Annotated in this window: 462 protein-coding genes, 3 tRNA genes, 1 other RNA gene, 4 pseudogenes and 4 riboswitches (2 of these 474 running past the window's edge); of the genes and pseudogenes, 122 read left to right on the top strand and 348 right to left on the bottom strand. The window is 37.8% G+C overall.

The genetic code is table 11. The features are described from left to right. The 3 genes from ACFX4R_RS12560 to ACFX4R_RS12550 form a co-directional block, all read right to left on the bottom strand. A protein-coding gene (locus tag ACFX4R_RS12560; RefSeq protein ID WP_377569688.1) for a CitMHS family transporter crosses the window boundary here: on the bottom strand, positions 1–599 show its 5' portion. The gene continues 709 nt to the left of window position 1, outside the view; 599 of the gene's 1308 nt are visible here — the first part of the coding sequence; the start codon lies at positions 597–599; the stop codon falls past the left edge of the window. Positions 600–796: 197 nt separating this feature from the next. Next, complete coding sequence (locus ACFX4R_RS12555; RefSeq protein WP_162214241.1) at positions 797–1504, bottom strand: response regulator; 708 nt, start codon at positions 1502–1504, stop codon at positions 797–799. Then, complete coding sequence (locus ACFX4R_RS12550) at positions 1501–3108, bottom strand: ATP-binding protein (RefSeq protein ID WP_162214240.1); 1608 nt, start codon at positions 3106–3108, stop codon at positions 1501–1503. The genes ACFX4R_RS12555 and ACFX4R_RS12550 overlap by 4 nt, the downstream gene beginning before the upstream one ends. A gap of 195 nt (positions 3109–3303) precedes the next feature. Between ACFX4R_RS12550 and ACFX4R_RS12545 the strand changes: the two genes are divergently transcribed. From ACFX4R_RS12545 to ACFX4R_RS12535, 3 genes are all read left to right on the top strand, one after another. Continuing rightward, entirely contained in the window at positions 3304–4074 is a 771-nt protein-coding gene (locus tag ACFX4R_RS12545; protein ID WP_165575133.1) for an SDR family NAD(P)-dependent oxidoreductase, read from the top strand. Between the two features lie 171 nt (positions 4075–4245). Beyond that, the gene (gene sspL / locus ACFX4R_RS12540; RefSeq protein ID WP_013057030.1) at positions 4246–4386 is read left to right on the top strand and encodes a small, acid-soluble spore protein L; all 141 of its coding nucleotides are present in this window, start codon (positions 4246–4248) and stop codon (positions 4384–4386) included. Between the two features lie 301 nt (positions 4387–4687). Next, positions 4688–5359, top strand: a complete 672-nt coding sequence (locus ACFX4R_RS12535; RefSeq protein ID WP_043982446.1) for an NAD(P)H-dependent oxidoreductase — start codon at positions 4688–4690, stop codon at positions 5357–5359. Between the two features lie 29 nt (positions 5360–5388). Here the strand turns inward: ACFX4R_RS12535 and ACFX4R_RS12530 are convergent, their stop codons facing one another. The 14 genes and pseudogenes from ACFX4R_RS12530 to ACFX4R_RS12465 form a co-directional block, all read right to left on the bottom strand. Continuing rightward, positions 5389–5676, bottom strand: a complete 288-nt coding sequence (locus tag ACFX4R_RS12530) for a hypothetical protein (protein ID WP_043982444.1) — start codon at positions 5674–5676, stop codon at positions 5389–5391. Between the two features lie 127 nt (positions 5677–5803). After that, positions 5804–6022, bottom strand: a complete 219-nt coding sequence (locus ACFX4R_RS12525) for a spore germination protein (protein ID WP_377569685.1) — start codon at positions 6020–6022, stop codon at positions 5804–5806. Between the two features lie 164 nt (positions 6023–6186). Continuing rightward, positions 6187–6855, bottom strand: coding sequence for a fructose-6-phosphate aldolase (gene fsa, locus ACFX4R_RS12520; RefSeq protein WP_043982442.1), 669 nt, complete (start codon positions 6853–6855; stop codon positions 6187–6189). A gap of 276 nt (positions 6856–7131) precedes the next feature. After that, positions 7132–7872 (bottom strand): metallophosphoesterase family protein, encoded by a 741-nt coding sequence (locus ACFX4R_RS12515; protein WP_043982440.1) that lies wholly within the window; start codon positions 7870–7872, stop codon positions 7132–7134. 315 nt (positions 7873–8187) lie between these two features. Continuing rightward, a pseudogene (locus ACFX4R_RS12510) lies at positions 8188–9786 on the bottom strand (M4 family metallopeptidase); the annotation flags it as partial. A 605-nt stretch (positions 9787–10391) separates the two neighbouring features. Beyond that, positions 10392–10523, bottom strand: coding sequence for a YjcZ family sporulation protein (locus ACFX4R_RS12505; RefSeq protein ID WP_016764087.1), 132 nt, complete (start codon positions 10521–10523; stop codon positions 10392–10394). Positions 10524–10783: 260 nt separating this feature from the next. After that, positions 10784–10996: a hypothetical protein gene (locus ACFX4R_RS12500; protein WP_013083131.1), complete on the bottom strand. Its 213-nt coding sequence runs from the start codon at positions 10994–10996 to the stop codon at positions 10784–10786. A gap of 89 nt (positions 10997–11085) precedes the next feature. Beyond that, a complete protein-coding gene (locus ACFX4R_RS12495; protein WP_377569682.1) occupies positions 11086–13173 on the bottom strand; it encodes a PAS domain S-box protein in 2088 nt (695 codons plus the stop codon). Between the two features lie 135 nt (positions 13174–13308). After that, positions 13309–13575, bottom strand: coding sequence for a hypothetical protein (locus tag ACFX4R_RS12490; RefSeq protein WP_014460133.1), 267 nt, complete (start codon positions 13573–13575; stop codon positions 13309–13311). A 61-nt stretch (positions 13576–13636) separates the two neighbouring features. After that, positions 13637–14533: a GH25 family lysozyme gene (locus ACFX4R_RS12485; RefSeq protein ID WP_043982434.1), complete on the bottom strand. Its 897-nt coding sequence runs from the start codon at positions 14531–14533 to the stop codon at positions 13637–13639. A gap of 26 nt (positions 14534–14559) precedes the next feature. Beyond that, positions 14560–14799: a hypothetical protein gene (locus tag ACFX4R_RS12480; protein WP_043982432.1), complete on the bottom strand. Its 240-nt coding sequence runs from the start codon at positions 14797–14799 to the stop codon at positions 14560–14562. Between the two features lie 181 nt (positions 14800–14980). Next, the gene (fumC, locus tag ACFX4R_RS12475) at positions 14981–16360 is read right to left on the bottom strand and encodes a class II fumarate hydratase (RefSeq protein ID WP_162214238.1); all 1380 of its coding nucleotides are present in this window, start codon (positions 16358–16360) and stop codon (positions 14981–14983) included. Between the two features lie 222 nt (positions 16361–16582). After that, positions 16583–18934 carry an immune inhibitor A domain-containing protein gene (locus ACFX4R_RS12470; RefSeq protein WP_377569679.1) on the bottom strand — a complete coding sequence of 784 codons (2352 nt, stop codon included), beginning with the start codon at positions 18932–18934 and terminating at the stop codon, positions 16583–16585. 382 nt (positions 18935–19316) lie between these two features. Then, positions 19317–19613 (bottom strand): hypothetical protein, encoded by a 297-nt coding sequence (locus ACFX4R_RS12465; RefSeq protein WP_013057017.1) that lies wholly within the window; start codon positions 19611–19613, stop codon positions 19317–19319. A gap of 233 nt (positions 19614–19846) precedes the next feature. Between ACFX4R_RS12465 and ACFX4R_RS12460 the strand changes: the two genes are divergently transcribed. Then, positions 19847–20440 carry an exonuclease domain-containing protein gene (locus ACFX4R_RS12460; RefSeq protein ID WP_074895734.1) on the top strand — a complete coding sequence of 198 codons (594 nt, stop codon included), beginning with the start codon at positions 19847–19849 and terminating at the stop codon, positions 20438–20440. Positions 20441–20676: 236 nt separating this feature from the next. Here the strand turns inward: ACFX4R_RS12460 and ACFX4R_RS12455 are convergent, their stop codons facing one another. The 4 genes from ACFX4R_RS12455 to ACFX4R_RS12440 all read right to left on the bottom strand — a co-directional run bounded on the left by ACFX4R_RS12455 (position 20677) and on the right by ACFX4R_RS12440 (position 23905). Next, on the bottom strand, positions 20677–20844 hold the full coding sequence (locus ACFX4R_RS12455) for a Fur-regulated basic protein FbpA (protein WP_162214236.1): 168 nt from the start codon (positions 20842–20844) through the stop codon (positions 20677–20679). 226 nt (positions 20845–21070) lie between these two features. Continuing rightward, on the bottom strand, positions 21071–22564 hold the full coding sequence (locus ACFX4R_RS12450) for a sodium:solute symporter family protein (protein ID WP_237074901.1): 1494 nt from the start codon (positions 22562–22564) through the stop codon (positions 21071–21073). Next, the gene (locus tag ACFX4R_RS12445; protein ID WP_013083119.1) at positions 22564–22761 is read right to left on the bottom strand and encodes a DUF3311 domain-containing protein; all 198 of its coding nucleotides are present in this window, start codon (positions 22759–22761) and stop codon (positions 22564–22566) included. The genes ACFX4R_RS12450 and ACFX4R_RS12445 overlap by 1 nt, the downstream gene beginning before the upstream one ends. A 292-nt stretch (positions 22762–23053) precedes the next feature. Continuing rightward, entirely contained in the window at positions 23054–23905 is an 852-nt protein-coding gene (locus ACFX4R_RS12440) for an STAS domain-containing protein (RefSeq protein ID WP_043982424.1), read from the bottom strand. Positions 23906–24139: 234 nt separating this feature from the next. Here ACFX4R_RS12440 and ACFX4R_RS12435 point away from each other — a divergent pair, with 234 nt between their 5' ends. Next, positions 24140–24646, top strand: a complete 507-nt coding sequence (locus ACFX4R_RS12435; RefSeq protein WP_013083117.1) for a PCYCGC motif-containing (lipo)protein — start codon at positions 24140–24142, stop codon at positions 24644–24646. Positions 24647–24795: 149 nt separating this feature from the next. Here ACFX4R_RS12435 and ACFX4R_RS12430 read toward each other — a convergent pair whose 3' ends face one another. Both ACFX4R_RS12430 and ACFX4R_RS12425 read right to left on the bottom strand, forming a co-directional pair. Further along, the gene (locus ACFX4R_RS12430) at positions 24796–25773 is read right to left on the bottom strand and encodes a ring-cleaving dioxygenase (RefSeq protein WP_016764075.1); all 978 of its coding nucleotides are present in this window, start codon (positions 25771–25773) and stop codon (positions 24796–24798) included. Positions 25774–26012: 239 nt separating this feature from the next. Further along, positions 26013–26573: a maltose acetyltransferase domain-containing protein gene (locus ACFX4R_RS12425; RefSeq protein WP_043982422.1), complete on the bottom strand. Its 561-nt coding sequence runs from the start codon at positions 26571–26573 to the stop codon at positions 26013–26015. A 236-nt stretch (positions 26574–26809) separates the two neighbouring features. On the opposite strand from ACFX4R_RS12425, the gene ACFX4R_RS12420 reads away from it, so the two are divergent. After that, the gene (locus tag ACFX4R_RS12420; RefSeq protein ID WP_043982420.1) at positions 26810–27166 is read left to right on the top strand and encodes a hypothetical protein; all 357 of its coding nucleotides are present in this window, start codon (positions 26810–26812) and stop codon (positions 27164–27166) included. A gap of 7 nt (positions 27167–27173) precedes the next feature. Continuing rightward, positions 27174–27707, top strand: a complete 534-nt coding sequence (locus tag ACFX4R_RS12415) for a PIN domain-containing protein (protein WP_377569676.1) — start codon at positions 27174–27176, stop codon at positions 27705–27707. An 80-nt stretch (positions 27708–27787) separates the two neighbouring features. Here ACFX4R_RS12415 and ACFX4R_RS12410 read toward each other — a convergent pair whose 3' ends face one another. The 3 genes from ACFX4R_RS12410 to ACFX4R_RS12400 all read right to left on the bottom strand — a co-directional run bounded on the left by ACFX4R_RS12410 (position 27788) and on the right by ACFX4R_RS12400 (position 29304). Then, a complete protein-coding gene (locus ACFX4R_RS12410) occupies positions 27788–28033 on the bottom strand; it encodes a hypothetical protein (RefSeq protein ID WP_043982417.1) in 246 nt (81 codons plus the stop codon). 43 nt (positions 28034–28076) lie between these two features. Beyond that, positions 28077–28970, bottom strand: a complete 894-nt coding sequence (locus ACFX4R_RS12405; protein ID WP_013083112.1) for a helix-turn-helix domain-containing protein — start codon at positions 28968–28970, stop codon at positions 28077–28079. 166 nt (positions 28971–29136) lie between these two features. Further along, the gene (locus tag ACFX4R_RS12400) at positions 29137–29304 is read right to left on the bottom strand and encodes a hypothetical protein (RefSeq protein WP_155660336.1); all 168 of its coding nucleotides are present in this window, start codon (positions 29302–29304) and stop codon (positions 29137–29139) included. A 169-nt stretch (positions 29305–29473) separates the two neighbouring features. Between ACFX4R_RS12400 and ACFX4R_RS12395 the strand changes: the two genes are divergently transcribed. Further along, positions 29474–29716: a hypothetical protein gene (locus ACFX4R_RS12395; protein ID WP_162214235.1), complete on the top strand. Its 243-nt coding sequence runs from the start codon at positions 29474–29476 to the stop codon at positions 29714–29716. A 53-nt stretch (positions 29717–29769) separates the two neighbouring features. Here ACFX4R_RS12395 and ACFX4R_RS12390 read toward each other — a convergent pair whose 3' ends face one another. The 7 genes from ACFX4R_RS12390 to ACFX4R_RS12360 all read right to left on the bottom strand — a co-directional run bounded on the left by ACFX4R_RS12390 (position 29770) and on the right by ACFX4R_RS12360 (position 33014). After that, the gene (locus tag ACFX4R_RS12390; protein WP_057236716.1) at positions 29770–29964 is read right to left on the bottom strand and encodes a hypothetical protein; all 195 of its coding nucleotides are present in this window, start codon (positions 29962–29964) and stop codon (positions 29770–29772) included. Between the two features lie 51 nt (positions 29965–30015). Beyond that, positions 30016–30708, bottom strand: a complete 693-nt coding sequence (locus ACFX4R_RS12385; RefSeq protein WP_162214234.1) for an HNH endonuclease — start codon at positions 30706–30708, stop codon at positions 30016–30018. Positions 30709–30830: 122 nt separating this feature from the next. After that, a complete protein-coding gene (locus ACFX4R_RS12380; RefSeq protein WP_043982414.1) occupies positions 30831–31217 on the bottom strand; it encodes a hypothetical protein in 387 nt (128 codons plus the stop codon). Between the two features lie 64 nt (positions 31218–31281). Then, positions 31282–31467, bottom strand: a complete 186-nt coding sequence (locus ACFX4R_RS12375) for a hypothetical protein (RefSeq protein WP_162214233.1) — start codon at positions 31465–31467, stop codon at positions 31282–31284. Between the two features lie 553 nt (positions 31468–32020). Further along, the gene (locus ACFX4R_RS12370) at positions 32021–32257 is read right to left on the bottom strand and encodes a hypothetical protein (RefSeq protein ID WP_016764066.1); all 237 of its coding nucleotides are present in this window, start codon (positions 32255–32257) and stop codon (positions 32021–32023) included. Positions 32258–32348: 91 nt separating this feature from the next. Next, the gene (locus ACFX4R_RS12365; RefSeq protein WP_157842275.1) at positions 32349–32516 is read right to left on the bottom strand and encodes a hypothetical protein; all 168 of its coding nucleotides are present in this window, start codon (positions 32514–32516) and stop codon (positions 32349–32351) included. Between the two features lie 108 nt (positions 32517–32624). Next, on the bottom strand, positions 32625–33014 hold the full coding sequence (locus ACFX4R_RS12360) for a hypothetical protein (RefSeq protein WP_165575139.1): 390 nt from the start codon (positions 33012–33014) through the stop codon (positions 32625–32627). A gap of 237 nt (positions 33015–33251) precedes the next feature. Here ACFX4R_RS12360 and ACFX4R_RS12355 point away from each other — a divergent pair, with 237 nt between their 5' ends. From ACFX4R_RS12355 to ACFX4R_RS12345, 3 genes are all read left to right on the top strand, one after another. After that, positions 33252–33497 carry a hypothetical protein gene (locus ACFX4R_RS12355; RefSeq protein WP_043982408.1) on the top strand — a complete coding sequence of 82 codons (246 nt, stop codon included), beginning with the start codon at positions 33252–33254 and terminating at the stop codon, positions 33495–33497. A 381-nt stretch (positions 33498–33878) separates the two neighbouring features. Then, positions 33879–34169: a hypothetical protein gene (locus ACFX4R_RS12350; RefSeq protein WP_043982407.1), complete on the top strand. Its 291-nt coding sequence runs from the start codon at positions 33879–33881 to the stop codon at positions 34167–34169. Beyond that, positions 34159–34650: a hypothetical protein gene (locus ACFX4R_RS12345; RefSeq protein ID WP_043982406.1), complete on the top strand. Its 492-nt coding sequence runs from the start codon at positions 34159–34161 to the stop codon at positions 34648–34650. Before ACFX4R_RS12350 ends, ACFX4R_RS12345 begins: the two co-directional genes overlap by 11 nt. A gap of 261 nt (positions 34651–34911) precedes the next feature. Here ACFX4R_RS12345 and ACFX4R_RS12340 read toward each other — a convergent pair whose 3' ends face one another. The 3 genes from ACFX4R_RS12340 to ACFX4R_RS12330 all read right to left on the bottom strand — a co-directional run bounded on the left by ACFX4R_RS12340 (position 34912) and on the right by ACFX4R_RS12330 (position 38363). After that, a complete protein-coding gene (locus ACFX4R_RS12340; protein ID WP_377569671.1) occupies positions 34912–35193 on the bottom strand; it encodes a hypothetical protein in 282 nt (93 codons plus the stop codon). A 782-nt stretch (positions 35194–35975) separates the two neighbouring features. Beyond that, positions 35976–37058, bottom strand: a complete 1083-nt coding sequence (locus tag ACFX4R_RS12335) for a phage integrase SAM-like domain-containing protein (RefSeq protein WP_377569669.1) — start codon at positions 37056–37058, stop codon at positions 35976–35978. A 372-nt stretch (positions 37059–37430) separates the two neighbouring features. Continuing rightward, complete coding sequence (locus tag ACFX4R_RS12330; RefSeq protein WP_377569667.1) at positions 37431–38363, bottom strand: alpha/beta hydrolase; 933 nt, start codon at positions 38361–38363, stop codon at positions 37431–37433. Positions 38364–38563: 200 nt separating this feature from the next. On the opposite strand from ACFX4R_RS12330, the gene ACFX4R_RS12325 reads away from it, so the two are divergent. Further along, positions 38564–38839 (top strand): hypothetical protein, encoded by a 276-nt coding sequence (locus ACFX4R_RS12325; protein ID WP_025752355.1) that lies wholly within the window; start codon positions 38564–38566, stop codon positions 38837–38839. Positions 38840–38872: 33 nt separating this feature from the next. Here ACFX4R_RS12325 and ACFX4R_RS12320 read toward each other — a convergent pair whose 3' ends face one another. The 3 genes from ACFX4R_RS12320 to ACFX4R_RS12310 form a co-directional block, all read right to left on the bottom strand. Further along, a complete protein-coding gene (locus ACFX4R_RS12320; protein ID WP_162214224.1) occupies positions 38873–39721 on the bottom strand; it encodes a YihY/virulence factor BrkB family protein in 849 nt (282 codons plus the stop codon). Between the two features lie 188 nt (positions 39722–39909). Next, positions 39910–40113, bottom strand: a complete 204-nt coding sequence (locus tag ACFX4R_RS12315) for an alpha/beta-type small acid-soluble spore protein (RefSeq protein WP_013056997.1) — start codon at positions 40111–40113, stop codon at positions 39910–39912. 127 nt (positions 40114–40240) lie between these two features. Next, positions 40241–41101, bottom strand: coding sequence for a dimethylarginine dimethylaminohydrolase family protein (locus ACFX4R_RS12310; protein WP_162214223.1), 861 nt, complete (start codon positions 41099–41101; stop codon positions 40241–40243). A 206-nt stretch (positions 41102–41307) separates the two neighbouring features. On the opposite strand from ACFX4R_RS12310, the gene ACFX4R_RS12305 reads away from it, so the two are divergent. After that, positions 41308–43479 carry an MMPL family transporter gene (locus ACFX4R_RS12305; RefSeq protein WP_377569844.1) on the top strand — a complete coding sequence of 724 codons (2172 nt, stop codon included), beginning with the start codon at positions 41308–41310 and terminating at the stop codon, positions 43477–43479. Between the two features lie 45 nt (positions 43480–43524). Here ACFX4R_RS12305 and ACFX4R_RS12300 read toward each other — a convergent pair whose 3' ends face one another. From ACFX4R_RS12300 to ACFX4R_RS12290, 3 genes are all read right to left on the bottom strand, one after another. Beyond that, positions 43525–43824 (bottom strand): YxcD family protein, encoded by a 300-nt coding sequence (locus ACFX4R_RS12300; RefSeq protein ID WP_013056994.1) that lies wholly within the window; start codon positions 43822–43824, stop codon positions 43525–43527. Next, a complete protein-coding gene (locus tag ACFX4R_RS12295; protein WP_043982395.1) occupies positions 43812–44267 on the bottom strand; it encodes a hypothetical protein in 456 nt (151 codons plus the stop codon). Before ACFX4R_RS12295 ends, ACFX4R_RS12300 begins: the two co-directional genes overlap by 13 nt. Positions 44268–44514: 247 nt before the next feature. Next, a complete protein-coding gene (locus tag ACFX4R_RS12290) occupies positions 44515–45024 on the bottom strand; it encodes a DUF3189 family protein (protein WP_043982658.1) in 510 nt (169 codons plus the stop codon). 442 nt (positions 45025–45466) lie between these two features. Between ACFX4R_RS12290 and ACFX4R_RS12285 the strand changes: the two genes are divergently transcribed. Continuing rightward, positions 45467–46072 (top strand): RraA family protein, encoded by a 606-nt coding sequence (locus ACFX4R_RS12285; protein ID WP_043982393.1) that lies wholly within the window; start codon positions 45467–45469, stop codon positions 46070–46072. Between the two features lie 22 nt (positions 46073–46094). Here the strand turns inward: ACFX4R_RS12285 and ACFX4R_RS12280 are convergent, their stop codons facing one another. From ACFX4R_RS12280 to proC (ACFX4R_RS12260), 5 genes are all read right to left on the bottom strand, one after another. Further along, a complete protein-coding gene (locus tag ACFX4R_RS12280) occupies positions 46095–46457 on the bottom strand; it encodes a VOC family protein (protein WP_237074895.1) in 363 nt (120 codons plus the stop codon). A gap of 37 nt (positions 46458–46494) precedes the next feature. Then, positions 46495–46692 (bottom strand): cold-shock protein, encoded by a 198-nt coding sequence (locus ACFX4R_RS12275; RefSeq protein ID WP_013056990.1) that lies wholly within the window; start codon positions 46690–46692, stop codon positions 46495–46497. A 357-nt stretch (positions 46693–47049) separates the two neighbouring features. After that, entirely contained in the window at positions 47050–48312 is a 1263-nt protein-coding gene (locus ACFX4R_RS12270; protein WP_377569665.1) for a glutamate-5-semialdehyde dehydrogenase, read from the bottom strand. 114 nt (positions 48313–48426) lie between these two features. Next, positions 48427–49533 carry a glutamate 5-kinase gene (proB, locus tag ACFX4R_RS12265; RefSeq protein WP_043982390.1) on the bottom strand — a complete coding sequence of 369 codons (1107 nt, stop codon included), beginning with the start codon at positions 49531–49533 and terminating at the stop codon, positions 48427–48429. 87 nt (positions 49534–49620) lie between these two features. Continuing rightward, positions 49621–50463 (bottom strand): pyrroline-5-carboxylate reductase, encoded by an 843-nt coding sequence (gene proC / locus ACFX4R_RS12260; protein WP_013056987.1) that lies wholly within the window; start codon positions 50461–50463, stop codon positions 49621–49623. 451 nt (positions 50464–50914) lie between these two features. On the opposite strand from proC (ACFX4R_RS12260), the gene ACFX4R_RS12255 reads away from it, so the two are divergent. After that, complete coding sequence (locus ACFX4R_RS12255) at positions 50915–54475, top strand: CheR family methyltransferase (protein WP_377569663.1); 3561 nt, start codon at positions 50915–50917, stop codon at positions 54473–54475. Here the strand turns inward: ACFX4R_RS12255 and ACFX4R_RS12250 are convergent. The 3 genes from ACFX4R_RS12250 to ACFX4R_RS12240 are packed head-to-tail and all read right to left on the bottom strand — an operon-like array spanning position 54472 to position 58324. Beyond that, positions 54472–55092 carry a hypothetical protein gene (locus tag ACFX4R_RS12250; protein ID WP_043982388.1) on the bottom strand — a complete coding sequence of 207 codons (621 nt, stop codon included), beginning with the start codon at positions 55090–55092 and terminating at the stop codon, positions 54472–54474. The genes ACFX4R_RS12255 and ACFX4R_RS12250 overlap by 4 nt on opposite strands. After that, complete coding sequence (locus ACFX4R_RS12245) at positions 55089–55766, bottom strand: cobalamin B12-binding domain-containing protein (RefSeq protein ID WP_377569842.1); 678 nt, start codon at positions 55764–55766, stop codon at positions 55089–55091. Before ACFX4R_RS12245 ends, ACFX4R_RS12250 begins: the two co-directional genes overlap by 4 nt. 23 nt (positions 55767–55789) lie before the next feature. Next, positions 55790–58324, bottom strand: coding sequence for an AAA domain-containing protein (locus tag ACFX4R_RS12240; protein WP_377569660.1), 2535 nt, complete (start codon positions 58322–58324; stop codon positions 55790–55792). Positions 58325–58625: 301 nt separating this feature from the next. On the opposite strand from ACFX4R_RS12240, the gene ACFX4R_RS12235 reads away from it, so the two are divergent. Further along, complete coding sequence (locus ACFX4R_RS12235) at positions 58626–59633, top strand: LysM peptidoglycan-binding and 3D domain-containing protein (protein WP_165575146.1); 1008 nt, start codon at positions 58626–58628, stop codon at positions 59631–59633. A 20-nt stretch (positions 59634–59653) separates the two neighbouring features. Here ACFX4R_RS12235 and ACFX4R_RS12230 read toward each other — a convergent pair whose 3' ends face one another. The 4 genes from ACFX4R_RS12230 to ACFX4R_RS12215 form a co-directional block, all read right to left on the bottom strand. Beyond that, positions 59654–60130, bottom strand: a complete 477-nt coding sequence (locus ACFX4R_RS12230) for a GNAT family N-acetyltransferase (protein WP_043982383.1) — start codon at positions 60128–60130, stop codon at positions 59654–59656. 2 nt (positions 60131–60132) lie between these two features. Next, positions 60133–60339, bottom strand: a complete 207-nt coding sequence (locus tag ACFX4R_RS12225; RefSeq protein ID WP_043982381.1) for a zinc ribbon domain-containing protein — start codon at positions 60337–60339, stop codon at positions 60133–60135. A 177-nt stretch (positions 60340–60516) separates the two neighbouring features. After that, positions 60517–61338, bottom strand: a complete 822-nt coding sequence (locus tag ACFX4R_RS12220) for an MBL fold metallo-hydrolase (protein ID WP_377569658.1) — start codon at positions 61336–61338, stop codon at positions 60517–60519. Positions 61339–61629: 291 nt separating this feature from the next. Then, entirely contained in the window at positions 61630–61839 is a 210-nt protein-coding gene (locus tag ACFX4R_RS12215; RefSeq protein ID WP_013056977.1) for a cold-shock protein, read from the bottom strand. Between the two features lie 144 nt (positions 61840–61983). On the opposite strand from ACFX4R_RS12215, the gene ACFX4R_RS12210 reads away from it, so the two are divergent. After that, a complete protein-coding gene (locus ACFX4R_RS12210) occupies positions 61984–62433 on the top strand; it encodes a MarR family winged helix-turn-helix transcriptional regulator (protein WP_013083086.1) in 450 nt (149 codons plus the stop codon). A 61-nt stretch (positions 62434–62494) separates the two neighbouring features. Here ACFX4R_RS12210 and ACFX4R_RS12205 read toward each other — a convergent pair whose 3' ends face one another. Together ACFX4R_RS12205 and ACFX4R_RS12200 are read right to left on the bottom strand one after the other, a co-directional pair. Continuing rightward, positions 62495–62914, bottom strand: coding sequence for an organic hydroperoxide resistance protein (locus ACFX4R_RS12205; protein WP_013056975.1), 420 nt, complete (start codon positions 62912–62914; stop codon positions 62495–62497). A gap of 156 nt (positions 62915–63070) precedes the next feature. Beyond that, positions 63071–64279 (bottom strand): DNA polymerase IV, encoded by a 1209-nt coding sequence (locus ACFX4R_RS12200; RefSeq protein WP_162214209.1) that lies wholly within the window; start codon positions 64277–64279, stop codon positions 63071–63073. Positions 64280–64443: 164 nt separating this feature from the next. On the opposite strand from ACFX4R_RS12200, the gene ACFX4R_RS12195 reads away from it, so the two are divergent. Then, complete coding sequence (locus ACFX4R_RS12195; RefSeq protein WP_013056973.1) at positions 64444–65022, top strand: DedA family protein; 579 nt, start codon at positions 64444–64446, stop codon at positions 65020–65022. A 47-nt stretch (positions 65023–65069) separates the two neighbouring features. On the opposite strand, the gene ACFX4R_RS12190 is transcribed toward ACFX4R_RS12195, so the two are convergent. From ACFX4R_RS12190 to ACFX4R_RS12175, 4 genes are read right to left on the bottom strand one after another with little or no spacing between them, the layout of a single operon-like run. Next, positions 65070–65549 carry an RNA polymerase sigma factor gene (locus ACFX4R_RS12190; protein ID WP_165575148.1) on the bottom strand — a complete coding sequence of 160 codons (480 nt, stop codon included), beginning with the start codon at positions 65547–65549 and terminating at the stop codon, positions 65070–65072. A gap of 16 nt (positions 65550–65565) precedes the next feature. Continuing rightward, complete coding sequence (locus ACFX4R_RS12185; protein WP_162214208.1) at positions 65566–67578, bottom strand: DUF6449 domain-containing protein; 2013 nt, start codon at positions 67576–67578, stop codon at positions 65566–65568. Next, entirely contained in the window at positions 67553–68452 is a 900-nt protein-coding gene (locus tag ACFX4R_RS12180) for an ABC transporter ATP-binding protein (RefSeq protein ID WP_377569655.1), read from the bottom strand. Before ACFX4R_RS12180 ends, ACFX4R_RS12185 begins: the two co-directional genes overlap by 26 nt. Then, on the bottom strand, positions 68445–68834 hold the full coding sequence (locus ACFX4R_RS12175; protein ID WP_013083081.1) for a GntR family transcriptional regulator: 390 nt from the start codon (positions 68832–68834) through the stop codon (positions 68445–68447). Before ACFX4R_RS12175 ends, ACFX4R_RS12180 begins: the two co-directional genes overlap by 8 nt. 344 nt (positions 68835–69178) lie before the next feature. Here ACFX4R_RS12175 and ACFX4R_RS12170 point away from each other — a divergent pair, with 344 nt between their 5' ends. Beyond that, positions 69179–70051, top strand: coding sequence for a selenium metabolism-associated LysR family transcriptional regulator (locus ACFX4R_RS12170; protein ID WP_013083080.1), 873 nt, complete (start codon positions 69179–69181; stop codon positions 70049–70051). 69 nt (positions 70052–70120) lie between these two features. Here ACFX4R_RS12170 and ACFX4R_RS12165 read toward each other — a convergent pair whose 3' ends face one another. From ACFX4R_RS12165 to ACFX4R_RS12155, 3 genes are all read right to left on the bottom strand, one after another. After that, entirely contained in the window at positions 70121–71320 is a 1200-nt protein-coding gene (locus tag ACFX4R_RS12165) for an MFS transporter (protein ID WP_322552043.1), read from the bottom strand. A 224-nt stretch (positions 71321–71544) separates the two neighbouring features. Beyond that, a complete protein-coding gene (locus ACFX4R_RS12160) occupies positions 71545–71922 on the bottom strand; it encodes a PH domain-containing protein (RefSeq protein WP_014460184.1) in 378 nt (125 codons plus the stop codon). A gap of 64 nt (positions 71923–71986) precedes the next feature. Continuing rightward, the gene (locus ACFX4R_RS12155; protein ID WP_237074888.1) at positions 71987–74134 is read right to left on the bottom strand and encodes a YhgE/Pip domain-containing protein; all 2148 of its coding nucleotides are present in this window, start codon (positions 74132–74134) and stop codon (positions 71987–71989) included. Between the two features lie 110 nt (positions 74135–74244). On the opposite strand from ACFX4R_RS12155, the gene ACFX4R_RS12150 reads away from it, so the two are divergent. Further along, positions 74245–75420, top strand: coding sequence for an alanyl-tRNA editing protein (locus ACFX4R_RS12150; protein WP_043982368.1), 1176 nt, complete (start codon positions 74245–74247; stop codon positions 75418–75420). Between the two features lie 42 nt (positions 75421–75462). On the opposite strand, the gene ACFX4R_RS12145 is transcribed toward ACFX4R_RS12150, so the two are convergent. The 8 genes from ACFX4R_RS12145 to recQ form a co-directional block, all read right to left on the bottom strand. Then, positions 75463–76383 (bottom strand): 1,4-dihydroxy-2-naphthoate polyprenyltransferase, encoded by a 921-nt coding sequence (locus ACFX4R_RS12145; protein WP_025752322.1) that lies wholly within the window; start codon positions 76381–76383, stop codon positions 75463–75465. Positions 76384–76722: 339 nt separating this feature from the next. Beyond that, positions 76723–76857 carry a hypothetical protein gene (locus ACFX4R_RS12140; protein ID WP_255293610.1) on the bottom strand — a complete coding sequence of 45 codons (135 nt, stop codon included), beginning with the start codon at positions 76855–76857 and terminating at the stop codon, positions 76723–76725. A gap of 115 nt (positions 76858–76972) precedes the next feature. Further along, a complete protein-coding gene (locus ACFX4R_RS12135; RefSeq protein WP_043982366.1) occupies positions 76973–79585 on the bottom strand; it encodes a helicase-related protein in 2613 nt (870 codons plus the stop codon). A 209-nt stretch (positions 79586–79794) separates the two neighbouring features. After that, a complete protein-coding gene (locus ACFX4R_RS12130; RefSeq protein ID WP_043982364.1) occupies positions 79795–81156 on the bottom strand; it encodes a purine-cytosine permease family protein in 1362 nt (453 codons plus the stop codon). Positions 81157–81176: 20 nt separating this feature from the next. Then, entirely contained in the window at positions 81177–82625 is a 1449-nt protein-coding gene (locus ACFX4R_RS12125) for an aldehyde dehydrogenase family protein (RefSeq protein WP_043982362.1), read from the bottom strand. 82 nt (positions 82626–82707) lie between these two features. Further along, entirely contained in the window at positions 82708–83691 is a 984-nt protein-coding gene (gene speB / locus ACFX4R_RS12120) for an agmatinase (RefSeq protein ID WP_043982360.1), read from the bottom strand. 218 nt (positions 83692–83909) lie between these two features. Further along, the gene (locus ACFX4R_RS12115) at positions 83910–85286 is read right to left on the bottom strand and encodes a sigma-54 interaction domain-containing protein (RefSeq protein WP_043982358.1); all 1377 of its coding nucleotides are present in this window, start codon (positions 85284–85286) and stop codon (positions 83910–83912) included. Between the two features lie 114 nt (positions 85287–85400). Further along, entirely contained in the window at positions 85401–87536 is a 2136-nt protein-coding gene (recQ, locus tag ACFX4R_RS12110; protein ID WP_377569651.1) for a DNA helicase RecQ, read from the bottom strand. Between the two features lie 270 nt (positions 87537–87806). Here recQ and ACFX4R_RS12105 point away from each other — a divergent pair, with 270 nt between their 5' ends. From ACFX4R_RS12105 to ACFX4R_RS12085, 5 genes are all read left to right on the top strand, one after another. Beyond that, positions 87807–88226, top strand: a complete 420-nt coding sequence (locus tag ACFX4R_RS12105) for a hypothetical protein (RefSeq protein ID WP_043982354.1) — start codon at positions 87807–87809, stop codon at positions 88224–88226. Between the two features lie 336 nt (positions 88227–88562). After that, positions 88563–88889, top strand: a complete 327-nt coding sequence (locus tag ACFX4R_RS12100; protein WP_013056955.1) for a YflT domain-containing protein — start codon at positions 88563–88565, stop codon at positions 88887–88889. 119 nt (positions 88890–89008) lie between these two features. After that, entirely contained in the window at positions 89009–89266 is a 258-nt protein-coding gene (locus tag ACFX4R_RS12095; protein ID WP_043982352.1) for a hypothetical protein, read from the top strand. Between the two features lie 274 nt (positions 89267–89540). Further along, a complete protein-coding gene (locus ACFX4R_RS12090) occupies positions 89541–90089 on the top strand; it encodes a DUF3231 family protein (RefSeq protein ID WP_043982350.1) in 549 nt (182 codons plus the stop codon). A 67-nt stretch (positions 90090–90156) separates the two neighbouring features. After that, the gene (locus ACFX4R_RS12085) at positions 90157–90450 is read left to right on the top strand and encodes a hypothetical protein (protein ID WP_025752303.1); all 294 of its coding nucleotides are present in this window, start codon (positions 90157–90159) and stop codon (positions 90448–90450) included. A gap of 25 nt (positions 90451–90475) precedes the next feature. Here the strand turns inward: ACFX4R_RS12085 and ACFX4R_RS12080 are convergent, their stop codons facing one another. Together ACFX4R_RS12080 and ACFX4R_RS12075 are read right to left on the bottom strand one after the other, a co-directional pair. Next, complete coding sequence (locus ACFX4R_RS12080; protein WP_377569649.1) at positions 90476–92653, bottom strand: FUSC family protein; 2178 nt, start codon at positions 92651–92653, stop codon at positions 90476–90478. 188 nt (positions 92654–92841) lie between these two features. Beyond that, on the bottom strand, positions 92842–93657 hold the full coding sequence (locus tag ACFX4R_RS12075) for a hypothetical protein (RefSeq protein ID WP_230183877.1): 816 nt from the start codon (positions 93655–93657) through the stop codon (positions 92842–92844). Between the two features lie 178 nt (positions 93658–93835). On the opposite strand from ACFX4R_RS12075, the gene ACFX4R_RS12070 reads away from it, so the two are divergent. Then, positions 93836–94774, top strand: coding sequence for a VanW family protein (locus ACFX4R_RS12070; protein WP_043982346.1), 939 nt, complete (start codon positions 93836–93838; stop codon positions 94772–94774). 73 nt (positions 94775–94847) lie between these two features. Here the strand turns inward: ACFX4R_RS12070 and ACFX4R_RS12065 are convergent, their stop codons facing one another. The 3 genes from ACFX4R_RS12065 to ACFX4R_RS12055 all read right to left on the bottom strand — a co-directional run bounded on the left by ACFX4R_RS12065 (position 94848) and on the right by ACFX4R_RS12055 (position 95978). Further along, positions 94848–94970, bottom strand: a complete 123-nt coding sequence (locus ACFX4R_RS12065) for a YjcZ family sporulation protein (RefSeq protein WP_013056948.1) — start codon at positions 94968–94970, stop codon at positions 94848–94850. Between the two features lie 188 nt (positions 94971–95158). After that, positions 95159–95671, bottom strand: a complete 513-nt coding sequence (locus ACFX4R_RS12060; protein ID WP_230183879.1) for a GNAT family N-acetyltransferase — start codon at positions 95669–95671, stop codon at positions 95159–95161. A gap of 82 nt (positions 95672–95753) precedes the next feature. Beyond that, entirely contained in the window at positions 95754–95978 is a 225-nt protein-coding gene (locus ACFX4R_RS12055; RefSeq protein ID WP_043982344.1) for a YczF family membrane protein, read from the bottom strand. A 146-nt stretch (positions 95979–96124) separates the two neighbouring features. On the opposite strand from ACFX4R_RS12055, the gene ACFX4R_RS12050 reads away from it, so the two are divergent. From ACFX4R_RS12050 to ACFX4R_RS12040, 3 genes are read left to right on the top strand one after another with little or no spacing between them, the layout of a single operon-like run. Next, positions 96125–97747: a spore germination protein gene (locus ACFX4R_RS12050; RefSeq protein WP_043982343.1), complete on the top strand. Its 1623-nt coding sequence runs from the start codon at positions 96125–96127 to the stop codon at positions 97745–97747. Continuing rightward, on the top strand, positions 97737–98960 hold the full coding sequence (locus ACFX4R_RS12045; RefSeq protein ID WP_377569646.1) for a Ger(x)C family spore germination protein: 1224 nt from the start codon (positions 97737–97739) through the stop codon (positions 98958–98960). Before ACFX4R_RS12050 ends, ACFX4R_RS12045 begins: the two co-directional genes overlap by 11 nt. 20 nt (positions 98961–98980) lie before the next feature. After that, complete coding sequence (locus tag ACFX4R_RS12040; RefSeq protein ID WP_043982342.1) at positions 98981–100081, top strand: GerAB/ArcD/ProY family transporter; 1101 nt, start codon at positions 98981–98983, stop codon at positions 100079–100081. Positions 100082–100279: 198 nt separating this feature from the next. Here the strand turns inward: ACFX4R_RS12040 and ACFX4R_RS12035 are convergent, their stop codons facing one another. The 6 genes from ACFX4R_RS12035 to ACFX4R_RS12010 form a co-directional block, all read right to left on the bottom strand. Then, positions 100280–101680, bottom strand: a complete 1401-nt coding sequence (locus ACFX4R_RS12035) for a Na+/H+ antiporter NhaC family protein (RefSeq protein ID WP_043982340.1) — start codon at positions 101678–101680, stop codon at positions 100280–100282. Positions 101681–101894: 214 nt separating this feature from the next. Continuing rightward, a tRNA-Gly gene (locus ACFX4R_RS12030) sits at positions 101895–101966 on the bottom strand. 19 nt (positions 101967–101985) lie between these two features. Continuing rightward, positions 101986–102067, bottom strand: a tRNA-Leu gene (locus tag ACFX4R_RS12025). Positions 102068–102093: 26 nt separating this feature from the next. After that, a tRNA-Trp gene (locus tag ACFX4R_RS12020) sits at positions 102094–102167 on the bottom strand. 221 nt (positions 102168–102388) lie between these two features. Beyond that, the gene (locus tag ACFX4R_RS12015) at positions 102389–103783 is read right to left on the bottom strand and encodes a phospholipase D-like domain-containing protein (protein WP_377569840.1); all 1395 of its coding nucleotides are present in this window, start codon (positions 103781–103783) and stop codon (positions 102389–102391) included. A gap of 309 nt (positions 103784–104092) precedes the next feature. Then, positions 104093–104362: a hypothetical protein gene (locus ACFX4R_RS12010; protein WP_013083053.1), complete on the bottom strand. Its 270-nt coding sequence runs from the start codon at positions 104360–104362 to the stop codon at positions 104093–104095. Positions 104363–104866: 504 nt separating this feature from the next. Between ACFX4R_RS12010 and ACFX4R_RS12005 the strand changes: the two genes are divergently transcribed. The 3 genes from ACFX4R_RS12005 to ACFX4R_RS11995 all read left to right on the top strand — a co-directional run bounded on the left by ACFX4R_RS12005 (position 104867) and on the right by ACFX4R_RS11995 (position 107463). Next, positions 104867–105985, top strand: coding sequence for a GerAB/ArcD/ProY family transporter (locus ACFX4R_RS12005; RefSeq protein WP_377569644.1), 1119 nt, complete (start codon positions 104867–104869; stop codon positions 105983–105985). 96 nt (positions 105986–106081) lie between these two features. Then, positions 106082–106315: a hypothetical protein gene (locus ACFX4R_RS12000; protein WP_043982337.1), complete on the top strand. Its 234-nt coding sequence runs from the start codon at positions 106082–106084 to the stop codon at positions 106313–106315. A gap of 26 nt (positions 106316–106341) precedes the next feature. Further along, a complete protein-coding gene (locus ACFX4R_RS11995; RefSeq protein WP_377569642.1) occupies positions 106342–107463 on the top strand; it encodes a GerAB/ArcD/ProY family transporter in 1122 nt (373 codons plus the stop codon). Positions 107464–107488: 25 nt separating this feature from the next. Here the strand turns inward: ACFX4R_RS11995 and ACFX4R_RS11990 are convergent, their stop codons facing one another. The 10 genes from ACFX4R_RS11990 to ACFX4R_RS11945 form a co-directional block, all read right to left on the bottom strand. Then, positions 107489–108823, bottom strand: coding sequence for an FAD-dependent oxidoreductase (locus ACFX4R_RS11990; protein ID WP_162214191.1), 1335 nt, complete (start codon positions 108821–108823; stop codon positions 107489–107491). Positions 108824–109064: 241 nt separating this feature from the next. After that, positions 109065–109271 (bottom strand): YrvL family regulatory protein, encoded by a 207-nt coding sequence (locus ACFX4R_RS11985; RefSeq protein WP_277813735.1) that lies wholly within the window; start codon positions 109269–109271, stop codon positions 109065–109067. Further along, positions 109249–109503: a YrvL family regulatory protein gene (locus ACFX4R_RS11980; RefSeq protein ID WP_280559556.1), complete on the bottom strand. Its 255-nt coding sequence runs from the start codon at positions 109501–109503 to the stop codon at positions 109249–109251. Before ACFX4R_RS11980 ends, ACFX4R_RS11985 begins: the two co-directional genes overlap by 23 nt. 83 nt (positions 109504–109586) lie before the next feature. Next, positions 109587–111668 (bottom strand): DNA topoisomerase III, encoded by a 2082-nt coding sequence (locus tag ACFX4R_RS11975; RefSeq protein ID WP_377569640.1) that lies wholly within the window; start codon positions 111666–111668, stop codon positions 109587–109589. A 127-nt stretch (positions 111669–111795) separates the two neighbouring features. After that, positions 111796–113451: a DUF2339 domain-containing protein gene (locus ACFX4R_RS11970; protein ID WP_377569638.1), complete on the bottom strand. Its 1656-nt coding sequence runs from the start codon at positions 113449–113451 to the stop codon at positions 111796–111798. A 173-nt stretch (positions 113452–113624) separates the two neighbouring features. Next, positions 113625–113861, bottom strand: coding sequence for a hypothetical protein (locus ACFX4R_RS11965; protein ID WP_013056931.1), 237 nt, complete (start codon positions 113859–113861; stop codon positions 113625–113627). Positions 113862–113965: 104 nt separating this feature from the next. Then, complete coding sequence (locus ACFX4R_RS11960; protein WP_029321599.1) at positions 113966–114409, bottom strand: hypothetical protein; 444 nt, start codon at positions 114407–114409, stop codon at positions 113966–113968. A 153-nt stretch (positions 114410–114562) separates the two neighbouring features. Beyond that, positions 114563–115591: a spore photoproduct lyase gene (gene splB / locus ACFX4R_RS11955; RefSeq protein ID WP_377569838.1), complete on the bottom strand. Its 1029-nt coding sequence runs from the start codon at positions 115589–115591 to the stop codon at positions 114563–114565. A 110-nt stretch (positions 115592–115701) separates the two neighbouring features. Further along, positions 115702–115950 (bottom strand): transcriptional regulator SplA domain-containing protein, encoded by a 249-nt coding sequence (locus ACFX4R_RS11950; RefSeq protein ID WP_377569836.1) that lies wholly within the window; start codon positions 115948–115950, stop codon positions 115702–115704. An 89-nt stretch (positions 115951–116039) separates the two neighbouring features. Beyond that, positions 116040–116999, bottom strand: coding sequence for a LacI family DNA-binding transcriptional regulator (locus ACFX4R_RS11945; protein ID WP_043982330.1), 960 nt, complete (start codon positions 116997–116999; stop codon positions 116040–116042). 124 nt (positions 117000–117123) lie between these two features. On the opposite strand from ACFX4R_RS11945, the gene ACFX4R_RS11940 reads away from it, so the two are divergent. Further along, positions 117124–117252, top strand: a complete 129-nt coding sequence (locus ACFX4R_RS11940; RefSeq protein ID WP_013083044.1) for a hypothetical protein — start codon at positions 117124–117126, stop codon at positions 117250–117252. Between the two features lie 39 nt (positions 117253–117291). On the opposite strand, the gene ACFX4R_RS11935 is transcribed toward ACFX4R_RS11940, so the two are convergent. The 3 genes from ACFX4R_RS11935 to ACFX4R_RS11925 form a co-directional block, all read right to left on the bottom strand. Continuing rightward, positions 117292–118602, bottom strand: coding sequence for a Na+/H+ antiporter NhaC family protein (locus ACFX4R_RS11935; protein WP_043982329.1), 1311 nt, complete (start codon positions 118600–118602; stop codon positions 117292–117294). Positions 118603–118687: 85 nt separating this feature from the next. Next, a riboswitch (SAM riboswitch) is annotated at positions 118688–118794 on the bottom strand. Between the two features lie 101 nt (positions 118795–118895). Beyond that, positions 118896–119663 (bottom strand): ABC transporter permease, encoded by a 768-nt coding sequence (locus tag ACFX4R_RS11930; RefSeq protein WP_377569636.1) that lies wholly within the window; start codon positions 119661–119663, stop codon positions 118896–118898. Next, positions 119656–120567 (bottom strand): ABC transporter ATP-binding protein, encoded by a 912-nt coding sequence (locus tag ACFX4R_RS11925; protein ID WP_043982326.1) that lies wholly within the window; start codon positions 120565–120567, stop codon positions 119656–119658. Before ACFX4R_RS11925 ends, ACFX4R_RS11930 begins: the two co-directional genes overlap by 8 nt. Before the next feature lie 170 nt (positions 120568–120737). Here ACFX4R_RS11925 and ACFX4R_RS11920 point away from each other — a divergent pair, with 170 nt between their 5' ends. Continuing rightward, positions 120738–121178, top strand: a complete 441-nt coding sequence (locus ACFX4R_RS11920) for a YtoQ family protein (protein ID WP_025752263.1) — start codon at positions 120738–120740, stop codon at positions 121176–121178. Positions 121179–121330: 152 nt separating this feature from the next. Here ACFX4R_RS11920 and ACFX4R_RS11915 read toward each other — a convergent pair whose 3' ends face one another. From ACFX4R_RS11915 to ACFX4R_RS11905, 3 genes are read right to left on the bottom strand one after another with little or no spacing between them, the layout of a single operon-like run. After that, positions 121331–122542, bottom strand: coding sequence for a Ger(x)C family spore germination protein (locus tag ACFX4R_RS11915; RefSeq protein WP_060745717.1), 1212 nt, complete (start codon positions 122540–122542; stop codon positions 121331–121333). Beyond that, positions 122526–123653, bottom strand: a complete 1128-nt coding sequence (locus tag ACFX4R_RS11910; RefSeq protein WP_013083039.1) for a spore germination protein — start codon at positions 123651–123653, stop codon at positions 122526–122528. Before ACFX4R_RS11910 ends, ACFX4R_RS11915 begins: the two co-directional genes overlap by 17 nt. 3 nt (positions 123654–123656) lie before the next feature. Then, complete coding sequence (locus ACFX4R_RS11905) at positions 123657–125234, bottom strand: spore germination protein (protein ID WP_377569634.1); 1578 nt, start codon at positions 125232–125234, stop codon at positions 123657–123659. Between the two features lie 506 nt (positions 125235–125740). Between ACFX4R_RS11905 and ACFX4R_RS11900 the strand changes: the two genes are divergently transcribed. After that, positions 125741–127360, top strand: a complete 1620-nt coding sequence (locus ACFX4R_RS11900) for an ABC-F family ATP-binding cassette domain-containing protein (protein ID WP_013083037.1) — start codon at positions 125741–125743, stop codon at positions 127358–127360. A gap of 36 nt (positions 127361–127396) precedes the next feature. Here ACFX4R_RS11900 and ACFX4R_RS11895 read toward each other — a convergent pair whose 3' ends face one another. The 5 genes from ACFX4R_RS11895 to ACFX4R_RS11875 all read right to left on the bottom strand — a co-directional run bounded on the left by ACFX4R_RS11895 (position 127397) and on the right by ACFX4R_RS11875 (position 132138). Continuing rightward, a complete protein-coding gene (locus ACFX4R_RS11895; RefSeq protein ID WP_377569632.1) occupies positions 127397–128281 on the bottom strand; it encodes a DMT family transporter in 885 nt (294 codons plus the stop codon). Between the two features lie 64 nt (positions 128282–128345). Continuing rightward, on the bottom strand, positions 128346–129062 hold the full coding sequence (locus tag ACFX4R_RS11890; RefSeq protein ID WP_043982313.1) for a helix-turn-helix domain-containing protein: 717 nt from the start codon (positions 129060–129062) through the stop codon (positions 128346–128348). A gap of 27 nt (positions 129063–129089) precedes the next feature. Further along, positions 129090–129719, bottom strand: coding sequence for an alpha/beta family hydrolase (locus tag ACFX4R_RS11885; RefSeq protein ID WP_165575169.1), 630 nt, complete (start codon positions 129717–129719; stop codon positions 129090–129092). 60 nt (positions 129720–129779) lie between these two features. Further along, entirely contained in the window at positions 129780–130790 is a 1011-nt protein-coding gene (locus tag ACFX4R_RS11880) for an LLM class flavin-dependent oxidoreductase (protein WP_377569630.1), read from the bottom strand. 130 nt (positions 130791–130920) lie between these two features. Then, complete coding sequence (locus tag ACFX4R_RS11875; RefSeq protein ID WP_377569627.1) at positions 130921–132138, bottom strand: MFS transporter; 1218 nt, start codon at positions 132136–132138, stop codon at positions 130921–130923. 140 nt (positions 132139–132278) lie between these two features. Here ACFX4R_RS11875 and ACFX4R_RS11870 point away from each other — a divergent pair, with 140 nt between their 5' ends. Together ACFX4R_RS11870 and ACFX4R_RS11865 are read left to right on the top strand one after the other, a co-directional pair. Further along, positions 132279–132560, top strand: a complete 282-nt coding sequence (locus tag ACFX4R_RS11870) for an acylphosphatase (RefSeq protein ID WP_028408645.1) — start codon at positions 132279–132281, stop codon at positions 132558–132560. Positions 132561–132643: 83 nt separating this feature from the next. Then, positions 132644–133420: a 3-hydroxybutyrate dehydrogenase gene (locus tag ACFX4R_RS11865; protein ID WP_025752250.1), complete on the top strand. Its 777-nt coding sequence runs from the start codon at positions 132644–132646 to the stop codon at positions 133418–133420. 39 nt (positions 133421–133459) lie between these two features. Here the strand turns inward: ACFX4R_RS11865 and ACFX4R_RS11860 are convergent, their stop codons facing one another. From ACFX4R_RS11860 to ACFX4R_RS11825, 8 genes are all read right to left on the bottom strand, one after another. Next, a complete protein-coding gene (locus ACFX4R_RS11860; RefSeq protein WP_377569625.1) occupies positions 133460–135871 on the bottom strand; it encodes a S8 family serine peptidase in 2412 nt (803 codons plus the stop codon). Between the two features lie 740 nt (positions 135872–136611). Next, the gene (locus ACFX4R_RS11855; protein ID WP_013056909.1) at positions 136612–137049 is read right to left on the bottom strand and encodes a S1 domain-containing RNA-binding protein; all 438 of its coding nucleotides are present in this window, start codon (positions 137047–137049) and stop codon (positions 136612–136614) included. Positions 137050–137230: 181 nt separating this feature from the next. Continuing rightward, a complete protein-coding gene (gene nadE / locus ACFX4R_RS11850) occupies positions 137231–138052 on the bottom strand; it encodes an ammonia-dependent NAD(+) synthetase (protein WP_013083029.1) in 822 nt (273 codons plus the stop codon). Positions 138053–138086: 34 nt separating this feature from the next. Then, positions 138087–138767: a nicotinate (nicotinamide) nucleotide adenylyltransferase gene (gene nadD / locus ACFX4R_RS11845; RefSeq protein ID WP_025752246.1), complete on the bottom strand. Its 681-nt coding sequence runs from the start codon at positions 138765–138767 to the stop codon at positions 138087–138089. 15 nt (positions 138768–138782) lie between these two features. Next, positions 138783–140252, bottom strand: a complete 1470-nt coding sequence (locus ACFX4R_RS11840) for a nicotinate phosphoribosyltransferase (protein WP_043982238.1) — start codon at positions 140250–140252, stop codon at positions 138783–138785. Positions 140253–140275: 23 nt separating this feature from the next. Next, the gene (locus ACFX4R_RS11835) at positions 140276–140824 is read right to left on the bottom strand and encodes a cysteine hydrolase family protein (RefSeq protein ID WP_043982237.1); all 549 of its coding nucleotides are present in this window, start codon (positions 140822–140824) and stop codon (positions 140276–140278) included. Between the two features lie 71 nt (positions 140825–140895). Continuing rightward, positions 140896–141672, bottom strand: coding sequence for an NUDIX domain-containing protein (locus ACFX4R_RS11830; protein WP_057236878.1), 777 nt, complete (start codon positions 141670–141672; stop codon positions 140896–140898). Positions 141673–141893: 221 nt separating this feature from the next. Then, positions 141894–142289, bottom strand: coding sequence for a CDI toxin immunity protein (locus ACFX4R_RS11825; RefSeq protein WP_162214168.1), 396 nt, complete (start codon positions 142287–142289; stop codon positions 141894–141896). A gap of 331 nt (positions 142290–142620) precedes the next feature. Between ACFX4R_RS11825 and ACFX4R_RS11820 the strand changes: the two genes are divergently transcribed. Beyond that, the gene (locus ACFX4R_RS11820) at positions 142621–143709 is read left to right on the top strand and encodes an FAD-dependent monooxygenase (RefSeq protein ID WP_162214167.1); all 1089 of its coding nucleotides are present in this window, start codon (positions 142621–142623) and stop codon (positions 143707–143709) included. Positions 143710–143812: 103 nt separating this feature from the next. Here ACFX4R_RS11820 and ACFX4R_RS11815 read toward each other — a convergent pair whose 3' ends face one another. Together ACFX4R_RS11815 and ACFX4R_RS11810 are read right to left on the bottom strand one after the other, a co-directional pair. Next, on the bottom strand, positions 143813–144148 hold the full coding sequence (locus ACFX4R_RS11815; protein ID WP_013056901.1) for a helix-turn-helix domain-containing protein: 336 nt from the start codon (positions 144146–144148) through the stop codon (positions 143813–143815). Positions 144149–144351: 203 nt separating this feature from the next. Further along, positions 144352–144477, bottom strand: a complete 126-nt coding sequence (locus tag ACFX4R_RS11810; RefSeq protein ID WP_013083022.1) for an anti-repressor SinI family protein — start codon at positions 144475–144477, stop codon at positions 144352–144354. Between the two features lie 232 nt (positions 144478–144709). Between ACFX4R_RS11810 and ACFX4R_RS11805 the strand changes: the two genes are divergently transcribed. Beyond that, the gene (locus ACFX4R_RS11805) at positions 144710–146263 is read left to right on the top strand and encodes an alpha/beta hydrolase (protein WP_043982234.1); all 1554 of its coding nucleotides are present in this window, start codon (positions 144710–144712) and stop codon (positions 146261–146263) included. Positions 146264–146511: 248 nt separating this feature from the next. Beyond that, positions 146512–147297 (top strand): nucleotidyltransferase domain-containing protein, encoded by a 786-nt coding sequence (locus ACFX4R_RS11800; protein ID WP_043982231.1) that lies wholly within the window; start codon positions 146512–146514, stop codon positions 147295–147297. A gap of 67 nt (positions 147298–147364) precedes the next feature. Here the strand turns inward: ACFX4R_RS11800 and ACFX4R_RS11795 are convergent, their stop codons facing one another. Then, positions 147365–147562: a hypothetical protein gene (locus ACFX4R_RS11795; protein WP_162214163.1), complete on the bottom strand. Its 198-nt coding sequence runs from the start codon at positions 147560–147562 to the stop codon at positions 147365–147367. Positions 147563–147986: 424 nt separating this feature from the next. On the opposite strand from ACFX4R_RS11795, the pseudogene ACFX4R_RS11790 reads away from it, so the two are divergent. After that, positions 147987–148182: pseudogene (locus ACFX4R_RS11790) on the top strand (multidrug resistance protein); the annotation flags it as partial. Positions 148183–148432: 250 nt separating this feature from the next. On the opposite strand, the gene ACFX4R_RS11785 reads toward ACFX4R_RS11790, so the two are convergent. The 4 genes from ACFX4R_RS11785 to ACFX4R_RS11770 form a co-directional block, all read right to left on the bottom strand. Then, entirely contained in the window at positions 148433–149275 is an 843-nt protein-coding gene (locus tag ACFX4R_RS11785) for a DUF342 domain-containing protein (RefSeq protein ID WP_162214162.1), read from the bottom strand. Positions 149276–149743: 468 nt separating this feature from the next. Next, positions 149744–149941 carry a hypothetical protein gene (locus tag ACFX4R_RS11780; RefSeq protein WP_016763981.1) on the bottom strand — a complete coding sequence of 66 codons (198 nt, stop codon included), beginning with the start codon at positions 149939–149941 and terminating at the stop codon, positions 149744–149746. Positions 149942–150056: 115 nt separating this feature from the next. After that, positions 150057–150485 carry a metallothiol transferase FosB gene (fosB, locus tag ACFX4R_RS11775; RefSeq protein WP_025752225.1) on the bottom strand — a complete coding sequence of 143 codons (429 nt, stop codon included), beginning with the start codon at positions 150483–150485 and terminating at the stop codon, positions 150057–150059. Between the two features lie 67 nt (positions 150486–150552). Continuing rightward, on the bottom strand, positions 150553–151164 hold the full coding sequence (locus ACFX4R_RS11770; protein ID WP_043982225.1) for a LysE/ArgO family amino acid transporter: 612 nt from the start codon (positions 151162–151164) through the stop codon (positions 150553–150555). Between the two features lie 103 nt (positions 151165–151267). On the opposite strand from ACFX4R_RS11770, the gene ACFX4R_RS11765 reads away from it, so the two are divergent. Beyond that, positions 151268–152710 carry an aminotransferase-like domain-containing protein gene (locus ACFX4R_RS11765; protein ID WP_043982224.1) on the top strand — a complete coding sequence of 481 codons (1443 nt, stop codon included), beginning with the start codon at positions 151268–151270 and terminating at the stop codon, positions 152708–152710. Here the strand turns inward: ACFX4R_RS11765 and ACFX4R_RS11760 are convergent. The 3 genes from ACFX4R_RS11760 to ACFX4R_RS11750 are packed head-to-tail and all read right to left on the bottom strand — an operon-like array spanning position 152701 to position 155029. Then, entirely contained in the window at positions 152701–153777 is a 1077-nt protein-coding gene (locus ACFX4R_RS11760) for a HAMP domain-containing sensor histidine kinase (protein ID WP_043982222.1), read from the bottom strand. The genes ACFX4R_RS11765 and ACFX4R_RS11760 overlap by 10 nt on opposite strands. Further along, a complete protein-coding gene (locus ACFX4R_RS11755; RefSeq protein ID WP_165575218.1) occupies positions 153774–154454 on the bottom strand; it encodes a response regulator transcription factor in 681 nt (226 codons plus the stop codon). The genes ACFX4R_RS11760 and ACFX4R_RS11755 overlap by 4 nt, the downstream gene beginning before the upstream one ends. 11 nt (positions 154455–154465) lie before the next feature. Beyond that, a complete protein-coding gene (locus ACFX4R_RS11750; protein WP_162214160.1) occupies positions 154466–155029 on the bottom strand; it encodes a class I SAM-dependent methyltransferase in 564 nt (187 codons plus the stop codon). 232 nt (positions 155030–155261) lie between these two features. On the opposite strand from ACFX4R_RS11750, the gene ACFX4R_RS11745 reads away from it, so the two are divergent. Beyond that, the gene (locus ACFX4R_RS11745) at positions 155262–155396 is read left to right on the top strand and encodes a hypothetical protein (protein WP_377569620.1); all 135 of its coding nucleotides are present in this window, start codon (positions 155262–155264) and stop codon (positions 155394–155396) included. A gap of 83 nt (positions 155397–155479) precedes the next feature. Here the strand turns inward: ACFX4R_RS11745 and ACFX4R_RS11740 are convergent. After that, positions 155480–156198: pseudogene (locus ACFX4R_RS11740) on the bottom strand (SDR family NAD(P)-dependent oxidoreductase). Between the two features lie 197 nt (positions 156199–156395). Between ACFX4R_RS11740 and ACFX4R_RS11735 the strand changes: the two are divergent. Together ACFX4R_RS11735 and ACFX4R_RS11730 are read left to right on the top strand one after the other, a co-directional pair. Further along, on the top strand, positions 156396–157022 hold the full coding sequence (locus ACFX4R_RS11735) for an FMN-dependent NADH-azoreductase (protein WP_377569618.1): 627 nt from the start codon (positions 156396–156398) through the stop codon (positions 157020–157022). 66 nt (positions 157023–157088) lie between these two features. Next, positions 157089–157301, top strand: a complete 213-nt coding sequence (locus ACFX4R_RS11730) for a hypothetical protein (RefSeq protein WP_377569847.1) — start codon at positions 157089–157091, stop codon at positions 157299–157301. Between the two features lie 79 nt (positions 157302–157380). On the opposite strand, the gene ACFX4R_RS11725 is transcribed toward ACFX4R_RS11730, so the two are convergent. Next, positions 157381–158148, bottom strand: a complete 768-nt coding sequence (locus ACFX4R_RS11725; protein ID WP_377569616.1) for a TrmB family transcriptional regulator — start codon at positions 158146–158148, stop codon at positions 157381–157383. 122 nt (positions 158149–158270) lie between these two features. Between ACFX4R_RS11725 and ACFX4R_RS11720 the strand changes: the two genes are divergently transcribed. From ACFX4R_RS11720 to ACFX4R_RS11710, 3 genes are all read left to right on the top strand, one after another. Beyond that, positions 158271–159044: a sulfite exporter TauE/SafE family protein gene (locus ACFX4R_RS11720; protein WP_025752213.1), complete on the top strand. Its 774-nt coding sequence runs from the start codon at positions 158271–158273 to the stop codon at positions 159042–159044. 164 nt (positions 159045–159208) lie between these two features. Further along, a complete protein-coding gene (locus tag ACFX4R_RS11715; RefSeq protein ID WP_377569834.1) occupies positions 159209–159874 on the top strand; it encodes a hypothetical protein in 666 nt (221 codons plus the stop codon). A 140-nt stretch (positions 159875–160014) separates the two neighbouring features. Further along, complete coding sequence (locus tag ACFX4R_RS11710) at positions 160015–160905, top strand: PhzF family phenazine biosynthesis isomerase (protein ID WP_043982212.1); 891 nt, start codon at positions 160015–160017, stop codon at positions 160903–160905. A gap of 39 nt (positions 160906–160944) precedes the next feature. Here the strand turns inward: ACFX4R_RS11710 and ACFX4R_RS11705 are convergent, their stop codons facing one another. From ACFX4R_RS11705 to ACFX4R_RS11695, 3 genes are all read right to left on the bottom strand, one after another. Then, on the bottom strand, positions 160945–161223 hold the full coding sequence (locus ACFX4R_RS11705) for a hypothetical protein (RefSeq protein ID WP_223268911.1): 279 nt from the start codon (positions 161221–161223) through the stop codon (positions 160945–160947). 113 nt (positions 161224–161336) lie between these two features. Then, positions 161337–162839 carry a bifunctional ADP-dependent NAD(P)H-hydrate dehydratase/NAD(P)H-hydrate epimerase gene (locus ACFX4R_RS11700; RefSeq protein WP_043982211.1) on the bottom strand — a complete coding sequence of 501 codons (1503 nt, stop codon included), beginning with the start codon at positions 162837–162839 and terminating at the stop codon, positions 161337–161339. Between the two features lie 11 nt (positions 162840–162850). Then, positions 162851–163891 carry a C45 family autoproteolytic acyltransferase/hydrolase gene (locus tag ACFX4R_RS11695; RefSeq protein ID WP_162214158.1) on the bottom strand — a complete coding sequence of 347 codons (1041 nt, stop codon included), beginning with the start codon at positions 163889–163891 and terminating at the stop codon, positions 162851–162853. Positions 163892–164033: 142 nt separating this feature from the next. On the opposite strand from ACFX4R_RS11695, the gene ACFX4R_RS11690 reads away from it, so the two are divergent. The 3 genes from ACFX4R_RS11690 (at position 164034) to ACFX4R_RS11680 (ending at position 167081) form a co-directional block, all read left to right on the top strand. Then, a complete protein-coding gene (locus ACFX4R_RS11690; RefSeq protein ID WP_043982207.1) occupies positions 164034–165911 on the top strand; it encodes a terpene cyclase/mutase family protein in 1878 nt (625 codons plus the stop codon). A 331-nt stretch (positions 165912–166242) separates the two neighbouring features. After that, complete coding sequence (locus ACFX4R_RS11685) at positions 166243–166785, top strand: GNAT family N-acetyltransferase (protein WP_043982205.1); 543 nt, start codon at positions 166243–166245, stop codon at positions 166783–166785. A gap of 101 nt (positions 166786–166886) precedes the next feature. After that, entirely contained in the window at positions 166887–167081 is a 195-nt protein-coding gene (locus ACFX4R_RS11680; protein ID WP_043982203.1) for a hypothetical protein, read from the top strand. A gap of 1 nt (position 167082) precedes the next feature. Here ACFX4R_RS11680 and ACFX4R_RS11675 read toward each other — a convergent pair whose 3' ends face one another. From ACFX4R_RS11675 to ACFX4R_RS11660, 4 genes are all read right to left on the bottom strand, one after another. Then, complete coding sequence (locus ACFX4R_RS11675) at positions 167083–167874, bottom strand: ABC transporter ATP-binding protein (protein WP_162214157.1); 792 nt, start codon at positions 167872–167874, stop codon at positions 167083–167085. A gap of 18 nt (positions 167875–167892) precedes the next feature. Beyond that, on the bottom strand, positions 167893–168375 hold the full coding sequence (locus tag ACFX4R_RS11670; RefSeq protein WP_162214156.1) for a GNAT family N-acetyltransferase: 483 nt from the start codon (positions 168373–168375) through the stop codon (positions 167893–167895). 158 nt (positions 168376–168533) lie between these two features. After that, the gene (locus ACFX4R_RS11665) at positions 168534–169010 is read right to left on the bottom strand and encodes a site-2 protease family protein (RefSeq protein ID WP_013082995.1); all 477 of its coding nucleotides are present in this window, start codon (positions 169008–169010) and stop codon (positions 168534–168536) included. A 146-nt stretch (positions 169011–169156) separates the two neighbouring features. Next, the gene (locus ACFX4R_RS11660; protein WP_237075032.1) at positions 169157–169975 is read right to left on the bottom strand and encodes an AraC family transcriptional regulator; all 819 of its coding nucleotides are present in this window, start codon (positions 169973–169975) and stop codon (positions 169157–169159) included. 138 nt (positions 169976–170113) lie between these two features. Between ACFX4R_RS11660 and lacZ the strand changes: the two genes are divergently transcribed. Continuing rightward, positions 170114–173218, top strand: coding sequence for a beta-galactosidase, LacZ type (gene lacZ / locus ACFX4R_RS11655; RefSeq protein WP_377569612.1), 3105 nt, complete (start codon positions 170114–170116; stop codon positions 173216–173218). A gap of 36 nt (positions 173219–173254) precedes the next feature. Here lacZ and ACFX4R_RS11650 read toward each other — a convergent pair whose 3' ends face one another. From ACFX4R_RS11650 to ACFX4R_RS11635, 4 genes are all read right to left on the bottom strand, one after another. Further along, a complete protein-coding gene (locus tag ACFX4R_RS11650; RefSeq protein ID WP_377569610.1) occupies positions 173255–174166 on the bottom strand; it encodes an EamA family transporter in 912 nt (303 codons plus the stop codon). A gap of 98 nt (positions 174167–174264) precedes the next feature. Next, complete coding sequence (locus ACFX4R_RS11645; protein WP_043982191.1) at positions 174265–176181, bottom strand: vWA domain-containing protein; 1917 nt, start codon at positions 176179–176181, stop codon at positions 174265–174267. Positions 176182–176192: 11 nt separating this feature from the next. Beyond that, positions 176193–177107 (bottom strand): AAA family ATPase, encoded by a 915-nt coding sequence (locus ACFX4R_RS11640; RefSeq protein WP_043982189.1) that lies wholly within the window; start codon positions 177105–177107, stop codon positions 176193–176195. 131 nt (positions 177108–177238) lie between these two features. Then, complete coding sequence (locus ACFX4R_RS11635; protein WP_013056869.1) at positions 177239–177469, bottom strand: YkvS family protein; 231 nt, start codon at positions 177467–177469, stop codon at positions 177239–177241. 421 nt (positions 177470–177890) lie between these two features. On the opposite strand from ACFX4R_RS11635, the gene ACFX4R_RS11630 reads away from it, so the two are divergent. Both ACFX4R_RS11630 and ACFX4R_RS11625 read left to right on the top strand, forming a co-directional pair. After that, on the top strand, positions 177891–178385 hold the full coding sequence (locus ACFX4R_RS11630) for an RNA polymerase sigma factor (RefSeq protein ID WP_016763958.1): 495 nt from the start codon (positions 177891–177893) through the stop codon (positions 178383–178385). Further along, the gene (locus ACFX4R_RS11625; protein WP_043982187.1) at positions 178382–179572 is read left to right on the top strand and encodes an anti-sigma factor; all 1191 of its coding nucleotides are present in this window, start codon (positions 178382–178384) and stop codon (positions 179570–179572) included. The genes ACFX4R_RS11630 and ACFX4R_RS11625 overlap by 4 nt, the downstream gene beginning before the upstream one ends. 149 nt (positions 179573–179721) lie before the next feature. Here ACFX4R_RS11625 and ACFX4R_RS11620 read toward each other — a convergent pair whose 3' ends face one another. Then, on the bottom strand, positions 179722–180174 hold the full coding sequence (locus ACFX4R_RS11620) for a helix-turn-helix transcriptional regulator (protein ID WP_176521229.1): 453 nt from the start codon (positions 180172–180174) through the stop codon (positions 179722–179724). A 153-nt stretch (positions 180175–180327) separates the two neighbouring features. Between ACFX4R_RS11620 and ACFX4R_RS11615 the strand changes: the two genes are divergently transcribed. From ACFX4R_RS11615 to ACFX4R_RS11605, 3 genes are all read left to right on the top strand, one after another. Next, positions 180328–180948 (top strand): hypothetical protein, encoded by a 621-nt coding sequence (locus ACFX4R_RS11615; protein WP_043982185.1) that lies wholly within the window; start codon positions 180328–180330, stop codon positions 180946–180948. A 109-nt stretch (positions 180949–181057) separates the two neighbouring features. Next, positions 181058–181235: non-coding RNA, 6S RNA (gene ssrS / locus ACFX4R_RS11610), on the top strand. A gap of 147 nt (positions 181236–181382) precedes the next feature. Continuing rightward, the gene (locus ACFX4R_RS11605; protein WP_013082985.1) at positions 181383–181811 is read left to right on the top strand and encodes a pyridoxamine 5'-phosphate oxidase family protein; all 429 of its coding nucleotides are present in this window, start codon (positions 181383–181385) and stop codon (positions 181809–181811) included. A 27-nt stretch (positions 181812–181838) separates the two neighbouring features. Here the strand turns inward: ACFX4R_RS11605 and thiE are convergent, their stop codons facing one another. The 5 genes from thiE to ACFX4R_RS11580 form a co-directional block, all read right to left on the bottom strand. Beyond that, positions 181839–182483, bottom strand: coding sequence for a thiamine phosphate synthase (gene thiE / locus ACFX4R_RS11600; protein WP_377569608.1), 645 nt, complete (start codon positions 182481–182483; stop codon positions 181839–181841). A 13-nt stretch (positions 182484–182496) separates the two neighbouring features. Next, entirely contained in the window at positions 182497–183303 is an 807-nt protein-coding gene (gene thiM, locus ACFX4R_RS11595) for a hydroxyethylthiazole kinase (protein WP_043982183.1), read from the bottom strand. 76 nt (positions 183304–183379) lie between these two features. Beyond that, positions 183380–183488: riboswitch (TPP riboswitch) on the bottom strand. A gap of 192 nt (positions 183489–183680) precedes the next feature. Further along, positions 183681–184898, bottom strand: a complete 1218-nt coding sequence (locus ACFX4R_RS11590; RefSeq protein ID WP_162214150.1) for an MFS transporter — start codon at positions 184896–184898, stop codon at positions 183681–183683. A 96-nt stretch (positions 184899–184994) separates the two neighbouring features. Continuing rightward, entirely contained in the window at positions 184995–185594 is a 600-nt protein-coding gene (locus ACFX4R_RS11585; RefSeq protein WP_162214149.1) for a TetR/AcrR family transcriptional regulator, read from the bottom strand. Between the two features lie 316 nt (positions 185595–185910). Next, entirely contained in the window at positions 185911–186375 is a 465-nt protein-coding gene (locus tag ACFX4R_RS11580; RefSeq protein ID WP_035335654.1) for a GNAT family N-acetyltransferase, read from the bottom strand. Between the two features lie 170 nt (positions 186376–186545). Here ACFX4R_RS11580 and ACFX4R_RS11575 point away from each other — a divergent pair, with 170 nt between their 5' ends. Beyond that, positions 186546–187052, top strand: coding sequence for a hypothetical protein (locus tag ACFX4R_RS11575; protein ID WP_377569605.1), 507 nt, complete (start codon positions 186546–186548; stop codon positions 187050–187052). 101 nt (positions 187053–187153) lie between these two features. Here the strand turns inward: ACFX4R_RS11575 and ACFX4R_RS11570 are convergent, their stop codons facing one another. Then, complete coding sequence (locus ACFX4R_RS11570; RefSeq protein WP_377569603.1) at positions 187154–188653, bottom strand: UDP-N-acetylmuramoyl-L-alanyl-D-glutamate--2,6-diaminopimelate ligase; 1500 nt, start codon at positions 188651–188653, stop codon at positions 187154–187156. A 462-nt stretch (positions 188654–189115) separates the two neighbouring features. Between ACFX4R_RS11570 and ACFX4R_RS11565 the strand changes: the two genes are divergently transcribed. Further along, entirely contained in the window at positions 189116–189724 is a 609-nt protein-coding gene (locus ACFX4R_RS11565) for a DNA-3-methyladenine glycosylase (protein ID WP_043982178.1), read from the top strand. A gap of 68 nt (positions 189725–189792) precedes the next feature. Here ACFX4R_RS11565 and ACFX4R_RS11560 read toward each other — a convergent pair whose 3' ends face one another. From ACFX4R_RS11560 to ACFX4R_RS11540, 5 genes are all read right to left on the bottom strand, one after another. Further along, entirely contained in the window at positions 189793–190761 is a 969-nt protein-coding gene (locus ACFX4R_RS11560) for a sugar phosphate isomerase/epimerase family protein (RefSeq protein WP_162214147.1), read from the bottom strand. 1 nt (position 190762) lies between these two features. Then, positions 190763–191767, bottom strand: a complete 1005-nt coding sequence (locus ACFX4R_RS11555) for a Gfo/Idh/MocA family protein (protein WP_162214146.1) — start codon at positions 191765–191767, stop codon at positions 190763–190765. A 12-nt stretch (positions 191768–191779) separates the two neighbouring features. Continuing rightward, positions 191780–192805, bottom strand: a complete 1026-nt coding sequence (locus tag ACFX4R_RS11550; protein WP_043982175.1) for a Gfo/Idh/MocA family protein — start codon at positions 192803–192805, stop codon at positions 191780–191782. A 32-nt stretch (positions 192806–192837) separates the two neighbouring features. Further along, positions 192838–193563: a ThuA domain-containing protein gene (locus tag ACFX4R_RS11545; RefSeq protein ID WP_013056851.1), complete on the bottom strand. Its 726-nt coding sequence runs from the start codon at positions 193561–193563 to the stop codon at positions 192838–192840. 89 nt (positions 193564–193652) lie between these two features. After that, on the bottom strand, positions 193653–194684 hold the full coding sequence (locus tag ACFX4R_RS11540) for a LacI family DNA-binding transcriptional regulator (RefSeq protein WP_016763945.1): 1032 nt from the start codon (positions 194682–194684) through the stop codon (positions 193653–193655). Between the two features lie 250 nt (positions 194685–194934). Between ACFX4R_RS11540 and ACFX4R_RS11535 the strand changes: the two genes are divergently transcribed. Then, entirely contained in the window at positions 194935–195510 is a 576-nt protein-coding gene (locus ACFX4R_RS11535; RefSeq protein ID WP_043982174.1) for a cell wall hydrolase, read from the top strand. Between the two features lie 31 nt (positions 195511–195541). Here the strand turns inward: ACFX4R_RS11535 and ACFX4R_RS11530 are convergent, their stop codons facing one another. From ACFX4R_RS11530 to ACFX4R_RS11520, 3 genes are all read right to left on the bottom strand, one after another. Then, on the bottom strand, positions 195542–196876 hold the full coding sequence (locus tag ACFX4R_RS11530) for a sodium-dependent transporter (protein ID WP_071274965.1): 1335 nt from the start codon (positions 196874–196876) through the stop codon (positions 195542–195544). Positions 196877–197052: 176 nt separating this feature from the next. Then, complete coding sequence (locus tag ACFX4R_RS11525) at positions 197053–197235, bottom strand: hypothetical protein (RefSeq protein ID WP_013056847.1); 183 nt, start codon at positions 197233–197235, stop codon at positions 197053–197055. A 303-nt stretch (positions 197236–197538) separates the two neighbouring features. Then, positions 197539–198285: a TspO/MBR family protein gene (locus ACFX4R_RS11520; protein WP_377569600.1), complete on the bottom strand. Its 747-nt coding sequence runs from the start codon at positions 198283–198285 to the stop codon at positions 197539–197541. 226 nt (positions 198286–198511) lie between these two features. Next, positions 198512–198609: riboswitch (TPP riboswitch) on the top strand. A 94-nt stretch (positions 198610–198703) separates the two neighbouring features. Between ACFX4R_RS11520 and tenA the strand changes: the two genes are divergently transcribed. Further along, the gene (tenA, locus tag ACFX4R_RS11515) at positions 198704–199393 is read left to right on the top strand and encodes a thiaminase II (RefSeq protein WP_013056845.1); all 690 of its coding nucleotides are present in this window, start codon (positions 198704–198706) and stop codon (positions 199391–199393) included. A gap of 28 nt (positions 199394–199421) precedes the next feature. On the opposite strand, the gene ACFX4R_RS11510 is transcribed toward tenA, so the two are convergent. The 3 genes from ACFX4R_RS11510 to ACFX4R_RS11500 are packed head-to-tail and all read right to left on the bottom strand — an operon-like array spanning position 199422 to position 201930. Then, on the bottom strand, positions 199422–200822 hold the full coding sequence (locus ACFX4R_RS11510; protein ID WP_237074859.1) for an aldehyde dehydrogenase: 1401 nt from the start codon (positions 200820–200822) through the stop codon (positions 199422–199424). 13 nt (positions 200823–200835) lie between these two features. Continuing rightward, positions 200836–201138, bottom strand: coding sequence for an ArsR/SmtB family transcription factor (locus ACFX4R_RS11505; protein WP_025752152.1), 303 nt, complete (start codon positions 201136–201138; stop codon positions 200836–200838). A gap of 12 nt (positions 201139–201150) precedes the next feature. Further along, the gene (locus ACFX4R_RS11500) at positions 201151–201930 is read right to left on the bottom strand and encodes an SDR family NAD(P)-dependent oxidoreductase (RefSeq protein WP_162214142.1); all 780 of its coding nucleotides are present in this window, start codon (positions 201928–201930) and stop codon (positions 201151–201153) included. A 308-nt stretch (positions 201931–202238) separates the two neighbouring features. Here ACFX4R_RS11500 and ACFX4R_RS11495 point away from each other — a divergent pair, with 308 nt between their 5' ends. After that, positions 202239–203471 (top strand): helix-turn-helix domain-containing protein, encoded by a 1233-nt coding sequence (locus ACFX4R_RS11495; protein WP_162214141.1) that lies wholly within the window; start codon positions 202239–202241, stop codon positions 203469–203471. 74 nt (positions 203472–203545) lie between these two features. Here ACFX4R_RS11495 and ACFX4R_RS11490 read toward each other — a convergent pair whose 3' ends face one another. The 9 genes from ACFX4R_RS11490 to ACFX4R_RS11450 form a co-directional block, all read right to left on the bottom strand. Further along, complete coding sequence (locus ACFX4R_RS11490) at positions 203546–205033, bottom strand: phytoene desaturase family protein (protein ID WP_043982162.1); 1488 nt, start codon at positions 205031–205033, stop codon at positions 203546–203548. Between the two features lie 116 nt (positions 205034–205149). Continuing rightward, positions 205150–205740 carry a superoxide dismutase family protein gene (locus ACFX4R_RS11485; protein WP_165575226.1) on the bottom strand — a complete coding sequence of 197 codons (591 nt, stop codon included), beginning with the start codon at positions 205738–205740 and terminating at the stop codon, positions 205150–205152. 188 nt (positions 205741–205928) lie between these two features. Further along, positions 205929–206414: a YusW family protein gene (locus ACFX4R_RS11480; RefSeq protein ID WP_013056838.1), complete on the bottom strand. Its 486-nt coding sequence runs from the start codon at positions 206412–206414 to the stop codon at positions 205929–205931. Between the two features lie 116 nt (positions 206415–206530). Then, positions 206531–207913 (bottom strand): aspartate kinase, encoded by a 1383-nt coding sequence (locus ACFX4R_RS11475; RefSeq protein WP_043982160.1) that lies wholly within the window; start codon positions 207911–207913, stop codon positions 206531–206533. A gap of 195 nt (positions 207914–208108) precedes the next feature. Further along, entirely contained in the window at positions 208109–209980 is a 1872-nt protein-coding gene (locus tag ACFX4R_RS11470) for a PTS fructose transporter subunit IIABC (protein WP_013056836.1), read from the bottom strand. A gap of 12 nt (positions 209981–209992) precedes the next feature. Further along, on the bottom strand, positions 209993–210907 hold the full coding sequence (gene pfkB / locus ACFX4R_RS11465; RefSeq protein WP_025752144.1) for a 1-phosphofructokinase: 915 nt from the start codon (positions 210905–210907) through the stop codon (positions 209993–209995). After that, positions 210904–211656 (bottom strand): DeoR/GlpR family DNA-binding transcription regulator, encoded by a 753-nt coding sequence (locus ACFX4R_RS11460; RefSeq protein WP_013056834.1) that lies wholly within the window; start codon positions 211654–211656, stop codon positions 210904–210906. The genes pfkB and ACFX4R_RS11460 overlap by 4 nt, the downstream gene beginning before the upstream one ends. Positions 211657–212037: 381 nt before the next feature. After that, positions 212038–212178, bottom strand: coding sequence for a hypothetical protein (locus ACFX4R_RS11455; protein ID WP_013056833.1), 141 nt, complete (start codon positions 212176–212178; stop codon positions 212038–212040). Between the two features lie 122 nt (positions 212179–212300). Further along, entirely contained in the window at positions 212301–212654 is a 354-nt protein-coding gene (locus ACFX4R_RS11450; RefSeq protein ID WP_026106574.1) for a YolD-like family protein, read from the bottom strand. Positions 212655–212902: 248 nt separating this feature from the next. Between ACFX4R_RS11450 and ACFX4R_RS11445 the strand changes: the two genes are divergently transcribed. Next, positions 212903–213742, top strand: a complete 840-nt coding sequence (locus tag ACFX4R_RS11445) for a YitT family protein (RefSeq protein WP_162214139.1) — start codon at positions 212903–212905, stop codon at positions 213740–213742. A gap of 149 nt (positions 213743–213891) precedes the next feature. On the opposite strand, the gene ACFX4R_RS11440 is transcribed toward ACFX4R_RS11445, so the two are convergent. The 13 genes from ACFX4R_RS11440 to ACFX4R_RS11380 form a co-directional block, all read right to left on the bottom strand. Then, positions 213892–214887, bottom strand: a complete 996-nt coding sequence (locus ACFX4R_RS11440) for a ketoacyl-ACP synthase III (RefSeq protein ID WP_043982153.1) — start codon at positions 214885–214887, stop codon at positions 213892–213894. 108 nt (positions 214888–214995) lie between these two features. Next, positions 214996–216069 (bottom strand): sulfate/molybdate ABC transporter ATP-binding protein, encoded by a 1074-nt coding sequence (locus tag ACFX4R_RS11435; RefSeq protein ID WP_097823564.1) that lies wholly within the window; start codon positions 216067–216069, stop codon positions 214996–214998. A gap of 19 nt (positions 216070–216088) precedes the next feature. Continuing rightward, positions 216089–216955, bottom strand: a complete 867-nt coding sequence (cysW, locus tag ACFX4R_RS11430; protein WP_377569597.1) for a sulfate ABC transporter permease subunit CysW — start codon at positions 216953–216955, stop codon at positions 216089–216091. Positions 216956–216967: 12 nt separating this feature from the next. Next, complete coding sequence (gene cysT / locus ACFX4R_RS11425; protein WP_097823566.1) at positions 216968–217804, bottom strand: sulfate ABC transporter permease subunit CysT; 837 nt, start codon at positions 217802–217804, stop codon at positions 216968–216970. A 93-nt stretch (positions 217805–217897) separates the two neighbouring features. Further along, positions 217898–218962, bottom strand: coding sequence for a sulfate ABC transporter substrate-binding protein (locus ACFX4R_RS11420; RefSeq protein WP_377569595.1), 1065 nt, complete (start codon positions 218960–218962; stop codon positions 217898–217900). A 252-nt stretch (positions 218963–219214) separates the two neighbouring features. Beyond that, positions 219215–219367, bottom strand: a complete 153-nt coding sequence (locus tag ACFX4R_RS11415; RefSeq protein ID WP_043982152.1) for a Fur-regulated basic protein FbpA — start codon at positions 219365–219367, stop codon at positions 219215–219217. Between the two features lie 347 nt (positions 219368–219714). Then, positions 219715–219879 carry a YezD family protein gene (locus ACFX4R_RS11410; RefSeq protein WP_013056824.1) on the bottom strand — a complete coding sequence of 55 codons (165 nt, stop codon included), beginning with the start codon at positions 219877–219879 and terminating at the stop codon, positions 219715–219717. A 372-nt stretch (positions 219880–220251) separates the two neighbouring features. Next, the gene (locus ACFX4R_RS11405) at positions 220252–221631 is read right to left on the bottom strand and encodes a sensor histidine kinase (RefSeq protein WP_237074856.1); all 1380 of its coding nucleotides are present in this window, start codon (positions 221629–221631) and stop codon (positions 220252–220254) included. A gap of 1 nt (position 221632) precedes the next feature. Beyond that, positions 221633–222307: a response regulator transcription factor gene (locus ACFX4R_RS11400; RefSeq protein ID WP_013056822.1), complete on the bottom strand. Its 675-nt coding sequence runs from the start codon at positions 222305–222307 to the stop codon at positions 221633–221635. 144 nt (positions 222308–222451) lie between these two features. After that, positions 222452–223339 carry a UTP--glucose-1-phosphate uridylyltransferase GalU gene (gene galU / locus ACFX4R_RS11395; RefSeq protein WP_162214133.1) on the bottom strand — a complete coding sequence of 296 codons (888 nt, stop codon included), beginning with the start codon at positions 223337–223339 and terminating at the stop codon, positions 222452–222454. Beyond that, entirely contained in the window at positions 223336–223740 is a 405-nt protein-coding gene (locus ACFX4R_RS11390) for a GtrA family protein (RefSeq protein ID WP_162214132.1), read from the bottom strand. The genes galU and ACFX4R_RS11390 overlap by 4 nt, the downstream gene beginning before the upstream one ends. Further along, the gene (locus ACFX4R_RS11385; protein ID WP_097823572.1) at positions 223733–224698 is read right to left on the bottom strand and encodes a glycosyltransferase family 2 protein; all 966 of its coding nucleotides are present in this window, start codon (positions 224696–224698) and stop codon (positions 223733–223735) included. The genes ACFX4R_RS11390 and ACFX4R_RS11385 overlap by 8 nt, the downstream gene beginning before the upstream one ends. Positions 224699–224711: 13 nt before the next feature. Next, positions 224712–226937 (bottom strand): ArnT family glycosyltransferase, encoded by a 2226-nt coding sequence (locus ACFX4R_RS11380; protein WP_165575232.1) that lies wholly within the window; start codon positions 226935–226937, stop codon positions 224712–224714. A gap of 240 nt (positions 226938–227177) precedes the next feature. Here ACFX4R_RS11380 and ACFX4R_RS11375 point away from each other — a divergent pair, with 240 nt between their 5' ends. Beyond that, positions 227178–227750 (top strand): GNAT family N-acetyltransferase, encoded by a 573-nt coding sequence (locus tag ACFX4R_RS11375; RefSeq protein WP_014460341.1) that lies wholly within the window; start codon positions 227178–227180, stop codon positions 227748–227750. A gap of 68 nt (positions 227751–227818) precedes the next feature. Next, positions 227819–228295 (top strand): hypothetical protein, encoded by a 477-nt coding sequence (locus ACFX4R_RS11370; RefSeq protein ID WP_013082943.1) that lies wholly within the window; start codon positions 227819–227821, stop codon positions 228293–228295. 120 nt (positions 228296–228415) lie between these two features. On the opposite strand, the gene ACFX4R_RS11365 is transcribed toward ACFX4R_RS11370, so the two are convergent. The 3 genes from ACFX4R_RS11365 to ACFX4R_RS11355 form a co-directional block, all read right to left on the bottom strand. Next, on the bottom strand, positions 228416–229288 hold the full coding sequence (locus ACFX4R_RS11365; RefSeq protein ID WP_043982146.1) for an STAS domain-containing protein: 873 nt from the start codon (positions 229286–229288) through the stop codon (positions 228416–228418). A gap of 263 nt (positions 229289–229551) precedes the next feature. Further along, a complete protein-coding gene (locus tag ACFX4R_RS11360; protein ID WP_043982145.1) occupies positions 229552–230244 on the bottom strand; it encodes an LrgB family protein in 693 nt (230 codons plus the stop codon). Continuing rightward, complete coding sequence (locus ACFX4R_RS11355) at positions 230214–230618, bottom strand: CidA/LrgA family protein (RefSeq protein WP_377569592.1); 405 nt, start codon at positions 230616–230618, stop codon at positions 230214–230216. The genes ACFX4R_RS11360 and ACFX4R_RS11355 overlap by 31 nt, the downstream gene beginning before the upstream one ends. 191 nt (positions 230619–230809) lie before the next feature. Between ACFX4R_RS11355 and ACFX4R_RS11350 the strand changes: the two genes are divergently transcribed. Both ACFX4R_RS11350 and ACFX4R_RS11345 read left to right on the top strand, forming a co-directional pair. Continuing rightward, positions 230810–231241, top strand: coding sequence for a MarR family winged helix-turn-helix transcriptional regulator (locus ACFX4R_RS11350; RefSeq protein ID WP_043982142.1), 432 nt, complete (start codon positions 230810–230812; stop codon positions 231239–231241). A gap of 105 nt (positions 231242–231346) precedes the next feature. After that, a complete protein-coding gene (locus ACFX4R_RS11345) occupies positions 231347–231628 on the top strand; it encodes a hypothetical protein (protein WP_078081757.1) in 282 nt (93 codons plus the stop codon). A gap of 36 nt (positions 231629–231664) precedes the next feature. On the opposite strand, the gene ACFX4R_RS11340 is transcribed toward ACFX4R_RS11345, so the two are convergent. Then, positions 231665–232177 carry a GNAT family N-acetyltransferase gene (locus tag ACFX4R_RS11340; protein WP_043982636.1) on the bottom strand — a complete coding sequence of 171 codons (513 nt, stop codon included), beginning with the start codon at positions 232175–232177 and terminating at the stop codon, positions 231665–231667. A gap of 190 nt (positions 232178–232367) precedes the next feature. Continuing rightward, positions 232368–233792: a phospholipase D-like domain-containing protein gene (locus ACFX4R_RS11335; protein ID WP_043982635.1), complete on the bottom strand. Its 1425-nt coding sequence runs from the start codon at positions 233790–233792 to the stop codon at positions 232368–232370. Between the two features lie 171 nt (positions 233793–233963). Between ACFX4R_RS11335 and ACFX4R_RS11330 the strand changes: the two genes are divergently transcribed. Next, positions 233964–234230, top strand: a complete 267-nt coding sequence (locus ACFX4R_RS11330; RefSeq protein ID WP_043982140.1) for a hypothetical protein — start codon at positions 233964–233966, stop codon at positions 234228–234230. A gap of 2 nt (positions 234231–234232) precedes the next feature. Here the strand turns inward: ACFX4R_RS11330 and ACFX4R_RS11325 are convergent, their stop codons facing one another. From ACFX4R_RS11325 to ACFX4R_RS11310, 4 genes are all read right to left on the bottom strand, one after another. Then, on the bottom strand, positions 234233–234832 hold the full coding sequence (locus ACFX4R_RS11325; protein ID WP_050689955.1) for a DUF3298 and DUF4163 domain-containing protein: 600 nt from the start codon (positions 234830–234832) through the stop codon (positions 234233–234235). A gap of 92 nt (positions 234833–234924) precedes the next feature. Continuing rightward, positions 234925–235047, bottom strand: coding sequence for a hypothetical protein (locus ACFX4R_RS11320; protein WP_272911201.1), 123 nt, complete (start codon positions 235045–235047; stop codon positions 234925–234927). 147 nt (positions 235048–235194) lie between these two features. Further along, entirely contained in the window at positions 235195–236049 is an 855-nt protein-coding gene (gene folD / locus ACFX4R_RS11315) for a bifunctional methylenetetrahydrofolate dehydrogenase/methenyltetrahydrofolate cyclohydrolase FolD (RefSeq protein ID WP_016763907.1), read from the bottom strand. A 248-nt stretch (positions 236050–236297) separates the two neighbouring features. Then, on the bottom strand, positions 236298–237698 hold the full coding sequence (locus tag ACFX4R_RS11310) for an alpha/beta hydrolase (RefSeq protein ID WP_377569590.1): 1401 nt from the start codon (positions 237696–237698) through the stop codon (positions 236298–236300). Positions 237699–237899: 201 nt separating this feature from the next. On the opposite strand from ACFX4R_RS11310, the gene ACFX4R_RS11305 reads away from it, so the two are divergent. Beyond that, on the top strand, positions 237900–238370 hold the full coding sequence (locus ACFX4R_RS11305) for a staygreen family protein (protein ID WP_162214127.1): 471 nt from the start codon (positions 237900–237902) through the stop codon (positions 238368–238370). A gap of 52 nt (positions 238371–238422) precedes the next feature. Then, entirely contained in the window at positions 238423–238902 is a 480-nt protein-coding gene (locus tag ACFX4R_RS11300) for a hypothetical protein (protein ID WP_016763905.1), read from the top strand. A gap of 33 nt (positions 238903–238935) precedes the next feature. Here the strand turns inward: ACFX4R_RS11300 and gltD are convergent, their stop codons facing one another. Then, the gene (gene gltD, locus ACFX4R_RS11295; protein WP_377569587.1) at positions 238936–240417 is read right to left on the bottom strand and encodes a glutamate synthase small subunit; all 1482 of its coding nucleotides are present in this window, start codon (positions 240415–240417) and stop codon (positions 238936–238938) included. Between the two features lie 16 nt (positions 240418–240433). Continuing rightward, the gene (gene gltB / locus ACFX4R_RS11290) at positions 240434–244987 is read right to left on the bottom strand and encodes a glutamate synthase large subunit (protein WP_377569585.1); all 4554 of its coding nucleotides are present in this window, start codon (positions 244985–244987) and stop codon (positions 240434–240436) included. A 134-nt stretch (positions 244988–245121) separates the two neighbouring features. Here gltB and gltC point away from each other — a divergent pair, with 134 nt between their 5' ends. Further along, positions 245122–246024 carry a glutamate biosynthesis transcriptional regulator GltC gene (gltC, locus tag ACFX4R_RS11285; protein ID WP_013056801.1) on the top strand — a complete coding sequence of 301 codons (903 nt, stop codon included), beginning with the start codon at positions 245122–245124 and terminating at the stop codon, positions 246022–246024. Between the two features lie 160 nt (positions 246025–246184). Next, a complete protein-coding gene (locus ACFX4R_RS11280; RefSeq protein ID WP_162214125.1) occupies positions 246185–247255 on the top strand; it encodes a DUF3900 domain-containing protein in 1071 nt (356 codons plus the stop codon). A gap of 69 nt (positions 247256–247324) precedes the next feature. Here ACFX4R_RS11280 and ACFX4R_RS11275 read toward each other — a convergent pair whose 3' ends face one another. Together ACFX4R_RS11275 and ACFX4R_RS11270 are read right to left on the bottom strand one after the other, a co-directional pair. Further along, positions 247325–247504, bottom strand: coding sequence for an H-type small acid-soluble spore protein (locus tag ACFX4R_RS11275; RefSeq protein ID WP_377569583.1), 180 nt, complete (start codon positions 247502–247504; stop codon positions 247325–247327). 77 nt (positions 247505–247581) lie between these two features. Beyond that, a complete protein-coding gene (locus ACFX4R_RS11270) occupies positions 247582–247941 on the bottom strand; it encodes a hypothetical protein (RefSeq protein WP_043982126.1) in 360 nt (119 codons plus the stop codon). Positions 247942–248161: 220 nt separating this feature from the next. On the opposite strand from ACFX4R_RS11270, the gene ACFX4R_RS11265 reads away from it, so the two are divergent. The 3 genes from ACFX4R_RS11265 to ACFX4R_RS11255 all read left to right on the top strand — a co-directional run bounded on the left by ACFX4R_RS11265 (position 248162) and on the right by ACFX4R_RS11255 (position 249100). Continuing rightward, positions 248162–248470 (top strand): hypothetical protein, encoded by a 309-nt coding sequence (locus ACFX4R_RS11265; RefSeq protein WP_043982124.1) that lies wholly within the window; start codon positions 248162–248164, stop codon positions 248468–248470. Between the two features lie 141 nt (positions 248471–248611). Beyond that, positions 248612–248758, top strand: a complete 147-nt coding sequence (locus tag ACFX4R_RS11260) for a hypothetical protein (protein WP_013056796.1) — start codon at positions 248612–248614, stop codon at positions 248756–248758. Between the two features lie 129 nt (positions 248759–248887). Continuing rightward, the gene (locus ACFX4R_RS11255; protein ID WP_043982123.1) at positions 248888–249100 is read left to right on the top strand and encodes a hypothetical protein; all 213 of its coding nucleotides are present in this window, start codon (positions 248888–248890) and stop codon (positions 249098–249100) included. Positions 249101–249160: 60 nt separating this feature from the next. On the opposite strand, the gene ACFX4R_RS11250 is transcribed toward ACFX4R_RS11255, so the two are convergent. The 4 genes from ACFX4R_RS11250 to ACFX4R_RS11235 form a co-directional block, all read right to left on the bottom strand. Continuing rightward, positions 249161–249595 (bottom strand): MerR family transcriptional regulator, encoded by a 435-nt coding sequence (locus ACFX4R_RS11250; protein ID WP_013056794.1) that lies wholly within the window; start codon positions 249593–249595, stop codon positions 249161–249163. Between the two features lie 523 nt (positions 249596–250118). Then, positions 250119–250727 (bottom strand): methyltransferase, encoded by a 609-nt coding sequence (locus ACFX4R_RS11245; RefSeq protein ID WP_043982122.1) that lies wholly within the window; start codon positions 250725–250727, stop codon positions 250119–250121. Positions 250728–250786: 59 nt separating this feature from the next. Then, positions 250787–250963, bottom strand: coding sequence for a hypothetical protein (locus ACFX4R_RS11240; protein WP_013056791.1), 177 nt, complete (start codon positions 250961–250963; stop codon positions 250787–250789). Between the two features lie 95 nt (positions 250964–251058). Next, positions 251059–251673: a poly-gamma-glutamate hydrolase family protein gene (locus ACFX4R_RS11235; protein ID WP_377569581.1), complete on the bottom strand. Its 615-nt coding sequence runs from the start codon at positions 251671–251673 to the stop codon at positions 251059–251061. Positions 251674–252064: 391 nt separating this feature from the next. Here ACFX4R_RS11235 and cyoE point away from each other — a divergent pair, with 391 nt between their 5' ends. Further along, complete coding sequence (cyoE, locus tag ACFX4R_RS11230) at positions 252065–252982, top strand: heme o synthase (protein ID WP_013056789.1); 918 nt, start codon at positions 252065–252067, stop codon at positions 252980–252982. A gap of 24 nt (positions 252983–253006) precedes the next feature. Here the strand turns inward: cyoE and ACFX4R_RS11225 are convergent, their stop codons facing one another. Together ACFX4R_RS11225 and ACFX4R_RS11220 are read right to left on the bottom strand one after the other, a co-directional pair. Continuing rightward, complete coding sequence (locus tag ACFX4R_RS11225; protein ID WP_377569579.1) at positions 253007–253945, bottom strand: carbohydrate kinase family protein; 939 nt, start codon at positions 253943–253945, stop codon at positions 253007–253009. Between the two features lies 1 nt (position 253946). After that, complete coding sequence (locus ACFX4R_RS11220; RefSeq protein WP_043982119.1) at positions 253947–254156, bottom strand: cysteine-rich CWC family protein; 210 nt, start codon at positions 254154–254156, stop codon at positions 253947–253949. Between the two features lie 163 nt (positions 254157–254319). Here ACFX4R_RS11220 and ACFX4R_RS11215 point away from each other — a divergent pair, with 163 nt between their 5' ends. Continuing rightward, positions 254320–255678: a D-serine ammonia-lyase gene (locus ACFX4R_RS11215; protein ID WP_377569577.1), complete on the top strand. Its 1359-nt coding sequence runs from the start codon at positions 254320–254322 to the stop codon at positions 255676–255678. Positions 255679–255709: 31 nt separating this feature from the next. Here the strand turns inward: ACFX4R_RS11215 and ACFX4R_RS11210 are convergent, their stop codons facing one another. The 3 genes from ACFX4R_RS11210 to ACFX4R_RS11200 all read right to left on the bottom strand — a co-directional run bounded on the left by ACFX4R_RS11210 (position 255710) and on the right by ACFX4R_RS11200 (position 259041). Further along, complete coding sequence (locus tag ACFX4R_RS11210) at positions 255710–257092, bottom strand: PH domain-containing protein (RefSeq protein ID WP_377569575.1); 1383 nt, start codon at positions 257090–257092, stop codon at positions 255710–255712. After that, positions 257085–257567: a PH domain-containing protein gene (locus ACFX4R_RS11205; protein ID WP_013056785.1), complete on the bottom strand. Its 483-nt coding sequence runs from the start codon at positions 257565–257567 to the stop codon at positions 257085–257087. Before ACFX4R_RS11205 ends, ACFX4R_RS11210 begins: the two co-directional genes overlap by 8 nt. A gap of 142 nt (positions 257568–257709) precedes the next feature. Then, the gene (locus tag ACFX4R_RS11200) at positions 257710–259041 is read right to left on the bottom strand and encodes an NAD-dependent malic enzyme (RefSeq protein WP_043982112.1); all 1332 of its coding nucleotides are present in this window, start codon (positions 259039–259041) and stop codon (positions 257710–257712) included. 310 nt (positions 259042–259351) lie between these two features. Here ACFX4R_RS11200 and ACFX4R_RS11195 point away from each other — a divergent pair, with 310 nt between their 5' ends. After that, complete coding sequence (locus ACFX4R_RS11195) at positions 259352–259930, top strand: LOG family protein (RefSeq protein WP_043982110.1); 579 nt, start codon at positions 259352–259354, stop codon at positions 259928–259930. A 29-nt stretch (positions 259931–259959) separates the two neighbouring features. On the opposite strand, the gene ACFX4R_RS11190 is transcribed toward ACFX4R_RS11195, so the two are convergent. Beyond that, a complete protein-coding gene (locus ACFX4R_RS11190) occupies positions 259960–261171 on the bottom strand; it encodes a cytochrome P450 (protein WP_377569573.1) in 1212 nt (403 codons plus the stop codon). A 285-nt stretch (positions 261172–261456) separates the two neighbouring features. On the opposite strand from ACFX4R_RS11190, the gene ACFX4R_RS11185 reads away from it, so the two are divergent. Together ACFX4R_RS11185 and ACFX4R_RS11180 are read left to right on the top strand one after the other, a co-directional pair. Continuing rightward, positions 261457–262188, top strand: a complete 732-nt coding sequence (locus tag ACFX4R_RS11185; RefSeq protein ID WP_116733234.1) for a ZIP family metal transporter — start codon at positions 261457–261459, stop codon at positions 262186–262188. 83 nt (positions 262189–262271) lie between these two features. Continuing rightward, a complete protein-coding gene (locus tag ACFX4R_RS11180; protein ID WP_097823593.1) occupies positions 262272–262820 on the top strand; it encodes a DUF4825 domain-containing protein in 549 nt (182 codons plus the stop codon). Between the two features lie 20 nt (positions 262821–262840). Here the strand turns inward: ACFX4R_RS11180 and ACFX4R_RS11175 are convergent, their stop codons facing one another. Continuing rightward, the gene (locus ACFX4R_RS11175; RefSeq protein ID WP_377569570.1) at positions 262841–263743 is read right to left on the bottom strand and encodes a GNAT family N-acetyltransferase; all 903 of its coding nucleotides are present in this window, start codon (positions 263741–263743) and stop codon (positions 262841–262843) included. Positions 263744–263897: 154 nt separating this feature from the next. Then, positions 263898–265757, bottom strand: coding sequence for an N-acetylmuramoyl-L-alanine amidase (locus ACFX4R_RS11170; protein WP_377569568.1), 1860 nt, complete (start codon positions 265755–265757; stop codon positions 263898–263900). 472 nt (positions 265758–266229) lie between these two features. Between ACFX4R_RS11170 and ACFX4R_RS11165 the strand changes: the two genes are divergently transcribed. Beyond that, entirely contained in the window at positions 266230–266610 is a 381-nt protein-coding gene (locus ACFX4R_RS11165) for a plasmid mobilization protein (RefSeq protein WP_013056777.1), read from the top strand. A gap of 56 nt (positions 266611–266666) precedes the next feature. Here the strand turns inward: ACFX4R_RS11165 and ACFX4R_RS11160 are convergent, their stop codons facing one another. The 12 genes from ACFX4R_RS11160 to ACFX4R_RS11105 form a co-directional block, all read right to left on the bottom strand. After that, positions 266667–266861: a DUF8096 family protein gene (locus tag ACFX4R_RS11160; RefSeq protein WP_043982100.1), complete on the bottom strand. Its 195-nt coding sequence runs from the start codon at positions 266859–266861 to the stop codon at positions 266667–266669. An 84-nt stretch (positions 266862–266945) separates the two neighbouring features. After that, the gene (locus tag ACFX4R_RS11155) at positions 266946–267944 is read right to left on the bottom strand and encodes an N-acetylmuramoyl-L-alanine amidase family protein (protein ID WP_043982098.1); all 999 of its coding nucleotides are present in this window, start codon (positions 267942–267944) and stop codon (positions 266946–266948) included. A 96-nt stretch (positions 267945–268040) separates the two neighbouring features. Continuing rightward, positions 268041–268577: a hypothetical protein gene (locus ACFX4R_RS11150; protein WP_043982096.1), complete on the bottom strand. Its 537-nt coding sequence runs from the start codon at positions 268575–268577 to the stop codon at positions 268041–268043. A gap of 135 nt (positions 268578–268712) precedes the next feature. Continuing rightward, the gene (locus tag ACFX4R_RS11145; RefSeq protein ID WP_043982094.1) at positions 268713–270035 is read right to left on the bottom strand and encodes an LLM class flavin-dependent oxidoreductase; all 1323 of its coding nucleotides are present in this window, start codon (positions 270033–270035) and stop codon (positions 268713–268715) included. 1 nt (position 270036) lies between these two features. Beyond that, positions 270037–270759 carry a riboflavin kinase gene (locus ACFX4R_RS11140; protein WP_043982631.1) on the bottom strand — a complete coding sequence of 241 codons (723 nt, stop codon included), beginning with the start codon at positions 270757–270759 and terminating at the stop codon, positions 270037–270039. A 165-nt stretch (positions 270760–270924) separates the two neighbouring features. Continuing rightward, positions 270925–271698, bottom strand: coding sequence for an amino acid ABC transporter ATP-binding protein (locus ACFX4R_RS11135; protein WP_377569566.1), 774 nt, complete (start codon positions 271696–271698; stop codon positions 270925–270927). Further along, a complete protein-coding gene (locus ACFX4R_RS11130; protein ID WP_043982092.1) occupies positions 271695–272405 on the bottom strand; it encodes an amino acid ABC transporter permease in 711 nt (236 codons plus the stop codon). The genes ACFX4R_RS11135 and ACFX4R_RS11130 overlap by 4 nt, the downstream gene beginning before the upstream one ends. A gap of 27 nt (positions 272406–272432) precedes the next feature. Then, positions 272433–273131: an amino acid ABC transporter permease gene (locus ACFX4R_RS11125; protein ID WP_043982091.1), complete on the bottom strand. Its 699-nt coding sequence runs from the start codon at positions 273129–273131 to the stop codon at positions 272433–272435. 74 nt (positions 273132–273205) lie between these two features. Then, positions 273206–274027: an amino acid ABC transporter substrate-binding protein gene (locus tag ACFX4R_RS11120; RefSeq protein WP_043982089.1), complete on the bottom strand. Its 822-nt coding sequence runs from the start codon at positions 274025–274027 to the stop codon at positions 273206–273208. A gap of 69 nt (positions 274028–274096) precedes the next feature. Continuing rightward, positions 274097–274363, bottom strand: coding sequence for a glutaredoxin family protein (locus tag ACFX4R_RS11115; protein WP_043982088.1), 267 nt, complete (start codon positions 274361–274363; stop codon positions 274097–274099). 26 nt (positions 274364–274389) lie between these two features. Next, a complete protein-coding gene (locus ACFX4R_RS11110) occupies positions 274390–274914 on the bottom strand; it encodes a GNAT family N-acetyltransferase (RefSeq protein ID WP_013056766.1) in 525 nt (174 codons plus the stop codon). Between the two features lie 10 nt (positions 274915–274924). After that, positions 274925–275455, bottom strand: coding sequence for a hypothetical protein (locus ACFX4R_RS11105; protein ID WP_162214117.1), 531 nt, complete (start codon positions 275453–275455; stop codon positions 274925–274927). Between the two features lie 330 nt (positions 275456–275785). Between ACFX4R_RS11105 and ACFX4R_RS11100 the strand changes: the two genes are divergently transcribed. Further along, entirely contained in the window at positions 275786–276811 is a 1026-nt protein-coding gene (locus tag ACFX4R_RS11100) for an LLM class flavin-dependent oxidoreductase (RefSeq protein WP_162214116.1), read from the top strand. 226 nt (positions 276812–277037) lie between these two features. Then, complete coding sequence (locus ACFX4R_RS11095; protein ID WP_013082899.1) at positions 277038–277859, top strand: Cof-type HAD-IIB family hydrolase; 822 nt, start codon at positions 277038–277040, stop codon at positions 277857–277859. A 47-nt stretch (positions 277860–277906) separates the two neighbouring features. Here the strand turns inward: ACFX4R_RS11095 and ACFX4R_RS11090 are convergent, their stop codons facing one another. Beyond that, positions 277907–279250, bottom strand: coding sequence for a 2-hydroxycarboxylate transporter family protein (locus tag ACFX4R_RS11090; RefSeq protein ID WP_013082898.1), 1344 nt, complete (start codon positions 279248–279250; stop codon positions 277907–277909). 143 nt (positions 279251–279393) lie between these two features. Then, positions 279394–281103 (bottom strand): NAD-dependent malic enzyme, encoded by a 1710-nt coding sequence (locus ACFX4R_RS11085; RefSeq protein ID WP_043982083.1) that lies wholly within the window; start codon positions 281101–281103, stop codon positions 279394–279396. Between the two features lie 494 nt (positions 281104–281597). Between ACFX4R_RS11085 and ACFX4R_RS11080 the strand changes: the two genes are divergently transcribed. Then, complete coding sequence (locus ACFX4R_RS11080) at positions 281598–282002, top strand: hypothetical protein (RefSeq protein WP_340447550.1); 405 nt, start codon at positions 281598–281600, stop codon at positions 282000–282002. Between the two features lie 27 nt (positions 282003–282029). Here ACFX4R_RS11080 and ACFX4R_RS11075 read toward each other — a convergent pair whose 3' ends face one another. The 7 genes from ACFX4R_RS11075 to ACFX4R_RS11045 form a co-directional block, all read right to left on the bottom strand. Then, the gene (locus tag ACFX4R_RS11075; RefSeq protein ID WP_016763874.1) at positions 282030–283520 is read right to left on the bottom strand and encodes a peptide MFS transporter; all 1491 of its coding nucleotides are present in this window, start codon (positions 283518–283520) and stop codon (positions 282030–282032) included. 528 nt (positions 283521–284048) lie between these two features. After that, the gene (locus ACFX4R_RS11070) at positions 284049–285413 is read right to left on the bottom strand and encodes an allantoinase (protein ID WP_377569563.1); all 1365 of its coding nucleotides are present in this window, start codon (positions 285411–285413) and stop codon (positions 284049–284051) included. A 522-nt stretch (positions 285414–285935) separates the two neighbouring features. Next, a complete protein-coding gene (locus ACFX4R_RS11065; RefSeq protein ID WP_043982080.1) occupies positions 285936–287363 on the bottom strand; it encodes a sensor histidine kinase in 1428 nt (475 codons plus the stop codon). Next, positions 287353–288027, bottom strand: a complete 675-nt coding sequence (locus ACFX4R_RS11060; protein WP_013056756.1) for a response regulator transcription factor — start codon at positions 288025–288027, stop codon at positions 287353–287355. The genes ACFX4R_RS11065 and ACFX4R_RS11060 overlap by 11 nt, the downstream gene beginning before the upstream one ends. A gap of 364 nt (positions 288028–288391) precedes the next feature. Next, the gene (locus ACFX4R_RS11055) at positions 288392–289267 is read right to left on the bottom strand and encodes a peptidylprolyl isomerase (RefSeq protein ID WP_043982079.1); all 876 of its coding nucleotides are present in this window, start codon (positions 289265–289267) and stop codon (positions 288392–288394) included. Positions 289268–289292: 25 nt separating this feature from the next. After that, complete coding sequence (locus tag ACFX4R_RS11050) at positions 289293–290294, bottom strand: acyltransferase family protein (RefSeq protein ID WP_043982078.1); 1002 nt, start codon at positions 290292–290294, stop codon at positions 289293–289295. A 296-nt stretch (positions 290295–290590) separates the two neighbouring features. Then, positions 290591–292003 carry an amino acid permease gene (locus ACFX4R_RS11045; RefSeq protein ID WP_025752074.1) on the bottom strand — a complete coding sequence of 471 codons (1413 nt, stop codon included), beginning with the start codon at positions 292001–292003 and terminating at the stop codon, positions 290591–290593. Positions 292004–292365: 362 nt separating this feature from the next. On the opposite strand from ACFX4R_RS11045, the gene ACFX4R_RS11040 reads away from it, so the two are divergent. Further along, the gene (locus ACFX4R_RS11040; RefSeq protein WP_034275912.1) at positions 292366–293019 is read left to right on the top strand and encodes a GntR family transcriptional regulator; all 654 of its coding nucleotides are present in this window, start codon (positions 292366–292368) and stop codon (positions 293017–293019) included. Between the two features lie 179 nt (positions 293020–293198). Here the strand turns inward: ACFX4R_RS11040 and nhaC are convergent, their stop codons facing one another. Next, on the bottom strand, positions 293199–294605 hold the full coding sequence (nhaC, locus tag ACFX4R_RS11035) for a Na+/H+ antiporter NhaC (protein WP_043982077.1): 1407 nt from the start codon (positions 294603–294605) through the stop codon (positions 293199–293201). 322 nt (positions 294606–294927) lie between these two features. On the opposite strand from nhaC, the gene msrA reads away from it, so the two are divergent. Then, on the top strand, positions 294928–295845 hold the full coding sequence (gene msrA / locus ACFX4R_RS11030) for a peptide-methionine (S)-S-oxide reductase MsrA (protein ID WP_043982076.1): 918 nt from the start codon (positions 294928–294930) through the stop codon (positions 295843–295845). Between the two features lie 3 nt (positions 295846–295848). Here the strand turns inward: msrA and ACFX4R_RS11025 are convergent, their stop codons facing one another. Both ACFX4R_RS11025 and ACFX4R_RS11020 read right to left on the bottom strand, forming a co-directional pair. Continuing rightward, positions 295849–296544 (bottom strand): YqjF family protein, encoded by a 696-nt coding sequence (locus ACFX4R_RS11025; protein WP_043982075.1) that lies wholly within the window; start codon positions 296542–296544, stop codon positions 295849–295851. 19 nt (positions 296545–296563) lie between these two features. Continuing rightward, complete coding sequence (locus ACFX4R_RS11020; RefSeq protein ID WP_043982074.1) at positions 296564–297517, bottom strand: NAD(P)/FAD-dependent oxidoreductase; 954 nt, start codon at positions 297515–297517, stop codon at positions 296564–296566. A gap of 199 nt (positions 297518–297716) precedes the next feature. Here ACFX4R_RS11020 and ACFX4R_RS11015 point away from each other — a divergent pair, with 199 nt between their 5' ends. Next, a complete protein-coding gene (locus ACFX4R_RS11015) occupies positions 297717–298049 on the top strand; it encodes a hypothetical protein (RefSeq protein WP_043982072.1) in 333 nt (110 codons plus the stop codon). Positions 298050–298084: 35 nt separating this feature from the next. On the opposite strand, the gene motB is transcribed toward ACFX4R_RS11015, so the two are convergent. The 3 genes from motB to ACFX4R_RS11000 all read right to left on the bottom strand — a co-directional run bounded on the left by motB (position 298085) and on the right by ACFX4R_RS11000 (position 299978). Continuing rightward, positions 298085–298918 (bottom strand): flagellar motor protein MotB, encoded by an 834-nt coding sequence (gene motB / locus ACFX4R_RS11010; protein WP_162214112.1) that lies wholly within the window; start codon positions 298916–298918, stop codon positions 298085–298087. Beyond that, positions 298911–299705, bottom strand: coding sequence for a flagellar motor stator protein MotA (gene motA / locus ACFX4R_RS11005; RefSeq protein WP_013056745.1), 795 nt, complete (start codon positions 299703–299705; stop codon positions 298911–298913). The genes motB and motA overlap by 8 nt, the downstream gene beginning before the upstream one ends. A gap of 129 nt (positions 299706–299834) precedes the next feature. Continuing rightward, positions 299835–299978 carry a hypothetical protein gene (locus ACFX4R_RS11000; RefSeq protein ID WP_014460421.1) on the bottom strand — a complete coding sequence of 48 codons (144 nt, stop codon included), beginning with the start codon at positions 299976–299978 and terminating at the stop codon, positions 299835–299837. 140 nt (positions 299979–300118) lie between these two features. Here ACFX4R_RS11000 and ACFX4R_RS10995 point away from each other — a divergent pair, with 140 nt between their 5' ends. Further along, positions 300119–300397 (top strand): hypothetical protein, encoded by a 279-nt coding sequence (locus ACFX4R_RS10995; RefSeq protein ID WP_013082883.1) that lies wholly within the window; start codon positions 300119–300121, stop codon positions 300395–300397. A gap of 13 nt (positions 300398–300410) precedes the next feature. On the opposite strand, the gene ACFX4R_RS10990 is transcribed toward ACFX4R_RS10995, so the two are convergent. From ACFX4R_RS10990 to ACFX4R_RS10960, 7 genes are all read right to left on the bottom strand, one after another. After that, on the bottom strand, positions 300411–301070 hold the full coding sequence (locus ACFX4R_RS10990) for a serine/threonine-protein kinase (protein WP_043982069.1): 660 nt from the start codon (positions 301068–301070) through the stop codon (positions 300411–300413). A 119-nt stretch (positions 301071–301189) separates the two neighbouring features. Further along, the gene (locus ACFX4R_RS10985; RefSeq protein ID WP_080781701.1) at positions 301190–302476 is read right to left on the bottom strand and encodes a cytochrome P450; all 1287 of its coding nucleotides are present in this window, start codon (positions 302474–302476) and stop codon (positions 301190–301192) included. A gap of 107 nt (positions 302477–302583) precedes the next feature. Then, on the bottom strand, positions 302584–304077 hold the full coding sequence (locus tag ACFX4R_RS10980) for an aldehyde dehydrogenase family protein (protein ID WP_013082880.1): 1494 nt from the start codon (positions 304075–304077) through the stop codon (positions 302584–302586). A 128-nt stretch (positions 304078–304205) separates the two neighbouring features. Beyond that, positions 304206–307187, bottom strand: a complete 2982-nt coding sequence (gene pulA / locus ACFX4R_RS10975; RefSeq protein WP_377569560.1) for a type I pullulanase — start codon at positions 307185–307187, stop codon at positions 304206–304208. Between the two features lie 79 nt (positions 307188–307266). Further along, positions 307267–308661: an L-cystine transporter gene (locus ACFX4R_RS10970; RefSeq protein WP_025752064.1), complete on the bottom strand. Its 1395-nt coding sequence runs from the start codon at positions 308659–308661 to the stop codon at positions 307267–307269. 253 nt (positions 308662–308914) lie between these two features. Beyond that, the gene (locus ACFX4R_RS10965) at positions 308915–309283 is read right to left on the bottom strand and encodes a hypothetical protein (RefSeq protein WP_013082877.1); all 369 of its coding nucleotides are present in this window, start codon (positions 309281–309283) and stop codon (positions 308915–308917) included. 104 nt (positions 309284–309387) lie between these two features. Further along, a complete protein-coding gene (locus ACFX4R_RS10960; RefSeq protein ID WP_043982065.1) occupies positions 309388–310671 on the bottom strand; it encodes an ATP-binding protein in 1284 nt (427 codons plus the stop codon). Between the two features lie 325 nt (positions 310672–310996). Here ACFX4R_RS10960 and ACFX4R_RS10955 point away from each other — a divergent pair, with 325 nt between their 5' ends. Then, entirely contained in the window at positions 310997–312373 is a 1377-nt protein-coding gene (locus ACFX4R_RS10955) for a M28 family peptidase (protein WP_162214109.1), read from the top strand. A gap of 165 nt (positions 312374–312538) precedes the next feature. Further along, the gene (locus tag ACFX4R_RS10950) at positions 312539–314017 is read left to right on the top strand and encodes a potassium/proton antiporter (protein WP_043982063.1); all 1479 of its coding nucleotides are present in this window, start codon (positions 312539–312541) and stop codon (positions 314015–314017) included. A gap of 39 nt (positions 314018–314056) precedes the next feature. Here ACFX4R_RS10950 and ACFX4R_RS10945 read toward each other — a convergent pair whose 3' ends face one another. Together ACFX4R_RS10945 and ACFX4R_RS10940 are read right to left on the bottom strand one after the other, a co-directional pair. Beyond that, positions 314057–314824 carry a polysaccharide deacetylase family protein gene (locus tag ACFX4R_RS10945; protein WP_043982062.1) on the bottom strand — a complete coding sequence of 256 codons (768 nt, stop codon included), beginning with the start codon at positions 314822–314824 and terminating at the stop codon, positions 314057–314059. Beyond that, positions 314825–314968, bottom strand: a complete 144-nt coding sequence (locus ACFX4R_RS10940) for a hypothetical protein (protein WP_165575249.1) — start codon at positions 314966–314968, stop codon at positions 314825–314827. It abuts the gene before it with no gap. A 139-nt stretch (positions 314969–315107) separates the two neighbouring features. Between ACFX4R_RS10940 and ACFX4R_RS10935 the strand changes: the two genes are divergently transcribed. Both ACFX4R_RS10935 and ACFX4R_RS10930 read left to right on the top strand, forming a co-directional pair. After that, on the top strand, positions 315108–315617 hold the full coding sequence (locus tag ACFX4R_RS10935; RefSeq protein ID WP_043982061.1) for a hypothetical protein: 510 nt from the start codon (positions 315108–315110) through the stop codon (positions 315615–315617). A gap of 21 nt (positions 315618–315638) precedes the next feature. Continuing rightward, positions 315639–316214, top strand: coding sequence for a hypothetical protein (locus ACFX4R_RS10930; protein WP_043982060.1), 576 nt, complete (start codon positions 315639–315641; stop codon positions 316212–316214). Between the two features lie 45 nt (positions 316215–316259). Here ACFX4R_RS10930 and ACFX4R_RS10925 read toward each other — a convergent pair whose 3' ends face one another. From ACFX4R_RS10925 to ltaS, 3 genes are all read right to left on the bottom strand, one after another. Continuing rightward, positions 316260–317405 (bottom strand): toxic anion resistance protein, encoded by a 1146-nt coding sequence (locus ACFX4R_RS10925; RefSeq protein ID WP_377569558.1) that lies wholly within the window; start codon positions 317403–317405, stop codon positions 316260–316262. A 24-nt stretch (positions 317406–317429) separates the two neighbouring features. Further along, entirely contained in the window at positions 317430–318074 is a 645-nt protein-coding gene (locus tag ACFX4R_RS10920) for a 5-bromo-4-chloroindolyl phosphate hydrolysis family protein (RefSeq protein WP_043982059.1), read from the bottom strand. A 166-nt stretch (positions 318075–318240) separates the two neighbouring features. Beyond that, positions 318241–320178, bottom strand: a complete 1938-nt coding sequence (gene ltaS / locus ACFX4R_RS10915) for a lipoteichoic acid synthase (protein WP_013056729.1) — start codon at positions 320176–320178, stop codon at positions 318241–318243. A gap of 670 nt (positions 320179–320848) precedes the next feature. Here ltaS and ACFX4R_RS10910 point away from each other — a divergent pair. Then, complete coding sequence (locus tag ACFX4R_RS10910) at positions 320849–321301, top strand: hypothetical protein (RefSeq protein WP_013082868.1); 453 nt, start codon at positions 320849–320851, stop codon at positions 321299–321301. A 2-nt stretch (positions 321302–321303) separates the two neighbouring features. Here ACFX4R_RS10910 and ACFX4R_RS10905 read toward each other — a convergent pair whose 3' ends face one another. Together ACFX4R_RS10905 and ACFX4R_RS10900 are read right to left on the bottom strand one after the other, a co-directional pair. Then, on the bottom strand, positions 321304–321816 hold the full coding sequence (locus tag ACFX4R_RS10905; RefSeq protein ID WP_377569556.1) for a glycosyl-4,4'-diaponeurosporenoate acyltransferase CrtO family protein: 513 nt from the start codon (positions 321814–321816) through the stop codon (positions 321304–321306). Further along, positions 321759–322862 carry a glycosyltransferase family 2 protein gene (locus ACFX4R_RS10900; protein ID WP_162214106.1) on the bottom strand — a complete coding sequence of 368 codons (1104 nt, stop codon included), beginning with the start codon at positions 322860–322862 and terminating at the stop codon, positions 321759–321761. The genes ACFX4R_RS10905 and ACFX4R_RS10900 overlap by 58 nt, the downstream gene beginning before the upstream one ends. 136 nt (positions 322863–322998) lie before the next feature. Here ACFX4R_RS10900 and ACFX4R_RS10895 point away from each other — a divergent pair, with 136 nt between their 5' ends. Then, positions 322999–324510 carry a phytoene desaturase family protein gene (locus ACFX4R_RS10895; RefSeq protein ID WP_043982055.1) on the top strand — a complete coding sequence of 504 codons (1512 nt, stop codon included), beginning with the start codon at positions 322999–323001 and terminating at the stop codon, positions 324508–324510. Between the two features lie 31 nt (positions 324511–324541). On the opposite strand, the gene ACFX4R_RS10890 is transcribed toward ACFX4R_RS10895, so the two are convergent. After that, on the bottom strand, positions 324542–325294 hold the full coding sequence (locus ACFX4R_RS10890) for an SDR family NAD(P)-dependent oxidoreductase (RefSeq protein WP_013082864.1): 753 nt from the start codon (positions 325292–325294) through the stop codon (positions 324542–324544). A gap of 220 nt (positions 325295–325514) precedes the next feature. Between ACFX4R_RS10890 and ACFX4R_RS10885 the strand changes: the two genes are divergently transcribed. Then, positions 325515–326888 carry an MATE family efflux transporter gene (locus ACFX4R_RS10885; protein WP_016763847.1) on the top strand — a complete coding sequence of 458 codons (1374 nt, stop codon included), beginning with the start codon at positions 325515–325517 and terminating at the stop codon, positions 326886–326888. Positions 326889–326974: 86 nt separating this feature from the next. Here the strand turns inward: ACFX4R_RS10885 and ACFX4R_RS10880 are convergent, their stop codons facing one another. Further along, entirely contained in the window at positions 326975–327253 is a 279-nt protein-coding gene (locus ACFX4R_RS10880) for an AbrB/MazE/SpoVT family DNA-binding domain-containing protein (protein WP_025752053.1), read from the bottom strand. Between the two features lie 374 nt (positions 327254–327627). Then, positions 327628–328008 carry a replication termination protein gene (locus ACFX4R_RS10875; RefSeq protein ID WP_013056721.1) on the bottom strand — a complete coding sequence of 127 codons (381 nt, stop codon included), beginning with the start codon at positions 328006–328008 and terminating at the stop codon, positions 327628–327630. A 229-nt stretch (positions 328009–328237) separates the two neighbouring features. On the opposite strand from ACFX4R_RS10875, the gene ACFX4R_RS10870 reads away from it, so the two are divergent. Continuing rightward, the gene (locus ACFX4R_RS10870) at positions 328238–328672 is read left to right on the top strand and encodes an Hsp20/alpha crystallin family protein (RefSeq protein WP_013082862.1); all 435 of its coding nucleotides are present in this window, start codon (positions 328238–328240) and stop codon (positions 328670–328672) included. A gap of 42 nt (positions 328673–328714) precedes the next feature. Here the strand turns inward: ACFX4R_RS10870 and ACFX4R_RS10865 are convergent, their stop codons facing one another. Both ACFX4R_RS10865 and ACFX4R_RS10860 read right to left on the bottom strand, forming a co-directional pair. After that, positions 328715–329476, bottom strand: a complete 762-nt coding sequence (locus ACFX4R_RS10865; protein WP_016763846.1) for an anti-sigma factor — start codon at positions 329474–329476, stop codon at positions 328715–328717. Further along, entirely contained in the window at positions 329473–330039 is a 567-nt protein-coding gene (locus ACFX4R_RS10860; protein ID WP_377569553.1) for an RNA polymerase sigma factor, read from the bottom strand. The genes ACFX4R_RS10865 and ACFX4R_RS10860 overlap by 4 nt, the downstream gene beginning before the upstream one ends. Positions 330040–330188: 149 nt before the next feature. On the opposite strand from ACFX4R_RS10860, the gene ACFX4R_RS10855 reads away from it, so the two are divergent. Continuing rightward, the gene (locus ACFX4R_RS10855) at positions 330189–330587 is read left to right on the top strand and encodes a thiol-disulfide oxidoreductase DCC family protein (protein ID WP_237074836.1); all 399 of its coding nucleotides are present in this window, start codon (positions 330189–330191) and stop codon (positions 330585–330587) included. Positions 330588–330746: 159 nt separating this feature from the next. Here the strand turns inward: ACFX4R_RS10855 and proC (ACFX4R_RS10850) are convergent, their stop codons facing one another. Genes proC (ACFX4R_RS10850) through ACFX4R_RS10835 form a run of 4 tightly spaced genes read right to left on the bottom strand, consistent with a single transcriptional unit; the run spans position 330747 to position 333521 of the window. Further along, on the bottom strand, positions 330747–331550 hold the full coding sequence (gene proC, locus ACFX4R_RS10850; protein ID WP_043982049.1) for a pyrroline-5-carboxylate reductase: 804 nt from the start codon (positions 331548–331550) through the stop codon (positions 330747–330749). Positions 331551–331553: 3 nt separating this feature from the next. After that, positions 331554–332216 (bottom strand): bacillithiol biosynthesis deacetylase BshB2, encoded by a 663-nt coding sequence (bshB2, locus tag ACFX4R_RS10845; RefSeq protein ID WP_013056715.1) that lies wholly within the window; start codon positions 332214–332216, stop codon positions 331554–331556. Between the two features lie 23 nt (positions 332217–332239). Beyond that, positions 332240–332587 (bottom strand): YojF family protein, encoded by a 348-nt coding sequence (locus ACFX4R_RS10840; protein WP_013056714.1) that lies wholly within the window; start codon positions 332585–332587, stop codon positions 332240–332242. 46 nt (positions 332588–332633) lie between these two features. After that, positions 332634–333521 carry a 5'-3' exonuclease gene (locus ACFX4R_RS10835; RefSeq protein WP_043982047.1) on the bottom strand — a complete coding sequence of 296 codons (888 nt, stop codon included), beginning with the start codon at positions 333519–333521 and terminating at the stop codon, positions 332634–332636. Positions 333522–333764: 243 nt separating this feature from the next. On the opposite strand from ACFX4R_RS10835, the gene ACFX4R_RS10830 reads away from it, so the two are divergent. Further along, the gene (locus tag ACFX4R_RS10830) at positions 333765–334076 is read left to right on the top strand and encodes a hypothetical protein (protein ID WP_016763842.1); all 312 of its coding nucleotides are present in this window, start codon (positions 333765–333767) and stop codon (positions 334074–334076) included. A gap of 50 nt (positions 334077–334126) precedes the next feature. Here ACFX4R_RS10830 and ACFX4R_RS10825 read toward each other — a convergent pair whose 3' ends face one another. Further along, the gene (locus ACFX4R_RS10825; protein WP_043982045.1) at positions 334127–334927 is read right to left on the bottom strand and encodes a GIY-YIG nuclease family protein; all 801 of its coding nucleotides are present in this window, start codon (positions 334925–334927) and stop codon (positions 334127–334129) included. Beyond that, on the bottom strand, positions 334927–335856 hold the full coding sequence (gene panE / locus ACFX4R_RS10820) for a 2-dehydropantoate 2-reductase (protein ID WP_025752046.1): 930 nt from the start codon (positions 335854–335856) through the stop codon (positions 334927–334929). The genes ACFX4R_RS10825 and panE overlap by 1 nt, the downstream gene beginning before the upstream one ends. 253 nt (positions 335857–336109) lie before the next feature. On the opposite strand from panE, the gene ACFX4R_RS10815 reads away from it, so the two are divergent. Next, positions 336110–337030, top strand: a complete 921-nt coding sequence (locus ACFX4R_RS10815; RefSeq protein WP_162214102.1) for a CobW family GTP-binding protein — start codon at positions 336110–336112, stop codon at positions 337028–337030. 32 nt (positions 337031–337062) lie between these two features. Here the strand turns inward: ACFX4R_RS10815 and ACFX4R_RS10810 are convergent, their stop codons facing one another. Next, a complete protein-coding gene (locus ACFX4R_RS10810) occupies positions 337063–337221 on the bottom strand; it encodes a hypothetical protein (RefSeq protein ID WP_013056708.1) in 159 nt (52 codons plus the stop codon). A 297-nt stretch (positions 337222–337518) separates the two neighbouring features. Between ACFX4R_RS10810 and ACFX4R_RS10805 the strand changes: the two genes are divergently transcribed. Next, entirely contained in the window at positions 337519–337845 is a 327-nt protein-coding gene (locus ACFX4R_RS10805; protein WP_013082852.1) for a MerR family transcriptional regulator, read from the top strand. 91 nt (positions 337846–337936) lie between these two features. Here ACFX4R_RS10805 and rarD read toward each other — a convergent pair whose 3' ends face one another. From rarD to ACFX4R_RS10735, 14 genes are all read right to left on the bottom strand, one after another. Continuing rightward, complete coding sequence (gene rarD, locus ACFX4R_RS10800; protein WP_043982042.1) at positions 337937–338863, bottom strand: EamA family transporter RarD; 927 nt, start codon at positions 338861–338863, stop codon at positions 337937–337939. Positions 338864–338998: 135 nt separating this feature from the next. Continuing rightward, positions 338999–339568 (bottom strand): cob(I)yrinic acid a,c-diamide adenosyltransferase, encoded by a 570-nt coding sequence (locus ACFX4R_RS10795; protein ID WP_013056705.1) that lies wholly within the window; start codon positions 339566–339568, stop codon positions 338999–339001. After that, positions 339565–339990, bottom strand: coding sequence for a bifunctional adenosylcobinamide kinase/adenosylcobinamide-phosphate guanylyltransferase (locus tag ACFX4R_RS10790; protein ID WP_043982040.1), 426 nt, complete (start codon positions 339988–339990; stop codon positions 339565–339567). The genes ACFX4R_RS10795 and ACFX4R_RS10790 overlap by 4 nt, the downstream gene beginning before the upstream one ends. After that, the gene (locus tag ACFX4R_RS10785; RefSeq protein WP_013082848.1) at positions 339942–340556 is read right to left on the bottom strand and encodes a histidine phosphatase family protein; all 615 of its coding nucleotides are present in this window, start codon (positions 340554–340556) and stop codon (positions 339942–339944) included. Before ACFX4R_RS10785 ends, ACFX4R_RS10790 begins: the two co-directional genes overlap by 49 nt. Further along, positions 340514–341287, bottom strand: coding sequence for an adenosylcobinamide-GDP ribazoletransferase (gene cobS, locus ACFX4R_RS10780; protein WP_097823626.1), 774 nt, complete (start codon positions 341285–341287; stop codon positions 340514–340516). Before cobS ends, ACFX4R_RS10785 begins: the two co-directional genes overlap by 43 nt. Further along, positions 341284–341844 carry a bifunctional adenosylcobinamide kinase/adenosylcobinamide-phosphate guanylyltransferase gene (locus ACFX4R_RS10775; RefSeq protein WP_377569549.1) on the bottom strand — a complete coding sequence of 187 codons (561 nt, stop codon included), beginning with the start codon at positions 341842–341844 and terminating at the stop codon, positions 341284–341286. Before ACFX4R_RS10775 ends, cobS begins: the two co-directional genes overlap by 4 nt. Continuing rightward, positions 341841–342920, bottom strand: a complete 1080-nt coding sequence (gene cobD / locus ACFX4R_RS10770) for a threonine-phosphate decarboxylase CobD (protein WP_043982036.1) — start codon at positions 342918–342920, stop codon at positions 341841–341843. The genes ACFX4R_RS10775 and cobD overlap by 4 nt, the downstream gene beginning before the upstream one ends. Next, the gene (cbiB, locus tag ACFX4R_RS10765) at positions 342895–343881 is read right to left on the bottom strand and encodes an adenosylcobinamide-phosphate synthase CbiB (protein WP_043982034.1); all 987 of its coding nucleotides are present in this window, start codon (positions 343879–343881) and stop codon (positions 342895–342897) included. Before cbiB ends, cobD begins: the two co-directional genes overlap by 26 nt. A 4-nt stretch (positions 343882–343885) precedes the next feature. Beyond that, positions 343886–344494 carry an adenosylcobinamide amidohydrolase gene (locus ACFX4R_RS10760; protein WP_043982032.1) on the bottom strand — a complete coding sequence of 203 codons (609 nt, stop codon included), beginning with the start codon at positions 344492–344494 and terminating at the stop codon, positions 343886–343888. Positions 344495–344582: 88 nt separating this feature from the next. Further along, positions 344583–345542: an ABC transporter substrate-binding protein gene (locus ACFX4R_RS10755; protein ID WP_014460464.1), complete on the bottom strand. Its 960-nt coding sequence runs from the start codon at positions 345540–345542 to the stop codon at positions 344583–344585. A gap of 258 nt (positions 345543–345800) precedes the next feature. Continuing rightward, positions 345801–345933: riboswitch (cobalamin riboswitch) on the bottom strand. Between the two features lie 91 nt (positions 345934–346024). Further along, on the bottom strand, positions 346025–346339 hold the full coding sequence (locus ACFX4R_RS10750) for a thioredoxin family protein (RefSeq protein ID WP_013056696.1): 315 nt from the start codon (positions 346337–346339) through the stop codon (positions 346025–346027). Positions 346340–346527: 188 nt separating this feature from the next. Then, complete coding sequence (locus ACFX4R_RS10745) at positions 346528–347130, bottom strand: YpjP family protein (protein ID WP_025752035.1); 603 nt, start codon at positions 347128–347130, stop codon at positions 346528–346530. A 383-nt stretch (positions 347131–347513) separates the two neighbouring features. Beyond that, positions 347514–348290, bottom strand: a complete 777-nt coding sequence (locus tag ACFX4R_RS10740) for a class I SAM-dependent methyltransferase (RefSeq protein WP_043982628.1) — start codon at positions 348288–348290, stop codon at positions 347514–347516. Between the two features lie 134 nt (positions 348291–348424). Beyond that, positions 348425–348862: a BrxA/BrxB family bacilliredoxin gene (locus ACFX4R_RS10735; protein ID WP_013056693.1), complete on the bottom strand. Its 438-nt coding sequence runs from the start codon at positions 348860–348862 to the stop codon at positions 348425–348427. A gap of 242 nt (positions 348863–349104) precedes the next feature. Between ACFX4R_RS10735 and ACFX4R_RS10730 the strand changes: the two genes are divergently transcribed. Beyond that, entirely contained in the window at positions 349105–349989 is an 885-nt protein-coding gene (locus tag ACFX4R_RS10730) for a polysaccharide deacetylase family protein (RefSeq protein WP_043982030.1), read from the top strand. 31 nt (positions 349990–350020) lie between these two features. Here ACFX4R_RS10730 and ACFX4R_RS10725 read toward each other — a convergent pair whose 3' ends face one another. From ACFX4R_RS10725 to ACFX4R_RS10700, 6 genes are all read right to left on the bottom strand, one after another. Continuing rightward, positions 350021–351145 carry a conserved virulence factor C family protein gene (locus ACFX4R_RS10725; protein ID WP_097823632.1) on the bottom strand — a complete coding sequence of 375 codons (1125 nt, stop codon included), beginning with the start codon at positions 351143–351145 and terminating at the stop codon, positions 350021–350023. 63 nt (positions 351146–351208) lie between these two features. Then, positions 351209–353107 carry an ABC-F family ATP-binding cassette domain-containing protein gene (locus tag ACFX4R_RS10720; protein ID WP_323618753.1) on the bottom strand — a complete coding sequence of 633 codons (1899 nt, stop codon included), beginning with the start codon at positions 353105–353107 and terminating at the stop codon, positions 351209–351211. Further along, a complete protein-coding gene (locus ACFX4R_RS10715; RefSeq protein ID WP_377569545.1) occupies positions 353088–353741 on the bottom strand; it encodes an HD domain-containing protein in 654 nt (217 codons plus the stop codon). Before ACFX4R_RS10715 ends, ACFX4R_RS10720 begins: the two co-directional genes overlap by 20 nt. Before the next feature lie 124 nt (positions 353742–353865). Continuing rightward, on the bottom strand, positions 353866–354342 hold the full coding sequence (locus ACFX4R_RS10710) for a glutathione peroxidase (RefSeq protein WP_377569543.1): 477 nt from the start codon (positions 354340–354342) through the stop codon (positions 353866–353868). Positions 354343–354403: 61 nt separating this feature from the next. After that, positions 354404–354922 carry a hypothetical protein gene (locus ACFX4R_RS10705; RefSeq protein ID WP_043982023.1) on the bottom strand — a complete coding sequence of 173 codons (519 nt, stop codon included), beginning with the start codon at positions 354920–354922 and terminating at the stop codon, positions 354404–354406. Positions 354923–355200: 278 nt separating this feature from the next. Beyond that, positions 355201–356889: a formate--tetrahydrofolate ligase gene (locus ACFX4R_RS10700; protein WP_043982021.1), complete on the bottom strand. Its 1689-nt coding sequence runs from the start codon at positions 356887–356889 to the stop codon at positions 355201–355203. 351 nt (positions 356890–357240) lie between these two features. On the opposite strand from ACFX4R_RS10700, the gene metA reads away from it, so the two are divergent. Continuing rightward, a complete protein-coding gene (gene metA, locus ACFX4R_RS10695) occupies positions 357241–358152 on the top strand; it encodes a homoserine O-acetyltransferase MetA (RefSeq protein WP_043982019.1) in 912 nt (303 codons plus the stop codon). A 214-nt stretch (positions 358153–358366) separates the two neighbouring features. Here metA and ACFX4R_RS10690 read toward each other — a convergent pair whose 3' ends face one another. Further along, positions 358367–359083, bottom strand: a complete 717-nt coding sequence (locus ACFX4R_RS10690) for a hypothetical protein (RefSeq protein WP_230185263.1) — start codon at positions 359081–359083, stop codon at positions 358367–358369. Positions 359084–359186: 103 nt separating this feature from the next. On the opposite strand from ACFX4R_RS10690, the gene ACFX4R_RS10685 reads away from it, so the two are divergent. Further along, positions 359187–359432, top strand: coding sequence for a hypothetical protein (locus ACFX4R_RS10685; RefSeq protein ID WP_043982015.1), 246 nt, complete (start codon positions 359187–359189; stop codon positions 359430–359432). 13 nt (positions 359433–359445) lie between these two features. On the opposite strand, the gene ACFX4R_RS10680 is transcribed toward ACFX4R_RS10685, so the two are convergent. The 5 genes from ACFX4R_RS10680 to ACFX4R_RS10660 form a co-directional block, all read right to left on the bottom strand. Further along, complete coding sequence (locus ACFX4R_RS10680) at positions 359446–359640, bottom strand: hypothetical protein (RefSeq protein WP_162214094.1); 195 nt, start codon at positions 359638–359640, stop codon at positions 359446–359448. A gap of 345 nt (positions 359641–359985) precedes the next feature. Next, positions 359986–360237 (bottom strand): hypothetical protein, encoded by a 252-nt coding sequence (locus ACFX4R_RS10675; RefSeq protein WP_377569541.1) that lies wholly within the window; start codon positions 360235–360237, stop codon positions 359986–359988. 21 nt (positions 360238–360258) lie between these two features. Then, positions 360259–360459, bottom strand: a complete 201-nt coding sequence (locus ACFX4R_RS10670; protein ID WP_225049698.1) for a hypothetical protein — start codon at positions 360457–360459, stop codon at positions 360259–360261. A 625-nt stretch (positions 360460–361084) separates the two neighbouring features. Continuing rightward, positions 361085–361273, bottom strand: coding sequence for a hypothetical protein (locus ACFX4R_RS10665; protein ID WP_014460480.1), 189 nt, complete (start codon positions 361271–361273; stop codon positions 361085–361087). A gap of 84 nt (positions 361274–361357) precedes the next feature. Further along, positions 361358–361768 (bottom strand): hypothetical protein, encoded by a 411-nt coding sequence (locus tag ACFX4R_RS10660; protein WP_028408813.1) that lies wholly within the window; start codon positions 361766–361768, stop codon positions 361358–361360. A 163-nt stretch (positions 361769–361931) separates the two neighbouring features. Here ACFX4R_RS10660 and ACFX4R_RS10655 point away from each other — a divergent pair, with 163 nt between their 5' ends. Next, on the top strand, positions 361932–362663 hold the full coding sequence (locus ACFX4R_RS10655; protein WP_162214092.1) for a polysaccharide deacetylase family protein: 732 nt from the start codon (positions 361932–361934) through the stop codon (positions 362661–362663). Positions 362664–363127: 464 nt separating this feature from the next. Continuing rightward, complete coding sequence (locus ACFX4R_RS10650) at positions 363128–363292, top strand: hypothetical protein (protein ID WP_013056680.1); 165 nt, start codon at positions 363128–363130, stop codon at positions 363290–363292. Between the two features lie 122 nt (positions 363293–363414). Here ACFX4R_RS10650 and ACFX4R_RS10645 read toward each other — a convergent pair whose 3' ends face one another. Together ACFX4R_RS10645 and ACFX4R_RS10640 are read right to left on the bottom strand one after the other, a co-directional pair. Beyond that, positions 363415–364110, bottom strand: a complete 696-nt coding sequence (locus tag ACFX4R_RS10645) for a peptidoglycan-binding protein (protein WP_230185265.1) — start codon at positions 364108–364110, stop codon at positions 363415–363417. A 122-nt stretch (positions 364111–364232) separates the two neighbouring features. After that, the gene (locus ACFX4R_RS10640; RefSeq protein WP_043982008.1) at positions 364233–364982 is read right to left on the bottom strand and encodes a Cof-type HAD-IIB family hydrolase; all 750 of its coding nucleotides are present in this window, start codon (positions 364980–364982) and stop codon (positions 364233–364235) included. 245 nt (positions 364983–365227) lie between these two features. On the opposite strand from ACFX4R_RS10640, the gene ACFX4R_RS10635 reads away from it, so the two are divergent. Continuing rightward, positions 365228–366070 (top strand): sulfurtransferase, encoded by an 843-nt coding sequence (locus ACFX4R_RS10635; RefSeq protein WP_377569538.1) that lies wholly within the window; start codon positions 365228–365230, stop codon positions 366068–366070. A gap of 75 nt (positions 366071–366145) precedes the next feature. Here ACFX4R_RS10635 and ACFX4R_RS10630 read toward each other — a convergent pair whose 3' ends face one another. The 4 genes from ACFX4R_RS10630 to ACFX4R_RS10615 form a co-directional block, all read right to left on the bottom strand. Further along, positions 366146–366790 (bottom strand): FusB/FusC family EF-G-binding protein, encoded by a 645-nt coding sequence (locus ACFX4R_RS10630; protein ID WP_377569536.1) that lies wholly within the window; start codon positions 366788–366790, stop codon positions 366146–366148. A 135-nt stretch (positions 366791–366925) separates the two neighbouring features. Continuing rightward, positions 366926–367195 carry a CD3324 family protein gene (locus tag ACFX4R_RS10625; RefSeq protein WP_025752015.1) on the bottom strand — a complete coding sequence of 90 codons (270 nt, stop codon included), beginning with the start codon at positions 367193–367195 and terminating at the stop codon, positions 366926–366928. 375 nt (positions 367196–367570) lie between these two features. After that, a complete protein-coding gene (locus tag ACFX4R_RS10620; RefSeq protein ID WP_013056674.1) occupies positions 367571–367699 on the bottom strand; it encodes a YuzL family protein in 129 nt (42 codons plus the stop codon). 65 nt (positions 367700–367764) lie between these two features. Further along, positions 367765–368445, bottom strand: a complete 681-nt coding sequence (locus tag ACFX4R_RS10615) for a class I SAM-dependent methyltransferase (protein ID WP_377569533.1) — start codon at positions 368443–368445, stop codon at positions 367765–367767. Positions 368446–368549: 104 nt separating this feature from the next. Here ACFX4R_RS10615 and ACFX4R_RS10610 point away from each other — a divergent pair, with 104 nt between their 5' ends. Both ACFX4R_RS10610 and ACFX4R_RS10605 read left to right on the top strand, forming a co-directional pair. Further along, complete coding sequence (locus tag ACFX4R_RS10610) at positions 368550–368774, top strand: DUF3892 domain-containing protein (protein ID WP_043981998.1); 225 nt, start codon at positions 368550–368552, stop codon at positions 368772–368774. 12 nt (positions 368775–368786) lie between these two features. Continuing rightward, positions 368787–368933: a hypothetical protein gene (locus ACFX4R_RS10605; RefSeq protein WP_013056671.1), complete on the top strand. Its 147-nt coding sequence runs from the start codon at positions 368787–368789 to the stop codon at positions 368931–368933. Positions 368934–369236: 303 nt separating this feature from the next. Here ACFX4R_RS10605 and ACFX4R_RS10600 read toward each other — a convergent pair whose 3' ends face one another. The 3 genes from ACFX4R_RS10600 to ACFX4R_RS10590 form a co-directional block, all read right to left on the bottom strand. After that, entirely contained in the window at positions 369237–370112 is an 876-nt protein-coding gene (locus tag ACFX4R_RS10600) for a helix-turn-helix domain-containing protein (protein ID WP_014460489.1), read from the bottom strand. A 394-nt stretch (positions 370113–370506) separates the two neighbouring features. Beyond that, on the bottom strand, positions 370507–371598 hold the full coding sequence (gene ribD / locus ACFX4R_RS10595) for a bifunctional diaminohydroxyphosphoribosylaminopyrimidine deaminase/5-amino-6-(5-phosphoribosylamino)uracil reductase RibD (protein ID WP_237074828.1): 1092 nt from the start codon (positions 371596–371598) through the stop codon (positions 370507–370509). Further along, entirely contained in the window at positions 371595–372344 is a 750-nt protein-coding gene (locus ACFX4R_RS10590; RefSeq protein WP_170943785.1) for a GTP cyclohydrolase II, read from the bottom strand. Before ACFX4R_RS10590 ends, ribD begins: the two co-directional genes overlap by 4 nt. 356 nt (positions 372345–372700) lie before the next feature. On the opposite strand from ACFX4R_RS10590, the gene ACFX4R_RS10585 reads away from it, so the two are divergent. Beyond that, positions 372701–373024: a winged helix-turn-helix transcriptional regulator gene (locus tag ACFX4R_RS10585; protein ID WP_014460492.1), complete on the top strand. Its 324-nt coding sequence runs from the start codon at positions 372701–372703 to the stop codon at positions 373022–373024. Positions 373025–373147: 123 nt separating this feature from the next. Here the strand turns inward: ACFX4R_RS10585 and ACFX4R_RS10580 are convergent, their stop codons facing one another. After that, the gene (locus ACFX4R_RS10580; protein WP_162214085.1) at positions 373148–374356 is read right to left on the bottom strand and encodes an MFS transporter; all 1209 of its coding nucleotides are present in this window, start codon (positions 374354–374356) and stop codon (positions 373148–373150) included. A gap of 334 nt (positions 374357–374690) precedes the next feature. Further along, positions 374691–375746, bottom strand: coding sequence for a tartrate dehydrogenase (locus tag ACFX4R_RS10575; RefSeq protein ID WP_280559497.1), 1056 nt, complete (start codon positions 375744–375746; stop codon positions 374691–374693). A 208-nt stretch (positions 375747–375954) separates the two neighbouring features. Here ACFX4R_RS10575 and ACFX4R_RS10570 point away from each other — a divergent pair, with 208 nt between their 5' ends. Next, positions 375955–376623, top strand: coding sequence for a GntR family transcriptional regulator (locus tag ACFX4R_RS10570; RefSeq protein ID WP_043981990.1), 669 nt, complete (start codon positions 375955–375957; stop codon positions 376621–376623). 150 nt (positions 376624–376773) lie between these two features. Here the strand turns inward: ACFX4R_RS10570 and zwf are convergent, their stop codons facing one another. Then, complete coding sequence (gene zwf, locus ACFX4R_RS10565) at positions 376774–378273, bottom strand: glucose-6-phosphate dehydrogenase (RefSeq protein ID WP_162214084.1); 1500 nt, start codon at positions 378271–378273, stop codon at positions 376774–376776. A gap of 125 nt (positions 378274–378398) precedes the next feature. After that, on the bottom strand, positions 378399–379310 hold the full coding sequence (locus tag ACFX4R_RS10560; protein ID WP_043981988.1) for an AEC family transporter: 912 nt from the start codon (positions 379308–379310) through the stop codon (positions 378399–378401). A gap of 256 nt (positions 379311–379566) precedes the next feature. Between ACFX4R_RS10560 and ACFX4R_RS10555 the strand changes: the two genes are divergently transcribed. Continuing rightward, entirely contained in the window at positions 379567–381084 is a 1518-nt protein-coding gene (locus ACFX4R_RS10555; protein ID WP_377569530.1) for an alpha/beta hydrolase, read from the top strand. A gap of 257 nt (positions 381085–381341) precedes the next feature. On the opposite strand, the gene ACFX4R_RS10550 is transcribed toward ACFX4R_RS10555, so the two are convergent. Further along, the gene (locus ACFX4R_RS10550; RefSeq protein WP_230184772.1) at positions 381342–382031 is read right to left on the bottom strand and encodes a DUF421 domain-containing protein; all 690 of its coding nucleotides are present in this window, start codon (positions 382029–382031) and stop codon (positions 381342–381344) included. A 135-nt stretch (positions 382032–382166) separates the two neighbouring features. Here ACFX4R_RS10550 and ACFX4R_RS10545 point away from each other — a divergent pair, with 135 nt between their 5' ends. Continuing rightward, on the top strand, positions 382167–382796 hold the full coding sequence (locus ACFX4R_RS10545; protein WP_377569832.1) for an NUDIX hydrolase: 630 nt from the start codon (positions 382167–382169) through the stop codon (positions 382794–382796). A gap of 4 nt (positions 382797–382800) precedes the next feature. On the opposite strand, the gene ACFX4R_RS10540 is transcribed toward ACFX4R_RS10545, so the two are convergent. The 4 genes from ACFX4R_RS10540 to ACFX4R_RS10525 all read right to left on the bottom strand — a co-directional run bounded on the left by ACFX4R_RS10540 (position 382801) and on the right by ACFX4R_RS10525 (position 387390). Further along, positions 382801–383199, bottom strand: coding sequence for a PaaI family thioesterase (locus ACFX4R_RS10540; protein ID WP_043981982.1), 399 nt, complete (start codon positions 383197–383199; stop codon positions 382801–382803). Between the two features lie 113 nt (positions 383200–383312). Then, positions 383313–385466, bottom strand: coding sequence for a DNA topoisomerase III (locus ACFX4R_RS10535; protein ID WP_043981980.1), 2154 nt, complete (start codon positions 385464–385466; stop codon positions 383313–383315). Positions 385467–385725: 259 nt separating this feature from the next. After that, positions 385726–387024: an arsenic transporter gene (locus ACFX4R_RS10530; RefSeq protein WP_377569528.1), complete on the bottom strand. Its 1299-nt coding sequence runs from the start codon at positions 387022–387024 to the stop codon at positions 385726–385728. Between the two features lie 15 nt (positions 387025–387039). After that, positions 387040–387390 carry an ArsR/SmtB family transcription factor gene (locus ACFX4R_RS10525; protein WP_013056623.1) on the bottom strand — a complete coding sequence of 117 codons (351 nt, stop codon included), beginning with the start codon at positions 387388–387390 and terminating at the stop codon, positions 387040–387042. 295 nt (positions 387391–387685) lie between these two features. Here ACFX4R_RS10525 and ACFX4R_RS10520 point away from each other — a divergent pair, with 295 nt between their 5' ends. Beyond that, the gene (locus ACFX4R_RS10520) at positions 387686–388228 is read left to right on the top strand and encodes a hypothetical protein (RefSeq protein ID WP_322551975.1); all 543 of its coding nucleotides are present in this window, start codon (positions 387686–387688) and stop codon (positions 388226–388228) included. Positions 388229–388438: 210 nt separating this feature from the next. Continuing rightward, entirely contained in the window at positions 388439–389140 is a 702-nt protein-coding gene (locus tag ACFX4R_RS10515) for a hypothetical protein (RefSeq protein WP_043981976.1), read from the top strand. Between the two features lie 144 nt (positions 389141–389284). Here ACFX4R_RS10515 and ACFX4R_RS10510 read toward each other — a convergent pair whose 3' ends face one another. Together ACFX4R_RS10510 and ACFX4R_RS10505 are read right to left on the bottom strand one after the other, a co-directional pair. Then, positions 389285–390061 (bottom strand): YibE/F family protein, encoded by a 777-nt coding sequence (locus ACFX4R_RS10510; protein WP_043981974.1) that lies wholly within the window; start codon positions 390059–390061, stop codon positions 389285–389287. After that, positions 390058–391050 carry a YibE/F family protein gene (locus ACFX4R_RS10505; RefSeq protein ID WP_377569526.1) on the bottom strand — a complete coding sequence of 331 codons (993 nt, stop codon included), beginning with the start codon at positions 391048–391050 and terminating at the stop codon, positions 390058–390060. Before ACFX4R_RS10505 ends, ACFX4R_RS10510 begins: the two co-directional genes overlap by 4 nt. 551 nt (positions 391051–391601) lie before the next feature. Between ACFX4R_RS10505 and ACFX4R_RS10500 the strand changes: the two genes are divergently transcribed. Next, on the top strand, positions 391602–392168 hold the full coding sequence (locus ACFX4R_RS10500; RefSeq protein WP_043981970.1) for a peptidoglycan-binding domain-containing protein: 567 nt from the start codon (positions 391602–391604) through the stop codon (positions 392166–392168). A 223-nt stretch (positions 392169–392391) separates the two neighbouring features. On the opposite strand, the gene ACFX4R_RS10495 is transcribed toward ACFX4R_RS10500, so the two are convergent. The 4 genes from ACFX4R_RS10495 to ACFX4R_RS10480 form a co-directional block, all read right to left on the bottom strand. Beyond that, on the bottom strand, positions 392392–392712 hold the full coding sequence (locus ACFX4R_RS10495; RefSeq protein WP_013082802.1) for a 2Fe-2S iron-sulfur cluster-binding protein: 321 nt from the start codon (positions 392710–392712) through the stop codon (positions 392392–392394). A gap of 74 nt (positions 392713–392786) precedes the next feature. Then, entirely contained in the window at positions 392787–392966 is a 180-nt protein-coding gene (locus ACFX4R_RS10490) for a hypothetical protein (protein WP_013082801.1), read from the bottom strand. Between the two features lie 292 nt (positions 392967–393258). Beyond that, entirely contained in the window at positions 393259–394566 is a 1308-nt protein-coding gene (locus tag ACFX4R_RS10485) for an MFS transporter (protein ID WP_043981968.1), read from the bottom strand. A 329-nt stretch (positions 394567–394895) separates the two neighbouring features. Next, positions 394896–395453, bottom strand: a complete 558-nt coding sequence (locus ACFX4R_RS10480) for a YdhK family protein (protein WP_034652802.1) — start codon at positions 395451–395453, stop codon at positions 394896–394898. Positions 395454–395681: 228 nt separating this feature from the next. On the opposite strand from ACFX4R_RS10480, the gene ACFX4R_RS10475 reads away from it, so the two are divergent. Continuing rightward, entirely contained in the window at positions 395682–396110 is a 429-nt protein-coding gene (locus ACFX4R_RS10475) for a hypothetical protein (RefSeq protein ID WP_377569524.1), read from the top strand. Positions 396111–396248: 138 nt separating this feature from the next. Here ACFX4R_RS10475 and ACFX4R_RS10470 read toward each other — a convergent pair whose 3' ends face one another. From ACFX4R_RS10470 to ACFX4R_RS10380, 19 genes are all read right to left on the bottom strand, one after another. After that, positions 396249–398666, bottom strand: a complete 2418-nt coding sequence (locus ACFX4R_RS10470; RefSeq protein ID WP_377569522.1) for a heavy metal translocating P-type ATPase — start codon at positions 398664–398666, stop codon at positions 396249–396251. Positions 398667–398751: 85 nt separating this feature from the next. Next, positions 398752–398958 carry a copper chaperone CopZ gene (gene copZ, locus ACFX4R_RS10465; protein ID WP_013082796.1) on the bottom strand — a complete coding sequence of 69 codons (207 nt, stop codon included), beginning with the start codon at positions 398956–398958 and terminating at the stop codon, positions 398752–398754. Between the two features lie 14 nt (positions 398959–398972). Next, positions 398973–399305, bottom strand: a complete 333-nt coding sequence (locus tag ACFX4R_RS10460; RefSeq protein WP_013056612.1) for a metal-sensitive transcriptional regulator — start codon at positions 399303–399305, stop codon at positions 398973–398975. 113 nt (positions 399306–399418) lie between these two features. Continuing rightward, a complete protein-coding gene (locus ACFX4R_RS10455) occupies positions 399419–400099 on the bottom strand; it encodes a response regulator transcription factor (protein ID WP_043981962.1) in 681 nt (226 codons plus the stop codon). A gap of 1 nt (position 400100) precedes the next feature. Beyond that, positions 400101–401477 (bottom strand): sensor histidine kinase, encoded by a 1377-nt coding sequence (locus tag ACFX4R_RS10450; RefSeq protein WP_043981961.1) that lies wholly within the window; start codon positions 401475–401477, stop codon positions 400101–400103. A 371-nt stretch (positions 401478–401848) separates the two neighbouring features. Then, positions 401849–405202, bottom strand: coding sequence for a trifunctional glycoside hydrolase family 18/polysaccharide deacetylase/glycosyltransferase family 2 protein (locus ACFX4R_RS10445; protein ID WP_377569520.1), 3354 nt, complete (start codon positions 405200–405202; stop codon positions 401849–401851). Between the two features lie 526 nt (positions 405203–405728). Continuing rightward, positions 405729–406148, bottom strand: coding sequence for a universal stress protein (locus tag ACFX4R_RS10440; RefSeq protein WP_043981960.1), 420 nt, complete (start codon positions 406146–406148; stop codon positions 405729–405731). A gap of 226 nt (positions 406149–406374) precedes the next feature. Further along, complete coding sequence (locus tag ACFX4R_RS10435) at positions 406375–406572, bottom strand: IDEAL domain-containing protein (RefSeq protein ID WP_013056608.1); 198 nt, start codon at positions 406570–406572, stop codon at positions 406375–406377. A gap of 350 nt (positions 406573–406922) precedes the next feature. Then, positions 406923–408419, bottom strand: coding sequence for a CoA transferase (locus ACFX4R_RS10430; RefSeq protein WP_377569518.1), 1497 nt, complete (start codon positions 408417–408419; stop codon positions 406923–406925). Positions 408420–408662: 243 nt separating this feature from the next. Then, positions 408663–408908: a DUF2164 domain-containing protein gene (locus ACFX4R_RS10425; protein WP_013082790.1), complete on the bottom strand. Its 246-nt coding sequence runs from the start codon at positions 408906–408908 to the stop codon at positions 408663–408665. Between the two features lie 117 nt (positions 408909–409025). Further along, positions 409026–410390 (bottom strand): glycoside-pentoside-hexuronide (GPH):cation symporter, encoded by a 1365-nt coding sequence (locus ACFX4R_RS10420; protein ID WP_043981959.1) that lies wholly within the window; start codon positions 410388–410390, stop codon positions 409026–409028. A gap of 95 nt (positions 410391–410485) precedes the next feature. Then, positions 410486–412435 (bottom strand): beta-galactosidase, encoded by a 1950-nt coding sequence (locus ACFX4R_RS10415; protein ID WP_377569516.1) that lies wholly within the window; start codon positions 412433–412435, stop codon positions 410486–410488. Positions 412436–413044: 609 nt separating this feature from the next. Next, the gene (locus ACFX4R_RS10410) at positions 413045–414442 is read right to left on the bottom strand and encodes a glycoside hydrolase family 28 protein (protein ID WP_377569514.1); all 1398 of its coding nucleotides are present in this window, start codon (positions 414440–414442) and stop codon (positions 413045–413047) included. Between the two features lie 42 nt (positions 414443–414484). Beyond that, positions 414485–415975 carry a UxaA family hydrolase gene (locus ACFX4R_RS10405; protein ID WP_043981957.1) on the bottom strand — a complete coding sequence of 497 codons (1491 nt, stop codon included), beginning with the start codon at positions 415973–415975 and terminating at the stop codon, positions 414485–414487. Positions 415976–415987: 12 nt separating this feature from the next. Further along, positions 415988–417451, bottom strand: a complete 1464-nt coding sequence (locus tag ACFX4R_RS10400; RefSeq protein ID WP_377569512.1) for a tagaturonate reductase — start codon at positions 417449–417451, stop codon at positions 415988–415990. Positions 417452–417567: 116 nt separating this feature from the next. Beyond that, a complete protein-coding gene (locus ACFX4R_RS10395; protein WP_043981955.1) occupies positions 417568–418581 on the bottom strand; it encodes a LacI family DNA-binding transcriptional regulator in 1014 nt (337 codons plus the stop codon). A 102-nt stretch (positions 418582–418683) separates the two neighbouring features. Continuing rightward, positions 418684–420066, bottom strand: coding sequence for a glycoside-pentoside-hexuronide (GPH):cation symporter (locus ACFX4R_RS10390; RefSeq protein ID WP_377569510.1), 1383 nt, complete (start codon positions 420064–420066; stop codon positions 418684–418686). A 47-nt stretch (positions 420067–420113) separates the two neighbouring features. Next, positions 420114–421535: a glucuronate isomerase gene (uxaC, locus tag ACFX4R_RS10385; protein ID WP_377569508.1), complete on the bottom strand. Its 1422-nt coding sequence runs from the start codon at positions 421533–421535 to the stop codon at positions 420114–420116. Positions 421536–421684: 149 nt separating this feature from the next. Beyond that, complete coding sequence (locus ACFX4R_RS10380; protein ID WP_043981950.1) at positions 421685–421909, bottom strand: hypothetical protein; 225 nt, start codon at positions 421907–421909, stop codon at positions 421685–421687. A gap of 135 nt (positions 421910–422044) precedes the next feature. On the opposite strand from ACFX4R_RS10380, the gene ACFX4R_RS10375 reads away from it, so the two are divergent. Continuing rightward, a complete protein-coding gene (locus tag ACFX4R_RS10375) occupies positions 422045–422239 on the top strand; it encodes a twin-arginine translocase TatA/TatE family subunit (protein ID WP_043981948.1) in 195 nt (64 codons plus the stop codon). A 109-nt stretch (positions 422240–422348) separates the two neighbouring features. After that, the gene (locus ACFX4R_RS10370; RefSeq protein WP_377569506.1) at positions 422349–423440 is read left to right on the top strand and encodes an AI-2E family transporter; all 1092 of its coding nucleotides are present in this window, start codon (positions 422349–422351) and stop codon (positions 423438–423440) included. Between the two features lie 73 nt (positions 423441–423513). Here the strand turns inward: ACFX4R_RS10370 and ACFX4R_RS10365 are convergent, their stop codons facing one another. Both ACFX4R_RS10365 and ACFX4R_RS10360 read right to left on the bottom strand, forming a co-directional pair. Further along, the gene (locus ACFX4R_RS10365) at positions 423514–423648 is read right to left on the bottom strand and encodes a hypothetical protein (RefSeq protein WP_255255766.1); all 135 of its coding nucleotides are present in this window, start codon (positions 423646–423648) and stop codon (positions 423514–423516) included. A gap of 87 nt (positions 423649–423735) precedes the next feature. After that, a complete protein-coding gene (locus ACFX4R_RS10360; protein WP_043981946.1) occupies positions 423736–424086 on the bottom strand; it encodes a VOC family protein in 351 nt (116 codons plus the stop codon). 376 nt (positions 424087–424462) lie between these two features. Here ACFX4R_RS10360 and ACFX4R_RS10355 point away from each other — a divergent pair, with 376 nt between their 5' ends. Together ACFX4R_RS10355 and ACFX4R_RS10350 are read left to right on the top strand one after the other, a co-directional pair. Further along, the gene (locus ACFX4R_RS10355) at positions 424463–425893 is read left to right on the top strand and encodes a hypothetical protein (protein ID WP_013082784.1); all 1431 of its coding nucleotides are present in this window, start codon (positions 424463–424465) and stop codon (positions 425891–425893) included. Between the two features lie 899 nt (positions 425894–426792). Beyond that, the gene (locus ACFX4R_RS10350; RefSeq protein ID WP_322551965.1) at positions 426793–427932 is read left to right on the top strand and encodes a hypothetical protein; all 1140 of its coding nucleotides are present in this window, start codon (positions 426793–426795) and stop codon (positions 427930–427932) included. 607 nt (positions 427933–428539) lie between these two features. Here the strand turns inward: ACFX4R_RS10350 and ACFX4R_RS10345 are convergent. The 12 genes and pseudogenes from ACFX4R_RS10345 to ACFX4R_RS10290 all read right to left on the bottom strand — a co-directional run bounded on the left by ACFX4R_RS10345 (position 428540) and on the right by ACFX4R_RS10290 (position 444071). Continuing rightward, positions 428540–429573: pseudogene (locus ACFX4R_RS10345) on the bottom strand (DUF3231 family protein). A gap of 121 nt (positions 429574–429694) precedes the next feature. Beyond that, entirely contained in the window at positions 429695–430855 is a 1161-nt protein-coding gene (locus ACFX4R_RS10340; RefSeq protein WP_230184721.1) for a Ger(x)C family spore germination protein, read from the bottom strand. Then, positions 430855–432378, bottom strand: coding sequence for a spore germination protein (locus ACFX4R_RS10335; protein ID WP_052500347.1), 1524 nt, complete (start codon positions 432376–432378; stop codon positions 430855–430857). Before ACFX4R_RS10335 ends, ACFX4R_RS10340 begins: the two co-directional genes overlap by 1 nt. Further along, the gene (locus tag ACFX4R_RS10330; protein ID WP_043981941.1) at positions 432365–433462 is read right to left on the bottom strand and encodes a GerAB/ArcD/ProY family transporter; all 1098 of its coding nucleotides are present in this window, start codon (positions 433460–433462) and stop codon (positions 432365–432367) included. The genes ACFX4R_RS10335 and ACFX4R_RS10330 overlap by 14 nt, the downstream gene beginning before the upstream one ends. Before the next feature lie 193 nt (positions 433463–433655). Then, positions 433656–434234: an HTH-type transcriptional regulator Hpr gene (locus tag ACFX4R_RS10325; RefSeq protein WP_043981939.1), complete on the bottom strand. Its 579-nt coding sequence runs from the start codon at positions 434232–434234 to the stop codon at positions 433656–433658. Positions 434235–434466: 232 nt separating this feature from the next. Continuing rightward, positions 434467–435681, bottom strand: coding sequence for a cystathionine gamma-synthase family protein (locus tag ACFX4R_RS10320; protein WP_043981938.1), 1215 nt, complete (start codon positions 435679–435681; stop codon positions 434467–434469). A gap of 452 nt (positions 435682–436133) precedes the next feature. Next, positions 436134–437183, bottom strand: coding sequence for a 2,3-butanediol dehydrogenase (locus ACFX4R_RS10315; protein WP_043981937.1), 1050 nt, complete (start codon positions 437181–437183; stop codon positions 436134–436136). 54 nt (positions 437184–437237) lie between these two features. Further along, positions 437238–439115, bottom strand: coding sequence for a sigma-54-dependent Fis family transcriptional regulator (locus ACFX4R_RS10310; RefSeq protein ID WP_162214064.1), 1878 nt, complete (start codon positions 439113–439115; stop codon positions 437238–437240). Positions 439116–439379: 264 nt separating this feature from the next. Continuing rightward, entirely contained in the window at positions 439380–440759 is a 1380-nt protein-coding gene (gene lpdA, locus ACFX4R_RS10305) for a dihydrolipoyl dehydrogenase (protein ID WP_377569503.1), read from the bottom strand. Between the two features lie 15 nt (positions 440760–440774). Further along, positions 440775–442001: a dihydrolipoamide acetyltransferase family protein gene (locus tag ACFX4R_RS10300; protein ID WP_043981932.1), complete on the bottom strand. Its 1227-nt coding sequence runs from the start codon at positions 441999–442001 to the stop codon at positions 440775–440777. 24 nt (positions 442002–442025) lie between these two features. Further along, positions 442026–443060 carry an alpha-ketoacid dehydrogenase subunit beta gene (locus tag ACFX4R_RS10295; RefSeq protein ID WP_013082775.1) on the bottom strand — a complete coding sequence of 345 codons (1035 nt, stop codon included), beginning with the start codon at positions 443058–443060 and terminating at the stop codon, positions 442026–442028. Positions 443061–443078: 18 nt separating this feature from the next. Then, positions 443079–444071 carry a thiamine pyrophosphate-dependent dehydrogenase E1 component subunit alpha gene (locus ACFX4R_RS10290; protein ID WP_043981931.1) on the bottom strand — a complete coding sequence of 331 codons (993 nt, stop codon included), beginning with the start codon at positions 444069–444071 and terminating at the stop codon, positions 443079–443081. A gap of 474 nt (positions 444072–444545) precedes the next feature. On the opposite strand from ACFX4R_RS10290, the gene ACFX4R_RS10285 reads away from it, so the two are divergent. Continuing rightward, on the top strand, positions 444546–445880 hold the full coding sequence (locus ACFX4R_RS10285) for an ArsB/NhaD family transporter (protein ID WP_043981930.1): 1335 nt from the start codon (positions 444546–444548) through the stop codon (positions 445878–445880). 79 nt (positions 445881–445959) lie between these two features. Here ACFX4R_RS10285 and ACFX4R_RS10280 read toward each other — a convergent pair whose 3' ends face one another. The 3 genes from ACFX4R_RS10280 to ACFX4R_RS10270 all read right to left on the bottom strand — a co-directional run bounded on the left by ACFX4R_RS10280 (position 445960) and on the right by ACFX4R_RS10270 (position 449391). Then, positions 445960–447336 carry an NCS2 family permease gene (locus ACFX4R_RS10280; RefSeq protein WP_377559342.1) on the bottom strand — a complete coding sequence of 459 codons (1377 nt, stop codon included), beginning with the start codon at positions 447334–447336 and terminating at the stop codon, positions 445960–445962. Between the two features lie 254 nt (positions 447337–447590). Next, positions 447591–447917 carry a Na-translocating system protein MpsC family protein gene (locus ACFX4R_RS10275; RefSeq protein WP_043981928.1) on the bottom strand — a complete coding sequence of 109 codons (327 nt, stop codon included), beginning with the start codon at positions 447915–447917 and terminating at the stop codon, positions 447591–447593. Positions 447918–447954: 37 nt separating this feature from the next. After that, positions 447955–449391, bottom strand: a complete 1437-nt coding sequence (locus ACFX4R_RS10270) for an NAD(P)-binding domain-containing protein (RefSeq protein WP_377569500.1) — start codon at positions 449389–449391, stop codon at positions 447955–447957. Positions 449392–449781: 390 nt separating this feature from the next. Here ACFX4R_RS10270 and ACFX4R_RS10265 point away from each other — a divergent pair, with 390 nt between their 5' ends. After that, positions 449782–450684: a COX15/CtaA family protein gene (locus tag ACFX4R_RS10265; RefSeq protein ID WP_043981926.1), complete on the top strand. Its 903-nt coding sequence runs from the start codon at positions 449782–449784 to the stop codon at positions 450682–450684. Positions 450685–450729: 45 nt separating this feature from the next. On the opposite strand, the gene ACFX4R_RS10260 is transcribed toward ACFX4R_RS10265, so the two are convergent. The 10 genes from ACFX4R_RS10260 to xylA all read right to left on the bottom strand — a co-directional run. Then, entirely contained in the window at positions 450730–451614 is an 885-nt protein-coding gene (locus ACFX4R_RS10260) for an SDR family oxidoreductase (RefSeq protein WP_013056577.1), read from the bottom strand. A gap of 349 nt (positions 451615–451963) precedes the next feature. Continuing rightward, complete coding sequence (locus ACFX4R_RS10255) at positions 451964–452458, bottom strand: universal stress protein (RefSeq protein ID WP_043981924.1); 495 nt, start codon at positions 452456–452458, stop codon at positions 451964–451966. Between the two features lie 147 nt (positions 452459–452605). Then, on the bottom strand, positions 452606–452902 hold the full coding sequence (gene cyoD, locus ACFX4R_RS10250; protein WP_043981923.1) for a cytochrome o ubiquinol oxidase subunit IV: 297 nt from the start codon (positions 452900–452902) through the stop codon (positions 452606–452608). Beyond that, the gene (gene cyoC, locus ACFX4R_RS10245) at positions 452903–453502 is read right to left on the bottom strand and encodes a cytochrome o ubiquinol oxidase subunit III (RefSeq protein WP_043981922.1); all 600 of its coding nucleotides are present in this window, start codon (positions 453500–453502) and stop codon (positions 452903–452905) included. It abuts the gene before it with no gap. 1 nt (position 453503) lies between these two features. Beyond that, a complete protein-coding gene (qoxB, locus tag ACFX4R_RS10240; RefSeq protein ID WP_377569830.1) occupies positions 453504–455498 on the bottom strand; it encodes a cytochrome aa3 quinol oxidase subunit I in 1995 nt (664 codons plus the stop codon). Further along, positions 455473–456411, bottom strand: a complete 939-nt coding sequence (locus tag ACFX4R_RS10235) for a cytochrome c oxidase subunit II (RefSeq protein WP_043982615.1) — start codon at positions 456409–456411, stop codon at positions 455473–455475. Before ACFX4R_RS10235 ends, qoxB begins: the two co-directional genes overlap by 26 nt. 383 nt (positions 456412–456794) lie before the next feature. Then, on the bottom strand, positions 456795–456941 hold the full coding sequence (locus tag ACFX4R_RS10230; RefSeq protein WP_157842273.1) for a hypothetical protein: 147 nt from the start codon (positions 456939–456941) through the stop codon (positions 456795–456797). A 198-nt stretch (positions 456942–457139) separates the two neighbouring features. Then, the gene (gene xylE, locus ACFX4R_RS10225; RefSeq protein ID WP_377569498.1) at positions 457140–458567 is read right to left on the bottom strand and encodes a D-xylose transporter XylE; all 1428 of its coding nucleotides are present in this window, start codon (positions 458565–458567) and stop codon (positions 457140–457142) included. 301 nt (positions 458568–458868) lie between these two features. Continuing rightward, on the bottom strand, positions 458869–460371 hold the full coding sequence (xylB, locus tag ACFX4R_RS10220; RefSeq protein WP_377569496.1) for a xylulokinase: 1503 nt from the start codon (positions 460369–460371) through the stop codon (positions 458869–458871). A 58-nt stretch (positions 460372–460429) separates the two neighbouring features. Next, positions 460430–461373, bottom strand: partial view of a xylose isomerase gene (xylA, locus tag ACFX4R_RS10215; RefSeq protein WP_162214056.1) — the 3' portion only. It continues 394 nt past the right edge of the window; the window shows 944 of its 1338 coding nt (coding positions 395–1338); its start codon lies off the right edge, out of view; its stop codon occupies positions 460430–460432.

Genomic DNA, 461373 nt, shown 5'->3' with positions numbered 1-461373 from the left:
CTTTCCCTTCTTCCAAGGACAACAGAAACAAATAGCACCCATAGAAGTCCAAAACCCATTACAGGTATTAAAGGCAAAAACAACTGAGACGAATCTAAATTTAATGAACTCATAGCCATAGCAGAAGCACCTCCCCACGGAGTCATATTCATAACTCCCATAGATAGCATCGCAATTCCTGCTAGGATAAGCGGATTCATTTCTAGCCGTTTATATAATGGAAGCAAAGAAGAGACCGTTATCATATAGGTAGTAGTTCCATCGCCATCTAAAGCAACCATCATTGAAAGCACAGCAGTTCCGACAACGATTTTTAGAGGATCTCCTTTTACAACCTTTAAAATGAATGAAACGAGAGGGTCAAACAATCCTGAATCAATCATTAATCCAAAATATAAAATAGCAAATAAAATCATAATAGCTGTAGGAGCAATATCTTTTACACCCTCTAGCATCATAGGTCCCATTCCGCTAGCAAAACCGCCTATTAAACCAAATATAATTGGAATAATGATAAGAGCAACCATTGGGGTAAGTCGCTTTGACATAATTAAATACATGAATACTGCAACCATTAAAAATCCTAATAAAGAAAGCACGGATATTTTTCCTCCTTTTTGATAACGGTTTCATTTTTGTTTGCTACACGTTACTAAAAAGGTATCACTTGTTAAAGCAGGTTCATAGATAACTAACATAAGTTTAATATCTTTTATAAAAGTAATTTTTTTCATTTTTTTCATGCATCATTTCTACATAAAAACGAGATAGCGGACAAAGAACCGCTATCTCGTTTTTATGTAAAACTAGTTACTCGGTATTTCCGCTCAGGCCTCCCTACACTTCCATACACTATTTCCACCTGCATTTCTTTACAAGATACTAAATACTCTAAATACCTTCTCATTGTTGAATAACTGATACCTACTAGTTGAGCAAACTCATCTACATTCAAGCTCTGCTGAACTTCGCGAACTTTATCTCTTACTAAACGAAGAGTATGTTTATCAATCCCCTTAGGAAGTTCTGTTACTGCAGCTGCTGATTGAGTATGGCGGTTATGACGCGTTCTAAATAAATGGTCTATTTTATCTTGGTTAATCATTTTATTTTCGGTTAATTCTATTCTCGTAGACTGATAATGTTTTAAAGTAGATAAAAATTTATCAATAATTACAGGTTTCACCAAATAACCAAATGCTCCTCCTCTTATTGCTTCCCCTACTGTTTCAACATCATTGGCTGCCGTTATTAAAATAATATCGATTCCTCGATACTTCTTTCTGATTTCCCACAGCAGCTCCACTCCGTTGATATCTGGTAAAAAGACGTCTAATAAAATTAATTGCGGCGTAAATATTGTTAGTAGTTCTAAAGCCTGTTCTCCAGATCCTGCTGTCGCAACAACAGTAAAATGCTCTAGTTTCTTAGTAAATTGTTCATAAATTTGTGCAGCTGTAGAATCATCTTCTATAATCATGACATTAATTTGATTTTCAGTCATATCGATTCTTCCTTTTCATTATTTAATAGCTTTGGGATAACTAATGTGAATCTTGCTCCTTGTAACATACTTTTGCTTATGTATAGTTCACCTTTAAGCAGCTCTACAGATCTTTTAACAATAGTCAATCCAATTCCGTGATTTTCACCTTTTTTCGTTGTGTAACCATCTATAAAAATCATATTTTCTACTTCTTTTGATATCCCTGGTCCATTATCTTCAACTTCAAAAATCAGGTCATTTCCTACATCTGTAAAAGATACCAGCACGTTCCCTTTATGTTCTCGCACAGCCTCGAGCGCATTATCGATTAAATTCCCCAAGATAGAAACAACGTTTTTTGCGTCTTCGATATCTAAAGTACTTGTTAAGTTACTATCTTGGTCAATTTCTAAAGTGACGTCTAATTCTTTCGAACGATTGATCTTTCCAAGTAAGCATGCTGCAATCAAAGGATCTTTTACAGAAGACATTAAAAAAGAAATAATATCTTGGCGTTCCTTTACCTCTGATGAAATCATTTGCATGACATGCTCATACTTCTTTAACTTTAACAATCCATAAATCACGTTCAGCTTATTTAAAAATTCATGATTTTGAGCACGTAAATTATCAGAAAACATTTTAATTTTAGAAATTTCTTCTGTCAATTCTTCAATTTGAGATAAAGTTCTTATAGTAAGGACGATACCCTGCACTTCTTTTTTTCTTACAATAGGAGATAAATCTAAAATATACTGCTGACCATCTAATACAAGGGACTGGTTAGAATACACCCGCTGCTTTTCTATCGCTTGATCAATTAGCTGTCCTAAACGGGCGTTCTTTATCTCTCCTCCTATTTGAAGATGACCAAATAGTTCTCTGGCCCTTCTGTTCATCGACGTTACATATTTTTCAACATTTACAGTAACAGTAGCATCTTGAATAGATTCAAGGGTAGCCTCTTTTTCTTTAAAAAGAAAGGAAATCTCCTCCGGTTCCAGTCCAAATATTAGTCTTTTTACCCGCCTTGCAATGAAAAAAGCTCCAAATGCTCCAATAAGAAAAGGAATACAGGACAATTTAATGATTTTTATTCTATAATCATTAATCTGTTTTTCTATATTGCTTACAAGAAACCCTACTGACGAAACGCCTATTACGTTTCCTCGGCTATCCCATATGGGGGTCTTGGCTTTAATTGCAAATCCTGAAATTCCTTTTCCTTTATAAATAATGGATTGATGCTCCTTTAAAGAAGCTTCGTTGCTTGTTTTGGTATGTTTTCCAATATAGCTACTATTGGGATGAGAATAGCGGATTCCTTTATCATTAGCGATGGTGACGTAATCTGCCCCAGTGGTTTTTCTTATTTTTTCTGCAACAGGTTGGATGTGCTCAGAAGGATTTTTATTCTTAAAAGCTTTTACAATCATTTTGTCTTCAGAAGCTAATTTTGCTACTGTCATAGCTTGCTTACCTACATATTTTTCAACAATTTCATCTATCATTGCAGAAAATAAAATGCATACAAGGACGGTACTCACAAGAATAACTACCGTAATAAGCAATGTAATTTGGGCAAGTAAACTAGGTCTTCTATTCACATTAAGAAAACGCATACATTCCTCCTTTTAATGAAATGAAATTTCGGCTGTTGTTTCAAGTGTAGCATAAAAGAAAAAAAGTTTAGCACCCAACTTCAAATGTTTATAAATAGACGTCTAAAGGGAAAAATAAATCGAATAAACGCTTGACTTAAAGTATACTTTAACAATTATAATCAATTGGAAAACATCGAAAATGGAGGAATCAACATGAAATATACAGTAATCACTGGCGCAAGTTCAGGAATTGGATATGAAACAGCTTTAGCTTTTGCAGCACGTGGAAAAAATCTTATATTGGCTGCACGTAGAGAGGACAAGCTAGAAGAGTTAAAAAGAAAAATTGAAGAACTGAACCAAGATGTAAATGTTATTGTCCAGTCGGTTGATTTATCCGTGGCAGAAAATGCTCATACGTTTTATGAGTCACTCAAAGAGTATGAATTAGAAACTTGGATTAACAATGCTGGATTCGGAAACTTTGCTTCTGTCGGTGAACAAAAATTAACTAAAATTGAAACAATGCTTCATTTAAATATCGAAGCCTTAACCATTCTTTCTTCTCTATTTGTAAGAGATTATGAAAACGTTGAAGGTACACAGCTTATTAATGTCTCTTCTGGAGGCGGCTACACCATTGTTGCTGATGCAGTCACTTATTGCGCAACAAAATTCTACGTAAGTGCATTTACAGAAGGTCTTTCTCAAGAATTAAAAGGAAGAGGAGCAAAAATGCAGGCTAAAGTTCTAGCTCCGGCGGCTACTGAAACAGAATTTGCACAGCGTTCGATGGATATGAGTGATTTTGAATACGAAGGACGAGTACCTAAGTTTCATACGTCAAAAGAAATGGCTGCTTTTATGCTGGACCTTTATGATAGCAATAAAACGGTAGGGCTTGTAGATGGAGTGACTTACGAATTTCAATTAAAAGATCCTATCTATCCATACGCAGACAGAGCAACAAGTTCAGATTCTTAAACGAAAAACACCCTTCCAAGGGTGTTTTTTTATGGCCGTTTAAATGAGTAACTATCTTGTTTATGTAATGAAGATGCTTAAAGATAATCTTTTCCTATTTATCTTTCCACGCTTGACTTCCTAATTTTTGTGTTGCTTTTTGTACATACTAACCGAACGGAGGTGACGAAAATGGGTACAAAAAAATCTGCTAACCGCGGTCAAGTAGCTCCTGGAGTTAACCCTCAAGGACACGGAAAAGATGTTGAATTTTCAACAGAACCGAAAAGTGAACTTGAAAACAAAGCGAAAAAGTCAAATACAAAAATTTAATTAACAAGGAGAAGATCACTCTTCTCCTCTCTTCCTCTTAATTACTTTTTCGAAAACGAAACTCCCCAGATTGTTGACTCCTTTCTGCTTCTTACGAAGCTACATCAATAGTATAAAAAAGTATACTATACAACAAAAATGTGCGTACTTGTTAGAATGATTTATATGAATTATGATAAATCTGCAAACGGATTTTATGACAAATTGTATGTTAACTGGCTGTTAATTGTAAGCTATACGGGGTATAGATTACTCTGAACAGTTCATCACTAAATATTTTTCACAGAAAGGTTGTTTACACATGAACCATACAGATAAAAAACAAGAAATTTTAGACGCATTTAACTTTCGTCATGCTACAAAAGAGTTTGATCCAACGAAGAAAATTTCCGATGAAGATTTTCAATTCATTTTAGAAACAGGGCGCTTATCTCCAAGCTCAGTAGGTTATGAGCCATGGAAGTTTTTAGTCGTTGAAAATAAAGATTTAAAAGAAAAATTAAAAGCTGTTTCTTGGGGAGCACAAGGTCAAATTCCTACAGCAAGTCATTTTGTTATTATTCTTTCTCGTACAGACGCAAGATATGACTCTGAATATGTGTTGAATCTTCAAAAAAACGTAAAAGAAATGCCGGATGATGTATTAGAGACATTAATGCCTCGTTATAAAGATTTCCAAGAAAATGATTTTCATTTGTTCGAAAGCAAGCGAGCACTATTTGATTGGGCTAGCAAACAATCTTATATTGCACTAGCTAATATGATGACATCAGCTGCTCAAATTGGTATTGATTCTTGTCCGATTGAAGGATTTAACTATGACCAAGTACACGAAATTCTAAAAGAAGAAGGATTACTAGAAGACGGTAAGTTTGATATTTCCGTTATGGTTGCGTTCGGCTACCGAATTCATGAACCTAAACGCGGAAAAACGAGAAGAAGTATGGATCAAGTTGTACAGTGGGTAAAATAAGAAACGAAAAACGAAGGGGTGACATTGCGTCACTCCTTCGTTTTTATATTTTTATATGCTGTTATAAAGGCAGAAGGATCGGTTTGTATGGTATAAGCGAACATCCCTTGATTTGTATGTAAGTATAAAAAGCCGCTGTCTTTTGAAACGCATTTGTAAGAGATGTCAAATACGTCATTAATGTGGAAGCAATCGTTTTGTGTTTCAATACTATCAGCGTATAAACACATGTCTTTTGAATGCTGAATTGTCACCTTTTGTGTTCGTTTTATTTTTCTTTCAACGTATGTATAAGGAATCATAGAAATAATGCTCATAGCACCCCTCAACTCCCTTCCTCATGAATGAATGTATGTTTTTCTTTTAAAAGCCAAAACACCTTGTTAACTAAACTCTATCACTTACCAAAAAGCAATTCCAGAAAGAGTATTTCTGGAATTGCTTTTAAGATTGCTGCTCTTTATTTTCTTCACCTTTGCAAAAGTCGATATTACTGTTTGTCATAGAGGCAATAGCAGGAGAGCCGTTTCCAAACGAAAAACAAGCTCCTACCGATTTTGTATTTGCTGTGTGACTATTTTGTACAACACAGCCTACGCTTACGTTCGAGTTGTCTTTTAACCCGTTAGTCACGATATTTTCAACGTTAATAATACAGCCCATTTTAACACCTCTTTCGTTTCTATTAACGTATGTCATCTCTGCATATATGTATAGGATGTTCGCCTATTATTGATAAGTTGTTTGCTGCAAAATAGAAAAAAAGAATCTTCGTATATCCTTTAAGCAGAGAAGACACTAAAGTGATGTCTTCTCCTTCAGTGAATTTAACTTTTTACAGCTTTTTCCCAGTCTGATGCAAATTTTTCAATTCCTTGCTCTGTTAACGGGTGTTTTACTAATTGTTCAATTACGGCATACGGAATTGTAGCAATATGAGCCCCAGCAAGAGCTACTCGTGTGACGTGATCTGGGTGTCTGACTGACGCTGCTATAATTTGTGAGTCAATGTGTTGAATTCGAAATAGCTCTGCAATTCGAGATACCAGATAAACACCGTCTTCTGAAATATCGTCTAAGCGTCCTAAAAATGGCGATACGTATGTGGCACCGGCACGAGCTGCTAGAAGCGCTTGATTTACTGTAAAAATTAACGTTACGTTTGTTTTTACGCCTTTTTTAGCTAGATAACGGGTTGCTTCCAATCCAGCAATGGTCATAGGAAGTTTAATCGTTATATTTTTGTCTCCTCCATTAATTTTTATCAGCTCTTCTGCTTGAGCAATCATGTCATCTGCTGTTACTGTGTCGGGCGTGACTTCTGCTGAAACGGATTCTACTTCCGGGACGGTTTTTAAAATTTCTTCGATGCGATCTTTAAACTTTACGCCTTCTTTAGCTACTAGCGAAGGGTTTGTGGTAACACCTGATAATACTCCAATTTTATATGCTTTTTTAATATCTTCCAGGTTAGCTGTATCAATAAAAAATTTCATCCTATATTCCTCCACTCGTTATGATAAAAACAGCTTTTCAGGGGCGTTTTTGCATGACTTTATGTTCAAATGGAATTGCCCTCTTCATATTGTCTTCATAAAATAAAATTTATTTCCTTTCAAATGCTGTATGTTTTTCTCCAAGTTTTCCCTTCCTTAAATTCATCGGAATAACTTTTATTTGCATGTATCATACTAATGGTGTTGAAAAACCCCTCATATACTCCACTAAAAAACCTTCAGTATTTATGCTGAAGGTTGAAATACATTCTATTCTTAATTTTTTAATCCTCTATAGCGAGCTGTTTTTAATTCTTGAACGTAGGGTTCAAAATCCGGCATCTCTACAGCTCTCGCCAATTCGATAGCCTTTTCAATATCGTATGGAATACGTACAAATTGAATAGAAAATGCTGAAGAACTTTCGTCTTGATCCTTTCCTTCTAAGATAAGATAAGAAGCTTGTGGTAAATCAAGCGGGTTTCCTACACTTCCTACATTGCATAGCGTTTTCCCTTTAATATGTTGAATAAATGCATTATGTACATCTCCGTAACAGATAACATCTGGCTCTCTTGATCCTTTTATATTTTCCGTATATTCCGTATTAGCAAATAGACTAAGGCGCTTTTCAAGTGAATCCCAGGGTTGAATTCGATCATAAAGACTTCTAGGTGAAGCGTGAAACATTCTAATTAATTTTCCGCTCATCATAAACTCAACGGAAAAAGGAAGTTCCTTTAAGTATGCCTCTTGGGCTGAACTTAACTTCTTCTGATGCCATTTCAACGCTTCGAATTCCGCAGGCTTTGTAATGAAGTCATCCCAGTTTCCCATTACTGTTACTTCGCACTTTTCTTTTATGATATCAATCGCTTTACTTGAATCCGGTCCTTTTCCTACTAAATCACCTAGACAAATGATGCGATGGATATCTCGCTGTTGTATGTCAGCTAAAACTGCTTCTAATGCAGGAAGATTTCCGTGGATATCTGAAATAACAGCAATTTTGTCCATTGATTCCTCCACTCCTTTTTCATATGTATGTATTCAATTCTTTTCTTTATTATAACATTTTATAATAAGACCGTTTACTAAAACGTGTTCTCTTCATTTAACAAACAACGGTATAATTCGAATGGACATAAAAGGGAGGAATAAGAAGTGGATTTTTATAGATCAAGAAGAAATCTGTTTTCCTTATTTATTAACATAAAATAAAGGAGTACTGTAATATATTTATACGAGTACTCCTTTATTGGTAGTAAGGTAGTAAGGTAGTATAGAGAGTCGTAAGATACCTCATTTATCTTGCGACTTTTGGTTTACAACTTATTGAACACCAACTGCGTCAAATGACTTGCCTACTGAAATTACTTCTTGAGAGCCTGAACCGTATAGATCAGCAGCAGCTTGTACTAAACCTGCACGCGCTTGGCTAAACGTTGTAGACTGAGTGAAGTATAGCGTATTAGCACGGTAATAAATTTTCCCTAGCTTATCGCCGCCGATGCCTGTTACAGTAACCCCGTAATGCGTTCCTCCGTTAGCTAGCAAGTAGGCAGCTTTGTTGATAATACCGCTGTTTGTATGAACTCCGCCGTTGTCACTAGAACCTGTATAGCGCTTTGAATAATGATCCGGATCTCCATATTTCGCTGGGTTGCTCATTGAACGAAGCGCATCACCGCTTGTACCAGGCGTATAAATATCTTCTCCAATTTCCCAATCTGGATTACGGTTGTCATAGTATTCTACCAATGTTCCGAAAATATCGGAAATTGCTTCGTTCAATGCACCTGATTCATATTGATAGATTAAATTAGAACTTCTTTCTGTGACCGCATGCGTCAATTCATGTCCAATAACATCTAATCCTCCTGATAGCGGAACAAAAGTAGTTCCATCTCCATCTCCGTATACCATTTGGGAGCCATTCCAAAACGCATTATTGTAGCCGCTACTATAATGAACAGTCGATTTTAGCGGAGCTCCTGCATTGTCATAGGAGTTGCGGTTAAATTTGTTTTTATAATAATCATATGTCACGCCTGCATAATAGTGAGCATCTACTGCAGCTGCATCGCGGGTTGCATTATACGTATTATCCGTGTCTGCCCATAGTGCACCTGGCAGAGATGTACGATTTTTTGCATCATACGTATAGATTGTCGCCCCTCTTGTATTATCTTGTAAGTAGTAAGTAGAACTAGATAACGTTGTCTTTAAAGATTTAGTATCTCCAAGCACTCCTTTACCTGAGCCAATAGCATTTGTTCCTGTTACAGGTTTCGCTGCCGGCTTTGCCGCTTGCTTCACATCGGCTTTTGGACCAGCTACGGAATCAATCGTATTGTACTTATCTAGCACTTTACCGCTAATAGCATCAACAAAGTAATAATAGTTGCCTGGTTCAGGGCTTAAGAAATTTAAATTTACTACATAAGCATACGTTGTGTCTGAACCATTTTGATAAACATACAGTTCAGATGAAGGGGATTTTTCATATGTCGGTTTAAAGCCTAAGTCTTTTTCAGCTGCTTGAATCGCCTTTTTGCTGTCAACTTGTTTCTGTCCTTTTAGCTTTTCCTTTTTATCTAAATCAGGAGCTACTGTACCTGATACAACTTTTAAGGTTCCATCTTTCGCTACGTGTGCTAATTGAGTAGATCCCCAAACAGGAATATTATTATATACCTGCTGCAAGCGTACAACGGTTGCTTGTTCAACGGGATCTTTCACTACTTCTGTCACTTTAAATGAGTTTTGAGCATTTTCGTTTCCTAATTTATATTTGTCTTTATTTGTATTCATATAATGAAATACGACGTCTTGAGCTTTCTGTGATGATGGGCCTGAAAGCTTTCCAGAAATAAACTCAGGAGATTTAATTTCTTTGTTATACTTTTCGGTTGAAAGTACATTATTTGGCGCGGCACTGCTCGTATGTGCAAAAGCAAATGATGAAGAAAGGATACCAACTGATAATAATACCTTTAAAGCCTGTTTTTTCTTTTTCATAGTTTTTTCTCCCTATCCCTAGTAAATTTAATTACCGCAATTTTTCTGTTAATTGTGATAATTAGCAACATTATAGCAACTAAAAATTACTACGTCTATATATTATTTTAATATTCCTATTATTATGAAAATTAAGAATAAATCTTTTGCAATAAGTCTTTTTTACCTATTTAAACTATATGAAAATCATTTATGTTGATTTTCATACAAGTAAAATAATTCTTCAAGTCAGCTGATAAAAACTAGCGGCCTATGGAGTATTATTCGGTCTTACTATCAGTCCTGAGAAGCATTTTACAAAAATTACTTATAAGGAAAATTATAAATTCCAGACCATTTTTGAGGCTTAAATCTACTCTACCTCTTCTTTTTTTTATTTTTTTAATCTATTAATTAAATTTTTTGTATGTTTTTTATGTACATGCACAACATTATTTTATTATAGTACTGCCCTTCTTATGAACATAAAAAAGCACGAATCTACTAAAATCTTTGTAAATCCGTGCTTTTTCTGTTTATTTCAAGCATGTACAACCAACGATAACTAATAAAACAAATAGTACAACGATTAATGCAAAACCGCCACCGTAACTACCGTAGCCGCCGTAGCCATAACCACCGCCGTAACCCCAGTTGTAAAATCCCATTTCACTTCACCTCCGTAGCCTGTTTACTCTATAGCATATGTACAGGCTAGAAAAAATGCTCGCCCATTTATCGCCCTTTTATGACGATAAAAAAAAGACTGAGACATAACGAAATCACTCCAATCAACCGCTAGAAGCAACCAGCTAGATTAAACCCATGTTCACCATAACAATAAAAAGATCCGAACGATGAATCGTTCGGATCTCCCTTCAACTAAAATACTTTTGTCACAGCCTCTTTTAAGATAACAAATATTAACTTATTTACTTTTAGAAGCTTGTTCTTTAAAGCGAAGTATGTAATATGGAACAATACAGATAACCGCCAAAACAAGAGCCGTTAAACTGACTATGCGGGGATTATTAAGCCCAAAAGAATAGTCTCCAAAAGATGCTCCAATCGCAATAATAGCAAAAATAATATACAGAATACGAAATATGTTAATCCACTTTTTCTGTTTAATCGTAACCACTCCTTTGCTTATTTTACTCCAACATAGAATATTATAACTTTACTAAACAACTTGTTGCAAAATTTCTTCTCCCTTTGACTGATTACCTTTTATTCTAACGGTAAACAAATTTCTACACTCGTCCCTTTGTTTACTTCACTTTCAATACTAAGAGTTCCTTTATGTTGTTGGATAATATTAAAGCAGATCATTAACCCTAACCCGATTCCGTCTTCTTTAATACTGTAAAATGGTTCACCTAAATGTTTGATGCGTTCTTTTGAAATTCCTACACCTTCATCAATAATTTGAATATGAATATGATTGTTGTCCTTTTTTCTCAGCTCAACTTTAATTTCTCCTCCGGAAGGCATTGCTTCAATCGCATTCTTAAGAATGTTTATGAACACCTGTTTCATTTGATTGCTTTCACAATATACAAAAGGCATTTCTCCATATGAGTTAAGTTCAATAAAGATGTTTTTCATGGTTGCTTGAGGCTGCAGCAATAAAATCACTTGTTGAATTAACAGCTGCAAATCAATCGACTGAAATGTTACGGCCTGTGGTTTTGCCACAGACATGAATTCCTCAGTAATCATTTCAATACGCTCAATTTCAGAGGATATAATGTTCATATAGGTTAACTCTTCTTTACTCGCTTTTTCAGTTAATAACTGCATAAACCCTTTGATGGCTGTTAAAGGATTTCTAATTTCATGAGCAATAGCTGTAGCAAGCTGCCCGACCGCTGCTAATTTCTCAGATTTCTGCAGCAGCTCTTCTGTTTTTAAGTACTCTGTTCTGTCTCTTGAAACAATAAGAAGCACTTTTTTGTTTTCTATATTGAACAACTTTCCACTATATTCTAGTTTTTTTATTTCGCCGGACTTAAACGTAAACTGTGATTGCAGCGTAAAAGAAAGATTTCCGTTGCGAATTTCTTCGACTGTTTTTTGAACAATGTCAGAATCTCTAGGTATGATATCGTGGCAAGGCATGGATAAAAGCTCTTCTCTCGCATATCCAAAGCGCTTACATCCAGCTTCATTTACTTCAACAAAACGAGAAGGAAAATGATCCGATCCTATTTCAAGTAAATAAATTGCGTCGTTTGCGTACTCAAATAACGTGCGATATTTCAACTCACTTTCTTTAAGCCTACGATGCAGCAAGTCAAGCTCTTCCTTTGCTTTTTTAGCTTCAGATATATCCACGCATACTCCAGACAAACCTACCAACTCATCTTTCCCATTAAAAATTGGAGAAATGGTGATGCGAAGGTCTACTAAACTTCCATCTTTACGAGCTCTTACAACTTCTACTCGATTGATTGCCTCTTTTTCAGCAACAGTCTTTTTTATATTCTCATGTACATCCTCACTAAAAGCTCCTGCTATATCGTAATATTTTTTTCCAATGACTTCATGGGATTTCCAGCCATATACTTTTTCATAAGCTTCATTAACTCGCAAGATTCGCCCTTCTAAATCAGTTATAATAACCGCATCCATGTGATGATTAATAAAAGACTCCAGCTGTTCTTTCGTATATTCTAGTTCTTTTTTCATTATTCTGACAAAAAAAGAATCTTCTTCATCCTTACATGAATCTGATCCAGCATAAGCAGCTTCTTCTGCTACAGCGTAAAATTTACGATAAAATTCTATCGTCGCTACAGCTACTCCCAGTCCGAGAATCCCGAACACTAAATATTCTATTTCGCTATAAAACGGCGACTGAATAGGTGTATTCCAGAAGTAATTTGTTAGTAAGATATGAACGATAAAATGAATAAAGAAACAAAGAAGAGATTGTTTTAATAAAGAAAACTGCTTTCTATATCGAATAAGAGGAAGGGAAAACAAAAAGGTAAAAATTAAAATTAAGATAGTCAGTAACCAATGACTTTCTAAATAGATACTGCACACGGCCATAGTGATACCTGCAACTGCACCGGCTCTATAACCAAAGTACAGAACGGTCAAAATAAGAGGAAGGAAACGTAAATCATATGTAATTTGTTGATACGTAACGCTATATACCATAAGAATAGCAGAAACAATACTTGCATAAATACCACTCATCCATTTGTATTTATGGGCTAGACGCTGTAACAAAAATATTCTTATCGCAATCATAATACTAACAAAAAACGAAAAAATACATAAGTTAACAAATAATCCGCTACTAATCACTCCTTCTATTCCTCCTTTACTTGTAAATATGCGTAAAATAATTCCCTTATATAGAGAGTGTAACATGAATAAGCGCTGCTATTTATAAAATTAATAAAAAAACTAGTCTCGCCCGAGGCAAGACTAGTTTTTTTATTATCTATGCTGATCTTGATACATAGGTCCTTCTGAAATCATATTGCTTTCAGAAACGTACGTAGGATCTGAATGCGCATCTTTATTTAGGCTAGCATTTACCTGCTGTTTTTTAGATAAACTTGAAAGTTTTACTTTGGCACTTCGAACAAGTCCTTTTACTTTCCGTCGTTTCGCAGCATCGCTTAATATATAAGACGTAATACCGACTCCTACCGTTGATAGCGTAATACCTGATATCAATGCTTTTTGTTTTCTTTTTCTCATAATAGCTCCTTCCTTGTACCTTTTTGAATCTTACAGTAACTTTTCCCCCTCAGGTAATCTCTCAAACCAGATTATTCAGATTATTCACTTCTTTAACAAGACGCGGCAGTGTGTCCGCTCCTGCTATTCCATCTGAAAAAAGTCCATACCGATTCTGGAATTTTTTCATTGCAGCGATTAATTCATCTCCATAGAAGCCGTCTGCTCCAAACTTCGGAAGAGAAAAACCTAGCGCAAGTAAGTTTTGCTGAATTTGTTTGACTCCTAACCCTCTATCACCTTTGGAATACACAAAGGGTCCTTTTTTATTATTCGTCATAGAGAGATTTGTTGTGACTTCTTTAAAAAATGAGCAGTCCATTTCATTTATATCCACATTTGTAGAAATTCCTTTTACTCTGCCAGAATCCGTATACTGAAACATGGCCCATCGCTGCCACTGACTTAGCTCACCAGGGTGCTGCATACCGCCTTGTCTGTTGGCCGCACTATATCTTGCTACCCACAAAGGATACTTACTTATTTCGTTTGTGAAAAAAGTTTTAGCAAAATGATAATTTGTATATACGATAGGCTTAATTCCTGTTGTTTTGTGAACATGCTCGAGCCAGCTTACGGCAAAGTCAGAAACAAATTCTTTAGATTTTTTTTTATCTTCTTCTAGATCCAAACACGGCGGAAGGTCTAGTTTCATTTGTCCAAGCTGAGCAATAAAAAAAGCAGCTTCTTTCTCCGGGCTATTTGTACAGTGAGCATAATGATAAAACCCTACTCTCAAGCCCGCATTTTTGGCACCTATATAATTTTCATAGGATCTAGGGTCTACAAAAGTTCCGCCTTCTGTTAACTTTATATACACCCCTTTTACTGAGGTGTTTTTTATTTCTTTCCAATTAATGATTCCTTGATGATGAGAAACGTCGAGAATAATAGGATTATTTGAATGTCGCCTTTGCATAGTTTTCACCTCTTTTGCTAGCTTCCTTATGTATACGACGAATCTTTCAAAACCCCTGTTTTTTCCGGATCCCGGTATTCTTTTATAACAATGTGTAAAACATTGCTCATTTGAATAGCTAAATAAGCTTCATGTTTTTTGTCATAATAACGATACCATCCTTGCGTATGAATAATAGATTCCTCAAGCTCTTTTACATTTTCTGATTCAACCAATGTACCGATTGATTTTTCATTTCCAAAATAAAACTTCACTTCGTACGTCACTTGAATCCCTCCTTTATAGAAATGTAAATACCCTAATCGTATGTACTTGAATCTAGTATAAGGCAGTGTAAAAATTCTTTTAATCCGCAATTTCTTTTTATGTGTTTATTTAGAACAATGTTTATTTTATTAATATTTATTAAAAAGAAGCCAAGCAGATCAGAATGCTTGGCTTCTTTTTTTATTTTGATGGATGAATCATATTAGCGGGATTTACCCATTGTTCAAATTGTTCTTCTGTCAGAAGGCCTGTTTTGACCGCTGCTTCTTTTAATGTCGTTCCTTCTTGATGAGCCAGTTTGGCGATTTTAGCCGCATTTTCATAACCTATGTGCGGATTTAATGCTGTTACAAGCATAAGAGAATTTTCTAGATTATGCTGAATCTTTTCTTTGTTGGGTTCAATTCCTACTGCGCATTTATCGTTAAAAGCCTGCATGGAATCTGTCAGCAATCTAACTGATTGTAAAAAATTATAAATAATAACCGGCTTAAATACATTTAATTCAAAGTTTCCTTGACTAGCCGCAATGCCAATCGTCACGTCATTCCCAAGCACTTGTGCAGAAACCATTGTTAGAGCTTCACTTTGAGTTGGATTTACTTTTCCAGGCATAATAGAACTTCCTGGTTCGTTAGCAGGAATCGTAATTTCGCCTAGCCCGCTCCGAGGACCGCTTGCCAGCCAGCGCACGTCATTGGCGATTTTCATTAAGTCAGCTGCTAATGCTTTGAGTGCACCGTGGGCATAAACCACTTGATCGTGACTTGTTAATGCATGGAATTTATTAGGTGCTGAGACAAATGTTTTTCCAAGCGTGCTGCTGATTTCTTTCGCTACTTCATCGCCGAAGTCAGGATGTGCATTTATCCCCGTCCCAACAGCTGTACCGCCAATAGCTAGCTCCTTCATATACTCTACGCTTTGTTTAATCATTTCTTCATTCTTTTCAAGCATATGATGCCATCCGCTAATTTCTTGTCCTAGTGTTAGCGGTGTAGCATCTTGTAAATGGGTTCTGCCTATTTTAATAATATCTTTAAACTGCTCTTGCTTCGCAGCGAACGTTTCTTTTAATGTTTTTAGAGCAGGCAATAATTGATCTTCCACTTCTAGTACAGCTGCAATATGAAGAGCTGTAGGAAAAGTATCGTTAGAGCTTTGTGACATATTCACATCATCATTTGGATGAAGCGTTTCGTTGCCATTTATTAGCTGGTTTCCTCGGTGGGAAATCACTTCATTTACATTCATATTTGATTGCGTTCCGCTTCCTGTCTGCCATACTACTAAAGGAAAATGTTCATTCCATTTCCCTTCAATAATTTCGTTAGCAGCTTGTACGATGGCTTCCGATTTCCCTGCTGATAGTTTGCCTAGTTTATGATTACTAATAGCCGCACTTTTCTTCAAAACCGCAAAAGCGCGTATTACTTCAATCGGCATTTTTTCAATTCCTATTGGAAAATTTTCTTTACTTCTTTGCGTTTGCGCTCCCCATAGTTTATCTTCTGCCACTTTGATTTCTCCAATTGAATCTCTTTCGATACGATAGCTCATAGTTAGAACTCCTTTTCAATATTTTCTTTACCTATTAGTATTGATTATATGGATGAATTTCATGACATAATAACAATTATTCACTGTTGAAAATTCCCTTTATTTTATTTTTTAAACGGCATTAAACACTTTGATTATTTAGCTCATAGTTTATTTTGATTTTCTAACATAAAAAAGATCCGAAGAGTACGCTCTTCGGATCTTTTTTTAATACGTCTAATTTTACTTATGAATCCATACAGCACCAGCTGAATTGTCTTTTGCTTCACCAATTACGTCTAATTTTAATCCGTTTTGAGGAAGCAAGCGGCCTGCATCTTTAATTCTTTCATCTAAATACGATTTTTTGTCATTGAAGCTTGTAACTCCATTTGATTCTTTAGATGAAATAGTTCCCCACGTTTTATGAGAATATGACCAAGCAGGTGATTTATCAAATGAGAACGCCGCGTCTGCAATTTGATATCGGCTTGAATTTGCTGTCGTGCTAATCCCATTTACATTAAAGTAAAGAACTTTATGAGCATGGGAATCAACCACACCAAGGAATCCTTCACCCGGATGTTGTCCTACCCAGTTATCAAGATAGCTTTCATCTGCGTACCAAAGCAGCATGCCTGTATTATATTTTGCACCGCGCGCGAATTGAAGTGCTTTATCGCTGCCTGCATAGTTTCTCCACTCAAGGTAATAATAGTTATCTTTATAGCTGATGCCGTTTGTCTTTTCAAATCCATCTAACGTTACTTTTGGCGCTCCTTCAGCATCGTCCGTAAATACCATTTTTCCATTTACTACTAAACTTGCATTATCAAGTGCAAATCCTTGAAGAGCAAGTCCTCCGTCCGTTACATATTCAAATTGAAGCTTGATTTTTTTACCTTTAAACTGCGTTAAGTCATAGCTTTTATCTTCCCATTTTCCGCCGGAAGTTTCAGCAGAACCGTCTGCATTATTCGCTTTATCACCAATTGTATCTAACAGAACTTTTGAACCGTCAGGAAGAATCGCATTTACATATAAATAATCGTATTCTGCCTCTACTTCATAGAACGCTTTATAATTAAACGTCGCTGTTTTGGCCGCTGTTAAATCAAACTCTGGCGTCGTCATTGTCGTATGCAGATCGTCTCCGCGTTTACTGTAGTAGTAGTTGCTTCCAAACTCAGGCTTAATCCCTTGAACAGCTTTTTTAGGTAAATTAATCTTTACAATACCCGGTCGTTTGGATTTTGTCACGCTTTGATCAACCACGCTCACAGAGCCTGATTTTGTAATGTTTTTGCTGTCGATTTGTTGGATATTTGCCCAGTTTCCACCCATATTTGCTTGGAAAAACTCTTTATTTTGCGGGGAGAAACTTGTCGGTTCTGTTCCAGCTACTTCACCAGCCCAGCTCCCTCCGCTCATAATTGACCAAACGCCTACCGGCTCACCTTGACCCGTATACTGTGTATCATACTCATCCGGCAAACCTAAATCATGGCCAAATTCATGAGCAAAAACGCCAACTGCTCCGTCTTCTGGTTCAATTGTATAATCATAAGCAGCCATATTTGTTCCAGGAACTTTATACACTTGTCCCAAAGTAGAGCGATGAGACCAAATAGCATCGTTTCCTAGTTTACCTCCACCTGCTTCTTGCCCAGTTCCAGCATGAATGACCATTAAGTGGTCCACTATGCCGTCAGGCTCATTGCGGTTGCCGTCTCCATCGATATCATATTGATCGAACTGATCATAATCTGAAAGGTTAATGCCGCTTTTTGCTGCTGCAGCAAGCGCTTCTTTTACAAGATTACGAGGTCCTTTAGATCCAGGCGCATTATCGTTTCCTCCCACTGGATTGTCTGCTCCGTATTCTTTTGCGTTTCCAGGGACAGTTAACCAGTCAGAAACCGTTCCATCTACTGTGTAACTGCCTCCAGACTGTTCTTCATAATATTGCTTAAACGTTTTAATTTTCTTACCGTTAAATAGCGTAAAGTCTTTCTTTCCAAACATTAATTGCTGATAGTGATTTCGGTTAAAATCTTTTGCATACATGTAACCAGGTTCTTGAACGACATTGTTATGCTTAAAGTCTGCGTATTCGACTAAAAGAACAAGAACTTTATCTTTTCTCACTTGTCCGTTATATTTGGCCTGAGCTGCAGGTTTAACGTTTACCCCGTTCCCCGAATTGTTTCCTTGAGACTTAATATTAGCAAATTCGCCTCGTTGAAACTTTTCTTTTTGTTTTGTTTGCATTTCTTTCGCTTTCAAATCAATTTTGCTAGCTTTATGTCCCTTCATGCTCTCTTTATGTGCATCTTTTTTGTTTATGTAAGAAGTAACGGCTTTCTTCACTTCTTGCGGTGTTGCACTTTGAGAAATAACTCCTTGGTTTTTCAATGCGTTAGCCAATCTTTCTTCCGGTACTGTATTCATATCAATTGGTGAACTCGGAAGTTCCTCCGATTGTGCGGTTTTAGCTGAAGCCGTACTTCCATTCATAAGTACTGGCCCCACTCCGCTTAATGTAACAGTTGTGGCAAGAAAAGATGTCCCCAAAATCTTTTTCCAGCTTTTCAAGTAAACCCCTCCATTTTAGAATTTTCAAACTATTAGCAAGATTTATTTTATATTCTAAAACTAGGAAGGTCAACTACATTTTACTATATTATTAAAATTTTTTGATTCTAGTAGATAATGTAAAATAGTTTTATAGTATGTAACTAGTTTTCTTTGCCTGACAATTAAAATGTCTGATAAACCCTTCTTACGTGTGCAAATTCCATGCCAAGTCGATAACTAAAACTAAAAATATATGAAGCGTATTTTTTTAGGGAATTAGAACTATCTTTTCGGTATTACTATTATATAAAAACAAAAAATTCCCCATTATGGATACAGAAAGATAAAAAAATCACTTCCCAATAGACGAGAAGTGATAATCTCTGTATGCAAGTAAATTTTAAGAATGTTCTTTTTGACGCTGCAGCAAGATATGATAGAGCGACATGCTCCAAATAGACATATTGCGCGCTGCGATTTCATAAGGTTTTTCATCAATTTTAAACAAGAAATCCCCTTCATAACTCACGGATTTCCCTTGCTTTTCCAGCTCTTGTTTAACAGCTTCGATCCATTCTACTGCATTCGTATAATGCTTGTTCAAACGAACTTTAATAGTTTGATTCCTGTAATGAATAAAAGATGTAATTCCCCAAAAAATTAAGACAAGAAAAAGTACCATATACAGCAATTGCATGATAACGATCCCCTTCTTCCTTCATTTCATTATTTTCAATGAAGACTTAATTTAGATGAGTAAATATTACTATTCTCCTTTCCTATCGTCATCTCCTTTAAAAAAGTGAATTCCTTTTCCTCGTGGGCGTATAAAATAAATCCATCTACGTGCTCCCTCATCTTTTTTACTAACGTTTTCTGTTGAAAAATGATAAGCTAATAGAATGATAAATAGAAAGGGAGGGCGACGAGTTGTCAACTGAACAAGTGAAATTAGCAGCCGTTTTAGACGTTGAAACAACGGGCTTAAGTGCTCAAACATGCGATATTATCGAACTAGCAATTGCTGTTGTTTCTTATGATTCTTCTACCGGAGAAATAATCGACATTGTAGAAGAATATGAAGAATTTAATATGCCTTCAACTCCCATTTTCCCGTATATTACAAACTTAACGGGAATTACAAATGAGATGGTCAAAAATAAAACATTAGACGATAAAAAAGTGGAATCGCTGTTAACTAGCGTTTCGGCTATCATCGCTCATAATGCTTCTTTCGATCGCAGTTTTCTTTTAAAACGGTATCCATCTTTATTTAACCAAAAATGGCACTGCTCTATGCGTGCTGTCAAATGGAAAGAGTACGGCTTTCCTAATAAAAAACTAACAACGCTCCTTGATCATCATAATATTGAGAGAGAGCACGCTCACAGAGCTATGGATGACGTGAAAGGAACCATTGACTTGCTCAGACGGCAAAATCCTAGCGGAGAGCCCTATTTTTCTGAAGTATTAAAAAAAGCAATGAGCAAACCTAAAAAAACAGCGGCCTCCACTCGTTTTTAACTCAGCAAAAAAAGCGCAGCTTCTGCGCTTTTTTTGTTTTTATTTGCAGATTTCTTAAGTGTTGAGTTATATGTTTGAGGAGTATGTTTGGAAACAGCGAGGCTGTAAACGCACCAGTAGAAAAAGAAAAGTGCCTGCTTTCAAGCAAAAAAAGCCGCGGAGGAACAAACTGAACAGCTGGTATTTACACACATATACGAAATCAGCTGAATTTCTAATAATCTGGAAGATTTTAATTATATTTCTCTTATTTTTTGATTTTGAAGATCGTGATGCGTTTGTTCTAGTTCACTTAAATTCAATTCGTACAAATGTCTCCCGTCTTCTGCTTTAAAGTAGCCCGATTCAATAATTTGATTCATTAAAAGATCTTTCTTTTGCTCAAATGCTTTTTCAGATGTCATGTTATCATCTCCTTTTTCAAGTGAATATCTTTCATAGAAAAGACGTACACCGCTTGTGGTATACGTCTTGTTGCTTTTCACACTCGTTACCTATGTTTAAAAACAACGCAATCGTTACATTTTATCGAGAAGGCTGCTTATGTCTTGCAGCCATATTGAACATTTTGGTGATGCACTACTTTTATACCCTTCATGGTGTTCTTAAAACGCAATTGGAAAAAGATTTTCACAAAATTTGTTTTTCATCTACTGTCCCGCTTTCAAAATGCGGCTGCGCGGCGATTTTTTTCGTTGCTAAACTGACCACCATTAATACAACTAAATTAATAAACAAAGAAATAACGCCGACATTTGTATCTTTAATGATTTGTGGCAACGCAGGAAACAACGTGCCAAGCGTTGTTTCAGTAATCGTTATATACATCACAGACGCAATGCCGGCAACAATACCTGCACATGCCCCGTATTTAGTCACGATATTGTTTTTCATTAAACTAAAAATAAAAGCAGGAAACAGCTGCGTCACAATGCTGTAGCCCATTAGTAAAAGCGTTACAATCGTATTCCCTCCATGAAGTGTAAAATAGACTGAAACAAGCGCAATGACCGGTACAAAGCATTTAGCCAGTATCGAAATTTGTTTGCCCGTCGCTGAAGGAACAAGAACGCCATAAACGTTTTTGGATAGTGACGTAGAAGCTGCCATCAAAAGCATCGATCCAGGTACAAGTGCTGTTAATAAACCGGCTGCGCCAATAAAGCCGACAATCCACGGGTCAAATGTTTGAATGGAAAGACGAAGCAGTGACAAGTCCGCTTCTGCACCTTGTAGTCCAGGTACCTGCATAAGAGCAGTAAACCCTACAAAAAAGACAAAAAGCAGCATTAACGTATAAATAGGACTTATAATAGAATTCTTTCGAAATACATTCTCGTTTTCAGCTGAATACGTTGCATTAAACGTATGCGGCCACATGTAAAATCCTAATACGGTCAGCATGACTGTAGAAATAAACCACGAAATACTTAGACCTGTCTTGGGAAGAGTAAGAAACGTTGGATTTGCTTGATGCACAGCCTCAAACATCGGCTGTAAGCCTCCGTAGTAATGAATCGGCATATATATTCCTAAAAATAAGACAACAATAAAAATCATAATATCTTTAACAATAGCCGTCCACGCGGAGCCATGTATGCCTGATATCATTAAGTAAACCGTTAATGATATGGCTCCAATCCAAATGGCTGCGGTTGAAGAGATAGACCCATAAGAAGCTTCAGATACAATAATACCTAAGCCTTTGAACTGTAAAATAATATAAGGAACAATTGCCAGCACCCCTGCGCATGAAACAACGATGCCGAGAAACGGGCTGTTGTATTTTGAAACAAAAAAATCTGGCTGAGACATAAGCTTATGCTGCTTCGCATATCGCCATATTTGCGGGCCAATCCAATACCCTAACACGTACGCTAAAGAAATATAGGCTAAAATATAAAACGCTGGCCCTCCTTTTCCATATGCCCAAGCGCTTCCTCCTAGAAACGTAAAAGTAGTATAGATTTCACCCGCCATCAAAAAGAAGACAAAAACAGTTCCAAAACCTCTGCCGCCTACGCTCCACTGTTCTAAATCCATTTTTTTGCCCCGCGTAGCTCGAATTCCAAGATAAATAGCTAAAAGTAAAAAACCAAAAATAATAATCAGAGCAGTATTCATTATTTATCTCCTCCTTTAACAGCAGGATCGAGCTTGTACACAATGCCCATAATAAAAGACGTAAGGATTACCCACATAACAATCCAAAAGAGAAAAAAAGGCATCCCTAAAATAAACGGCGTTACTTTGTTAACAAAAGGCAATAAACCTAATATTCCTACAAATGGAAGCAAGCAAAGAAGATAAATTATTTTCATAGAACTCCTCCTTAATCACACGGCTTATCAGTACTTATCTAACACTTTAACTATCTCATTATGTACTTCTCTTATTCTTCTCTTTACACCTCCATTCTTGAGCTAAACGAGACGTTTGGCATAGAAAACAGCCGTTTATTTGTTCCTTAGTATCTTCCATTTGTCCCCATGTGAAAAGGAGTTTGTAAGGCATGCTTACAAGATTTTGAATACAGCAGAATATAGACAAACAAAAAGAAACGGAACTCAGAGTAAAGGTCTCAGTTCCGTTTCGATTTAGCATTTCTATACTTTATTCTTCTTTTTTCTTTACACCAAGCGAAGAGAGAGCTTGTTTTAAATGTCCAAACGTTTCAATTTTATTAAAACTAATTCCTACATTAACAGCCGTCTGAGCCATGTCAGGACTCACTCCTGACATAATCGCATGGATGCCTAGCAGCTGCAAAATGTTAATCAAATCAAAAAATTTGTGAGCAACATACGTATCTACATAATTTACACCCGATAAGTCAATGACTAGATGCCTTATATGTTTTTCTGCACACTTTTTTGGAACAACCTCGATAATAGAATCACCTTTGATTTCATCAATAAGCCCTACTAAAGGCAAGACCGCGATGTGATCTACAATTGGAATGACAGGAAAACTCGTTTCGTCGATTAGCTCTTGCTGAAGACTTATTTTTTGCCTTGTGATTTTATAATACTGTTCGGAGAATTCATTAAGGAGTTTATCAAATGTTGTATGATAAACTTCGCTCCAAGACAGTATATCTTCTTTTGTAATAGATGAATGTATCAGACTATATGTTTTGACATACGTCCAAATAATTTTTCTTGTTTTGCTTAGCGCTTCTACTACTTCGTAAATCGGCGTATCAAATTTAATTCTGCTGTTTACTACTTCCGTCGTCCATTTCACCATACGTTGTTTAAAAATCTTTTGATCGTCAAGAAAGCCGCTCGCAATTGTTTCAATCGTATAAAGATGCTGCTCACGCAGCTTTTTCTCAACTGAAGCATCTGCGTCCTTTGAGTAAATCGATCCTTTAATATTACTTCTTTGGCGCAGCCATTCTTCACTGATAGAGGCTGAATTTTCTAAAATATATTCAAAAAGTCGTTGATTTTGTTCACTCACTACTGTTTAACCTCCGTTCACTTTCTCCTTCTGTCCACTTACTTACAAAACGCACCTTATGATAAATCCATGCTTCATATTTTTTCCTCGTCCATCTCTATCATACACGATAACCGCTTTGCATACTTATAGAGAATTAGATATAAACAAGCAGGTGTTTGATTATCTACATAGATAAACTGCCGTGTATAATGCAGCTATCATTTATTTTCACATGAAAGGATGTTAATTGTATTGAAAAAATCAATTATTTTGTTGGGGATTCTCGCTACAAGTATTGGATTATCCGCTTGTTCAAACAATACAACAACTTCTTCTGCCACAAACTCTTCTGCACATTCAGGTCATGAACATCACAAAGCTGCAGTTGCTGATATTCGCGAAGAGACTCCGGGAGCAGATGTTTTGCCACAGTTTTTGAAGAACCAGCCTAAAGATATGAAACTAGTTTATCTATCCGTTGCTAAAAATCGTGAACTACTTGAAAAAATCCCTTGCTACTGCGGATGTGGCATGGAAGCGAATCACAAAAACAGCTATGACTGCTTTATTTTTAAAAACAAAAGAAACGGAGCAGTTGTCTGGGATGATCATGGAACAAAGTGCGGATTGTGTATAGAAATTGCAGCTAAAGCTATGCTCGACTATAACCGAGGCAAATCAATAAAAGATATCCGCAAAGACATCGATGAAAAATATAAAGAAGGCTATGCACAACCCACTCCTACTCCTTCCTTGTAGGACATTGGCAGTTTTTAAGCAAACATTCGCGATAGGTATATATATAAGGAGAAGATATCAAAAACACATTCTTTTTTAGCGTTTTGAAAGCTGATTCATCTTTGAAAAAGCAAAAAACACTCAAATAGCTATTTGAGTGTTTTTGTGTATTATTCTTTCACAAACTCTTTTGTACTTCTTACTGTATCAATCGGACGCACGAGCTTCTCAATTTCTGCACGTTTTGGCTCTAAAAAAGGAGGCAGTGATAATTTTTCTCCGAGCGTTTCGTAAGGTTCATCTCCCATAAATCCTGGTCCATCTGTCGCAAATTCAAATAAAATTTGCGGAGCCACTCTTGCATACAACGATTCAAAGAAGTGACGATTCACATAACCAGACGTATGAAAACCGAAGCTTGGCATTCGATTAATCCACTCTTCAAGAGCTTGTCGATTTTCTACGCGAAAAGCAACGTGATGAACAGTTCCAAAACCTTGCTGAGCCTGCGGAAGTTTTTCATTGTGTTCTACTACTACTTGCGCACCGTTTCCTCCTTCTCCTACTTCGAATAGGTGAAGGTCTCCTTCTTGAGCAATCTCTTTAAATAAAAGGACTTTTTCCATCATTTCTTTAAAGTAATTAAACTCGGCAATACGAATAAAGATAGGACCAAGTCCTGTAATAGCGTATTGAAGAGGGACAGGGCCTTTTTGCCAAGGAGTGCCTGATTCAACTCCTTGATTTCCTTCATCGGAAATTAACTGATACTGCTGATCATCAAAATCAACAAACGAAAGCGTCTTTTTCCCAAATAGCTCTTGAATCCCCGTATGATTTACTTCTAAGCGATCAAAGCGCTTTACCCAATAGTCTAAAGCCGCATCATTTGGAACGCGGAAAGATGTTTTTGAAATTTCATTTGTTCCGTGAAAACCTTTTGGAATACCTGGAAAATCAAAAAAGGTCATGTCCGTTCCGGCGCTGCCTTTATCATCTGCAAAAAACAAATGATACGTTTGAATATCATCTTGATTGACCGTTTTTTTAACTAAGCGCATGCCTAACACATATGTGAAAAATTCATAATTCTTTTCTGCACTGCTTGTAATAGCCGTTACGTGGTGTATTCCTTTTAAGTGGTTCATTCTACATTCCTCCGGATAAATCGTCTAGTTTATCATTTATCTTTAATTTGAATATCTTTAATTAAAGATAATATACCATGATTAATTTTCCTTTGTCAATAAAGTATGGATGATCTCGGAAGGAAATATGTATATTTTTACATTTAACCAAAACATTATAAATGAGGACGAGCCAAATCGGCAATAAAACATCGTATAAACAAAGAGCTTTTACAATTCAAAAGCTCTTTGTTTATTCTTTAATTTTCAATATGCTTGATTATAATTGCAGGATTGCCTCCGACTACCACGTTATCAGGAACATTTTTTGTCACAACGGCACCCGAAGCAATTACCGCATTGTTGCCTATTTTCACTCCAGGATTAATAACGGCTCTCCCCCCAATCCAGACGTTATTTCCTATTTCTACGCGTTTTCCAAACTCAGCTCCTGAAATTCTTTCAAGAGCATGCAAAGGATGAGTTGCTGTATAGATATGTACACCTGGTGCAAGAAAACAATTATCTCCTATTCTTATTTCACATACATCTAAAAGTACGCAATCAAAGTTAGCATAAAAATTTTCTCCAACATGAATGTTAGAACCGTAGTCACAGCGGAAAGTAGGCTCTATGCAAAGAGAATTTCCCGTAGACCCAAACAGTTCTTTTAATAAGTTTGTACGTCTTTCTTCTTCCCTTTCTGTTGTTTGGTTATAAAGCCTTGTTAATCTTCGAGCGTTTTCACGTTCTTTTATTAATTGCGGATCAGCGGAAAGGTATAATTCTCCATCCAGCATTTTTTGTTTTTCTGTTTTCATTTTGCATCCCCTTTTTTGTAGTTCCTTCTCTAACCGATACTGATTTATTCTCTTACACGATATCATGTTTTTAAACCTTTGTCCGGTATTCGCTGAGATTATAACCCCCCCAGGCAAACATTAGTTAATTTAATAACTCCCGGAAGCTAATTTTTTAATCTTTTTATATAAAAGGAATAGTAAGAGAAAACTTCATCACATATACTATATAAATTTATATAAAAGGCAGGGATATCATGAAAGCACAGCGCTTGGTAGATAACCAAAAAGGAACATACAGCAAGGAAGTTCAGAAGCACTTTAACCTAAAAATAAATGGGAAAATTTATACGCAACCCTCGCCGCAATTACCTCCCTCAACCCCTATGCAGAAGAAAAATCTTAAATACAAACCTCAAAATAAAGTTCTACGCACGTACGATAAAAAAGATAAAACATTAAATGACACACAAGAAAAGCTCATAAAATCTGCAAAAACTAGATTAACTAAATATGAAAAGCTTCTATTAAGCAATGAGCTTTCAGAATCTGCGGCTCTTTACTCACCTTTTGGGTTAGAAGAGCTGGTACGAATGGCTAGTAGAGAGGAGTGAACGATTTGTGTTGGGTGAAAAAGTAATCATTGATACAAACATTTGGGCTTCACATGCGCTTAATTATCCAGAAGTTGTAGAATATATTAATGAACTTATTTCAAATAATGCGGAATTTTTAATGCCTACCGTTGTACAAATGGAACTTCTGTCGCATTGGGAAGTAGAAACAAATCCTCAAGTCAAAGCAGTAAAAAATCATTATATTTACGATATGACAGATAAGATTGTGGACGTTACAAGTGAAATTGCGCAGCTAGCAGCTAAAATTCGCAGAAAAGCTAAAATAGAATCCAATAAAAAAATTAAAGGCCCAGATGCGATGATTGCCGCATCTGCTTTTATACATAATGCAAAACTGATTTCTAACAATAATAAAGATTTTGCTTGGATTACATTTAATTTTAGCTATCGAGGTCAACCATTATCTTATGTAAATCCTATTAAAGATACGATTGCTTATGCTTCTTTTATTAAAAGCTTTGAACATCCCACCCTTCCCGATGCTGATAACTTACAAGAAAACGAGAAGGAAAGCTAATTTGCTTTTATTTTCAAAATAATCCTCGTCTCCCCCCTTTTTCAAATTAAAAGTTTGACGGGTACATACTCCAATTCTTTCTATAATGAATACAGTAAAAAGCATAAAAACTTAGGCGGTGAAAAGAGTGAATTATCAATATTACCCGGAACAACCTTTAGAAGAGTATCAATATGGCTATGATTATTATTCAAATCCCCAAGAAGCTGACGAAAGATTCCCTTATGGTTATTATCCATATCCTCGCCCTCGGCCATTTTATCCTTACCCTTATCCTCGCCCCATTTATTACCACCCCCCTTACTTTTACCCTCGTCCTCGTCCATTTTACCCACACCCAGTGTATTGGAGATAAAAAAAGAAGAGCGATCAGCTCTTCTTTTTTGTTTCTTGATATTTAGACATCTCTTCTTGAATAATGGTCACAAACGCTTCATTTTGTTCAATTTCAAAAACAGTAATAGCTTTTTCTAGGTAGGCTATTCCTTCTTTAAGCTCACCAAGCTGACAGAGTGCTTCTCCAATTTGATAGTGCAGTTCTCCTAATAAATAAAGCGTCTCATGCTGAATACACAGCTCTAGTCCTGCTTGTGCATATTTAACCGATTTTTCATAACGTTCCATTTGCAAAAGCGCACGCGATAATCCATATAAAATTCGAATTTTAACAAGAGGATCTTTTAACTTAGGAAGCAAAGCAATATGCTGCAACCCTTCCATAAACGTACTGAACGCTTTTTTTAAATGACCTTCTTCTTCATAAATAATGGCAATACTATTTAAAATAGCAATCTCTTTTTCTGAATAAAACTGTTCGCTCGTACGCGTGAACGCAATAGCTTTTTCCAATTTACGAAGCGCTTGTTCAAATTTATTTCCAATATAATAATCACATATGGCTTCGTGCCATAGGAAAAATTGTGCATGAAAAGGATCTTGAAACATAGGATTATCTTTTTCTTTGTTCACCATATGTAACACGGTTTCATAATCGCGTTTTCGTATATAATGCCTAATGGTCGATTTAATTTCTTTTGAATAATCGTTGGGCGTTAGCTCTCCTGCTTCAAAGAAATAATTCATCGGAACCCCTAAGCGTTTCGATAAATGATAGAGAACTTCACTGCTTGCATGAATTTCACCTTGTTCAAATCGATGTAGCTCTTCTTCAGTACAAATTCCTTCTGATAACTCGACAGTTGTCATTTCCGCAATCTTTCGCAGATCTTGAATCAGCTGACCTACTTGTTTTTTATCATTCAAAAAATCACCTTACTTAAAACGTACAAACCCCGTTAAAACAACGTTCCGTTATAATATTGTAAGCCTATTGTACATTTAGATAGTTTTTTTATCAATAGAAATAAGAAAAAAATTCCAATAAAAATTCTTCTAATTATATTGACGTCACACCTAACCCACTTAACCTTTATAAAATATCACCTTGAATTGATAAATTAATTCGACTAACTAATTTTTCTAAGTCCTTGATTAATTCATTAGGGGTGCAAGTATTATTCATTACGTTATTACATATCTTTAGAAGCTCAAGTTTAACTTCTATGTTAATTTCCTTTGATTTCAATTGCTCTTCCACAACAAACAGCCCCTTAATAAGTACATATTATCATAAAAAAGGATTTTTTTGTTATTTTTTCATATGTTTTTGCTTCAAATTTCTTTCTCTGACTTAAAATAAATTTCTTTTTACCTATATTATTTTAATGTATACTAAAAAAACTATATATCCAGAAGGAGGAAATTTAATGACAATCTTTACCGTAGATGCACTTTTAGAAAATAACTCTCAAGTACTACAATATTATCAAACTGCTAGTCGACTATGGGAAGACATTTGCAATGATCCTCAAAGTGAGACATCTGAAGGTTTATCTCGTATTTTATCTAACCGACAGCTTACTTTTGAAGAGCGGTGTGGCGGAAGACCACTAGGTCAAGAAGTTAAAAGTTTAGCAGATGATGCTTCCAGTTCTTATGATGTGGAGTAAAATAATAATGTGCAAGGTTTTGAAGTCTTGCACATTATTTACAATTGTTGAGATTACTCTTCCTCTTCATTGTTTTCACCAATAAATTTGCTTAAGTCAATCTTTCCCTCAAGTATCAGTTTATCTATTATGGCATCTACATATAGACTTACACACTTCTTTCTAATCTCTTCTTGTTCTTCTAAAGTGAGTTTTCTTTTTGATGGAACGACTTCCATTGTAATCTTATACTCCTTTTTCTTTTTCATTACTCTTACACCCTTTTTCCTCTTTTACTCTATGATTGATATAATCCATCATCATACTTTCAATAATGTAGCATTAAACATACGCTTTAGTTCCTCTACATCTTTAGCAGTAGTAATAATCCATGCTCGTATATCTTTATCCATCTTACTCTGCAATACTCTACATGCTTCATTACGCATAGCTAATACTATATCCGTTAAGTGTTGTGGCTTATCATACATATCCAACACTGTTACTGCCATCCGTAAATAATCTACATCTAATATTAGATCGCCATGTTCCATATGTTCTTTTACATAAGTAGTTTTACCACTACCTACCGCCCCATTAACAATAGTAACATTGCTTTCTCTCATATGTTCTCTTACCTTCTTAATCTTCGTGTACTTAGTACCATCTACTCCAAAGTGAATTTTATGATGATGTGCTTTACATACTAATTGTAGATTGTCTATTGATAAACGTTTACTCCAATCCTCTTTCACTTCTATAAGGTGATGGACTATTTCAACAGGAGTAAGCCTGCCTTCTTCAAGACAGACCTCGCATAAAGGGTTTAACCTCTTCTTCCTATTGCGTAATTTAATCCATGAAATACTAGAATAAAAGGCTTGTTCTTTCTTATCTATTCGCTGTTCTTTATACTCTCGATGAGTATCTTTCCTACACTTATCACAATATGTATCATAAGTTAATTTTCTACATTCCTCCGTGTTACATATCTTAGGACTCTTGCGAGGCACGATGTGTTTTAATCACCCTTCCTCTTCCTTTTATTATTTAGCACATATTTCAATTTATGTAATTTAGACATAATAAAAAGCCACCCAATTAGAGCAGCTTAAACTTATAAAAATATTAACTTTTATTTCAGCTCTAAAAGTAAATAACTTAGCGCCCTATCTAATGCTTCAGATATATTTTCAACCTCTTCAATCAACTCTGCGCCAGATTTCAAATGATAAGATAAACCCGTATCAAAAATTTTAATTCCACCAGCAACCTGATAGTTAGATTTTAAAACTTTCCTCAAGCTCAATACAGATCCTTGGATTTTAAAAGAAACTAAACAGTCTGGAAATGAAATTTCATTTTCCACTTTATTAAAATTGGCTTTAGGCTGTTGATTATCATTTAGCTTTACATTTAACATCTCAATGAAAGAAACAATAATATCTTGAACCACTAACAGTTCGAAATGCTTTCCTGAAATTTTAGAAACATAAGCATTAATCCAATTTTTATCGACCATATCTATTACCACCTTTTGTCTATTCTATTCGACAAAAAGTTATTTATTCTTACCTTATTATTATTTATTCTTCTGTAACTATAAACTGCACCACATTATTTAAATTGCTATGCACTAGCTCTTTTTCATTCGAAACAAATTTTTCATGTTTTGTTATATGACTAATAACTTCTTTCTTTGATGTGACTTCAAATTTTAATTCCTTTGTCCTGCCATTTATAAATTCAAAAACAACTTTAAATTTAAGCATATGTGTATCACCTCTTCATCTACTAGTTTGACAAAGAATGACAAATCACCTGTTTTTAATAAAAAAGGACACTGATGAATCAGTATCCTTATGCTTATTACTTCAATAATACCCCCTGAAACTGAAAGGTATGGCAGGTCCCGAAATAGGCGACTGTCCTCCACCCCCAAGTTTCGGAGCCTTGGCAGGATACCCCAATGGATAATTCCCCCACCAACTGTCAACTTCACCACTAGAATTCAGTACATATCCAGTAGGACGTCCAAAGGAAGGCATGAAATAAGGGTAGAAAGTATAGTTAAAAGGCGTATAGAAATTAGAATAAAACATTTAATCACCTACTTTGTTTGAATTTGTAAAAAAGCCTTCATTAAAATATGAAAGCTTTTCTTTTATTGTGAATCATCGTTTTCAACAACTTTTTATTACTCGAACAAAATAAAAAACACCCAAGCTATGGGTGCTTTTTATACACTTAACATGTTAAAGGAGAAAACGATTCGTTAGCAAAATAAGTACTGACCATTAATATTATGCTCGAATGTGAATTTACCTATACTGTGCGGTTCTCATTTTTTATTATAAAGCTTGCTAGTCCAATATCAAGAACTGTTCTTTCATGAGATTGTATGTCCCATAATTGTTGATGGTAATCTGGTATATATACACTTCCGTCATATTGAGCTTTAATAACACGTCGGAAATTCTCACTTGAGCATTGCACAATGTAGGACTTTACGCCATTTTCCTCTACAACATTTAGTACTTTAAAATCAAATTGAATTTTCATTCTCTAACCACCGACTCTCTACCTAATAATTTCTACAAAAAGTGTAATAATCCTTCTCTATATATTACTAAAAGAATATTTTCAGCTGTCATTATTCAATATAACTTTTAGCTGCTCCATACGAAAAACCATAAACTCCAACTAACCATAATCTCATTTCATGCCTTTGCTCATCAGTTAACTCTATGTCCGTATCTTCTGGAACGTCTTCATATTCAATATTTCCCTCTAACAACTGTTCGAAGAGTACTTGATTCATTAATATTAGCTCCATTCTTAATAATGATTTTATGTTTCAGCATATTAACTTCTACAAAATAAAAAGCCACTTTAAATGAGTGACTTAAACTTATAAAAATATTAACTTTCACCTAAGCTCTACAAGTAAATAACTTAGTGCCCTATCTAATGCTTCAGGTATAGTTTCAACCTCTTCAATCAACTTTGAACCAGTTTTTAGTTGATAAGCTAAACCTGTATCGGAAATTTTAATCCCACCAGCAACTTGATTGTTAGATTTTAAAACTTTACTCAAACTCAATACAGATCCTTGGATTTTAAAAGAAACTAAACAGTCTGGAAATGAAATTTTATTTTCCTCTTTAATAAATTCAACTTCTGGTTTTTGGTTTTCATTTAATTTTACATTTAACATGTCAATAAAAGAATCAATGACACTTTGAACCGATAACAATTCGAAATGTTTTCCTGAAACTTTAGAAACATAAGCATCCATCCAGGTTTTACTTTTCCCCATTAATATTCCCACCTTTTGTGTAGACTATTTTATTCTACAAAAGGCTAGTTATTCTCACTTTTTTAAATATTAATCAATTTTCAAGATTCTTTCCGACATAGGTAAATCCGAATTCAATTTATGAAGTTATAACAATAATAACCTCGCCTATTTCTCTAGCCCGTCTATACATAATTGACAAGCTAAACATATGTTAGTGTATATTCTATTTCTTCATCGATGAAAGGATGAGAACGTATGGTAGCTAAAATCAATTCACTTACGATTGGTAACATTTCTGGAGGAACTTTTATTTTTGGAAATGTAAATCAAGTGTGGCCCGTTACAAGTACAGAATCCAATTCACAAACAGGTTTGAGATCAAATGCAAGTCCTAATTCAAGTTCAGTAATAGGCTCTCAAAACACTTCTTCTCAACAGTCGCCTAGTTCAACACCTACTCAGACGCCTACTTTAGGAAGTGGAAATACAAATACACTTTGAAAAGCATCTCTACGTATAAGGATGCTTTTTATTACAACATTTAATTTACATATAATTCACATACACTTTTGATAGAATGTAAACTAATAATTGATATATTCAAAAGTAACTTGATAAGCTTCATTCTTGGTTAAACCTTGTAAACTCATTAAATACTCAACCAACATTACTCTTTAATTACTAGCTAAAGGTTCATCATCTCCTTCACTAATACGTAATATTTCTTCATCACTGAGTTCTCCATCTAATATTTTCTGATAAAATTCATCGATTATTATACAACCAACCTTTCTAGACATTATTAAAAGTAGATACTATATTCTAATTTCACAATGAACTTAATATCATTTATTGTATTTAAGACAACGGGAGATGATACTTATGAGCAGATTTGATATTGAAACCTTAAAAAAGATTCGTGATGATTTACAAGAAATTCACTCTACTGCTATTTCTAATTATCATGACTATCCAGAACTTATGGATACAATTGATCATTTAGCAAAAGTTGCTAACATGTTCGCAAATGATAAAATTGAGAACCTTGTGAATAATAACTTGCGTGCTGACCCACAAGGTTACATTGTGTCAAAATTATCGTCTGCTTCTTCACGTATGAAAAATTATCAAAAAGGCATCGGCAAGCGTGAAGTAGGTTCTTATGAAAATTGAATACACAGGCTGGAGATTTTATGATGACTATACAGAAATTTATGGTAGAAACTACTTAATTCATCATGCTGGCTCAATGTTGGTGCCAGTTTCAAGAATAAAAGGCTTGACTCATGATAATGTTTTGTCTGTAGAAAAGTTAAATCGTCTTCTTAAATCGATTGAGAATCACGGATATGTAACAACTAGTTCCTCTCATATGGATATTAATCTAACATTATTTCCAAACGGTGATTTCTGCGTTAGCAATGGAGGTAATCATAGACCATATTTAGCAAAGAAGCTAGGTATAACTATTATTAGAGCCGTTGTGGATGTGTGCATTCCACTTAATCTTTTGACAGATGAACAAATTCAATATTTTGAGTCTATAGGTTCTTACGATTTACCTAATAGCCCAGAATTAAAAGATGTAGCATATGCCCTAGAACTAATGCCAAGCCAACAACTTGCTAAACAAACTATAATTCATATTCAATAAGCACCTAATAGGTGCTTATTTTTTATTAGCTAAAATAATAAATATACTGACGAATATATCAGAATCCTTTAATTTATATCGTTCAGAAAGTCATAAGTTTTAGACAGAGATAAACCGTTTTAAAATGTATACTTATATGGGCTATTTTAAGTAGTTAGTGCTCATAAAAGCAACAATATTATCCCCATGATACAAGCGAGTTCTTTGATACAATAAGGAAGTTCGCTTATATTTTTAGTTATTGTGGAACAACTATAGCTTTTAGCCCATACCAGGGAATCCGCCCATACCAGGGAATCCGCCCATACCAGGGAATCCGCCCATACCAGGTGATCCACCCATACCAGGTGATCCGTCCATGCCAGGTGATCCGCCCATGCCAGGTGATCCACCCATACCAGGGAATCCACCCATACCAGGTGATCCGCCCATACCAGGTGATCCGCCCATACCAGGTGATCCGCCCATACCAGGTGATCCGCCCATACCAGGGAATCCACCCATACCTCCATGTCTATCAAAACTTTGTCTTGTGCTATCCATATTATCTCTCCTTCAAATAGGTTACAGTCTAGACTATGTAGAAACAGTAAGAAGGCATAGACATATACCTATTCCCCCCAAAAAATAATGAAATTCCCAAAAATTTATTACTTATATTTATCAGATAACGTATTGGATTAAAGAGTAACAATATCATAATTGCTAAATATTTATATACCCCACACTTTTAACGCCTTCATCACATCATCATTTTCACCTGGTGGTCAATTGTTTCGGTAATATTGAGCAGCAAGTGACACAACACTTACTGTTCTTTTTTATTTAAGTTATTTAAATAAATAATTTGTCGTCATTTCATCACAATAAATAAGTTCAACCTAAATTAACCTTGAAAGACTAACTTAAGTTGAACTTATTAAGATATAAAAGTACCTTCGAAAGGATGCTCTTTTTTTCGCAAAATAATTTCGTAAGAGTACAAATCGCTATATCTTCGTTCTAAATCACCGAATTGAATAGTACTATTTAGTTCTTTACCTTTTTGGATTAATTCAAGCTTCTTCTTTCCTGCCTACCTCTATTTTTGATAGCAGAGCATCTATTTTAATATTAACTTGACTATTAATAAATAATTGTAATTATTTATTAATTCTTTTCCCTTCAGTTTTTTCTTTTTCGTAGACTGTGTCCCTAAGGTCATCAAACTTCTCTACTAAATCTGCTCTTCCTAATTTTATTAAAGAATTATACCACTCTTCAATAGAAATTAATTTTATGTCTTCATTTCCATGGTTGAATTTATGACCTCTTAAATATAATAGCTAAAGTTCTCTACATTCTTTTCTAGCTGTATACTTTTTTACTGTATCGTCTGTGAAATAAGCAAATGAGGATAATTTAGCATCAATCCAGATATCTTCATTTATAATAAAGTCGGGTCTAACATTGTCTATCCATTTATTACAAGAAACCTCATTGAATAAAAGCTCAATAGCTTCTTTTGCTAATTCTTCAAACTGCAGCCCATAAGACCACAATTCCTTGCCTAAATGCTTCATATTAGCAAATTTATCCTCCATATTATATTTCACAAAAAATTCTTTAAGCCCACCATGTGTTTTAATAATCCAATCTCTCATTCCAGTTAATTTATAAGTAACAAAGTCGGCCGAAATAAGCACTTGTCCCTTTTCTTTTAGCATTTCATTTATTTTTTCTAAAACAAGTTCATCTGAATATATAGTGTTATTAATCTCAACGTAATCTTGCAAATCAAAGGTATTTAAAAACTCTTCAAAACTTCCATGTTGGTTATAAATATATGCATAAGCCCCCTCATATTTGCCCTTTATTATTTCTGGGTTAAATACACCACCATTTAATATGAATTGTTCTTTAATCAATCGATAGCATAGAGCATCATTCCAGTTATATTGAGCGTAATAACTCTTATTAAAGGCATTAAAAATTCGCTTTATTTCATCTACCGTCAATGTTTCAACCTTATGTTTTTGGAACTTTACATTTCTAATTTCATTAAGGACATTCTCTGATAAAATTCCCTCACGTTTTAAGATATTAAAAGCAGCACGTGTCTTTTGAAGGTAGTTATTAACGCTAGATGCCTTTACTCCTTTTCGAGCAACCTGCTTAAAGCGGCTACTTGTATCAGACTTTTCATGAAGCAACCAATTAATAAAATCTCTCGCATCATCCAAGGTAATATCAGAAACCTGTTTGCTGCTTTCGAAGAATGTAATTAAATCGTTAAAAACGAAATTGTATTGATTTAAAGTACATTGAGCCATGCCTTCTAAAGTTTTAATCTTAATAACTTTCTCTTTAGCTTGTTTAAGATTTATTTGAGTTACTTTTGCTCCCTTTCTTATTCGCTTTGCACACAAAAAAGGCAACCCCCTTTGAATATGGAAGTTGCCTTAACAGTTCAGGTAGTTTTTTTATTATAGACAATTTTTAGCCTTCATGACTATTTACCCACCCTCTAAACACCTTATTATATCAACGTTTAGTAAGGATTTCGCAGATCTTGAATCAGCTGACCTACTTGTTTTTATCATTCGAAAAATCACCTTACTTAATGTCAATAAATGTTTTTAACCTACTTTTCTACTATACTCCAAACAAAATGACTTTAAAAGAGATAATGGGCTATTTTTTGAAACTCTTGTCAATCTTTTCTCCGTATCAATAAAGAAAAACAGCACATCAATGTGCTGTTTTTCTCAAGTTTATATAATTTATGACACTACATATCCTTAAATGGAATCAAATACTTGACGCAGTTGAGCTGCGCTTTTATTGATCGCCTGCTGAGCGAGTGGGACAAATTCATGAAACCCTAAAAACCCGTGAATCATTGTTTCATAATTTTCATAGGTGACGGGGACACCGTGATTTTTTAATGCGTCCGCGTAGTCTTTTCCGCTATCTCTTAGAGGATCATATTGTGCTGTAATAATGGTAGCGCTTGGTAGACTCGATAAATCTTCTAGTAATACCGGAGCGTTGTAGGGATGCTGTTCTTCTTCTTTATTATTTAAGTACTGAAGGCGAAACCAGTCCATAAGATCTTTTGAAAGAAGATATCCTTCGGCGTTTTCTTTCATAGAGGCAGGGTGCTGATTTTTAAATCCTACAGACGGATAAATAAGCAGCTGATGAACAATGGATGGACCTTGTCTTTCTTTTGCTAAAATGCTTACAACCGCAGCAAGGTTGCCACCGGCACTGTCGCCCCCGACGGCAATTTTGTTTGAATCGATATTTAGCTGAGACGCGTGAGCTAAAATCCACTCCAAGGCGTCATAGGCATCGTTTACTGCAGCGGGAAATTTATCCTCAGGAGCAAGACGGTAATCAACAGACACTACAATACAGTTTGTTTCATTTGCATACGACCTGCATATGGAGTCATGAGTATCCAGGCTGCCTAATACCCAGCCTCCTCCATGATAATAAACAAGAGCGGGAAATGGCCCTGTTCCTTCAGGTTCATACACTCGTACAGTGAGCGTATGTTCATTTAATTCAATTTCTTTATTATATACTTTTTTAACCGCTTCTTTGGAAGGAGTTAAAGACATCTTTTCCATTTCTCTCAGCTGCGGGGGTGTAACGTCCTCTAAAGCAGGACGGGGCATCTCATTATATTGATTTAGAAATATTTGAATATGCGGATCTAACGGCATTCTTCTTCTCTCTCCTTTCAGGGTAACTCTATATGTAATGATGAATGAAATTTCAGAAAAAATCCAATATATTGTCTTCTCGGCAGACTTTTGTTTGTTTTGATTAAAAATGGGTATAACAATTAAATAAAGAGGATGATATTCGTATATATTTTATTCTCACCTATATAAATATAAATACGTACAAAGGAGGCACACCGATGATTATTGTTTATATAAGCTTAGCTGTTGTTTTGGCATCACTTGCGTATCTTATTTACGCAGGCGTATCATTTAATAAAAAAATCAAGCCAACTGTGAACTCTGTAAATGCCACTTCTCAACATCTTCAAAACGAAACTGATCATATCAAAGAAAAAACAAATCATTTAAAAGTAACACAAGCAGCGATTAAAACCGATGTACAGTACAAAAAAGATTCGGTCAAATATACAGCCAACTCATTTAAACAGCTTGTTAATAGCTTTAAACGTTAAAAAAGGAAACCTCTATAAAGGTTTCCTTTTTTATTACATCGCCTGAGACGTATCTTTAGGAGGCACAGCCGTTTTGTTTCGGTGATAAATAGCGTTAATCTCTCCTCCAATAACGAGAATTAACCCCGTTAAAAATAGCCAAAGCATCAGAACAATCACGCCTCCCAAGCTTCCATAAGTAGCAGAATAATTACCAAAGTTGCTTACGTAAAATGAGAACCCTAAAGATGTCAGCTGCCATAACAGCGTAGCAGCGAGCGCTCCGGGCCATACATGGGCAAAAGGAAACGTTTTGTTTGGAGCTAATCTGTATAATACGGATAAAACAAGTACCATAATGCCGACACCAATAATCCAGCGCAGAATATTTAAAACCACTGTTGTACCTGAAGGAAGAGAAAACCACTCGCTTATCCAATTTAACAAAACCCCTCCGAACACTGGTAAAAGAAGCGATACAACAATTGTTACAATTAATCCAATTGTTAAAAGAATGGACAAGCCTCTTACTTTAATAAACGAGCGCTGTTCTTTCACGTCGTAGGCTTGGTTCATTGCACGAATAAAGGCGTTCATACCGTTTGAAGCAGACCAAATGGTTCCTAAAATCCCTACAGTCAGTAGCCCGCCGTTTGGTTGGCTTACAAATTGAGCTACGTTATCTTTAAAGATTGCAGCCGTTTCTCCCGGCATAACGCTTTGAAGGACATCGATTGCCTCTTCCGGTTTAATAGATAGATACGGAACAATCGATATCAGTAAAATAAGCATAGGGAATAATGATAGCATATAATAATAGGCTTGCTCAGCCGCTAGTCCCGTTGCTTGGTCTTCTTGAATTTCTTTACCAAGACTTTTTCCAAATGATAATAGCTTTTTCATGATAAACCTCTACTTTCTCTTTTTTTGTTCTTTTCCCATTTTATGCACTTTTCAACCTTGAAAGTGGAGAATTTCAAGCAAAATCTCAAATCAAACGATCAAGAGAAAGTAGAATGATGTTTCCTACACAAAAAAGTTCCAGCTCAAAAGAGCCAGAACTTTTCATCAGAGTGTTTATGTAGAGCAGACTAGCGAATGTGTCCTTGTGCACCACTTAATTGCTGTTGCGCCATTGCAACAAGATGCTTCGTCATTTCTCCACCAACAGAACCATTTGCACGAGCTGTTTGCTCAGCGCCAAGCTGAACGTTAAGTCTTCCCGCGATTTCCGTTTTTAGCTGATCAAGAAGCTGTTCAGCACCTTGAACTAAAATAGGATTACGATTTGCCATGTTTATCACTCCTTTCCTTCAACAGCTTATATAGGTTAATGTTCCTTTCACTTGAAATTTTATACAACATCCCTCAAAAAAAAGATCCCTGGCTATCGCCGAGATCTTTTTTTCTTTTTAAGCTTTTTTACACTCGTTCAAGAGGCATTGTGCAGCAGCGGAAAGAACCGCCCGACTTAATAATTTCAGATATATCAACTTCAATTACTTTATAGCCCCGTTTCCTTAACTCTTCATTCACTTCTGTATTCATTGGCAAGCTGATCACCCGCTGATTACCGATTGATAATACATTGGTTCCCATCGTAAACTGCTCTTCTTTTGTTACTTCAATTAAGTCATATTTCATGCGAAGTAAATTTAATTCTTTCTCATGTAAAGCGGGTGAAAATACGAGCGCTTCTGTAGGTGATAAAATATTTAACACACAATCAAGGTGAAGATAAGACCGATCAATAGGAATCGGAACAACCTCATAGGCTGGAAGCAGCTCTTGGATATGCTCCACACCTTCTTTACTTGTACGGTCGCTGAGCGCAATAAAAATAGCTTGTCCATCAATCAGCACATCTCCTCCTTCAATAGGATGGTCTAGTACCTGATGGAAAGGAATATCTTGCTGCTGCAGCCAATCGGCTAGCACTTGTTCTTCTCCACTTCGAATCTCGCTGCCCATTTTCGTGACAATAACGGTGTCTCCGAGCGTATAGCCAATATCCCGCGTAAATACTTGTTCTGGAAATGGCTCTTGTGCAGGTAGCCCGATGACTTCCACTCCTTCTTTTTGAAGGCATTCAACAAATTGACGGTGCTGCTTTGAAGCCAAGCTCTCATCAATATTTTCATCCGCATAGTGCTTTTGTGTTTCATTAATAATTTCTTCAATTTTCATATATGTAGGTGGGCAAACGACCACACGTTTTAATGTATCATACTCATTTTTACACCCATAACTATTCGTCATTTTAGCTGGCTGTTTCATTTGCATCTTTTTAATCCCCCTTCGTGCATTTATGTACAGTGTTCCCTAAATTACCCGAAACATAAACACGATTTTGCTGAGGAAGCACCCCTGCGCATCTATCTAAAAAGCTTTTTCAGGCAAGAAAAACAAAAAAACACAATACTTCTTCTAATTACAATAACTGTTAGTATAAAATAGTCTAGTAACTGTACAAAAAATTGGAGGTTAATATAAATAAAGTAGCGAACGCATTATATGCGAGCAGGAAAATTTTATTAGTACTATGGATAATCCTAATTATCGGATTTGGCTTTTATGCGGCTAAGCTTCCTTCTGTGCTGGGAGGAAACGGATTTGAAATGAAAGGAATGTATAAAGATACCGAGCAGCTTTTAGTTGATAAATTTGACGTTAGCGAAGCTCAGATCATCGTTTTGTTTGAAAAAAAAGACGGAGTTTCTGACTCGAAATTCCAGCAAACGATCGCTCAGTATATGCAAAAAGCAAAGGAAAAATCAGACGCGTCGAAAGTCGACATACCAACGGCTTCTAACAAGATGATAAAAGGAAGCACAGCGTATGGAATTATCCATTTTAATCACGATGATGGCACGATGGATAAACGAGTGGAAAAGATCAGAACTCTTTCAGCTGAAGAAAAAGAAATGAGTGGAAAATTAACCGGTGGTCCTATTATTGAAAAAGATATGAATACAGCAAGCCAAGCTGATTTAGCAAAAGCGGAAGCCATTGGTATTCCTGTTGCTTTAGTTGTGCTTCTTCTAGCTTTTGGCGACGTGGTAGCCGCTGCAATCCCTCTTATGATAGGAATTGTAACCGTCGTTACCACCATGGGCGTTGTCTATTTCTTTCATCCGTACACAGAGCTGTCCATCTTTATTTTAAATGTGATTCCAATGATTGGATTAGCTCTTAGTATTGACTTTGCCCTTTTATTTATTAATCGCTTTAAAGAAGAAATTCAAACAAAATCGGTAGAACAAGCAATCAAAATTACCATTCAAACAGCGGGACGCTCGGTCATCTTCTCAGGATTATGCGTATTTATTGGATTAGCGGGAATGCTGTTTATTCAAGTGGATATTTTCCAAAACGTCGCTCTTGGAGGAATGGCTGTTGTTTTTATTGCTGTGTTTTCAGCTCTTACGCTTCTTCCTTCCATACTGGCTATATTAGGTACACGCATTAATCGTTTACGCATCTTAAAAGTCAGCGAACAAGGCGGTCAGTCTAGGTGGCGTTCATTCGCTACATTTGTCATGAAAAAGCCTGTAACTATGACGATTGTTTCTCTTATCATTTTGTTAGTAGCACTTATTCCCGTTCGAGACATGTATCTAGAAATACCGTCTTCAGAAGCGCTCCCAACAAAATACGAGTCTCGTCAAGCTTTTGACACGTATAACGATACGTTTATAAATAAAAACACGGCAGACGTTTATTTTATGCTAGAAGCTAAGCAAGATATGCTAAATGAAAAGCCTTTAACAAATGCCTTTACTTTTATAAAACAATTAAAAGAAGATTCGTTAGTTAAGCAAGTCGATTCTATTTCTACCGCTTTAAACGTAAAATCAAGTGACCAGCTTCAAGCTATGCTGGAAAACCCGCAGATAAGTGCACAGACAAAGCCAGCTGTAGATTCGTTCATTAACGGACATTATATGCTCATAAAAGCTACGCTAGATACAGACCAAAATTCAGATCAAGCAAAAGATTTTGTTCGAAAATGGAAAGACAAACGGTCACCTTTCACCGTTCATATTGGCGGCTATCCAAAATTCGAACAGGAAATATTCGATGAAATTTATGAGAAAGCTCCATATGGTTTGGCTCTTGTTTTATTTTCAACGTATGTCATTTTAATGATTGCTTTTCGTTCTGTCCTCATTCCTTTAAAGGCTATCATTATGAATATTTTAAGCTTAACAGCTACGTTTGGTTTACTTGTATGGCTGTTTCAAAATGGACATTTAGGTCTTACCGAATCTAATATTGCTTTAGTGCTGCCGGTCTTTGTTTTCGGCCTTGTATTTGGGCTTAGCATGGACTATGAAGTCTTTTTAATTTCGCGCATTCACGAAGTGTATCATCAAACCCGCGATAATAATGTGGCAACGGTAGAAGGCCTAGCTTCCACTAGTAAAATCATTACGAGCGCTGCTTTAATTATGATTGTAATTACAGGGGCCTTTGCTTTTACAGACGTAACGCCTGTTAAACAAATGGGTGTAGGAATTGCTTTAGCTATATTTATCGACGCAACGATTGTCAGAATGCTTCTTGTCCCTTCTCTTATGAAATTGCTTGGAGATGCCAACTGGTGGTTTTTCACTAAAAAACGCGATAAGTCCAGTTCCAACGAACAGTTAAAATCATAATAAAAAAACCCGCTCACTTGAGCGGGTTTTGCATTGAAGGCTTCTTTATCGACTTAATTTTGCAAAAGCGATAATGCCTTCTTCATCGTCTAATTCCAGTTCTAGTCCTGCTGCGTATGGGTCTACGTTCATTTCCGTATCCAGCCAAAAGCGCAGGGCTTCAATAATGTTCAAAGTAATATGAACCTGCTTACGATCATGCACGTATGACTCTGCTGAAAAACCGTAGTCATCATCATACATTAGCTCAATCTCTACTTCTTGAGGCTGAACTTGTTTCTTTTCTGCGATATACAAACACATCGCATTGATAATATCTTGTTCAGAAATTTTTATTGTCTCCAAGATTTCACTTCCTCATTTTTACGCTTGTTGCTACGTACGCTTTGGAATAACTTTACTACAAGAAGAATTAAAGCTACAATCACGAGCATGTTTACCATAAAGCCTAAAATTGGTCCTAATGGTCCTAAGCTTGATAGTAAGCTTCCGAATAATAAGCCCGCAATTCCTCCCATTAAAAGACCTTTCATTAAGCCGCCGCGCTTTGAGCTAGCCGCTGTACTTTTAGATGATGAGTTTTTAGACGTATTGTTTTGCTTAACTGAATTATTGTTATTGTTTTTAAATAAGCTTGATTGGTTATTGCTTCCGCTGTCAAAAGAGCGCTTTCCTGACTTATACCCTTTTGCGCTTGCTACGTTTGAACCGTCATGAATAAGTGATCCACCGACTGGTGAAAACACAACCGCTAATGCGATAAATGCGGCCAATAATTTTTTTACCATTGTTTTCCCTCCACTAAATGACTAACGTCACATATGTTTTTTCATATATGATTTCCATATATGTTCCTACGTTTCATCATACCAAAAGGTTTCACTTTTTTATATAAAAATGCATCAAGCTCCATCAAATGTTCACAGGATTAAACATTTGCACGTATTTCGTGCTTATATAACATCAGTTAAGTATAAATCAAAGGCATTCATAAAACTAACAAAGGTCCTTCATCTTTATTATATATAGCTTATTTTACACTTCGCCGAAAACATTATCTAAAATTTCTATTTTTGAGGTAGTGACTTTTGCAGAATTCTTTGTTTGCTCCACTAATTTAATAATGTCTTTATGGGCCTGCTTAGCACCTATTATTAATAAAGGAACACCTATTACATTAATCTTTAACCTTCTTGAAAACAAACCTCCTAGTGTCATAGATAAGGGTACGGTGGGAGATGTATTGGAAAAAAGTATTTTCGTTTGTAATTCTCCTTTTTTATTTAGCAAATTGGCTAACTCATACATAGCAGGAACTACTACTTTTGAAGACCCTCTCCCTAATGTATATACTTCATTTTTTTCTTCATCATATCCATGAAAAATTAACTTCCCCATATCCTTAGAAGTCAATTTATTAAAAACATCAATATTTAATATTTCTTTATCAGTTGGTTCTCTATTAGCAGGGAGCTTTTTCAGATGGTAAGCAGCTGCCAATGCTGATGAATGTGTGCCTCCGTAGCAGTTATAAATATAAATCATCTTGTCATCTCCTAAATAACTAACTCTCCTTTCATTATGATCAAAATTTCTCTGCTCCATTCTTAGATTTCCCAGAAGAAATTCTGTTCTTTCCCTATTAAAACCCGTACAAAAAACATCCTGGAATACAATTGTTACACTCCATTCTTTACGTCCCACAACTACTTCCCTCTTGATTGAAGTTTAAAAAGATTCAAGAAATTCTTGGTAATAGAGACATTCAAACAGTAACAATAAAGGATCTATATACTTATATGACGAATAACATACAGGAAAAAGATTTAGTGAATGGATGAAATTTGTCTCTGAAAGCTTCTAACATTGCACGTTTGTAGTTAATTCGTCTTCAATACTTCATATTATATACTTGCCCTTTCATAAATAAGAGCTTTCTCTTATATGAATATGTATAGATAGACTAAAGTTAAAAAGGAGAGATACGATGTTGAATGAACAGTTCCCATTATCAACAGCAAATTTATCAGATGCAATGGAAGGTGCAAATCACTTAGACTTTTCTATTAAGCCGTTGCAGCGTCATTACAAACTATTTGGACCGGCTCTTACTGTAGATACGCCTGCTGGTAATAATTACTCAGTGCTTGAAGCGATTCGATTAGCGGAGCCCGGAAGCGTGCTCGTCATTGATGGAAAAAGCTACTGTAACCGTGCCTTAGCAGGAGATTTCGTAGTAGCCATGGCGAAGCTTGTTGGAATAAGCGGTATTGTGCTAGATGGTGTTATACGAGATCAAGAAGATATTGAAAAACTCAATTTCCCCGTATTTTGTAAGGGCTCTACGATCGCAGCAAGCAGCAAAAAAGATAAAGGAATAGTAAATGAAACCATTTCCTGCGGGGGCGTAAAAATTCATCCTGGCGATTTTATTGCAGGTGACGACGGTGGAGTCATTGTCATTCCCAAAGAGGAAGCCGAAGAAGTATTAGCAAAAGCGCGGGAAAAGTGGCAAAAAGATAAAGACAGAGAAAATGAAGTATTAGTTAGCAAAGAAACGGTATATACGTATTTAGATAACGCCCTAAAATAAAAGACCTCCGCTTGGAGGTCTTTTATTTGTCATATTGTAAAAATTCTAATCGATTTCCGAACGGGTCGTGAACAAAAAAACGTTCTCTCCCTGCAATAGGCTCTTCTTCAGAAAGAACGCAGCCTCCGTGTACCAACTTACGTCTAAGCGTCTTGATATCTTCCACGACAAAAGCTGGATGCGCTTTTTTAGCAGGTATGTAGTCTTCTTGAATACTGATATGCACTTCTTGAGTCCCACATTGAAACCATATGCCGCCTCTGTGCCTTAAATTTTCCGGTTTAAGAACAGTTTTCATTCCTAAAAGATTTTCATAAAAATTTCTTGCTTCTTGCTCGCATCCTTCTGGACCAAGAAGCTGAACATGATCAATTCCTAGAAACATCCACAAACCCCTTTCAAAAACGTCTTCCTAAAAGTTATTAATCAATGACTCTAGGATTATGAATAACCTGCAGTTCTTTTACAGCTTGCTTCATTTCGCTTTTGCAAATTGGACAAGTTGGCTGATCTCCGCTTTTAAAGTTATCTCGAACCCAGCAATTACACGTATCTGATGTACATTCCCAAACTTTTGTTTCTTCAATAACAGCCGGCTCTAAATTTTTACGATTATACATACACATCGTCTCCTTTAAACAGTACTTTTTAAGTGGATAATAAATGAAGATTAACTTAGCGTGTAAATGTGGTAAATGGTGCAAGATAAAGTGATACTATACATCCGTAAATCAATCTTTGAGGAATACATACGGCGTCTTGAAAGACTAAATTAAAAATGAAGTTATAACAAAGCAGATAGCAGTTGCTTTTCTTAAAACAACGGGATAGTCTGAAAAGAACAAAAATGAAGATCACAAAAATTATATATTTTACTATTATAACAGAGTTTATAATTTTTTACAAATCAGCTTCCATTTACTTGTTTTGCTTTTCATAAAAAAAGCGAGCACATGATTAGGCTCGCTTTTCATTTCTTATCGAGTTTGTCCGTTTCCACTCATAATATATTTAATTGTCGTAAGCGCAGGAAGTCCCATTGGACCGCGTGCATGAAGCTTTTGAGTTGAGATACCAATTTCAGCTCCAAATCCTAAAGCTCCTCCGTCAGTAAAACGCGTAGATGCATTATGATACAGTGCGGCTGCATCCACTAAAGACATGAAGCGTGAAACGGCTTGTTCATCTTCTGAAATGATCGCTTCAGAGTGTTTTGTTCCATATGTTTCGATGTGATCAATCGCTTCATCCACACTCTCTACTACTTTCATCGCGATCGCTAAGCGCAAATACTCTTCAGCCCAGTCTTTTTCAGCCGCTGGTTTTGCTCCAGGAATTTCACCTACTGTCGCTTTGTCACCATATACTTCAATATTATGATCGTTGAATGCTTGAATCAATTCATCTTTATGAGAATCGAGCCAGTTCTTGTGTACAAGAACCGTTTCTGCTGCGTTACACACCGCTGGTCGATCTGTTTTTGCATTAATCAAAATTGGAATGGCCTTCTTAACGTCAGCTTGTTCATCGATGTAAATATGACAGTTTCCAACTCCCGTTTCTAACACGGGAACCGTTGCGTTATTGACGACCGCTTGAATCAATGAGGCCCCTCCGCGTGGAATTAGCACGTCAATATGTTCTTTCATTGTAAATAATTCTTGCGTAGCCGCACGATCTGTACTTGAAATAAACTGTACCGCTTCTTTAGGGATTGGCGTTTCATCAAGAGCTTTATGAATAATGTCCACGATAGCTTGGTTAGATGAAATAGCTGAAGAACCGCCTTTTAACACAATGGCATTTCCAGATTTCAACGCTAGCCCTGTTGCATCTACCGTTACGTTTGGACGTGCTTCATAAATCATTCCGATAACGCCAAGAGGCACGCGTACTTGCTTTACATCTAGACCGTTATCCAATGTCCAGCTTGATAAAATATCTCCTGTTGGATCATCTAACTCAGCAACTTCACGAAGGCCGTTGGCAAATTCTTTTACACGTTCCGCTGAAAGAGCAAGGCGGTCCATCAGTGCTTCATCAAAACTTTTTTCTTTCCCGTTTTTTAAGTCTACTTCATTTGCTTTTAAAATATACTCCGTGTTGCTTTCAAGTGTAGAAGCAATCGTTAACAGTGCATCATTTTTTTGTTCTGTTGTCAGTAAACTTAATTGCTTAGCTGCTTTTTTTGCTGAAATAGCTTGTTCTTCTACTGAATACTTTTCATTTGTTTGTAACACCAAATCACTCCTGGATTCGTTTTAGTTTTGTTTGATTTTAAAGTGTGAGGCATAAGAGGTAAATGCAATCATGCAAAGAAAAGGAAGGGCTCCTTTTCTTTACAGCATGTTTGCTTACAAACCGACTGGTACTGGAATTTCTAAGTGACACACCAGACCTTCGCTGTCTACAATCGGTTGATCAATTGGCTCATTCATTGCAAGTTCATCAGATGAATAATTTGTCACACCAAGAGCCAGCTCATTTTCGTCTTTATCTAGAATACGTACAACTGCTCGTTCACTAAAGTGGCCTTTAATATATTTAACGTGCTCGCGAAGTAAAGGCTCTTTATCTTCAATAATTGCACGTTTCGCGGCATCTTCGACTACTATTTCCCCTTCAGGACCAGAGTTAAACGCAATCCACTGCTTTTTCCGATTAAGGTTCGCAGAATCATCTTCAGATTCAAAATACGTTCCTGTTGCATCTCCGTCAACCGCTTGTGTTAAGATGTTTGGCACGCCGGCTCTTCCTAAAAATGCTGGAATTCCTGACGCCATAGCGATTTTGAACGCGTCAATTTTCGAGCGCATACCGCCTGTTCCAACTGAACTTCCTGAATCTCCTGCAGATTCTTCGATTTCTTGCGTGATTTCCCCTACGTGAGGAACTAATTTTGCATTTGGATCCTGGCGAGGGTCCGCGCTGTATAAGCCATCGATATCCGATAAAATAATAAGCAGGTCGGAATCCACTAGTCCAGCAACTTTAGCTGAAAGTGTATCATTATCGCCAAATTTTAATCGATTGATGGTTACCGTATCGTTTTCATTGACAATTGGCACAATGCCGCGTTCTAACAGAACGTTAATTGTATTTCGTGCATTGTTGTAACGATTTTCGTCTGAAAAATCGTCTCTCGTAATTAAGATTTGAGAAGCAACGTATCCATGGGATAGAAACAGTTCTGAGTAAGCCTCCATTAACAGTCCTTGACCGATTGAGGCAGCTGCTTGTTTTTCAGGTAAAGAGCTAGGTCGCTCTAAGCAGCCAAGCTTGCGGTACCCTGCAGCTACAGCTCCTGATGAAACTAATAGCACTTCATGACCGCTATCTTTTAAGTCTACGACTTGGTCCACAAGGCGCTCGAGCTTCCGTCTGCTGATTTCACCGTGTGAACTTGTTAATGAACTACTTCCAATTTTAATTACAACCCGCTTCTTATTGTCGGGACTCATCAAATCACTCCTAGTGTGTTCTGTATGTTTTCTTGTTTATGATTATTTTTTTGTGGTGAGGAATTCACGAAGAAGATAAGTGACGAATTAATTAGTACTTGCCACTTTTTGTAGTTGAGCACTCATTTCTTTTGAACGCTTTGATGCTCCTTTGACTGCTTGCATCATTGCTTCTCCGCCGCCGTGTTTAGCTAAGGCGTCTAAACCAGCTGCTGTTGTACCGTTTGGAGACGTCACATTTTCACGAAGCTCCGTCGGCGTTTCATCTCTTTCCATCATCATTCTTGCTGCACCGTAAATGGTTTGGGCGCCAATTTCACGTGCTAGCTCAGGATCGAGACCTTCTTCTTTAGCTGCTTTTTCGATATGCTCCATAAGGAAATAAAAATAAGCGGGTCCACTTCCGGCAATTCCTGTGAAAATGTCCATTTGGGGTTCATCAATCACGTATACTTTTCCGATTGCAGAAAGCAGCTCTTTTGCTGTTAGCACAGCATCCATTGCAGCATATTGACCTGGAGATATAGCCGTTGCTGATTGTTGAATCATACTTGATGTATTCGGCATCACTCGGATGACCTGCTGTTCATCATGCAGTAACTCTTCCATGTATGAAGACGAAATCCCTGCAAGAACAGATAGGACAAGCTGGTCTTTGTTGATCTGAGGCTTTAATTCGTTTAATGCCTCTTCAGCGCCTTTTGGCTTCATCGCTAGAATAAAAACGTCGATGTCATCTGTTTTCAGCTCGCTGCGCTTTACTGCTGTGATACCATATCTATTTTCAAGTTCGTGCAGTCGCGCATCATTGCTTCGATTTGTTACGATAATATTTTCAGCAGGTAATTTCTTTGCATTGACCATACCAGAAATCATCGCTTCGGCCATTGATCCAGCACCTAAAAAAGCAACTTTTTGTTTTTGATCCATCAAATCTCCCCTGTCATTTGTTCGTATTTTTGTTCTCGTTTCTTTCAACGGTTCCTATAGTAACATGCTGAAAAAGAGTGTCAAGTTGAATTCAACCGTTTTTTTCCTCCTTGAGCGTATAACCTTATGCATATGTAAGCGCAAACAAAACTTTTTTAAATATTTTTTTCTGCAAAAAAAACCGATTTTTTTTATAAAAATACGTTTATATAAAGAAAATCGGGGCATATTATATAGTTTGGACTTTAAAATTTTTTTGCAAAAAATAGAGGAATTTTGAAAACGTTATTTGAACAATATAATAGGTTTGCTAAAATGAACCTATGTACCAGCATCTTGGTTTTTTTAAAAAAATTTACTTTTGATATAAACCACGATGTGCTGTCGACATTAAAATAAACAAAACGACATACAATCTAGGAAGTGTCTAAACATTATTGGAGGTTCTATTATGAGGAACAACTCGTTTTCTACAGTTCCATCGTCTTCAGAAGGAATAGAGAAACAGGATTTACACGTTGTGGGAATTGGCGCTTCTGCCGGAGGATTAGAAGCTATTGAGCAGTTTTTCGCTAATATGCCTTCACCAAATGGAATGGCGTTTATTATTGTGCAGCACCTTTCCTCTAAATATAAAAGTTTTATGCCAGAACTTTTAGCAAAAAAAACAGGAATGAATATCAAACTGACACAAGACGGGATGACTTTACAAGAAGACACAATTTATTTAAATCCTCCCCATCATTATGTAACCGTTGTGGATCATACTCTTCGCCTTCGTCCCTATGAAGAAAATGATCAGGTAAAGTATCCGATTGACGCCTTTTTTCATTCTCTGGCCACTTCAAAAAAACACCGGTGCACAGCCATTATTTTATCGGGAAAAGGAAATGATGGAACAGGAGGAGCAAAAACGATACGAGAGTATGGCGGAACTGTACTTGTACAAGATGAAAGCACAGCAAAGTACAGGGATATGCCCCTAAGCGCTATTGATGCACACCTTGCTGATTATATTCTTTCTCCTGCTGATATGCCTGACCTTGTGCAAACGCATGTCAGCCAAACTGAATTTACATATAATGAAGAAACGCTGCAATACATTTATTCATTAATAAAGAAGAAAACAGGCATCGACTTCTCTATGTACAAAAAAAACACGGTGCTGCGACGACTTGAAAAGAGAATGGCTTTACTCGATCCGCCCTCTCAAACGATGGAAGAATACCGGGACTATTTATGTAAAGAAGCCGAAGAAATCGTCGAACTGCAGCGAGACTTGCTGATTGGAGTGACACAATTTCTTAGAGATAAAGAAGCATTCTCTATTATTGAAGAACAAGTCATTCCACAATTAGTTGAAAGAAAGATTGATAGTCAAGAAGATGAAATCCGCATCTGGGTAGCAGGTTGTTCTACTGGTCAAGAAGCATATACATTAGCTATTTTGCTTCATGACCATTTATCCACAATCAACCGTTATTTCGATGTCCGAATCTTTGCTACGGACATCGATCGTCATGCAATCAAAAGAGCTAGTCAAGGTATTTATGAAGAAGCGGAAGTTCATTCCTTCTCAGCAGCTCAGATTAATGAATATTTTGAGCAAACAAAACACGGGAGTTATCAAGTTAAAAAAACAATCCGCAAAATGATTGTTTTTGCCCCCCATAATATAGGAAAAGACTCGCCTTTTGTAAACGTTGATTTAATTAGCTGTCGAAATATGATGATTTACTTCCAAGCTGAACTGCAGCAGCGCATTCTGTCTCTTCTTCATTTCTCTTTGACAGAAGAAGGCGTACTTTTTTTAGGCCCTAGTGAAACAACGGGAAATTTGTCTGATTTGTTCCGCCCTATCAACAGTAAGTGGAAAATATTTAAGCGTTCCGGCCAGCCCAGCCGACAAATTACGGGAGCTTTTAACCTTTCAAAGTCCAACTCGCATGAAGGTGATTTTTCTAGCGTGCCGCTGCCAAGTCAGCTTTATAAGCCTCTTCCTTCGCTTAAATTAGATGAGATGTATCAGTCAATGATTGATCACTTTATGAGCCCTTGTCTTGTATTAAATGAATACAACGAAGTGATATTTTGTTCAAAAGAAGCGACTCAGCTTATTAACGTGCCTGTAGGGAAAATTAATTATACAATTTTCAAAATGGTTCCAGTTCACGTCTCTTTAGCCATTGGAGCAGCTATTAAACGCGTAAAAGAGCAAGGTATGAGCGTATGCTGTCAGCACATTGAGTTTGTCATAAACAACGTGCAGCGCCGTTTTAATATTACGATATCTGCCCTTCCAACAAATCACTCTCTTTACTTACTTATGTTTGATGAACAGACAGATGGTGCCATTATTGATAAGGAAGAGCCCATGTTTCTTAATCAAACCAGCTCGATTAGTGAGCTTGTAGTAGATTTAGAGCAAGAGCTTCATTACACACAGCAGCATTTGCAAACGACGATTGAAGAACTAGAAACAGCAAATGAGGAGCTAAAGTCCACGAACGAAGAACTGATTGCTTCCAACGAAGAGCTGCAGTCCACAAATGAAGAACTGCAGTCTGTTAATGAAGAATTAATTAGTGTTAACAATCAGTACGAGCGAAAGATTGAAGAATTAACGGACTTAAATAACGATATTGATAATTTATTAATCAGTACAACTATTGCTACTATCTTTTTAGACGAGCAGCTGAATATTAAATTATTTACGCCGGAAACGAAAACAGTCATCAACGTTCTTCATCAAGATATTGGAAGACCTTTCTTTCATATTTCGCATAACTTTAGATATGACCATCTAATCGAGGACGCCATGCACGTTTTAAGAACAAATAACACCCTTCAAAAAGAAATTCAAAGCTACGATAACCAGTGGTACAGCATGAAAATGATGCCTTATCGTACAAATGAGAATTTAATTAACGGTGTAGTTATTACGTTTATCAATATTACAGAAATTAAACGGTCAAATGAAGAATTGGCTATTACATCGTTTGCAGTTGCTCACAGTCCTACGGGCATTTTTATTACCGATCATCAAGGTAAAATTAAGTACATTAATCAAAAGTTCATGGAACAAAAGCATGCGCCGCAGGAAGTATTTGGGCTACACCTCTATGACTTATATACAAAAAAGCTGGGGGTTAAAAGATTCCCTAAGATTTGGAACGAAGTATACAGAGGAGAAAAATGGAACGGAGAAATTTCCTACGTTCAAGAAGACGGAGAAACCGTTTGGGAACAGTTAGCCTTAATGCCTGTTAAAAATGATCAGGATGAAATCATCCATTACATTGGGTTAAGCGAAGACATTTCACAGCGCAAACAGTCGGAAATGATGCTCAAAAATTCAGAGATGCTGTCAGCACTTGGACAGCTGGCTGCTGGCATTGCCCATGAAATACGAAACCCTCTTACATCATTAAAGGGCTTTTTACAGCTTATGATGCAAGAAGAAACGTATAAAAAAGAATATATGGATGTCATGATGTCCGAGTTTAACCGCTTAGAACTGATCATTAGCGAACTGCTCATTCTAGCCAAACCCGAAGTCGTAAAATATGAAAATAAACAGATAAATTTAATTCTTCAAGACGTATGTACGCTGCTGCATACACAGGCCATTCTTAAAAACATTACTATTTCAACAGATTTTGAAGAAAAATTACCTGTTGTTCATTGTATTGAAAAAGATATGAAACAAGTATTTATCAACATGGTGAAAAATTCTATTGAAGCGATGGATGACCCCGGGTCTATTCTGGTGGTATCTAAATTTGATCCAGATACAAATCAAGTAGTCGTCCAAGTGATAGATGAAGGAAAAGGCATGCCGAAAGATCGATTAACACGAATTGGCGAGCCTTTCTATACAACAAAAGAAAAAGGAACAGGATTAGGATTGATGGTGAGTCACAAAATCATTAGTAATCATAAAGGAAGCATTTCGTATGATAGTGAAGAAGGAAAAGGAACAACCGTAGAAATCCGATTGCCGCTTTCTTAATGCACTTTGTTCTTCTGCCTTAAACATTCAAGCTCCTGATTAATTACATCTTGAATGTCAAACAAATGTGTAGAGACCAATTCAATATATTCTCCTTTTCCTGCTTCAATTACGTCGGAGCGGATAATACTTAGGAGGTCTTGAATGGTTAGCACATTTGTTTTCATTTCTCGAAAATGACGCTGAAGATCAACTAGATGCATTTTTTTCGCCGTTTCTACATCTGTTTCCCTGACTGAAATACCCTGGTTCACTTGTGGTGAGTCTTGCATAAGCATAGAGCGAAACTGCTGAAGAGTTGATTGGACACTCGTCATATGCTCGTGAATAGGATAGCAGAAAACAGCGTGCAGCGAATGATAGGCTTCAGGCTTAAAATGAAAATCAAAAAGAGCAACCGGGTTGGAAAACGTGCGCATATTTACTTCGATTTGCACTTCTTCCTTCCCCTGGAGTGCTCTTTTTACTTTTTCTTGGCTGTCTTCATCAACTAGATCTAAAAAGTTCTGAACAGGCGGGAAATTTTTCGTGACGCTTGGTGTAAATTCAATTATTTCGTTGTCTTTATTGAGTAAAAACATTGGAACGGGAATGTGTTGAATCGGCAAACTGATCATATTTCTTCCCCCATTGCTAACATTTTATCTTGCGTCGAACTTTCTTTATTGTTGATTAGAAGCCAGTCTTTAAAAGCTTGGATATGATTAATGAATATGGTTTTTGAAGATCCTGAAGCCGATAAATCATGCGTGTTGAGAAGCCAGCTGCCCACTAATACAAGAGGACTTTGCGGCATGTTTTCAATCTCAGCAATGTATTTTTGTAAATCAGGCAGCAAATGCACTTGTGAGACAGACAAGCACACTACATCAGGGTCCCATCTTTCAATGCTTTTTAGAGCAAACGGCAGCGGCAAGCTTGCTCCTAAGTTTTTAACTTCCCATCCCTGTTCTCTCATAAGTCCTGCAATCATTTTAATGCCTAAGTAATGCTCTTCTCCTTCAATGCAAAAAAGAAGTGCTCGATGGCGCTGAAGCAATTGATGCTGTGATAGCTGAAAGCGAGTTAACACATAGTCACAGGTTGCAGTAGCCAAATGCTCGTCCGCGACTGAAATTTTATTTTCTTGCCACCTTTTCCCTATCTCATACATCGCTTCTGTCAGAAACGTGTATACGTCAGTTGAAGAATGACCTTCTTCTATATATATAGCAATGAGCAGCCAGCTTTTTTGAACGTCTCCTTCTAGCAAACAATCAGCTAAGGCCGCTACATTACGAGAGTAAACGATAAGATCACGCCCTTTTCTTAAAGTTACAATAAATCTCTAGGCAAAACTTCCTTTTTGCACGATGGACAACATGCGTAGACACCTTTATTTTCATCATAATCTACGTTCATCGGCTGCTTGCATACTTTACATACAGCATGTACGTAGTTTAAATATTTTTCCACTAATAAACGTGTTGCCCCACTTGTTTTCCCGCAATAATAGCAAATAAACCTTACTTTTCCTTTTTTTGTTATCTCTACTTCTCGCATATGCTGACAAGATTCACAGCGATCCCAGCTGCGAAGATAATTGCTCAAAGAATATTGTGGTTTATTTGTTTCTATATACATTTTCGTTTCTTGATTTCTTGTTTTATCTTCGGTAAAGTCAATTGAGCGAATAAGCTGTTTAGCGCCTAGCTTTGATTCAATTCTAGCTGCCATAAACGCTTCATTCTTTCCGCCATAAGGCATATTAATCCATATAGTGGATTCATCGATGATAAGCAGTGACATCGGAATAGCAGATGAAATGATATGAGCATCGTCAATTCGAACTTCTGTTGGTTCACGAGTAAGAACGGTCACTTCACCTTTAAAAGAATTTAACACATCCCGTATTTCTTGAGGAACAAGGGAAGCATAAGGAATACACAATAAAATCTGCTGCCGAGCTTGATATAAGTCTTTTTTTAACTGATTGCTGTTCGATGGATGGTACCAAATCAATTTAGGATGCTGAATGACTTCTTTTAAAAATTGCTGAGGTTGGTATACTTTTTGATTTTCGTTAAAGTGGTTGACCAACTTCCATAACGCTCGCTCCTTTGGTACACGCTGCTGGGCAAACGACTCGTCTGAAAGCATAATAAATTTTCCTTTTGAACGCGTCACCGCCACATTTACCAATCGGTCGCTATTTTCATTTGTTAAAAGTAAACCCGGTTTTGATTGCGGCTTTGTATCGACCGTGTCAAAAATCATGATATCTCGTTCCGCGCCTTGAAATTTGTGTACGGTTGCTGCAATTATATCGCTAGCTGGTTCAATATCTTGAAGAAATGCATTAATCAATTTAGCTTGAGACTTATAAGGAGTCACATAGCCAAGAGTAGCCGAAGAAGCTTTGCGTGCCCGCAGCATCAAACTTACTGCCAAAACAGCCGTTATCACATTGTAGCGTGAGCCGGAAGCGGCATCTCGCATAGCGGAAGAATGCAAATGACCAATGTTAAGCATAAGCGCTGCTTCATGAGCAAACGGTCGGCTGCTTGCTACTACTTCTCGACTTGTTGTGACAGATGGATGATCTGCTACTCGGTTGCTGTAAATATAGCGATTTGTAAAAGCTGAAATATCTTTATGCATTCTTCTTTGCTTCGTCAACATAAAAAGATGCGGGTGTATCTCACCGCTTTCTACTTGCTCTACAAGACCCGTCTGCTCAAATAAATCTCGCTGCAGCCACTTCTTCACTTCAGCATGAGAAGATTGAGATACCGGGGGAAGCTGTTTAAAATCACCGCATACGACAATTCGTTTTCCTAACGTAGCTGCAAAAGCAATTTGCGGTGCATATGCCATGCTAATTTCGTCTACCACAACCATATCAAATTCACTTTGATAAAGTAATCGGTCAATAGCCGCCTTTGATAAAGTAGTGCCTACAATATACGCTTGGTCAAACACATTTTTCTCCGCTTCAATCCACTTGTTCCGAAGGGCGTTTAGCTTTTTGTTAACTTGCTGAAGCTGGTGAGCTCTATTGGGATACCTGCTTAAGTAAACTCGTTCTTCTTGTAAATCACGCATCTCCTGAGCTAAATCCGGGTCATCTTCTCCAATGACTTCTTCTACTTTTATATTTTCTAAGCCGCTGCTTTTTGTTGCTCCGTATCGAATGAGTTTTCCTTTTTTCCAAGCTTCTTTCTTTTTTAACTGACGTGCAGTTTCTTGCAGCAAACCGTCCACCGCTGCATTACTGTGAGATAATAAAAGGATCCGCTTTGATTTCCGGTAATAGCTTGCCGCGATTTTGGACAGCGTATATGTTTTTCCTGTTCCAGGAGGCCCCCAAATATAAGTAGTACGGTTATAACGCGCTCGCAGCAACACTTCATGAAGAGCGTTCTTAGACGTATACTCCTTATGACGAACAGGACTATCGCCTCTCATAAGACGTTTGATTCTCACTATTTTTTGCTTGTAATCTTTTGCTTCCGTGAGTCTATCAATGAGCGCCTGCAATAACTCCCATGGTTCGTTATATATATCGAGTTCGTCTACTTCTTGTCCAATAAACGCATCTATTTTAAGGTACAGATCAAACCCTTCTGTTTCGATCACTTCTCCTTTACTTTCTTTATGCTGGTGGACAAGGCGTACTTGAGCTCCATCAAAAAGGTATAAATCGGCTGTGCGTTCAAACCGGTAAAGATACGCATCCTCCTGCTGCCCTAAGTACTCTCCTTTTCCTACCGTATACTTTTCTCCGCCGTGTTTCTTCATATAATTAATCTCAATTGAAAGTGCGCGCACCCATGCTTTTAAATATGAAGAGATAGAGCGTTTTTCCATAGATGTCTAACTCCCTTTTTATCCGTTCATTTCTAACTTGTCTATTCTATCATGTCATTTGAATATAGCATAGCTTCTTTCTTTTTCCTTTTTATAAAAGCAGAACACCTTTTTTACTATTCTATCTCTACAGACAAATTAAGACTTTTTTCATCATAATTGTAAAAAAACTGCGTTTTTTCTATCACTTTAGACGTATTGTTACAAACTTGTAATATAAAACCTACCATTTTGTCATGAGTTTGTTACATATTGTTGATAGAATAAGAGACAACTATTGGAAATAAAGGAGAAATATTAGATGAAAAAACACATTTTTACATTAGGGGCTACAGCTTTAGTATCAATTGGAATTGCAGACGCAGCATCAGCTGACACAGACACGCATAAAGTAAAAGCTGGAGAAACGTTATTCAGCATCTCACAGCAGCATAATGTAACAGTTGAAGACTTAAAAAAGTGGAATGGTCTTTCTTCGACATTAATTTATGCAAACCAAACATTACAAATTGGATCTACATCTACTGACTCTTCATCTAGTTCAACTCCAACTACGACATCTTCAAACCATACATATACAGTAAAATCAGGCGACACGCTTTATCGTATCGCTAAAAACAACGGTACTTCTGTACAGCAGCTAAAAGAGTGGAATAACTTATCTAGTCATTTAATTTATGTGAATCAAGTATTAAAAATAAGCGGAACAGGAACTGTTTCATCATCACCTTCAGCACCTGTACAAGAAAAAACAAACGAAACGCAAGCATCCCCGGCTCCTAGCAACAGTAAAAGTTACAAAGTTCAGCCTGGAGATACAATGTGGAGCGTAGCACAGCGACACGGCATTTCAATTTCTCAATTAAAACAGTGGAATAACTTATCGTCTAATACGATTTACATTAATCAAGTGTTACAAGTAGGCGGACAAGCTGCAGCTCAAGCAAAACAATCAACGCCAGCGACTACTGCTCCTTCAACACCGGCACCTGCTCCAGTGCAAGAAAGCAAGTCGGTTTCGAAAGAGATTACGGTTGAAGCAACAGCTTATACCGCTTACTGTGCAGGCTGCAGCGGAATCACTGCTACAGGCATCGACCTAAGGTCAAATCCTAATCGAAAAGTAATTGCAGTTGATCCTCGCGTGATTCCATTAGGTTCTCGCGTATACGTAGAAGGTTACGGAGAAGCAATTGCTGGAGATACTGGCGGTGCCATTAAAGGTACTCGCGTTGATTTATTTATGGCATCTCAAAGCTCAGCTTTAAATTGGGGACGCAAAACGGTAAAACTTCAAATTTTAGATTAATCACTAAAAGCAGAAGCGTGTTAGTCGCTTCTGCTTTTTAATTTTTTTTCAAACATAATCATATCGATAGCTTGCAAGCCATTCTCGTAAATCGGTGGAACGTACTGCAAAAAGAAATTCTTTTTGACACCTCTTTGATAAAAGCCTGCCTTTTTATAAAATGCTATGTTTTCAAGGCTGGAGTCCGCTGTTCCTACAATCATTTTAGAATATTGGTTACGTTCATACAGTACTTCTAACTTTTTAATGACTTTGCTGCCGATTCCTTTTCCTCTGTATGCTTCTTTTAAACCGATATTCTTTACTTCTACTGCCCGTTCCTCTTCATCGATGAGGCACTGCACAACTCCTATCTCCTTCTTTTCATAGACAATGGTAAATAAGGAACCTTCATTTATATACGACTTCACCACTTTTTCGTCTTCATCCCCTATTAATAGCAGGTTCAAATAGGAAGCGCGTCTGTCTTTATCAATTTCAATAAGGTCGATACTCATCTTTATCCTCCAAAAAATAAGTCAATAATATTGCTGCCTCTTGAAGATGATTTATTATATAGCTCTGAATATCCGCAGTTCGTGCAATATACCACTGTAAAGTGATTGTGCTGAACGTCTAAGTATTTAGACAGTCCCGTTCCCGTTGTAGCAATTTCTTTTGTTTTTGCTTCTGTATGTCCGCATTTTACACAACCGTTTTTCCCCATTGTCATACTCCTTTATACATAAAATAATTTCTTATTTATATAAACGGTTAGAAAAGGAAAAAGTTTCATTTAATTGATAAATAAAGGAACTAAGGAAAACCACATTTTCCATTACCTAGAAATAGAAAATGTGGTTTCTTACTTTTAGTATTAACGGTATGACTATACAGTTGGTTTCTATGATAGGAGTTCTCTTTTCATAATTTCAACGTTTTTTTGATGACATTGTGCGGTGAAATCAGAGGGAAACGCCAGTTTATCATTTAGCTTATCGAGCGCTTCTTTACTGTTTTCTTTCACTCCCGCTTGCAGTTCATCTAAATAAGAGCTGGCCATCTCCACTCGTCTTTGAATTTCAGCTCGGTGATGTGTCGTTTTCCCGTGCCCGGGAACTAGCGTTAGATTTTGGTGCTTAGCTAAAATGTGTCGCGCAATAGCAAGCGTGTCGCGGTAATCATTTACACTTTCATATATGTACGGATATTCAAAATCTGATAAATAATCCCCTGCAATCCATATCGAATCATCAACAATCATAAATAGGCCATCGGTTGTATGACCTTTTGCAAAATAACAGGTAATGGATGTTTCACCTAAAGTAATATGCTGTTCATTTTCGGTTACAACAATATCTAATTCTGGGAATATAATATCATGGGATCTTTTTATATAATAGTCATGATCAAACTGCTTAATCATTTGAACTTTTTCTTCTTTGTCCGGGTGTTGTTCTAAAAATTTGCTGCCGATAAAGGTGGCATTTAATTCTAAGAAAGCCCCATACCCAATGACGTGATCAAAATCTCCGTGAGTAAAAAACACATACAGTTTGCGGTGGTTTAAGATCCCTTGAACATGCTGTTTAATTTCATTAATTTCGTGAGGAAGCCACGTTGGATCAACAATAATGACACAGTCTTTTGTTTCAATGACTGCAGATGTTGTTTGAAATAGCGCGCTTTCAAAAACCGTCATTTGCTCCGTTTTATATTGAATCATGAGAACAGCTCCTTATTTTTTCTATCACCTTTATTATAGCGGAAATAGAAAGATAAGGGTGCGTATGACGGTTTATAAAACAAAACTATGCAAGATGTGATAAAATGCGGAACCAGCCAAACAATGAAATCCAAATAGGAATACTAAATAAGGTTCCCCAAAATAAACCTTTCAAAAAGTTCCCTTGATTCATTCTGATATTCCTCACCTTCATCGTATGTTGGTTTTTAGTCTAGCGCAGCTTAATGAAATTTTAGTGAAAAATAAAAAAAGAAGCAGTTGCTTCTTTTTTTATTTATTATAAAATTGATGATCGTACTTAATTTTCGGCAGCTCGCGTACTTCCTGCGACATTTCCGTTCCGCACATCGGACAGTTATAATCAACCGTAACAAAATCTTCTCTCATCCACCCATTACATGATTCAGATTGACACGCGTATACAGTCGTATCCATCATTTGATCTACTTCTTCTTCTACGGCTTTTTTTGCAAAATACATGTGCACAGCTCCCTTTTTTTCTTAGTATATGTAAAATTCCCATTTTTTATTTACAGCTTGATTACTTTTTCATCCGGCGTTATTGGACACCACTATTTAATTGTGTATAATTAAATAAAAAGCAATAGACTGGAGGCAACATGAATGGAACAACTTTATAAGCAGCTGCAGCTAGAAAACCAGCTTTGTTTCTCAATTTACGCCACGTCTCGAGAAATTACAAAGGTGTACAAGCCGCTGCTCGATAAATTAGGAGTAACCTATCCGCAGTATTTAGCCCTTCTTGTTTTATGGGAACATGAAACACTCAGCGTAAAAAAAATGGGCGAACTTCTGTATTTGGATTCAGGCACCCTTACTCCTATGCTAAAAAGAATGCAGGATCAAGAATTAGTGATTCGTCAGCGTTCTCATGAAGATGAACGCGTTGTTTTTATTAGTTTAACCGAAAAAGGAAAAAAATTACGTGATAAAGCTTGTCATATTCCAGAAGAAGTTTTTAGTATGACGAATAAGTCGCAAGGAGAATTAGAAAAGCTGAAAGAAACGCTGCAGGAGTTATTGCAATCACTGCATACGTACAATCAAAAATAGACCATATAAAATTGCACATAAAAAAGCGCCTGGATTTAAGAAAAATCCAGGCGCTTTTTATTTACTCAGCCGTTGTATTTAACGTTACGTTAACATTCCCACGCGTTGCTTTAGAATACGGGCAGAATTGATGTGCATCTTCTACTAGCTTCTCAGCTACTTCTTGTGAAACGCCTTTAATATGAGCGTTTAACACCACTCCAATTTTAAAGCCATCGTCAGTGTGGTCTTTTAGTAGACTTACCTCTGCAGTAATAGAAGAATCAATGTCTTTTTTTTGTTTCTTAGCGATTAAATTTAAAGCACCGTCAAAACAAGCAGAATATCCTGCTGCAAACAGCTGCTCGGGATTTGTTCCTTCTTCTTTGTTATTTGGAGAAGGATTTACAAGGGTTAAATCAATAATACCATCATCTGATTTAACTCGACCATCTCGGCCTCCTACCGCTGTTGCTTTAGATGTAAATAGTACGTCTGACATAAGATCACCTCATAGATTATTTTATGTAATTTCATTGCAGACAATCAAAAAAGTCGCAATCAAATTCATTTTGTAATCACTTTGATTACCGTGATAGTAATGTACTTCCCCTTCTATAATGAGTGTAAACCTATTATTTTATACAAAAAAAGAGAGTTACCTCTCTTTTTTTCCTCTTTGTTTTTTTAAACCGCTTTGAATAATGTTATCTCCATATTTTTCACGCAAACTTTCGACCGCTTTGTATAAAGGCTCTTTTTTTGCTTGCTCTCCATATGTAAACAAATCTAACTGTTCTTCTTCCTGAACATGGTGGCTCACTTGAAGAGCAGCTACGCCTAATAAACGAATCGGTTCTCCGTTCCAATGCCTTTGAAATAATACTGCACTGTAATGAAAAAGATCGTTCGGCTCGCTAATTGCTTTTGAAATAGTTTGGCTTCGAGTAATGGTTTTAAAATCACTGTATCGTATCGTTAATTGAATCGTTTTGCTTACAACTTTTTTCGCTTTCATACGAGAGCTTACAGAATGCGATAGTTTATTTAAAATAGGGAGAACTTCATGTTCATCTACTGCATTTTGAGATAGCGTCGTAGAGTTTCCAATAGATTTAAACTGTGATTGGCGATCAGGGTTCACCTGTCGATCATCTTGGCCCCATGCTCGTTCTTTCATAACTTCTCCTTTTATTCCGAGAGTTTGTTTAAGAAGACCGGGAGCCGCGTTTGCTAGATCACCGATGGTTACCACCTTAATCGCATTTAGCTTTTCAGCTGTTTTTTTACCGATTCCGTGCATTTCCTCCACCGCTTTTGGCCAAAGAACGGTTTTAACATCTCTTTTTCGAAGGACGGTAATCCCTAAAGGTTTTTGCATATCACTTGCCGTTTTGGCCAAAAATTTATTCGGCGCGATTCCAATTGACACAGGAATTTGCAGCGTCTGTATTAAATGCTGCTGAATTGACTTTGCTATGTCAAGAGGAGAGCCTAATTCAGCACAGTTTGTAATATCCAAATAGCCTTCATCAATGGAAGCAGGCTCTAAAAGAGGTGAAATGGTTACTAAATAATCAAACATGTTTTTGGACACTTGGCGATATAATGGAAAATTAGGTTTTATAACAACCAGCTCAGGGCATTTTCTTTTCGCTTCCCAAAGAGGCATTGGCGCATATACTCCGCGTTTACGAGCAATATAGTTACAGGTTACAACAATTCCTCTTCGTTCCTTTGGATTGCCAGCAATAGCAAGAGGCTTATCTTTGAGCGTATGATCATGTGCGGTTTCAACAGATGCATAAAAAGCATTGGCATCAATATGAAGAATAACTTTGCCTTTTTTAGGGTACATCATTTTCATACTATCACCTCTTTCTGTATAATTAATCCCCGAAAGAAGAACGTACATTCTTATTTATTATAACTCTTTTTTTCTAAGTTGTGCGTACCTATACTTTATTTTTATTTTGAGCGAACACTGTGTGTCACTCTCTCGTATTCTAATGAAGAAAGGAGGAAGAAAACGTGATTGATCAGCTTATCGGAGCCATTAACCAATTAGGCTACGGATATTTCTTTTTTATCATTTTAGTCGGAGCCAACCTTACTCCTATTCCTGACCCGGTATATATTATGCTTGCGGGCAGTCAGGCTACATCTCCGTCCGTTCAGTATATTCCAGCTTTTATACTTACCTACAGCGGCATGATGATTAGCTTATATCTTAAGTTTTTGATAGCCAGTCTTTTTTCAGCTCAGGCGCTTGCGCTATTAAAACGCCCGCGATGGGAAAAAAATGTGATGAAAGTCGAGCGAACGATTCAAGAATATGGATCTCACGCCATCATTGCAAGCTACTTTTTACCAGGAATGCGACATGTGATGCCTTTTTTTCTCGGAGCAAGCGGAATGAAGCATCGGCATTATATTAAAGTCTCATTTTCTTTCGGTTTTATTTGGACGCTCGCTTTATTTATTTTCGGTTCCTTTTTTAATACGACATCTTCTTATACGGACGTGATTGAGATCACTTTAGCTTTTTGTGCGATCAGTTTGATTATCTATGCCGTCCAAAGAAGAAAAATACGAAAAAAACAGCAGTAGTTTGTGTGAGAAGTTCTTTTTCACAAACTGCTGCTGTTTCATTTATATTAAATGACTTCATTATATCCCTTTACAAAGTATTTGCGCGCGCGGTAAAGAGCTGATTTTAACGTAGTCATCTGCATATTTAATAACTCCGCAATTTCTTCATATTTAAATCCAAATCCATATTTTAATAGAAGCAAATTGCGATACTTAGGATTCAATTTATTTAAAATCGCCTGACATTCAGCCGCTTCTTCATTTCTAAGCACCTGCTGAATAGGCGTATACATAACAGGCTCTTCTTTGTAAGAAGACGTATAGCGGTCTTTCACTATTTTACGCCTTCCTAAATCACACCGTTTATTTAATGCGACGCGAAACATCCAAGCTTTTATTCTTTCAGGATCGACCATTTCTTGTTTTTCTAAATATTTTAATGCTACTTCTTGCGTAATATCTTCGGCGTCTTGTCTATTCACGCCATTTTTCAACAAATAAGCCAGTACCTGATTTAAATAATCTTGCAATTCCTCGCCGCACATAATAAGTTCTCCCTTGTTATTTTAGTTTTTCTTTTAATTTTGTTGGAATCATGTTAGCATCAAACATTTGAACTTCAGGACTTGAATTTTTGTAACGAAAAACAACTATATAATCCCCTTGTTCTTGAATGGTTGTATGCGAAAGAAAATAATCGATTTGTTTGGAATCTTTAATAGTTAACGCACCTTTTCGTTTAGTCAGAATAGACGGATTGTTTATCCATGAAGGCTGAAGAGTTTCGTGATCTTTATTTTTTAAAACCACAACATTTGAAACGTCTTCTGGCATGATCCGAGCATTTTCAAACATTTTTTCTTGCTTGAGCCACTTTTCAACTCCTTTATATGATTTCTCAAAAGGTATGGAATCTACAATCTGTCCATTTTCATCCATAAAATCAATGCTAGACCAACTTTGTTGTCGACTCTTGGTATCTTCATAAGTTTGGTTTTGTATTGATGTTCTGATTGCCCCTTTTAAACTCTCAATTTTGTTTGGATCTTTAATTGTAATAGGTTCTGATTTTTTATACATTGCATCAATTTGAACTTCTGTTACATACCTCATATTTTTATTATGAGGTTCTAAAATATAATAAGAATGGTTTTTATACTCAGGTGTTTCAATAATTCGTTTGTAAAACGCTTTATAATCCGCTTCACGTACCCTATATTGTCGAACAACTTTTTTTCCATTTTTTAAGTTATAAGCAAATGTTATCTCACGAGCTTCTCCAGACTGCATTTCTCTTTTGGAAATATTAGGATGATCTTTTATAATTTGTTTATGCAATACTCGTATAAAATTAATGGTATTCTTACTAGAATAATAGTAAGGCGGTTTATAATAATCCCCTTGCTCTATATCGTGACTTTTAGAGTTATCTGTTAAAGAATAGCCGTCTTCACCAAAATATACAGATTGAATGTTTTCTTGATTCGGTAGATAGGTAGAGTAACCAAAAACATCCACTTTTAATCCTACCCCTATAACAATAGCCACTGCCACAAACAATATGTAGCCCTTCCATTTTCTAAATACACGCCATGTTTTAGCTAAAATCATATGTCCAAGAATATATCCTAATAAGGAACCAAAAACATAGCCGAAAATAAGCCATTTAAAAGAATCCTTCATTTCGCCGAAGTACATTCCCCACAATAACAGTGAACATGTCGTCAGCCCATAGATAAAAATAGGTTTTAACCATTTAAACGCAATTGCATGAGTAGCGATTTCTAAACTTCTTTTTTGATATGCAATACATGCAATAAAACAAAGCACACAAGCTACAACTGCATAGATTACTAGACTTAAATAACTTTCTTTTCCAGTATCTAATAAATCTATAATACGGACAAACGGAACTAAATTTTGGATATTTTGTCCTGAATAATAGTTCGTCGCAAACCCATACCAATAAAAATTAATATTCATAATAAAAAATTGGATCAGCGCAGCCGGAAGAATAAACAATATATATACAAACGCGCCTTGCAGTATTGACATGCCTGTGAACATACCTGCAAATACTGCTCCAGAAAAAACAAAGATATTCAAAACAATAGTATTAATAGCCCAGTGGAGAATTAACTTTAGCGTATATAAATCTTCAACATTTACTGAATCTTTAATAAGAAAAAGGACGATGGCTGAAATGATAACAGGTAAAACTAACGATACAATCCCTAATAATACGTTTTGCCAAAACAGCACACCTCTACTTATTGGTAAACTATGAATATAATCAGCGGCTGATTTAGTTTGAATATATCTAAATAAAAATATAGCTAACACCACGGGTACAGTAAACATAAACAAAAATTGAAGGCTTTCAGCAACTTCAAACAGAGTCTTTAGTTTTTCTGTATACATTCCATCTTTATTAACTTCACCTGTATACCTCAAAATAATTTGAAGTGGTACGATAAATAAAAGAACAAGCGTATATAAAGCACCAACCCATCCTACATTCCTGACAGATTGAATCCACATGCCGCGGTTAAACGATGATGTTTTCGATTGCATAACCCACATCCCCCATTTCATAAATAAAGATTTCTTCCAGCGTAAGTGGCAAGATGTCAAAAATTAAAGGCTTATACGATCGAACTTTGTTGACTAAGTGATTTTCTTTTCCTCGAACAATACAAAGCAAGACGCTTCCTCGTTTTTCTTGATATAAAATGTCCAGCGTGTCATAAAGCGCTAGCGGCACATCTCCTTCAAATGCAACTTGAATTTTGTGCACGTCTGATTTTAAATCATCCAGCTCTTTTTCAATTAATAATTGACCGCGATGCAAAATGCCTACATGATCACAAAGATCTTCCACTTCTCGTAAGTTATGTGATGAAATTAAAATCGTCATTTCCCGTTCTGCCACGTCTTGGACAAGAAGGTTTTTAATTTTTTGACGCATTACCGCATCTAACCCATCGAGCGGCTCATCTAAGATAAGTACATCAGGCATAGCAGACATCGCTAACCAAAAACCTACTTGACGCTGCATTCCCTTGGACATTCTGTGTACCTTTTTATGTAATTGAATTGGGAAAGCTTCTTTTAATTTTTGAAACCGCTCTTCGTTCCAAGTCGGATAGACGCTTCTATAAAAAGACGCTAATTGCTTAATCGTTGTTTGAGGGAAAAAATAAAGAGAATCTGGCATAAAAATAAGACGTTCTTTTAAGCCAACGTTTTCAAATACTTCCTCGCCGTCTATTGCGATTTTCCCGTGATCTTGCTTGTAAATACCTGCAATGATTTTTAATAGCGTTGTTTTCCCTGCCCCGTTCGAGCCAAGCAGTCCGTAAATAGATCCTTTTTTTATAGAAAGCGTGACGCCTCTTAGAGCTTCCATTTCTTCAAACTCTTTTTTTATCGCCTTCAGTTCAATCACTATCGCTTCCTCCTTTTACTGCTTTTTCAGCCTGTGAAATAAGTGATAGAATTTCATCTTTATCCATCCCTAAATACATAGCTTCTGCCAACAGTTTTACTAATTCTTCTTTCATCTTTTTCACCTTCTCGTTATTTAGTGTATCAACTTGAGGCGTTACAAAACTTCCTTTGCCTGGAACTGAATAAATATAATTCTGATGTTCTAGTTCACGATACGCTTTTTGAATTGTATTTGGATTAATCGTTAATTCTTTTGCTAACAGCCGAACAGATGGAAGCTTTTGATCGGCCTTAAAAACTTCATGAATAATAAGCTCTTTCAATTTATCTACTAATTGCTCGTATATCGGCTTGCGACTACGAATATCTAAATCGAACATAGTCTGCCTCCCTTCATCTACCCAAAATCATGATGTGTGTACTAGGTGTATTAACTGTATTACTCATCGTATTACAGTTAATATTATAGTATGTTTTTTGGAAAAAACAAGTACTTTTTTTACTTTTGTTACAAAATGATGACAAAAAAGTGTTTAATAGCTTTATAGGGGAAATGCAAATAACTGTAAATAAATTGCGTGTGTTGCCTTCGTTATAAGCCAAAATACTCCTTTAAGTCAGCCCCTCGTTTTGTTTGTCTTAACCAAGTACCTCTAGTTATTACAATAGTAATGTTTTATAATGTTTATAATTAATTTTTTTAATATAAAAGGAGCCATACTCTATGTACTATGATGCGTTAAAGACGTTTGTTTCTGTTGTAGAAGAGCAAAGCTTTACAAAAGCTGCGGAAAAGTTAATGATTTCACAGCCAAGCGTAAGCGTACACATCAAAAATCTTGAAAAAGAATTTCAAACTTCCCTGTTCCTGCGTTCACCTAAAATGTTAAAAATCACACCCAGCGGCGAAATTTTATACGATCGTGCTAAACAAATGATTCAGATATATGAGCATACGAAACGAGATATTTATGAACATCATCACCGTGTCAAAGGAATGCTAACGATTGGCGCCAGTTTCACGATTGGTGAATATATTCTCCCTTCATTTTTAGCAAAGCTTCGTGAACAATATCCTGATATTGATGTAGAAGTGACTATCGGTAATACAAAGGAAATCGCTCAGCTTGTTCGTCATTTCAAAGTAGACGTAGGGCTTATTGAAGGACACACGGAAGAATCCGACTTACATATTCAGTCATTTATGGACGATGAGCTTGCCATCGTTGCGTCAGTGGATCACCCTTTAGCTCAGCTTAAAAAAGTAGAAATTGATGATTTACAAAATCAGCGGTGGGTGGCGCGTGAAAAAGGCTCTGGAACAAGAGAATATTTAGATCACGTTCTAATGTCCAACGGTTTAAAAATGAAAAGCATGCTAACGATCAGCAGCAATCAAGGAATTAAAGAAGCCATCGTTCACGATTTAGGAATGTCTGTGCTGTCGCTTTGCGCTATTAAAGAAGATGTTGAACAAAAACACCTATCGATTCTGAACGTTAACACCGCTCCTTTTAAGCGCCGTTTCTCTTATATCTATCCTGCTAACAGCGCTCATAAAAAAGTAGCGGAGCTTTTTATTCAGCTTTTAAACTAAAAAAAGACTTTCCACACTGAGTGGAAAGTCTTTTTTAGTAAATAGCCATACATGTCTTTACATTCTTTTTTAGTGAACATGCGTCTGCTGAGCCGGCATTTTGGACAAACGAACAGCTAAGAGAAAAGCTGTTGTAAGAAACACACCAATTAAAGCAATAACACCTTTCCAGCCGTACGCACTCCAGCATAAGCCAGCCACCGTCCCTCCAACGCTTGATCCTGCATAGTAAAAAAACAAATACAAAGACGAAGCCTGAGCTTTGTCATGAGTGGCTCTTCTTCCCACCCAGCTGCTTGCGATGGAGTGACTTCCGAAAAAGCCAAAAGTCAGCAGAAAAAGCCCGGTAATTTTTATCCATAAAACCGGATGCAGCGTAACAATCGAACCTATAAGCGTAACAGCAATCGTACATAACAGCACTTTTTTCCGGCCATATAGATCCGCTAGCGTCCCCATCCAAACCGAGCTGAATACTCCCACAAAAAAAATAACAAAAATAAAACTTACAAGCGTATGATTCCAAGAATACGGAGGAGCGGATAAAGCGTATCCAATATAATTGTATAAAGCTACGTTACTTCCAAGCAGCGCAAAACCAATAGCAAAAAGACAAAGCATTCCTTTATCTTGAAGATGACTGCGAAGAGAGCCAGTAAGCTGACGAAGTTCAAAGGATCGTGAAGTGAAGTTTTGTGAATCTGGCAAGTTCATAAAAAAAACAAAGGTGGCTAATAAACTGATTACGCTTACAACATCAAGAGCTACGGACCAGTTGAAATATTCCGTGAGCACCCCTGTCATAAGCCTTCCCGCTACGCCTCCAAAGGCGTTTCCGCTTATATAAATTCCCATCGCTTTTCCTAAACTCCCTGGTTCAATTTCTTCTCCTAAGTAAGCCATGGCCACAGAAGGCAGCCCTGCTAAAACGATTCCTTGAATGACGCGAAATACTAACAGCGTTTCAAAGGTAGAGCTAAATGCTGTCATGATGCATAGCAATGACGCAAAAATTAACGATAGACCCATCAGTTTCTTTCGTCCCCACACTTCTGATAAAGAACCTAAAAAAAGCATGCTAACAGCTAGCGTGATGGTTGTTAACGAAAGAGACAAGCTGGCAAACGCCGGAGATATCCCGAATTCTCTAGAAAATTCGGGTAAAATGGCTTGTGTACAATATAAAATCGAAAATGTGTTGAAGCCAGCTGCAAAAAGCGCAACATTTGTTTTGCGAAAAGCTGATGTTCCAATTACGGTATAATTCACAGTTGGTCACTTCCTTTTTTCTCTAAAAAAAGCATATCACGGTTTTTTTATTCTGTATAATTCATTATGTAAATCGTTTTCATGCATTTCAGTAATGAGTGAAGTGAAAATAGGAATGGACAACAGCCTTAGTATTTTCAACCGACTGTATGCAAGACTGTTATGCTTTCTCGTTTTACACACACATAAAAAAAGTCGAGCCAGTTTTTCATGGCTCAACTTTTTTAATCCAGTACATAAGATGCTAATACTTTTTGCACGTCGTAAATGCTTTTATCTTTACGAAATTCTTTTGAGATCGGTGCACTAGAACCCGATACCCAAATATTTAATTCCGCATCTAAATCAAATGTTCCAGCCGTTTCTACGCTAAAATGGGTAATCGTCTTATAAGGAATGGAATGATAATCTGTTTTCTTTCCCGTTACTCCTTGCTTATCAACAATAATTAAGCGTTTCGTCGTAAACACCATTAAATCGCGAATGACTTTATATGCTTGTTCCACTCGCTCGTTGGCAATTAAGATATTTTGTAAGTCTTTTTCAGTTCCTCTTATATCTGCTTCTGATGCATTTCCTAATAGTCCATCTAATATACCCATGCTGATCACTCCTTTATATCTACACTACCGCATTTTGTTCTGTCTGAAAACCCAAAACGTTTTTTTAATGAATTAATTTACTTTCACGCGCTTTTTTTGTTAATTTTGCACTCGTTTTACTAAGGGGCTTATGAAGAAAAATGCCAACGAGCAGCACGCCAAGCCAAATGCAAAGAAGAACGGTAACGTCTTTTCTTACAATGTCCGCTAACATGCCTCCTACCACTTCTCTCATCATGCTTATTGCATAGGTAAATGGTAAAAACGGATTGATTGCTTGAAAAAAAGCAGGCACGACTTGAATCGGAAATGTACCTCCTGCAGCAGAAAGCTGAAGCACAAGTAAAACAATCGCCATCGCTTTTCCTGCATTGCCAAATATCGCAACAAGCGTATAAACAATCGTCATAAATACGAAGCTGCACAGCAAGCCTAAAAAGATAAAAGGCACTTTATCTACGACATACGTTTTGATTAAAAATAAATCCCCTAGCGTCACAATAAAAGCTTGCACGAGAGCAATAGACAAAAACGTTAAAAGTCTTCCAAGATAGACTTCATAGCTTTTGAATCGTTCTTCATCCGCTACTTCTACGCTTAAAATCGAAACTAACAGCAAAGCTCCGACCCACAAGCAAAGCGTTGTATAAAACGGCGACATAGCTGAGCCGTAGTTCGGAATCGGGTAAAGCCTTTCTTCTTTTAAAAGAACCGGCTTAGCAAAAAAGTCACTTTCTTTTTGCACATCATTCTTTAGCAAATTAATAATATCTTCAATATTTTCTTTTTGCTGAAATTCTCGTATTTTATCTGCTATATTGTGCACGTTTTGTTCAATTCGCGGAAAGTCTTTTGCTATTTTCCCAAGCTCCTGCTGTCCAAGCAAAATGCCACTGGCTGTTTTAGACAGAACGTTAGAAACATCCGGTATGCTTTTGTTAGCTTCATCAAGCAGTGAGTTTGCGCTTGCCGTTTTATCTTTCGCTTCTTTGATTGCTTGTTCAACAGCAGGCACAATCGTAGAAGAATATGAGTTCGTTAACGCATTTAATCTAGAAACAGCTTGATCGGTGCGAGAGCTGAACCTATCAAGTACGCTTTGATTGGGAACATCCCCATTCTTTGTTTGTTGCTGCAGACTGTTTACATCCGAAAGTTGCTGCTGTAAAAGCGTATTTACATCTTTTACGTCATTAATAACAGGTGAAAGAACTTTTTGTTGAGATAACGCATTTAAATCTGTAAGAAGTGTAAGAATCTCTCCTGTGTCAGCAATTTGTTTTGTTAACTGCCCTTTTAGCTGTTCCGCTGCTGCGCTGACTTCAGCCGGTGCTATATCTTTTTCCATCAGCTGATTCTTCAATTCTTGAACTCGGAGAGCTCGTTGCTGAACCCGCTGCAGCGTTTCGTTGATCGTTGGCTCGGCGTTTTTTAAAATTTCATCGCTTTTAGTTAAAAAAGTGTTTAGCTGCTGAGTCATCTGTGCGCCGTCAGCTGTTAGTCTCTCTACTTCAGGAAGAGCGGCCTGAGCTTTTGATACAATGGCTCCAGCTTTTTGAGTGGTGTCATTCGCTTCATTAATTACTTTTTTGATTTCAGGAAGACGATTTTCAAGTTCAAAAATCCGTTGTTCAACTTGTTGAATGGTCGGCAAATCTCGCTGCAGTGTAATACCTAGTTCGTTAAACACTGAAAAAATGGCTCCATTCGCTGTTTTGACGAATTTTTCACTGATTTGTTGTGTTAAGCTGCTGGCTCCTTTACTTGTAATTTTAGGCGCCACTGCGTTTATTTTTTCGTTCACTTTGTAAATAATGACCGGTTTTTCCAAACGATCTTGAAGAACGGTACCAAGCTTTTGTGAAAAATCTTTTGGAATAACAATACTTGCATAATAGTCACCGTGCTTTACTCCGTGATCAGCTTTTTCTTTTGAGACAAACGTCCATCCAAGCGTTTTATTTTTTTTTAACGTTGCAATAATATCTTTTCCCACGTTCACGTGCTGACCTCTTATCGTAGAACCTTCATCTTCGCTCGTTACTGCAATGGCAATACCTTCAGTCCGCCCGTATGGGTCCCAAGATGCTTTTATATTAAACCATGCGTAAAAAGACGGCAGAATCATAAGCGTCAGCACAATGATAATCATCGCCCAATTGGTGAAAATTCTTTTTAAATCCCGCGTATAAATATAAACAGTATTTTTCATATGTCCCACCCAGTTTTATTGTTACAAGTTAGCTTATCCATGTTCGAAGAAACATATTTCTGATACTATAGAAAAAGTTAGATATGGTTTTACTAGAAAGGATGATGAATATGACAGAAAGACTTTATTATAGCAATCCCTACATAAAAACATGGGAAACTGAAGTGATAGAGACGCGCTCTCTTTCGAATGGCTACGCATTAACGTTAAAACAAACCGCTTTTTATCCAGAAGGAGGCGGGCAGCCTTCTGACTACGGTAATATTGCCGGAATCGACGTGAAAGATGTTTATGAAGAAAATGGAGAAGTATATCATATCGTCGATACACTCCCTGAACAAGCGAACGTCACGTGTGAAATTGACTGGCATCGCCGCTTTGATCATATGCAGCAGCACAGCGGACAGCACTTACTTTCGGCTTTATTAATCGATACATATGATATTCACACCGTTAGCTTTCACTTAGGAAGCGAAGCAGTCTCTATCGATCTGAATGTACCTCAGTTATCTCATGAGCAGTTATTACACATTGAAAAAGTTGTAAATGACGCTATTTACAGCAACCGTCACATTAAAACGTACGAAGTGAAAAAAGAAGATCTGCATACTCTTGCGCTTCGCAAAGTGCCCGACCTAGAAGACGAAGTGGTACGCATCGTGGAAATTGAAGGCATTGATGTTTCTGCCTGCTGCGGTACTCATGTGAACCAAATTGGAGAGCTTGGCCTTATTAAACTTACGAAAACAGAAAAGCAGCGCGGCAATACACGCCTCTTTTTTAAATGCGGTATGCGTGCATTAGCTGATTATCAGCAGTCTCAAGAAATCGTGGCAGAACTTAGCAATAAATTCAGCACAAGCCGTGAATTAGTTGTAGAACGCATTAAAAAATTGGAGACTGAACAAAAAGAGCTGCAAAAACAACTAGAAGAATTAAAAAATGAAAATGCAGCTTATTTAGCAAGTGAATTAGAAGCCAAAAAAGAAGGTTCATTTCTGTACCATCACTTTGAAAACCGCACATTAAAAGATGTGCAAGCTTTGACGAAGCAGCTGCTTCAAACACCTGATACGACGCTTCTTTTTGCCTTTTCAAGTGAACAAAAAGTCTTACTGGCTCACAGCGGAAGTGAAGTAAAATGCGGAGAACTTTATAAAGAGCTGCTTCCGCTTTACGATGGAAAAGGCGGCGGCGGACCAAAACAAGCTCAAGCCAGCTTTTCATCTTCTGAAAATATGAACGCATTTATTAGCGCAGTAAAAGAAAAAATAACGGGAGCATAACAAAAAGCCTGTCTTTTTTAAAGACAGGCTTTTTCCACTCAATCAGCTTACTAAATAGCCAATTAATAATCCAATTGATAAAGTAAATCCAAAAAACGTATTTGTTTGCGCAGTTGCTTTCATTGCAATAAGCTCTCCGCGTACAAATGCTTGTACGGCTTGAATTGGCTTAGGTGCACTAAGAAACACTAAGAAAATCCAAGGGCTAATATCGAAGAATACCACTAATGCAACGGTCCAAATATAGGCAATGCCAAACAAAGCAGCTAAAAATCTAATCGCATTTTTAGAACCTAATAAAATAGCTAGCGTACGACGTCCGCCTTTTGTATCTTCTTCTATATCGCGAATGTTGTTAGACAAATTAATTGCACCTACTAAAATCGCAATCGGAAGTGATACAAAGATGCTTTCAGACGTTACGGTATTCGTTTGAATAAAAAATGAAATTAACACGAACATCGCGCCCATGCAAAGACCTGAAAATAATTCTCCAAACGGCGTATACGCAATCGGAAGCGGTCCGCCCGTATACAAATAACCAATCGCCATACCTACTAATCCAACTAAAGCAAGCCACCAGCTGCTGTTTGCACATATATATACACCTAAAATAAGAGCAATTCCATAAGAAATAAGTGCTAAATTTAATACCGTTTTCGGTTTCATGCCGTGTCTGACGATGGCTCCTCCGATACCTACGGAGTCTTCTGTGTCTAACCCGCGTTTAAAATCATAGTACTCGTTAAATAAGTTCGTCGCAATTTGAATCCACAAACATGAAAAAAGCATCGCAAGAAACATCCAAACATTCACATGGCCATAAAACATGGCTAGAACTGTTCCAATTAAAACCGGTACAAACGATGCTGTTAGCGTATGAGGACGGGTTAATTGCCACAAAATCTTCCCTTTACTGTACTGCTCGACTGCAGCTTTGTTTTCTTTGTTATGACTTGTCATCATCCTCTTCCCTTCTATTACGAACCGTATCTCTATTTAAAAGTGCCGCTTTTAATATAACGAATGATAGCAAACTTACTCTAATACAATACACGTCCGCCCAACAAAAAAATCACGGAACTCTTTAAAATATAAGTTCCACTCTATATCATAATAATTTATTGCTCTTTTTACAAGATGACCGCTTATACATTTCCGATTTTTTTCTACAAAAATCTGCTTTGACGCAGAAATTCATAGGAAAAAGATAAAAAACCTTTATGAAAAAGCAGATTGAGACATAACTACATCAATCCCATCTAAAGAAGCACAAATGGGATACACGAGCTGAACTGCTTGTTACACCGCAGTTGATTTCCGTGCAAGGCTTCGCTTTCCGCGGGCGGCCGGTGAGCCTCCTCGTCGCTTGCGCTCCTGCGGGGTCTCACCTGTTCCGCTTTTCCCGCAGGAGTCTTCGCCTTGCCCTCCAATCAACTGCTAGAAGGAACGAAACACATGAAAGCTGCCTTCACAATAAAAAAGCCGAACGAATTGGATTCTCAATCAAAAATCCAACTCGTTCGGACAAGCCACTTTTTATCACTACATCTTAGTAATTAAAATCTTCGTCTCCGTGTCTTCTGCGGAATCTTTTATGAAAACACGAATCACATATGGCGTGATCATGATTCCAAGGAAGGTCTTTAGAACACGTACTGCATGTTCTTTTAAATTTTTTCATATCTTTTCTTAATACGTTATGGATTTTATCTGTAAGCTCTTCTCGGACACGCTCCCAGTAAATAGCCTCTGGCCTTCTGTCCATTCGATATAAAAATAAAAGATGCAGGCCAATCGCCTTATAAGATAGCTCTAATTTTTCCAATGAGCCTTCTATCATCCGTGGTTCAGGTAACTCTTCCCTGTTAACAATCGCATTCATGCTGGCAACCCACTGCTTTTTCAAAGAGCTTTCTTTTGCTGAAAAAGGCAGCTGCAAGTAGCCGTATAAATCAACAATGGGCATTTTCGCTTCAATCAGCGTGTCTTTTACTTCCTCATAAAGCTCACGTTCTTGTGCCAAATTTGATTTTTGTGTACCTTTTGGATTTTGAAATTTAGCCCACATGTCAAAAAACGTTCCGAGGTCATGATGATATTCTTTAAATCTTCTTAGCATATCTGAAGTAGGAGCAATTGAAAATTTGCTGATTTGCTCGTCTGTTGAAAATAACAGTTCTCTCATTTGCTTTGCATCTTTAGCGAATGCAACTTCTCCAACATTGTAGAGGCCCTTCCTTCCAGCACGGCCTGCAATCTGCTTTAACTCTTGAGAAGTCAGCAATCTCCTCTTTTGCCCGTCAAATTTCATGTTTTCTAAAAGGACAATTCGTCTAATTGGAAGATTTAATCCCATTCCAATCGCATCTGTAGACACAATGACATTTGTTTCTCTATTAATGAACTGCTCAATTTGTTTTCTTCTCGTTTCAGGCGGCATACTTCCATAAATCACGCTAACTTTGTGACCATCTTTTTCTAGCTTAGCCGCTGTCTGGAGCACTTTCTTACGCGAGAAAACAATTAAAGCATCTGCGGGTTTCACTTGTTCAATTTTGAAATTTCGAAGATCTACTTTTAAAGGTATATCTCTTTCATACTCATGAATTTCTGAGATCACACCGTCTAACATCTCTTCTAACATACTTCGAATGCTTAAACTCCCGATAACATGAACTTGTTTAGCATTAGCTCGGGTGATGGCTTTATACCATGAAAATCCCCGGTCTCGGTCTTGAATCATCTGTGCTTCATCAATTACGGTTACATCGCCATGTTCTAATTCGCTAAACATTTCTACGGTACCGGCCATATGCTGAGCGTCTTCAACAATCTTTTCTTCTTCACCTGTTTTTAACGAACAAGCAACTCCGTCTTTGTTCAGCTTTTCAAAAACTTCTAAAGCTAACAAGCGAAGCGGCGCTAAGTAACTACCCGAAGCAGCTTTTTTTAATGACTTTAATGCCGTATACGTTTTTCCTGTGTTTGTATCACCGAGATGAAGGATGTATTCCGTTTCTTTCCTTGGGTCCATTTCGTATTCTGCACCAAAAATATAATTTAACTGTCGCTGTTCTTCTTCAATCAGCTTTTTCTTTTCTTCACGTTCACGTTCTTGTTGTAACCTTCTTTCTTCCAGCTGCTGTTGATATCTCTCTTGATGTTCTTCAATCGTTAAGTTGTGATCTGAAACTTCTAGTACATCGGAAAGCTTTTCTTCTACGAGCATTCTTTTATATTCATAGACCAAATCCGATAGATCACTTCTAAGTGCTTTTATAATATCCATTCTTGTTACCGAAGCATTTGTATAAGTTTTATATTCTTCTTTAAATGAAGCAGGAAGGTCATCCATAATCATAGTTGGAATGATTTCATAAATCTTATCGGTGATAAATACCTCGTATACATCTTCATACGTTTCAAACAAGATAATCGTTGAATATCTGTCTAATTCTGAGCTTACGCCGCCGGTGAGCTCTTGAAAAAAGTCATGAACCGTTTCATAATCATGGCGTGTTAAATCACCGTTTGTTATTAATTCATCTTCAAGTTCAGTATGCGGCGCATAGTTTTCAATATACTTTGAGTTTGTTTTAATGTCTTTTGACAGCTGATGGGAAAGCTGTTCTCTTATATGTAGGTAATACAGCTCTTTATTTACTTCCAAGATAGGAGCTGCTTCTAAATTTAACTGTAATTGATACCTGGCTTTTCGATCATTAATACTTTGCTGTCTTTCTTTCTCTTTTCTTTCTTCTTCTTTTTCGGCAAATTCAGCTCTTGCTTCTCCATATAGAGATAGCCACTCCGCTTTATTGCCCTTTCCGTACTGTTTTTCTAGCCAAGAAAAAGCATCAAACTCTATACCCTTTCTTGTTTCTTTAGCAAATAACTTATCTATAGCTTGAGGTTTATACCCTTTTACCTCAAAGCCTTTCTCTGTTAAATATGACTTTCTGTTTTTTTTAGATACAGAAGAAACAACTGCTTTTCTCCACGTAGTTCCCCAGGCCTTTTTAATAAAAGAGTGCCTGTCTGTTAAATAAGTCTCAAAATCCGGACATTCGTCTTGTTCACCTAATACGCTTTTTATATCCTGTAGTAATGTATGTTTAGTTTTTTCAATGGCCCTGCTTTGAATAGCCTCTAATTCGAGCATAAAATTCTCCTTTGGAAAGTTTTCCTACATTTATTATAGGAAAGACCCCTGACAGAATCAAATACATGTTATTACTTTATTTTCAGCTCGATCAAGAACCTCTCTTTTCCCCGCTTTTGCTTATTTCTTAGCTATTTTTAACACAAAAAGCTCCTTTAAATAGGAGCTTTTTGATTATTTTTGATAATTCAGTCTATTTTAAACGTATATCAAGCATTTTTGTCGATCCCCTTTGAGTAAGGGATGGAAAGCTGTGAAAGTTTGGTTAACAATACATGCAAAACACCTGTAAATAAAAAAGCTAAGATCGTTGCGCCTGTGGCTAGCGGGTGAACGTACGTAAAATAGTAGGCAAATACAGCCCCCACTATGTAAGATACATACACATGAAGGTTAAAGCCTTTTGTATACCAGTACAGTTTATTTTGTTTTTCTAAAATAGCTGAAACGTCATAGTGTTTTCGGCGAATGATATAATAATCAACAAGAACAATCGCAATAATAGGAATAAATAAGACACCGATCATAAGCAAAAAGCTTTGAAAATTTGTCATCAACCACTCTTTTAATAAAGAACCTAGGACTGTGACAACTCCCGTAGTTAGTGCCGGTATCCAGAACCTCTGCTTTGGAAAAATAGATAAATAAGACATTGTCGCGCTATACAATACCATTACGTTGGTTGACAGCACCGATAAAAAAATTACGAGGGCAGCTACTAACCCTAACATCGGACTATATGCGCCAATTAAATTTACCGGGTCATACGTTTGCGTCATATTTCCGAGAATTGAAAAACCAGAAACCGTTGCGCCTAACCCCATCGCAATTAAAGTTGCGACGTTATACCCTAAATAAGTTCCCGCAATGCCCGTTTTTTCAGATTTACAGTTTCGGTTATAATCGCAAACAATAGGAATCCACGTAAAAGCTGTAGCTACTACAATATCAAAAGCTAACATCCCTGTAATACCAGGATTTTCGCTTGCTTTCATTTGAATTAATTTTGCTGCATCAAATTCAATAAACAAATAGCTAAACACCACGGTTGCTAAAATGACCATAAGCGTAGCTACTAATTTTTCCGTTGCTTCAATACCTTTATGTCCGTATATAGAAATAGCTACTACCAACACTTGAGTAAGAATTGTAAATAGATTGATATTGCTGTAACCGGTCAAAAAAGTAACGGCATGATTTAAACTTAGCCCTGCCATGTAAGCTTGAATCCATGCCCAGCCGATTAACGTAATAAGATTAACAGCAGCAGGAAGCATAGCACCTCTTTGTCCAAAAGCTGGTCTCATCAAAACCATGGTTGGAAGACCGGTGCGAGTTCCGATATTCCCCATCAGCACGAGCGGTATGGCGCCAACTAAAGAGCCAAGCACAATAATAAATAATGCCTTTAAAAAGGTCATATCGGGTACAAACAGCATTCCGGTAAAAACGGTCGTTACCACCACATTGGCTCCTATCCACATGGAAAATGTAGAGAAGAAGCCCATACTTCTTTTATTCATTGCAATCGGCTGCACATCATCATGGGCGAGACCACTTTTTGTTGTCATTCCTATTCCACCTTTCACTTTTATTGATACCAATTGGCTCGAGCTAGCTTGGAATTTGTATTTACATGTTTTGTTTCAGTAAAAGCAGCTAATCCTGATGGACCTAACTCCCGGCCAATGCCGCTTTCTTTAAAACCGCCCCACGCCGTTTCAATATGAGGCGTATGGTAGCCGTTGATCCAAATCGTTCCCGCTTGAAGATGTTCAGCAACTCGCTCTGCTTTCATTACATCATTCGTTAAAATTCCTGCAGCTAAACCAAATCTCGTGCCGTTGGCAAGTGCTATGGCTTCTTCTTCACTTGAAAAAGATTGAACGGTAATAACGGGACCAAATATTTCTTCTTGTACGACTTTCATATGCTGCTCCACATCGACGAGCACAGCCGGCTTTATATAGTTTCCACCTTCGCAGTCAATTAACGTTCCTCCTGTTAATAAATTCGCGCCTTCTTCTTGACCTAGCTTGATAAAATCCTGTATTTTGTTCAGATGCGCCTTGCTAATAACCGGACCCATTTCCGTTTCTTCTCTTGAGGGGTTACCAATTTTTATAGCAGCAACAGTCTCCGTAAGAGCAGAAAGAAACGGCTTATAAATAGATTCATGTACGAGTATACGCGATGAAGCTACACACACTTGCCCTTGGTTAAAAAACGACCCAAACATTGTCCAGTCTACTGCAATATCAATTTCACTGTCTTCGAAAATAAGAAGCGGAGATTTCCCTCCCAGTTCAAGCGAAACTCTTTTCATCTCTTTTGCGCACTGCTGATAAATACGTTTGCCTGTTTCTGATCCTCCTGTAAAAGAGACTTTGGCTACGTCTTTGTGTTCAACAAGGGCGCTTCCCACTTTACCGTCTCCTGTAAGTAAATTAAACACGCCTTCTGGTATACCAGCTTTTTCACATAGTGAAGCTAGCTTTAAAAAAGAAAGTGGCGTTAATTCTGACGGCTTAAACACTACTGTATTTCCAGCTGCTAAGGCAGGAGCCAGCTTCCACATACCAAGCAGCAAAGGGAAATTCCAAGGAACAATCAGCGCGCATACGCCGATAGGTTCTTGAATGATTTTACTGTTTGTATCGTCGAACATGTTCTTTGTCCACGGCTGGTTTTCTTCTATTAAATTTGCGTAATATCTTAAACAATTAATCGTATCTTCAATATCTAACTGCGCTTCTTTTATCGGTTTGCCAGTATTTAATGTTTCTGTTTCAGCGAATATACTCGCTTCATTTTCTAATAAATCTGCTAGTTTCTTAAGCACCTCTACACGCAGTGATTTATTTTTCTTCCATTCACTCTGTTCAAAAGCCTGCTTTGCTTTACCTACCGCTTCCTCTACTTGTTGAAACGACGAATCGAATACTTTCGCTATGATCTTATTGGTCGCTGGGTTGAGTATTTCTCTTTTACATGGTTTTGCTTGCTTCTTATCTACTGTTACATTTACTTGCTCGTTCATAGTCCAACACTCCCTATAGAAAACTCTTATACAAAAGTGGGAAGATCATAGTACCTTCCCACTTTTACCGCCTTGCTTATATTCAGTCGCGCGCTTGCACTAACAGCGCTGCTTCTTCTTTTGCTTTTTTTCTTAACGCGATAAGCGTGATAAATTCATAAACAATGTTCGAGGCCGCTGCTGCTGTAATTTGGCCATGGTCATAAGCTGGCAGTACTTCTACTAAATCAAACCCGACAAAATCAATATTTATTAACCCACGAACGAATTGAAGCGCATCGTCAATACTTGCACCCGATACTTCAGGCGTTCCTGTTCCCGGTGCGTAAACTGGATCTAAAAAGTCAATGTCAAACGACAAAAATACGGGTCCTTCTCCTACACGCTCATGAATAATTTCTAGCATTCTTTCAACGCCCAGTTTTTTATATTCATTTGTCGTATACAGAGCTAGACCTAAGTTCTTTGCATCTTCTAAATCTTCAATGCCGTACAGACCGCCTCGCATACCAATTTGAATCGAACGCGACACGTCAATTAGCCCTTCTTCAATTGCTCGTCTGAACACGGTACCGTGATTGTATTTTTGTTCAAAATAGCTATCCCACGTATCAGAATGAGCATCAAACTGTAAAAGCGCTACGGGTCCGTGTTTTTTCGCGATGGCACGAAGTTCACCGAGCGTCATCGAATGATCGCCGCCTAGTGAAATAGGAATAATTCCTTCATCCACAACCGGTGTTAACCCTTCTTCAATTTTTTTATATGTTTCTAAAATATATCCCGGAACCACTGCCAAATCGCCGTAGTCCACACCTGAAATGTAGTCAAAAATATTAATCTTTTGTTCTGGGTTATACGGGCGAAGCAAAATGGAGAAATCTCGAATAGCTTCCGGCCCAAAACGTGCTCCTGTTCGAAAAGATTGCCCTGAATCAAATGGAATACCCGTCACAATAAAATCCATATCTGCATTTACTTGTTCTACATACGGAAGTCTCATAAACGTTCGAGGTCCGCAAAAACGCGGAGATTCAAATGAATTTTTCGGCTGATATTTTGGCATGATTTATTCCTCCTAATGGGTTTCATTCATTAGCGCCGTATCATCATTTTAGATACTGACGCTTTTTATTTAGATACTTTTTATTAATGCAAAATGCATGCCAAATTTCATCACCCTATTTCGTGCAATTATGGACGATTTTCAATTCATAATAGAATCAAAACAAAAAAAACCGATTCAGTACTGAATCAGTTAATTCATTTTGAATTATATTTTCCTTATTTAATATTGTACTTTCGTAAACGTCTTACAACCGTAGGCTGACTGATTCCTAATGCATCTGCCATTTCATACGTCGTTTGACACTGGCGATAAGCACGAATCAGCCAGTTTTTCTCCACTTCTGCAAGTGCTTGCTGAAGCGTCATTCCCTGAGAGGTTAAAACATCTAGGGTCTCCCATTCTTCTTTTTCACTTCTGATCTTTTCTGCATGAAACGGGAGGTCTTGAGGCGAGATACTGTTTTCATCCGTTGTTAACACGAGGCGTTCAATCGTATTTTCTAGCTCGCGCACATTTCCAGGCCACGGATGTTCAACCAATTGATTTAATGCTTCTGCATGAAAAAATTTCTTCATTTTATATTTTTCATTTTGTTTATTTAACACATGATAAAGCAGTGCCGTGATGTCTTCTTTTCGCTCGCGAAGCGGAGGAATCGTAATCGGAATAACGTGCAGCCGATAAAATAAATCTTCGCGAAATGTTCCTTTTTTGACCATTTTCTCAAGCGGCTGATTTGTTGCTACAATCAGCCTGAAGTTTACGTGTTTGGCTCGTTCACTTCCAATTTTGGTGACTGTTTTTTCTTGCAGCACTTTTAACAGCTTCACTTGCATATCAACAGGGAGCTCTCCTATTTCATCTAAAAAAAGCGTACCGTTATGAGCTAATTCAAACTTTCCTATTTTCCCTTTTGTACTTGCACCTGTAAAAGAGCCTGCTTCGTATCCAAACATTTCAGATTCAAACAAACTAGCTGGAATGGCTCCGCAGTTGATTTCAATAAACGGCTCTTCTTTTCGTTCACTTCCATAGTGTAAAGCACGGGCAAAAGCCGTTTTACCAACACCCGATTCACCTAGCAACACAACCGTTGCATCGCTGTCTGCCACGCGATTAATAATGGACCATACCTTTTTCATCGATTCACTTCGTATGACCATATCATTTGACTGCTGTTCCCGAAGCTCTTCCACTTCCAGCTGATATGTTTTCATTTTCACTTCGAGCTGCTGATAATCTTCTTTTAAGCGCTGAAGCTCTGTTAAATCATGTGAAAAGCTGATTACTCTTTTCATACACTGATGTTCATCATACACGGGAATACCGGTTGCCATTACCACTTTGCCCGTTTCTGTTTTTTGCATCAGCTGTACTTCTTTCTTTTTCTTTAACACTTCAATCGTAACGGAAGGTGAAAATATCCCGCGGTCTTGCAATTCGTATACGGTTTGTCCCACTAACTCTGACACGTCATACCCGTATATATCACGGCAGTTTTGGCTTGCTCGTAAAATACACCCTTTTTCATCAGTGATAACGATATTGTCGTTAGAAGCATGCAAAATAGCTTCAAGCTCTCGTTCAATCATCTCAGTGCAGTACTCCTTTTTATTTAATCTGATTTTTCAAATATTTATACTTTCTATTTTATCAGTAAACTCGCTTATTCAATACAAAAAGCCCCTTTAATAGGAGCTTTTTGTTTAAGATAGCTGCTTCATTTTTTGTTTGAATAACGCTACTTTAATCATAAAATAAGTAATGTTTTCAGGTAATTCTTCTTTGATTGGTTTTAACTTTTCATCGCCTACTGAGGAAGCAGCTTCTAAAATAAGCTGTTCGTCCTCCTCTGAAAGAAAAGGTGACCAGTCAATTTCTTTTTCTTCTTCTGCGCATTTAAACAAATGATTTTCAATGGTAATGCCGCTCAATTCACGTTCAGCAGCAATTTCATCTAACGATTTTCCTTGCTGAAATAGCTCATACGTCATTAAGTGAGAGCCTTCTTTTGATGAAGCTCTTGCTTTTTTCGGAGCAGGTGCTGAAACTTCTCGTTTTCGGTCTGGATTTTCTTCACAAAACTGTTTGATTTCAGTAGTGAATCGTTCTCCGTATCGCTCTTGTTTTTGTTCTCCGACTCCTTTTACAGTGGCGAACTGTTCAAGCGTTACCGGAAGTTTTGAACACATATCATGAAGAGTATCGTCTGAAAAAATAACAAAAGGAGGCACGCCCGCTTCGTCTGCCAACTGCTTTCGAACGGAACGCAAATGAGCAAACAGCTCGTCGTCTTGGACAATTTGCTTCACTTCCATTTGTTCTTTTCTCATCACTTTTTCCGTACCAAGAAGCACGCCTTTTCCTTTGGCCGCTACGGATAAGGTAGGAAATGACCCTTGTCCTACTAAAATAAACTGCTCTGAAATCAAATACTCAATAAAATCGCTCACTTCTTTAGCCGACCGGTCGCTCATGACGCCGTACGTTTTCAGTTTATCAAAACCAAAATCAACTACTTTTTTATTTCGAGAACCTGTTAATACTTGAGCAATCATCATTTTACCGAAACGTTCGCCCATACGAATCATACAAGATAATACTTTTTGCGTATCGACCGTTACGTCTATTTCCACACGATCATCCGTACAGTTGCTGCAGCGCCCGCATTCATGCGCTTCACTTTCTCCAAAATAATGAAGAATATACGCTTGCAAGCAGCCTTCTGTATGACAGTAGTTCACCATACTTTGCAGCTTTTCAAGATCTTGAATCTGCTTTTTAGGATTCGACGTTGACTGTTCAATTAAAAAGCGCTGCACGCGAATATCTTGAGGTGAATAAAGCACGATACACTCACTTGGCAGCCCGTCACGACCAGCACGTCCTGCTTCTTGATAATAGCTTTCCATATTTTTCGGAAGCTGATAGTGCAGAACAAAGCGAATATTGGATTTATCGATCCCCATTCCGAAGGCAGAGGTAGCCACCATCACCTGCACATCATCTTGCAGAAAGCGGTTCTGCTCTTCATCACGGCTGTTCCCATTCATACCAGCATGGTATTTTGATACGTTAACTCCTGACTTTTGCAATCTAGCATGAAGCTCTTCAACATCTTTACGCGTAGCGGCATAGATGATTCCTGCTTCTTGGTCATTTTTACGGATATACTGCTCGATATAGCTGATTCGATCCTGACCTTTCACAACCGCAAACGATAAATTTTCACGTTCAAAGCCAGTCATCACCGTGTACTCTTCGTTAATATGAAGAGCTCGGCAAATATCTTCACGCACTTGAGGCGTCGCAGTAGCCGTCAGTCCCATCACAATCGGAGCATTAGACAGTTTGCTGATGAGTTCATTGATGCGCAAATAACTCGGTCTAAAATCATGGCCCCACTGTGAAATACAGTGCGCTTCATCTACCGCTACAAGCGGGATAGGAAGCATTTGAAGCTGTTCTAAAAACTGCGGAGACTCCAGTCGTTCCGGTGCTACATAAAGCAACTTATATTCACCAAGCGCTACTTCTTCCAAGCGCTGCTGCACCTCTGTGTGCGTCAGCGAGCTGTTGATATACGTGGCTGAAATACCAGCAGCGTTCAGCGTGTCGACTTGGTCTTTCATCAAAGAAATCAACGGAGAAATAACCAGGGTCGTACCTTCTAAAAGCAAGGAAGGAATCTGATAACAAAGCGATTTCCCTCCTCCTGTCGGCATAATACAAGCGGTATTGTGCCCTTCTAAAACATAACGAATTGACTCTTCCTGTCCTTTTCGAAACGAATCATAGCCAAAATATGACTGTAAATGTGTTAAAGCTTGTTCAAATTGCAAAATTGCGTCCTCCTTTAAAATAAGTAGAAATAGTAGTTGAGGGATTCATTAGAAGAAATTGAGACGTAGGGTTTTATTTTATCAAACCTTGGAGGAAGTTGCACAGAATTCGTTGAATTTAAGGATATAGAAAAATGATAAGCGAAAAGCCCTCAATTTATAACTCTCTTTCCTATCACAAACAGGCTTTTTATGTATGTCAGGACTCCTTTCCTAAAAATCTTTCCCCATTCCATTCTTTTTTCCTGTATACTTAAGAATAGGAAAGAGGTGCTTATCACGAGACATCCTGTAGAAACAATTTATTATTTAGAAAATCCACAGCGTAATGTTTCAACATATGCTTCCACAACTCAGTTAACGGTTGAGTCTGTTGTGAAAGATGTGTTTGGTGTTGCTTGCGTAGCAGATATTAAAATTATGCTTCAATATAATAAAGAATTCCGCAAAAGTATCAGTCAATTACACAATGCAATGGACGATGATCTTACGTTAGAAATGGTTTTTCGAGTTGCTTCAAAAGAAGATTTGCTTCGATTTAAAAAAAATTTACTTGAAAGTAGTTTAGATGACGCAGAAACATCAATAGACTGTCCATTCAGCGCAACCATTCAATTACAAGATGGTCGATATACATGGAACGAGTCTACTTCTGTTTATGAAAAACAAAAAGAACGTCTTTCATCTTAAATTTCTCTATTTTTATGTATGCAAAAAGCCTGGATCTTAGCTGTTTAAGATCTAGGCTTTTTGCAGTTTGTACTATACTTTAAAAGGTCAAAAAAAAAACGATGCAGGAAAAAGGCTAACTAAAGCTTCTTCCTGCTTATCCTTCACCAGATTCTCCTTAAAAACAAAAGCGTTTTTCCTTCTTCTATATTAGGCTTTTTAACTCAATTTCATGAAATAGGTTTTATCTCTTCCAATAACGTGTATACACAAACCAAGGAGATAAGTTACTTAAGCTTCTCTTCATTACTCAACGTATTCGAGAAAGTTGTCTATCATACAAGGAGGTTTTTGGAAATGGTAAATGTAAAAGTAGTTGAAAATGGCGTACAGGCAAAAGATACAATTGAACAATTTTTGCGTGAAGGATTTACAAAAGACGAAGTTTATTTACTTGCACACCATCAAGATCGCTCCGAGGATTTAACAGCTGCAACAAATACAAACAATATCGGTCTTTCTGAACAAGGTGTTTTTGATGCGATTGCGAATGTATTTCGTTCTCGAGGAGACGAGCTTCGTGCCAAAATGCGTTCATTAGGATTATCACAGCCGGAAGCTGAACGCTATGAAGAAGAATTAGACCACGGTAAAGTAATCGTCGTTGCATCAAAAGTTGCTTAATAAAAAAGCCCTACAGCAGGGCTTTTTTATTTTGCCTTCCTCCCTTCTTACCTTTTCATTAAAGCAGTCATTCAGACATATGATTATGAAGATAAGAGTTACTGTGAGGAGTGATATATTTGATTATAGGAATTGAGTACACAAAACGTGTGAAAAATGGATTAGTCGTTAAAAATATTCCTTACAAGATACACGATAAACCTTGTGGTGAAGGCTGCTGTAAAAATGATAAAACGATAGGCATCAGAGACAAATTAAGGGTTAATTGGCTGTTGAATGTTTTTATGCCTAGCAAAAATATAACAGTATTTGATTATAAATATTGGTCAGAGGAATTAACTTCTTTATGGAGAGAGCATAGGAGAAAAACGATATAATACACCTGCTAAAAAAACTCCTTGATAAGCAAGGAGTTTTTTTCTATTTACTTCATTTTCTAGAACCAGCATATTTATTACGCATTGCCGCAATTTTTATAACTTTAAATTTGGTGATAGTAAATGTACTGTCATCATTATAAGTTACTGCGTGAGAGGCTTTTTCTTCCACTCATCATAATCAATTTGATATGTAACATTTCTTAGCTGTGTTTATACTTTTCTGCTGAAGGCAATAATGAAGATGCATAAACTATATAAAGGGTGAAAAGTTATGATTAACGTCATTGAGACACTACTTGATTATATAAAAAACTCTTCTACAGATGATTCGCCCCCTCCCCCACATATTGGTGAGGCTATGGGATGCTGGTTATATTTCACTGCTTTAGCGGAAGAAATACCTGCCTTAGAAACCTGTCTTAATACAACAACTAACAGCGAACTGCTTAAGCTTACTCAAGACTCAAAAAACCTGGCTGAATCTCAGATTGATACACTAAAAAAATTAATGGTTAAAGAAGGAATTATGCTTCCTGAAATACCGGCTACCAAGCCGAAATCCGACCCTAACAGCATTCCATTAGGAGCAAAAGCAACGGATTCTGAAATTGCTAACTTAATATCTGTAAAAATTGCTTCTAATATCGTCATGTGCAGCACGAATATGGGACAGTCTATTAGAACCGATATTGGATTGATGTGGCTAAAATTCCACACTGAAAAGGTTATATTAGGATCAAAAGTGAAAAGTCTGATGCAGCAAAAAGGCTGGCTTAAAATTCCGCCTTACTACTATTCACCTGGAGCACCTCATAACTAATTGAAGTGTTTTAAGGTAAGCAGCATAGATAACCTTACATCTAACACATTTAACGAGGTGCTTGAATATGGATTTCCCTACAATTCATACAAATTTTTGGGACGCAGTCATTGGTGTTCCTGTCGTATTAATCGTGACACAGCTGATCAAATGGCTTTTCCATCCTAAAAAGCAGTACGTTCCGACTATTGCTTTAGCTGTTGGCGTGCTTTTTTCAGTATTTATCAGTCATCCTCATCATATTATTGCCGGGTTGTTTATGGGATATTTTTATGGATACGCCGCAATTGGCAGCTATGCCGGTCTTAAAACAACGTGGAGAACGATTAGAAAAGATACGTCTCCTTATTCATCAGACTAAAAAACCAGCGAAATATTCGCTGGTTTTAATCTTCACTGCTTATTTCTTCTGCTCCTAGCTCTTTGGCTAAATGAACAACCGATTGATTGATTTTCCATACGTAATAAATGTTATGCAGCAGCTGAAGATGCTGTAAATTTCTTGATTGAACGGACGTATCAAAATAATCTAAAGATTGTTCAATCTTTTGTCTTACATCTTCAAGCGTGTATACATACGTTCCTCGCTCTCCTCGCAACGCTTTTTCAAGCTGAGTGAAGTTACTTGCTACTTTCTCTTCCACTTCCTTTACTACGCCATGAAATTCTGCTTCCTTATAAAAAGCCTCGGTTCTAGTAGAAGATGCTACCAAATGCTTGGCGTAATAATTAATAGCGGTAAAAACGGTCAAAAATTGCTGAAGGCGTGAACGGCCAACGAAACCTTTGATAATAGGATCTGAATCGACATGAAGCTGTTTTAGCTTTTTTTCTAATTCCATTCCTTTATCAGCTAAATTGGCAAACGCATACTGCTTCGTAAAACGATGCAAATAAGTGTGAACAAATTCTTTTAAAGCCGCTACGTATTCTACTGAGGTGTCGGTTATTTTATCTCTTGTTCTTTTAGGAAACACAAGAGCAGATACGGCTAAACCGATTCCAACTCCTACAACTGTATCTAATACGCGAGCTAGTAACAAACTCTCTGAAATCCCTCCAAGAAGCATGTCATACATAAAGGCCAGCATCATCGTAATCCAAAAGCTCATAAACGAATACGTAATAGGAAAGAAATAAAAAGCCATAAACACACAGATAAAAAGCAGCGTTATTTCAAGTATTCCGGGTGAGACAAAGCTTGCGACAACAAAGCCAACAGCTGCCCCTAAAAGCGTTCCTACGCTTCGCTGCACGGCTTTTACAAACGTACTTCCTATCGTTTCTGTACCAAGAAGCACTAAATAGCCTGCTAACAGCGCCCAATATTGATGCGATGGAGATAAAAAAGAGCCAAATATTAATGTCGCAACAGCAGTGATGACCGCTTGAATAGACTTTTTCGTAGATGGTTTTAATCCTTTTTCTTCATCATTGTCCTCTTCGTCTTCTTTTTCTTCCGCTTCTTTTTGAGGCTGTTTTTCTTGTTTCACAATTGCCTGCTGCAGCTCATAGGCTTCATCAATCACGTGATTTGATATCGTTTCGATACGGCGGATTAAGTAAAGCCAATCTTTATACCTTTTATCTTGAGGTTCGAGTTCACTTAATTTTTGGCGCAGCTCTTGCAGATGCTGAGCTGCATCCGTTAAGGAATGAGTAGGATTTTCATTTAATACCTCTGCTTCGCGAATCGATTCCACTAGCTTTAACAGCAGCTGCTGAATATCAAAATGATTAAATGCCTTTAATTCACTGAGCTTTCGAATCGCCGGGGAATATGTCTGGAGCAGCATAACTGTATCAAATACATAAAGGCGCATCTGTTCAGCTGTTACGCCAGGCCATATGTCGTGGGGATCTGTATTTCCAAGCTCTTCTGATACTACACGGGCATACTCGGCCAGTTTTTTAATATTGCGGTTATATTGTTTGATTTGAGCCGGTTCAATTCTTTTCTTTTGAATTAACTCAATAATTAAATCAAGCACTAAATTCACTTGAATATGAAATGATTTCATTGAAGACCTCAGCACGTTGGCAGGCCGGTCTTTAAAGATAACAAAATTATAAATAAATGCACAGCATGCTCCTACTATAACGCCAGCTAACAGCCACGGGAGCTGAGAAAATGTGACGTGTAAAATAGAAGCAAAATAAAACGACATAAAGGCTACCATCGACAGGGAAAAATAGCGAATACCAAATCTCTGTAAATAAAAAGACAAAAACACCAACAGAACGAGAAAAATATTTTCTGCTTGTCCATATCGTGATAAAAACGAGCCAATTCCGAGAGAAACGGCGCTGGAAAGCGCTACTAAGCCTGTTGTCACTTTTTTTGCTTTTGTTGTTTCATCATTCACAACCAATATACCCATCAGGCCGATTACGCCTGCTAAAATAGCAGCGGTAATTTGTGAGCTTCCCGCTGCTTTTAATACAATCAGCATAATAACGACCGCTGTAATGACGCTGATCGTAGCTTTGGAAGCCGTTTTGAGCCTTTTTCGTCCAGGGTCTGCAGCAACTAAGCGGCTAAACCAATATGAAAAAATAAACACCCTCTCCTTTCGTGCTGTAGAGTTCTTTGTAGAAAGAGTAATATTATTACTTATACCCTTTTTTATTCTTTTCTATCGTATGTAAGCACGTTTTTACACTATAACATTGTGAAGGACTAAAGAGCTAAACAAATGCTTAAAAACACATCTGTTTTCTATCAGATGTGTTTTTAAGCATTAATCAGTACTTACAATGTAAGAGAAGAAATTTCCCACCCGTTTGTTAATGGATTTCTCTTTAAAGTAAAAACCATCGTGGTCTTTTGAGCCCCTTTATCTTCGTAATAAATAAGGCACTCTACGGCGATTTTCTCTTTTGTTTTATACTTTTTTGCATGAAATAAGTCCGTTTTATAATAAATAGTGGAGATACTATGCAGTTTTGCCCATAGCTTATGCTCTTGCTTCACGCGCAAAACCGGCTGCATTAAGGCATCGTCATCTTGCTTTAATCCTGTTAAAAACATATTTACGACTTCTGCCGGCTCAGCTTTCAATGCATATTCATCAAGCTTTCCTCCTGCTTTTAATACCATTAACTGATGACCTGGATCCACATTTTGAGACTTGTGAGTCGTACTTCCTGCAAAGTGAATGCAAAAATGACCGGGGAATCCATTGTCAAGCGCACCGGCTCCGTGAGGCATTCCGTTCATGGAAGCGGCAAGCATTTGGCCTTTAAACGGAATGAGAACAGCTCTTCGGTTCCAGCTCCATTTCCCATTATATAAGTGCTTCATTACTTTCGTATCTTGACGTGTAAGCGGCTGAACATCTGCATGGTGTGAGCCTGCTCTTCGCTGCACGTAAAAGTAAAAGCCGGTTTCTACATCGATCACTTTAAATTTTTTCCCCTTCGGCAGTAAGCTTTCTACACGTTTCCACTTTAATACTTTTCCTGTGTCACTTACCGGAAAATACGTAAGGTTTTCTTCTGCTTTCATCTTTTGGGGATGCACAAAAAAACTAATAAGCATAAAGACTAAAATCATTAATTTTGTCATTGTCTACCCTCATTACCTTGTAGTTTCTCTATGTAATATGCGAAAGTACACAGACAATTATAAATAGAAATTTTTACACGCTAAGCTCATGGAAAATAATACAAAAAAGAGCTTGTGAATCCTATACATTAAACGGTTCATTTTATTCATACTAACAGGTGAAAGCGAGGTATATGATATGAATTTCACTTGGATGGTTGGACTTTTAATGCTCATTCAACCTCTTTCTACACAAGACCACCTATCTATTACTCATGACGGTAAACCAATTGAACGGATTGAACGGGATAAAGTGGCCGTGCCTCTTCTTCCTGTACCTATGGTTGATCATGATCGATACAATCTTCTTCTAGAAGAATTGGATAAAAAAACATATAGAGAGCCCATAAATGCCCGCATTGATAAAAGCGGACAAATTGTTCCTGAGCAAGCGGGTGTCAAACTATATCATAAAGATTTTGCGGAGAAATTTTATACTTATTTTTTTAACGGCGGTACGTCAACATTAGAAATCCCGACGCTTCCTGTTCCGCCTCGCGTAGATAAAGAGCTGCTTGCAACGATTCGAATTAAGCAAATCGGTCATTATCATACGGTATTTAACCCTCATAATAAAAATCGTTCTCACAATATTTCTCTTGCAGCTGAATCACTAGACAGCAGCGTTATATTTCCTGGGGAAGTTTTCTCTTTTAATCAAACCGTCGGAAAAAGAACGGCAGCAAAAGGGTATATGCGTGCGCCAATCATTGTAAAAGGAGAGTATTCTGAAGGAGTTGGAGGAGGAATTTGCCAAGTTTCTTCTACTTTATTTAACGCCGTCGATAACGCTGGCCTAACGATTACACAGCGTTACTCACACAGCCGCAGTGTTTCCTACGTACCTCCTGGACGAGACGCTACCGTCAGCTGGTATGGACCTGACTTTCATTTTAAAAATACGTATAGTGATCCTTTGTTGATTCGAGCGCAGGTGCACGGGGGAGTCGTAAGCGTGGCCGTTTACTCTACTGATGCGATTGAATATAAGCCTCGCCGCGTGCCTTGGGCTTCTATTGATCAATTGCCGAAAGAGAAAAAAATTGAATCGCATGTTGATACTGAGCCTGCCGATTAATCATCTCTTCCAGCATTTTATAATGAACACAAAAAAGCCTAAAGGGTATCCTTTAGGCTATTCAGTGATATAATTAGCAGCCGTAGCCGCCACCATAACCACCGCTATAACAACTACATCCGATAATTACTAATAGAATAAATAATACAACTAATAAAGCGAAACCAGAACCAAATCCACATCCAGCATTAGACATACAAGCACTCCCTTTCAACGTAATTTTCTGTTGCTAAAACAAAGAAGGTTCAAACATGGGGTGTTTCTCATGGATAGCTTATTGTATGTCTGCCTAGACGTTTTGGTTTGCTGTTCTGCTCATTTTTTAAAAATTGGGCTTGTTTTCGTCTTTACAGCTCAGAAAATGTAATTCCGTAAAAGTAAAGCTCATTTCCACTCTTCCTTTAAAATTGCGTAATAATATTCATCCCACCATCCTTTTTCAGTTGGAATACATTTTTTAAAATACCCTTCTCTTCTCATCCCGATCTTCTCCATAACACGATAAGAAGACGTATTCTCAGGTTGACAAGTAGCAATAATCCGATGCAGTTTCATTGTGTTAAAGCTATAGTCCACTATTGCTTTTGCCGCTTCTGAAGCATATCCTTTCTGATGATAGAGAGAATTAAATACCCAGCCAATTTCATAAGTATGGTCCCCAAAATAGTTAAAAAAGACGATATGACCAATTAGAATTTTTTCGTTTTTTAATACAACTGGAAAATTTTTAGCATTTTCTTTTATATTTTCATTTACAAATTTCTTCGCATCATCCTTACTAAACATACCTTCTGGTATGTACTTCATGACATTAGCATCAGATGTATATGCGTAGACATCTTGCCAATCTTCATATTTAAATTTGCGTATTAGTAATCTGTCAGTCTCAATGTTCATGTGGTTCTTCCCTATCTCAAAGCTATCTTTCTATACGCTTGTTTCGATAGTGAAGATATAAAAACCTCTTTGCACCAAGTTACTATTGCTTTTGCTGACGCTTCTTTAAAACAAGATAAAGTGACTCTGCGAAAAAGAAAAACAAAAAAGAAAAAAGGACAAATAATTCGGCCACTTCCATTACACGAAACGGGCTTAAAGCATTGTATAGTGCCTGCAGTACGTTCGTTCCTTGAAAAAGATCAATTCCTACAGAAAGAGCGATCACAGATCCAAATAGCAGCAGGCTAACCCCAATAATTTTCATCATTTTCCCTCCTCACCTAAACATTACTTACCTCATAGGGTCGTCATTTTCATTTACCGTCATGCAAAAGATATTTTGTTAAAAATTACATAATTATACGGTTTTTGGTCAAATTAATAAAAACTATAGTAAGGGTGTTTTCATTTATGCCTTCGTTCTTTAAAAATCAACAATCTAAAAATAAACTTCCACCTCAGTCAGATCAAACAAGTAGCGAACAAACAGCTTCTTCTCTTAAGAATCTGCTGTCTGAGAACCTTACCCTCATTAAAGAGAAAACTGGAAACAGCTCAGATATTGTGATTCGTCATTTTAAAATAGGCGTCAATAACAGCTTGGCTGCTGCTATCGTCTACATAGAAGGGATTGTAGATAATCAGGCTATTCAAGATTACTTACTGCAGTCTCTTATGAAAGATAATCAAAAAAATGACCTAAACGATCAAAACGCATTAGAGTTAATTTCCGAAGACATCGTAACAATCGGCAACGTATCGTTTGCAGACAACTGGAATGATTTACTTTCTTCTTTGATGTCAGGAGACAGCCTTCTTATTGTCGACGGCATAAACCGCGTACTCAGCGTGAGTACACAAGGCGGTGAAAAGCGTGCCATTGCAGAATCTACTACCCAAATGGTAGTGCGGGGACCAAAAGGTGCCTTTACTGAGTCTATTGGCACAAACTTAGCCATGGTGCGCCGAATTATTAAAACACCTGACTTATGGCTAGAGTCGATGAAGATTGGCCGGGTAACTAAAACGGATGTCACTCTTATGTATATTCATGGCATCGCAAACGATAAAGTTGTAAAAGAAATTCGAAAGCGATTAAAAAACATTGATATTGATAGTATTTTGGAATCAGGTTATGTTGAGCAGCTAATTGAAGATCAAACGGTCACTCCTTTTCCAACTATTTATAATACAGAAAGACCTGACGTGGTGGCAGGTAACCTTTTGGAAGGAAGAATTGCTATTTTTGTGGATGGAACTCCTTTTGTACTTATTGCTCCAGCGTTGTTCATTCAATTTTTCCAATCGGCTGAAGATTACTACGCACGCTTTGATATTGCGACGTCCATTCGTCTTTTGCGGGTGTTTATGTTTATGATTTCACTTATCGCTCCTGCTACGTATGTGGCGGTTACGACATTTCATCAAGAGATGGTACCCACGACGCTTATTGTAGCTCTTGCGGCACAGCGAGAATCCGTTCCATTTCCCGCGTTTGTGGAAGCTTTTTTTATGGAAGTCACCTTTGAAATTTTGCGTGAAGCAGGGATTCGTTTACCAAAAGCTATCGGCTCTGCCGTATCGATCGTCGGAGCTCTTGTTATTGGGCAAGCAGCGGTTCAAGCAGGGATCGTCTCACCAGCTATGGTTATTATCGTATCGATTACAGCTATTGCTAGCTTTGCAACGCCGTCTTTCGATATGGCTATTTCAGCGCGATTAATTCGTTTTTTATTTATACTAGGAGCGGCTACATTCGGTTTCTATGGCATTATCCTTATTCTTTTAATGGGGGTTGGACATCTGTGCAGCTTACGTTCATTTGGTGTTCCCTACATGACGCCATTAGCACCCTTTATTCCTGCAAGCAATGAAGATACCTTGCTGCGGTTACCTTGGTGGACGATGAGAAGAAGACCTAAATTAATTAGTGATAACAAAGTTCGTCAAAGCAAACATCAAAAGCCTGAGCCTCCTTCTTCAAGAGGTATGGTTAACCAGGAAATGGAAGAAGATGATCAAAATGAAACGTAAAAGTTTATTTTTACTGGTAATGACCATAATGATGGTATTGCTTACTAGCTGCTGGAGTAAAAAAGAGTTAACGGATCTTGCGTTTGTATCGGCAATGGGCATTGACAAAACGAAAGATGGGCGGTATGAGCTTACCTTTCAAATTATTAACCCAGGAAACGTAGCTGGCTTACAGGGGGGCGGCGGCACCCAAAGTCCGCCTGTTACGATCTATGCTGCTTCCGGTGATAATTTAGTTGAAGCAAGCAGACGCGCTTCGGCTAGAATTTCCCGAAGACTTTATTATGCCCATACAAACTTAATCGTGATCGGAGAAAAACTAGCGCGTGAAGAAGGAATTAACATTCTTATTGATTCTATTGATCGCGATCCTGAATTTCGAATTACGACTTCCTTAGTAATCGCAAACCAGTCAAGTGCTGCTGATTTGGTAAAAGCACTAACGCCTGTCGATAAAATTCCAGCAAACAAAATTATGAAAACGCTGGAGTTCACTCAAAGAAAATGGGGAGAAAACCTAAAGGTTTCCTTTCAAGAAGTGATGAGATCTCTCGAATCTCCAGGAGGAGAAGCACTAGTCTCGGGTTTTCGTTTAGTTGGAAATCCTCAACAAGCAGAAAAATTAGATAACCTCCAGCAAAGCGCACCAGAAGCTACCCTTCGTGCTTCTGGCATTGCTGTTTTTAAAAATGGAAAGTTAATCGACTGGTTGTACAATAGTCCAGCTAGAGGCAGCGTTTGGATTCTTGATAAAATACAAGGAACCGATATTAATGTAGATTGGAAAGGAAAAAAAGAAGCGCTTGCCTATCAAACAGTTCGTCAAAAAACGGATGTATCTGTAAAAATGATAAAAGGAAAACCTTATGCGTCCGTTCACACTCGCGTAGAAGGCGATCTTGGAGAAGTGGAGGTCCCTGTTGATACACGTCAACCTGCTGTCATCAAAAAAATGGAAAAAGCAGCAGGTAAAGAAATAAAAAAAGAATTACAAACAGCTATTAAACAAGCTCAGACAGACAAAGTTGACATCTTCGGGTTTGGAGAAGCGCTGGAACGCACGCGGCCTAATCAATGGGAAAAACTCAAATCAGAATGGGATGACGTTTATTTTCCAAAATTAAATGTAGACGTTACGGTAGAAGCTTACATTCACCGAACAGGTCTGCGCAATAAATCATTTCTCTCTAGCCTAAAAGAAAAACAAAACTGAGGTCAGGAGGTTCTGGCTATATGGAAAAAGCAAAAATTAGCGCCACTCAATTATTTATTCTCATGGTTTTATTCGAGCTGGGAAGTGCTTTATTAGTTCCTCTTGCAATGCGAGCGAAGCAAGATGCATGGCTAGCTATTTTAATTGGAATGCTGTGCAGCTTTTTTTTCTTCTTAGTCTATCATAAGCTCTATTCCTACTATCCGGACCTCCTGCCTACAGAATATATGCAGAAAATTTTAGGGAAGGCACTTGGAACACTTCTTGCATTCATATATATTGTCTATTTTTTATACGATGCATCACGAGTTCTAAGAGATTTCGGAGAGATGCTTCTTACTTTTGCCTATCCCGATACGCCTTTATTTATTGCTAATGCCTTGTTGATGCTGGTCATTATCTATATAACTCGAAAAGGTATTGAAGCGATAGCCAGATCAGGAGAGCTTCTGTTTATTTTCATGTATTTTCTAGCTGTTGCAGGCTTCATCTTGATTATTAGCTCGGGATTAATTGATTTTAAGAACTTACAGCCGGTATTAAAAGAAGGAATACTTCCTGTGGCCAAAGTTGCTTTAACTGAAACGCTGTATTTCCCTTTCACAGAAGCTATTGTATTTACCATGCTTCTTCCTTATTTAAGCAACCCCAAAAAAGCAAGTGTCACCATGCTATGCGCAACGGGATTAAGCGGAATTAATTTAATTATTACGATGATCATTAACATTAGCGTGCTTGGGGTTGATTTGACGACAAGATCACAGTTCCCTCTTCTTAGTACTGTTCAAACGATTCAAGTAGCTGATTTTTTAGAGCGTCTCGATGTATTTTTTATGTTTGCTATGGTTATTGGGATTTATTTTAAAGTTAGCATCTTGTTTTATGCCTCTATCATAGGTACAGCTACTTTATTTAAAATTAAATCTCCTTCCCGTCTAGTGTATCCTTTAGGCATCATTGTGTTGTTTTTGTCGATTACAATCGCTAGTAATTTTCAAGAACATCTTTATGAAGGGCTACACGTAGCGAGATTTCTTTTACATATGCCTCTTTTTGCTATCGTACCTATACTGCTTTTGATTATCGCCTTTTTGAAAAATAGGAAGAAGCAGCACAGATAGTATATCTCTAATAAATAGAAAAAATAGCGTTAAAATTATCGAGGTGATGTTCGTGTATATATGGTTTTATGATCATTTTATTAATACCATCTTATTTCCGCTTACTTGTATCATGCTAGTGTGCCTATCATTAGGGCTGTATGCATACTTTAAGCTGAAAAAAATGAAAAGTTGATACTAGATGGCTATTTCCCTCATTCAAAACAAGAAAGATACCACAAGATAAAAAGCAACTGTTATTCCCGCTGCAATTAGAGCGGGCTTTAATTTATACTTGGCATATTCAATAACAGATAAATCTAATATTTTGGCGATGGTATTCGTATCGTCGCTTAAAGGCGAAGAAAACGCTCCAAATGAACCGCTTGCAAATACGGCACCGATAATCAACGGCAAAGAAAGATCTGCAGAACTTGCAAGCGATACGCCAAGCGGCATTAAAATTCCCCACGTCCCCCAAGCAGACCCGATAAAGTAAGAAATAGCAGCTCCAAACACAAACATAAAAGGAGTGACAAACATTTGAGGAATCCACTTAGAATGTGCCGTCACGAAATTGGAAAAACCCAAGTCTTCTGTAACAGCGGATAATCCCCATACTACCGATAACAGCAGAATAACGGACATTAAGTCATTGCCTCCTGTGATAAAACCATTAAGCAAATTCTGTAATGTAAAGCGCTGAAACAAGAAAAAAATGAGGGTAATTAACGTAGTCATAATTAAAGCTACTACCATCGCTTCTAGCACGTCTGCTTTAATAAATGCTTCAAAAAAGGTGTGACTCTTATGATGTCCACTCCACCATGTTAAAAGTAAGGTGAGTGAAATCACGACAAGTAAAGGCACTAACAGATTCCAAGGCTTGGAAGGCAAATCCTTCGATACGCAAGGATGACAATCATGCCAATCTTTTTCGTCTTCTTCCTCAAGCTTCATAGGAGCTGTAGATGTTGAATGATGAAAAAAGCTTAAATAAATCCCTACTAAAATAATCACAATCGAAAAAAAATTATAAGGAATGCTTTGAATAAACAAAGAATAAGCGTCTTGTTTTATACCTTGATGATCAATCGCCATTTGAATGATGGATACCATATATCCTACAAATGCCGTTGCCACAGGAATTAAGACGATAACAGGAGTAGCAGTTGTTTCAATAACGAACCCTAGCTCTGCTGTCGTCATTTTCACTTTTTTCAGCAGCGCTCTCATGATGGGCGCGATTGTAACAAAACGAAATGTGGGAGCACTGAATGTTCCAATGGTTGAAACATAGGTTAAAATAAGGGCTTTTTTTCTTGTATCAATTCTTTCAGCAGCTGTTTCCACAAAACCTTTAACTCCTCCAGCCATCTTAATCATTCCGATGAGCCCTGAAAACGCGTATAAAAAGACGACGATTTCTATATTACTTTTATTTCTAAGAGCTTGTACAACGTAGTGAAGTAGCTTTTCAACACCTCCGATAATCGAATGGTCAATCAAATAAGCGCCTACTAATAAGCCTAAAAACAACCCTGGCAGCACTTGTTTCGTGAAAATAGCTATGGGAATAACAATTAAAAACGGTATAATTGAAAACCAACTAGATTCCATAGGACTCTCCCCTATCTTAAACACCATATTAGATGTCTTCACGTATCGTTCATTAGCTTTTAATGTAACCCCAATATTATGTGTATATTCACGAAAGCAACACGTATAGACAGTGCTGTTTTAATAAAATATTTCTGATTACAAACAGTATAATAAAACTCTTTATTTCTACAAAAAAAAAGCAGTTTGCACATGCAAACTGCTTTTGAAAAGAAGCGGAAGACGAGGTTCGAACTCGCGACCCCCACCTTGGCAAGGTGGTGTTCTACCACTGAACTACTTCCGCGCGTATATGAAAGTAAAGATGCGGGTGAAGGGACTTGAACCCCCACGTCGTAAGACACTAGATCCTAAGTCTAGCGCGTCTGCCAATTCCGCCACACCCGCGTGTGAATTAAAAAATAACTCCAAAATGGCAGGGGCAGTAGGAATCGAACCCACACTGACGGTTTTGGAGACCGTAGTTCTACCTTTAAACTATGCCCCTAGAAATGATTTCTTCAAAAGAACCTCGTTTATCAACGACGCTATATCATAATAAAACATATATGGAATTTCGTCAATAGGTCTTTTGATGAATCATAACTAGTACTAGGGGTTTCAAAAAAACTGTGAGGCATATCACAGTTTTTTACACATTCCCTTCACCAGCTGCAGTCCTCTTTAATCTCCGCTATTTGTTTTTAAAGACTCTGCTGTAACACAGTACTATACAAAATGTCTCCAAAATCGTGTAAAGACCGAAAGAATATGTAGGAGTGCAGATTTTACGGGAGGCACGTTTTTTTGAGAATCCGTATTAACATCCACAGGTTCTCCCTCATTCCCCACAAGCGTACTGTGAGAAATTTTAGTTTCAATAGCTCCTGTTAACTCGGCTGCAAATTCTTCACTATCTATCATAACCATGGATTCAGTATTTAAAAATGCAGAGCGTGAATCTAAGTTAAAAGAACCAACTGCACTTAAACGCTGATCATAAACAACAGATTTCCCGTGAATTGAATAGGGCTTTTGATATTCATAAAGCTTCGAACCAGCTTTTATAACGCGATTCTTCACTCCCAAGTATGCAGAAAAAGCCATAGCATTTGGAGTGGATGTAATAGAATTAGTTAAAATAATTCTTTGCACTTTTGGTTTTACTTGCTTATCTATATACTGTTCCATTTCTTTTGTTGGTACGATATAAGGGCTTTGAACAACAATGGATTTTTCAGCTTGCTGGGAAAGCTTAATAAATGTTTTCCATATAAAAGGGCTTTTATTTATTCGTTGAATAGGATTTGTAATAAAAGAAATCTTTCTTGTAGGCATCGTTGCTTCTCTCCATACAATATAAGGATGGACAAAAGGTTCGTTTACTTTTTTGGCCTCTTCGTATTGATCTATCAATAATTTTTTTCCTGAAAGACCGCGAAATTGTTTAGTTTTCTTGGGCTTTGGAAAAGCTTTTCGTGTATACGGATGATTCCATAATTTTTCTATATACTTCTCCATTGAGAGAATGACACTATGACTTTCTTGCTTTGTGTTATAAATCAGTACATCACGGTCATAGACAAAATTTTTATTTGGTTGACTAGCCAAGTATTTATCTCCAATATTTCGTCCTCCACTAATACCTAATTGGCCATCGACTACTATTATTTTATCGTGAAGACGGTTATGCCATGTCCAAGGTTTAAAAATAGTAAAGGGCTCATAGTACTTTAATTCAATATTATTGTGGAAAGCTAGAGCATAAAGAACATTTTTCCTCTTGCCTTTTAACCCATGAGCGATCCCATCTAACAACACGCGAATATGTATACCTCGATCCGCAGCTTCGAATAAAGCACCCATAAGTAAATCCGAAGAACGGCCTTTACCGATGGAAAAGTATGCAATATCAATTGTATGCCTCGCTTCTTGAATCATCTGCATCCGAACAAGCCCTGAAAAATAACCATTTTCTAAAAGCATAACTCGATCTGTGGATTCTTTCTTCCCGTAAAAATTCTCAGTATTCATTACTTTTAAGTCTTTTCCCTTGTGTAAAGGGACATAAAACAGTACCACTGCAGTTACGAATACATATATGAAGTACAATACGACAATCATTATTAGTATGTTTATTAGCATATTTCCTGTCACAATCCCTTTCCATTCTTATCGTTCTGTTTTTATTAGGATTCTTACTTTTTTAACTTCTATACCTTTTAAAATAAGAATGGAATGATGGATTATTTGTTACACCACTGTTGATTTCCGTGCCAGTCTTCGCCTTTCCCTCCAAACAACAGCTAGAAGCAATTATATACACGAAACCTACGTTTACACTACCAATAAAAAAAGCAGAAGTTCATTACCTTCTGCTTTTACAATTTATACTCTCTATTGTGAACCTGCCTAAGTAAAACAGCGGCTCTTTTATTGATTAAGGTCGTTCTCCATATCTTTTATATCTTGCTGAAACTCTGTTAAACGCTGACGCTGTGTTTCAGAAGCATTTTCAAGCGCATTTTCAATTTGCTGAGAGGCTTCATTCACTTCACCTATCGCTTGCTTCGCTTCATGGCCGTACGATGCATCATTTTTAGCTTCATTTGCCTGTTCATATGCATCTACTGCTTCTTTATGCCCCTGCTGTGCTGCTTGAAACGATTGTTGTTTATCTTTATTGTATGGGTATTTTTTCATCATAGTGCTCCTTTCCATTTGTTCACTCTTTAGTGTGGCATTTTTCTACTTATTCATACGACGCTTCAATAGGTTAAAGCTAAATGAATATTCCTCATAACAAATCCCTCAATCATTTAAGAGCCCTACAAAATATCTTCTATCTCCTGAAATACTTTCTATATTTTACAAAAATGTATAATCACTTTCTTTAGCGGACATCATACGAATAGCTTATCTGAACGAAAAAATGTATTGGGGTTGACTGCATGCACTTGTTTCTTTCCTTTTTGATCATTTGTGCAGGGATTATATGGATGGAAATAAAAAGATTACCTCAACACTCCCATAAAAAGGAACGGAACATTTTTATTGTGTTTATGACAATCAGTATCATAATCGCTCTTGCAAAAATCTTTCGTCTGCCTCTACCGAATCCTTCTGATTGGGTAGAAGTAATGTTTCAACCTTTAAGTCACTTATTATTCCGTTGGATCACTTAATTAGTGTATATGGCAAAAGGATGTGCTCATTTTGCTTAATGAAATCAATATTTCAGCTGCGCAGTTTCGCAAGCTAGTAACGTTATATAGTATTGGCAGCACCATTATTGTTGTACCTGCTGCTATTACAGCTGATGCTCATCAAGATGCCTGGATTGCCGCACTTTTCGGTGTAGCATCAGGAATTGGCTTAGTTTTGCTTTTCACCTCACTAGGAAACATGTTTCCAACGCTTACGCTTATGGAAATGAACGAAAAAATTTTAGGCAAAATAGCCGGAAAGATTGTATCAGTTGTTTTTGTGTTATCCAATTTATTCATCAGCAGTCAAGTTCTTTACTATGTAGGAAATTTTCTCACTACACAAATTCTTCCCTATACGCCGCTTACAGCCATCCATATTGCATTTATGGGCGTGGTCATCGTAGGAGTACGCCTAGGAATAGAAGTTATTGCACGAAGTGCCGAAATTTTATTCCCTTGGTTTGTCGGATTATTCGGACTTCTCATTTTGTCTATGATTCCTCAAATTAAAATAGAGCATATTCAGCCTGTGTTCGAAATCCATCCAAAAGCTTTTATTCGTGCTGTTTTAACCTTTTTAAGCATGAGTTCTTTGACTTATACTATCCTGCTTATGATTTTTCCTTCCCATACATCAGACACAAAAAAGGCAACTCAATCTTTTTATATAGGTAATATAGCAGGTGGACTAGTGATGGTGACGTTAATCTTACTCGGAATTTTAGTGCTTGGCCCTTATTACTCCCAAATCACCATGTTTCCAAGTTATGAATTAGGTAGAAGAATTGATGTAGGAAACTTTCTCCAAGGAATTGAAGTAGTCATTGCTATTTTGTGGTTTATTACTCTCTTTTTTAAACTTTGCATTTATTTTTACGCTACTCTTTTGGGGTTTGCTAATGTATTTCATATAAAGGACTACAAGCTATTTTCTTTTCCAGTCGCGCTCATTATGATTACCCTTTCCCTTATTGTGTATCCAAGCGTTTCTTATCAAAAGGATTGGGATACAAAAACGTGGATTCCCTACAGCTTACTTGTAGGCATCTTATATCCACTTTTCCTTTTAATAGCAGGGTTTATTCAAAACAAAAAGCGGCGTTCTAGCAATGTATAGAAACTCAAAAACCTTTAATAAAGAATGCACCTTCAGTATAAGTAATTATTTTCCAGTAAAATATAACACTAATTATTCATGTATAGGAGCTAGTGTATGCTAGGGGTATTGGGGTTACTTATTGTTGGCACGCTCGTCATTTGGTTTGAAGTACCTAAACTACGGCAAAAAAAAGCAAAGAAAGAACTGTGGCTATTCTATACAGTTCTTGCAATTGGAATGGTCGTAAGCATCTGTAAAGCACTTGGTTTAAATGTTCCAAATCCTTCTGATTTATCAGCTGCTATCTTCAAGCCAGTCAGCATATTTTTACTTCATTTACTATCTTAAGACGTTAAGAAGAGGAAGTGAATACAGTGAAACCTGTAGTTAAAATTTCAACGATTCAATTTCGTATGCTCGTTATGCTTTATACAATTGGAAGCACAATTGTTATTGCTCCAGCAGCTATGACTGTAGATTCTAAACAAACCGCTTGGATTCCAGGTATCCTTGGAGTAGTATGCGGATTTATATTAGTGAAAGTATATATAGCTCTCGGACTTTTATTTAAAGATAAAAATCTGATAGAAATCAATGAAGCAGTGTTTGGAAAATATCTAGGAAAAGGTGTATCTTGTTTATTTGTCACGTCTACTGTCATAACATGCAGCCGTATTGTATACTACGTGGGGAGTTTTTTAAATACACATATTATGATGGAAACTCCGCTGATTGCTATTCACATTATTTTTATGCTTGTGGTTGTGTTTGGAGCAAGACATGGACTAGAAACCATCGCACGCTGCTGTGAAATATTTTTCCCTTGGCTTATTGGCCTTCTCGGAATTTTCATCTTCTCACTGACTCCTCAAATGAAAGTCGAAAACCTTATGCCTTTATTAGATATTCACTTAAAGCCGCTGACTCATTCGATTTTCATCTTTCTTAGCATCACTTATTTTACTTTTGCTCCTTTAATGATGGTATTTCCTCTTCATTTAAGAAAACCTGAAAAAGGTGCTAAAGCTTTAATGAGCGGAAGTCTGTTAGGTGGATTTATTATGGTAGCGATTATTCTCTTTTGTATAATGGTTATTGGCTCTTATCATTCTTCAACTACCATGTTTCCTGTATACGAAATGGCTAAGCGAATTGAACTGGGGAATTTTTTGCAAGGAATTGAAGTAATTATTGCTATTATATGGTTTCTTACTCTTTTCTTTAAAGTTTCTCTTTATTTTCATGCTTCTATCGCTGGGCTTTGCCACATTTTTAACGTTAACGAAACTCGATTTCTAACGTTACCGATGGGGTTAATCGTTACAACTTTTTCTATTATCGTTTATCCAACTATTATCTATCAAAAAACATGGTTAGCCGAAACGTGGATTCCCTATAGTTTTTTCGTAGGAGCTTTTTATCCTTTTATTCTCCTTACTATAGGCTGGATCCGCTTTAGACCTGCTAAAATAAAAAAGATAATAAAATCCACATAAAAAAAGCAGGTAGTCACCTGCTTTTTTATGCTTGAAGCGCTTGAAGTCCTGCTTGGTTTAAGAAATGCCAAGGCTTATTAAAATGCGGCTGAAAGAAAAAGTCCATAAAGCCAAGCTCATCGATCGTCATTTCCTGCTGTACACATACAGACAATGTATTGATTGCTTGAGTAGCATCAATTTTAGAAATAACCTGTGCACCTACAATTCGTCTTGTTTCTTCTTCATATACTACTTTTAACGTAATATTTTCGTACGTTGGCATGAATTCAGGTCGGTTATTCTCTGATATTGTGATACTTTTCACATTCATATCAAAAAGAGAAGCTGCTGTTTCTGTTATGCCGGTAGATGCAACATTGTAATCATAAATATGCAAGCCTGACGTTCCTTGTGTTCCCATATACTTAATCGTCGGCTTAACAAGGTTTTGAGCTACTAATGTTCCCATTCTAACCGCATTGGTAGCAAGCGGAATATAAGCATGTTTCTTAATCGGATTGTAGTAAATGGCACAGCTATCTCCGGCAGCAAATATATCTTTTTTGCTTGTTTGCATATATTCATCAACCACAATTGCCCCGTTTGGAAGCATATCTACTTGTCCTTTTACTAAGTCTGTATTTGGACGGAAGCCAACACACAGAATAACAAGATCCGCTTCGTATTCGCCATCAGTTGTCACTACTTTTTCAACAGATCCCTCACTGCCTACAAATTTAGTAACCGCTTGGTTTAATGCTAATTTAACTCCTCGATTTTCAAACTCAGTTTCCATTAAATTCGTAAATTCTGGATCAAGATATTTATTTAAAATACGATCAGCACTATCAATAAACGTCACTTCTTTTCCATACACTTCGAATGCTTCTACTAATTCTGCACCAATATAGCCCGCACCAATTACGGCTATTTTCTTCGCTTGCTTCGCTTTTTCAATAATGTGATTAGCATGCTGATAGTTTTTACAAAGCACAACATTATTTAAATCGATGCCTTCAAGGTTTGGAATAATCGGCCATGATCCAGTTGTCATCACTAGTTTATCAAATGTATCTTCAAATTCTTCGTTGGTTTCTAAATTTCGTACAGCTATTTTTTTACCATCTGTATCAATATTCGTAACTTCATGCTTCATTTTCATATTTACACCCATCTCTTGCAATTCAGACGGTGAAGAGTAAAATAAGCCATTTGCATCTTTTACGACCCCGCCTACATAGAGCGCAATTCCACAAGACAAAAATGAAACATTATCATTTCGCTCATAAACTGTAATTTTAGCTTCTGGATAAAGTTCTGCCATATTTTTTACTGCTGCCGTTCCTGCATGTGTACACCCTACTACTGCAATTTTCATAGATGATATCCCCCTTAGGATTATAGAAAATATGATATTGTGAAGTTTTTCACATATATTGTGAAATGTTTCACATATCTTTTACAATTCTTATTATACAAACATGTTTGTCCTTTTTCAAGAGATATGTGAAAAAAATCACATACTTTTTTAAAAAAATATGTTACAGGGTTCTTTAAATAGCGTTGAAGCTTGATATGATGAGCTTTTCTTGCTGATGCGCTGCTGATGAGAAACTTCATCAGCTTGTTTTTTTACGTAGAAATTCACTATTCAATGCACTCTCCATCAAAAAAAATAAGACGGATAAAAGAGTCACCGCTAAAATAGATACAGTGATGCCGCTCACAAGCGAGTCTGCTATATAAACTGATAGAAAAGTAAAAAATATATCTACAAAAGCTGCGGATGTTACACATAGTACTCTATTCAGTCTGGCATTCTTCATTTAAAAAATGAGTGCCTTTGAAAAAAAGCTCTGTGATAGAGCCAAATACAAAAATTAAAAATAGAAATAAACATATGGCCCAGTAGGACTCATATTCCACTCCCATTACTCTAAGGAAGCCTATAAAACCAAAAAAGTAGCTTCCCATTAGTATCGCTAAAATGATTAGTACCATCGCTCCTACTATAAAGAACGCGATTAAATGATCCATTCCCCTGCTTTTTCTTTTCATTATTCCACTCCACCTTACTTACTCATCACTTAATCCATATTATACGAAAAAAGTGCGATACCGTGGTATCGCACTTTTCCACATTATTTATCTTTTTTATCTTGAAGGGCTTGTTTTAAAGCATCACCCAAGCTTGAACCAAATGCTCCATCATCGTTGTATTTGTTGAGAAGCTTTCGTTCTTCTCGTTTTGAAATCTTTTTCTTTTTGTCCTCAGCTTTTTCCACTACTTGACATGAACGGCATTGGAAGTACGTGCCCGCTTTTCCTGAGTGAATTTCCATTCGCTTATGACACTGCGGACAGCGTCGATTTGATAGTTTAGGGTCTTTTGCGCGTCTATAGCTGCACTCCAGGCTTGAACAAACGAGCACTCTTCCTTGCTTTGTTTTCTTTTCTTTCAAGAAAGAACCGCATTCCGGACACTTAGAGCCCGTTAAATTATGAGGTTTGTACGTTTGATTACTCGTTTTTACTTGCTTAACTAGCTTTTCTGTTTGTTCGCGAATATTTGTTAAGAACTCTTTTGCATTTCCTTTTCCTTTAGCAATTGCTTCTAAGTCACGTTCCCACTTAGCCGTAAGCTCAGGCGACTTTAACTCATCTGCTACTAGGTCAATCAGCTGCTTCCCTTTTTTAGTTGCGTGCAGACGATTGTTTTGGCGATCAATGGATTCATTCTGCAGAAGTTTTTCAATAATATCTGCACGTGTTGCCGGGGTACCTAAATTATGTTTTTCCATTTGTCCAAGAAGATCCGCTTCTGTATAGCGCTGCGGCGGCTCTGTAAATGCACTCTTCATCGTTACATCTTGAATGAGCAGCTTGCTGCCTTCTTCCATATCAGGCAGCTTCACCGTTGCTTCTGAGTCTCCGCCAGAAACTTTTTTGAAGCCTGCATTCACGACTTGCTTTCCGCTTGCTACTAACTGTTCCCCATTTACTTCAAGCTCTGCTTTAACCACTTCATACTCATATGCAGGATAAAATAATGAAATAAATCGCTTTGCAATTAAGTCATACAGCTTTCGTTCATCAGCTGATAAGTCCTGTAGAAATACAGGCTGATCCGTTACGATAATAGCATGGTGATCATTTACTTTTTCGTTATTAACCACTCGCTTTGGCAACTGTGCATTTCTTAAAATTGGACGAACCTCTTCTTTATATACAGCAGAGATGCTTTCCAAGCGCTCTTTCATAGTAGAAACCATATCTGTTGTTAAATAACGGGAATCTGTACGCGGATACGTGACTAACTTATGCTGTTCATATAACTTTTGAAGTACATTCAATGTCTTCTTAGCAGAGAAGTTAAAGCGTTTGTTAGCATCTCGCTGCAGTTCGTTTAAGTCATAAGGAAGCGGCTGCGCTTCTTTATTCATTTTGCGCTTAATTGTTTTTACAACTGCCTCACCTGATAATTTTGAGTGCAGCTCTTTTGCGCGTTTTTCATCAAAGATGCGCTTTTCATTGCCCTTTTGCCAAGCCGCTTCAAAAGATGAAAACTGAGCTGTAAGCGTCCAATATTCACTAGGTTTGAATGTATTAATTACTTGTTCACGCTCAATTATCATCGCCAGCGTCGGTGTTTGTACCCTTCCTGCCGACAATGGTTCTTCATATTTAGTCGTTAACGCTCTCGTTACGTTTAAACCGATAAGCCAATCGGCTTCTGAACGGCAAACGGCTGAATCATACAAGCGATTAAACTCTTTTCCTGGTTTTAACTGTTTAAACCCGTCACGAATTGCTTTATCCGTTTGAGACGAAATCCAAAGGCGTTTAAACGGCTTGTTCCAGCGTACCTTTTCCATAATCCAGCGTGCTACAAGTTCTCCTTCACGCCCTGCATCAGTCGCAATAATTAACTCTCCAATATCCTTTCTTTTTGCTAGATCGGATACTGTGCGAAACTGAGAACTCACTTTACGAATTACTTTTAATTTCATTTTCTCAGGCATGATTGGCAAATCTTCTAATCGCCACGTTTTATATTGGTTATCATAATCCTCTGGTGTTTGTAATTCAACTAAATGACCGAGTGCCCATGTTACGACATACTTTGGTCCTTCAATATACCCTTTTTTTGTTTGGGTGCTGCCAAGTACGCGCGCAAGATCACGTGCTACACTTGGCTTTTCTGCTAATACAAGTGATTTCATTTTATGTATACCTCCAATTCACTTGTTCCATTATACATGATTGTATACTTTTTGTACGACTTCAAGATTAAGTTTACATAATAATATTATAATAAATAAAGCTGAAGAATTTCTCTTCAGCTTCTAGCTACTTCTTTTTATAAAATAGTCGCGAGATAATTAAACCGATAGCTCCTAAGACAATAAATAACAAGGCCCGTATAGCCATTGGGATAAAAGGTAAATCGTATAAAACGAGTTTAAAAAGTGTTAAGAACAAAATGCCTACGCCGATATACGTTGCTGTTTTAAACGTTTTAAGTGATCCTATTATAAATGCTGCAATGGACAGCCCTAACCAAACGGCCGTCATAATAAGCGTTTGCGGATTAGCGGAAAGATGATTGGTGCCAGCGGCCGTAACTTCCGTAGCAAAAATTAAAGAAAGAATAGAAAAAACAATACTTCCTCCAATTTTGAACGTATCGTGCTCATCTTTTTCTGTTTTTTGAATGCTGATCCATATAAATACTAGAATAGAAGCTAACACAACAAGCCAATTTAATGTCGGAAGAGACAGTACTTGTTCGATTGGTGTAACTAAGATATACGTTGCGCTCAGTATATAAATCGTATAAGAAAATAGTTGATGAAGTAGATTTTTATACGTCATGGCGATATAGTAAACAGCCAGTCCTTGAATCACATATAAAACGACTCCTTCTCTTAAATCGACGAGCTGATGAATAAAAAACGCTACTGCAACAATTAAATAGGTAATAAAAAATTCAAATTTCTCTTTAGAACTTCTTACTGCGTAAACACCTAATGCGTAAATAATAACTAGCGCAAGCAGCACCATTGTGGTCGTGCCATCGTCAAAAACGGCGAGCAGCCATCGGTACGTAACTGCTAAACTCGATAGAAGGGTAAACGCATATACTTGGAGTACGGATTGTGATAGAAAAAAACTAGAAATTAAGCATAAATGCTGAATAAGAATCGCCATACCTAATAACTCTTTTACACCATTATCACCAACAAACGAGTAATAAATGAGTAGCGTAAGATTTAATAGTACCGCGGAAAGAACATATAAAATTGAATATTTTTGTTTGATTGCCACATATAAAAAGGCAATATACAGAAACGTTTCATAGCCAATGAAAACGAGCGCATTAGGCGAATTACTTTCAATAAGAAAGGGAACGAGTACGCCTCCAACTGCGCTAATAATACCTAATGCCTGTGAACGATAAAAGACTGTCGCGATAATCCCTAGGATAATCCAGCTCGCATTTAGTATAAAAGCAAGCGTTGGTCCCGCTAAATGATACAGGCTATGCATCGCAAACGTCGTTAACATGAGAATAGGAATAGCTCCTCCTGCAAGTACTTGCCCGAGCACCAACCTGCCCTTTTTAATTTGGAAATGACCTGTCACAGCAAAACCTATTGAAACAACGAAACCGAGAACAACTTTTGCTTTTTCATTCATTAACCCATAGTCAGAAGCTGCTTTAAATCCCCATAGCACACCAATAATAAATACAAAAATAAAAATTCTCGGCAGCCATGTTTGAAAAAGGAATTTTTCCCAATCAACAGGTTCTTCTATTGCCTGTGAACTTTTAGCTGCTGTTTGAGCAGGACGTTTAGTGGTCTCCTCGCGCTGCTTGGGAGGAGGATGAACTGTTTTTGGCTTTGGAGAATTTGTTTTATATACGAGCGACTTTAGCCTGGCTACGTCTTCTTCTAAACTGCTTATTTTTCGTTCAAGTTCTTCTATTCTTTCTTTTTCCATGTTTCCTCATCCTTTCTCTTTAAAGTATTTGTGGTTTTTATATGTATATCTTACAGAACTTAACTATTATACCATTAAAAGTAATATCACTTAGAAACATTCTATTTTTAGCAAAAAAAAATACAGCGCCCTTTTCAAAAGAAAAGTTCGTTGTATAGGATGTGCTGCATTTTTTATGTCACTTTCTCGCTGTATGTACTATGAAATCCCGCTTCGATGTGGGCTACTTGAAAGCTATGGTGACCAATTAAATATTTAACAATATCCACACGGTCAATTTTACCGGGCTTATTATTCATTGCTTCTCGCACCATAGATTGAAATGTTTCTTTGCAAAACTTCTTTTCATGAAGCAGAATCGTTTCACAATACTCTTCATGGTCTCCCTCTGAAATACGATAATAATGCATTTCTTTCACCCCTTTTTAATGTTATACCTATTACATACCCCAAATATTGCTATTTTAACAAATTAATTTTATTATTCTTTATTTTTCCATATATAATATATGGTTTATAGGGCAACGTTTCGAAACTCGTCGTTATAAATGCTAATTTGAAGCCGCTGAGAAAAACGTTCTTGTTCGATATATGTTTCAGGCATTAATCCAACAGGATATACCTTAGGGTTTTCGCCACTGCCTAATATGTATACATACATCTTTCCTTCGCTTGTATATCGAACTTTCGTCGAAATACCCCCTTGCCCTTGAAGAGGCGCATAAACAGCTCTTACATTATCTCTTATTTCTTGTACAAACCCATGTAGTTCAATATCAGAATCATAATAATGGTTTGCTTCATACAAGCCGTAAATCCGAGACTTGTCGATATCACATAATATGTTCCAAAATTCAGATAAATTCTCTTGGAACAACACTTGAATAAAATTCCGTGCAGCTTCTTGCTGTTCGTTTGTTAATTCTTTTGTTAGCGCAAACTCTTCATTTTTTAACATCTCAGTCACCTCCCTTTTGTATGTAATACGACAAGCGATAAAAATAACCTCTTTTTTTCAACTTATTAGCAAGCAATTTATTTTTTCACATTAAAAATTGAAAAGTTATTTTGACTAAGGCGTCAGAATAACTTTTCAATTACTGTAGAATAATTACGTAAAGTATTCGATTTTTGCATTCGGAAAATACTGATCAATGTAATATTCTAATGTTTCTCTTAATTCTTGTTCTTCATCTTTTGCGTATACATATTTTCCAATTCCGTAACGCCCCCACTTGTAGCGGCGCTCCTCTTCATTCATCTCAAGCTTTGTTTTCGGATAATTTTTCTCGATTACCCGCTTGGCCGGCTTGGTAAAGCGATGCTGAATCATTTCAAACGTAATATCATCTCTGGACTCCTCAGGTATAGAGGCGTCCAGCTTTTCAAACAACTGACGGTATCCCTCTTGCCAACCTTCATGAATGTAAATAGGCGCCACAATAAAGCCAAGTGGATATCCGGCTTTTGCAACTTTATTAGCAGCTTCAATCCGGTAATCAAGAGGAGATGTACCAGGTTCAAAGTTTTTTATAACATAATCTGCATTTATGCTAAAGCGGAAGCGCGTGCGACCATTATGTTTAGCATCCAATAAATGATCCACGTGATGAAATTTAGTCACAAAGCGCAGTTGACCTAGTTCACTTTCCCCAAAATACTCAATCCCCCGCTTTAATGAATGTGTTAAATGGTCAATTCCTACGATATCAGATGTACAAGCCGCTTCAAATCGCGTTATTTGAGGGGCTCTCTCCTGCATATATTGCTCTGCTTGACCTAATATTTCTTCAACATTCACGTACGTGCGAATATATGGTTTGCTTCCCATTGTTGTCTGCAAATAGCAATAGTGACAATGCCCCATACACCCTGTTGCAAATGGTATTGCATATTCAGCTGACGGTTTAGATGTATCAAATTTCAATGTTTTACGCACGCCAACTACTAAAGTCGACTTGGCATTGCGGTATTTTTGCAAATCATTTTTTCCCGGTATATTACGCACTTGATTATGAGAAGTTGTTTGACGAATCTCAATTCCCATCTTCTCAAATTTTTCTTTTAATTGAACACCAAGCGGGTACTCCATTGCCCCTGGCTCAATATATACTAATTGAGGTACAAAAGGTTTTATCATCATGTACACTTCCTTTTTTCTAGTACTAATAGCGTTTGAAAAATAAAAAGACTCTATCCTTGGTAATTATTTTTCAAACAAAAAAGACTCTCCGTTAAGAGAGCCTTGCATCAGTCATATTGTTCATAATCAAATATCTTATTATACATTTTTCCAGCTTCTTCATACGTTGAATATACGGCATCATCTTCAGCTAACAAATGGTAAGACTCATGTAAAAACAGCGCCTTTTCACCTTTGTTTTCGGGATGTTCAACAATTTCAGCCTGATTAATATTCGCAACGTTTGCCGTATGAGGATTTCGGTAAATAACAAATACTTGATCTCCCACTTGATATTCTTTTTTCTCCACGATCATCATCCTTTTCTTCTTTCTTTACTCGTATGATGTCCGCTTTTGCTCATTTTATCCGGTAAAAACACCTCATGGCATGATCGATCAAGAATTCATACGCTTTTACGCTCAATAAACCGAAAAGGGAGCTCAATTTTCTGAAGAACCTTGCTTCCCACTAATGTAAAAAGCGTTTCTCCCATTTCCTTAAGAGGAAGTTCGATCGTTGTTATTTGTAAATAAGAAGAAAGCGGATGATTATCAAAACCAATGATAGCTAATTCACCAGGAACTGAAATACCCGCTTGTTCGCACTGAGCTTTTATTCCGATAGCTACTTGATCGTTTGTTACTAAAAGCGCCTGAGGCCGATTTTTCATCTGCACTAGTTTTTCCACCACTTTTTCACCATCTGTCACGTTCAAACAGCCTTGAAAAACCCATTCCGGATGATAAGGCTGATTTATTCTTTCTACATATTCTTTGTATGCTTGTTGCCGCTGTTGACTATTCGTACCCGTCATCCTTCCAATACAGTAGCCAATATCCGTATATCCTTTTTCTTTTAAATACATAAGCGCCTGCTTAAAAGCTGCATAATGATCAACGTAAACGGAGCGAATAGAACGATTCTGTACGTTTTCGCACACGGCTATCGGCCCGTACTGCTGATAATATTCAATCGTGCTCCAGCTGCTTGCTCTAGAACAAATAATCACTCCATCAACTTGCTTTGTTTTTAGCATATGAAGCGCTTCTTCTTCTTTTTTTACATCATAGTTCGTCTGACAAATAACAAGCTGATACTGCTTTTCTAACGCCTGAGATGCCACTCCTTCTAAAAGCAGACTAAAATACGGATGATTAATAAAAGGCAAGACGACGGCAATCATATTTGTTTTCCCTTTTGATAAGTGAACGGCATTAATGTTTTGTTCATAATTAAGTTCGTGAATAACCTGCTCTACCAGCCGGCGTTTTTCTTCTTTTACATACGGATGATGATTTAGCACCCGGGATACAGTCGAAACAGATACACCAGCTTTTTTTGCGATATCTCGGATATTTGTCATGTTTTCACCTTTTTCTCTTGCGCTGAAACGCGTTTCATACTTTATTCTCATTATAAAGTGAAACAGCAAGAAGCTAAACCCGTTACCATCGTGTTTTTACTCATTTACGTAAGGAGGTCATTTCATGGGTATTTTATTATTCATTTTATTATGCGGAATTGAAATTGGAGGAGCGGCTTATGCACTTAAACAGAACGAGACGCTTTGGAAGGAGTTAGATGATGAAAAGCCGACTGATTTTTTTAAACAGTAAAAAACCCTTAAAAAGAACATTCTTTTTAAGGGTTTGATATTACGCAGCTTCTTTAGATGACTTTGACTTTTTATTTAAACGAGGAAATCCAATTACAATTGCAATGATCCCGCAAACCGCTGTTAACATTGGGTAGAATGTAAATGGAATAATCTCAATCGGTGAAACTTTAGCAAATCCTGCTGCGAGAAGCATTTGTGCGCCGTAAGGGATAAGCCCTTGAACGCTGCATGAAAACAAGTCAAGCAGACTGGCTGATTTACGATTATCAATTGAATACTTATCAGAGATTTCTTTTGCTAACGGACCTGCCGTAATAATTGAAATCGTGTTATTAGCCGTTGCTAAATTTGTTAAACTTACCAGTCCAGCGATGCTGAATTCTCCGCCTTTTTTTGTTTGAATGCGTCGTGTTAATAAATTCAATAAGAACTGAATACCGCCATTATAGCGAATAAGCTCAACCATTCCGCCGATTAGCAGAGATAAAATAATTAACTCTGACATTCCGCCAATACCTTCTGTCACAGTTTTAGCAAGAGAAGAAAGCGTGTAGCTTCCGTCAGCTAATCCAATCACGCCGGCTAGCACAATTCCTCCGGTTAAAATGCTTAATACGTTTGCACCAAATATGGCAGCAACGAGTACGCCGACATAAGGCAAGATTTTAAACCAGCTAAAATCTTTAATTTCTACTGATGATGTATTGCCTAGCGTCATTACAAGCAATAAAATTACCGTAACAATCGCTGCAGGAAGGACAATAAAAAAGTTTACTTTTAATTTATCTGACATATTTGTTTTTTGCGTACGAACTGCTGCAATGGTTGTATCAGAAATTATCGATAAATTATCTCCAAACATTGCACCACCAATAACGGCAGCAATGGCCAATGTAATGGATACATGCGCTTGCTCACTGATTCCTACAGCAATAGGCCCTAGCGCAGCGATTGTTCCCATTGATGTTCCCATCGAAATGGAAATGAATGCGCCAATAACAAAGATTCCGACTACCACTAAGCTTTGCGGAAGCACAGAAAGCGCTAAGTTTACCGTTGAATCAACAGCTCCCATGCCTTTAGCAACTTGAGAAAAAGCACCTGCTAAAATAAAAATAAGCACCATAATAATGATATCAGGATGCCCTGCTCCTTTAGCAAAACGCTCCACTTTTACATTAAGTGAATCTTTGCGATTCATAGCCAGCGCCACGATGGCTGCAATGATAATGGCTACTAATACAGGCAGCTTATAAAAATCTCCCGTTATAATTCCTGATCCGACAAACAGGACTAAAAAGACGCCCAGCGGTAACAGCGCCCAGCCGTTTCCTTTTTGTTGTTCCATTCTTAACACCTCTTGTTTACGTAATAAAAAAAGACCTCTTCTTATTGATAAGAAGAGGTCTCTTATTTGTATCATAAGATTACCCTTCTCATCTTCCAAACGAAACATCGTCTGCTGGATTTGGCACCGCACTGCGTACAGCCAGTTGCCGAGACATCATAGGGCCAGTCCCTCCGTCTCTCTTGATAAGAAGTTTATAGTTGTTTTAAAAATAGTCTTTCACTACTGTAATCTCTTTTTATTTAATTGTCAAATGCTATTTTAGAAAAATATATAGTGCGAAAATTCTCACATCAATTAGCTACGTCTCGTTTTAAAAACGCTGCCCATGCCACGCCCATAAAGAAGACAAAATGAGCAACTAAGATGAAAATGGAAAATGGAATCGTCATGCCGTCAAATATCGTCTTCATTCCGTCCATATACTGCACAAAGTTTGTGTTGGCGAACAGTAAAAATTTTCCCCACCATAAACCAAACTGTGATACTAGTCCTGTTACTGCTTTCGCCCCGATACTTACGACAATAGCCAGACTGGAAGCAAGCGCGCTGTTTCTAAATAAAGACGACAGCATGAATGCAAATGTCATCATCATAAACGTTTCCATATACGCGCTGTCATACGTAAGCGTAATGTTTTTAAGCAGCTGCGCATCTCCTTCTAGACTGGTAAAGCCAAAGAACAATGCTCCCCATACAAACGAAAAAAGCAAATAGCTCAGTAAATAATACAAGCTAATTAAAATGAGGGTTATGTACTTGGATGCTAAAATCGTTGAACGTCTAGCAGGGCGAATTAAAAGAAGCTTAATGGTACCTGCTTCAAACTCTTTTGCAACCATTGACCCTCCAACAGCAAGCGCGAAAAATTGAACGAGAATCAGCATACCTGAACTAAATGACAGGAAGTTCAAAATGTTGTCTTCTGTTCCTGCACTGTTTGCTACTTTCTTCATTAAAAGAGCCATACAAAGAGTTAAAATACCGATTGTAATAAACGTGACTTTTGTACTTCTTTTATGAAACCATTTCATATGTTCATTTTGAATTAGCTTAAGCATGGTGCTCTCCTTCCGTAACGGACATAAACGAATCTTCAAGCGTCTCATACACAGGAGTGATTCGGTAGACTAAAATATCGCTGTCCACTAATTTTTTATTCACAGCTGGAATTTGTTCTTTTACAATCGTCACGTCGATACTATGTGATCTCATCGTTACTTCAAATTCTTGTGATAAAAGATCCGCTGCTTTTTGCGCATCAGACACTTCAAATTCTACGTACGTTCCTTGATCTTGACGATTTGGAGATAGATCTTGAATGGCTTTTAACTCACCGTCTTGAATAATGCCAACGCGGTCACATAGTGCTTCTACTTCTTTTAATAAGTGGCTCGCGATTAAGATCGAAATTCCTTCTTCCCTGCAGAGGGTTTGTAAATATGTACGAAATTCTCTCATTCCCGCTGGGTCTAGACCGTTTGTTGGTTCGTCTAGTAAAAGCAATGCAGGCTTATGTAAAATAGCTTGAGCTACTCCTAAACGCTGTCTCATCCCAAGAGAATACGTCTTCACTTTTGCATGAATGCTGTTTTCAAGCTTTACTAAAGCAATCACTTCATCCAAGCGTTCTGATGTGATCCCTTCATGCATATTCGCAAAGTGTTTTAAATTTTGATAGCCCGTCAGATAATCATAAAACTCAGGGTTTTCAATAATCGCTCCAATTGATTTCATAGCTGATGTAAACTGTTCTTTTAAAGGAAATCCATTGACGATAATTGTTCCCTCTGTTTCTTTGATGAGTCCTACGACGGTACGAATTAACGTTGTTTTTCCAGAGCCGTTCGGACCAAGCAATCCGAAAATCTCACCGCGCTCAACCGATAAGGATACATCATGCAAAATGGTTTTCTTCCCAATTACTTTACTGACATGATCTACTTGTAGCACTGTTTCTGTCATCATGTACATCCTTTCTTTAATTAGCAATACGCTTTCTATTGTTTCTCTTTTTTAACTATTTGTCTACTATAACCTTATTTTTGGAAAAGTAGCCCATTCAAATCATTCGTATTATCCGCTTACATTTGATAAAATAAAACAAACTTTAGTTAGAGGAGGACTTCTACATAATGAACTTAACCGTATACCTTGCCGGGCAAATTCACGATAACTGGAGAGACGAAATTAAAAACCAAGCAGAACAATTAAACCTTCCCCTTACCTTTGTCGGTCCCATGACAGACCATGACCGCTCCGACAACATTGGAGAAGAAATTTTAGGAAAACAGCCTAACGCTGTCTTAAAAGATGAAGCTGCTTCTCAAATTAATAATTTACGTACGCAGGTGCTCCTTAAAAAATCTGATGTGGTTATTGCTTTATTTGGCGAAAAATACAAGCAGTGGAACAGCGCAATGGATGCGGCGACAGCCATTGCATTAGATAAACCGCTAATTTTGGTTCGCCCTGAAAAACTGCACCATCCGCTTAAAGAACTGTCAAACAAAGCCCAGGTTGTAGTCGAAACGCCAGAACAGGCTCTTCAAGCATTAGCTTATATTTTTGAATAACAAATAAGAGCTGTCGGTTCTGGACAGCTCTTATTCTTCATTTATCCCTCAAGCTCCTTACTGGGGGGAATATTTTTTAGCAAGCTCTAAGGCTATTCCTTTTAGTTTCTTTCATTTCCAACATCAAAACAAGCCAAATTGTACTTAGCTGCTCACTTTTTTGATCCTGACGTTCCATAATCTTTAATCATTAATTTTACATCATAGTTAATTGGAACTTCACTAAATGTTTGATCCCAATTGTCTTTAACCCTCATCCATACTCTGGGCCTTTTAATTCTCAATTGATTTCCGAACCCGGCCACATCGACTTTATATTCTTTTTGCATTTTTTCTACCGTGTTTTTTACGAGGTGCTCCACTTTTTTTTCTGAGTTTTTTTGCACCTTCTGTAAAAATTGATTTTTTAAAGGATTTCCTGAGACCACCCAATTTTCAGATAGCCTCCCCTCGGATTCAATATGCACATCGAAGGAGATGCTATTTCCTTTAACATGAGGTTCAATATGACTTTTCATGGATTCTATTTCGTATACAATCAGCTGACCGGTCTTTTTATCAAAGCTTTTCACTAGCCCGCCTTTCCCTTTTCCTGTGATCCAAGTCAGACCATCTAGTTCTTCTTCATTCAAAAAACCGATCATTTTGTTTGTTTTCCCTTTAATTATGGCAGCACCAGCAAATTTGATTTCCCCATTTGCCGATAATACATTTTGCAATAGAAAACTAGTCCCTGATTCAATATTGCTCTCTAATTTAATGAGCGACGTGGGAGGTAAAATTCTCGTTGTTCGATATGCATTTTCCACCATTCCAGCCAAACGAAATGCCGGGATTTCTCCTGCTGTCTTCGATTCTAGCCCGTCCCTAGCTCTCCCTTTACTAATAAGTACAAGACAGCTTGGTCTAATCTCATTATCACGAAGAAACTCATTCACTAATTTTCCTAAACTATACGTTCTCGCAAGAGCCTCGCCAATAATAATTACTTTTAGATGTTGGCTGGCAATCGAAGTCTCTCTTCTCAATGATAATTCACGGGTCATTTGATGAATAGAATCTCCCGTTTCAGCCATATTCACGTAAGCCTTCTGCTGAGGTCCTCCTTGGACAGTTGTTGAACTTGCCACTTGCGGGGTGATCAGTTGGTAGGTTGACGTAATCAAGTTCCTTTTGGGATACTCTTCTTGTTCATCAAATTCTTTTTCAGTCATGGACTTGTTAGCTTTATCAAGAGCCATACCTACTCCTAAACTTCGTTCTTCAATTTCATGACTGCTCCAGCAGCCCGCCAGAGGAAAAAGCAAAAAAACAGAAAGCAAAACCGATAAGAAGAACCGTACGTGATTAGAGGCTTGTCTCATACTTTCTCCCCTTTATTTTTGAAATGATAAGAAGCAGTACGGGTAAAAAGCCAAATAAAATCAGGGCAGCATTACCAACCATATCTCCTAATTTAAATACATCATTGATATTTCTAGGGATCATGGAAATGAGATAAATAACCGGAAGCACACCATACATAAATGGATGGATATTTTTTTTAAAAAGCTGAGACAGTCCTAATGAAGCAGCGTAATGGTTAACATTAAAAGAAGTAAACATTTGCATAATCCATACCACCAGCAACAAGGAATCAAAGCGTTCAAATATTAACCCAGTTAATTCATAACTTCTTATTAAATCAAGCGTAGGCCACGTTCTCGTAACCACTCCATCCACTGAGAACGCTCCGATAACCATCACGACGGTAATAACATAAAGAAGCAAAGGAATCGCAGTACCAACTAGTACAGCTTTTACTGCTTTGTTTGGTTCTTTCATGAATGCCAATATTAAAAGCATGAATTCAGGCCCAGTAAACGCAAGAGCTGTTGTCCTTATCCCTTTTAGCACCGGCGTAATACCTGAACCTAGTACCGGGCGCAGATTATCCACTTCAAATATTTTGATACTCATAAAGGCAACAAGTAAAAAAAGAATAACGGTAATAGGTAATATAATTTCAAATATACGGGCAATTGGATTTATTCCCCCTCTTATCAGATAGAGACTTGCCCACATAAATGGCATGATTATAGCCCATTTTGGGGTTCCTTCCAACAATAGATATCCAGTTACCTCTGCCAATGAACGAGCATGAAACCCACCAAGTGCCAAAAAATAACCTATCATGAGGAAACTAAATAACTTGCCTATCCATTTCCCTACAATTTCTTGGCTGTATTGATAAAAGGTTTTTTCAGGGAAGCGTTGACTTAATTTCACCATGATTACCCCTGCTATCATGGTGATTATCCCCCCTAAAATAACAGTTAGCCAAACATCTGGTGTTTTCACTTTTTCCGCAGCTGCCCGCGGCAAGGTAAGAATACCTGTTCCAAGAATAAAGTTGGTAATAATAATAGTTGTTTGAGGCGTCGTAATACGATCTTTTGAATTTATCATTTCTAACAGCCCATTTCCTTTCATCATAAGCTACCCTTTTCGCAGAGGATCTTTGGTGTGCATCATCTTTGGACGTCGTTTCATCATCATCAGAGGCATACGGACTACCAAGTCTTTCCATTCACTTAAACGATAAGGAACAGCTGGACTCATATAAGGTACGCCGAAACTTTTTAGTTTCACTAAATGGCTCATCATAAAAAGGAAAAATAAGATGACGCCATATAATCCAAGTATGGCAGCACAAAGCATGGCTACAAACCGAAGAATACGCAATGTGATTCCTACACTATATTGCGGAATAGAAAACGATGAAATGGCAGTTAACGCCACTACAATCACCAAAATAGGGCTAACGATTCCTGCCTGCACCGCAGCTTCTCCAATGATTAACCCACCGACAATGCCCATTGCTGGACCAATTGGTTTCGGCAACCGGAGTCCGGCTTCTCTCAAAATTTCGATCGATAGTTCCATAAATAAGGCTTCGATAAGGGCGGGAAACGGAACACCAGACCTTGATCCTATAATAGAAATAGCTAACTTAGTCGGAATTAATCCTGGATGAAATGAAATAAACGCAATATACAAAGCCGGGGTAAAAAGGGAAAGAACCACTGCAATATAACGAAGAAAACGAATGAATGTACCGGGAATCCACCTTTCATAATAATCTTCCGGCGACTGTAACATCATGCTAAACGTAACAGGAGCGATTAAAGCAAAAGGCGTCCCGTCTAATAAAATGGCTACTCTCCCTTCCATCAAAGCAGCAATTACACGATCGGGACGCTCCGTATTCTGCACCTGGGGAAAGGGACTAAGGTAATTATCTTCAATGAGTTGTTCAACATATCCTGACTCCGGCACATTATCAAGATCAATTTTTTTAATTCGTTTTTCTACTTCTTCAACTAGCTCTGGATCAACAATCTCCTTTATGTAAGCAACAACTAAGTCTTTTTTGGAACGCTTTCCTACTTGAAATTTCACCAGCGACAAATTTTCAATATCTCCGCTTCCTCTTAATAAAGAAGTATTATCACTTAACGATTCAGTGAAGCCTACTCTTGGCCCTCTCACCAATGCTTCTGATACGGGCTCTTCAATTGTCCTTGTTTTTACTTTGCTTGTACCAAGAATTAAAGCAGGTGATATTCCGTCAATTAAAAGAGCCGTAGATCCTGTTAAGACTTTTGATATTACTTCTTTAATAGAATGGACCTCTTCTACATCACTAATTGATAATACTTGGCTTTTAATAAACTGTTTTGAAAGGCTTCCCTTTACGTAAAGCTGATCCTGTTGATATTCTTTTGAAAAATCAGCCATCAATGATGACAAAATATGTTTTTCAATAAGATCTTTATCTGAGAGCCCCTCTACAAAAATAATAGCTGCCTGAATGCTGGTGCGTCCTATAATAAACTCACGAAAATGAACGTCGGAATTATGACCAATTTCATTTTTAACTACTTTTAGTGTTAAAGCTAAATGATCCGTAACATGATTAGGTGAATCTTGATGTATAGATTCCTGTTTGTTTTCCTTCTCGTGCGCATGGTTACCTATTTTTTTTACTGCTGATTTCCATTTTTTCATTTTCATCACTCTTCCTCTGAATTACGAATCCCGCTTAATAATTTGTAGATTATATACGGGATGAAAAAAACCAAAACTGCTTGTATAAAAACTGGCCATTCTGGAAGATAGGAAACAACTAATTTCCACATGATAATCACCCTATTTATGTCTATATCAAACCAATTTTAGAAATAAGCACCCGTAAAATATCAGTGTTTACTTCATAGAAATTCTTTTATTTACCAGGTAGTATTATTCTTCTTTTTGTTTCTTATACAAAAGAATACAACATCCATCTTAAAAATGAAAAAGAGCTGATTACTGAAGGATTAGACATGCTGGTTTGCTGCTCAATGTTTTGGTGAATGCTAGAATAATTAAAGTTTTACCTCTCAAAAATCCCCTTAAATAGTTGACGAGTGCTTGAAGTGTCGGTTACACTTTATGTTTGAAATATTGTATTCATATCGCTCTTATCTCAAAAGAATGGTATAATTTTATAGATATTGAATTTGGAGGACTGCTCATACATGATTACAGTTAGTAATGTAAGTTTACGATTTGGCGACCGAAAGTTATTTGAAGATGTGAATATTAAATTCACGCCTGGTAACTGTTATGGATTAATCGGCGCAAACGGTGCTGGAAAATCAACGTTTTTAAAAATTTTATCTGGTGAAATTGAATCTCAAACTGGTGATGTACATATGGGCCCTGGCGAACGCCTTGCTGTCTTAAAACAGAACCACTTCGAATATGAAGATCAAGAAGTTATGAAAACCGTTATTATGGGGCACGCTCGCCTTTATGAAGTAATGCAAGAAAAAGATGCTATTTATATGAAAGCAGACTTCACAGATGAAGACGGAATGAAAGCAGCTGAGCTTGAAGGTGAATTTGCTGAATTAAACGGTTGGGAAGCAGAATCAGAAGCAGCTATTCTTTTAAAAGGATTAGGTATTTCTGAAGATCTTCACGCAAAAAAAATGGCTGAACTAACGGGTAGTGAAAAAGTAAAAGTGCTTCTTGCACAAGCCTTATTCGGAAAACCTGATGTATTACTTTTAGATGAGCCTACGAATAACTTGGATATTCAAGCAATTCAATGGTTAGAAGAGTTCTTAATTAACTTTGAAAACACAGTCATTGTTGTATCTCATGACCGTCACTTCTTAAACAAAGTATGTACGCACATTGCTGACCTTGACTTCAGTAAAATCCAAGTCTACGTTGGTAACTATGATTTCTGGTATGAATCAAGTCAATTAGCACAAAAAATGGCGTCAGATGCGAACAAGAAAAAAGAAGAAAAAATTAAAGAGCTTCAAGCCTTTATCGCTCGCTTTAGCGCAAATGCATCGAAATCAAAACAAGCAACGTCTCGTAAAAAATTGCTTGATAAAATTTCATTAGATGACATCCGCCCTTCTTCTCGTCGCTATCCGTACGTGAACTTCACGCCGGAACGTGAGATTGGAAATGACGTACTTCGCGTTGAAGGTCTAACAAAAACAATTGACGGCGTAAAAGTGCTTGATAACGTAAGCTTTATTATGAATAAAGATGACAAAATCGCTCTTGTAGGCCGCAACGAACTTGCAAATTCAACATTAATGAAGATTTTAATGGGTGAAATGGAAGCAGACAGCGGTACGTACAAATGGGGTGTGACAACGTCTCAAGCCTTTTTCCCAAAAGACAACTCCGAGTACTTTGAAAACGGAGATTTAAATTTAGTAGACTGGCTGCGTCAGTATTCACCTAATGACCAAAGCGAAAGCTTCTTACGCGGTTTCTTAGGCAGAATGCTATTCTCTGGTGAAGAAGTGTTGAAAAAAGCCAACGTTCTTTCCGGAGGAGAAAAAGTTCGCTGTATGCTTTCTAAAATGATGCTAAGCGGTTCAAACGTTCTTTTACTAGACGACCCTACGAATCACCTTGACTTAGAATCAATCACAGCACTAAACAATGGACTTATCAGCTACAAAGGTTCAATGATTTTCACATCTCATGACCATCAGTTCGTTGAAACGATTGCAAATCGTGTAATTGAAATTACGCCAAACGGAGTAATTGACAAGCAAATGACGTACGATGAGTATTTAGAAGACAGCAACCTGCAAAAACAAGTAGCTAGCATGTACGCTTAATAAGAAATCCCCTTTCTCTAGAGAAAGGGGTTTCTTTTATATACGCACCTCTTGATTTAGCGATGATTTCGGAGAATACGTTAAAAACGCTAAGCTAGCAAATACTAGTGCTGCTCCACATATGTTCACCAAAGTTAGAGATTCTCCTAAGAAAAAGACGCCCAATAAAAAAGCGGTAACGGGCTCTGCTAATGATAACGTCACGGCGGTAGACGCATGCACCGACTTAAGCGCTGTAGAAAATAATACATAAGCAAGAGCCGTCGTAAGTATTCCTAAGTGAAGAGCAATGCCCATTCCATTTAGAGAAACTAGCCAGCTCATATCATATATAAACCAGCATGGGATTAGTAGAACAGCAGCTGTTGTGAACACAAGAGAAGCGCCTACTTGCGGATCAACATGCTGAACAATTTTTTTATTAACAGTCGTATAGCAAGCAAAAGACGCCCCTGCTCCTATCGCCATACCTAAACCTATCACGTCGATTTGACTATCTTTTTTTAACAACAAGCTGCAGCACCCTATAATACCCGTAAACGTAGCAAACAACCACTTTTTTGTAGGTTTCTTGCGGTACACTATGTAATCTAACATTCCTGACAAAAGCGGCGCACTCCCAATTGCTACCATTGTCCCTACTGCAACACCCGTTTTGATAACGGCTGAAAAAAACAGCGGCTGATAAGCGGCCATACTTGCTGCAGCAACCGCAAGGGGCAGAATAGGAAGGTTTCTTACGTCCACTTTCTTTTTTTGAATAAGACAAGCTGCAAGAAGCGACAGTCCCCCTACAGCTAAACGCACCGCTCCAATTGCCACGGAATGTGCTTCAGCAGATGCTAAAGCTTGGGCAGTCCCTGTTGTTCCCCATAGTACAGCTGCACATAAAATAAGTATTTTTGATAATGAAGTATTCATATTTCCATCTCCTTTCTTTTATCATAGCTAAAAGAAAGAAAAAAGTTTTTCCGCTTTTATGATATTATTTGTCTGTTTTTAAGATACTTCGATATTGCGTGGGTGAGACTCCTTCTTGTTTTGCAAACCATTTGGTGAATGAAGACAAGCTGTAATAGCCGACTTCGTGCGCAATATACGTTATCGAATAGCTGCTCTCTTTTAACAATTCTTTTGCTTTCTTTAAACGTATACGCGCTACATAGCTTTGAGGCGAATAGCCCGTTTTTTGTTTAAACCAAGCAGAAAAATAGGCAGGATGGTAATTTTCCATCTTGGCAAGACTTTCTATGTTTAGCTCTTGATTAAAGTTAGCATGAAGATAATCAATGGATTTAAACGTTTGTTTCTTTGGCAAATAATGCTGAATGTAACGGACTAAATCTTCAAGCGCCCCTCTGTCAGCGCTTTTTTGAAGCCCATCAAGTAAAAGGTAGCGAATTGCTTTCCATGTTGAATCCCATTGAATAAAAGCGGCTTGTTGAGAAAGATGCGCACTTTCTGTAAATTTCAACGGAATATCAACAACTAAACATTCATTTGTATTTTTAGCTTGATACGTATGAAGCTGACGAGGCGGAATGTAAAAGCATCCTTCTTGTAGCGTTAAGTGCTGCTCACTTGCTTGAATATCAAGAGCACCTGCTAGCGGAAACAAAAGCTGACTGTAGTTATGATTATGAGTATGAGGTGAATAGCTGTAGGCTCTTTTTTCGCAAATAATTTCACGTAGCGTATCCATTTTTTCCTCCTTTCCTTACTTCCTATCTCAAAGAAGCTTTTCTATGCCATTCAAAACGGTTTCTAGCGCCTTTAACGATTCCACAGGAGAATACAAAACGTCCAATGAATGATCAGCGTTTTCAATCACTTCAATATTCATCTTGTTTGTTTTTAATCGATAAACTTCTTCGGCATAATAGTAATCACGACTTCCTATTACAAGAAGACCTTTATGAGTGTTTTCTAGTAAACTTTCAAACAGTTCCGATCTGGTTAAAAGCGGCGTCAGTAAAAGCATCACTGCATCTTTGTAGACTTCATCTTTCATAACTCGCTGAATCAGTGGAATCGTCCCAAGTGATTTTCCTGCAAATATGATATTTTTATAGTTATTGTGAGATAAAACGTCTTGCAGCACAAGGTCAATGTCTTTCATCATAACGTCTGCAATCTCATCTGTAGACTTTGTCATGAGCTCTTTTGAATATGTATAGTGAATATGAACAACGTCAATTCCGTGTTTTAGCATCAGCATTGTCACATAATACAACAGCGGCTTTTCGTACGTATAGCCTAGACCTGAAAACATAAAGCAAATGCGAGGCCCTCCTGTTTTAATATGTGTATAGGTAATCTTATTAGTTTGGTTGCTTACACTTTTTTGATCTACGTGCATGTCACTCCTCCTTTTTAAATATTCTAACATTTAATCCCGTAAAAAAACCCCATCTTTTTATTAAAAAAATGAGGGTTGAGGAAATAGCTCTGCAAGCAGTTCATAAGACTTCTTTTTTGCTTCATAATCATGGATATTTGTAATAATTAAAAATTCGTCGTTATCATATTTTTGCTGCAGCTGAGTTAATCCTTGTTTTACTTCAGCTGGATTTCCTACGATCATACGAGGACAATTGGTGCTTATTTTTTTGAGCTCTTCTTCTGAATAAGAACGATTGCGCACTTCCTCTATCGATGAAACCGTTGTATCTCCGCCTTTAGCTACTTTCAACAGCCAATCATCTAACGTTTTAGCGTGTTCCTCAGCTTCTTCTGTTGTTTCTGCACATACTACAAATACGCATACGTTGGTTTTAGGCGTTGATTGATACGAAGAAGGGATAAATTCTTGTTTATAATGACGAATGGCTTCTTGTCCTCCAACTGAATAAATAAAGTGTCCAAACGTAAAAGAGATGCCCAATTCAGCAGCTGATCTCGCTCCTCTTTTATTAATACCAAGATGCCACAGTTCTGGCTTTGTTTCGCTCAGCGGATAAGCCGTCACGCCGTAATACGGATGATCCGACGGCAAATTATGCTCAAGATGTCCTTTTAACGCTTGAATTTGCCGAGGGAATTCATTGAGGCTTTTACGAACTCCATCTGTCAGCGCTAGCCGGGTAAGCGCATCACCTCCAGGTGACCGTCCAAGACCTAAGTCAATTCGATTCGGAAACAGATTTTCAAGCAGCTGAGCATCTTCTGCTACTTTATACGGACTGTATTGAGGAAGAAGGACTCCTCCAGATCCAATGCGGATTCGGCTCGTTTGAGAAGCTAAGTGCGTCATTAATAGTGTCGGAGATGAACCCGCAAGACCATTCGTATTATGATGTTCCGCTACCCAAAAGCGATGGTAGCCCAACTCTTCCGTTAATTTAGCCAGCTCTACCGTGCGTTTCAACGCTTCCTTTGGTGTTGATCCGCTTGAAACAGGAGACTGATCCAATACGCTTAGCTTAATCATAGGTGATTCTTCCTTTCGATTTTCAATTTCTATTGTCTCTATTGTAGGAGAAAAATATGAATCCGTCTTGAAATTTGCTTCACGCTCATAGAAAAAGCAAACGCTAAGGCGCGTTTGCTTTTTCTTTTTCTTATTTTGCTTCGTGCATTTCTTTCACACGCTTATCGCTCGGTAACAGCCATGTTAGCAGCCCTAGAATTGGAAGATAGCTGCAAAACAGCATAATAAACTGAAGGCTGAAGACGTCGGCTAATTTACCGAATACAACAGCTCCTAAAGCTCCCATTCCAAAAGCAAGACCTACAATTAAGCCGGAAACCAAGCCGATTTTTCCTGGCATCAGCTCCTGAGCATAGACGACCGTGACGCTGAAACTTGACTGAAGAATAAAGCCGATTAGTACTAAAAGAGGTGCTGCCACTCCTAGAGAAACATGAGGCAGTAATAAAGTAAACGGTACTGAACCTAACATAGAAAACAATAGAATATTTCGTTTTCCGAAACGATCGGCAAGCGGACCTCCAAAGAATGTTCCAAACACCCCTGCAATCATAAATAAAAAAACGTAAAGCTGAGCGCTTTTGATAGGCAAATTAAATTTTCCAATGATATAAAACTGAAAGAAATTAAGGATGCCTGCTCCGTACCATGAACGTGCAAAAACTAGAAAAATTAAAAGTCCAACTGCAAAAATAATTTGCTTGTTCATCGTAAATGAAGCATCTGACTGCTTTTTCTTTAAGCGTTGACGAGTAGCTAACTCCGATTTATACCATTTAGAGACGCTATACAAAACCACTACGCCGATACCTGCAATTAACGTAAACCAAATCGTTCCAAACTGACCAAGTCCGATAAAGATAAATGCCGTAAATAGCGGAGCCATCGACTGTCCTGTATTTCCGCCAACTTGATAAATAGACTGCGCCAGCCCCCGTTTTCCCCCTGCTGCCATATACGCTACGCGAGAACCTTCGGGGTGAAAAATAGCTGAGCCAAATCCTACAAATAAGACAGATATAATCACAAAATAAAAATTTGGCGCTAAAGCGAGCCCAACCATACCAATCATGCTTAAACACATTGCAATTGGCAATAAAAATGGCGAGGGACGCTTATCGGCAAATACGCCGAACACCGGCTGCATAATCGATGACGTCATGTTTAAAGCAAAGGCAATCCAGCCGATTTGCGTGTAGTTTAAATTCATCGATTTTTCAAGGACAGGAAAAAGTGCCGGTATAACAGACTGCATACAATCATTTAGGAAATGGCCTAAACTAATAGCAAATAAAATACGATAAATCGTCGCCGGCTGCGCTTGCTGCGTTCGTGCTGCTGCTTGCATTCATAACCCTTCTTTCTTATTTAATCTACATCAAAACTGTTAAAGTCTTACAATGTCTTTTTCTATTATACAGTGAAAAGTAAGATTGTAGTTGTTTTCTTTTTTATAAAAAAGGGAAAATTGCCTGTGAGGTGAAAACAGTGAAAAAACATGTGCATATGATTGTGGACGGACGCGTTCAAGGAGTTGGGTTCCGTCACTACACGCAGCTAAAAGCAATGGAATGCTCCATTAACGGATGGGTACGAAATCGAGACGATCAAAAAGTCGAAATTGATGCTGAAGGTGAAGAAAGCAACATCCAAAAATTTATTGAAGAAATAAAAAAAGGTCCCTCACCGTTCGCTTCTGTTAGCAATGTGGAAGTAAAGATAGTAAACACCCCTTCCCACACCCATTCTTTTCGCGTGAAGTATAGTTAAAAAACTCGCTAAATTAAGATAATTTTTGATAAAATGGAAAAGTAAGCGATTTTATATTTTCTACATATAAGGGGGAAAAAACGATGGTTGAAAACAAAATTGTGTTAATTACAGGTGCAGCTCAGGGTATTGGTTATCAAATTGGTGAGCGCTTTGCTGAAGACGGAGCGACTGTTGTCTTAACTGACTTAAATGAAGATGGCGTTAAGAAAGCAGCAGATAAATTGAAGACAAAAGGCTACGAAGCATTAGGCATTAAAGCAGATGTGACAAAGGAAAGTGATATTGAACAAATGATTGCTCAAACGGTTGAAACATATGGCCGCCTTGATGTATTAATTAACAATGCTGGCATGCAATTTGTTTCCCCTCTCGAAGAATTTCCTACTGAAAAATTTGAACTTTTAACGAAAATTATGCTTGTTGCACCTTTTGTTGCGACTAAGCATGCGTTTCCTATTATGAAAAAGCAAAAATTCGGCCGCATTTTGAACATGTCTTCCATTAACGGTTTGATTGGTTTCTCAGGAAAAGCAGCGTACAATAGCGCTAAGCACGGCGTAATTGGCTTAACGAAAGTGGCTGCTCTTGAAGGTGCAGAGCACGGCATTACGGTAAATGCGATTTGCCCTGGTTATGTTGATACGCCGCTTGTTCAAAATCAATTAAAAGATTTGGCACGTACGCGAAATGTAGCGCTTGAAAAAGTACTAGAAGAAGTCATTTATCCTCTTGTTCCTCAAAAGCGCTTGCTTGCTGTCGATGAAATTGCAGATTATGCCATGTTTTTAGCAAGTGATTTAGCAAAAGGCGTAACCGGCCAAGCTGCTGTAATCGATGGTGGATATACGGCTCAATAAAAAAAGAGTGTCAGTTAGACTGGCACTCTTTTTTTTTATTTATTTAATTTCGAATTCTCCTAAAGAACCGGTCGTCTGACCTGCTTTTACTGCTTCTGCGTATAAATAATACGTTCCCGCTGGAAGAGCTTCACCATTAATCTTTCCGTCCCACGTTGCGCTAGAGAATCCTTTTCCTACATTCGTATACGAACTTAACAATTCCCCTTTTTCTAACGTTGCATCGTAAATGTAATAGCTAAGCTTCTCTGCTCCGCCTGGTAAATAACTGCCGTATTCAAATGATCCATTTCCAAGTACATCTACATACGCAGAAGTAACGCGAGGATAATCCGGCTCTTTTACAAATAAGATGGTTGGAACATCGTACGTTTCTTTATTGTTACTTACGGTAATTGTCCCTTCGTAATAGCCAGGAGATAATTTCCCTGCATCTACTTTTACATTCAGGTTTACTTTTTGCGTTTTTCCTGCATTAACAACTAAATCGTTTGTTGATTTAACGTCAATTGCCTGATGGCTTTTCTTAAATTTTACTTTGACCGAGTATTTTTGACTGTGATTTGATAGATTTTTAATCTTAAAGCTTTGTTTTTCTACTTGTTTCCCTTTATCTTTATAAAAGACACCGTACGAGTGACTTCCTGGTGTAATAAGCGTTTTTGCTTTAATTGCATCTACTACGCGCATGCTTCCTGCACCTTGCGTATTATGAGGATAAACCAGCCCGTTGCGGTCACGAAGCAGTTCCGTTGTATTCATTAAAGATGCTTTTACATCTTCTACTTTATAATTTGGATGCGCCTGTAAAATTAACGCTGCTGCTCCTGCTACGTGGGGTGCTGCCATACTTGTTCCTTGCTTTGATCCATATCCATGAGGGTTGCTTGGATCATTGGTTGGCACTGTGCTGATGATATCGACTCCAGGTGCCGAAATGTCCGGCTTAATCATCCATGTATCAACAACCGGTCCGCGAGATGAAAAGTCAGCCATTGTTTCATCAACTGTCTGATCAAATGTTGCAGTAAAAGAGCCCGTAACGGATCCTTTTGCTAAAGAAGCTGCCAAAGCTTGTCCATCAGCTTTTGATAGGCGAATACTTGGCAGAGATGTGCCTGGAATATCAGGGATTGTCCCTTCTACGTTGTTGTAAATCACCGTTGCCACAGCACCGGCTTTTTTCGCATTGTCAACTTTGTCTACAAACGCAATGTCGCCGCGAGAAATAACCGCTACTTTTCCTTTTACATCCTTTCCTTCAAAGTCTTCTGGTTTTCCGAGTCCGACAGGTACAAATTCATACTTTTTACCACTTGCATCTAGTAATGCCTTGTCATTTGGAAAGCCCATTACTTCAGCTGAAGCATAGCTTGCGTTATCCACAGTTAATGTCGTTTTATACAAATTGTAAGGAAGCTGAGTTGCACCAACTGAAATAGCTTCACGAGATGTTCCCGGAGACCCTACTGTCCAGTTAGCTGGTCCACTGTTTCCATTTGACGTAACGGCAACTACTCCTTCTTCCATTGCCCAATCTAATGCAATACTCGTTGCCAAGTCCGGATTATTAATCGTATCTCCAAGCGACAGGTTCATTACATCCGCTCCGTCTTCTACCGCACGGTCAATACCGGCGATCACGTCTTCTGTTGTACCTGTTCCTCCTGGCCCTAGTACACGATAAGCAAGTAAATGAGCTTCAGGAGCTACCCCTTTAATTTTCCCGTCCGCTGCAATTGTTCCTGCTACGTGCGTTCCGTGCGTTGTTGCTTCGCCTTTTGGATCTCCAGCAGGCGTTTCTTGAGGATCTTTGTCATCATCTACAAAATCCCATCCTTTATATTTCTCAAACGCTGACTTTAAATCCGGGTGGTCGTAATCAACGCCTGTATCGATAACGGCTACGGTCATATTTTTACCTGTATACCCTGATTTCCACGCTTGATCTGCTCCCACATAGTAAATGCTTTTATCCATTTCAGAACCGTATTCTTCCGCGCTCACTTCTTTCGATTTCACTTCTGTTGTATGATATTCAACGCTTGGGTAAATAGCTTTTACTCCGGGCAAACTTGCTACTTTTTCAAGGTCATTAGCCGGAAGTTCCGCTGAAAACCCGGAAAACACTTGGTCATATTCACGCTTTACTTTTGAAGTTTTAGAAGCTTTTGAAAGCTCTTTTTTCACTTCGTCACGCGCTTTTTTAATCTTTCCTTTACTTTGCGCTACTCCTTTTTTCTTTGCTTCCGCTACAGACTCTTCATTTAACTCCACAATAACTTTTACTTTTTTAGCCGACTTTAAGTTATAGTCTCCTTGAATTTTAACTAAAGACGGTTCAAGCGCTGGTTTTGAATTTCCGTTGGCGGATGCTCCCATTGCAAAAGAAGATAAAGCAACCGAAAATGCTACTGTACTTAATACAGACCGAATTGATACTTTTTTCATTTTGTTTTCCCTCTCCATTTCTCTCTATACTTCGTGCTACTATGTATGCCTTCATCCCCAGAACATACGCATCTTTCGCTTAGCTAGTGAGTTAAAAACTAGAATAGTATGGAAGTTCTATATATTACTATAAAATCCTTGAGTCTATGGAATCATTTTATATATTCGTGCAAATTAAGCACTAATGCTCAAAAAATAAAGAATTTTGTCTGTTTCTCTTCTTTATGTAACTTTTTTATTCCTAAAATTATGAAGAGATTAGATGAATATACAAGAATACTGACGAATTTCTGTTAATTTAGCTATTTTTATCAAGGACTCATTCCTACTTTTCCTTTGCTTACTTATAAGGTTTTTTTATTATTTTAAGAAAATTGTTCTTATGAGCGTTTTTTATTTTATCACTTATTATTTAGAACATAGTTTAATTTAATATAAAATATCGCACTTAATTAAATGAAATTTTAAAAAATTACGAATAATAAAATGAGATCTTGCAGATACTAACGTCAACGCTCGCACAAAGGGAGGCATGATTATGATAGATTTAAATTTCATCCTACTCATCCTTGATCTTCTCTCATCACTTGTCACTATTGGCATCTACTTTACAACCAAGTAGTACCTAACCTTCTCTTTACTCTTCTAGCGCATGTACTTAAGCTATTACAAAAAAGAAGCAAGCCAATTTTTATTGGCTTGCTTCAGCTATATAATAAAGTAGTTAAAGTGGAAGGGATTTATCCGCGTCTTCCGCCTCTGCCACCTCGTTTTGATTCAGTGCTGCGTTTTAGTGTAGATAAATTATCTTCACTATCTTTTAAGAAACGCGCCATTTTTTGTTCGAAGTTTTCCTTTGGTTGGAAGTTGCTTTTAGAACGATTATCATTATTTCTTGCCTGACGTGGCGGGCGTTGTGAATAAGAAGATGAGGGTCTTTCAGGTTTATCTATTGCTTTTTTAATCGATAATCCAATTTTTCCGTCTTTCTCATTAACGACTTTCACTTCAATCTCTTGACCAACTTTAAGATGGTCATTAATGTCTTTTACATAGCTGTCAGCTACCTCACTAATATGTACAAGCCCAGTTTGACCTCCAGGTAATTCTACAAATGCTCCAAAATTAGTAATACCTGTTACTTTACCTTGTACCTTGCTACCTACTTCAACTGCCATAAAAAATGTTCCTCCTCAATAATATTAAAAGCACTTCATTATACCAAAGTGCGTAAGAATAACAAAGTGTGTATGAGAAAACAATTTGTTAAATTACACTTTTTCCGCCTCTTTTTTGTTTTATGAAAGAAATCAGTCAAAATAATGCCCATATTAGATATACCTAATATGGGCATTTCTCTCATTTCCACCATTCATCAAACATGCTAGCCGGTAACTGACGTTTATGTTCCGTAATACGATAGCGCTGTTCAATTTTTTCAGCGGCTTCTTGTGATACTTCTTTTCCTTCCAAATAATCGTCTAGTTCATCATAAGAAATTCCTAGTTCCGTTTCATCAGATTGACCAGGACTATTATCTAACAAGTCAGCTGTTGGTACTTTTTCATACAATCGTTTATCTGCACCTAATTCTTTTAGCAATGCTTTTCCTTGACGTTTTGTTAGTCCCGTTAGAGGCAGCACGTCTGCTCCGCCATCTCCGTATTTCGTAAAAAAGCCTGTTACTGCTTCTGCTGCATGATCGGTTCCGATAACTAAAAGGCCGTTTTCTCCTCCGATTGCATACTGTACAATCATACGCGTACGTGCTTTGACATTTCCTTTATGAAAATCAGACAGCGCTATATCTGTCGCACCTGTAAACGAACTTTCAAATGCTTCCACCGTGTTTTTAATATTAAACGTATATGTTTCATTAGGTTTAATAAATTCTAGTGACGCCTTCGCATCCGCTTCATCATGCTGCGTGCCATGGGGCAAGCGAACGGCTACAAATTTTGCTTCATATTCTTCTTTTCGCAATTCGTCTACAGCAATCTGTGCTAATCGTCCAGCTAAGCTAGAGTCCTGCCCACCGCTTATACCTAATACAAAGCCTTTTGCATTTGCTGACTTTAGGTAGCTTTTCAGAAAATCAACGCGGGCACGAATTTCTTGTGCTGGATCAATTTCAGATTTCACATGTAGCTCTTTTCTTATTTTTTCTTGCATGTCTGACATGATACATGCTCTCCTTCCATTATATGTAGATTTCTTACTGATACAGTCCATGTTTTTTACTATAAAAATAACAGAGATCAGGCATTAAATATCTTGGTTCTCCGCCCCGGGCAAATTCTTGACGAATATAAGTAGAGCTGATTTCCATCGCCAGCCCTTTATCAAGAAGCTGAAACCGGCCGTCGTCATAATTTCGAAGCAAAGGAGAATGACTAATAGCTTTCAACATGTCTATTCCCTCTCTTGCCATGATGATAAACTGGTTTTTACTAATAAGTTCATCTGCTTTCTTCCACTTGCCTTCACCAATATCTTGCAGTAAGTCGGCTCCCATAATAAAAAATAAATCAGCGTGTGGAAGCAATTTTTTAAAGTGCTCCATAGTGTAGTATGTGTAATGATAGCCCGGCAATACGTCTAGCTCATACGTATCGAGCAAAAATTTGGGGTTATCTTTAATCGCTAAGCTAACCATATTTACACGGTGCTCATCCAACGTCTGGAGCTTTTTATCTGTTCGTTTGTGCGATGAAGGCAAAAAGATAATAGCATCTAGCTTCTTTCGATGCGCAACCGTTGATGCCGTCCAAAGATGAACATTGGTAACCGGATCAAAAGAAGAACCATAAATACCAATTTTCGCTCCTTTTTCTAAAAGCTTATCTATTTTTTTATCAGGGTTTAGCTGTTGAAAATAAGCAAGCGTATCTGACATGTCTCCAGCTCCCTACTATTTTTTATTTAGGGCTTCTGCTACTTTTTGTTTTACGTACGCAATTTGACGCGTTTTATTTTCCCAACATTTTTCGCTTAAATCTACTGGATATTCTTCAGGATTGCGCGTGCGCTTATATTCATCCCAAAGCAGCTCTAAATTATCTTTTACGTACTGCTGAATTTCCTGAAGTTCTTCTGTTTCATACACAAGCTCTCCGTTTACAAAGATATCATGCTGGAGTTCTTTTGCTTCAAAATTTGTGACGAATTTACTGATAAACGTATGAACAGGATGGAACATTTTTAAACGTTCTTCGCTTTGAGGATCTTCGTCTTCCATCGTGATATAATCCCCTTCAGATTTCCCATTCAAATTATTAATAATACGATATACGCGCTTTAATCCTGGTGTACTCACTTTTTCAGGATTTGCGCTAATTTTAATCGTATCCATCATCTCGCCATTTTCTCCTTCAATAGAAACGAGTTTATACACTGCACCAAGCGCGGGCTGATCATATGCAGTAATGAGCTTAGTACCAATCCCCCACATGTCTATTTGTGCCCCTTGCGACTTTAAATGCATAATCGTATCTTCATCTAAATCGTTGGAAGCAACAATTTTTGTCTCTGTAAACCCTGCTTCATCTAACATTTGACGAGCTTTTTTAGACAAATATGTTAAATCGCCGCTGTCTAAGCGAATCGCTGTAAAATTAATTTTATCGCCTAATTCTTTTGCTACTTTAATGGCGTTGGGAACTCCTGATTTTAACGTATCGTACGTATCAACTAGAAACACGCAGTTTTTATGGCGACGAGCATATTTATGAAATGCAATATATTCGTCTTTATAAGCCTGCACCATGGCATGAGCATGCGTTCCTGCAACTGGAATTCCAAATTTCTTTCCTGCTCGCACGTTAGAAGTAGCACCAAATCCGCCAATATAGGCTGCTCTTGTTCCCCAAATGGCAGCGTCCATTTCTTGAGCGCGGCGTGTTCCAAATTCCATTGCCACTTGATCTCCTACTACATGTTTGATTCGAGCTGCTTTCGTCGCAATCAGCGTTTGGTAATTCACAATATTCAAAATAGCTGTTTCTACGAGCTGAGCTTCAATTAATGGTGCTTCTACACGTAAAATTGGTTCATTATGAAATACAAGCTCACCTTCACGCATACATCGAATCGTTCCAGTAAACGTAAGATCTTTTAAGTAAGCTAAATAATCTTCTTTAAAACCTAATTCTTCATGCAAGTAGGTTAAATCTGATTCGCTAAATTTAAATGCTTTAATATATTCAATAATTCTTTCTAATCCAGCAAAAACAGCATAGCCATTTCCAAAAGGAAGTTTGCGGAAGAAAACTTCAAAAACAGCCTTCTTTTGATGAATATTATCTTCCCAGTACGTTTCTCCCATATTAATTTGATATAAATCGGTGTGTAGCATTACGCTGTCATCTGTAAACATATTCATTGATTTCCTCCACTTTTATGTCCTTAAATAATTTCTGCCCCGAGGCAAGATTTAAAATGTTCAAGCGCCCACTCATGGCCTTTTTGATTAAAGCTTGCTACGGCTTTTTCATAAATATAAATAGCAAATCCTTTATTATAGGCATCTACTGCTGTATGAAGTACACAAATATCCGTACATACACCTGCTAAGTAGACATCGGTAATTTGTCTTTCTCGAAGTTTAATCTCCAGATCTGTTCCAGCAAATGCGCTGTATCTCGTTTTATTCATCCATTCTACATTTGCCTGTGATCGATACACATTATATAAATCATTTAACTTTCCGTATAGCTCTCTTCCTGCAGAACCTTCAACATTATGAGGCGGAAACAGCGCTGATTCTGGATGTAAGGAATCATTTTCTTTATGAAAATCAATGGCGAACACCACATACTCGTTTTGCTCAATAAATTGACGCGTAATATCGCTTATGAATGTTTCTATTTGTCTCCCTGGTTCTCCGCATGTCAAAGCTCCGTTTTCAGCTACAAAATCATTTGTATAATCGATGTTAATCAGTGCTTTTTTCATTATGTTTCCCCCTCATACGTAAAAATTAACAGTTAACATATTGTTAATTATTTAAATTGAAAGTTTTTCTTTTAATAGCGTGCTGTATAGATTGGCTTCATCACATTCATTTCAACAAACCGGTAGAGCTTTGTTGGTTTTTTAGACGTTCTCGTCGTTGTTTTTCCGTCTACTTCTTCAATAAATGGCAGCATTCTTATTTTTCGTGCAAAGGCCTGATCACTTTTAATCGCTGCATCATCCGTTACGGTAAGCAGCACAGCCTGCAGCTCAGAGTATGTAAACTGAGAAGGCAGAAATTTCTGGGCAATGGTCGTTTGCAATAAATCTTTCTTAATTTCCTTGATTGCATCTCGAATGATGATTTCATGATCAAAAGCTAAAGGCAATGAAAAGATTTCATCTATTTTAAACAATTCAACTCGAGCGGCATCATCATTCGCTTTTCGCTTTATTAGACTATCTTCTGGGACGATTGCATAATGTGCGTTTGTAATGACCCATCCTCTATCGTCTCTGCCAGGCTCATCATAGACACCATAGTGTTTTAAATGAATATCCTTTACGCCAGTTTCTTCTTCGAGCTCTCTTTTGGCCGCTTCAAAAGCTGATTCATCAGGATGGACAAATCCGCCGGGAAGCGCCCACTTTCCTGCTTCGCTGTTCTTTTCTCCCTCTGCATTCACCATTGCTCGTTGGATAAGCATTAATTTCAAACTCATTTTAGGTGGTTTGTATGGTTCTTTTTCTTCCGTCACAATCGTAAATACAGCAATATCTGACGTATAGCCATAGGGTTTAGGGTATTCTTTTTTCGTTTGATTCGTCATTGCTTTATTGTTCGACATTCATCATTTCTCCTGATCGCTCTTTTTACAATTAACAATATGATTAATGTTAATTATATTTGTTTTATGGAAAATGTCAATACTTTTCCCACTAATTATAAAGAGAAGGTAATTTATGTTGTAAATAACGTTATGTTTCGTATTTTTCAGATTTTATATGCATAAAAAGCTGAGTGAAGAAGTTCTAATTCGCCTCCTCTCTCAGCTTTTTTTCCTTTTAATTAACGTGCTGCTAAACCAATCATCATTTTACCGTCTTTAAAATACTCAATTACATAGTCAACAGACGGACAGTAAATAAATGCTTCTTCTGTCAGATCAGCTGTTTGTTGAAAAAACAGTAAAGCCTGAACTAAATCGACGCTTACAGCTTTAGTTGCTCGTTTCCAGAATAAAACAACCTGATGTTCTTTTATATTCATCTCTTGAAGCCATTTTTTGATTTCTTCAATATGCCGGGTGGACTTTTTAATTAATACTTTTCTCCAATTAATTTGCATGATTGTTAAAAAAGGAAAGGTGTTTGAAAGTTTTTCGAAGTAAATGCTTGTCTGCCTTTTTGTTAGCAAATCTGCACTGTTACCCAATGTTTGAATATAATGTTCTACTTTTGTCATAATCATCCTCCAGTCGAAATTGGAGTTTGCTAGAATTTTCAGAAACGATCTCTACTCTTCTTGCTAAAAATCCTGCAGCTTTCCAACCGTGCTTTTTCTCAACAATTTTGAAATTTAACCTTTTTATACAAATTATTCAAAATAATTTGTGTATTTTAGTTTACCATAAAACTTAATCTTTGACTTTGATTATATAGAACCTTATTTGTGTTTTGTCCAAAGAGCGAATTTCATAGAAGAAAAGCTATAAAAAAGTTGACATTAACATTTATAAAAGTTAATATACTTACTAAAAGTAACTTAATTGCATATAACAAACAAGGTGAAGAAAATGAACTATCGAACAGAAGTGTGTATAATAGGAGCCGGACCAGGCGGTGCTCTACTGGCCTATCTACTGGCTAAACAAAATATATCAACTATACTGATAGAGAGATCTGATACGCTTGGAAAAGAATTTCGAGGCGAACATTTAAATGAAAATGGAGAAATGATTCTTAAGAAACATCATATATTTGAAGAAATTGAAAGCTTAGGCCTCCTTCGAATGTCTAGGGTCGAATACTGGAAGGATGGACATATATTCAAAACGATAGAATCTGAACTTGGACATGCAGGAATTCATGTGCCACAGCAGCATCTCCTTCAGTCTATAAATAACCAAGCAAGCATCCATCCCTCCTACAAACTTATGCTGGGCACAAAAATAACGGAACTAATGCAGAATGAAAAAGGCCAATATACTGGAATAAAAGCTCAGCAAAAAGGCCAAGGTGAAATAATAGTTGAAAGTAAAATCATTATTGGAGCAGATGGTCGATATTCAACTGTTCGCAAACTTGCGCACATAAAAAACAATATCCACAATCATGGATACGATTTGCTTTGGGCGAAAATTCCTGCACCAGCCAATTGGGAGCCTTCTATTAAATTTGCACTTGTGAAGCAGCAGCAGGTGGCGCTTTTTTCTCAAGCAAAAGGCTTTGTTCAAATCGGATGGAATATTGAAAAAGGCAGCTATCCTGCTCTTCGGAAACAATCGTTTAGACCGTTTATTCAGCGTTTAATAGACGCTTTCCCTAGCTTAAACCTTTCAATAGAAAGGTTTATTACGTCGTGGTCAGACTTTACGCTTCTTTCTGTGCAAAGCAGCATAAGCGAAGTATGGTCAAAGCATCACCTGTTATTATTAGGGGATGCTGCTCATACGATGACCCCCACTGGCGCTTTTGGATTAAACGAGTCATTAAAAGACGCTGACTTACTGTCTGACTTACTGCATCAAGTTTTTTATCAAAACAAAGAGATTTCAGAAACATTGAGACAGTTTGAACAGAAAAGAAAGCCTAAATTAATAACTCTTGAACGTATTCAGTTTCAGCGAGAAAAAGAATTCTCGTCCCATTTTATTTCTTCTTAAGCCTAAAAAAGAGATTCCATAGATAAATGGAATCTCTTTTTTGTAATCATGATTTTTTAGCAGTTATTCTATGTAAGTTCTCTTTTATGTATATTCCGCGAAGTTAATCTTGCTTTGCCCGCTGCCATTTTTGAAATTCAAGAAATTGTTTAAACTGCTCTTTGCTTATTCCTGACTCCGCTGCTTCTTTTGCTAACTCAAGCCACTCATCATCAATATCCAACGATTCAGATTTATCCATAGGCTCATGAATTAATCTATCAATACTCACGTTCAATGAGGTAGAAATTTTGTTTAGAAATTGAATAGATGGGTTGAGCTGAATTCCTCTTTCTACTGAAGATATGTAGGATTTAGCAACACCCGCTCGGTTTGCAAGTTCTGTTAGCGATATTCCTTGTTTCGTTCTGAGATCTCGAATACGTTGGCCAATTGTCATTTTAATCACCCTTACTAATGCTTACTTATCGATAATAATACCATAATTTCACTTTACCGTGCATTATAAATAAACGTTCTTACCATAAAGGGGTGATTATACATCTAAAAAAGGGTGATTATGCATCTAGTGAAGATAGCTTGAGACTGGTTATAAAGGTTATCTATACTTGGGAACGATTTATTCCCTTATCATTGTATCGGCTAAGCATTTGAACTAATGCTTTGTAAAAATTGTCTAACTTCCTCGATGCTTATACCTGTTTGTTTTGCTTCCATTATGAGCATAACCCATTCTAAGTCTAACGTATTTTCGTCTTTAAAATTCATAATTCTCCTCCTTTCTTCTTTTTTCGAAATTGATAACGTTTTCTTTTTTCTATTTTTGGGCATTCTCTCTTATTTCTCACTATGGTTTTACAGTATAATGGATATTACTAGAACATTAGACATTTTTTAATTACTAAAAAGCACCTATTTTTTTGAAATTTTTGTCTATTCTTATCATAATAATTTTACCGTTACACAAACGCTACAGTTAGACACTAGGAGGATTGTTTTTATGCCTTTTCTGCATACGGCGACAGAAAAAATTTACTATGAAGTTCATTCGCCCGCGTTCACTGACCAGACAGACACCATTGTGATGATTCATTCTGTTATCACTGATCATACGCTTTTTGATTCTATTACTGCAGAATTAACCCAACATTATTCTGTTATTCAATACGATTTGAGAGAGACAGGAAACAGCGCCTCCGCTACAGGGGAGATATCGTTCGAGGCTCATATTGAAGATCTTTTCCACTTATTACATACGTTACATATAAAAAAATGTTACTTAGTTGGAGTGGGATTTGGAGGACAAATCGCTGTTAAATTTGCTGCTCGCTATGAATTTCTTATTGAAGGACTGATACTATTGTCTCTTCCTTTTTATTCCGATAGCACCCTTCAAAAGATTAAGAGATGTTACAACGAAGAAAGTAAAAACCAAATACCGGTAGAAAAAATTTTCGAATTAGGCAAACTAGAGAGTCTGGAACCTACAAACATACAACAGGTAATTGAAAGACTAAAAAAAATGGATCCCGGGGTATATTTCCGCTTTCTTAAACTATCTATTACAGACAATCTATTTCAAGAGTTGACTAGTATTTCACTTCCTGTACTCACTTTATCTGGCCAACATGATTTGCTGCTTTCATCACAGTATCTGATTTCAAAAACGATGTTTTTAAAAAACTACAGTCATATGACCATACCTAACGCTCATTCTTCATTTCTAGTAAAAGAAAAAACAGCTTTACTCAAAGAAATTGTTATAGATTTTATTAAAAGTAATACACAACAATTACCTTCTTTAAAGAATGATCCTATGAAAATACTTAAGAACTGGGAAAGTGACACAGCTATAGATATACAAAAAGATTTTCATGCACATACACCCTCTCTTAAAGTAGATTTTTTGTACTCTTTTTCCGTATATGTAAATGGCCAGCTTATTACAGAAGGCTGGAATAAGCGCTTTGCTCAAGAAATTTTACTATATCTTATTTTTCATCATTCTATCAGCAGAGAACAGCTATGCGAAGCGCTGTGGCCTGATGTACCTTTAAGCAATGCCAGAAAGAATTTACGCGTCTACTTGTCTCATTTAAAAAAGTTATTGAACGCAGAAAAGGAAGAGCCAGTTTTACTTGTTAACAGGCAGCTCATTTCTTTAAACGCCGATGTGTCAAGCGATGGATTAGACTTACTAACTGACCTTCAGTGGATTACCGAACAGTCTGATCCGGCGTTGAAATTTAAGGAAGCTGAACAGCGACTGCACCAATTAGTTCCTCATTATTTAACAACGATTTATGACGATTGGTTCCTTGATATCCGAGTAAAAATAGAGATTATTCTTCTTGACTTATTAATCTGGATGAAAGAATGGCTTTGTGAGAATGGAAAAGTTTCAAAAGCCGTATTTTTACTCATTAAATTTATTGATTTAGTAGAAGAAAAGGAATTCATTTATGATGAAATTGTCGATTGCTATATTAAGCTCGATAACAATGAAAAATCAGAGTACTGGCTCGATCAAAAAATGCGGTATTTAGTTGAATAAATCAGTTTCATTTATACCATCACCGTGCAGAACTGTATACGCTTCTAACCTGTTACCGCAGAAACGGATTGGATGTAGTGCTTTTTGAGTGATATAATTCTTTACTCTCTATATTTTCGTAGATTTTTAGAGTCCTAAAGGAAGCTTCTTTTATTTATTTACCATTTTCCATCCATTATGAAATATAATAGGAGAAATAGTAATAGCTTTTGTATATAGAAAGCATTAAAAGAAAATGAGGTTGGGTTATGAGAGAAACAATCGTTGCAGCTTTAAAGAAAATTGAAGAAGATTACGACGTAAAAGTATTATACGCTTGTGAATCTGGAAGTAGAGCGTGGGACTTTCCATCTAAAGATAGCGATTATGATGTTAGATTTATTTATATTCATAAGAGGAATAAATATTTAAGCATTGATCCAATGGGTGTAGGTAAAAAGCGAGATGTAATAGAGCTACCTATTAATGACCTATTAGATGTTAGCGGCTGGGACGTAACCAAGACATTAAAACTTTTTAGAAAATCAAACCCACCCTTACTAGAATGGATACAATCAAACATTGTATATTACAAGGCGTATTCAACATTTGATAAAATGAAAGAACTACATTCTAACATCTTTACTCCTACTTCTTGTATATACCACTATTTAAATATGGCTAGAAATAACTTTCGAGAGTATTTACAAGGTGACGAAGTAAAAATCAAAAAATATTTTTATGTTTTAAGACCTGTGCTAGCTGCTAAGTGGATTGAGCAATATAACGAATTTCCTCCACTAGAATTTCCTATTCTCTTAGAGAAACTGTTACCAGAAGGAGAATTAAAAGAAGAGGTTAGCAAGCTGTTAAAGCGTAAAATTAGTGGTGATGAGTTAGATTTAGAACCACGCATCAATGTTATTAATGAATTTTTGAACTTAGAAATTGACCGTTTAGACAAATACGTGAGAACTTTATCCGTAGAATTAGATGACCCTACATATGAATTAGATCAATTGTTTAGAGATACTTTAGACGAAGTTTGGAACTAAGTATAAAACAAAAAGGCTTATCCCTAATGCAAGTAGCAGCGGATAAGCCTTTTATTTATAATTTCTATTAAAGCGGTATATTATTATTCGTATTTTTTGTTTCATTTAAATAGCTCTCCACATATATTTGTTCTGCATCTGTAGCATTTTTAATTCCATCCTCCGGACTAAATTCAATGCTTCTCCTTACGGCTACACGATCTGCAATGTAACCCATTGCTAACAAAAACACTATACATCCGCCTGCCCACAGCCACATTGTCATTTTACTACCCCCTTTTTTAATTTCAATATTACATTTGATTACCTCTTAAAAATTTGATTAGTTTTACTAACCCCTCCTTTTGCTGACCCAATAAAAGGATTAATTTCATAAGTTAAATCGCTTCAGGTCCCTTTTTTTCTTTAGTTCACCTAACGTCGCGTAATACAGCATATATCCTCCGACTGTATATTAAATGTTTTTCCGCAAAACGGAATTTAAATTAACATTCCCTATACTTACTATACGTTTTAGCACGAAGAAAAGTTTCAGAAAATTACATTAATAATTTTTGGATTGATTTTCAACAAATCTGATTATAATTTTTTATGTTTCATCCTAAATAATTTCAAAACTGCTGCCAATCTATCTACAAAGCATTTGAGGCTTTACGCCGCTTTAATCAGATCTACTATTATTGCCAGATGCATTAATTATGGTGCCTATTATGACTGCAGGTATGAACCAATTACCTCACCATTTAATTTCTCACGGTACAGCTTTAAGTAATACAATTCGTCAAGTTCCAGGTTCGATTGGTACGGCTATACTTGTTACAATTATGACACAGCAAACTACTGAACATCTTTCAAACTACACTAATACACTAACAACTAACAATGATTTCTTTAGTAGTCAACTTAGTCAGTTAGGTAATAGCGGTATTATATCGCTATACGCTAAAGCAATAACAACTCCGACTATAGATGGCATTAACGATGTATTCTTATTTGCTACATTATTAGGTCTGGTTTTTACTCTCTTTCTTCTTGCGTACACCAAAGATCAATAGAGAGAAATAATAAAAAGCCGTTTCTTTGGTTAAGAAACGGCTTTTTATTTTAATAAACAATTGTATTTAAAGCATATATTTTACATTTGGATATCATATTTAGATTCAAATGCAGACACTTTTTCTTTAGCATCTAAAAATTGTGTTTCAGCAGCTTTTGTGTTTTCTTCTAAAGTTGATTTATCCTTACCACTTTCTTTTTGTAGAACTTCTAGCATTTCAACTTGTTTATTTAATGACGAAGTTACGCTAGTGACTGCGGAATTCAATTGATTATATTCTTCAGTACTAAAGCTATCTTTATATTTCTCCAACTCTTCCTTAATAAGCTTTATTCTTTTCATAGGCATTCCTTGTATAGACTTAATAGCCTCAGTTGCGTCTGCATCAATTTTTTCATAATCGTAGCTATCTGCATTAAAATCTTTGTCTAACTCAATCGTGTTTACTGCATTAAAGTGCTGAGTAATATCGGCTTTCGTTAATACAATATGCATATGAGTACCTATTGCAGCCTCGTACACATCTACTGCCGAACCGTAACGCTTTTGAGCTTTTATTGCTTGATCATTACTTAAATTGTCTATCTCAGTTTTTAAGTCTTTTAAGTGTTTGTCTAGTTCACCATCATCGCCTTGAAGAATATTCTTGCTTTCAATTGACTTTGCAAGTATGTTAAAGTCTGCTTCAAAAACAAGATAATCATCAGATTCCATATATCCTTTTTCTTTTGTATATTCTTCATACTCACTCTCTAATTTAGAGAGTTTTTGTTCGAGTTTCTTCTGCTCTTTCCCCATTTGTTTCTGCTCTTGCTTAGCAGATCCTTGTTTTTGTTCTTCTTTTGTTGACCCACAAGCTACTAAACTAATAGATAGCAAAGATGCTACAAGTCCTAGGCCGATTCTTCTTAATTTTTTCATTTGTTTCTCCTTTTTTTGGTATGTAGTTTTTTCACCCAACAATGATAGCATATATTATGTACTCCAAAAGAACGATTTTAGTAAAATTATCAAGTTTTCTATAGATGAACCATTAAAAGCAACAGTATTTTATCTGTTAGTAGCAGCTTTAAAAACCTCTTATCCGCAGTTTTACTAACAATTACTTAATTATTAGACCTTTTATCTGACGCGCAATAAAACTAATTAGAAAAAAAGTAAAAACCGTTTCACTGTTTAGAAAACGGTTATTTACCTTAACATATAATTCTATACTTAGAGTTAATGTGATATTTCAACCCCCTATTTGTGATTCAAAATAATAAATTTACAATTTTTGTAGCTCACTGACTTGTTTTTCTAAAGTGGAAATTAACCATTTTCCTCATAAAAATAGTACTATTTTCAAGAGGAATCTTTTATTTCTCCTGAAGATAGTACTACACTATATTAGATAACCTTTATTTTTGTTTTAATTGTATAATATGTATCTGCTATGAGTCCTACTGCAAGTCCGCTAATCATCCCGTATGGTAATACACCTGGTACATTTTGATAAAAAGTGCCGATTAACATCGCAGCTAGGATGCCGAAAAGTACGCCTATCACAATATGCGAACCAAACTTCACCTGTTTTGCGGTATACATTCTTCCTCCTCCTCACTTTTTTTCCATTATATCACAACAGTATCGTTTATTTAATGATAACTGAGCGAGGAATACGAATGTAATAAAACTGTAACCTTATATAACTATTTTAATACTACTCTTCTGGCGAATAAAATGTCATATGAGGCTTTTCTTCTTGATAATACGCTAAACGGTCTTGGAGCGTACCAGTGTGAAATTCAAATTTATGACCGTCCGGATCCGTAAAATAAATAGATTTTCTGTCTCTTTCGTCGCGGTTTCTTCCCGGTAAGATGGTTACATTATGCTGTTTTAACAGTTCTCTTGCTTCGTCAAAGTTTTCAATAGAAATAGAAAACGCTAAATGAGTATACGAATACTGAATGTCTGATCTAGGAATATTTTTTTCTTCGTTTAACGCCAGCCACAGTCCATTCAGACTAAAGTAAGCGGTGGATTTTCCTTTCACTAAAAGTTCCGCTCCTAGCACTTTCTGATAAAATATGATGGATTGTTCTAAATTTGACACAGAAAAGCACATATGATTAATTCCTTGAATCATCTTTACCCCTCGCTTTCTAGAAAAAAGTACTTCTTTCTATTACATAACTTTCCTTTTAGCATCTATTTTACTGAAAAAACATACTTTTTGCCATGTAAAGAGCTACTCCCCAAATCATACATGCAGAAGCCTTATTCACCCAAATCATTATTTTCCCATTTGAATCCATTTTCCCTACTGCTTTTCCTGCAAAAGCTAAGGACAAAAACCATATCCATGAAACGGATATTGTCACCAGCGTAAAAACCCATTTTTCCTTTCCGCTGTACAGTAGAGAATTTGTTCCAATCACGCCCATAATATCCATCAGCGCGTGAGGATTTAGCAGAGATACAGAAGCAGCAAATAAAATTTGTGCTTTCACCGTCATTTCTTCCTTTACTGACGTTTTTGACGGTTCGCTCTTCCACGTCACAAAGCCCATATACGCTAAAAAAAGAAGACCTATTCCAAAAATAAGCGTTTGAAAAAATGAAAAAGCAGCGGCTGCTGCTGAAACTCCCAGCACTGCTACTAGAATTAAAATCGTATCACAAACAGAAGCCGTGAAAACTACGGGAAGCGCCTGTTTGAACGTTCGTTGATTGGCTCCTTGATTAAAAACAAACACATTTTGTACCCCTAAAGGTAAAATCAAACCGAATGCTAACAATAAAGCATGTATAACCACTGTAAACATGTTGTTCTCTCCTTTCTCTTTTATACTACAATTGACATCCCCTGTTGTCTCCACCCAAGTTTTGATTTATAATACCAACCAAATTATAAAAAGGTGGTCTCACATGAACTGGACTCCAGATCCGGCTGATAAAAAGCCAATGCACAAACAAATTCAAGAGTATATGAAAGAGAAAATCATAAATGGAGAGTGGCCTATTGGAACTAAAATTCCTTCGCAGCGCCATTTAGCTGCTAGCTTTTCTGTAAATAGAAGCACTGTGGTGACAGCAACCGAAAACTTAATTGCTGAAGGACTGCTCAGCGGAAACAAAGGCGGTGGCACCAAGGTCATTAACAATACGTGGAGCTTACTAGCATCAGGTTCTCACATGAACTGGAATTCGTATGTAGAAGCAGGAATATACCAACCAAATTCTCCGACTATCCGTCATATTAACGAAGCTGAATTTCAACCGGGCATTATTCGTTTAGGAACTGGAGAGTTAGCACCTGACCTGCTTCCTTCCCAGCAGCTTTCGGAACTATTTAGCGGAATTAATCATAGAAGCGTACACTTGGGCTACGAGCACCCAAGAGGAAATGATGAACTCCGACAAGAGTTAGTCAAGCATGTAAAAAAACGGGGCATTGAAACTTCTCCTTCATCTATTTTAATTGTATCCGGTTCACTTCAAGCCCTTCAGTTAATTTCAATCGGCCTGCTGCCTCCAGGTGCCAATATATTAGCTGAAAAGCCTTCTTATCTTTATTCTCTGCCGTTATTTCAGTCCGCACAAATGAAAATAACGGGCGTTTCGTTAGACGAAGAAGGAATGCATTTAGCTTCATTAAAAGACCAGCACGAAAAAGAAAAAGGCACAGCTTTATATACAATACCGAACTTTCATAACCCCACCAATGTAACGATGAGTGAAAAAAGGCGCCAAGAGCTGCTTCGCCAGTGTGAAAGAATGCATTTGCCTATTATTGAAGATGATGCTTACGGAGAGCTTTGGTTCCATTCACCGCCTCCACTTTCGTTAAAAGCTCAAGATAAAAATGGAATGGTTCTTTATTTAGGAACGTTCTCTAAAACATTCAGTCCAGGATTTCGAATTGGATGGATTATAGGGCCTGAACATGTAATTGAGCGATTAGCTGACCTTAAAATGCAAGTTGACTACGGAGCCAGTTCCTTATCTCAATGGGCTGCTGCTGAAGCTCTCAAAACCGGACTCTATGACAAGCATGTGGCCAGCGTACGCTATAAATTAAAAGAAAAATCTCAGCAAACACTGGCTATTCTAGAGAAGTATTTGAAGAATCTCGCTGTGTGGAATGCTCCGAGCGGTGGTTTTTATTTTTGGCTTACGCTGCATAAGCCTGTTTCGATGCGGAAGTTATTTAAGCACTGTCTCGACGAAGGAGTTCTTTTAAATCCAGGCGCATTGTATGACCATGAGGCTTCACAGCATATCAGAATATCCTTTTCTTATGCGACGCTTGCAGAATTTGAATACGGCATCAAAATAGTCGCAAAAAGCCTTAAGAATCTTTACAAGTGATTCTTAAGGCTTTCTTGTGTTAACGGCAGCTTTATAAAAAAAGTGAGCTTATTATGCTGACGTTCCGCTCGTATCTCTCCTTGATGCAGCTGAATAATTTGTTTTGCAATAGCCAGTCCTAAACCTGAACCATTCGCGTCCGTTCTTGATTCATCACCTCGATAAAATCGATCAAACAACTTTTCTACCTCAATTTTTTCACTGATGTTAATGCTGTTCCTAAAAGAAATAACTATGTAACCCTCGTCAATCTCCTGATTCACCTCTAATACGGAAGGCTTTTTGCTGTATTTCTTGACATTTTCGAGCAAGTTTTGAAATACTCTTACCATTTTTTCCACATCAATAAATGCATTCCATTCACAAGCAAAGGTAGTATGAACATCAATGCCTTCTCTTGTTAAAATTGGCTCGTACTCTCCTATTACCTGTTGAAGCAAACGTTTCATATCGACCTCATTTCGTTGAAGCTGAAGATCAGGACTCGTTAATTTTGTATAGTCGAACAATTCTTCTATTAAATCAGTTAAGTATTTTGCTTTTGAATCAACAATATATAAGTAGCTATATAATGTTTCATCATCCATACTTTCTCTTTTTTTGATTAAATCTAGGTACCCAACGATGGATGTTAACGGCGTACGCAAATCGTGAGATACACTGGATATTAGCTGATTTTTTGCTTGCTCCAGCTCTCGTTCACGATCAAATTTTGTACGAAGCTGCGCAGACATTTTGTTAATGTTTTGACTTAATTCAGCCAGTTCATCTTTTCCTCGTACATGGATGGTTGCGCCTAAATCTCCATTTGAAATTTTTTGAACTTGTTTAGAGATTTCTTTCAGATAACGAATATGAGAACGAATAAGTGCTAAAAAAACAAAAACAAAGACCACAACGGCGATAAAGAAAAGTCCAAACGCTAATACATTATATGCAGGGACATTCATTTTCTCTTCTTGTATATACCTGCTCAAAACAAGCCTAGCAATTAAAATAAAAATTAAATTGGTAGCCAAAAAACTTATAATGATAGCAAAAAGAAGCTTTACACTTATTCTTCTCATATTCTGTATCCTACGCCCCATATGGTTTTAATATAAATTGGCTTTTTGGGATTATCCTCAATTTTTTCGCGAATCTTTGTAATATGAACCATTACGGTATTATCCGATTTAAACGCATCTTCTTGCCATACGGCTTCATATATTTTCCCCATACTCATCACCGTTCCTTTGTAGCGTACCAGCAGCTCTAAAATATCAAACTCTTTTGGTGTTAAACGAATCTCTTGGCCGCGCACAAAGACAAGCCGGGTGCTGCGGTTAATTTCCAAATCGCCAATTTGAATAATATCGCGCTCAGCACGTTCATTGTATTTTTTATAGCGTCTAATTTGTGATTTTACTCGTGCGATGAGCTCGAGAGGATTAAATGGTTTTGTTAAGTAATCATCAGCGCCTGCTGTTAACCCAGAAATCTTGTCCATATCTTCTGACTTAGCCGACAGCATAATAATGGGCATGTTTTTTTCTTCACGTATTTTAAAAGCAGCATCGATTCCATTCATCTGCGGCATCATAATATCTAATATAATTAAATCTACTTCTTGTTCCTCTAAAAGCGCTAATCCAGATACAGCATTAGAAACTTTCAACGCTTCAAATCCTTCATTTTCTAAGTAAATAGCAATTAAATTACGAATTTGCTCATCGTCATCTATAATTAAAATTCTGTCTTTCATTTACAAACTCCTTATATCTGATTTTTTTCGCATGTAAAAATATATGCAGGAGGAACATTTCTCCACTCTTTTTCCACTTTAATCTGAGGGAAAAACGAGCGGATCAGCTGTTTTTTTAAATTCGTATACTGAAACGTAATAAATTTCCCTTCCTTCGCTAATACGCTGCGCGTGTTTTGCAAAATACAGTCCGACACTTCAGACGTTAAAGAAGCAAAAGGAAGACCTGATAGTACGTAATCCACTTTTGGAATATCATACTGTATCAAGTACTTTTGAACATTTTCAGCGGATCCGTGTATCACATACACATTTTTTTCATCTCTTACTTGTTCCTTTACTTTTTCGTAAAAATGCCGATTGTATTCGATAAGAAGCAAAGTTGTACAAGCGCTTCGTCTTCTCATTAATTCACGGGTAAAAACTCCGGTTCCTGGCCCGTACTCTACTATACAGTCTGCATGTTCAAAATCAATCCCTTTTACCATTTTTTTCGCTAAGTGCGTAGAGCTCGGCAAAAGTGCGCCTACCGTTCGCGGCTGGTGAAAATATTGATACATAAAAGCTAAATTCATTTTCTATTCCTTCTTTCTACTCTTTCTTTCTAGAATAGAAAAAAATCTAAAGAAACGTTAAGTAAATTTCTTAAGAATTCTTAAGAAAACAAAAAGGAGGATGGGACAAACGTATTTTAGTTGAAGGAAGATCCGAACTATGAATTAAAATCCTTTATTGAGAATTAAGTGCATTTGAATTTTTCATGGTGATAGTGAACGTAGGTTTCATGTATGTAGGTGCTTCTAGCTGTTGATTGGAGGGCAAGGCGAAGACTCCTGCGGGAAAAGCGTAACAGATGAGACCGCACAGGAGCGCAAGCGACGAGGAGGCTCATCGGCCGCCCGCGGAAAGCGAAGCCTTGCACGGAAAGCGACAGCCGTGTAACAAGCGCCATACTAAATTATTTATCCCATTTGTGCGCCTTTGGATTGATGTAGTTAATGTCTCCATTCCTTTTGAAAGAGTATTCAGCGCAAATAACATCCGCTATTTAAATCGAAAGTGGCTCCTGTATAATGTTTTGCTTGAGGGCTCAGTAAAAAAAGAACCGTATCTGCCACGTCTTGAGGCGTAACAAAGCTTGGAATCAGCTGATGAGCAATGTATTCATTTTTGCGCCATTCTGGAATATTTTTCATCATATCGGTATTTACCATTGTAGGTGCTACGGCATTCACCCGGATATAAGGAGAAAAATTCATCGCACAGCTCTTGGTTAATCCTAGTATTGCTGCTTTAGACATTCCATATATAGCATCGGAGCTTCCTTCCATTCCTGACACGGAGGATATATTAATAATCGCTCCTTCCGTTTCTTTTTTCATTAATAATTCGCCAAAGTACTTGGAAAAATAAACATATCCTTTAATATTAATGTCCATCACAAAATCTATTTCGTTTTCTTCATAGTCCAATAAATTTTTTCCTAAATATACGCCCGCATTATTGACTAACCCATACAAATTTTTATCTTTTATTTGGTAAAAAAGATCTTTTACATCGTTTCCTTTTTTAACATCTACTACGTGTGTTTCAATATGGCCCTTTGTATCTTCAGCTAGCTGTTTCAAAGCTCCATCGTTAATATCACAAGCAATAACTGAATAGCCCTTCGACACACACTCTTTTACAATTTCTTTGCCAATTCCAGAACTGCACCCGTAACGATTATCCATTTTTCTTTCATCTCGACACCTCTTATTTACTTCTGTTAGAAATACTTGTTATGTAAATATTCAAACATTTATTATACCATTATTTTCTATATAGGCATCCCTTTCTTGCGTTCTTTTTTAGCTTGCCTGACAAAGCGCGTATAGTTTTTTATGGGAGTGATAACGATAAGACAGTACATTATTTCAAACAAGAAAGAGATGATAAGACGTGGCAAAAGTACTTTATATTACAGCTCATCCTCACGATGAGTCTCAATCATTCAGTATGGCAACTGGAAAAGCATTTATCGATGCTTACAAAGAGCACAATTCAAGTGACGAAGTTGTACATATTGACCTTTATAAAGAAAATATCCCTCATATTGATGCGGATGTATTTAGCGGCTGGGGCAAACTTCAGTCTGGCTCTGAACTTTCTTCTCATGAACAGGAGAAGGTCAATCGCCTTGCAGAATTGAGCGAACAGTTTGTATCAGCGGACAAATATATTTTTGTAACGCCTATGTGGAACTTTTCGTTTCCACCGGTTATGAAAGCCTATTTAGACTCTGTAGCCGTAGCGGGTAAGTCATTTAAATACACGGCAGAGGGTCCGGTTGGACTATTAACGGATAAAAAAGCGCTTCATATTCAAGCGCGCGGAGGCATTTATTCTGAAGCCCCTGCAGCTGATATGGAAATGGGGCATCGTTATATTGGGATTATGATGAATTTCTTCGGAGTACCTTCGTTAGACGGCATTTTTGTGGAAGGGCATAACGCAATGCCAGATAAAGCCCAAGAAATTAAAGAAAAAGGAATAGCAGAAGCAAAAAAACTTGCCCAAACTTTTTAATATAAAGAGGCTGTAACAAAAATATTTTAATTGAAGGAAGATCCGAACGAGGACTCGAGACTCTTAATGGAGCATCAACTTTGTTCGGATTTTTCTGTTGGTAAGATGAACGTAGCTTTCATGCATGGTGGCTGCTTCCAGCAGTTAATTGGAGGGCAATGCGAAGACTCCTGCGGGGAAAGCGGAACAGATGAGACCCCACAGGCGCATAAGCGACGAGGAGGCTCATCGGCCGCCCGCGGAAAGCGAAGCCTTGCACGGAAATTAACTGCGATGTAACAAGCCATTCATACTAGATCATTTATCCCGTTTGTTCGTCTTTCGATGGAAGTGATTTCGTTATGTCTAAGTCTCTTTTCTACGTAAAAAAACTTTCTCTTTCCTTTTCGATCCACCTGTCCATTTCTCTATCACTTTTTTCTACAAGTCTGTTAACGAGAATATCATGCCAAATATAATTTTCAAGTAAATTAATGTTGACTGCGTTATTCGTATAGTACGCCATTTCTTTATGACCATAAATCATTTCACTGCTGTCAACAGATATAATAAACCAGTTTTGATTCCCAATGTTTTCGGTATAGCTTGTATGGCGGTGCCGGTCAAATTCCTCCATCGCTTCATCTTGTTCAAACACAATTCCTTTTAGTGTGACGCTCTCCCTTAGCTGTAATAAAAGAGGCTTCAACTCATTATAAATATCGGGCCAAAGCGAGATGACAATTTTATTTTTTGCTTTTAACAATAGCGACTCACAAAAAGCAAGAATGGCTGTTTCTCCTTTCATCGTCATAATCCGGCTTTCTTCTATAGACTCTGCAGCTTCAAGACGTTTAAGCGTTTCGCTAACGTCTTCATACGTTTCGTGCCATTTTTTTTGCAGCGAATGCAAAAAAGCATCGACGGGCAGCGATGTGTACTGGGTGCCATCATTACTCTCTTCTTTTAACACCATGCCTTTTTCCTCTAGTGTTTGTAAAATATCGTATACACGCGCTCTTGGCACACCTGAATGTTTACTAATGCTATAAGCAGTGGAAGATCCTTTTTTGACAAGCGTCACGTATACTTTTGATTCATACTGATTAAATCCAAGCGACTGCAGCTGCTGAATAATATTTTCCATAAAGGAAACCTCCCTGTTTTTTAAGTTATTTGAAATTTTCATCATTTACATATTTACAACTGCTTTTTATATAGTTACTATTTAAGTAGTCACTATATATTATGACATGAGGAAGGTGCTTTATGGAAGAATTAAGTTTACAGATTGTTCTTTTGCTTTTACTATTTGGTTTTTTAGCCGCATTCATTGACTCTGTAGTTGGCGGAGGCGGTTTAATTTCAACGCCTGCCCTTTTATTTTTAGGCCTGCCTCCTGCTGCTGCCTTAGCTACAAATAAGTTAGCCGGAACGATGGGCGTGTTAACGAGTACCATTCGATTTGTCAAATCCGGAAAAGTCGATTTTCGCGTCGTAGGTAAATGGTTTCCTTTTGTATTTATTGGTTCTTTAGGAGGTTCAATCACCGTTCATTTTCTATCCTCCGCTTTTTTGAAACCTGTTATTTTGATTCTCCTTGTTTTAGTTGCTATTTATACAATCTTCAAAAAAAACTGGGGCACCACGTCTACGTATAAGCCGCTGTCTATTAAGAAACTTATTTTCTTTACCGCACTTATTTTTATTATTGGCTTTTACGATGGATTTTTAGGAGCAGGCACAGGTTCATTTATTTTATTTGCTTTTTTATTTATGGGATTTGATTTCCTGCAGTCAGCAGGCAGCGCAAAATTTTTAAATTTCGGCAGTAACTTAGGTGCTTTGCTTGTGTTTTTATATTTCGATTCTGTTGTATTTTCTTACGGATTAATTATGGGGTTTGCGATGATCGCGGGTTCTTTTGTCGGGTCAAATGTCGCTCTATCAAAAGGCGTGACGTACGTCCGAACGCTTTTTATCCTTGTCACTTTAAGCCTTATTAGCAAAAACATATTCGATTATGTGAATCAGTACAAATAGATCAATGGTTTCTTTAGAACCATAACAATGAACCTATATATCTATTAGATGAATAAAAACGCCTCTTACTATTTTCTTATTTTTGGGTAAATGTGTAAAAAAACACTAAAATTGTTGTATACTGGTCCATGTTGTTTTACATAATTTTGAAATATTATACAGAGGTGAACATTTTGTTTAAGAAATTCAGGTTTTTATGGTTTATTTTGCTGATCTTTGCACTTATTTTTGTCAAAAATACGTTCTTTTCTTCTTCAGAGAACGCTGCTGAGACTCTAGCAACGTCAGATGTTCCACAAGCCGCGGCTACTTTCAAAGAGGGAAACAATCAGCAGGACGGAGTCATTATTCAAAAATATCGCAAACAGCTAGATGCAGCGCAGAAAAAAAACGACGAAAAAGCGACGAAAGAAATACAAGAAAAAATTTATGAAGACGGAAGACAGGCGGCACTAAACTTTTTACCGCGCAATAAATTTCAAAGAGCTTTTTCCCAGGCTTCTAAAAAATCAGCCGATGACATTTATAATTTTCTAATTGCCCAAGTGGGGTTTGGAGGATATGATTCTCTTTATCAAGAAGCAATAGCCGCAAAAAACGATGCAGCTTCTTCTACTGATGAATTAAATATGAGTGGCATTCAAGCTAAAACCGCTGCACTTACATACGGCACACTAGCACAAAGAGAGCAACTGCTTGTTACAAGTCTTGCCTATGACTTAAGCAGCGTAGGCGTCATTTCTTCCGATACAGCTAAAGATATTGATAAAAAAGCTACTCATATGCTAGAAGTTAGAAAAGAAGGAATAAATGCCGCGATGCAAAAATAGTTTTGGGAAGTGAAAAGCAGCAGGTAAAAACTGCTGTTTTTTTATTCTAACGTTCAGGTATTTCACTATTTTAATAGCCGATCATTTAATAACACTGGTTAAAGCTTTCATACAATGATATAAAAATGGAGGTAATTTCTATGAAAGAAGCGATTGTTTATCAATACGATGCGTTCAGTACGCGCCCTAATAAAGGAAACCCTGCAGGAATTGTGTTTAATGGAGATGATTTTTCAGCTGAAGAAATGCAGATGATTGCTTATCAAGTACAGTTTAACGAAACGGCTTTTATCATGAAGTCTTCCCGCGCTGATTTACGAATTCGATATTTTACACCCGGACAAGAAGCAGATTTGTGCGGTCATGCGACCGTCGCTTCTCTTTATGCTTTACACAGTAAAAACAAACTTCCAAAAACTACATTTACAGTGGAAACAAATGCTGGAATTTTGCCGATGACTGTACAGAATAGAAACGGACAACCTGTTATCACCATGAGTCAAGCTTCTCCGCAGTTTCATCCGTTTTCAGGTTCAAAAGAAAAACTGGCAAAAGCTCTTAATCTTCATATTGATGACCTTGATCAAAGACTGCCTATTGTATATGGAAGTACAGGGAACTGGACGCTTATTGTACCTTTAAAAAATTTAGATGCCTGTAAAAAGATGAAGCCTAATCAAGAAGATTTTCCTCATATTTTAACAGATATGCCAAAAGCATCTATTCATCCCTTTTGTTTTGAAACGATTCACTCAGAAGCTCATATGCACGGAAGACATTTCTCTTCACCATTTTCAGGTACGGTAGAAGACGCCGTAACTGGAACAGCATCAGGCGTAATGGGCGCCTATTATGCGAGATATGTGGACCAGCAAGATAACGGCCGCTGGCAATTTGTCATTGAGCAAGGACAGGAAATAGATAAAGATGGCTTCGTTCATGTAGAAATTACAAAAACAGAGAATACGTATGGTGTGGTAATCGCAGGAGAAGCTGCCTATGTAACCAAGCAAATCGTTTCTCTTTCCTAATAAAAACGTGTCCGCCTATTTGGCGAACACGTTTTTTGTTTAGTAAATAATAGCCTGTACGCTCATTATTGTAACGGTTAAAATAAGAATCACATTCCCTATAATTAACCACGGCTTTGCGCTTCCTCTTCTACCTTTAATAGCCGTGATTAGTCCAGCAATGGGCAATAAAGCCATAACGATGACCCAAATTTTACGAAGAATGCTGGAATCCAAATAAAAACCAAACTGCATCATCGCAAATAACACGACTGTGATAAGGAAGAAAAGTGTAGGCACAGCTAAATGAATACCTCTTGGTCTCATTGAGTAGTACACAACATCACTTTCTTTCTATGTAAAATCTTACGTAAAATAACGTTATCATTTACAAAGAGTTTTGACAACTTTTTGAAGGAATTTGTCAACAAATTTTAATAATCTAGAAGAAATTACTTTTTACTCAGCTGCCCTAAGACTGCCGGCAGTGCAGAAATAACGTCGCTTGCTAACATATCCATCATTGTATGCCCCTGATCGAGCAGCACATCCGCTGCTTTTCCGTGAACATATACCGCATTACTGATTGCTTCTTGAAGAGAATCATGCTGCATAATAAAAGCGAGGATGATCCCTGTTAACGTGTCACCCGTTCCGCCTTTTGCAAGTCCCGCGTTTCCAGTGGTATTTACGTATTGTTTTCCGTCAGGTGTTGTAACAATCGTGTTTGGACCTTTTAATACAAGGTACACACCATGTTCTACTGCGTATTGCCTAGCTATTGAAAATCGATTTGCTTCTACTTCGGCGATTGTTGTGTCCACGAGCCTTGCCATTTCTCCCGGATGAGGCGTTAAAATCGTTGCATGTTCTCTTTCTTTTACTTCTTTTTCTAAATGGGGAAGATGAAAAAGAGCATCGGCGTCCACCACAACAGAAACCGGCTGGTGAAGCACTTGTTCGACGACTTTCTTCGTTTCTTTGGTTCTCCCAAGCCCTGGTCCGACTGCAATTGCATCATACTTCCCTTCTTCTAAAGGAATCTCGCCTGCAAAAAATCCTTCTTTGCTTGGACATGGTTTATACATCACTTCCAGCATGTGAGCAGCTGCAATCGCATGAATATCGCTCGGAAGCGCAAGTGTTAAAAGTCCCGCTCCGCTTGTGAGCGCTGCTTTTGACGTTAGCATCGGCGCTCCGGGTGTTTGAAGCGAACCTCCTATTACGATTCCTTTTCCATGTGTACCTTTATTAGACGAAGCGTTTCGAATGGGAAAAGATTGTTTAATATGCTGAGTTGACCATACTTCCTTAAGAGATGAACTTTTTTCAATTGCTAGCGGCGGAATACCGATATCTACTACAATCAATTCACCGTAACTTTCTTTACTCGGGTATGTAAATGCCGTGACTTTCGGCTGCTGAAGCGTAATCGTAGCATCTGCACGTACCGTAAGCTCTTGCTTCTGTTCCATTACTCCACTTGGGACATCGATGCTGTATATGTAAGCATTAGAATCGTTTATTTTTTTTATAATGTCATCGTAAGGAGATTTGATACTGCCTTTTACGCCTATACCTAATAAACAATCAATAAGAACCGTATACTTTTTCACAGAGAAGTTGTCTCCAGCCGATTGCCACGTGAACCCAGCATTTTCATAGATGATCATGGCTTTTTTAGCCGCGTCTTTTATTTTTTCCCGTGCAGGAACTACCCAGACGTCAACCTCATAGCCTTTTGACTTCAAAGCACGGGCAATAACAAAGCCGTCTCCTCCATTGTTTCCCGTTCCTATAAGCAGCCCTATGTTTTCATGTTTTTTGATTCGCTCACTCAGCGCGTTGGCAGCAGCCTGCCCGGCATTTTCCATAAGGGACTCTTCACTCATCCCAATTGTATTCATCATATAATCATCCACTTGATACATCTCTTGATTCGTTACAATTCTCATTATGCTGCTCCTTACTGAAACGGAAATGGTTCATCTGTATTTACCGTTCCTTTTATTTTCGTTATAGTTAATTGTTCTCCTTTCACCCAATCTTCAAACGAGAAAATGAGAGGCTTTGCTTTTCGTCCAATCCCCACAATGACTTGCAGCGTCTCCGGTACATATGCTACTGTATGAAGCGTTCCAGCAGAATTCCGGTAATCTTCTTTAAAAATACCGTATTCATCTTCATTAAATAAAGAGAAAGCTTCAAGAGGCGATAGCTTTTTTTCAATATGATCTCGAATATGATCGAGCCTTTCCTTTGACTCTACCAAATGATGACGATTTTCTTCGACCAGCTGATTAAAATGGTTCGTACATCCCATCATCGTCCCTCTTTGTACATGAACGCCTCTTCCAGATGCTTCGACTACTGCTCCCTGTCCGCTGCGGTCATAAATGGAATAATTAAACGCATGACGATGCGGTGCTCTTTCTAAAATAGCAATAGCCTCTTCTGTCGTTTCACATGTTTCTAAAATAAACCGAGCGAGCGTACAGCAAATAAATCCGTTTGTTTGACGGCGGCGATTAACAAAATGATAGCCAATTGCCAGTCCTTTTTCATTCATTCCATCCATTCGCCCAATCATTCTCGTTCCAAATCCGACGCTTGCATATCCTTCATTTGGCTGAAAAAGCAAAAATCGACCTTCGTACGTTTTAGGATGATAATCGTAGTTTCGTACATACACGCCGTGCTGCATAAGAGCAGAACATCCCGTTTTTTTCCACTCTTGCTGATACCCGCTGTATTCATGAATAACGTCTTCAAGAAGCCAATCTAAGCCTTCTGCTAAGCCCACTAGCTCATCCCACAGTCCACGAGCAAATAAGTCGTAATAATGACGAGCTTCTTTTGCTATCGTTTGATAGCTTCGTAATGAACGTTTTCTTCTTTTTTGATGATTTTCAAACAGCTTTGTTCCTTTATGTAATTTCCCTTGCATTTTACCAAGCTCTCGGTAAGAGCCTCGTCCTTGAATGACTTCTACCTGTATTTCTTTCACTTCTATCACTCCAATTTTCCATTACCTTTATTGTGCAGCAAGCGCTCTATTCTTTGCAACTTTCTCCTCTCATAGAACTCTCTTCCTTTGAATACAGTTATAAAGAAACAGGTCGAAAGATTGAAAAGCATTATCATAAGAGGTGATCATATTGCTAAAGGAAGTTCAGCTAGAGATTCAGCGAAGAATCGCCTATCTGCGCCCAACACAAAAAAATGACGGGTCATTTCGCTACTGTTTTGAAACAGGCGTTATGCCTGATGCGTTTTTAATTATGCTTCTTCGCACCTTTGATTTAGATAAAGAAGTGTTGATTAAACAATTAACCGAACGGATCGTTTCCCTTCAAAATGAAGATGGTCTTTGGACGTTGTTTGATGATGAAGAACATAACTTATCCGCCACTATTCAAGCTTATACAGCTCTTTTATATTCAGGGTATTACCAAAAAAACGACCGGATTTTGCGAAAAGCAGAAAGATATATTATAGATTCGGGAGGCATTTCGCGCGCTCATTTTCTCACAAGATGGATGCTTTCTGTTAACGGTTTATACGAGTGGCCAAAGCTATTTTACCTCCCGCTTTCTCTTTTGCTCGTGCCTACCTATGTACCGCTTAACTTTTATGAATTAAGCACTTATGCCAGAATTCACTTCGTTCCGATGATGATAGCAGGAAACAAAAAATTCTCACTTACTTCTAGACATACACCTTCTCTTTCTCATTTAGATGTAAGAGAACAGAAACAGGAATCGAAGGAAAATGCTCAAGAATCACGCGCTTCTATTTTTTTAGTCGACCATTTAAAACAGCTGGCTTCTTTACCTTCTTACATCCACAAGCTTGGTTATCAAGCAGCCGAGCGTTACATGCTAGAAAGAATTGAAAAAGATGGAACACTCTACAGCTACGCCACCTCTACTTTTTTTATGATTTACGGTCTTTTGGCTCTTGGCTATAAAAAAGATTCATTTGTGATCCAAAAAGCAATTGACGGGATTTGTTCACTACTTAGTACATGCAGCGGCCACGTGCACGTAGAAAACTCCACGTCAACCGTTTGGGATACCGCGCTGCTCTCTTACGCTCTACAGGAAGCAGGTGTACCGCAGCAAGATCCCATGATTAAAGGCACAACTCGCTATTTAAAGAAAAGACAGCATACAAAGCTTGGAGATTGGCAGTTTCATAACCCAAATACAGCGCCTGGAGGCTGGGGGTTTTCCGATATTAATACGAATAACCCTGACTTAGACGATACGTCTGCTGCTATCAGAGCTCTTTCTAGAAGAGCGCAAACCGACACAGATTATTTGGAGTCTTGGCAAAGAGGCATTAACTGGCTGCTATCCATGCAAAACAAAGACGGGGGTTTTCCTGCATTTGAAAAAAATACCGACTCTATTTTATTTACTTATCTACCGCTTGAAAATGCAAAAGATGCAGCGACGGATCCGGCTACTGCCGATTTAACCGGTCGAGTGCTTGAGTGTCTCGGAAACTTTGCTGGCATGAATAAATCCCACCCTTCGATTAAAGCTGCAGTAAAATGGCTGTTTGATCATCAATTGGATAACGGGAGCTGGTACGGCCGGTGGGGAGTTTGCTATATTTACGGAACGTGGGCCGCTATTACAGGACTCCGTGCTGTAGGGATTTCTGCTTCTGATCCTCGTATCATCAAAGCTATCAACTGGCTCAAAAGCATTCAACAAGAAGACGGTGGATTCGGAGAATCATGCTATAGCGCTTCTTTAAAAAAATATGTGCCACTATCGTTTAGCACCCCTTCTCAAACGGCTTGGGCTCTCGATGCTTTAATGACAATATGTCCGTTAAAAGATCGATCCGTTGAAAAAGGAATTAAATTTTTACTGAATCCAAATCTTACAGAGCAGCAAACTCATTACCCCACGGGAATTGGTCTTCCTGGACAATTTTATATTCAGTACCACAGCTACAATGATATTTTTCCTCTTCTTGCACTTGCCCACTACGCAAAAAAACATTCTTCGTAAAAAGGGTGGGACAAAAGGAGTTTAGCTGAAGGAAGATCCGAACGATGAATCGAGATTCTTGCTTGAGAATCCAACTCGTTCGGATTTTTTTATTTGTAGGATGAACGTAGGCTTGCTTCATATATGTAGAGCAGTTAATGGGAAGCCAAGTCTTGCACGGAAATCAACCGCGGTGTAACAAGCACTCCATACTAGCACATTGATCCCATTTGTTTGTCTTGAGATTCGATGGACATAGTTGTGTCTCAATTTCTTTTTATACGTAAAAGCAGGTTTTTTAAGAAACAAGTGGAATACCTTTTTAAATGTTAGAAAAGAAAGGATGCATCAAATGAATAATGTTTCACCATTTTTAAAAGGAAAAAACGTGATACTAAGAAAACCAAAGGACAGCGATGTAAATGACTACCTAGCATGCAAACAAACAAAAGAACTTATTCGCATGTACGGAGGCGATACCCGAAACTTAAAACCTCTTACATTACAAGATGCCAAGCGGCACGTCGAGTACATAAAGTCTCAAAAGCTGAATTGGTGCATTGAATATCAGCAGCGTTTTGTTGGAGAGGCCCGGCTGACCGTTAACGAGTACGACCGGCGCGCACGGTATGCAATTGGTTTATTTGATTCCTCCGTTTGGAATCAAGGGCTAGGCACTGAAGTTACAAAATTGGTACTTGCGTATGCATTTGAACACCTTCACTTGCACAGAGTCGATTTACGAGTGCTCGAATACAACCATAGAGCCATTGCTTGTTATGAAAAATGCGGTTTTGTAAAAGAAGGAATAGAGCGTGAAGGTGCTTTTATTGAAGAAGCATTTCAGACAGATCTTATCATGAGTATACTCGAACAAGAATATTATCAGCTGTAGAAAAGAGAACCAGCTGTCATCATCTTACTTCTTTAAAAGTTCGTATAGCCCAAGCCTTTTGTGAATAAAGTAACATAACGATATAATCAAAGGAGCCAACGATGACAGCTTATGATTCCTCTTCTTTTGTATTTGTAACCATTGATAAACATGACATTGCTGCTTTTTTACTAATTGATATTATTTGCGGCACCACTATTTATGTAGCATGTAAACATTATCTTCACAATGAGCTTGTTTCCATTGCAAGCAGCGCTCTTTTTCCCATTGTATGTAAGAAGGTTTCTCGACGTTAGATCAGCTTTTTACCGGTACCGGTTCTTTTAATGACAGCCAAGTGCGTTCCTTCTGCTGCTTAATCTCTACGGAGTGATTAAAAAATTTAGAAAGATGCGGCTCAGTGAGCTGGTCTTTCGTTTTTCCAGAAGAAAACACTTCTCCTTGGCGCATACAAAGCGTATGGGTAAAGCAAGGCAAAATTTCTTCTACATGGTGAGTAACATAAATAAGCGTAGGCGCTTTTGGCTGCTCTGCCATTTTTGCAATCAGCTGAAGAAGCTGTTCTCGGGCCATTATATCTAGACCTGTACATGGCTCATCAAGTATTAAAAGCTTTGGTGAAGCCATAAGAGCTCGGGCAATTAGCACCCGCTGGCGCTCTCCTTGAGAAAGTGTTCCGTACGCCTGATTTTGTAAATCTGCGCAATTTAGCAGCTGCATTAATTCTATGGCTTGGTTCATATCTTTTTGCTCCACTTGTTCATATAAACCAATAGATGCAAATTTGCCGCTTAAAATCAATTCTAAAACCGTATCGTCATCTCGAAACCGCTGCTGAAGCGAAGAACTTACCCACCCGATTTCTTTTCTGAGCTCAGACAGATTTGTTTCTCCAAATTTCCTTGAAAGAACTTCTACTTGACCTTTTGTAGGCCAGATATATCCGTTGATTATATTTAAAAGCGTCGTTTTTCCGGAACCATTTAACCCAAGCAAACACCAATGTTCCCCTTTTTCCACTAACCACGACACGTTTTTTAAAATTTCTTTTTCTGCTCGTTTTACCGAAACGTTCTTAATTTTGATCATGCTACCACTCCTATACTCTCATTTTTCATTATATATACTATAAAAGAATAACGATTTATCCCATTTGTTAACTTGCTTTTCTTTTTTCATGCCAATTCTTTCAGCCACTTTAATCGATGGGAAATTGTCAGGATCTATTAATGATATAATCTTCTGAAATTTCAGCGTATGAAGTCCATAATCTAAGCAAGCTTTTGCTGCTTCCCTCGCATAGCCTTCCCCCCAGCGGCTGCGTAAAAATAAATAACCAAGTTCTGGATCTACCTTTCCGTCTACTTTTTGAAGAACCATGCCGCACTGCCCTAGAAACTCTCCTTTCTGTTTATCCTCAGCGATCCACATGCTAATGCCGTACGTTTGATAATGCTGCTTCATCCATTGAATCCAGCGGCGTGTGTCTTGTTCGCTTTTAGTAGAAGAATAATACTTCATTGCTTCAGCATCCTCAAAGATTTTCAGTAAATTTCCTGCATCGCTTTCGGCCATGGCTCGCAGCGTCATTCGTTCTGTCTCAATAATCGTATGAATCCTCTCCTTTCTTACATTCCAACATCTTCTATCTTTATTATCCGCTACTATTTTCTTTTCGTAAAGTTTTCCTTTTTTTATTTAAATGAACGAGAAAAAACGCACCAAAAAAGGCTGCTGCACACAGCCCTTTAATCTGGATCACACGTTTTCCCGTACCGTAATACGTTATATATAGCACGTCCATCACTTGCAGTTGTCTCTGTATATTGAATTGGCAGCAGTGAGAAAATAACATAATAGACTGAAAAATAAACAAATTGATAGCAAAATATATCTTCAGGCAGAATATTAGCCATAATTAATCCATTTATTATAAAAATAGTAAGCAAATTAAACAGTACACCACCAGCATACACCACTGCATGAGAAATGCGACTGTCATTCTTAAGATTTTCATATTTACAAAACGAGTCTAAAAAGTAGACTGACTTAATTTTAAACTTCCCCATTTTAAGAATCGTTTTCCCTCGCCCAATAGTAAAATCGACCTTCCCTCCGAAAATAATTGCCATGACGGAATGCCCCAGCTGATGAACAAATGATACAAGTGGCAATACAAGACAGAATGACCACACAAATTTTGGAAGATCATTTAACCCAAACACGTTTATCCCTCCTTTTTGTTTCTTCTCTCTACTTTTCCTCCCCGTTTTCACTTAAAACTACATTTAATTTCTTTTTTAAAACTCATACGAAATAACCAGCATACACATCATGTCTTATGACCTAGATAAACCCCGATATATGTAGCTTATGAAAAATACATTTTTCGAAAAATAGTTGGCGTAACGTTTTCCTGTTCTTTGAAACGCTTGATAAAGTAGCTTGGATGTTCATACCCTACTTGTCTTGCTATATCTTGTACAGAGATTTGGTTGTTTTTAAGCAACAGTTTCTTTGCTTTTTGAATCCGCACGCGCGTTACGTATTCAAATGGCCGGATGCCAAGAGATTGTTGAAAAAGCAAACACGTATACTGCTCCGTTACGTTGAGCTGCTGCGCCAGTACTTCTAGCGTTAACGGCTGATGATAATATTCCTCGATATAACGAAGGACTGGGTTTAGCTGAGTAATTTGCTGCAGACGACTTTTACTTTCTATATATACGCTGTCTTGGCGAAGTTTTAAAATGACGCTGTATAGTAGTTCAGAGCACTGCATGGTGCTAGAGGTATGATTTTCTTCTAACCGATCCATTAGTTCTTGAAGCATCCTGTAAAGACTTTCAGGATTTGTAAGGACGATTTTTCCCGAATTAATAAATTGAAGAGAAAGCATGATATCATCAATCACACTTCCGTTAAAAGAAACCCAGCATACTTGCCATTCGCTCGTAACGGGATAGTATTCGTGCGGAACGTGCGGCGTCAGAAACATCCCTTCATTTTCTTTTATAATATAAACCTCGTCGTTTACACGAAGCTCGCCTCTTCCTTTTAGGCATTGAATCCATTGATAATCAGGAAACTCTCCCTGACGCTTAATATGCGTTTGGTGTCTCCAGCTTCCAGCGCTTGTAACATAGAATGGCAGTTTCATATCTTCATCTGAAAGAGCCGGAAAGTACATACGGTCCACATTACTTCCCCCTTTTTATGTGAATATAGTTATATTATCATGAAAATAATTAGATTGATAAGGTTTTCAGAAAACGTTATCATTTTCATATAAACTAATAACCTAGTACTTTAGAAATGAGGGATCGACGTGTTAAAAACCGGCAAGAAATTTCATTATACAGCACCTGCAAACGGATACCCTGAATGGAATAACAACCCTGAAATTTTTCAATTGAACCGTTCAAAAGCACACGCTTTACTTATGCCTTATCAAACGGTCGAAGAGGCCTTGAAAAATGATAGAAAATCTTCTGTTTACTATCAAAGCTTAAATGGCAGCTGGTATTTTCATTTTGCTGAAAATGCAGATGGCCGCGTCAAAAACTTTTTCGCACCTGAGTTTTCATATGAGAAATGGGACTCTATTTCAGTTCCTTCACACTGGCAGCTGCAAGGATATGACTATCCTCAATATACAAACGTGACATACCCTTGGGTTGAAAATGAAGAGCTCGAACCTCCTTTTGCACCGACTAAATATAACCCTGTCGGTCAGTACATCCGTACTTTTACATCTAAATCAGAATGGAAAGATCAGCCGGTGTACGTCAGCTTCCAAGGCGTCGAATCTGCTTTTTACGTATGGATTAACGGTGAGTTTGTTGGTTACAGCGAAGACAGCTTTACTCCAGCTGAATTTGATATAACTTCTTACCTTCAAGAAGGTGAAAATACGATAGCAGTAGAAGTATATCGCTGGAGTGATGCAAGCTGGCTTGAAGACCAAGATTTTTGGCGAATGAGCGGCATCTTCCGAGATGTGTATCTCTATTCTACTCCACCGGTTCACATCTATGACTTTAGCGTTCGTTCGTCGCTTGATAACAACTACGAAGATGGTGAACTTATCGTTTCAGCTGATATTTTAAATTACTTTGAGCACGATACTCAAGGTCTAACATTTGAAGCCATGCTGTATGACGCCAATGGCCAAGAAGTACTACAAGCTCCGCTGCAAACAAATTTAAGTGTGAGCGATCAACGTACAGTCTCCTTGCGTACACACATTAAAAGCCCTGCAAAATGGAGCGCAGAAAGTCCTAATTTGTATACGTTTGTACTCAGCTTAAAGAATTCTGCTGGTTCTATTATCGAAACAGAAAGCTGTAAAGTCGGCTTCCGTACGTTTGAACTAAAGAACGGTCTTATGACAATCAACGGCAAACGTATTGTACTTCGAGGAGTGAATCGCCACGAATTTGATTCAGTAAAAGGCCGGGCAGGCATCACGCGCGAAGACATGCTTCACGACATTTCGCTGATGAAACAGCATAATATTAACGCGGTGCGTACATCCCATTATCCTAACGATTCAGTATGGTATGAACTATGTGATGAATACGGGCTGTACGTTATTGATGAAACCAATTTAGAAACGCACGGAACGTGGACTTATTTACAAGAAGGTGAGCAAAAAGCCGTTCCAGGAAGCAAGCCAGAATGGAAAGAAAACGTATTGGATCGATGTCGTTCCATGTACGAACGTGACAAAAACCACCCTTCTATCATTATTTGGTCGCTTGGAAACGAATCATTTGGCGGAGAAAACTTTCAGCATATGTATACCTTTTTTAAAGAAAAAGATTCCACGAGACTTGTTCATTATGAAGGAATCTTCCATCATCGCGACTATGATGCTTCAGATATAGAAAGCACGATGTACGTTAAGCCAGCAGATGTAGAGCGCTATGCATTAATGAATCCGAAAAAACCTTACATCTTATGTGAATACAGTCATGCAATGGGTAATTCATGCGGGAATCTGTACAAATACTGGGAGCTGTTCGATCAATATCCGATCTTACAAGGCGGTTTTATATGGGACTGGAAAGATCAAGCCCTTCAAGCAACAGCAGAAGACGGTACTTCTTACTTAGCTTACGGGGGAGATTTTGGTGATACTCCTAACGATGGCAACTTCTGTGGAAACGGCTTAATCTTTGCTGATGGGACAGCTAGCCCCAAAATTGCAGAAGTAAAAAAATGCTATCAGCCCGTAAAGTGGACAGCAGTCGACACTGCAAAAGGAAAGTTTGCCGTTCAAAACAAACACTTGTTTACAAACTTGAACGCCTATGATTTTGTTTGGACTGTTGAAAAAAACGGTGAACTCGTTGAAAAGCATGCGTCTCTTTTAAATGTAGCTCCTGATGGTACAGACGAACTGACGCTTTCTTATCCTCTTTGTGAGCAAGAAAATGAAGCTGACGAATTTGTTTTAACTCTTTCTCTCAGATTGTCTAAAGATACAGCCTGGGCTTCAGCTGGATATGAAGTGGCGTACGAACAGTTTGTACTGCCTGCCAAAACCGCTGTGCCTTCAGTAAAAGCTGCTCATCCTGCTTTAACCGTTAACCAAAATGAACAAACGCTTACGGTTACAGGAACTAACTTCACGGCCATTTTTGATAAGCGAAAAGGACAGTTTATTTCTTACAACTACGAGCACACCGAGCTGCTTGCGTCGGGTTTCCGTCCAAATTTTTGGCGTGCAGTAACCGATAATGACCTCGGGAATAAACTGCATGAAAGATGTCAAACGTGGCGTCAAGCAAGCTTAGAGCAGCATGTGCAAAAAATAAGTGTTCAGCCGCAAATTGACTTTGTTATCATTTCGGTTGAACTAGCTTTAGACAACTCTCTTGCTTCTTGCTATGTAACGTATACGCTATATAACGATGGTGAAATGAAAATTGAACAATCTTTAGCACCTTCTGAGACAATGCCTGAAATTCCAGAAATCGGCATGCTGTTTACGATGAATGCGACTTTTGATTCTTTAACATGGTACGGAAAAGGACCTCATGAAAATTATTGGGATCGTAAAACTGGCGCTAAGCTGGCCCTTCATAAAGGCAGTGTAAAAGAGCAAGTCACACCGTATTTACGCCCTCAAGAATGCGGAAATAAAACGGACGTTCGATGGGCCACTATTACAAACGATCAAGGACGCGGCTTTTTGATAAAAGGTTTGCCAACAGTCGAGCTGAATGCTTTACCTTACTCACCTTTTGAACTGGAGGCTTACGATCATTTTTACAAATTGCCGGCAAGCGATTCAGTAACCGTGCGGGTTAACTACAAGCAAATGGGCGTTGGCGGAGACGATAGCTGGCAAGCTAAAACACATCCTGATTACACACTATATGCTAACCGCTCGTATACAAACACGTTTACGCTAAAACCTCTATAAAAACAAGAAGGACTTTCATTTGAAAGTCCTTTTTACTTATGACGTCACCTCTGGCTTTCGCTGAGAAAGTAAAAATACCGTAGCGATAATAAGAATCGTACCTAACCACTCCGTCCATCCAAAGGTCACATGAAGCCATAGAACAGAGAGCGCCGCTGCTGATAAAGGCTCTGCTGACGCAAGAACAATGGCTTCAGAAGCGCTAATATGCTTCAAGCTTTCCAAATAGCAATAAAATGCAATGAGCGTTCCGAATATGATTACAAATAACACCGCACACAGCGACAATAGCGACCATTCACCTGCTATATGCCACGGCGGGTGAATAAATGAAAAACTTACGCCGCCTATCACCATTCCCCAGCCTACTACTTCAATTGAGCTCCATTTCGTAAGAAGACGCTTAGGCTGAAGCGTATAAAAAGCAGACGTCACAGCTGCCCCAATTCCCCAAAACAACGCCCATCCTGTAATAGACAGCTCGTTAAAATTCCCGCTTGTTGCAAGAAAAAAGGTCCCCGTTATGACGAGCACAACAGAAATCATTTCTACTTTCACCGGCCACTTTCTTGCTTGCACAGCTAAATAGCCAATAATAAATATTGGCGACGTATATTGAAGCACTGTAGCTGTAGCAGCGTTTCCTGCTTCAATAGCTGCAAAATATGTATACTGCACGCCGAGCATACCGATTACACCAAACAAAAGCAGCGAAGTCCTCTCTTCTTTTGTTTTCCAAATTGCAAAAATATTGCGCTGCTTAGAGGCTATTGCCAAAAGCAGCAATCCGGATACTAACATACGAACGACAACCAGCCACTCTGCGTTAAAACTTTTATGCTGAAATAAATATTGAGCGACCGTGCCAGATACTCCCCACATTGTGGCGCCAATGATTACAAGCAGCAGCCCCCATGCTCTTCTAGATGACGTTTGAACTCCTTCCACTTGCCATTCCTTCTCTCTTTTTCATATATATTTAACTTACCTCGCTCTTCTTTAACGGTCAATAGCAAAAAAAGTCGAAGCAATATGCTTCGACTTTTTTAAATGCTTTTATGAAGTAATTTCTTGAGTAAAGGAAATAGCACATCGGGAAGTTCTTCGATGTTTGGTACTAGAATACTATATTTCCCGTACATATTTTGAATGGTTTTCTTTTGTCCTTCATCAATTTCCCCGTTGGATAAAAAGACGTTGATGACTTCAATTCCGTGCTTGCGTGCTTCTAATACCGCTTCGTGCGTATCTACAATACCATTTTGTTCATATCCCATAGCGGCTGGTTCACCGTCTGAAAACACAAGTAAAAACTTCTGCTGTTCAGAACGCTGAAGCAAGCGGCGTGTCATATGGCGAATGGCAAATCCATCACGGTTGTCTTCTTCAGGCTCAAGCTGCATAATTTCAGGACCGCTTTTACGCTTTAACGATGCTTGAAAGTCCATAACTGTCTGCAGGTAGTTAGGCTGGCTCGTTTCGGTGGCATCATTTGTATCTTCCCAAAACCCTACAATTTGATGAGGCACCATAACAGATTTTAACGCTTCATGAAATAGCGTAATCCCAAGCTTCGTTTCATCCATTTTGTCGTACATTGATGCGGAACAGTCAACTAAAAGAGAAAAGACGGCATCAATTTGCGCAGAATCTTCATCTTTTTTATAAAACAAACGAGGATTGTCGTCTGTCCATAGTTTTAGAAGCTTTTTATTTAATCGGCCAAAGTGCAGCTCGCTTCTAGGAAGCGTTTTTTTATGTTCAAGCGTTTTTTCAATCATTTGCTTTAATTTCTTTTGATACGATGCAATAATTTTCTTATTCTCATCATACTGAACAACGTGATCGTCGTTCGGAAGTTTAGAATCTATAAAAACAGCATAGGCATGCTTATTTTCTTTCCCATACTCATAATCCGCTTCCCCGTCTTTTTCCGGATGCGTTTGCTCCATGGCTTCGATTTGAGAATAATCGTTCCGCGATGTTTTTTGAGAAGACCCTTGCACCATGCCCATTGCTTGATCTCCATCGTCGCCTTCACGAACACCATCGCCTAGCATGTCTGTTTTTGAGCCTTGATCCATATCAAACTGTAGAAAACTTTGCGTCGCTTCGCTTGTCTCTCGATGCCACATTTCCATTTTCTCTTCGTGAATGTCTTCATCTCCGTCTTTTTCATGCTCTAAAATATCATCGTTCACTAATGAATCTTTGCGTTTTAGATCTTCAAATGTTAACCCTTCTTCTAACTGATCATACTGAAGTTCAGCCAAGAAGAAATAAGTATTAAGCATATCTTTTTCAACAATATCATCAAAGACATCTACAAGTTCAAGACAGATGCGCGATACATCTTTTGTTGTTTTAGCTTCATATACATTTGTTAGCTGTCTGCGGATAAAAGGCATCGCTAAATTAATCGATTCACTCATTGAAGGAATTTCTTCAAATGGATTTTCAGCCGTCAATAGCAAGTAGATGCCGTTAAAAAGTGCATCCGTATACACGCTTTTTGTTAGATTTGCGCTCATTTGTGTAGCAAAATATTTTCTATAGAGCTGTCTTCTGACGGCGAAGGCTTTTTTCGTTCCAGGGCGTTCGCGTTTGCATACTTCTTCTAAACGAATATCTTCAAACAGCATAAACAGCTGCTTAGCTAAGCCAGGTACCGAGGTTTTATTTATTTTCTTTAAATATGCATTAATTTCTTTGAAGTTTGAATGCTTATAGCTTCCAATACTTCTTAAAAATACATCACTTTTTAAGCCGTACACTTTGTCTTCTTCTGGACGGTTATCCCAAAAGTGACTGAGGTAAATAATGCCGTGTACAGGATCATAATAAGAAGAAACGCGATACTCTACTTCAATTTCATCATTTTTTGTTAATGTTTTCGTTAAATCTGCCAGCTCCATATAGAGAAAGGAATCTACATTTTTGTCGTTAAATTTAATAAATCGCATAGCGCCACTCCTTACTCAAATAATGTTTCAGCAATATTTTGAATGGCGGCTTTTTCCCTTTCATCTTCTAGCTTTTCAATAATACCGCGTCTAATCGCGCGAAGAGGCGGCATATAAAGAGCTAAATCACACGTATCGATAAGCGCACGAATAGACGCAGCTTCTTCTGATACATGGCCGCTTTGAACTTGAGTAATTAAATCCGCAGAGAGCGTGACAAATTTATCAATTAATTTTTCGTCTTTTAACTGAGACTGAGACATCAGAACTTGCTTTAAGCTGCCTCCTTGAATATACGGCACTTCAATAACAACAAAACGATTTTTTAACGCTTCGTTTAATGGAACGGTACCAACATACCCCTCATTAATAGCCGCTACTACGCCGAACGTTTGCTGACCGCGTACTACATCTCCAGTGAATGGGTTCGTAATCATTTTTCGGTAATCAAGAACCCCATTTAAAATAGGAAGTGTTTCAGGTTTAGCCATGTTAATTTCATCAATATATAATAAATGCCCTTTTTTCATTGCCTGAATAACAGGTCCTTCCACAAACTCAATACCTGTTTTCCCTTCTTGTTCAGCAATTGTTTTAAAACCAAGCAGCGCTTCTGCATCTAAGTCAACCGAGCAGTTAACGCTATGCATCGGCTGAGAAAATAAATGCGACAGCGTTTCAGCAAGCTTTGTTTTACCTGAACCTGTTGGTCCTTTTAAAAGTACGTTTTTCCCTAGTGACAAGGCAATAATAGCATCTTCTAAAATATCTGCTTCTTCTGCTGTATAGCCGCCTTTTCCAATTAATAGCTGATCAGCATCGGACAAGTTTTCATATTTACGATTCGCTAAAAGCGAAAGAACCTCTTGTGGTAATGATAATTGTGATAGTTGAATTGACATAACAAAAATCCTTTCTTTCTGCATACTTTCTATAGTTTACTAAAAAACATTCTTCTTCTCAAAGAATTGCTTTACCTACGCTTTTCTCTAAGGTTTCCGATAGAAAAACCGCAGTCTTTAAACATATATTCAGTAAAAAAAAGTAGGTTATTCACCTACTTTTTTACGATTTTATAGTTTTTATGATTAACGACTGTTTTCATGGATTCGCCCGTTTCAGCATCTTTCCCAAAATCTACGATAACCGAATTGTCTCGCACTACCATAACAATTCCTTTAAATCCTTTATAGTCGCCTTTTTTTGGCTGAATGGTATCGCCAACTTTAGCTGCTTTGACTTTAGGTGCTTGTTCTTCTGTACCTTGTGTATTTTCTACGTCCATCATGACCCCACCTTTTCCAATTTACCGTGTTTTTTATAAGTGAAAACACAATTTAATTTACTTTTTGTTGAAAATACTTAGTTTATTTTCCCACAAACATCCATGGTTAAACACCATGTGTTTGTCCATTTTTATTTTGCAAACAAACGCTGTATTTTTTATTATGTATGTAGCTGTTTTTTGTAAGAGCACATCCTTGTTCTATCATAACATTTTCTGTTTCCTTCGAACACCAATTACCCTTTAGTTTTTTAAAAAAATGACAAATTACATGGAATTATGTCGAATTTCATATGGTTTTCTTTTTAGTATGATAAGCTATATATCGTATTTTAAGCATCTTTTATCTATTACATACGATTTTTGATAAAAAAACCGAAACTTTTATCCACAAATTGCGTTGATTAAATGAAAGGGGGAGAAAATGGCACAACAGCATAACTTTGAACACATTTATAAACAGCACATGCATGATTTGCTGCGCTATCTTCTCTCTCTTACTCGCAGAAAAGAATCAGCGGAAGATTTAATGCAGGAGACCTTTTACCGGGCACTTTTACACTTAGAAACATATAAAGGCGAAGAAGTGAAGCCTTGGCTGTTCAAAATTGCTTATCACGCCTTTATTGACTGGTATCGAAAAGAAAAAAAACGCCCTACTGTCGAAATAGAAGAATGGCACTTTACTCCTCAGCCAAGTGCTGAAGAACAAGTGATGATTCAAAGTGAAATCGACGGCTGGCTTTCTGATGTATCTGCTTTGCCTCCGGCTAAGCAGAATATTGTACTGTTACGAGATTATCACGGCTTCACATATGAAGAGATTGCAGAAATGACTGGCTATACTCTGTCAAAAGTGAAAATGGACTTGTATCGTGGTCGTCAACAATTGAAAAAAAGAAAGGAAGAGGACGGATGAGCTGTCAAGATATGAAGCATCAATGGGAAAAATATAAAAACGGCACTTTGACAGACAAAGAAGCAGAAGCACTTGAAGAACATACGGAAAATTGTGAAGCATGCTCGGCTCATTTGGAGCACTTGCTAACTGAAGATGAACTGTTATCGCCAACTTCATCAGCTACTTCACTAAGTGACGATACGATGTTGGATAATAAAAAAGTTAAAAAGTCCATTTATATCGCCAAATGGAAGCAGCGCCTTTCAAATGTGACAACTGTCATTGGCTCTGTCGTTCTGCTATGGATAATCGGCAGCTTTTTATCTATTGTATATTATCATCAATCAAAAACCGAATACATAAACAGCGTGAATCAAGCGGCTATCGAATCTGCTTTTCCGAACGTTCATATACGTGAAACCACTTCTGATACACAGTCCTTTTTCCGCATGCAGTCGCAAATGGAAGCTTATAAGCAAATTGGACGTGAAGAGCAGGCCATTGGGACGTTTACATTTCATCAGCTGTTTGATAAAACAAGCGGTGTAGAAAAAGAATTTTCCGGCGGCAAATACGACCTCAACCTTTCTTTTGTCTATCCTGATCCCAAAAAACTAAAGCTGCATGCAAAAGAGTATAAGGAATGGACAAACGAAACATGGAAAGCGTTAGAAAATCTACCAAAAGGAACGGTAAGCGAAGTGGCTATTTCTTTTGATGATACGTATTCGCTAAAAGAAGTTCAGCAAAAAATGAACGCCATCGACAGCCGTGATTTTTCTACCTCTTGGTACGCGCTTAATACAGGGCACGAACAAAAAACAAGCACAAAAGATGAGCCATTAATTGACTTAACATCAACATTTGGCTTTCCAGAGTTTTTAGACTTACCTTACGATCACAAAGGAAATCAAACCCACTCTACTAGCAAGTCGAATGTTTTAAATATGATGAAATTATTAGCCGATAATGAAGAAACGGTCCAAAAAGTTCGTCAGCTGGACCATTCCGATCTGTTGCTAAAGCAGCGATATTCTTATGTAAAAAAACACGGCGTCGGTGTGTACGGCGTTGTGATTACAGGGCCTACAAAAAAGCTTCTGAAATTAAAGAATGATCCGTCGATCACATATGCGTCACTTGGAGATGTAGAGCTATGGAATTGGTTCAGTCGTCCCTCATCAGGTACGTTAATGAATCAGTAGTGGCTGAGACAAAAGTATAGCAGTGGAAGAAAAATCCGAACGATAAATCAAGACTCTTAATGGAGAATCAAATTCGTTCGGATTTTTTTATGGATAGAGTGAACGTAGGTTTCATATATGCAGTGATTTTGTTATGTCCCGGCCTCTTTTTATTCATTCGTTAATTGTTCAAACCTTTTTACCGCTTCGCTTTTATCAAATGAACTAAACCATCGATAGTCTTGGTCATCTAAAATGCGATAGTGCTGACTAATCATATTTTGCTGCAGACGAAAAAAGCCTTCTTTTTGAATTTCTTTCCACCATACTCTTCCTCCGAGCGTTTTATCTTTTGGAGAAGATACGCCGTTATGAGCAATGATTTCTACTACTTCTAAAGGAACGTCTCCCAAAACCGATTGAAGGATTTCACTGTCACCAAACAAACCGCATACTGCAACAGTGGTCGTCCACCCTGCTTCTGTGCGCCCTTTTTCAATTTGAACCAATGTTTTTTTAGAAATACCAATGACTTCAGCCATTCTGTCTTGTGAATAGTTTCTTTCTAAACGAATTAATCGTATTTTATCCGATACTGATTTAATTACTTCTTGTTTATTCATTTTCACAGCCCTTTCTTTCTATACACGTACATTTCTTTAGTGTAATATTACACCTAATTAAAGAAGAGTTTCAAGCGTTTCCCTTCGTCACAAGACGGGGAAATATACTGAAATGGTTTTTGTACACTAAAACAATTAAAAGGAGTTGAGAATATGTATATCATTGTATGGGCTATGCTTGTACTATACGCCTTGCTGCTAGCTCCAGGAGCAAGCGCCGGTAATGATTTGCTGTTTAAAAATCTTATCACAGGAAATTTTCAACAGGTAGATCCGCTCGTGGTTATAGTATTCTCTTTTTTAGGACTTTTCCCAGTATTGTTTATGGTAATGATCTGTAAAAAAGATACATACAAACTGCTTGGATGGCCATTTTCTCTTCTATCATTTGCGCTTGGAGCTTTTTCTCTTTTGTTCTATTATCATTGGAAAGGACAAAAAGTTCGAACACGTTCGCGTATTCCTTCACGTTTCATTGCTATCATTTCTTCTCGTCTATGGATTGGATTATGCTTAGCGCTCACGATTGCAGGTTACGCATACGGGCTATCCTTAGGTTCAATAAAAGCTTATGGAGATGCTTTTATGCAGTCACAGCTTGTTAGCGTGATGACCGCTGATTTTTTTGTTTTAACGTGGCTTTCTTACTCCGTTATGACAAAAGAAAGGATAGCATCCCGGCCTTACCTTCTTTTATGTTTCATTCCAGTTGCGGGCCCTTTTCTTATTTTGTTGCTGTTTCCCCGCCAAGATGTTAGAGAAGAAAAACTTTAAATAAAAGTCTTGCGTTCCATTCATTATTCCGTTATAATCATTTCTTGTACGATGAAAGTTGATTAATTAGAAAACATTTATATATCGGCATTTTATTTACATTTGTTATACATACCTGCGCTGTGCGTATACTCATGTTGTCTTAAACCTTTGAGTGTTAAAAGGGAGCTCAAAATTTAGCTGCAGATAGCACGCCCTTCTTGGGACGCTAAACCCAGCTATGAGGGCACCCACCTAGTAGATCTGGGTATTTAAGACACTTAGGGTTACGGCAGTGCGGGCTTATTTTTTAGTTAGCTGTAGCTAGCTTTTTTTATTTTTCATTTTACTAGTTTACATAATTATTTTATTGTTAACTTATATTTTTTTTAGACATGTATGTTTTATTTATCTTCGATTGAGGAACATAAAAAGTAATAAAGGAGATGGATAAAATGAATGAACAAAAAATTGCTAAAAAAGTAAACGAAGTATTAGAAGGAAATCGTGTAGGAACATTAGCCACAGTTGTAAACAACAAACCCCACTCTCGCTATATGACATTCTTTAGCGATGAAGATGGTATCGCTCTTTACACACCAACAAATATCAATACACATAAGGCAGAGGAAATCGAAGCCAATCCGAACGTGCACGTACTATTGGGCTACAGCGGCGAAGGATATGGCGATCAATACTTAGAATTATCTGGTACAGCTGTTCTTCGTACTGGTGATCAATTAAAAGGGCGTATATGGAACGATCACATGAAAGAATGGTTTGACGGTCCAAATGACCCTGAGTATGTTGTTCTTGAAATTACGCCGAACGAAATTCGCTTTATGAATGAAGGCGAAGAAACTCCTCAAACTGTTCAGCTATAATAAAAAAGCGCACACTGTGCGCTTTTTTTATTTTCTTACCGCTTCTTTCAATTGAGCTGCTTTTTCTTTTGGAGACGCTGCTAAGCTAATCGCGGTAATAATAGAAACGCCATCTGCACCTGCTTCTACTACTTGTTTGGCATTTTCAGGCGTGATCCCGCCGATTCCTACAATTGGAAAGTCAATATTCTGGTTTCGCACTTCTTCAATTAACTTTGTACCTTGCACTGCTTTTGCGTCTTTTTTTGTAGAAGTAGGAAAAACAGGTCCCATTCCTACATAATCCGCCCCGTCTTTTATCGCTTGCTGCAGCTCTTGTACATTATGAACAGAGACGCCCACAATTCCTTTTCCTATTTTCTCTCGAACAATATGAGCTTTTTCATCTTCTTGTCCAATATGAACGCCATCTGCTTGTAAGCGGATCGCTAAGTCCAGATCATCATTCACCACAAAAGGAACGCTGTGCTGCTGACAAATTTGCTGAAGTTCCTTCGCCAGCTGATATTTCGCTTCTCCTGTTAAGGCACCCTCGCCTTTTTCACGGAATTGAAACACGGTAACGCCGCCTTCAATTGCTTCTTTCAACACTTCTTTCGGCTCTTTTTTACAGTTATTGCTGCCCATTATAAAATAAACTTGCAGCAGCTTTTTGATTTCTTCATTTGTCATTTTCCGGCTCCTTTTAACGTTGATGTACTCTTGCATATGATTCAATATCCTGCCCAGATAAAAGATGAAGCTGATTTAACAGCTCAATTTGAAAGCTTCCCGGTCCTTCTTCACCTTTTTTCGCTGCGGCGATTTCACCTGCCACTCCGTAAAAACTTAAAGCAGCAACGCTTGCCTCGACATATTCTTTTTCTACAGCAGCGAAAGCTCCTATAATTGATGTTAGCAGACACCCAGTCCCCGTCACTTTCGTAAATAACGGGTGACCGTTGTCTACTGTATACGTTTTGTTTCCATCTGTGATTACATCTTGTTTACCCGTGATAACAATCACCGTATCTAATTTGTTCGCTGCTTTTTCAGCAAGTTCAATGACGTCTCCTTGCCCTTCTAATGAATCAACGCCTTTAATGAGCCATGACTCGCCTACGACATTCGCAACTTCAGCAGCGTTACCACGAATAACTGCCATATTTAATTCTTCTACAAGCTGACGTGCTACTTCTGTACGAAACGGTGTCGCTCCGGCTCCTACAGGATCGAAAATAACCGGCACGCCATTTTCATTTGCTGATTTTCCTGCTATTCTCATCGCTTCTACTTCTTGAGCCGTCAGTGTACCCATATTTAAGACAAGCGCTCCGGCGATTCGTGCCATGTCAGCCACTTCTTCCTTCGCATAAGCCATAACAGGTGAAGCTCCTAGTGCAAGCAGTCCATTTGCTGTAAAGTTGGTTACCACAACATTCGTAATATTATGAACAAGCGGACTTGTATCTCTTACTTTTTCTAATTGAGCTGAAATTTTACTAATATCCATGTTTTTTTCACTCTTTTCATTTAGTTTTAACACTGCAAAAAAAAGACAAAAAAGCACCTTGCATGCGCAAAGTGCTTTGGTATGTACTCACATTCCCTGCGCTGGCATTATCCAACAGGTTCAAATGGTCAACAGGCGTCCCTGTACTCTCAGCCTGCCCCGCGCAAGCTCCCATACTATTCTTGTTACGTTTAAAGTTTACTATTAACCTTTTTTATTTGCAACCATTTCACTGTTTTGCCGATAAAATAAAGCTTCTCTATAGGGTGAGTGGCGCTTTAAACCTTACACCATTCCTAAAAGAATAATCAATAGACCTCCAGTAAGCTACTCGAGGTCTTCAATTCCCTAAGAATTCTATCATTTTTTCCTTATGGTTATTTCTCTTGAACCGCTTGATTTCTCACAGCTGTTTTTCTGTCCTTCCCTGCTCTTAAAGATAAAAGAAAACAAAGCAGCAGTACAAGTGCAGCTGATACGTACGGATAATTAATGTTTATATCAAAAAGAAAGCCTGCTACAACGGGTCCAATAATATTCCCAAGACTTGTATAAGCAGAATTTAGTCCGGCTACATACCCTTGGTCGTCTTGTGCCATCATCGACATTTGCGTGCTGATTGCCGGACGTAAAATATCTGTTGCTAAAAAGACGATGAATGTCACAACAATAATAAGCCAGTACGTGTGCACAAACAGCGTAAGTAAAATAAAAAGTCCCGTCATCATCAAGCAAAACGAAATCACTCTTTTTTCACCAAACTTATTTAAAATCCAGCCAAAAATCGTAACCTGCACTACGGCCCCCGCAATAGAGCCAAACGTAATAACAAACGCAATATCTTTGGGCGTAAAGCTAAATTTATGATCAACAAATAGCGAAAAAATCGTTTCATAATTGGATAATCCAAACGATGTCACAAAAACAATAATTAAACTTAGAAAATAAGGTTCTTTATAGGAATTCATAAGCTGGAGTAGCAGCCGATCTTCTTTTGGATTCTCATTGTTTGAAACAGCATGATTTTGTACAGGACGAGACTCTGGCAAAACCAAAAGCGTAATCACTGCAGCCAAGCCTCCTGCTACTGCGGCCATATAAAATGGTACACGCATGCCGTATTCAGCTAAAAAGCCGCCGATACCAGGTCCAATAATAAATCCTGTTGTAATCGCCGCCGTCACATAGCCCATTCCTTTAGCACGTTCTTTAGCAGACGTCACGTCCGCTGTATAGGCCATAACAGCAGGCATAATGAGCGCGGCCCCGACACCGCCTAACATTCTTGATACAAATAATAAAAGAGGTGTACTCACTGAACCAAAGAACCATTCAGACAAGGCAAAAACAATCATTCCCGCTACAATAATTTTCTTTCTCCCTAACGAATCTGATAACCGACCCGCTAAAGGTGAAAACAAAAATTGAGTCAGTGAAAACACCGCTACTAAGAGGCCCATCACGCTGCCGTTGATATGAAGCTCCGTCATATATGTTGGCATAATTGGAATAACGAGACCGATTCCTGTAAAAATAATAAAAATGTTTAGCATGAGCAGCAAAATCGCCGCTCGATTTCTTAACAATAATGACATATAAACCTCCTGATTACAAAAATACTGAACGTTCGGTCTATAAAAATACAAAATAATGAGGGATTACTCATTACCGCAATAAGCATCCCCGATTATTTAAGAAGACCTTGCTATAATTCCATTTAAAAATACATCGATTGCTGAATGGTATAGCTGCAAGGCATTTTCCGTGTTCGTTTTTCGAGACATGCGGCTCATTCCAACAAACAGCCCTTCTAAAATCACTGCAAGCTGTTCTGCATTTTTAGGAGAAAACTCTCCTTCATCAATGCCTTTTTGCAAAAGCTCCCGGTTAAACTCCACGTGTCGTTTCACCATCTCATCAATTCGCTCTTCGATGTCGCTGCCCTTTTCCTCGTTGTTAAAAAACTCATCGGCAGCTTTCGTAAGAGGATGATTTAAATCATCTAAAATGATTTGCTCCGCAATTCCAAAAAGCTTATCTCTTGTTGTTTTGTAAAGAGACTCTCTTTCTTTCCAGTTTCGTTCCCACTCGAGATCCCATTCGTCTATTAAATAGAGAAAAAGCCCTTCTTTACTTTTAAAGTGATAATAAATATTCCCTTTACTGCTTCCCGTAGCTTCTACAATTTCCTCAACAGATGTAGCTTTATAGCCTTTTTGAGAAAACAATGCTTTAGCGGCATCTGCCACTTTTCTTTTGGTTTGTTCACTTTGAAGCTTTTTTTTATTCAAGCTATTTCCACCGCCCCGCACATTTATTATTTATACTGAACATTCGTTTTGTATTATCTGACACTTATACTACATAGGAAAATCTTTTTTGTCTAGTGAAAAAACCTAGTTTATACCTTTTTATATGAATTATGACAAAACAAAAAACAAAGAGGTTGAGACATAACTAAATCAACCGCTAGAAGTCACTACATATATGAAACCTACGTTCACCATCACCATAAAAAATCCGAACGAGTTGGATTCTTCATCAAGAATCTTGATTCATCGTTCGGATCTTCTTTGACTAAAATACTTTTGTTACAGCCTCTTTTAATCAATCATTCAATTTCTTTGTCATAAATACACTGTATGGATCTTCTTTGTAGGTAGAAAACGGTTCGCACTCGTAAAATCCAAAACTGGCGTACAGCTTTCTAGCCGGTTCAAAAGCAGACGCGGATCCTGTTTCTAAGCTTAAGCGTCGGTACCCTCGTTTTTGCGCTTCATTTATTATGTACTGCAGCAGCTCTCTAGCAATTCCTTTTCGCAAATGAGCTGCGGCTGTTCGCATCGATTTAATTTCTCCGTGGTGCTCATCTAACTCTTTTATAGCCCCGCATCCTGCTAGCTGGCTGTCTTCCCACACGCTCCAAAACGTAATATCACGGTGTTTTAAGCTTTCAACATTTAGAGCATGAATACTTTCAGGGGGTGAATGTAAGTTCATTCCTTGAAGGTGAGAACTTACTAGTTCAATAACTTCATTGTTCGTTAAGTGGTCTCTTTTTATTTTAATCATTTTCTCTTCCTTCCTGCTACTAAGGGGTGGTCAACTACAAACCGACTTATGAATAAATTCACTGCCGACCTTTAAAAATCCTTTTATACACTCCCTTCTTTTTCTCCAGTTATTAAAACCGACTTTGCCAAGCAGATATTTCATACATTGTTAAACGGAGGTGAAATTCGTTGAAGAAGGTTTTATTTTGTCTTGTCCCTCTTTTGTTTTTATTATCCGCCTGCTTTAGTGATCCTGTTCAAGATGATTTAATCGACTATAACAACCAAGATTTAAAAAAAGCCGCTCAGCTTGAAAAAGAAGCGATTGACGCATACGATTCTGTTACAGGCGCTAACTACACAAGTGACGCAGTGATGTATGATACGATGACGAGTGAAGTCATTCCTACTTATCGTAAATTTGTTGATGAACTGGAAAACATCAATGTAGAAACCGACGATCTTCGAAAGGTTCATGAAGGCTATATAAAGGCTGCCAATACCCAGTATAACGCTTTCATTAAAATTGTCAGCGCTTTAGAAAAGCAGGACCGCAACCTTATTGCTGAGGCAAATGCTATGCTTGATGAGGCACGAAAAGGCATACGCGATTACAATGCAGCTATTAAAAAGCTGGCTAAAGAACATGATGTAAAAATTGAAGAACCAAAAACACAGCGAGAAAACAGCCTATAGTTTTGATGCAAAAAGAAGGTCTCTAAAAATAGTAAGAGACCTTCTTTCGTATGCTGTTTCAATTTCTTTCTCCACGTTCGTGCGATAAATGAAGAAGAGTATTAAGAAATATTGCTTAACGATGCATAATAAGAGGCAATAATCTCTTCATCTGAATGCGGAATTTCGTTGCCTTTTACAAGCTGAGCGCCGTTAATACAGCCACTTGTAAGTAAAATAATGTCATTCAGCTTTCCTAAAGAAAGCGACTTTAATACTCCTTCTGTTCGAGTAGGGGCACGGTGAATATTACTTGCGCTTGGATTTGAAAAGCCTGTCATTACTTGATCTACAATTACGTTCGGATCATGATGACCTGGATGATCAACAGTTACGACAATTTCATCAGCTTTTCCTTCAATGACACGCGCCATTTTAGGCATTTTATTAAAATCTCGAATGCCAATGCCTGCAATCATGACAATTAGCTGGTTATACTCCATCTTTTTTACTTCTTCTATTAGACGCGTAAGGGCAACAGGCGTATGGGCATAGTCTAAAATCACTTTTTGGTTATTAGGACCTTCTATCACTTGAAAGCGCCCTTCTGGACTTTCCAATTGAGGAAGTACGCTAATAATATCCTCAATGTGGTATTCAAAGTGAAGAGCTGTACCAATGGCTGCTAGCACGTTAGCAATGTTGTAATCGCCATATACAGGCACTGCTACTTTGTATGACTGTCCTTTATACAGCAAATCAAAGAAAGAGCCCCCTTCTTTGACAGTAATATTTTTTGCTTGCAGAGTGGCCTCCGCATTATTTAATAAGCTATACGTGACTTTAGGTCCTTTAAATAGCCTGCTTAAGTCTTTACCCATGTCCTGATCATCTATATTAATAACGGCATGTTTTGCCTGCTGAAATAATTTCATCTTGCACTTTTTATAGTGTTCAAACGTTTTATGATACTCTAAATGCTCTTCTGAAAGATTTGTGTGAATGGCTACATCAAAATAAATATTTTCTACTCGCTGCTGATCAATCGCAATTGAAGATACTTCCATCACTGCCGCTTCATCGCCTCTTGTATACAAATCATAAAAAATTTTATGCAAGTCTATCGATTCAGGTGTTGTAGGCGTACTTTTTTTATAAACTAACTTCTTCTTTGATGACCAAATGCCGGTCGTGCCAATCGATCCTGTCGGCAATTTTAAAAGAGTTAAAAGCGACCTTACGTAAGCTGCTACGGTTGTTTTACCATTTGTACCTGTAACGCCAATTGTCTCAATCTTTTCATCCGTATAATCAAAATACATTTTAGAAAAAGACGCCATTACTTTGCGAACGTCGTCAACAGCTAAAAACGTACAGTGAGAATACTGAGTGCTTAAAAGACGCAGCTCCTCAATGCTTGTCCCAAAGACTGCTACGGCTCCTCTAGCTATAGCTTCTTTAATATATTGATGTCCATCTTCATTTTCACCTTTTATACTAAAAAATACTGATCCGTCGTGAACCTGCTTTGAATGATATGTCAGATGGTTGATCGTTTGAGATGCAGGCCCAAAAATATGTTTAATTGATAAGTTCATTAATGTATCAAAGTGGATGTTCATAGCTATTCCTCACAGTGTATAAATTTTATTTTTAATATGTTCTAAAATCCCTTAAATACTCTTTGAAGGATATTTTTTCTTTATTTCCATTTATAAAGAACTTTCTACAATTCAATCTTTTTATTTTGCTTTCATGTGTAGAACGAAAATAAAGAAAAGACGGATCACTAATTTTTAAAACTAAAAGCATGTAAAATATGGATGAACTATGTATATCATACCAGCAACAAATGCGAAGTATTGTAGTAAAATATTCCCCCTATACGTGCAAAACGAAACCATTCTTTAAAATAAAATAATTTCATAGAGTAAGTTGAATCATGATAAATACTTGAACGTGGAGTAAGAAAGATTACTGTATTAATCAGTGCCTTTCTTTGCAAAATAACAAAGAAAACATCATAATAAAACATGCGCATAACAGCGTGAATGACTCTGTTTTGAAAGGATGGACTACAGCAAATGACGCGTTCTCTTTTAGCGATTGAACCACTTCCTCTTTTATTTTATCAACAGCCTACACTTGAATTAGCTCAGTCGCTGTTAGGATGTCTTCTTGTTCACGAAACGGCAGAAGGAACTGCATCTGGTTTTATTGTAGAAACTGAGGCTTATAAAGGGCCTTTCGACCGAGCAGCTCATAGCTTTAATAACCGGCGCACAAAAAGAACGGAGGTAATGTTCGGTCCTCCTGGTCATGCCTATACGCATACAATGCATACACATTGTTTACTCAATGTTGTAAGCAGCGACATCAATTGTCCAGAAGGCGTCCTCATTCGAGCTATTGAGCCATTTAGCGGAAAAAATTTGATGAAAAATAGACGTCGAGGGATGGAAAACGAAACAAATTGGACAAACGGTCCTGGGAAACTAACAAAAGCACTAGGGGTTTCAATGGATTTGTACGGTCATGATTTAACCAGCCCTCCTCTTTATATTGCTCGTGGCTTCACTCCTTCAGAGATTTCCGCCGGACCTCGCGTTGGCATTGATAATTCTGGTGAAGCGAAGGATTACCCTTGGCGCTTTTGGGTTGCCAATCACCCGTTTGTATCGAAATTCAGGTGAACAAAAGGCGAATTGATTTATTAAAGAAAATAAAAGAAGCACCTCTTTTTAGAGGTGCTTCTTTTTGCTTACGCCCACCACATTTGTGAGGGAGTTTCTTCAATTAATACACTTTGTAAGTTTGTAACCGCGCGTTTAAATCCTTCTTCAATCGACATGATTGGATCTTCATGCTCAATGCTGACTACATAATCGTATCCGTATGTGCGAAGTGCACTCATCATATCAGACCACTCTTTTACATCATGTCCGCACCCTACGGATCTAAACGTCCATGCACGCGTTTGGACTTCTCCGTATGGCTGCATATCCGTCAGGCCATACATATTAATATTATCCTGGTCCAAGTACGTATCCTTTGCATGGAAATGATGAATCGCATTTTCTTTTGCTAAAATTTTAATAGCTCCTACCGGATCAATTCCTTGCCACCATAAATGACTTGGATCAAGGTTAGCGCCAATCGATGGACTTGTTTTTTCGCGAAGCTTTAGGAGCGTATACGGAGTATGAACTAAAAATCCGCCGTGAAGTTCTAAACCAATTTTCACATTATGCTCCTCCGCTAGTTCTCCAATTTCTTTCCAATAAGGAACAAGCTTATTTTCCCATTGCCAATTCAATACGTCTCCATACTCGTTAGGCCAGGGAGTAACAGGCCAGTTTGGGTACTTCGCTTCTTCGTGATCTCCTGCTGTTCCAGAAAAGCAGTTAACCACTGGAACATCTACTAATGATGCTAGTTGGATGGTCTTGCGAAGCGTTTCGTCAGATTCTTTTGCAAAACTTGCCTCAGGTGAAATAGGATTGCCGTGGCAGCTAAATGCGCTGATTGTAAGTCCGCGGTCTTTTATCTGCTTCATATAGGCTTCTCTTTTTTCTTCATCTTCAAGCAGCTCATCTAGCGGACAATGGCTGTTTCCCGGATAGCCGCCCGTTCCGATTTCAACAGCATGAAGACCTGCTGCTTTTACTTTATCTAGCATCTCTTCAAAAGAAAGATCCGCAAATAAGACCGTAAATACTCCAAGTTTCATTTTAATTTCCCCCTGTGCGATATATTTCGTCAATAATAGCTGAGACTTGAAGCGCTTCTTGTGGCTTTACCACTAATTCAGCATTTCCTTTACACGCTTCAACGAAATTTTTAGCCTGACTCAGGCTGTAATCATCTTCTCCATCTATCCAAGGTGACGTACTGTTCATGAGCATACCGTTTTTAGACGTGTATAGTTCAAACGGAAACACGCTTAAACCGCCATCTACCCCTGATATGCTTACGTGCTCTTCATCATCTTCGATATTAGCAGCCCAAGAAGTTTCTAAAAGAAGCGACGCTCCATTTTCAAATTTAATATAGGCCGTTACATGATCATCCACGCTGAATGTTTCATGATCAAATGCTCCCCATTGATTTAATTGGTTAGGCGTTTTACTCAGGTCATTATATGTACTTCCCAGCACTTCAGTATGCTTTGGGTTTCCCATCAGCCAAAGCGTTAAATCAAGCAAATGGCAGCCGTAATCAATTAAGCTGCCTCCTCCTTGAAGATCTTTGTTCGTAAATACCCCCCAACCGGGAACCTTTCGGCGACGCATTGCTCTGACACGTGCAACTAATGGGCGCCCTACCTCTGTCATCATTTTTTTCGCTGCCTGCGCTTCTTTCATGAATCGGTAATGATACGCAATCGCTAACTGCTTACCTGATTCTCTAGCAGCAGCAAGCATTTCTTCACCTTGCTCTTTAGACATCGCCATTGGCTTTTCACATATGACGTGAACGCCTGCTTTTAGCGCTTCTACTGCAAACTCGGCGTGAAATTTATTCGGTGTACAAATACATACAGCATCCACTTCTTTAAACATATCTTTGTAATCAACAAATACGTGAGGGATATTATGCTCATTGGCTACCTCTGTGGCTCTTTCACTATTAATATCGCTAAGCCCCCAAATCACACATTCATCACCCAGTTGTTTGAATGCTGGGATATGCCTGCTTACAGCAATCCCTCCTGCTCCGATTATGCCAATTCTCACGTTTTTCACCTCTTACACGCGCGTAATTTGTTTCGTTTGACTTGATTTTAAAGCTGCTAAAATAACAGCAAGTGATTTTAATCCTTCTTCACCAGGAACAGGAGATTCTTTATCTTCTGCAACTGCATCTACAAATTGTTCAATGACGTGAGAATTACTTTGTCCGCCTTCATCGTTCGACTGGATTTTTCCTAATTCATAGTTCACCACTTCACCCGTTGCATATTGTGCAACTAATGAATACGTCGGATCGTCCTCTAAACGAAGAATCCCTTTCTCTCCGTAAACAATCGTGGAGTTATCTTCTTTTCCATTGTAAGCCCAGCTTGCCGCAAGTGTGCCGATAATCCCGCTTTGCGTTTTTAATACGCATACAGCATTGTCGTCTACATTTGCAAAGTCTTTTGCATTGCTTTCTACAAATGCACCGACTTCTACAATTTCTTCATTCAATATGTAGCGGAGCATATCGGTTTTGTGAACGCCTAAATCCCCCATAGCCCCAATAAACGCTTCGTCTTTTTTGAAGAACCAGCTGTCTTTTCCGTCCACGCTCCAACCTTCAGGACCGCCGTGGCCAAATGCCGTGCGGAAACTGTAAATTTTACCGATTTCCCCTTTTTCAATAAGTTCACGAGCTTTTTGATGAGAAGCTACAAAACGCTGATTATGTCCGATCATTAGTTTTTTACCGTTTGTTTTTGCTGCTTCAATCATTGCTTTCGCTTCTTCTTCTGATGTTGCCATCGGCTTTTCACACAGGACATGAACTCCGCTGTTTAACGCTGCAACCGAAATAGGCGCATGAAGATAGTTGGGCGTACATACGCTCACTGCTTCCACTGTACCGCTTGCTAAAAGTTCTTCGTAGTTTGTGTAAGCTTTTACACCGTACTGCTGCGCTACGCTGTTTGCACGTTCTGTGTTTATATCGCAAACGGCTACTAATTCTACTTGTTCATTCATCTTATATTCTGGTAAGTGACGGTGTTGCGCAATGCTTCCGCACCCAATAACGCCAATTTTTACTTTTGCCATCTTTCCTATCCCCTTTGCTTAAGCATTATTAATTAGTTTTTAACAGCGATTGATTCAAGCGGTTGCGCATTGCCGTAAACAGGACGTTTTCTCTCTGCTGGCTTCGCCCATTTAATAGCATTCATAATGACACGCTGAATGTCTTTGTTATGGTATGTTGGATATGTTTCATGTCCAGGTCTGAAATAAAATACTTTTCCGTTTCCGCGTTTGTACGTGCAGCCGCTTCTGAAAATTTCTCCGCCTTCAAACCAGCTCGTGAAAATCAGTTCATCAGGTGCTGGAATATCAAAGTGCTCTCCATACATTTCTTCGCGCTCAAGCTCGATAAATTCACCAATACCTTCCACAATCGGATGGCTCGGTTCTACTACCCACAAGCGCTCTTTTTCATCTGCTTCACGCCATTTTAAGTCGCAGCTTGTGCCCATTAACGTTTTAAAAATTTTAGAAAAGTGACCTGAGTGTAAGACAATAAGCCCCATACCGTCTAGCACACGCTGCTTTACTTTCTCAACGATGTCATCTTTCACTTCGTCATGTGCTAAATGACCCCACCATACTAAAACATCCGTTTGATTTAATACTTCTTCAGTCAACCCGTGTTCTACTTCGTCTAATGTTGCGGTGTGTGTACGAAACCCTCCTTCTTCTAAAAAAGAAGCGATGGCACCGTGAATGCCTTCAGGGTAAATTTCTCTTACAACCGGATTTTTCTGTTCATGACGATTTTCATTCCATACTGTAACATTAATCATTTTCATATCCCCTTTTTTTGTGAATGCTAACTTATATCCCCTTTTTTCATAAATGCTAAACTTTGGTTAACCGGTTAACTTACTGCGGTTCACCCGCGCTTAGCAGTCGAATCTCGAATAATAAGTTCAACCGATAATTTCACATGCTGCAGCGTGCTGAAACGGTGTTCAATTGCTTGAATAACCGACGTCGCAGCTACGACTCCTTTGTTAAATACATCTTGACGAATGGTTGTTAGACTGGGAGATGCATAGCTACTAAACGTTATGTCATCAAACCCTACGATTGAGTAGTCCTGCGGAATTTTTTTCCCCTTTTCTTGCAGTGCTTTCATAATTCCAAGCGCCAGCGTATCAGAGGAAGCAAAAACCGCCCGAATATCCTTATGATCTTTCAGCAGCTTGTTCCCTAAATTGTAACCGTTATCAAACGAACTTTCGTTCACTTCAAAAACAAACGTCTTTGATGGCGTAATGCCCGCTTCTTTTAATGCTTTCTCGTAGCCTATATACCTCTTTTTATCCACTGGACTATTGACGAGGTGATGAGCAACAAAGGCAATTTCTTTGTGCCCCAAATTCACTAAATGTGTTGTAGCTAGATATCCTCCATACTCATCGTCTACAGAAATATGATGATAATCACGTTCGTACCTTTCATATGTATCTACTAGCACAATCGGATTCGATAACGCTTTCATTTTCTCATACAATCGATGCGGGAAGGCTCCTAAAAACAGAAGACCATCAATATTTCTCGTTCGAATCCATTTTAGACAATCAGCTGGGCTACTCGCTCCAGATATGACTAGATCATAACCATGCTTACGGATTACATATTCAATTCCACTAATCATTTCACTGTAATAATGGTTATCTTTAAATATAGTAGAAAGTGAATCATCTGTAAGCGGGAACATAACGCCAATCATATTTGACTTTTGTTTCGAAAGACTAACGGCGGTTAAATTTGGTTCGTAGTTTAATTCTTTTACCGCTGTTAAAATTCGCTCTTTTGTTTCATCGGATACTTTGTTAATTCCGTTTAAGACGTAAGATACTGAAGCTGCAGATACCCCTGCATGCTTCGCTACATCACGAATCGTTATCTTTTCTCCCATAAAATCTCTCCAGTTAAACGGTTAACTATTTACTCGTTCATTATAATTCACTCCTTTATTATCAGTCAACGTATTTTTCAAATTATCTGTTAACTATTATAATATCTTCCTAGATTGGTATGTTTTAAGCAGTGACAAGATGTATTGACACCTGTTAATCTTTGAAACGTACATATAAAGTTCGGTGCACAGCACGCACCGATCCGTGATAAAAGGGGCGTTCAAAAGGATTTCAGGAGGTACTTACTTTATGTTTAAGAAACTAGCAATTATTGGAGCACTGGCAGTTCCTATGTTCGGCATGAGTCACGGGGCAAATGCCGCTGAAACAACTCATCGCGTAAAAGCCGGAGAGACTCTTTACAAGATTGGCACTGAATACGGCGTTACGGTTAAACAGTTAAAAGAAGCGAATCACAAATCTACGGACTCTATTAATGCAAATGAAACACTAACAATCCCTAACTCTATTAGCGAAAGTGATAAAGAATTGTTAGCTCGCCTTGTACAAGCTGAAGCAAAAGGCGAACCTTACGCTGGCAAAGTGGCTGTAGCAACAGTTGTCTTAAATCGCGTGGATAGCGATTCTTTCCCAAACTCTATTCATGATGTCATTTATCAAGGTACACAGTTTACACCTGTACAAAACGGTGAAATTAATAAAGCAGCTGATGCTGAAGCAAAAAAAGCTGTAAATGAAGCACTAGCTTTTAGAGGTCAAGGAAAAGGTTCATTATTCTTCTTTAATCCAGATAAAACAAGCGACCAATGGCTTCGTCAAAAACAGGTTACGATCACAATCGGAAATCACGTTTTTGCAAAATAAACAAAAAAAGCACTCAGATGAGTGCTTTTTTTTAATATGCAACAAGTAAGCTTAATAAAACAGCTATAATAATAATAGGCAATACGTATTTAACTAGAAAGAACCATGCGTTGAATAATTTAGCGCCTTTTGTACTTCCTGAAATAAACTCTTCATACACGGCTTCTTTTTTCATTTTAAATGTCACAAAAATCGCAATGGCTAAACTTCCCAGAGGCAGCATTAAGTTGCTCACAAAAAAGTCAGCTACGTCAAATATACTTCTGCCAAAAAGTGAGACATGTTTTAGTACACCAAACGAAAGCGCTGATGGGATACCTACCACAAACACAAGAATCCCTGATAAAGAAGCGTAGCGAGTTCGTTTTGTCTGATCGTCTTTGGTTAAAGCAGCTACGATAATTTCCAGCAGTGAGAAAGCAGACGTAAGCGTAGCAAATAGAAATAAAATTAAAAACAGTGCTAAAAAGACGGTACCAAACGGCATTTTCTCAAATACTGTTGGCAAGACCACAAACAAAAGTCCAGGTCCTTCAGTTGGCTTTAATCCAAATGAAAAAACGGCTGGGAAAATAGCCAAACCCGCCAGCAGCGAAACAAACAAGTTCAAAATAGCAATAGTCCCAGCTGAACGCGTCAAGCTTACTTTTTTCCCTAAATAAGAGCTATATGTCACCATGCAAGATAATCCCACGCAAAGCGAGAAAAACGACTGACCGAGCGCATAGAGAACAGATGACCCTGTAATGGCTGAAAAATCCGGTTTCAAAAAGAACTTTACTCCGTCCATTGCTCCGTCTAATGTTAAAGAACGCACCACGATAATGATAAAACAAATAAATAACAGCGGCATCATGTATTTATTAGCACGCTCTATTCCTTTTTGTACGCCTTTTGAAATAACAAACACTGTAATTAATAAAAACAGCGCCTGTGCACCTAATACTACATAAGGTTGGCTAATGACGGCATTGAACAACGGACCGTACTCTTTTCCGCTTAGCATACCGGTTACGCTCATAATCGTATATAAAATCACCCAGCCGCCAACGACGCTGTAAAAGGAAAGCAAAACGACACAGCTTAGTACTCCCAGCCTGCCAATCCATACCCAAGCGGATTTTGGAGCAATTGCCTTATAAGCACTAATCGCTTCTTTCCCCGTATGTCTTCCAATGATAAATTCTGCCAACAGAAGCGGCAATCCAATAAAAATCGTAAATAAAATAAACAACGCAAAAAACGCTCCACCGCCACTGGTTCCCGTTACGTATGGAAACTTCCATATCGCTCCTAGACCAATTGCTGCCCCAGCAGATGCTAAAATAAAACCGAGGCGTGAAGACCACTGATTTCCTTTACTCATATAATGTTACTCTCTCCTCTTCTAAACTCAAAACTCACCTGATTAGTACTGTACCATAAATGCAGAAGAAAATCATTCCCGTTTTACTTTTTTCTATAAAACGATATCTATATAGAATAGAAAAAATGAAGAAGCAGCTGCTTCTTCATTTTAAGGTTGGTGTTTCTATTCAAAATTTATTCTCTGTACGAGGATTCATCTCCACGGTAGGCTTCTTGATTTGAAATTTCTTCAATATGCATATGCCCTTCTCTCTCTAAACGAAGGACCGTACGCTCTGCATCTTCATAACTCTCGCACGTCACTTGTTTATATTCCATATCATCTTTATCCGTGTAAGCGACTAAATATGTTTCCATTTTAACTCCTCCTAATATAACCTGTATGTAACGTATGTTGCCTTTTTCGTTTATTTCTAAACATATAGGCTCCAAACATAAAGCCTAGCATACTATAATAGCGGAACTTCAATTTAAAAAAGTTGAATTTTTCATTATGCACCGATGCAACATGGAGGTTACACTTATGACATTTATTTTATCATTCGTACCAATTGTTGTTCCTTTTGGTATTTTAATTAGCTTAATTGCTTTTACAGCTGCTTTTTTACAATCAAAAGAGCATCATAAAAAGCTCTAGCTTACAAAAGCTAGAGCTTCTTTTTAAAAACGTCTATAGCGTTTAATCAATCCCACAATAATGGCAATTGCTAATAAAACAACTGAAATGATGACAGTAATGACAATTGGCTGATTTCCACTTTGCTTCACTGCAATGGCAATATAAGCCCAAATAAAAACAAGCGGATAAACAGCGTCTCGGTTTTTTAATGTAAACATGATGCCCAGCACAGCTCCTACCAGCAGCATAATAATCGTCCATGCTAACTCGTTTAAGCCAAGCAAGTGCTGTATTCCATTTGCTTGAAATATGACAAACACATTGACAATAGTCGCAACAGAAATCCATCCAAGATAAAGCGAAATCGGCAGACGCATAAACCATGTCGTCATTCGAGAATGCTGAATAATGGAATACACAATCATTAATGTGCCTAGAATAAAGAGCATAACTAAAAGAGATAACTTATAGTAATCGTTTTGGAAAATAAAGATCCACGCACTATTTAACAAACAGTTTAGAAAAAACCAAATGCCGATACGTGCATATATTTCCTTTTGATCTTCTCTTGCAAAAAATTGGCGTATAACCCAAATGGTTAATAATAAATAAATAACGCCCCAGATAGCAAAAGCATAACCCGCTGGTGTAAACAACGTAGGAACTTGCGCAGAAGCTTCTCCCGTTGTTTTGCCTCCTATTGGAATGGCATTTGCTAAATAATTCACAAGCAGTGTAATAGCCAAGCCTACTGTATTTAATACAGCATACAAACGAAATTTCGCCATTTTGTTCTCTCCTTTCTTCTATTTATATGGGAGTGTTTCGGAGACGAAAACGGCTCTTCCCTTCATTAATACCTCTTCTTCCCTAAAAATATGCATTTTTAAACAAAAATGATTAAAAATAGCTTTAAGAAATTTCCTCTTTAAGAAAGAAAAGCGGTTAGCACACAATTTCCCATAACGCTTTCTATTTTTCAGAATATATGGTAAGTTAAACTTAGATTAATAGGAAGTCCACTAGGGGTGCCACCGGCTGAGACAAGTTTTCTTGATCCCTTTGAACCTGATCTGGCTCATACCAGCGTAGGAAAGTGGCAATGTTCAGTTTTTACTGTCCTTTGCCACTCCGTTTATAAACGGAGTGTTTTTTATTTCCTTTATGTGCTTGTTTGTGACTTCCTCATATTAAAGGAGGATTTTGATGTCATTTTCATCTCAATTAAGACAAGAAGCAAACTATATTTACGAAGCCATTTTTAACCATCCTTTTATTAAAGGAATTGCTGAAGGAAACGTGCCAAAAGAAGCGCTTATTCACTACGTTTCTCAAGATTACGAATACTTAACAGCATTTGTTCGCATTTACGGCGCTGCTTTAACAAAATGCCGCACGCGTACCGAAATGGAAGCCTTTAATGCCGGCATTTCTACGGTATTACATAGTGAAGTACACCCTCACAATAATTTTTGTGAAGTAGCAGGCGTACGTTATGAAGACCTTCACACTGAGACGCTTTCACCGACGGCCAGCCACTACATTAACCATATGACAAGTGTTGCGCATACAGGCAGCTTAGCAGAAATCATTGCAGTGCTTCTTCCATGTCCATGGACGTACGTTGAAATTGGCCAGCGCATTACAGAACAAGTAAATCCATCTCCTTCTCATCCTTTTTATGAATGGATTCAGTTTTATAATAATGAAGAAATGAATGGCACAACACAATGGTTTTGTAACAAGCTTGATGAACTCGCCGAACAAGCTACTGAAGAAGAACGTAACCGTATGAAAGATCACTTCATCAAAAGCTGTGAACTGGAGTATTTATTTTGGGAAATGGCATATACCCAAGAAAAATGGCCGCTTTCTCAGCTTTCACTTTCAAAATAACGAAAAAGCCTCCTATCAGGAGGCTCTTTTATTTCAATAGTTTTTTGATCATTTTCAAGCTTTGTTTTTCCGAAGGATAGCGGAATGACAAATCAAACTTGGTTGTTTGAGACAGCATGCTTTTAAAATGAGTGAATGTCTGAAAGCTGTCTTTTCCATGATATTGACCCGTGCCGCTTTCTCCCACTCCGCCAAACGGCAAATATGGCGTAGCGATATGCATAAGCGTATCGTTTATACAGCCTCCTCCAAATGAAAGGCGCTCCGTTATCACGTTTTGCACATCTTCACTTTCTGTAAATAAGTAAAGAGCTAACGGCTTAGCTTTTTCTTGAACTTTATGAATGACTTCGTCTAGTGTTTCATATTCAATCATAGGAAGAATAGGCCCAAAGATTTCTTCTTGCATAACATCTGATGTCCAGCTTACTTCACTTAACACCGTAGGTTCTATTGTTAGCGTGTTTTTATTGTACCCGCCTCCAACTATAGCATTTCCGTTTTTTAAAAACTCAACTAGCCGAGTAAAATGACGCTCACTGACAATACGGCCGTAGCGGTCGCTTTCAAGTGGATTACTACCGTAAAATTGAGAAATTGCTTCGCGAAGTTTCTCTACAAGCTGCGCTTTCACTTTTTGATGCACGAGCAAATAATCAGGAGCAACGCACGTTTGGCCTGCATTCATCCCTTTACCAAACATAATTCGCTTCGCTGCAAGATCTAGGTTTGCGTCTTCATGTACAATGCACGGACTTTTTCCGCCTAGCTCAAGCGTGACTGGAATAAGCTGCTTCCCTGCTTCTTGCATAATAATTTTCCCTACATTTACACTTCCCGTAAAGAAAATATAATCAAGCGGCTGTTTTAAAAGCAGGCTCGTCGTGTCTACAGCGCCTTCAATCACCGTCACAAATGCTGGGTCAAAAGCTTCAGCCAGTAATTCTTGTATAACGCGAGATACGCTAGGCGTTAATTCAGAAGGTTTTATAATCGCCGTGTTTCCAGCGGCAATCGCTCCTACTAAAGGAGACAATGCTAATTGAAACGGATAGTTCCACGGAGCAATAATTAACGCGACTCCATACGGTTCAGGAACAATTTTCCCTTTAGAGCCCACATGTGTTAAAGCGGTTTTTACTTTTTTAGGCTTCATCCATTTTGCTAAATGCTTAAGCGTAAACCGAATCTCCTCTAGTAAAATCCCAATTTCCGACGTGTACGCCTCTACTTCAGATTTATTTAAATCTTGTTTTAAAGCATCCATAATTCTCTGCTCGTTTTGTTTGACTGCGTCTCTTAGCTTATTCAGCGCTTGAATACGGCTGCTGATACTCTTGGTCTTTTGCGCATAGAAATACTGCTTTTGTGTAGAAACAATATGTTCAATGACCGTTTCATCTGTTATATAAAATCGCTCGTGGTTCATCTCTTTCATCTCCCTATAAACATTCGCTTTCAACTGTAGCAAGCAAGTTTTTTAATAGCTCGACTGCCTCATTTAAAGCTAATGAATAATATCTCTGCGTTCCTTTTTGCTCAATTTGCACAAGCTTTTGATCGCGTAGAATTTTTAAATGATGAGAAATTGCCGGTCGTGATAGCGTAGACTCATTTGCAATTTCATTTACGGTTAAAGGCTCTTTTTCCGCGAGCAGCAAAATAATATCTTGTCTTGCTGAATCACTTAGCGCCTGAAAAATAGGAATGCTGGCACGAAATAACTCGACTGCTTTTTGACTCATATAGATTCTCCTTTATTTAATTTCTTGTGTTCTGCGGACAACAGATGTAAGCCACTTTCTTGGCACGAAGCGCGGGATGAACGTAGCGAGACGAAACTGTACTCCTGGTACGATAACCGTCTGCCCTTTCATAAATTTTTTATAGCCAACTTTCGTTACTGTTTCTACATCCGTTGCACCGCTTTGAAAAAGCTTGGAGTTGCTTAGCTGGGCTCGGTCGCTAAAACCCGTTTTAGTTGGACCCGGGCATAAAGCACTTACCGTTACATTGGTACCTTTTAATTCATTTTCAAGGGCCTCTGTGAAAGATAATACGTACGCTTTCGTTGCGTAATATACCGTCATAAGTGGACCTGGCATAAATGCAGCAACAGATGCAATGTTTAAAATTTTCCCGCGATTTCTTTTGACCATATCCGGTAAAAATAATTTTGTTAAATGAGTTAATGCTCGAATATTTAAATCAATCATGTTTAACTCTTCATCTAAAGCTGTTTCAATAAATTTGCCGTATAGTCCAAAACCAGCATTGTTCACTAAATAGTCAACGTGCATTTTTTTATTTTTAAGTTCTTCATATAATGACTGTATCTCTTCTTCTCTTGATAAATCCTTAACAACCGTTATGACTTCAATATTATAAGTAGATTTTAAATTCTCTCCAATAGCGGCTAGTTTATCAGCGCTTCTGGCAACTAAAATTACAGGATGCCCATCCTTTGCGAATTGATAAGCTAATTCTTTACCTATTCCTCCCGACGCACCGGTGATGAGCGCATAATGCTGTGACATAGTGTTCACTCCTTATGTTTAAATGTTCAAGAACTTAAACATTTAAACTTATCTTATAGGATTCATTTTTTCCCGTCAACTGTTTTCTATACTCTTCTTTTCTTTTGTGTTTTCCACTTTTTCCATTTACGCATTTCTGTACATTTTTTTACAAAATATGCGTTTTCTTTACATAGAAGGCTAATGTCGTCTAGTTTTGACAACCTTTGTCACCTAGCAGGAAAACAAGTGAAGATATGGTGAATACAACATACAACAAATAATCCATTACATAGTTGGATGAAAATAGATAAGGGAGGAAATGAAAAATGATGGAGTCATATACAATTAAAAAAGTAAGTGATCAATTAGAGGTAGAAAAGAAAACGCTAAAACAATGGGAAAAATTATTGGGCAGCTATTTAACAATTGAACGAGTAGATGGAGCCCGTGTCTATACAGAGGAACAAATTGAATTATTTAATGATATTAAACAGCTGTTTGATGAACAATGTACGTTAGATGAAGTCAAAGAATACGTTCAGCTGCTGATAAAAGAACAAGAAGCACAGGAGCATTTAGTGATGGAATCAGAGGCAGCGGTTTCAAAAGAAGAAGAACCGGCACAGTTGAAAACTGCTAAAAAAGAAAACGTCATTGATTTTCAAGAACATTCCAATAAACAAATGAAGCAAGAAAAGAAAAAAGCTGCTGAAAAACAGGAAAGCATTTCAGAAAATAAGCAGGAGAAGACCCCTCCTATACCTGAAGCACGATTAGCTACTGAAGAAGAAAAGCAGGCTATTTCTGCTTCTATTGAAGAGCCAAAACCAAACGACCTTGTTGTGAATGAAAAAGAACTGCTTCAAGGGGAATTAGTAGAAGCTGTTCGCCGCTATGAAGATGTGTTTGAGGTACTTGATACATTTAAAGCTGATTTGTTAAAAGAAATGCGAGAAGGTATGCGAAATGAAGTTCGCGAAGAAATTGTCGGAGAAGTAAAAAGAGAGCTTGAAAAAAGTGCTACCCAAACTGTAGAAATGGTGGAGTCGGTCGGGGCATACATCTCTGAGTCTTCAGAACGCAGTGCAAGAGATGTAGAAAATATGTCTAAAAAAATTATCCGTTCTAACGAAAAATCGTTTGATGAAGTCACTTCTTTGATTGAAGATTATTCAACAATTGCTGAAGAGAAAACCGAGGATATGCGCCTGTTCATGAAAGATGTCATGGAGAATGCGGATGAATCCTCTAAAGAAATGCAGTATTTATTAGACCGATTCTCCAGTAATTCCACCGTTGCGATGAATCAAGTAAAATTTATGGTTGAAAAATTAAACAATTCTTCAACTAATACGACAGAAGAGCTTCGTGATTTAATTGATTCAATGAATGAGGAACGAGTCTATTATTTAAAAGAAATGGAGAAAGAACGTAAGCTTCATCGTCAGAGCGTAGCTGAACGCGAAGAGATGTTTAGTGATTTTGTCCAAACCTTTAGACAAACCGCCGCTGCTGATATGAAGCGAAAACGGAAGTGGTGGAAGCTGTTCCTCTCCTGAAAACACCGGCCCTATGGTAATAGGGCCGGTGTTTTTTAATGGTATGAACAATAGTAGTTTGTATGTAAAAAATGTTAAGGTAACGTATGGCGATGAGACGTTATACTTTGAAACACATGATAGCCGCTTACCGATACGCCTATAGTTCCCGCTCCCGGAAACACTGTATCTCCGCATAACCATAGTCCTTGTAAGCCAGATCGATGCGAAATGCTCTTGAACAAGGCATGATCTAACGTTTGCGGAAAGCCTCCCACTCCCCCGTTTGGGCGAGAAGTGAACCTTTCCCATGCTTTAGGAGCTCCCGAAATTTGATGCTCTGCTTTTCCAATGCCAGGGATAATGGTTTTAATGCCTGCTACCATTTTTTTCTCAAGAACTTGTTTTTGAAGGTCATAGGCTTCTTTGTTGCTCCACTTGCTAAGATCAATGTGAGTAGACACTGTAATTGTACGCTTGCCTTCAGGGGCTCGAAAACGATCATCAGGATGAGAGACTGAGATAAATAAATGATTTCCTTCTGTCATTTCCCCTTGTTCGGATTGAAGTACTTGCTGAAACAACTCTACATTTTGCGGCAGATCTCTTTCATCAATCGCAAAATACATCGAAAACGTTCCCCACTGCGGAAGCTCGCTTTTTTCTTTTGCCCGCTTATGAATATGTTGGTAATCTTCATCATGCAGTAAAGACTTTAAGCTTTGAACCGGCGCGTTGCATACAACGTCTGATGCACGGTAACGGTTACCTCTATGATCATGCACGATCCACCCGTCATTATCACGCTCTATCTTTACTACTTTCCTTCCTAGAGTCGTTTTTCCTCCGCTGGCTTTAATCGATTTTTGCAGCGCTTCTGCGACTTTGTATAAGCCGCCATTCACATAAAAAGCTCCTTCGTGATAAATATCTAACGCCAAACACCCAATAAGCATTGAACAGTTCTCGCTCGTTGTCTGCATGCTGTCTATTAATTGACCATCAACAAAATGAAGAAAGTCCGCTTCGTCTAGCAAGCTGTGTTTTTTTAGTAAATAACTAAACGATTGATGAAAATAAGGCAACAGCTTCACAGAACCAACATTCAACGAACTTACTAGCCTGCTCCACTCACCGACTGTCAGAGGAGGAAGAACCGGCAGAGGCTGCATGAGCTTGCGAATTTCTTTTGCAATTCTAAAAACATTTTCATAAAAGCTCCTAATATTTTTTGCTTTATGAGGAAATTGTTTTTGAAGATAGGAAATATGCTGATGCCGGTCTTGATAATAAATCAGTGTACGATGAGGAAGATGGACTTTCATGATTTTTTCAAGAGAAACCTTTTCAACTTCTAGGCTAAGGTACGTGCCGATTCGCTCATGTATCCCTCCGTGCTCAAATCCCATTCCAAGCGTCGCCCCAACAGGAAACGTATACAAATGGCGCTGAAATTTCCCTGCACAGCCTCCCCATTCTCGAGAAGCTTCTAAAACCGTCACTTCATAATCATGTTTAGCTAAAAGCGCTCCCGCTGTTAACCCACCTATTCCTCCGCCTATTACAACAACTTGCTTATGCATGTTTTCACCTTCTTTCGTTCTTTCTTTTATTGTGCAAAAAAAAGAAGCTTACCGCAATTTAGAAGCGGCTCGTTACTGAAATAAAAAAGCCGTGAATGATCTCACAGCTTTTTGGCTTATTTTGTAATCACTCCACAAACAATCCGATCTCCTGAGTTTCCTGAAGGATCCGTTGTGTAATCGTCGACTTTATCATGTATCACTAATGCCGATCCATCCATATCCAAAAGAGAATTCGGCTTTCCTTCTTGCAGCGTGACAAGAGAAGCAAAAATTTCTGTATCTACTTTGCCATTTGGAGCAACTTCTAGATTGGGCAAATCACCTGCATGCGGGCCTTTTGTATTTTTAAAGCCGTGTTCACGTTTAAAAGGATTAAAATGGGCACCCGCTGTTTTAAAATCCGGCACCTCACATTTTCCTATTTCATGAATATGAAATCCATGTCTTCCCGGTGAAAGACCTTGAGCAGTTAATTTAATGCGCACGCCGTTCTTTGCTTCTGACAGGGTAGCCTCTCCTACTTTTTTGCCCGATGTATTTGTTAAATCCACTTTAACAGGTTCTACCGATACTTCGCTTGTTTCTTTCGCTTCCTCTGTTTTCAGGTGGTTTTCATGAGCGTTATTTTGCTCTTTTACCATGCTGCATGCTCCTAACAATAACAGAACAAAGACTACGCATCCGTTCATTATCAACTTTTGCATCCGTGATTCCTCCTTTTTCTTATTTATCACCATCCTTTCACTATTTTCCTTTTTTTAGACATCAAAAATAAGATTGAGACATACGTTCACCTTACCAATGAAAAAATCCGAACGAGTTGGATTCTTAATGAAGAACCTCAATTCATCGTTCGGATTTTCCTTCAACTAAAATACTTTGTTTTAACGTCTTACTTCTGTTTAAAGTTGTATTCTTTTTCCGTTCCGTTTGAAAAACGAACTTCTAATTCAAACGACTGAAAATCTTTTTTTAGACCAAACGCATCGATTACTTCCTTTTTTACATCTTCATCGGGCGTGCGCTGATCAAAATTTAACTTTTTAAATTTTGAAGATAATTTATTAAAAGCTTTGTCTCCGTTCAAGTGCTCATCGTTAATATTATCATCCACTTTGGCTTCTATCTCATCATTTTCATTTTCGTAGTCGGCTTCATAATCATTGTTGAGCCCCTTATAGTCTACTTCTAAATCAAATTTTGAAAAGTTAAAAGATGTGTTTTCGCTTTGATTATCATAGCTCATCGGCGTTCCGCCATTCGTCACGCCTTGTTTATTTTGAGCTTCTTTTGCCGGTGCTGCATCATCATTGTGGCATGCTGAAAGTACGCTAATACCTATAAGGGAAAAGAATATGAAAAAGGGTCGTTTCTTCACTGTATTTCCTCCTTTGACTTCACTCTTCCTTCCCTTTATGTCCACAAATCTGATTTTTATACGCCTTCACTAGAAAACCCCGCTCTCTAAAAAGAAAGCGGGGTTTTTCGTCTTGTTTATTTTACATTCGAATAAGAAATACTGTACATGCTGTTAAAATACGTATTGTAAAGAGCTTGAACAGCACGGTCTAAAGCATCTGCTTTCACACCAAACATCATGCTCACCTCAGAAGAACCTTGGTTGATCATTTCAAGATTCACTTCAGCACGAGCAAAAGCTTCTGTAGCTTTTGCAGCAATTCCTACTGTGCTATTCATTCCTTCTCCTACTACCATAACCATAGCAAGATCACGTTCAATAAAGATTTCATCCACTTCAAGTTCTTTTTCAATTCGAGTAAATACACGCTTTTCCACATCTGGCGTAAGCTGATGCTCGCGCATGATGACAGAGATATTATCAATTCCTGAAGGGGTATGCTCGTATGAAATACCTTCATCCTCTAAAATTTCAAGCAATCTTCTGCCAAAACCAATTTCACGGTTTAATAAGTATTTGCTCACGTGGATGTTGCAAAAACCTTTATCCCCAGCGATTCCAACTACCGGCGTATCGCCGTGAGGACGCTCAGCTACAATGAATGTACCCTTTGCTTCAGGATTATTTGTATTCTTTACACATACAGGAATGCCTAGTTTATAAACCGGCTCTAGCGCTTCATCATGGAAGACAGAAAAACCTGCATAGGATAGTTCACGCATTTCTCTGTATGTTACTTCTTTCATTTCATGAGGCTTTTCCACAAGTCTTGGATCTACGCTATAAATAGCATCTACGTCGGTAAAGTTCTCATACAAATCAGCTTTTACTCCCGCTGCTACAATTGAGCCTGTGATATCTGACCCACCGCGCGAGAACGTAACCATGTTTCCTTCTTCAGAGTAGCCAAAGAATCCTGGAATCACCAAAATGCCCGAACGCTCTCTTAGCTGCGGTAATTTTTCATAAGACAGTGGAAGCACTCTTGCTCTTCCGGGTTCATCAGAAACAAAAATACCTGCTTCTTTTGGATTTACATAATGAGCTTCAAAACCTAAATGGTTTAAATAAGCAGCCATTACCTTTGCGTTATTATCTTCTCCACTTGCTTTTAGGCAGTCTAATAAGCGAAATGGATCGTTTTTATGTAAATCAATAAGTGATTGTAAATTCGTAATAATGTCAGTAATAATCGTTTCTGGCATAGACAAGTCCACAACGATTTCACGATAGCGATCAATTACTTGCCCAAACTCATCGACGTAATCTTCTCCAAGCTGTATTTTGGCAGAAAGTGCGATTAGCAAATCTGTCATTTTTGTATCTTCTCCGTATCGCTTGCCCGGAGCTGATACAACCACCAGCTTTCTCTCTTTATCAGACGTTACAATATGCGCAACCTGTTTAAATTTCTCTGCGCTTGCAACTGAACTCCCGCCAAACTTCGCAACCTTCATGTTTGAGACACTTCCTTACTTTGTTTTTAATATTCGATTATTGTACCATATTTTATCAAGTAGAAAAGCTTATCTATCTAACTTTTCTAAAAATTAAAGGAATACTACCGTAATTGTACTCTCATAAAGAACAAATGTCTACCAGAAAAACACAAAAAGACTGATTTTACATCATGTAAAATCAGTCTTTATTTGTTATTCTGCTTTTGGCTTTTTTAATACACCTACAAGGACCGCTGTTACAATTGCACCAATTAAAATTGCTAGTGCATATAAAAGAGGATTTCCTTGTACAATTCCGATAACGAATACGCCGCCGTGTGGTGCTGGTAAACCGATGTGGAACATCATTGTTAAAGCACCTGCTACTGCAGCACCGATAACCGATGCGGGAATCACACGGCCTGGGTCAGCTGCTGCGAATGGAATCGCACCTTCTGTGATAAATGAAAGACCCATTACATAACACGTTTTACCTGTTTCACGCTCTTGGCGAGTAAATTTATTTTTGAACAAAGTTGTCGCAATGGCCATACCTAATGGTGGAACCATACCGCCTGCCATAATCGCTGCGTGTGGTGCATAGTTTCCAGCATCAATCATTGCAATACCAAATGTAAAGGCTGCTTTATTAATAGGACCACCCATATCAATCGCCATCATACCGCCTAAGATAATACCTAATAATACTAAGTTACCTGTACCAAATCCACTTAACCAGTGCGTTAATCCTTTGTTAATCGCACTAACTGGCTCATTTACAACATAAAGCATAATCAATCCTGAGATAAAGATCCCAAATAGCGGATAAAGAAGAACTGGCTTAATTCCATCAAGCGCTTGCGGTAAACCGCTGAATAATTTCTTTAACCCCACTACTACATAACCTGCTAAGAAACCAGCGATTAAACCACCTAAGAAACCGCCTCCGCCAGAAGCTGCTAAAAGACCTGCAACCATACCGGGAGCTAAACCAGGACGATCAGCAATACTCATTGCAATAAACCCTGCTAGTACTGGTACTAGTAAGAAGAATGCATTATCTCCGCCAATTGTTTTTAATGCTGCTGCAAATGCATTGTACGTCGGATCTTTCGGTTCTGCTGAGTGAATGCCAAACATAAATGAAATAGCAATTAAGATCCCGCCCCCTACAACAAACGGAAGCATTGCTGATACACCGCTCATTAGGTGCTTGTAAAACCCTGTACGCTCTGATCCTTTACTTTCTCCGCCTTCTTTGCTGCCACCGCCGCCGCTGTATACAGGAGCGTCTCCTTTTAACGCGCGGTTAATTAATTCTTCAGGCTTGCGAATTCCTTCAGCTACTGGAACTTGAATAACTTTTTTACCTGCAAAACGTTCCATTTCTACTTGCTTGTCCGCTGCAACGATAATAGCGGTAGCGTTTTCAATTTCTTCCTTCGTCAACGCGTTTTTAACCCCGCTGGAACCGTTTGTTTCAACTTTTAGCGTGACATTCATGTCTTTCGCTTTTGCTTTTAAGCTGTCCGCTGCCATATATGTGTGGGCAATTCCCGTTGGACAAGCCGTTACAGCAAGCACTAATTGATCTGAAGCTGTATCTACTTCCTCTTCCGGCGCTTCATTTTCAGTTTCCTTATCATCAATTGCTTTAATGACTTCATCAATTGATGATGCTGTTAGCAACGTTTTTCGGAACGATTCGTCCATTAACAACGTAGACAAACGAGATAATGTTTCTAAGTGAGCATTATTCGCTCCTTCACTCGCTGCAATCATAAAGAATAAGTGTGCAGGCTGTCCGTCTAATGATTCATAATCGATACCTTCTGTTGAGCGTCCAAATGCAATGGCCGGTGTTTTTACCGAGCTTGTTTTCGCATGCGGAATGGCAATGCCTTCTCCAATTCCCGTTGTACTTTGAGATTCACGATTTAAAATTGCTTCTTTATAGCCAGCTCGGTCGCTTAAGCGACCAGCTTCGTCTAATTTTCCAACTAATTCATCAATAACATCAGCTTTTGACGTGCTTTTTAAATCAAGAATGATTGTATCTTTTTTTAATAATTCAGTAATTCTCATTCTCGTTTCCCCCTACTCTACCTTTGTGATTGACACTTGTTCACGAAGCGTCTTTACATCTTCTGCTGTACATAATTCAAGTGAGAATGCTGTGGCACTTCCTGAAGCTACTCCTGTTTGAAAAGCTTCTAATAAATCCCCTTGTTTTACATAAGAAGCAATAAATCCAGCTACAAGTGAATCGCCAGCTCCAACAGAATTTTTTACCGTTCCTTTAGGGACTGTGGCACTGTAGACACCGCTTTCGTTAATAAGCAGTGCTCCATCACCTGCCATAGACACAACGACGTTTTGCGCTCCTTGTTCCACGAGCTTCTTACCGTATACTAGCGCATCTTCTGCACTGTTTACTTCTACATCAAACAATTCTGCAAGTTCATGATGATTCGGTTTGATAAAAAACGGCTTGTGGGACACGACGTCTAGCAAAGTTTTTCCACTTGCATCTACTACAACTTTTACTCCGTTCGCTGCTGCTAGTTCAGTTAACGTTTCATACACAGAACTTGGAAGCGTTTTCGGTATACTCCCTGCTAATACGAAGATATCGCCTTCAGTCATTTGCTTTACTTGAGTCAATAAAGACTGAAGCGCTTCGTCTGTAATAGCAGGTCCTTGACCGTTAATTTCTGTTTCTTTTTCTGTTTTTAACTTTACGTTAATACGGGTATCTCCCTCAACTCTTGTAAAAGCTGTTTCGATATTCTCCGCTTTTAAGTAGTCTTCGATATAGGTTCCTGTAAAGCCGGCTACAAAACCGAGGGCTTTATTATCAACACCTAATCGTTTTAAAACGCGAGAGACGTTAATGCCTTTTCCTCCTGGAAACTTGGCTTCATTCGTTGTGCGGTTAAGCCCGCCTTCTTCGAATGCTGAAACATGTACTACGTAATCAACGGATGGGTTCAACGTACATGTATAAATCATGATTTCACAACCTTTATGTCTGTTTTGTTTGCATACTGTATAAGTACATCGCTAGGTACGTCATTTGTTATAATTTTTGCTTCATGTAAATCGGCTATTTTCGCAAAGCTTGTTTCAAAAAACTTAGTGGAATCTGATAAAATATAAGATTCTCTAGACAGCTTCATTGCCGTTTGCTTGATCAATGCTTCTTCTGGATCAGGAGTTGTATATCCATATTGATGATGAATCCCATTCGCTCCCATAAAGCACTTGTCAAAACGATATTGCTCAAGACTTAAAAGAGCTCCATTGCCAATTAAAGCGCCCGTTTTATGTTTAACAGATCCTCCAATTAAATAGAGGGTGATACCTTGTTCTAGCATCGGGTTTAAATGCATTAAACCATTTGTCACGACAACTACATCTTTTTGCTTTAAAAAAGGAATCATTTCATACGTTGTAGTTCCTGCATCTAAAAAAATACAGTCACCTTCATTTATAATGGAAGCCGCATACTCTGCAATGTTTCGTTTATCTTGAACATTTTTAGCAGATTTTTCGATAACGCTCAGTTCGATTCGTTTACTGCGAATAAGCGAAGCGCCACCATGAACACGTTTGAGCATTTGCTCTTCTTCTAGTTGACTTAAGTCTCTTCTAATGGTTGATTCCGAAGCGCCTGTAACTTCGATAAACTCTTGCACTTTTACAAGTTCTTTCTCTTTTAAAAGTTTTAAGATTAGTTGATGTCTTTCCGGCGTTAACATGTTCTAGCTCCTTTTTCAAAAAAGCGTTTTCATTTATTTCATGTACTTACTTTATCACGGTTTACATTCAAAATCAATCATAAAAAATCAAAAACATTCATTTTTTTAATTACAAAATAAAGTTTTTTGAATGAACAATTAGATTTGCATTTGGTTTAATAATAGTTCATACAAAAGGAAATATGCTGGTAATTCAAGAATTTGTCTACTTTTCTCATTATATGTAAAGGTTTTCTTCCACTTAATTAGTTATGACTGTTTTTGACTATTTCTTGACCGATTGAATTTTTCTGACTGAATCAGCCATAGCTTGTCCTGATTTCATAAAAGCCTACACACCAAAAAAGTTGTCCACCTTTTTGGACAACTCAAAGTGACCCATCATTTAAATAAAAACAGAAGCATATATAATATGGAAGCAAGGGCAGAAGAAATAGCTAAACTTGAGATAAAACGAACGAGTCTCTTTTTAATGAACTGCGTTAATTCGATTTCTCTTACTTGAGTTTTTTCATTTTGCATACAATAATCCCTTCTTTAATTAAAATTTCCTAGTAGCTAGAAGTTGCTACTCGCAGAATATGCTTTTATGTATTGTATGCATGCGTTAAAAAAAAGATACAAAACGAACAAAAAAGCTACTCTTAGCTAGAGTAGCTTTCATCTTTCCATACATCTGCTTCAATTACTGCATCCGCTCGAATCGAATATGTATAGCAAGGGCCTGTAACCATCAGCGTATTCGACTGCAGCGAGACTTTATCAATCGTCACTCGTTCATACCTTTGAATATGTCCTGCTTCATAGACGTGAAGCGTTACTGGATGATGCTCCGAGTAACTGTTCATAATGACATTTTCAATATGCTCAATCTTTTCTTTTTTTAACCCTAAAGGCTGCTTATGCGCATCGGGACTGTACATTTTCTTCATTTTCTCTAAATGCTCGGGCATTACTAACTTCGCATACTGTTTTAATTCATCTTGATACACGTTCATTCTCCCCCTTGACTCTTGCTTCTATTTTACCGAACGAACATTCTCATTGCAAAACTTTTTAATCAAAATAAAAGCAAACAATTCATTTTTTCATACTCCATAAAAACTGTCAAAAGATTTTATGTTAATAGCAGAAACTGATTTTTAAAAAAATAATAATATCCCATCTTTAATTCGGTCTCTAGAGTTGGTATAATACATTGTCATGACTGTGTTTTCGGAGCTTTTGATGATTGGAGGTAACGTTCATGATTAATAAAACAAAAGAAATTATCCTCATTATTCTAGGGAGCCTCATTTTCGCACTGGCCATTAATTACTTTGCTATTCCAAATGAATTAGCAGAAGGCGGCGTAACCGGTGTAACAATGATTACCTATTATGTATTAGGCTGGTCTCCGGGTATCACAAACTTTATATTAAACGGTTTGCTGGTACTGATCGGATACAAATTGCTTCATAAACGTGTGATTGTTTACACAATTATATGTATTATTTTCACTTCTCTATTCCTACATATAACTGAAGGACTGGGAAATCCTCTTGACGATACGCTACTGGGGGCTATTTTTGCTGGTATTTTAGCTGGTGTAGGACTCGGACTTGTGTTTAGAGGCGGCGGAACTTCCGGAGGCTCTGCAGTTATTGCCCGCTTAGCTAATCAATATCTAGACTGGAATATTAGCAAAACGATGCTGGCAATTGATTTATTAGTTGTAGCAAGCGCTTATTTTGTCATCGGTGGAGAAAAGACAATGTATACGGTTATTTCTCTTTACATCGGAACGAAGGTGCTTGATTATATTATTGAAGGACTCAACCCTCGCAAAGCAATCACTATTATTTCACACCGTTCAGTTGAAGTAGCCGAACAAGTCAATAAAAAGATGCAGCGCGGCGTCACTGTCTTTTCTGCTCATGGAAGCTATACAAAAGAAGCAAAAGACGTATTGTACGTAGTTGTGAACAAACAAGAACTGCTAGAATTAAAGCGCATTATTCATAAAGTCGACGAACAAGCTTTTGTGGTCGTACACGATGTACGCGACGTCTTTGGATTAGGTTTTACCATTCCAAAGGCCAGTTGAAAACCCGCTGTAAAAAAGCGGGTTTTTTCTATTATATATGTTTGCGCTGAAAATACTGCAAACCTGCTGTTATAAAAAGAATAAACTTTCTTGGAACGACAATAAAAAGCTCTGTAATGAAAAAGAAAAAAGCTAAAAGGCGACGCCTTTTAGCTTTTTTCTTTACACGTCCATTTAATTAACAAGCCGCAGTGCGTTAATCCTCCTCCAAACCCATAAAGAATAAGGAGGTCATTACCCTGTACTTTTCCTGTCATTATTCCTTCGTTTAAAGCAAGCGGAATAGAAGCTGAAGATGTATTTCCGCAGTATTGCACACTCGTTAACGTTTTATCCATTGTAACACCTGTTTTAGCACAAATAGCTTCAATCATTCGAAGGTTTGCACTGTGCGGAATAAACCAATTTACATCAGAAAGAGAAATGGAAGTATTCTTTAATAATGCTTCTACTCCTTTTGGAATCGTTCGGACAGCAAAGCGGTATACTTCACGCCCGTTTTGAACTAAATTCCCGCTCGAATTAATTTCTTTTCCTGAAAGAGTATTAGATAAGTTAGAACGATATAAATTCACCCCTCCGCTTCCGTCCGTTCCGTAGTGACATCCTAAGAAACTCGGATTATGCTCATCGTACTCTACAAGCATAGCTCCCGCTCCGTCACCAAACAGCACGCATGTGGCCCGGTCCGTATAATCTGTAATTTTCGACATGACTTCAGCACCAATAACTAAAATCTTTTTATGCAATCCCGACGTCACTAAGCCGTTCGCCACATGAAGGCCATATGTAAAACCGGCGCATGCGGCACTTAGATCAAATGCAGCAGCTTGATCAATATGAAAGTAATCTTGAATCTGACATGCTACGCTAGGAAAAAAGTGATCTGGCGTTGTTGTCGAAACAATAATTGCATCTACATCTTCTATTTCTACAGCATATCGGTTAAGCAAATTTTCAACGGCTCGAATGGCAAGCGTAGACGTGTATTCGCCTTCACCAGCAATTCGTCGTTCTTTCATTCCGGTACGCTGTACAATCCATTCGTCACTTGTATCAACCATTTCTTTTAAATGGTCGTTCGTTAATTTTTGCTTTGGTGTATATATCCCCATTCCCGTAATTCTAGCTTTTGATTGCATCATTTCTCCACCTCAAATCAGTTGATACTTAATTATAACACCTACTTTTAATATCTGGTACTAATTTATTGTTAGATAAAAAGCGCAAAGGCATACCCTTTACGCTTTTTATTAAATAGAATAATCTTCTGGAATAAATACTTTTAGCTGCTTAGGCTTTACATACACGTTCTCTCCCACTTGAAGACTGAGGACTTTATAGTGCTCTTTGCTCAATTCAGCTTCTAAAAATTCTTCTGCATCTTCTCTTTTTAATTCAACTTGCACGATAGGCCCTATCACATGAATATGGCTAACGGTTGCAGAAACAGCATCTGCGCTTGTTCTTACCTTTTCAAGGTGAATATCATGAGGTCGTACATACCCAACAGCTGCTTCTTCATTTCTTCCGTTAAATTCTGGAACATCCATTTCAAAGCTTCCTTGTTTTAGTCTGCCTTTATGAATGCGGCCCTTGAATAAATTGACGTTCCCTAAAAAATCGTACACAAATGGACTATTAGGATGATCATATACTTCCTCAGGACTTCCAACCTGCTCAATTTTCCCGTTGTTCATCACAACAATACGATCGGCCACATCTAAAGCTTCTTCTTGATCATGCGTAACGAAAATACTCGTAATATGAAAATCATTGTGCAATTTACGTAGCCATCTGCGCAAATCTTTGCGAACTTTTGCATCCAGAGCGCCAAAAGGTTCATCTAGTAGCAGTACTTTCGGTTCTACTGCTAACGCTCGAGCAAGCGCTACTCGCTGGCGCTGTCCGCCCGATAATTGAGAGGGATAGCGATTTGCAAGCGGCTCTAGTTTAACAAGCTGCAGCAGCTCGGTTACTTTCTTGGTAATGTCTGTTTTAGAAGGCCTTGTTTTTTTAGGTCGTACTTTTAAACCATACGCAATGTTATCAAACACAGTCATATGCCTGAACAAAGCATAGTGTTGAAAAACAAACCCTACATTCCGCTCTTTTGGATTTATGTGCGTAATTTCCTTTCCATCAAATAAAATAGCTCCTTGATCAAGATGTTCAAGACCGGCAATGATACGAAGCAAAGATGTTTTTCCAGAACCGGACGGACCGAGTAAAGCTACTAATTCACCCGTTTGAATATCAATGTTAATAGAATCCAGCGCTTTAAAATCACCAAAGTTCTTTGATACGTGCTTAATATGGATACTCATCTCATAAGCTCCTTCCTTTTTAAATATGTTTGGCCTTCCACTCAATAATATTTTTTATAATTAATGTAAAAATAGCCAAAACTGACATTAAAGATGCTACCGCAAACGCTGCTGCAAATTGATATTCATTGTAGAGAATTTCAATATGAAGAGGCATCGTATTTGTCATTCCTCGAATGTGCCCAGACACAACGGATACAGCTCCAAACTCTCCAATTGCGCGCGCATTACATAAGATAATGCCATATAATAAGCCCCATTTAATATTAGGTAACGTCACTAGAAAAAAAGTTTTGAAACCGCTAGCTCCTAACGTTAACGACGCTTCTTCTTCGGCTGACCCTTGAGCTTGCATGAGTGGAATCAATTCTTTGGCAACAAACGGAAGCGTTACAAAAAGAGTAGCTATTATAATACCGGGAATAGCAAATACAATTTTAATATCTTGATTAAACAGCCATTCTCCGAATAACCCTTGTGCACCAAATAATAAAATAAAAACCAATCCAGCAATAACAGGCGAAACAGCAAACGGCAAATCAATAAGCGTAATTAAAATATTCTTTCCTTTAAAATCAAACTTTGTAATTAACCATGCAGCTACCACGCCGAAAACGGCATTTAAAGGAACAGTAATAAGCACCACAATTAGCGTTAGTTTAATAGCAGCCAAAGCATCCGGATTCGTAATCGCAGCGAGATACGTTTCCAGCCCTTTTTGAAAAGCTGTCATAAAAATGGTGATGAGCGGGAGCACTAAGAATAGAGCTAAAAAAGCCAGTGCAATAAATGTAAGCAGCCACTGGACGACTTTGGGCTCTTTTAAACTAAAATGATTAAGTTTAACAGTCGTTTTTTCATGTTGCATTGGAACATGTCCTGCCAATGTCATCCCTCCTTAACTATGTACAAATTTACGATTTGTCCACCATTGAATAATATTAATAAGTAATAACAGAAAAAATGATACAACGAGCATGACTGATGCAATAGCAGTAGCGCCCGCATAATCGTACTGCTCGAGTTTTGTCATAATAATAAGCGGCGTAATTTCAGTTTTCATCGGCATATTTCCAGCAATAAAAACAACTGACCCGTATTCTCCAAGCGCTCTTGCGAATGAAAGAGAAAAGCCTGTTAAAATAGCAGGCACCAGCTCTGGAAAAACAACTTTTCTAAACGTTTGCATTCGGCTGGCTCCTAAACTAGCCGATGCTTCTTCGATCTCTGCATTAAAGTTTTGCAATACTGGCTGCACCATTCGGACAACAAACGGCAGACCAATAAACGTCAGAGCGATAATAATTCCGATAGGCGTAAATGCGATTTTAAACGTAAATAATTGACCAATCCATCCTTTCGGAACGTAAAGAGTGGTCAAGGCAATGCCGGCAACAGCCGTTGGTAAAGCAAACGGCAAATCTACAAGTCCATCAATAAACCTCTTTCCTGGAAAATGATATCTCACTAATACCCATGCAATAATAGTTCCAAAAATAACATTAATAATCCCTGCTGCAAATGCTGCTCCAAAACTTAATTTATATGATGCTACTACTCTAGAGTCTGTAACAGTTTTAATAAACTCGCTCCATCCCATAGATGCCGTATTTAGAAAAATCATAGCTAACGGAAAAAGCACAAGGATACTTGCATAAAACATCGTAAAACCTAAAGAAAGCCCAAATCCAGGTAAGATGCTTTTCTTTTTCTTCTGTCGTTGTAACACACTCACGTCTTACACCTCTCTCTGCTTTCAAGATACATGTACACAGAAGATACGAATTAACATTCGTATCTTCCTCATTTACTTTTTTAATGCATCATATTACTTTGGCTGATAAATCTGATCGAATGTTCCTCCATCGTTAAAATGAGTTTCTTGAGCTTTTTTCCAGCCGCCAAAATCTTTAATGGTGACTAGGTTAAGAGAAGGAAATTGATCTTTGTGTTTCTCTAATATTTTTTCATTTCGAGGACGATAGTAGTTTTCCGCTGCGATTTCCTGACCTTTTTCTGTATATAGATATTTCAAGTATGCTTTTGCTACCTTTGTTGTGCCTTTCTTTTCAGCTACTTTATCTACTACAGCAACAGGCGGTTCTGCTAAAATACTTAATGACGGTGTTACAATTTCAAATTTATCTTTTCCTAGCTCATTTAACGATAAGTAAGCTTCATTTTCCCATGCAATTAACACGTCTCCAATACCCCGTTCTACAAACGTAGTTGTCGCTCCGCGTGCGCCTGAGTCTAACACTTCGACATTTCCATAAAGTTTACTCATGAAGTCTTCAATCTTTTTGTTATCTCCGTTATATTTATTCTTCGCGTATGCCCAAGCTGCTAAATAATTCCAGCGTGCGCCTCCAGACGTTTTTGGATTTGGTGTAATAACGGATGTACCTTTTTTCGTTAAATCATTCCAATCTTTAATTCCCTTTGGATTTCCTTTACGAACTAAAAAAACAATTGTTGATGTGTATGGTGTAGAATTATGAGCCAATTCTTTTTCCCAGTCTTTGTTTAATAATTGGCGAGTTTGAGCGATTTCATCAATATCGTAAGCAAGCGCCAGCGTTACTACATCCGCTTCCAAACCGTCAATAACTGCCCGGCCTTGCTTACCAGAGCCACCGTGCGATTGCTTGATAGTAACGTCTTGCCCTGTTTTATCTTTCCAATAAGATGCAAAGCTCTTATTGAACTCCTGATAAAGCTCACGTGTAGGATCATATGAAACGTTTAAAAGCTCTACTGGTTTTTTTGAATCTTTTTTACTCGCAGAACTATCTTTCCCTGCTGTTTCAGTAGATTTCCCATTGCCGCAACCTGCTAGCACGACGAGCAGTGCTGTTAGCACCATTAAAAACTGAACTGCTTTTTTCTTCATGTTTTACTCCCCTTTTTATAAAAAAATACAAAAAGGCCGCTATCTCTTTGAAAAGAGAAGCAGCCTTCAGTTAGTCTGATCAGCGTATATGCTCTTAGATTATTCTTATTAAATTTATTCGTAAGAATAAAAAGCAGATACTTTCTGAAAAGACAATTTATTCTTGTTTTTATAATAAACACACTTTACCTATTAGTCAACTAGGTTTTTAATCTTTTTTACACTTATTTTAGTTCTTTTTACGTGCTTTCCTTACCTACTGCGTGCCTGATACTCTTTTTCTAAGTCAGAGAGTGTAAGTTCAAAAAGATGATGGTTTTCTTTTTTGTAAATCCCTTTTTTCAGTAACTTTTCAATGAGGTATTGTTTTCTTTGCCGCACCGCTGCTCGTAATAAATTTTCCATATTTTCTCCTCCTATTATATTAATTTAAGAATAAAAAAAAGACTCCTAACACAGGTCAGAAGCCTTCGGTAATCCGGTCAGCACAGGAATGAAACTGTCAGATTTTCATAATTTTAAAAAGTACAAAGCTGCTGCTTTAGCAGCTTTGTACTTCTCATCGTCATACTCATACAACCTATAACTCAATTTTAATTCAAAAAATTCTAAATCTTTAACCGGAAAGAAAGTCAATTTTTCTTCGAATACGCACGTTTTCTATATTTAGTACGGTACTTGCTTGCCCCGCCGCCAAGCATTCGCTAGCTAGGCTGGCCCTTCAGTTTCTCTAAATACGTATTTAAATAGGCTTATTTGTGGCTTGCTACTTTGCTTTTAGCTAAAAAGCGGTTTTTTTCCGTGCTGTCCACTTGAGTAATTTGTCCGTCGTGAAGGGTAATTAGTACAGATCCATAGTTGATTTCAGTTAGTAATTTAACAATATAATCTAATTTTTCTTGTGTAATTGAAGCCATTTTATCATTCTCCTATTCATAGATAAATTTATATTTTAGTTGCAGTTGAATAAACAAAGCGAACAACATCTATAAGTACTTGTATAATGTGCAGAAGATAAATACATGGTAATCCTCCCCATATGTTCAGTTGAAGATTGAGATTTTAATGACCACAACCAATGTACAGAAAAGGCCCACACTAGTAGCGAACAAGTATGAGCCTTCGGTTGACCGATCAGCTTCTTTAGCATCCCAATTTTTCCAAAAGATTTATACTATCTATATTATTTACACTTTACCTATATGTCAAGTAGGGATTAAAAAAATAAATAGATATTATTAATTTTTTTTATATCTTTGACCTAATAAAAAAGACTCATCTGCATGAACTTACACAGACGAGTCTTTTTTAGCCCTAATTTTTTGGATAGGCAAGGTTACCGTAAAAATGCTTCCTTGTTCTTTTTTGCTTTCAACACGTATTGTGCCCTCATGCATCCGAACAATTTTTTTTGTAATGGCTAGACCGAGGCCGCTTCCTTTTAACGTTCTCGATTTATCTACTTTATAAAAGCTTTCAAAAATATATTTTTGATCTTCTTCGGCAATACCAATTCCATTATCCTTTATTTTCACGTCTATTTCTTCGTTTTTTAGAGAAATGGATATTTTCACAAATCCATTTTCAGGCGTATATTTAATAGCATTTGTTACTAAATTCAGCCAAACTTGCTCTAACAAATCTTTATCTGCTTCCATTTGAACATTGGATAAATCAAGGTCAATTTCTATGTTCTTTTTTGTCCACTGAGGTTCTAAAGCCATGACCACATGCCTGATTTGTTCATCTAAACGGTATTGCTGCAGCATTAGCGTTTGATGTTCAGAGTCTAGAGAAGCAAGCTTTAGCAAATTGGAACTAAGCTGAGAAAGTCTTGTACTTTCTTTTTCAATAATCGTTAAATATTGTATCTTTTTATCTTCACTGACGATATCATCTTTAAGTGCCGCTGAAAAACCGCGAATAGAGGTCAGCGGTGATTGAATCTCATGCGAAACGCTAGCAATGAACTCTTGCCTCATCGTTTCTATTTTGTTTAATTCTTTAGTCATTTGATTAAAATTTTTAGTTAACAGACCGATTTCATCATTCGCTGCGTGCTCGACTTGCACATTGTATTCGCCTTGTCCGACAACTTTCATCGCTGTACTGAGACGCTTAATCGGTTTAATAATAATCATTGAAACATATGCAAATAATACAATACCCACTAATAAAATCGTAATAAGCTGGATATTTTGAACATCTTGAATAACTGAAAATTGCCGCTGTGGATGAGACTGAATAAATAGAGCATACGACCGTCCATTTTCTTTAAAAGGAAGACCCACTACGTTTGGCTGTGGACGATCATCTTTTTCCTCGTTTAAATTAGAATAACGCTTCCCGTCTAATACTTGATCTACTTCTTTCGGTGTAATTGGAATAGGCGGTCCTGGCTGTCCTAATACTTTTTCTTCATGCTGATCATCAATAATAATAAACGAAAAATGAATGAATGATGAATTAGATAAAAACCTTGCAGCTTTGTCCGAGTCTTCTGCTCCGTACAAATCGATAAAATCTTCTCCCATCTTCACCATATCCTGACCTAATCGCATTTCGAGCTTCTGCTTGCTAAGAAATGTCGTGACGACAACGGTAATCACAACGCTCAATAAAATTGTAATGATGAACGACAGAACCAGCTTTACATAAATTGATTTCACGTTAACACCCTTCTGCTCTATAGCCTAGTCCGCGAATTGTTTTGATTTCCATACCGACGTTTTTCATATGATTAAGCCTCTCTCGCAGACGTTTTATGTGAACGTCTACCGTGCGCTCATCGCCTTCATAATCATATCCCCAAATTAATTGAATAAGCTGATCACGAGTAAAAATTTTTCCTGGAGAACTAACTAACGTGAACAGTAATTCAAACTCTTTTAACGGCAGCTGTTCGCTTGTTTCTCCTGCACTCATCTCTAATTTGGTACGGTCTAGTTTTATATTCCCCATATAGATTACATTGTTAGCTTCTACTCGGTATCTGCGTAAAAGAGCCTTTACACGAGCAACCATTTCCTGAGGATCAAAAGGCTTCACGACATAGTCGTCTGTTCCGATATCAAATCCTTTTAGCTTATCATGCGATTCGCCTCTAGCTGTTACCATTAAAACCGGTATATCAAAATACTCCTTAATTTCCTTTGTTAGTTCCCATCCGTCTTTAAATGGCATCATGATATCAACGACCGCTAGATCAATTCGAAACTCTTCCATTTTTGCCCACGCTTCTTCACCATCTGCTGCTTTTATAATTTTGAATCCTTGATTTTCTAAATATAATGATATCAGCTCTCGAATATGTTGATCATCATCTGCAACTAATATTTGAATCATACATGTCTCTCCCTATTCCTAAGTTTGTCCAGCTTTTACGCACAGTAAGCTCTCTGTTTATAGTAAACAGAGAGCCGCATAAGATCATACAATGATTTTATACTTCAAATATGAACTGAATATGAACAAACGGATTAACTCTTATTAGCTGAAGTTGTTTGCTCGTTCTTTTTCTACAATTCCCTCCAAATACGATAAAAACGTTTGACGTAAATCTCTGCGCTTTAACGCAACTTCTACCATCGCTTTCATATAGCCTACCTTATCTCCAATATCAAAGCGCTGTCCTTCCAGTTCAAGAGCAAACAATCGCTCTTTTTCACATACCACACGCAGTGCATCTGTTAATTGTAATTCATTTCCTACCCCTCTTTCAATCGTTTTTAGATAAGAAAAAATAGAAGGATTTAAAATGTAGCGGCCCATAACGGCAATAGTTGACGGAGCTTGTTCTATCGATGGTTTTTCAATCAAGTCATTCACTTCATGAAGGCTGCTAGATTTATTTTTCGGCTGAATGATTCCGTATTTTGATACCTCTTCAACATCCACTTTTTGAACTCCGATAACTGATTGATTAGTCGTTTCATACGCTTGAATCATCTGTTTGAGCGCAGGTTCTTCAGAAGTCATAATATCGTCTCCAAGAAGAACGGCAAACGGCTCATCTCCAATAAACTGTTCGGCACAAAGAATAGCATGACCGAGTCCTAACGGCTCTTTTTGACGAATATAGTGAATGCTGGCCATTGATGAGATCGTTTGTACTTCTTTTAGCATTTGGAACTTGTGTTTTTCTTCAAGCATTTGCTCTAACTCAATTGATTTATCAAAATGGTCTTCAATTGATTTTTTGTTTCGTCCTGTAATAAAAATAATACTTTCAATGCCTGATTTCACAGCTTCTTCTACAATATATTGTACAGCAGGCTTATCGACAATTGGCAGCATTTCTTTCGGCTGCGCTTTTGTCGCTGGCAAAAATCGAGTTCCTAAACCGCCTACTGGAATAACTGCTTTTTTTATCGTCATATATGAATCCCTCTTTCTTTTTTAGTAGTAAATACAAATAATTTAGTACCAATAAAGTTGATACCGACACTTACGATTGTAATTAAAAGTTTACTGATTAGCAGCGATATACCCCATTTATTATATAGAACAGTCAACAGAAATGATGTTAGGGATAAAGTGATCAAATTTACGATCACGAATGAAATCACTTCACGCCTACTGCTTTTTTCTTTTCTCTCAAACGTCCATTTGCGATTCATGACATAACTGTTTAAGATGCCCGCACTGTATGAAACCCACTGCGCTAGTATGTAGTTAACACCGATTGTTGTTAAAAGTGCGTATACTACAAAATCAATCAGTGTATTTACAACTCCTACTAACGCAAATTTAATAAAAGATATCCATTTGTTAGTCACGAAGTGATACTTCCTTGCGTGTTTCAAGCTGATACTTTTCACGGACGATATAGAGTGGACGATTTTTTGTTTCATCGTAGATGCGGCCAATATATTCTCCAATCATACCAAGAATAATTAAAATGATGCCGCTAAAGAATAGCTGAATGACAATTAATGACGACCACCCGGTGATGGTGCTGTCTGTAAATAACTTCAAATACAGCACTACTAAAAGATAAATAAAACCGATACCAGATAGAGTTACACCAGCATAGCTAGCTAGCTTTAATGGCTTATATGAAAAAGATGTAATACCATCCATTGAAAGCTTCAGCATCTTTTTCAAAGGATATTTCGACTCCCCGGCCAAACGCTCGTCTCGCTCATATTCTACTGCTGTTTGCTTAAAGCCAACCCAGCTTACTAATCCGCGAACAAAGCGATTTTTTTCTTGAATGCTATTCATTTGATTGCACACTTTGCGATCTAGCAAACGGAAATCCCCTGTATCAAGCGGAATATCAATATCGGTCATCGCACGTAAGAAGCGATAAAACATAGCAGCCGTCTGTTTTTTAAAGTATGTTTCTCCTTTTCGCTTTGTACGCTTAGCGTATACAACGTCAAACCCTTGCTTCCATTTTTCAATCATCTCTAAAATCAATTCGGGCGGGTCTTGCAAATCAGCATCAATCACAACGACCGCCTCTCCTCTTGCATAATCCATACCAGCTGTAATAGCAATTTGATGACCAAAGTTACGGGCAAAATCTAATAAAACAACCGCTGGGTCTTGCTCACTGTACTCTTTAATGATTTCTGCTGTTCGATCTCTACTGCCGTCGTTCACGAAAAGAAGCTCGTAAGCTTCTTTCGTTGAACGCATCACTTCTGTGAGACGGCGGTAGGTTTCATGAATCACTTCTTCTTCGTTGTAGACAGGAACAACAATAGAATATTTAACAATGGAACTCATGTTTATGCCCTCCTTATTTAAGCGTTATTTCGTATAGTGTTCCGTTTCCAGATGGCCCTTGCTGAGCACTTGATGAAGTAGATTGCCACTTGGAAGAAGGAATCTCCTTACTATTTTCTTTAATCCACGTGATAACGTCAGATTGACCTCCCTTGCCCATGCCAGACAAGTAGAAATATTTCACTTCACCTTTTTTAATCATGGCTTTTAATTTACTTACCGTTAAAATTGGATCTGAACCGCTAAATCCACCCATTGCCATTACTGGCTTGCCCGTTTTGATAATGTAAGGTGCAGCTGAAGTTGAATCCGTTGTGGCAAATAAATATTTTTCACCTGTATTATTTTTTGTTAAATAGTTTAGTAGCTTTTGGTTTACTTCTGCGTTCATCCCTCCACTTTTTCGTTTTGAAGATGATGATTTGCTTGAAAAGCTATTTGGCATTTGACTATTATTGGATGAACCGCCTGGCATTTGCATTTGACCACTGTTTGAAGAACCGCTTGGCGGCTGCATTTGACCATTATTGGATGAACCACCCGGCATTTGACCGCCGTTCGATGAACCGCTTGGCGGCTGCATACCGTTAAAGCCAGATTGTTTGCTATTTGTAGCTGTGCTTGGAGGTCCTCCCATACCGCTTGAAGAATCAGGACCTGCTGATGGAAGCATGCTATTTCCACCATAAATAATTGGTGTCATCGCCCAGTACGCCGGCATCGCAAGTAAGACAACCATCGCTGCGGCTCCCAGGTAGTTCGTCAACGAATTTTTACGCTGTTTACGAACAGCTAAAACAAGAGCTAAAATGACGCCCAGTGCTCCTACACCTGCAATTGGCGCTGCGCCGATTGAGCTGACATAAGGAGACATAATATATACTTGAAGTGCTGCTGTTGTTAAAATACCACCTGGCAGCAGCCATGATTTCCAGCCATTATGCTGTTTGTACATGCTCCATAAAGCTACTGCTCCCGCTCCGGCAAATGCAGCGATTGGAGGTGCCAGCATAATTAAATAATACTGATGGAAAAATCCTGCGATACTAAAGAAGACAGCTACTGGTAGCAGCCACGCTAACCAAAATAAACTTTCTTTTTGTTTTGTCGTGTAAGGCCCTTTAAATTTTACTCCGGCAAATAAACCCACGATTGAAAAGATTACAAATGGTAATAACCAGCTGATTTGATCTGATAACCCTTTTTGGAATAGTCGGAAGGGACCAGGATTCCCCGTGTTGAACATTCCGTTTTGATTCCCTCCGCCTGGAGCCTGCATCTTTTGAGAAGAGCTGCTTTTTCTTTGATTTGAGCTTTGTGAAGAATCAGCACTTGAATTACTACTTTGTTTTGTTTCACTGCTTGCTGTTTGCTGCTCAGTTTGAGCAGGCTGCTTATGACTGCTTCCCGTCACGCTTGTATTTCCAGTTAAACGATTAATACCGTTATATCCAAAAGCAAGCTCTAAAACTGAATTTGTTTGACTGCTTCCCATATAAGGTCGCTTATCAGCAGAAGTGGAATCCACTACAACTGCCCATGAGACAGAAACCGCGAGCATTAGTGTAGTCGCTGTTGTTAAAAAAGCAATTTTCTTTTTCCAAGTGATTTTGGTTGCCACTACATAGAAAACATAAAATGCTGGTAAAACCATGTATGCTTGAAGCATTTTCATATTAAATGCAACACCAATCATCGCAAAAGCTGCTAACACCCAGCCAAATTTAGCCGTACGCACAGCACGAAATAACATCCACGTTGCTACTAATAATGTAAATACAAGCATACTATCGATATTATTTGTTCGGCTTACCGCAGGTACAATTGGCGTCAGAGCCATGGCAAGAGCAGCAAATCTCCCAGCCCATACGCCAAACGTACGTTTTACGAGTACGTATAGTAAAAGGACTGAACCGATGCCTGCTAATGCTTGCGGTAGAATGACGCTCCATCCGTGAAATCCAAATATTTTGGCACTAATTGTCTGAATCCAAAATACAACCGGCGGCTTATCAATCGTTACATAGCCTCCTGGATCAAAAGATGCATAAAAGAAATTATGAAAACTTTGAAGCATACTTTTGACAGCTGCCGTGTAATAAGCGTTGGCGTATTCATCTGTCCAAATTTTAAATAAGTTCAAAAACGCTGCAATTAAAACAATGGGAACTAAAAATAAGTCTATTCTGTTTTTATTTGAAGTTCGTTCTTCTTTCACTTCACTGTTCATGTGTTTCATTTCACTCCTTCTTAATTTCTGACTTTAGTCTAACAAGCATATGTGAACTGATTATGAACAGAAAAAATAATTTTTTATTTTTCAAAAACCCATTTGACCTCTTACGCTCACCAATGAAATATTTTACAATTAAAGAATCAAGCACATGAAATAGAAAGCGTATTTTTGGAATGCTGCAGCTTCTCTGAAACATTATTATCAACATTTCATCCACTTCTTGCTGAGAAAGGAGACAACTTTATGATTCAAGTAAAAGATATATACGGAAATTTACCCACACTAGAAACCGAAAGACTCCGCTTGCGGAAAGTTACAAAAAAAGATGTGCGTGACATGTTTGAATATGCCTCAAATGAAAAGGTGAGCAGATATGTAAATTGGGAAAAGCACCGAAAGCTTCAAGATACAAAAGAGTTTGTTTCCTTCGTTCTAAAGCAGTACAGCAACCAATCCATTTCTCCTTGGGCTATGGAAATCAAAGCCTTAAAAAAATGTATTGGCACCATTGACTTTGTCACTTGGAACCCTACACATCGCATTGCGGAAATTGGCTATGCGATTTCTGAAGCATATTGGAATAAGGGATTTGTTACGGAAGCAGCTGAAAAAGTAATTGCGTTTGGATTTGAAGAAATGGATTTAGTGCGCATTCAGGCGAGGTGCTTTGTTGAAAATGCTGCATCTGAGAAAGTAATGAAAAAAATCGGTATGTCTTATGAAGGAACGATTCGAAAAGCCATGTTTATTAAAGGAGCTCATCAAGACTTAAAGTTATATTCAATCTTGCGAGAAGAATATACACGCAACGCGTAGAAAATGTATAAAATACCTTCCATAACATAGGCTAACTTCAACACTAACTCTTTCTTTTGAGGTGAACAATGTTGGAGCAAGCAATTCAGCATTTAGACTTATCTGCACATGGTTTGTGGTTTCCGATTACCGTTAGTTTATGTTTATTTATTCTTGCCCTTGTTTTATTTAAACGACAGCTAACTTGGCGAGATTTTTATATCACGTTTTGCGTAGTTGGGTTTGTCGGATGGCTTTGTGATGTTATCATTACGCGTGTTTTTAACATGATTGATTTGGGAGATCCAAAAGTTACAGGACTTGGAGATATTCTAAGCTATACATTTATTCCACCTTCCCTTTCCATTTTATTTTTGACTTACTTAACAGCTAAAAATAAATGGGTTTTATCACTTCTCTTTTGCGCTGGTTCACTACTCATAGAATACGGAATGATTAAAAGTGGCTATATGCATTTAAACGGCTGGTTTTTTATCTACTCAATAGTGGTATACTTCCTCGTTTATGCTTTTGTGCTACCATGGCATATGGCATTTATTAAGTAAAAAAGCGGATGTTGATTAACATCCGCTTTTTTACTATGCGCTTACTTTCTATCTGCTGAAATCCATATTTCATACCGACGTTTAGAAGAAGGAATATCTCCATTGCATGTTCATAACCGGTCATTTTATGCGCCGTGATGACACATCCGCGCGGCTATGTTCTTCAGGACGTCTAAACCCAATTTTTAAAAGCGCTGCTTCTAAATTTGCTTCTGTTTTAATTTGATTAAAATCAATTCCCAGTTTCACTACCGTTTGGGCAATTTCCGGTCGTATCCCTGTTATAATAGCTTCCACTCCTACTAATTTGAGAGATCGATGAATTTTGAACAGATTGTCTGCTACCATTGTATCAATAATCACGACACCTGAAATATCCAAAATAAGATAGGATAATTGAAGGCTTGTCCCTTTTTTCAAGCAAGTTTCCATAATAACTTGCGAGCGATGGGTATCAATTTCTCCAATAATCGGCATAATAGCGATACCTTTTGTGACAGGTACGAGCGGAACTGACAGTTCTTCTAGTGACGTGTAAGCTAAATTCATCATGTATCGATTATGCTCATCATAAATTTGACCAAAAACACATGTTACCGTATCTAAAAGCGGATCAATTCGCTCACTGACATGCAGCATGGTAATTGCTGCAAACTGATGCTCCTCTAGTTCTCTTGTAAATACATCCCAAATAACGCTGCGATAGATTGGGAGGATACCGAGTGCTTTTTCTAAAGGAATATTTTTTTCCACTGCATATTTTCCCGTGTCAAGTGCCCATTCTTTAACAAGTTTAAGTACATCCTCTTGTTCTTCAAATAGCGCTCTTCCAAAGTACTCCATAATTGACACTCGCCATTTCAAAATTTTCTTTTCTTTTAATTCCTCTATACTTAGCGTATGTGTAGAATCTAAACGTTCGGCTAATTTTTCTGACAAGCTATATTTATGTTCAAGAATCTTTTTTCCTATATACACGAGCTCCTCTTTCATAAAATATGTTCAGCTCCTCTTTTCTGCTATTTTTACTGCGTATATAACCTTGACTAAGCCTACTTACCCAATCGACAATTGACTAGCCTTCCTAAAAATAACAAAAAAGCGGTTATTTTATGAATTTTCTTTCTTTTTATTATAGTACCAGAGTAAGAGCCGCACAACTGAAAGTTTGCTGCGAATAAAATTCGTCATTTGACATAGAAAACAATCCTCTTTGAACTCAAACAGGATTGTTTTCCGTATTTACTTATCTCACTTTACACTTGGAATAGCCAGACAACAATCGGCCCAAAAACCGAGCCCAGTACAGCGCTTAACGTCATTGATACCGAGCTCATCGATACCGTTAGTTCACCGTATTCAAATGCTTTAGAAGTTCCTAGCGCATGAGAAGCGCTGCCTAGGGCAATTCCTTTTCCTAAAGAACTTTTAATACGAATCCACTTTAAAAGTAAAGGTCCAAGAATTACTCCCGAAAAGCCTGCAATCATAACAAATACCACAGTCATGGATGGCACCCCTCCTAGTCCCGTGGCAATTTGAATTGCAACGGGAGTGGTAATAGACTTAGGAACAATAGATAAAATCAGGCTTCGGTCAATGCCGAATACTTCAGCGAACACAAGTCCGCTAATCATGCCTGCAAATAATCCTACAAACACTCCTCCAATAATAGGAATGCTGTATTTCACTAGCATCTCACGCTGTTTATACAGTGGATACGCTAATGCAACAACCGCTGGCCCCAGAAGTGAATTAATCCATTTGCCTCCAATCATATACTCGTCATAAGAAATATGAAAAGCAAGCAAAAGAAGAATAACGAATACGGTTGTAGTTAACACTGGAATAAGAATTGGGTAGGAGAACCGTACGTATACTTTCGCCATGACTAGATACAGAGCAACTGTAGCTATAATTATAAAGAGCGCGATAAAGAGTTCTTGCACTGTTGTTTCTCCTTTCGTTTGTTCGCTTTCTTTTCTAAAAGTTGACTGGCAGCCCCCGCGGCAGCCATCGTAATGATTGTACTAAGCACAATAATTAAAAACAAAATCCCTCCGCTACTTGAAAGAAGCGAAGGATAATTCATCACTCCCGCCATAGCTGGTATAAATAATAAAGGTAAAAAAGATAACAAGAAACTTGCTCCGTCTTCAATCACCTTGATGGGAACAACTTTGCACGTTAAGCAAATGAGCATTAAAATTAAGCCTATAATACTGCCTGGAATAGGCAGGTGAAGCATGTGGTGAACAGCTTCGCCAATCATAGAAAAGGCATAAAGAATCGCGATTTGTAAAATGATTCGTATCACTTTCATTATAGGTCGCTGTCCTATAGATAAAGAACAGCTGTCCTCCTCTCTTTATTTTGTCATGTTGTCTAACATTTAACTATATAAACATCCTTTACTTTACCTACTTTTACTTGTACTATACAACTATATATACATTTGTATTATACAAGTATATATTTCTTTGTCAATGAATGATTTTGTAAGGAGAGATTATAATGCAAGAAAAAAATTCAATTGAATTGATTGAATATCAACTTACTACCTTTATTAGACGAGCCGTCTATCTTGATAATTCTGAAAATAAAATAGGAAATCTAGAAAGATCAGCTTATTTATTATTGCGGCAATTAGATGAATTTGGACCAGCTCGTGTAAAAGAGCTAGCAGAAGCATTTAAACTCGACATTTCAACTTTGTCTAGACAAGCTGCTGCTTTAGAAAATAAAAAGTTTATTTCCCGCTCTTCTGATCCTTCGGATGGACGCGTCAGCTTATTTGACATCACACCACGTGGAAAACAAATGCTGCAAACTGATAAGCAAATGCGCCTTGAACGCTATCATAGTATGTTAAAAAAATGGTCAAATGAAGAAAAGGAGCTGTTTGGCAAACTACTAATGCGGATGAATGACGCATTTATCGATTAGATAGAAATTCATGAAAATTAGGCTGCTGCTGCAAGGTGTTTGTCCCTGTCTCTTTTCTCTTTTTTACATTTAATGTAAAGAGACTATTGAAAAGGATGTATGATTATGTCTGTTCCGAACAAACGGAAAGCAACGCCCTGCCTCTTCCCTGGCTATAAATGGTGTGGTCCCGGATGCAGTGGTCCCGGATGTCCTGTAAATGATGTAGACTGCTGCTGTAAATACCATGATTTATGCTATGAAGATTATGGATCATGCCGCTCATGTGATGAGCAATTTCTTAACTGTCTTTGCTCCAAAGCAAATCCGTACAGTTTAAAAGGAAGACAGGCATACGCCATGTATACCTATATGCGGCTGAAGTTAGCTTTAAAACAATATGACTAAGCATAAAAGAGGAGAATTGAAGAATTCACCTCTTTCTTATGCCATTTTATCCGTATGAATCCAAAAGCGTTGAACGACAGCTCCGTCCTCTTCTATATAATCCTCGTCTTGTATACCACCGTTTGCCAGAATAGTTCGATGAGAAGCAGTGTTCCAATCATCACACACAACTAATGCCCGTTGAACTCCCAGCTTTTTAATTTCTTGAAGAGATAACTTCAGTAGCAGCTTCGCATATCCTTTTTGTCTTTCGCTTGGCCGAATACCATAACCTATATGTCCTCCGCTGTTTCGCAGTATTTCACTTAGCTCATGGCGGATATTAACTACGCCTATTACTTTTTTGTGATGCATTAGCCAGTAGGTGGAATCGGGTACATATCCTTTTTTTAATCCGATCCCTTTTTCTGCATCTAACAACTCTTGAACCATTTTTTCAAAGTAAGCAGGATCTTTAGCAATTACCCACGGAATCATTTTTTCTCCGCTTGCTTTCCATTCATGATAAAAGCTCATATAAGCCTCTTTATAAGCTGCATCTGGTTTCATTAAAACGGCGGTCTCCACGTGCCTTCCTCCTTTTTGTTTATTATGTTTATACTACCTAGTTTTTCCAATAAATAAAAGAGGATAATTTACGTTATGTGATAAGTTTATTTATTCACTTATTTATAAGATATGTAACAAAAAGCACTTAATGGATATACCATTGAGTGCTTTTTGTTCTACTGCCGATTGTTTAAATAAATTCCTTAAAAAACCTCGTCACTTTTGCAAAGGCGTATAGGAAGGTTCGCTTCATAACAGGTTCTTCTTTCTTTTGGATGTCAGGAGATTTAATCCATCGCTTATGGTTGGCAATAAGGATACTTTTATCCATTTTGTTTTCCATCGCCATCGTCAGCTTTTTTGCAAATTCTTGACTATCGATAATGACCATTGATTCATTATTCAAAAATGTAGAACGGGAATCTAAATTAAAAGAGCCTACGGCGCTCAGTCTTTGATCATAAATCACAGACTTTGCATGGATGGAATAAGGTCCTTGGTATTCGTAAAGCTTTACACCCGTCTTCACAATCGTATCACGCATACTTATATACCCGGAAAAAGCCAACACATTGGGCGTAGATGTAACTGAATTTGTGAGTAGCGTCCATTGAACAGCTGGATTCTTTTTCATTGCTATATACTTTCTCATCGCATTGGTTGGCACCACATAAGGACTTTGAATAAGAACAGAGCGGTTAGCTTCTTCTGCCAGGTTAATAAACGTTTTCCACATAAAAGGCCTTTTATTAAAGCGTTCAATTGGATTATGAATAAAAGAAACACGCTTTGTAGGAACGGTGGAAGCATTCCAATCAATCTTAGGCGTCGCAAACGTTTCTCCTACTTGCTTAGCTTTATCATATTGCTGCAGCAGCAAAGCTTTCATCCTTTTTCCCTGATCGACCTGGTACTGCGTGAGATGATGAAAAGCTTTTTTAGTGTAAGGATGAGCCCATAATTCATTTATATAATTTTGCATTTGAGTGATGACGCTATCTTGTTTATGTTTGCTGTTTGTAATAAAGACATCACGATCATAGACGAAATCTGGAGGAGGCTTTTTAGCCAAATACTTGTCCCCTATATTCCGTCCCCCTATTATGCCTAGCTCTCCGTCTACAATCATTATTTTGTCATGCATACGATTTTGCCACGCCCATGGTTTAAACAATTGAAACGGTTCATAATACTTCACTTCAATATTAGGATGTGAGGCTAATGCGTAGAGCACGCCTCTTCGGTTTCCCCGCAAGCCGTTAGCTATCCCGTCTAAAAGAACGCGAGTATGGACGCCTCGATCAGCTGCTTTAAAAAGAGCGGCCATAATTAAATCAGTTGACTCTCCTTTTCCTATTGAGTAATATGCAATATCAATCGATTTCTCAGCTTCTTGAATCATTTGAATACGAACTCTTCCTGCCTCATAACCATCTTCAAGAAGTCTCACTCGGTCCGTAGACTCCCTGTGACCAAAAAAGCTAGCCGGTTTAATTGAGGCCGTTTCCTCTCCTGTTTTTAAAGGTACATAAAAGAGAACCACCGCGGCTATAACCACGTACAGAATATATAGAGATAAAATAATAAGTAATCCTTTGAATGCTATTTTTATCATCGCAACTCCAGCTTTTTGTCTTTTTCTGTTATCGTTCACAAATAATGATCATTACATACAAGAAACTGCTTCCTTGATTGCTTTGCGCTTTGCCTTTTTGACACATTTATTTTTTCTGATTCACTATTTGTGTAGTATGCTAGTACATATCATAGAAAAAGGATGATGGTGATGGAGGAATATTCTTTTCGTTTTCATATTACAGATTCTTACCCTTTGCAAAATGAAAACGATAAAATAGAAGCTGTTGTACGCACCAAAATCAAGCATGCAGACCGAGGATGCTTGTATGAGGGTTATCTTCGTGTTCATATCACTAAAGTGGGGGTATTTCCTGTAGCAAAAGATATTGCTGAAGCGATTGGCGTTCGTTCGCTTCGTCAGCAGTTAGCGGCCGAATTAAAAAGATACGTACGGCCGCACCGCAATTTTTTATAACTTTATCCAAACATTTGTCCAAGTGGACTTTCATCTTCAATAATATCTTGAATAGCGTAGATAGAAATTGGAAAGTAAGGAATTCCATATGCGTAAGGAGCCAGGTCATACAGCTGATAAAAGAGCACAAGTGACTTATCGGCGATATAAAAATCTTGATCTGGTTTAATTCCTTTATATTCTCCAAGAACCATAATATCACGCTCTTTTATTTGCTCTCCTACTATTTTAGAAAGAATGCTCACGTAATTACTGTCTTTTTTAAATAGATCTTTGAGTTGATACGTTTTTCCAGTCAGCACATTAAACGTTAATGGAACGACAACGGTCAATCCATGCGCTCCCCCGGAATAAGCAAAATTGACAAGTGTTAAGCTGAGCACATTTCGCTCGTTTGTTTTCAACTCATAATAACCCGTTTCTTCTGTATCCGGATTTTCTCCATATCCCTGCTGACGAATTAATTCATTCGTGCGCTGCAAAATTTTACTGTTCATGCTGTGCTGAACAGCTTGATTAGTCAAATGCACAACTGGATAGTAAACGTTTAACTTTTTCTTCACCATTTGTTGAGAATATACGGTTGCAGGCAACGTAACCATCGCTTCCTCCTCTTTGTATACAGGTTGTTACATTCTATTCTATTAGCCTCCATTCCATTACTGAAGCAAAAAAAGATTCAGACATAACGAAATCAATCCAACCTAAAGACGAATAAAATAGATAAATTATCCATTATTGTCACTTGTAACACCGCTATTGATTTCCGCGCAAGATTTCGCTTTCTGCGGAAGTCTTCGCCTTGCCCTCCAATCACCAGCTAGAAGCACCTCCATACATGAAACCTGTGTTGACTTTATCAATGAAAAAATCCGAACGAGTTTGATTCTCAATCAAGAATCAAACTCGTTCGGATCTTCATTCAACGAAAATACCTTTGTCTCAGCCTCTTTTTTACTTCTTATTATTTTACGTTGTTAATTGTTTTAGCAGCGTCTACCGTATTTTTCAATAACATTGTGATGGTCATCGGACCAACTCCGCCTGGTACTGGTGTGATATAACCTGCAACTTCTAAAGCCGCTTCGTAATCAACATCACCAACGAGTTTACCATTTTCCATTGTGTTACCTACATCAATTACAATGGCACCCGGCTTAATATCATCTGCTTTGATAAGTCTAGGTTGTCCTACAGCTGACACAAGAATATCAGCTTGTTTTGTTAAAGCAGATAAATCTTTTGTGCGAGAGTGAGCAATTGTTACCGTTGCACTTTCTTGAAGTAACAGCATGGATACTGGTTTACCAACAATATTGCTTCGTCCAATTACTACCGCATGCTTACCTGAAATTTCTTCACCTGAACGTTTAATTAACTCAACGATACCGTGTGGTGTACATGGTAAATAGCACTCATCGCCAATAACCATATTCCCTACGCTTACCGGGTGGAAGCCATCTACATCTTTTTTAGGAGATACAGCATTTAATACTGCTTTTTCATCAATATGTTTTGGTAATGGAAGTTGAATAAGAATACCATGAACAGATGGATTTCCATTCAAGTGATGGATTTCGTTTAAAAGCTCTTCTTCAGTAATCGATACGTCACGTTTGATAATTTCAGATGCAACACCGATTTCTTCACAAGCCTTTGCTTTTGCTTTTACATATGATTGAGAAGCAGGATTTTCTCCTACTAAAATCACGGTTAAACCAGGAACGATACCTTTTGTTTTTAATTGAGCTACCTCTTCTTTTAATGCGGCGCGCAGTTCTTGCGCTACTTCTTTTCCTTTAATTACTTTCGCTGTCATGATGTTTTTTGCTCCTTTCAACTGTAGCCATTTAATAAATGTACGAATTATAGTTATTAATCTAACACAAAAGTTCGGTTTTGTTCAATGTTTTTATTATTTTTATTTTAAATAGATGAAAATAAATAACAAATAACGTATATTCCGTTCTTATCGTACTATAATATTTTGTATTCACCAAAGGTGTTTTTATTCAAACATTGCTTTTCCAAATTAAAAACCGCACCTTTGGCACGGTTTTGAACGATTTATTTTTCTGTTGATATGCTTTTCTTTGTAGTCAACGGCAGCACGTCTTCCTCTGTTTTTAGATCCTTTACATGCATTTCCTTGAGAGGCGCACTTATTTTCTTATTTTTCGGAGGTTCTTCAAAATTCTCCACCCAATCACATAGCAGTTCAAATCCTTGATACACATAAGGCAGGAGAGGCTGAAGCTTTCGATCTGGGTCAATTTGATGATTCCATACTAAGCTATCAATGTGGTTGCCATTTTCAATTACATAGTGACGATGAAGGTGCTGCTTACCAGAATCTTTTACCAGTTGTTCATAAGGAAAAGCATGAATATCCGGAAAAATAAGAGCATCTAACGACCCTGTAATGCTTATCAACGGAACGGAAATATCACCTGTATTTTCAATTTCACGAACGCTTTGTTTTACATCTTGCGGTCTTTCTTGATAATCATACTTTTCAAAAATAGAATCTAATGAACGATCTCTAACTCCGTTTTCAAAAAGAGTCAAGTATTTTTGCCATGGAATGCTTCCAGGTGCTTGACTGTCAAACTCATCTCTATATATATTAAGCGTTAAAAACCAATAATACTGATCATGATATGGCCATAAAAACTCAGATCCTTTTGGCAACCCTGCTTGATACAAACGGTGCAAAGCTTCTTTTTGCGATTCACCTACGGTGTACAGTGCTTCTTCGGCATGATTTACAACAGGGGTTAAGGAAGTAATCAAGTTATCGTGATCAGCTCGCCACATAACCCCTTCCCATTCAACGCCTCCATTAAAAAGCTGAGGCTCCCCATTTTTCCCATCGTTTTCTAAAGCATAGCGAACAACATAACCCCCATTAGAAATACCTAACGCATACGTTTTTATATCGAAATATTCTGTCACTTCTTTTTGAAGTTTGTGACGATAATTTTCAAACAAAAATCTCTGAGCTATTTTTGTCACTTCTCGGTATTGAATATGCCATTTTCTAATGGAGTCTTCTTCTTTGACTAGAGCGTTCTTTGCTTTAGCAAATGGATCATCTCTCACTTCTTCTCCCTGAGTTCCTTTATCAGAAGCAGCAAACGCAAACCCTTTTGCCAACACATAGTCACTGAATAGTAAATCCGTTGATTTCTCATCTCGGGTAGCTGGGACTCCTGACATAACTAACTTTCCATTCCAATCATCAGGAATTCGAATGAGAAATTTACCACCATCAACTTCACCTTCTACTTGAACGCCCGTTATTTCTTCAGGCTGATACATGTAATACCATCCATTTTTTTCTTCTTTTGTTCCCCAATAGATAGGAGCCAGCCCAATGTTCCCATAGGCAGTCGCTGCTTGAAATTGAAGAGGATTTTTAGTCGTTAGCCAGTTTCCATACTTACCGTCAAACGTTGTGATATTCAAGTGATAACCTCCATTCACATTTGCTTTTGAAGACACTCTTGGGGACTGTACACGCATAATTCCAGCTAAATATTACCATCCTTTTCTCAAAAAGTACATCAAAACGCCTTTCTTACAGAAAGAAAGTAGACATTTATCACAATTGAGCCTATAGCGCCGTATAATATTGAAATTTATTCAAAAAAAGGAGTGTCAATGACTATGAGTTCGTTTAATCCTTCAAAACTTTCTACGACTCTTATTCCCCCTGCTACTTCCTCCTATCCGGTTTCCGGAAGAAAATATACTCTTACTCATTCTGATACAACCGGTCAGCTTTTTTTAAGCATCGGATGCTCATATAACAACAAGGCGATAGATAAAAATATGCGTGATGAAGTAATAGCTGCGCTTCACGTAACAGACCGTCAAGCAGTTATTCAAGGCGAAGTTTTTGTTAGCGGAGGCGAGTTCAGCCGCGAGCAAGCGCAGCTTCGTTATCAGATTTTCCGCCGTGAACTCCCCCTTGCTTTAGAAGCAATGTTTTACGGAGACCAAGCGTTTTTTCAACATTATCCCGACTTGCTAAATACACCAATTTACATTTATTTTATATCGACTTATCAAGAATTTAGAGGGTGGTCCTATTATCAAACTCCTAAATTTTATTTAAAACAAACATGCAGCAGCTAGCACGCTCGTGCATAAACTAATGGGAAATGAACGAGGAAGGTGTGAATGTTTCATGTACAGTCAATGGGTTTACCCCTATATGCCGCGCTATTACCATCCAGTGGTTCCTACTACGAATGAAAATTATTTAGAACCTTATAGATACAATGAAGACTTATTTTCTTATATCCTGCATGAAGAAGAGGAAGTTAGATCTACACGCGATGTAGACAGAGTGATGAAAATTTTAAAACGACAGTATCAGTCCATCTACAGAGATGCTCAAAGAGGCGGGATGGATAGCAAACTAACAGAATACTTATTTCGTTCCATTGTAAGATTTGTTGATGATAACTATAACAATTACAGCGGATCTATTAACGAACGCGTTGAAAAAGCCGCGCGACAGTTAAAAAAACGTGACCCCTGGATATTTGAACTTTTTAACTTATACAGCGTTTCCCCCGCTTCACAAGTTCGAATTACCAACACGATTTTAACCGTTTCATTTGAGAATTTACGTAGAGGAAATGAAGTGCCAAATCCTAGATAAACAAAAAACCGCCACAATTGTGACGGTTTTTTGTTATGGTAATACAGTTGCTCCCATTAGATGGCTATCAACTTGTTTAGCTACTTCACGACCTTCATGAATAGCCCATACGATTAAACTTTGCCCACGACGAGCGTCACCAGCAGCAAAAACACCTTCAACATTTGTTTTGTAATTTCCATACGCTGCATCTACGCGACGATTTTTCGTTTCAACACCAAACGATGATAGAACCGGATGCTCTGGACCTTCAAACCCAATCGCGATAAAGACAAGCTGAGCTGGCCATACTTTTTCTGTTCCTGGAATTTCGGTAAAGATGTACTGTCCATTTTCACCTTTTACTTTTTCCATTTGAACCGTATGAAGTTCCTTTAGATTGCCTTGCTCATCTGCCACGATTTTTTTCGTTTGAATTGAATATTCACGTGGATCGTCCCCAAACTTCGCCTGTGCTTCTTCATAAGCATATTCAAGATTAAATACATGCGGATATTCAGGCCACATATTATCTGCCGTACGCTCAGCAGGAAGTTGAGGATGTTTACCAAACTGAACAACGCTGCGGCATTTTTGACGAAGAGCAGTAGCTACACAGTCAGCTCCAGTGTCTCCGCCTCCAATAACAATAACGTCTTTTCCTTCAGCATCAATAAATTGACCATCTTTGAAGTTAGAGTCTAAAAGGCTTTTTGTTGAAGTTGTTAAGTAGTCCATTGCAAAGTGAACTCCTTTTGCTTCACGACCTTCTAATACTAGATCTCTTTGCTTCTGAGCCCCTGTACACAAAATTACAGCATCATATTGTTCTTTTAACTCTTCAGCAGTAATGTCTTTTCCAACTTCCGTATTCGTTACAAAATCAATACCTTCTTGCGTCAATAAGCGAACACGTCTTTCCACTACTTCTTTATCTAGCTTCATATTCGGGATTCCATATGTTAATAAACCGCCAGCACGATCTGCTCTTTCATATACCGTTACTGAATGACCCGCTTGGTTCAGCTGATCTGCGCTTGCTAAGCCTGCTGGTCCAGAGCCAATAACAGCAATTTTTTTGCCTGTTCTCTTCTCCGGAATACGCGGAGTAATCCACCCATTCTCAAAGCCTTTATCAATAATAGCGCGTTCGATATTCTTAATCGAAACGGCTGGATCTGAAATAGCAAGCGTACAGGAACCTTCACACGGAGCAGGACAAACTCGTCCTGTAAACTCCGGGAAGTTGTTCGTTTTCATTAAACGCTCTAAAGCTTCTTTCCAGCGTCCTTTATAAACTAAATCATTCCACTCTGGAATTAAGTTATAGATTGGACATCCAGAAGTAAAAGCATTAATATCCATTCCCATGTGGCAAAAAGGTGTGCCACAATCCATACATCGTGCCCCTTGACGGCTTAGCGCTTCATCAGATAAAGGAGCAGCATACTCTTTCCAATCACCTAAACGTTTTAACGGGTCACGTTCCTTCCCTTTTTCACGTTTGATTTCCATAAATCCTGTTGGTTTTCCCATCGTACTCTCCCCTTTCTTACTGAGCTACCGCTTCTTGTTGTTTTGCCGATGCTTTCTTTTCTTGTTTTGCATTTTCCTCAAACGCACTCATAGCTGCTTCTTCTTCCGTTAGTCCAGCTGCTTTTTGCTCTTCAATGCGATTCATCATGCGTTTATAATCATTCGGAATCACTTTTACAAATTTTGAAAGTGATTGTTCCCAATTTTCCAAGACAAATGCTGCTTTATGACTGTTCGTATATTTCAGATGATTTGAAACCATCTCTTTTACTTCTTCTGCTTCTTCGCCTTTTAAGCCCTCAAACCCAATCATGTCTTTATTGCAAAGGTTTTTGAATGCTTCTTGATCATCGGCAAATACGTAAGCAATACCGCCTGACATTCCTGCACCAAAGTTTTTACCTACATCGCCTAATACGACAACGCGTCCGCCAGTCATATATTCACAGCCATGATCGCCAATTCCTTCAACCACTACGTTCACACCGCTGTTACGAACTGCAAAACGTTCCCCTGCTAGCCCGCTAACATAAGCTTCACCGCTTGTTGCACCGTAAAATGCAACGTTCCCAACGATAACATTCTCGCCTGACACAGCTGTTGTTTCCTTAGGTGGAGCAACAATGATTTTACCTCCTGATAAACCTTTTCCGATATAATCATTTGCATCTCCAGTTAGATACATAGACATTCCTTTTGGAACAAACGCACCAAAACTTTGTCCTGCTGAGCCAGTGAATCGAAGAGTAATCGTATCTTCTGACAGACCTTTCTCACCGTAACGTTTTGTAACTTCACTTCCCACAATTGTTCCAGCTACACGGTTAATATTAGAAATTGGAAGTTCTAACTCGACTTGATACTTATGCTCGATTGCTTGCTGTACCGCAGGCAAAATCTTTTGCATATCAAGAGATTCGTCAATTTTATGATTTTGAGGTGTTTTAAAGGTACGTACACCTTCAGCTTGATATAAAAGAGTTGTTAAGTCTAAGTGCTGAGCCTTCCAGTGATTTTTTGCACGTTCGCTAACGCTTAATACGTCTGTACGTCCAACCATTTCATCCACTGTTTTAAATCCAAGTTCAGCCATAATTTCGCGCACTTCTTGTGCAACAAATTTCATATAGTTAACGATGTGGTCCGCTTCTCCCAGGAACTTTTTACGAAGCTCTGGATTTTGCGTCGCCACTCCAACTGGGCATGTATCTAAGTGACACGCACGCATCATGATACAGCCTAAAACAATTAAAGGCGCCGTAGCAAAACCAAACTCTTCTGCTCCTAGAAGTGCTGCCATGACTACATCTTTACCCGTCATTAATTTCCCGTCTGTTTCAAGCACTACTTTTTCACGAAGACCGTTTAACATAAGTGTTTGATGAGCTTCTGCTAAGCCAAGTTCCCACGGTAGTCCAGTATGTTTAATACTTGTTTTTGGAGATGCTCCCGTACCTCCGTCGTAACCGCTAATGACAATAACATCCGCTACTCCTTTTGCTACTCCGGCAGCAATCGTTCCTACACCTGCTTTTGAAACGAGCTTGACGCTGATTCGTGCATCACGGTTTATATTTTTCAAGTCATGAATAAGCTGCGCTAAATCTTCAATCGAATAAATATCGTGGTGTGGAGGAGGTGAAATTAAGCCTACTCCTGGCGTTGATCCACGCACATCTGCCACCCATGGATATACTTTGTTTCCTGGAAGCTGACCGCCTTCTCCAGGTTTTGCACCTTGTGCCATTTTAATTTGAAGCTCATCGGCATTCACAAGGTAGTGACTTTTCACTCCAAAACGCCCAGAAGCGATTTGTTTAATCGCACTGCGGCGATTATCTCCATTCTCATCCAGAGTGTAGCGGCTAGGATGCTCGCCGCCTTCTCCACTGTTGCTGCGTGCCCCTAAACGGTTCATCGCAATCGCTAATGTTTCATGAGCTTCTTGACTTAAAGATCCAAACGACATAGCACCTGATTTAAAACGTTTTACAATCGAATCAACTGATTCCACTTCATCAATGGAGATAGATGAACGCGATCCATTAAACGAGAACAGATTGCGCAAGAAACCGATGCGTTCTTCATTAGCCGATTCAGAGAATTTTTTAAATAAGCTGTAATCTCCCTTACGGCAAGCCCACTGCAGCGTGTGAATTGTTTTTGGATTAAACGCATGATGCTCGCCCGTGTGTCTCCACTGGAAGTCACTTCCTGATTCTAACGTTTGCTCAATTGTTTCAACATAAGCATTGTCATGACGCGTTTTTGCTTCTTTTGCAATAACATCTAAACCGATACCGCCAAGCTGCGAGGCAGTACCTGTAAAATATTGCTCGATAACCTCTGCACTGATTCCAACCGCTTCAAAAATTTGTGCGCCCCGATAACTTTGCACCGTTGAAATACCCATTTTAGACATTACTTTTACGACACCTTCAGTAACGGCTTTTACATATTTCTCAACAGCATAATCATACGATACGTTCAACGTACCTGCGTTAATTTCATTTTGATATGTTGCAAAAGTAAGATATGGATTAATTGCGTCTGCGCCGTAACCAATCAGCGCTGCAAAATGGTGCACTTCACGCGCTTCTCCCGTTTCCACTACAATGCTCGCCTTTGTACGGTTTCCTTTTCGCACTAGGTGCTGGTGCAGCCCGCTGACAGCTAATAAAGCTGGAATAGCTACGGATTGAGCTCCCGCTTCACGGTCTGTCAGAACAAGGATGCTAGCACCTGCGTTAATTGCCGCTTCAGCTTCAGCAAATACGCGATCAAGATCTGCTTTTAAATCATTTGTAAATACAGCAGATATAACGGCACTTTTGAAATCCGGATGAATGGCAGACTTCAGCTGATCAGTTTGATCGTTTGTTAAAACCGGCGTCTCAAGCTGAATTCGATGAATGTTTTCTTTGGTTGGATGCAGTAAATTCCCTTCTGCACCAAGCAATGTCATTGTCGATGTAACCAACTGTTCACGAATAGCATCAATCGGTGGATTCGTTACTTGAGCAAATAGCTGCTTAAAGTAATTGAACAGCGATTGAGGAAGATCAGACAACACGGCTAATGGAGTATCGTTACCCATTGAACCAAGCGGATCTTTTCCTTCTGTAATAACTGGAACTAAATATTTATGAATATCTTCATACGTGTAGCCAAATGACTTCTGGCGAATGACCAAATCATCGAAGTATTCAGATTTTTCTTCCTGCACTTCTGGCAACGTTACCAGCTGTTCATCTAACCACTCTTGATAAGGCTCAGCCTGTGCCATTTCAGATTTAATTTCTTCGTCTGAAATAATTCGGCCCTCCTCTAAATCGATTAGAAGCATTTTACCTGGGCTTAAACGATCTTTATATAATACATTTTCATCTTCAACATCAATGACGCCTACTTCTGATGAAAGTATGATGTAATCATCTTTTGTAACATAGTAGCGAGCTGGACGTAGACCGTTACGGTCTAAAATAGCACCGATTTGCTTTCCATCCGTAAACGAAATAGCAGTCGGACCATCCCATGGCTCCATTAATGCGCTATGATACTCATAGAAAGCACGTTTTTCTTTTGACATGTGCGGATTCTCAGACCAAGGCTCTGGAATAAGCATCATCGCTGCATGCGCTGGCTTACGGCCGGCCAATACAAAGAACTCTAGCGCATTATCTAACATGGATGAGTCGCTTCCTTCAGCATCTAAAATCGGAAGAACCTTCGGTAAATCCTTACCAAATGCGTCCGAAACAAACTGTTGTTCACGTGCTCTCATCCAGTTTTGATTACCGCGAAGCGTATTGATTTCACCGTTATGAATTAAATAACGGTTTGGATGTGCTCTTTCCCAGCTTGGGAACGTGTTTGTGCTAAAGCGAGAATGCACTAAAGCGAACGCTGAAGTAAAATCTTCATCTTGTAGGTCAAGATAAAAAGCATCAACTTGCTCAGGCGTTAATAACCCTTTGTACACAATTGTTCTACTTGAAAGACTCGTAAAATAAAAACGGTTTTGACGCGCTTGCGCCCAATTTTCCGCTTGCTTACGAATAACATATAGCTTGCGTTCAAACGCTAAGTCATCTTGAATACTGTCATTTGCCCCAATAAATACTTGTCGTACGTACGGACAGCTTTCTTTTGCAACTTTTCCGATTTTTCCGACATTTACAGGTACAGTTCTCCAACCTAGTAACGTTTGTCCCTCTTCTTCAATTAATTTATTAATATAAGCTTCGATTTCTCGACGCTCGTCTTCGTTATTTGAGAAAAAGATCATTCCAACTCCATAACGACCTTTTTCTGGCAAGTTCAATTCAACGCATGTCTTTTTAAAGAACGCGTGTGGAATTTGTACCATTAATCCAGCTCCATCTCCTGTTAGCGGATCACTTCCCTGTCCGCCGCGATGGTCAAGCTGGCAAAGCATATTTAGTCCTTTTTTAACGATATCATGTGACGCTACGCCTTTCAATTGAGCGTATAGTCCGATTCCACATGCATCGTGCTCAAATTCAGGACGGTAGAGACCTTGAGCTTTTGGCATTTGATTGTATGTCATCTTCTTCTCCCCCGTTCGTTTTCTTTATCTTTTTAAGATCACCTGTTTACATTGTAAGTTTTCAAATCAATATAAACAATATATAATTTAGATAAAACTAATCTAATTTTGATATATATAGATGGAGGATGCCTATGGAACTGCGTCAATTACGCTATTTTATGGAAGTTGCAAAAAGAGAACACGTATCTGAGGCGGCAGAATATCTGCATGTAGCTCAATCAGCGATCAGCCGTCAAATCGCGAACCTGGAGTCTGAGCTAGGTGTTAGTTTATTCAAACGCGAAGGAAGAAATGTCAAGTTAACAGCAATAGGAAAAGTCTTTCTTGAGCATACGGAAACGGCTATGAAAGCTATTGACTATGCAAAAGAACAAATTGATGAATACCTCGATCCCGAAAGAGGAACGATTAAAATCGGATTTCCCACAAGCCTTGCTAGTCACCTTCTTCCTACTATTATATCAGCCTTTAAAGAAGAACACCCAAATGTTGCTTTTCATCTTAGACAAGGTTCGTATAAATTTTTAATTGAATCGGTTAAAAAAAGAGATATTAATATTGCTTTTTTAGGTCCTGTACCTGTAGAGGACCAGAGTATAGAAGGCCATATTCTATTCACTGAAAATCTTTTAGCCCTTGTTCCTTCTCATCATCCGCTCGCTGAACGGGATAACATTCGGCTACGGGATTTAAGAAATGAAGATTTTGTGCTATTTCCAAAAGGATTCATTTTACATAAAATGGCCTTCGACGCTTGCAAACAAGCAGGATTCATGCCCAATATTTCATCTGAAGGAGAAGATTTAGATGCGATTAAAGGTCTTGTATCCGCAGGAATCGGCGTCACGCTTCTTCCTGAAAGCACAGTGTCTGAAACGACTCCTCGTTTTACGACTAAACTCCCTATTCATACGCCGCAGCTTCAGCGTACAGTCGGGATGATTATTCCTCGAAATCGTGATTTAGCACCTTCTGATAAAATTTTTTATAAGTTTGTCAAAACCTTTTTTGAACGGTTGGAGCAGTATAAATAAGAGAGGCCCCCTGCCTCTCTTATTCTTTGCTTTATACACTATTCCTCAGCTGATCAATTGTATAAATAGCTCTTCTTCCCCTAAATCTAACAGGCATTGACGCTTACCGGACTCTTTCTTATACTGAAGTAACTGACTAAAAAGAAACAAGGTGACTGCTATGGATTTTAAAATTAATTTTTTATCATTTTACGTAATACAAGTAGAAGGAAAAGAAGAACAGGCTTCTAAACAATATAAGCATTTTCAAACGCTTGATACAGAAGAATATGACGAAAGTTCCATTAAAGATTTTTTAGACGGTGAATTTAAAAAAATTGTAAAACGCAAAGTAGAGCGACACCCCAAAGCAGAACAAGTGCCTACAAAGCTCGGGTATTTTATAGTTGAACCAGGGCACGCTCTCGACTCAAACCCTAATTATAATTTATTTCACCGCACTCGTTTTGCCACAACCAAAGAAGAATTTGAAGAAAATAGCGAACAGTTTATCAATGCATACCTTGATACTGCAGCCGTTCGAGGAGGAGCATTTTTAGTTGTATCTGCTGTTCCAAGAAAATATTTTGATCATGCTTTTGTGTTTATTTTAAAATGTGACTTCGAACCAAAAGTGGCTTCAATTTCAGATGAATCAACCCTTATTCGTCACGTAGAAATGGCGATTACTACTAAAAACATGAAATCTATTCAATACCCCTACATGCCTGAAGAAGGCATGGTCGAAGAAAGTGAACTCGTTATACACCAAGCGTCTCATGCCCGGTACTTTGAAGACTTCTTGAAATTTATTGACTACAACGAACCGATGCCTGAGATTATGAAAACACAAGTGATGGATATGGTGCGTGAACACGTCAGCGAAACGTTTGAAGCAGAAAGCGTAGAGCTTGAACAGTTTGAGTCCGACATGGAACTGTGGGCAACAAGTGAAAAGCGTGAGCTTCAAGAACGTTTAGATACGCATCAAGTCATGGAAGCTGCTGCTCATATCGTCGAGCATACACCTGATGCCGAGCTTAAAATGAAGCTTGGTGAAACAGAGATTAAAGGACTGTTAGCTGATTTCGGTGAAAATATTCACTTAGCGAAAGTGAACGGACGCTACGTAGCTGTAATTGAAGCCGAATCGATTCTGTTTGAAAAAGGCGCTTCTCCCATTGAGTTTCATAAACCCGATGATTTGCACGGGATTATTGAGAAAATCAGCAGTAAGAAATGGGAAGAATAAATAAAAGCTAGAGAGCTATGTAGCTCTCTAGCTTTTATTTAACTGAAAAACCAGCTCTATTTATCCACCTTAATTCTCTAATAATTGGCTCACGGAAACATTTTGTTCATTTTCCGGCTGACCTAGCGGATAAATTCTTACCGTATCATTTTCTTCGCTTACATGTTGAATATAAACGGCCGTATCGTTATACGTAACGTTAGCCATAACGGGCGAATCAGCAATTTGTTTTGCTCGCTGCTTGTCCACGTTTCTTCCCCCCTCTATGCTGATATACATATAAGGTTTGCTCAAAGAATAGATGCTATTCGCCCCCTAGAGCAGTTCTACCGTTTTTTAGCGGTGCGGTAGCCAAGGTAAAAAACGAAAGAAGTATAGGTCATGAATGCAGCTGCAGCCAGCAAGAGCATTTTGTGATGATGCCAAAGGGCCGCATATGTTTTGATGAAGATTCCCTTTGTAAGTAAAATATATTGATACACAATAAAAGCAACCACTAAAGCAAGAAACAGCACTCGAAACAAACGAATGAAATCAATGTTAGATAAAATGGAAGCAGCTTTTACCCAGGGCGATGTAGGAGGCTCCGCTTTTTTAGTGCTTCGGCTCTTCGACTTTTGTTTCTTTGCAGGCGGAGCTTTTGATTCTTCTATTTTAGGTGCTGGTTTTTGTTTTCCTTGAGCCATCGGTCACTTTCCCTCTTTCTTAAATAAAGTGTCTAAAAAAGAAGCTTTTCTATTTTGCATATTCAAGAAAGGACCGGCTATCTCCTTTTGACTTTTAAAAATACTTTCCTTTTTTAAATACAGAATGTCTTTAGGTATGTGCCTATAGCATTTTTCTTATCTTCGCATACGTTATATCGTGTTTGATTTGAAATTACTATTTAAAAGGAGCGGTGCCCTAATGAACCCTTATTATTTCAACCCTGGATACAGTCCTCAGCAAGTTGATTACTCAGTTCAACAATACTATCCCCCTTACGTACCACAGCATGAAGAATACGATGAAAGACAGCAGCTTCAAAATCTTGGAGGATTTGAACGAAGAATTCGTGCCCTTGAGAGACAAAATGAGGAGCAAGTCAGAGAAATTACTCGTTTAAATCGCGTTGTGGAGCGACATACTGATCGTATAAACAGATTAAATCAGCGCTTACGCAATGTAGAAAGAAGACTTAACATTCCATTTACAGCAAGCCAGGACGGATTTTAAACTAACCTTAAGCATTCCCGTTTCTTTTGAGCGAGAATGCTTTTTTACATGTCTTCTGTCATTTTTGATAGCACACAGGATATTTGATTAAACTTTACATAAAATAAAATTTGACTATGAAAAAGAAAAGGAGAAAATCACATGAAATCCCCTGTTGTTATTTGTCCTAACTGTCATTCTCAAAAAGAGCTTGCTACCGTTTTAACTGCTCAGTCCAATCAAAACGTTATCTATACATGCTCAGCTTGCGGCTATAAGCTGACAAACATTAAAACAAGCAAAGGATAATCAGTATCTCTCACCTCACTTAGTACCTATACTCAATACGTTCTTCTGTCCATATACAAAAATTAACGTTTACGTAAATGTTATTATTTTTGTATACTGATAGTATTATGGGAAAGGGAGTTGAAGAAGTTGAAGTTTAAAATGAAGGAACGCGGGCAGCTGCATTTGAGTCCGGAAGGAAAACAATTAATTTTAGACTTGTACGAATCAAATATGATGGAATCTGTAAATGAAGCTTTGGATGCTGAAACAAGAAGCTTTCACAATGGAAAAGCCGATGGAATACAGGCTATTTTACTTCTTTTAGGGGTACAGCTAGAAGAAAACACTTCACAATCATAAATGAATGCCCTATAAAAACCGTAAAAGCAGACGCACTCTTCTGGTGAATGCGCCTGCTTTTTATGATTCTTCCTGCTCAAATTTTACAATTGCAGTCTTAGCACGATCTCTCAATGACAGAAGGTCAGACTCTACTTTTAAGATATTTTTCTTTTTCTGTTCAATCAGTTTGAGCTGCTCTTCTACCGTATGTAACACTTGCTCTAACTTTTCTTTTTGTTGACTTGTTCCTTTCACTTGCCTATAATCCATCTTTTGTATTTCAAGAGTATCACTTAAAGCAAGAAATTCCTGTAATTCTTGAAGTGAAAAACCCATGACTTCTTTGGCATTCGTAATTTTCTTTAAAAATTCTACATGTTCTTCAGTGTACAGACGAAATCCACCTTCACTTCTTGGAGGTGCTGGCATCAGTCCAATTTGTTCATAATAACGAATCGTACGTTTTGTTAAACCGCTTTGCTTCGCTACATCATCTATTTTTAGTTCACTCATTTTTAAATCCCCTTTAATCAATTCACAATGTCAACTTTTCATACTTGTTACTATTATACACTAACGCTAGATATCTCAAAACAAATCTGAACAGCTGTGCACTTATTTAAAAATAAATAAGCAATTTCTTTACCCTTTTTTAGAGTAAAAAAATTGCTTATACAGTATATGCTGGATTCTTTTCTCTAAAACCTTATCATAAGTGCCGTTTTTGTTAATTTACGATTTAGCATACAAATTAATAAATTTGTTTTTGAGAGTTCTTATTTCTATCCACTAAATGTTTATTAACTTGTATGTAGCCTTCTCTTTCTGTACTAGCCCCGCCTGCGCTGAGTACACCGATAGCCACGCATGCTATCCAACCTAATTTCATTATAACAGAAAGCGCTTACATAATAAAGTGTTATGCTTTAATTTCTAAAAAGTTATAAATACAATCAGCAGGTCTTTTTCCACCTCCTGCTGATTTGTTAAATAGAACCGGCAAGATCCAGCATTATCAAACAGTAAATAGATCGTCTTAATAAGCTACTTTATAAATCAAAAACCGTTCATATGGGTTTTTACGATCCAACTCTGGCAGCATTACCTCTTCTTTTAAAATGAAAGAAGGATGTTTTTCGAGGTGATGAAGATAATCCTCCGAACTATAATATAAAATCAAATCAATCTCGCGTTTATTCTCTTCCCACGAAAGCAAAATATTGTTCACTACTTGGATAAAGATTTGAACTGAAAAAGGATTAAAAAAATAAAAGCAGTTGTCTAATGGATGAATCTTATATTCCTGGGCTAAACAACACTGAAAATGAATAGGATGTTTGCGGCCCTTGGCTTTTTTCAAATAGCGCCTCTGGTTATCTATGGCCTGCTCATAAAAGTGTTCATTCATTTCTATCCCTACGGCGGTGGCATTGCACAGGTAGTTCACATAAAAATTCAGCCTTCCTTTTCCACATCCGAAGTCGACAATTCTATCGCTGCTTGTTAGCTCATACTGAGTGAAAAGTGTTTCTAATGCACTATAAGGCGTGGGTTCATAACGATGGTAATGAAATGAATCATTAAATCCCTTTTGTTCTCCCGTTGTTTTTATATTTAATAAAGCGTCATAATATTGCTCGTTCATGGCCAATCTCCTGTTTATAGTTGTTGAAAAAGAGAAAGAAGGACAGATGCCCTTCTTTCTCACTCTACTTTCACACGCATTTCTGATATTTTAAGACCAATCTCTTCGATTAACTGCACAGCTTCCGCTCGCTTTTGATCATCTAGTGTGCTGATTCCCCGTACGTCTACGCTTTTTAAATATCGATAAGAGGCTTTAAGACGTTCTAAGGTATCTTCTTGGTCAAATGTTTTCATGATTATCTCCTCCAGTATATGTAGTTACTATATGTATACCACAAACATGTCCGTAATAAATCTAACCTGTTTAATAAATACTAAACGTATCTGATTTATCTAAGAGGAAATGCACTTCTAATAGCTGATATATACTCAAAAAATTCTTGGGTTTTCGAATTTTTACGTTCATTTCTCGTGTTAGTTGCAAAAAAAGCTTCTCTTTGCGCTTTACTTATCTCAATTTGCACACCCATCCGCCTAGCTGTTTTATTGGTTATATTTCTAGGGCTTGTACCGGAAAAAGGGTCTTGATCTGATAAAATTTCTGTACTAAAACCTTTGGAAACAAGCGCTTCATACACTTTGGATCTTAATGTCTTGTCAGCACCGCCGATTTTAGTGTGTTTTTCACTTTTATCATTGTATCCATGAAAAGATACGGCATAGTCTTCTTTCGATATAATAGTTAGCGCATGAGGTTCATCAAAATGAGTGGATGTGATATGAAGATCGGCATTTCCTGCTTTCTTTAACCCTTCAAATATATAGTACGAGTATTCGTTTCCTGCTAGCCCAACAGCAAGTTCGGATGTTCCAGTTTCGATACCTCCGCCGTGTATCGCAAGCATAATAATGTTAGAAGGTCTGATTTCGAATTGAATTTTGTAGTCTTGATTGTATACTTCATGAGAGGCAAGTTCAGAGAAGCTAGCATATTTATCTGGCATCATATATCCTCCTTGTGAATAAGACATAGTAAACAAACTTATTAGTTCTTTCTTTAATGTACCACATCTTTTCTTTCATCACATACTATGTGATTGCAATTACCAATAAATATGGTACGATTAAGTTCGAGTTTCTTGCTCGTTAAAAGTTCACCAGATAGTCAAAATTTTCATTTTTAAGCATTCCATTTTTATCTTATAATAAAGGATGTACTTATTTTTAATTGGTAATTCGACATTATTCTTTGTTTTTTTAAAAAGTTCAAGGAATGTTAACAAATTTTACGAGCAACCTTGATGTAATTACGATATTTTTTTGTTAAAATAGTTTAGTTGATTAATAAAGATTAGGTTTATTCATGTAGGAATAAGCTCAAAAAGGAGAATTGCTGTGAAAAATACCGAAGTTATCACAAAGGAATCACTTCCTATCAATCAGTATTTTTCCCGGGAAGTAATCAGTGCTATTATAAAAACTGGGATTATTAAATCGAACTCACTAGGAATGGTTGCTGGGCTTTGTCTCGCAATTGCTGTTAATGACTTAAGCTTTGTGACACAAATTCCTATCATTATTTTGGCTTTAATTGGGACATCCTTTGTCGTAGGAGGAGCTGGGGCAGTTAATAACTTCTATGACCGTGATATTGATGCGATCATGAAACGTACGAAAGACAGACCCACGGTAACAGGAGCGGTCAATCCTAAATTTGCTCTATGGTTAGGACTGGCTTTATTTGTTATCGGTGTAGGCATTTTATTTTTAGTTTCTAACATGGCCGCCATTATGGGTATTTTAGGATTTTTCTTTTATGTAGTGCCTTACACTATGCTCACAAAACGTACAACTATCTATAATACCGAAGTTGGAAGTATTTCTGGAGCTATGCCTCCAATCATTGGCTGGGCCGCTATTTCACCAGACTTATTTCATCCGGTAGCCATTGGATTGTTTGTATTTATGTTTTTATGGCAGCCTCCTCACTTCTACGCTATTGCCATTAGAAGACTTGAGGAATATAAAGCCGCAGGTGTACCAATGCTTCCTGTAGTAAAAGGGATCCGTCGTTCCAAAGTCCAAACGCTTGTATACCTAGTTATTTTGCTAGCGGCATCTTTCTTATTTTTGTCGTTTAGTAAAATTATCGCATTTACAATGTTCGGTTTAACACTAGTATGGATGCTTCTTGGAATTGTTGGATTTAAAAAATTAGAAGATACAAAATGGGCTACTTTAATGTTTGTGTTCTCATTGAACCATCTTACGATTATTTTTGCCCTTATGATTATACTGTCATTTTTTAAATAATAAACGGTCAAAAGCAGGTAGCTATCAGCTACCTGCTTTTATACTAGATACATCTTTTGCTTTAAGCGAAATCATTCCTCCGTACCTTGCCGAAACTGCTCCACCTAACGCGTTAGCAAACATTGTGTACTGCTTCTGTGACTCCTCACTTTCAGGTAATCCTTTTTCGTGAACACACCATAAAATTCCTGCCATAAATGCATCACCCGCTCCCGTCGTGTCTATCACCTGCACTTCATTTGCACTCACATGAAGCGTTTGATTTGCAGTAACGGCTGCTGCGCCATTTTCTCCCTGAGTGACCCATACGTACGGAATATGATACGCTCTCAGTTTTTCTAGGCTTTCTGTCAGGTCTGCTGAATTCATCAAAAATAGGAGCTCATCTTGAGAGATTTTCAAAATGTCTGTTTCGGACAAAAACGGTGTCACGATATTTCTACATGCTGCTTCACTTTCCCATCTTTTCATTCGAATATTTGGATCAAACGCTACAAGCATACGATGTTTTTTTGCGAGCTTCACAGCTTCTTTTGTAGTTTCCTGGGAAATCGGATGAAACAACGTACCTGATCCAAAATAAAAAATCGCTGCCTGCTCAAATAAAGCTTCCTGCAGCTCATGTTTGTACACTTGCTCATGAGGTGTAGAATCTATGTAGGAATGAAAGTAACGATCTCCTTCTTTACTTTTATGTACATACACTTCACAAATTTTTTTAGTCTCCGATATTACACAGCCGCTTTGATTCACTCCTTCAATTAAAAGGTTCTTTCTTACAAAATCACTTATTTCATCACTGCCCAACTTGCAGATATAATATGCTTTTGCTCCTAACTTCTGAACGCCGACTGCTATATTAACGGTTGTGCCTCCTAAAAAAGGGGCAAAGCTAGTGTTAAATTCGTTTTTAGCAATATAATCAATAAATGCCTCACCGTATGAAATAATTCCTTTTTTCAAGTTAATCCTCACCTTCTTTCTTCTGTCTCCCAACGCATTTGACACATACACACGCTTTTCCTCTGCTTTCTAAAGGAATTTGTTTAAACAGATCAGGAGTAAAAACTTTCTGCATGCACCAACACTTTTCTATTTCTCTGCCTTGTACAGAAGCACAGTTATTTTTTTCTCCGCAGATAGGACATCTGCTATCATCGCCTGAAAATGGCATGAATTCCTCTCCTTTTTTTCTATGCAGTTGTATAGATTATCTTTATTAGTATACAAGAGGTGGTTAAAATGTGTGTTCTGCTTTTTGATATTTTCGTTTTCAACTTCTTCTATTCTTGGTACTATACATATAAAGGAAATAACATATTGCGAAAGGAGCTTTTATGACAACTCATTTATTTCACCAAAAACCCCTTGCTACATGGATGCATGAATATCCTTTATTAACACCTTTAATCAATAAACAGGAAATACTTTGGATAAATCCTTATATAAAACCTGCTCAAAAAGCACTTTCTTCTCTTTCTTTACATACCAAAGATATAAAAGATGCAAAAGAACGACTTTCTCGCTTTTCTTCTTTTCTTCAAATCGCTTTTCCGGAGCTGAAAGCATCAAAAGGAATCATTGAATCACCTCTTCAAGAAGTTGCATACATGAAAGACTATTTAAATCAACAAATGAATAATAAGCTGCAAGGAAAATTATTGATGAAATGCGATCACGCTCTTCCCATATCAGGTTCTATTAAAGCAAGAGGCGGCATTTATGAAGTATTAAAATTTGCTGAAAGTCTTGCTATCAAAGAAGGACTGCTTACCGAGGAAGACAGCTACGCTCTTCTAGCTGAAGAACGATGTAAAAAGTTATTTTCTTCTTATTCTATTGCAGTAGGATCTACCGGTAATTTAGGTTTAAGCATTGGTATTATGAGCGCTACTCTCGGCTTTAACGTCACCGTCCATATGTCAGCGGACGCTAAAAAGTGGAAAAAAGATCTGCTTCGTTCTAAAGGTGTAACCGTTATTGAATATCAGTCTGACTACGGAAAAGCCGTGGAGGAAGGACGAAAGCAAGCCGAAGCAGACCCCGCATGTCATTTTATTGACGATGAGCAGTCTAGAGATTTATTTCTCGGTTATTCCGTTGCGGCTTTACGTTTGAAAAAGCAGCTAGCCGAGCAGCGGATTCAAGTAGACGCCGAACACCCTTTATTTGTCTATTTACCTTGCGGAGTAGGCGGAGGTCCTGGCGGTATTACGTTTGGACTAAAAGCAATATACGGTGATCACGTTCACTGCTTTTTTGCTGAACCTACTCACTCTCCTTGCATGCTGCTTGGATTAATGACCGAGCTGCATGACGGCATTTCCGTTACGGATATTGGACTTGACAATGTAACAGCTGCCGATGGACTAGCTGTAGGAAGGCCATCTAGCTTTGTAGGTGAAACGATAAAATCGCTTATTAGCGGAATTTATACCGTAGAAGATGATCAGCTTTTCCGATTTATTTATGAGCTAGCCAATCGTGAAAATATGTATATAGAACCTTCAGCAGCGGCTGGTTTACAAGGACCTCTCCACCTGATGGAAAGCGGGTCTTCCTATATACAAGCGCAAGGACTAGAAAACGATATGTCAAAAGCTACTCACCTTGTATGGTCAACTGGAGGCAGTATGGTGCCCGTTGAAGTGATGAACAGCTATTACGAGCAAGGGAAAAATTTAATGAATAGATAACGTCAAAAGGCATGGAGAACAATGATGTTCTTCATGCCTTTTTAGCCGAAGTAGCTTGCAGAAAGACCGGATGCCAAATCTCAAATGGAAAATATCCGGACTTATAGCTGCCGCTTGTACCCATAGTTGCAATTTTTATTTTCCTGTATCCTTTTTTCCATAAAAAAGTGCCTGCAAACACCTCAATTTCTTCTATTTTCTTCCTTCTAATAATCGTTGTTTTTCGTGTTAAAAACTGCGATCGAATACTGACAAATACATCGTTCATCATCAAGCCGCCTTGACGATAACCTAACCAGTGAATAAGTACGTATATAAGGCATAGCACAGCAATAATCCACACAAACATTGATTTCCAAAAGCTAATGCCAATCCCTGCTGCCGCAAATAACAAGACCGGTAATAGTAATGGATACCACGCATATTGAATCGCTGTATTTCTTGGACACTTTATATATTCATAGTGCGGCACATATACGTTCATTAATGTTGAAATCTCTTTTTGCTGGATAAACGGGTGTAAATAGACCTTTTCTTTTAAATCAGAGGTTACGACGTTTAACGAAACGGAAGACCATCCAAATAAGCGCCGGACCAACCCTTCCTCTATCGTAACAGCCTGTATTTTATGAAAAGGAATCGTAAGGGATTTCTTATTTAACAATCCGTATTTAATATGTAGATAATGATCGTAGCGCTCTACTGTAAAACCGCCAAATCGTATTACATATAAAACAATAGACAGCAAATAAGCAAGCACCACAATTACAGCCACTAATACAAATAAACCAAGCATCGATTGATGAATCACTTCTTCGTAAGCTGTCTTCACCCAGCGGTTGATATACGTATCAATATACTGATAGAGAAAACCAAGAGCAGCAAATATATAGCCAAAATTCCCGGAAAACGCAGCAGCTAACGCCAGCTGTTTCACCGACACTTTCATCGTACGTTCAGGACTTTTTTCCCTTATTTCCGGCTGACTCCCCGACAGCTTTAACGTATCTTTAAGATGGTGCGCTTCTTTTAGTGAAATACCAGATAAATCAATTTCAGCATCCGTACCGCTGCTGGCCGTGTCAATACGAAGCCGGGCTAAGCGAAGAATTCTAAAAACAAACGGCTGATCTAACTGAATCGATTGAATGCGATTGCGTTGAATAAATCGTTTTTCTTTTTTAAAAATCCCTTTATACAGACGCACTTCCGTTTCTGTTACCTCGTAACGAAATTCCTTCCAAGTAAAAAAAGCAAATAAAGCGACTACGCCTCCCGCTAACAGCGTTGCCCACCAATATGTAAACAATAGGTGCCGATTGACAATAAATACAAACACAAAAGGCAGGATATTATTTTTTATATGTTCAATAAATGCTATTGCAATATATAGCGGATGCAGCCGCTTACTCATCTTCATCATCTACCTCTGCTAGTCTAGCAATATACTCTCGCAGTGCTTCAGCATCTCTTTGTACAAGTGCAGGAATTTCGACGCTTCCAGCTGCTGTAATGATTTTAACAGATGCCAAGTCAAATTTTCGAAAAATCGGCCCTGTCAATGTTTCAACGTGCTGCACTTTCACAAGCGGAATTTTCGTATGATACCAGATGAATAGCCCTCTTTGTACATCAATTTGAGTATCTGTGACTTCATATGAATATACATTCATATATACATTTGGAGCTATAATTGTATATATGATAAAGCTCACGACTAATAGTCCAGCTGATATCCATCCAATAATTGACCACCAATCAAAAAAATGAACGAGTAGAAAATAACCCGCTGTTGCAAGAAGCCACAGGCTATGCGTAAAAATGGATTGCCAGCGCATCGCTTTTTTAGCCTCGAGGGGCAATTTTCCCTTTAAATGTTCAAACTCCATAAAAACTCCTTTCTCTACCTTTTTTACTATTTCTATTACTATATTACGTTAAAAAAGGAAAAAAGTTTCACAGTTTGCTATTTTCTTATTATTTTTTGATAAAAAACAAACAAGACTGCCTATTTCGAGGCAGCCTTGTTTGTTATCGATAAACGCCGTCTTTCTCTCCGTGTACAACAGCCGCTCTTTCAACTGCTTCAGATACTGCTTCATGTACAGCTAGATTAAGAGGATGAGGAACTAAATCGCCTGGACGCGTTGAATTTGCAATGGCTTCAGCTGCAGCTACAAGCATCGTATGCGTAATATCACGCACCCCCGCATTTAACACTCCTCTGAAAATACCTGGGAAGCCAAGTACATTATTCACTGACCTTCCATCCGTAGCGTAAATAGCTCCTGCTTCAAGAGCATCTTCAGGTTCAATTTCTGGCTTTGGATTAGAAAGTGCTAGAATGATTTGCCCTTTTCGGATCCATTCTTTTTGTATTAATCCAGGTACACCTGTTGTCGCAATAACAATGTCACAGTTCTCCATAAGCTCTTCTAATGAATCCGCTACTTTTCCACCGTAGCTGACTAAGCGCTCATTCGCTTCAGGAGACTTATCAGCTCCTATCACCTGTTTGACACCGTAAGCCATGAACATTCTGCAAGTAGCGATGCCGGCAGCTCCTAAGCCGATTTGTCCTACTTTTGCTTCTTTCAAATTCACACCTGTGCTGCGACAAGCCGAGATAGCTGCTGCTAGCGTCACAACTGCTGTTCCGTGCTGATCATCATGCATAACTGGAATATCGAGCTCTTCTTTTAAACGTTCTTCAATTTCAAAGCAGTGAGGCGACCCTATATCTTCTAGTAAAATGCCGCCAAATCCCGGTGAAATATTTTTAACCGTTTGAATGATTTCTTCCGGCTCATTTACATTCAACAAAATAGGGATAGCGTTTACATTGGCAAGTTGATCAAATAACGCAGCTTTCCCTTCCATAACAGGCATTCCTGCAACTGGACCAATATTTCCTAATCCTAGTATAGCGGTACCATCTGTTACAATCGCAACCGTGTTTCCAATGCTCGTATAAATCTTCGCTTTGTCCGGCTGTTCTTGAATAACACGGCAAACGTTTGCTACACCAGGGGTATATACTCTTCTTAAGTCAGCAATCGACTCAATTTTCATTTTGCTTTTCATTTGAATTTTGCCGCCTTCATGGGCATGAAGAACTTCATCTGATACTGTATGTAAAGTAATGCCTTCTAAACTGCGAACCGCTTCAAGCAATTCCTCAAGCTGGTCTTCACTTTCTACTTGAACCGTAATGCTTCTCATGGTGTAGTTATGTCCTACTTTAACGGTTTCAACCTCGCCAATGTCTCCTCCAACATTTCCGATAGCTGTTGCTACTCTTCCTAAGTTTCCTGGTACGGTCGGTGTTTGTACCATTAATGTGCGTATTAAATTGTTCATCATATCCCCATATCCCCCCTTGTCTTAATCCTGCAAGTGCGTATACTTACTAAATGAAGCGTTTAAAACGGTCAAATTTCCTATAAGTTCATGTTACCTACTTATCTTACAAGTAGATCCATACGTACTGTCTTTTCCATTAAAAGAAGAGCAATAGATAACGCTTTCAAACAGACGTTTCGCTTTGATTATAAGCAAAGTTTTTAGAATAATCAAGCGATGACATTGTGAAAATTCATAAATTATTAAGAAGGAATTTGTTCTTCATAAACAGAAAAGACTTATATAGAAAAGAAACAAAGGAGTGAAGCAGTTGAAATCAATTTGTGTATTTGCAGGATCAAGCGCTGGAATAAAAACAGAATATAAAGAGACAGCCGTCTCGCTAGGACGCTACATGGCCAAAAAAAACTACCGGCTGATTTACGGAGGCTCACGAATGGGCCTGATGGGAGAAGTCGCAAATGAAATGCTTCAGCATGGAGGCGAAGTCATCGGCATTATGCCCCGCGGTTTGTTTAGCGGTGAAATTGTTCATACCGCGCTGACAGAACTCATCGAAGTAGAGAGCATGCATGAGCGAAAGGCAACTATGCACGAGTTAGCTGATGGTTACATTGCGCTTCCTGGAGGTTTCGGGACATTTGAAGAGTTGTTTGAGGCTCTTTGCTGGGCTCAAATTGGTATACATAAAAAACCAGTAGGGTTATTAAATGTGAACGGCTACTACAACCCGCTTATGCAAATGGTTCAGCATGCCGTAGATGAAGGGTTTTCTACAGATTCTGCTATTCGTCTCATCAATATTTCTGATACTCCTGAACAGCTTATCTCTTCAATGGACACGTACACGTCTCCTTCAGAGGACCAAAAATGGAACACTGAACGCTAAAAAGCAAGCGCATAATTTGCGCTCGCTTTTTAAGCTTTATTAAAAGTAATCTCATATTTTTTTACGCCAAAAACAAAAGGGCTGTCTATTGGCTTTAAAGACTGATTTTGAACTTTCGAGAATTCTCCTTTTTCTAGTAACTTAGTAAAAGCAATTTTCCCTTCCATTCTTGCTAGCGGTGCTCCTAAGCAAAAATGGATGCCGAATCCAAAGCTCACGTGAGGGTTTGTTTTACGATGCACGACAAAAGTGTCAGGCCGTTCAAACTTAGCTGAATCTCTATTTGCACTTGCTGCCCAGCTAATTACCTGCTGTCCTCTTTTAATCTTACACTCTCCAAGTTCTACATCTTCAGCAGCTATGCGTCCAATCGCTTGAATAGGAGGATAATAGCGAAGCGTTTCTTCTACCAGGTTCGGAACCAGCAATATGTCTTGACGAACTTCATTCTGCACGTCTACGTCTTCTGTCATATACCGAACTCCGTTCGTAATTAAGTTTGTCGTTGTCTCATTACCTGCTACTAGCAATAAAATACAAAACCCCAGCACTTCCTCTTCTGTTAAATGCTCGCCGTCGATTTCTGCTTCTAAAAGAAGCGAAATGAGATCTTCTTGTTTATTTTGCTGACGCTCCGCGATAATTTCTTTAAAATACCCTTGTAAAAAAATCACGCCTTCATTACGCTTTTGCATCATTTTCGCAAAAGCTTCGTCTGAATTATTTTCAGCACCGCTCACTAAGTCATCGGAGTATTTTTTAAACAGTTCTCGGTCTTGGATTGGTACTCCTAGCAATTCTGCTATTACAATAATCGGCAGTGGTCCAGCAAAGTCTTCTACTATATCAAACTTTTTTTTCCTGCTTACTTCATCTAATAAATAATCTGCAATCTCTTCAATATGACTCTCTAAGTGCTGAATAGCTCTTGGCGTAAAAGCTTTGTTTACTAAGTTTCGTAACTTTGTATGTTTTGGAGGGTCCATCATTAAAATACTTTCTTGGCGTTCTTCCATTGCTCGTTTGGATGAAAAAAGCGACGGGTTTTTTAAAATATACTTTACTGTTTCATAATCAAATACATCCCAGCAGTTTCGGCTTTCATCGTAACGAATAGGTGCCTCTTGACGCAGACTGTTATAAATATCAAATGGGTAAAGCTGCTGTTCAACTAATTTGATTTCTTGCATAGGAATCAAGTTAGCATAGCGATTTTCTCTTTTTACTGCTTTTGAATTCATCTCGTATTCCTTCTTTCGTTTAAAAGTGACCTCGTTAAGTTTTTTAACCTTCTATAGATCAAAGAATTTTTTTCCATCTTTGTATCTTTTGATCAGACTATCACAAGGTTTTTTCACTTTCAACGGACATAATCAGAAAATTTTGTCAATTATACAGAAGACTTATTTTATTTAAGGTCTAAATCAGTGATTTTTTTCCGTTTTTTTAGTTCATTTATCTTGTTTCATAATAATCATAGAGATGGTTACACTACAAGTAAGTACGTAAGAAAGTAGGGATCTCATGTGATAGATGCCCTTATGTGGGGTGGTGTCTCAGGCTCAGCTGTATTAATTGGAGCTATTATAGCTATTTTTGTACCTTTAAAAAAACCTTTGACTGCTTATATTATGGCTTTTGGCACGGGCGTTTTGTTAGGAGCTGCTGCTTACGAGCTCATTCAAGATTCGGTAAAAGAAGCAGGAATCATTTCTTCTTCTTTAGGCTTTTTAACAGGCGCAGCACTTTTTACTCTTCTTGACATCTCCTTAGCTAAAAAAGGCGCTCACAAAAGAAAACGTTCGGACCACCTTGTCCCCGCTAGCTCGGGACTAGCCATTTTTATTGGTACCATTATGGATGCTATACCTGAGTCACTGATGATTGGCGCAAGTTTGATTGAACAGCACCACGTTAGCTGGCTGCTTGTTGTTTCTATTTTTATCAGCAATATACCCGAAGGAATCTCCGGGACAAGCGGACTACTAAAAAGCCAATATAAGCAAAAGAAAATTTTTTCATTATGGCTTTCTGTCTTCTTTATATCGGCTCTTTGTTCTTGGATTGGATATCTATTTCTTCAAAATGCTACCCCAAACATGATGGGTTTTATTGCCTCATTCGCCGGTGGTGGAATTGTGGCAATGGTTGCTTCGACGATGTTGCCAGAAGCTTTTGAAGAAGGTGGTCCTGTTATTGGTTTTATTGCTTCATTAGGGTTATTAACTTCTATTATTTTGGATTATATGTCTTTTTAATGAATAAACTTATATTTTGTATGAAACAAAATATATAGGTCTTTCGTCTTTACAAGTAGATATAAATAAAAGGAGTTACCATTATGAAAAAAATATATGCTTCTCTTACACTTTGCACAGTACTCACTTGCCTATCAGGGTGTGCTTATGCACCTCATAATAATCTGTCTGCCGAAAGAGTCTCTGCTTCTTCTATTCAACATACTTCTTCTTCAAAACATGAGGCTTCAATAGAGGAAATTACAAATAAGCTTCCAGGACACGTTTATTTAAAAGGTATAACCTTCCAAGATACACAAAAACCTTATTACTTAACAATTAATTACGCTGCAATAAATAATAATCAGCATACGTTTGAAAAAAGCTGGACGTCTGTTAAAACCAAACGCATACTTTTACATAACGCAACCATCTTACTTTCTGCCGTACAAAATGCTGACAGCGTTCACTTTACTATTAATACGACTGTTCCTCAGACAATCACCATTACTCGAAAAGAGTTAAAGGACTTCTACGGAATAGATCTTCGGAATTATAATGACGTGAAACAAGTATGGAAAGAAAAATTCGAAGGACAGCAAGAAAAAATCGAGGAATTTTATGATGCACATCCAATTACAGAAATGCAGTAAAAGCGGCCCATGGCCGCTTTTTAAAGCTGTTTTTTCATAAACACCTGCTCAAGTTTGATTCCTTCATCTGTATATAAATCTTGAAAACCAAATGATTTTAACATTTTCACGAGTAAGCTATTTCTTTTTTCAGGTACATTATATGTATTGTAAGCAATTGGTCCATACATATTAAAAATAGTTGCTAATAAAAAGCCCAGAACGTCCTCTGAATTTGAGATATGTTCCTTAACGCTTCCTTGATAAAAAGTAACCGAATTCACGATGCCTATGGAAGAAAAATTCCTTTGAAATAACAGATAGCCAACTTCTTCGTTTCTTTCATTCAACGCAATAAACGATTCTCCATCACGAATACAGTCAAATTGATTTTTCCACGGGACATCGTATGTATAAAAGGGTAGGTTCTGAATATCTTTTGCAAGCCTTCGCTTTAACGAATACGTAAGCTGATTCTTCTTTTTAAGTAAAGAAGCGTGAAAACTACCTCTATGCTTTAGAAATAAAAGGGTATCTACAATCTCATATCCATATTTCTGATAAAGGTGAATGGCTTTTTCATTCACTTTAAATGCTTCCAGACTGGCTTCCATTACTCCTTGCTGCTGGTATCTCTCAAGTGTAGCTTTTAGTAAGGCTTCTCCAATTCCTATTTTCCGGTAAGGTAAGGCTACGCTTGTACCTCCATTCCAAGCATGTTTTTTTCCCTTGACCTTTTTTATTCCATTTAACATAATTCCAGCTGGTGTATTATTATAAAAAGCCATAAAAGAATGGTCGACAGATAGCTGATCAAAACCAAACCTACAAGTGAATTGATCTAGTGACAGCTCAATCGGAAGATAATAATCTTCAAAACCCTTATTGAATGCTTGTAATGCATCAGGAAAAGAACACTGGCTTAGAGGCTTAATTATAATCACGGGACATTCCTTCCTTTTGTAAAAAGATAATAAGCTAGAAAATCATTATAAGAAAACATCATCAATAACCTTCTGAATTTTTGTGGTTTTTAAAAAAAGAAAGAGACATACCATTTAAACACCCTGTCTCTTTCTTTTCTTTTAACACTCTATTCTATTGTCTTTTAACCTCTACATCTGACGCTTTCACAAACGCATAGCGGTGATTAAAATAAATTTGATAATATTCGTCTTTTCCAACAATCATTTTGTGATCGTTTGGGTTTGTTGTAAAAGTTGGGGCATAGTAATAGTCACTCCTTACTTTCTCTACCCCCACGTACACCTGCTCTGGAGAAATTTTATACTGAAGTGGCACCATAGCTTTAACTGGTATATCAGAAGGATAGGCTGAGGCCTCCGGGAAAGCTCCTCCGTACACTTGAATGCTTTCTTTTCCTGGTTTTGGCGTTAATAATATGCCTGTACCTTTACTTGTATTTTTATTATGAGGATTATAAAACCACGCTTTTTGTCCTCCATACCAAATCGCTGTCCATTCTCCTTTTGTCTCAGCTACTGCATACGTTTGTCCAGTTACTGCTTTGCTTCCCCAGTCTAACGTTTGTTTCGTTCCAGGCCCTGAAGCTGCAGGCTCATTCAGAAGCGGTGAATCATTGCTGGGAGCTTGATGCAAATACACAAAGTTGGCCGGCTGCTTTGGTGCATCTGATACTTCTGGCTGATTGTTTTGAAAGACTGGATTAATCGTAACGGCTAGTTTGTTTGTATGCTGGCGCTCGACTGGGCTTCCTACTAAATCCATGTAGTGCCCCCAATCCCAAAACGGCCCGGGATCTGAATGCATACCTGATTGAGCCTTAGGAGACAAACCCGGCACCTCATCATGACCAATAATATGAGCTCGGTCTAATGGAATATTATATTCTTTGGCAAGGTGGCGTACGAGTCTTGCCGAAGAACGATACATTTCTTCCGTAAACCAAGTAGATCCTTCAAGGGCGAATCCTTCATGTTCAATTCCAATACTGTGTGTATTAAAATACCAGTTTCCTGCATGCCATGCTACGTCTTTGTTATGGATCATCTGTGCGATGTGGCCATCACTTGAACGGATTACATAGTTTGCAGCGGCTCTATTAGGGTTAGCAAACAAATCAATCGTTCCATCATAACTTACTTCTGTATCATGAATAACAATATAGCGAACATCTGATTTTTGACGGTTTGCAATATCATAGTTTCCGTAATCTGAAGCACTTTCGCTGAATTTCCCGTAAAATGCAGGGATGTATTCACATTTTAAAGATGCCGGACAATCCGCTTTATTCGTATTGGAATTTTCAGCACGAGGAATCGACATATCTATATTTTGAGGGGAAATTTTAAGATGCTGTCCGTCTGATGTTGTATGCTCTGCTCCTTTTTCCAACGTTTCATATACATCATCGGCAAATACTTGAGCGTTTTCCTTATCCTGAGAAGCACTGTAAGCGGCGACTGCATCGTACCATTTTTGATCAGTGGACGGTATGTTTCCATTTTTGTCTTTTGCGATAAAAGCCAGCACAGCAGCGCCACCGCGAATATTTTGCACAGGATCTTTTTTTAATCTTTCTTTATCTGAGTTAAGCAGCTTAGCAGCTAAGGAGAGAGTTTGCTGTTTATCATATGCTGGTTTTGAAGGCACAGCTCCGTTTCCTTTTCCATCTTCTAAAGAAGGGATGTCTGTTAAATGCATAAGACCGTATCCCCCGGCTGCACTAGGTTTTCCATTATGACTTTCCCAGCGCGACTTGTTGTAGGAAATTGCTTTTAAAAGCGAAGCTGGCACACCAAATTCTTTAGATGCTTGTGCAAATGCTCGCTCTAAAGAATCTGACTGATTCTCTGCCGCCAAAGCGACTACAGGCTTTTGCAGCGTATGAAGGGGCATATAAGCTGTACATATGACACCAGCCGTAAGCATGGCTACCCCTATCTTATTTAGTTTTAATCTTTTTTTTAGTTTCAAACGTATTCCTCCCCCGTAAAGTATGTAAATGAGGTCAATAAAGACATAATATGACTTTACCTCGTTCTCAACCATTTCGTCTTCTTTCTTTCTATTCCCTTGAGACAATAGTCTAGAAGATTCGACAGAGTTACTAGGAGGAAAGATGTGGTATGAGGAAAAAATCATAAAAATCATCCCTCTTCTTTAAAGCTGCGCTCTCAAAAATGGTTGAGTACAACAGCGGTCCATTCATCCCTTTTGCTGCCTTTTTAATAAAGCAGCAATATTGTAGATAATGACATTCCTTCTATAATTCAACTATTACTAAACCAAATTTCTTAATTTACCAGTTTTTTAACAGACTGTACGTTCGACATTTTAGTAACTTTTCACCATAGTTAACCATGGAAAAGGTTGCTATTATTAAAGACAAGAGAATGTTTACATATGATTGAACGCAGCAAGAACTGCTCTTGAAAGGAGATACCTTATGAGAGGACACAGCATTCCAGCAATTAAGTTGAATGAAGAAGAAAAAGAAAAATTAGAGGAACTTATTGAACACTATAATTTAAAACGAACGTCTCTCATTCGAAAATTTATTATGGATGGAAAAGTTAAGCCTCCTTTAATCGGCAAAGAAGCAGGTGTGGAACTATTGGTTAACCTGCGAAAGATTGAGTCTGAACTAAGCCGGCTAAGCAATAATATGCATCAAATTGCAAAGTACTTACATAAACCAAAAGATAAGCAAAACCATTCACAGAATCTTGAAGAAATCCTACTAGAAATGATGAAAAAACAAAAACATGTACAAGAAGATGTAGAGACTATTTCAGAGCAGCTTAGCGATCATTTATACGTTAAATAGAGAAAAAACGCTCTTTTCATTTCAGAAAAGAGCGTTTTTTATAAAGAAGTAGGGATTTAAATGCTTTTTTTCATGCCGCACTTTGCGCATGTACGGATAAAAATAAAGTCTTTTACTAAGCTTTTAAATTTCACATGTCCACAGTTATCGCATCTGCCTGCAACTTTATCCGGAAACTCCTCATATACATATATTTTTGTTAAATCAATCGCTTCTTGTTGCTCTTCCATTTCCATCACACCTTTATGCATCTTTACGATTCAGCTCTTTATATTCTATCAAAAATAAGTAAAATTACTAGGGTGAAAGCTTCAAAAAACAAGCAGGTTTTTTCACTATTTTTTTATCCGTTCAGCTTTGTACCACCAATTTTCTCTATCTAAAAATGCTTTTACATTCAGTATTTTTTTATCGCGAAGGGTAATGATGGCTGCCGCGGCTCCTTCTTTGGAAAAGGTTACGGCTGTTTCTAATTTCTCTTTTGTCACAAACACTTTTAATGTTTCCATATTCTCTTTTGTTAATTCCGCAGTTGTGATGGTTTCTCCTTCAATGATTGTATCTTTTTTTTCAATAAAATGTTGTCCATCCATCACCCAGGCTGCACGTGTTTCACCATAAACTTGAAAGAAGGTATTCTTTTTTAAATAACCTGTTCTCTCTGACATATTTGCATCCTTATACGTCTCCGTATCCTCGGTTGTTTTTATCCATAAAGGTTTATATAAAAAAGTAGGCTTTAGAAAACCTTCCTCGTCAGAATCTCCCACAGAATTTGTAGATTTAGACTCCAAGTTTAAAAACTGCGCAATCCCTTGTGCATATGCCACCCCCATATCTTTTAGAAATTGAGGATTTTTTAAGAGCTTTGCATCGTGTTCTGTATCAATAAACCCGATTTCAGTTAGTACAGACGGCATATAGGAACGTCTTAACACACTATGATTAGCCAATTTCCTGCCTCGGTTAAAGTGATTGTATTTAGTGAGAACAAATTTCACATGATCGTGAATATCGTTTCGTAACACAATGGTTTGGTTATTTATATTTTTGCTATAAATAAAATCTTCATATCCCGTTTCGCCGCCTAAATTTATATGAATAGATAAGTATACATCAGCACCCCACGCATTGGCTTTGTTGACCCGTTCATTTAATGACAAAAACACATCGGTTGTACGCGTTGTACAAAGAGAAAATCCTTCATAGTGAGTAGAAAGAAAAGAGATGATGTACTGTTGAACAGCTAACACTAAGTCTTTTTCATATAACCCGCTGGCGACAGCCCCTAGATCTGCCCCTCCGTGACCTGCATCTAAATAAATTTTTTTCATATAACCTGTCTCCTCCTTATCCGTAGCATATGCATGAATAAGCGAAGACGTTTGTTATATAAAACTACTTTTATGTATAAAGCTTTTTACTATGACTCATTTAGAAGTCTTTACAACTGATTTACCATAGCTGGTAACATCAAAATATGTATTTGATCCATCGTCTTCATTGATCACAACATCTAAGTCATGAAAATAACGATGAAGCTTTTTTAACAGTGCTTGATCTTTCGTCTGCTCTAGCTGTCCAGCGAGCTTCTCCATATGCTGAAAGTCTTTCTTTAAAACAGAATCTTTTACTTCAATCGTGCCAATTGTATTATTAATGGCTGTGGCTTCTTCTTGTACGGCAGGCCAGTCTGGATGCTCAATGGCACTCCACCCCGTCAAATCATTTAGTACGTCATGATGTTCAGCAATAAAGTCTTTTGCCTGCTGATCGCTGCTTTCCAGCTTATCAACTTTTTGTTGATCCACTTTAATGGCACTTGCCTTTATACTTTGCTGTGATAAAAAAGGAATTTTTCCGTTTTGGTACAATATCCATCCTGTCGCTCCTCCCCCGACTAAAAAAACGGATAAAGATACCGAAATGATCATACGCTTCTTCTTACTTTTATGTCTTTTTTCCATTTGACTCCTTTCCGGGTATTCAAAACCCTTTAGGCCTTATGAACTGAAACGAATAACCTACAAAAAGAATTTTACCATATTTTTAATATTAAAAATATTAAAAAAGAGACTCCTTCGAGTCTCTTTGAATGCACTTCAGTTAACTTTTACCTGTGTGTAGCGATTTTTAGGAACATTCAACTGCAAGTTACTTCTTAACGTACTCCCTTCGTATTCTGTACGATACAGGCCTCTTTCTTGCAGTATCGGTACAACATGTTCAACAAAGTCATCTAAGCCATGCGGAACGCTTGAATGAATAATAAAGCCGTCAGCTCCTTTTTCTTCGAACCACTGTTCCATCAAATTAGCGATATGCTCTGGCGTCCCAATAAATTGTGTTTTAGGTGTAGCAATTCGCAGCGCTGCTTCTCGCAGTGTCCACTTATATTTTTTGGCGTTTTCTTTAATTTTGTCGGTTGTACTGCGGAAACTATTATTCCCTATATCCCCCAAGTCAGGAAATGCATCATCTAATGGAAACTGTGAAAAATCAAAATGATCGAAAAAGCGTCCTAAGTAGTTTAGCGCATGTTCAATTGTCACCAATTGAGAAAGTTCTTCATATTTTCTTTCGGCTTCTTCGTTTGTACTACCAATTATAGGACCAATTCCCGGAAAAATTAAAAGTTCGTTTTCATTGCGTCCTTGCGCTGCAGCTCTCAATTTTACATCTTGGTAAAAAGCTTTTGCTTCTTCTAAATTGTCTTGTCCCGTAAACACTGCGTCAGCTGTTTTTGCTGCTAAATCTTTTCCGCTTTCAGAAGATCCTGCTTGAAACACTACGGGCTGCCCCTGAGCTGAGCGCCCAATGTTTAACGGACCTTCTACAGAGAAAAATTCGCCTTTATGATGCAATCGGTGCAGCTTTTTCTCCTCAAAAAATTGTCCGGTTTCTTTATTTCGAATAAATGCATCATCTTCCCAAGAATCCCATAATCCCTTTGTTACTTCTAGAAACTCTTCAGCTATTCTATAGCGTTTGTCATGAGTGGGGTGCTCTTTTCCATAGTTAAGCGCAGATCCTTCTAATGGAGATGTTACAACATTCCATCCCGCTCGGCCGCTGCTAATATGATCAAGTGAAGCGAATTGTCTAGCCACCGTAAACGGCTCGCTATACGAAGTCGATAGAGTGCCGACTAAACCAATATGAGAAGTGACAGAAGCAAGTGCTGATAGAATAGTAAGAGGTTCAAAACGATTCAAAAAATGCGGAAGCGATTTTTCATTGATATATAACCCATCGGCAATGAACACTAAATCAAATTTTCCTTCTTCCGCTTTTTGAGCCTGCTGCTTGTAAAAACCGAAATTAACGCTGGCATCTGACAAAATTTCAGAATGTCTCCACGCCCCCATATTACCTCCGACTCCATGAATAATAGCCCCTAGCTTTAATTGTCTTTGATGTGTCATATTACCATTCTCCTTTTTCATACCCATTCATAAATTCTCGTAATTGATTGGTTAAACCGCCTGCTCCAAAGCGAAGGACTCCTTCTTTTTCTGTCTTTCTTCCATTTCCTTCTTGTGCAAATTGCAAAAAAGCGATAACGTGAACTCTTCTAGGATGAATATTTTCAATTCCTTCGTCATAAAACCATTGATCAATTGTATTGTAAATCCCTTTATTGACTCTGAATTGACTGTGGCACCAATTAAAAAACTGGAGATCAGGCAGATTTAAATATCTCGCTTGCCCTAGCTTGGAAGCTGTAGCTTCACTAGATACATAGCCCATATGTTGAAATCTTTCCTTTGCTTGTAGCGTATCAGCTTTAATTTGATGCTTTAAAAATTCAATAGAAGGGAATTTTTTCTCTCCTCTCACCCGAAAGATCACGTCGCATTGAACTGTCTCTCCATAAATAACGTCGTTAAAATCCAGAATATGAACCTCAAATGTTTTAGATAGTTCCGATCCAAATGTCGGCTTAACTCCTACATTCATAACTCCTATATGTTCAAGTCCCCGCAGATGAACGAGGACACCATACACGCCATTTTTTAATTCCTCATGCTGAGTATCTATATTAGCTGTTGGAAACCCTAAGTGTCTTCCTTGCTGCCTTCCAGGTACAACCTGCCCTTTTATAATAAGTTTTTTACTTGTTTTAGCTTTTAATGCTCCTCTATTCACTACGTTCACCCTTCTTCCCTTAAGTCTAGTAAAAAATAAAAGGTTCTTTGCACAATGTCACACATTGTGCAAAGAACCTCTAGTGATCTAGTCGGTTTGTTTAATTTGATGATTTCATCATATACTTATTATTCCTATGAGTCAAGTTGGTTTTCGATTAAAATATTAGATTGTTTTTTCATAAATATAAGAGTAAGGAGAATGCGTTGGGTTAATACGCTTGAAAAATTGCTTTGTTCGATCTTCTTTTGGATTTAAAAATATGTCTTCAGGATGACCTTGTTCGACAATCTTTCCTCCGTCCATAAATACCACGTGATTAGAAACTTCACGGGCAAAACTCATTTCGTGCGTAACAATGATCATTGTAATTCCTTCTTCAGCAATTTTACGAATAACAGACAGTACTTCACCCACCAGTTCAGGGTCCAAAGCAGACGTCGGCTCATCAAATAAAATGACTTCAGGATTTAAAGCAAGCGCTCTAGCAATGCCCACTCGCTGCTGTTGACCTCCTGATAACTGACTTGGATAAGCATTTGCTTTTTCAGCAAGCCCCACTTTTTCAAGGACGTCTAAACTGCGTTGTTTCGCTTCTTCCTTTGGCAGCTTTTGAACAATAACTAGCCCCTCCATAATATTTTCAATAACGGTTTTATGTTTGAACAAATTGTATTGCTGAAAAACCATCGTTGTTTTTTGTCGAAGAGTTAAAATGGCTTTGCGGTTTGGCTTTTGGCACTGAACCGTAAATTGATCAATCGAAACTTCTCCTTCATCTGCTTTTTCTAAGAAATTAATGCAGCGTAAAAACGTAGTCTTTCCAGAACCACTCGGTCCTAAAATGGTCACAACGTCGCCTTTTTTAACAATTAAATCAATACCGTCCAATACTGTATTATCACCAAATGTTTTTTTTATATTTGTTAATGCAATCATACAACTCCTCCTCGATTATAAACCGTTAATTTTCGTTCAAGCAGCGCTGTTATCCCCTCTATTAACATCGTCAGCATCCAATAAATAAGAGCAGCAGCAATATAGGCTTCTAAAAACTTGAGATTATTGGAAGCTACGATATTAGCAGCACCGTTTAGCTCTTTTTGCGAGACGATGAATGCGATAGAAGACGTATGCAAAAAGCCGATGAAAATATTACATAAATTCGGTAAAGACAAAGCAAACGCCTGTGGAAAAACAATTCGTTTCATTGATTGAAAACGATTCATCCCAATGGCATACGCGGCCTCAATTTGTCCTTTTTCTACAGCTAACAAACCAGAGCGAATAATCTCTGACATATAAGCTCCCGCTGTAAAAGACAAAGCGATTAATACAAATACGACAATAGGAATGCTGTTTGCATTGAAGCCCCATCCACAGTAACTCGATACTTTATTAATAAATAACGGGAACCCTAGGTAAATAACCATAATATGAAGAATAGCAGGCGTTCCTCGGAAAAATGACACGTATACGTTGGCAATTGGCGTTATTATTTTTACTGAATTGATTCTCACAGCCGCAACAGCAATACCAATAATCACCCCGCCTAGTAACGGACCGGTGGTAATAAGGAGCGTTAAAGGTAATGCCTTTAAAATTTCTACAAATGCTGTCCATATAAATGGTACATCAATAATCATGTTTACACCTCTTTTAGTAAGCTCGTTTTATACATGAACAGGCTGATCATGTTTTTGCAGCTTCTGTTCTGATTTCACAAAAAATTTCTCTAATATAATCGCCACCAAATAATAAATAATGGCAAGTGCGATATATACCTCCACTGCATGAGCCGTTGCAGCGATAATGGTATCTCCTCTTCCCATCATATCCATCACACCAATGGTAAAGGCTAAAGATGTATCTTTTAAGGACCCAATCACAAGATTTCCAAAGTTAGGAAAGGCTACAACGAGAGCTTGCGGCAGCACAATTCGAGTGAACGTTTGTTTTCCGCTCATTCCTATACTATAAGCTGCTTCGGTTTGCCCTTTATCTACACTATTAATGGCACCGCGCATCATTTCAGAAAAAGACGCCGCCGTGCTCAGTGAATACGTGATAATAACAAATACAAGCGGAGCCATTCTTGAAACGTCAATATGAATCAATTGTAAAAGGGCAGGTATCCCGTAAAAAACTAAAAATAATTGAATTAAAATAGGGGTTCCCCTCATAAAAGAAATATAAACTGCTGCTATTTGGCTTAACACCGGTACTTTATAAATACGAGGCAGGGCAATAAACAATCCCAAGGTACTGCCAATCACAAGTGATGCAATCAAAATCCAAATTGTAATATGCAAATAAGATAATACTTGAGGAATAGAGGTGAAAATCAGCTCTATATCAAATGCTTTTCCCATCTTTTTCTCTCCTTTGTTTCCCTCTACAGGTAGCGAAAGGACCCAAGTTCAAGGCTTGGGTCACAGTAAGTGCTTTAGTTATTTCCAGCTGCTTTTGTATAATCTTCTCCCAGCCATTTTTTACTTAATTTTGTCAATGTTCCGTCTTCTTTTATTTCTTTTAGCGCTTTATCCACATCTTTTTGTAAACCTGTTTCATCTTTGCGAAGCATAAAATATACTTTTGAATTTGAAATAGCAGGCCCTACAACTTTTTGCTCTGCGTCCGCTTGTTTATTGACAAAGTCAACTGCAAACGGCGTACTAATTGTGGCATCCGCACGCCCTGTTTTCAGCTGCGTTTTTGTATCATCAGATCCTTGGCCTGAATAGACGATATTAATTTTATTTCCATGTTCTTTGTTATACTTATCGATTAAGTTAGCAGAATTACTCGTTGCTCCTACAATTACCTTTTTACCGCTCAAATCTTTAATTGATTTAATAGACGTATTTTTTTCGTTTACAACTACATGTAGCGGAAAGATATTATAAGGTTCTTTGTTAAAAAGGAACTTTTGTTTTCTCTCTTCATTTACTTCCATCTGATGGGCTACTAAATCAATTTTGTTCGATTCTAAGCTCAAAAGTAAATTAGAAAAATCCATTGTCTTAAATTCGAACTTATAGTTTGGAAGACGTTTGTCTATTTCTTTAACAAGTTCTACGTCATACCCTGTTAGATTTCCTTTATCGTCAAGAAAGCAAATGTTCGGAAATTGCGTACCTGTTCCTACAATAATTTTTTGTACTTTGTCTTTGCTTGCGTTAGCCGCTGTTTCTTTATTTGGTGTTCCGCAAGCGGCTAGTAATAAAAGAAGTGATAAAAAGATAGCTGTCAGCTGTAGTTTTTTCATGTGTTTTGTCCCTCACTATGTCTCAAAATAATTTATTGTTTTAATGAATGAATAAAATAGATGTTCCAGCTATTTAACAATTGGTGAATAGTCTTCAATCAATTTTTCTATTTGTTCATAATCTTTTTCAATTACTCCTTTAAACTGCCCCTCGTCTCCAATTTCAACGACCGGTACATGGCGAATACCGTATTTAATTTCAAGTAAATCCCGCAAATAATCTTTTCCTTCTACATCGATACTTTCATATTGATATCCTTTCTCATGAAAATATGCTTTTAGTTCCTCGCAATGATGACAACCTTTTCGATTCCATAATAAAATCTTTGCTGACATGTTTTTTCCTCTTTTCTTTTAAATGATTAATTAGCTTTTTGTAACTCCTTGTGCTTTTCTAACTCGTATCTTTCAGGATGTAAGATTTTCCTTAAGAATACACCTTTTCCTTCTTCTCCTTGATCGACTTCAAAAAAACGTTCATACCCTTTCCTTTCATACATAGGAATCAACCACGGATGTCGATCAGAAGTAGCCAATGTAACGGCAGGTTCCCCCAATTGATCCCGAATAATTGTTTCTTCAACCCATGTTAAGAGTTTAGAACCTACTCCTTTCTTTTTAACCAAAGGATCTACGGCAAACCACCATAAGAAAGGCCAGTTCGTTATTTCTTTATACGTTCTTGCTGTAATCGTAGCTACGATTTTTTTATCACTTTCCAGCACGTAGCAACGGCTGTTTTGAATGTTTTCTTTTACAAGTTCAATCGTTGCCGTTGCGGCTGGAAACTTAATTCCTAGCTCTCGAATCGGCTCGTATGCTCGAAGTGTTAAATTCAACAGTTCTTCAGCATCTTCTACGGTTGCTAATCGAAATAATTCACTCATTTTCTTCACCTCATTTTATAAATGTTTGAAGAGATAGATCGGCTTTATAAATCAGCTCATCCACAGCTTCCTTTAAACGACTTTTGGCATTCGCATTGTTGATGCCTGTAAAAGAGACGTATTCATGCAGCAGAAAAAGAGTGCTGAGCCAATAAGGCCTACCTAAAAAAGACGCTAAAAGTTTTAAATCATACTTAGCTTTTAGTAAAGAATTCACATTTTCACCAATAAGAATTGGCAGAAGTATTTTTTCATGCAATAAATCTTTTGGCAATATTTTTGTTAGCCGGTCAAAAGACTGTACGTATATTTCATTTACTCCAGATAACAGAACGATAATACTTTTAGCTTGGTTCAATTTTGAAATAAATCCCTTTACTTCCTTCTGCGCTTCCTGCTTCAAAGCGTGTACATCATGATACAAAATAGTTTCTGCATGCACTCCTTTTGAGGTTAAGCAAGCTTCTAGCTCATCTTTCACTAAGGCTATTTGTTGATAATTATGAGAGCTTCCGTTATATAAAATACATACATCGCTCACTTTCTTCCCCTCCTTTTTATAGCAAAAAGGCTCCTGGAGTTTCCTCAGGAGCCTTTGGTAGACCAATCAGCTTTAATTGTTGTTTCTTTGATAAAACCGGAGAATGAAGTGAAGTGTCTTTGAAACATACTCACTTAATTCTTATTTATCCAAGTTGTTTTATCGGCTTTTCTGTTTGATGATTCAACTATATAGCCTCAAAATGGCAAAGTCAACTTATTTTTCAAAAAATATTTTTCTTTAAAAAAACTCTTTTCATCTGGAAAATCCTTTGCTAAAATTAATCCCAATTATTCTTACCTTTTTTATCAACTTTAAGGAGTGTTTTCAGTGAAATTAAGTATTTTAGATCAAAGCCCACGTTGTGAAGGTGAGCGTGCTGAAGATGCATTTCAGCATACTATACAATTAGCTCAGCTAGCAGAAGAACTTGGCTACCACCGCTTTTGGGTAGCGGAGCATCATGACTCTGCACATGTTGTAGGATCATCACCTGAAGTGTTAATTTCTCACCTGCTCGCTAAAACGCATCATATCCGTATCGGCTCAGGTGGTGTTATGCTTCAGCACTACAGCCCTTATAAAGTAGCAGAAAATTTTAATGTTTTAGCCTCATTATCTCCAAATCGCATCGATCTTGGAATCGGTAGAGCACCAGGAGGACTACCTCATTCTACTCAAGCCTTGCAACAAAACTCTCAGCCCACTAAGTCCTTAACAGACAAACTGATAGAACTTAAACAATACCTAAACAATACGCTGCCGGAAGATCACCCTCTTTACGGTTTAAAAGCCTATCCAAGGCCCGAAAAATCGGCAGATATATTTTTACTGGGAGCAAGTGCTTCAAGCGCAGAGCTTGCGGGTTCATTAAACCTTCCTTATGTATTTGCTCAATTTATTAATGGCGATCAAAAAGTGCTGGAAGAAGCGATTTCTGTCTATAATCAGCACGTTTCATCTCGCGCACGCTCGCTTGTCGTTGCCCTTTCCGTCATCGTAGCGGATACCTTAGAAGAAGCAAAAGCATTAGCATCCAGCACAAAAATATTTAAAGTATACTTACAAAATGGGAAGTCCGCTACATTAGGGTCCAAAGAAAAAGCTGAAGAATTTGGTCAGCAGTCCAAAGAAAGCTATCGAATTGAAGAAAAAGAAGCAAACGTTATATACGGTACAAAAGAAACCATTCGTCAAAAGCTTCAAGCTTTGAAACAGGAATTTTCTATTGATGAATTTATCATACTTACCGCTATTCAGAATTTCGAACAAAAAAAGCAATCTTATACGCTCTTAAAAGAAGCATTCAATGAAGGAGATGTGCAGAAAATTAATCAAACTCTAGCTGCTTACTAATCCAGAAGCTGAGATAAAAGTATTTTAGCAGAAATAAAACACGAACTAATAATCAAAATTATCGATTATTAGTTCGTGTTTTTCATTGTTTTATCTACTTCCGAGGAGTTCAAACAAAGTATACGCATACCTCTCATTTTTTCAAAAAATCATTAAATTGAATCAAACGTTTTTTTATAGTACCATATGAAGATATGAGTCTAGTAGAAGAAGGGAATTTAAAAATATGCCTTACAAAATGATTGTTTTAGATTTGGATGATACACTATTATGCGATGATCACACTATTTCTCCGCGCACAAAAGAAGCATTAATGAAGGCGCAAGAATCGGGAGTGAAAGTTGTACTTGCTTCTGGACGACCAACTTACGGAATGGTTCACATTGCGAAAGAGCTCGAATTAGAAAAGTACGGAAGCTTTATTTTATCGTTTAATGGGGCAAAAATCATTAATTGCCTAACAAATGAAGAGCTATTTAGCAGTACATTGTCTCCGAGAACTGTTGCACGTCTCGACGATATTAGCCGCGAAGAAGGCGTTTTAATTCATACATACGTGGGAGATGAAATTATAACCGAAGTAGAAAATAAATTTACGGATATTGAAAGTGACATTACAGGTCTGCCGATCCGTGTTGTTTCATCTTTTACTGATGCCGTTACAGAACCTGTTGTAAAAGTACTCATGCTTGCAGAACCGGAAATGCTGGTTCACGTTGAAAAGAAACTTCAAAAGCAGCTTCAAGGAGAGCTAAGCGTAATGCGCTCTAAACCATACTTCCTTGAATTTACAGAAGAAGGCGTCACAAAAGGGACAAGTCTCCACTTATTAATTCAACAGCTTGGCATTACACGCGATGAAGTGATTGCCATTGGCGACAGTTATAATGATCTTGCCATGATTGAATTTGCAGGACTTGGCGTAGCAATGGGAAATGCTCCTGAAGATATTAAAGAAAAAGCCAACCATGTAACAGATACAAACATGAACGACGGTGTGGCAAAAGTTGTGGAAGAATTTATCTTAAAACCTGTTAGCGTTTCATAAGACAAAAAAGCAGCTCATACGAACCGAGCTGCTTTTTTGTTTTGATTTTATACTCCTAAAAGTTTCATAAGAAGCGTAGCTAAAATAACAGTGGAAGCGCCTCCAAGTCTTGTTGCTACTTGAGCAAATGGCATAAGTGACATACGGTTGGAAGCTGATAAAATCGCTACGTCTCCCGTACCTCCTAAACCACTGTGACAACCTGTTACAATTGCAGCATCCACTGGATGCATTTTCATCATTTTACCTACAAAATAACCCGTTGCTACCATAGCAATAACAACTGCTGCACATACGACCACATAACCTGGTGTAACAATTTTCACTACATCTTCAAGAGGAATATACAAAATCCCTAGCCCCACCATTAACGGCCATGTTAAGCTCGTAGAAATGAATTTGTACATATGGTAAGCACCTTGCTCCATCTTAGCAGGCATTACTTGTAAACATTTGACTAGCGTTGCCGCTACGATCATTAAAACTGGACCTGGAATTCCTAAAAACTTATGTGCTAAGCCCCCGAAAATAAAGAAACTACATGCAATTAAAAGACCTGCGCCCATTAACGAAAAATCTACTGGTTTCTTGATATTTGTATCTTCTGAGATGCCATCTCCGCCTTTTGTCTTCACAAGAACTCCATTACCTGTTAATTCTGGCTTTTTCTCTCCTAGACGCTTCATTAAGCCAGCACATACGATAGCAACGATGTTTCCGATAACAGCAGCTGGAATCATTTGCGACACAAAAGATTCTGCTGAACTACCTAAAATTTGAGAATAAGCAAGTGAAAGTGGTAAAATACCTTCACCAATCCCTCCTCCAATAATTGGTACAACAATATAGAAAAATGTATGTTTTGCTCCGTAACCAAATAACATCCCAACAGCTACGCCTGCAGCTACAGCGGCTAACGTACCTAATACAAGCGGTACGAACATACGTGTAAAGCCTTGAATTAAAACTTTACGGTTCATACCAAGAATACTTCCGGCTACTAAACAAGAAATATAAAGGTATAAAAAGTTTGATGTTTTCATCAAAGTTGTTACCGCTTCCATAGATGCGGGATTTAAAACATTATAAAAAACTAATACGGAAGGTACAAGCAGTGATAAAATAGCTGGTCCGCCAATATCTTTTAAAATCGGAATTTTTAATCCTAAATCACCAAGCAGCATTCCCATTACCATAATAATCGCAAATCCGCCAATCATATCTGGAGGAAGCTCGTTGTAAACGGCCGCGCCATATACAATTAATGCAAGTAAAACGTATAGCGGCAGAGGAATAACTCCTACTTTAATATTGTTGATTCGGTTCCAAAAACCCTTATTTTCAGGCTGTGAATCTTGAGTAAACGTTTCCAATTTACGTGCTGTATTCATCTCATAACCCCCTGTGGTTCTAATATAGAGAATCATACACAAATTCCAAAAAACTATATACGTTATGTAACTTAAGAATTCTTTTTGTAACTAAAAAAAGCACAGCTTCTTTTTTCAGAAGCTGTGCTTTTTCTATCTAAAAATTAAGCATTTACTGTTTCTAAAGCTTTAATTTCTTTGTATGTTGGTTCCCACATTGCTGCTTTTACTGCCGCTTTAACATCTGTTGGAACTTCTTTTGCAACGCCATCTTTAATTGCTGCGTTAGCAACCGCTAAAGCAACGTTATAGGATACTTCACGTAATTCTTCTACGCGTGGTAGTAATGAAGCACCCGGCTTGCTGCTGTCTACCATTTGAGCTACAGCGTGTGCACATGCTGCAAACATGCTGTCTGTAATAACTTCTGCTTTTACCACGATTGATCCAAGACCAAGACCAGGGAAAACAAAAGCATTATTAGATTGACCAATTTCATATTCCACACCATCGTAGTTAACTGGTTCAAACGGACTTCCAGTCGCTACAAGCGCTTTTCCTTCTGTCCAATTTAATAGGTTTTCAGGAGTAGCTTCCGCAAGCGGAGTTGGATTTGACATTGGTAAAATAGCTGGGCGTTCTACATGCTTCGCCATTTCTTTTACGATTTCTTCTGAGAACGCGCCTGCTACACCAGACGTACCAATTAAGATTGTTGGCTTCACTTGTCTGACAACTTCTAGAAGAGAAATTTTGTCTTCTTCACGGTTCCAGTCCTTCACTTCTTCTGCTTTTCGTGCATAAGGCGTTTGGAAACCTAATAAGTCGTCCATGTCATCTGTTAAAAGGCCACGGAAATCAACTGCCCAGAAGTTTTTGTATGCTTCTTCTTCTGTAATACCGTCTAATACCATTGCGTCACGAACTTGATCTGCAATACCGATACCTGCTGTACCCGGTCCAAAGATTAAAACGCGGTGGTCACGAAGTGGCATTTTAGACACTTGAACTGCTGAGAAAATAGCGGCAAGCGTTACAGCACCTGTTCCTTGGATATCATCATTAAACGTTAGAATTTCTTTTCCGTACTTGTTAATAATGTTACGAGCATTTACATTACCGAAATCTTCCCAGTGTAACAGTGCATTAGGGAATATTTCAAGAGATTTTGAAATGAATTGATCTACGAAATGATCATAGCGCTCACCGCGGATACGTTCATGACGGTTTCCGATATATAAAGGATCATTTAATAATTTTTCGTTGTTTGTTCCTACATCAAGAACAACTGGAAGTACTCTGCTTGGATCGATTCCTGCTGCAGCTGTGTATACGGCTAATTTACCGATAGCAATATTAATACCGCCAACGCCCCAGTCACCAATTCCTAAAATACTTTCTGAATCTGTAATAACCATTAAATCAATGTCTTTACTATTTGCATCGATATTTTTAAGAGCTTCTTCAATGCCTTCTACATTATCGATTGACAAGTATACGCCACCCGGACGGCGATATTCGTGGCTGTATTCTTGGATTGCTTGTCCAACTGTTGGTGTATAAACAACTGGAAGCATTTCTTTTAAGTGATCTTGCAATAAACGATAGAATAATACAGCATTACGGTTCTGTAAATCGTTTAAATACACATTCTTACCAAGATTATCTGCCTGAGCTAAAAATTGCTCATATGCACGTTTTGCCTGCTCATCTAAAGTTAAAGTCATTGGAGGAAGTAAACCTTCTAATCCTAACGTTTTACGCTCTTCTTTTGTAAAAGCTACTCCTTTGTTTAGCATTGGAGCTCCTAAAATTTCTTTCCCACGTAAAGTCGTTTCAATTGTTTCATTATCTGCAAAAAATACGTTGCGCATACGACTATCTTCCTTTCTGTAGACTTGTATGACAAGCATACAAGTTGGTTAGATTTAAGTAAATACCTTATATGAATATTACTCATATTATTCAAATGTCCGTTAACTTTTTATGAATAGCTTGCTAATTCATTTGACAATAGTATATTTTATGCCTATCTATTTCTGCTGTCAACTATTTTAGTAGAGCAATTTTTTAGTTATAAAGCGGTAGAAATTTCTGAATTTAATATCTTTTATCAATTTTCTTTTTATATAGGTACTAAGAACCCTCTTTATTCTATTCATCTCTTCTTAAAAGTCAAAATAATCCTTTAATATGGAAAAAATGTTTAATTATAAAAAATTTATTTTGAAATAATTTTAGTTTACCTATAAAGAATATTTTTTATTTTTTTGTCTATGCTGATTAATGAATTACTATGAATATTTCTTCCTTTCTATCTATACATATTAACTACATAGTTCTTTTTTATAATAATGGAGGTTATTGTATGTTAAAACCAGATACGGCTATTATTTTTGGATTTCTTATCGAAGAAGCGGCCAGTCGATTAGACGATCAAGAGATTAAAGAAATTGCGGCTAAAGAGCTAGAAAATGGAGAATTGGTGTTTGAAGAAGCGAGTTATTTTTATAAACGCTTTTTTATCCCTGCTTCCTTTGAATTAAGACAAGCTCTTCGCCGAGAGGTCTTATCGCTTCATTTAACATTAAATCAAATCAAAAATGCTCATGGCAACGGATCTATGTCTAAAATTGCTCATATGCATCAAATTATTGCAGAAACTGAAAAATCAACAAACGAACTTAACAGACTTTTAAATCTTGCGTTCTATGAGGGTGAGGACGATCAGACCTACGCCTCCTTCATGAATATTTTTTCAAATAAATCATAAAAAAACCGTCCTTAAGGACGGTTTTTCTTATTGAACACCTTTCATTAAACGCTGAATTTTTGGCGAAATCATTAGCACAATTACACCTAAAATGACCGACACTCCGCCCAATGCAGCAAAATAAACAACTTGCGAAATGTTTTCATAGTATTGAACAAGCTGAGCATTGATTGCCTGCGCCGCTGCGCTTGTTAGGAACCATAAACTCATCGTCTGAGCAGAAAACGCTGCAGGTGCTAGTTTTGTTGTAGTTGATAGCCCTACTGGTGATAAACAAAGCTCTCCAACTACAACTAAGAAGAAGCTTAGCACTAGCCATAGCGGGCTCGCTAACGTTTCATTTCCATGAATGCTAGCCGGGATAACCATGACAAGGAAAGAAAGCCCTGCAAATAAAAGTCCTAACGAAAACTTCTTTGGTGTAGAAGGCTGTCTGTTTCCTAATTTTACCCAAACCGCTGCAAAAACTGGCGCAAATATAATAATGAATAGCGGATTTAACGATTGGAACCAGCCAACTGGAATTTTAAAACCACCATACGTTAGCTGCGTATGATCTTTTGCATATGTTGCTAAAATTGTTGATCCCTGCTCTTGAATCGCCCAGAACATTACTCCAGAGATAAAAAGAGGAATGTACGCTAATACGCGTGAACGCTCATCAGCTGTTGTCTTGGGGCTCTTATACATAACAACAAAGTAAATAATAGGAATAACAATCGCTAAAATACTTACAAATAAAATAACGCCTTCAACAGTTAAAATGCCCGCTAAAGAAGTCAGTACAATAAAGATTGCCAGTACAACTACAGCAAGTGCAATGGTACCAAAAACTTTTTTACGTTCTTCTGGTTTTAAAGGGTTTGGAACTTGTCTGCCTGCACGACCTAGGTTTTTGCCTCGTGTAGCCATAAATACGATTAGACCTAAAAGCATTCCTACTGCCGCGATTCCAAAACCTAAGTGGTAGTTATACTTTTCACCTACTGTTGAAACAACTAGCGGCGCGATAAATGCTCCAGCATTTACACCCATATAGAAGATACTAAATCCAGCATCTCGACGGTTATCAGTAGGGCTATACATATCGCCCACAACGCTTGAAACGTTTGGTTTTAATAAACCTGTTCCGATAATAATTAAGAACATTGAAATAAACAGCGCGGTTACACCTGCTGGCAACGCAAGCACTAGATGGCCGAGCATAATAAATATACCACCGTAAAACACCGTATTAGACGTACCTAAAATGCGGTCTGCAATCCAACCGCCAATAATTCCAGACATATAAACAAGGGAACCATAAATAGAAAAGATCGCTAAAGCGGTTCCTTGTTCCATTCCTAATCCACCGTTTGCAATTGTATCGTACATGTACAATACAAGTAGCGCACGCATTCCATAGTATGAAAAACGCTCCCAGAATTCTGTAAAGAACAAGGTAAATAACCCTTTAGGATGTCCGAAGAATCCTTTTTGAGGAACTGTTTCATACACTTTTTCTCTCTCTACCGACATATTCCTTAACCTCTCTTTCAACCGTAAACCACCATAGACAAAACTGTCAAAAAATTATGATGATATAAAAAAATAGAAACAAGAAAATTTTATTCTTATAAAATGATTCTGTCAATATCAGAATTTTACAATGAGTGCATAAAATACGGTTTTCCATCATAAAATTGTACCTATAAAAAGCTTTAAATCAAGATTTCTTTTCTTGAAATACCTTTTTGAAAATTTTTTTATACAAAACCCTTGATTACAAAGCATCTGATTATCTACTTTTCATACAACCAGATAATATTTTTCTTTTTGGGAATTTTTTCTCTATATTAAAAAAGAAACTTTATTATTTTTTCATTATGCTTCCCTCAATCGAAAATATACTTTTTCAGAATAATAAAAACCTCTTTAAAAATATCTGTTTTGTTATAGTAGATACTCATTTTCCCCCTATGTATTACCTTTAATATAAGTCATCCTCATTTTTTTATGTAAAAAAAGAGATAAAAGGTTTATTTTTTATCTCTTTTTTCACTGTACCTACAATTTTACGTATTCACCGTTTACCATTTGTCCTTTGTGAAGAGGAAACACACCTTCTTCTTTATTGTATACAATCGTTCCTCTATTAATGGTAGTTAAAATAACGCTATTAAATACCGTTCCTTCATATATACTGTGCTTATGTTTGAAAACCATTCCTTCTTTTGTCACTTTTTCAGTTTGATCCAGATCAACGATAACCAAATCCGCATCTGATCCCAGCAAGATGCTTCCTTTTTTAGGGTATAAACCGAATCGTTTAGCTGGATTCGTTGATACAAGCTTTGAAATGTGAGGAAGAGAAATCCCTCTAGTGATGGCTCCCTCACTAATCATTGCTTGCAAAGAGTACTGACCGCCTGATATTCCACCCCAAACTTTAAATAAATCATTCTGATGAGCTGTTTTTAACTCAATCGGACAAGGAGAATGATCCGAAGAAATCATATCTACTTCCTCTGATTGAATACAAGCCCATAATTTTTCTTTTTGACTCCTACTGCGAAGAGGAGGTGCACACTTAGCCGTTACGCCAATTTCTTCAAAGTCTTCCTCTGTAAAAAGTAAATAATGCGGACAAGTTTCAAGCGTAACGTTCATTCCATTCTTCTTTGCTTCCGTAATAAGCTGCACTGCTTCAGAGCTGCTAATGTGTACAAAGTGAAGCGGACATCCCGTTTCTTCACCGTACTCAAGCGCTTGCTTTACTGCGTTTACTTCTGCTACAATCGGTCGCGTTTCTAAATAATCTTTAATAGCAGTTTGCTTTTGCTTCTGTTTAGCCTGTTCAAGCTTTTGTATTAAGTCATTTCTTTCAGCATGCAGGGCAAGCACTTTATTTAGTTTTGCAATCTCTTTCATTCCTTCATATAATGTGAGGTCATCTGAGAAATCAAATTCAGAACCGGCTTCTGACATAAATGCTTTAAAACCTATTACACCCGAATGAGCCATTTTGGCTAATTCTCCTTTATTACCAGGAACCAACCCTCCCCATAGACCATAATCTACTACTGACTTTTGATCAGCCAGCTTTTTCTTTTCCCACAGAGCTGCTTCTGTTACGGTAGGAGGAACGCCGTTTAAAGGCATATCAAAATATGTAGTGCAGCCTCCTGCGGCCATAGATGCTGAACCGTAGTCAAACCCTTCCCAATGGTCTCGGCTCGGTTCATCAAAATGCACGTGAATATCAATCATTCCAGGCAGAACATATTTGCCTTTAGCATCTACGTATTTTTTTGCTGGTATGCTAACATCTTGCGCTATTTCTGCAATCTTTCCTTTTTTAATCCCTATATCCGCTTTTACTATTTCGTCTTCTAATACGACCGAACCATCCCGAATAATTAAATCGTACATGTTATCAAACTCCCCTTTATTTAACTACTCCATTTTCTTATTAAACGAAGCAGTCTGCTATTGTTCTATCATGCATTGTTTCCTTCAAAAAGTCTTTCTCCTTGTAAAGAAACCTGACACATAGACTGGTTATTACGCTAGTAAATATAACTGAATCATCTGATTTTTACACTCGCTATTTTGTCTAAACTTTTCTTTTTTATTTGGTCACTTTCACTAACTAAAAAGAGATTGAGACATAAATAAATGAATGGACGAACAAATTGGATAAAGGGACAAGTATAGATCGCTTGTGACACTGCTGTTGATTTCCGTGCAAGCCTTTCGTTTCTGCGGGCTCTCACCTCCTATTTCGCTTTTCCCGCAGGAGTCTTCGCCTTGCCTACCAATCAACAGCTAGAAGCAACTATATACATGAAATCTACGTTCACCCTAAACATAAAAAAACCGAACAAGTTTGATTCCTCATCAAGAATCAAACTCGTTCGGATCTTCCTTCAACTAATTTTGTCACAGCCTCTTTTAACTCTTTTTCACTTTTTGTGACATTGGCAACCTTACTGTAAATGTACTTCCTTTTTCTTGTTCACTTTCTACGTCAATTTTCCCTTTATGTGTTTCTACGATCCATTTAGCGATTGCTAAGCCTAGCCCATGACCTCCCATTTGACGAGATCGCGATTTGTCAGCACGATAAAAGCGGTCAAAGATTCGATCCTTTTCATCTGGATGAATCCCAACGCCCGTATCACGTACTTTTAATATACATTCACTTCCATGCTGAACTACTTGAATGTTGACATTTCCATGAGGAGTCGTATATTTAATCGCATTATCTAACAAAATGTAAATCAGCTGAGTTAGACGCTCTTGATCTCCAGTTACCACTAATTTTTCCGGTGTATCCAGCTGCAAATCAATATGTTTAGAAACCGCTAGAGTTTCAACGGATTCCATTACCTTTTGCACCGCATCTGTAATATCAAAGGGCATCATTGCTTTTTCTACTTTATTAGAGTCTGAACGTGCAAGCGTAAGCAAATCACTGACGAGACTCGTCATGCGCTTCACTTCAGCTTTCATATTATTGATTAATTTTTTAGAAAAAGGATCTTCTGTTACTTCCTCCTGCATTTCTAAAGCATTGATAGAAGAAAGCATAACGCTAAGCGGCGTTCTTAACTCATGGGATGCATCCGCCACAAACTCTTTTTGCTTTTGAAAAGCTGTTTCAATTGGGACCATGGCCCGTTTTGACATTAAGCGGCTGATATAAATGGCTACTCCTACAAACAGTACGGTAAGGCTCAGCATAATAATAAGGAGCCACTTTAACAGCTGATAAAGAAATGAAACGTCTTTTCCAATATAAAGCATCCCTAAAAATTGACCTTTATAAAAAATAGGTTCACCCGCCATCATCAAATCAATATCTATTTTGCCTTCCCCGTTTTGCCCTTTTACTCCTTCAATATGTTCGAAACTAGGGCGCGGGGCTTTTATTCGTTCTTTCCTCACTTCATTTTCAATAGGGATCCAGCCATCAATTAAATTTAATAAGTTAGAGCGAAGCCGCTCGCTCGCTTCGTTTCCCATAATAAGGTCCCCTTCAGGACTGATTACGTAATAAAAAAATTGATCTTCACCGGCTACGACAATGTTTTTGTACTCTTCTTTTGACTGTTGATTCGAGCTGTTTATCGCTTGTTTAATTAAGATGCTTTGGACAATTCGGGACTCTTGCTTTAGCATGCTATTTAAGTTTTGTTGCTGACTGTTGGATACAACCACATATACCAATGCATAAACAATAAACACGAATAATAGCAAAAACAGCATTAGTAATGCGCTATATCGGAATGTTAAACGATTTTGCGTCTGGCTGAATAAATCTTGCTTTACTTTTTGTTTTACTTTCTGTTTAGCTCTTGTAAGGAGTTTAGCTTTCAATTTTGTAGCCTACTCCGCGAATGCTTTGAATAAGATCCTGTTTGTTAAATTTCTCTAGTTTTTTTCGCAAAAGTTTAACCGTCGCATCAATCGTTTTAATTGAAACATCTGATTCATATCCCCATACCCGGTCTAAAATAATATCTCGAGAAAGAACTTGTCCTTTGTTTTTCACTAAAAAATCTAGAAGTTGAAATTCACGAGGACTTAATTGAATAAACTCCTCGTCAAACTGTACGGTTTGACTTGCTCTTTTTAATATCATGCTGGCAATCTCTACTTCTTCTTCTAAAATCGGTGCATAATTACGACGAGACAAAGCACGAAGCCTTGCAAGCAGCTCGTCAATTTCAAATGGCTTAATAACGTAATCATCCGCTCCCGCATCTAAACCTTGTATACGATCTTGAACCGCATCTTTTGCTGTTAACATAAGAATAGCTCCGGCGTATCCTTCTTTTCTTAGACGTTTACATACATCGATTCCGTCTCCATTGGGCATCATCCAGTCAAGAATTAACACATCATAATGCGCTTCAGATGCATAATCATATGCATCATTCCCTTCCGTCACCCATTCGACGTTATAGCCTCCTTTTTTCTTTAGCATATAACTAACTAATTCACCTAGCTGCAAATCATCTTCTGCTAGCAGTACATTCATTCCGCGTAACTCCTTCCTTCGATACATGTCGCTGCATCCTTTTGTTTACTTTATTATACAAAAAGAATCAGCAGAAACAAGCTGCCTCTACTGATCTCTTTTCATTTTAAATTCCCTTAGCTATACTCAGCACGGGCGCAAACCGCTGTCCAGCAGTTTGCGTCTTTTGTACTCTTTATGAATGCCTAACGATTTGATTTGAATATGAAGGATTTGATCCATTAACAGTTTCTGTGACCTTTACAACACGCCGGCATATCTCAGCTCGTACACCTCTGTGCTTCAATTGCTCGACGATTTTTTCTAACTTACTATAAGACGCTGTTTGTTTCATATCCATCCCCTCATTTCGTTAAGGTATTATTTATGAATCAAGTTTGTTTGTAATATCATACTTTTTCTTTAGCTTTTGTAACCATGTTGGATACTCTGTTTGGTATTTTTGATCAAGCAGCGTTTGCTTGATTTTTGCTTTGCTATTTTCATATGTTGCTTTTTGCGCTTCTTTTTTGCCTGTTACTTTAATAATGTGATAACCGTATTCTGTTTTAACAGGATCACTTACTTCATTTACCTTCATTGAAAATGCTTTGTTGGCAAAAGCTTCGACCATATCACCTTTTTTGAAGTATCCAAGGTTTCCGCCATCTGATTTAGAAGCTGTATCTGTTGAATATTCTTTTGCTAGCTTCGCAAAATCTTCTCCTTTATCAAGCTTTGCCTTTACTTCTTTCGCTGTCTTTTCGTCTGCTACTAAGATGTGGCTAGCTTTCACCTGTGCTTCTGTAGCTAGTGAATCTTTATTTTGATCAAAGTACGATTTCATTTCACTATCTTTAATATTAATAGTCGACTCGACCATTTTTTTTGCCTCAATATTCGTCTTTAAATCTTTTTTCAGCTCTGACAATTTTACACCGCTAGATGCTAATGCTTGATTTAATGCATCTTCTCCCCCGTACTGACTTTTAAGCTTTTCTAATTCAGCATTAATTTCTTTATCGGTTACTTTAATATTTTGTTTAGCTGCTTCTTTTGAAATGACTTTTTGTTCAATCAGTGAGTCAAGGACACTTGATCCTCCTTGAGCAAGAAGAGCATCGTACAGCTGATCTTTTGTGATTTTTTCATCACCAACGGTAGCAACCACCTTTGATTTATTCATTGCTACGGCACCGATAGCTACTGCAGCAATAACCACAACGGCTGCAATAATCATAATTATTTTGTTTTTAGACATCGTTAAACTCCTTTTCCATTTCTCATTACTTACCTAAACTTAAACTTTTGCGCGTTGGTAACGGTTTAAGCTCAATTAAAGGTCTTGCAATAGTAGATACGTATTTACTCGACAACAACCACGCCACTCCACAAGCTCCAATTAGAAGAATACTGTATCCTTGTACACTTTCTATCCAGTCTCCAAAAGAAGATAGGCGTATATATTTAATCAGAAACCCATGTAGCACATATACATAAAAGGTTTGAGCACCTCGAGATGTAAAGGACATTGTTTGTGTAGGGATCAAAGCTAGAAAGGAAATCGTCATTGCTAAGCTGATGCTATAAAATAGCATACGAATGGTCATTCCCTCTAATTGATTTACACCTAAAGAGGCATAAGATTTTGAACCAAATAACCACTCTTTCTCAAAGTCCGGTGCTATATACTGGATCCATAGAGCAATAATCAGCAAAGTGCCTCCAGCTACTTTTTTGCAAGAAACCGACGTCAACTTTTTAAAATGTTCTTTTTTCATATAAAATCCTGCTAAGAAGAAGGGAAAGAACACAAAGGTTCTAGAAAGGCTTAACGTTGTTTCCAGCGGTTCATATAAGCCAATCATAATCCCTAAAACTGCCGCAACGGCTAAAGGATATTTGATTTTTGTAAAAATGAACAACATGGCGTTCCAACAAAATAAACTCAATAAAAACCATAGCGACCAAGCTGGCTGAAACACTGAAACTTTGAATGTGGATTCATCATACAGTTTATAGTCGTATACCGCATAGATAAGTTGAAAAATAATATAAGGAAGTAATACTTTCTTCGCCATCTTCCACATATATCCTTTTTTTCGATATCCCTTTGCAAAATAGCCGCTTATTAAAATGAACGCTGGCATATGAAAGGTGTAAATAAATATGTAGAGCGTCCGTAGCCACTGTTCATCATTAATGAAGGGAGTTAACAAATGGCCAAATACTACTAATACAATTAAGATAAATTTTACGTTATCAAAATACGCATCCCGCTTAGCCATTTGATCTCCTCCTTTCTTTCGCCTTCTACGAATTTGTACGACGTGCTGCTGCGAATATCTTTTCTTTACATTCCTTACTATACATAGTGAAAATGAAAAAACAGTGAAAACCTTGCTTAGTTCTATTTTTAAATAAGGCGCGGCTAAATAAGTTTGACAAACGGCGCCTCTTTCTCTACTATATAGATACGCACCCTATCCAATTCAATTTCGCTTGTTGCGGGACACTTAACCAGTACGGATGGATAGGGTGTTTTTGTATGCAAAAAAAGCAGAAGACCTAGGTCTTCTGCTTTTTATTTTGCTATAGGCTGACTTTCGTTTTTTCTGTTTCCTTTTTTATTTTTCAAATAATAAAACAAGTAACAAAAAAGGACAAAGGGGATACCGCAGTATAATGCGATACGCTGACTCTCATCAAAAGCCAGTCCTACACAAGCAGCAAAGCATAAAACAAACGCTAAAATAGGTACAATAGGATATAAAGGAGCTTTGTAAACAAGCTTCGATACATCATTCCCTTCTTTAATATAGCGTCTTCTGAACATAAAGTGAGAAGCCGCAATAGCCATCCATACAGCTACAACCGCAAATCCAGAAATAGAAACTAATACTAAGTAAACAGTTGTTGGTGCAACTACGCTTGACAGCAAGGACAGACATGCCACTCCCATGCTGATAAGCAACGAATTAAATGGAACTCCTTTAGACGTTACTTTTCCTAACCAAGTGCTGACCATTTTTTGATCAGATAATGACCATAGCATTCTCGAACATGCATATAATCCTGCATTAGCGTTTGATAATAAAGCTGTTAAAATAACCAAGTTCATGATATCTGCTGCGTAAGGAATACCTATTTGATCGAATACCGTTACAAAAGGACTTTCTAACACTCCTGCTTGTTTCCATGAAATCAATCCAGATAGTACAAACATGGCGCCAATAAAAAAGAAGAACGTACGCCAAATGATATTTTTAATTGCGCGAGGTATGTTCTTTTCCGGATCCTCTGTTTCCCCAGCCGTAATACCAATTAATTCTGTTCCCGAAAAAGCAAAGCTAACAGAAACCATCGTAATTAATACAGGCATAAGTCCATTTGGAAATAAACCGCCCTCTCCTGTAAAGTGAGAAAGCATCGGCGCTTTTTCATGACCGCTAAGGGGAATGAATCCAAACATCGCTGCTGCGCCTAAAATAATAAATACAATAATGGTTAATACTTTAATACTTGAAAACCAAAATTCTGTTTCACCGAAAAAACGTACAGATGTTGCATTTAAACCAAATAATAAAAGGGCAAACAGCGCGCTCCATATCCAAACCGAAACGTCAGGAAACCATCTTTGCATAAGCAATCCAGACGCTGTAAACTCCGAACCGACAGACACCACCCAAGTCAGCCAGTAAAGCCAGCCAACCGCAAAACCAGTTCCCGGCCCGATAAACTTCGTAGCGTATACTTGAAATGATCCTGACACAGGCATTGCTACGCTTAGTTCTCCTAGACATATCATGACTAAATACATAATTAATCCACCGATTAAATAAGCAAGGAGTGTTCCCCCAGGACCTGCTGCATTAATTGTGTAGCCTGAATTAAGAAACAGCCCCGTACCGATAACACCGCCAAGAGAAATCATAAATAAATGACGGCTTTTCATTTTTCTTTGTAACTGATTCATAGATGTTGTATTCTCTCCCATTATGTACCTCCTTTTTATAGTAAACCCATCTAAAAACTTGGTTTATTTACATATTCTCTATAGTCTCTTCTCTGAAAAAGTAGGCTCTATTTCTTCGATATGTACAAATTTTGTATATTGTATACAATATACACTTCTTAAATCTTTTTTCGATTATATCATTTTTCAGATTTTTTACAACAATCAATAGTAAAAAATATTTCAATAATTCTATTTTTTATATTCTAACTAAGATTAGACGAAGTGATATGATATGATTATTTTTACACATGTACGTTCTTTCACGCTATTTTTATACTCTCTCATCACCATGACATGATGAGAAAGAACGGCTGATGCGATATTTATTTTAGGGGGAAACAATGAACAAGGGGCCTATGATTTATCATTCATTAAAAGATCATGTATATAACTACATAGCAAGTCAAATTCAAGACGGTACACTGCTGCCTAACGACAAAATAAATGAAGCCAGCATTTGTTCTCAGCTGAATGTCAGCCGAACGCCTGTGAGAGAAGCGCTTATTAAACTGGCATCAGACAACCTATTAGAATACAGACCGCGCAGAGGATTTACCGTAAAGGAAATTGATACACCAAAAAAACTAGAAGTATTTGAAATCGTCGGTGCTTTAGATGGTCTTGCAGCTTCCCTGTCGATTGATCACTTAACGGAAGACGATTTTACGAAGATGGATGAGCTTATTAAAAAAATTGATGTTTCGATTGAATTAGAAAATTATCAGGATTATCAAAAATACCAAACGTATTTTCATCGAGTATATTTGAACCGATGCGGTAATGTGACCTTAAAAGAACAGCTTATATCTTTACAAGACGGATTCATCAGACAAACGTACTTTAGCGATGACAATAAAGAGCTATACGCCATTTTACATGTGATGAATGAACATCACCGCCATATTCTAAAACTTCTGAAGCAGAAAAAAAAGGCGGATGTTCAGCTTTACCTTCAAAATGTCCACTGGAAAATCGAATATCCAGAAATGATTTGATCAAAAAGAGGTTAAGGCATAACTAAATCAATCCAGTCAACAGCTAGAAGCAACAAAATACATGAAACCTACGTTTATCATACCAATAAAAAAATCCGAACGAAGTTGATTCTCCATCAAGAATCTTAATTCATCGTTCGGATCTTCTTTTAACTAACATACTGTTGTCGCAGCCTCTTTTATTTTGCTATAGCAGAACGCTGTTTTTCCTCTTTTACGTACCAAATGAATTTCCCAGTATATCCGTAAATAATCGCCAAAATAATAGAGACAAAGCTGAGCCACATAAACGGCAGATAAGCGAATGTAGAAATCCCAAGCGTTGTAGCTAAAAATACACCGTTGTCCGTCCACGGAACCATCCCTGAAGTTAAGGTTCCCCCTACTTCTGAGTTACGGGCAAGCACTAGACGCTGTATTCTTAACTTGTCATAACTTTTCTCCATAATTTTCGGTGTTAAAATTAATGAAACATACATTGCACAACCAAATATATTCCCTAATAATCCAACGAAAATAGTAGAAGCCGTAACGTTTCCTGAATTGACAAGAATTTTTTCGAATTTAGATAGCAGGACTTCTAAGACACCGAGCTCATCTAATAACCCGCCAAAGCCTAGTCCAAAAATAATGACAATAATGGAACCGACCATGCTTAAAATTCCGCCACGATTTAACAGCTCACTTAAAAATGTGTTGTCGGTATTAATTTTAAATCCTTCATAAGCCGTATTAAATGCGCTCGCCACATCCATATGTTGAAAGACAACTGCCCATATAATTCCTAATAACGAGCCAATGGCAATTGATGGAAGAGAAGGTTTCTTTAATGCTAAAAGGACAATAACAGCCAAAGCCGGAATCAGCATCCACCCGCTGATATGGAATGTATCCAACAGCGAAGATTTTAATCCGTCTACCCGTCCGGCATCAAAATCTTTTCCTCCATACATAAATCCTGTTACCGTAAATAATACTGCCGTAATGACGTAAGCAGGAATATCCAACACTAACATTGCTTTTACATGATCAATAACGTTCACTCGAGCCATTGACGCAGATAAAATGGTACTGTCAGAAAGAGGAGAAAGCTTGTCTCCAAAATAAGCTCCTGAAATCACAGCTCCAGCTACTAAAGGAAGCGGCATGCCTAAGCCTTGTCCGATTCCCATCATCGCGATTCCGGCTGTACCAACCGTTCCCCAAGATGTTCCTGTTGAAATCGAGGTAATAGAGCAAATGATAAGTGTAGCAAGTAAAAAGAATGTTGGATTAATAAACTCTAGTCCAAAATAAATAAGAGAAGGAACAACTCCTCCGGCAATCCATGTTCCAATTAACGTACCGACGGCTAATAAAATTAAAATAGCTTCTAAGCCGTTTGATATTCCTCTTGTAATGGCTCCTTGCAGCTGATTATACGTATACCCAAGTCGTACTCCTAGCGCCATAACAATAAACCATGAAATAAATAAAGCGAGCTGAATAGGTAAATCCAAAACAGTTGCAAATGAAATAACAACTGCTAAAAATAAAGCAAGCACAATCATTATCTCCCACATAGATGGTAAACGGGTTGTGTTCAAACTAGCTCCTCCTAAACTGGTATGTAGATTCTGGAATGTGGTATCGTTTAAGAGCAAAACGTCCTTATTTTTTAATTGTTCCTCTTACTGCTCCAACATATGTATTTCTATGAGTACTTAAACAATAAACTGCATCTTTTTAAGAACATAAAATAAGGATACTCGCGTAAACAATAAGCCATTTTCTTTTATCCAGTGGTCATAATACCATAAGAATGTGCTTTCTTACAAGACTCATTATAAAGCGCTTTCTGTTTGTTTATACATTTTAATATATAAATATATTTTCATTTATTTTATTCAACGAAAAGAGGAAAGTAATATGAAAGAATATGCAACGTTTGCAGGAGGATGCTTTTGGTGCATGGTCGCTCCTTTTGATCAGCTTACAGGAATCAGCAGTATCCGCTCGGGCTACGCTAGAGATAAACAAATCACTTCTAAAGCTTCTGCTCTTGTAGAAAAGGAAAACGAATACGTAGAGGCCGTGCAAATTGTATGGGATCCTTCTCAAATTACGTTTGAAGATCTGCTTAACCTGTATTGGCAGCAAATTGACCCTACGGATTCCGCCGGACAGTTTTCAGACCGCGGACCATCGTATCGAGCCATCATCTTTTATCATAACGAAAAGCAAAAAGAAGCGGCTCTCGATTCTAAAAGAAAGCTTGCCCAAAGCGGACGTTTTAACAATCCTATCGTCACACCTATTTTACCTTTTTCTTCTTTTTACGAAGCCGAAGAGCAGCATCAGGATTATTATCGAAAAAATGCATTTCACTATAAATTATACAAAGAAGGCTCGGGGCGCACTGATTTTCTGACGCAGCATTGGCCCAAGGACCGCTCTTACCTCAAAAAGATCCTAACGCCTATGCAATATTTTGTTACGCAGGAAAACGGTACCGAACCTCCTTTTACAAATTTATATTGGAATAACAAAAAACAAGGAATTTACGTTGACCTTCTAACTGGAGAAGCACTGTTCAAAACGTCAGATCAGCTTCCTTCTCATACAGGCTGGCCCATTTTTAAGCGCCCTATCTTATACGGAAACATAAAAAGAGTGCCGGCGCAGCATTCAACAGCGCTAAAAAGCAAAGAAGGAGATAACTATCTGGGTTTACTTTTAACAGAAGAAAACAGCGAATACTATCAAGTGAATTCCGCGGCTCTGCGCTTTATTCCAAAAGAGAAGCTTAAAGAAGAAGGCTATGAAGATTTTTTAATTTTGTTTTGATACCTATACTTTTTTAAAAGGGTAAAAATAAGCGGTTACTTTCTTTGCGTAGTGTACAGTTAAATCATGATGGTCCGCCGGACGCAAAAAAGGCTGAGTGATAGAATCATCTCTTATTTCACACTCTCCTTTTTGCAGTTCCCAAGGGTCATGATAAAGATCTCCTCTGTAGACATTTCCTTGATGAGTGGTAAATAAGCAGTAGCGCTCTGTAAGCCAATGAGCTAATTCTCCTTCTCTACTGCGATAGGACGGAGAAATACCTCTATATGTAAGCTTTACTCGCTCTTTTTGTGAGTCTCTGTGCGTTCGAACTGACTGAAAAGAAATATGGTTCTGAGTTTTGTTGAATGTCATAGCAGCGTGGTAATAAGGCAAATGAAAAAACTGACGAGCAATCCATACCCCTAGTGGATTGCTTGCGTCTAAACTAAAAAAATAAACGCCTTTTTCCCCTTTATATGTAACATATGTACGCACATTCAGCTCATATAGCCGTGAAAAGATAGGAACTGCGGGCGTTCCTTTAAATCGAATGTCTGTCATCGTAAAAGGCACAAGTGCAATCCATCCTTGACCATCATAGGTGTCAGGCTCTAACTGACTAGGCAATAAAGAAGCCAAAAATGCCGGATCTACAGGCCAATGAATAAACAGTAAATCTTTCCACGTTTGTTTCATTATCCAATTATTTTTCACTTCTTGGTCCCTCCTTTTTCTAGATGTTCTTTCCCATTAATTCAGCGGCTGCCGATTTCCCTGACAAATATGCGCTCTCTAACCGTGAGTGATTTGTTTCGTCTTCCCTTCTTAAAAAAGCATCTCCTGCCACCAGTAGCGACGGCATAATTTTAGCAAAGGGCTGATGAAGAACTTGTTCAGCCTCTGCATAGCGCCATTTCTTTAACTGAATGCTTTTAATATGATTTGCACCTATCCATTCTTTTATTTCATTTTTTATCGCCCGCAGTAGCTCATGTTCATGTTCATCAAAATGTTTTTCTGACCAGTCTTTATTCATATATATGCTAAGAACGGGCGTCTTTGATATTCCTTTTTGCTCATGATTAACGATTCTTTGGATTGTGCCAGAAGGATTCGTGATTTGACCATGATCACCATACAGCATCTCTGTGTAAAGCTCTACGATAGCAACCAAGCAAGGACTAAATTTCAGTGTGTTAAGGATAGATCGCCCCGCCTGTAACCTACTGTTATTAAGCACCTCAATAACCTGAGGAGACGGAGGTGTAAAAATGATATCAGTCGCTTCAAAAATCTCATTTTCTTCTGTATACAGCTGATACCTTCCGTTTCGAAAATCAATAGCTTGAACTTTTCGATTCACGTATACGCGTAAATCTTCAGCTAAATATTTAGCTAGCGCATTCATCCCATTCATACTTTGATACCGAGGATGATGGTCACCAAACCACTTCTTAACCTTTCTATCAGCTATCCATTTATTTACGTCTTGTTGAAATTCATCGGATCTCACTGTAAAAAATTGAGCTCCGTGATCTGCTTTTCCCTCTCCTACTCTTCGGGTAGCCATTCGTCCCCCTACACTTTTACCCTTATCAAGAAGAAAGACCTCTATTCCTTCTTTTTGTAATTCAGCCGCTGCTGTAAGGCCCGCCATTCCAGCACCTACTATTCCTACTCGTCTCATTTTTTCCTCCTTATTTAACGCATTTACTTACAGTATAAAAAAAGCGGAATGATTGAGCTAATTTAAACTGTCTTTTTCATTTAACTGCATTTCTGCTTGTCTCAAAAAAGTAGTCTACGATTCCTTTCAGCTGAGTATACTTGTTGTATGCAAATATATCTTTACCTACTAGCACGTCTATAGATAGGAGGACTGTCATATGATGCTCTATGATATTAAGCACAAAGTATATTACGAAGTATTTAATACAGCTCGCCCTAAAATGAAGGACTCTCACCAAGGTCGAAGCTGGGGATATGTTTATAAAAATCTCAATGGACAACCTACAAAGTTTTGGATTGACTTTACGCATGGACGTTTTATGTACTTTCAAGTTGAAGACAAGTGGTATCGCGTGCAATATTTGCAGTCCAATGATAAGAAAAAAACAGCGGATGTCTTTAAAGGAGCTCTCATTGACTTGATTTTAGATGGAATGGATCTCAAGTTAGTACGAGGAAACTTTGAAAAGAGAAGACTCTTAGCTTTATAACACATAGAAAAACAGCCGTAAAAGCAGTCCTGCTTTTACGGCTGTTTAATTGTACGAGGAGTAATCAATATTTCAACCCTCCTATTTTTCGCTTGTCCCTCTGCTGTATTATTAGATGTCACCGGCTTGAACTCTCCAAATCCTTTTGCACTGAACATGCTTGGATTAAGCTTATCGTTTTTTAAGATAACTTTCATAAAGTTAACTGCTCTCATCACGCTTAACTCCCAGTTGGATTCAAAACCAGCGTTGCGAATAGGTACGTTATCGGTGTGACCGCTAATAATAATATTACGAGGAGGATCAATCACCAAAAGCTCTGAAATATCATTGGCGATTTTTGTATCTTCACTCCGAACATGTGCTCTTCCCGAATCAAACAATACATTGTCTCGAATGGAAATTAAGAGACCTTCCTGGGTTAACGAAGTCTGTAATTGATTTGTTAGGTTTTTCTTTTGAATATACGCATTAATTTTAGATTGAATTTGCTGAAGCTCTTCTTGATCAGCTTCTCGAATGGTTTGCTCTTTTTGTTCGCTCGTTAACGATTGTGAAGAAGCAGGAGACTGATTGGGGGCTGTCTCCACTTCATTTGTTTTTTCCGTACTTTTAGCTGCAGGGGTATTTGAAGGCTGAACCGCTTCTTCAGATTCCTGCAGAGATTGAAATTCCATCACGCCCGTTCCTCCAACGAACGCTTCATTAAATGCGCGAGAAAGGTTCTTAAATTTCTGCGCATCCACTGAGCTCATTGCAAACAATACAATGAATAAAGCAAGTAAAAGTGTAAGCAAATCTGAGTAAGGAAGCAGCCAGCTTTCGTCAACATGGTCCTCTTCATGCTTTCGTTTTCTGCGTCTACTCATTTATGCCCACTTCACTTTCTTGAAGAAGCTTTTTACGTTCCGCTGTTGGCAAATAAGAAGCCAGCTTTTGCTCAATTACTTTTGGCGTTTCTCCTTCTAAAAGTGAAAGCACTCCTTCGATCATCATATACTTTACCTTTACTTCATGTTTCGATTTACGCTTTAGTTTATTTGCAAACGGATGCCATAGTACATACCCAGTAAAAATACCAAGAAGCGTAGCAACAAACGCCGCGCTGATCGCATGTCCTAGCGTATCTGTATCTTCCATGTTCCCAAGCGCAGCAATTAACCCTATAACAGCTCCAAGTACACCCAGAGTTGGAGCATATGTACCTGCTAAAGCGAAAATACTTGCACCCGTTTGATGTCTTTCTTCCATAGCATCAATTTCTTCAGACAACACGTCTCGTATATAATCCGCACTTTGACCATCAATAGCTAAATTCAAACCATTTTTTAAGAAAGGGTCATCTACATCAATAATTTGGGCTTCAAGTGATAGTAACCCTTCTTTTCGAACAACTTGTCCCCATTCAGAAAACATGGATACTAAATCAACGGGCTGCAGCATTTTTTGTTCTTTAAACAGGACACCAAACAGTTTTGGGACTCTTTTGATTTCATTTGAAGGAAATGCAATCACTACTGCTCCGACGGTTCCGACAATAATAATTAAAATAGCAGCGGGATTTCCTAACACAGATGGATTAACCCCTTTGAAAAACATACCTACAATAAGAGAGGCTATTCCTAAAATCAGTCCAATAAAAGATGTTTTATCCATATGTAATTCTCCTATCCTTAACTTCCTGTTCTTTCTTTTTGTGTATTTTATCCTCATCTTTTATTTCGACTATTTCATAGAATTTTTAAGCCTTTTATGAATCATATTTATAATTACAGCTTTTCTCTATTATAAAAACACTTTTTTCAACTTTTCATACAGAATATCTGAAGGTCCAGCTATAATCGCTACAATTTGATTTTCCACATAAATAGCAGCCGTCATCTTATTATCAATATCAGCTAAAATGGCAAATCCGACGTTAATGTTCAAGTTTATTCACCTCTGTCACGTTCTTGTTTATTCAACATATAAAAAGAACAGTCTTACCATTTATTTTTCCGTGTCTTATTGACATTTGTAAATTTTATATTAAGATTATGTAAATGAGTTGACAAAATGGAGGTGATATCATGCTACTAGAAAAATACTGTAAAGACACTGATTTATTGATTATCCAGTTTACAATCGAACTAACAAAAGACATTCACGCTAAAATCTCCGCACGTACTTTATTTTATGAAGAACAGGTGATACGTTATGCTGAAAAAAGAATACGTTCTTTCTTACATCCTCTTTCCCTTAAACATACGCTAAAATTTGTCTATCAATCTGAAATACTACAAACCATTCTATTCAAATTAAAACCAACTTTTGAGCAGCAGCATGTATTGCGCTGTATTTCATCTTAAAAAGGAGTTCCCTTTAGCGGAAACTCCTTTTTGATTTGATTCTACGATATAGACGATATGCTTTTCTGATAACGTTTAAAAGCGGGTACGGCAAGCGGATATGGTACTTATCAATAGTCGGATAAAAGGTGTAATAAGCTTTTACAAGGTCTGTCCATTTTTTATCAATACCTTCTTTATAAAAGTCAGAGATATCCACCACATACCCTCTTCCATCTTTCATCATGACATTTTTACCATGCACATCATACGGGTTTAAACCTTGGCTTCTTGCATAGTCCAAAGCTGCGTTCACATCTTTTATGACTTGTTCTGGAATCTTTATTCCCCGCTGGATGGCATCATACAAGGTAACGCCTGTAAGTCTTTTTAAAATCAAGTACGTCTTTCCTTCATGAAAAAGTTGAGAATAAGCTGGGTGAACGCCCAGCTTTCTATACACTTGCGCTTCTTTCTTTACACCATAAATTTCTCTTCCGTATACTTTCACGACAAATTCAGGATAATTTTCGTGCGTAAACACACCCGCATAGTTTCCTTTACCAATAAGTACCCACTCTTTTGTTTTGTTCGTAACTTCAACTGGATCATAGTCACTTTCACTTTGAATCGTAACTTGCGTTAGTAATGATGTTTCAACTAGCGACACTAACTGTTTAATTGTTTTATCCATAGTCCCCTCTAAAAATCCTTCAGTAATCTCTATCAAATATTACCCTATGATAAATCTCAATGCAGGATGTGTCAATAAATTGACAGCCTGATATAAAGAGGGAAAGTATTCCCGTTCATTCAAGACTGCGCGTGAACTTTGTGAACATTCACCTTCAGTTCTTCTTTCATATTCAGCATTACGCCCGCCATCGGAGCAATAGATTCGGGCTCAGTCAGCTGAAATAAAAAGCGCTTTGTCATTTCTGACAGAAAAATGGTTACTATTTCAGTGATATAGTCCATGCCCCTTTCCGCTTGATGCTCAATCCCAAGCGGCATATACATATAGCTTGGGACATCAATGGACCCTCCTTTTTCAAAACGGTCAGGTAAAAATTCACTTGGCTCTAAAAAATAATCTTCATGGCGATGCATCATATAAGGGCTGATTAACATAATCTCCCCTTTTTTGATACTGTAGCCATCTATTTGTATATCTTCACGTGCTTGACGCCCAAATAGCCAAAGAGGCGGATACAACCTCATGCTTTCAGCAATTATTTTGCGCATATAGGTCAGATTTTTGGTTGAAAGTGATTCGCCGCTAGCATAGGCTTGAATTTCTTTATGCAGCTGAAGGTGCTCCCTAGTATTTTGAGACAGTAAATGAATAGACCAGCTGCATACGTGCGTAATCATTTCATACATCGAAAGGAATATAGAATTTAGCTGTTCATATATTTCTCTTTCATCGCTGTCTTCTCCGTAAGAATTCAATATATACTGCAGTAAATCATTTCCTTCGGTTTTGTTTTGAACACGCATTTGAACGCGTTCAAAAAGGAGTTGTTCTAGCTGCTCATCTGAGTCAAGCTGGTGCAAAGGTAGACGAATATAAATTTTGCCTAACTTTTCTTTTTTTCTCATAAGCGCTTGAACATAGTGAATTTTATCTTTCTCCTCAATCGAAATGCCAAATACAAGTTGAAGGAGTACAGCTACGACTATCTGTCTTATGTCTTTTACTATCGTTCGAAGCTGCCCTTCTTCCCACGTTTCCGTATGCTTTTCAATTATTTTTGCGATTGCTTCCTTATTATAAGTTAGATGTTGTTTTAGTTGTGAGGGTTGAATGGGGCTCATATATAATGCTTCATCTGTCCATAACATTTCTTCGCCTAGCAGCGTTTTAAACATATGCGTTAGTTTAATTTTTTGAAACGCCTTGCTGTTTGTAATGACTACATCTTTAATAAGTTGAGGGTCTCTCGTTACATAAAAGCGTTTGTGCGCAACTCTAAATGTTGCAATTTCTCCATACTGAGTCAAGTTTTCCAAAAAACCCAGTGGGTTCTCTCTAAACTTTTGCAGGTGACCGGTAAGCTTATACGACGAGGGGCCCTGTATAACCGGCAATGTTATCACTCCTTTTCTAAAAATGCGGGACTTAAACAAATAAAAGAGTAGTCCACTAAAGACTACTCTTTTTCACACAAAGATATGCTATTGATTTTCACAAAAATTCTTACTTATTATTCCATATTGATCCATACGCTTTTCACTTCAGTGTAGTTATCAAGCGCATAGCTTCCCATTTCACGACCAATTCCCGACTGTTTATAGCCTCCAAACGGGCTTGCTGCATCAAATACGTTGTAACAGTTCACCCAAACTGTACCTGCTTTAATACCATGAGCAATATAGTGTGCTTTCTTTAAATCCTGTGTCCAGACGCCCGCTGCTAGACCATATGCTGTATCATTTGCTTTGGCAATTAAATCATCGAGATCATCAAACGGCATAGCAGCTACAACCGGACCAAAGATTTCTTCACGAGCAATCGTCATTGAATGATCGACATCTGCAAAGATAGTCGGTTCTACGAAATAGCCTTGATCAAATGGAATGTTTCCTCCTGCGAGTACTTCCGCTCCTTCTTCAATTCCTTTATCAATATAGGTTTTCACTCGTTTTTGCTGCTGCGCAGATACAAGCGGACCCATTGTCGTCTCATCTGCTAATCCATTTCCTTGTTTAATAGATTTCGTTTGAGAAACTAAATCAGCTACGACATTATCATATAAGCTTTTTTGGACATACAGACGACTTCCAGCACAACATACTTGTCCTTGATTAAACATAATACCTGAAAGCGCACCAGGAACTGCTTTTGTTAAGTCTGCATCCGGGAGGATAATGTTTGGTGATTTACCTCCAAGCTCTAACGTCACACGCTTTAAGGAGTCGCTAGCTTGCTTCATAATTGCTTTTCCGACAGCAGTAGATCCTGTAAAAGCAATTTTATCGACAAGATCATGATGAACGAGCGGTTCACCTGCTGTTTTCCCGTAGCCTGGCACAATGTTTAGCACGCCTTTTGGGAACCCTGCTTCATCGGCTAGTCGGGCCAAGTAAAGTGCAGAAAGCGGCGTTTGCTCTGCTGGTTTGAGCACAATTGTACATCCAGTTGCCAAAGCAGCTCCGAGCTTCCAAGCGGCCATTAAAAGCGGGAAGTTCCACGGAATAATTTGGCCTACAACTCCTACTGGTTCATATCTTGTATAGTTAAAATACGCTCCTTGCACAGGAATAGTTTGTCCAACCATTTTAGTTGACCATCCAGCAAAGTAGCGGAAATGTTCAATTGCTAATGGAATGTCTGCATTTGATGTTTCACGAATTGGTTTTCCGTTATCAAGCGTTTCAAGCTGCGCAAGCTCCAATTGATGTGTTTCCATTAAATCAGCTAATTTATAAATAAGTCGACTTCTTTCAGCTGCTGACATCTTTGTCCAAGGTCCATGATCAAAGGCTTCTCTAGCCGCTCTGACGGCACGATCAATATCCTCTGGATTTGCTTCAGCTACATCTGCCAACTTTTCACCCGTTGCTGGGTTTACTGTTTCAAACGTTTTTCCTGAAACAGAGTCTACCCATTCGCCGTTAATGTATAGCTGTTTAACTCCTTTTAAAAACTCCACTACTTTCGGACTCATTTCAACTTTTTTCGCTCCAAGATTTTGCATCAAATACATACCTCCCCACGAATTTTGAAAACGCTAACAATGAATATTTTACCATGTTATCTAGTAAAATCAACAATTTCGCATACAATATTCTGAATTTTTCTACATGTATTCTAGTTATCTAAAATTTATCTTACTAGCACAAATGTCGAAAGAGGCGAAACGTTTACTGTATTTCCTTTCACCGTACGGAGCGTTTTTGTTCCTGCCTGCTCGCCGTCAACAAGTAATCTCCACGTTCTGTTAGAAGGCAGATGAACCGTTTGAGCTTGTTTATTTGCATTATGAATCACCATTATTTCGTTTGCTTTATCTTTATTGGCTTTAGCATTTAACGTATAACCTACTACGTTTGCTGGTGCATCAACAAAGCGTAAATTTTGATGAATAGCCTGTGCACTCGTCATTCTAAATGAGGAATATTGCTTTCGAAGCGCAATAAGTCCCTTCATATAATCTACTTCTTGGCTGAAAGCTGCTCGGCGCTTCCAATCTAGCTGATTGACAGAATCGGGTGACTGATAGCTATTATGATCTCCGCCTTTTGTTCTCATAAACTCTTGACCTGCATGTATAAAGTTCATTCCTTGAGATGTTAAAATAATAGAAGAAGCAAGCTTATGCATTTGCTTTTTCGTTTGCTCGGTGTCAGCAGGGTTCGTCAGCTGAAGCTTATCCCATAACGTATGGTTATCGTGAGCTTCTACATACGTCACAACTTGATCCGGGTCTTCATACGTGGCAGTGGAATGATCATAATCTATTCCAGCTGCTATACTTTGCTGTATGAGCTTTTCTTGCCCCTGTTTTCCATTAACAAATCCGTTGTCATGATCAAAAAATACGCTGCCTTTAAGACCATCTCGCATACCGTCATTAAAATGAGCGATGCGCTTCATATCCTGAGCGTTTTTCTGATTAGCTTTTAGCTTAGCATCAAGCTCGGTTCCTAGATCCCAGCCCTCTCCTAAGACGATAATGGAAGGGTCAATTTCATCTAACTTCTTTCTCACTTCATTCATTGTCTTTGTATCGTGAATCCCCATTAAATCAAATCGAAACCCATCAATGTGGTACTCTTTTGCCCAATACGCAATAGAATCTACAATAAACTTCCGAACCATCTTCCGTTCAGACGCCGTGTCGTTTCCAACACCTGTTCCGTTGGATAAAGTTCCATCTTCCTTATAACGGAAGTAGTAGCCTGGAACTAATTTATCAAAGCTATGCTCACTCACTGCATACACATGATTATAAACCACGTCCATTACCATACGAAGCTGCTTATCATGAAGCGTTTGAATCATTTGTTTAAGCTCAATGATTCTCGTCTTAGGATTATATGGGTTTGTTGAATAGGAACCTTCTGGGACGTTGTAATTTTTCGGATCATATCCCCAGTTAAACTGCGGCTCGTTTAATTTCGTTTCATCCACCGTACGATAATCGTAAATAGGCAGGAACTGAACGTGCGTCACACCTAAATCTTTAATATGACTGAGTCCTGTTTTTACTCCATTTGGTCCTTTCGTATTCCACTCCGCTACGCCTAAATATTTTCCTTTATTTTTGATACCACTCTCTTTTTGAGACGATAAATCTCGTACGTGCAGTTCATAGATAATCGCATCTTCTGGATTTTTAAATTTCGGCTTATTTGCACTCCACTTTCTCGGATTTGTCTTAGCCAAATCTACGACAACTCCGCGATCTCCATTCACCGTTGTTGCTCGTACATATGGATCAACCGCTTCGCTCCAGCTGTTCCCAATTTTCACTTTGTACGTATAAATTAGTTCATCATGATTTCCTTTTAACTCCGCTTTCCACGTTCCTTTTTCACTTTTGATCATAGAAATTTCTTTTACAGCTTTGGAGTTCCATGATGAATAAGTCACTAGCTTGGCTTCGCTTGCGGTTGGAGCCCATACGCGAAAATTTGTTTGTTTCTTAGAATACGTGTTTCCTAAATCGTTTCCGCTATATGCATACTTTTCGTCAAATTCTTTCGTGCGAACGACATTTCCATTGACTACATCAGCTGAGCCGTAGCCTTTTTGCTTCACTTTATACGTTTTTGTAACGTCCAAAGGCTGTTTTGTTATGATTTTAACTTTAGTAGTAGCAGCGTCTTCTCCCTCTTTATAAGGTATCACTTTCTCAATTTGAGCTCCGTCAATTTCAATGTCTCCTAAACTCTTAGAAGAGTCAAACGGCACGTTTGTTTCTAAGGTGATTTGATTAAATGTATCCATAGTCGCTTTCGTGATTTTCCGAGTGATATCTACTCCAGCTCTATCATAATAAATTCGATTTTGTCCTTGAACAATCCATACTTCTACATTCCCATCTTTACCAACCTTGGTAATAAAGCGCTCTCGTCCGTCTTTATTTTCCCAATCGCTGTCACTAGTAGAATGGCGTACAATAAAACCAATTTTGTCAAATAAATTACCACTTCCACTGTTAATGGCGTAGGTCGCCCTCTTCCCAAAATTCGTGTCTTCCGTAAATTCGATTTGCTTCCCTTCTTTTTCATCACCTGGCCATGTCCAAATGTTCCACCCGCTGTAATCTCCGTCGTACCGATGATAATTTAAGGTAACGTTTACTTTATCAAACTTCGGTAAATCTCGGTATTCACCGTCAGGAGGAGACGTATATGTATGTTCATCTCCACTTTTCACCCATACTTCTCCTTCACCGTTCTCCACCGAAACGAAGCGGTCTCCTCCATCTTTTTCCCACGACTCTGTTCGAACAATAAAACCTACTTTGTCATAAATACCGGGTAATTCAACTTCCGCTACTTTTCCAAATTGATCTTCCTCTGTAAATACGTAAGGCTTCCCTTCTCCTCCTTCAGGAAAAACCCATAATCCCCATTCCTTTGTATCATTTGGAGCAGGCTGATAGTGAATCGTGATTTTAGTTGAGTCTGCTGCAGATGCAAACGATTGCATAAATGGGCTAAAAAAAGAGCTTACTAGTAAGAGTAAAGCCATCAGTACCATTGCATATTTAGTCCAACTACATTTCAATGAAAACCCTCCCGTAAAATAAAGTACGTACACATTTTTCACTATAACCTTTTTTGAAAGCGTTATCATAAGTATTTTTTCCTATTTTATGTCGATAAAGAAAAAAAATCCATAGTTAACAATGTTAACTATGGATGACGTATCTCTTTTACACTTCTGCTGTTTCAGGTGAGATAGTTTGATCGTTATATACGTTTGTATCTAGCTCTTTTGTTAATTTACTAGTGACGACTCCGGCTGTCATGCTTCCACTTACATTAAGCGCCGTACGCCCCATATCAATCAATGGCTCTACTGAAATTAATAAGCCTGCTAGCGCTACGGGCAAATTCATAGAAGATAATACAAGTAAAGCCGCAAATGTCGCTCCTCCGCCAACGCCTGCTACGCCAAACGAACTAATTGCTACAATGGCAATCAACGTGAAAATAAATGAAGGCGTTAAGGGATCAATACCTACCGTTGGTGCAATCATAACGGCTAACATAGCTGGATATATTCCAGCGCATCCGTTTTGACCAATTGTAAGACCAAATGAACCTGCGAAATTCGCAATTCCTTCTGGAACCCCTAACTGTCTTGTTTGTGTATTAACATTCAAAGGTAATGCTCCAGCACTTGTACGGGAAGTAAAAGCAAAAGCCAATACAGGAAATACTTTCTTAACATATGTGATCGGATTTACACCGATGATTGTTAGAATAACTAAATGAACAATAAACATAGCTGCCAATGCGACATAGGATGCTACAACAAATTTTCCAAGTTTAACAATTGCATCAATATCACTCGTTGCTACTGTTTTGGTCATAATTGCGAGTACTCCATAAGGAGTTAACCGAAGAATTAGCGTCACTACACGCATTACAATTGCATAAAGCGTATCAATAATTTTTGAAAATAACGCCGCTTCCTCAGCCTTTTTACGCTTCACGCCTAAATACGCAATTCCAACAAATGCCGCAAAGATGACAACTCCAATCGTGGAAGTTGAACGTGCGCCTGTTAAATCAAGAAATGGGTTAGCAGGTAATAATTCTACTACTTGCTGCGGGATTGTTTTTGCTTCTAAACTAGATAAATTATTTTCTAAGTCCTCTCCGCGCTGAAGTTCCGCTTCCCCTTTTGTAATTTGGACAGATTCTAAATTAAAGCTCGTTGTTGTAAAAATACCAATTGCAGCTGCTATCGCTGTTGTGACAAGCAAAATCCCAATAATTAAACTACTAATCTTTCCAATATTGCTCGTCAATTTTAAGCGAGTGAATGCCGCTACAATCGATACAAATACAAGCGGCATAACAATCATTTGCAGAAACTTAACATATCCGCTTCCTACAATGCTAAACCAATCGGCGGTCGTCATCGTTACTTCATGAGTCGGACCATACACCCACTGAAGAGCAAAGCCAAAAATAATCCCTAGTCCAAGCGCTGTAAACACACGCTTTGAAAATGATACATGCTTTTTCTGCATCATAAACAGCCCCGCAAGCAATGCGAGCATAATGAGGATGTTTAGGATGACTAATAAGTTATTCATAGATGTTCCCCCTGTAATTTTTTCCATAAATCATGTCTCTATTACTTATAATATAACAATACCAATAAGTCAACTAGGTTTTATGTTTTTTCCTGAAGATAGTTTTTTTGAATAATTTTGACAAAACAAAAAAGCTAAGGATTTTCCTTAGCTTTCTATTTTACGCTTGTATGTACTTCAGTGGTCTTTTGCCCCGTTACCAGAGATGGTCTTTCTTTCATTACACCGGATGTACTACAATTCATATATAGGATTACATTTCATATAATTCATTTAGCCATTTTACAAACAAATGTCTGGGTAATTCTAGTTCGTGAAGCTCGACATATTGAATATCAGATAGCGTCGTCCCTCTAGCCATATAAAAGTACCACTGCCAGCCAATATCTTTAGCAATGGCATAGGATTTAGCTAGATCTTGTCTATTATCTGTCTGCTGCATATCATTCATCCACTGCGTTTCATCCGCTTCATACTCATAATAATGGAGAGTATATTTATCACACCAATACGTAAGGTCCTGATGGGAAAACGGATTTTCTCCGTCACATACTTGAAGCAATAGCATTCTTAAATTTTCCGGTGTATACGGTAATATAATTTTTTGATCTGCACGTCTCATTTTGCTACCTTCCTGACATGTTCGTTTCTTTTATTACATCATGTACGGCTGCGTTTAGCAATAAGAAATGGATGACGTTTTCATTACTTTTCGTTTACAACATTTCATTTGCTTGCAAAAACCGCCGTATCTTCGACATACAGAGGCAGTCGGATTTTAACAATCGTCCCTTTGTTCTGTTCACTCTCAATCTGCAGGGTACCGTGATGATCATGAATAATTTTGGAGCTGATTGTTAATCCAAGCCCCATTCCTTTTTCTTTTAAAGTAAAAAACGGTTCTCCTATATGTTCTAGACGATCTTTAGAAATTCCTACTCCTTCATCTCTAACTTCTATAAAAATATGGTTATCCTGCGCTGTTTTGATTGTAATGTAAATATTTCCAGGCCTATCCATGGCTTCAATTGCGTTTTTAAAAACATTAAGTAATACTTGAATAAGGTGATTTTTATTTCCATACACACTAGCGTTATTTGTTTGTTCATCGTATAAGAAGTCAATGTTTTTCAATAAAGCTTCATGGGAAGTTAAACTCATTACATACTTAACCGCTTCTGTAAGAGAAAACACGCGAAAATGTTCACTTTCAGGTTTTGACAAAAGGAGCATTTCACTGACAATACCATTAATTCGTTCCAGCTCATCAAGCATGATGTTAGCATACCCTATTGCGGATCGGTCTGTTTCTTTCATGAGCTGAACAAACCCTTTAATACTCGTAAGCGGATTTCTAATTTCATGAGCAATTCCAGCAGCTAATTCGCCTACTACAGACAGCTTTTCCTTTTTTATCAGAAGCGCTTCTGCAAGCTTTTGCTGAGTGATATCTCGTCCAATTGTGATAAGAGCTTTTCTTGAGCCATCATCAAAAAACACAGGTACTTTAATAACATCAAATGTTTTGACCTCGCCGTTTGGTATTTCAAACGCTTCTTCCGTACGTACCTTTTCCTTTTTCCTCCAAGCTTCTTCATCCGATGAAATACAGTGTAAGAAAGCAGCTTGAAAGAAAGGGACAAGCTCCCCAAGTTCTGCATCGGTTTTACCCCTGTAATCAATACCCTTTAAATGATAAAGTTCTCTTCCAAAATCATTCACCGCCACCCATTTGCCAGCCCCATCTTTGAAACAAATAAAATCTGGCATTGAATTTATTAATGTAGCAAGCTGATACTGTTCATCAGACACCTGGGTATGAACCGAACGCTTATGAAGTAAATAAAACGTTCCAGCCGTTACGCCCACTAGTAAACTATCTTTTATCAAACTGCTAAGAGCATATGCTCCTTTAAAAAATGCCATTGTTTGAAAGACGATGTACACCCCTACAAGCAGAAGACCCGCTACCGCCGCTGCTTTTCGTACACCCTCCCTATTTTTTATCAATATTTCCCACCAGCCTTTGTTTTTTAAGTGAATACTCTCTATGTCTCATCAATTAAGTTCTGAATATTCTTCTTACTTTTAAACTAGTTTACCTTATTTTTTTATTCTTATCTAATACCTTTTTTTATTACTTTTGACACAGTTTCTTTTATCCTCTTTAGTTGTTTCCGCATTTTCATTTTATTTGAATTATTTTCTCTATCAAAATAGGAATTTAGATACGGAATATACTGGAACATTTAGGTAATAATACTCTTTTTTGTATTTTCTTAATATTGTAAATTCGAGTAGTACCAACTACATCGATAAATTTAGGGGGATTTTAATGAAAAAAACCGTGATTTCTTTGGCTGTAGCAACAAGTTTGACTTTATCTTTTACAAGTGTACAAGCTTCTACTTCTGCAAATGCTTCTCACCATCAAAGTTCTGAACAAAAAGCATTAAAAAAAATCAATGCTGAGAAAATTTATCAAGACATTGCGTATCTCTCAAAAAAACCTCGTGTGGCAGGAACTGAAGCTGAACGCGAAGCTGCTACATTTGTTCAAAAGCGTTTGTCTAAACTAGGCTATGAGAGCGCAGTAGAGCCTTTTACCTTTACCGGTTACACACCAGCAGCTAGTTTTTCACTAAGCGTAAACGGTACCAGCTACTCTCCAACAACTTTTACTTATAGCACCAATGGAAATGTCACTGCTGAAATTGTAGATGGAGGGCTGGGTACAAAAGATAATTTAGCAAACAAAGATGTAACAGGTAAAATTGTATTAGTTCAGCGAGGCACTATTACCTTTGGTGAAAAAGTATTAAATGCTGCTGAAAAAGGGGCTGCAGCCGTCATTATTTTTAATAATACAGACGGTGAGCTAAGCGGAACGCTTGGCGGCGCTAATGATAACTACATTCCGTCTCTTGCTGTTACCAAAGAAGAAGGTGAAAAGATTCTTACTTCTATTCAAAAAGGCGAAAAGCCTTCAGGTACAGTAAAAATTGAAGGAGCTGTCGTAAGTGAGCGAACATCTTATAATGTAACCGCTACTAAACCTTCTACTTTTAAGAAAAAAGGAACAAATGATATTATTGTAGTAGGTGCTCATCATGATTCTGTGGCCGGAGCGCCTGGGGCAAATGACGATGCTTCTGGAACAGCAATGGTGCTTGAATTAGCTCGCGTATTTAAAACTCTTCCTACTGATACAGAACTGCGATTTGTTACATTCGGAGCTGAAGAAGTAGGTTTACTAGGATCCGAGCATTATGTTAGTGAGCTATCTGAAGATGAGAAAAATCGTATTGTTGGAATGTTTAATTTAGACATGGTGGGAAGTCGAGATGCGGGAGATTTGGTGATGAATACAGCTGATGGAACACCAAATCTTGTCACAGAATTAGCTCAAGCTTCAAGTACAAGATTAAATGGATCACCTACGCCATTCCAAGCTGGCGGCCGCAGTGATCACGTTCCTTTTGCAGAGGCAGGAATACCGGCTGCTCTATTTATTCACAGTCCGTCTGAACCTTGGTATCATACGCCTGAAGATACCCTTGATAAAATAAGCAAAGAAAAACTTCAAGATGTGGCTGAGATTGTTGGAACAGCTATTTACGATCGTTCCCGTCCCGATCAACAAGGTTCTTCAGTTAAAAAGAAAGCAACATTTAAAGCTCCTCATCTTTATCACGAGCAAGATGTTAAATAAGAATCTGTCCCTGTTATTCATACATGATCAAAAAAAGAGATGTTTATGCATCTCTTTTTTTGATAAGCAGATTTCTCAAGGTTTTAAATCCATTATGCTACAATTATTATAGAGGAACCTCATTTATTGCTTACATAAAAATTTTGAACAAAAGAGGTGTATTTTTTGGATTTTACGGTAGACCATTCAATTCTTTTGCTATCTATTCTCCTTGTCATAGGGGTACTTACTGCAAAGTTCTCTACTCGCCTTGGAGTCCCTTCGCTTGTACTCTTTATTATTGTAGGAATGGTTGTTAGCCACTACATCTACTTTGACAATGCTCTTTTAACACAAGGATTCGGAATATTAGCGCTTATCATTATTCTTTTTGATGGAGGCGTGCAGACCAAATGGAAAGATGTTAAACGCGTTGTTCGCCCTTCCGTTTCATTAGCTACTTTCGGAGTCCTCATTACGACAGTTTTAACGGGTGTACTTGCCAAATATATTTTAGGTGTTACTTGGCTTGAAGGCTTTTTATTTGGGGCAATCGTTGGCTCTACAGATGCTGCAGCCGTGTTCTCTGTACTAGGGACACAGAATATCCGCCAAAAATTAAACTCCACGCTAGAAGCAGAATCTGGTTCCAATGATCCGATGGCCATCTTCTTAACCGTTTCTATTATTGAATTAATTCAACATCCGGACTCTCCTATCCTCTCATTAATCCTTAATTTCTTTTGGCAAATGGGAATCGGGCTGGTACTTGGTTTAGTACTCGGAAAAGCATCCGTTTGGATTATTAATCGAATTAATTTGGATTCTTCAGGTCTTTACCCTGTGCTTACATTGTCATTGGCCGCCTTAACCTATGGAATTTCCACATTTGTAGAAGCAAGCGGTCTACTTGCTGTATATGTAATGGCAGTGGTAGTAGGAAATGCAGATCTAACTTATCGTCACACAATTGTCCGCTTTAACGAAGGTTTTGCATGGATGATGCAAATTTTAATGTTTATTTTACTCGGCCTTCTTGTCTTTCCTAATCAACTGCTAGATATCATTTGGCAGGGTATACTGTTATCTCTTTTACTTATGTTTGTCGCTCGTCCACTCGGCGTATTTCTTTCGATGATGTTTGCTAAATATTCTTCCAAAGAAAAACTGTTTATTTCTTGGGCCGGTTTAAAAGGAGCTGTTCCAATTGTATTGGCTACTTATCCTATGATGGCAGGTTTGGAGAACAGCACGCTCATTTTTAACGTCGTTTTCTTTGTTGTCTTAACTTCCGCTCTTCTTCAAGGAGCAACAATCGCTCCTTTAGCCAAATTTCTAAACCTTTCTCAAGGTGAAAAAGAGACGGTTCCTCACAGTCTCGAGCTTGTTTCGATGGGCAAAACCAAAAATGAAATGATTGAGTTGAAGCTCGTGGAACATGCAGATATATCAGGAAAATCGCTTGAAGAACTTCACCTCCCTGAAGACATTTTAGTGACTGCTGTTATTCGAGATGATAAACTACTTACCCCTAGAGGAAATACACAAATTTTTGCAGGTGATACATTATATATTCTTATTTCGAAGAAAAAACGGGATAAAGTAAAAGCATTTTTCCAAAAAAATACGTCTGATGGGGACGAAAGAGAAGGAAAAACTAGTTAAAAAATTGGTTAAAGTCTTTACGAGAAAAACAGCACCCGATTATTGAACGGAGTGCTGTTTTTGCTGTTGCATCAAATAAAGAGATTTATAATTGGGGTGATGTTTTAAAAGTTCTGAGACCGTTACAAATTTATACCCCTCTTCCTTTAACTTCGGTAAAATTTGTTTTAATGCTTCAATGGTTTGGGTTCGATCTCCTCCCGTATCATGAAACAATACAATATCTCCTGACCTGGCATGGTTAAGCACTTGACTTACAATTTTACCTACGCCTGGATTTCTCCAATCAAATGTATCTTGATGCCAAGACCAAAGAATAATGGTATACTGCTGATTTTTAGCAGCTTTTACTACACGATCGTCATAATAGCCAGTAGGTGGACGAAACAGGTAAGGTTTTATTCCTGTAATAGCTTGTATACGTTCATCCGCTTTTTCAATTTCTTGTTCAATTCTCTCTACTTCCTGACCCCTTACTTTCAAATGGCTATATGTATGATTAGCAAGTTCATGCCCTTCACGAACTTCTCTTTGAGCAAGCTTGGGAAACGACGTTACTCGATCTCCGACTACAAAAAAAGTTGCTTTGGCACCGTACTCTTGCAATAAATTCAAAATGGTCGGCGTATATTTAGGATCTGGTCCATCATCAAATGTAAGCGCAATTAACTTCTCGTCTTTCATGGGAACTTCCCACACGATATCTCCTTTTTTTTCATAATAAAATCTGCTCTTCTTTGCAGCATCCGCCTGAATACCATAGAAATTAATGGAAACAATAATGATAATTGACAAGTACCATTTCACTCAATGACCTCCTTTTTTGTCTAGGTGTGCTTCATGCGTATTGTCAATAAACGCTTTAATACCAACTGCAAATAATCGTTCATCACCTAAACACACGCGCTGTTGACGGCGATTAGCTGCAGAAGTTGATTTACGGTTTTTCATAGTCTTCTCTCCATTACTAATTGATTGTGTTTTTAGCTTTACCAAAAAGTCAAAAATAAACCTACGGGTTCTAATATGGCGAAAACATTTTTTTATAGTAACTACACGCTGTCTAGCGTTTTGAATAGGAGATATATACATGCGAAAATTTTATTTAGCTTTTCTGTTAATGATAAGCACAACCATGGTTATACTGCCTTCTGTTAAAGCAGTCAGTGAAAGCAATACGAAACATCAGCAGCTGACCGTAAGCGAACAAGGATATTCTCTTTCATTGCCCAATGAATATACGCTTCAAAAAGAAGAGGATGGAAAAGATATTCTTTTTTCAACCAAGACTCCCTATACGTGGATGCGAATTGAAGTCCTTTCCAGGAAAGAAAGTACAAGCAAATCATATCTAGATCGCTCAAAAGAATTATTTGATGACCAGTTTGGAAAATCGTTAAAAATTTCTTCTACATCCCTATTTATTCAGCCTGTTGTGTTTGCATCTACATCCGGGAGTAAAAAAGAAACGGCAAAGCTATATGTACTAAGAGAAACAAAGGGGCACCCTGCTTTAAAAATCACGATGATTACAGCTAAAAATTCTGATGATGAAAAAAAGTTAATTTCAATTGTTAACTCAGTAAAAACGCATGAATGAAAATAGATAAGGAAGCCAGCTATGAAAAAAAAGATATTTCTTGTTTGCTTTATATGTTTGATGAGTGGCTGCTCAACTGCTTTTCGTGAAGAGCTTATTAACACACAAGAAGAAATTCCAAAAGAACGCTTGCCACAGCAAAAGTTCACCTATCCTTACAAAGGAAGCAGCAGAACAGAGGTAGGTTATCTTAAAAAAAGCACCAATCAAAACTATACGCTTTACGTACTAGAAGGATACAAGTTTACAGAAGAAGAGCCACGAAAAGATGTCATTTACAACAAAAAAAATGATGCTTTGTGGATGCGGATTGAAGTGTTTCCACCAAATAAAAGTGTAGATGAGCTCAATAAAGAAACAAAAAAAATTTTAAGAGCTGGCTTTTCAGAAGTGGCTTCCCTTGATACGCACCTCATTCACCATAACTTAGAGATAGCAGCTGCGTACAAAGCATCAGATGATAAAAGTAACGCATACGGTTTTCTCGTTCGAAAGCAAAATCAACACCCTACTTTCCGATTAACGATCTTTGCTCCTAAATCTGAAAGAGATTTAACTCCATTTTTAGAAATGGCGAGAACGCTTCAAAATGCATAAAACAGAGAAAAAGTCGGTTTACAAAGTGTGTAAACCGACTTTTTTTTATTTCATATCTAATAGTTTAGTTTTTAAATCTTTTTCCATTTGATACAGCTCTGATTCTGCCTCGGTACGCTTCGTACGTCCTTCTTCTTGTATCTTTAGCACTTCTTCTAACGTGGTAATCAAATCGGACTGCGTTTTTTTCAATGTTTCGATATCGACAATCCCCGCCTCGTTTTCACGAGCTACTTCAATCGTGTTCTGCTTGAGCAGCTCTGAATTTTTAGTAAGCAAGTCGTTTGTTGTCTTAGATACTTGCTTTTGGGCTTCCATTGCTTTCTTTTGGCGTAATAAAGTGGTTGCGATTACTACTTGATTTTTCCAAAGTGGAATAGCTGTTAAAATAGAGCTTTGAATTTTTTCCACAAGGGTCTGATTGACTTCTTGAATTAATCGAATCTGCGGTGCACTTTGAATGGCAATTTGACGGCTCAGTTTTAAATCATGCACTCGTTTTTCTAGCCTATTGATAAATTGATTTAAATCATTGACCTCCTGAGCCATCAAATAGTCATTTTTTTGAGATGCTGTTTGCTGAAGCTGGGGCAGCGTTTCATTCTGCAGCGCCACTAACTTGTATTCGGCCGCTGCAATGTAGACGTTAAGCGCCTCGTAAAACTGTTTATTTTTATCATATAAGCTATCTAGCATCGTAATGTCTCGATACAGCATTTGTTTTGAGCGCTCTAACTTATCTGCAATTTTATCAATTTCAACATTAATGCTTTGATATTTTGTTAATAAATTTTGAATAGGCCTAGAGACTCCTGAAAATAATCGACGGATGACTCCTTTTTTCTTTGCAGAAAAATCATCGGGATTCACTTGGCGAATCTTACTCATTAAATCTCCTATAACATCTCCTACTGGTCCCGTATCTTTCGTTTGCACATGCTGTAGTACAGATTGAGAAAACTGAGATAGTTCTGACTGAGCTGCTACCCCATACTGTAAGATAGCCTGCTGATTTTTATAATCAATTTGATTTGCGATTTTCTGTGCTTTTTCCTGATATTCCGGTGTCAAATCATCGTATGTGTTTCTTTTTGCAGCGCGAGAGTCCGATTGTACCTGCGGGGTAGGCGACGCAAAAGGATCATCAAGCAGCGCATCTAACGATTGATTTTGATTATATTCTTTCATCATAAAATCCCATCCTTTGCATTTACGTTACTTCGTGCGATTAGTAGCTGTCGGTATATACGGCTGCTCTTCTTCAAATGCTTGTTTTAGCACTTTAAGCTCTACATCTAACGTCAGCTTATCTTGTGAAAGAGCATTTGTTAATAAATGCTCATACTTCCCTGATAACCCGCGCAGCATGTCTTCCGCTTCATGAAGACTTTCTTTTACTTCTATGCTTTTCGTTGGTTTTGATAATAAAAACATATACCTTTCAATGACGGTAACCGTTGATTGTAAGTAGTTCGTAAAAAAAGGCTGAACATCTTTATATCGTGCGGGCTCTTTTTCTACCATTTCAATGATGCTTTTACCTACTTTGTGTAGTTTAGAAAGTTCTGTCCACATATGAACAGACCGAATTTTAAAACGATAGCTTCCAATGGTTCTTAATTGCTTTCTTGCCTCTTTTACTTGATGACGAACGTATGCAATTTCTTCTCTATACGGATTTTGATAATGACGTCGAGCACTGCTCATAATAAAAAACAGGCTCATCACGACCATTACTCCTATACTAATGCCAAAGGATTGAGTCATCGTGGTACTAAATCCAAAATAGCTGACCGGAACGGCTACTGCTCCTGTTGCCCAAATGGCAAGAATCTTTTTTATGATTCGAACGACTTTCATCGCTTTCACTCCTATCTCAAATGTGACCGAACTTTTAAACGTATACATATTATACCATTGTCTTCCCGTCTCTTAAAACGATTACTGTTATAATTTATATACGGATAAAACCTTTAAAGGTTTCACAAAACAAAAAAACAGGCAGCTATTAAAAGCTGCCTGTTTTTTATTGATCTTCGCGCTTGTTGTAATCATACTTCGAGCGTTCAATTGGTTTGAACCCTTCTGGTGTATGAAAGCGGAGTAAATCTCCGTAAACAAGTTTATCTGATAGTTCTAGCTTTTTCTTAACTAGTTCATCATACTTATCATACTGTTTCGCTTCCTTATCTGAAAGCTGCTTGCCCGTTGCGTTGTCATACACTTTCTGATCAACTTTTGTTACCTTAGGTGTAACAAAGTCACCGTTACGGAAAGGTACAACTTGCTGATGTTCTTTTGATAATAAGTCTGTACCAAAGTCAATATAGTCTTTTGTATCAAGACCTAATAAATGCATCACTGTTGGACGAACATCTACGTCTCCGCCATACGTATGATTTACGCCGCCTTTAAGGCCTGGTGAAGTAATAAATAATGGTACGCGCTGCAGTTGAGCTTGTTCAAAATCATTGATGTTTTTACCCATTACTTTGCCCATTGCACGCTTATGGTTTTCAGAAATACCGTAGTGGTCACCGTACATCACGACCATCGTATTGTCTGCTAAGCCAGAGGCCTGTAAATCCTCAAAGAATTGCTTAATTGATTCATCTAAATAACGAGCCGTTTGGAAGTATTGGTCAACTGACTTATCTCCCGTATTGTGAGGTCCAATCGTTTGGTCTTCCTTATCTAGCGGATAAGGGAAGTGGTTTGATAACGTAATGAACTTCGCGCTAAATGGCTGCTTTAAGCCTTTTAGGTACGGCATTGATTCTTTAAAGAATGGTTTATCTTTTAAACCATAGTTCAGCGTATCTTCGTCTGACATATTGTAATAAGCTGAATCAAAGAATTTTTCTACACCCATTGATTTATACATTTCATCACGGTTCCAGAACGATTTTCCATTTCCGTGGAACACAGATGTTGTATAGCCTTGCTGATCTAGAATACCAGATAGCGACTGATAGGTGTTATTTGCTTTTGTTGTAAATACAGAACCTTGAGGTAAGCCGAATAATGAGTTCTCCATCATGAATTCAGCATCTGACGTTTTACCTTGCCCTGTTTGATGGAAGAAGTTATCGAAATACATTGTGTTCTGATCTTTTAGTAGTGAATTTAAGAACGGCGTTACTTCTTCACCATTTAACTTATAACCAATCATAAATGACTGAAGTGACTCTAATGAAATATAGATGACGTTTTTGCCTTTTGCTTGACCGAAATATTCTTTGTTCGGCTCAGCATATGTTGCTTTTGCATAGTTCTCTACCTCAGCCACATCACTGCTATCTGCTAGCGCGCGCTGTGCTGAAGATTTCGAGCTCTGGATGATGTCATAGATCGTATAGTTATACGTTCCTAAATATTTTACTAAATAGTTGCGGTCAAATGTTCTTGTTAATAGTTGAGGACGATCCATTTCCGCTAGTGCGATGTTGGCACTTAAGAATAAAATCCCTGATAAAAATACACCTGTCACAGTACGTCGACTAATTGTTGCTGGTAAGTCAACTTTTTTCCATAGTACTAAAACTAAAAGAATAAAGAAATCTGTGAAGTATAAAATATCAGTTGGGCTAATTAAAGCCATGGCACTGCCGCCTAATTGACCAAAGTTGTTTGACTGAGTCAATACAGGAACAGTAATAAAATCATTAAAGAAGCGATAGTATACTACATTTGCGTACAGGATGAATGAAAGTAAAAAATTCATTCCAAGCAGTGCTCGTACTTTTCCCCGCCCTTTAAATAGTAGTGCAATGGCAAAAAAGAAAATTGCCGAACCAATTGGGTTTATGAAAAGTAAAAACTTTTGCATAAAATTATCTAGCCCTAAGTTAAATTCGATACGATAAACGGTATACGTTTTAATCCAAAACAACAAAACTGCAATTAGAAATAACGGCAGCTGTTTCGAAAAAATATTTTTACCGTTTGTCATGAGCTGTTTCATATTCCCACCTCTGTCTCTATTGAAATTTAAGCTCACTTTTATTTTTATAGTAAATGTAAAAAGAAATCTCCCTTACAAAAAATGTAAGAGAGCTAATCTGTTCTTTCACATTTTAACTCTTTAAAAAAAATTGTCAACACCGCTACGTATAATTTTCACCAAACGTGAGAAAATAACTACTTTCTTATTCCCAGCTATATCGGCTTTCAAACACAAATGTTTCCTATGCTTTTTTTCTTCTCACTATTTAATACGGACAGCTTCTCTTTAAGTTTCACTATTTTATATTTATTTTTTATTTTGTCCACTATACATATAAATTTAACACTTGCCTTAGTTTTCCTTCTCCTTTACAAGAGAATGCATAAAAGCGCTTGTGAATATTTGTTATACTAATACCTCTTATTTTCTTTTCTTTCTACAGTAAACCACATATTTTGAGTTATTTCTTTCTTTAAATTTGAAAAAAATGTGTCAGTTTGCATCGAAAATTTTTATTTTTTTACCTTTTTGTTTATAATATAAATTATAAATATTATTTGAAATTTCAGATCTCTTTAACGTCTGATCTAGAAAGTGCATTTTTTATATAAAATTGGAATGAGTATGGGCTATGCATGCTTGTATACCTAGAAGTTTAAACGTCTTACATTTTTATAAAGGAGAAAAAATGAAAGAATGTATTGTTTTCATTACAAATATTATTAATGTATTGCACGACGGATTAATTTATATTTTTTATTTACTAGGATTTTCTCTTTCAGATAAAGAACTTCACTTCTGGATTATTGGTATTATTGGACTGCTCACGTTTTTAAGCGTTTATATGATCTTTAAATTATTGTCAAAGTGGAAATTTAGTATTACAGCTATTTCTTTTATCTATACCCTTACCGTTATGCTTGTCTTAGTTTTTGCCATTGAAATTCAGCAAGGAATTACCACCCGAGGCAATATGGAATTTGATGATGCCATAGCAGGTTTATGGGGATTTTTAGTCTTTTTTAGTATTTATATCGCCTTTGCTTCTTTTTTTCTTTTATCCAAGAGGTTGTTGTCTTCGAATAAGGAGAAAAAAATAAAAACCGAGGCCCCTACTCGGAGCCAAAGGCACGTGAATTAATTTCATTTGAGTTTCAAAACGACTTGATGAATTCGTATTCGATTATATCGTTGAACCAAAATAAACGGTATGTTTGCGACAATCGCATAAATAACCATCCAAACACCTATAGAAGGAGAGTTCCATATAAAAAAAAGAATAGAAGGAAGTATGCTGATCCAGTGAGTTAACTCTGCTCGATTTGTTTCAATTAAAAAAAGCTGTGCATATTCCTTCGTTCTACTCTCCCATTTCTTTTTATAAAATCCTCGTTTAGATAGCTTTCCTGCATCAGGAAGCCACGTTTTCCATCGGTGCACCCCCAATTTTTTATATATCCCAACTGTTTCCCAGCTTTGAACCTTAAACAGCGCAAGGTCCTTCTTTAAATAAAAGGCAGAAATTTTTGTGCATCTGTAGGCGATCAACATGTGAATCACAAACCATGCCATGATATTAATTAAGAGCTGAGCACCTGTCATTTTATCACTTTCTTCTTTTTTTCTTCTTCTATAGATATGCTGCGTTCTTTCCATTTAACTTGCTTTCTCACCGCCGTTTGGACGAAAGACCATACGAATAGACCCAGAAAAAACAGTACATGAATAGGAAATAAGCACAAAGAAAAAAAAGTAAACGAACCTATTTTCCTTAAGCTATTAAATAAGAGGCTTACATAGCAAATATAGCTGCTAATTGCCAAGCCTGCATGTTGATTCCATAGAGTAGGTAAAAAAAGGATATAATTAATCATACTAGTAAGCCACAAGCTTACTAGAAATAAATAAATGGCTTCCGTTTTCCCCGCACCTGAAGCAAAACTTTTACTCCACCCTCTTATAAGGCTTTTCATACCATTTGGATACATGCGCATGGAAAAAGCTCCCTGTCCACTCATACACGTAATAAATTCACCTTGTTTGTTCATTTTCTCAACCAGCGCCATATTTTCAACCACTTCTTTTTTTATCCCTTCGTGGCCTCCGCTTTGAAAGTAGGAGGCTGCGCTGCAAAGCAAGCACTGCCCGAAACCGACAGAAGGACTTTTCCAATTTTTAAAGGGGTGAAACGCGCCAATCGATGCAAACGTAACATAGTGAAATAAAGCAGAAAGCATTTCATAAGGCCTCTTAACAAGGTGATAAGGATGAACCGACAGCACACCCCCTTGCTGTTGATAATAGAAAAATACTTTTTCAATTCCGTCTTTCTCTACTGTAATATCAGCATCTAAAAACAAAAGCACCGAGCCTTTTGCTTCTCGTGCTCCATTCCAGCATGCCCATGACTTTCCTAGCCACCCAGCTGGAAGTGCGCCCGGTTGCACTACTTTTACGCCAAATGCTTTGGCTACCCTCTCAGTATTATCTGTTGAATTGTCATCTACAACAATCACTTCAAAGTCAGCGTTCCGTAACTGGAGTGACTGCAATAAAAAGGTAAGGTTTCTTTCTTCATTTCTAGCTGGAATAATAATGGACAAACATGACATATTGTTTCTTACTATTTTTACACGTTTAAATGTAGGGATAGTGATGACAAGCGTAGCTGTCAAGACAAGAGCAACCAGTAAAAAAGACATCCTTTTCTCCTTTCCTTCACGTATGAAAATTAGCAAACTGGACAAAATAAAAAGTTGTAGACCTATTTTTATTTTGCGTGAAGTCATTTTATACACATTGTTGACAACTCGCTTTTGTTTTATAAGGAGGAAAAAGATGAAAAAGAAAGTAATTGTTGTAGGCGCAGGTTTAGGTGGTCTGTCAGCTGCTATTCGTCTGTCAGCTGATGGATATGATGTAACAATCGTTGAAAAAAGCGAGCGAATTGGCGGTAAGTTAAATATTCGCAGCGGCAAAGGATTTTCTTTCGATACGGGACCTTCTATTTTAACAATGCCGTGGGTGCTAGAGCAGCTGTTTGACAGTGCAGGCCGCAATATCCACGACTACTTAACAATAGAACGAATTGAGCCTCAGTGGAGAACTTTTTTCCAAGATGGAACACAAATTGATTTGACCAGTGACCTTCCTCGCATGCTTCAGCAGCTTCAAGAACTTGCTCCAGAAGACATTGAAGGTTTTTTTGACTATTTATCTTATGCAAATAAAATGTATGAATCGAACTTAAAAAGTTTTTATAAAAAAAGTTTATCTGGACTTCACGATTTACGAACGATGCACACGGTAAAAGAACTGCTTCAAATGGATCCAATGAGGTCTATGGATGCTACTACACGCAAATATTTTTCAAACAAACATTTGCGTCAATTGTTTAATTTTTTAATTATGTACATCGGTTCTTCTCCTTATCATGCACCGGCTGTATTAACACAGCTTGCTCACGTTCAGCTAGGATTAGGTATTTATTACGTAAAAGGCGGAATGTACAAAATTGCTGAAGCGATGGATAAGCTCCTTCAAGAACTTGGCGTCACTGTGCATCTAAATACGCCGGTAAAAGAAATCACAACAAGCGGAGCAAAGGCAACTGGAATTACACTAGAAAATGGCGAGAATCTATCAGCAGATATTGTGGTATCTAATCTAGAAGCAATTCCAACTTACCGCTATTTATTAAAAAATCATGCGCAAGCAGCTAAGCAAACTCAGCAGCTTGCAAAATTTGAACCTACTGTTTCTGGCCTTGTTCTTTTATTAGGGGTTAACAAACAGTACAAGCAGCTTCAACATCATAATTTCTTCTTCTCAAAGGATCAGAAAGAAGAGTTTGATACAATCTTTAACAAAGGTCAAGTAGCCATGGATCCGACAATTTACATTGGCGTATCGTCTAAATCAGACCCTACGCAAGCTCCTGAAGGAAAAGAAAACCTGTTCGTTCTTACTCATGTACCTCCTTTAAAAGAAGGCGACGACTGGGCTGCATTAAAAGACCGCTATCGTGATGTCGTATTGAAAAAGCTTGAGGCAATGGGATTAGAAGACTTACGTTCAAGCATTGAGTTTGAATATACGTTTACTCCTAACGATATCCAGGAGCTTTACGGTGCTAACGGCGGGTCCATTTATGGCGTAGCAACTGACCGTAAGAAAAATGGAGGTTTTAAAATTCCGGCAAGAAGTCAGCTTCTTTCTAACCTTTATTTTGTAGGCGGATCTACACACCCTGGAGGCGGCGTGCCAATGGTGACATTATCTGGTCAGCTTACAGCGGACGCAATTAATGAAGATTTTCAGATTCCTCCTATGCAAAAAGATATTGGATAATGAAAAAGTGCAGGAAATTCCTGCACTTTTTTTAAAAGTTCATTTTTGACTGTCCACCGTCTACGTTTAACGTCGCACCAACTATCCATGAAGCTTTAGAAGATGCTAAAAAGGCAACGGCGTTTGCCACTTCTTCCGGCTCTCCAAAGCGCCCTGCTGGTATTTCGTTTTCAACAAATTGCTTAATCTTTTCCGGATTTTCATCCATTCTTTTTTTCCAATTACCCGTTTCATGCAAAATGCTTCCCGGCGCTACTCCATTTACACGAATTCCTTTAGAAATCATTTCATCTGCAAACGACTTTGTAAAGCTGATAAGTGCTGATTTTGCGTTATTGTACGTGACTTTCCCTCCACTTTCCCTTCCGAAAATAGACGTAACATTAACGATTGCCGCATCTTTTGTCATACGCGTCGCTGCTAGCTTGCTCAAGTGGACAGCTGAAAAGTAGTTAAGCTCCATTGCTTCTTTGAAAAGGGATAAATCTGTTTCCATCGCGGTGCTTCCATTACTTCCTCCAGCGTTATTAATTAAAATATCAATGCTTCCGAAGTCGTTAATGAACTTCTCAATTAATGCAACTCTGTCTGATTCGTTTGTTAGGTCTGCTGTATATGTACGCACGTTTTCTAATTCTGACTGTGCATCCTGTAACGCTTCCTCTCCTCTTGCCGCAATTCCAACGTTTGCTCCTTCTTGAATAAACAAAGCAGCAATAGCCTTCCCAATTCCTTTTGACCCGCCGGTAATAAGTACATTTTTACTTTGCAACTGTAAATCCACACGTATCCCTCCACGTTAAATGATAATTACTATACTTTCTATCATAGCTCACTGCATGTCAAAATTAAAATCATATACTGTTTTACCTTTTTACTCCTTTTAAATCACCGCGTTTTATGGATACATTCTTTGAATTTATTGTCAGAACTCTTAGCAAAAACAAGCAACGGCGTGATATAATGCTTTTTGGTGTAAATGTTTTCAAATTGGGGGTTTTTTAATGCAACAAACGTTTTCAACGTCTCAAAAAGTTAAGCAGTTCGTTTTTATTTTATTTCCGATATTGGTCACCCAGTTTGGAATGTTTTCAATGACTTTTTTTGATACGATGATGTCAGGAAGGGTAAGTGCAGATGACTTGGCAGGGGTAGCAATTGGTTCAAGCTTATGGGTACCTGTTTTTACAGGGCTAAGCGGAATTTTAATGTCTATTACGCCAATTGTTGCACAGCTTGTCGGAGCTAATCAAAAGAAAAAAGTTCCGTTCTCCGTCATTCAAGGGCTTTATGTCTCCATTTTAATGGCCGTTGTTATTATTTTAATCGGTTTTTTTGTTGTTGATCCTATTTTAAAAGGGATGAATTTAGAAGCAAACGTAATGCGCATTGCCAAACAGTATTTAATTGCTTTATCTTTTGGTATTATTCCGCTTTTTATTTATACTGTTTTACGAAACTTCATTGATGCTTTAGGGCAAACTCGTACGTCTATGCTTATCACCATTTTAGGGCTTCCCGTTAATGTAGCTTTAAACTATGTATTAATCTTCGGTAAGCTGGGCTTCCCCCACTTGGGTGGAGTAGGCTCTGGTTATGCAACTGCCGTTACGTATTGGTGCATACTCATTGTATCCATTGTAATTATTCATAAAAAAGAACCTTTTTCTAACTTCGATTTATTTAAAAGATTTCATCGTATCTCTTTTTCTACTTGGAAAGAAATATTAAAAATTGGTTTACCTATCGGTTTTTCGGTCTTTTTCGAAACAAGTATTTTTTCAGCCGTCACGCTGTTTATGAGCTCGTATAATACCATTACGATCGCTTCTCACCAAGCAGCTATTAATTTTGCCTCATTTCTCTATATGATTCCGCTGAGTATTTCTATGGCTTTAACGATTGTTGTGGGATTTGAAGCGGGTGCTAAGCGTCATCAAGATGCACGAAGCTATAGCAGGATCGGTGTAACTATCGCTGTTGGCATGGCTTTTGTTTGCGCAGGTCTTTTATTTACTCTTCGAGAATCAGTAGCTTCTTTGTATACAAAAGATGCAGAGGTACTCGCATTAACTTCTCATTTTTTGATTTATGCAATTTTCTTTCAGCTTTCTGATGCTCTTCAAGCTCCTATTCAAGGCGCTCTGCGAGGATATAAAGATGTAAATGTTACCTTTTTAATGTCCTTGGTATCTTATTGGGTAATTGGTCTACCTTTAGGCATTGTTTTAGCAAAATACACCGATTTACAGGCGTTTGGCTATTGGATTGGACTAATTGCGGGGCTTGCTGCAGGCGCAACAGGACTTGCGTATCGTTTGATAAAAATACAAAAAAAACAGCTGCTAGAGGAGAATAAATCTTCTCGAACGGCTTAAACAAAAAAAGAACGTTCTCAAAAGAACGTTCTTTTTTTGTTTAAAGATGGATTGATACTCTTCCTTATACTAAGGCCTAAAACTTCTTATTTATTCAAGGTACGCTCTAACTCTTGTAAAAGCTGTTCCGCACCTTTTTTACTTAACACAACGTTTCCATTCCCAAAGGTTAAGTTTTCACGCGTAATTTCCCCAGTTACTAAGCAAGCACCATACGGGCTATACTTTTGTAAAATAATAATATCTTCATCAACATATATTTCTACTGGATCACCTGTGTTGATATTTAAAATGCGGCGCAATTCAATAGGAATTACTACGCGACCCAATTCATCTACTTTTCTTACAATTCCTGTAGACTTCATAAAATCCATTCCTTTCATAGTAAACAAATAATATCTTCTCGATACAAATCTAGTCAAATTCGTCAGAGTTGCTAAAACCAAAATGCTTGAATGATGGTCTGATAACGGTTTATAAGTTCTTAAAATATGGCAAATAACGCATTAAATAGATTTATATACACTTTGTATCATATCAATTCGTACACTATTTATGAATAGTGCATAATCTTTAAAATCGAATTCATCCATATATGTTAAAAGTGTGTATTTTATCCATAATATAACTATATATCCATCTTTTACACTACTTTGTACCCATTTTATAACTTTTATTCCGACATAAGACGACAAAATCAGCTATAGAAAAAACGTGTCTTTTCTACCTAAAGACACGTTCATTTGGACCCGAAGTTGTCACGAATAGCTTTTTGAATCATAGCTTCACACCGCTCCAGCTCTACTTTTAATTGTTTTTTATATAATTTAGCTTTCTCTTCTCCCTCATTTGTAAATGTATAATAAACCACTTCTTGAAGCTTCATTCCTTCTTTTTTACGCTTCACCTGTTTGAGGACACCGTCTTCAATCAAGTCATGAAGGGCTTTGTATACTTCAGAATGATTAGGCTTGAATCCAAAAGGTCGAAATTCATCTCTTAACACATCTAATAACCGAAGGCCATACAGACGCTCTTGTTCTGTCATCGTAATCATATATAATTTTAAGAAAGCACGTTGTTTTAATAGAAAACCACTGGATGTACGCTTTTCTCTCATCTCAACTTCCTCCTTCACATACTTGCTTTCATTCAGGATAATAGAAAGCTCTATACGTAATTATACTTTTTTTATTCTACATAATCCTTCTTTTTCACTCAAAATCTCTTTTTTTTCTCACATTTTTTCACTTATTTACGTGTTTTTCTCATTTTTTGTAAGCAGGCATTGAATTTTCTTTTTTTCATATATATAGAAGGAATTTACGTGAATATAAGGAGGGTTTCCTTTGAGTAAAAAATATGAAGAGATTGATTGGGGTTCGATTCAGCATAAGGTAGAAGATATGCTTGGAAATCACTTTTGGAGCGATTTAAATCACATCTTGCCCAAGCGATTTCCAAACGTCGACTTATATGAAACCGATAAAGAAGGCATTATCGTCGTTGAGGTTCCTGGACTGCATTCAACTAACGACATTCAAATCAAGTTGGACGCAAATATATTAACAGTTGAAGGAAACGTTCCTTATGCTTATGAAGCATCTAAACAAAAGTTAAAGCTCAACGAACGCCATACAGGCGTATTTTCTCGCACGGTCAAACTTCCTTTTCACTACACAGACGAACCAGTTCGCGCTAAGTACAAAAATGGATTATTGGAAATTCGACTGAATAAGATAGAAAATGATCAAACCATTGCCATACAATTTGAAGATGATTAACTGCACGTAACAAAAACCCTTCTGTTAGCAGAAGGGTTTTTGTTAGAGCGCTGAACTTAACACAATGTTTCCTTTTGGCGTCTTATTATTCGCGTTCGGTTCTAAAGTAATCGCCATAACATCCCACTTTTCAGTCTGTTCTTTTTGGCTCATCGTATAGACCACTGTCCCGTTTCCATTTTTATCTGTTACAAAAGCACCTGCCGGATGAGGCTTATCACCTTTTATGAGCCACACCTGATAGACTTCATTCCCCTTTACGTTTTTCAAGTTATTCGCTTGAATAACCACATTTAGATTTCCACCTTTTTTCGTAAGAGATGCTGTTGCTTCGCCAGAAACGTTCGGCTCTGCCTGCAGCTTCATTGTTTTTTCAGATGTAAGAGGTTCGTTTTGAGGAGCAACCGAAACATTTGGCTCTTGTTTGCCTTTGTCTCCATCTTTCAACAGAAAGTAGCTGTTTCCTGCAAGGGATAAAAGAAGTGCCGCAGCTAATCCAATAATGATGGACTTTTTATTTGATTTCTTAGACGCAGCATGTTGTTTTTCATTTTTTAAAGCGATTGGTTCTCTCTTTGTCTCACCTTGTTCTTCTTCGAATACATTCGCAAGTATTCGCTGTTTCATTTCTGGCGGAGGAGATTGTTCTGGTGTCAAATACGTTAGATCTCCAAGAACTTCCTCCAGCTCTCTTAGTTCTTCTTGACAGCTTTGACAGTTTTTCAAGTGCATTTCAAACTCTTTTTTCTCATGGGAAGTCAACTGATCATTATAGTAATCAATTAGTTTATTGCACATACTCATGAATCAGCTCTCCCTTCTGCATCAGTACATAAATATGTTTTTAATTTCCGCAACGCTAATCGCACCCTACCCTTTACTGTTCCTAATGGGATTTGCTGCTCTTCTGCTACTTTTTGCTGCGTTAATCCCTTAAAATAAACGGATTGAATAATCTTTTTTTGGTCTTCAGACAATTTTGATACAGCGTGCCGCACTCTCTGCTGTTCTTCTTTCCACTGAAGCTGCTCGTCAATCTTAGGATGATCATCTTCAATAAAATCAAAAATTTCTTCTGAGAAAATAGGATCGTTTTTTCTTTTTCTTACAATATCAATCGCGGTGTTTCTTGTAATCGTAAACAGCCATGATGAAAACTTCCCTTTTTCATCGCTGTAAACTCCTTTTCCTCTCCACAGCTTAATAAACACTTCTTGAACAGCTTCTTCAGCAATATCAGAGCTATTTGTTAACCGGTATATAAACGAATAAAGAATTCGCTCATACTTGTCATACAGCAGTTCAAGGGCTTTTTTGTCTCGTTCTTTTATTCTATTGTATAAGACAACGTCGTTTTGCTCTTTCATACCCTTCTCCTTTAACTCTTATGAGTCCTTATTATATAATCGAATTACCTTTGAATTTGGATCACTTTCACATCTTTTAAACGTACCTTTATTTTTCAAAAATGACAAGTAATTATACTTTTTTTATGGAATAGGAGCGAAATCGTCCAATGAAACATTTAATTCTTTTTGATGGTATATGTAATTTATGTAATAGCAGTGTTCAATATATTATTAAACATGATGAACAAGCTTTGTTTTCTTTCGCTTCTCTTCAATCAGATTTCGGAAAGCAGCAGCTAGCCTCTCACGGCTTACTTCCTGAGCAATTAGACAGCATTGTATATATTCATGGAGACCAAAGATATGTAAAATCAACGGCTGCTTTAAAAATCGCCAAGCGCTTAGATGGACCCGTTAAATTTTTATATGCTTTCATTATCATTCCTGCACCTATTCGAGATATAGTATACAACTGGATCGCTCGCAACCGATATAAGTGGTTTGGCAAACAGCAGCACTGCATGCTCCCAACTTCTGATATGAAAAAGCGGTTTGTTGATGACTAAAAAAGTTTGGGCCATAGAGAAAAAACAGTTCCAAAGAGGAATATATGTATGTTAAGGAAGTCTATTCATTAAAAAATCCGAACTGATTCAACATTCCAATGAAAGAATGCTGAACTATAGTTCGGATTTTCCAGCTAACATATGGTTGTATGAGCTTTTTTAGCTTCCACCCATTGCTTTTTTATTCGTTGCTTCAATTGCCTGCTTTATTATTAGGGAAAAGTCTTGTTCTTTCATCACTTTTAACCCTTCGGCAGTAGCGCCGCCTGGAGTTGTTACTTGCTCTCTTAAAGACGCAGGATCTTTGGTTTCATGCAGCATTTGTACAGAGCCATACATCATTTGAATAACTAAATCTTTGGCTGTTTTTTCGTCCACACCGTAAGCAGTAGTTGCATCAATTAACGATTCTGCAAAATAATATAAAAACGCCGGTGCACTGCCAGTTACAGCCGTTAGCTCATGTACTTCTTTCTCTGAACACTCATGCGCTTTACCAATTCCTTTTAAAATCATTTGAAGCACTTCTTTATGCTCTTTTGTGGCAGAAGTTCCAAGTGTATATAGTGACATCGATTGTCCAATCATAGCAGCTGTATTTGGCATAATCCAAGCGACAGGCGTACCCTGCGGAAGATGACTTTCTAAGTAACTCGGACCAATCCCTGCCGCTAACGTTACGACAAATTGTTGATTTAAATGAGTTGAAAGTTCCTTGAGCACGAAAGGATGGGCCTCAGGAGGCATCGCTAAAATAATAACATCCGAATTGTCGACTTCTTGGCGCCAATTTTGCGTCGTTTGTACGCCGTACGTTGTTTCAACACGCTGTAACCGCTCAATATCTCCGTTGTTTGACATCACCACTGCCTCAATACTGTCAGCGCTGCTCGTAACCAAACCAGCAGCTACAGCTTCAGCCATTCGTCCTGCTCCAATAAATAAAATTCGCTGTTTTTTCATCTGTTACTCCCAGTTATATGTCCAGAATTCTTCTCTAGTTAATAAACGTTCCATTTGCGGATAGTCAGATAAGCGATCGAAGTCAATTGCGTTCATCATTCCTTCTGTTTGAGAACGATGGGCTTTTAACGCTTCAATTTTTTTATCTTTCATCGCTGTTACATCAAAAATAACATCTGGTTCTCCAATATGTTCAATACGATCTTTCGAAAACGCATGACACCAAACAACCGGACGCTTTTCTTTTGGCATACGTTTTACCGCTTGAATCGTAGCTGCACCCGTAGCATTATGATCAGGGTGTACCGCAAAGCCAGGGTAATGTGTTAAGATGTGAGTCGGCTTTACATCGTTAATGATTTCTTCAATTTTATCTGCAAAAACATCAATATCAAGAAATTCCAGCGTTTTATCACGAAGCCCTAGCATACGCAAGTCTTGAATATCTAAAACGTTCGCTAAATCTAAAAGTTCTTTTTTTCGGATTTGAGGTAAAGTTTCACGGTTAGCAAACAGCGGTCTACCCATATTTCGTCCCATTTCACCTAGCGTAACACAGGCATATGTAACGGGCGTTCCTTTTTGTCTAGCTTGCGTGATCATTCCTGCTGCTCCATATGCTTCATCGTCAGGATGCGGAAATACAATTAATAATCTTTCTTCCATGTTCTATTCTCCTCTCTTTTCTCTTATGAAAACGGATGTTCACTTAATTGAAGGGCAACTGCTAAACGACCTTCAAAGTCATGCCCAGCTAGAAGAAGTCGGCCTTCTTCATCAATTTCCCAATCTGTTAATCCCTCTGCATAAATCCATCCTAAATCAATTTGAAGACCTACACGATAAGGACCTTCTCCAGTTATCTTTCCGTTTGAAATAGTGACTTTACCATTGCGAATAAAAGCCCCAACTGTCATTACTTTTTCATTTACGTGTGAAGCATATGCACCGTTTGTCGTTTCAAGGTGTACATATACGTCTTTATTTAAAAATGTTTGTATTTTTTTTTGGACTGTTTCTTTATGAATTGGTTGCACGCTTGTTACTCCTTTCTCATGTTCATAAATTGTATTGTACTAAAAATCATGAGCGAATCCTAATGTTTAGTTCTAGACTTTGAATTTCTTTATTCCATCGTTCATAATCATACATAAATGTTAAATATTCCCAATTTAACATACTGATTTCTTGAATGTCTATAATAATCTCAGCAAGTTCACGACTAAGCATACCTAGTTCTTTTCCTTCGGCCAGCTTTTTTTTGTAACGATTAAAAGCTGGATCTAATTGTTCAATTTGTGCATAAATTTCATGGATAGAGCCATATTGTTGAATAAGAGGCAGTGCGGCTTTTTCTCCTACACCAGGAACACCCGGAATATTGTCCGATTTGTCACCAAGCAATGCTTTTACGTCCACCCATTGACGAGGATGAATATTGTATTCTTCTTGAAAGTGCTTGAAGCCATAAACAAGATCGCCAACCTGCTTTTTGGCAATAATTTGCGAAATATGTTGATCTAGGAGCTGAAGCAAGTCTCGGTCATTGCTATAGATGTACCCTGGACTTTGCTTTTCCTTGCTCCACTTGCTTACAAGTGCTCCAATTAAATCATCTGCTTCATAAGAAGACAATGACATTTGATAAATGCCTACTGTGTCAAAAAATTGTTTTAACGTTTCATACTGCTGAATCAGCGGCTCAGGCAGCTCTGCTCTTGTTTGCTTATATAGGGCGTATGTATCTTTACGTTTTGTATCCTCACGCTTAACATCCCAAGCGACGAAAATATGGCTTGGCTCATATTGGTGAATCAATGCATGCATTTTTTGAATCGTTACTCTCAGGGCATTCGTAAATTGGCCCTTACTATTTCTTGTCAACGCTGCTTCATCTCTGCCATAAGAAGTAGCAAAATAACAGCGGCTTAATAAATTAAATCCATCAATTACTAATAGTGTTTCGTTCACATAGTCACGTCCTTTGAAAACTTTGCTCCTTTAGCTTTTAGAGCACACATACTATAGCACTTGTTCTTTGCACGCGTCAATGAAGCGTACAAAGCTCAAAACACGCCCATTTTTTTCTCCCAATGTAAATGTAGTATAAAGATGTTAAATTGTTGTTATGATTTATTCGTTTGGCTTTTAGAACTTTTGACTATCCTATAAAATGAGGATGAAAGATCAATCCTACAAATGAAGGTGAAAAAAGTGAATAAAAACACGATGATTAAAACATTAAAAGTTATATCTGTTGTGTCGCTTCTCGCTTTGTTATTTATCATTGCTTATGATCGTTCCATGTCTACATCCATGATTATTTTGTTCAGTTCGCTCATTTTCTTTGTATTTGTACTTAGCGACTTTTTTTTCGATCGCAAGCCGTGGGGATTAAAAGGCCTTCAATTATATATATCACTGATGTTATTCATCATTGCCATTTTTGAAATGCATCAAGTTGTCAGTTCACTTTGCGTTATTTCCATTATGGCTCTACCAAAAGTTATTGACGAATTAGCTTAAGTGTGAATGATAAATGATAAAATCCATGATCACAATGATCATGGATTTTATTACGTTTTGAGTAGTTTTTCAGAGATGCGAAGAGCTTCTTCTATGCCAAATTTACGCACTAAACTGATGGCTTCCTTTATTTCTCGTTTTTTCAAATCATGGGTCGGATTTAAATTTAACAACACTTGAATAACAACTAAATCCCGCATCGTAAACATCATATTCTTTTTCATATCCCGCTGAAATGTATACTGCTCTTTTAAGAGCCGGTCACTTATTGCTAACACTTTCGACTCCGGAAGATGTAGCTGCGCTCCTGCTTCTTGACAAGACCACAATTTTTTCACTCGATCTTCAGCATTCATATTTGCGACTCGTGCATATGTAATATCGCTGTTTTCTTGACGAATCTCTATCTCTTTTAACGTTGGCTTTAGCACCGTTTTTCGCTTGGAGACTTTTTTCTTATCAACTCCTGTATCCCTGAGGACCCTGCCGTGAACGGTGTAAATGTCGTATTCATTTTCTCTTTTTACATCTTGTTTATTGTATTTTGGAAAATAACCATTTACAAGCATCGTTCTCAGCATATCTAATTCTTTTTTTAATCCATGCACTTCAATATATCCAACAGCACAAATTTCTTTGTGGAATTTTTTTGTGTTGCTAACGCCTTTTCCTGCAACGTGAGCTCTTACTCTTTCTAATAGAGAGCCCGTCGTTGCTCCGATATACAAAAGCCTGCCCGGTTTATCAAAGAAAAAATAAATGCCGGGAGCGGAAGGCAATTGTCCTATTTCTGCTGTACTTAGCAGCTTCTGCAGTACCTGCATGACTGCTAAATCAATTTTCGCTGTCATTATTTTTGATAACCTTTTAACATTTCTTCATACACTTTTAGATGCGTATACACAGTTTGAAGAAGCGGTACGTGTATAGACGACTTTTCAGCTAATGTCAGCAAATATCCTTGAAGGTGGTCTCCTTCAATTTGAAAACTTTTTTCCATATCACGCTGCATCGATGACTTCATGTCATACGTCATTTTGTCCATCGTATTCATATGCTGTTCAATAATCCCTTCAGCTAATGGTGCATCGTATGCCATCATAATATTTTCAACTTCTTTAAAAAGCTCTTGTACGAATTGACGCCCTCCTTTTGCCGCTAGCACTGGGCCAACAGGTGCGCGCATAAGAGTGGTCATGCCTGACATAACCGTAATAAATAAATACTTATGCCACATATCCTGTTCAATATATGAACTTTTTACAAACGAAGCTTTTGTACCACTGAACGCTTGCTCAATCAGTTGTAATCTTTCTGTTTCCTTCTGCTTAAATTCACCAAATACAAGTCTGTGAGCAGGACTCGTCTGGACGACATCTCCATCTTTGTTTAAAGTTGTTTCAATAAAGCATAGTCCTCCAATGACTTTTTCTTCCCCAAAAGCTTCTTGTAAAGGACCCACGTGAGCCATACCGTTTAGCAAAGGTACGACAACTGTCTGATTCCCCACAAAAGGACGCACATCCTCAATTGCCTGTTTAAGATGATAAGCCTTAGTTGTGAACAAAATAACATCATAAGGCTCTTTCATCTCAGATTTTGTAATAGCTTGTACAGGTGAAGTGAAGTCACCGTGTATGCTCTTGATAACAAGTCCATTTTGTTCCAGCTCTTTTTTTCTGCGATCTCTGACAAGAAAAGTCACATCCTCTCCTTTTTCCACAAGCCTGCCTCCAAAGTAACCTCCAACGCCGCCTGCGCCTAAAACTAATATTCGCATAACTTTTGCTCCCCTTTTTCTTTTTCTTTTATTGTAGCACAGCTAGTTTGAAATTTTATAATATTCTTATTTCATTGTATTTTGAGTTTTTTACAAAAGATAGCCATAGTGCTTTTAAAGTTGTTATAATGAATACAAAAAAAGCATAAAAATTTACGCTTAGACATTTATCCCCTCTTGGATATACTATTTACCAATCCGCAATCGGAAAAGTTTCGATTTAAACAATGTTATTTACATAGGAGAGACTGAAATGAAAACAGAAATCTACATTTTATCTGGATTTTTAGGCAGCGGAAAAACAACGTTGCTTAAACAGCTGCTTCAGCAAGAAAAAGATCGTAATCGCAACATTGCTGTTGTGATGAATGAGCTTGGCCAAGTTTCGATTGACTCAAATGAAGTAGAAAAAGACACGCCGTTAAAAGAATTGCTAAACGGCTGCGTGTGCTGTACGATTCAAGGTCAATTTGAAACTCAGCTTCATTCACTTCTACAGGAGAACACATTGGATGCTATCTATATAGAAACAACCGGAGTTGCACATCCCATTGAAGTGTTGGATGCCTGTATGTCTCCTCTTTTTGCGCATCAAGTCACGATTAAAAGTATTATCACCACACTCGATGCAACAAGGTGGAAAGAACGTGGGTCCTTAAGCATTCAACTTCAAAAACTTCTTCAAGAACAAGTAAAACATGGAGATGTAATTTTATTAAATAAAACGGACATGCTGTCTGAGGCAGAAAAGTCTTCCCTGCTTTTTGAGGTTCAATCAATTAACGCTCGTGCAATAACATTATTAACAACATTTTCCCGCGTGAAGCTTGACCTGATTCAAAGAGCTCAGCTGTCTCAAAAACAGCCGCACCATAAGGCTCATGTTGAAGATCATCTTCATTTGAAAACATTTGTATATGAGTTTACAAAAAAAGTGGATCTTGAATTATTTGAAAATTGGCTGCGCCAAATGCCAGATACCATCTATCGTATTAAAGGCTATATGCGCTTTACTCATTCGGATGATACGTATTCGTTTCAATATTCATACGGCATGCCTCTATATATGAAAGAAATGATGAAGCTGCCCACCACTCTTGTCTTTATAGGGGAAAACCTCAACCACATTAAGATGAAACAAGAATTATTTAATCTTGAACAGCAGTCCAATTAAAAATCCCGCCTAGAGCGGGATTTTTTTATTACTTATAAACAGGCATTTTGTACTCTGCGCAAAATTTCATATGCACGATTTCCGGCTAACTCTGTCAACTCTTCAAATTTTTCATCTCTTTTCAAATCAAGTTCAATAATTTCTTTTGCCAGCTCAATAATCTCTTCTTTTTTCAATTGTTGCACAGCCATTTAAAACGCCCTTCCCTTTTAGAATTTATGTATATTCTCACATTTGTTTTCTATTCATCATTTTGAAAGCAAGTGATTAACCACAAGGCTTTATCCTGTATGGTTAACCACTTGGGATCGAGTTAATCATTAGTTTATAGGACTCTTTTCCCTATTTCATTATTTATGTCACTTTTTCTCACATAGTAATTCAAAAATATAACATATATATGTTAGAATGTATTACATGTTATAATTTTTTGTATTTTTTTCCTTTATGATAATAACATACTACTACGTACTCAGGGGTGAGGGAGATTGTCTACGAATGAAGCGTCATATCGAGATAAAAAAGTCATGTCTATTGGGATTGTAAAAGAATTAACCGGTTTATCAGAAAGGCAAATTCGCTACTACGAGAAAAGAAGCCTGCTCTTTCCGGACCGAACCAATACGGGTATCCGGAAATATTCGTTTTCAGACGTCGAACGATTAATGGATATTGCCGATCGCATAGAAGAAGGAGTTCAAACGAGTGAAATACGCACAGAATTGGCCAAAAAAGATGAAGCGAGAAAAATGAAAGAAGTAAAAAACCAAATGCTTCAAGGTCAGTTGAACGCTCATTTCAAGCGGAAGCTATAAAGTATACATACGGTGACTTTCCCGTCTCCGTTTTTATTTCTTTACGGCAGACAAAAAAGCGCATATCTAAAGATATCCGCTTTTTTGTCCGTTAAGCTGAGCGCCCTTTAAAAAATTTCGGCTGATGAGAATTCATGAACTTAGTTTTAGATAAAATGAACATAACCGATCCGCCCCAAATGAACAAAAAGGCAATCATCTCTACGCTAGAAAACGGTTCATGATACACGAATACCCCTAATAAAAGCGTCATGGTAGGAGCAATGTACTGTAAAAAACCGACCATCGATAGCGGAATAAGAGGGGCCCCTTTAGCGAAATATAGTAGTGGCATAGCTGTAGCAACACCGCCTCCAATTAAAAGAGCACTCAGATCAAGCGATTGAAGAGAAAAACTTGAAGATCCTTTCACTAAAAGAAAAATAAAATAAATAACTGCAATAGGTGCAACCATCATCGTTTCAATCGTTAATCCTACTTTTGCTTCTAATTGAATAGTCTTTTTTACAAGTCCGTACAAACCAAAGCTAAACGCTAAGCTTAATGATACCCATGGGATATGCCCGTATGTAACTGTCATAACGATAACACCTATAGCAGCTAATCCAACAGAAGCACCCTGCCAAAAATTAAGCTTCTCTTTTAAAACGACTATACCAAGTAAAATACTAACGAGCGGGTTGATGTAGTAACCTAAACTTGTTTCAATAATATGATTATGGTTAACCGCCCAAATGTAAACGAACCAGTTGATGCTGATCAGCACTGAAGCCACAAATAAAATGACCGCTTGTTTCGTATTACGAAATAATAAACCAAGCGTCTTTTTTAAAGCACTCATTTGCTTTGTCACAAGCAAAAGTAAAAGCATAAAAACAAATGACCATATGACACGGTGAGCGAGTATTTCATTCGCATTCACCTCGCCAAGAAGCTTCCAGTAAAGCGGAAAAAGCCCCCACATAACGTAAGCGCTGGCTGTATAAACAATACCTGCTCGTTTAGAATCTTGATTCATTTCTCAACCTCTTTTCTTTATCTCTCTGTCTCTTATCATTATAGATGCATTTACCTCTTTTTTATAGCTTTATTTTACCTATCGAAATAACTCATAAAAAAAACGATCGCTTTTAGCTCGACCGTTTTTTATACCTTATTTTTTAGGCTGTTTAAATACTTTGGCACTGCGAATATACTCTACATCTTGTACATTTTCTCGCGCGTTAGCGATTCGAGCCGCAGCAAAGAAATAATCGGATAAACGATTTAAATACTGAAGCACCGCCGCATTAATTTTATACTCACGCTGCACGCCAACAACAAGCCGTTCTGCGCGGCGTGTAATCGTCCGGCAAATATGAAGCGTTGTCGCTGCAGGTGTGCCTCCAGGTAAAATAAAACGCTCAATGGCCGGCGCCTCTGACATATAGACATCAATGCGCTTTTCAAGTACTGATATCATGTCGTTTGTTACTTTGTACGGATGATCATCTTTTGCAAATGCTAAATCACTTCCACAGTCAAAAAGCTCATGTTGAATCGTAATTAGCTCTTCTTTTACATCTTTTAATGTTGTTTCATCCAGCTGATAAATCGCTTGACCTACAAAGCCATTTAGCTCATCAATCGTACCGTATGCTTCCACTCGAATATCATCTTTATTTACTCGTCCTCCAATTAAGCTTGTCTGCCCTTTGTCCCCTGTTTTTGTGTAAATGTTCATTGTATTTCCTCCTTCAATCGATTAGCAATTCCGTACCAAATGTGATCTACTTTCCGGGCATGTGCCGCTAAATGCTGATACGCATACCCGCATTCATCTCTCCACTGCCGTTCTGTTGGATCTAAAGGAACAATCCCTTTGCCGACTTCAGTTCCAATCACTATTAACTTTTCCCATACACCGCTGTCTCTCCACTTCTGTATTAACTTTTTAACAACAAGGTGCGGAGACTCCAGCTCGCTATGTATTAATTCCTTAACATAGTGCTCAAATCCTTCTAGCACTATGTAACTTTCTTCGAACTCAAGCGCTGGTAAAACAGGGTCTTCATACAAACAATGCCATTTTACCGACTCACTGGCATAATGCTGCTTCACCCATTTTCTTTTGCCGGTAAATGCACCGCCGAATACGAAATGCATGCTCTTCTCTCCTTTGCCTGTTTGTATGTACACGCTACTGAAAAACCTTCTCCATAAGAAAAAGAAACATCCCAAAGCGACGCTGTCTGTTTAAAATGAGATGCAAGTAAACGCAGTGGTCCGCCGTGCGAAACAATAGCAATGTGACGCAATTGCTGACTGGCCGCCAAATCGACCGCTTCTTCCCACGCTGCCCAAACTCGGTTTGAAAAGCTTGAGAAGCTTTCACCATTCGGAGGCGTATGTTCTGTCCAGTGATCAATCCAATTTCTATACGCCCGTATGTTTTTTAAATCTTCATACGTCTTCTCTTCCCAATCTCCAAAATGCAGTTCACGCCAATTTTTACTTTTAACCACCTGAGATTTTGGAAAAACAACTGCACTTGTTTCTAGCGCTCTTTTTAAGTCACTGGAAATAACGAGCTGAGGTTCTAGAAAAAGCTCTTTCAATTCATTTTTCCCTTCTATACTTAAAGGCGGATCACTCCACCCTATATATTTTTTCTGTTGATTTTCAAGCGTCATGCCGTGACGAATACATGTGATAACCAAAGAATTATCCATAAAAATGTTTCTCCTCCTTCAATGGTTGCCCCTATAACATCTCCTGTTACGCCACCAAACTGCGAACGATAAAATCGTATCCAGAGCCATAAAAAACCGGCAAAGAAAAGAATAATGAATTTATTGTCCATAAAAATAACGAAAATAGCAACTAAGAATAGGCTCATAATGATAAATCCGTAAATAGACCGTTTGGTGACTCCTTGTTGAAAATAAGCAGCCAGACCCGTATCTTTAGCGGGCTTATCTCTCATCAATAAAAAGGCTGCTCCAATTCTTGGAAGGGTAAAGACAATTAAGCATGCCCAAATTGATAAAGAAGAAAGAGACACTAATTCATAGATCGCACTAAAACGCAGCAGCAGCAGAACCATAAGAGAAAGAATAGCAAAAGACCCAACGTGCGGATCACTTAAAATCTGCAGTTTTTTTTCCTTTGACTGATGAGAAAAATAGGCATCGCTTACGTCCATCCAGCCGTCTAAATGAAGGCCACCCGTTAAGATAAGCGGTAAAAGCAAAACTAAAATACTATCAACAATCGTAGTGATAGGTGAAGATTGAAGCAGCTGTAAAAAGCTATAAAACATCAAGCCTAGTAACATACCAATCCAAGGCAGCACAAAAAGTGAGCGTGCCGTTCTTTTTTCAGTCCATTGAACGGTTTTAGCCAGTGGTAAGATCGTAAAAAACTGGAGAGAAATTCGTAGTATGGCTATCCATTCTTTCATATATCTATACATTCCTTTCCTTTTTTAAAACGATAGATTCCCGCTTCTACACAAATAGCCACATCTGCTTTTTCTACAATATACTGATGTAATTTCCCTAACATCTTCATATAGCTATATGTGGGCTCTTCTAACACGCCCGCTTCAAACAGTTCATTAGATACTAGCACAACCGTCTGAGACTGCGCAAACAGCTTATCGAGCGTTTCTGTCATATGACGAAAAACCGCTTGTTTCCCTTCTTTTGTTTGCCACCTTTTTTCTGTTGAAAAAAGCTCATTGGCAAGCCAGTTCGTGACACAATCCAAAAGTATAGCATCATCACTTTGAAGATTTGGCAGAATTTGTTGTAAATCTACAGACTGCTCGATCGTTACCCAAGGCGTGTTCGCTGCTTGGCGTTCTTTTTGATGAAGCTGGATGCGTTTTTGCATTTCCTTATCTGTTTGCCTGCTTGTGGCAATATAAACAGCGCGCTTTGTACAAAAAGTTTGAACCATGTTCTCCGCTGCACTTGATTTTCCGCTTCGAACGCCTCCGCTAATAAAGATGATCATATTTCATCAAGTCCTTGTTTGATTACGTTAAGTAAATAGTCATTTTCTTCTTTCGTTTTCACAGCCAAACGGATATAGCGTCCATTTAAAAATGGAAAGTTTTCAGTATGACGAGCTACCACGCCATGGCTTGCTAAATAGACAAGCCATTCGCGCGTTTTAATAGAAGACGGAACGCTGCAAAGATAATAGTTTGTTTGAGAAGGAGAAACCAAAAGCCCCCATTCCTTTAGTTGACTCAAGATTCGTTCCCGTTCTTGTTTAATATAATGTACGGTTTCTTTTACAAAATCTTTTTCATCCACACATATCATGCCTATTTGCTGCGACAAGCCATTTACACTCCAAGGAGGCTGCTTTTTAGCCATCTTGCTAATGATTTTTTCATTTGCCAAAATATAGCCAAGACGAAGCCCGGCAATATTAAACATCTTTGTCATGGAACGCACAACAATGATATGCTCATAATCCAGAATAAGAGAATCAAATGAAGGCTGATGTTCGACAAAATCAATAAATGCCTCATCAATCATTAAGTATGTACCATGATGAGCAGCAGCTTTTACTACTTTCATCCATTCCTCATGACTATACATAACGCCCGTTGGATTATTTGGATGACAAATCCACAGTACTTTTATGTCCGGAAGAATGCTCATAATCAACTCTATATCCCAGCTCCAGCCATTTTCTTCAGATAAAGGAACGTATGTCACTTCACATCCATAAGCTTTACTTGCCTGTTCATATTCAACGAAAGTCGGCTGTACAATCCCTGCTTTCTCTCCTGAAAATAACGAAGCAATAAGGAAAAACGCTTCAGCGGCGCCATTTGTAGGCAGCACTTGAGCACCTGAAACATGATGATGAGCTGCAAGTTTATTTTTCAGCTCCGTTACTTGAGGGTCAGGATAACTAAACGCTGCACCCTTGAATTCGTTCCACTTTTCGTGAAGCACAAGGGGAGCCCCTAAAGGATTTGTATTCACGCTAAAGTCTTTTATATGCGACAAATTCTCGGCCCCTATTGCTTTTAAAAAGACATTAGGATTAGCTCCATGTGTAGGTAATAGCACTAATAACTCCTCCTAACAAAAGATATAATAACCACGTAGCATAGACCGTCCTTTTCATAATGAAAACAGCTTGTTCAATATGACCGGCTTGCAGAGGAATGAGTGGTTCACCCATTTTTGCACGATTAGATTCTATGCCTTTATATGTATTAAGCCCGCCGAGTTGAATACCTAACAGAGCAGCCACTGCGCTTTCCCCGTATCCGCTATTTGGGCTAGGATGCTTCTTAGCATCACGCTTAATCAAACTCGTTACATGCCCAAGAGAATACTGGCTTTTTGCTACATTAACAGCCGTCATCACCACTGCAGTTAACCGACTTGGAATATAGTTTAATACGTCATCGGTTTTTGCACTAAAGTAGCCGAACAGAAAGTAGCGGTCATTTTTGTACCCAACCATCGAATCACATGTGTTAATAGCTCGGTAAAAAAAGGCTAGGGCTCCTCCTCCTATAAATGCATAAAAAAGCGGAGCTGTAATACCATCACTTGTATTTTCAGCCACGGTCTCTACCGTCGCTCTGGCAATTTCTCCTTCTGACAAACGATCTGTATCTCGTCCCACAATCATACTTACTTCATATCTAGCTTTCTCCATATCTCCTAGCTGAAGCGGCTTTTGTACCTTATAAGCAGCTTCGCTTAAAGAACGAGTGGATATAGTAGTCGCAATCATTACGCTCTCTACTAAAACACCTGCTATAAAATGAACTCCGTACAAAGCATGGAGGAACAAAAAGGGAACAACTCCTGCGAGCACAGCCATACTTATCACAAGAAGTAATCCTTTGAATCGTTTTCCTGCACCTTTATTTAATCTAGAATCTATCCAATAAATCCATTTGCCAAACCAGCGAACGGGATGCGGCCAATTTTCGGGATCGCCTATAATTCGGTCAATTAGTAAAGCAATCGTCATGGCCGTCATGTGTGCAATTATCGCTTGTGTAATACTCATTTCTTCACCTCTTTCCCTTAAGTCCCTGCTCTAAGCTTATTTTCACCAGCTTGGCTACCGCTTGCCCTAAAGCGGTCATAGAGCCTGCATATTCATATAATGATCCTTGCTGAGACGCTGCAACTGAGATGCTGTCCGTAGATGTTCCCGTAGCAATCGTCTTTGTAGCCGGATCTATGACACCCAGCTGTGACAGCGTTTTTGTTTTAGCTTCTGTGGCCGCAATAAAAAGCTGTAAAAACGCTGCATCCGTAAGCGTACCTTCCACGAAAAAAAACATATTAATTGTACCAGGAGAGGAATAGAACGGGACAGCTTCGTCAGCTGTAATATCTACTGCGTTTCCTATTCCAGCCGTTATCACGGAAGCTACTCTTACTCCGTAGCCTTCATAACAGTAAACCGCTCTTTCTTTTAACCACACGGCTGTCATCAACCCTACGATTTGCTCATGGCGCACATTTTCTTTCATCAAATATTGCTCATACTCCAAAGAAGGAGTATCTGAATAATAGTCTTTGTGAACAAATCGATTGTAAAAGGTGTCCGTTTCCGTAATGCCTGTTCCTAAAACCCCTGAGCTGTATGTTTTATAAGAAGTCTCGGTTTTCATGATTAAAAGCTCAGGCCTTTCTTCAATTTTAAGATGTGAAAAGGGACCAATCCCCTTTTCAATTCGAACTGGAATATGGTCCCTCTTCTTATTTATTGTACACCTCAGGGTATACTGCTTTTGCTAAGTCCTCTAAGCCATCTACAATACGAGGTCCTAAGCGATTGATTTTGTTTTGATCAACCTTCTCGATGTTACCCTCTTTTACAGCAGTCATGCTGCTCCAAGCGGGACGCTTCATAATCTCATTTTTGTCTGCATCATACGTTGCGATAATAACGTCAGGGTTTAACTTAACAACTTGCTCTTCAGAAAACTTAACCCAACCCTTTTCACTAGCTGCTACGTTATCAGCACCGATCATAGTAAGCATTTCGTTCATGAACGTACCTTTTCCTGTTGTATAAATCTCAGGAGCTCCTGATACCTCTATCCATACTTTTTTACGATCTTCTTTTGAAATCGTTTTTGCTTTTTTCTCAATTGAAGCTACTTTTTCTTTCATGTCTTTAATTGTTTGATTAGCTTCTTTTGTTTTACCTGTTAATTTACCGATTTGCGTAATAGAATCATAAACCGTATCAAACGTTGTTGAATCTTTTACAACAAATACCGGAATACCCGCACTTTCAATTTGTTTAAATACTTCATCCGAAACGCCCATACTTGAAGCGTGTGCCAGCACTAAATCAGGATTTAAAGCAATAACTTTTTCCGCATTAACGTTCATATCTCCTACCTGCGCTTTTTTCTTTACGCTTTTAGGATAATCATCGTTGCTTGTAACACCGACTAATTCTTTTTCAAGGCCAAGGGCATATACAATCTCCGTATTACTTGGCATTAAGGAAACAATTTTCTTAGGCTGTTTTTTCAACGTAATTTCTTTATCACGCGCGTCTTTTACCTTCACTGGAAATGCAGCTTGTGACGTTTGTGCCGTATCTTGCTTCGTTTTTTTATCACTGTTGCTTTGGCTGCCTGCACCGCATGCAGCAAGTACGATGACTAACAGTGCAATAATGGAATACGAAAGCCATTTTTTCATCTAAATACTCCCCCTATATATTGTTCATTGTGAATACGAAACCTCCACGTTAAAGAAAAAGCAAATGATCATGCAAAAAGCAGCGCTATCCCGTTTTTCCGCTTTGACTATGTATACTGCTCGCCGGCAGCTTCAAAATAAAAAAGCTTTACTTTCAATTGAAAGCAAAGCAGGTAACGTCAAGATAAGCAGGAAAAGAATCCGTTCACTATACTTGATATGTATGTTCATTACCCTGCTTCACCCTTCCTCGAAGGTTTCACAGCTAACAATAAGGCAGGTCTCCTGACTTACGCACAAAGCGCTTACAGTGGCGGGACCGCGCTGGTTTTTCACCAGACTTCCCTTTTCACTCAATCTTTAAATTGAGACCTTATTGCTTTACGATTATTCACTTGTCCTAGTATACCCCACTCATGGAAAAATGGAAATAGCCATTCTCACAAAAAAAAGCTGCGAGAATGCTCTCGCAGCTTAAGGGATTAAAGAGTTGCTAAAAATTCACGGACCGCTTCAGGCGTTTTAGCATTTGCACTGTGCAAGTGTGCAATTTTTTCACCGTTTTTATATACAAGAAGAGAAGGAATACCCATTACATTGTTTTCAGCAGAAAGTTCTTCAAACTCATCCTTGTCAATTTTAAACCATGCTTTATCTGTATTTTCATCAACGATTTCATCAATGAACATATCCAAACGTTTGCAATCAGGACACCACGTTGTCGTAAAAATCCCAACGCTTAGTGTTTCGTTCTTAATTTGTTCGCGAAATTGTTTTTCTTCCGTAAATTGTTTCATTGTGTTACCTCCAGCATCTATTCGTTCCTTCTCACTATTCTATGGTAAGAAGTCTGACTTCATTATAAACGATTTTTTTATCGTTGTGCTAATGTTTCAGCTTATTTAGACCCTAACGGTTTTAGACGTAAAAAAATGCTAGCTTAAAAAAGCTAACATTTCGAAATCGCAGAATGTTGTGTCTATTATCAGCTAAACCATTTAGGCGGCATGTTTCGGTTCCAATAAATTTTCCCTAAATCATAATGCTTCTGAAAATTATCTGCAGCCGCATGATAGTGAAAATTAAACCAGTATCCATCTTTTGGAGGATTTTCACGCCGTACATGAAATCGTATTAAGTCCTGACCGGTTTCCCGGTCATATACATGGAAAATCTTTTCACCGTAGCCAGCAGCAGGATGCTCGCTTATCTCGAGATTCTGAATTGACTGTTCACGTTCAGTGCCAATGTCGGTCAGCACTTCTTCAATTTTAGGTAACACTGCTTGACGAAATTCATCTTCAATGACAGGTCCAATTTTTGTTCCGAATTTTTCCACTGACTGTTTTTCAGCTGATTCCATTGCATACGTAACAAATGATGAAACGTCTTCATATTTTGGTTCTTCATATGGCAAATGAATATCTTCTATAACAGCTGTGACAGGAGTTGTTTCTCTTACATACCCTGCTTTATGTTGCTTGTCCGCTTTTGCATCATCAACGTATAAATATTCTGGTGGAGTGACAAGCCCAAATGTAAATACTGTAATAAATACAACTAGCATTCTTTTTATCCATCTAGGCATTCGTATCTTTCCTTTCTCATCTTTTCCCATATGGTCTTTTCATATCGTAAAATTCATTGTTATAACTCACTAGGTATTGTAACATACTTATTAATTTTTTACCTATATTTGCTTATTCATTTATGCTGCCTACGGGCATTCGAAGACTTTTTAGTTAGCACCTTCCTTCTTCTGTTTGAGGTTGTCACACCGAGCGGAAACCTATACAAGATATTCCTTTTTTGCTGGATGCTTAAACACAAAAGTATTTTTATGTTCAAAAATATATCATACTTTTATGAACTTTAGATGAAATTCATAAAAAAAACTTCCAAAACTTTTTAATTCCTAAAAGGTTTTGGAAGTCTTTTCAATGATCAGGATTCGTTTTACTTTTTTGTTTATTATTGTATATCAATTGTCCCATAATGAAATTTTGATGTTTTTCGTTTTTGTACGATAAATCCATGTTCTTCAAAACGACTGCTTTTCCAATGATCTTTTAGCACGATCTTTTGTTTGGCTACTCTTTTTGCTTCTTGTATAGCCATTGGCGTTAGCGTAGTATACAGTGCTATTGCTTTAATACCGTTAATTCCATTCGATTCATCAATTTGCTCTTGAAACATAGGATCAAAGTAGACAACATCAAAAGAATTATCTTCACAACACGCCAAAAACGATTCGAAATTTTGATGAACCACGTTTATACGCTTCATTGCATCGTTCAACTCTTGTACGTCACTTTCCCAATTTAAAAGTCCTTGTTTGACTAAATAAGCTACATAGCGGTTGCCTTCTAGTCCGACAACTTTCCCGCTTTTCCCTACCGCTGCGCTCGCCATCATACTATCCGATGCAAGACCAAGTGTACAGTCAAGCACGCTCATTCCTTTTTCCAAACTAGCAGCTTCAATAAACGGATCAGGTTCTCCTCGCAGCCATCTCTTCACTCTAAACATAGCGGAATTTGGATGAAAAAAAATAGGTTCCTCTTCATTTTGGACATGCAATTCTACTCTATTCTTACCGACAACCAGCACGTCTGCAGCTTGAAGATTCTGAAGATCTGCAACGGATTTCTTCTCTCTTACTACAAAAGGTATACTTAAATCAGCGGCTACTTGTTTGGCTTTTACAATCATCTGTTCATTTGTTCGACCAGCAGTCGTAACAATCACTTTCATAACTCCCCCTACACTGTTTGGCTATTTACATAAAGAAAAAGGATGCCGATAGACATCCTTTTTCTTATAAAGTATATGCGATTTTTCTCTAAAAATCTATATACTAGATGTGACAAAAGCAGGACATTTTATGAACAGTGCTGCTTAAAGCCATTTAAAATGTTTTCAAAAATAACTTCTAAAGGCTGACCTTCAATTTCATGTCGAGGAATAAAATGAACGACTTCTTTTCCTTTTAAAAGCGCCATAGACGGTGATGAAGGCTCAATGTCACCAAAATATTCACGCATTTTAGCTGTTGCTTCCTTATCTTGGCCGGCAAAAACAGTTACCACTTGATCTGGTTTTTGCTCAGACTGTAAGTACGCTTGCGTTGCTGCAGGACGTGCTAAACCGGCAGCGCATCCACAAACTGAATTAACGACAACAAAAGTTGTTCCTTCTACGTTTTCCATAAAATCAACTACGGCTTCCTCTGTTGTTAATTCTTCATAACCAGCTTGAGTTAATTCTTGACGCATTGGTTTAACTAACTGACGCATATATTCTTCATATGCCATTGACATATTAACATTCCTCCTAACAATCATTCACGCTAAAAGCATACTATAAAAACCAGGAAAAATCTAGCTACTCACTCTTCAAATCCTTATCGTTGTCCCATTCTTCTTCTCCATTTGACAAAAAGAAGATTAAAACCGGGTCATATCATCTAATTTTTTCCTATAAAAATGTCGATTTTTACTATTAATATTCCATTTTTTGTACTATAGTAGTAAATAGTAATTTAGTAGAAAGGATTTTCAAATTGAACCAGCGATTTAAACCGAACAAACGATTTAAGCCAAACAAACGATTTTATGCATTTTTGTCTTTAGTGTTAGTGATCGTCGCTTCTTTGTTTTTTATTACAGAAGTCAAAGGAAGTGAATCCGCTGCATCTCAGCAAGTATTAGCATCTACTGCGTTACCGCTGAAAGAAACTGCATCTTCAGCACAGCCTGAGAAGCTGCTTAATACACTTCATCATAATATGTATGTAGTAAATACGGTGAACGATCAAAATCAAGCTCTTACACAGCCTGTTTACCTTACGTTTGACGATGGCCCAACACCTGATACTCTTCATATTTTAGATGCTTTGCGTCAATATAACGTAAAAGCAACTTTTTTTATGTTAAAGCATCAAATTGACGCTCATCCTGAAATTGCTAAAAAAGTAGCACAGGAAGGACATGCCATCGGCTGTCACGGCGTCTCTCATGATATTGATGTCATGTATAGTGAAGACGGCGCCGCGTTAAAAGAAATGCAGGAGTGTCAAGCGACAGTTAAGAAAGTAACCGGGGTTGACAGTAAGTTAATCCGCGTTCCTTACGGCAGCGTTCCTTATTTAAAAGAGCCCCACCGTACAGAGTTGCTAAGCCACTTTAAATTATGGGACTGGAATGTAGACAGCGAAGACTGGGCACTTCGTTCTGCACCTAGAATTATTCAGGGGCTTGAACCTCATATTCAAGGGGTTAACTCCAATGGAAGAACACCAGTCATTTTATTTCATGATAAATCCTTTACAGCACAATCCCTTCCTGCTATTTTGACTTACTTAAAGCAGTCGGGCTATCAGCCTATTAAAATTGATAACACCATGCAGCCTATGCAGTTTCCAACTCCCGCTGCAAAACAGTCGTAAAAAAAGATCATTCAAGTGAATGATCTTTTTTTTATGCTTTTCTGCTTTCTGTCATTTGTTTCCAAACAGAACCTTTTGCTTCTTCTCCGCCTTCGATACGTTCAATTGCTAGCTTGATTTGTAAATCTACCTCAAATTCTTTATCATTCTCTGCTGCTTTTAATGCAGAAAGAGCCGTCTCGTCCCCTACCTCGTATAAATACATAGCTGCACGCCAGCGAACAAGCTTGTTTTTATCACCAAGAGCTTCACACATTGCCGGAATACCCTCTTCAAAACCTAAATCTGACATGCAGTCTCCAGCAGTACGGCGCACAGTGACTGATTTATCTTTTAATGCTTTGTATAAATAAGGCAGTACCGCTTTTGATTCAATCATTCCTAAGTAGACCGTAGCTAAGCGGCGAATAGATGCTTTTTCATCATCAAGCGCTTTATTTAAAACGTCTAAATCAGCTTCTGTTGGATCCATTTGTTCTAAATGGGCATAGCGCACTGACCAATCGTTGTCTTCTAGCATTTCTTCTGTAACTTTATAGGTTTTACGCGGCTGTACAACTTTTCCGCCTTCTTTTTCTTCTTGTGCATTAGCCACAAGGCGAGTTAATCTTTCTTGCGGATATGCTGCTGCTAACTCTTCTACAACTTCGTCTCCGATAGCAGCTAACTCTCCGTAACGAACGCCTTGTTCTTTCCATTTTCGTTCTAATACCACATTATCTGAAAAACGTTGAAGTTCTGCTACCGCTTTTGCAAATCGCTCGGGCAGACCAAAGCGCTTTTCTTCATTTCCGTCCGTTAGCTTGACTTGCATCGGTACATTTTTGAACATTTGAACTGACACATTGACTTCACCAAAATGCTCATTCATTTTGTGCTGTTCACTGCTGCTTTGCAAATCTTCACCAAACGCTGCACGAACTTGCGGCAAAATTTGCTTCCAGTCATATTTGGCATTTCGCTCTACTGCTAAGAAGTCCGCTACGTGGTAGACTCCTTTTACCCCTTCTACTTTCAAGATGTCTTGAACAACTTCAGGAGCTGCTTCAGCATTTTTTTCCGTATAGTTATTGCTTTTTCCGCCTGATAGCACTTCGTCTAAATTAATTTTCATTGTATTCGGACTTGGCGTTGGCTCAATTGATTTAATGTTCATATCGTATCGTACTCCTCTCATTAAAATTGTAGCATGTGCCTTATACTCAGTCTAACGACTTGTTTACGCGTTTTCAATTTCTTCAATCAGCTCTGAAAGCTCTGCCCAGCGATCAAGCAGTGAACTTAATTCTTCGTTTGCTTTCTCTTGTTCTAACGATAGGTTATGCGCTTTTGTATAATCGCTGCCCGCCTGTTCAATTTCACTTGTTAAGCGTTCAATTTCTTCTTCTTTTGCTGCAATATTATCTTCGATTTCTTCCCATTCTTTTTGTTCTTTATACGTTAAGCGACGCTTTTTCGTTTTCTCCGGCTGTTTTGGCTTTTCTTCTTTCACTTTAGCCTGCTGAACCATTGCCTGCTTCTTCTTCATCGCTTCTTCCAATTGATCTGTATAAGCGCCAAAATAAATCGAAATGTTTCCTTCTCCTTCAAAAACTAGTAAGTAATCTGCTACTTTATCTAAGAAATAGCGATCATGCGATACGGTGATCACAACACCTGGAAATTCTTCGAGATAGTCTTCAAGCACCGTTAGCGTTTGAGTATCCAAATCATTAGTCGGCTCATCTAGAAGCAAAACATTCGGCGATGTCATTAATAATTTCAACAAGTATAAACGACGGCGCTCTCCTCCGGACAACTTTTGAATGGGTGTTCCGTGCGTATGTGAAGGAAATAGAAATCTCTCAAGCATTTGCGAGGCAGAGATCATTTTCCCATCCGTCGTATGCACAACCTCTGCCGATTCTTTAATATAATCAAGCATGCGTTGATTCAAGTCCATATCATCGCTTTCTTGGGTATAGTAAGCAACTTTAACCGTTTGTCCTCTGTCAATTTCACCGCTGTCCGGCTCAATGCGTCCTGCAATCATATTCAACAGGGTAGACTTTCCGCTTCCATTTTTTCCGACAATTCCAATTCGATCTTGTTTTTTCACGATGTGCGTAAAGTCTGAAAGAATGATTTTATTTTCATACGTCTTAGACACATCTTTTAATTCAAACACTTTTTTCCCAAGGCGACTGCCTGCTAAACTTAAATCCAGTGATTCTTTTTCAGAGGAATCGATTTTCCCTTCTAATTCATCAAATCGCTGAATACGCGCTTTTTGCTTAGTCGTACGTGCTTTTGCTCCTCTGCGAATCCAAGCCAACTCATTGCGGTATAAGTTGCTTAATTTTGCTTGAGTTGCTTTTTCCTGATCTTCTCGAATCGCTTTTCCTTCTAGAAAAGCAGCATAGTTTCCTTTATAGCTATATAAATTTCCACCGTCTAATTCAAAAATTCGGTTTGTAACAGCATCCAAAAAATAGCGATCATGAGTAACAAGCAGCACGGCTCCTTGATACTTGGATAAATATTCTTCGAGCCATTTAACGGTCTCATAATCTAAGTGGTTAGTCGGCTCATCTAAGATCAGTAAATCAGGTGTTTGAATTAGACTTTGCGCAATGGAGACGCGCTTTTTCTGTCCACCTGAAAGCTCACCAATTTTTGCACTCATATTTGAAATTCCAAGCTTCGTTAAAATCGACTGTGCGTTAGAATTGGCTTCCCACGCGTTCATCGCATCCATTTTCTGTTGCAAATCATACAATGTTTGCTGATTTTTTTCGTTTGCAGAGTCTTGCTCTAACGCATACAGAGCTAGCTCATAGTTTTTTAATAAGTTAAGAAGAGGCGTATCTCCGCTGAAAACTTGCTCCAAAACCGTTAAGTCTTCATCAAAATCCGGATGCTGTGGTAAATATGTCACGCTGTAGTCTTTAGCATGAACAATATCTCCTTCGTCTCCGAGCTCTAAACCTGCGATAATTTTAAGAAGCGTTGATTTCCCTGTTCCGTTTACACCGATTAAGCCGATTCGCTCATTTTCCGTAATGGTAAATGTTAGTTGATGAAACAGCTCTTTTTCTCCATACGTTTTTGTTAAGTTTTCAACAGTCAGCATTTTCATAATGATAATTCCACTCTTTCTTAAATTGAACTAAAAATTCTTTCAGATATGTATGTCGCTCTTGCGCTAGAGACCGTGCTGTTTGAGTATTCATTAACGCAGTGAGCTTTAATAACTTTTCATAAAAATGTGCAATAGCCGTTGATTTCCCGTGTCTGTATTCTTCTTCCGTCATCTCACTTCGTACAGCAATGTTTTCATCATACAAAGCCGTGCCTTTAGCACCTGCATACATAAACGTACGTGCGATACCAATTGCACCGATCGCATCTAAACGATCTGCATCTTGAACAATTTGACCTTCAAGCGTAGCCATAGCCGGACGGTTTCCGCCTTTAAATGACATCGTTTGTAAAACGTGAACGATATGCTTGCAGTTCTCTTCTTCTACCTGCTGACTCTTCAGCCACTCCCACACTTCTTCGTACGCCTTTTCAACATCTTCCACTAGCTTATCATCTACAACATCGTGTAAAAGCGCGGCTAGTTCGATAACTTCACGATTGCCGCCTTCTTTTTTATATAAAAGCACTGCATTTCGACGCACGCGATCGATATGCTGCCAGTCATGACCCGTTGTGTCATGCGCAAGCTTTGCTTGAACCCACTTTTCCGTTTCCACTATTTTATTCATTTGCTCACCTCAATTATATCCACCATTATTTTAGCACAAAGTGAGGCGCTCGTCTCACTGACAGCGGATCACCGGTTGAAAATCCTCGCTGAAAAATAAAAAACAGATGGAGATCCATCTGCTTTTACAGCAAGGATTTTATATCTTTTTGAATATCTTTTGGTGCAGTTTGAGGTGCGTATCGCTTCACGACTTCACCTTGACGATTCACTAAAAACTTTGTGAAATTCCACTTTATCCCTTTGGAACCTAGTAGACCCGGTGCTTGTTCTGTTAAGTATGTAAATAACGGATGTGCATGCTCCCCTTTTACATCTACTTTTGCAAACATCGGAAACGAAACGCCATAGTTTAACTCACAAAATTGTTCAATATCATTTGAACTTCCTGGCTCTTGACCGCCGAACTGATTGCAAGGAAAACCTAGAACCGTTAGGCCGTTTTCTTTTTCTTCTTCGTACAGCGCCTGCAAATCTTTATATTGAGGGGTGAAGCCGCACTTGCTAGCTGTATTCACAATCAACAGCACGTCACCTTGATAGTTAGATAGCGATACGTCTTCGTCTTTAATTGTTTTTGCCGAGTATTCATACACGCTCATCAAAACGCCTCCTTTTCCCTATTGTAATTCACTTTATTTCGGAAGTACAACTGAAACGCTCTTATGATTTGTCATAAAGAACCTTTAACTGATCAGTCGTTTGCAGCATGTAATCAATCATCTCGATTAAATCTCCTACTTGGTCTTCGTAAATAAATCGGTTAAAGGTTACCTCAATATTGTTTTCGTATTCGCTGCCTCCGACTTCATGAGTAATACGCTGCTTCACAACTCTTGTTGTTCCCCAGATCCGCTCACACATTTCCTGTATATTTTGAAATTCAGCTTCTTCAAACGGTTTTTGTTTTTTTAGCTGAAAATCAATATAAACTGTACACCCTGGTTTTTCTACACGGGAAGGCGTTAATTCGGCATGAATGTTGTCTAAGTCGGTTGATAAAGTTAGCGACGCGGTACAGCAAAAATGCTGTTGAAAAGAAATGCGGTACGTTCGAGTAAACTGAGCTAAGTCTACAAAATCTTCGCGATTCGTAACAGATACTTGCCCAGACAAGTCAAGATCATAGATCTCTCCTTCTACAACAACTTTTAAATTATCAAATACAATTGGATCAAACATTTCAACTACTTCCTTTTTTATAAAATACGAACAGTCAGCTCTTCTTCTTTCTTGCCAAATTAATTCATAACATACCTGTTATTTTGTTTTATCTTGCAAGAAAGAGATTGAGACCCAACTAAGTCCACCCAATCTATATCTAGAAGCCACTACACCCATGAAACTTCTTTTTACCATAACTATGAAAAAATCCGAACGAGTTTGATTCTTCATCAAGAATCTTGCTTCATCGTTCGGATTTCCCTTCAAATAAAATACTCTTACCCTAGCCTCTTCTCTTAAAAAATCCCTAGTGCATGTCCATTCTCGTCAATATCCATATTGAGCGCAGCAGGTTTTTTTGGAAGGCCAGGCATTGTCATAATTGAACCTGTTAGCGCCACGAGAAACCCAGCTCCGAGTGAAGGACGGAATTCCCTTACCGTAATCTTAAAATCAGTTGGTCGCCCAAGCTTCGTCTGATCATCACTTAACGAATACTGCGTTTTGGCCATACAGATCGGCAGATGATCCCAACCGTTTGCTTCAAATTGCTGTATTTGCTTTAACGCTTTTGGAGCAAAATCTACGCCTTGTGCTCCGTATACGGTTTTAGCAATAGCTTCTACTTTTTCTGGAATCGAAGCCGACACATCGTAAAGAGGAGAAAACTGACTTTCTGTCTCGTTCATGACTTCAAGAATTTTTTCAGCAAGCATGACGCCGCCTTCTCCGCCTTTTTCCCATACTTCTGTTAAAGCAACTGGAACATTCTTTGAATCACACCAATTCATAAGTGCTTCTACTTCACCTTTTGAGTCCGTCACAAAACGGTTCACGGCTACAACGTAAGGAACGCCGAATGCCTGAATCGTTTCAATATGCTTTTCCAGATTTTCAATTCCCGCTTCTAAAGCCTCAATGTTTTCTTCATTTAAACCCTCTTTAGGAACGCCCCCATGCATTTTCAAAGCGCGAATTGTTGCAACGATTACCACCGTTTCTGGTTTAATATCTGCCATACGAGCTTTAATATTCAGGAATTTTTCTGCGCCTAAATCTGCCCCGAATCCCGCTTCTGTTACTACATAGTCGCCTAGTTTTGCAGCCATTTTTGTGGCAATGACGCTATTGCAGCCGTGGGCAATATTAGCAAAAGGACCTCCGTGAATGAGGGCTGGAGTATGTTCCAACGTCTGTACAAGGTTTGGTTTAATCGCATCTTTTAAAAGAAGAGTAAGCGCTCCTTGTGCACCTAAGTCTGCAACCGTTACAGGCTCATTGTCCATGTTATAAGCTACCACAATAGATGCTAAGCGACGCTTCAAGTCTTGTAAATCTGACGCTAAGCAGAAAATAGCCATAATTTCTGATGCCACCGTAATATCAAATCCATCTTCTCGAGGAACACCCTGCATCGGACCACCTAATCCAATGACGACCTGACGCAGCGCGCGGTCATTTAAATCTACCACTCGTTTCCACGTGATTTTACGTGTATCAATACGCAATTCATTTCCTTGATGTATATGGTTATCTAAAATAGCTGCCAGCGCGTTGTTAGCTGTTGTAATGGCATGCAGGTCTCCAGTAAAGTGTAAGTTAATATCCTCCATTGGAAGCACTTGAGCATAACCGCCGCCAGCGGCACCTCCTTTAATTCCCATTACCGGACCAAGAGATGGTTCACGCATGGCGACAATCGCTTTTTTACCTAATCTATGTAATGCCTGAGCTAAGCCAACCGTCACTGTCGACTTCCCTTCTCCTGCTGGAGTTGGATTAATAGCTGTAACTAAAATCACTTTTCCATCTTGTTTTGTGTGTAAACGTTCCATAACGGACAAAGAAAGCTTGGCTTTATAATGTCCGTACGGCTCTAGCTCGGCTTCTAAAATATCCAGGTGCTCGGCAATCTCTTTAATCGGTTTAATCGTTGCCTCTTGTGCAATTTGCAAATCACTTTTTATTTGCTTCTTAGTTGTCATATAAAAACCCCTTTTCTGCTGAAAATTCTTTTTAAACACTTCATCAAAAAAGGATAAAATCCATTTTCTGGGGGAGATATGAAGTTTAATAAATACAAGAACGACTGTGCTATAAATTTTACTGAGTTTCAGTCAAGCTAAAAAAGCATAGCAACGCTCCAGTTTAACCTTATTGTACCATTTCATTTTAGCCATTACGCATATTAATGCTCTTTTTTTTCAAAATTCAATTGCTTAATATTCTGTATATTCCTATAATAGTATATTGTACATAAATGTTGGACCTCATCTTCACGTGAGAAAGAACATTTATACGCGTCATTACTTCGAAATCGAATAGGAGGAATTTTATTGCCTATTAATATTCCACGTGATCTTCCGGCAAAAGAAATTTTAGAAAAAGAGAGAATTTTCATCATGGACGACGTGCGCGCGGTTAACCAAGAAATTCGCCCGCTTAATATTGTTATCCTAAACTTAATGCCGGAAAAAGAAAAAGCTGAAACGCAATTATTACGTTTACTCGGGAACTCACCGCTGCAAGTGCATATTACACTTCTTTATACGGCAAGCCATAAAGCAAAAACAACGAGTAAAAATCACCTAGATCAGTTTTATAAAACGTTTGAACAAATTAAAGAACGAAAATATGACGGAATGATTATTACAGGGGCACCTGTAGAACATATACCATTTGAAGAAGTAAACTACTGGAAAGAGCTTCAAGAAATTATGGATTGGTGTAAAACAAATGTGACTTCTACCCTTCATATCTGTTGGGGAGCTCAAGCCGGACTTTATCATCACTTTGGCATTGACAAGCGACCTCTTTCTGATAAATGCACGGGTGTATTTACGCATGTGGTATCGAGTGAAGAACCGATTAAGCTGCTGCGAGGATTTGATGATGTCTTTTATTCTCCTCATTCTCGTCACACCGACGTCGACATGAATGAAGTAAAAAACCATCCTGGCCTTGAGCTTCTTTCCTACTCTGAAGAAGCTGGTGTTTATATGGCTATGTCTAAAGACGAAAAGTTTGTTTTCGTTACAGGTCACCCAGAGTACGACGTTCAAACGCTACAGGAAGAATTTCTTCGAGATACAGAAAGAGGGCTAGAGCCAAAGCTTCCGGAACACTATTTCCCAAACAATGATCCTGACAAAAACCCTTTAAAAACATGGCGTTCTCATGCCAACCTGCTGTTTATGAATTGGTTGAACTATTATGTTTACCAAGAGACTCCATATCTGTGGGAATGAAAGAACCGATCTGTCCCAGTGTTCAATTAAAGTTACGCATGCTCTTTTTGTGTTAAAACTGCAGCAAATGAGAAATAAAATAGAAAACCTGCTGCTCGTTTAGAGAAGCAGGTTTTCTATTACTAATTCTTCTTTATTCCGCAATTAAAGCTTTCTTTCAAAAATTCAGCATCAACAACACTGCTTTTGAGATCCAACACTCACATACTATTGCTCATTCTCCCTTTTCATCTTCATTTAGTTTTGTTTCATCCATTTCCTTCTTTTGTTCTTCTACCATTGTGTCCAGCCACTGGGGCGGCTTGCCGTCTTGGCTTTCATTGTATACTTCCGATATATCTTTTTCTTCCAAAGAGGATAAGATGTCATGAATGTCATTTTGATTGCCTAAAATATTACCAAATCCTTGACTCACTTTTTTATGACTTCTGAAGTTTGTGGGAAAGTTATTACCAAAATTTACAGCTGAAGCATCTTCAATTGTGCCAATGTGGATGTCACCTATGCTAAAAGTTGATTCTAGAGCTTGATCAGGCTCCCTCATTTCTTCCGTATGGGTTAGTGTATAAGGGACACTTCTTTCATTAATTTTAACTGATATTTCAGAAGGACCCTTTTCTTTATTATTCTGACTACCCGATTTTCGATTGACATCAGATTCATTTGTTGTTTTTTTACCTTTGTTTCCCGGCGCTTGATATTGATTCGTTTGCGAAGGAAAAGTATTACCAATATTCAAAGTTCCACTAAGTTCCTTTACATCAATATGCTCTAAATAATAAGACAGTTCGTCCAAGTTTAGTGTTTGAACGTTCTCTATATCTAAATGAAAAGAATGAACCGTTTTTTTTGAAAGTTCATTCATGTTTTTTTCTAAATCTGTAAGCCTTTTTTCAATGTTTTGGAGTATATTCAGCACCTTTTCATCCATAGAGTTTGACCCCTTATTTGATTTAACACTTTTAGCCCATCTACAACATATAATAGTGTATTAGATGACTTCTATTAATGTCTCATATGTATCGGGAGGAATTATGAAAATACATCTTCGTTCTCCTCAGATCGTTTTTGATGATCTCACCGTAAATTCGGTTAAAAACAACGCAGGAGTTTTTATAGGGAAGAATGTGCAACAAAATTGGGAAACTACAATCAGCAGCAGTAATTCAGGTTTTGGAACAATTTTGGGAGATGATAATCAACTATCCTATAACACACATCTTGTTCTTGGTGAAGATGATGTAAATGATTCTTTTGAACAGGTCAGAAAGGAGGATTGACTCTACGTTTTTATTAATCATTCTTTTTAGGGATTTTCGCAATGGTGGTATTATTTAAAATTTTATTAGAATCACCAACTACTTTTCCGAAACCATCAGAAATTCGACTTTTATGATTCCACTTATATTGAATATTAACGCCGTAAAATAGGCCTGAACTATTTTGAATTTTGTTTACTTTAATCGAATGATAGTGAATATTAGCCATGGACAACACCTCACAGACAGAAGTTTGCTTCATCACATTCAATATAAAACTGAAAATACATTATCTTATGTTTAAATTCTTATCTGTTCACCTCAAATTGAACGTCTCTTTAACCATTTGAGCTTTTACGTCTTTTCTATGATACTTACTCCGTTTACGATAAAAGTATTCCTGTCATTACCTTTTAGTCTATGTTAATAGCTGCGATTACACCCTAAAATAAGCTAGCAAAAAACCATCTGTATAAAAGATGGCTTAACTCTATTACTAATCTATTCTCGCCACTCTGACAGAATAATTAATAGAGTGCTTAATTGGGTATTTGCAGAACCCGTTTTTCCTCATTTAACTTTGTGTAACAGGGGCGTTGTTGACATCTATATTTTCGGAAAAATAGGAATCAACGACATCATTATCGTTAATGATATTTACAATTTGAGAGGCAAAGTTGTTATAGCCGATTATTTCACTAAACCCCGTATTACTTTTCCAATTTACTTGCCAATCTGATTGAGTATTTTCCCCTGTGAAAATACCAGAATTAGTAGAAATATACGTAACATTAAGATTAGTAAATTTTATAATCAACTTTTTCAACTTCTTTCATCTTCTTTTTCCCTAGAATTGAGAAACGGGCTGAGGATTAATATTTTCCGGCTGGGTAATTGGAATGTCACAAACATCTTGATCATTGATGATATTCGTACTGCCCAGTATAGCTGAATTTACAGAAAATCCGTTTCCTAAGTTAAATTTACCTTGGGAATTCCAATCTGGCTGGCTATTTTGACCCGAAGCAATTACTGAATTGGAAACCATACTTACCACATTTATTTGGTTGAAAATGACGGAAACAGGCATTAGTCAATTCCTCCGTTTTCTAAAATTTTAATGTAGTATATGCTTCCTTCTAAAGTATGGTTCAATCGATTTTCTGCAATCAAAAAATGTTAGTTAGGTCTTACAGCTATTCATTTTATCTATTCTTCTTATAAATCATTTTACACTGCCCTTAATCAGCAAGCCTGAAGGGAGGAAATTATTGATTATCCTTAATAAAGAAAAGTATTTAGTTATCTTTGTGCACAGCTATGTTTTTCTTTTCAATTTGCATTTAGAATATAGTTTTATCAAATAAATAAAGAGATTGAGACATAACGAAATCAATCTACAGACAAACAAACGGGATAAATGGTCTAGTATGGATCGCTTGTTTCACCGGTATTGATTTCGACGCAAGACGTCGCTTTCCGCGGACGGCCGATGAGCTTCCTCGCCACTTTTGCTCCTGCAGGGTCTCACCTCTTCCGCTTTTCCCCCAGAACTCTTCACCTTAGAAGCACCTACATACAGCCTACGTTCACCCTACCAATGAAAAAATCCGAACGTGTTTGATTCTTGATGGAGAATCAAACACGTTCGGATTTTCTTGTCCCAGCTTTTTTTAAAGTTCTTTAATATATTCAATGACCGAATCTGGAAATTCGTTTCGAATTCCGCAATTCCCACAATAAAATCCGCTATATTCGTCTGTCGCAACGTACTGTCTTAAAAGAAACAATGTTAACCTGTTTGGGAGACCGCATTCTGTGCAAAACGCCAGGTATTTGCTGCGCTGTCTGTTTGCTGACATACGTTTCATCCTTTCGATTAACTATAGAAAGCGTTTTCTTATTTATATGGAGCTTTCTTATTAGTTTATGACAGCAATTACGGTCTACCTCCAATTATTGTCGCGACGAGAAGGGCGGAATAAACGCAGAATTAAATTAATTATAAGCACAATAGCTAAAATGTTAATTAACAACCCAAAAATCCCGCCCAGTGCACCCATATGACCAAGCAAACCCCCAAATAACATCCCTGCCAGGCCGCCATAAAGCAGTCCACGGGCGAATCCTCCTCGTTTTGAACGGGTAACTCCTCGATTTACAGTTCCATTTCTGCGGTTTGAAAAATTAGACCTCGGCTCATTTTGTCTAACGCTTGGCTGTCTATTAAAGGACCGCTTCCCCGAACGATACGACCTTGCACTTACGTTATAGTCATCATGATAGGAAATATATTCAGCTAAGGGAGATAAACTTAGCGAAAAAATCAATGCTACGGCAATCATTATTTTTTTCATCTGCTTTTTCTTCCTTTCTTCACCTAATAGTAACTGTTTATTATAGTACGCTGTTTCATGCATATCATACGCTTTGACACAAAAGGGAAATTCAGCTTCATACAAAATTTTTAATCGGGTATCATAACGTTATACTTTGCCCTAGAAAGGAGCGTGCATGTACATGATACGAAGAATTAGCATACTGCTTTTTACACTGTGTTTCTTATTTAATGGAGCCCTTCCTGCACTATGTAAAGCGGAACAAGTAAAAAATGTAGCTGTGCGTGACCGTTTGCTTTATCAAGGTAATAACCAACTAAAGCAAACCGCCCTAACATTTGATGATGGACCGGATCCGCGCTTTACTCCACATGTATTGGATCAATTGAAAAAGCATGGTATTAAAGCAACCTTTTTTCTTATTGGGGCAAAAGCTCACGAACACCCTGAGCTGGTGAAAAGAATGGTAGCCGAAGGTCATGCTGTTGGGATTCATACCTATTGGCACCCCAATTTACTAAAGGAATCTACTGAAAAGTTTCACTGGGAAATTGCCAAAACTCAGGCTATTATTAAAAACATTACCGGTTTTGAAACACAGCTGTTTCGTCCTCCATATGGAAATTTAACGAAAGAAATGATCAACGAGCTGCCAAATGAAAATGTCTATGCGATTAACTGGTCTTCTGATTCATTAGACTGGAAGCAAATCCCAGAAACAGAAATCACCAATAATGTATTTAAGAACATGCATGCCGGAACAATTGTTTTGATGCACGACGGCGGCCATTGGACCATGGACCTTTCTAACACCGCAAAGTCACTGGATACCATCATTCCTAGACTTAAGCAAGAAGGATATCATTTTGTGACCGTCCCAGAACTTTTGCACATCCCTTATCCAAAAAATTAAGCTCCAAAGAGTTTCTGATTTAGAAACTCTTTGGAGCTTTACGATTTCCCTTGATAGAAAGTAAATATGCCTCTCCTACAAAAAGAGCGTGTCAAAAGATCTAATTCAAATCCATCTTAACACTCAAAAATATGCCTTATTTCTTCAAAACATTATCATACTAAAGATACAAAAAGAGACATTCTTTTTTTGTTCCATCCCTCTACAATAGAGGGAATTTACGGATAACCTCTAAAATAGGTTTTAAGTTGCATGATTAGGAGTAAATATTACTATAACTACTCTCATATTTTTAGACAAGCTGCATATATATAAAATGAGAGAGTCGAACGCATTCCACATATCCCTAAATTTCTTCTTCTCACAAAAAAATTGACGAACTTTTTTTGTCAACAGGTGCGTATAGATATGATAGAATTCCTATATAATGACCTGGATTCATTTCTAAACAAGGAGTTTTGACTATGATTAATGAACAAGAGACGTTGTTATTTATTAAAGAACTTGGCCGCTTGTTGAAAGACTATCAAAACTGTTCAAACGCCTCTGTAAAAAGTGAAATATATAAAGATATCGTGTTGTTGAGCAATGTTATCCAGTTAGATCACGTGAACGTTTCTTACGCTTAGAAAATCCTTTTTATTTCTTTATAAATTTCAGTTTTTCTACTATAACTACAGAAAAGGAAGAAAGGAGACGATTTCCATCCATCTCCTTTCTTCCTTTTCTCGTTATCGGTTTTTATGGTTATTTAGAACATAGTTTTATTAAAATTATTGTAGAGTTTTTCGAGTGTTTTCGGTCCAACTATTCCATCTACCTGCAGATAAAGTGCTTGTTGAAAAGCTTTTACCGCTTTGAAAGTGGAAGACCCGAATATACCGTCTGCGCCTCCAAAAAGAGAATAACCTAAGTGAATAAGCATACGCTGAATTAACTGTACGTGATTTCCTCGATCTCCGTATTTAATTAACATGCTTGAAGCCTTTGGCGTCTGTTTTTTAGGTCCTTTTCCACTTCGAAGCTCCGACAAAGATAAACCGAATGTATATTGAAAATGAGGGTAATCTTTTAAGCTTGTCCAATCTCCTCCCCATTCCAACCCAATCCTTTTTCCTATCTCTCCCGCTTTGTTCCATCTTCGATCAATGGTCCAGTCAACTTTTCCGTCGTTATCAAGCAGCGCAATGTCAAAAGCTAGTCCATAGTTATGATAAGAATACCCGCCTTTGGCATTAGTCACAATACTTCCTGGTGTTGTTCGGCCTTGTGAATATAGTTTGTGCTGATGCTCTATCGATCTAAATCCTTCAGTGATACTAACAAATATGCTTTCTTTATATGCTTGCCCAATGAGCTCGTACGCTTTTTCCTGCACTATTTCATGTACATCTTGCAACTTATTTTCTGCTTTTTGTAACAGCTTGTCTAATGATAAATCACTCATACTCCCCACTCCTTAACTAGATGGCTTCTCCTTATATATACGTATAAGACGAACTCTAAGGGAGGCATCCAGTATCAGTTTATGCGGGAAGCAGTTAAGTTGTGCAACATGGAGAGCTGCTGTTATTTCAGCACCCAGTGGCTGATAGCCTTCGCTACTCCGTTATTGACATTTGTATCTGTCACCCAGTCCGCTGCTTCTTTTACAGCTTCCTGAGCATTTCCCATGGCGATTCCACACCCTGCCGCTTCAATCATAGCCATATCATTTAAGCTGTCTCCCATGGCAATGACTTCATCCATTGAAATGCCCAAACGTTCACATACGGTCATGATCCCTTTTGCTTTGTTAATACCAAGTGCATTAATTTCTAGATTCGTTAAACTAGAGTTGCTAATTTCAAAATCTGAAATGCCTGCTATTTGTTTCAGCACTTCTTCTCGTAAAACATCATCTGGAATATCGTAGCCAAACTTCAGCCATTCCTGTGAGGCAATATCTTCTGGAAATTCGTCTCTCCATACTTTATCCGTAGTCACCGCCCAAAAGTTAAGCTTATGCTCTTGCGTTAAATTCCACATCTTCTCGATATAAGCAGCATCAATTAACTTTCGTTCTACAAGCTCTCCAGATTCATCCCAAATTTCACTTCCGTTTACTGTAATAAGGTAAGAAGATAGCTGAAGAGACTGCGCATATTCACGGCATGTTAAAAGAGATCGCCCTGTGCTTAGCACCACATGAACACCTTGTTCTTGAGCTTTAGCAATGGCCTCACGATTTTCTTTAGAAATTTCTTGCTGATTGTTCAGCAGCGTTCCATCCATATCTAGTGCAATCAGTTTAAATTCTTTTTTTTCATTTGTTTGCATCTTTCTCTCTCCTTCTCTTCAATAGTAGGTACGACATTACGCTGAGCATTTGACTTATACTATGTAACTCTTATTATAACTGTAGCACAGGAGCATTTCGCTCTGCATCAGATAAGCGTTAAAATGGTCAATTATTCTACGGGGAATAATTGAAGGAAAACAAAATAGCTTTGCCGTAATTTACATATAACGCTTTTCATTTTTAGTTATTTCAACTAGAATTTTGGTAAAAGGATGTGAATGTTATGAATACTATTATTTCACCAGCTGACTTACATACTGCATTACAGCACCCCCAACACTCCATTGTGTTGCTTGACTGCCGATTTACCCTTGGAAATTCTGAGGCAGGCGCAAATACTTATCAAAATGAGCACCTCCCGCATGCTCATTACTTGGATTTAGAAAAAGATTTGTCTTCTGCAGCTGCTTCTCGCGGAGGCAGACACCCGCTGCCTGACGTTCAAAAACTAGCTCAAAAGCTCGGCAGCTTAGGAATTAATGCTGATTCAAAAGTCGTCGTTTATGATGAACAAAACGGAATGATGGCTTCAAGAGCATGGTGGCTACTGCGATATATAGGAATTGAAGACGTAAAAATTTTAAATGGAGGTTTTAATAACTGGAAGCAATCGGGATATGAAACAACGAAGAACGTCCCAGAAGCTTCTCCTCAAACGTTTGTACCTTTCGTTCAACAAGATTGGGGACTTGCAGGAGTTGAATACGTAAAAGAGAATCTTCATAACCCTAATGTTGTTCTTATCGACTCTCGTGAAAAAAGGAGATATCTCGGCTTAGAAGAACCCATTGATTTTGTAGCAGGACATATCCCAGGCGCCATTCATTCTTTCTGGCAAGATGTGTTAACTTCAGAAGGTTTATGGAAAACAGATAAAGAGTGGAAGGAAATGTTTTCAGCTATTGATTCTCACGCTGAAATCATTGTATACTGCGGATCGGGTGTATCTGCTTGTCCGAACGTTTTAGCTTTAAAATCAGCAGGTTTTCCAAATGTAAAATTATATGCCGGCAGCTGGAGCGATTGGATTAGCTATCGTGACAATCCAATCGAGAAAAGCAGATAGACAAAGAAGGCTCAGTCTCACCAAAAGTATAGAGGCTGAACCTTCTCTTTTTGTATTCTTCTTATTAGCCGCATGTTATTTACCGAGCCTTAACATAAAATCATGAAGCCGCTCTAAGGTAAGCAGATTTTGATTACATGCTTCGCTATCGTGACAAATATAATTTCCTCGTTGTGTAAATGTCCCTTGAACAGTTCCTTTGATTTCAGCAGTGAACATACCGACTTCCTCGTAGCTGTGGCAAAGCGTGCATATTCCTTTCTGATTGATAGGTTTAAATGTTCCTTGAATACCTTTTAACTTCTGGGTATACGGCTCCTGCGCTACGATAAACTTTCTGTTTGAGCCTTTATCGATCCAGCTAACATAGGAAATGCTCGTTAGATCCATGCTATCAGCAGAAGGGACTTTTAACTTTTTCACTTTTGGAAACAGCTTTTTCACGCCAGCTTCTGTAAAAGATTTAAATGGAATCACGTAAGGCTTTATCGTTTCTAAAAACACCTCTGCTTGCTCCTTATTTCTAACCTCAGCAACTGACAGCAGTAATTCTTCCTGTTCCTCGCTAAGAACATCAAACACATTTAATACTTTTTCTTTTGCAAGAGCTTTTAAAGCCTGCAGCACATCAGAATTGTTTACTGTTCCATGCCCATTGATAAGAATTTGCGTTTGGCTTTTGATAAAATTATATTGATCATTTCTTATAAACGCTTCCACGTTCTTCACTCCTTCTTCATTTAATTAGCTACTTTTTACTTTACCGTACGGATTCCTTTTATGAAATGTAAAAAATAAATCAGAAATAAACTATACCTAAAAAAGCGCAGGCATTCAGTTGCCAGCGCTTGATTTCTACCGTTGCTTTTTATATACAATTTTTTTGATGGTTTCGGTTGATAAAAAGTATTCACGGGCTAGTTCCTCAATTGAAGTTCCTTTTTCAAACAAATTCTTAATCCGTTCGTTTCGCTCGTCAATCAACTTTCTTCCACCAGAGCAAGTTCCCCATTTTCTTTTTGCCTTCTGCGGCTTTGGAATATAAATGGTTTCTCCTTGAATGTATTTTTGAATTTCACTAATCAGCTCTTCAGGTAAAATATTTGTTGCTTTTACATACGTCATTTCTGCCAGCTCCTTATGTGGTTTTGCTTATACAATAAGGGGCAAAGCCGTATATATTAGAAATGAGATATGCGCGGTTAGGCGATGTCTATTACTAAACCGTCCACCCCATGCAAAGTATCGCCTTTCTAATATCAGGCTTTGCATGAGACGCTGCAGTATCCGGTAAACATCTTTTATTTACCATTTATTACACCTCCACTTTACATCAGCTGTAAACCAAGCTTGTATAAAATTACAATTATTGGCTCAGATTTTATTATAAGCTATCTATAATCTTGCACACAATACCTTCTTATTTATAAAACTGACCCCATAAATAAAACGAACTTGCAGGGAGCTCGTTGTTCTCCCTGCAAGTTCGTTTTATTTTTGTTATGAACGCTTCTGCTTTTTGTTAGCTGAACTGCTTTGAACACCTTGTTCAGAAGTGGTCGTCCCTTGTCCTTCTACATTTGGTGAACCTAGCTCTGATTTTGAGCGGTCTTTTTTAATTTTACTCATGTCACTCACCTCCAGTTTGTAGTGTACCCTTTGTACAGCTACATATAAGGAGAGGTGTGCTGTTTTTATTGTTTCTTGAGCATAAATAGCCATAGAAACGTTAAGGCTTGCTTTAATTCATTTGGAAGCTGTCCAATCAGCTTATCTGTAACATTTCGCTTATATACACCTTCGCCATCGATTACTTCCCATCCATTTTCTTTTGCAAGCTGTTCAAACTCCCACGGCATCATCGTATTGCAAATAACGTCTTCACCATATAGTCTTTGAAAACTATTAGTACGAGGCTGAGCAGTTGGTCCAAGAATACCTATAGATGCATATCCTCCTGTTTTTACAACTCGGTGCAATTCCTTCAGAGCTAATCGCGGGTGCTCCGTCCATTCCAGGGCGTTGATTACCATAACCCCTTCTACTGATTCAGAAGACAGCGGGAGCTTCATAATATCAGCTTGAGCGAACGACAAATTTTCACTTTTATGCAGTTGGGATGCTTTTTGAATCATTTCTTCTGATAAATCAAGACCGATTGCTTTATATCCAGAAGCGGCTAGAAGAGACGTCCCAAACCCATCACCGCAGCCGACGTCTGCCACTATACCACCTGATTTAAGATGTTTTTGAATAAATGGAATAACTGTTTTCCGACTTCCGTTTTTCCACATTTCTTCACTTCGGCTATTCCAAAATGATACTTTTTGGTTCCACTCGTCTTGAGCTTGGTCATGCCAATTAAATGTTGTCATTTTTTATCCCCTTTGTACTCTTTTCTTTACCTTATCACTTTTTGCAATGAATAAAAACGACTTTTTCAGCAACCATATAGATGTAAAGGAAGGTGTTTATTTGTATGAAAGAACGTTTCGTTGCGGTACGTAAAAATGCAGAGGGTGACCTGCTAGAATTTCAAACGGCTTCAGGAGCTGTTTTAACCTATGAAGAAGCGTTAAAGAAAGTAGAAGCCGGAGACGTTGAGCATGTGAGTACCTTTGTAGGGAAAGACGGCGGTACGTATATTCGCAGTATTCCTGACCATGACAAAACAAATAATCTCGATGCATTGCCATCATTTTAAAGGAGAATGAAGATGACAAAAAAGAATAATAAAGGAAGCGCTAATCAAAGTAACCCAAAAACGCAGCACCATCTTGTTGAAATGGGTGAAGAAATTTCAAGCGGGGATAATTCAAAGGGAAACAAACGCAACAAAGATCAGTCAAGTAAAACACAATAAAAAAAGCCGTGCTTCTTAGCACGGCTTTTTTTATTAATGTTGGCTTGGAAGACCTAATGTTGAAAAATCTCCTGTTGCTACGCTTGTTCCAACTGAAGCAACACCTGCTACTAATGTAAACGCTAATGCCATACCGACTAATACTTTTTTCATAATTATTTCCTCCTCTTTCTTTGATTTGACTCTAGTGTATCACAGGATAAAAGTAGATGAATTCCTTTCTATCAGCATTTATCCCCTTAAAATCATGGATTTCCTCCATTTTGATAGAAATTTCTCAAAAATTATAATGATAGGAATATTTTAAACAAATAGAGCTTCAAGTTCTTTTTCTACTAGCTTGACGAATCGCTCATTTCGTTGCAGGGTGAAAATGGTCATAGACTTTTCCATATATTCTTTACCTTGTTCAATTTTACCTAATTTGATTAAGCTCTCTCCTGCTTGGTAATGAAGTTCTCCAAATAAATACATTGATTCATTACTAATGCACAAATCGATTCCTCGGTTGCTATATATTAATGATTCATCATAGTTACTCATATCTCCAAGCGTTTTGGCAAGTGCATTTAAAATTCTAATTTTTATATTTTCGTCTTTTGTTTGGGGCAGCTCATTTAAGCTTTTGAGTGCTGTTTGATATGTATCTAGAGCCTGTTCATACTCTTTCTCTTCATAAAGAATAATTCCAATGCTATTTAAAATTTCAATTTCTCTTTCTTTATAAAACGTTGCCGATTGCTTAGTAAGCTCGATCGCTTGGTACATTTTAGACAGCGCATCTTCTTTGTTATGATGAATGTAATACACGCAAATACCTTCGTGCCACATTAAAAATTGCTTGTTCAGCGGATTTTGAAACAGCGGACTTTCTTTTTCTTTTACAATGATATTATGAATAGCATCATAATCTCTCTGACGAATATATTGACGAATTAACGATTGAACCGCATCTACGTAATCAAGTCGAGGTGATTCGACACTATCAAAAAAGTAGTTAACATCTACGCCAAGGCGCTTAGAAATTTTATAGAGGGTAATGCTTGATGGATATTCTTCACCGTTTTCAATTTTGCTGATTTGCGCTTGTGTACAAATGTCTCTTGATAATTCTTGTTGTGTCAACCCTGCCATTTTGCGAAGGTCTCTCATAACACTCCCAATTCTATACTCTCTCATCTCTTTTCTCACCCTTACTTTCACATAATATATTCTCTCTATAAACATATAGTGATTTTATTTAGATAGTCAACTGTAAACACGTTAAAAATTTATACAATGTTTCGAAATTGACCATTCCCTATAATAGCAAATTAATCTATAAGAGTAAAATAGTGTATGATTTCTCTTCTCTAAAAAATCCTGTAAAAAAATAATATTGAGACATAACGAAATCAATCCAGTCTACAGACGAACAAATAGGATGAATAAGCTAATATAGATCACTTGTTACACCGCTAAAAGCACCTGCATATATGAAACTTATGTTCACTATAACAGCAAAAAATCCGAACGATAAATCGTTCGGATCTTCTTCAACTAACATATTTTTGTTCCATTCTCATTCACATTTTTATTTATAAACAGGATATCCAACAAATTTAAAGTCTTTGCCGATTGACGTCACAGAAAGACGCTCCACGTCCACTGCGTCCCACATTTTCTCTATGCCTTTTCCTTCTAGGAAAGTAGGAGCTTCTTTTCCTCCTGAAAGCTTTGGAGCCATATACAGCACCAATTTATCAATTAAACGATTTTCCACGAATGCGGCATTCACTTCGCCCCCTCCTTCAATTAAAAGAGACGACACAAATTTCTCACCTAGTATAGAAAGCATATCTTCAAGATTTACTTTGTCCTCACCGCTTGTAACAAATACTTCGACGCCTTGCTTTTCGAGCTGTTCTTTTTTTTCTTTTGAATAGCCCTGACTTGTAAATATCCACGTTGGAGCTAAAGAATCCGTTGCTAGCTTAGATTCAAGCGGCATGCGCAGCTTTGAATCCATCACAATACGAATTGGACTGCGGCCGCCTTCAATACGAGTTGTCAGCTCAGGGTTGTCCTTAATGACCGTATTCACCCCTACTAAGATACCCGCTGTTTCATGACGCAGCTGATGTACATCCAAACGGGCTTCCTCAGACGTAATCCACTTGCTGTGAGAAGAAGCAGTTGCTATTTTACCGTCTAACGTAATCGCTGACTTTAATGAAACAAACGGCTTCTTCGTTACAATATACTTATTGAAGACCTCATTCATTTGACGTGACTCTTCTTCACATACACCTGTTATAACTTCAATGCCTGCGTTTTCTAAAATTTCGACTCCATTACCTGCTACTAAAGGATTCGGGTCTAAAGTTGCTATGACCACTTTTTTTACACCGGCTTCAACTAGCGCTTCAGCACAAGGACCTGTACGCCCGTGGTGTGAACAAGGCTCTAGCGTTACGTAAGCAGTCGCTCCTTTTGCTTGTTCGCCAGCCATTCGCAGCGCGTGAATTTCAGCGTGCGGTTCGCCAGCTTTTAAATGCGTACCAATTCCAACGATTCGATTATCGTTTACAATGACCGATCCTACAAGCGGATTTGGCTCTGTTTGTCCTTTTGTTGATTTTGCGTTTTGTAAAGCTATATTCATATAAAATTCGTGATTGATCAAAGAAGAACCTCCTCTTTTAAATGTCCTGAACGTTTAACTTTAGTATCCAAATACTTTTCATTAAACTGCGATACATCTCCCCAAAGTGGAACGCGCCCTGATAAAAGTGCGCCGTTTTTCTCAAGCGCGATTAGCTTTTTTGGATTATTGGTAATCAGCGTAACCGGTTTTTGGCGCAGCACTTTTAACACGCTGATGGCATCACTATAGCTGCGAGTATCATCTTCAAATCCTAACCCTTCATTCGCTTCTACCGTATCAAATCCGTTTTCTTGAAGAACGTATGCCATTGCTTTGCTGAATAGGCCAATGCCGCGTCCTTCATGATTTGCTAAATAAAATAGCGCTCCGCTCCCATTTTCGACGATCATTTTCATTGATTGTTTTAATTGAAAACCGCAGTCGCAGCGTTTGCTTCCGAATATATCTCCCGTATGGCAGATACTGTGCATACGAATGAGTGCCTCATGCGATTCTTGAAAATCTCCGTACACAAGAACACTAGATTGCTGCATGTCAGCTAAATTAGCTCCTTGCATTTTTTCAATAAGCTCTTCCGTACTTAAAGATCCTTCTTTTACATTATCAGAACGCAACCATGAATACCAACTAAATACTTGTGTCTCGCCATCCAGATTCACAGGGAGCGTAATAGGTCCTACTATATAAATAAAATGGTCTTCATTTTTTACTACGTTAATTTTATCTTTTAAAATTGAAACAACTTTTTGGTTAATCACAGTCATTTCCTCCTCTTATGTGTCTTTCACTTATCTACTATTTTCACATTGTGCTCAATCTCTCACATGAACAACTGTTTTTTTTAGCACTTCACTACATTTATCTTTTTTAATTGATGTATCAGCTTACTAAAAGTAAGTAACTTTACTTGCTTAAAGTATTATATGACGATACATTTATCTTGTAAAGCTTTTATGCTCTTTTTGTTACTTTTAGTAATTAACTTTTATAATTATATAAATTATATAATCAAAATATAAATACGTAAAGTAATTTATAATCTTTAAGTAATTAAATTACATAACACTAGATAAAATGCTGACTTTGTTTTATAATATAGGAAGAGAATGGAGGTAATAACATGGACGGTTTAGCACTCTGCCCACGTTTTGAAAAGGCTGTTACTATACTAACGAAACGTTGGACGAGTTTGATCATTTTTCAGCTGCTTTCCGGCTCACAGCGGTTTTCTCAAATGCAAGAAGCACTTCCAGTAAGCGGAAGGCTCTTATCCGAGCGCTTAAAAGAATTAGAACATGAAGGAATCGTCATTCGTACGGTTATTCCGGAAACTCCTGTTCGAATCGAGTATTCATTATCCGACAAAGGATTAGCACTAGCGCCGGTAATTCAGGAAATTCAGACATGGTCCAGTGAGTGGATTACAAAAGAAGAAGTAGAATAAAAGAAATCTCTAAAGAAATCAGGAGGCTTCTATATCGATATGCTCACAGCCGTTTTCGTTTTCTTTAGAGCTCCATAAATAAAAAAGGCATGCTCCCCTTGAGCACGCCTTTTTTTATTTATGTTATTTTCCTAATGATTCATTTTGAGAAATAATGCGCTGTTTCTGACTTTTTCGACCGTGCAATACAAGGTATACTGCTATAGCTAAAAGAGCAACAACAGAACAGAATACATACATTCCTTTATATCCGGCTGCTGTGGATAAAATGCCTAATAAAAAGGACCCTAAACCCATTCCAGAGTCAAAAAACACAAAAAACGTAGCTGTGGCGACACCTCGGCGATGAGGAGAAGCTTTTTTTACAGCAATGGATTGAAAACTTGATGTAATCGTTCCAAAGCCTAATCCAATAAATGCTCCAGCTAATAAAAACACCCAGCTTGTTGTCGCTTGGCTAAGTAAAAAGATACCGATAGCTAAAGATAAAATGGACGGATATACCACGCTGTTTTCTCCGTATTGATCAAACCATTTTCCAGTAAAAGGTCTAGAAGCTAATAAGCACACCGCGTATACAACAAAGAAAAAGCTTGAAGCTTGCGTAAAGCCCATTTCTTTTGCATAAATAGACACAAACGAAATAACACTTGCATATGAAAAAGCTACCACAAGGCCAGCAACAGAAATAGGCAGCGAACGGTATTCAAAAAACGCCGCAAGACCTTTAGCTGGCTGTATTTCATTTGTTGCAGAGGAAGCTTGCACCTCAGGTACACGAAGTACTAGACTGGATAATACTGCTAAAACAGAAGATACAACCGCAACGGTAAAAACCGCTGTATGACTTAAAGTATTTGTTAACGTTAAGCCTACAAACGGACCTACTACCATTGCTAAGTTCATAAACGTCGCATAGTACCCCATCCCTTCGCCTTTTCTCTGTTCTGGGATTACATTTGCAACAATTGCTCCTGTAGCAGTTGTGCTCATTCCAAAACCAATACCATGAAGCACACGCAGCAACAGCAGCGCAGATAATGAGTGAATATTCATATATAAAATAGAACCAATTAAAAAGATAAAGACACCTATTAATAGTACTTTCTTTTGTCCTAATGTTGTCATCCACTTACCGGCTAGCGGTCTGAACACAATACCGGACACTAAAAAGATTGTCACAATTAGCCCTAAGCTTTGTTTACTTGCATGAAGTTCATCTGTTGCAAACAGCGGCAATGTGACAGTTAACATATAAAAAATGACAAAAACAAAAAAGCTGGTCAATGAGACCGCTAAAAAATCTTTTGTCCATAATTTCGATTTCTGCATGATTTTCCTCCTTTTATTTGTTTATTCGTATCTATTTATTAAAACAAACTAAATCACAGTCTAGAAATAATATGTATACGAATTATCTCAACTCAAACTATTATAGGGTTCATATATGTAAGTGTCAACATGTATTTATCGATTTTGATTTCCGTCCAAGGCTTCGCTTTTCGCGGGAATCTTCGCCTTGCCCTCCAACCAACTGCTAGAAAGACCTACACACATGAAACCTACGTTTACCACAAAAAAAACAAACCATGAATCCAACACTTTGATCAATGGTTCGTTTTTCACTTCGTCTAATATTCTTTTGTCCTAGCCTCTTTTAGAACCTTCACTTCTTTAAATGAGAAATAATTTGATCCGTTACTTCACTAGTAGTTGCGCTGCCTCCAACATCTGGTGTAATGATGCCCGATTCTGTCACTTGCTCGATAACCTCTAATAAATGACTGCCTAATTCTTGTTCACCAAAATGATCCAACATCATTTTAGCCGTCCAAATCTGTCCGATTGGGTTTGCAATTCCTTTTCCGACAATATCAGGAGCAGACCCGTGTACCGGTTCAAACATCGAAGGATATTTTCCGTTCACATTAATATTTGCAGCGGGAGCAACGCCAATACTTCCCATAATAGCAGCTCCGATATCTGTTAAAATATCTCCAAATAAATTGCTTGCCACAATTACATCAAAACGACTTGGATTTGTAACGAAAAAAGCCGCCAGCGCATCGATGTGCTGTGAGTCTGTTTCAATATGAGAATAACTCTTGGCAACATCTTGAAACACTTCGTCCCAAAACGGCATGGAATGAACAATTCCATTTGACTTCGTTGCGCTTGTAACTTTTGCTTTTCTTTTAGAAGCTAATTCAAAGGCGTAGCGCATTGCTCGTTCTGTTCCTTTTCGAGAAAAAACCGCATTTTGAATAGAAATTTGATCTTCTCCTTGATAAATCCGGCCTCCTACTTCACTGTATTCTCCTTCACTATTTTCACGAACAACAATTAAATCAAAATCTTTTGGGTTCGTTAGTGGAGATGCGATGCCTTTTAACCTCTTGGCTGGACGAATATTAATTACCTGCTGAAATTCTCGACGAATCTTAATGAGCAGACCCCATAGAGACACGTGATCTGGCACAAGATTTAAATTTCCTACAGCCCCTAAAAAAATTCCGTCAAAGTGTTGAAGCTGCTTTAGCCCATCTTCCGGCATCATCTGTCCGTATTTCAAATAATAATCACAGCTCCAAGAAAATTCTGTAAATTCAAATTTTAATCCCCCGTGAAGATCTGCAATCGTATGAAGGACCCTAACCGCCTCCGGCACAACTTCTTTTCCTACTCCATCTCCTGGTATGTTCGCTATTTTTAACGTTTTCATCAAAAATCCCCCTGCGTCTTTTATGTAAAAAACCTATCGGTCGACCGTCGACTGATATTATCTATTTGATTATACGTAAAAAGAACGCTTTCATCAAGAAAATTCTGAATATATTCATTTTCTTCGAAAATTCAAAATTATTATGACTCTTATGAACAAGCGTATTATAATTAGGAAATAAATGATTATAAATAAACGAGGTATATCAATGAACAATTTTGATTTACATAAGCCGTTACCATACTATCTTCAATTTTATGAAAAAATTAAGCAAATGATTGTGAACGGTGAATATAAACCGGGCCAGCGAATCAATGAAACCCAGCTAGCTAAAGCATTTGGGGTTAGCCGCTCTCCCATAAGAGAAGCAATGCGTTTATTAGAAAAAGACGGCCTTTTAGTTGCAGATCAAAAAACAGGCTTTATTGTTTATTCCCTGTCTCCTGAAGACGTAGAAGAAATTTATCAAATTCGTACGGCTTTAGAGTCTTTAGCCATTGAGCTGTGTATTACTCGCGCTTCTGATGAAGAGCTTCTTTTCATTGAGCAGCTGTTAGATAGAACCGCTGAGGAAATAAAGCAAGGAGCCGAGGATTCTCGACTTATTGAGCTAAATGAACATTTTCATCAGCTGATTCTTCAATACAGTCATAATAAACATTTAAAAAAACAGCTCGATAGCGTAAATGTATTGATTTATTTTTGTCGGGTGCTTAATTTTAAAGGTAAAGGACGCGCTGCTGAGATTTTAGATGAGCATCAGCAAGTGTTCACCTTTATGAAAAAACGCAGTTTAAAAGCTGTTGAACATATGCAAAAACATTTACATCATGATCTTGTTCATTTACAAAAACGATTAAACACCAAAAGCGATTGAGACATAACTAAACTCATTCAATCCAAAGACGAACAAATGAGATACATAAATAAAAAGATCCGAACGATGAATTGAGAGCCTCCATCAAGAATCTCAATTCATCGTTCGGATCTTTCTTCAACGAAAAAAATTTTGTCCTAGCCTCTTTTTTTAAATAGGCAAAAACACTCCAGGTGCTTCCCCATGTTCATCGTCATCGAGCCACCACTTAAAGCCTTCTTGTGCAACTAATTTTTGTGCTTTTTCAGGACCTTGTGAGCCGGATGGATATTCATAAAGCGGCAGCATATCAGCTTCAAATGCATCTAATACGGGCTGCACCCATTGCCAAGATAGCTCTACTTCTTTCCAATGAGCAAAAAATGTGGAGTCCCCGATTAATGCGTCGTAAATAATTCGTTCATATGCTTCCGGTACATTTCCTTCTTCTCTTGAAAACGTAATACGAACCGGCTCAATAACACCATTTTTTAATGGATTTTTGCTGTTAAGCTGCAAAGCGACGTTTTCGCTTGGACTAATTTCAATAATAAATAAGTTTGGTGCTACTTTGTCATAAGGAGTTTCATACAGACCTTTTAAAGAATCTTTAAATTCTACGACGATACGAGTTGATTTTTCTTTCATTCGTTTGCCCGTTCGAATATAAAAAGGAACGCCTTTCCAAAATGGATTATCGATCCATAAACGTGCTGCCACAAACGTATCATTTTTAGAGTCTGCTTCTACGCCAGGCTCTTCTTTGTATCCTCTAACAGATTTGTGATCGATTTCTCCGCTTCCGTATTGCCCTCGTACAACATCCCGAGCTACTTCTTCCGCTTGAATTTTCCTCAGTGACTCCATTACTTTTTGCTTTTCTTCTAAAATGTTTTCTGAGCAAATTCGTTTTGGAAGATGCATAGCTGTCATCATGAGAACCTGCAGCATATGATTTTGAATCATGTCGCGTATGGCCCCCGTATGATCATAATACCCTGCACGATTTTCAACACCGACTGTTTCACTTGCCGTAATTTGGACATTTGCAATGTGTTTGTTATTCCACAGCGATTGCAGCACGGGGTTCGTAAATTCAAGCGCTTCTAAATTTTGCACCATCGGTTTCCCTAAATAATGATCAATTCGATAAATTTCTTCTTCTTTAAACGTACTGCTTAGCTTTTCATTAAGCTCTCTTGCTGAAACAAGATCATGTCCAAACGGCTTTTCAATCATAAGACGCTTCCAGCCGCTGGTTTGATCCAAGCCGCTTTTTTTTATATGCAGAGCAATTACATCGAAGTATTCGGGTGCTACGGACAAATAAAACAAACGATTTCCTTTACTTCCATAAGTTGTTTCTTGCTCATTCACAAGTTTCAGCAGCTGTTCGTAATCTTCTATTTTGCTTGCGTCTACTGCTTGATAATGAAACAGGGACAAAAAATCTTCTTCGTTACTTTCCATTTTCCGTCTCGAAAAATCGTTTATAGATTGCTTTACGCGCTCTTTAAAATCCTCATGAGACATCTGCTCGTACCCCGATCCAATAATAGAAATAGTATCAGGGAGCTTTTTGTCTGTAAATAAATTATAAAGAGCAGGAAAGATTTTTCTTTTTGCTAAATCACCCGTTGCGCCAAATAAAACAAAAGTTAAGGACTCCACTTTTTTTCCTCCCGTCAGGTTGTATGTATGATGGATTTTCTCTTCTCCTAGCTTACCTCTGTTTATTTGGGAATATCCTTTTTTCATCAAAAAGGACGCTCACAAGTGTGAGCGTCCTCAGTTATTTACATTAAAATGTTTGTCATTCCCCACAGCAGTAAAAAGCTCAGCAGAATCGTCATATTTGACACGGTGCCGACAAATTTTTGATCGTATTTGAATTCTACTGCGTAAGGTAAAACTGACCCCGCTACTGGTAGAATGAAACAAACTAAAATTGTATAACGAAACATATCTTCAAATGGAAGTAAGAAAAACAGCGCAATCCCTACGCCAAGTCCAATCACGTAGCGGATGCTTAAAAACATGATAATTTTTTTCAAATAGCTTTTTTGGAATGAAAAATTTAAGTATACGCCTAAAAGCAAAAGAGAAAGCGGCATATTCGCTTTCGAGATAATGCCTGAAACGTCTAATACGTATGATGGTAAATGAATGCCTATAATCGCAAGAAGACAAATGATTACATAGGTAAGAAGCGGCATTGATTTTAATACTTTATATAAAATCTTTTTAAATTCAATGTCAATATCATCCCCAGAGTAGTAGCTGCCAATCACATAGCATAAAACAAAAATAACAAAGGCATTTCCGACATCAAACATACCAAAGTATTTAAGTCCTTCTTTTCCCCAGATACCTTCTACTAGTGGATAAGCAAACATTCCAATATTAAATCCTGGAATCATCATCGTCAGCATGCCTTTCACTTTTCGCTCATCTTTTCGAAAAACAAAAACCCCTACAGCAGCTAACAGCAAGCCATAGACAATCCCAATAACTAATAGTAAGATAAGCGATCCATCAATTTTAATACTGCTGAATGTGACAATAATCAAGCAAGGCATTGTAATATTAAAAATAATTCTGGCTAAAGCTTCCCCGTCTTTTTGCTGAAGGAGGTTTGTTCGTTTTAGTATGTATCCTAATAGAATGATTGTAACGGAATACAAAAACTGACTGTTAAAGCTGCTCATAGACCTACTCCCTTGCCCTCTTTTATACTTATTTAATCGATTGTTTTACCCTGTCTTTTTTAATCCTTGTTTCATTATAATATAAGCAGCCTAAAAAGAAACTAGAGAATTGGATGCAGTTTACCTGTTTGTTAGACAAAAACAGCTTAGAAACAAATGAAAAAACTTTCCTCCAAACTAATTTTAAAACAGGACATTTTTCTTTTTTATGGAATTTACTTAAAAGGTATGAGTATTTTTATGAGGAGGAAGAAATGTGAAAAGAAAAATGATAGCGCTTACTTTTTCTGCTGCTCTTTGTTTTTCAGCTTCAGGATCTCTTGCTGAAGCTTCTACCAACACAGATGTAATCCCAAATGCTGATCAGTCAGCAGAAACCTATTTTGACGGAGCGAACGGAAATTGGCTCACCACTAAAAACCCCGCTCAATATCAGCAGGCTACGCTCTATGGCAATATTGGGCTTACTCCTTATAACTGGGGGAAACCTGAAGATGGATCGGGCTGGTATCGAATCAATCAGCCCGCTGCGGTCAAAGGAACCCAAGTAAATGGCATTTTTGAAGACGCTCAGTTCGTCATCCGTGTTCCTGATAACTGGAACGGAAAACTTGTAGTAGCCGGCATTCCTGCCACGCGCAACGAAACGTCCACCGATTTATTATTCAGCGATTACGTTCTTAAAAAAGGCTATGCGTTTGCAGCCACCGATAAAGGAACACAAGGAGAAAGTGATCCTAACGATCCTTTTGCTAAAGTAAAAAATGCACTCGCTAACGATGACGACAGCGTAGCAGAATGGAATATGCGCTATCGTCAGCTGACAAAAGCTGCCCAGCAATACTTGACTACTCATTATTCAGACAAGCTAATCAACCCGTCCAATCAAAAAAATCCTGCAAGCGATTTGATTCGAAACGATCATAAAGTACCAACGTATGCAATTGGCATTTCAAACGGTGGATACGTCGTCAGATACGCACTTGAACACGATGATCCAAAACAAACAAAAGAGCCTCGTTTATTTGATGGAGGCGTCGATTGGGAAGGCGTATTATGGAGTGCAAAAGCGCCAAATTTAATTAGCTCACTAACACCTGTTGTCAACAACGCAGAAGAAGCGCTGTACGGAACGGGAAAAGAACAGAAAAAAGCCATGAAACAAATGTACAAAGCAGGTCTTCCGAAAGGATCAGAAAAATTGTGGAATTATCATGATCAAGTGTACTGGGCGGTCACATTAAACATTTACCGTGATCACTTTGATCCAACTGCTCCAGGAAGAACAAACTGGCACAACTATTTAAACTTTACTTCAGCAGGTCTACGTGATCGCTCATGGGATTATATCTTTGAAAATTATCGCTATCAAACCCGTCCAAAAAGCGTAAAAGAAAATGTAGCAAAAGTAGAAAATACGGGCGATATCGATGTACCTCTTATCAGTATGGCTGGCTCTCTCGATTCACTTATCTTCCCGTCTATTCACGCGGAAGGCTATGAAAAACTCGTTAAAAAAGCTGGCAAGGCAAACCTTCATCGTCTCTATACCGTTAAAAACGGAAATCACGTTGACAGCTTAGTATGGAATAAACAAACGGATCCAAATCAAGAGCTTCAGCCTCTGCTTCCATATGCTCATCAATCTTTTGATTTGTTAGTAGACTGGGTGGAAAATAAAAAAGCAGCGCCTGCAAGCAAAGATATTAAAGCACCTCAAAATAACCTTAAAGTAATCGACATAAAATCTGGGCAAGAAGTAGATCCTCGCTGAGGTTGAGACATAACTAAATGAATCCAACCTAAAGACAAATCAATGAGATACATGAGCTGGACTGCTTATTACACCGCAGTTGATTTCCGTGCAAGGCTTCGCTTTCCGCAGGAGTCTTCGGCTTGCCCTCCAATCAACTGCTAGAAGGAACGAAACAGATAATACTATGTTCACAATCACAAAAAAACGAACCACTAATCAGACATGTTGATTAATGGTTCGTTTTTCACTTGGGCTAAAATACTTTTCTCTCAGCCTTAGTCTTCATAATAATCAAGATACAGATGACCTGCTGAGTCTGCTTGGCCTAAAAATACCTTATCGACTGCAGCATCTTTCTTTTTGAGCTGTTCTTTAACCCACGCTACGCTATATCCTAGCTCATGAACCGCTTCTTTCATTATATTTCCGTCCATGATAATCGTTTGAGGTAATCGTGTCGCCTCTCCTTTTATTAATAAATCTTCTCTCGTAACGTTTTGCTTTTCTTTTTTTAACAGCACGCTTAATTCCCCGTTGGTTTCGAGCATAGCAAAAGCTACGTCTTCCACGTAAAAGATGTCTTTTTTCCGAAGCTGCTCCATGAGCTCATCCACTGTATATTTTTCTTTTTTTACATTTCCCTCAAGAATTTTTCCTTCTTTAATGAGGATCGTTGTCGTCCCTTCCACCGCTTTTCGAAAGCTTATACTTTTTAACGATACGTTTGATACAAAAATAAGAAAGGATGCCCACACTAAAATCGCGACTCCCCCGTGACTTGCCTGTAAATCTACATCCATTGAAATTGTTCCTGCAATATCTCCAATTGTAATGCCAACGATATATTCAAAAAAAGAAAGTTTGGATAACTGTTTTTTCCCCAACAGCTTTGTAATAAAAAACAAGCCAAGTAAAATCAGCACTGAACGAAGTACCACTTCCATCCAATGATTCAACGCATGCACCTTCTTTACTAAAATTGATGTATCCTTTATCTTGTACTTATTTTTATGTATGAACACGTTTTTTTACCTTCCATTATTTACATCAACTTCACGACGGGTTAGAGTAGAAAGAAGTCGGAAAGAAATGGGGAACTTATCATGAACGATGAAATGTTAATGGTATTTAACGATCAACAGGAGCGCATAGGAACAGCGTCTCGCAAAGAAGTTCACGAAAAAGGCTATTGGCACGAAGCATTTCACTGCTGGTTTGTCAGCCGCGAAAATGATACAGACTATATTTATTTTCAAATTCGCAGCGAACAAAAACAAGATTATCCGGGTGCGCTCGATATTACAGCTGCCGGACATTTGCTTCATACAGAAACCGCTGTGGACGGTGTAAGAGAAATTCACGAAGAGCTCGGCGTAAATATTTTGTTTGATGAATTGCTTCCTTTAGATGTATTTAAATATGAAGTATCTCAGCCGCACTATATTGACAAAGAATTCGCACATATATTTTTATATTACAGCTCTCATCCGCTCACTGCTTTTACGTTGCAGCAAGAAGAAGTATCAGGGCTTGTAAAAGCGCCGTTTTCTCACTTTTGCGAACTGTGGCTTGGAAATCAAACAGAACTGATCATTGAAGGGATAACAAATAAAAAAGAGCCCATTCACCGTACAGCACACAAAAGTGAATTTGCTCCTCATCCCAAAGCTTACTATGAAACAATTATTTCATTCATTAGCCAGCAGCTGCATTCAGCAGAAAAAGCTTAAAATCCTAAGCTTTTTCTGCTGAAAAAATCATATATGTTGCACTGCCAAGCGCAACAAGCTTGCCGCTGCTGTCTTCAATTTTCACTTCTCCAACAGCAAGCGTTTTGCCGCGATGAGACAGTGTGGATTTAGCAACTAAATAATCACCTATACCCGGCCTTGTGTAATTTACTTTTAATTCAACTGTACTGGCACTTTCTTCCTCAGAAAGAGAAGACCGCACAGCTGAACCAACTGCCGCGTCAATAAGCGTGGCAATAACGCCTCCATGAACCGTTCCTCTTCCCTGCAGAAGCTGCGGCTGAATCGTGATTTTTAACTCCGCATATCCTTTTTCAAGCAGCGTTTCTTCAATGCCAATATAATCCCAAAACGGAATCATCCCTTTACTCATTCGTTTCATCAATCTCATCCTTTAGATAAATAAGCTATGTAAGAACTTCTAGAAAAGCTGGAGAAATCCTGTTTCTTCGCATGTAAAAAGCGCCTGCTCTTTAGCAAACGCTTTTTATCCCTCTATTTTTCAAATAAAAACTGCACTTTATTTTCTTTCCATTCTAACTTGGCATTAAAGGTTTTATCGCCTTTTTTAAAGCCTTCAATCAAATCTGTCTGTCCTTCACTTAACAGTTTTTTTAAATTAGCTTGGGTGACTGTTTTACCTAAAATCTTTTTCGATACGGTAAACGTGCATTTGGTTTTTGCATAGTTTGAGCATCCGTAAAATGAACCTTTATCGACTACTTTTCCGTCGCAAAGCTTACACGAACCAAACGATTTAGAAGAGAAGCTTTTACCTTTACCTTTTCCTTTTCGCTGAATGGATTCAGTGTCGTATCCGCTGAAGTTCCACTTACTTTCTGCTTCGACAGCGTCTTCGATAATTTTAGCTGACAGCTTTTTTGTTTGTTCCATAAAAGCAGCGGCCGATGCTGCTCCTTCTCCAATTTCAGCTAAACGCTGCTCCCACTTAGCCGTCATTTCTGGTGAAGCTAAAATTTTATCGCCAATCGCGTCAATCAATACCTTTCCTTTATCAGTCGCAAACACTTGGTTTTTTTTCACATCAATATATTTACGGTCTTTAAGCATTGTAATGATTCCCGCACGCGTAGCTTCAGTCCCTAACCCTTCTGACTTTGCTAAAATTTTCTCCAGCTCATCATTATCCAAATGCTTACCCGCTGTCTTCATCAGCGTAATCAACTGACCTTCCGTGTAGCGTTTTGGAGGCTGTGTTTTACCTTCTTTTACGTCTACTTTAACAACTTTTCCTTCTTCCCCTTCTTGGACATTCGGAAGAATAACGTCGTCGTCTTTCTCGTTTTGAAAAATTACTTTGCGCCAGCCTTCTTGAATTTGCTGCTTTCCTTTTGAAATAAAAGCTGCTCGCTTTTCCACGAGTGTCGTAATCGTTGTATAGTCGAAAATCGCTTTTTCATAGTGTGCCGCAATTAGACGCCTTACGACTAGGTCGTAAATTTTCTGTTCGTCTCCTGACAGTTTGCTGGGGTCCTTCACTTGTTCCGTTGGAATAATCGCATAGTGATCGCTCACTTTTTTTGCATTTACATAGCGTTTATTTCCCAGGACTGAAGAGTAAGGAAGCGGAAATAAATGTTCGTATTCAGAAAAAGCACTCAGTTTTTCTAAAATCTCAGGAAACGTTTCCGCTTCTCCTTCTGTTACATAGTTTGAGTCTGATCTTGGATAAGAAACAATTCCTTTCTGATACAGCCCTTGCAGCACATCAAGCGTCTTTTTAGGAGAAAACTTAAACGCTTTATTGGCGGTTGCTTGAAGTGATGATAGGTTAAATAATAAAGGCGGCTGGAACTCTTTTCGCTCCGTTACGAGTTCATGAACTTCCGCGTCTTTTCCTTCGCAAAACTGAGCAATTTTATAGGCCATTTCTTTTTCTTTAAGACGCGATTCTCCGTCTTGATGCCATTTGCCTTCATACTTCTTTCCTTCAATATCAAACTTAGCAAGCACTTCCCAAAAAGGCTCTGATTTAAAGTTATCAATTTCTTTTTCACGTTTCACGATCAAAGCAAGAGTTGGCGTCTGCACGCGCCCTGCCGAAAAAACATCTGACATACCATGCTTTTTTAACAAAATGCTATACACCCGTGAAGCATTCATCCCAACGACCCAATCCGCACATGCTCTTGTATATGCTTCATAATAAAGGTTACGCGTATCGCTTTCGTCTTTTAACTGTTGAAACCCATCATAAATGGCCTTTGGCGTTAAAGAAGAAATCCACAATCGCTTCATCGGCTTATGCACACCTGAAAGCTGAATGATATTACGAACAATCAATTCTCCTTCACGCCCCGCATCTCCCGCATGAATAATTTCTGTGACCGTCGGCTTTTTAAGCAGTTTTTTTACCACTTGAAACTGCTTAGCTTTTGAGCGCGTCACTTCATATTGAAAGCGGTCTGGAATCATCGGCAGCGTGTCAATTGACCACTTTTTCCACTCCGGCTTATAATCTTCCGGACTTACAAGCTGACATAAATGCCCCACTGCCCACGTCACATACGCTCCGTCTGTAAACACTTCATTCGGTGGAATCTCTAAATAGCCGTCGTGACGCTTCGGCTTAAACTGTGAAGCTAGAGTCGATCCTTGATCCGGCTTTTCTGCAATAATTAACTTCATGTATTTAATCACCTTACATTTCAAATTTCCATGTGAAACTTAGTCAGTTTTATTATTTTATCATAGAAAGAGCTGTTGGAGTATGAATGAGGAGAAAAGTAGTTTAGATGAGAGATACCTATCTCATTTTAAAAACGCGTCGCTGTCCGTTATAGCTTTTCAATAAAAAAGCTGTAGATCATTTTCTACAGCTTTGATACATATCTGAATTTTTCTGGCAACAGCCATTATCATATCGACTAAAACAAATCTGGACGTGTTATGAAATAATCAATAACCAAACATACAAACCAACAAGCGTAATAAACAATGTCGGAATCGTTAAGATAATACCCGTTTTAAGATACGTTCCCCATGAAATTTTCACGCCTTTTGTTGAAAGAACATGAAGCCATAAAAGCGTCGCTAAAGAACCAATCGGGGTAATTTTCGGACCTAAATCCGATCCAATAACGTTTGCATAAATCAACGCTGCCTTGATTGTTCCAGCCGCGTGTGTTGCATCGATTGCTAGTGCATCAATCATAACGGTTGGCATATTGTTCATAATCGATGAAAGAATAGCCGCAGTGAATCCCATGCCAATTGTTGCTGCAAACAGTCCATGACTAGCCGTTGCTTGGATCACGTCAGCCAGAATTTCTGTTAAACCAGCATTACGCAAGCCGTATACAACAACATACATGCCGATAGAGAAAAAGACAATCGCCCATGGAGCTCCCCGTAACACTTTTTTTGTATGAACCGCTCGGCTTTTTTTAGCCATCATCAAAAACAGAATAGCAATAATACCTGCAATAATCGAAACAGGGACGCTAAAGAATTCTCCAATTAAATAGCCTAGCACTAACAAAACTAAGACAATTCCAGATAATCGAAACATCTTTTCATCTTTGATGGCATCCACTGGCTTCTGTAAATCTGCTACATTGTATTTCTTAGGAATTCTTTTGCGGAAATACAGATATAAGACCATAATACTTGCAAACAGAGAAACCAAATCTGGAACAATCATGCGTGATGCAAATTCAGAAAAGCTAATACCGAAGAAGTCGGCTGATACGATATTTACTAAGTTACTAACAACAAGGGGCAGCGACGTTGTATCTGCAATAAATCCACTTGCGATAATAAACGGAAAAACCATTTTATCGTCGAACTTTAATGCCCGAACCATGGCTAGTACAATGGGTGTTAAAATCAACGCTGCTCCGTCATTAGCAAATAGCGCTGCTACAACGGCTCCAAGAAGAGACACGTACACAAACATACGCACGCCGTTCCCTCCTGCAGCTCTAGCCATATGAAGCGCTGCCCATTCAAAGAAACCAATTTCATCTAAAATTAAAGAAATAATAATAATAGCAATAAACGTAAGAGTCGCATTCCACACAATGCTGGTTACCTCAAGAACGTCTTGAAAATCAACAACGCCTGCCAGTAAAGCAATCATAGCTCCCCCGCAAGCCGACCAGCCGATTGATAAATTTTTCGGCTGCCAAATGACAAAAATTAATGTTACTAAAAAAATCAATGATGCTAGTACAACTGATGCCACTTTTTAAACCTCCAATTATTCACAACAACTAATACGCAGTCCTTGTTTTTCCAGCTCTTTTAAACGTTCGTCCTGACTTGGTACAGATTCAAGTATGCCCAGAACAAACTCATAGTACTGGCTTTCTTTATTAAGAGAATAAAAAACCCATTGCCCTTTTCTTCTTTCCTTCACAAGTTCAGCATCTCTTAATTTTCGTAAATGCTGACTAATTGAAGGTTGGCTAGCTTGATAGATATCTACGAACTCACAAACACAGCATTCATTGTTCTCTATTAATTTAACCATCGAAAGCCTTGTTTTATCTCCCAATAATTTTAAGATTTGGGCTGCTTTTTCAATACTATCTATAGATTTTGTGCTCATTAATGAATACCTCCTACTCCCTTTCAGTTGATAGATAATAATGTGCTTATGTATTAATGCTCATTACTATAATTGATTTCTAAATGCTTTACAATTTTTTAGTAAACTAAAAGTGATTTAGTAGTTGTCTAAGGATTTAAAGAAGTTATTTTTCCCCTACTAATCTAAACAAAATCTAGCACATAATACTATAGGTATATTTTCTCGTAAAAATGCTCCTAATGTCCTTGGACAAACATACATACTTATTTTGTCGATCCGCATAAAATATAGAGAAAAATAAGAAAAGATGATTATGATAAAAAAACATTATTCCTATTATAACCCTCAAGATGGTAAATATTATGTAGACAAGCCTTACTCTCTTAGAGACAATAAAGTATCGCCCTCTGCTTCCCCTAAAATTCCTTTGAAAAATACAGCCGACAGAGCTTTTAAAATCCCTGTATTCCTCAGCCACCCTTCTATGCTTAATACTACTCAAACAAGATTTCTTAATCGTTTAATTGATGAAATTGAACGTGCTCTTCTTTTCCCTCGTACACTGCCTGATACAGAGCAATATCCTAATAAAACAATAACAAGCGTTCGCCGAATGATACTCTCTAGCTATGGGTTGATCGCGGTGAATATGCAGCAAGTCTTTGCCAATTATACCATGACGAATATTCCCGGCGGTACACCTCCGCCACCATCATGGGAAGGTGCTCCGTTTTTACAAATAGAGCCAAGCATGGGTTACCAACGAGGCCTGCCTTTACTTCTTATCAAAGAATCAGGTGTCAATAGTATAGGCGTTTGGAATCCATCAGTAGTTCCTTTCTTTATTATTGAATGAGATTCTACAAAACCGCTTGATGAGTTTTTTAACCGTGTTGAATGGAGAGAAATATTTCAAAACTGGGTGGCTCAAGTACGAAATGGCTACTTTATTCAAACACAGCCTTCCTATCGATACGGCCCGGATGATCTATAGAAAGAGTTTCAACCGAAGAGCACTTTCGAAAGCTGTTTCTATAAAACAAGTTGGAATGCGAGGTGAATATAATTGACTTTAATTAATAGTGGGACATGCGTAGGAGTTCTATATCGAGCTAATGCCGGTGCCTCTTGCAGAAACGGGTACTGTGTTCATAATGGAAGATTAGTAGGCGGCGTCATAAGCTCAAATGCTGGTACCTTAACGGTTACAAGAAGCATCGATAACACAAAGTTACAGACTTATAATGGTATTCTTCTTAGCCACCGAGCCGTAAACCGAACGACAGGCCAAGTCACGCAGCAGTATTTGTATTTTAGAAAAAATCAGTTAGAAAAAGTAGAAGTTACGCCTTATACACAATATAGTGACCCTAGCTGTCAAAGAGAGAATCATTATAATATCCCTGATATTATCTATCCTGGTGAATGTGTAGGAATCAGATATCGGATAGGAGATGAATGGCATATAGGAAATGGGCGATATCTATATTGGACAGGCCAAGTGAATCACTGTATATTTGATGAACGTTCGCAAAGTACAAATAGACAATTTTTACGGCAGATTTGGTACGCACATTGGGTACTCGATCCAAAAAATGAACGAAATATTATACACCAAAAAACCTCCAGAGGACCTGGATCTCCAAGAGGTGAGCGTAGAATTTATGTGTTTAAAAATCTGCTTCCAGCAAACGGTGAGACCGTCCTTGTAAAAGCTGCTTCTCCTGTAAATTCTGCTTCCTGGCCTTTTCGTATTATCTATCAGTAAGAAAAATAGAGAATAATCCTTCGTTCAACTATAACTTCCAGCCTACATTAAGTTTCTTTTCAACATTCCACCAATAATGTGAATGCCCATCCAAATATTACTGACTACCAGTTGGATGGGCATTTTCTTAAATTTTTTCTTTTTTTATTTGTACATATGGTTCGCTTTTTCTCTTTTTTGTAAAAAAATAGAGGCACTAATCCACGAAGTAATTGGAATAATAATGGCTACACCAATGCCTCCGCTTAAGATAGAAATGACTTCTGCACAAAAGGTTTTTGAATTGATAATATCTCCAAACGAATACGACAATCTCTTAAACCATATAATTAAAGTCAAATATCCCCCTACAAATGCAAAATACAGTGTATTGGTTGTAGTGCCTAAAATATCTCTTCCAATTTTCAGTCCTGAATTGAAGAGATTTTTTTTAGTTACGGACGGGTCATGAACAAATAATTCATTCATAGAAGATGAAATAGATAGCGAAATATCAATGATCGCTCCTATGGCTCCCATAATAATTGTACAAATGGCTATTTTAGCAAAGTCAATTCCAACGTAAAGTGAAAAAGCGTTAATTTCTTCTTCTTGTTCTTCTCCAAACCCTTGAATCATGGCATGATGTTCAATGATAAAAATAAAGAGTACTAAAACGGCTAAGGTAATAATCGTTGAAACAAACGCAGCAAGCGTTTTATGATTGAATTTATTAATATAAAATAAATTAATACAGCTAATGATTGTACAAGCGATCAACGTAACAATAATCGTATTTTTTATAGACAGCATAAAGAGAATGGTTAGAAAAATAACGCCAAAATTCAAGAACAAAGCAAGGAAAGATCTAATTCCTTTTTTTCCGCCCACCATACTCATCAAAATAAATAAAATAAGAGCAAGCAACAGTAAAACGTTCACTTTCTGTTCCCCTTCCTAAAAATAAAAAGAATCGAAAGATAGAGTGTAATTGGAATCGCTAGCACAATGCCAATGCTGCCAGTAAGAGCACGGATTAACTCTAACGAGAAATTCATTGAAAACGTGTATCCTAAAGGAGAACCGTTTTTTAAATAAAGAAGGACCATTGGAATTGTTCCACTTATATATGAAAAAAATAAAATATTCGTCATGGCTCCCATAATGTCTCCGCCAATTTCCTTGCCCGATTTCAGTAAGTCTTTGTGCGCTATCTCTTTATTCTTTTCATATAGTTCATAAACAGAAGAAGTAATGGTAATAGCTACATCCATCACAGCTCCTAATGATCCTATTAGTACCTCACTCATAAATATTTTTTGAGGAGGAATCGTCACAAACTCCATTCCTTCATAATGAAGACCGTTCGAATCTGTTAGCTGCATGACGATGTACGCAATTAATAGAGAAACAAACGTACCTATTAAAGTTGAAATAATTGCTACATGCGTTTTTTCTTGATTACCGCTTACTAATAATAAAGAAATAACTGTAAAAAGAACGACCGCAACAATACATACAGCTAGCAAGCTCACATTCCCTAGTGCTAAATATACATTGAGAGCCCCGATTAAAAGTACAATATTAATAAATAAGCTAATGATTGAATAAAAACCTTGTTTTTTTCCAATCGCCAGCAAAATTAATATAAATAAACCCGCGACAGCGGTAACCTGCGTGTCCCGCTTCACTCCTTCAATCGTGCCGCTTAAAGCATGCTGTGAATTCTTTTCTAAGGAGACAAAAAGATCTGTTCCGACAGTGTACTTTTGATCATAAGCACCTGAGTATGAGTACGTATTCTCTAAATGAATAAGCTTCCCTTTGTATTTTCCGTTCATGATTTTAGCAACAATTTTTTGAGAATATACGGTATCTTTGTTGTGATTTAAATCAGTAGATTTATTTTGTTCTACAACATTCGTCTTCACTACCTCCGCTATCGGTTTTTTATAAAGCGAATAATTGTGGTTTGTTACTATTAGCGCTATACACAAACAGCAAATTCCTAGTATATAGAGAAAGATTTGTTTACGCGATAATTTATTAAACTTTTGCTTCGAAAAAAGATTCCTTATATGCTGGGAATACAGAGGTGACATCACATAATTCCTTTCTAGTTATTATTTGAACGCAGAGCTCTTGAACATGAAGAGACTGCAAAGAGATCTAAGACACTTTGCAGTCTCTTCATTCGTTTATTTATTATGGGTGCTATACAGCAAAACACACTATGATCATGCAAGACACTCCACCTGCTATTTTTCATTCCGTACTGTATCAGAGAAAAGTGAAATTATAGTGAAAACATAGAACGATTTATCTACTTCACTAGTTTTTTATGACTATCTTATATAATCATAGGAATATAAAAACAAATAGAAAACTGTCTGCGCTATAATAAATTGACTTTATAGCTACTGATTAGTTATAAAACTCATGAAAAGCGACAAATAGTTGCTAAAAACAAGGAGGTTATTTCATGTTAACGAAAAAAACACTTGTCATGCTTTCTACTCTCACCCTTGTAACAACATGCGTAGCATTCAGCACTCCAACTACTGAAGCAGCTGCTAAAGATACCTACTCACAAAAAATTGAAACTAAAGCAGAAACAAGGCCTACGCTTCGTAAAGGTTCTCACTCTAGCTACGTAAAGGACTTACAGCAAAGCTTAAAAGATGTGAAGTATAACACATCAGTTGATGGAATTTTCGGTACGCAAACACAAAATGCAGTAAAAGAATTTCAAACCGATCACAGCTTGTCTCCAGATGGTATTGTTGGCCCCTTAACATGGGCAGCTTTAGATGAGAACAAGGTAGAAAGAAAGCAATTTCCTGTCAGCACAGCTATTACATTCGGTAAAAAAGAACTCGGTGACAACATTGTCTTCAGTACAGACGACCGCTTACGGAAAGATAACAACGATAAAACTTACTACAGATTCGTAGCAAAAAACAAAGACTGGATGGATCAAGGCGGATCAGGTACCGTAGGGTGGTATCATATTTACAAAAATGGAGATGTGATTGAAGCATCCAATTAAACCTATTTACAAATAACGGTTCGAAAAAAGCCTTCATAATCACTCTTTTGAGTGATTTACTATTTCCCTTACAGAATGCTAAAATTTAAAGGAATCATTCCGTAGGTACTTTACTTTAACAAGAACAGCTTTTTCTCCCCGCAGCTGTTCTTGTTATTTTTTAATAAAAATGAAAAAAGCAGCATGCTGAACATTCCACACGCTGCTTTTTGCGATTCCAGGACTACTCTGCGGGTCGAGGTCCTGCTTCTCGTCCTGAGTTCTCTACCGTTAATATGGGCCGAACGGTGATATCTTCATTTACACGAATTTGACATGATAAGCGCAAGTGATCTTCAATTGAACTTTCTGAGTAAGCATTTTTCTCTGCGTGTGTTAAATCACAATATTCACCTTCAAGCACTTCTACCCTGCAAGTCGTGCATTTAGCTTTCCCGCCGCATCGATGAAGAATATTTATACCGTTGTCTTCGAGTGCCAAGACAAGCTTTTTTCCTTTTGCCACTTCAAAACTTCCGTATCCTAAAACGGTTACTCTTGGCATGTATCTCCCTCTTTCCCTCTACTGTGTACAAGCGATTTGAATTACACTATATGCAGTTTCTTTTTATTGCATGCCTAAATCCAATTAAGAAGACCATCATTTTGTAATACGGCAACTAAAACGACAATCCCAAGTATAATAACAGGTATCAGTGCTTTTAAAATTTGATACTTAGATAATTCTATACGTTGAGGCTCCTTTAACAAATGACTTTGATTTAACTCAGTATTGTTTTCACTTTCTTTATGATTCATGTTCCTCTGCCTTTCTATTTTTTATAGTGCGGTTCATATCTACTTCTGCTGAAATCACAAAAATAGACACAGAATTTCTTCATAAAAACCATCTTAACCTTTTTAAGAACATGCTATACCAACAATGCTATTTTAAAACAAGCCCCTAGCACATGTTTCAAATAAACAAATTCATCTTGTTTCTCCTTTTAATAGCGTCAGATCAGAAGACTAGACTTTTCACATCACTAAGTGCATGAGCAAGGTCGTTATTTATAATCAAAAGTAAAACCCCATAGCGAGTCATGGGGTTTTACTTCGTACGTTGTTTTTTTGGAATTTTAATTTGTTTAATATCTCCCAACACATAAATATAAAAAATTAAGCCTAGCAACAATACAATTCCCGCTACAATAAAGCTTAGATTAAAAGAACCGGTTTTATCCAAAAGATATCCCGTTAAAGCTGTAGCTATAATTCCACCAAACAAATTATTAGCTAAATTAACAATAGAACTGAGAAGAGAAATGGAGCCTGCAGGCGCAATTTCAGCAGAAATTGACCAGCCGATTGGTGCCGTTGCAGATATACCTGCCAGTCCAATCGAGATACAAATCATCGCTACTACAACACTATTGGTGAAAATAGAACCTAAAAAAACAAACCCTAAGCATAATCCTACAACAATGATCGTGCGATATACTTTTTGACTGTTATATCCTTTTTTTATGAGGTAATCAACAAGCCAACCGCCAACTAAAATGCCAGCAAATGTAGCAATTAGCCAAGGGACTGCCGTAAGCAGACCCGATGACATGATATCCATACCGTATTTCTCTTTTAAAAAAGTTGGCAGCCACGTTAACAGTAAATTAAACGTATATCCATAGCCTGTAAACCCAATCATTAGCCCCCAAACTTTTCGATTCGTAAATAATACTTTTAAGGTATGTAAAAATTTTGATGTTTGTTCATCGTTCGCATTTAAATTATTTTCTTGAATATACTTCAGCTCATCATCTGATATGCGTCTATGCTTTTCTGGTTTTTCGTAATAAAACCAAAACAGCAGCGTAAACAGCACGTTTATAATTCCAATGGATAAAAATGCTGTGCGCCAATCAAATTTAGTGATGAGAAATGCTACAAGAGGCGCGCCAAGTACATTTGAAAATTTGGCTGCTGAATCAAACAAAGAATTTGGTAAGCTTCTTTCGTTTGGAGGAAACCATAGAGATGTAGCTTTTGACGCTGCTGGAAAAGCTGAAGCACTCATTATTCCTATTAAAAATCGAACGATATAGAGAAGAAGTTTTCCTTGCAAAAATGCCATCGACATCGTTAATAAACTCCAAATCACCATACCGACTCTTGTTACCCATGCTACTCCGAACCGATCAAGCAAGCTTCCGGCAGGTATTTGCATGATCGTATAAGAATACGTATAAATAGAAAAGACAATTCCGAGCTCTGTTCCCGTTAAGTGAAATGCATCTTGTATTGCAGGAGCGGCCACTGACACCGCTACACGATCAAAATAATTTAAAATAATCATACTGCTTAACAAAGATGAAATGAACCATCGTGTGCGTCCTGTTGGCTTTACTGTATGTTCACTCATAGCTAGCTCCTTTCATCAGTAGTTTGTTCGTTTTATTACCGTAGCATTCTACTTAATACCACAACTTCTTTTGAAAGAAACATACGTTTTCTTCATCCATCATGCAAAAAATCCCTCATGATAAAACATAAAACAAGAAGTAAACAAAAAGAGATTAAGTCATAACTAAATCAATCCAAACTACAGCTAGAAGCAACGACCTACATTCACCATAACAACGAAAAAATCCAAACGATGAATCGAGATTCTCAATCAAGAATCTCGATTCATCGTTCGGATCTTCCTTCACCTAAAATACTTTTGTACCAGCCTCTTTTTTCGCTAACAGTCTATTTGGCTGAAAGTTCACTTTCGGTTACCCACTTGTGATTTTTTACTTTCTCTCCGCCTGTAGTCGGTGCGTAGTCTACCATGTATACCGTTGTTTTTTCGGCTGAATCAATGGTTGCTTTTGCCCCTTTCATACCTTTCATATGATCTGCTTCAAGCGTTACTTCGCTACCTGGCTTTAACTGCTCGTTACCCGCACCTTTTATTTCTTCTTGAATAACCCACTTATGATTTTTTACTTTTTTCCCGCCAGTCTTTGGCGTATACGAAACGGTATAGGCCGTAGTGTCGTAAGCACCAACAATCGTTGCTTCAGCCCCGTTCATGCCTTTCATATGATCTGCTTTTATAACGGCTTTATCTCCAACTTTATATGTTGGATTCTCTGCTTTTTTTAATCCTTTTGGAACCTCTCCTGAACTAGAGTGATTCATCTCTGAGTGATCGTGCATGGATTCGTTTTTGTCAGCTGAAGGCTTTTCATGACTAGAATCGTTTCCGCATCCGCTTAGTCCAATAATGACAGATGCCCCAAGAATAAATAGCTGTTTTTTCATAACAGTCCCTCTTTTCCACATAATAAACTTTAAAATAAAAATCATTTAATCATTAGAAACAACTTATCTTTGCCTACTCTTCTTCTTGTCTTTATTGTAGCCAGAATTTGTGCAGATTTTGTGAAGATGAAGGTAATTGGGCACGAATAATTCCTGTGCCTAAAAAAGGCCCTCGTATGAATCACTTACCATAAGGAAAAAATATAAAAATAAAAGGAGGAAAGAAACATGCTAAAAATACGCTTTGCTCTGTCCTCACTGTTACTTGCGTTTAGCTTGGTGTTTGGAGCCCCTTTTGCTTCCGCACACTCCACTCTCTCATCTAGCGTACAAAAAATAGAAGTAACGTCCATTAAAATGAAAACGCTCAAAACATTTATCGATGAACAAGATATGAATGCATTCACTAACAGTATTAAAAAAGCGCAGCATATGAAACTTCTCTTAGATGAAGAATCTGCTGGGAGCATCGATTGCAAAATGACCATTACCTATGGAAATGGTTCTAGCCGTCATTACTTCATTTGGATTATGGATGATGGACGTGATGTGCTAATTGCTCAGCAAAAACACCCAGAAGACCTTCATCTTAAAGGGTATGAATTGAATCAAAAAAATTCCTTGCACCTAACAAAGCTGCTAAAGAATATTCTTTAGCAGCTTTGCTTTTAGATCACTTTCACCGAGAATGACTCGATGACTCTAATATTTTTTAGTTTATATTGCCCACATAGCATATACTGCTATGACTGCGAGCACGTACAAAATAGCTGAGACGATCCACTTTTTCATATCTTATAGCCTCACTCTCTGCAATCGCAGTGCATTTAATACAACCGATACAGAACTAAAGGCCATCGCAGCTCCAGCGACCCAAGGGGCTAACAGCCCAACTGCTGCAATTGGAATACCAAGCGTGTTGTAGCCCATTGCCCAGAATAAATTTTGTTTAATATTAGAAATCGTTTTTCTACTCATTTCAATCGCATCTGCAATGCTCATCAAGTCTCCTCGCATCAGCGTAATATCAGCGGCTTCCATCGCTACATCCGTTCCTGTTCCGATGGCCATTCCAATATCAGCTAACGCAAGTGCAGGAGCATCATTAATACCGTCTCCTACCATTGCGACTTTTTTACCTTGCTGCTGAAGCTTTTTTACTTCTTCTGCTTTGCCTTCTGGCAACACTTCTGCTATAACGTGCTCAATACCCGCTTGCATCGCAATAGCCTGAGCTGTTTGACGATTATCACCTGTAATCATCATCACTTCTAAACCCATTTCTTTTAACCTGGAAACTGCTTCTTTAGAAGTCACTTTAATGGTATCTGCAACAGCAAGCATGCCGGCATATTTTCCGTCAAGAGCAACGAGCATAACCGTTTTTCCTTCTCGTTCTAAATTTGTCATTTCTTCTAAGGCTGTATCAATATTCACTTTATGTTGGTTCATAAGCTTTCTTGTTCCCACTAACAGCTCTCGCTCTTGTACAGTTGCTTTCACTCCATACCCTGGAATAGCTTCAAAAGATAACGGATCTTGAATCTCTATACCTTTATTTTTTATACCTGCTACGAGTGCTTGAGCGAGAGGATGCTCCGACAAACGCTCAGCCGATGCAACTAACTGCAATAGCTCATTTTCTTCGTAGTCTTGTGCAATACGTACATCGGTTAACTCGGGAGTTCCATTTGTAACAGTTCCCGTTTTATCTAAAAGAATCGTATCGATTTTATGCGTTGCTTCTAAATGCTCCCCGCCTTTAAACAAAATACCAAATTCTGCTGCGCGGCCCGACCCCGCCATAATGGAAGTTGGAGTAGCTAAGCCTAACGCGCATGGACATGCAATCACTAGTACGGCAATGAGCTTTTCTAAAGCCGGTGCAAATTCGCCAGGCGCAATCCAAATATACCAAACAAAGAAAGTAAGAAGTGCAATTCCGACTACAATTGGCACGAATATACCTGAGATATAATCAGCTAATCGCTGAATAGGCGCTTTAGAACCCTGCGCTTCTTCTACTACTTTAATAATTTGTGCAAGCGCCGTCTCCCTGCCAACGTTTGTAGCTTTTATTTTTAGAAAACCATTTTTATTAAGTGTGGACCCAATGACTTTATCTCCAATGTTTTTATCTACCGGTACGCTTTCACCTGTCAGCATGGACTCATCTAAGGCCGATTGCCCTTCAATAATCTCTCCGTCTACAGGCACTTTTTCACCAGGCTTAATAAAAATAACTTCGCCTTTTTGGACTTCTTCCACTGGAATTTCAACTTCCGCTCCGTCTCTTATGACAACGGCCGTTTTAGCCTGTAAGCCCATCATCTTTTTAATTGCCTCTGAAGAACGGCCTTTGGCGTTTGCTTCAAATAATTTCCCTAAAAGAATCAGCGTAATCAATATAGCGCTCGTTTCATAGTAAAGCTGATTCGTATGAGCAGATGACCCAAGTGATTTAAGAGAAAAGTATAGACTGTAGAAATAAGCTGCACTTGTGCCTAGTGCTACTAAAACATCCATGTTGGCACTTTTGTTACGCAGAGCTTTAAATGCGCCTACATAAAATTGCTTCCCTACCACGAATTGAACAGGCGTAGCTAAAGCAAGCTGAACCCATGGATTCATCAGCATATGAGGTAAAGGAATAAACGACGTAAACGTAAAATGGCTAACCATTGCCCATAATAACGGTACGCTTAAAATAAATGAAAACCAAAACTTTCCTTTTTGTTTACTCAGTTCTTTTTCTCTATAGCTTTGCTCTTCTTCTTTTTCTTCCGACTTTAGCTTTGCTCCGTATCCAAGCTTTTCAACTCGCTTCGTTATATCTTGCGGAGCTATTTGAGAAGGGCTGTATTCAACAGAAGCCGTTTCTAAAGCAAGGTTAACACTTGCCTTTGTCACGCCTTCTAATTTGTTTAACCCTTTTTCAATACGAGTCGAACAAGCGGCGCACGTCATGCCCGTAATAGCAAATTCGGCTTTTTCACTTACAACTCCGTACCCAAGCTTTTCAATTTTTTCTTCAAAGGCCTGTGGACTTGTTTTAGACGGATCAAATATGATAGTAGATCTTTCCAAAGCCAAATTTACGTTTGCTTCTTTTACACCTTCTATTTTTTTTAATCCTTTTTCAATTCGGTTAGAACACGCTGCACATGTCATACCCGTAATTTGCAAGGTGGCTTCTTTTTGTTTGTCACTCATCACGTTTCGCCTCCTGTTATATACCTATTAGGGGTATATAATTTTCCTAAATCAAGCGTGCGAAGGTATTCGCACGCGATGCTGTTTATGCTACGTCATAACCTTGGTCATCAATAGCCTCTTTAATATCTTCGACCGTTACTTGACTTGGATCAAATGCAACTGTTACTTTTGCATCTTCTAAGCTTACTTCTACGCTTTTAACGCCATTAAGTTCGCCTACACCGCCTTCAACAGCTTTGACGCAATGACCGCAAGACATTCCTTGTACTGATAATGTTACGTTTTCCATTTCTAGCATCTCCTTTATTTCATTAATCGTTTAATGGTTGTTAATAATTCATCTACTACTTCTTCATCACCATCTTGCACACGTTCTACAATGCAATGCTTCAAGTGACCTTCAAGCAAAATTTTACTTACACTATTTAAAGCAGACTGCGCAGCTGCGATTTGAGTAATCACGTCGTCACAATACGTATCTTTTTCGATTAATCCTTTAATTCCTCGAATTTGTCCTTCAATTCGATTTAATCGGCTTGTTAGATTTTTTTTCACTTCTGGAGAATGGTGACTTTTTCTTTCACTATTTATCGTACAACATTTTTCTTCACTGTTCATGTGATTCGCTTCGACCATCTAACATCCTCCCTTCATGACTTCATCATACTATACCCCCCTACCCTATGTAAAGGGAAAAGGTCGCTTACTTTATCTTTCCACCAATTTCGATAGCTATGCTCATATCATTTTCAACTAACATCAACCCACTTATAGCCTATTCCCCATACGGTTTGCAGGTATTCGTCTACAGGAAAACCCGCTTTTCTAAGCTTATCCCGAACATTTCGCACATGGGAGTCAATAGTCCGATCTCCAATCTCAGCCTCATATCCCCACACTAACACAAGCAAGTCGTCCCGGCTGAACACACGATTTAAATGCTGAAGAAGTAATCCCACTAATTCAAACTCTTTAGGGGTCACTTGAATGTACTGATTTTTATATTGTAATACGTGGCCTTCCTTGCTCCATACTAAGCCTTTATAGGTGATTTCATTCTTTTCTTTTAAAGAACGTCTAAGAACCGCGCCGATGCGTGCAACCAATTCTTCTTCGCTAAACGGTTTAGTAATATAGTCGTCTGCCCCTATATTTAATCCTTTTACTACATCTAACGTTTGGCTGCGGGCTGTGAGCATAATGACCGGTAGATCAGACATTTTTCTTACTTTTTGACAAATCTCCCACCCATCTTCGCTTGGCATCATAATATCTAATAACATCAAATCTGCTTTGTTACCTTCATAAAGATAGCGCAGCGCTTCTGTGCCTTTTTCAAATTTTATACATGTAAATCCGTTTGGCAGCAGATAAAGCTCTAGTAAATCCAGCATCCTTGCTTCATCATCTACTAATAAAATAGTGGCCATCCTATCCATCCTCTCTTAATGCAATCTCTACAGCCGTTCCTTTTCCCATCTCGCTTATGATTGTTATTTCTCCTCCATGAGCTTCTACAATCTCTTTTACAATTGATAAGCCTAATCCGTATCCTCCGCTTTTTCTCGAGCGAGATTTTTCTACTCGATACAGCTTGTCAAATACGTAAGGCAGATCTTGTTCTGGAATGCCTATTCCTTGATCTTTAAGGGTTATTGTCAATGATTCAACTGATTTTTTTACAATTACCTCAATTTTAGTTCCTTCTTTTGAATATTTCATTGCGTTATCAAGTAAATTGATAATCACTTGCTGAAATCTTTCAGGATCTAGTGAAATGTAAAGACTTTGAGGGCAGCTTATGTCAAGCTCCATCTCTTTTTCTTTTAAAGCTAAATGAAAATGCGCGCATATGGTGTGCAAATACGTAGCCAGTTCTACTTTTTGTTTTTGAATAAAAAACGTATGCTGATCCAGCTGCGCCAGCTGAAACAAATCTTTGACTAACTGTGAAATTCTTTCCGCTTCTTCTTCCACAATAGCAAGATATTTATCACGTTCTTGCGGTGTATTAGCAGGCCTTCTCGCAACGTCTGCATATCCCTTTAAATACATCAAAGGAGTCTGAAGTTCATGTGAAATGCTGCTTAAAAATTCATTTCTCTCTTTTCGTAACCGCTGCAGCTCATTTGCTAGCGACTGAATGGACATTCCTAATTGTCCAAGTTCATCTCTTGAATGAGCACCAAGCTTTACAGACAAATCCCCTTGACTCAGCTTCTCTGTTGCTTTTTTCATCTTGATTAAAGGAGCGGTTATAAATTTAGACAGAGCAAAAATAGTCACAATCGAAAATAAAATGGAAACAGCTCCCGCTACGTAAAAATGATGCTGTAGTCTCGCAATCATTTCGTGAATATCATTTGTGTTTTTGAACATATAAACCGTTCCGAACTGCTGACGGCCTTTTTCAATAGGTGATGCTGTGGCGATATAAGGTTTGCTTTTCCAGTCGCCTTGCATAATTTCACCTTTGTATGTAAGAGACTTTCCTTTCCATTTTTCTACTGCTTTTCTTGCACCTTGAATTAAAGGCCTAGACGAACTGATAATTTTTCCTGTTTTATCTGTTATGACAACATCAGTTTCTGCTTCAGATTCCATCAGTGCAACATGGTTAAGCGTAGCCGAATCATGATGCTTCTCTAATACTTCCCGGTGACTGTTTCCTCTTAAACGCAAACTTTCTAATTCCTCCGAAATTCGTGTGTTGGCAAGACCGCTATATAAGTAAAAAAAGAGAGCCGCTTCAATTAGTAAAATGAACATTAAAAATAAGAGTCCGAGCTTAATAGAAATTCGATTCATTTATTCACATCCTTTGCTTTCATTATAAAAGTAATAATTGAAGAAACTGTGCAGAATACAAATACGCCACAAAATAATTATCTTTATACTATGAAAAGTTTTCTAAGAAGAAGCTTCCTCTGTTGATACAACTGTACTGAATTGGTCAAATAAGCGTTATTCTCTGACATTTTACCATAGGTAGAAGGAACGGATACGTACGTACGCAGAACAGCATTTTAATGAACAAAAAAGGGATGTGAATGATCCCTATGGATACGCGTAAAAATGAAGGTTCTTTTAACTATCATTATTAAGCGAACTCTTTACTGTTTTTCTAATAAAAAAGGTTAATCAGCAAAAGCTAATTAACCTCGTTAAATAGTGCAATTTCACCCAGTTCTCTCAGTTGAACTGTCTCGTGTTACCTGCAAGTTTCCGGAGCGTTTTAATTTGTTCCACCCTACTTTTGTTCCTTTTAATGCAGCTAAAACTGCCTTCCAAGCTACCCATAGTAATAAGTAGCGATACACAATTCTTTGTATCACTAGAGCAATCAATGGTTTACTGCTTATTCGCTCTAATCTAAAGGCCACTAAGCAAACAAGAAAATCAACAATAAAGTAGCACCCGTATAGAAGAGACGAATGTTTCAGATCTCCAGTACATAGCCTCAAAACAAATAAAAGGTCTAAAAATGGTGCAAATAAAGGAAAAATGAATTGAAACAGCAGCATATTAGGAAGAGCCATAAAACCTAATGCTTTATGCTTGCGCCCTCCAAAAGCTCTTTTGTGCTTCCATAAGCACTGTAAAGTCCCAAAGTTCCAGCGATGGCGCTGTTTGAGAAAATCTTTACGCTTTTCCGGTGCTTCTGTATATGCACTTGCTTTCTCTTCAATTGAAATTTTATAACCGCTGCGCAATATGCGCAGAGACATGTCTGTATCTTCAGCTAATGTATCGGCCGTAAAATACCCTAATTCTTGAACAAGTTTTTTTCGCCATGCTCCTATTGCGCCTGGAACAACCGTCACGCAATTAAGCATGGAAAAAGCACGTTTCTCTAAATTAAAACCTGAAACATATTCAATATGCTGCCATGTTGTTAATAAATTACGGACATTTCCCACTTTGATGTTCCCAGATACTGCTCCTACTTTTTCGTCGTTAAAGTGTCTTACCATAAGCGATATAGCTTCAGGTGAAATAATGGTATCGGCATCAATTGACACAATAATATCTCCTTGTGCTTTTTGGATACCCAAATTGACCGCCTCAGCCTTTCCTCCGTTTTTCTTTCGAAGAAGACGAAACTTGTCATTGTTTTTAAAAGCTTCAGTAACAGCCTTTGACGTCCCATCTGTTGAACCATCATCAACCATAATAATCTCAAGATTTTGATAGGAACTCTTCAACACCGATTTAATTGTCCTGTTTATGACATTCTCTTCGTTGTAGGCGGCGATGACTACGCTGACTAAAGGCTGATATGAAGCATCAAACTGCAGTTTATCCGCTTTTCTTTTATGTTTAAGAGCGAGATAAAATACAATAAGCAAACGCAGTGTAAATACAATTAATGTTCCATAAAACAAAACGAAAAAAACAGTATGCAGTGCAGCAATATTCGCTAGAATCAATTTGATGTTTTGAATAATCGGATTCTCTGCTTTTAAAACAGCTGGCATTGTACTTTCCCTGCTTTTGTTAGTCAAATTACCTGCTGTTACAAATGTATATCCTTGCGCCTGAAGCTTTTCAATGATGTGAGGCAGTGCTTCTACTGTTGCTTCTCGGTTTCCTCCTCCATCATGAAGTAAGATAATATCACCGTTCTCTGCTTGCTTTATCACACGGTTTACAATTTCTTTACTATTTTTGGCTTTCCAGTCACTCGAATCAATATCGTAGTTAACCGTTATATATCCCATGTTCGTCGTATCCGCCATTTTTTGAAATGAAGCTGGGTCATATACCGTTTCATCGTAACCATTATAAGTGCTTTGATTATCTCCATACGGAGGACGATATAAAATAGATGAATGACCAGTTATACCTTGAATGACTCGTTCTGTTGCATTTACTTCATACTTTAGCTGATTTTTAGAAATATTGATTGTATTTGGGTGTGAAAACGTATGATTTCCAATTTCATGACCATCTTCATATACTTGTTTAACAATATCTTGATGAAATACTGCATTTTCACCAATCATAAAGAAAGTAGCTTTTACATTGTGAGCTTTTAAAATTTTTAAAATTTTCTCTGTGTATTTAGGATCTGGCCCATCATCAAATGTCAAAACAATTTCTTTGTTAAATATTTTGCTTAACCGCTCAATCTCAGGAGCTTGCGGAATTGCTGTGTACTCTTCCCCTGAAATAAATCCTTTCGAATCAAATGCAAAACGTCTTTCTCCTGGAGAAGCCTCTGTTTTTGCATGAAGTATGCTTCCTTCTCCATAATTGTAAGCAATTTCTCCATTTTTAACAGTCTGAATCTCACTTACCTTATGTCCTTTTACTACATCCCACACAGACGGGTCTTCCGTTCCCAGTCTCCATAAAGCAACTCCTTTGGCACCGCTTGATGAAGCAGCTTTCCACTGGTTATAAAATGTCACGCTGTCCAAAAACCATAGCTCATGCGTACCCGTTCCGTCTTTATAATTTACATACGGCGTTTTGCTTTCATCATCCCACTCAACATTCAAGTGGGCTTTTTGAGCCATTCGCATGACGTCTTCAAATGATACAACCTCTCCTCCTTGCTTGCTTTTTTCATCCCAGTCATATCCATAGTTTCCAAGACTAACAATCATCTTATCTTTTAACGATTTTGATAAATTGTTTTGATACCAAGAAAATGAAGCAATAGGACCTGGGCTTTGAAAGTGCTCGTCGTACATCATTAAAATCATACGGTCATTGTACTGTTCTAAACCCCTATAATCGAATGCTTTATTAGCTGGAGGCACATCCATAGTTACCATTAAGCCATCTTCATGGAAGGCTGTATAAAGTTTCTTCATAAAATCTGTTAGTAACTCTCTGTCGCTGCTTTTGATATTTTCAAAATCTATATTTACTCCATCATATCCATTCTCTTTAATTTGATGATGTAAATTATGTATGAGTTTGGATTGTTCCTGAGGAGATTGCAGCAAGCGGTGAACCGTTTGCTCATCCCATTTTCCATTTGACTCGTTTGTGAGCAGCGGTAAAACCTTTGTATGATGCTTTTTAGCAAAATCTCCGATATCTTTTTGAACACTGCTTTTTAATTCCAAGTTCGAATTTAATGAAAACCATTGAGGTACAAGAACGTCAATTTGGTCAATATTATTTTTTAATGAACGTTCACTATTTTTATCCCAATTAACATAGAACGCATAAACATCATTTTTGTTCACAATCCGGTTTTCTAAAAACTTTTTATGAGACTTATCTTCTGAAAAAGAAGTGAGCTGGCCGCTATCATTATCGGACGGATAAATAGTCGAAAATTCATTCTTTTCTTCAGTCCCCCATGTTGGCAAGATCGGATTAAAGTGAAGGCTTAAGCCTGAAACGAAAGCTGAAAAAAGAGTAAAAATAATTACGAGTATAAATAGACTTATAATAATATGCCATCGTTTTAAAGAACTAGTCTCAAAAATGAATTTTTTCTTACTTTTGTCCGTGTGCGAACCAGCCGTCTTCTCACCTCGCCTGTTCTTTTTGTTGAATCGTGTTGTTTGCACATGCATACCTGCTTTCTATCCTTTTTAGCTATGATGTAAAGGAAAAAACGTTTCTACCTCTGTTTTTGTATCCTCTACGTATTTTTATCACTTTCTCTACACTTTTTAGTTTGCTAGTAGAAAAAAGAGTGGAGATCGCGTTGTTTTTGTAAAAAGTCATATACTCAAAAGAGCGAAAACTTTTATACCCCTGTGCGTCTAACACTATAAGTTTTTCTGCAAACAAAAGGATAACAGAAGTAAATCAAGCGGTATATATGCTAATTTATCGAATTTAGAGATAACTTATGGAAGTGTAAGGCTTTACAGCTATATCTTTTTCTAGTTCTTATCTCGTCTTATTAGTTATTTAGACATGTATTTTTTTCATTTTCTTAAAGCTTCTAATAAAAGTAGTGTATTGCGTAGAGAACTCCTGCGTTTTTACCGTATTAAAAATTCCCAACCAGCTAAAGCACTAGACGATTTAAAGGTGACACAAATTAACTCATAATAAAAAGCATGTTCTCCAGGGAGAACATGCTTTTTATTTAACAATGATAACAGGACATTCTGCAGATTGAGCAACTTCGTGACTTACACTTCCTAAAAATGTCTCTTTAACAAAGCCCTTTCCTTGACTTCCTATTATAATGACGTCTTGTTGATTGTCATGTGCGTATTCGATAATTTTCTTTGAAGCGGTGCCCTCTAAACCGTATGCCTCATATGGAATACCTGATTGAGTTAAATGATTATGAGCTTCAGATAAAATATCGCGGTTTTCTTCTTCTATCAGTGCGTCTAAGTCAACGCTAAAAACAGGCTGCTGCAAGTGAATTCTTTCCTTAATATGTACAATTGTCAGCTTATTAGCATTTACGCTTTTAGCTAGTTTACTTGCATGTTGAATAGCACGAATAGAAGGTGCCGAACCGTCAAAGGCGACTAAGATTTTGTTATACATATAAAGAACCCTCTCTCTTTTTGTTCTTTCGTGATGCGATGCCATCTAGATGCTGTAGATGATAAAGCAAAAAATAATAAAGTAAGAGACTTCTTGATTTTTGCTTTATCACCCATACTATACTTTTACCGCTTTCAGAAAAAACAAAACATTTATCCGTTTTTTTCCATATAAAAAGCCTTTGCTCACTAGAAGCAAAGGCTGATCGTTTATGTTAGTAGGTTATTTAACAAACTTCTTTTAACTCTTCAGTTAAACGTAAAAAAGTTTCTTTATCTCTTTTTTCTAAAGACTGATCAATTTGCAGTAAAAGCTGTGCTTTTTTAAAGTCACGAAGAGATTTGTTTAGCACTAGTTGAGCTGCTGTCGCGTCTGATACTTTTACTTCTTCTTGTGTCATTTTGCGGGACGTATAGTTTTCCATTACAAGTCAACTCCTCATCCTTTTCGCTATTATATAAGAAATCATATAATTATTCAAATATTTTTTCTTATTTTTCATTTTAAATGTGCTTCTCATAATGAGGTTTGGACATAACTAAATCATTTTAATCCAAAGGCGAGCGAATTGAATTGATTTCCGTGCAGGGCTTTGCTTTCCGCGGGCGTCTTCGCCTTGCCCTCCAATCAACAGCTAGAAGCAACAGAAGATACAAAATCCACGTTCACCATCACCATGAAAAAACCCGAACGAGTTAGATCCTTTATCAAGAATCTCGATTCATCGTTCGGATTTTCCTTCAACTAAAATACTTTTGTCTCAGCCTCTTGATATCACAACCACTCTGGACATGAAGAACCTCGAGGAACCAGAACCGTCTTATATTCCCCTGGAGTTTCGGACATTTCGATTTGTTCTGTAAGCCCTTGGTACAATCCTAAAGGTGTTTGGGCTGTAAAGAGATCCGGTGCAATGTACTCGTGCTTTTCTGATGAACCAGCTGTTTGATGAGCATATGCTTTGTCATAAATGCCCATTGATAAAATCCATAAAGATACGTGATCCAATGATACACGCACGCGGTAGCTGCCTCCTTCTTTTGCTCTTCTTTCCAGTGCCATTAAAGCACCGACTTCAAGCAGCCAAGAAACCGCATAATCATTGACAACTACAATAGGAGGCAGCTTAGGATTTTCTGGCGATCCTTCTAACGCCATGACTCCCGTTACGCTTCCCGCTGTTTGGTCAAATCCATTTCTTTTTGCCCACTCTCCTTGCGTTCCATGCAGGTTAACGGTGCAGTGGATGATTCCTGGTTTTAGTTCTGCACACTCTTCAGCGGTTAGACCGTATCTCTCTAGAAATCCGTATCGACGGTTCGCAAAAAAGATATCGGCTTCTTTTAGAAGTTCAACCATTTTTTCTTTTCCTTCTTTTTCACCAATATCTAGCGTTGAAGAGCGCATACCGACATTAGACGTAGCGTAAATCGTATCATGCTCCCAATCCGTTGGCTTCCAAATATTTAACACGTCCGCACCGTGTAAAGCGAGCGCTCTACCAAATCCTGCTCCTGCAATAACATGACCAAGGCCTAATGCTCGAACACCATCTAGCGGCGTTTTAGGATTCTTTGAAAAAGGAATCGGCTCACTTTCTCCAATCTTTTCAATTTCAATTAAAGGAAGCTGCGCTATTTCTTCATACACGGACTCATTCATAAACTCTTCAATTGTCCGCACAACAGGCATGATAACTCCTCGCTCCGCTGCAGCTTTCTCTAATTCTTCTGCATTCCAACCGCGAATTGCTTTTGCCACTACATCAGGGTCTTCTATACAATTTAACAACTTTAGCGTTTCATGCTTAGAGCGTGGATATGGATTCAGCGGCATCACCCATTTGTCATCTTTTGTTTGATAAAAGCGAAAGCCTAATGGGTTATATGGATCATTTGCTTTACTTGGTGCGTACCCATTAAGCTTTTCCCATTTTTTATCGTAAAAAGGTGATAATCTTCGGATCGCTTTTCGTAAATCCATATGAATATCTTGACCTTTTCCTCCGCGTATTCTCCAAATTTTTGAGACAGCTACTGATTTAGCAACTAGTGCAATTGCTGCTGCTGAGGCAAGACGCAGCGTACTAGGAACAACCGGATCTTCTCCGTAAAATGTAATGTTTCCTCCGCTGTCTTTTGCTGATAAGCCGACTCCTTGAAGCACATTTTCCAGCTCTTGATAGATATCAAAATCACTATTATCTGTTAAACGATTTTCATTTGCTTTCACAATAGATTTTGTTAGCTGATCTTTCGTAATGTTGCTCACGTATAGTCCCTTCTTTCCTCTTATAATTACCTCATTATGTCCCTGCTTGCTGAAGTTATGCCCTCGTCGAGTTAAATTAAAACACTCCAAATATAACCTTTACGTTAACGTTAATATTATCTTAAAACGAATGTATCATATATCACTTATGCGAACAAATAATTTGTTTCATAGACAAACAAAAGCGCTTTATGTTTTTGTACATAAAGCGCTTTTGTTCTACTTCATATTTTCTTTTTTGAACTACTTTTCAATCGGTTTTTTTAATGCATGTAAATTTTCTTCTGCAGAAAGCATGACTTGGTTCATAATATCTTCTGCATCTTTAATTGCTTGGTTATAAAAGTGGGGACCGATATGTTCTTTAATAAACTCTAATACATTTTCCGCTGCAAATTCACTGATTTCTTCATCTCGTTCGTTATAAAAAAACGTTTGAATTTCATTCAGCATTTTATCTTTGTCTTCTTTTGAAAAATTAATAAACATAAACAAAACTCCTCTTTACACTGATATCTGTCTACCTGACATCATAGCAAGAGGAGCTGAGAAAATGCAGTCTTTTTTTCTTGTTGTTTTTGTGTACAATGCTTGTGCTGATTTGAATTAGCTAGACACTTTCATAGCAGGTTTTTCTTTTATGCGGCTTGAGCGCTTTTTCATATCTTGTAAAATTTCTAAATATCTCTTTTCCGTCAACTCATATTTTACGAGTGGGACAAGTGATAACAAGCAAAGGATGCCTGGAATGATCGTAAAGATTAAAGCAATCCAAATGAGTGTGCTGTGTGACTGAATTTGATTTGGCACATACCCTACCGCTGAAAGGATGTACCCGCCTACTGCTCCACCCACTGCTGAAGCAACCTTTGTTTTGAAAATATTCGTAGAAAACACCATTCCTTCCGCTCGGTTCCCTGTTTTCCATTCGCCGTATTCTACACAGTCAGCGAGCATAGATGTTTGAGCAATGTTGCTAACTCCACCGCCGAAAGAAGCTAAAAAACTTAAAATCATCACCGGCATAACGTGAAAACCGGTTGCAAACATTGTAAGAGTAGCTACAGCATTTAGGGCAATTCCCCCTATTGCTGCGCGTTTCTTTCCAAATTTATTTGAAATGAAAGGAGACGCGATTGCTCCTACAATTTGTGCTGTGAAAAATAAGGTTAAATAAAGAGACGCGATATTCTCTGCATTTAAATTGTATTTAAAATAGTAAATAGAAAACGTAGTTCGAATTGTTAAAATCGTTTCAACTAAAAGCATCGAGAAAATTAGATAACGCAACGGTTTATTTTGAATAAATAAGTTCCAAACTGCTTTTGGCGTCTGCTTTTCCTGTCTTTTTACGGTATAGTTTTCTTTTACTCCTGAAAATGTAATAATCATTGTAATCATTAAGATACACGCATAAATAAGACTCAGCATAAACCAGTTCCCAAAATAATGAGCTAGTGGAAGAGTTAATAAACTAGCAAATAAAGACCCTACTGCTGCAATGGTTCTAGGAAACGCCACTACTTTATTTCGTTCTTTTACATCTTGTGTAATCGTTGCTGAAAGCGACCAGTAGGGAATATCCATAATAGCAAAGCTTGTTCCCCATGCGATATAGGTGATATAAGCGTAAATTAATTTTCCTGTATGAGAAAGATCAGGACTAATAAAACACGCGACTGTAGCAACAGCTGCAAAAAATCCGCCTATTAAAAGATAAGGCCTAAACTTACCAAATCTCGTTTCTGTATTATCAACAATCATTCCGATAATAATGTCTGCAATCCCATCCCATATCCTAGCAATAAGAAATAAAGTTCCTACAGCTGCGGCATTTAATCCTACGCTGTCCGTATAAAAAATCATTAAATATGTACTTGTTAATGCATAAATAATATTGTTTCCAAAGCTGCCCATTCCGTATGATAGTACGGTTTTCAGAGAAACTTTTGACTGTACCCCCATGCTCATATACCCTAACTCCCTTCTCCTATAAAACGCTTTCATATCATATTATAAGTGGCTAGAATCTCATTGCTTTATGAGATTCTAGTCTCCTGTTGCTACTACATGTTTTCTACAACTCGACTTTCGTAAGGCTGCAGAACAATATCTTTAAATACTTTTACTTCTGGCGTATGGTTCATAAGGAAGTAATAACTTTTCTCTCCAAGCTTGCGAGGATATACTTCAATCCCCTCTTCACTTTCCGTATGCTCAATATGCTGCTGTTTTACAATATCAAGCGCAATTTTTTCAAACGTTTGCCCTTCAATTCCACAGCCTACATAATAAACCGTTCCGCGACCAAACTGATTTTTTGTTACAGCGGCTTGACTATAAAATGGATCATCATACTCATACAGAACTTCAGCTGTTACAGGTGTGACAATGTCTCTCCACACGGACGCACTTGACTGCTCTCCTTCATACGGTCCTACCCCTTTAATAGCTGCTTTTTGAGTAGAAGACAGTGCTTCGACTTCCTGAATTTCAATTCCCGTTATTTCTTTTACATATCCGGGCAGCGTCTGTTTAAAGTGAATATTATTTTGTTTGTCTTTAATGCCGGTTCTAAACGTAAAAATGATGACGCCGCCGTTTTCAGTAAATTCAGTAAATCTTTTACCTAGTTCTTCATCAATGATCTGCAAAGCCGGAACAACCAGTACTTTATAGCTTGAAAAATCTCTCGAAGCAGGAATAACATCAATAGGTGTATTCAACTTATAAAACGGTGTATATCCTCGAAGCAGCTCTTGCGTAAAGTCAAATCCTTCACTTTGCTGCTGAAAGCGCCATGACCATATATTTTCATAGTCATATAAAACGGCAATATCCGATTTAATATCAGACTTCAGTACATGTTCGTAATGAACGATTTCACTAAATAACGACTGAACTTCTTTGTAGCGTCTTCCATAATGATTATCGTGACCTACAACTCCATAGCAGTACTGCTCGGCTCCTCTTGTCATTCCGCGCCAACGGAAATACAGCATATTCGTACATCCATGAGCAAACGCCTGATAAGACCACATTTTTGCTTGGTTAGGTCGCGGAAGATAACCGATGATATCATGACCTTGGGCGCCCATTAATTCCTCTACAATCCAGAAGTTTTTATGTAGCAAACCTCTATTAAAATCATGCCCTAGTGCAATATGAGCCGGGGTAATGGGCTCTGTTTGACCGCCCCATACCGGATAATTGTCATAAGATACAAAGTCCATTACTTCTAGATTTTCTTCATGATCAAACCATTTATCAAAAAAGCCCCCTGATACGTTCGTTGTCAACAGCTGGTGATCACCTTTATATTTCTTCACAATCGCCGTTTGTTCGTGAGCGTATCTGTTTAACGAAAAAGAACGAAAGCGCGCCCAGTCAAGCTTTAGCGAAGGGCTGTGTGTCGTAATTGTTTTTACGGGCATAGGCACTTCAGTAAACTCGTTATATGTTTGTCCCCAGAAAATAGTGCCATACTTTTCATTTAGCTCATTGATATCTTTATATTTTCTTTCCAAAAACTGCTGAAACTCTTTATGGCATTGTTCGCAGTAACACATGTCACTGCCTTCATGGCCAAATTCATTGTCAACTTGCCATGCTACGATTGCTTCTTCTGAGCAGTAGTGCTTTACGAGTTGTTCTGTAATCTGAGCGCTATACTTCCGATAAAGAGACGAATTAAAACAATATTGACGTCTTCCTCCAAAGGCTCTGACCGCCCCGTTTTCATCTTTCGATAAAATAGAAGGATGCTGCTTCGCAAGCCAAGCCGGAAAAGTGGCAGTAGGCGTACCAAACATAACATCAATATTCTGTTTTTTAAGCTTATTGATAACGCTATCAAAAAAGGAAAAGTCATATTCACCTTCTTTAGGCTCCATTAGATGCCAAGCAAACTCTCCTATTCTTACCATGTTTGATCCTAGCTCTTTAATGCCTTGGATATCTTCTTCTATCATATTCTCTGGCCAATGTTCAGGGTAATAATCGACACCGATGTACATTTTTCTCTACTCCTATCTATTTCTTTATTTCATTAAATGAACGATTTGCTGCTACTTGTTAAGCTCTACTCGGAAACGGTGATCAAAAGCAAAAAAATCATATTTATTTTCTTCATAAATAAATTTCTATTCAACTTTCAAGATACATACTTCCTAATCTTTTAAAACGCTTACAAGTTTATTTTATGAACTTTATTCAAAATATTCAATGGTAAAAATTTAGAGAAAAACATCCTTTTTTTGCTCTTTATTAAAATAAAGAATAAAACGCTTACAAAGACAAATGTTTTTATAATTCTTATATATATCTTCCCTCACACTTTCCATATCCACATTTAGGTAATAAATTGCTCGGAAAACAAGCATCAAAAGTTATTTCTTTCATCCATGTTATCTATCAATTAGTAAGAATCATTTGACCTATCTATAAAATAGTAAAAATTACAGAGCAGGTTTTTACCATTATTAACACATTAAACCTACGTTCACCATCCCAACAAAAAAAGACCGCACAATTAATCAATAAGCTCGATTAATTGTGCGGATACTTCTTGGGCTAAAATATTTTTTGTTCCGCCTTTTACTTGCAGCTGATTATAAACACAGCTTTTACCGGTTTGTGTTCATGCAGCTTCCATTTATACAAAGTTCTTCAAACACAGGATCCTTTACATTTTCCATTAATAATGGTGTTGCAACATGCTGGAAACTAGAATGACGAATCGTTAGGTTTGTGACAGGAGAACGTTCATAGGCTCGAATCCATAAGCCGTATTTGCCTCCGTTGCTTTGCAAGTTTTCTATGTTGATATTCCGAACGACGGGCGTAAAATTCCCTGTGTCTCCTTCTTCATAGTACATGTCTATTTGAATCACTTCACTGCCTACGCTTTTGACCGTATTGTTGCTAAAGTCGATATCTTCAATCGTTCCGCCGCGAACTGAATTTGTTTTAATCCGCAACGCCCGGTCTAGATTGGGACTGTCCATAACATTATGCTGAGCAAATACGTTCCGGACGCTTCCTGATATTTCGCTGCCGATCACAACGCCCCCGTGGCCATCTTTCATTTCGTTTCCTTCAATAACAATATTTTCACTTGGTACGTTGATTCTTCTCCCATCTGCATTACGCCCCGACTTAATCGCAATACAATCATCTCCATTGTCAAAATAAGAATCTTTAATAAGCACATTTTTACTCGATTCAGGGTCTACTCCATCATTATTAGGACCGTGACCTATAATTTTTACATCATCAATTAAAATGTTCTCGCTTAAGACGGGATTGATTTGCCACATTGGCGAATTTAAAATGGTTACACCTTTTATCATGATATTTTTACTGTGATAAGGCTGAATAAAACTAGGTCTCAAATAGTGCCCTTTACCAAATACGCGCTCTTTAACAGGAACTTTCTCTTCTGCCATTTTAAACAGCAAATCGCGATCTTGCTGCTGACTCGGCTCGCCTTCTTTCCATCCAAACTCCTTTTTTCCTTTCCAGGGCCACCAATGTTCGTTATCCCCCTGTCCATCTAACGTACCTTCTCCTGTAATCGCAATATTTTTTTCGTTATACGCATAGATAAGCGGTGAATAATTATATAGCTCCACGCCTTCCCATCTTGTTAAAACAGCAGGTAAGTATTTTTCAGGATTTTGACTAAACTTAATCGTAGCTTTTTTCATTATATGAAGATTTACATTACTTTTTAAATAAATCGCACCGGTAACATAAGTTCCTGGTGGGACAACAACGCGCCCTCCTCCTGCTTTGTTAGCCGCTTCGATTGCTTTTTTAAAAGCAGCCGTTGAATCAGACTTTCCATTTCCTGCTGCTCCGTACTGCTTAACATTAAACGTACGGTTTGGAAATGAAAGAGGCTGAATTTGTTCTTTAACTGCTGTTATTTTTTCACTTGCTGAAAGAGATTTCCCTTGGGCAGAAAACGGTAAAATAAGCATAAGAGTCATCACAAACAAACAAAGCACATATTTTTTCACTAGCTTTTCTCCTTTCGTTTAACAATCTAGTAACCGACTTATTTATAAAGTAACGCCTGTTTTAAAAATGGCCATTTCTCTAAAATCATTTTTTTCATTATTTACAAGCTCTCCGCTAGAAACTCTAATCATGTACTCAATAAAGCTTTCTAACGTATCTTCTTCTGTGTCACCTTCAACCAGCACTCCTCCGTTAAAATCAATCCAGTGCGGTTTTTTGTTATAAAGAGCGGTGTTTGTGGAAATTTTCATAGTGGGCACAAACGTTCCAAACGGCGTTCCTCTTCCCGTTGTAAACAGTACAATATGACACCCTGAAGCGGCTAAAGCAGTTGAGGCAACTAAATCATTTCCAGGAGCACTTAGTAAATTTAAACCGTTAATTTGTAAACTGCCTCCGTACTTTAACACGTCTACGACTGGGGCCGTGCCTGCTTTTTGAGTGCAGCCAAGTGATTTATCCTCTAATGTTGTAATACCGCCTGCTTTATTACCGGGAGAAGGATTTTCATACACCGGCTGATTGTGATTGAGAAAGTACGTTTTAAAATCGTTAACAAGATCAACAATTTTGTTAAATGTTTCTTCATCAACGGCTCTTTCCATGAGCAAGGTTTCTGCTCCAAACATTTCAGGCACTTCCGTCAAAACCGTTGTGCCTCCTTGAGCAATGAGCCAGTCGGAGAATTTGCCGAGCAGCGGATTTGCTGTAATACCTGATAACCCATCTGAGCCACCGCATTTAAGACCTACTTTCAGCCTTGAAATATCAACGTCTTCTCTTTTATCGTCTTTAGCAGCATCATAAATTTCTTTTAGCAAAGCGACTCCTGCCTCAATTTCATCCTCGACGTCTTGAGATTGTAAAAACTTCACTCTGCTTTCATCAATTGTACCTAGCGCTTGTTTAAATTCTGTTAAGCTATTATTCTCACATCCAAGTCCTAACACTAAAACTCCTCCAGCGTTTGGATGCTGTACCATTCTCGTAAGCATGGTTCTTGTATTACGGTGATCGTCACCGAGCTGAGAACATCCGTAATTGTGTTTTAGAACGGTTACATGCTCAAAAGGCGAGAGATCCCCTATTTCTTTTTGAAACTGTTTAATCATTTGTTCGGCTATACCGTTGACGCACCCTACCGTTGGAACAATCCAAAGCTCATTTCTAATTCCAACATCTCCGTTTTTGCGGCGATATCCTTTAAACGTTAGCGATTGTTTTTTTTGTTTAGGAACTGCTAATTTTTGATGAAACTTATATTCATTAACGTCGTTTAAATTTGTTTTTGCGTTATGCGTATGCACCCACTCACCAGGTGAAATAGAATAAGTCGCATGCCCGATTGGAAAGCCATATTTTATAATGTTGCCGCCCGCTGAAATTGGCGTAAGAGCTATTTTATGGCCCCGTTTTACTTCTTCTTTTAGAGAAATTTCTTTTCCATCAACCATAAGGTTCTCTTGTGCTAAAAAATCTCGTAAAGCTACTGCTACATTATCTCCCTGATGAATACGAATTACTTCTTTCATATGCTTCACCTCTTACTGTTTAGTTGCGGTTACATAGAGAATTTCTTTCATCGCCTGTTTCATTCCGACAGTTTCAATAGCTAAGACTCCATTTGTTACGGCTTCTGTTAAGCTAGGAATCATATTTAAATCCTCTCCCCAATGCTCTTTATATCCCAGCACTTCTTTTACAATGTAAGAAATGCTTTTTTCAGTACCGTCATACGTATTCCAAAGAGATTCATACATTTCTAGAACTGCGGGGTCATCTGATAGTTCAATTTTTTCTCCTTCTCTTTTTCCTTTATAAAAAGAAATGAGGGCACTGAGAGAAAATGTAAGCAAAGTAGGTAGCGCTCCGTGCTTTTCAACGTACTCTTTAAGAGTTGGGATGTTTCGCATTTTAAACTTTGTCATGCTGTTCAAAGAGATGCTCATTAATTCGTGATGAATAAACGGATTTTGAAACCGTTCTAATGCAGATTTAGCAAATGACAAGGACTCTTCTTCCGAAACTGGTAAACTAGGAATAATTTCTTCATATAGACACTTTCGAATAAACGTTCCAATTACTTCATCTTCGACTGCTTCTCTGACCGTATTTAGTTGCGCTAAATACGCAACAGGCATCGTTGCAGTATGAATACCGTTTAAAATTCTGACTTTCTGCAGCGCATACGGTGCAATATCGTTCACAAATTTCACATGTAAACCAGCTTCTTCCGCGGGAAACTCCTCTTTTACCCACTCTGGTCCCTCAATAACCCATAAGTAAAATGGCTCTGCAATCACAAAAAACTCATCTTCATAACTCAGTTCATTGAGCGTATTTTCATCATTTGGATAACCTGGCACAATTCGATCAACAAGCGTGCAGCAAAAAGCGTTTGCTTCGTGTATCCACTCGGTAAACTTCTTTTCTAAATTCCATTTGTCGGCATAACGTAATACCATTTTCTTTAACAAATCCCCGTTTCGCTCTACTAATTCACAAGGAAAGATAATAAGCCCCTTTGTGGGGTCTCCTTGAAAAGCTTTAAAGCGCTTATATAGAAATGCTGTGACTTTACCTGGAAAACTCTTTTGCGGTGCATGTTCCAAGCGGTCTTCTTCTAAAAATGCGATGCCTGCTTCTGTTGTATTAGAAATAAGAAATCTTAGCTCTTCTTTCTCCGCTAATTGCATATAAGCCTCATAATCTTCATATGGATTTAGACCGCGGCTAATAGATTCAATTACTTCATGTTCTTTGAGTGCTTTACCGTCTTGAATTCCTTGAAGAGAAACCGTAAACAAACCGTCTTGCTTATTCAATTTACCTGCATTTCCGGTGATTCTCGGATTGACAGCTACTATACTGCCTTTAAATGCAGTGCGTTTGTTCATTTGATGAATTTGCCAATCAGCAAACCCTCTTAGAAATACGCCTTCTCCAAACTGCAGAACTTTTTCTGGGTATATACGTGTGTTAGCTTGCATCTGGCGGTTTAACTTCATGTTAGCATCTCCTTCTTTGCACACATTAACATTGTTATTTTTATAGATTTTTATATTATTTTAACTCCAAAAATGTTAACGTTAACATTTTTGGGCCGGTTATACTAAATAACCGGCTACATAGATGAGCGTGACTTCACAGACTGGCGAACCATTAATTCGGTATTAATTAAAACTTTATTTTGCAGCATATTTTTGTCATCTTTGTTCATTAATGATAAAACTGCTTCTGCTCCGGTCATGCTGATTTTCTCGATTGGTCTTTTAACGGTTGTTAGTGAAGGAGTGGTGTATTTGGCTAATTCAATATCATCAAATCCAATAATTGATATATCATTGGGTACGTTTAGCCCAGACTCGAATGCGGCATTCATAGCACCGATTGCCATATCATCATTTGAACAAAAAACAGCAGTAGGCGGTTGCTTCAACCTTAACAGTGCTTTCATTCCTTCATATCCGCTTTGCATATCGTAATTTCCTTGAATCATATACTCTTGGCGAATGGAAACATTATGATCAATTAACGAGTTAAGAAATCCTTCCTTACGCTGTTGAGTTGATTTAAAGCCTTCTATTCCTTCTATGATTGCGATATGTCTGTGACCTAATTCAATCAAATACTCGCCAGCTTTGTAAGCTCCTTCTTTGTCATTAGACAAAATATTAATAATTGATGAATCATCAACTTGGCGATTGAGCACAATCAACGGGATGCCTTTCTCTACTACGTTATATATAAAAGTGTTATCACGATCGCTTTGACTCATTAAAATAATCGCATCAAAGCGTTTATTATTGATGTACGTATAATCATCGTAATCGTCAATGCCTCTTACAAATAAATTATACTGAACATCAATTACTTTACTTACCCCTCTAATACTATCCACTAAAAAACTTGGTGATGTACCGTTTGCCATGCTCGTAAAAAACAGTCCAATTGTATGAGATTTTTGAAGAACTAAATTTTTCGCATGGTAGTCAGGAATATAGTTAAGCGTATTTGCAATATCTAAAATTTTCTTTTTTGTTTTTTCTTTAATAAGCGGACTATTGTTTAATGCACGTGAAACCGTTGTATGTGATACGTTTGCTAGTTTTGCAATATCCTTAATTGTAACACCCATTTCATTTACCTTCCTTTAATGAATCAGTATCGATTTTTATTATAAGGATATCACAACTTAGTAGGAATAATAAGCAAATGGTGAATGTTATGACAGTTTTGACTAAGACCTAGCATGAATATCTTGGACAATCTCCGCGTGTTTCTTATCCGTTAGCTTATACATAAAACCAATAATCACTGCAGCAATGGATAAAGCAATAGCAGGATATAGTAACAGTAAACTTTTAATCCCCACTAATGTACCTGCCTTTTGTGCCACGTTTGGGATATACCCAACTAACCCTAAACCAATACCTGATAAGAAGCCGGATAGCGACTGAGCGAGCTTTCGAGAAAAGTTGAACAGTGAATACGTTGTGCCTTCTTTTCTTTCGCCTGTTTTCCATTCACCATAATCAATGATATCTGATACAAATGCCCATGTAATCCCGTTAGGAATGCTGATACCTATAAAAGCAATACTTGCTAAAATCGTAAAAATTACGACGTTAGAAGGCATAAAGAAATTTACTGTGTCCGCTGCAATACTGATTCCTAAGCCAATCATTGCCGCCTGCTTTTTTCCAAATCGGCTAACAAGCTTTGGCAGCATAATGACTCCTAGAAAGGATGAACCAATAATAATAAAGTTCATGTAAGCCATCAATTTAACATTTCCTAAATTATATTGTGCAAAGTAAATAAGCATAGCTGATTTAATATTGTAAGCTGAAATGGTAAATACCGTCATAAATACTAAAATTAAAAGAGGTTTGTTACTTACAAACGTTTTAAAAATAGACTTGACTGATAATTTTTCTTTTGGACTCTCTTTTACGACAATGCGTTCTTTGCAGTTGCGATAACATACATAAAAAGCGATTATTCCAATGACCGACATAATCCCCATGACAACGGGATAACCGATTTTTTCATTTGGAAATAACAGAATGAGCGGTACAACAGCAATGCTGGTTACAAACAGTGCACCTAATGATCCTGTTTGACGAAAAGCAGCAAGAGACGTGCGATCAGAAGTATTTTGAGTCATGGATGCGCCTAGCGATCCGTATGGAATATTGACAAATGAATAGCCAATTCCCCAGATCATATAAGAAGCGTACGCATAAATTAATTTACCCGCCGGTGAAAGGTTTGGAGAAATAAAAGTGAGTACGGTTAAAATGGCCAACACCATACTTCCGAATAGTAAATACGGTCGGAATTTCCCTTTAGCACCTATGTTTTTTCGGTAATCAATAGACGAACCAACAATTGGGTCACAAACTGCCGCAAATAACTTACTTACTAGAAAAATCCCTCCCGCAGCTGCGGCAGGGATGCCTGCCACATCTGTAAAGAACTTCAACAAATACAACTGCCCTAAATCAAACATGAAACCGTTACCAAAATCACCCATACCATAAGATGTTTTTTCTTTTACACTAAGATTTTTCTCTTCTACTTTTATTTCAATCTTTCTTTCAGTTGCCACAACACTCATGGTAATCCCCCTTCTCCCCTTGCAATTCTTTAAACTATTTTGCGTGTTTATTTTTGCAGCGTATAGGCAGGAAAGCTAAAGTAGTCTTTAGCATTTTCATAACATATTCCTTTTACAATTTGCTCAAGCAGCTGTTGGTCATTAGGCATTTCTCCTTCTTCTACCCACGTACCGATTAAGCTGCATACTAGTCTTCTGAAATATTCATGCCTTGTATATGAAAGAAAACTTCGGGAATCCGTTAACATACCAATGAAACGACTAAACAACCCAATATTTGATAACGCTTTCATTTGTTCTAACATACCTTCTCTTTGATCATTAAACCACCAAGCCGTGCCGAGCTGCAGTTTGCCAGGGATGCCGTCTCCTTGAAAGCTTCCAATTATACTTGCTAATACATAATTATCTTTTGGATTTAACGAATATAAAATCGTCTTTGGCAAACTATTTTGTACGTCCATTTGATCGAGAAGCTGTACGAGAGGCTCTGCCACTTGTCCATCATACATCGAGTCATACCCTGTATCCGGCCCTAACTGGTGAAACATTTTTGTGTTATTGTTTCTAAGAGCATGAAGGTGAAATTGCATTGCCCAACCTAGCTCATTATACAGCTTCCCTAAAAAGATTAACGTATATGACTTGTATTTACTTTCTTCTTCAGTACTTACACCTTCACCTTTTAAGGCTTTTAAGAAAATCTCTGAAACTTCTTCTTTTGAAGTCTTCGTATATACCATTTTGTTTAGTGCGTAATCAGATAAACGTCCTCCCATGGAATGGAAAAAACGAGCTCGACTTTCAAGAGCTTTTAACAAATCATCATAGGTGTGAATGGAATGATGTGAACAATCTTGCAGCTTTGCAATCCAGTTCTTAAACCCTTCTTGATTGATTTCAAGCCCTTTATCCGGACGAAAGCTTGGAAGTACTTGGGTCTCAAACTCTTGCACATCTCTTAGTTTCATATGATACTCTAATGAATCTGTTGGATCATCCGTTGTACAAATAACTTTTACGTTAGAACGTGTAATAAGATCTCTTGCACCGAACTCACCGCTGCGTAATTTCTCATTTGCTTTTTCCCAAATAAACGGTGCCGTATGTTCATTTAATATTTCATCAATATCAAAGAAACGCTTTAACTCTAGATGCGTCCAATGATATAGCGGATTCCCAATTGTCATCGGAACTGTTTTAGCCCACGCGAGAAATTTTTCATAGTCACTCGCTGATCCTGTTATCTTTTCTTCTTCAATTCCGTTGGCTCTCATCAGTCTCCATTTATAGTGATCTCCATCTAGCCAAACGTTAGTTAACGTTTCAAACTGTTTATTCTCATAAATTTCCTGTGGGTTTAAGTGGCAGTGATAATCAATAATGGGCATATCTTTTGCGTAAGTATTATACAAGTGTGCGGCTGTTTCATTTGTTAATAAAAAATTGTCATCCATAAACTTTTTCATTCCTATTCACTCCTTCATTTTTTGTTAACGTTAACAAAGTTACATAAATTGATGAATAATCTTATTTATAGATAACTATATTAATAAGATTTAATCTTCAACACCATAAATGTTAACGTTAACATTTTATTTAATTCTATTACTTCTTTCTAAATTTTACAACAATTTATCTTTATATTTTTCAATTTTTTTCTCTCTTTATTTTCATATGCTGATTCTTCATTTTTAAAAAAACAGGATTTATGACATGTTTCCATAAGAATTAAAGCAAGTTGTTTCACATAAAGCTTATACAAGGTTAATAAGGCGAACAAGCTGTCTTTAATGCTATAATTAACTTCGTATGCATCACTACTAGCATTTAAATCATACATAGCCGCTGCACCTTATTTTCGTATCATTTAAAATAAAGGAATTTTAAAGAGAAAAGTGAATAGTATAAACATACACTTTATTTATTATCTCTTTTTAATTTTCATATATTCATTGCTTTTAAAGGAGAGGATATCATGCCAGGAGCCACAAGCATGGTCGTAATCGGGATTACTGCCTTAATTGTATTTGGCCCAAGTAAATTGCCGGACATAGGACGAGCATTTGGACATTCCCTGCGAGAATTTAAAAATGCAGCGGAAGGAATTATACAGGATGACGACAAAAAAACTCCAGAGGATACCACTGAAAATAAAGAGGAAAAATCCTAATTTTTATGTAAATAAAAGTTATACAGACTAAAAAGCCCACTTTTCACGTGCAGTGGGTTTCTTTTTTGATGTATGATAGTAAAAAATAGTAAAGAAAGAGGGTAACTTTTTGTTTAAATCGAAACTGCATTTTTGGACATTAGAACTATTAATGATTGCTTTACTGATTTACATTTGTAAACATATTTCGTTTGTTTTTCTACCAATCGGTGTGTTTATCTCCACTTTATTTTTCCCTATTCTCGTAGCTGGTTTTCTTTTCTTTTTATTCGAACCAATTGTGTCATTTCTCACAAGAAAAAAAGTGCCAAAAACACTGGCCATCTTATTATTATACGTTGTTTTTATCGGCGTAATTGCTTCTATTGTAGGCGGTGTGGGACCTACTTTATCTAAACAATTAACTGATTTGGCTAAAAATATTCCGTCTTATATTGTAGAAACGAGAGAGTACATAAATGATTTATCTAACGCAAGATGGTTTAACTGGCTCGTTGAACAAAAATATGTGTCCCTCGATCATATTGAAGAGTCACTTTTAAACTACGCGTCTACTTTACCTACGAATCTCACAAACAGTATTTCATCTGTTTTAAGCGTCGTAACAAATATTACACTTACGGTTGTAACCGTTCCTTTCATTCTTTTTTATATGCTTAAAGACAGCCATAAACTTCGTAAAAATACGCTGCGTATGGTTCCTGCTTCTTACCGAAAAGAAACGTTACGTACAATGAAAGAAACAACAAATACGCTAGCTACTTATATTCAAGGCCAAATGCTCGTTTGTTTATTTGTCGGTATTAGTACATTCATTGGTTACCTCATCATCGGGTTACCCTATGCATTGATACTCGCACTAATAGGAGCCCTTACTAATATTATCCCGTACGTCGGCCCTTTTATTGGCGTAGCACCTGCTTTAATCGTAGGTTTATTATACTCTCCTACAAAAGCGATATTAGTAATTATCGTCGTCGTAATCGTTCAACAGCTAGATGGGAACATTATTTCTCCGCTGGTAATTGGAAAGAAATTAAACACTCATCCTTTAACAATTATTATTTTATTGCTTGTTGCTGGTAATATTGCAGGAATACTCGGAATGATCTTAGCGATTCCGGCTTATGCTGTAACAAAAACAATTGTGATAAATATTGTAAGAATGATTCAATTCAGAAACAAATCTGTCAAATTGTAAAATGCCGAGGCAATCCAATAGAAGCTGATAAAAAAGCATTTTAGTTGAAGTTAAATCCGAACTATTAATCTGATTAATAGTTCGGATTTTTTGTTGTCATATTGAACATAGGGTTTGTGCAGCTGCTTCTAGCTGTTGATTGGAGGGCAAGGTGAAGACTTCTGCGTGAAAAACGGAAGTCTTCAACGGAACTCAACAGCGGTGTCACAAGCGGTTCAGCTCCTTTATCTCATTTGTTCGTCTTTAGATTGGGGTAATTTCTTTATGTCCTAATGTCTTTTATCTTCCCATGGGTTCAGCACTGACACACCATCAGGTGATTTCCATCCGGATCTTTAAATGTAAACCAATGATTGTGTTGAATTCCTGTCGTTAGCTCTACTTTTTTCTGCTTCATATATTCATAAGCTTCTTTGATATCGTTTGTATTCAAATGAAAAGCTGGCGTTTTAAAAAGCGTATTTTTTGAATAAGTTTTGCTATCTAATACAATCCCTGTTCCATTCATAGGTATCACATATAAATGATCATATAAAATGTCTCCATCTGCTATCAAACCTAGTATGTCACAATACCAATCTCGTGCTTTTTTTGTGTCCTTTACAGGAATAAAAACCGTGCCTACTTCATTTAATATAGGGTTCATTTATGACCTCCGGTATGGGTTTAGTAGTTTTACAACGTATTCTCTTTTGATCGCTGATATCCTTTTATTTTGAGATACTTTCTATCAGTCCATTAAACTCGGTAGCAGAATTAGCGGTCTTGCAGACACGGTTATCCTCCATACATAAGCTACACGGCAAATATATATGCTACATGACTAAATGTAGATTACTAAAAAAGAAAATAAGAAAATCTCCCCCTTCCTCTGCTTTGCACGTGTATAATGAAAAATAGACTATAGATAGTAGCCTTTTTTTGTTTGTAGCATCGAACTTTCGTGCATTACAATAGATTTAAAGCCACTATCCAGCTAAGAATTAAAATGAATAACTTAAGGTTAAGGAGGTTAGATGTGTATGGATTATTCATCTTTACTCATACGCGAAGTCATTGATAGAGTATCTAAATTACGCCTCTTATCTGTTTATAATGAAAGTATAAAAGGTGATTTAGAAAGCACCATCCTCCCTCTTTATCAGCAGCACTTTGAAAATAAAGATGTAAACGAAGCGTTGAGGATTTTAAAAAAAGACTTTCTCAATCGTACGAAACGCAGATGGTTAGATGCTGCTATACGCGACTATGAGCAAAAAAAGCCTAAGAAGAATAAAGAGCTGATTGGCGAATACAAAGCGCTAACAGCTTATTATAAAACGAATGGAAAAGAACTCTTTTGCAAACAGTTTGAAAACGTATCATCTCCGGAAGAAGTCATTGATAAACGAATTGGTATCCTACGTGAATGGAGTCAAGAAGATAGCTTCTTCTTAACGGATTATCCTTATATTCATCAAAAAACCAAGACCCAGCGAGAAAAAGCAATCCATACGGATATATCTATTATTATTGGGCTTACTATACTGGACCCAAGCTTCCAAAACGGAAATCATAGTATTATTGAGAGCCCTTTTTCAACTGTAGAGAATCCTTTTTTCTCTAACTCAAGAGCAAAGCTTCTCGTCGAGCAACCCCTATTAGAGAAAGAAGGAAAAGAATATTTCTTAAGTACTTATAACTCTGAAGACGGGACAGATTACGAATTGTTAATAGAAAAAGAATACGCTGAAGAAAATGGAAATAAAATTAGTGATTTAGATCGGTTTGATTATAAAGTGTTTTTAGAGATCATGAGCCAGCGCGACGAATTGTTCGCTACACAAAAAATTATTAACGTAAAAATTGGTGATCTTGTGAAAGCACTCTATAAAACAGACAGTAAGCGCAACTATCAGATGATAGAAGAAAGAATTACAAAAATGAAGCACTACAGCATGACAAAAGTACAGCATAATAAGAAAATTGCCTACGGTATTTTTGACTTTGTGGATATTACTACGATGCCAAACGGAACGCGAATTGCTGAAATTCACGTCAATGAAGTGATATATAGAGACTATATTCAACGCCAAACGGTGCGTATTTATAAAAACAAAGTAGAAAAATTAAGTTTAGACGCCGCTTATCATTTGCTATTCGTTATGCAAAAAGAGCGTCTCATTTGCTATGAAACAAAATCTTCATACAATGTCACAAGAGATTATTTATATTTTTCGACAAGAGTCCGCTTTCGAAAAAGACGAAAAAAAGAAAACCTTGTCGAAATAGAAACAGCCTTAGATGAGCTAGTCGAACAAAAACTAGCTGTCCAATCCTATAAAAGAGTGGGCCAAGTGTTTCAGATTACCTTTATTCCTGTGGGAGAAAGTGAAGTAAAAGACTTACTAGCTGGTGATTACGAATATGCTCCCCTTTCTATTTATCAAAACGTAACAAGTTCTATAGGCTAAAAAAGAATGCCCTTATAATCTTTATAAGGGCATTCTTTTTATCTATGTACTATTAATCACTGCATTTTTTGCTCCACATTTCCGTGCAAAAGTGTTTTTTTGCTCCAATTCTCCATGTAAACATATTGTTTCCCCTGCTAATATAGCTATTAAACTTCACCTTCCTTATCATTTTGTGAACTTTTTATGTCTAAAAAAGTATTTATAATTGTTTTTTGCTCCAGATTTCCGTACAAAAGTGTCGTTTTTCTTTCTATACTGCATTTACTATAAGTTTGGCTCCAATCTTCCGTGCAAATATGTCACTTTTACATAAATTTTCTTGTGTCAGCGACTTTCCCTCTCCGTTTCCTTCAATTTTTGCTCCACATCTCCGTGCAAAAGTGTTTTTTGCTCCAGATTTCCGTGCAAACATGCCACTTTCTTAAAAAAACACTATTTTTTCTGCAAATGTTTGTTTATCCCCTCTGAAAATGTGAACTTTTTGTGTCTCAAAAAGGGCATTTTTCTTTTTTTTGTTCCTATTTTCCGTGCAAATGTGTCACTTCCTTGCCTGAACCTTTACTTTTATCATTTTTGCTCCTATTCTCCGTGCAAATATGTCATTTTTACATCAAAATTTTTTTCGAATTTGTCGCATTTTGTGTATTTCATCCGTCATAATACGACATTTAGCTTAAGAATGCTGTTTTATCAACGTTTATGAAATATAACGCTATTTTTGCTCCACATCTCCGTGCAAATATGTCACCTTTTAAATAGATGTCTCGTCCCTTGGTATCACTAGTCTTTTAAAAAAATGCACCATTTCCCCGTGCAAATATGTCATTTTACAGCCTATATGACTGTGTCTATACTGTAAAAGACGACGTATATAGTTTTGGAAAGGAGGTCACTACATGAGTATACAAAAGCTGGTACTAAAACGGCACACCCTTGTAGCAAATAAACTGCTGATTGTCATGAGCGGCTTAAATAGAAACACGAAACGAGGCAATAGCTATTACTATGAAAAACATTCATTTGGTCTTGCGAAAAACTTTGTAGATATAAAGTGGACGGGTTCTCTGATGAAGCAAATTTTAGCTTACGTAGCCAAATGTAACAGCCAGGGTCATATTTCAATTATTTCTGAGCAAGAACTGGCTAATACAATCCAATGTTCCGTTCGGACCGTTCAAAATAATAATAAGCTTTTAGAAGACTATGACATCATTCGCTGGGATCGTTTATGGGGAGACTATATTCAAGTTTCTTTAAACAACTATTTAGAGGATTTTTTAGATTTACATATAAAAGAAGCTGCTGATGTTCAAAACATATCATATAATCCTGAAATGCTTGATGAAGATAACAATACATATACTTCAAAAGGTGGTTATACTTCTGTTTCGATGGAAGTGATTTATCAATTGCTGGCTATTAAAAATATCAACATGCTGCGTCTGGCTTTACGTGCGTTGTACGTATACGAATCTGATGTAAACGTAAAGAAAGATTCAGAAGCGCTTCTATCTTACACTGAGGTAAAACACATTCTTCCAAAATACATTGGCTATAAAGCTGCTATTAAAGAAATGGCTAGTAAATTGAGTACAATTTTCCGTATCGATGTGCTAGAAAAAGATGATTGTGTCAAAACATTATTAGAAGAAAAGCAGCCAAGAAAATCAATTATTGAAAAAATCAAGGATGGTTTTATTTTAAGCTTTAATTTAACTGGTGCTCATGATAGTAAAAAACAAAAAGAAATCGAAAAAATTCGTGGAGAGCATACATTTGCTCAGTTTAAGAATTTCTTTAAATCTTTTGGCCATTATTCAATTAAAAAAGAAGATATTCATTCCATTGTACATGAGTTTGGTTTAGATATAATCGAAAAATCATTAACGTCCGTTCAGCGTCACTTACAACAAACTTACATAGAAGAAAGTATGGATGCATTTCGACCTCTTGTGCATGAAATGGAGTCAAACTTCTTTACGTATATCCGCAAAATTGCCAACGGGTATTATCAGGCAAAAATTAACGCTCTATAATACTCTTTTTTGTTATGCCTTTTTTTACTCATTTCTACTCTATTTTCCTTCCATTCTTTCTTTCTCTTTAACTTACTCAAACATACACGTCTGTGAGCTACGATAAATCCCTTTAAATGATAATGATTTTCATTTTCGTGAAAAAAATCAACTAAATGAACAAAAAACACAATAAATAAACGTTATTTTCCGAACTACTGCGTAGAAAATATAGCCGTTATAAAAAAATCCTATATTTTTTCGTGAAAATTCTTGTAGTAAACTGCAGTTTTTTTGATTGCTTTATTCCCTTTAACCTCAGTCAGTAGAAGGCTTTTACCCATATAAGTTTTAGCAATGTTTATAATTTCTTTAATTTCTTTTTAATGTCTTATAAATGTCTAGTAATTTCTATAAAATAATGAGCAGCAAATAAATAATATTTTTTATACATGGAGACATTAAGCTCCTATACAAATTGTAATCATAAGTTCGGTTAGTTTAATGACTATCAAATATAAAGGCAGGATTAACAGCTTTTTCTCTCTTCAAATAAAAAAACACACAAAATCTGACATCTATTTTGTGTGTTTTTTTATTTGAAGAGAGAAAAAGGCAAATTATTTAATTAGTTGGAGTTTAAATGATTTCTATCTACCGCTTCCGGTGGTGTTTCCATCCATCCATTTTCCATCATAATATCCGCTGCATCTTTTACAAACTTCGAGATATTTGTCATTGATTTTCCATATAACAGCGCCAAATCATTTCTTCCATTGACGGCTACTGAATTTCCAAAAGCCCTCATTTTCATCGAGAACATATCCATTTTATGGAACAGCATCAATTTATCCGAAAACGGTGAAAAAGTCGAAGTAGTAATTAAATGATCAAGAAAGGATGGCGCTGGTAAATTATCTCGATGAAGCTTTTCAATATAGCGTTCTACCGCTTTATTTGTCAGATCTTCACCTTTTACAAATAACGTACGGATTTTTTCACTTTTAACAACTTGACTAAATGCCAAAATTAAGGCTTTGCTTGTCACATTATTTTCGATGTTATCATACAGATGAGCAATTTCTAATGCATGCAAAGGTCGAACATCTCCTATAAAACCGCTTAAATAATGAGTATTAGCGATGTTCACTTTTTCTGGTACGGGAATAAGTGGCGGCTTAATAATAAATCCTTTATCCATTAAGATTGCCTTTATTTGCTCCATCAGTTCCATTGTTGCTTTCATACAATACGTTAAAAATGTCTTTACATCTTCTCTATACATTAGAGGCAGTGCGATACTGTAAATGCTTAATCCAGCTTTAGCAGCATATTTTAAATAATGCACGTAAAATTCATCTTCAAACAGCTTTGGAGCGCCTAGGTTCACATCTTCTTGCGTAAATCCGTATGGAATTGGCACATTCTCTTTTGTAAAAATGTCTTTTACGTTACTTTGAAATTCTTCCGTTAAACCTTTTGCATGCTGTAACAGCTTTTTTATATCTGGATCTTCAACGTGTTCAAGAAAATAACTTAAAATATACGAAGACATGCTGTTGCCCATATAGGTTGCCCAAAGTTTGCCCATTTCGGGGGCTGTTAATTTTTCTTGCACGCTTGTTTTTTTGAACCTATTTTAATTGGTTTGATTGTTTCCATCTATAATCTCCTAATTTGATTTGTTCTTAGGTTGGTCTTTTCTATTTTATCTATTCCTCCACTTTTGTCCTTTGTTTAATGAGTTAACATTATCAGGTGAGGTGTGCAGGTTTTCAGTATGTTAATCTATAGTCGGACCTATTCGCTGTTTGTTTCCATGCTTAACCTGTACGTTGACCTTCACATTTATTGAGTCTTTTGTTAAAGGAATTGCCCCGTTGCTTTGAACAGCCTTCCATTTACGCAGTTCTTTTTTATAAAGAACATGAGAAAGCCTGTAAACATCGCTGTTTATACTTAAGCCTTGCGCGTACGTTTCCATAATTTGTTTCTTAATTTTCTGTTCAGCTTCTTTTTTTATAGTCGATAGTTTTTCGTGCTGCGGCATAACTAAAATCGTTGTTTTTGCACGAACTTTTATATTAAATGTTAAATTACTACCGTTTATAACAGGTTCAATTTTTACTTTTTTCTTGTCTACCACAAGATCAATATCGGAATGATCAGGGAGCCTTACCCGTAAACCAGCTCGTACAAATTCATCCGTTATCCATCTAAGTCCTTTGATTTTATTCTCTGAAAAAACTCCTTTTAATTCAGATGATGTAATAGCCACTGCTCCGTTTACTTGAATAGCTGTTTCTTTTTTTTGATCCGTTGTTAAATGTTCTTTAGTCTGAACGAGAGGAATATTTACTTCGTGACTAGGTTCATTAAGATGGATAATGAGCTCTCTTAAATCGATTGGTGGAATAAACGAGTTTTGCTTAAAAATCACTTTAGGATCGCTCAAGCGAGAAAGAGCGTTCGATACTTCGAACATAGGCGTAGCTAACAACGTTTTTTTCAAAGGACTTTTCGTAGCATACATCCAGATGTTGTATCTCGTTTCCCGATAACGATCTAAAAAATCCACTGCCGATTTGACAGCGCCATGCTTTAACGCATCGTCCGTTAGAACAAGGAAAGCTAAGTGCCCAAAAAAGATTCTGCGCTGAGAAATTTGATAATATCTAAAAATAGCTTCATCAATGGTTTTCCCTGTTGCATAACCAACTTCTACTTTGACTTGACCCGCGCCAGCACCGCTTGCCTCGGATTTTGCTAATAAACTTAAATTGATGGTCTGCAGGTAAAGAACGTAACGGTTATCTTTAAAATCTACCCCCATTCCTTGTGCATATACCATTTGTTCCGGTTCATTCGTATCCCAGCATCCCGAAAGAAACAATAAAAAAGAGCTCATAATAAGTATAAGTAAATTCCTTATATTCCCTTTCACTAACTTTCTCCTTTTTCGCGTGTGGAATCGCTTGGGTTAAGCATACTAGCTCTTGTTGCTTTTTTACTTTCGGGAAGACGGAAGAGAGATTTTAAAATATTTTTCACGTCTAAACGGGTTGCTAACTCAAAATATGGCACACCAAACGTTCGGATGTTTGTAATATAGATCATGACTAAAAAGATGGAAATAAAAAATCCAAAGAAACCTAAGATGCTGACACAGATAATACAAAAAAAGCGGATTAGTGAAATTGTTCCTATAAGAGACTGATTAGCTAGCGTAAACGTAGCAATTGTAGAACCTGCAATGACAACAAGCATGGCAGGACTGGTTAAACCGGCTCTAATGGCTGCATCACCGATAATAAGCCCTCCAATTACACTGAGGGTCTGCCCGACAGAAGTCGGCAGTCTAAACCCTGCCTCTCGAAACAATTCAAATAAAAGAAGCATTAATATTGCCTCAAGAGAGGTAGGAAACGGAACACCTCTTCTTGCTTCAACAATCGTAGCTAACAGGCTGAGCGGAAGCTGATTTTGATGAAAAGCCGTCATTGCAACCCAAAAACCCGGCAAAAAAGCAGCGATAGAAAGCCCGAAGATTCGAAGAATACGCTCAAAAGAGCTGTATAAATATGTATTTTCTTTATCTTCAGATCCCTTTAATAAGTAAAAAAGGTTAATGGGTGTAACATACGCATATGAAGTTCCATCAATTAATATAATAAACCGGCCATTTAACAGAGATTGAACCGCAAAATCAGGTCTCCCTGTATAAGCGTGTCGAGGAAAAAAGCTATACGGATTTTTATTAATGAGCTCTTCTAACTGTGTTCCGCTGAAAATACCGTCGATATCGATATCTCCTAACTTTTCCATAATTTCATCAAGTATCTTCTTGTCAGCTACATCTTCCATGTATAAAATGCTTACTTTTGTTTTTGTTCGTTTTCCAATCTCTAAAGAGTTTGTTAACAAGGAAACTGATTTAAGACGCTTGCGAATTAAAGCAATATTGACAGGTAAGTCTTCAATAAAATTATCTCTAGGACCCAATATGGTTACTTCATTTTTCGTTTCTTCTGGGCTTCTTTGAGGACGGTCCGAAATATCGATAGAAACAACTGATTGTGGTGATCCAAAATCAATGAATAATTTCCCGGAAAAAATTTCTGAAACTGCCTGTTCTTCATCTTGAACGATGGAAACTGAGGGAAGATTTAATAATTTTATGATCTTGTCTCCTTCTACTTCACCCTCTAACTTAGCACAGCATTCCTCTAATTTTTTAGGAATCATTTCATATAGCATTTCCGTACTAACTAGACCGGTACAATAAATCATAAGCACTCGTTTGTTATAAAAATAAACGGTCTCGAAGTTAATATCGCTGCATTTTCCAAATAAATCTCTTAACGTACACTCATTGATTATCTGAGCACGAGAAGAACTTTCTTTTAAAAGACTTTCCGCCTCTTGTTTTTTAGAGCTGTAGTCTTTTTTCTTCTTAAAAAATTCCACTCTTATCCCTCCTTGTTTTATGAGAAAATAGAAAGACTATGACTACTAAGAAAAGAGAGAAAGCAACAAATAACCAGAAAGTAGCCGGTATGATTGTAAAAAATAAAAGATTTGAAAAAGCAAAGTCCGTTATAGGAGCCAGCGTACATACAGTAATAACCACTAGAATGAGTAAAAGAAACCTTTTTTGGCCTTTTTGAAACGAAACTAATTCTTTCATAATAAAAAGAAAGGTCGAAATGCGGATAAAGGTACCCGACAACCACTGATAAATAGATAGAAAGTCGATATGTTCTATAAACTTTCCAAGCGATGCAATTCCCCATTCTTCATAGGGAGGGAAACGTTGCTTAGAGGCTTCTACAGGGCCAAATTCAGTAATTGCTCCAATGAGAGGTCCAATCGTAAGGCCTGTTAAGAGAATTGCAGCCACCGCTAAATGCTTATAGCGTATAGGCTGCGGCACTTTGTGCTGCAAAAAGAGCAGCAGCAGCAGCTCTACCATCCCTGATCCTTGAAATACAATACTTTTAATAACAGGAAAATAGCCATTTTCTAAAACAGGCTGCAATAAAGAATAATCTTTAAATTGAAAGTTTGTAAAAGAAACAAAGAAACCTAATATTACAATAAAAAATAAAAGAAATACGTTTACAATACTAATCGTTCTAAGACTCGTAGCGGCAAGTAAGCAACAGGTAAAACCAAATAGTAAAACGAGAATAATTAAAGGTGTTCGCTGAAGAAAAATAATATTAATCCACGTAATCGTCTCTCGTAAAGTGACGATCTCCATAAGGGTCAAATAAACGATTGTAAGAAAAATAACGACATTGGTAAATGACTTATTCACATGCTTTTTCATCCATCGAAAAAGATGTTCGCCTTTTGTTTTTTTATTTACATATACGAGTAAAGGAACCCATATGAGTGTTAAAAGACAAGTAAGAAGAACGGTGATCCAAGCATCTCGTCCTGCCGTTTTAATTAATGGAGATATGAGCATCACATGAGTTTTTAAGCCAATAAACGTCATTGAAAGAAGGATCAATTGAAAAACAGAAATTGAGTCTGACTTATTCATGGTAATCACTCCTTCTCTTCAGAAAATTTACTACTGGTAGCTTATCCTAAATTTCTCATAATATAATGGAGAATCATTATTCGAAAAATAAAAAAGAGCTGTTTTATACGTCGTATTTCTCACGTATAAAACAGCTCGCCTGTTATTCACTTATTTTCATGAAGCCCTATTGTCTGCATATTATTCACTGCGTTCAATTACTAGTTAGCTGGACTTCTTTCTTATCTTCATTTTCTTCTATTCCCGCTTCTTTTATATTCACAAAAGGTTGATCAGCAACGGTCACAAGCTCGCCGCCGCAAACATGGCGAACAACGGTTACTAGCTCTGGAAAAGCGGGGAATTTGCCGTATAACGTTTTTAAAGGAAGTGCGCCTTTACATATCTTACTGTTATGTGGTTCATACCCTTTGAGCGTATCAAGCAATAATTGTTCGCCATTTTCAGTCAATTTGATGTAGGTGTTTCTTTTATCATTTTCTCTTTTGGACAAATGCAGATATCCCTGATTTTCTAATTTTTTTGAAAAATTAAACGCTGTAGAGATATGCATAGCTCCTAAATTAGCTAACTCTGACATAGAGATTTCTCCCGTGTTACTAGCTAAACATAAAATATGATGCTCATTTACGTTTAGTCCATAAGGTTTCACCCATTGCTCCCAGTCATCTTCCGCAGCTCTCCAGATGGCTTTACTTACCTGCATTAATTTTAATCCAAACAATGATGCATCTTTTATTGTGTATTCACTTTCTTGTTCTTGTTTCGACATACTATCATTCCTTATTTGTAGGCTGTTGTAAGTTAGTTTATTTTTAAAACGCGTAAAAACATTTTTATTTCATCTAATTTATCAGTATACCTACAAAATCAGACGAAAAAATACACGTACAGTTTAATTTATCAGCTTTATTCCACAAAATTTCTATAATTCTGAAGACGTGTCTACCAACTAAAAAGAGGTACTTACTTTATTTTTATTAAAAAAAGTAATACGCGTCTTTTTAATTACTAATAGATGATGCGGATTCCAAGTGAGTAAATGCTTGTGCTAAGTCTGCAATTAAATCTTCCGTATCTTCAATTCCTACAGATATGCGAACCAGTCCTTCGGATATTCCAAGAGCTTTACGTTCTTCAAGCGTACATTCTACGTGGCTAGTCGTTCTTGCTGGTCCATAAATTGTTTCAACCGCTCCTAAATTGCCGGCTTTATTTGCATACGTTAACTTTGGCAGCAAAATTTTAATAGCTTCCATTTCTCCTTTTAAAACAAAGCTTAATATCCCGCCAAAGCCTTTCATTTGTTTTTTGGCAATATGATGATGAGGGTGTGTTTCCAATCCAGGATAATAGACGGCTTCAACCGCTTCTTTCTTTTGAAGAAATTTAGCAATTTCCAAAGCGCTTCGCTCTTGTTGACGTATACGTAATTTTAACGTTTTCATTCCTCTTAAAATAAGATACGCTGACATGGGATCCATGGTCGCGCCATTGATCTCACGGTAGTGATACACATGCTTCATTAATTCTTTAGAGCCGCATACTGCTCCTCCTAAGGCATCCGCATGTCCGCTTAAAAATTTTGTTGCGCTGTGAATGACAAGATCCACCCCTAATTGAAGAGGGTTTTGATTAATAGGTGTCGCAAACGTATTGTCAATAATGACGACTGCCCCTACTGCTTTTCCTGCTTTTGCTATTCTTTCAATATCAATAATTTTCATCGTAGGATTTGTAGGTGACTCTAAATATAGCACTTTACATCCTTTATTTACTTCCGCTTCAATTTCTTCATGATTCCCCGTATTGCATAAGGTTACATCCACTCCGATGTTAGGAAGGAACTCAGTGAAGATTTTATTTGTTCCTCCATATGTATCTTTTACCGATACGACGCGGTCTCCAGGTTTTAAAAACGTGTATAAAGTGCTGCTAATAGCCGCCATGCCGGAGGAAAATGCGACCGCTTCTTCTGCTTCTTCAAGTATCCTTACTTTTTCTTCAAAAGCTTTAACTGTAGGATTACTCATGCGATTATACGTATAGCCTGGTTTGTTTCCTAACGCAACTTCTTGCCATTCGTCTACATCATCATAATTGTAAGCTACGCTGAAGACGACAGGAACTTGAGTGGCATTGTAAGCAAGGGATTCTTTTTCTCCCGCCCATACCGCTTTGGTTCCGTCTTGTACATTTTTAAACTGTTTGTCTGTCATTCACTCATCACCTCTGATTTTATTAATTAGATAATGATTAGATTATATATTGTATACAATATACTGTATATAGTACAGAATAATCTGATAATAAAATAACCATACTTACCTTATTCAATTTAAAGAGGTTGAGACATAACGAAATGAATCCAATCTAAAGACGAACAAATAGGATAGATGAGCTGAACCGCTTATGACACGGCAGTTGATTTCCGTGCAAGACTTCGCTTTACATGGGCGCTGAGCCTCCTCGTCGCATACGCTCCTGTGGGTCTCATCTGTTCCGCTTTTCCCGCAGGATTCCTCATCTTGCCCTGCAATCGACTGCTAGAAGGGCCTAAACAAACCGAACATACGCTCACGCTAACAAAAAAACGAACCACTAATCAAAAATTTTGATCAATGGTTCGTTTTTTACTTCGTCTAAAATACTTTTGTCCCAGCCTCTTTTTTTATTCAGCTTTCACCAAAATTTTCACCTGTTCCTTTTCTTTTAACAATGTCTCAAAACCTTCTTCAATTACATTCTCTAGCTTGATACGTTTTGTCACCAGTTTATCAGCCGAAAAATAGCCTTTTGCCATTAAACTAATAACCGCTGGAAATACATCGCGGTAGCCAATAATACCTGTTACTGTACGCTCTTGTAAAACGATTGTTTGAGGATGAATGGACGCTTCTTTTTCAAATATGCTAACAATCATTGTCTCCCCGCCACTTTTGGTAGAATTAATGGCTTGAGTTAAAACTAAGGGAACACTTGTCACTTCATAGGAAACGTCTACACCTCCGCCTGTGCGCTTATGTACTTCTGCTACGGGATCGTATTCTTGCGGGTTAATCACAATCGCCCCAAGTTCTTCAGCTTTCTGTCTGCGCTGTTCCGATAGTTCAATCGCATAAATTTCAGATGCACCCGATGCTTTTAACGCTTCAATAACTAGCAAACCGATTGGCCCCGTCCCAAATACGGCGGCTTTATCTCCTACCTTTAGTTTGCTTTGACGCACAGCATGAAGAGCCACAGCTGAAGGCTCTACGAGAGCTCCTTGCTCGTAAGACACCACTTCTGGTATTTTATGAATCATTTCAACCGGTATAGAGGCATACTCAGAAAAACCTCCGCCACCTCCGGCAAGACCATAAAACCCCATTTTATTACAAAGATTATACTTTCCTTGTTTACAGTTTTCACACTCTCCGCATGCATAGATAGGTTCTACCACTACTCTGTCTCCGACTTTTACATTCGTAATACCTTCTCCGATTTCTACAACTTGTCCAGAAAATTCATGTCCCAGCACAACCGGCGCTTTATCTTTACTTAATGGATGGGGTTCTTCTGTAGGAATAAAAATAGGTCCTGCCGTGTACTCATGCAAATCACTTCCGCAAATTCCACACCATTCTACTTTAATTTTCACTTTTCCTTGAGAGACAGTAGGTTCTGCAATATATTCTAACCTTACATCTTTAACGCCATGCCATCTTAATGCTTTCATTCTACTCAGCTCCTATCCTTATTTAAAAATTTAAAACAGCTACGAACTCTCAGCTTACAAATTGAATTTTTTTAATCTGTTATAAAATGTACTTCTTGGTATATCTAACAGCTTAGCGGCAAGTGACACATTTCCCTGTGTTTTACGTAAAGCATCCATCATTAAGTCTTTTTGAACTTTTTCACGAAATGTGAGTACGGGGAGGGACGTAAAATCATTGTCTTCTATTTCTTGTGAAGTATCAGAGTTAGAGATGTTCTTTTGGCCACCAAGACTTAAAGAACTCAAATAATTCAATATCTTCTCTTTTTCTGCTTCTGTTTTAAGCGAGATCTTCAAGCGTTCAAGTACATTAAATAATTCTCGAATATTGCCGGGCCACTGATAATCTATTAGTTTATCTACTAATTCCTTGGGGAAATTCATATTCCAAGCATTCTTTTGACAAAAGTAGCGCATCAGATGTGGAATATCTTCTTTCCTTTCTCGCAAAGGCGGAACATGCACGGGATACACGTGAAGCCGGTAATATAAATCTTCTCGAAACTTCCCTTCACTGACAAGTTGACGAAGATCTCGATGAGTAGCGGTAATAATACGGATGTCTACCGGAATTTCCTGATTGCTTCCAACAGGCGTTACCTTGCGCTCTTGCAATACTCTTAACAAAGAAACTTGCATAGAATGAGGAAGTTCACCTATTTCATCAAGAAAAATCGTACCGTGATTAGCCTGCTCAAACTTTCCTTGATATCCTTGACGCCGTGCTCCTGTAAATGCTCCTTCCACATAGCCAAATAATTCACTTTCCATAAGTTCTTTCGGAATAGCACCACAATTAAGAGCAATAAAAGGCCCGTTTTTACGCGAGCTGTTTTCATGAATTGTTTGAGCTATTACTTCTTTTCCGGTACCTGTTTCCCCTAAAATATAGACTGTTGTATCCGTAGGAGCCGCATGCTTTATTTCTTCTAGTGTTTGCTGAAAGGAACGGCTTATGCCTGCTTCCCCTTTAAAAGAAAATGATTGAGCAGGGATCTGTGTAGTTGTTTGGTTGTGGTGCGCTTCTTCTGATAAATAAATAATCTTTCCAATAGAATGACCGTGTCTTTTTGAAATTACAGGCACTTCCATCACTATACGAAATCCCTGTTGTACAATCGTATTTAACTGCAGACCTGACCATTTTGGTATACATTCTCGCAAGGTTTTGCTTGCTCCCACAATCACTTCTTTGTAATTGCAAAGCAGCAAGAGCTGTTTGCTATCAACAAAATTCATAGAAGCGTGAACCAACTCAATTTCGTCTTTGTGCATTCGAATGCTTAACTCCCGCTCAATTGTATACGCAATGGACGTAACCATTCCAAGTGTATAAGGGTGAGCTCTGTTTACAGGACAAGAAATATTAATAATCCCAATTAAATTTCCGTCGTCATTTCGAACAGGCGCTGCCGAACAGCTCCATTGATGCGAAGCAATCGAATAATGTTCTGTACCCGTTATCATAATGGGCTCTTCCGTTTGCAGAGCCGTACCGATTGCATTTGTGCCTACTTCTTTTTCTGTCCAACAGGCACCTTCCACAAAATTAATTTTCCTTGCTTCATTCAGTGTAAGTCTATTTCCTGTAATAGATAAAATATAGCCTTCTGGGTCAATTAATAAAGCAACCATTCCTAAGTCCGCCGCTGATTGTCTGATTCTTTCTAAGTGCGGCAAAGCCGTCTCAAGAAATAAAGAGTTCATTTGTTTTCGAGAATGAAAGTCTTCATTTCTTAAAATCGATCTGCCTTTATCTAGGTAAGGATTAACATCTGCGCTTTTACAACGATGCCACGACTTTACAATAATGTCGTTTAACCTTGAAGGTTCAAGTGCTCCTTCGTTTACAAAACGTTTCCATGTGTTTAAAGAAAGTGTGGATTCCATTTTTTACCTCTCCCCTATAAACTTAATTGAATATAGTAAATCAAGGCTTGTTACCATTATTATAAATCACAAAGAAAACGTTATCATTACCAAATGATAGATTTTTAAACTCACGTTATGTAAAAATTAATAAAGAAACTAGACGAGGATGCAGGAAAACTACTATACCGCTTCCGTGATTCCTTCATCCTCTAGTTATCTTTTTGAATCATTCATTTTTACTTTTTATCCTCAAAAAGTTTAATAACTTGGGCACCTGCGTAATCAGGAGTGAACGGCCTGACCCGCCGACTGCAAAAGAGCTTCGTGAATGGCTTCAGATAATGTAGGGTGGGCAGTGATAAAGTCTTCCATTATATCTGTGGTCAACTCTCCGTGCATCATAATGGTTCCTTGTCCAATTAATTCTGTAGCATGTGAACCTACAATGGAAAGCCCAATAATTTCATTAAACTGCGGTTCTACGATTACTTTCACTTTTCCAACGGACTCATTTGCAATCATTGCTTTACCATTTGCCGTAAACGAGAATTCTCCGACGCGAATATCGCCGTATTCGCTTCGAGCCTGCTTTTCTGTCATACCGACACTTGCAATTTCAGGGTGAGTATAAATGCAGCGGGGTACAGCTCGATAATTTACGCTCTTATCTTTTCCGCATGCGTGCAAAGCAGCAACTGTGCCTTCATGAAAGGCGACATGAGCAAGCTGAATTCCGCCAACTGCATCTCCACAAGCATAGATATTAGGTATATTCGTTTGCATATGCTCATTAACATCAATTCCTTGTTTTGAAAAATGTACGTCAACCTGTTCTAAACCCAAACCTAGCACTCTAGGTTTTCTGCCAATTGAAATTAATGCATACTCAGCCTGCAGTTCATGCAGCTCTTCTTTATGTTTAAATAGAGCCGTTTTATGTTCTGGCTTCATTTCCGTTAGCGAAGCGGATGTATAAATCCCTACGCCTTTTTTCTCTAATTCTTCCTGTAACGTCAATGCGATGTCGGCATCTTCACCAGGAAGCAGCTGATCTGCTGCTTCCACAATCGTTACTTTTGTTCCCATTTGGCTGTAAATGCTTGCAAATTCACATCCAATTACACCTCCTCCTACTATTAAAAGAGATGAAGGGATAGCAGGCAGCGACATTGCTTGTTTACTGTGAATGATCCACTTTCCATCAAAAGGAGCAAATGGCAGGCTAGCAGGTTCTGAACCCGCAGCAATAATAAACTGTTCAGCCTCTATCTCTTCTACGTGATTTTCGTTTCGCACGGCTAGACAATGATTTGTCAAAAAAGAAGCTTCTCCTTTTATGACTTTAATACTGTTCTTTTTCATCAAATAGCCGATTCCCCTGACCAAGTTTTTAACAATGGTTGTTTTATGATGCTGAACGCCATCCCAGTTAATTTTCACTTGTTCTAAAGGAAGATTGATGCCGAATTGCTCAGCTTTCTTAATTTTCTCATAGGCTTCCGCGCTTGCTAATAGCGACTTTGTTGGCATACAGCCCTCATTTAAACAGGTTCCACCTAAATCTTTTTGTTCGATTAACGTAACTTGTTTTCCTTGCCGGGCGGCAGTGATTGCCGCCACATATCCTGCTGGACCGCCTCCAATCACAACTAAAGGTTTCACGGAATGCACCCCTTTCTATAAGAGTAGTAAAATAGGCTGTTCTAAGTATTGTTTAATAGTTCCAAGGAAATTAGCTGCAGGTGCTCCGTCCAGTACGCGATGATCAAACGTCAGGCTTAAAGGCAGCAAGTTTCTTTTTTGTAATTCGTCTCCTTTATACATCGGTACATCTTCAGTAGCTCCAACACCAAGAATTCCTGTTTCAGGCGGGTTTAATACAGGTGTAAAATACTCTACTCCGTAAGCACCGAGATTAGTAATAGTGAATGTAGAACCTTGCATTCTATCAGTGGCCAGCTGACCTTGCCGAGCATCTGCTGCTCGTGTTTTGATCTCTGCAGCTAATTCAACTAACGACATCTTTTCAGCATGTTGCATAACAGGGACAACTAACCCATTTTCTAAAGCTACGGCCATTCCAAGATGAACATGGTTATAGAGATGAATTTCGTTATCTATATAGGCACTGTTCATTTGTTTATGTTCTTGAAGTGAAAGAACAACAGCGCGAGCAATAAAATCAGTTAGAGATATCTTCACCTTATGGCGTTGTTGGATCACATCTTTGATTTCCCGTTGAAGAGACAGCAAATCCGTCACGTCAGCTTTCATATTAATTGTTAATTGGGCACTGTTTAATAAACTACTATGCATTCGACTTGCAATGACTTTTCTCATGCCCGCTACTGGAAGCGTTTCTTTTTTTATAGCTTTATCTATTTCTGCTGGTGGACGACTCGCTTCTGAAGCTCTTTCCGCCAGCACTTTCTCTACATCTGCTTTGGTGATTCTTCCTTTTGGTCCTGTGCCTTTAATCGTTTCAACATTAAGGTTTTCAGATTCTGCTATTTTCCGTGCAATTGGTGAAATAAGCACCGTTTCTTTCCTCTTTTTTGATGGAGCTGCGTTTGCTGGTGGCTCTTCTAACGAGATAGCAGCCGCTACCTCGTTTTTAGGCGCTTGCAGCTCATTTGCTGAACTGTTTTGCTCAGTGAGCTGCTCGTTTGGCTTTCCAACATAACAGATAATCGTTCCAGGAGGCACTCCTACATCTTCTTGTACAAGAATATCAAGAATCACACCGTCCTGCGGCGCTTCAATATCCATTTCGATTTTTTCAGAATTAATGCTTGCAATCATATCTCCTTTTGAAACGGAGTCTCCAACTTTTTTGTTCCACGTCGAAACAGTTCCTTCTTTCATTGCCATACCTAGTTTTGGCATTACAACCTCTGCAGCCATTTGCTTCCTCCTCCTTTTCTTTAATTACACGCTTAGAAGCGATTTATCTCCTAGTAACTCCGATACAACTTCAATTACTTTTTGTGGTGTCGGCAGATAAATATCTTCTAATGGAGGCGAAAACGGCACAGGTGTATGTGGTGCTGTAATTCGTTTAATAGGTGCATCAAGCATGTCAAATCCTTTATCAGCAACTAGCGCGGCAATATCCGTTGCGATGCTGCATCTTGGATTGGCTTCGTCAATGACAATTAATCGATTCGTTTTTTCTACAGAAGAAAGAATGGTTTCTTCATCAAAAGGTGATAGACTTCGCGGATCGACTACTTCTACATCAATTCCCTTGTGAGACAATTGATCTGCTGCCGTAAGTGCAGTATTTACTTGTTTTCCAATTGCTACAATGGTTAAATCTGTTCCTTCGCGTTTCACGTCAGCTTTCCCTAACGGAATTGTATAGTAGCCTTCAGGAACCTCTCCTTTCATGTTGTACAATGTTTTGTCTTCAAAAAAGATAACCGGATCATTGTCTTCAATAGCTGCTAACAATAATCCTTTTGCATCGTAAGGGTTAGAAGGCACCACTACTTTAATGCCAGGAATGCTAGTGAATAAAGCGTACAAGCTCTGAGAATGCTGAGCTGCAGCCCTAAACCCTGCCCCATGAGTCGTTCGAATCGTGACGGGCACTTCAGCTTTTCCTCCAAACATGTATCTAAATTTTGCGCCTTGATTCAGCACTTGATCTAAACAGCAGCCAATAAAGTCATTAAACATTAATTCTGCAACCGGTCTTAACCCTGTAGCTGCCGCTCCCATTGCAGCTCCTATATAAGCTGCTTCTGAAATCGGCGTATCAAGAATTCGTTCACGTCCAAATTCTTGCACAAGCCCTTTTGTCACTCCAAGAACCCCGCCCCACGCCTCATCATCTTGCAAGTGGTCAATTTCCGCTCCGCCAGCTACATCTTCTCCCAAAAGAATCACATTCTCATCTTTTCGCATCGCTAGTTTCATAGCTTCATTAATAGCTTCAGACATGCTTAATTTTCTAGTCATTTCCTTTTCCCCCTTTAATTAATAAGATACATAAACATCCGTTAATAGTTCCGAAGCATCAGGATAATCGCTTGTTTCTGCTAGCTCAACTGCGCGTTCTACTGCTTTTTCTACTTCACCTTCAATCTCTCTAAGCTCTTGTTCTGTTATTACTTGTTCTGAAAGCAAGTAATTTTCAAAAAGAGCGATAGCATCTTTTTCCTGGAGATGTTCTTTCTTTTCATTTCCTGATTTATACGTTTGTGCGTCGCCTTCAAAATGTCCGTAATTTCGATACGTTACACATTCAATTAACGTTGGCCCTTCCCCTCTGCGGGCTCGTTGAATAGCTTCTGCAGCTGCTTCATAAACTGCTATCACGTCTTTTCCATCCACTCGTACCCCTGGAATGTTATAAGATGCGGCACGGTCTGCAATCGCGCTGCAGCTCGAAGCATAAGAAAATGGAGTTGCCTCTCCGTAGCCATTATTTTCAGCAACAAAAACAACCGGCAGTTTCCAAATGGCTGCTAAGTTAATTCCTTCATGAAACGTCCCTTCATTGCCCGCTCCGTCTCCAAAAAAGCAAACGCTTACATCTTTTGTCTTTTTATACTTAGCAGTTAAAGCAGAACCGCATGCAAGCGGAAAGCCTCCTCCTACAATTCCATTTGCCCCTAAAATTCCTTTATCTAAATCCGCGATATGCATGGATCCGCCTTTTCCTTTGCCTAACCCGGTTACCTTTCCAAAAAGCTCAGCCATCATTCCATCTAAATCGCCGCCTTTAGCAATACAATGGCCGTGTCCGCGATGAGTGCTTGTAATACTGTCACTGTCATTAAGATGAGCGCACATTCCAACCGCTACCGCTTCTTCACCTGCATACAGATGAACAAAACCAGGCAGTACACCTTTTGCGAAAATTTGATGTACTTCATCTTCAAACTTTCGAATTTCTACCATTTTCTGATACATCCAGCTGGCTTTTTCTTTCGTAAGCTTTTCTGTTTTGTTTTGAGCAGTTTTCATTATGGTAAGCCTCCTCATTTGATTATCAAACTTCACTTAACTACTATTGCAAGTACCGTGCCAATAGTAAAATCCCTTTATACTAGCAATCTATTATTGTATTTGGCCTCATAAAGTTAGACAAAATTGGACACTGTTCCAACTTTGTCTAACTTTGTCCAATCTTAGAGGAATCAATTATGTAAACTGAATTTAAGGTGCATAATAAGTGTGTGGGTTGAAAATCACATTGAATAATTAGCGAGAAAGCTTTTATGTAAATATGATATAATGCTGAAGGAATCGTCTTAATTTTGAGGAACACCAAGGCTTTTAAAGGAGGTCGGTTAAAGAAAAACGGGCTTTATAGAAGTTTTACCGTAAAGTTGGATGTAAATTAAACAATGAAAGATGAGGTGAAAACCTGGAAAACATCCAAAGTTTTTGTCATCTACACTTCGTGATGTCTAGATGACATATCGCCAGGTTACTGTTATGCACAATGCAATTCAACACATTACAAATTTTCATGTATACGCAGCCATTATTATATTTATCATTACATATTTTTTAATTATGACTGAAAAGATCAATCGCGCTTCAGCAGCTCTTTTAGGTGCTATATTAATGATTTTGTTAGGCATTGTTGATTTTAATAATGCTATTACCGAACACATTCAGTGGGAAACGATTGTCCTTCTTATGGGTATGATGATTCTAGTCGGCATTACAAATAAAACGGGCGTGTTTCAATACGCAGCCATCAAGTCTGCTAAAATCGCTAAAGGTGATCCAGTTCGAATTCTAGTTATTTTATCAATTTTAACAGGCGTCGGATCTGCTTTTTTAGATAATGTAACGACGGTTTTATTAATTGTTCCCGTTACTTTTTCAATTACTACTATTTTAAATATTAATCCTTTTCCGTTTCTTATATCAGAAGTGCTGTTTTCAAATATTGGGGGAACGGCTACTTTAATAGGCGACCCACCTAATATCATGATTGGAGCAGCAAATCCTCATCTTGATTTTAACGCTTTTTTATTAAACTTAGCTCCTGCAGTGCTAATTATCGGTGTTGTTACACTGGGGATTCTTGTTCTTATCTATCGCAAAAAATTAAAAGTAGAAGATAGCAAAAAGCAAGAGCTGATGAGTTTAAATGAAAAAGATTATATTCAAGATTCCGTTTTAATGAAAAAATCGTTAACTGTACTCGTCTTAACGATTCTAGGTTTTACCCTGCATTCCGTTTTGCATATTGATGCGGCTATGGTAGCCATTACAGGTGCTGCTGTACTATTGGTAATTGGATTAAGAACTCATGATGAAGTAGAAAGCGCGTTTGATTCTGTTGAATGGACAACCATTATTTTCTTTGCAGGTTTGTTTGTTCTTGTCGGAGGCTTAATCGATGTAGGCATCATCAAAAAACTGGCTGCTGGCGCTTTAAACGTTACAGACGGCAACATCGCACTGTCAGCTTATCTCATTTTGTGGATTAGTGGAATTGCTTCAGCTGTTATTGACAACATTCCTTTTGTTGCTACAATGATTCCACTTATTCAAGATATGGCTCATGGAATGGGAATGAGCCCTGATTCTGCTCAAATCAATGTACTATGGTGGTCATTGGCTCTAGGAGCATGTTTGGGAGGAAACGGTACGTTAATTGGAGCATCTGCCAACGTCATTGTAGCTGGCATGGCTGTAAAAAAAGGACATAAATTTTCGTTTATGGATTTTTTGAAAATTGGAGCTCCAATTATGCTTGTATCTCTTTTGATTTCAACGTTATATATCTTTCTTCGCTACCTTTTATTCCTGTAAGAAAAGAGCAATTAAAATTTACATGAACAGTAAAAAGACTTCTCAGCTGAGAAGTCTTTTTTGCTCTAGATATATGCGCTCAAGCAGCCCAAACGAAGTTGATAATAAAAGCGGCGCTAATCATATACATAATCCAGTGAATTTCCTTCGCCCTGCCGGCTAACAATTTAACGAATGTATAAGATAAAAACCCTAGCGCTAAGCCTTCGCCGATACTAAACGTTAACGGCATCAAAATAATGGTACAAAAAGCAGGCACAGCATCTGTTATCTCGTCTAAAGGGATGTTTTTGATTTCCGTTAACATGAGAGCTCCAACCATAATTAAAATAGGCGCTGTAGCAAAAGCAGGAATAATGCTAATTAATGGCGTAAATAAAAGACTCACTAAAAACAACATGGCAACGACCAGTGCTTTAAGGCCCGTCTTGCCTCCTTCTGCAATTCCCGCAGCATTTTCTACATACGCGTTCATTGCGGTAGATCCCATAGCAGCACTGGCTATTGTCGCAAGAGAATCTGCCATAAGCGCTTTATCTAACCCTTTAATTTCACCTTTTTCATCCATTAATCCAGCTTTTTTAGATAATCCAATCATCGATCCTAAATTATCAAACAGCTCCACAAGTGTAAATGAAAAAATAATAGAAAAAAGACCGTAATGAAGAGCGGATTTAATATCCATTTGTAAAAAAGTTTCCGACATGCTCGGCATTGAAAATGACACCACGCTGCTGATGCTTTTAGGTGCTTCTACTATGCCCAGCACCATCCCGGCAATTGATACCAGCAAAATGCTAATCAGTGCAGCTCCTTTAATTTTTCGAGCAGTTAATACAGTTACCGCGATAAAACCTAATAAAGCAAGGAATGGGCCCGGTTTTGTAAGCTGACCAAGAGCTACTAAATTTTCTTTGTTGCTTACAATAATGCCTGCTTGCTTAAAACCGATAAAAGCAATAAATAGACCGATTCCAACAGAAATAGCACTTTTTAAAATAGCAGGTATCCCTTCAATAATCTTCTTGCGTAAGCCTGTTATCGTTAAAATAAAAAATACAACCCCTGAAATAAATACGGCTCCTAAACCTGTTTGCCACGTTAGCCCTTCACCCAATACCACTGTATACGTAAAAAAAGCGTTCAGCCCCATTCCTGGTGCTACTGCAATAGGCATGTTCGCCCATAATGCAAACAAAAGAGTAGCAAAGACAGTGGCAAAAATCGTCGCTGCAATTGCCGCTTCTTTTGGAATGCCTGCATCTGCTAAAATCGTCGGATTAACAAAGATAATATAGCTCATCGTCACAAAAGTAGTAATTCCAGCAAGAATTTCTGTTTTTACATCTGTTTTGCGTTCGGTTAAATGAAACAGCTTATCCAACCATGAAGGGTTAGGTGCTGATTTTTTTATTAGTTCCATATGCTGAGTTTCAACTTTTTCATTTATCGCCACTTGCTTTTCACTCCTTTAATTTTCGATTCATTCTCTTTTAACTCGCTTTTACAGCTCCTCTATAAAACAGTGTGTTTTTAACCATTTCCCCTCTCTTTTTCATGAAAATATCTATAAAAAGAGCCGTGAAAACAGAAGGGAATCCTTCTGTTTTCACGGCTCTTTGCTTCTGTAAACAGAAGATAAGCATCCGTTTTTTACGTATTTGCACAACAAACGATTTCATCGAACGTTTTGCAATTTATATAGCGAAGTTATTTAAAGCAAATAACCGTACAAGAATTCTCTGTAACAGGATCATAGTCTCTAAATAAAGAAGTGACCTGGATATCAAATAAAAGCTCCACTTTTTGCTTTAGCATTTTTTTATATTTAGTCGACAAAGCGGCATCAAGAGACATCACTAATTCTCTATATTCTTCACTGAGTGCTTCGAGTGCCGGCATTCTTTTTGATTGAGCTAGTATAAGAATTTTATTATCAATAATATCTATTTTTTGAGTATTCACGCCTACATGAAAAATTTCTTGGCTAATTTGAGTATACAAAGTAGCTATCTTCTTTTTAGAGATCGGCTCCATATGCTTCACCTTTTTCATTGTTAAAAATATGTTTTTGCTATATTGTTTTCACTTGATTATTGTCCTTTGACCAGCTGCCGACAAATTCAGGCTCATCATAGTCAAAGAAATTAGTTAAATTCTCATGGCGATTATCAATAAAAAGCTGATTGGCGACTTCTGAGACGAGCTTTGGTATCGCATATTTTAGCCCTGAAAGAGCGGATGCAGAAATTCCACAGCTAATTAAAGCGGAATAATTAAAAGCAAAAAGGCCATATACCATTTTTTGACCTTCCCTATTACGACTTAAAAAAGCAAAGCCGTTACTAAGGTAAGGATGGGCATCCAATACTGGGTTGGCAATTTCATGCGGTGCTTTGTAATGATCGTTCCAGCGAGCGATGTGTTTTTCAACAAGTTGCAATTCTGGACGCAGAGCCGGATCTGTTAGAAGTCCGGTGCTAATAATTAAATAGTCAAACGTAAACGTTCCCTGAGGAGTGGTTACAACTGCTTTGTCGTGTTTTTCCTCGACGTCGAGCCATGGGGCATGTACGTGCAAATGAAAACCTGGCCATGAGGAAGCGCGTCCAAATGTATCATTCGTAGGCGGCTGATTGTATTCGAAAAAATGAGCCATCACTTCATATTTTTCAGCATCTGACAGAGCATGGAAACGTTCAATCATTCCTGAAGCTTCCATTTGTCTGATTGGATTAATACGCGGAAGTTCTTTTCGTCGAACAAATACATGAGCTTCAGCAACTCCTTCGGAAAGCGCATAGTTGGCGTTATCAAACGCGGATGCTCCTCCTCCTAAAACAGCTACTTTTTTGTTCTTCAACGTAGTAAAATCAATGGTTTGTGAAGTGTGAGAATAAAGATGAGGCGGCAATTTTTCAGAAATCATAGGTGGAACATGCCATTCTCCTCCTCCTTGAATTCCTGTAGCTAGTATCACTTTACGTGCCATCAGTGTAGGACACACGGCTCCATTCCCTTCAATATGCAAGCGATGGATACCTGTTTCTGCTGGCTCAATTAACGTTAATTTTATTTCATTCGCCACAGGAAGGTTAAGAATGTTCCGGTACCAGCGCAAATAATTCATCCAGTCTCCTCTTGGAATTTTGTCAAGAGCTTCCCATCCTTCTGAGCCGAATTGTGCTTCCCACCACGCTTGAAACGTCAGTGAAGGAATTCCTAAATCGATAGATGTTAAGTTTTTGGGCGTTCTTAGCGTAATCATTCGCGCGTACGTTTCCCACGGACCTTCTAAACCCGAACGATTTTCATCAATAGCAAGAATATTCGACACGCGTTCTCGCAGCAAGCCAAAGGCTGTTCCTAAACCGCTTTGACCTCCTCCAATAATGATTACATCGTATACGTGTCCGCTCTTAGGGGTAATTGGCTGTACCTCTGTTGGTTTCCTAAAGGAAAGGTAAGAAAGATCGGTTTCTACTCTTTTATTTAAAGCTTCTAAGCTCATCGCTATCTCTCCTTTCAATAAAGTTTCTCCGTGATAAAAGTTTATTTTATACCTAACACAAAATGATAGGTTTTATAACATCGTTTAATTTATATTTATATTATCACTTTTGGAATATGATTGTATCTCCATTCTCTCTAAAGTTTTTTTTGCAAATTGTATAAAATCACTAATATAATTTTTTTATATCTTATGTATGGAACCATATTTACATCGTTTAAAAGGAAAAAACCATTACAAAGTTTAATGAAGAAAGCTTTTCTGACATAAATTTCAAGGGGAACATGTGCAAGTTTGTGACAGTTATTTGTTAATTACGCTCTACTACTTGACTATCGTATTCATCAAATCTATAGTCATAATTAGTAACTCAGCAAAGGGAGTCAACGTATGAGAAATTTATTTAAAATAACAGCTATATTTACAACGATTGTTATGTTTATTTTAATGATTGCCGGCAGTCTGGTCACAACCACAGGATCTGGATTAGGGTGCGGAAACGAGTGGCCGCTGTGTAACGGGCAGTTAATACCCGAATACGCGGTAGCAACAATGATTGAATATACGCATCGTTTGATTACCGCATTTGCAGGTCTTCTCGTTTTAGCATTTTCTATTTGGGCTTGGATTCGTTACCGCAGAAACCGTGAAGTGAAAATTTTAGCGATTCTGAGTATTGCATTTATCGTTATTGAGTCATTACTCGGGGCTTCTGCAGTTATCTGGCCTCAGTCAGCTGAAGCGCTAGCACTGCATTTCGGTCTTTCGCTTATTGCGTTTACCGGCGTATTTTTGCTTTCCATGTTTGTTATTCAAAAAGACCGTTCGGATCATTTTATTAAAGGAGCGGTCACAGGCAAATTTAAAGGGCTCGCATGGTTTACGCTTATATTTACCTATTGCGATATTTATTTAGGTGCATATGTGCGTCACAAAGGTGCAAGCTTAGCATGTACAAGCTTTCCTGCTTGTTATGGCAATACGCTTATTCCAAAACTTTCAGGAACAACAGGTATTCATTTTGCCCACCGATTTGCTGCTCTTGTACTGTTTGTTCTTATCATTTGGATTATGGTATCTGCCATCAAACAGTACAAAGAAACCCGCCGTGATATTTATTACGCGTCCATCATTGCGGTTGCTTTAACCATTGCTCAAGTATTCAGCGGTATCTTTGTTGTCATGTCTCGTTTAAATGTCTTTGCTACACTGTCTCACTCAGCATTTATTACAGCGTTATTCGCTACGCTTAGCTACATTTGTGTACAGACTTTAAAAGGTAAAAGACGATAACTCAAAAAAACACGTGCAGTTCATAACTGCACGTGTTTTTTTGAGTTAAGCTAGTTCTATTCCGCCTGTAATCCCGTAAACTTGAGCTGTTACGTAGCTTGCATCCGTTGAAGCTAAAAATACGTATACATTTGCCAACTCTACTGGCTGACCAGCACGCTGCAACGGTGTATCTTGTCCAAAGCCTGGAATAGCGTCGCTTGGCTGCCCTCCAGAAATTTGCAGCGGCGTCCAGATAGGTCCTGGAGCAACGGAGTTGACGCGAATACCTTTTGGAGCTAATTGCTTGGCTAGTCCGCGAGTGAATCCGTTAATGGCAAACTTTGTAGCTGCATAGTCTAATAAATTAGGACTTGGGCTATAGCCTTGTACAGAACTTGTTGTAATAATAGAAGCACCTGCCGGTAAATAAGGCAGCGCTGCTTTTACGGTCCAATATAAAGAGAATACATTTACTTCAAAGGTTTTGCGCAGTTGGTCCGTTTCTAAATCAGCAATATCTTCTACTGCCTGCTGTTTGCCAGCTACGAGCGCTAGAACATCTAAACCATCTAATTCTTTATAAGCTTTTTCTACTAGCTCTTTGCAAAAAGATTCTTCGCCTACATCACCAGGTATGAGAACGGCTTTTCTTCCTTCTGCTTCAATAAGCTTTTGTACTTCTTCTGCATCTGCTTGCTCTTGTGGCAAGTAATTAAGCGCAACGTCTGCACCTTCTCTTGCGTAAGCAATCGCTGCTGCCCGGCCAATACCTGAATCTCCGCCCGTCACAAGAGCTTTTCTGCCTTTTAATTTACCTGCACCTATGTAACTGTTTTCCCCGCAGTCCGGGATGACGTTCATTTCTTTTTGTACACCGGGCGGTTCTTGATACTGTTTTGGATAGTCTTCATGGAAATATTGAGTTAATGGATTATTTAGTTTTGACATATTCGTCACTCCTTTATGAATGAATCCTTAACCAACTAAGGAAAAGTTTTCTATATACTTGTTCTTCCCGTCCTCTTCTTTAGTAAACATGCTTGATGTGCTCTATTATCCTCACTTTTCTTTCATTACCTTTCCCCTTCAATCAACAGCTAAAAACAGCTGCATACCTGAAATCTACGTTTACCATCACAATAAAAAAATCCGAACGAGTCGAATTCTTTATTAAGAATCTCGATTCCTCGTTCAGATCTTCTTTTAACTAAGATACATTTATCCCCCCCTCTTTAAATAAATGGTGAGAGCTTTGTATTTTACTGTGAACAATAAGCGTTCTTTTTCTTCTGTTCTGCTACTCTGTTAGTTCCACTTGTAAAGGCTTTGATTCTTCTTCGGCTTCTTTAGGAGTGCGAACAATTAACACATCACATTTGGCATAGCGTAAAATATGCTGAGATACGCTTCCGATTAAAATGCGCTCTACGGCGTTTAGCCCCGTCGCACCGCATATAATTAAATCAACGTGCTTATCGGGAGCAATTTTTTTAGATATTTTTGTTTTAGGAGAACCGTGTTCAATTAATGTCTCGACTTTCGTTACTCCAGCCTTAAGAGCTAGGTTACTATAGTTGGTCAAAAGTTCTTCAGCAAATTTCTCTGCATCTTGAAAGCGTGTATCTGTATAGAATGCATAAGGTGATGGACTTAACGCCTGTATGTCGATAACGTGACAAACTATTAAATGAGCGTTATTTTTTTTCGCACTGTTAACTGCTTTTTTGAATGCCCACTCTGCTTCTACAGAACCGTCTACTGCTACGAGGATGTTACGATAAGCCATATTCATCATAATCTCTCCTTTGTCTTTCGTTTATAAAGAACTTTCCTTGCTACACTTTTATTTTACTTCTTGCGCAAACGAAAGTATGTGATTTTTATCACAATATATAGAAATTAATAAAAATGGAGCCGTGTGTAGTGCACGGCTCCATTTTTATTGAACTTGAGAGTTAAAAGTCATTATCCAAATCGATCCTGCTACAATCGTAATAACAAAAACGATTCCAAGTATTAAAGCCATCACATTATAGCGGGGCTTCTCTCCGTCTTTGATATGCATGAAGAAAAACAGTTGAATGAAAAATTGAAGCACGGCCATTCCTAGAATGCTAGCTAGTAATATATTTTTAGAAAATACATGGTTTAATACCAGCATCAGAGGAATAACGGTTAAAATAATCGAGAAAATAAATCCTATTGTATAAGCTTTTAACGATCCATGGTTCTCCATCTACATCACCCCCATTAAATACACAACCGTGTAAAGGAAGATCCAGACAGCATCAAGAAAATGCCAGTATAAGCTGATAATCGTCACTTTTCGCTTTGTTACAGAGGTAATTCCATATCGTTTTAATTGGATTGTAATTGAAATCATCCAAATGATGCCGACAGAAACGTGCAGCCCGTGCGTACTAACTAGCGTATAGAAAGCTGTAAAAAATGCGCTGGTGGAAATGGTTGCTCCTTCATGAACCATTGTTTGAAATTCATGAATTTCAAGGCCCACAAAGCACATACCTAAGAGCAGAGTTACGATTAGCCAGCCAATTAAAGGTTTTATTTTTCCCTTGTGCATGCTCAGCACAGCTAATCCGCTCGTAAAGCTGCTCGTTAATAAGATAAACGTTTCAGAAACAAATCCTGGAACTTCAAAAAATTCCTTTCCTGTAAGGCCTCCCGCAGTATGATTAACAAGAACGGCATACGTAGCAAATAATGCTCCAAATAGGATGCAGTCCGTTACGAGGAAAAGCCAAAAACCCATAACTTTGATTCCTTCATCATGTTCATCATGATGTTCTTCGTGGTGCGCTGTCGCATAAGCCATGTCAGCCAACCCTCCCTACTGAATCTTCTGTATGTCGAATTTCATCCACCGGAATATAATAGTCCGAGTTGTATTGAAAAGAACGAACTAGTAAACAAGCTCCGACTCCTGTCAAACCGAATATCGCCATCCACACCCAGTGGAACGTTAAGCCAAAACCAGCAATGAACCAGAAAACCGACATGATAAATGGAATACCTGAATTCTTAGGCATATGAATCGGAGAGAAAGCAGCTGTTTCCTTCGCTTTTTTCTTTTTTCTTTCTTCTTTTATTGTCCACCACGCATCTTGCCCCGTTACTGTTGGAATCACTGCAAAATTGTAGTGCGGCGGCGGTGAAGGGATGGACCATTCTAATGTACGTCCATTCCAAGGATCCCCTGTTACATCTCGTTCTCCGTACTTAATGCCATGAAGAATCTGCCATGCTTGAAAGATAAACCCTATGCCCATAAAGAAAGCTCCGACTGTAGAGATAACGTTCAGTGGTCCCCATCCCATGTCAAAGTCGTACGTATAAATACGGCGTGTCATTCCCATAAACCCTAATGCGTATTGAGGCATGAAGCATACATAAAAACCAATATTCCATGTCCAAAACGCCCATTTACCAAGACGGTCATTTAATTTAAAGCCAAACATTTTTGGCCACCAATAGTACAAACCTGCAAAAAAGCCGAATACAACGCCTCCAATTAACACTTGGTGAAAGTGTGCAACTAAAAAGTAGCTATTATGATACTGATAGTCTGCGGGAGCTGCTGAAAGCATAACACCCGTTGCTCCTCCCACAACAAAACACGGGATAAAAGCAATTGTCCATAGCATTGGCTGCGTCATTTGAATACGGCCGCGGAACATCGTAAATAACCAGTTGAACACTTTAACACCCGTTGGAATTCCGATAGCCATCGTCGTAATAGCAAAAAACACATTCACATTAGCACCTGCACCCATCGTAAAGAAATGATGTACCCATGTGAAATACGATAGAACGCTAATAATCATCATTGAAAAAACCATAGACTTATAGCCAAATATCTTCTTTTGAGAAAACGTTGCAACGATTTCAGAAAAAATGCCGAATGCAGGAAGTACAACGATATACACTTCAGGATGTCCCCACATCCAAATTAAGTTAATGTACATCATCGGATTTCCTCCGCCGGTCATAGTAAATAAGTGTCCGTCAAAGAAGCGGTCAATAAACAATAAAGCAAGCGTTACGGTTAATACAGGAAACGCGAAAATGATAATAATACAGCTTGCTAGAACGGACCACGTGAATAGGGGCATATGCATAAGTTTCATGCCCGGTGCACGCATTTTTAAAATAGTCATAATAAAATTAATTCCAGAAGCCAAGCTGCCAATACCTGATATTTGAATGCCCCAAATATAAAAATCTTGACCTGGTCCAGGACTGAACTGCATGCCAGAAAGCGGAGGATAACTCAACCATCCTGCATCTGGCGAGCCGCCGATTACAAACGACAAATTGAAAAGCATGGCGCCAAAGAAAAATAGCCAAAAGCTTACCGCGTTTAAAAAAGGATAGGCGACATCCCTTGCTCCAATTTGAAGAGGTACAACAATGTTAAAGAACGCAAACATAAGCGGCATTGCCATAAATAGAATCATAATGGTTCCGTGCGTAGTAAAAATTTCGTTGTAATGATTAGAATCTAGAAAATGCCACTGAGGGAATGCTAGTTGCATACGCATTAATAATGCATCTACTCCGCCTCGAAACAGCATTAATAATGAAGAAAGCATATACATAATACCAATTTTTTTATGATCCACCGTTGTGAGCCACTCACGCCATAGCCACTTCCATTTTTTAAGATACGTAAGAACAAAAATAATACCGGCTAATGTTAATAAAATGGCGACATCTGCTCCGTAAATCATCGGTTCTCCTGTCACAAAAAAATGAGATGAAAAATCTTTTAATTTTTCTAACAACTTATTTTCCTCCTTCCTGGTGCTCATGCTGTGCATGTACTTGTTCTTCAGAAGCCACATTCATAGTCTTCATGTCTTCATTTTTCATATGGTGATGCTGACTATAATATTGACCACCGTTTTTAATGACAATTTCTTGGAATAAGCCTTTAGGAATGGTAGAATACGATTTTTCTAGAGAAAGACCTTGTTGGGCAAGATTGCTATAATCAGCTTTTGTTAAAGCTGGTGATGTTTCTTTCACTTGCTTTACCCATTGATTAAATTCTTTTGTCGATGTAGATTTAACTTTAAAGTTCATATGAGCGAACCCTTCACCCGTAAAATTAGCACCCGAACCAAAATATTCTCCCTTGTGATCAGCTTGCAGCCAAAGCCCCATTGCCATTCCCGGCATGGTATATAATTGTCCTCCCAGCTCCGGTACCCAAAAAGAATTCATAGGTGCATCTGACGTTAGCACGAATTGAACGGGCACATCTTTTGGAATGTTGACATAGTTCACTGTCGCAATATTTTGATCCGGATATTGAAATAACCATTTCCAGTCAAGGGATGTTACTTCAATTGTTAGCGGCTTTACATCTTTTTTCGGCGGATCTACTAAGTCATACGTCGTCTTGGCCGTAGCGAAACCTAAAATACCAATAATAATAATGGGGATGCCCCACCAAATAAATTCAAGACGCTTACTATCGTCCCAGTCTGGCCTATACGAAGCCTTGTTTCCAGGCTTATCACGGTAGCGTAAAACGATATACACAAGCAGACCTAAAACAGGAATAACAACAATTGTGCATAAAATTATGGAAAAAATAATTAACTGGTATTCTTTTTGAGCCACCGCCCCCTGCGGATTTAAAATCAAATAACGACTATCACAGCCTGCTAAAAAAATTGTGATGAATACGGAGAGAATGATTAACTTGCCAATATGCATTGATTTTTGCTTTCTCACCTAAGCTCAGGCTCCCTTCTTCTAAATCTCTGTACATAATAATAGTATATAAACGTGCATATTAGAGATGCATCTCAACAGATCAAAAGGCTAATAACCTCCTAACATATTGAAGTTTGTCATGACATATTGCTTACTCCTAAAAAATTATCATGTTGTATCATTAAAAGGTGTGATATTCATCACACTTGAAGCGCTTTTTATCTAGTTTAAATGGCTTTACCATAAATTCGTCACATATTTGGGTAATTGTGGGGAATAAAAGGTGCCTTGTGACTATCCTAATAAAAGAAAAAAACTCTTCCAGTTTTTATTAACTGAAAGAGTTTTTTATAAGTACTAGATGAAGTATTGAGCTTTAACACTTACTGATTTGCTTGTTTGACCTGCTGAAACATCCAATCAATCATTTTCCGATTCTGATACGCGGGAACCCAGGAAGCATGATCATACTTTAATTCTTTAGGATATTCCGTATATAGCGGATACCCCCAGATTTTTTGTAAATTCATTGCACCGTTATTTATATTTACGATGAAACACTCCTCATAAAGAAAACTATATTTCTATTTTCAAAGAGACTTATCACTATAGCAATATTTTTTAAAAAAGCTATCCACTTTCTTCATAAAGCTTACATATTAAAAACACCTAAAGATAGTTTAGGTGTTTTTGAAATTTTTATATTCATCTATTCTCTAAGTAAAAGCTCAATGGTTATATGGCCTTCTTACTCTTTGAAGCCCTAGTTTTTTTCTCCACATATTTTCCATTTGTTCGAGAGTTTTACCTTTTGTTTCAGGAACAAATTTCCAGACAAACAAAGCAGAAAGTATACTCATTAAACCGTAAAAACCATATGTTAATCCTCCGCTATATTCCATCATCACGGGATATGTAGAGGAAATAAAATAGTTAGCCGCCCACTGAGCAGCTACGGCAATAGCTACAGCACGACCTCTAATTTTATTAGGAAAAATCTCTGAAATGAGCACCCAACAAATTGGTCCCCATGACATCATAAAGGAAGCTGTATAAATAATGATAAATACAAGCGTCCCTATACCAATGATGTTTGAAAAAGCCATGCTTGCTACACCGAACATTCCAATGGCCATTCCGATAGACCCTGTTATTAATAAAGGTTTTCTTCCCAAACGATCAACCGTCAAAATTGCAATTACTGTAAAAATAACGTTTACTAATCCCATAATAATAGTTTGCAGCATAGAAGAACCTTTAGCTGCTCCCATGCTTTCAAAAATACGCGGAGCATAATATAGAGCTACATTGATTCCTACAAACTGTTGAAATACAGAAAGCAGTATACCTACAACGATAACTAATTTTCCATATGCCAATAATTTTTCAGACGAAACATTGGTAGAAATTGTTTGTTTAATATCTTCTAAAATTGATTTCGCTTCTGAAGATCCATTAATTTTAGTTAGTATGGCTAAAGCTTTTTGATCTTGATTCTGTATAGCTAAGTAGCGAGGCGTTTCAGGAACTAAAAACAAGAGTGCTGCAAAGAGTAAAGCTGGAATGGCTCCTGAAGCAAACATGTATCTCCAACCTACATCATTAATCCATTCTAAGGTTTCCCCATTTGCAATACCCCAATTCACGAAGTAAACGACTAACATTCCAAAAATAATCATAAATTGATTGAACGATACCAATCTGCCGCGAATATCTGCCGGTGCAATTTCTCCTATATAGATGGGACAAATGGCTGATGCTAAGCCAACACCAATCCCACCTATAATGCGGTAGAAGTTAAAAGCAAGTAACAAAGAGAGTGTCGGTTCCCCTTTTGTGAAAAATAAAAACTCAGGATAAGAAGCGCCTAACGCTGAGACTATAAAAAGAATAGCTGCTAGTATAAGTGATTGTTTGCGTCCTAGTTTCGTCGCAAAATAACCAGATACCAATCCTCCAATAATACATCCTATTAAAGCACTTGATACAGTAACACCATGTGCTAAAGATCCTAACCCTAAGCTGTCAATAAGATACACCTTTAATGATTCTTCAGCTCCAGATATTACAGCTGTATCATATCCAAACAGTAACCCTCCGATAGCGGCAACTAAGGTAATAGAAAAAATATATAATGAGTTTCGATTTTGTTTCATGCGTTGTTAAAAGCAGTTAGTTAAAAGTAACAGTAGAAGTTCTATTTCTAACTGAGTTCGCACTTATTTGAATACGTTTTCAAATTCTTGGAACACAAAAGAAATTTTCGTCGTCTATTCGACTAACTGCTCTTATCCTCCCCTCCAATGTACGTATTTTTCTAGTGAATCAAATCTTACTACAGCATTTTCTATACTTCCTTTTGTGTTAGGTATATCGATATACAACCATAATCAATTGATACAAGCTACTTTCATATGAAGTTTCTTTTTAAAGTAAGGTTGCATATTTTGCAACCTATTATTTCCTTTTAAATTCGCCTAGCTTTTTACTTAAGTCGTTTGTTTGAAGGTAGACTTCTTTATATAATTCATAAAGCTGTTTATAGACTTGTACATGTTCTGCATTAGGATAATATGTTTTCGACGAGGTAATAAATACGTTTGCACACTCTTCCAATGAGTTATACCAGCCACAGCCATAAGCTGCTAGCATGGCTGCTCCTAACGCTGGGCCTTGTTCAGTAGACAACTTTACGATTTTTGCATTAAAAACGTCTGCTTGAATTTGAAGCCAATGATCATTTTTTGCTCCTCCGCCAATTGATACAATAGACGTAATTTCCTTTCCGCTTTCTCGAAAGATTTCAATTGACTCATTTAAAGAAAACGTAATACCTTCAATAACCGCTCGCGTAAAGTCTCTCTTTTTATGAGAGGCGTCCATTCCTATAAAACTTCCGCGAATCGTAGCATCTGCATGCGGTGTACGTTCCCCAACTAAGTAAGGGGTAAATAAAAGGCCGTTTGATCCGATTGGTACATTTTTTAGGTCAGCCAACAATTCTTCAAACGTGTCGTTTTCTGCGAAATTTTCCTTAAACCAGCTTAAACTGTGACCCGCAGATAGCGTAACGCCCATCGTATAAAAGGCATTTTCTTTTCCATGATTAAAATAATGGACTTTTCCATCAAAGTCTCTATCGCTTCGTTCCTCATAAGAAAGAACAACACCTGATGTCCCAATGCTACATAGTGTTTCCCCTGATGATAAAATGCCGGCGCCAATTGCTCCGCAAGCATTATCAGCTCCACCTGCAAATACTTTCGTTGAAGTGGCTAATCCCGTTTTTTGAGAGAACGCTTCACTAATATTGCCTATGCATTCACTAGATTCAACTAGTGGCGGACAAAGATTAATATTGATTCCTGTTAATTGGCAAAGCTCATCATCCCATTTTTTCTTGCTGATGTTTAATAATAATGTACCGGCAGCATCTGAATATTCACTATGAATAAAGCCGGTCATTTTAAAGCGTAAATAATCTTTAGGCAGCATAAATACAGCTGCTTTTTCAAATATAGCCGGTTCATACTCTTTTACCCACAATAACTTAGGAAGAGTAAATCCTTCTAAAGCCTGGTTTTTTGTTATCTTTAAAAGACGTTTTTCTCCAATGACTTTATAGAGATGATGACATTGTTCTGTTGTTCTTGTGTCATTCCACAAAATGGCGTTACGTAATAGGTTATAGTTTTCATCCAGCATCACAAGGCCATGCATTTGTCCAGAATAACTAATTCCTTCTATATCTTCGGGTTTTATATTAGCGTTAGCAATTAATTCACTTAAAGCACTAGCCGTCTGCTGAACCCATTCTTCTGGATTCTGTTCGCTATACCCTGTTTTTTCATGAAGGAGAGGATAATCCTTAGAAACCACAGCGCAAATCTTGCCTTTTGTATCAACTAAAACCGTTTTTACGGCGCTTGTTCCTAGATCAATTCCAATTACATATTTCATCTTAATACCTCCGCGTTTATAAACGAGAGTAGAAATCGTTTCTACTCTCGTTTGTTTTTTAAACTTCCAAAATATATTGATTTAAAATAGCCTTTAATCGTTCTTGTCTTCCTGATTTATTCATAATATTCGGATTTTTAAACGCGTACTGCTCCAGTGTATGGAAGTTAGCTTTTCCTTCCACAATCTCAAGCCCAATTCCCTCTTTAAAGCTGCTGTAGCGCTCGTTGATAACATTTTCGAAAACACGATCTTCTACTAATTTATGTGCTACTTTCAATCCTCGAGCAAACGCATCCATTCCTGCTACATGAGCATAGAGTAAATCGTCTTGTTCAAAAGAACCTCTGCGTACTTTGGCATCAAAGTTTAATCCTCCGCTTCCCAGCCCTCCATTTTGCAGGATTTCATACATTGCTAGCGTTGTAGAATATAAATCCGTTGGGAATTCATCTGTATCCCAGCCTAAAAGAGGGTCACCTTGGTTTGCATCCACTGATCCTAAGAAGCCTTGTACTCTAGCTACTCGTAATTCGTGTTCAAATGTATGCCCAGCTAACGTTGCGTGGTTAGCTTCTAGATTAAGTTTGAAGTATTTATCTAATCCGTATTGTCTTAAAAATGAAATAGTTGTTGCTGCATCGGTATCATACTGATGTGTCGTAGGTTCTTTAGGTTTAGGTTCAATTAAAAACTGCCCCGTATATCCAATTTCGGTTGCGTAATCTACAGCCATATGCATAAATCTAGCTAAGTTATCTAGCTCTAACTGTAAATTTGTGTTAAGCAGTGTTTCATATCCCTCACGGCCGCCCCAGAATACATAATTTTCTGCGCCTAATTCTTTTGCTGTTTCAAGCCCCTTTTTTACTTGAGCCGCCGCATAAGCAAATACATCTGCATTACAAGAAGTAGCTGCACCATGAACGAACCGGGGATTTGTAAACATATTCGCTGTGTTCCATAATAACTTTACGTTACTTGTTTGCATATATTCTTTGA

Source organism: Priestia sp. YIM B13490, assembly GCF_042787735.1.
GTDB classification, from domain to species: Bacteria; Bacillota; Bacilli; order Bacillales; family Bacillaceae_H; genus Priestia; species Priestia megaterium.
Note: the sequence above shows the minus strand (reverse complement) of the source record. Positions and strands in the feature narration are given on the sequence as shown.

Excerpts from the sequence above, each read along its gene's own strand:
- ACFX4R_RS11300 (WP_016763905.1), top strand. The coding sequence starts at position 238,423 with ATGTACAGTCAATGGGTTTACCCCTATATGCCGCGCTATTACCATCCA.
- ACFX4R_RS10425 (WP_013082790.1), bottom strand. The coding sequence starts at position 408,908 with ATGTTTATTAATTTTTCAAAAGAAGACAAAGATAAAATGCTGAATGAA.
- ACFX4R_RS10925 (WP_377569558.1), bottom strand. The coding sequence starts at position 317,405 with ATGATGAAAGAATATAATCAAAATCAATCGTTAGATGCGCTGCTTGAT.
- ACFX4R_RS12355 (WP_043982408.1), top strand. The coding sequence starts at position 33,252 with ATGGTAGCTAAAATCAATTCACTTACGATTGGTAACATTTCTGGAGGA.
- tenA (WP_013056845.1), top strand. The coding sequence starts at position 198,704 with ATGTCATTTTCATCTCAATTAAGACAAGAAGCAAACTATATTTACGAA.
- ACFX4R_RS11880 (WP_377569630.1), bottom strand. The coding sequence starts at position 130,790 with ATGATTAAGCTAAGCGTATTGGATCAGTCTCCTGTTTCAAGCGGATCA.
- ACFX4R_RS12215 (WP_013056977.1), bottom strand. The coding sequence starts at position 61,839 with ATGTATTTTGCAAAAAAAGCCGTAGAAGAAGAAGTAGATCAAATGATG.
- bshB2 (WP_013056715.1), bottom strand. The coding sequence starts at position 332,216 with ATGGAAGAAAGATTATTAATTGTATTTCCGCATCCTGACGATGAAGCA.
- ACFX4R_RS11130 (WP_043982092.1), bottom strand. The coding sequence starts at position 272,405 with ATGATTATTGATGTACCATTTATATGGACAGCATTTGTAGAAATTTTA.
- ACFX4R_RS10965 (WP_013082877.1), bottom strand. The coding sequence starts at position 309,283 with ATGAGACGTGCAGATCAAAAAATTATATTACCGTATACACCGGAAAAT.
- cyoD (WP_043981923.1), bottom strand. The coding sequence starts at position 452,902 with ATGGAGAACCATGGATCGTTAAAAGCTTATACAATAGGATTTATTTTC.
- gltD (WP_377569587.1), bottom strand. The coding sequence starts at position 240,417 with ATGGGAAAACCAACAGGATTTATGGAAATCAAACGTGAAAAAGGGAAG.
- ACFX4R_RS11615 (WP_043982185.1), top strand. The coding sequence starts at position 180,328 with ATGTATATCATTGTATGGGCTATGCTTGTACTATACGCCTTGCTGCTA.
- ACFX4R_RS11620 (WP_176521229.1), bottom strand. The coding sequence starts at position 180,174 with ATGAATAAACAAGAAGTAATTAAATCAGTATCGGATAAAATACGATTA.
- fumC (WP_162214238.1), bottom strand. The coding sequence starts at position 16,360 with ATGAGCTATCGTATCGAAAGAGATTCAATTGGAGAAATCAAAGTGGCA.
- ACFX4R_RS12010 (WP_013083053.1), bottom strand. The coding sequence starts at position 104,362 with ATGAAAAAATACCCATACAATAAAGATAAACAACAATCGTTTCAAGCA.
- ACFX4R_RS11180 (WP_097823593.1), top strand. The coding sequence starts at position 262,272 with ATGAAAAAAATATATGCTTCTCTTACACTTTGCACAGTACTCACTTGC.
- ACFX4R_RS10270 (WP_377569500.1), bottom strand. The coding sequence starts at position 449,391 with ATGAGCTTAGAAGCTTTAAATAAAAGAGTAGAAACCGATCTTTCTTAC.
- ACFX4R_RS11535 (WP_043982174.1), top strand. The coding sequence starts at position 194,935 with ATGTTTAAGAAACTAGCAATTATTGGAGCACTGGCAGTTCCTATGTTC.
- ACFX4R_RS11910 (WP_013083039.1), bottom strand. The coding sequence starts at position 123,653 with ATGATGAAAGGAAATGGGCTGTTAGAAATGATAAATTCAAAAGATCGT.
- ACFX4R_RS11940 (WP_013083044.1), top strand. The coding sequence starts at position 117,124 with ATGGGTATTTTATTATTCATTTTATTATGCGGAATTGAAATTGGAGGA.
- ACFX4R_RS10495 (WP_013082802.1), bottom strand. The coding sequence starts at position 392,712 with ATGCCAAGAGTAACCGTTTTAGGATACGGAAGTTTTGAAGTGGCAAAA.
- xylE (WP_377569498.1), bottom strand. The coding sequence starts at position 458,567 with ATGAAACAAAATCGAAACTCATTATATATTTTTTCTATTACCTTAGTT.
- ACFX4R_RS10685 (WP_043982015.1), top strand. The coding sequence starts at position 359,187 with ATGAAAATACATCTTCGTTCTCCTCAGATCGTTTTTGATGATCTCACC.
- ACFX4R_RS10855 (WP_237074836.1), top strand. The coding sequence starts at position 330,189 with ATGAAACATTTAATTCTTTTTGATGGTATATGTAATTTATGTAATAGC.
- ACFX4R_RS12205 (WP_013056975.1), bottom strand. The coding sequence starts at position 62,914 with ATGTCAGACGTACTATTTACATCTAAAGCAACAGCGGTAGGAGGCCGA.
- ACFX4R_RS11075 (WP_016763874.1), bottom strand. The coding sequence starts at position 283,520 with ATGTCGGTAGAGAGAGAAAAAGTGTATGAAACAGTTCCTCAAAAAGGA.
- ACFX4R_RS11805 (WP_043982234.1), top strand. The coding sequence starts at position 144,710 with ATGCCTTTTCTGCATACGGCGACAGAAAAAATTTACTATGAAGTTCAT.
- ACFX4R_RS10775 (WP_377569549.1), bottom strand. The coding sequence starts at position 341,844 with ATGATCATCTTTATTAGCGGAGGCGTTCGAAGCGGAAAATCAAGTGCA.
- ACFX4R_RS10470 (WP_377569522.1), bottom strand. The coding sequence starts at position 398,666 with ATGAGTGACAAACAAAAAGAAGCCACCTTGCAAATTACGGGTATGACA.
- ACFX4R_RS11055 (WP_043982079.1), bottom strand. The coding sequence starts at position 289,267 with ATGTCTAAAAACAAAATAATTATGATTATTGCAGCCGTTGTGGTTATT.
- ACFX4R_RS11860 (WP_377569625.1), bottom strand. The coding sequence starts at position 135,871 with ATGAAAAAAGTATCAATTCGGTCTGTATTAAGTACAGTAGCATTTTCG.
- ACFX4R_RS11550 (WP_043982175.1), bottom strand. The coding sequence starts at position 192,805 with ATGGCAAAAGTAAAAATTGGCGTTATTGGGTGCGGAAGCATTGCGCAA.
- ACFX4R_RS10970 (WP_025752064.1), bottom strand. The coding sequence starts at position 308,661 with ATGAATAACTTATTAGTCATCCTAAACATCCTCATTATGCTCGCATTG.
- ACFX4R_RS10700 (WP_043982021.1), bottom strand. The coding sequence starts at position 356,889 with ATGACAACTAAGAAGCAAATAAAAAGTGATTTGCAAATTGCACAAGAG.
- ACFX4R_RS10735 (WP_013056693.1), bottom strand. The coding sequence starts at position 348,862 with ATGTCAATGGCATATGAAGAATATATGCGTCAGTTAGTTAAACCAATG.
- motB (WP_162214112.1), bottom strand. The coding sequence starts at position 298,918 with ATGAGTAGACGCAGAAAACGAAAGCATGAAGAGGACCATGTTGACGAA.
- ACFX4R_RS10860 (WP_377569553.1), bottom strand. The coding sequence starts at position 330,039 with ATGAAAGAGCAAAACGACGTTGTCTTATACAATAGAATAAAAGAACGA.
- ACFX4R_RS10690 (WP_230185263.1), bottom strand. The coding sequence starts at position 359,083 with ATGGATGAAAAGGTGCTGAATATACTCCAAAACATTGAAAAAAGGCTT.
- ACFX4R_RS10750 (WP_013056696.1), bottom strand. The coding sequence starts at position 346,339 with ATGAAACAATTTACGGAAGAAAAACAATTTCGCGAACAAATTAAGAAC.
- pfkB (WP_025752144.1), bottom strand. The coding sequence starts at position 210,907 with ATGATTTATACATGTACGTTGAACCCATCCGTTGATTACGTAGTACAT.
- ACFX4R_RS11545 (WP_013056851.1), bottom strand. The coding sequence starts at position 193,563 with ATGATTAATGTTACAGTATGGAATGAAAATCGTCATGAACAGAAAAAT.
- ACFX4R_RS10395 (WP_043981955.1), bottom strand. The coding sequence starts at position 418,581 with ATGGGTGTTACAATTAAGGATATTGCAAAACTAGCAAACGTATCACAT.
- ACFX4R_RS12190 (WP_165575148.1), bottom strand. The coding sequence starts at position 65,549 with ATGTGCGGCGAGGAATTGCAAGATTATTTAAATCAGGTACTGGCTTAT.
- ACFX4R_RS10235 (WP_043982615.1), bottom strand. The coding sequence starts at position 456,411 with ATGCATATTGGCAAGTTAATCATTCTCTCCGTATTCATCACAATTTTT.
- ACFX4R_RS11920 (WP_025752263.1), top strand. The coding sequence starts at position 120,738 with ATGAACTTAACCGTATACCTTGCCGGGCAAATTCACGATAACTGGAGA.
- ACFX4R_RS10825 (WP_043982045.1), bottom strand. The coding sequence starts at position 334,927 with ATGACAGCGAAAATTGATTTAGCAGTCATGCAGGTACTGCAGAAGCTG.
- ACFX4R_RS10760 (WP_043982032.1), bottom strand. The coding sequence starts at position 344,494 with ATGAAAACCGAGACTTCTTATAAAACATACAGCTCAGGGGTTTTAGGA.
- ACFX4R_RS10260 (WP_013056577.1), bottom strand. The coding sequence starts at position 451,614 with ATGTCAAAACTAAATAATCCATTAACTCAATATTTCCATGAAGACTAT.
- ACFX4R_RS11270 (WP_043982126.1), bottom strand. The coding sequence starts at position 247,941 with ATGGCTCAAGGAAAACAAAAACCAGCACCTAAAATAGAAGAATCAAAA.
- ACFX4R_RS11475 (WP_043982160.1), bottom strand. The coding sequence starts at position 207,913 with ATGAAGGTTGCGAAGTTTGGCGGGAGTTCAGTTGCAAGCGCAGAGAAA.
- ACFX4R_RS12315 (WP_013056997.1), bottom strand. The coding sequence starts at position 40,113 with ATGGCAAATCGTAATCCTATTTTAGTTCAAGGTGCTGAACAGCTTCTT.
- ACFX4R_RS12285 (WP_043982393.1), top strand. The coding sequence starts at position 45,467 with ATGTTGAATGAACAGTTCCCATTATCAACAGCAAATTTATCAGATGCA.
- ACFX4R_RS10990 (WP_043982069.1), bottom strand. The coding sequence starts at position 301,070 with ATGGATAAAACAATTAAACAGTTAGTGTCGCTAGTTGAAACATCATTA.
- ACFX4R_RS11200 (WP_043982112.1), bottom strand. The coding sequence starts at position 259,041 with ATGATGAACAATTTAATACGCACATTAATGGTACAAACACCGACCGTA.
- ACFX4R_RS10645 (WP_230185265.1), bottom strand. The coding sequence starts at position 364,110 with ATGAGTGATTTATCATTAGACAAGCTGTTACAAAAAGCAGAAAATAAG.
- ACFX4R_RS12065 (WP_013056948.1), bottom strand. The coding sequence starts at position 94,970 with ATGTCTAATGCTGGATGTGGATTTGGTTCTGGTTTCGCTTTATTAGTT.
- ACFX4R_RS11580 (WP_035335654.1), bottom strand. The coding sequence starts at position 186,375 with ATGATTAAAATAAAAAGAGACCACTTAACGAACAATGAAGTTATTGAA.
- ACFX4R_RS10290 (WP_043981931.1), bottom strand. The coding sequence starts at position 444,071 with ATGAAAACTGCTCAAAACAAAACAGAAAAGCTTACGAAAGAAAAAGCC.
- ACFX4R_RS10570 (WP_043981990.1), top strand. The coding sequence starts at position 375,955 with ATGAACAATTTTGATTTACATAAGCCGTTACCATACTATCTTCAATTT.
- ACFX4R_RS11250 (WP_013056794.1), bottom strand. The coding sequence starts at position 249,595 with ATGAGTGAACTAAAAATAGATGATGTAGCGAAGCAAAGCGGTTTAACA.
- ACFX4R_RS11150 (WP_043982096.1), bottom strand. The coding sequence starts at position 268,577 with ATGGAAAAAAGACATAAAAGTAAGAAGAAGCGTATGATCATTTCGGTA.
- ACFX4R_RS11205 (WP_013056785.1), bottom strand. The coding sequence starts at position 257,567 with ATGGAGTTTGAACATTTAAAGGGAAAATTGCCCCTCGAGGCTAAAAAA.
- ACFX4R_RS11085 (WP_043982083.1), bottom strand. The coding sequence starts at position 281,103 with ATGCGCAACGTATTTTTTGCAGATAATGAAACAATTGAAACGACTTTA.
- ACFX4R_RS12325 (WP_025752355.1), top strand. The coding sequence starts at position 38,564 with ATGATTATTGTTTATATAAGCTTAGCTGTTGTTTTGGCATCACTTGCG.
- ACFX4R_RS10310 (WP_162214064.1), bottom strand. The coding sequence starts at position 439,115 with ATGGAATCCACACTTTCTTTAAACACATGGAAACGTTTTGTAAACGAA.
- ACFX4R_RS10980 (WP_013082880.1), bottom strand. The coding sequence starts at position 304,077 with ATGCAAAATCTTGGAGCGAAAAAAGTTGAAATGAGTCCGAAAGTAGTG.
- ACFX4R_RS10905 (WP_377569556.1), bottom strand. The coding sequence starts at position 321,816 with ATGGAAAGAACGCAGCATATCTATAGAAGAAGAAAAAAAGAAGAAAGT.
- ACFX4R_RS11675 (WP_162214157.1), bottom strand. The coding sequence starts at position 167,874 with ATGATCAAAATTAAGAACGTTTCGGTAAAACGAGCAGAAAAAGAAATT.
- ACFX4R_RS11080 (WP_340447550.1), top strand. The coding sequence starts at position 281,598 with ATGTTAAAACCAGATACGGCTATTATTTTTGGATTTCTTATCGAAGAA.
- qoxB (WP_377569830.1), bottom strand. The coding sequence starts at position 455,498 with ATGAGCACCAGGAAGGAGGAAAATAAGTTGTTAGAAAAATTAAAAGAT.
- ACFX4R_RS10295 (WP_013082775.1), bottom strand. The coding sequence starts at position 443,060 with ATGACTAGAAAATTAAGCATGTCTGAAGCTATTAATGAAGCTATGAAA.
- thiM (WP_043982183.1), bottom strand. The coding sequence starts at position 183,303 with ATGGATATTAGTAAAATTTCAGCTCAATTAGAAAAAGTAAGAGATACA.
- ACFX4R_RS11855 (WP_013056909.1), bottom strand. The coding sequence starts at position 137,049 with ATGGCAGTTGAAGTAGGTAGCAAGGTACAAGGTAAAGTAACAGGTATT.
- pulA (WP_377569560.1), bottom strand. The coding sequence starts at position 307,187 with ATGATAACGCTTTCAAAAAAGGTTATAGTGAAAAATGTGTACGTACTT.
- ACFX4R_RS10380 (WP_043981950.1), bottom strand. The coding sequence starts at position 421,909 with ATGTATGATTTAAATGCTAGTAGTGATGCATACGAAGTTAATTATAGC.
- ACFX4R_RS11725 (WP_377569616.1), bottom strand. The coding sequence starts at position 158,148 with ATGGAAAATATTATTCAGCAGCTGCAGTCGCTTGGATTTAATCAGTAT.
- ACFX4R_RS11485 (WP_165575226.1), bottom strand. The coding sequence starts at position 205,740 with ATGCAAAAGTTGATAATGAACGGATGCGTAGTCTTTGTTCTGTTATTG.
- ACFX4R_RS12505 (WP_016764087.1), bottom strand. The coding sequence starts at position 10,523 with ATGGGATTTTACAACTGGGGTTACGGCGGTGGTTATGGCTACGGCGGC.
- ACFX4R_RS11325 (WP_050689955.1), bottom strand. The coding sequence starts at position 234,832 with ATGGTTACGTTGCCTGCAACCGTATATTCTCAACAAATGGTGAAGAAA.
- ACFX4R_RS11020 (WP_043982074.1), bottom strand. The coding sequence starts at position 297,517 with ATGAGACGAGTAGGAATAGTAGGTGCTGGAATGGCGGGCCTTACAGCA.
- ACFX4R_RS11470 (WP_013056836.1), bottom strand. The coding sequence starts at position 209,980 with ATGAGAATTACTGAATTATTAAAAAAAGATACAATCATTCTTGATTTA.
- ACFX4R_RS11415 (WP_043982152.1), bottom strand. The coding sequence starts at position 219,367 with ATGGAAAATTTATTACGAGCAGCGGTGCGGCAAAGAAAACAATACCTC.
- ACFX4R_RS12395 (WP_162214235.1), top strand. The coding sequence starts at position 29,474 with ATGACAATCTTTACCGTAGATGCACTTTTAGAAAATAACTCTCAAGTA.
- ACFX4R_RS12280 (WP_237074895.1), bottom strand. The coding sequence starts at position 46,457 with ATGTTTCTAGGAATTGATCATGTTCAGCTTCTTGGTCCAGAAGGATGC.
- ACFX4R_RS10865 (WP_016763846.1), bottom strand. The coding sequence starts at position 329,476 with ATGAGTATGTGCAATAAACTAATTGATTACTATAATGATCAGTTGACT.
- ACFX4R_RS10325 (WP_043981939.1), bottom strand. The coding sequence starts at position 434,234 with ATGTCGAAACAAGAACAAGAAAGTGAATACACAATAAAAGATGCATCA.
- ACFX4R_RS12015 (WP_377569840.1), bottom strand. The coding sequence starts at position 103,783 with ATGATTGTCGTATTGTACTTCATATATGTATTCGTAACTGCAGTGGTA.
- ACFX4R_RS12390 (WP_057236716.1), bottom strand. The coding sequence starts at position 29,964 with ATGAAAAAGAAAAAGGAGTATAAGATTACAATGGAAGTCGTTCCATCA.
- ACFX4R_RS11070 (WP_377569563.1), bottom strand. The coding sequence starts at position 285,413 with ATGTACGATTTAATTATTCGGGATGGTTCGGTCGTATTAGAAGACGAA.
- ACFX4R_RS10720 (WP_323618753.1), bottom strand. The coding sequence starts at position 353,107 with ATGAAAATGCTGACTGTTGAAAACTTAACAAAAACGTATGGAGAAAAA.
- splB (WP_377569838.1), bottom strand. The coding sequence starts at position 115,591 with ATGATAAAACCTTTTGTACCTCAATTAGTATATATTGAGCCAGGGGCA.
- gltC (WP_013056801.1), top strand. The coding sequence starts at position 245,122 with ATGGAACTGCGTCAATTACGCTATTTTATGGAAGTTGCAAAAAGAGAA.
- ACFX4R_RS10795 (WP_013056705.1), bottom strand. The coding sequence starts at position 339,568 with ATGAACATTTACACAAAAACAGGGGACAAAGGGCAGACAAGCTTAATT.
- xylB (WP_377569496.1), bottom strand. The coding sequence starts at position 460,371 with ATGAAATATGTAATTGGAATTGATCTAGGAACAAGCGCCGTAAAAACG.
- ACFX4R_RS11950 (WP_377569836.1), bottom strand. The coding sequence starts at position 115,950 with ATGATCGTGGAGAAAAAAGAATATCAAGTGGGAGATCAAGTATTTGTT.
- ACFX4R_RS11215 (WP_377569577.1), top strand. The coding sequence starts at position 254,320 with ATGACAACTCATTTATTTCACCAAAAACCCCTTGCTACATGGATGCAT.
- ACFX4R_RS12135 (WP_043982366.1), bottom strand. The coding sequence starts at position 79,585 with ATGCTCGAATTAGAGGCTATTCAAAGCAGGGCCATTGAAAAAACTAAA.
- ACFX4R_RS10670 (WP_225049698.1), bottom strand. The coding sequence starts at position 360,459 with ATGGTTTCCAATTCAGTAATTGCTTCGGGTCAAAATAGCCAGCCAGAT.
- ACFX4R_RS10525 (WP_013056623.1), bottom strand. The coding sequence starts at position 387,390 with ATGAGCACAAAATCTATAGATAGTATTGAAAAAGCAGCCCAAATCTTA.
- ACFX4R_RS10255 (WP_043981924.1), bottom strand. The coding sequence starts at position 452,458 with ATGAATATGGCTTATCGTAACATCCTCGTAGCAGTAGACGGTTCTGTA.
- ACFX4R_RS11760 (WP_043982222.1), bottom strand. The coding sequence starts at position 153,777 with ATGAGAAGAATAAGTGTAAAGCTTCTTTTTGCTATCATTATAAGTTTT.
- ACFX4R_RS11815 (WP_013056901.1), bottom strand. The coding sequence starts at position 144,148 with ATGACAATTGGCCAACGTATTCGAGATCTCAGAACGAAACAAGGAATA.
- ACFX4R_RS12255 (WP_377569663.1), top strand. The coding sequence starts at position 50,915 with ATGAGGAACAACTCGTTTTCTACAGTTCCATCGTCTTCAGAAGGAATA.
- ACFX4R_RS12090 (WP_043982350.1), top strand. The coding sequence starts at position 89,541 with ATGATTAACGTCATTGAGACACTACTTGATTATATAAAAAACTCTTCT.
- ACFX4R_RS11440 (WP_043982153.1), bottom strand. The coding sequence starts at position 214,887 with ATGATGCAATCAAAAGCTAGAATTACGGGAATGGGGATATATACACCA.
- motA (WP_013056745.1), bottom strand. The coding sequence starts at position 299,705 with ATGGATAAAACATCTTTTATTGGACTGATTTTAGGAATAGCCTCTCTT.
- ACFX4R_RS11890 (WP_043982313.1), bottom strand. The coding sequence starts at position 129,062 with ATGGATACGCTACGTGAAATTATTTGCGAAAAAAGAGCCTACAGCTAT.
- ACFX4R_RS11165 (WP_013056777.1), top strand. The coding sequence starts at position 266,230 with ATGAGAGGACACAGCATTCCAGCAATTAAGTTGAATGAAGAAGAAAAA.
- ACFX4R_RS11015 (WP_043982072.1), top strand. The coding sequence starts at position 297,717 with ATGATGCTCTATGATATTAAGCACAAAGTATATTACGAAGTATTTAAT.
- ACFX4R_RS10935 (WP_043982061.1), top strand. The coding sequence starts at position 315,108 with ATGCGAAAATTTTATTTAGCTTTTCTGTTAATGATAAGCACAACCATG.
- ACFX4R_RS12530 (WP_043982444.1), bottom strand. The coding sequence starts at position 5,676 with ATGAGCATTATTTCTATGATTCCTTATACATACGTTGAAAGAAAAATA.
- ACFX4R_RS11265 (WP_043982124.1), top strand. The coding sequence starts at position 248,162 with ATGAACCCTTATTATTTCAACCCTGGATACAGTCCTCAGCAAGTTGAT.
- galU (WP_162214133.1), bottom strand. The coding sequence starts at position 223,339 with ATGACGATAAAAAAAGCAGTTATTCCAGTAGGCGGTTTAGGAACTCGA.
- ACFX4R_RS11720 (WP_025752213.1), top strand. The coding sequence starts at position 158,271 with ATGGAAGAATTAAGTTTACAGATTGTTCTTTTGCTTTTACTATTTGGT.
- ACFX4R_RS10575 (WP_280559497.1), bottom strand. The coding sequence starts at position 375,746 with ATGAAAACGTTAAAAATAGCGAACATACCAGGAGATGGAGTAGGAAAA.
- ACFX4R_RS10920 (WP_043982059.1), bottom strand. The coding sequence starts at position 318,074 with ATGAAAGTCGTTCGAATCATAAAAAAGATTCTTGCCATTTGGGCAACA.
- ACFX4R_RS11375 (WP_014460341.1), top strand. The coding sequence starts at position 227,178 with ATGATTCAAGTAAAAGATATATACGGAAATTTACCCACACTAGAAACC.
- ACFX4R_RS11785 (WP_162214162.1), bottom strand. The coding sequence starts at position 149,275 with ATGAAAAAATTAAGAAGAATCGGCCTAGGACTTGTAGCATCTTTGCTA.
- ACFX4R_RS10355 (WP_013082784.1), top strand. The coding sequence starts at position 424,463 with ATGGATTATTCATCTTTACTCATACGCGAAGTCATTGATAGAGTATCT.
- ACFX4R_RS11060 (WP_013056756.1), bottom strand. The coding sequence starts at position 288,027 with ATGAATGTACTGCTAGCAGAAGATGATTTGCAGCTAGGTGAATTAGTT.
- ACFX4R_RS11500 (WP_162214142.1), bottom strand. The coding sequence starts at position 201,930 with ATGTCACAGCATTATGCGCTCATCACCGGTGCGTCGGGAGGAATAGGT.
- ACFX4R_RS10300 (WP_043981932.1), bottom strand. The coding sequence starts at position 442,001 with ATGGCTGCAGAGGTTGTAATGCCAAAACTAGGTATGGCAATGAAAGAA.
- ACFX4R_RS11565 (WP_043982178.1), top strand. The coding sequence starts at position 189,116 with ATGACGCGTTCTCTTTTAGCGATTGAACCACTTCCTCTTTTATTTTAT.
- ACFX4R_RS11050 (WP_043982078.1), bottom strand. The coding sequence starts at position 290,294 with ATGGCTAAGCGGGATGCGTATTTTGATAACGTAAAATTTATCTTAATT.
- ACFX4R_RS11640 (WP_043982189.1), bottom strand. The coding sequence starts at position 177,107 with ATGCAGAAAGAAAGGATTTTTGTTATGTCAATTCAACTATCACAATTA.
- ACFX4R_RS11830 (WP_057236878.1), bottom strand. The coding sequence starts at position 141,672 with ATGTCGAACAATAAAGCAATGACGAATCAAACGAAAAAAGAATACCCT.
- ACFX4R_RS12130 (WP_043982364.1), bottom strand. The coding sequence starts at position 81,156 with ATGACAACAAAAAGTGGTCTCGCCCATGATGATGTGCAGCCGATTGCA.
- proC (WP_043982049.1), bottom strand. The coding sequence starts at position 331,550 with ATGAAAAAACAGCGAATTTTATTTATTGGAGCAGGACGAATGGCTGAA.
- ACFX4R_RS11110 (WP_013056766.1), bottom strand. The coding sequence starts at position 274,914 with ATGAGTGAATTATTTCGATTAGCAACCGTAGAAGATGCTGAAGAACTG.
- ACFX4R_RS11240 (WP_013056791.1), bottom strand. The coding sequence starts at position 250,963 with ATGAAAACATTTGACCAAGAAGATACCTTAGAACGTCTTAAAGCCTCT.
- ACFX4R_RS11505 (WP_025752152.1), bottom strand. The coding sequence starts at position 201,138 with ATGAGTCAAAAAGCAGTCGAGTTATTTCGTGCCAGCATTCCTATTTTT.
- ACFX4R_RS11420 (WP_377569595.1), bottom strand. The coding sequence starts at position 218,962 with ATGAAGAAAAAAGCAGTTCAGTTTTTAATGGTGCTAACAGCACTGCTC.
- ACFX4R_RS11045 (WP_025752074.1), bottom strand. The coding sequence starts at position 292,003 with ATGGGAGAGAATACAACATCTATGAATCAGTTACAAAGAAAAATGAAA.
- ACFX4R_RS11450 (WP_026106574.1), bottom strand. The coding sequence starts at position 212,654 with ATGAACGTGTATCAAGATGAATTAAAACAGTATGCGAAGTTAGTAATG.
- ACFX4R_RS10815 (WP_162214102.1), top strand. The coding sequence starts at position 336,110 with ATGAAAACAGAAATCTACATTTTATCTGGATTTTTAGGCAGCGGAAAA.
- ACFX4R_RS12445 (WP_013083119.1), bottom strand. The coding sequence starts at position 22,761 with ATGAAAATAATTTATCTTCTTTGCTTGCTTCCATTTGTAGGAATATTA.
- cobS (WP_097823626.1), bottom strand. The coding sequence starts at position 341,287 with ATGAAAGAATGGATAGCCATACTACGAATTTCTCTCCAGTTTTTTACG.
- ACFX4R_RS12000 (WP_043982337.1), top strand. The coding sequence starts at position 106,082 with ATGCTAGGGGTATTGGGGTTACTTATTGTTGGCACGCTCGTCATTTGG.
- ACFX4R_RS10680 (WP_162214094.1), bottom strand. The coding sequence starts at position 359,640 with ATGGCTAATATTCACTATCATTCGATTAAAGTAAACAAAATTCAAAAT.
- ACFX4R_RS12070 (WP_043982346.1), top strand. The coding sequence starts at position 93,836 with ATGAATTTCACTTGGATGGTTGGACTTTTAATGCTCATTCAACCTCTT.
- ACFX4R_RS11765 (WP_043982224.1), top strand. The coding sequence starts at position 151,268 with ATGAACTGGACTCCAGATCCGGCTGATAAAAAGCCAATGCACAAACAA.
- ACFX4R_RS11835 (WP_043982237.1), bottom strand. The coding sequence starts at position 140,824 with ATGAAAAAAGCACTGATTAACATCGATTATACAAATGATTTTGTAGCT.
- ACFX4R_RS12150 (WP_043982368.1), top strand. The coding sequence starts at position 74,245 with ATGACAGAAAGACTTTATTATAGCAATCCCTACATAAAAACATGGGAA.
- ACFX4R_RS11410 (WP_013056824.1), bottom strand. The coding sequence starts at position 219,879 with ATGGCTTCAATTACACAAGAAAAATTAGATTATATTGTTAAATTACTA.
- ACFX4R_RS10330 (WP_043981941.1), bottom strand. The coding sequence starts at position 433,462 with ATGAATAAGTCAGACTCAATTTCTGTTTTTCAATTGATCCTTCTTTCA.
- ACFX4R_RS10405 (WP_043981957.1), bottom strand. The coding sequence starts at position 415,975 with ATGAAAGAAGTAATTCGTATTCATCAGGGAGATAATGTAGCAGTAGCT.
- ACFX4R_RS11755 (WP_165575218.1), bottom strand. The coding sequence starts at position 154,454 with ATGAAAGACAGAATTTTAATTATAGATGACGATGAGCAAATTCGTAAT.
- ACFX4R_RS11685 (WP_043982205.1), top strand. The coding sequence starts at position 166,243 with ATGAATAATGTTTCACCATTTTTAAAAGGAAAAAACGTGATACTAAGA.
- ACFX4R_RS10940 (WP_165575249.1), bottom strand. The coding sequence starts at position 314,968 with ATGAAAAACCGTAAATCAACTTCTGCAGCTAATCGCCGTCAACAGCGC.
- ACFX4R_RS11335 (WP_043982635.1), bottom strand. The coding sequence starts at position 233,792 with ATGATAAAAATAGCATTCAAAGGATTACTTATTATTTTATCTCTATAT.
- ACFX4R_RS12430 (WP_016764075.1), bottom strand. The coding sequence starts at position 25,773 with ATGAACCACTTAAAAGGAATACACCACGTAACGGCTATTACAAGCAGT.
- ACFX4R_RS10460 (WP_013056612.1), bottom strand. The coding sequence starts at position 399,305 with ATGGTCGAAGCGAATCACATGAACAGTGAAGAAAAATGTTGTACGATA.
- ACFX4R_RS10705 (WP_043982023.1), bottom strand. The coding sequence starts at position 354,922 with ATGTTTGATCCAATTGTATTTGATAATTTAAAAGTTGTTGTAGAAGGA.
- ACFX4R_RS10710 (WP_377569543.1), bottom strand. The coding sequence starts at position 354,342 with ATGAGCGTGTATGAATACTCGGCAAAAACAATTAAAGACGAAGACGTA.
- fosB (WP_025752225.1), bottom strand. The coding sequence starts at position 150,485 with ATGATTCAAGGAATTAATCATATGTGCTTTTCTGTGTCAAATTTAGAA.
- ACFX4R_RS11670 (WP_162214156.1), bottom strand. The coding sequence starts at position 168,375 with ATGACGCTGCGAGCCATGGCCGAAAGCGATGCAGGAAATTTACTGAAA.
- ACFX4R_RS12290 (WP_043982658.1), bottom strand. The coding sequence starts at position 45,024 with ATGATTTATATTTATAACTGCTACGGAGGCACACATTCATCAGCATTG.
- fsa (WP_043982442.1), bottom strand. The coding sequence starts at position 6,855 with ATGAAATTTTTTATTGATACAGCTAACCTGGAAGATATTAAAAAAGCA.
- ACFX4R_RS11350 (WP_043982142.1), top strand. The coding sequence starts at position 230,810 with ATGCAAGAAAAAAATTCAATTGAATTGATTGAATATCAACTTACTACC.
- ACFX4R_RS12465 (WP_013057017.1), bottom strand. The coding sequence starts at position 19,613 with ATGCAATTGCTGTATATGGTACTTTTTCTTGTCTTAATTTTTTGGGGA.
- ACFX4R_RS12225 (WP_043982381.1), bottom strand. The coding sequence starts at position 60,339 with ATGGGGAAAAACGGTTGTGTAAAATGCGGACATACAGAAGCAAAAACA.
- ACFX4R_RS11945 (WP_043982330.1), bottom strand. The coding sequence starts at position 116,999 with ATGACAAATATCCGAGATATCGCAAAAAAAGCTGGTGTATCTGTTTCG.
- proB (WP_043982390.1), bottom strand. The coding sequence starts at position 49,533 with ATGAGTCCCGACAATAAGAAGCGGGTTGTAATTAAAATTGGAAGTAGT.
- ACFX4R_RS12320 (WP_162214224.1), bottom strand. The coding sequence starts at position 39,721 with ATGAAAAAGCTATTATCATTTGGAAAAAGTCTTGGTAAAGAAATTCAA.
- ACFX4R_RS10635 (WP_377569538.1), top strand. The coding sequence starts at position 365,228 with ATGAATACTATTATTTCACCAGCTGACTTACATACTGCATTACAGCAC.
- ACFX4R_RS11840 (WP_043982238.1), bottom strand. The coding sequence starts at position 140,252 with ATGAATATGTTTACAGATGACAGCGTAATGCTACACACCGATTTATAT.
- ACFX4R_RS10725 (WP_097823632.1), bottom strand. The coding sequence starts at position 351,145 with ATGAACATTAAATCAATTGAGCCAACGCCAAGTCCGAATACAATGAAA.
- thiE (WP_377569608.1), bottom strand. The coding sequence starts at position 182,483 with ATGACAAATGAAGAAATCAAAAAGCTGCTGCAAGTTTATTTTATAATG.
- ACFX4R_RS12525 (WP_377569685.1), bottom strand. The coding sequence starts at position 6,022 with ATGGGCTGTATTATTAACGTTGAAAATATCGTGACTAACGGGTTAAAA.
- ACFX4R_RS11925 (WP_043982326.1), bottom strand. The coding sequence starts at position 120,567 with ATGACAGAAACAGTGCTACAAGTAGATCATGTCAGTAAAGTAATTGGG.
- ACFX4R_RS11355 (WP_377569592.1), bottom strand. The coding sequence starts at position 230,618 with ATGAAAGTGATACGAATCATTTTACAAATCGCGATTCTTTATGCCTTT.
- ACFX4R_RS12295 (WP_043982395.1), bottom strand. The coding sequence starts at position 44,267 with ATGGTAAAAAAATTATTGGCCGCATTTATCGCATTAGCGGTTGTGTTT.
- ACFX4R_RS10900 (WP_162214106.1), bottom strand. The coding sequence starts at position 322,862 with ATGTCTTTTTTACTGGTTGCTCTTGTCTTGACAGCTACGCTTGTCATC.
- ACFX4R_RS12310 (WP_162214223.1), bottom strand. The coding sequence starts at position 41,101 with ATGCAAATGAAACAGCCAGCTAAAATGACGAATAGTTATGGGTGTAAA.
- ACFX4R_RS11825 (WP_162214168.1), bottom strand. The coding sequence starts at position 142,289 with ATGACAAAAGTAGAACATTATATTCAAACATTGGGTAACAGTGCAGAT.
- ACFX4R_RS12115 (WP_043982358.1), bottom strand. The coding sequence starts at position 85,286 with ATGATTGAACGAGAGCTTGAAGCTATTTTGCATGCTTCTAACGACAAT.
- ACFX4R_RS11885 (WP_165575169.1), bottom strand. The coding sequence starts at position 129,719 with ATGCACGTAGATCAAAAAAGTGTAAGCAACCAAACTAATAAGATTACC.
- ACFX4R_RS11210 (WP_377569575.1), bottom strand. The coding sequence starts at position 257,092 with ATGAGTAAGCGGCTGCATCCGCTATATATTGCAATAGCATTTATTGAA.
- ACFX4R_RS12425 (WP_043982422.1), bottom strand. The coding sequence starts at position 26,573 with ATGAAAACAGAAAAACAAAAAATGCTGGATGGAGAATTATACCTTTCC.
- ACFX4R_RS12545 (WP_165575133.1), top strand. The coding sequence starts at position 3,304 with ATGAAATATACAGTAATCACTGGCGCAAGTTCAGGAATTGGATATGAA.
- ACFX4R_RS12240 (WP_377569660.1), bottom strand. The coding sequence starts at position 58,324 with ATGGAAAAACGCTCTATCTCTTCATATTTAAAAGCATGGGTGCGCGCA.
- ACFX4R_RS12330 (WP_377569667.1), bottom strand. The coding sequence starts at position 38,363 with ATGCCGTTAGATCCGCATATTCAAATATTTCTAAATCAATATAATGAG.
- ACFX4R_RS11570 (WP_377569603.1), bottom strand. The coding sequence starts at position 188,653 with ATGAACATCCACTTTGATACATTAATGAACTTATCAATTAAACATATT.
- ACFX4R_RS10650 (WP_013056680.1), top strand. The coding sequence starts at position 363,128 with ATGATTAATGAACAAGAGACGTTGTTATTTATTAAAGAACTTGGCCGC.
- ACFX4R_RS11710 (WP_043982212.1), top strand. The coding sequence starts at position 160,015 with ATGAAAGAAGCGATTGTTTATCAATACGATGCGTTCAGTACGCGCCCT.
- ACFX4R_RS11975 (WP_377569640.1), bottom strand. The coding sequence starts at position 111,668 with ATGAAATCACTTGTATTAGCAGAAAAGCCAAGTGTAGCACGTGATCTT.
- ACFX4R_RS11145 (WP_043982094.1), bottom strand. The coding sequence starts at position 270,035 with ATGACACATCAAAGACAATTAAAGCTAGGGGCTATTATTCATGGAGTC.
- ACFX4R_RS10560 (WP_043981988.1), bottom strand. The coding sequence starts at position 379,310 with ATGAGCAGCTTTAACAGTCAGTTTTTGTATTCCGTTACAATCATTCTA.
- ACFX4R_RS11385 (WP_097823572.1), bottom strand. The coding sequence starts at position 224,698 with ATGAGTTCCATTGTTAAATATTCTATTGTTGTTCCTGTCTACAACGAA.
- ACFX4R_RS12145 (WP_025752322.1), bottom strand. The coding sequence starts at position 76,383 with ATGACAAGTCATAACAAAGAAAACAAAGCTGCAGTCGAGCAGTACAGT.
- ACFX4R_RS10590 (WP_170943785.1), bottom strand. The coding sequence starts at position 372,344 with ATGACTGTGATTAACCAAAAAGTTGTTTCAATTTTAAAAGATAAAATT.
- ACFX4R_RS11380 (WP_165575232.1), bottom strand. The coding sequence starts at position 226,937 with ATGAAACACATGAACAGTGAAGTGAAAGAAGAACGAACTTCAAATAAA.
- ACFX4R_RS10600 (WP_014460489.1), bottom strand. The coding sequence starts at position 370,112 with ATGAGAGAGTATAGAATTGGGAGTGTTATGAGAGACCTTCGCAAAATG.
- ACFX4R_RS10265 (WP_043981926.1), top strand. The coding sequence starts at position 449,782 with ATGAGAAATTTATTTAAAATAACAGCTATATTTACAACGATTGTTATG.
- ACFX4R_RS11795 (WP_162214163.1), bottom strand. The coding sequence starts at position 147,562 with ATGACAATGTGGCTGTGGGCAGGCGGATGTATAGTGTTTTTGTTAGCA.
- ACFX4R_RS10885 (WP_016763847.1), top strand. The coding sequence starts at position 325,515 with ATGCAACAAACGTTTTCAACGTCTCAAAAAGTTAAGCAGTTCGTTTTT.
- ACFX4R_RS11700 (WP_043982211.1), bottom strand. The coding sequence starts at position 162,839 with ATGAGAATTGTAACGAATCAAGAGATGTATCAAGTGGATGATTATATG.
- ACFX4R_RS10490 (WP_013082801.1), bottom strand. The coding sequence starts at position 392,966 with ATGAATCATAAAGAAAGTGAAAACAATACTGAGTTAAATCAAAGTCAT.
- ACFX4R_RS12085 (WP_025752303.1), top strand. The coding sequence starts at position 90,157 with ATGGATTTCCCTACAATTCATACAAATTTTTGGGACGCAGTCATTGGT.
- ACFX4R_RS12375 (WP_162214233.1), bottom strand. The coding sequence starts at position 31,467 with ATGCTTAAATTTAAAGTTGTTTTTGAATTTATAAATGGCAGGACAAAG.
- ACFX4R_RS10655 (WP_162214092.1), top strand. The coding sequence starts at position 361,932 with ATGATACGAAGAATTAGCATACTGCTTTTTACACTGTGTTTCTTATTT.
- ACFX4R_RS11865 (WP_025752250.1), top strand. The coding sequence starts at position 132,644 with ATGGTTGAAAACAAAATTGTGTTAATTACAGGTGCAGCTCAGGGTATT.
- ACFX4R_RS12350 (WP_043982407.1), top strand. The coding sequence starts at position 33,879 with ATGAGCAGATTTGATATTGAAACCTTAAAAAAGATTCGTGATGATTTA.
- ACFX4R_RS11280 (WP_162214125.1), top strand. The coding sequence starts at position 246,185 with ATGGATTTTAAAATTAATTTTTTATCATTTTACGTAATACAAGTAGAA.
- ACFX4R_RS11895 (WP_377569632.1), bottom strand. The coding sequence starts at position 128,281 with ATGAATACTTCATTATCAAAAATACTTATTTTATGTGCAGCTGTACTA.
- ACFX4R_RS10450 (WP_043981961.1), bottom strand. The coding sequence starts at position 401,477 with ATGAATCGAATTTCTATTAAGCTCGGACTCTTATTTTTAATGTTCATT.
- ACFX4R_RS11560 (WP_162214147.1), bottom strand. The coding sequence starts at position 190,761 with ATGAAACTTGGAGTATTTACGGTCTTATTTGCGGATCTTTCTTTTGAA.
- ACFX4R_RS10580 (WP_162214085.1), bottom strand. The coding sequence starts at position 374,356 with ATGCAGAAATCGAAATTATGGACAAAAGATTTTTTAGCGGTCTCATTG.
- ACFX4R_RS12075 (WP_230183877.1), bottom strand. The coding sequence starts at position 93,657 with ATGACAAAATTAATGATTTTAGTCTTTATGCTTATTAGTTTTTTTGTG.
- ACFX4R_RS11260 (WP_013056796.1), top strand. The coding sequence starts at position 248,612 with ATGAAATCCCCTGTTGTTATTTGTCCTAACTGTCATTCTCAAAAAGAG.
- ACFX4R_RS10375 (WP_043981948.1), top strand. The coding sequence starts at position 422,045 with ATGCCAGGAGCCACAAGCATGGTCGTAATCGGGATTACTGCCTTAATT.
- ACFX4R_RS10390 (WP_377569510.1), bottom strand. The coding sequence starts at position 420,066 with ATGAGTGTTGTGGCAACTGAAAGAAAGATTGAAATAAAAGTAGAAGAG.
- ACFX4R_RS12340 (WP_377569671.1), bottom strand. The coding sequence starts at position 35,193 with ATGGATAGCACAAGACAAAGTTTTGATAGACATGGAGGTATGGGTGGA.
- msrA (WP_043982076.1), top strand. The coding sequence starts at position 294,928 with ATGAAAGAATATGCAACGTTTGCAGGAGGATGCTTTTGGTGCATGGTC.
- ACFX4R_RS10640 (WP_043982008.1), bottom strand. The coding sequence starts at position 364,982 with ATGCAAACAAATGAAAAAAAAGAATTTAAACTGATTGCACTAGATATG.
- ACFX4R_RS11120 (WP_043982089.1), bottom strand. The coding sequence starts at position 274,027 with ATGAAAAAACTACAGCTGACAGCTATCTTTTTATCACTTCTTTTATTA.
- ACFX4R_RS11305 (WP_162214127.1), top strand. The coding sequence starts at position 237,900 with ATGAGTTCGTTTAATCCTTCAAAACTTTCTACGACTCTTATTCCCCCT.
- ACFX4R_RS10230 (WP_157842273.1), bottom strand. The coding sequence starts at position 456,941 with ATGAATTTACAAAAAATCTGGGGGTATCCGCTATATACGGAATATCCT.
- ACFX4R_RS10995 (WP_013082883.1), top strand. The coding sequence starts at position 300,119 with ATGCTACTAGAAAAATACTGTAAAGACACTGATTTATTGATTATCCAG.
- ACFX4R_RS12125 (WP_043982362.1), bottom strand. The coding sequence starts at position 82,625 with ATGAACGAGCAAGTAAATGTAACAGTAGATAAGAAGCAAGCAAAACCA.
- ACFX4R_RS12410 (WP_043982417.1), bottom strand. The coding sequence starts at position 28,033 with ATGGACGAGGACGAGGGTAAAAGTAAGGGGGGTGGTAATAAATGGGGC.
- ACFX4R_RS11680 (WP_043982203.1), top strand. The coding sequence starts at position 166,887 with ATGACAGCTTATGATTCCTCTTCTTTTGTATTTGTAACCATTGATAAA.
- ACFX4R_RS11090 (WP_013082898.1), bottom strand. The coding sequence starts at position 279,250 with ATGAATACAGCACGTAAATTGGAAACGTTTACTCAAGATTCACAGCCT.
- panE (WP_025752046.1), bottom strand. The coding sequence starts at position 335,856 with ATGCGAATATTAGTTTTAGGCGCAGGCGGCGTTGGAGGTTACTTTGGA.
- ACFX4R_RS12050 (WP_043982343.1), top strand. The coding sequence starts at position 96,125 with ATGCCTTCGTTCTTTAAAAATCAACAATCTAAAAATAAACTTCCACCT.
- ACFX4R_RS11445 (WP_162214139.1), top strand. The coding sequence starts at position 212,903 with ATGATTAATAAAACAAAAGAAATTATCCTCATTATTCTAGGGAGCCTC.
- ACFX4R_RS10790 (WP_043982040.1), bottom strand. The coding sequence starts at position 339,990 with ATGCATTTCGTATTCGGCGGTGCATTTACCGGCAAAAGAAAATGGGTG.
- rarD (WP_043982042.1), bottom strand. The coding sequence starts at position 338,863 with ATGAATCAAGATTCTAAACGAGCAGGTATTGTTTATACAGCCAGCGCT.
- ACFX4R_RS10660 (WP_028408813.1), bottom strand. The coding sequence starts at position 361,768 with ATGAAAAAAATAATGATTGCCGTAGCATTGATTTTTTCGCTAAGTTTA.
- ACFX4R_RS11490 (WP_043982162.1), bottom strand. The coding sequence starts at position 205,033 with ATGCATAAGCAAGTTGTTGTAATAGGCGGAGGAATAGGTGGGTTAACA.
- ACFX4R_RS10610 (WP_043981998.1), top strand. The coding sequence starts at position 368,550 with ATGAAAGAACGTTTCGTTGCGGTACGTAAAAATGCAGAGGGTGACCTG.
- uxaC (WP_377569508.1), bottom strand. The coding sequence starts at position 421,535 with ATGAAAAAGTTTATGGATGACAATTTTTTATTAACAAATGAAACAGCC.
- ACFX4R_RS11630 (WP_016763958.1), top strand. The coding sequence starts at position 177,891 with ATGGCACAACAGCATAACTTTGAACACATTTATAAACAGCACATGCAT.
- ACFX4R_RS11875 (WP_377569627.1), bottom strand. The coding sequence starts at position 132,138 with ATGCAAGCAGCAGCACGAACGCAGCAAGCGCAGCCGGCGACGATTTAT.
- ACFX4R_RS11730 (WP_377569847.1), top strand. The coding sequence starts at position 157,089 with ATGGAGCATCAACTTTGTTCGGATTTTTCTGTTGGTAAGATGAACGTA.
- ACFX4R_RS12040 (WP_043982342.1), top strand. The coding sequence starts at position 98,981 with ATGGAAAAAGCAAAAATTAGCGCCACTCAATTATTTATTCTCATGGTT.
- ACFX4R_RS11345 (WP_078081757.1), top strand. The coding sequence starts at position 231,347 with ATGTCTGTTCCGAACAAACGGAAAGCAACGCCCTGCCTCTTCCCTGGC.
- ACFX4R_RS12100 (WP_013056955.1), top strand. The coding sequence starts at position 88,563 with ATGGTAAATGTAAAAGTAGTTGAAAATGGCGTACAGGCAAAAGATACA.
- ACFX4R_RS11135 (WP_377569566.1), bottom strand. The coding sequence starts at position 271,698 with ATGATTGCATTAACAAATATAAAAAAAACATTTGGTGATAATACAGTA.
- ACFX4R_RS11970 (WP_377569638.1), bottom strand. The coding sequence starts at position 113,451 with ATGGAAAAAGAAAGAATAGAAGAACTTGAACGAAAAATAAGCAGTTTA.
- ACFX4R_RS10420 (WP_043981959.1), bottom strand. The coding sequence starts at position 410,390 with ATGAGCATGGGGGTACAGTCAAAAGTTTCTCTGAAAACCGTACTATCA.
- ACFX4R_RS10500 (WP_043981970.1), top strand. The coding sequence starts at position 391,602 with ATGTTAACGAAAAAAACACTTGTCATGCTTTCTACTCTCACCCTTGTA.
- ACFX4R_RS12045 (WP_377569646.1), top strand. The coding sequence starts at position 97,737 with ATGAAACGTAAAAGTTTATTTTTACTGGTAATGACCATAATGATGGTA.
- ACFX4R_RS11935 (WP_043982329.1), bottom strand. The coding sequence starts at position 118,602 with ATGGAACAACAAAAAGGAAACGGCTGGGCGCTGTTACCGCTGGGCGTC.
- ACFX4R_RS11915 (WP_060745717.1), bottom strand. The coding sequence starts at position 122,542 with ATGAGACAAGCCTCTAATCACGTACGGTTCTTCTTATCGGTTTTGCTT.
- ACFX4R_RS11530 (WP_071274965.1), bottom strand. The coding sequence starts at position 196,876 with ATGAGTAAAGGAAATCAGTGGTCTTCACGCCTCGGTTTTATTTTAGCA.
- ACFX4R_RS12555 (WP_162214241.1), bottom strand. The coding sequence starts at position 1,504 with ATGACTGAAAATCAAATTAATGTCATGATTATAGAAGATGATTCTACA.
- ACFX4R_RS12365 (WP_157842275.1), bottom strand. The coding sequence starts at position 32,516 with ATGAATCAAGTACTCTTCGAACAGTTGTTAGAGGGAAATATTGAATAT.
- ACFX4R_RS12420 (WP_043982420.1), top strand. The coding sequence starts at position 26,810 with ATGAAAGCACAGCGCTTGGTAGATAACCAAAAAGGAACATACAGCAAG.
- ACFX4R_RS11770 (WP_043982225.1), bottom strand. The coding sequence starts at position 151,164 with ATGTTTACAGTGGTTATACATGCTTTATTGTTAGCATTCGGTTTGATT.
- ACFX4R_RS10435 (WP_013056608.1), bottom strand. The coding sequence starts at position 406,572 with ATGGAAAACTATACGTCCCGCAAAATGACACAAGAAGAAGTAAAAGTA.
- folD (WP_016763907.1), bottom strand. The coding sequence starts at position 236,049 with ATGACAGCGAAAGTAATTAAAGGAAAAGAAGTAGCGCAAGAACTGCGC.
- ACFX4R_RS11985 (WP_277813735.1), bottom strand. The coding sequence starts at position 109,271 with ATGAAGAATGCCAGACTGAATAGAGTACTATGTGTAACATCCGCAGCT.
- ACFX4R_RS11330 (WP_043982140.1), top strand. The coding sequence starts at position 233,964 with ATGGAGGAATATTCTTTTCGTTTTCATATTACAGATTCTTACCCTTTG.
- ACFX4R_RS11245 (WP_043982122.1), bottom strand. The coding sequence starts at position 250,727 with ATGAACGAGCAATATTATGACGCTTTATTAAATATAAAAACAACGGGA.
- ACFX4R_RS11635 (WP_013056869.1), bottom strand. The coding sequence starts at position 177,469 with ATGATGGACGTAGAAAATACACAAGGTACAGAAGAACAAGCACCTAAA.
- nadE (WP_013083029.1), bottom strand. The coding sequence starts at position 138,052 with ATGTCAGACATGCAAGAAAAAATAAGAAAAGAGCTACATGTGAAATCT.
- ACFX4R_RS10455 (WP_043981962.1), bottom strand. The coding sequence starts at position 400,099 with ATGGCCACTATTTTATTAGTAGATGATGAAGCAAGGATGCTGGATTTA.
- cbiB (WP_043982034.1), bottom strand. The coding sequence starts at position 343,881 with ATGAGTATTACACAAGCGATAATTGCACACATGACGGCCATGACGATT.
- ACFX4R_RS12250 (WP_043982388.1), bottom strand. The coding sequence starts at position 55,092 with ATGATCAGTTTGCCGATTCAACACATTCCCGTTCCAATGTTTTTACTC.
- ACFX4R_RS12170 (WP_013083080.1), top strand. The coding sequence starts at position 69,179 with ATGTACTATGATGCGTTAAAGACGTTTGTTTCTGTTGTAGAAGAGCAA.
- proC (WP_013056987.1), bottom strand. The coding sequence starts at position 50,463 with ATGGATCAAAAACAAAAAGTTGCTTTTTTAGGTGCTGGATCAATGGCC.
- ACFX4R_RS11370 (WP_013082943.1), top strand. The coding sequence starts at position 227,819 with ATGTTGGAGCAAGCAATTCAGCATTTAGACTTATCTGCACATGGTTTG.
- ACFX4R_RS12060 (WP_230183879.1), bottom strand. The coding sequence starts at position 95,671 with ATGAACATTGAGACTGACAGATTACTAATACGCAAATTTAAATATGAA.
- ACFX4R_RS11160 (WP_043982100.1), bottom strand. The coding sequence starts at position 266,861 with ATGCATAAAGGTGTGATGGAAATGGAAGAGCAACAAGAAGCGATTGAT.
- ACFX4R_RS11540 (WP_016763945.1), bottom strand. The coding sequence starts at position 194,684 with ATGGGAGAAAAGATAACGATTCGTGATGTAGCGAAGCATGCAGGGGTA.
- ACFX4R_RS12155 (WP_237074888.1), bottom strand. The coding sequence starts at position 74,134 with ATGAAAAATACTGTTTATATTTATACGCGGGATTTAAAAAGAATTTTC.
- ACFX4R_RS11510 (WP_237074859.1), bottom strand. The coding sequence starts at position 200,822 with ATGAACCACGAGCGATTTTATATAACAGATGAAACGGTCATTGAACAT.
- ACFX4R_RS10540 (WP_043981982.1), bottom strand. The coding sequence starts at position 383,199 with ATGAAACGAATGAGTAAAGGGATGATTCCGTTTTGGGATTATATTGGC.
- ACFX4R_RS10350 (WP_322551965.1), top strand. The coding sequence starts at position 426,793 with ATGAGTATACAAAAGCTGGTACTAAAACGGCACACCCTTGTAGCAAAT.
- ACFX4R_RS10285 (WP_043981930.1), top strand. The coding sequence starts at position 444,546 with ATGCACAATGCAATTCAACACATTACAAATTTTCATGTATACGCAGCC.
- ACFX4R_RS10810 (WP_013056708.1), bottom strand. The coding sequence starts at position 337,221 with ATGGCTGTGCAACAATTGAAAAAAGAAGAGATTATTGAGCTGGCAAAA.
- ACFX4R_RS11365 (WP_043982146.1), bottom strand. The coding sequence starts at position 229,288 with ATGAAAGAGGAGCTCGTGTATATAGGAAAAAAGATTCTTGAACATAAA.
- ACFX4R_RS12370 (WP_016764066.1), bottom strand. The coding sequence starts at position 32,257 with ATGAAAATTCAATTTGATTTTAAAGTACTAAATGTTGTAGAGGAAAAT.
- ACFX4R_RS11625 (WP_043982187.1), top strand. The coding sequence starts at position 178,382 with ATGAGCTGTCAAGATATGAAGCATCAATGGGAAAAATATAAAAACGGC.
- ACFX4R_RS12515 (WP_043982440.1), bottom strand. The coding sequence starts at position 7,872 with ATGGACAAAATTGCTGTTATTTCAGATATCCACGGAAATCTTCCTGCA.
- ACFX4R_RS11965 (WP_013056931.1), bottom strand. The coding sequence starts at position 113,861 with ATGCATTATTATCGTATTTCAGAGGGAGACCATGAAGAGTATTGTGAA.
- ACFX4R_RS12200 (WP_162214209.1), bottom strand. The coding sequence starts at position 64,279 with ATGAAAATGATGTACCCTAAAAAAGGCAAAGTTATTCTTCATATTGAT.
- ACFX4R_RS12455 (WP_162214236.1), bottom strand. The coding sequence starts at position 20,844 with ATGACATCTGAAAAAGCATTTGAGCAAAAGAAAGATCTTTTAATGAAT.
- ACFX4R_RS10400 (WP_377569512.1), bottom strand. The coding sequence starts at position 417,451 with ATGAAGTTAAACCGCCAGATGCAAGCTAACACACGTATATACCCAGAA.
- ACFX4R_RS11605 (WP_013082985.1), top strand. The coding sequence starts at position 181,383 with ATGAATGAACAAAAAATTGCTAAAAAAGTAAACGAAGTATTAGAAGGA.
- ACFX4R_RS10665 (WP_014460480.1), bottom strand. The coding sequence starts at position 361,273 with ATGTCAGCAAACAGACAGCGCAGCAAATACCTGGCGTTTTGCACAGAA.
- ACFX4R_RS11905 (WP_377569634.1), bottom strand. The coding sequence starts at position 125,234 with ATGAAAATGAAAAAATGGAAATCAGCAGTAAAAAAAATAGGTAACCAT.
- ACFX4R_RS10440 (WP_043981960.1), bottom strand. The coding sequence starts at position 406,148 with ATGTATAACAAAATCTTAGTCGCCTTTGACGGTTCGGCACCTTCTATT.
- ltaS (WP_013056729.1), bottom strand. The coding sequence starts at position 320,178 with ATGAAACAGCTCATGACAAACGGTAAAAATATTTTTTCGAAACAGCTG.
- ACFX4R_RS10880 (WP_025752053.1), bottom strand. The coding sequence starts at position 327,253 with ATGAAGTCTACAGGAATTGTAAGAAAAGTAGATGAATTGGGTCGCGTA.
- ACFX4R_RS12160 (WP_014460184.1), bottom strand. The coding sequence starts at position 71,922 with ATGGGTATATTAGATGGACTATTAGGAAATGCATCAGAAGCAGATATA.
- ACFX4R_RS10745 (WP_025752035.1), bottom strand. The coding sequence starts at position 347,130 with ATGCCTAGATGGATAAAAAGAATGCTAGTTGTATTTATTACAGTATTT.
- ACFX4R_RS12055 (WP_043982344.1), bottom strand. The coding sequence starts at position 95,978 with ATGAAAATTATTGGGGTTAGCCTGCTGCTATTTGGATCTGTGATCGCT.
- ACFX4R_RS10320 (WP_043981938.1), bottom strand. The coding sequence starts at position 435,681 with ATGACAGACAAACAGTTTAAAAATGTACAAGACGGAACCAAAGCGGTA.
- ACFX4R_RS12490 (WP_014460133.1), bottom strand. The coding sequence starts at position 13,575 with ATGAGAAAAAGAAAACAAAAAGCATTGATATCAGGTATTACGCTATCA.
- nadD (WP_025752246.1), bottom strand. The coding sequence starts at position 138,767 with ATGTCAGATACGCTTGCTTATTTTCAACAGCTAAACCCTGATAAAAAA.
- ACFX4R_RS10475 (WP_377569524.1), top strand. The coding sequence starts at position 395,682 with ATGCTAAAAATACGCTTTGCTCTGTCCTCACTGTTACTTGCGTTTAGC.
- ACFX4R_RS12450 (WP_237074901.1), bottom strand. The coding sequence starts at position 22,564 with ATGAATACTGCTCTGATTATTATTTTTGGTTTTTTACTTTTAGCTATT.
- ACFX4R_RS10605 (WP_013056671.1), top strand. The coding sequence starts at position 368,787 with ATGACAAAAAAGAATAATAAAGGAAGCGCTAATCAAAGTAACCCAAAA.
- ACFX4R_RS10520 (WP_322551975.1), top strand. The coding sequence starts at position 387,686 with ATGATAAAAAAACATTATTCCTATTATAACCCTCAAGATGGTAAATAT.
- ACFX4R_RS10910 (WP_013082868.1), top strand. The coding sequence starts at position 320,849 with ATGAAAGAATGTATTGTTTTCATTACAAATATTATTAATGTATTGCAC.
- ACFX4R_RS11435 (WP_097823564.1), bottom strand. The coding sequence starts at position 216,069 with ATGAGTATCCATATTAAGCACGTATCAAAGAACTTTGGTGATTTTAAA.
- ACFX4R_RS11340 (WP_043982636.1), bottom strand. The coding sequence starts at position 232,177 with ATGAAACCAGATGCAGCTTATAAAGAGGCTTATATGAGCTTTTATCAT.
- ACFX4R_RS12185 (WP_162214208.1), bottom strand. The coding sequence starts at position 67,578 with ATGCAATCGAAAACATCATCGTTTAACCGCGGCATGTGGATTCAATCT.
- ACFX4R_RS10755 (WP_014460464.1), bottom strand. The coding sequence starts at position 345,542 with ATGAAAAAATGGCTTTCGTATTCCATTATTGCACTGTTAGTCATCGTA.
- ACFX4R_RS10895 (WP_043982055.1), top strand. The coding sequence starts at position 322,999 with ATGAAAAAGAAAGTAATTGTTGTAGGCGCAGGTTTAGGTGGTCTGTCA.
- ACFX4R_RS11495 (WP_162214141.1), top strand. The coding sequence starts at position 202,239 with ATGATGGAGTCATATACAATTAAAAAAGTAAGTGATCAATTAGAGGTA.
- ACFX4R_RS12275 (WP_013056990.1), bottom strand. The coding sequence starts at position 46,692 with ATGTATAATCGTAAAAATTTAGAGCCGGCTGTTATTGAAGAAACAAAA.
- ACFX4R_RS12230 (WP_043982383.1), bottom strand. The coding sequence starts at position 60,130 with ATGAGTATCGACCTTATTGAAATTGATAAAGACAGACGCGCTTCCTAT.
- ACFX4R_RS11800 (WP_043982231.1), top strand. The coding sequence starts at position 146,512 with ATGAGAGAAACAATCGTTGCAGCTTTAAAGAAAATTGAAGAAGATTAC.
- ACFX4R_RS12220 (WP_377569658.1), bottom strand. The coding sequence starts at position 61,338 with ATGATTCAATATAAAACGGAGCAAATGACGGTTTTTGAAAGCGCGCTA.
- ACFX4R_RS10275 (WP_043981928.1), bottom strand. The coding sequence starts at position 447,917 with ATGGAGCCGATCTCTAAAAAGAAGATAGCTACTTTGTATACTCAAATT.
- ACFX4R_RS10360 (WP_043981946.1), bottom strand. The coding sequence starts at position 424,086 with ATGAACCCTATATTAAATGAAGTAGGCACGGTTTTTATTCCTGTAAAG.
- ACFX4R_RS12550 (WP_162214240.1), bottom strand. The coding sequence starts at position 3,108 with ATGCGTTTTCTTAATGTGAATAGAAGACCTAGTTTACTTGCCCAAATT.
- ACFX4R_RS11990 (WP_162214191.1), bottom strand. The coding sequence starts at position 108,823 with ATGAAAATTGCAGTAGTAGGGTGTACACATGCAGGAACGGCAGCAGTA.
- copZ (WP_013082796.1), bottom strand. The coding sequence starts at position 398,958 with ATGGAAAACGTAACATTATCAGTACAAGGAATGTCTTGCGGTCATTGC.
- speB (WP_043982360.1), bottom strand. The coding sequence starts at position 83,691 with ATGCCAAAATATCAGCCGAAAAATTCATTTGAATCTCCGCGTTTTTGC.
- ACFX4R_RS11220 (WP_043982119.1), bottom strand. The coding sequence starts at position 254,156 with ATGCCATTTTCAGGCGATGATAGCAGATGTCCTATCTGCGGAGAAAAA.
- ACFX4R_RS11040 (WP_034275912.1), top strand. The coding sequence starts at position 292,366 with ATGAACAAGGGGCCTATGATTTATCATTCATTAAAAGATCATGTATAT.
- ACFX4R_RS11930 (WP_377569636.1), bottom strand. The coding sequence starts at position 119,663 with ATGCTTAAGCTAATTCAAAATGAACATATGAAATGGTTTCATAAAAGA.
- ACFX4R_RS10875 (WP_013056721.1), bottom strand. The coding sequence starts at position 328,008 with ATGAGAGAAAAGCGTACATCCAGTGGTTTTCTATTAAAACAACGTGCT.
- ACFX4R_RS11960 (WP_029321599.1), bottom strand. The coding sequence starts at position 114,409 with ATGTTAAAAAATGAAGAGTTTGCGCTAACAAAAGAATTAACAAACGAA.
- ACFX4R_RS10930 (WP_043982060.1), top strand. The coding sequence starts at position 315,639 with ATGAAAAAAAAGATATTTCTTGTTTGCTTTATATGTTTGATGAGTGGC.
- cyoC (WP_043981922.1), bottom strand. The coding sequence starts at position 453,502 with ATGGCTTATGCGACAGCGCACCACGAAGAACATCATGATGAACATGAT.
- ACFX4R_RS12535 (WP_043982446.1), top strand. The coding sequence starts at position 4,688 with ATGAACCATACAGATAAAAAACAAGAAATTTTAGACGCATTTAACTTT.
- ACFX4R_RS10480 (WP_034652802.1), bottom strand. The coding sequence starts at position 395,453 with ATGAAAAAACAGCTATTTATTCTTGGGGCATCTGTCATTATTGGACTA.
- ACFX4R_RS10615 (WP_377569533.1), bottom strand. The coding sequence starts at position 368,445 with ATGACAACATTTAATTGGCATGACCAAGCTCAAGACGAGTGGAACCAA.
- ACFX4R_RS11455 (WP_013056833.1), bottom strand. The coding sequence starts at position 212,178 with ATGCAAAATGAAAAAACTCAAGTAAGAGAAATCGAATTAACGCAGTTC.
- ACFX4R_RS11645 (WP_043982191.1), bottom strand. The coding sequence starts at position 176,181 with ATGCGATTTATTAAATTTAACGACAAAAATGTAGATTCCTTTCTCTAT.
- ACFX4R_RS11980 (WP_280559556.1), bottom strand. The coding sequence starts at position 109,503 with ATGAAAAGAAAAAGCAGGGGAATGGATCATTTAATCGCGTTCTTTATA.
- ACFX4R_RS11190 (WP_377569573.1), bottom strand. The coding sequence starts at position 261,171 with ATGAATTCAAAAGCAGTAAAAAGAGAAAATCGCTATGCTAACTTGATT.
- ACFX4R_RS12485 (WP_043982434.1), bottom strand. The coding sequence starts at position 14,533 with ATGCAAAGGCGACATTCAAATAATCCTATTATTCTCGACGTTTCTCAT.
- ACFX4R_RS11900 (WP_013083037.1), top strand. The coding sequence starts at position 125,741 with ATGATTACAGTTAGTAATGTAAGTTTACGATTTGGCGACCGAAAGTTA.
- ACFX4R_RS11155 (WP_043982098.1), bottom strand. The coding sequence starts at position 267,944 with ATGAAAAAAATTTATTTAGATGCAGGTCACGGAGGGGCAGATCTAGGG.
- ACFX4R_RS10485 (WP_043981968.1), bottom strand. The coding sequence starts at position 394,566 with ATGAGTGAACATACAGTAAAGCCAACAGGACGCACACGATGGTTCATT.
- gltB (WP_377569585.1), bottom strand. The coding sequence starts at position 244,987 with ATGACATACAATCAAATGCCAAAAGCTCAAGGTCTCTACCGTCCTGAA.
- ACFX4R_RS10535 (WP_043981980.1), bottom strand. The coding sequence starts at position 385,466 with ATGAAGTTAATTATTGCAGAAAAGCCGGATCAAGGATCGACTCTAGCT.
- ACFX4R_RS11590 (WP_162214150.1), bottom strand. The coding sequence starts at position 184,898 with ATGTCATTATTGTTAAGAAATCGAGCGGCGATTTTGCTGCTCATGCTA.
- ACFX4R_RS12210 (WP_013083086.1), top strand. The coding sequence starts at position 61,984 with ATGGAACAACTTTATAAGCAGCTGCAGCTAGAAAACCAGCTTTGTTTC.
- ACFX4R_RS12035 (WP_043982340.1), bottom strand. The coding sequence starts at position 101,680 with ATGGAATCTAGTTGGTTTTCAATTATACCGTTTTTAATTGTTATTCCC.
- ACFX4R_RS11095 (WP_013082899.1), top strand. The coding sequence starts at position 277,038 with ATGCCTTACAAAATGATTGTTTTAGATTTGGATGATACACTATTATGC.
- ACFX4R_RS10315 (WP_043981937.1), bottom strand. The coding sequence starts at position 437,183 with ATGAAAGCATTAAGATGGCATGGCGTTAAAGATGTAAGGTTAGAATAT.
- ACFX4R_RS10785 (WP_013082848.1), bottom strand. The coding sequence starts at position 340,556 with ATGGATAATTCTTTGGTTATCACATGTATTCGTCACGGCATGACGCTT.
- ACFX4R_RS11460 (WP_013056834.1), bottom strand. The coding sequence starts at position 211,656 with ATGTTAACGCCGGAAAGACATCAACTAATCTTAAAACTTTTAAAAGAG.
- ACFX4R_RS10585 (WP_014460492.1), top strand. The coding sequence starts at position 372,701 with ATGGACGGTTTAGCACTCTGCCCACGTTTTGAAAAGGCTGTTACTATA.
- ACFX4R_RS11115 (WP_043982088.1), bottom strand. The coding sequence starts at position 274,363 with ATGTCAGCAAAGATTTTATTATGGAATCGAAAAGGTTGTCATCATTGC.
- ACFX4R_RS11525 (WP_013056847.1), bottom strand. The coding sequence starts at position 197,235 with ATGGAAACATATTTAGTCGCTTACACGGATAAAGATGATATGGAATAT.
- ACFX4R_RS11820 (WP_162214167.1), top strand. The coding sequence starts at position 142,621 with ATGAACTATCGAACAGAAGTGTGTATAATAGGAGCCGGACCAGGCGGT.
- ACFX4R_RS12380 (WP_043982414.1), bottom strand. The coding sequence starts at position 31,217 with ATGGTCGATAAAAATTGGATTAATGCTTATGTTTCTAAAATTTCAGGA.
- sspL (WP_013057030.1), top strand. The coding sequence starts at position 4,246 with ATGGGTACAAAAAAATCTGCTAACCGCGGTCAAGTAGCTCCTGGAGTT.
- ACFX4R_RS11750 (WP_162214160.1), bottom strand. The coding sequence starts at position 155,029 with ATGAATTTAGCTTTTATGTATCAATATTTTCACCAGCCGCGAACGGTA.
- ACFX4R_RS10415 (WP_377569516.1), bottom strand. The coding sequence starts at position 412,435 with ATGTACATCGGTGTCGATTATTACCCTGAACATTGGCCAGAGAATATG.
- ACFX4R_RS11520 (WP_377569600.1), bottom strand. The coding sequence starts at position 198,285 with ATGGCGAAATTTCGTTTGTATGCTGTATTAAATACAGTAGGCTTGGCT.
- ACFX4R_RS12345 (WP_043982406.1), top strand. The coding sequence starts at position 34,159 with ATGAAAATTGAATACACAGGCTGGAGATTTTATGATGACTATACAGAA.
- ACFX4R_RS10625 (WP_025752015.1), bottom strand. The coding sequence starts at position 367,195 with ATGACGTATGTAAAAGCAACAAATATTTTACCTGAAGAGCTGATTAGT.
- ACFX4R_RS11125 (WP_043982091.1), bottom strand. The coding sequence starts at position 273,131 with ATGGGAAAAGCATTTGATATAGAGCTGATTTTCACCTCTATTCCTCAA.
- ACFX4R_RS12235 (WP_165575146.1), top strand. The coding sequence starts at position 58,626 with ATGAAAAAACACATTTTTACATTAGGGGCTACAGCTTTAGTATCAATT.
- ACFX4R_RS11660 (WP_237075032.1), bottom strand. The coding sequence starts at position 169,975 with ATGTACTTTCCGGCTCTTTCAGATGAAGATATGAAACTGCCATTCTAT.
- ACFX4R_RS11235 (WP_377569581.1), bottom strand. The coding sequence starts at position 251,673 with ATGCCAGATAAATATGCTAGCTTCTCTGAACTTGCCTCTCATGAAGTA.
- ACFX4R_RS12175 (WP_013083081.1), bottom strand. The coding sequence starts at position 68,834 with ATGTTCGATTTAGATATTCGTAGTCGCAAGCCGATATACGAGCAATTA.
- ACFX4R_RS10715 (WP_377569545.1), bottom strand. The coding sequence starts at position 353,741 with ATGAATAAAATAGTGGAAACGGAAAAGTGGGTTCAAGCAAAGCTTGCG.
- ACFX4R_RS12360 (WP_165575139.1), bottom strand. The coding sequence starts at position 33,014 with ATGGGGAAAAGTAAAACCTGGATGGATGCTTATGTTTCTAAAGTTTCA.
- ACFX4R_RS10620 (WP_013056674.1), bottom strand. The coding sequence starts at position 367,699 with ATGAGTAAAATTAAAAAAGACCGCTCAAAATCAGAGCTAGGTTCACCA.
- ACFX4R_RS11780 (WP_016763981.1), bottom strand. The coding sequence starts at position 149,941 with ATGTATACCGCAAAACAGGTGAAGTTTGGTTCGCATATTGTGATAGGC.
- ACFX4R_RS10955 (WP_162214109.1), top strand. The coding sequence starts at position 310,997 with ATGAAAAAAACCGTGATTTCTTTGGCTGTAGCAACAAGTTTGACTTTA.
- ACFX4R_RS11400 (WP_013056822.1), bottom strand. The coding sequence starts at position 222,307 with ATGATTCAAATATTAGTTGCAGATGATGATCAACATATTCGAGAGCTG.
- ACFX4R_RS11810 (WP_013083022.1), bottom strand. The coding sequence starts at position 144,477 with ATGAATTTTAAAGACGAAAATACGTTAGACTTAGAATGGGTTATGCTC.